This window comes from Enterobacter sp. JH25, from assembly GCF_021725435.1.
Taxonomy (GTDB): domain Bacteria; phylum Pseudomonadota; class Gammaproteobacteria; order Enterobacterales; family Enterobacteriaceae; genus Enterobacter; species Enterobacter intestinihominis.
This window is the reverse complement of record NZ_CP091319.1, coordinates 1,090,604-1,551,976: the sequence shown is the minus strand read 5'-3', so window position 1 is coordinate 1,551,976 and position 461,373 is coordinate 1,090,604. Positions and strand designations below refer to the sequence as shown.

At 56.1% G+C, this 461,373-nt stretch carries 419 protein-coding genes, 13 tRNA genes, 3 pseudogenes and 1 riboswitch (2 of these 436 only partly in view); of the genes and pseudogenes, 206 read left to right on the top strand and 229 right to left on the bottom strand.

Annotated elements, in window-relative coordinates; translation table 11 throughout:
• The 4 genes from ycaO to pflA all read left to right on the top strand — a co-directional run.
• Positions 1 to 1,131: the 3' portion of a 30S ribosomal protein S12 methylthiotransferase accessory factor YcaO gene (ycaO, locus tag L2Y28_RS07320; protein ID WP_022647625.1), read on the top strand. Its footprint begins 630 nt before the window's first position; 1,131 of the gene's 1,761 nt are visible here — the last part of the coding sequence; the start codon falls outside the window, past its left edge; it ends in the stop codon at positions 1,129 to 1,131.
• A gap of 404 nt (positions 1,132 to 1,535) precedes the next feature.
• Positions 1,536 to 2,393 (top strand): formate transporter FocA, encoded by an 858-nt coding sequence (gene focA, locus L2Y28_RS07315; protein ID WP_017384832.1) that lies wholly within the window; start codon positions 1,536 to 1,538, stop codon positions 2,391 to 2,393.
• 51 nt (positions 2,394 to 2,444) lie between these two features.
• Positions 2,445 to 4,727 carry a formate C-acetyltransferase gene (gene pflB / locus L2Y28_RS07310; RefSeq protein ID WP_022647624.1) on the top strand — a complete coding sequence of 761 codons (2,283 nt, stop codon included), beginning with the start codon at positions 2,445 to 2,447 and terminating at the stop codon, positions 4,725 to 4,727.
• A 203-nt stretch (positions 4,728 to 4,930) separates the two neighbouring features.
• Entirely contained in the window at positions 4,931 to 5,671 is a 741-nt protein-coding gene (pflA, locus tag L2Y28_RS07305) for a pyruvate formate lyase 1-activating protein (RefSeq protein WP_003858250.1), read from the top strand.
• Between the two features lie 36 nt (positions 5,672 to 5,707).
• On the opposite strand, the gene L2Y28_RS07300 is transcribed toward pflA, so the two are convergent.
• The 10 genes from L2Y28_RS07300 to lrp all read right to left on the bottom strand — a co-directional run bounded on the left by L2Y28_RS07300 (position 5,708) and on the right by lrp (position 19,718).
• On the bottom strand, positions 5,708 to 6,229 hold the full coding sequence (locus L2Y28_RS07300; RefSeq protein WP_022647623.1) for an anti-virulence regulator CigR family protein: 522 nt from the start codon (positions 6,227 to 6,229) through the stop codon (positions 5,708 to 5,710).
• A 123-nt stretch (positions 6,230 to 6,352) separates the two neighbouring features.
• Positions 6,353 to 7,501 (bottom strand): MFS transporter, encoded by a 1,149-nt coding sequence (locus L2Y28_RS07295; RefSeq protein ID WP_022647622.1) that lies wholly within the window; start codon positions 7,499 to 7,501, stop codon positions 6,353 to 6,355.
• Positions 7,502 to 7,775: 274 nt separating this feature from the next.
• Positions 7,776 to 8,639 carry a dimethyl sulfoxide reductase anchor subunit family protein gene (locus tag L2Y28_RS07290; RefSeq protein ID WP_022647621.1) on the bottom strand — a complete coding sequence of 288 codons (864 nt, stop codon included), beginning with the start codon at positions 8,637 to 8,639 and terminating at the stop codon, positions 7,776 to 7,778.
• A 1-nt stretch (position 8,640) separates the two neighbouring features.
• Entirely contained in the window at positions 8,641 to 9,258 is a 618-nt protein-coding gene (locus tag L2Y28_RS07285; protein WP_017384545.1) for a DMSO/selenate family reductase complex B subunit, read from the bottom strand.
• Between the two features lie 10 nt (positions 9,259 to 9,268).
• Positions 9,269 to 11,713, bottom strand: a complete 2,445-nt coding sequence (dmsA, locus tag L2Y28_RS07280; protein WP_022647620.1) for a dimethylsulfoxide reductase subunit A — start codon at positions 11,711 to 11,713, stop codon at positions 9,269 to 9,271.
• A gap of 211 nt (positions 11,714 to 11,924) precedes the next feature.
• Complete coding sequence (gene serS, locus L2Y28_RS07275; protein ID WP_003858266.1) at positions 11,925 to 13,217, bottom strand: serine--tRNA ligase; 1,293 nt, start codon at positions 13,215 to 13,217, stop codon at positions 11,925 to 11,927.
• Between the two features lie 92 nt (positions 13,218 to 13,309).
• A complete protein-coding gene (rarA, locus tag L2Y28_RS07270) occupies positions 13,310 to 14,653 on the bottom strand; it encodes a replication-associated recombination protein RarA (protein WP_022647619.1) in 1,344 nt (447 codons plus the stop codon).
• 9 nt (positions 14,654 to 14,662) lie between these two features.
• The gene (gene lolA, locus L2Y28_RS07265) at positions 14,663 to 15,277 is read right to left on the bottom strand and encodes an outer membrane lipoprotein chaperone LolA (RefSeq protein ID WP_022647618.1); all 615 of its coding nucleotides are present in this window, start codon (positions 15,275 to 15,277) and stop codon (positions 14,663 to 14,665) included.
• Between the two features lie 127 nt (positions 15,278 to 15,404).
• Entirely contained in the window at positions 15,405 to 19,088 is a 3,684-nt protein-coding gene (locus L2Y28_RS07260) for a DNA translocase FtsK 4TM domain-containing protein (protein WP_022647617.1), read from the bottom strand.
• A gap of 135 nt (positions 19,089 to 19,223) precedes the next feature.
• Entirely contained in the window at positions 19,224 to 19,718 is a 495-nt protein-coding gene (gene lrp, locus L2Y28_RS07255; RefSeq protein WP_000228469.1) for a leucine-responsive transcriptional regulator Lrp, read from the bottom strand.
• Positions 19,719 to 20,261: 543 nt separating this feature from the next.
• Here lrp and trxB point away from each other — a divergent pair.
• From trxB to infA, 5 genes are all read left to right on the top strand, one after another.
• The gene (gene trxB / locus L2Y28_RS07250) at positions 20,262 to 21,230 is read left to right on the top strand and encodes a thioredoxin-disulfide reductase (protein ID WP_022647616.1); all 969 of its coding nucleotides are present in this window, start codon (positions 20,262 to 20,264) and stop codon (positions 21,228 to 21,230) included.
• A gap of 114 nt (positions 21,231 to 21,344) precedes the next feature.
• Positions 21,345 to 23,111, top strand: coding sequence for a cysteine/glutathione ABC transporter permease/ATP-binding protein CydD (gene cydD, locus L2Y28_RS07245; protein WP_022647615.1), 1,767 nt, complete (start codon positions 21,345 to 21,347; stop codon positions 23,109 to 23,111).
• Positions 23,111 to 24,832 carry a cysteine/glutathione ABC transporter ATP-binding protein/permease CydC gene (gene cydC / locus L2Y28_RS07240; RefSeq protein WP_022647614.1) on the top strand — a complete coding sequence of 574 codons (1,722 nt, stop codon included), beginning with the start codon at positions 23,111 to 23,113 and terminating at the stop codon, positions 24,830 to 24,832. The genes cydD and cydC overlap by 1 nt, the downstream gene beginning before the upstream one ends.
• A gap of 45 nt (positions 24,833 to 24,877) precedes the next feature.
• On the top strand, positions 24,878 to 25,582 hold the full coding sequence (gene aat, locus L2Y28_RS07235; RefSeq protein WP_022647613.1) for a leucyl/phenylalanyl-tRNA--protein transferase: 705 nt from the start codon (positions 24,878 to 24,880) through the stop codon (positions 25,580 to 25,582).
• Between the two features lie 284 nt (positions 25,583 to 25,866).
• Positions 25,867 to 26,085, top strand: coding sequence for a translation initiation factor IF-1 (gene infA, locus L2Y28_RS07230; RefSeq protein ID WP_002211347.1), 219 nt, complete (start codon positions 25,867 to 25,869; stop codon positions 26,083 to 26,085).
• A gap of 71 nt (positions 26,086 to 26,156) precedes the next feature.
• Here infA and L2Y28_RS07225 read toward each other — a convergent pair whose 3' ends face one another.
• The 3 genes from L2Y28_RS07225 to clpS all read right to left on the bottom strand — a co-directional run bounded on the left by L2Y28_RS07225 (position 26,157) and on the right by clpS (position 30,124).
• A complete protein-coding gene (locus L2Y28_RS07225; RefSeq protein WP_022647612.1) occupies positions 26,157 to 26,606 on the bottom strand; it encodes a hypothetical protein in 450 nt (149 codons plus the stop codon).
• A gap of 890 nt (positions 26,607 to 27,496) precedes the next feature.
• Positions 27,497 to 29,776, bottom strand: coding sequence for an ATP-dependent Clp protease ATP-binding subunit ClpA (gene clpA / locus L2Y28_RS07220; RefSeq protein ID WP_022647611.1), 2,280 nt, complete (start codon positions 29,774 to 29,776; stop codon positions 27,497 to 27,499).
• A 27-nt stretch (positions 29,777 to 29,803) separates the two neighbouring features.
• On the bottom strand, positions 29,804 to 30,124 hold the full coding sequence (gene clpS / locus L2Y28_RS07215) for an ATP-dependent Clp protease adapter ClpS (RefSeq protein ID WP_006174393.1): 321 nt from the start codon (positions 30,122 to 30,124) through the stop codon (positions 29,804 to 29,806).
• 267 nt (positions 30,125 to 30,391) lie between these two features.
• Here clpS and cspD point away from each other — a divergent pair, with 267 nt between their 5' ends.
• Complete coding sequence (cspD, locus tag L2Y28_RS07210) at positions 30,392 to 30,613, top strand: cold shock-like protein CspD (RefSeq protein WP_006174390.1); 222 nt, start codon at positions 30,392 to 30,394, stop codon at positions 30,611 to 30,613.
• Between the two features lie 70 nt (positions 30,614 to 30,683).
• Here cspD and macB read toward each other — a convergent pair whose 3' ends face one another.
• Both macB and macA read right to left on the bottom strand, forming a co-directional pair.
• Complete coding sequence (gene macB / locus L2Y28_RS07205) at positions 30,684 to 32,624, bottom strand: macrolide ABC transporter ATP-binding protein/permease MacB (protein WP_022647610.1); 1,941 nt, start codon at positions 32,622 to 32,624, stop codon at positions 30,684 to 30,686.
• Positions 32,621 to 33,736 (bottom strand): macrolide transporter subunit MacA, encoded by a 1,116-nt coding sequence (macA, locus tag L2Y28_RS07200; RefSeq protein ID WP_022647609.1) that lies wholly within the window; start codon positions 33,734 to 33,736, stop codon positions 32,621 to 32,623. The genes macB and macA overlap by 4 nt, the downstream gene beginning before the upstream one ends.
• A 159-nt stretch (positions 33,737 to 33,895) precedes the next feature.
• On the opposite strand from macA, the gene L2Y28_RS07195 reads away from it, so the two are divergent.
• Positions 33,896 to 34,852 (top strand): VirK/YbjX family protein, encoded by a 957-nt coding sequence (locus tag L2Y28_RS07195; protein ID WP_022647608.1) that lies wholly within the window; start codon positions 33,896 to 33,898, stop codon positions 34,850 to 34,852.
• On the opposite strand, the gene L2Y28_RS07190 is transcribed toward L2Y28_RS07195, so the two are convergent.
• A complete protein-coding gene (locus L2Y28_RS07190; protein ID WP_022647607.1) occupies positions 34,849 to 36,507 on the bottom strand; it encodes an ATP-dependent endonuclease in 1,659 nt (552 codons plus the stop codon). The two genes, L2Y28_RS07195 and L2Y28_RS07190, sit on opposite strands and share 4 nt — an antisense overlap.
• Positions 36,508 to 36,798: 291 nt before the next feature.
• On the opposite strand from L2Y28_RS07190, the gene aqpZ reads away from it, so the two are divergent.
• From aqpZ to L2Y28_RS07150, 8 genes are all read left to right on the top strand, one after another.
• Positions 36,799 to 37,494, top strand: coding sequence for an aquaporin Z (gene aqpZ, locus L2Y28_RS07185; RefSeq protein WP_026080729.1), 696 nt, complete (start codon positions 36,799 to 36,801; stop codon positions 37,492 to 37,494).
• Between the two features lie 177 nt (positions 37,495 to 37,671).
• The gene (locus L2Y28_RS07180) at positions 37,672 to 38,571 is read left to right on the top strand and encodes a lysine exporter LysO family protein (protein WP_022647606.1); all 900 of its coding nucleotides are present in this window, start codon (positions 37,672 to 37,674) and stop codon (positions 38,569 to 38,571) included.
• A 144-nt stretch (positions 38,572 to 38,715) separates the two neighbouring features.
• The gene (gene hcp / locus L2Y28_RS07175; protein ID WP_022647605.1) at positions 38,716 to 40,368 is read left to right on the top strand and encodes a hydroxylamine reductase; all 1,653 of its coding nucleotides are present in this window, start codon (positions 38,716 to 38,718) and stop codon (positions 40,366 to 40,368) included.
• A 10-nt stretch (positions 40,369 to 40,378) separates the two neighbouring features.
• Positions 40,379 to 41,347 (top strand): NADH oxidoreductase, encoded by a 969-nt coding sequence (gene hcr / locus L2Y28_RS07170; protein ID WP_022647604.1) that lies wholly within the window; start codon positions 40,379 to 40,381, stop codon positions 41,345 to 41,347.
• A 152-nt stretch (positions 41,348 to 41,499) separates the two neighbouring features.
• On the top strand, positions 41,500 to 43,218 hold the full coding sequence (poxB, locus tag L2Y28_RS07165) for a ubiquinone-dependent pyruvate dehydrogenase (RefSeq protein ID WP_022647603.1): 1,719 nt from the start codon (positions 41,500 to 41,502) through the stop codon (positions 43,216 to 43,218).
• A 38-nt stretch (positions 43,219 to 43,256) separates the two neighbouring features.
• Complete coding sequence (gene ltaE / locus L2Y28_RS07160) at positions 43,257 to 44,258, top strand: low-specificity L-threonine aldolase (RefSeq protein WP_022647602.1); 1,002 nt, start codon at positions 43,257 to 43,259, stop codon at positions 44,256 to 44,258.
• 10 nt (positions 44,259 to 44,268) lie between these two features.
• Positions 44,269 to 45,705 carry an SDR family oxidoreductase gene (locus L2Y28_RS07155; protein ID WP_022647601.1) on the top strand — a complete coding sequence of 479 codons (1,437 nt, stop codon included), beginning with the start codon at positions 44,269 to 44,271 and terminating at the stop codon, positions 45,703 to 45,705.
• Between the two features lie 92 nt (positions 45,706 to 45,797).
• Positions 45,798 to 46,811, top strand: coding sequence for an NAD(P)-dependent oxidoreductase (locus L2Y28_RS07150; RefSeq protein ID WP_022647600.1), 1,014 nt, complete (start codon positions 45,798 to 45,800; stop codon positions 46,809 to 46,811).
• A 144-nt stretch (positions 46,812 to 46,955) separates the two neighbouring features.
• On the opposite strand, the gene L2Y28_RS07145 is transcribed toward L2Y28_RS07150, so the two are convergent.
• The 15 genes from L2Y28_RS07145 to gspC form a co-directional block, all read right to left on the bottom strand.
• Entirely contained in the window at positions 46,956 to 48,782 is a 1,827-nt protein-coding gene (locus tag L2Y28_RS07145; protein ID WP_022647599.1) for a chitinase, read from the bottom strand.
• 134 nt (positions 48,783 to 48,916) lie between these two features.
• Positions 48,917 to 49,357 (bottom strand): type III secretion system invasion protein IagB, encoded by a 441-nt coding sequence (gene iagB, locus L2Y28_RS07140; protein WP_022647598.1) that lies wholly within the window; start codon positions 49,355 to 49,357, stop codon positions 48,917 to 48,919.
• A gap of 102 nt (positions 49,358 to 49,459) precedes the next feature.
• Positions 49,460 to 52,183: a glycosyl hydrolase family 18 protein gene (locus tag L2Y28_RS07135; RefSeq protein WP_022647597.1), complete on the bottom strand. Its 2,724-nt coding sequence runs from the start codon at positions 52,181 to 52,183 to the stop codon at positions 49,460 to 49,462.
• Positions 52,184 to 52,436: 253 nt separating this feature from the next.
• Positions 52,437 to 53,234: an A24 family peptidase gene (locus tag L2Y28_RS07130; RefSeq protein WP_022647596.1), complete on the bottom strand. Its 798-nt coding sequence runs from the start codon at positions 53,232 to 53,234 to the stop codon at positions 52,437 to 52,439.
• Positions 53,231 to 53,716 carry a type II secretion system protein GspM gene (gene gspM / locus L2Y28_RS07125; protein ID WP_022647595.1) on the bottom strand — a complete coding sequence of 162 codons (486 nt, stop codon included), beginning with the start codon at positions 53,714 to 53,716 and terminating at the stop codon, positions 53,231 to 53,233. The genes L2Y28_RS07130 and gspM overlap by 4 nt, the downstream gene beginning before the upstream one ends.
• The gene (gene gspL, locus L2Y28_RS07120) at positions 53,713 to 54,846 is read right to left on the bottom strand and encodes a type II secretion system protein GspL (protein WP_022647594.1); all 1,134 of its coding nucleotides are present in this window, start codon (positions 54,844 to 54,846) and stop codon (positions 53,713 to 53,715) included. The genes gspM and gspL overlap by 4 nt, the downstream gene beginning before the upstream one ends.
• A gap of 15 nt (positions 54,847 to 54,861) precedes the next feature.
• The gene (gene gspK / locus L2Y28_RS07115; protein ID WP_022647593.1) at positions 54,862 to 55,872 is read right to left on the bottom strand and encodes a type II secretion system minor pseudopilin GspK; all 1,011 of its coding nucleotides are present in this window, start codon (positions 55,870 to 55,872) and stop codon (positions 54,862 to 54,864) included.
• The gene (gene gspJ / locus L2Y28_RS07110; RefSeq protein ID WP_022647592.1) at positions 55,869 to 56,522 is read right to left on the bottom strand and encodes a type II secretion system minor pseudopilin GspJ; all 654 of its coding nucleotides are present in this window, start codon (positions 56,520 to 56,522) and stop codon (positions 55,869 to 55,871) included. Before gspJ ends, gspK begins: the two co-directional genes overlap by 4 nt.
• Positions 56,519 to 56,899 (bottom strand): type II secretion system minor pseudopilin GspI, encoded by a 381-nt coding sequence (gene gspI, locus L2Y28_RS07105; RefSeq protein WP_022647591.1) that lies wholly within the window; start codon positions 56,897 to 56,899, stop codon positions 56,519 to 56,521. The genes gspJ and gspI overlap by 4 nt, the downstream gene beginning before the upstream one ends.
• Complete coding sequence (gspH, locus tag L2Y28_RS07100) at positions 56,892 to 57,377, bottom strand: type II secretion system minor pseudopilin GspH (RefSeq protein ID WP_022647590.1); 486 nt, start codon at positions 57,375 to 57,377, stop codon at positions 56,892 to 56,894. Before gspH ends, gspI begins: the two co-directional genes overlap by 8 nt.
• Positions 57,377 to 57,826, bottom strand: a complete 450-nt coding sequence (gene gspG, locus L2Y28_RS07095; protein ID WP_022647589.1) for a type II secretion system major pseudopilin GspG — start codon at positions 57,824 to 57,826, stop codon at positions 57,377 to 57,379. Before gspG ends, gspH begins: the two co-directional genes overlap by 1 nt.
• 3 nt (positions 57,827 to 57,829) lie before the next feature.
• On the bottom strand, positions 57,830 to 59,038 hold the full coding sequence (gene gspF / locus L2Y28_RS07090; protein WP_058655688.1) for a type II secretion system inner membrane protein GspF: 1,209 nt from the start codon (positions 59,036 to 59,038) through the stop codon (positions 57,830 to 57,832).
• Positions 59,038 to 60,516: a type II secretion system ATPase GspE gene (gene gspE, locus L2Y28_RS07085; RefSeq protein WP_022647587.1), complete on the bottom strand. Its 1,479-nt coding sequence runs from the start codon at positions 60,514 to 60,516 to the stop codon at positions 59,038 to 59,040. The genes gspF and gspE overlap by 1 nt, the downstream gene beginning before the upstream one ends.
• Positions 60,517 to 60,530: 14 nt before the next feature.
• Complete coding sequence (gene gspD, locus L2Y28_RS07080; RefSeq protein ID WP_022647586.1) at positions 60,531 to 62,453, bottom strand: type II secretion system secretin GspD; 1,923 nt, start codon at positions 62,451 to 62,453, stop codon at positions 60,531 to 60,533.
• 13 nt (positions 62,454 to 62,466) lie between these two features.
• Positions 62,467 to 63,198 (bottom strand): type II secretion system protein GspC, encoded by a 732-nt coding sequence (gene gspC / locus L2Y28_RS07075; protein ID WP_032621712.1) that lies wholly within the window; start codon positions 63,196 to 63,198, stop codon positions 62,467 to 62,469.
• A 300-nt stretch (positions 63,199 to 63,498) separates the two neighbouring features.
• On the opposite strand from gspC, the gene L2Y28_RS07070 reads away from it, so the two are divergent.
• Together L2Y28_RS07070 and L2Y28_RS07065 are read left to right on the top strand one after the other, a co-directional pair.
• Positions 63,499 to 65,061 (top strand): ExeA family protein, encoded by a 1,563-nt coding sequence (locus tag L2Y28_RS07070; RefSeq protein WP_022647584.1) that lies wholly within the window; start codon positions 63,499 to 63,501, stop codon positions 65,059 to 65,061.
• Positions 65,061 to 65,693 (top strand): hypothetical protein, encoded by a 633-nt coding sequence (locus L2Y28_RS07065; RefSeq protein WP_022647583.1) that lies wholly within the window; start codon positions 65,061 to 65,063, stop codon positions 65,691 to 65,693. Before L2Y28_RS07070 ends, L2Y28_RS07065 begins: the two co-directional genes overlap by 1 nt.
• Before the next feature lie 3 nt (positions 65,694 to 65,696).
• Here the strand turns inward: L2Y28_RS07065 and L2Y28_RS07060 are convergent, their stop codons facing one another.
• The 3 genes from L2Y28_RS07060 to L2Y28_RS07050 form a co-directional block, all read right to left on the bottom strand.
• On the bottom strand, positions 65,697 to 66,320 hold the full coding sequence (locus tag L2Y28_RS07060; RefSeq protein ID WP_022647582.1) for a helix-turn-helix domain-containing protein: 624 nt from the start codon (positions 66,318 to 66,320) through the stop codon (positions 65,697 to 65,699).
• A gap of 260 nt (positions 66,321 to 66,580) precedes the next feature.
• On the bottom strand, positions 66,581 to 67,411 hold the full coding sequence (locus tag L2Y28_RS07055) for an N-acetylmuramoyl-L-alanine amidase (protein ID WP_022647581.1): 831 nt from the start codon (positions 67,409 to 67,411) through the stop codon (positions 66,581 to 66,583).
• Positions 67,408 to 67,731: a heavy metal-binding domain-containing protein gene (locus L2Y28_RS07050; protein ID WP_003858361.1), complete on the bottom strand. Its 324-nt coding sequence runs from the start codon at positions 67,729 to 67,731 to the stop codon at positions 67,408 to 67,410. The genes L2Y28_RS07055 and L2Y28_RS07050 overlap by 4 nt, the downstream gene beginning before the upstream one ends.
• Before the next feature lie 97 nt (positions 67,732 to 67,828).
• On the opposite strand from L2Y28_RS07050, the gene L2Y28_RS07045 reads away from it, so the two are divergent.
• The 6 genes from L2Y28_RS07045 (at position 67,829) to artJ (ending at position 72,348) form a co-directional block, all read left to right on the top strand.
• Positions 67,829 to 68,347: a lipoprotein gene (locus L2Y28_RS07045; RefSeq protein ID WP_022647580.1), complete on the top strand. Its 519-nt coding sequence runs from the start codon at positions 67,829 to 67,831 to the stop codon at positions 68,345 to 68,347.
• 226 nt (positions 68,348 to 68,573) lie between these two features.
• Positions 68,574 to 69,302: an arginine ABC transporter ATP-binding protein ArtP gene (gene artP / locus L2Y28_RS07040; RefSeq protein WP_006809439.1), complete on the top strand. Its 729-nt coding sequence runs from the start codon at positions 68,574 to 68,576 to the stop codon at positions 69,300 to 69,302.
• An 18-nt stretch (positions 69,303 to 69,320) separates the two neighbouring features.
• Positions 69,321 to 70,052: an arginine ABC transporter substrate-binding protein ArtI gene (artI, locus tag L2Y28_RS07035; RefSeq protein ID WP_006174322.1), complete on the top strand. Its 732-nt coding sequence runs from the start codon at positions 69,321 to 69,323 to the stop codon at positions 70,050 to 70,052.
• A gap of 6 nt (positions 70,053 to 70,058) precedes the next feature.
• The gene (gene artQ, locus L2Y28_RS07030) at positions 70,059 to 70,775 is read left to right on the top strand and encodes an arginine ABC transporter permease ArtQ (protein WP_003858367.1); all 717 of its coding nucleotides are present in this window, start codon (positions 70,059 to 70,061) and stop codon (positions 70,773 to 70,775) included.
• Entirely contained in the window at positions 70,775 to 71,443 is a 669-nt protein-coding gene (gene artM / locus L2Y28_RS07025) for an arginine ABC transporter permease ArtM (protein WP_022647579.1), read from the top strand. The genes artQ and artM overlap by 1 nt, the downstream gene beginning before the upstream one ends.
• A 173-nt stretch (positions 71,444 to 71,616) precedes the next feature.
• Positions 71,617 to 72,348, top strand: a complete 732-nt coding sequence (artJ, locus tag L2Y28_RS07020; protein ID WP_015571008.1) for an arginine ABC transporter substrate-binding protein ArtJ — start codon at positions 71,617 to 71,619, stop codon at positions 72,346 to 72,348.
• Between the two features lie 75 nt (positions 72,349 to 72,423).
• Here artJ and L2Y28_RS07015 read toward each other — a convergent pair whose 3' ends face one another.
• The 11 genes from L2Y28_RS07015 to nfsA form a co-directional block, all read right to left on the bottom strand.
• The gene (locus L2Y28_RS07015; RefSeq protein WP_022647578.1) at positions 72,424 to 73,893 is read right to left on the bottom strand and encodes a sensor histidine kinase KdpD; all 1,470 of its coding nucleotides are present in this window, start codon (positions 73,891 to 73,893) and stop codon (positions 72,424 to 72,426) included.
• Entirely contained in the window at positions 73,877 to 74,584 is a 708-nt protein-coding gene (locus L2Y28_RS07010) for a response regulator transcription factor (protein WP_022647577.1), read from the bottom strand. Before L2Y28_RS07010 ends, L2Y28_RS07015 begins: the two co-directional genes overlap by 17 nt.
• 72 nt (positions 74,585 to 74,656) lie before the next feature.
• A complete protein-coding gene (gene rlmC / locus L2Y28_RS07005) occupies positions 74,657 to 75,784 on the bottom strand; it encodes a 23S rRNA (uracil(747)-C(5))-methyltransferase RlmC (RefSeq protein WP_022647576.1) in 1,128 nt (375 codons plus the stop codon).
• Positions 75,785 to 75,824: 40 nt separating this feature from the next.
• Positions 75,825 to 76,322, bottom strand: a complete 498-nt coding sequence (locus L2Y28_RS07000; RefSeq protein WP_087878582.1) for a YbjO family protein — start codon at positions 76,320 to 76,322, stop codon at positions 75,825 to 75,827.
• Between the two features lie 42 nt (positions 76,323 to 76,364).
• Positions 76,365 to 77,210, bottom strand: a complete 846-nt coding sequence (gene potI, locus L2Y28_RS06995; protein WP_022647574.1) for a putrescine ABC transporter permease PotI — start codon at positions 77,208 to 77,210, stop codon at positions 76,365 to 76,367.
• The gene (potH, locus tag L2Y28_RS06990; RefSeq protein ID WP_022647573.1) at positions 77,207 to 78,160 is read right to left on the bottom strand and encodes a putrescine ABC transporter permease PotH; all 954 of its coding nucleotides are present in this window, start codon (positions 78,158 to 78,160) and stop codon (positions 77,207 to 77,209) included. Before potH ends, potI begins: the two co-directional genes overlap by 4 nt.
• Positions 78,161 to 78,169: 9 nt before the next feature.
• The gene (gene potG / locus L2Y28_RS06985; protein ID WP_006809449.1) at positions 78,170 to 79,303 is read right to left on the bottom strand and encodes a putrescine ABC transporter ATP-binding subunit PotG; all 1,134 of its coding nucleotides are present in this window, start codon (positions 79,301 to 79,303) and stop codon (positions 78,170 to 78,172) included.
• Between the two features lie 143 nt (positions 79,304 to 79,446).
• Positions 79,447 to 80,559: a spermidine/putrescine ABC transporter substrate-binding protein PotF gene (gene potF, locus L2Y28_RS06980; protein ID WP_022647572.1), complete on the bottom strand. Its 1,113-nt coding sequence runs from the start codon at positions 80,557 to 80,559 to the stop codon at positions 79,447 to 79,449.
• 350 nt (positions 80,560 to 80,909) lie between these two features.
• Positions 80,910 to 81,386: a YbjN domain-containing protein gene (locus L2Y28_RS06975; protein ID WP_022647571.1), complete on the bottom strand. Its 477-nt coding sequence runs from the start codon at positions 81,384 to 81,386 to the stop codon at positions 80,910 to 80,912.
• Between the two features lie 63 nt (positions 81,387 to 81,449).
• Positions 81,450 to 82,352: a 30S ribosomal protein S6--L-glutamate ligase gene (rimK, locus tag L2Y28_RS06970; RefSeq protein ID WP_032621711.1), complete on the bottom strand. Its 903-nt coding sequence runs from the start codon at positions 82,350 to 82,352 to the stop codon at positions 81,450 to 81,452.
• Positions 82,353 to 82,416: 64 nt separating this feature from the next.
• Positions 82,417 to 83,139 carry a nitroreductase NfsA gene (gene nfsA, locus L2Y28_RS06965; RefSeq protein WP_003858388.1) on the bottom strand — a complete coding sequence of 241 codons (723 nt, stop codon included), beginning with the start codon at positions 83,137 to 83,139 and terminating at the stop codon, positions 82,417 to 82,419.
• A 185-nt stretch (positions 83,140 to 83,324) separates the two neighbouring features.
• Between nfsA and L2Y28_RS06960 the strand changes: the two genes are divergently transcribed.
• On the top strand, positions 83,325 to 83,594 hold the full coding sequence (locus tag L2Y28_RS06960) for a GrxA family glutaredoxin (RefSeq protein ID WP_014169305.1): 270 nt from the start codon (positions 83,325 to 83,327) through the stop codon (positions 83,592 to 83,594).
• A 30-nt stretch (positions 83,595 to 83,624) separates the two neighbouring features.
• Here L2Y28_RS06960 and L2Y28_RS06955 read toward each other — a convergent pair whose 3' ends face one another.
• On the bottom strand, positions 83,625 to 83,999 hold the full coding sequence (locus L2Y28_RS06955) for an inner membrane protein YbjM (protein WP_022647569.1): 375 nt from the start codon (positions 83,997 to 83,999) through the stop codon (positions 83,625 to 83,627).
• A 274-nt stretch (positions 84,000 to 84,273) separates the two neighbouring features.
• Between L2Y28_RS06955 and L2Y28_RS06950 the strand changes: the two genes are divergently transcribed.
• The 3 genes from L2Y28_RS06950 to L2Y28_RS06940 all read left to right on the top strand — a co-directional run bounded on the left by L2Y28_RS06950 (position 84,274) and on the right by L2Y28_RS06940 (position 87,499).
• Complete coding sequence (locus L2Y28_RS06950) at positions 84,274 to 85,959, top strand: aspartate:alanine antiporter (RefSeq protein WP_001024855.1); 1,686 nt, start codon at positions 84,274 to 84,276, stop codon at positions 85,957 to 85,959.
• A 213-nt stretch (positions 85,960 to 86,172) separates the two neighbouring features.
• Positions 86,173 to 86,613, top strand: a complete 441-nt coding sequence (locus L2Y28_RS06945) for a hypothetical protein (RefSeq protein WP_126493908.1) — start codon at positions 86,173 to 86,175, stop codon at positions 86,611 to 86,613.
• Between the two features lie 16 nt (positions 86,614 to 86,629).
• A complete protein-coding gene (locus L2Y28_RS06940; RefSeq protein ID WP_022647567.1) occupies positions 86,630 to 87,499 on the top strand; it encodes a hypothetical protein in 870 nt (289 codons plus the stop codon).
• 209 nt (positions 87,500 to 87,708) lie between these two features.
• Here L2Y28_RS06940 and L2Y28_RS06935 read toward each other — a convergent pair whose 3' ends face one another.
• Positions 87,709 to 87,972, bottom strand: a complete 264-nt coding sequence (locus tag L2Y28_RS06935) for a hypothetical protein (protein WP_072204392.1) — start codon at positions 87,970 to 87,972, stop codon at positions 87,709 to 87,711.
• Between the two features lie 344 nt (positions 87,973 to 88,316).
• On the opposite strand from L2Y28_RS06935, the gene L2Y28_RS06930 reads away from it, so the two are divergent.
• The 5 genes from L2Y28_RS06930 (at position 88,317) to arsC (ending at position 92,038) form a co-directional block, all read left to right on the top strand.
• Positions 88,317 to 89,024, top strand: a complete 708-nt coding sequence (locus L2Y28_RS06930; protein WP_022647566.1) for a hypothetical protein — start codon at positions 88,317 to 88,319, stop codon at positions 89,022 to 89,024.
• A 221-nt stretch (positions 89,025 to 89,245) separates the two neighbouring features.
• Positions 89,246 to 89,725 (top strand): type VI secretion system tube protein TssD, encoded by a 480-nt coding sequence (locus L2Y28_RS06925; RefSeq protein WP_022647564.1) that lies wholly within the window; start codon positions 89,246 to 89,248, stop codon positions 89,723 to 89,725.
• Positions 89,726 to 89,949: 224 nt separating this feature from the next.
• Positions 89,950 to 90,270, top strand: a complete 321-nt coding sequence (locus tag L2Y28_RS06920) for a metalloregulator ArsR/SmtB family transcription factor (RefSeq protein ID WP_022647563.1) — start codon at positions 89,950 to 89,952, stop codon at positions 90,268 to 90,270.
• 40 nt (positions 90,271 to 90,310) lie between these two features.
• Positions 90,311 to 91,600: an arsenic transporter gene (locus L2Y28_RS06915; protein ID WP_022647562.1), complete on the top strand. Its 1,290-nt coding sequence runs from the start codon at positions 90,311 to 90,313 to the stop codon at positions 91,598 to 91,600.
• Between the two features lie 12 nt (positions 91,601 to 91,612).
• Complete coding sequence (gene arsC, locus L2Y28_RS06910) at positions 91,613 to 92,038, top strand: glutaredoxin-dependent arsenate reductase (protein WP_022647561.1); 426 nt, start codon at positions 91,613 to 91,615, stop codon at positions 92,036 to 92,038.
• Between the two features lie 27 nt (positions 92,039 to 92,065).
• Here arsC and L2Y28_RS06905 read toward each other — a convergent pair whose 3' ends face one another.
• A complete protein-coding gene (locus tag L2Y28_RS06905) occupies positions 92,066 to 92,617 on the bottom strand; it encodes a TetR/AcrR family transcriptional regulator (RefSeq protein ID WP_022647560.1) in 552 nt (183 codons plus the stop codon).
• Between the two features lie 82 nt (positions 92,618 to 92,699).
• Between L2Y28_RS06905 and L2Y28_RS06900 the strand changes: the two genes are divergently transcribed.
• Both L2Y28_RS06900 and L2Y28_RS06895 read left to right on the top strand, forming a co-directional pair.
• Positions 92,700 to 93,914: an MFS transporter gene (locus L2Y28_RS06900; RefSeq protein WP_022647559.1), complete on the top strand. Its 1,215-nt coding sequence runs from the start codon at positions 92,700 to 92,702 to the stop codon at positions 93,912 to 93,914.
• Positions 93,904 to 94,716, top strand: coding sequence for a Cof-type HAD-IIB family hydrolase (locus L2Y28_RS06895; RefSeq protein WP_022647558.1), 813 nt, complete (start codon positions 93,904 to 93,906; stop codon positions 94,714 to 94,716). Before L2Y28_RS06900 ends, L2Y28_RS06895 begins: the two co-directional genes overlap by 11 nt.
• 524 nt (positions 94,717 to 95,240) lie before the next feature.
• Here the strand turns inward: L2Y28_RS06895 and L2Y28_RS06890 are convergent.
• Positions 95,241 to 96,473 carry an MFS transporter gene (locus L2Y28_RS06890; protein ID WP_022647557.1) on the bottom strand — a complete coding sequence of 411 codons (1,233 nt, stop codon included), beginning with the start codon at positions 96,471 to 96,473 and terminating at the stop codon, positions 95,241 to 95,243.
• Between the two features lie 167 nt (positions 96,474 to 96,640).
• On the opposite strand from L2Y28_RS06890, the gene L2Y28_RS06885 reads away from it, so the two are divergent.
• From L2Y28_RS06885 to deoR, 3 genes are all read left to right on the top strand, one after another.
• Complete coding sequence (locus tag L2Y28_RS06885; protein WP_022647556.1) at positions 96,641 to 97,369, top strand: phosphatase PAP2 family protein; 729 nt, start codon at positions 96,641 to 96,643, stop codon at positions 97,367 to 97,369.
• A gap of 7 nt (positions 97,370 to 97,376) precedes the next feature.
• Positions 97,377 to 97,985, top strand: coding sequence for an undecaprenyl-diphosphate phosphatase (gene ybjG, locus L2Y28_RS06880; protein ID WP_022647555.1), 609 nt, complete (start codon positions 97,377 to 97,379; stop codon positions 97,983 to 97,985).
• A 67-nt stretch (positions 97,986 to 98,052) separates the two neighbouring features.
• The gene (gene deoR / locus L2Y28_RS06875; RefSeq protein WP_022647554.1) at positions 98,053 to 98,811 is read left to right on the top strand and encodes a DNA-binding transcriptional repressor DeoR; all 759 of its coding nucleotides are present in this window, start codon (positions 98,053 to 98,055) and stop codon (positions 98,809 to 98,811) included.
• Between the two features lie 86 nt (positions 98,812 to 98,897).
• Here the strand turns inward: deoR and dacC are convergent, their stop codons facing one another.
• A complete protein-coding gene (dacC, locus tag L2Y28_RS06870) occupies positions 98,898 to 100,103 on the bottom strand; it encodes a serine-type D-Ala-D-Ala carboxypeptidase (protein WP_022647553.1) in 1,206 nt (401 codons plus the stop codon).
• A gap of 243 nt (positions 100,104 to 100,346) precedes the next feature.
• Here dacC and L2Y28_RS06865 point away from each other — a divergent pair, with 243 nt between their 5' ends.
• Positions 100,347 to 100,973, top strand: coding sequence for a glutathione S-transferase family protein (locus L2Y28_RS06865; protein ID WP_236919579.1), 627 nt, complete (start codon positions 100,347 to 100,349; stop codon positions 100,971 to 100,973).
• Here the strand turns inward: L2Y28_RS06865 and L2Y28_RS06860 are convergent, their stop codons facing one another.
• Together L2Y28_RS06860 and bssR are read right to left on the bottom strand one after the other, a co-directional pair.
• Positions 100,974 to 102,092: a PQQ-dependent sugar dehydrogenase gene (locus L2Y28_RS06860; RefSeq protein WP_022647551.1), complete on the bottom strand. Its 1,119-nt coding sequence runs from the start codon at positions 102,090 to 102,092 to the stop codon at positions 100,974 to 100,976.
• A 106-nt stretch (positions 102,093 to 102,198) separates the two neighbouring features.
• Positions 102,199 to 102,582, bottom strand: coding sequence for a biofilm formation regulator BssR (bssR, locus tag L2Y28_RS06855; RefSeq protein ID WP_022647550.1), 384 nt, complete (start codon positions 102,580 to 102,582; stop codon positions 102,199 to 102,201).
• Between the two features lie 217 nt (positions 102,583 to 102,799).
• On the opposite strand from bssR, the gene rimO reads away from it, so the two are divergent.
• On the top strand, positions 102,800 to 104,125 hold the full coding sequence (gene rimO, locus L2Y28_RS06850; RefSeq protein ID WP_022647549.1) for a 30S ribosomal protein S12 methylthiotransferase RimO: 1,326 nt from the start codon (positions 102,800 to 102,802) through the stop codon (positions 104,123 to 104,125).
• A 119-nt stretch (positions 104,126 to 104,244) separates the two neighbouring features.
• On the opposite strand, the gene gsiD is transcribed toward rimO, so the two are convergent.
• Genes gsiD through iaaA form a run of 5 tightly spaced genes read right to left on the bottom strand, consistent with a single transcriptional unit; the run spans position 104,245 to position 110,467 of the window.
• Positions 104,245 to 105,156 carry a glutathione ABC transporter permease GsiD gene (gsiD, locus tag L2Y28_RS06845; RefSeq protein ID WP_022647548.1) on the bottom strand — a complete coding sequence of 304 codons (912 nt, stop codon included), beginning with the start codon at positions 105,154 to 105,156 and terminating at the stop codon, positions 104,245 to 104,247.
• A gap of 1 nt (position 105,157) precedes the next feature.
• On the bottom strand, positions 105,158 to 106,078 hold the full coding sequence (gsiC, locus tag L2Y28_RS06840) for a glutathione ABC transporter permease GsiC (protein WP_006809475.1): 921 nt from the start codon (positions 106,076 to 106,078) through the stop codon (positions 105,158 to 105,160).
• Between the two features lie 5 nt (positions 106,079 to 106,083).
• Positions 106,084 to 107,622 (bottom strand): glutathione ABC transporter substrate-binding protein GsiB, encoded by a 1,539-nt coding sequence (gene gsiB / locus L2Y28_RS06835; protein ID WP_022647547.1) that lies wholly within the window; start codon positions 107,620 to 107,622, stop codon positions 106,084 to 106,086.
• A 23-nt stretch (positions 107,623 to 107,645) separates the two neighbouring features.
• Positions 107,646 to 109,517 (bottom strand): glutathione ABC transporter ATP-binding protein GsiA, encoded by a 1,872-nt coding sequence (gene gsiA, locus L2Y28_RS06830; RefSeq protein ID WP_023330116.1) that lies wholly within the window; start codon positions 109,515 to 109,517, stop codon positions 107,646 to 107,648.
• An 11-nt stretch (positions 109,518 to 109,528) separates the two neighbouring features.
• Positions 109,529 to 110,467 (bottom strand): beta-aspartyl-peptidase, encoded by a 939-nt coding sequence (iaaA, locus tag L2Y28_RS06825; RefSeq protein ID WP_022647545.1) that lies wholly within the window; start codon positions 110,465 to 110,467, stop codon positions 109,529 to 109,531.
• 189 nt (positions 110,468 to 110,656) lie between these two features.
• Between iaaA and moeA the strand changes: the two genes are divergently transcribed.
• Both moeA and moeB read left to right on the top strand, forming a co-directional pair.
• The gene (moeA, locus tag L2Y28_RS06820; protein ID WP_022647544.1) at positions 110,657 to 111,889 is read left to right on the top strand and encodes a molybdopterin molybdotransferase MoeA; all 1,233 of its coding nucleotides are present in this window, start codon (positions 110,657 to 110,659) and stop codon (positions 111,887 to 111,889) included.
• Between the two features lies 1 nt (position 111,890).
• Positions 111,891 to 112,643: a molybdopterin-synthase adenylyltransferase MoeB gene (moeB, locus tag L2Y28_RS06815; RefSeq protein WP_022647543.1), complete on the top strand. Its 753-nt coding sequence runs from the start codon at positions 111,891 to 111,893 to the stop codon at positions 112,641 to 112,643.
• Between the two features lie 98 nt (positions 112,644 to 112,741).
• Here moeB and fsa read toward each other — a convergent pair whose 3' ends face one another.
• The gene (gene fsa, locus L2Y28_RS06810; RefSeq protein ID WP_022647542.1) at positions 112,742 to 113,404 is read right to left on the bottom strand and encodes a fructose-6-phosphate aldolase; all 663 of its coding nucleotides are present in this window, start codon (positions 113,402 to 113,404) and stop codon (positions 112,742 to 112,744) included.
• A gap of 127 nt (positions 113,405 to 113,531) precedes the next feature.
• Here fsa and L2Y28_RS06805 point away from each other — a divergent pair, with 127 nt between their 5' ends.
• From L2Y28_RS06805 to L2Y28_RS06790, 4 genes are all read left to right on the top strand, one after another.
• Positions 113,532 to 114,431, top strand: coding sequence for a glycyl-radical enzyme activating protein (locus L2Y28_RS06805; RefSeq protein WP_022647541.1), 900 nt, complete (start codon positions 113,532 to 113,534; stop codon positions 114,429 to 114,431).
• A 4-nt stretch (positions 114,432 to 114,435) separates the two neighbouring features.
• Positions 114,436 to 116,868 (top strand): formate C-acetyltransferase/glycerol dehydratase family glycyl radical enzyme, encoded by a 2,433-nt coding sequence (locus tag L2Y28_RS06800; protein WP_022647540.1) that lies wholly within the window; start codon positions 114,436 to 114,438, stop codon positions 116,866 to 116,868.
• 166 nt (positions 116,869 to 117,034) lie between these two features.
• Positions 117,035 to 117,850, top strand: a complete 816-nt coding sequence (locus L2Y28_RS06795; RefSeq protein WP_022647539.1) for a Cof-type HAD-IIB family hydrolase — start codon at positions 117,035 to 117,037, stop codon at positions 117,848 to 117,850.
• Between the two features lie 150 nt (positions 117,851 to 118,000).
• Positions 118,001 to 119,257 carry a DUF1479 domain-containing protein gene (locus L2Y28_RS06790; RefSeq protein WP_022647538.1) on the top strand — a complete coding sequence of 419 codons (1,257 nt, stop codon included), beginning with the start codon at positions 118,001 to 118,003 and terminating at the stop codon, positions 119,255 to 119,257.
• Here the strand turns inward: L2Y28_RS06790 and L2Y28_RS06785 are convergent.
• Positions 119,254 to 120,327 (bottom strand): LacI family DNA-binding transcriptional regulator, encoded by a 1,074-nt coding sequence (locus tag L2Y28_RS06785; RefSeq protein WP_022647537.1) that lies wholly within the window; start codon positions 120,325 to 120,327, stop codon positions 119,254 to 119,256. The genes L2Y28_RS06790 and L2Y28_RS06785 overlap by 4 nt on opposite strands.
• Before the next feature lie 285 nt (positions 120,328 to 120,612).
• On the opposite strand from L2Y28_RS06785, the gene L2Y28_RS06780 reads away from it, so the two are divergent.
• Both L2Y28_RS06780 and L2Y28_RS06775 read left to right on the top strand, forming a co-directional pair.
• Positions 120,613 to 121,914 carry an MFS transporter gene (locus tag L2Y28_RS06780; RefSeq protein WP_022647536.1) on the top strand — a complete coding sequence of 434 codons (1,302 nt, stop codon included), beginning with the start codon at positions 120,613 to 120,615 and terminating at the stop codon, positions 121,912 to 121,914.
• 17 nt (positions 121,915 to 121,931) lie between these two features.
• Entirely contained in the window at positions 121,932 to 124,295 is a 2,364-nt protein-coding gene (locus L2Y28_RS06775) for a TIM-barrel domain-containing protein (RefSeq protein WP_022647535.1), read from the top strand.
• Between the two features lie 92 nt (positions 124,296 to 124,387).
• On the opposite strand, the gene L2Y28_RS06770 is transcribed toward L2Y28_RS06775, so the two are convergent.
• Positions 124,388 to 125,983: an ABC-F family ATPase gene (locus L2Y28_RS06770; RefSeq protein ID WP_022647534.1), complete on the bottom strand. Its 1,596-nt coding sequence runs from the start codon at positions 125,981 to 125,983 to the stop codon at positions 124,388 to 124,390.
• A gap of 222 nt (positions 125,984 to 126,205) precedes the next feature.
• Here L2Y28_RS06770 and ldtB point away from each other — a divergent pair, with 222 nt between their 5' ends.
• A complete protein-coding gene (gene ldtB, locus L2Y28_RS06765; protein ID WP_003858435.1) occupies positions 126,206 to 127,126 on the top strand; it encodes a L,D-transpeptidase in 921 nt (306 codons plus the stop codon).
• A gap of 41 nt (positions 127,127 to 127,167) precedes the next feature.
• Here the strand turns inward: ldtB and L2Y28_RS06760 are convergent, their stop codons facing one another.
• From L2Y28_RS06760 to mntR, 9 genes are all read right to left on the bottom strand, one after another.
• On the bottom strand, positions 127,168 to 127,884 hold the full coding sequence (locus L2Y28_RS06760) for a GntR family transcriptional regulator (RefSeq protein ID WP_015571043.1): 717 nt from the start codon (positions 127,882 to 127,884) through the stop codon (positions 127,168 to 127,170).
• 14 nt (positions 127,885 to 127,898) lie between these two features.
• Entirely contained in the window at positions 127,899 to 129,221 is a 1,323-nt protein-coding gene (locus tag L2Y28_RS06755; RefSeq protein ID WP_022647533.1) for a PTS sugar transporter subunit IIC, read from the bottom strand.
• Positions 129,222 to 129,272: 51 nt separating this feature from the next.
• On the bottom strand, positions 129,273 to 130,649 hold the full coding sequence (locus L2Y28_RS06750) for a glycoside hydrolase family 1 protein (RefSeq protein WP_022647532.1): 1,377 nt from the start codon (positions 130,647 to 130,649) through the stop codon (positions 129,273 to 129,275).
• 161 nt (positions 130,650 to 130,810) lie between these two features.
• Complete coding sequence (locus L2Y28_RS06745) at positions 130,811 to 131,851, bottom strand: aldo/keto reductase (RefSeq protein WP_022647531.1); 1,041 nt, start codon at positions 131,849 to 131,851, stop codon at positions 130,811 to 130,813.
• A 102-nt stretch (positions 131,852 to 131,953) separates the two neighbouring features.
• A complete protein-coding gene (locus L2Y28_RS06740) occupies positions 131,954 to 133,477 on the bottom strand; it encodes an efflux transporter outer membrane subunit (RefSeq protein ID WP_236919578.1) in 1,524 nt (507 codons plus the stop codon).
• Positions 133,477 to 135,048, bottom strand: a complete 1,572-nt coding sequence (locus tag L2Y28_RS06735; protein ID WP_022647529.1) for a DHA2 family efflux MFS transporter permease subunit — start codon at positions 135,046 to 135,048, stop codon at positions 133,477 to 133,479. Before L2Y28_RS06735 ends, L2Y28_RS06740 begins: the two co-directional genes overlap by 1 nt.
• A complete protein-coding gene (locus tag L2Y28_RS06730) occupies positions 135,045 to 136,139 on the bottom strand; it encodes an HlyD family secretion protein (protein ID WP_022647528.1) in 1,095 nt (364 codons plus the stop codon). Before L2Y28_RS06730 ends, L2Y28_RS06735 begins: the two co-directional genes overlap by 4 nt.
• Positions 136,140 to 136,240: 101 nt before the next feature.
• Positions 136,241 to 137,350 (bottom strand): anion transporter, encoded by a 1,110-nt coding sequence (locus L2Y28_RS06725; RefSeq protein WP_022647527.1) that lies wholly within the window; start codon positions 137,348 to 137,350, stop codon positions 136,241 to 136,243.
• Positions 137,347 to 137,820, bottom strand: a complete 474-nt coding sequence (gene mntR / locus L2Y28_RS06720; RefSeq protein ID WP_022647526.1) for a manganese-binding transcriptional regulator MntR — start codon at positions 137,818 to 137,820, stop codon at positions 137,347 to 137,349. The genes L2Y28_RS06725 and mntR overlap by 4 nt, the downstream gene beginning before the upstream one ends.
• 182 nt (positions 137,821 to 138,002) lie before the next feature.
• Here mntR and mntS point away from each other — a divergent pair, with 182 nt between their 5' ends.
• Together mntS and L2Y28_RS06710 are read left to right on the top strand one after the other, a co-directional pair.
• Positions 138,003 to 138,131 (top strand): manganase accumulation protein MntS, encoded by a 129-nt coding sequence (gene mntS / locus L2Y28_RS06715; RefSeq protein WP_022647525.1) that lies wholly within the window; start codon positions 138,003 to 138,005, stop codon positions 138,129 to 138,131.
• A gap of 268 nt (positions 138,132 to 138,399) precedes the next feature.
• Positions 138,400 to 139,983: a phosphoethanolamine transferase gene (locus L2Y28_RS06710; RefSeq protein WP_022647524.1), complete on the top strand. Its 1,584-nt coding sequence runs from the start codon at positions 138,400 to 138,402 to the stop codon at positions 139,981 to 139,983.
• A gap of 115 nt (positions 139,984 to 140,098) precedes the next feature.
• On the opposite strand, the gene ompX is transcribed toward L2Y28_RS06710, so the two are convergent.
• The gene (ompX, locus tag L2Y28_RS06705; RefSeq protein WP_003858450.1) at positions 140,099 to 140,617 is read right to left on the bottom strand and encodes an outer membrane protein OmpX; all 519 of its coding nucleotides are present in this window, start codon (positions 140,615 to 140,617) and stop codon (positions 140,099 to 140,101) included.
• A gap of 355 nt (positions 140,618 to 140,972) precedes the next feature.
• Between ompX and rhtA the strand changes: the two genes are divergently transcribed.
• The 6 genes from rhtA to ybiO all read left to right on the top strand — a co-directional run bounded on the left by rhtA (position 140,973) and on the right by ybiO (position 147,570).
• Complete coding sequence (gene rhtA / locus L2Y28_RS06700; RefSeq protein WP_022647523.1) at positions 140,973 to 141,860, top strand: threonine/homoserine exporter RhtA; 888 nt, start codon at positions 140,973 to 140,975, stop codon at positions 141,858 to 141,860.
• 298 nt (positions 141,861 to 142,158) lie between these two features.
• Complete coding sequence (gene dps / locus L2Y28_RS06695) at positions 142,159 to 142,662, top strand: DNA starvation/stationary phase protection protein Dps (RefSeq protein WP_000100801.1); 504 nt, start codon at positions 142,159 to 142,161, stop codon at positions 142,660 to 142,662.
• A gap of 361 nt (positions 142,663 to 143,023) precedes the next feature.
• On the top strand, positions 143,024 to 143,767 hold the full coding sequence (gene glnH / locus L2Y28_RS06690) for a glutamine ABC transporter substrate-binding protein GlnH (protein WP_003858455.1): 744 nt from the start codon (positions 143,024 to 143,026) through the stop codon (positions 143,765 to 143,767).
• Between the two features lie 93 nt (positions 143,768 to 143,860).
• A complete protein-coding gene (gene glnP / locus L2Y28_RS06685) occupies positions 143,861 to 144,520 on the top strand; it encodes a glutamine ABC transporter permease GlnP (protein WP_010428919.1) in 660 nt (219 codons plus the stop codon).
• Positions 144,517 to 145,239 carry a glutamine ABC transporter ATP-binding protein GlnQ gene (glnQ, locus tag L2Y28_RS06680; protein ID WP_022647522.1) on the top strand — a complete coding sequence of 241 codons (723 nt, stop codon included), beginning with the start codon at positions 144,517 to 144,519 and terminating at the stop codon, positions 145,237 to 145,239. Before glnP ends, glnQ begins: the two co-directional genes overlap by 4 nt.
• A gap of 120 nt (positions 145,240 to 145,359) precedes the next feature.
• Positions 145,360 to 147,570, top strand: a complete 2,211-nt coding sequence (gene ybiO, locus L2Y28_RS06675; protein WP_022647521.1) for a mechanosensitive channel protein — start codon at positions 145,360 to 145,362, stop codon at positions 147,568 to 147,570.
• A gap of 43 nt (positions 147,571 to 147,613) precedes the next feature.
• Here ybiO and rlmF read toward each other — a convergent pair whose 3' ends face one another.
• Positions 147,614 to 148,525, bottom strand: a complete 912-nt coding sequence (gene rlmF / locus L2Y28_RS06670; protein ID WP_022647520.1) for a 23S rRNA (adenine(1618)-N(6))-methyltransferase RlmF — start codon at positions 148,523 to 148,525, stop codon at positions 147,614 to 147,616.
• A 242-nt stretch (positions 148,526 to 148,767) separates the two neighbouring features.
• Between rlmF and mcbA the strand changes: the two genes are divergently transcribed.
• From mcbA to ybiJ, 3 genes are all read left to right on the top strand, one after another.
• Positions 148,768 to 149,031 carry a DUF1471 family periplasmic protein McbA gene (gene mcbA / locus L2Y28_RS06665; protein WP_022647519.1) on the top strand — a complete coding sequence of 88 codons (264 nt, stop codon included), beginning with the start codon at positions 148,768 to 148,770 and terminating at the stop codon, positions 149,029 to 149,031.
• 118 nt (positions 149,032 to 149,149) lie between these two features.
• Positions 149,150 to 149,416 (top strand): DksA/TraR family C4-type zinc finger protein, encoded by a 267-nt coding sequence (locus L2Y28_RS06660; RefSeq protein ID WP_022647518.1) that lies wholly within the window; start codon positions 149,150 to 149,152, stop codon positions 149,414 to 149,416.
• 285 nt (positions 149,417 to 149,701) lie between these two features.
• A complete protein-coding gene (ybiJ, locus tag L2Y28_RS06655) occupies positions 149,702 to 149,962 on the top strand; it encodes a DUF1471 family protein YbiJ (RefSeq protein WP_003858474.1) in 261 nt (86 codons plus the stop codon).
• Between the two features lie 116 nt (positions 149,963 to 150,078).
• Here the strand turns inward: ybiJ and ybiB are convergent, their stop codons facing one another.
• A complete protein-coding gene (ybiB, locus tag L2Y28_RS06650) occupies positions 150,079 to 151,041 on the bottom strand; it encodes a DNA-binding protein YbiB (protein ID WP_022647517.1) in 963 nt (320 codons plus the stop codon).
• A 256-nt stretch (positions 151,042 to 151,297) separates the two neighbouring features.
• On the opposite strand from ybiB, the gene L2Y28_RS06645 reads away from it, so the two are divergent.
• The 5 genes from L2Y28_RS06645 to L2Y28_RS06625 all read left to right on the top strand — a co-directional run bounded on the left by L2Y28_RS06645 (position 151,298) and on the right by L2Y28_RS06625 (position 156,665).
• The gene (locus tag L2Y28_RS06645) at positions 151,298 to 151,834 is read left to right on the top strand and encodes a fimbrial protein (RefSeq protein ID WP_022647516.1); all 537 of its coding nucleotides are present in this window, start codon (positions 151,298 to 151,300) and stop codon (positions 151,832 to 151,834) included.
• A gap of 69 nt (positions 151,835 to 151,903) precedes the next feature.
• A complete protein-coding gene (locus L2Y28_RS06640; RefSeq protein ID WP_022647515.1) occupies positions 151,904 to 152,578 on the top strand; it encodes a molecular chaperone in 675 nt (224 codons plus the stop codon).
• A gap of 22 nt (positions 152,579 to 152,600) precedes the next feature.
• On the top strand, positions 152,601 to 155,144 hold the full coding sequence (locus L2Y28_RS06635) for a fimbria/pilus outer membrane usher protein (RefSeq protein WP_022647514.1): 2,544 nt from the start codon (positions 152,601 to 152,603) through the stop codon (positions 155,142 to 155,144).
• A gap of 22 nt (positions 155,145 to 155,166) precedes the next feature.
• The gene (locus L2Y28_RS06630; RefSeq protein WP_022647513.1) at positions 155,167 to 156,156 is read left to right on the top strand and encodes a fimbrial protein; all 990 of its coding nucleotides are present in this window, start codon (positions 155,167 to 155,169) and stop codon (positions 156,154 to 156,156) included.
• A 5-nt stretch (positions 156,157 to 156,161) separates the two neighbouring features.
• The gene (locus tag L2Y28_RS06625; RefSeq protein WP_022647512.1) at positions 156,162 to 156,665 is read left to right on the top strand and encodes a fimbrial protein; all 504 of its coding nucleotides are present in this window, start codon (positions 156,162 to 156,164) and stop codon (positions 156,663 to 156,665) included.
• On the opposite strand, the gene dinG is transcribed toward L2Y28_RS06625, so the two are convergent.
• Together dinG and rhlE are read right to left on the bottom strand one after the other, a co-directional pair.
• Positions 156,652 to 158,829 carry an ATP-dependent DNA helicase DinG gene (gene dinG / locus L2Y28_RS06620; RefSeq protein ID WP_022647511.1) on the bottom strand — a complete coding sequence of 726 codons (2,178 nt, stop codon included), beginning with the start codon at positions 158,827 to 158,829 and terminating at the stop codon, positions 156,652 to 156,654. The two genes, L2Y28_RS06625 and dinG, sit on opposite strands and share 14 nt — an antisense overlap.
• 96 nt (positions 158,830 to 158,925) lie before the next feature.
• Positions 158,926 to 160,308: an ATP-dependent RNA helicase RhlE gene (gene rhlE, locus L2Y28_RS06615; RefSeq protein ID WP_017693771.1), complete on the bottom strand. Its 1,383-nt coding sequence runs from the start codon at positions 160,306 to 160,308 to the stop codon at positions 158,926 to 158,928.
• Between the two features lie 204 nt (positions 160,309 to 160,512).
• On the opposite strand from rhlE, the gene cecR reads away from it, so the two are divergent.
• The 5 genes from cecR to L2Y28_RS06590 are packed head-to-tail and all read left to right on the top strand — an operon-like array spanning position 160,513 to position 166,201.
• The gene (cecR, locus tag L2Y28_RS06610; RefSeq protein ID WP_022647510.1) at positions 160,513 to 161,190 is read left to right on the top strand and encodes a transcriptional regulator CecR; all 678 of its coding nucleotides are present in this window, start codon (positions 160,513 to 160,515) and stop codon (positions 161,188 to 161,190) included.
• On the top strand, positions 161,187 to 162,182 hold the full coding sequence (gene hlyD / locus L2Y28_RS06605) for a secretion protein HlyD (RefSeq protein ID WP_022647509.1): 996 nt from the start codon (positions 161,187 to 161,189) through the stop codon (positions 162,180 to 162,182). Before cecR ends, hlyD begins: the two co-directional genes overlap by 4 nt.
• Positions 162,175 to 163,914, top strand: coding sequence for an ATP-binding cassette domain-containing protein (locus L2Y28_RS06600; RefSeq protein ID WP_022647508.1), 1,740 nt, complete (start codon positions 162,175 to 162,177; stop codon positions 163,912 to 163,914). The genes hlyD and L2Y28_RS06600 overlap by 8 nt, the downstream gene beginning before the upstream one ends.
• Entirely contained in the window at positions 163,904 to 165,037 is a 1,134-nt protein-coding gene (locus L2Y28_RS06595; protein ID WP_022647507.1) for an ABC transporter permease, read from the top strand. The genes L2Y28_RS06600 and L2Y28_RS06595 overlap by 11 nt, the downstream gene beginning before the upstream one ends.
• 57 nt (positions 165,038 to 165,094) lie before the next feature.
• On the top strand, positions 165,095 to 166,201 hold the full coding sequence (locus L2Y28_RS06590; protein ID WP_022647506.1) for an ABC transporter permease: 1,107 nt from the start codon (positions 165,095 to 165,097) through the stop codon (positions 166,199 to 166,201).
• On the opposite strand, the gene L2Y28_RS06585 is transcribed toward L2Y28_RS06590, so the two are convergent.
• Positions 166,163 to 166,573 carry a YbhQ family protein gene (locus tag L2Y28_RS06585; protein WP_003858499.1) on the bottom strand — a complete coding sequence of 137 codons (411 nt, stop codon included), beginning with the start codon at positions 166,571 to 166,573 and terminating at the stop codon, positions 166,163 to 166,165. The two genes, L2Y28_RS06590 and L2Y28_RS06585, sit on opposite strands and share 39 nt — an antisense overlap.
• A 133-nt stretch (positions 166,574 to 166,706) precedes the next feature.
• Between L2Y28_RS06585 and L2Y28_RS06580 the strand changes: the two genes are divergently transcribed.
• Genes L2Y28_RS06580 through L2Y28_RS06570 form a run of 3 tightly spaced genes read left to right on the top strand, consistent with a single transcriptional unit; the run spans position 166,707 to position 169,665 of the window.
• Complete coding sequence (locus L2Y28_RS06580) at positions 166,707 to 167,468, top strand: endonuclease/exonuclease/phosphatase family protein (RefSeq protein ID WP_022647505.1); 762 nt, start codon at positions 166,707 to 166,709, stop codon at positions 167,466 to 167,468.
• Positions 167,465 to 168,703: a cardiolipin synthase ClsB gene (clsB, locus tag L2Y28_RS06575; RefSeq protein WP_022647504.1), complete on the top strand. Its 1,239-nt coding sequence runs from the start codon at positions 167,465 to 167,467 to the stop codon at positions 168,701 to 168,703. Before L2Y28_RS06580 ends, clsB begins: the two co-directional genes overlap by 4 nt.
• Positions 168,703 to 169,665 carry a YbhN family protein gene (locus L2Y28_RS06570; protein ID WP_003858505.1) on the top strand — a complete coding sequence of 321 codons (963 nt, stop codon included), beginning with the start codon at positions 168,703 to 168,705 and terminating at the stop codon, positions 169,663 to 169,665. Before clsB ends, L2Y28_RS06570 begins: the two co-directional genes overlap by 1 nt.
• Before the next feature lie 532 nt (positions 169,666 to 170,197).
• On the opposite strand, the gene L2Y28_RS06565 is transcribed toward L2Y28_RS06570, so the two are convergent.
• From L2Y28_RS06565 to moaA, 6 genes are all read right to left on the bottom strand, one after another.
• Positions 170,198 to 170,905, bottom strand: coding sequence for a Bax inhibitor-1/YccA family protein (locus L2Y28_RS06565; protein WP_015571081.1), 708 nt, complete (start codon positions 170,903 to 170,905; stop codon positions 170,198 to 170,200).
• A gap of 58 nt (positions 170,906 to 170,963) precedes the next feature.
• The gene (moaE, locus tag L2Y28_RS06560; RefSeq protein ID WP_022647503.1) at positions 170,964 to 171,416 is read right to left on the bottom strand and encodes a molybdopterin synthase catalytic subunit MoaE; all 453 of its coding nucleotides are present in this window, start codon (positions 171,414 to 171,416) and stop codon (positions 170,964 to 170,966) included.
• A gap of 1 nt (position 171,417) precedes the next feature.
• Positions 171,418 to 171,663 carry a molybdopterin synthase sulfur carrier subunit gene (gene moaD / locus L2Y28_RS06555; RefSeq protein WP_022647502.1) on the bottom strand — a complete coding sequence of 82 codons (246 nt, stop codon included), beginning with the start codon at positions 171,661 to 171,663 and terminating at the stop codon, positions 171,418 to 171,420.
• A complete protein-coding gene (gene moaC / locus L2Y28_RS06550; RefSeq protein WP_006809528.1) occupies positions 171,656 to 172,141 on the bottom strand; it encodes a cyclic pyranopterin monophosphate synthase MoaC in 486 nt (161 codons plus the stop codon). Before moaC ends, moaD begins: the two co-directional genes overlap by 8 nt.
• 3 nt (positions 172,142 to 172,144) lie before the next feature.
• A complete protein-coding gene (gene moaB / locus L2Y28_RS06545; protein ID WP_022647501.1) occupies positions 172,145 to 172,657 on the bottom strand; it encodes a molybdenum cofactor biosynthesis protein B in 513 nt (170 codons plus the stop codon).
• Between the two features lie 24 nt (positions 172,658 to 172,681).
• Positions 172,682 to 173,671, bottom strand: coding sequence for a GTP 3',8-cyclase MoaA (moaA, locus tag L2Y28_RS06540; protein ID WP_022647500.1), 990 nt, complete (start codon positions 173,669 to 173,671; stop codon positions 172,682 to 172,684).
• A riboswitch (molybdenum cofactor riboswitch) is annotated at positions 173,659 to 173,792 on the bottom strand. It overlaps the preceding gene by 13 nt.
• A gap of 226 nt (positions 173,793 to 174,018) precedes the next feature.
• Between moaA and yvcK the strand changes: the two genes are divergently transcribed.
• Positions 174,019 to 174,927: a uridine diphosphate-N-acetylglucosamine-binding protein YvcK gene (yvcK, locus tag L2Y28_RS06535; protein WP_022647499.1), complete on the top strand. Its 909-nt coding sequence runs from the start codon at positions 174,019 to 174,021 to the stop codon at positions 174,925 to 174,927.
• Between the two features lie 516 nt (positions 174,928 to 175,443).
• Here the strand turns inward: yvcK and uvrB are convergent.
• On the bottom strand, positions 175,444 to 177,459 hold the full coding sequence (gene uvrB, locus L2Y28_RS06530) for an excinuclease ABC subunit UvrB (protein WP_003858519.1): 2,016 nt from the start codon (positions 177,457 to 177,459) through the stop codon (positions 175,444 to 175,446).
• A 748-nt stretch (positions 177,460 to 178,207) separates the two neighbouring features.
• Here uvrB and L2Y28_RS06525 point away from each other — a divergent pair.
• Positions 178,208 to 178,930 carry an ABC transporter ATP-binding protein gene (locus L2Y28_RS06525; RefSeq protein ID WP_022647498.1) on the top strand — a complete coding sequence of 241 codons (723 nt, stop codon included), beginning with the start codon at positions 178,208 to 178,210 and terminating at the stop codon, positions 178,928 to 178,930.
• Here the strand turns inward: L2Y28_RS06525 and bioD are convergent.
• The 4 genes from bioD to bioB are packed head-to-tail and all read right to left on the bottom strand — an operon-like array spanning position 178,893 to position 182,520.
• Complete coding sequence (bioD, locus tag L2Y28_RS06520) at positions 178,893 to 179,594, bottom strand: dethiobiotin synthase (RefSeq protein ID WP_072202230.1); 702 nt, start codon at positions 179,592 to 179,594, stop codon at positions 178,893 to 178,895. The two genes, L2Y28_RS06525 and bioD, sit on opposite strands and share 38 nt — an antisense overlap.
• Complete coding sequence (bioC, locus tag L2Y28_RS06515; protein WP_022647496.1) at positions 179,587 to 180,342, bottom strand: malonyl-ACP O-methyltransferase BioC; 756 nt, start codon at positions 180,340 to 180,342, stop codon at positions 179,587 to 179,589. The genes bioD and bioC overlap by 8 nt, the downstream gene beginning before the upstream one ends.
• Positions 180,326 to 181,483 carry an 8-amino-7-oxononanoate synthase gene (gene bioF, locus L2Y28_RS06510; protein ID WP_022647495.1) on the bottom strand — a complete coding sequence of 386 codons (1,158 nt, stop codon included), beginning with the start codon at positions 181,481 to 181,483 and terminating at the stop codon, positions 180,326 to 180,328. Before bioF ends, bioC begins: the two co-directional genes overlap by 17 nt.
• On the bottom strand, positions 181,480 to 182,520 hold the full coding sequence (gene bioB, locus L2Y28_RS06505) for a biotin synthase BioB (protein ID WP_022647494.1): 1,041 nt from the start codon (positions 182,518 to 182,520) through the stop codon (positions 181,480 to 181,482). The genes bioF and bioB overlap by 4 nt, the downstream gene beginning before the upstream one ends.
• 68 nt (positions 182,521 to 182,588) lie before the next feature.
• Here bioB and bioA point away from each other — a divergent pair, with 68 nt between their 5' ends.
• Complete coding sequence (bioA, locus tag L2Y28_RS06500) at positions 182,589 to 183,896, top strand: adenosylmethionine--8-amino-7-oxononanoate transaminase (RefSeq protein ID WP_022647493.1); 1,308 nt, start codon at positions 182,589 to 182,591, stop codon at positions 183,894 to 183,896.
• A gap of 47 nt (positions 183,897 to 183,943) precedes the next feature.
• Positions 183,944 to 184,420, top strand: a complete 477-nt coding sequence (locus tag L2Y28_RS06495; protein WP_003858531.1) for a kinase inhibitor — start codon at positions 183,944 to 183,946, stop codon at positions 184,418 to 184,420.
• Positions 184,421 to 184,505: 85 nt separating this feature from the next.
• Here L2Y28_RS06495 and hutH read toward each other — a convergent pair whose 3' ends face one another.
• The 5 genes from hutH to hutI all read right to left on the bottom strand — a co-directional run bounded on the left by hutH (position 184,506) and on the right by hutI (position 190,751).
• A complete protein-coding gene (gene hutH, locus L2Y28_RS06490; RefSeq protein ID WP_022647492.1) occupies positions 184,506 to 186,026 on the bottom strand; it encodes a histidine ammonia-lyase in 1,521 nt (506 codons plus the stop codon).
• Entirely contained in the window at positions 186,023 to 187,711 is a 1,689-nt protein-coding gene (gene hutU, locus L2Y28_RS06485) for a urocanate hydratase (RefSeq protein WP_003858533.1), read from the bottom strand. Before hutU ends, hutH begins: the two co-directional genes overlap by 4 nt.
• 127 nt (positions 187,712 to 187,838) lie before the next feature.
• Positions 187,839 to 188,573 (bottom strand): histidine utilization repressor, encoded by a 735-nt coding sequence (locus tag L2Y28_RS06480; protein ID WP_022647491.1) that lies wholly within the window; start codon positions 188,571 to 188,573, stop codon positions 187,839 to 187,841.
• Between the two features lie 19 nt (positions 188,574 to 188,592).
• Positions 188,593 to 189,531: a formimidoylglutamase gene (hutG, locus tag L2Y28_RS06475; RefSeq protein ID WP_022647490.1), complete on the bottom strand. Its 939-nt coding sequence runs from the start codon at positions 189,529 to 189,531 to the stop codon at positions 188,593 to 188,595.
• Positions 189,528 to 190,751: an imidazolonepropionase gene (gene hutI / locus L2Y28_RS06470; protein ID WP_022647489.1), complete on the bottom strand. Its 1,224-nt coding sequence runs from the start codon at positions 190,749 to 190,751 to the stop codon at positions 189,528 to 189,530. Before hutI ends, hutG begins: the two co-directional genes overlap by 4 nt.
• A gap of 223 nt (positions 190,752 to 190,974) precedes the next feature.
• Here hutI and L2Y28_RS06465 point away from each other — a divergent pair, with 223 nt between their 5' ends.
• On the top strand, positions 190,975 to 192,258 hold the full coding sequence (locus L2Y28_RS06465; RefSeq protein WP_022647488.1) for a putative acyl-CoA thioester hydrolase: 1,284 nt from the start codon (positions 190,975 to 190,977) through the stop codon (positions 192,256 to 192,258).
• 103 nt (positions 192,259 to 192,361) lie between these two features.
• On the opposite strand, the gene pgl is transcribed toward L2Y28_RS06465, so the two are convergent.
• Positions 192,362 to 193,357, bottom strand: a complete 996-nt coding sequence (pgl, locus tag L2Y28_RS06460; RefSeq protein ID WP_022647487.1) for a 6-phosphogluconolactonase — start codon at positions 193,355 to 193,357, stop codon at positions 192,362 to 192,364.
• Positions 193,358 to 193,476: 119 nt separating this feature from the next.
• On the opposite strand from pgl, the gene L2Y28_RS06455 reads away from it, so the two are divergent.
• Positions 193,477 to 194,295, top strand: a complete 819-nt coding sequence (locus L2Y28_RS06455; RefSeq protein ID WP_022647486.1) for a pyridoxal phosphatase — start codon at positions 193,477 to 193,479, stop codon at positions 194,293 to 194,295.
• Here the strand turns inward: L2Y28_RS06455 and modC are convergent, their stop codons facing one another.
• The 4 genes from modC to L2Y28_RS06435 all read right to left on the bottom strand — a co-directional run bounded on the left by modC (position 194,296) and on the right by L2Y28_RS06435 (position 197,150).
• On the bottom strand, positions 194,296 to 195,354 hold the full coding sequence (gene modC, locus L2Y28_RS06450; RefSeq protein ID WP_017384950.1) for a molybdenum ABC transporter ATP-binding protein ModC: 1,059 nt from the start codon (positions 195,352 to 195,354) through the stop codon (positions 194,296 to 194,298).
• Positions 195,354 to 196,046, bottom strand: a complete 693-nt coding sequence (gene modB, locus L2Y28_RS06445; RefSeq protein WP_003858545.1) for a molybdate ABC transporter permease subunit — start codon at positions 196,044 to 196,046, stop codon at positions 195,354 to 195,356. The genes modC and modB overlap by 1 nt, the downstream gene beginning before the upstream one ends.
• Complete coding sequence (gene modA / locus L2Y28_RS06440) at positions 196,043 to 196,819, bottom strand: molybdate ABC transporter substrate-binding protein (protein ID WP_022647485.1); 777 nt, start codon at positions 196,817 to 196,819, stop codon at positions 196,043 to 196,045. The genes modB and modA overlap by 4 nt, the downstream gene beginning before the upstream one ends.
• Before the next feature lie 178 nt (positions 196,820 to 196,997).
• Complete coding sequence (locus L2Y28_RS06435) at positions 196,998 to 197,150, bottom strand: AcrZ family multidrug efflux pump-associated protein (protein WP_003858549.1); 153 nt, start codon at positions 197,148 to 197,150, stop codon at positions 196,998 to 197,000.
• A gap of 127 nt (positions 197,151 to 197,277) precedes the next feature.
• Here L2Y28_RS06435 and modE point away from each other — a divergent pair, with 127 nt between their 5' ends.
• The 7 genes from modE (at position 197,278) to gpmA (ending at position 205,094) form a co-directional block, all read left to right on the top strand.
• On the top strand, positions 197,278 to 198,066 hold the full coding sequence (gene modE / locus L2Y28_RS06430; protein ID WP_022647484.1) for a molybdenum-dependent transcriptional regulator: 789 nt from the start codon (positions 197,278 to 197,280) through the stop codon (positions 198,064 to 198,066).
• A 67-nt stretch (positions 198,067 to 198,133) separates the two neighbouring features.
• A complete protein-coding gene (gene modF, locus L2Y28_RS06425; RefSeq protein ID WP_022647483.1) occupies positions 198,134 to 199,606 on the top strand; it encodes a molybdate ABC transporter ATP-binding protein ModF in 1,473 nt (490 codons plus the stop codon).
• A gap of 201 nt (positions 199,607 to 199,807) precedes the next feature.
• Positions 199,808 to 200,824 (top strand): UDP-glucose 4-epimerase GalE, encoded by a 1,017-nt coding sequence (gene galE, locus L2Y28_RS06420; RefSeq protein WP_022647482.1) that lies wholly within the window; start codon positions 199,808 to 199,810, stop codon positions 200,822 to 200,824.
• Positions 200,825 to 200,833: 9 nt separating this feature from the next.
• The gene (gene galT, locus L2Y28_RS06415; protein WP_022647481.1) at positions 200,834 to 201,880 is read left to right on the top strand and encodes a galactose-1-phosphate uridylyltransferase; all 1,047 of its coding nucleotides are present in this window, start codon (positions 200,834 to 200,836) and stop codon (positions 201,878 to 201,880) included.
• 2 nt (positions 201,881 to 201,882) lie between these two features.
• A complete protein-coding gene (gene galK / locus L2Y28_RS06410) occupies positions 201,883 to 203,031 on the top strand; it encodes a galactokinase (protein ID WP_022647480.1) in 1,149 nt (382 codons plus the stop codon).
• A complete protein-coding gene (gene galM, locus L2Y28_RS06405; RefSeq protein ID WP_022647479.1) occupies positions 203,025 to 204,068 on the top strand; it encodes a galactose-1-epimerase in 1,044 nt (347 codons plus the stop codon). Before galK ends, galM begins: the two co-directional genes overlap by 7 nt.
• 273 nt (positions 204,069 to 204,341) lie before the next feature.
• Positions 204,342 to 205,094 carry a 2,3-diphosphoglycerate-dependent phosphoglycerate mutase gene (gene gpmA, locus L2Y28_RS06400; protein ID WP_236919577.1) on the top strand — a complete coding sequence of 251 codons (753 nt, stop codon included), beginning with the start codon at positions 204,342 to 204,344 and terminating at the stop codon, positions 205,092 to 205,094.
• 61 nt (positions 205,095 to 205,155) lie between these two features.
• Here the strand turns inward: gpmA and aroG are convergent, their stop codons facing one another.
• Positions 205,156 to 206,208 (bottom strand): 3-deoxy-7-phosphoheptulonate synthase AroG, encoded by a 1,053-nt coding sequence (gene aroG / locus L2Y28_RS06395; RefSeq protein WP_022647478.1) that lies wholly within the window; start codon positions 206,206 to 206,208, stop codon positions 205,156 to 205,158.
• 304 nt (positions 206,209 to 206,512) lie between these two features.
• Between aroG and L2Y28_RS06390 the strand changes: the two genes are divergently transcribed.
• Both L2Y28_RS06390 and zitB read left to right on the top strand, forming a co-directional pair.
• Positions 206,513 to 206,872, top strand: a complete 360-nt coding sequence (locus tag L2Y28_RS06390; protein WP_022647477.1) for a protein YbgS — start codon at positions 206,513 to 206,515, stop codon at positions 206,870 to 206,872.
• A gap of 99 nt (positions 206,873 to 206,971) precedes the next feature.
• On the top strand, positions 206,972 to 207,910 hold the full coding sequence (zitB, locus tag L2Y28_RS06385; protein WP_022647476.1) for a CDF family zinc transporter ZitB: 939 nt from the start codon (positions 206,972 to 206,974) through the stop codon (positions 207,908 to 207,910).
• On the opposite strand, the gene pnuC is transcribed toward zitB, so the two are convergent.
• The 20 genes from pnuC to mngA form a co-directional block, all read right to left on the bottom strand.
• Positions 207,907 to 208,626 (bottom strand): nicotinamide riboside transporter PnuC, encoded by a 720-nt coding sequence (pnuC, locus tag L2Y28_RS06380; RefSeq protein WP_022647475.1) that lies wholly within the window; start codon positions 208,624 to 208,626, stop codon positions 207,907 to 207,909. The genes zitB and pnuC overlap by 4 nt on opposite strands.
• A 22-nt stretch (positions 208,627 to 208,648) precedes the next feature.
• Positions 208,649 to 209,692: a quinolinate synthase NadA gene (nadA, locus tag L2Y28_RS06375; protein WP_022647474.1), complete on the bottom strand. Its 1,044-nt coding sequence runs from the start codon at positions 209,690 to 209,692 to the stop codon at positions 208,649 to 208,651.
• Between the two features lie 330 nt (positions 209,693 to 210,022).
• Positions 210,023 to 210,098, bottom strand: a tRNA-Lys gene (locus L2Y28_RS06370).
• A 31-nt stretch (positions 210,099 to 210,129) separates the two neighbouring features.
• Positions 210,130 to 210,205: transfer RNA gene (locus tag L2Y28_RS06365), tRNA-Lys, on the bottom strand.
• A gap of 41 nt (positions 210,206 to 210,246) precedes the next feature.
• Positions 210,247 to 210,322: transfer RNA gene (locus L2Y28_RS06360), tRNA-Lys, on the bottom strand.
• A 3-nt stretch (positions 210,323 to 210,325) separates the two neighbouring features.
• Positions 210,326 to 210,401: transfer RNA gene (locus L2Y28_RS06355), tRNA-Val, on the bottom strand.
• A gap of 27 nt (positions 210,402 to 210,428) precedes the next feature.
• Positions 210,429 to 210,504 (bottom strand) — tRNA-Lys (locus L2Y28_RS06350).
• Positions 210,505 to 210,665: 161 nt separating this feature from the next.
• Entirely contained in the window at positions 210,666 to 211,454 is a 789-nt protein-coding gene (gene cpoB, locus L2Y28_RS06345) for a cell division protein CpoB (RefSeq protein ID WP_022647473.1), read from the bottom strand.
• A gap of 9 nt (positions 211,455 to 211,463) precedes the next feature.
• Entirely contained in the window at positions 211,464 to 211,985 is a 522-nt protein-coding gene (pal, locus tag L2Y28_RS06340) for a peptidoglycan-associated lipoprotein Pal (protein ID WP_003858578.1), read from the bottom strand.
• A 34-nt stretch (positions 211,986 to 212,019) separates the two neighbouring features.
• Positions 212,020 to 213,312, bottom strand: a complete 1,293-nt coding sequence (tolB, locus tag L2Y28_RS06335; RefSeq protein ID WP_022647472.1) for a Tol-Pal system beta propeller repeat protein TolB — start codon at positions 213,310 to 213,312, stop codon at positions 212,020 to 212,022.
• 129 nt (positions 213,313 to 213,441) lie between these two features.
• Complete coding sequence (tolA, locus tag L2Y28_RS06330; protein WP_023299616.1) at positions 213,442 to 214,695, bottom strand: cell envelope integrity protein TolA; 1,254 nt, start codon at positions 214,693 to 214,695, stop codon at positions 213,442 to 213,444.
• A 28-nt stretch (positions 214,696 to 214,723) separates the two neighbouring features.
• The gene (tolR, locus tag L2Y28_RS06325; RefSeq protein ID WP_003858589.1) at positions 214,724 to 215,152 is read right to left on the bottom strand and encodes a colicin uptake protein TolR; all 429 of its coding nucleotides are present in this window, start codon (positions 215,150 to 215,152) and stop codon (positions 214,724 to 214,726) included.
• Between the two features lie 3 nt (positions 215,153 to 215,155).
• Positions 215,156 to 215,848, bottom strand: coding sequence for a Tol-Pal system protein TolQ (gene tolQ / locus L2Y28_RS06320; RefSeq protein WP_022647470.1), 693 nt, complete (start codon positions 215,846 to 215,848; stop codon positions 215,156 to 215,158).
• Positions 215,845 to 216,249, bottom strand: a complete 405-nt coding sequence (ybgC, locus tag L2Y28_RS06315) for a tol-pal system-associated acyl-CoA thioesterase (RefSeq protein WP_003858593.1) — start codon at positions 216,247 to 216,249, stop codon at positions 215,845 to 215,847. Before ybgC ends, tolQ begins: the two co-directional genes overlap by 4 nt.
• A 148-nt stretch (positions 216,250 to 216,397) precedes the next feature.
• A complete protein-coding gene (ybgE, locus tag L2Y28_RS06310) occupies positions 216,398 to 216,688 on the bottom strand; it encodes a cyd operon protein YbgE (protein WP_003858596.1) in 291 nt (96 codons plus the stop codon).
• Positions 216,688 to 216,801 carry a cytochrome bd-I oxidase subunit CydX gene (cydX, locus tag L2Y28_RS06305; RefSeq protein ID WP_014169181.1) on the bottom strand — a complete coding sequence of 38 codons (114 nt, stop codon included), beginning with the start codon at positions 216,799 to 216,801 and terminating at the stop codon, positions 216,688 to 216,690. The genes ybgE and cydX overlap by 1 nt, the downstream gene beginning before the upstream one ends.
• A 14-nt stretch (positions 216,802 to 216,815) precedes the next feature.
• The gene (cydB, locus tag L2Y28_RS06300; RefSeq protein ID WP_022647469.1) at positions 216,816 to 217,955 is read right to left on the bottom strand and encodes a cytochrome d ubiquinol oxidase subunit II; all 1,140 of its coding nucleotides are present in this window, start codon (positions 217,953 to 217,955) and stop codon (positions 216,816 to 216,818) included.
• A 15-nt stretch (positions 217,956 to 217,970) separates the two neighbouring features.
• Positions 217,971 to 219,539 carry a cytochrome ubiquinol oxidase subunit I gene (gene cydA / locus L2Y28_RS06295; protein ID WP_022647468.1) on the bottom strand — a complete coding sequence of 523 codons (1,569 nt, stop codon included), beginning with the start codon at positions 219,537 to 219,539 and terminating at the stop codon, positions 217,971 to 217,973.
• A 681-nt stretch (positions 219,540 to 220,220) separates the two neighbouring features.
• Entirely contained in the window at positions 220,221 to 222,857 is a 2,637-nt protein-coding gene (gene mngB, locus L2Y28_RS06290) for a mannosylglycerate hydrolase (protein WP_022647467.1), read from the bottom strand.
• Between the two features lie 23 nt (positions 222,858 to 222,880).
• Positions 222,881 to 224,797, bottom strand: coding sequence for a PTS 2-O-a-mannosyl-D-glycerate transporter subunit IIABC (gene mngA / locus L2Y28_RS06285; RefSeq protein WP_022647466.1), 1,917 nt, complete (start codon positions 224,795 to 224,797; stop codon positions 222,881 to 222,883).
• 171 nt (positions 224,798 to 224,968) lie between these two features.
• Between mngA and L2Y28_RS06280 the strand changes: the two genes are divergently transcribed.
• Positions 224,969 to 225,685: a GntR family transcriptional regulator gene (locus tag L2Y28_RS06280; protein ID WP_022647465.1), complete on the top strand. Its 717-nt coding sequence runs from the start codon at positions 224,969 to 224,971 to the stop codon at positions 225,683 to 225,685.
• An 86-nt stretch (positions 225,686 to 225,771) separates the two neighbouring features.
• Here the strand turns inward: L2Y28_RS06280 and sucD are convergent, their stop codons facing one another.
• The 8 genes from sucD to sdhC all read right to left on the bottom strand — a co-directional run bounded on the left by sucD (position 225,772) and on the right by sdhC (position 235,434).
• On the bottom strand, positions 225,772 to 226,641 hold the full coding sequence (gene sucD, locus L2Y28_RS06275) for a succinate--CoA ligase subunit alpha (RefSeq protein WP_006809578.1): 870 nt from the start codon (positions 226,639 to 226,641) through the stop codon (positions 225,772 to 225,774).
• The gene (gene sucC, locus L2Y28_RS06270) at positions 226,641 to 227,807 is read right to left on the bottom strand and encodes an ADP-forming succinate--CoA ligase subunit beta (protein WP_022647464.1); all 1,167 of its coding nucleotides are present in this window, start codon (positions 227,805 to 227,807) and stop codon (positions 226,641 to 226,643) included. The genes sucD and sucC overlap by 1 nt, the downstream gene beginning before the upstream one ends.
• A 96-nt stretch (positions 227,808 to 227,903) precedes the next feature.
• Positions 227,904 to 229,130 (bottom strand): 2-oxoglutarate dehydrogenase complex dihydrolipoyllysine-residue succinyltransferase, encoded by a 1,227-nt coding sequence (gene odhB / locus L2Y28_RS06265; RefSeq protein ID WP_022647463.1) that lies wholly within the window; start codon positions 229,128 to 229,130, stop codon positions 227,904 to 227,906.
• A 14-nt stretch (positions 229,131 to 229,144) separates the two neighbouring features.
• Positions 229,145 to 231,952: a 2-oxoglutarate dehydrogenase E1 component gene (sucA, locus tag L2Y28_RS06260; protein WP_022647462.1), complete on the bottom strand. Its 2,808-nt coding sequence runs from the start codon at positions 231,950 to 231,952 to the stop codon at positions 229,145 to 229,147.
• Positions 231,953 to 232,190: 238 nt separating this feature from the next.
• The gene (locus tag L2Y28_RS06255; protein WP_022647461.1) at positions 232,191 to 232,907 is read right to left on the bottom strand and encodes a succinate dehydrogenase iron-sulfur subunit; all 717 of its coding nucleotides are present in this window, start codon (positions 232,905 to 232,907) and stop codon (positions 232,191 to 232,193) included.
• Positions 232,908 to 232,922: 15 nt separating this feature from the next.
• Positions 232,923 to 234,689 (bottom strand): succinate dehydrogenase flavoprotein subunit, encoded by a 1,767-nt coding sequence (sdhA, locus tag L2Y28_RS06250; protein WP_003858619.1) that lies wholly within the window; start codon positions 234,687 to 234,689, stop codon positions 232,923 to 232,925.
• Positions 234,689 to 235,036 (bottom strand): succinate dehydrogenase membrane anchor subunit, encoded by a 348-nt coding sequence (sdhD, locus tag L2Y28_RS06245; RefSeq protein ID WP_003858621.1) that lies wholly within the window; start codon positions 235,034 to 235,036, stop codon positions 234,689 to 234,691. The genes sdhA and sdhD overlap by 1 nt, the downstream gene beginning before the upstream one ends.
• Positions 235,030 to 235,434, bottom strand: coding sequence for a succinate dehydrogenase cytochrome b556 subunit (gene sdhC, locus L2Y28_RS06240; protein WP_026080740.1), 405 nt, complete (start codon positions 235,432 to 235,434; stop codon positions 235,030 to 235,032). Before sdhC ends, sdhD begins: the two co-directional genes overlap by 7 nt.
• A gap of 639 nt (positions 235,435 to 236,073) precedes the next feature.
• Here sdhC and L2Y28_RS06235 point away from each other — a divergent pair.
• Positions 236,074 to 237,357, top strand: a complete 1,284-nt coding sequence (locus tag L2Y28_RS06235; RefSeq protein WP_006809584.1) for a citrate synthase — start codon at positions 236,074 to 236,076, stop codon at positions 237,355 to 237,357.
• Between the two features lie 84 nt (positions 237,358 to 237,441).
• Here L2Y28_RS06235 and nei read toward each other — a convergent pair whose 3' ends face one another.
• From nei to L2Y28_RS06200, 7 genes are all read right to left on the bottom strand, one after another.
• Entirely contained in the window at positions 237,442 to 238,233 is a 792-nt protein-coding gene (gene nei / locus L2Y28_RS06230; protein WP_022647460.1) for an endonuclease VIII, read from the bottom strand.
• An 18-nt stretch (positions 238,234 to 238,251) separates the two neighbouring features.
• Positions 238,252 to 238,992, bottom strand: coding sequence for a 5-oxoprolinase subunit PxpA (gene pxpA / locus L2Y28_RS06225; RefSeq protein WP_022647459.1), 741 nt, complete (start codon positions 238,990 to 238,992; stop codon positions 238,252 to 238,254).
• Positions 238,979 to 239,911, bottom strand: a complete 933-nt coding sequence (gene pxpC / locus L2Y28_RS06220) for a 5-oxoprolinase subunit PxpC (protein WP_022647458.1) — start codon at positions 239,909 to 239,911, stop codon at positions 238,979 to 238,981. The genes pxpA and pxpC overlap by 14 nt, the downstream gene beginning before the upstream one ends.
• Positions 239,905 to 240,561: a 5-oxoprolinase subunit PxpB gene (gene pxpB / locus L2Y28_RS06215; protein ID WP_022647457.1), complete on the bottom strand. Its 657-nt coding sequence runs from the start codon at positions 240,559 to 240,561 to the stop codon at positions 239,905 to 239,907. Before pxpB ends, pxpC begins: the two co-directional genes overlap by 7 nt.
• Positions 240,562 to 240,575: 14 nt before the next feature.
• Positions 240,576 to 241,319, bottom strand: coding sequence for a type 2 GTP cyclohydrolase I (locus L2Y28_RS06210; RefSeq protein ID WP_032621831.1), 744 nt, complete (start codon positions 241,317 to 241,319; stop codon positions 240,576 to 240,578).
• Between the two features lie 10 nt (positions 241,320 to 241,329).
• On the bottom strand, positions 241,330 to 242,742 hold the full coding sequence (gene phrB, locus L2Y28_RS06205) for a deoxyribodipyrimidine photo-lyase (protein WP_022647455.1): 1,413 nt from the start codon (positions 242,740 to 242,742) through the stop codon (positions 241,330 to 241,332).
• Between the two features lie 598 nt (positions 242,743 to 243,340).
• Positions 243,341 to 243,547, bottom strand: coding sequence for a YbfA family protein (locus L2Y28_RS06200; protein ID WP_014069366.1), 207 nt, complete (start codon positions 243,545 to 243,547; stop codon positions 243,341 to 243,343).
• A 310-nt stretch (positions 243,548 to 243,857) separates the two neighbouring features.
• Between L2Y28_RS06200 and kdpF the strand changes: the two genes are divergently transcribed.
• The 9 genes from kdpF (at position 243,858) to potE (ending at position 255,790) form a co-directional block, all read left to right on the top strand.
• Positions 243,858 to 243,947 carry a K(+)-transporting ATPase subunit F gene (gene kdpF / locus L2Y28_RS06195; protein WP_003858638.1) on the top strand — a complete coding sequence of 30 codons (90 nt, stop codon included), beginning with the start codon at positions 243,858 to 243,860 and terminating at the stop codon, positions 243,945 to 243,947.
• Positions 243,947 to 245,626: a potassium-transporting ATPase subunit KdpA gene (gene kdpA / locus L2Y28_RS06190; RefSeq protein WP_022647454.1), complete on the top strand. Its 1,680-nt coding sequence runs from the start codon at positions 243,947 to 243,949 to the stop codon at positions 245,624 to 245,626. The genes kdpF and kdpA overlap by 1 nt, the downstream gene beginning before the upstream one ends.
• A gap of 18 nt (positions 245,627 to 245,644) precedes the next feature.
• Positions 245,645 to 247,693 (top strand): potassium-transporting ATPase subunit KdpB, encoded by a 2,049-nt coding sequence (gene kdpB / locus L2Y28_RS06185; RefSeq protein WP_022647453.1) that lies wholly within the window; start codon positions 245,645 to 245,647, stop codon positions 247,691 to 247,693.
• A gap of 12 nt (positions 247,694 to 247,705) precedes the next feature.
• Positions 247,706 to 248,281 (top strand): potassium-transporting ATPase subunit KdpC, encoded by a 576-nt coding sequence (gene kdpC, locus L2Y28_RS06180; protein ID WP_022647452.1) that lies wholly within the window; start codon positions 247,706 to 247,708, stop codon positions 248,279 to 248,281.
• Positions 248,282 to 250,969: a two-component system sensor histidine kinase KdpD gene (gene kdpD / locus L2Y28_RS06175; protein ID WP_022647451.1), complete on the top strand. Its 2,688-nt coding sequence runs from the start codon at positions 248,282 to 248,284 to the stop codon at positions 250,967 to 250,969.
• Positions 250,966 to 251,643 carry a two-component system response regulator KdpE gene (gene kdpE / locus L2Y28_RS06170; RefSeq protein ID WP_022647450.1) on the top strand — a complete coding sequence of 226 codons (678 nt, stop codon included), beginning with the start codon at positions 250,966 to 250,968 and terminating at the stop codon, positions 251,641 to 251,643. Before kdpD ends, kdpE begins: the two co-directional genes overlap by 4 nt.
• Before the next feature lie 278 nt (positions 251,644 to 251,921).
• On the top strand, positions 251,922 to 252,026 hold the full coding sequence (gene speFL, locus L2Y28_RS06165; RefSeq protein ID WP_003858645.1) for a leader peptide SpeFL: 105 nt from the start codon (positions 251,922 to 251,924) through the stop codon (positions 252,024 to 252,026).
• A gap of 255 nt (positions 252,027 to 252,281) precedes the next feature.
• Positions 252,282 to 254,480, top strand: coding sequence for an ornithine decarboxylase SpeF (gene speF, locus L2Y28_RS06160; RefSeq protein WP_022647449.1), 2,199 nt, complete (start codon positions 252,282 to 252,284; stop codon positions 254,478 to 254,480).
• Positions 254,477 to 255,790 carry a putrescine-ornithine antiporter gene (gene potE / locus L2Y28_RS06155; protein WP_022647448.1) on the top strand — a complete coding sequence of 438 codons (1,314 nt, stop codon included), beginning with the start codon at positions 254,477 to 254,479 and terminating at the stop codon, positions 255,788 to 255,790. Before speF ends, potE begins: the two co-directional genes overlap by 4 nt.
• A 110-nt stretch (positions 255,791 to 255,900) precedes the next feature.
• On the opposite strand, the gene pgm is transcribed toward potE, so the two are convergent.
• Together pgm and seqA are read right to left on the bottom strand one after the other, a co-directional pair.
• Positions 255,901 to 257,541 carry a phosphoglucomutase (alpha-D-glucose-1,6-bisphosphate-dependent) gene (gene pgm / locus L2Y28_RS06150; protein ID WP_022647447.1) on the bottom strand — a complete coding sequence of 547 codons (1,641 nt, stop codon included), beginning with the start codon at positions 257,539 to 257,541 and terminating at the stop codon, positions 255,901 to 255,903.
• A gap of 24 nt (positions 257,542 to 257,565) precedes the next feature.
• Complete coding sequence (gene seqA, locus L2Y28_RS06145; protein WP_003858650.1) at positions 257,566 to 258,111, bottom strand: replication initiation negative regulator SeqA; 546 nt, start codon at positions 258,109 to 258,111, stop codon at positions 257,566 to 257,568.
• Positions 258,112 to 258,294: 183 nt separating this feature from the next.
• Here seqA and ybfF point away from each other — a divergent pair, with 183 nt between their 5' ends.
• The 4 genes from ybfF to fur all read left to right on the top strand — a co-directional run bounded on the left by ybfF (position 258,295) and on the right by fur (position 260,908).
• The gene (gene ybfF, locus L2Y28_RS06140) at positions 258,295 to 259,068 is read left to right on the top strand and encodes an esterase (RefSeq protein WP_022647446.1); all 774 of its coding nucleotides are present in this window, start codon (positions 258,295 to 258,297) and stop codon (positions 259,066 to 259,068) included.
• Between the two features lie 128 nt (positions 259,069 to 259,196).
• Positions 259,197 to 259,484, top strand: a complete 288-nt coding sequence (ybfE, locus tag L2Y28_RS06135) for a LexA regulated protein (protein ID WP_003858652.1) — start codon at positions 259,197 to 259,199, stop codon at positions 259,482 to 259,484.
• A 155-nt stretch (positions 259,485 to 259,639) separates the two neighbouring features.
• Positions 259,640 to 260,170 carry a flavodoxin FldA gene (fldA, locus tag L2Y28_RS06130; RefSeq protein ID WP_003858653.1) on the top strand — a complete coding sequence of 177 codons (531 nt, stop codon included), beginning with the start codon at positions 259,640 to 259,642 and terminating at the stop codon, positions 260,168 to 260,170.
• Positions 260,171 to 260,461: 291 nt separating this feature from the next.
• Positions 260,462 to 260,908 (top strand): ferric iron uptake transcriptional regulator, encoded by a 447-nt coding sequence (fur, locus tag L2Y28_RS06125; protein ID WP_003858655.1) that lies wholly within the window; start codon positions 260,462 to 260,464, stop codon positions 260,906 to 260,908.
• 92 nt (positions 260,909 to 261,000) lie between these two features.
• Here the strand turns inward: fur and chiQ are convergent, their stop codons facing one another.
• From chiQ to nagE, 4 genes are all read right to left on the bottom strand, one after another.
• Entirely contained in the window at positions 261,001 to 261,327 is a 327-nt protein-coding gene (gene chiQ / locus L2Y28_RS06120) for a ChiQ/YbfN family lipoprotein (protein WP_032621829.1), read from the bottom strand.
• 47 nt (positions 261,328 to 261,374) lie between these two features.
• Positions 261,375 to 262,772 carry a chitoporin gene (gene chiP, locus L2Y28_RS06115; RefSeq protein WP_017694280.1) on the bottom strand — a complete coding sequence of 466 codons (1,398 nt, stop codon included), beginning with the start codon at positions 262,770 to 262,772 and terminating at the stop codon, positions 261,375 to 261,377.
• 447 nt (positions 262,773 to 263,219) lie between these two features.
• Positions 263,220 to 264,887 carry a glutamine--tRNA ligase gene (gene glnS, locus L2Y28_RS06105; protein WP_015571127.1) on the bottom strand — a complete coding sequence of 556 codons (1,668 nt, stop codon included), beginning with the start codon at positions 264,885 to 264,887 and terminating at the stop codon, positions 263,220 to 263,222.
• 169 nt (positions 264,888 to 265,056) lie between these two features.
• Positions 265,057 to 267,006, bottom strand: a complete 1,950-nt coding sequence (gene nagE, locus L2Y28_RS06100; RefSeq protein ID WP_022647444.1) for a PTS N-acetyl glucosamine transporter subunit IIABC — start codon at positions 267,004 to 267,006, stop codon at positions 265,057 to 265,059.
• Between the two features lie 325 nt (positions 267,007 to 267,331).
• On the opposite strand from nagE, the gene nagB reads away from it, so the two are divergent.
• The 12 genes from nagB to L2Y28_RS06040 all read left to right on the top strand — a co-directional run bounded on the left by nagB (position 267,332) and on the right by L2Y28_RS06040 (position 274,196).
• Complete coding sequence (gene nagB / locus L2Y28_RS06095) at positions 267,332 to 268,132, top strand: glucosamine-6-phosphate deaminase (protein WP_003858663.1); 801 nt, start codon at positions 267,332 to 267,334, stop codon at positions 268,130 to 268,132.
• 54 nt (positions 268,133 to 268,186) lie between these two features.
• Complete coding sequence (nagA, locus tag L2Y28_RS06090; protein ID WP_022647443.1) at positions 268,187 to 269,335, top strand: N-acetylglucosamine-6-phosphate deacetylase; 1,149 nt, start codon at positions 268,187 to 268,189, stop codon at positions 269,333 to 269,335.
• A gap of 8 nt (positions 269,336 to 269,343) precedes the next feature.
• Positions 269,344 to 270,564, top strand: a complete 1,221-nt coding sequence (locus L2Y28_RS06085) for an N-acetylglucosamine repressor (protein ID WP_022647442.1) — start codon at positions 269,344 to 269,346, stop codon at positions 270,562 to 270,564.
• A 45-nt stretch (positions 270,565 to 270,609) separates the two neighbouring features.
• Positions 270,610 to 271,362, top strand: a complete 753-nt coding sequence (gene nagD / locus L2Y28_RS06080) for a ribonucleotide monophosphatase NagD (RefSeq protein WP_003858667.1) — start codon at positions 270,610 to 270,612, stop codon at positions 271,360 to 271,362.
• Between the two features lie 250 nt (positions 271,363 to 271,612).
• Positions 271,613 to 273,277: an asparagine synthase B gene (gene asnB / locus L2Y28_RS06075; protein WP_015571128.1), complete on the top strand. Its 1,665-nt coding sequence runs from the start codon at positions 271,613 to 271,615 to the stop codon at positions 273,275 to 273,277.
• 225 nt (positions 273,278 to 273,502) lie between these two features.
• Positions 273,503 to 273,579, top strand: a tRNA-Met gene (locus L2Y28_RS06070).
• An 8-nt stretch (positions 273,580 to 273,587) separates the two neighbouring features.
• Positions 273,588 to 273,672: transfer RNA gene (locus L2Y28_RS06065), tRNA-Leu, on the top strand.
• Between the two features lie 23 nt (positions 273,673 to 273,695).
• Positions 273,696 to 273,770, top strand: a tRNA-Gln gene (locus L2Y28_RS06060).
• A 32-nt stretch (positions 273,771 to 273,802) separates the two neighbouring features.
• Positions 273,803 to 273,877, top strand: a tRNA-Gln gene (locus L2Y28_RS06055).
• 17 nt (positions 273,878 to 273,894) lie between these two features.
• Positions 273,895 to 273,971: transfer RNA gene (locus L2Y28_RS06050), tRNA-Met, on the top strand.
• A gap of 41 nt (positions 273,972 to 274,012) precedes the next feature.
• A tRNA-Gln gene (locus L2Y28_RS06045) sits at positions 274,013 to 274,087 on the top strand.
• A 34-nt stretch (positions 274,088 to 274,121) separates the two neighbouring features.
• Positions 274,122 to 274,196 (top strand) — tRNA-Gln (locus tag L2Y28_RS06040).
• Positions 274,197 to 274,304: 108 nt separating this feature from the next.
• Here the strand turns inward: L2Y28_RS06040 and ubiF are convergent.
• Positions 274,305 to 275,480: a 3-demethoxyubiquinol 3-hydroxylase gene (ubiF, locus tag L2Y28_RS06035; RefSeq protein WP_022647441.1), complete on the bottom strand. Its 1,176-nt coding sequence runs from the start codon at positions 275,478 to 275,480 to the stop codon at positions 274,305 to 274,307.
• 135 nt (positions 275,481 to 275,615) lie between these two features.
• Between ubiF and miaB the strand changes: the two genes are divergently transcribed.
• From miaB to L2Y28_RS05970, 13 genes are all read left to right on the top strand, one after another.
• Positions 275,616 to 277,040 carry a tRNA (N6-isopentenyl adenosine(37)-C2)-methylthiotransferase MiaB gene (gene miaB, locus L2Y28_RS06030; RefSeq protein ID WP_003858672.1) on the top strand — a complete coding sequence of 475 codons (1,425 nt, stop codon included), beginning with the start codon at positions 275,616 to 275,618 and terminating at the stop codon, positions 277,038 to 277,040.
• A 163-nt stretch (positions 277,041 to 277,203) separates the two neighbouring features.
• Complete coding sequence (locus L2Y28_RS06025) at positions 277,204 to 278,250, top strand: PhoH family protein (RefSeq protein ID WP_022647440.1); 1,047 nt, start codon at positions 277,204 to 277,206, stop codon at positions 278,248 to 278,250.
• Positions 278,247 to 278,714 (top strand): rRNA maturation RNase YbeY, encoded by a 468-nt coding sequence (ybeY, locus tag L2Y28_RS06020; RefSeq protein ID WP_003858677.1) that lies wholly within the window; start codon positions 278,247 to 278,249, stop codon positions 278,712 to 278,714. The genes L2Y28_RS06025 and ybeY overlap by 4 nt, the downstream gene beginning before the upstream one ends.
• Positions 278,715 to 278,798: 84 nt before the next feature.
• Positions 278,799 to 279,677, top strand: coding sequence for a CNNM family magnesium/cobalt transport protein CorC (corC, locus tag L2Y28_RS06015; RefSeq protein ID WP_003858679.1), 879 nt, complete (start codon positions 278,799 to 278,801; stop codon positions 279,675 to 279,677).
• A 5-nt stretch (positions 279,678 to 279,682) separates the two neighbouring features.
• A complete protein-coding gene (gene lnt / locus L2Y28_RS06010; RefSeq protein WP_022647439.1) occupies positions 279,683 to 281,221 on the top strand; it encodes an apolipoprotein N-acyltransferase in 1,539 nt (512 codons plus the stop codon).
• Positions 281,222 to 281,604: 383 nt separating this feature from the next.
• On the top strand, positions 281,605 to 282,510 hold the full coding sequence (locus tag L2Y28_RS06005; RefSeq protein WP_022647438.1) for an amino acid ABC transporter substrate-binding protein: 906 nt from the start codon (positions 281,605 to 281,607) through the stop codon (positions 282,508 to 282,510).
• Between the two features lie 155 nt (positions 282,511 to 282,665).
• Positions 282,666 to 283,406, top strand: coding sequence for a glutamate/aspartate ABC transporter permease GltJ (gltJ, locus tag L2Y28_RS06000; RefSeq protein WP_015571133.1), 741 nt, complete (start codon positions 282,666 to 282,668; stop codon positions 283,404 to 283,406).
• Positions 283,406 to 284,080: a glutamate/aspartate ABC transporter permease GltK gene (gene gltK, locus L2Y28_RS05995; protein ID WP_022647437.1), complete on the top strand. Its 675-nt coding sequence runs from the start codon at positions 283,406 to 283,408 to the stop codon at positions 284,078 to 284,080. Before gltJ ends, gltK begins: the two co-directional genes overlap by 1 nt.
• Positions 284,080 to 284,805, top strand: coding sequence for an amino acid ABC transporter ATP-binding protein (locus L2Y28_RS05990; RefSeq protein ID WP_006809622.1), 726 nt, complete (start codon positions 284,080 to 284,082; stop codon positions 284,803 to 284,805). The genes gltK and L2Y28_RS05990 overlap by 1 nt, the downstream gene beginning before the upstream one ends.
• Positions 284,806 to 284,924: 119 nt before the next feature.
• Positions 284,925 to 285,860: a pyrimidine-specific ribonucleoside hydrolase RihA gene (gene rihA, locus L2Y28_RS05985; RefSeq protein ID WP_022647436.1), complete on the top strand. Its 936-nt coding sequence runs from the start codon at positions 284,925 to 284,927 to the stop codon at positions 285,858 to 285,860.
• Positions 285,861 to 286,160: 300 nt separating this feature from the next.
• Positions 286,161 to 286,298, top strand: a complete 138-nt coding sequence (locus L2Y28_RS05980; RefSeq protein WP_022647435.1) for a hypothetical protein — start codon at positions 286,161 to 286,163, stop codon at positions 286,296 to 286,298.
• Positions 286,299 to 286,586: 288 nt separating this feature from the next.
• On the top strand, positions 286,587 to 286,862 hold the full coding sequence (locus L2Y28_RS05975) for a hypothetical protein (RefSeq protein WP_096171507.1): 276 nt from the start codon (positions 286,587 to 286,589) through the stop codon (positions 286,860 to 286,862).
• Positions 286,863 to 287,096: 234 nt separating this feature from the next.
• Positions 287,097 to 287,576, top strand: a complete 480-nt coding sequence (locus tag L2Y28_RS05970) for a type VI secretion system tube protein TssD (protein ID WP_022647434.1) — start codon at positions 287,097 to 287,099, stop codon at positions 287,574 to 287,576.
• A gap of 572 nt (positions 287,577 to 288,148) precedes the next feature.
• On the opposite strand, the gene L2Y28_RS05965 is transcribed toward L2Y28_RS05970, so the two are convergent.
• Complete coding sequence (locus tag L2Y28_RS05965; RefSeq protein WP_032621827.1) at positions 288,149 to 288,631, bottom strand: zinc ribbon-containing protein; 483 nt, start codon at positions 288,629 to 288,631, stop codon at positions 288,149 to 288,151.
• Positions 288,632 to 288,845: 214 nt separating this feature from the next.
• Here L2Y28_RS05965 and leuS point away from each other — a divergent pair, with 214 nt between their 5' ends.
• The 14 genes from leuS to lipA all read left to right on the top strand — a co-directional run bounded on the left by leuS (position 288,846) and on the right by lipA (position 303,801).
• Entirely contained in the window at positions 288,846 to 291,428 is a 2,583-nt protein-coding gene (gene leuS / locus L2Y28_RS05960) for a leucine--tRNA ligase (RefSeq protein ID WP_015571136.1), read from the top strand.
• Between the two features lie 14 nt (positions 291,429 to 291,442).
• Complete coding sequence (gene lptE / locus L2Y28_RS05955) at positions 291,443 to 292,012, top strand: LPS assembly lipoprotein LptE (protein WP_022647432.1); 570 nt, start codon at positions 291,443 to 291,445, stop codon at positions 292,010 to 292,012.
• Positions 292,012 to 293,043, top strand: a complete 1,032-nt coding sequence (gene holA, locus L2Y28_RS05950; protein WP_022647431.1) for a DNA polymerase III subunit delta — start codon at positions 292,012 to 292,014, stop codon at positions 293,041 to 293,043. Before lptE ends, holA begins: the two co-directional genes overlap by 1 nt.
• Positions 293,036 to 293,701, top strand: coding sequence for a nicotinate-nucleotide adenylyltransferase (nadD, locus tag L2Y28_RS05945; protein ID WP_023299589.1), 666 nt, complete (start codon positions 293,036 to 293,038; stop codon positions 293,699 to 293,701). Before holA ends, nadD begins: the two co-directional genes overlap by 8 nt.
• A gap of 268 nt (positions 293,702 to 293,969) precedes the next feature.
• On the top strand, positions 293,970 to 294,287 hold the full coding sequence (rsfS, locus tag L2Y28_RS05940; RefSeq protein ID WP_003858696.1) for a ribosome silencing factor: 318 nt from the start codon (positions 293,970 to 293,972) through the stop codon (positions 294,285 to 294,287).
• Positions 294,288 to 294,290: 3 nt separating this feature from the next.
• Entirely contained in the window at positions 294,291 to 294,758 is a 468-nt protein-coding gene (rlmH, locus tag L2Y28_RS05935; protein WP_003858701.1) for a 23S rRNA (pseudouridine(1915)-N(3))-methyltransferase RlmH, read from the top strand.
• A 28-nt stretch (positions 294,759 to 294,786) separates the two neighbouring features.
• The gene (gene mrdA / locus L2Y28_RS05930; RefSeq protein ID WP_022647429.1) at positions 294,787 to 296,688 is read left to right on the top strand and encodes a peptidoglycan DD-transpeptidase MrdA; all 1,902 of its coding nucleotides are present in this window, start codon (positions 294,787 to 294,789) and stop codon (positions 296,686 to 296,688) included.
• A gap of 2 nt (positions 296,689 to 296,690) precedes the next feature.
• Positions 296,691 to 297,803: a peptidoglycan glycosyltransferase MrdB gene (mrdB, locus tag L2Y28_RS05925; RefSeq protein WP_022647428.1), complete on the top strand. Its 1,113-nt coding sequence runs from the start codon at positions 296,691 to 296,693 to the stop codon at positions 297,801 to 297,803.
• A 16-nt stretch (positions 297,804 to 297,819) separates the two neighbouring features.
• Positions 297,820 to 298,926, top strand: a complete 1,107-nt coding sequence (gene rlpA / locus L2Y28_RS05920; protein WP_022647427.1) for an endolytic peptidoglycan transglycosylase RlpA — start codon at positions 297,820 to 297,822, stop codon at positions 298,924 to 298,926.
• Positions 298,927 to 299,065: 139 nt separating this feature from the next.
• Positions 299,066 to 300,277, top strand: a complete 1,212-nt coding sequence (gene dacA, locus L2Y28_RS05915) for a D-alanyl-D-alanine carboxypeptidase DacA (RefSeq protein WP_003858714.1) — start codon at positions 299,066 to 299,068, stop codon at positions 300,275 to 300,277.
• 107 nt (positions 300,278 to 300,384) lie between these two features.
• The gene (gene ybeD / locus L2Y28_RS05910; protein ID WP_003858718.1) at positions 300,385 to 300,648 is read left to right on the top strand and encodes a DUF493 family protein YbeD; all 264 of its coding nucleotides are present in this window, start codon (positions 300,385 to 300,387) and stop codon (positions 300,646 to 300,648) included.
• A 94-nt stretch (positions 300,649 to 300,742) separates the two neighbouring features.
• Complete coding sequence (lipB, locus tag L2Y28_RS05905; RefSeq protein ID WP_022647426.1) at positions 300,743 to 301,384, top strand: lipoyl(octanoyl) transferase LipB; 642 nt, start codon at positions 300,743 to 300,745, stop codon at positions 301,382 to 301,384.
• 291 nt (positions 301,385 to 301,675) lie between these two features.
• The gene (locus L2Y28_RS05900) at positions 301,676 to 302,629 is read left to right on the top strand and encodes a YbeF family transcriptional regulator (RefSeq protein ID WP_022647425.1); all 954 of its coding nucleotides are present in this window, start codon (positions 301,676 to 301,678) and stop codon (positions 302,627 to 302,629) included.
• Positions 302,630 to 302,835: 206 nt separating this feature from the next.
• Entirely contained in the window at positions 302,836 to 303,801 is a 966-nt protein-coding gene (gene lipA / locus L2Y28_RS05895; RefSeq protein WP_006809637.1) for a lipoyl synthase, read from the top strand.
• An 80-nt stretch (positions 303,802 to 303,881) separates the two neighbouring features.
• Here the strand turns inward: lipA and tatE are convergent, their stop codons facing one another.
• Together tatE and L2Y28_RS05885 are read right to left on the bottom strand one after the other, a co-directional pair.
• Positions 303,882 to 304,085, bottom strand: coding sequence for a twin-arginine translocase subunit TatE (gene tatE, locus L2Y28_RS05890; RefSeq protein ID WP_022647424.1), 204 nt, complete (start codon positions 304,083 to 304,085; stop codon positions 303,882 to 303,884).
• A 128-nt stretch (positions 304,086 to 304,213) separates the two neighbouring features.
• Entirely contained in the window at positions 304,214 to 305,002 is a 789-nt protein-coding gene (locus L2Y28_RS05885; RefSeq protein ID WP_022647423.1) for a deaminated glutathione amidase, read from the bottom strand.
• Positions 305,003 to 305,069: 67 nt separating this feature from the next.
• Between L2Y28_RS05885 and crcB the strand changes: the two genes are divergently transcribed.
• Positions 305,070 to 305,453 (top strand): fluoride efflux transporter CrcB, encoded by a 384-nt coding sequence (crcB, locus tag L2Y28_RS05880; RefSeq protein WP_017382474.1) that lies wholly within the window; start codon positions 305,070 to 305,072, stop codon positions 305,451 to 305,453.
• A gap of 219 nt (positions 305,454 to 305,672) precedes the next feature.
• Here the strand turns inward: crcB and cspE are convergent, their stop codons facing one another.
• The 7 genes from cspE to L2Y28_RS05845 form a co-directional block, all read right to left on the bottom strand.
• Positions 305,673 to 305,882: a transcription antiterminator/RNA stability regulator CspE gene (cspE, locus tag L2Y28_RS05875; RefSeq protein ID WP_002439184.1), complete on the bottom strand. Its 210-nt coding sequence runs from the start codon at positions 305,880 to 305,882 to the stop codon at positions 305,673 to 305,675.
• A gap of 190 nt (positions 305,883 to 306,072) precedes the next feature.
• Positions 306,073 to 306,648, bottom strand: a complete 576-nt coding sequence (pagP, locus tag L2Y28_RS05870) for a lipid IV(A) palmitoyltransferase PagP (protein ID WP_032621658.1) — start codon at positions 306,646 to 306,648, stop codon at positions 306,073 to 306,075.
• Between the two features lie 161 nt (positions 306,649 to 306,809).
• A complete protein-coding gene (locus tag L2Y28_RS05865) occupies positions 306,810 to 309,926 on the bottom strand; it encodes an efflux RND transporter permease subunit (RefSeq protein WP_022647421.1) in 3,117 nt (1,038 codons plus the stop codon).
• On the bottom strand, positions 309,923 to 311,122 hold the full coding sequence (locus L2Y28_RS05860) for an efflux RND transporter periplasmic adaptor subunit (protein ID WP_022647420.1): 1,200 nt from the start codon (positions 311,120 to 311,122) through the stop codon (positions 309,923 to 309,925). Before L2Y28_RS05860 ends, L2Y28_RS05865 begins: the two co-directional genes overlap by 4 nt.
• Entirely contained in the window at positions 311,119 to 312,375 is a 1,257-nt protein-coding gene (locus L2Y28_RS05855) for a TolC family protein (RefSeq protein ID WP_022647419.1), read from the bottom strand. Before L2Y28_RS05855 ends, L2Y28_RS05860 begins: the two co-directional genes overlap by 4 nt.
• Before the next feature lie 11 nt (positions 312,376 to 312,386).
• Positions 312,387 to 312,680 (bottom strand): copper-binding protein, encoded by a 294-nt coding sequence (locus L2Y28_RS05850; RefSeq protein ID WP_022647418.1) that lies wholly within the window; start codon positions 312,678 to 312,680, stop codon positions 312,387 to 312,389.
• Positions 312,681 to 312,733: 53 nt separating this feature from the next.
• Positions 312,734 to 313,135 carry a hypothetical protein gene (locus tag L2Y28_RS05845; RefSeq protein ID WP_022647417.1) on the bottom strand — a complete coding sequence of 134 codons (402 nt, stop codon included), beginning with the start codon at positions 313,133 to 313,135 and terminating at the stop codon, positions 312,734 to 312,736.
• Between the two features lie 342 nt (positions 313,136 to 313,477).
• Between L2Y28_RS05845 and dcuC the strand changes: the two genes are divergently transcribed.
• Both dcuC and rna read left to right on the top strand, forming a co-directional pair.
• Positions 313,478 to 314,845, top strand: coding sequence for an anaerobic C4-dicarboxylate transporter DcuC (gene dcuC / locus L2Y28_RS05840; RefSeq protein WP_017382481.1), 1,368 nt, complete (start codon positions 313,478 to 313,480; stop codon positions 314,843 to 314,845).
• A gap of 94 nt (positions 314,846 to 314,939) precedes the next feature.
• The gene (gene rna, locus L2Y28_RS05835) at positions 314,940 to 315,749 is read left to right on the top strand and encodes a ribonuclease I (protein WP_022647416.1); all 810 of its coding nucleotides are present in this window, start codon (positions 314,940 to 314,942) and stop codon (positions 315,747 to 315,749) included.
• On the opposite strand, the gene L2Y28_RS05830 is transcribed toward rna, so the two are convergent.
• On the bottom strand, positions 315,743 to 316,369 hold the full coding sequence (locus tag L2Y28_RS05830) for a flavin reductase family protein (protein ID WP_022647415.1): 627 nt from the start codon (positions 316,367 to 316,369) through the stop codon (positions 315,743 to 315,745). The two genes, rna and L2Y28_RS05830, sit on opposite strands and share 7 nt — an antisense overlap.
• A gap of 262 nt (positions 316,370 to 316,631) precedes the next feature.
• Between L2Y28_RS05830 and rnk the strand changes: the two genes are divergently transcribed.
• On the top strand, positions 316,632 to 317,042 hold the full coding sequence (gene rnk / locus L2Y28_RS05825; RefSeq protein ID WP_022647414.1) for a nucleoside diphosphate kinase regulator: 411 nt from the start codon (positions 316,632 to 316,634) through the stop codon (positions 317,040 to 317,042).
• A gap of 139 nt (positions 317,043 to 317,181) precedes the next feature.
• On the opposite strand, the gene L2Y28_RS05820 is transcribed toward rnk, so the two are convergent.
• A complete protein-coding gene (locus L2Y28_RS05820) occupies positions 317,182 to 318,420 on the bottom strand; it encodes a zinc-dependent alcohol dehydrogenase (protein ID WP_015571156.1) in 1,239 nt (412 codons plus the stop codon).
• Positions 318,421 to 318,601: 181 nt separating this feature from the next.
• On the opposite strand from L2Y28_RS05820, the gene uspG reads away from it, so the two are divergent.
• Positions 318,602 to 319,030, top strand: a complete 429-nt coding sequence (uspG, locus tag L2Y28_RS05815; RefSeq protein WP_022647413.1) for a universal stress protein UspG — start codon at positions 318,602 to 318,604, stop codon at positions 319,028 to 319,030.
• A 59-nt stretch (positions 319,031 to 319,089) separates the two neighbouring features.
• On the opposite strand, the gene ahpF is transcribed toward uspG, so the two are convergent.
• Positions 319,090 to 320,655 carry an alkyl hydroperoxide reductase subunit F gene (gene ahpF / locus L2Y28_RS05810; RefSeq protein WP_022647412.1) on the bottom strand — a complete coding sequence of 522 codons (1,566 nt, stop codon included), beginning with the start codon at positions 320,653 to 320,655 and terminating at the stop codon, positions 319,090 to 319,092.
• 188 nt (positions 320,656 to 320,843) lie between these two features.
• Positions 320,844 to 321,407, bottom strand: a complete 564-nt coding sequence (ahpC, locus tag L2Y28_RS05805) for an alkyl hydroperoxide reductase subunit C (protein ID WP_014882974.1) — start codon at positions 321,405 to 321,407, stop codon at positions 320,844 to 320,846.
• A gap of 621 nt (positions 321,408 to 322,028) precedes the next feature.
• Here ahpC and L2Y28_RS05800 point away from each other — a divergent pair.
• From L2Y28_RS05800 to L2Y28_RS05790, 3 genes are all read left to right on the top strand, one after another.
• A complete protein-coding gene (locus tag L2Y28_RS05800) occupies positions 322,029 to 322,949 on the top strand; it encodes a LysR family transcriptional regulator (RefSeq protein ID WP_022647411.1) in 921 nt (306 codons plus the stop codon).
• A gap of 128 nt (positions 322,950 to 323,077) precedes the next feature.
• Positions 323,078 to 324,301 (top strand): phosphoadenosine phosphosulfate reductase, encoded by a 1,224-nt coding sequence (locus L2Y28_RS05795; protein WP_022647410.1) that lies wholly within the window; start codon positions 323,078 to 323,080, stop codon positions 324,299 to 324,301.
• Positions 324,286 to 324,912 carry a ParB/RepB/Spo0J family partition protein gene (locus tag L2Y28_RS05790; protein WP_022647409.1) on the top strand — a complete coding sequence of 209 codons (627 nt, stop codon included), beginning with the start codon at positions 324,286 to 324,288 and terminating at the stop codon, positions 324,910 to 324,912. Before L2Y28_RS05795 ends, L2Y28_RS05790 begins: the two co-directional genes overlap by 16 nt.
• Here the strand turns inward: L2Y28_RS05790 and L2Y28_RS05785 are convergent, their stop codons facing one another.
• Positions 324,913 to 326,073, bottom strand: coding sequence for a pyridoxal phosphate-dependent aminotransferase (locus tag L2Y28_RS05785; protein ID WP_058655690.1), 1,161 nt, complete (start codon positions 326,071 to 326,073; stop codon positions 324,913 to 324,915).
• Between the two features lie 122 nt (positions 326,074 to 326,195).
• Between L2Y28_RS05785 and L2Y28_RS05780 the strand changes: the two genes are divergently transcribed.
• Genes L2Y28_RS05780 through L2Y28_RS05770 form a run of 3 tightly spaced genes read left to right on the top strand, consistent with a single transcriptional unit; the run spans position 326,196 to position 328,035 of the window.
• Complete coding sequence (locus L2Y28_RS05780) at positions 326,196 to 326,810, top strand: methylthioribulose 1-phosphate dehydratase (RefSeq protein ID WP_022647407.1); 615 nt, start codon at positions 326,196 to 326,198, stop codon at positions 326,808 to 326,810.
• Positions 326,807 to 327,496: an acireductone synthase gene (mtnC, locus tag L2Y28_RS05775; RefSeq protein WP_022647406.1), complete on the top strand. Its 690-nt coding sequence runs from the start codon at positions 326,807 to 326,809 to the stop codon at positions 327,494 to 327,496. The genes L2Y28_RS05780 and mtnC overlap by 4 nt, the downstream gene beginning before the upstream one ends.
• Positions 327,493 to 328,035, top strand: coding sequence for an acireductone dioxygenase (locus tag L2Y28_RS05770; RefSeq protein ID WP_022647405.1), 543 nt, complete (start codon positions 327,493 to 327,495; stop codon positions 328,033 to 328,035). The genes mtnC and L2Y28_RS05770 overlap by 4 nt, the downstream gene beginning before the upstream one ends.
• Positions 328,036 to 328,156: 121 nt before the next feature.
• Here the strand turns inward: L2Y28_RS05770 and L2Y28_RS05765 are convergent, their stop codons facing one another.
• Complete coding sequence (locus L2Y28_RS05765; RefSeq protein WP_022647404.1) at positions 328,157 to 328,381, bottom strand: helix-turn-helix transcriptional regulator; 225 nt, start codon at positions 328,379 to 328,381, stop codon at positions 328,157 to 328,159.
• Positions 328,382 to 328,487: 106 nt separating this feature from the next.
• Between L2Y28_RS05765 and L2Y28_RS05760 the strand changes: the two genes are divergently transcribed.
• A complete protein-coding gene (locus L2Y28_RS05760) occupies positions 328,488 to 328,724 on the top strand; it encodes a helix-turn-helix transcriptional regulator (protein WP_022647403.1) in 237 nt (78 codons plus the stop codon).
• A gap of 96 nt (positions 328,725 to 328,820) precedes the next feature.
• Here L2Y28_RS05760 and L2Y28_RS05755 read toward each other — a convergent pair whose 3' ends face one another.
• Positions 328,821 to 329,291, bottom strand: coding sequence for an SRPBCC family protein (locus L2Y28_RS05755; protein WP_022647402.1), 471 nt, complete (start codon positions 329,289 to 329,291; stop codon positions 328,821 to 328,823).
• A gap of 43 nt (positions 329,292 to 329,334) precedes the next feature.
• Complete coding sequence (mtnA, locus tag L2Y28_RS05750; RefSeq protein WP_022647401.1) at positions 329,335 to 330,351, bottom strand: S-methyl-5-thioribose-1-phosphate isomerase; 1,017 nt, start codon at positions 330,349 to 330,351, stop codon at positions 329,335 to 329,337.
• 102 nt (positions 330,352 to 330,453) lie between these two features.
• On the opposite strand from mtnA, the gene mtnK reads away from it, so the two are divergent.
• Positions 330,454 to 331,653 carry an S-methyl-5-thioribose kinase gene (gene mtnK / locus L2Y28_RS05745; RefSeq protein WP_022647400.1) on the top strand — a complete coding sequence of 400 codons (1,200 nt, stop codon included), beginning with the start codon at positions 330,454 to 330,456 and terminating at the stop codon, positions 331,651 to 331,653.
• Between the two features lie 87 nt (positions 331,654 to 331,740).
• On the opposite strand, the gene L2Y28_RS05740 is transcribed toward mtnK, so the two are convergent.
• The 4 genes from L2Y28_RS05740 to L2Y28_RS05725 form a co-directional block, all read right to left on the bottom strand.
• Positions 331,741 to 332,982, bottom strand: a complete 1,242-nt coding sequence (locus L2Y28_RS05740) for an LVIVD repeat-containing protein (RefSeq protein WP_022647399.1) — start codon at positions 332,980 to 332,982, stop codon at positions 331,741 to 331,743.
• Between the two features lie 92 nt (positions 332,983 to 333,074).
• The gene (locus L2Y28_RS05735; protein WP_022647398.1) at positions 333,075 to 334,139 is read right to left on the bottom strand and encodes a sugar ABC transporter substrate-binding protein; all 1,065 of its coding nucleotides are present in this window, start codon (positions 334,137 to 334,139) and stop codon (positions 333,075 to 333,077) included.
• Positions 334,140 to 334,158: 19 nt separating this feature from the next.
• Positions 334,159 to 335,154 (bottom strand): ABC transporter permease, encoded by a 996-nt coding sequence (locus L2Y28_RS05730; RefSeq protein WP_022647397.1) that lies wholly within the window; start codon positions 335,152 to 335,154, stop codon positions 334,159 to 334,161.
• Positions 335,151 to 336,653: a sugar ABC transporter ATP-binding protein gene (locus L2Y28_RS05725; protein ID WP_022647396.1), complete on the bottom strand. Its 1,503-nt coding sequence runs from the start codon at positions 336,651 to 336,653 to the stop codon at positions 335,151 to 335,153. The genes L2Y28_RS05730 and L2Y28_RS05725 overlap by 4 nt, the downstream gene beginning before the upstream one ends.
• A 159-nt stretch (positions 336,654 to 336,812) precedes the next feature.
• Between L2Y28_RS05725 and L2Y28_RS05720 the strand changes: the two genes are divergently transcribed.
• The 4 genes from L2Y28_RS05720 to L2Y28_RS05705 all read left to right on the top strand — a co-directional run bounded on the left by L2Y28_RS05720 (position 336,813) and on the right by L2Y28_RS05705 (position 339,567).
• On the top strand, positions 336,813 to 337,901 hold the full coding sequence (locus tag L2Y28_RS05720; RefSeq protein ID WP_022647395.1) for an oxidoreductase: 1,089 nt from the start codon (positions 336,813 to 336,815) through the stop codon (positions 337,899 to 337,901).
• A 57-nt stretch (positions 337,902 to 337,958) separates the two neighbouring features.
• Positions 337,959 to 338,702: an SDR family NAD(P)-dependent oxidoreductase gene (locus L2Y28_RS05715; protein ID WP_022647394.1), complete on the top strand. Its 744-nt coding sequence runs from the start codon at positions 337,959 to 337,961 to the stop codon at positions 338,700 to 338,702.
• A gap of 183 nt (positions 338,703 to 338,885) precedes the next feature.
• The gene (locus L2Y28_RS05710; RefSeq protein WP_022647393.1) at positions 338,886 to 339,188 is read left to right on the top strand and encodes a type II toxin-antitoxin system RelE/ParE family toxin; all 303 of its coding nucleotides are present in this window, start codon (positions 338,886 to 338,888) and stop codon (positions 339,186 to 339,188) included.
• Positions 339,163 to 339,567 carry a helix-turn-helix transcriptional regulator gene (locus tag L2Y28_RS05705; protein ID WP_022647392.1) on the top strand — a complete coding sequence of 135 codons (405 nt, stop codon included), beginning with the start codon at positions 339,163 to 339,165 and terminating at the stop codon, positions 339,565 to 339,567. The genes L2Y28_RS05710 and L2Y28_RS05705 overlap by 26 nt, the downstream gene beginning before the upstream one ends.
• On the opposite strand, the gene L2Y28_RS05700 is transcribed toward L2Y28_RS05705, so the two are convergent.
• A complete protein-coding gene (locus L2Y28_RS05700) occupies positions 339,564 to 339,761 on the bottom strand; it encodes a YbdD/YjiX family protein (RefSeq protein WP_006809671.1) in 198 nt (65 codons plus the stop codon). The two genes, L2Y28_RS05705 and L2Y28_RS05700, sit on opposite strands and share 4 nt — an antisense overlap.
• Positions 339,762 to 339,865: 104 nt before the next feature.
• The gene (gene cstA, locus L2Y28_RS05695; RefSeq protein ID WP_022647390.1) at positions 339,866 to 341,971 is read right to left on the bottom strand and encodes a pyruvate/proton symporter CstA; all 2,106 of its coding nucleotides are present in this window, start codon (positions 341,969 to 341,971) and stop codon (positions 339,866 to 339,868) included.
• A gap of 268 nt (positions 341,972 to 342,239) precedes the next feature.
• Here cstA and L2Y28_RS05690 point away from each other — a divergent pair, with 268 nt between their 5' ends.
• The 3 genes from L2Y28_RS05690 to L2Y28_RS05680 are packed head-to-tail and all read left to right on the top strand — an operon-like array spanning position 342,240 to position 344,522.
• Positions 342,240 to 342,935: a nucleoside recognition domain-containing protein gene (locus tag L2Y28_RS05690; protein ID WP_022647389.1), complete on the top strand. Its 696-nt coding sequence runs from the start codon at positions 342,240 to 342,242 to the stop codon at positions 342,933 to 342,935.
• Positions 342,932 to 343,396, top strand: a complete 465-nt coding sequence (locus tag L2Y28_RS05685; protein WP_022647388.1) for a YjiG family protein — start codon at positions 342,932 to 342,934, stop codon at positions 343,394 to 343,396. The genes L2Y28_RS05690 and L2Y28_RS05685 overlap by 4 nt, the downstream gene beginning before the upstream one ends.
• Positions 343,397 to 343,409: 13 nt before the next feature.
• Positions 343,410 to 344,522 carry a M20 family metallopeptidase gene (locus L2Y28_RS05680; RefSeq protein ID WP_022647387.1) on the top strand — a complete coding sequence of 371 codons (1,113 nt, stop codon included), beginning with the start codon at positions 343,410 to 343,412 and terminating at the stop codon, positions 344,520 to 344,522.
• A 74-nt stretch (positions 344,523 to 344,596) separates the two neighbouring features.
• Here the strand turns inward: L2Y28_RS05680 and L2Y28_RS05675 are convergent, their stop codons facing one another.
• The 6 genes from L2Y28_RS05675 to entC form a co-directional block, all read right to left on the bottom strand.
• Positions 344,597 to 345,655 carry a DDE-type integrase/transposase/recombinase gene (locus L2Y28_RS05675; RefSeq protein WP_230585241.1) on the bottom strand — a complete coding sequence of 353 codons (1,059 nt, stop codon included), beginning with the start codon at positions 345,653 to 345,655 and terminating at the stop codon, positions 344,597 to 344,599.
• Between the two features lie 254 nt (positions 345,656 to 345,909).
• Positions 345,910 to 346,323: a proofreading thioesterase EntH gene (gene entH, locus L2Y28_RS05670; protein ID WP_022647384.1), complete on the bottom strand. Its 414-nt coding sequence runs from the start codon at positions 346,321 to 346,323 to the stop codon at positions 345,910 to 345,912.
• A complete protein-coding gene (gene entA / locus L2Y28_RS05665) occupies positions 346,323 to 347,075 on the bottom strand; it encodes a 2,3-dihydro-2,3-dihydroxybenzoate dehydrogenase EntA (protein WP_015571174.1) in 753 nt (250 codons plus the stop codon). Before entA ends, entH begins: the two co-directional genes overlap by 1 nt.
• Entirely contained in the window at positions 347,075 to 347,929 is an 855-nt protein-coding gene (locus L2Y28_RS05660) for an isochorismatase (RefSeq protein WP_022647383.1), read from the bottom strand. The genes entA and L2Y28_RS05660 overlap by 1 nt, the downstream gene beginning before the upstream one ends.
• Positions 347,930 to 347,939: 10 nt before the next feature.
• Positions 347,940 to 349,550, bottom strand: a complete 1,611-nt coding sequence (gene entE, locus L2Y28_RS05655) for a (2,3-dihydroxybenzoyl)adenylate synthase EntE (RefSeq protein WP_022647382.1) — start codon at positions 349,548 to 349,550, stop codon at positions 347,940 to 347,942.
• A 9-nt stretch (positions 349,551 to 349,559) separates the two neighbouring features.
• The gene (gene entC, locus L2Y28_RS05650; protein WP_022647381.1) at positions 349,560 to 350,735 is read right to left on the bottom strand and encodes an isochorismate synthase EntC; all 1,176 of its coding nucleotides are present in this window, start codon (positions 350,733 to 350,735) and stop codon (positions 349,560 to 349,562) included.
• Positions 350,736 to 350,923: 188 nt separating this feature from the next.
• On the opposite strand from entC, the gene fepB reads away from it, so the two are divergent.
• Entirely contained in the window at positions 350,924 to 351,883 is a 960-nt protein-coding gene (gene fepB, locus L2Y28_RS05645; protein WP_022647380.1) for a Fe2+-enterobactin ABC transporter substrate-binding protein, read from the top strand.
• A gap of 77 nt (positions 351,884 to 351,960) precedes the next feature.
• On the opposite strand, the gene entS is transcribed toward fepB, so the two are convergent.
• Entirely contained in the window at positions 351,961 to 353,187 is a 1,227-nt protein-coding gene (gene entS, locus L2Y28_RS05640) for an enterobactin transporter EntS (protein WP_022647379.1), read from the bottom strand.
• A 108-nt stretch (positions 353,188 to 353,295) separates the two neighbouring features.
• Here entS and fepD point away from each other — a divergent pair, with 108 nt between their 5' ends.
• From fepD to fepC, 3 genes are read left to right on the top strand one after another with little or no spacing between them, the layout of a single operon-like run.
• Positions 353,296 to 354,300: a Fe(3+)-siderophore ABC transporter permease gene (gene fepD / locus L2Y28_RS05635; protein ID WP_022647378.1), complete on the top strand. Its 1,005-nt coding sequence runs from the start codon at positions 353,296 to 353,298 to the stop codon at positions 354,298 to 354,300.
• On the top strand, positions 354,300 to 355,289 hold the full coding sequence (fepG, locus tag L2Y28_RS05630) for an iron-enterobactin ABC transporter permease (RefSeq protein WP_072202233.1): 990 nt from the start codon (positions 354,300 to 354,302) through the stop codon (positions 355,287 to 355,289). The genes fepD and fepG overlap by 1 nt, the downstream gene beginning before the upstream one ends.
• On the top strand, positions 355,286 to 356,080 hold the full coding sequence (fepC, locus tag L2Y28_RS05625; protein WP_022647376.1) for an iron-enterobactin ABC transporter ATP-binding protein: 795 nt from the start codon (positions 355,286 to 355,288) through the stop codon (positions 356,078 to 356,080). Before fepG ends, fepC begins: the two co-directional genes overlap by 4 nt.
• Positions 356,081 to 356,162: 82 nt before the next feature.
• Here fepC and entF read toward each other — a convergent pair whose 3' ends face one another.
• From entF to fes, 3 genes are read right to left on the bottom strand one after another with little or no spacing between them, the layout of a single operon-like run.
• Entirely contained in the window at positions 356,163 to 360,020 is a 3,858-nt protein-coding gene (gene entF, locus L2Y28_RS05620; protein ID WP_022647375.1) for an enterobactin non-ribosomal peptide synthetase EntF, read from the bottom strand.
• Positions 360,017 to 360,229: an MbtH family NRPS accessory protein gene (locus L2Y28_RS05615; RefSeq protein WP_022647374.1), complete on the bottom strand. Its 213-nt coding sequence runs from the start codon at positions 360,227 to 360,229 to the stop codon at positions 360,017 to 360,019. Before L2Y28_RS05615 ends, entF begins: the two co-directional genes overlap by 4 nt.
• A gap of 10 nt (positions 360,230 to 360,239) precedes the next feature.
• The gene (gene fes, locus L2Y28_RS05610; protein WP_032621651.1) at positions 360,240 to 361,439 is read right to left on the bottom strand and encodes an enterochelin esterase; all 1,200 of its coding nucleotides are present in this window, start codon (positions 361,437 to 361,439) and stop codon (positions 360,240 to 360,242) included.
• Between the two features lie 146 nt (positions 361,440 to 361,585).
• Here fes and L2Y28_RS05605 point away from each other — a divergent pair, with 146 nt between their 5' ends.
• The gene (locus L2Y28_RS05605; RefSeq protein WP_022647372.1) at positions 361,586 to 363,835 is read left to right on the top strand and encodes a TonB-dependent siderophore receptor; all 2,250 of its coding nucleotides are present in this window, start codon (positions 361,586 to 361,588) and stop codon (positions 363,833 to 363,835) included.
• A 519-nt stretch (positions 363,836 to 364,354) separates the two neighbouring features.
• On the top strand, positions 364,355 to 365,044 hold the full coding sequence (gene entD / locus L2Y28_RS05600; RefSeq protein ID WP_032621648.1) for an enterobactin synthase subunit EntD: 690 nt from the start codon (positions 364,355 to 364,357) through the stop codon (positions 365,042 to 365,044).
• On the opposite strand, the gene L2Y28_RS05595 is transcribed toward entD, so the two are convergent.
• The 7 genes from L2Y28_RS05595 to betT all read right to left on the bottom strand — a co-directional run bounded on the left by L2Y28_RS05595 (position 364,980) and on the right by betT (position 371,306).
• The gene (locus L2Y28_RS05595) at positions 364,980 to 365,819 is read right to left on the bottom strand and encodes a metal ABC transporter permease (RefSeq protein WP_022647370.1); all 840 of its coding nucleotides are present in this window, start codon (positions 365,817 to 365,819) and stop codon (positions 364,980 to 364,982) included. The genes entD and L2Y28_RS05595 overlap by 65 nt on opposite strands.
• Positions 365,816 to 366,664 (bottom strand): iron/manganese ABC transporter permease subunit SitC, encoded by an 849-nt coding sequence (sitC, locus tag L2Y28_RS05590; RefSeq protein ID WP_022647369.1) that lies wholly within the window; start codon positions 366,662 to 366,664, stop codon positions 365,816 to 365,818. Before sitC ends, L2Y28_RS05595 begins: the two co-directional genes overlap by 4 nt.
• The gene (gene sitB / locus L2Y28_RS05585) at positions 366,661 to 367,467 is read right to left on the bottom strand and encodes an iron/manganese ABC transporter ATP-binding protein SitB (RefSeq protein WP_022647368.1); all 807 of its coding nucleotides are present in this window, start codon (positions 367,465 to 367,467) and stop codon (positions 366,661 to 366,663) included. The genes sitC and sitB overlap by 4 nt, the downstream gene beginning before the upstream one ends.
• 2 nt (positions 367,468 to 367,469) lie before the next feature.
• Complete coding sequence (locus L2Y28_RS05580) at positions 367,470 to 368,381, bottom strand: metal ABC transporter substrate-binding protein (protein ID WP_022647367.1); 912 nt, start codon at positions 368,379 to 368,381, stop codon at positions 367,470 to 367,472.
• 211 nt (positions 368,382 to 368,592) lie between these two features.
• The gene (gene nadS / locus L2Y28_RS05575; protein WP_003858821.1) at positions 368,593 to 368,877 is read right to left on the bottom strand and encodes a NadS family protein; all 285 of its coding nucleotides are present in this window, start codon (positions 368,875 to 368,877) and stop codon (positions 368,593 to 368,595) included.
• A gap of 2 nt (positions 368,878 to 368,879) precedes the next feature.
• Complete coding sequence (locus L2Y28_RS05570; RefSeq protein ID WP_032621825.1) at positions 368,880 to 369,134, bottom strand: hypothetical protein; 255 nt, start codon at positions 369,132 to 369,134, stop codon at positions 368,880 to 368,882.
• A 138-nt stretch (positions 369,135 to 369,272) separates the two neighbouring features.
• Positions 369,273 to 371,306: a choline BCCT transporter BetT gene (gene betT / locus L2Y28_RS05565; RefSeq protein ID WP_022647365.1), complete on the bottom strand. Its 2,034-nt coding sequence runs from the start codon at positions 371,304 to 371,306 to the stop codon at positions 369,273 to 369,275.
• Between the two features lie 128 nt (positions 371,307 to 371,434).
• Between betT and betI the strand changes: the two genes are divergently transcribed.
• Genes betI through betA form a run of 3 tightly spaced genes read left to right on the top strand, consistent with a single transcriptional unit; the run spans position 371,435 to position 375,186 of the window.
• On the top strand, positions 371,435 to 372,022 hold the full coding sequence (betI, locus tag L2Y28_RS05560; protein WP_022647364.1) for a transcriptional regulator BetI: 588 nt from the start codon (positions 371,435 to 371,437) through the stop codon (positions 372,020 to 372,022).
• 13 nt (positions 372,023 to 372,035) lie between these two features.
• A complete protein-coding gene (gene betB / locus L2Y28_RS05555) occupies positions 372,036 to 373,508 on the top strand; it encodes a betaine-aldehyde dehydrogenase (RefSeq protein WP_022647363.1) in 1,473 nt (490 codons plus the stop codon).
• Positions 373,509 to 373,521: 13 nt separating this feature from the next.
• Positions 373,522 to 375,186 carry a choline dehydrogenase gene (gene betA, locus L2Y28_RS05550; protein WP_022647362.1) on the top strand — a complete coding sequence of 555 codons (1,665 nt, stop codon included), beginning with the start codon at positions 373,522 to 373,524 and terminating at the stop codon, positions 375,184 to 375,186.
• A gap of 150 nt (positions 375,187 to 375,336) precedes the next feature.
• Here the strand turns inward: betA and L2Y28_RS05545 are convergent, their stop codons facing one another.
• The 5 genes from L2Y28_RS05545 to budA all read right to left on the bottom strand — a co-directional run bounded on the left by L2Y28_RS05545 (position 375,337) and on the right by budA (position 380,010).
• Positions 375,337 to 376,035, bottom strand: a complete 699-nt coding sequence (locus tag L2Y28_RS05545; protein WP_022647361.1) for a GNAT family N-acetyltransferase — start codon at positions 376,033 to 376,035, stop codon at positions 375,337 to 375,339.
• 107 nt (positions 376,036 to 376,142) lie between these two features.
• The gene (locus L2Y28_RS05540) at positions 376,143 to 376,616 is read right to left on the bottom strand and encodes a cold-shock protein (protein WP_022647360.1); all 474 of its coding nucleotides are present in this window, start codon (positions 376,614 to 376,616) and stop codon (positions 376,143 to 376,145) included.
• A gap of 130 nt (positions 376,617 to 376,746) precedes the next feature.
• Complete coding sequence (locus L2Y28_RS05535) at positions 376,747 to 377,517, bottom strand: (S)-acetoin forming diacetyl reductase (RefSeq protein ID WP_022647359.1); 771 nt, start codon at positions 377,515 to 377,517, stop codon at positions 376,747 to 376,749.
• A 20-nt stretch (positions 377,518 to 377,537) separates the two neighbouring features.
• Complete coding sequence (gene alsS, locus L2Y28_RS05530; RefSeq protein ID WP_226860900.1) at positions 377,538 to 379,172, bottom strand: acetolactate synthase AlsS; 1,635 nt, start codon at positions 379,170 to 379,172, stop codon at positions 377,538 to 377,540.
• 58 nt (positions 379,173 to 379,230) lie between these two features.
• Positions 379,231 to 380,010: an acetolactate decarboxylase gene (budA, locus tag L2Y28_RS05525; protein ID WP_087878362.1), complete on the bottom strand. Its 780-nt coding sequence runs from the start codon at positions 380,008 to 380,010 to the stop codon at positions 379,231 to 379,233.
• Positions 380,011 to 380,115: 105 nt separating this feature from the next.
• On the opposite strand from budA, the gene L2Y28_RS05520 reads away from it, so the two are divergent.
• Positions 380,116 to 381,012 (top strand): LysR family transcriptional regulator, encoded by an 897-nt coding sequence (locus L2Y28_RS05520; RefSeq protein WP_022647356.1) that lies wholly within the window; start codon positions 380,116 to 380,118, stop codon positions 381,010 to 381,012.
• Between the two features lie 226 nt (positions 381,013 to 381,238).
• Here L2Y28_RS05520 and cspA read toward each other — a convergent pair whose 3' ends face one another.
• Positions 381,239 to 381,451, bottom strand: coding sequence for an RNA chaperone/antiterminator CspA (gene cspA, locus L2Y28_RS05515; RefSeq protein ID WP_022647355.1), 213 nt, complete (start codon positions 381,449 to 381,451; stop codon positions 381,239 to 381,241).
• 703 nt (positions 381,452 to 382,154) lie between these two features.
• Between cspA and L2Y28_RS05510 the strand changes: the two genes are divergently transcribed.
• Positions 382,155 to 382,610 carry a hypothetical protein gene (locus tag L2Y28_RS05510; RefSeq protein WP_022647353.1) on the top strand — a complete coding sequence of 152 codons (456 nt, stop codon included), beginning with the start codon at positions 382,155 to 382,157 and terminating at the stop codon, positions 382,608 to 382,610.
• A gap of 144 nt (positions 382,611 to 382,754) precedes the next feature.
• Here the strand turns inward: L2Y28_RS05510 and L2Y28_RS05505 are convergent.
• From L2Y28_RS05505 to L2Y28_RS05455, 11 genes and pseudogenes are all read right to left on the bottom strand, one after another.
• Positions 382,755 to 383,135, bottom strand: a pseudogene (locus tag L2Y28_RS05505) (hypothetical protein).
• 356 nt (positions 383,136 to 383,491) lie between these two features.
• Positions 383,492 to 383,901 (bottom strand): annotated as a pseudogene (locus L2Y28_RS05500) (SMI1/KNR4 family protein).
• 594 nt (positions 383,902 to 384,495) lie between these two features.
• Entirely contained in the window at positions 384,496 to 384,927 is a 432-nt protein-coding gene (locus L2Y28_RS05495; protein ID WP_022647349.1) for an SMI1/KNR4 family protein, read from the bottom strand.
• A gap of 246 nt (positions 384,928 to 385,173) precedes the next feature.
• Positions 385,174 to 386,511 (bottom strand): annotated as a pseudogene (locus L2Y28_RS05490) (RHS repeat-associated core domain-containing protein); the annotation flags it as partial.
• Between the two features lie 478 nt (positions 386,512 to 386,989).
• Positions 386,990 to 387,592 carry a hypothetical protein gene (locus L2Y28_RS05485; RefSeq protein ID WP_126494005.1) on the bottom strand — a complete coding sequence of 201 codons (603 nt, stop codon included), beginning with the start codon at positions 387,590 to 387,592 and terminating at the stop codon, positions 386,990 to 386,992.
• Positions 387,593 to 388,180: 588 nt separating this feature from the next.
• Positions 388,181 to 388,747: a hypothetical protein gene (locus L2Y28_RS05480; protein WP_022647345.1), complete on the bottom strand. Its 567-nt coding sequence runs from the start codon at positions 388,745 to 388,747 to the stop codon at positions 388,181 to 388,183.
• A gap of 185 nt (positions 388,748 to 388,932) precedes the next feature.
• Positions 388,933 to 389,439: a hypothetical protein gene (locus tag L2Y28_RS05475; protein WP_022647344.1), complete on the bottom strand. Its 507-nt coding sequence runs from the start codon at positions 389,437 to 389,439 to the stop codon at positions 388,933 to 388,935.
• A gap of 613 nt (positions 389,440 to 390,052) precedes the next feature.
• Positions 390,053 to 390,496 carry an SMI1/KNR4 family protein gene (locus L2Y28_RS05470; protein WP_032621640.1) on the bottom strand — a complete coding sequence of 148 codons (444 nt, stop codon included), beginning with the start codon at positions 390,494 to 390,496 and terminating at the stop codon, positions 390,053 to 390,055.
• A gap of 7 nt (positions 390,497 to 390,503) precedes the next feature.
• Positions 390,504 to 394,700 (bottom strand): RHS repeat-associated core domain-containing protein, encoded by a 4,197-nt coding sequence (locus L2Y28_RS05465; RefSeq protein WP_022647341.1) that lies wholly within the window; start codon positions 394,698 to 394,700, stop codon positions 390,504 to 390,506.
• A 17-nt stretch (positions 394,701 to 394,717) separates the two neighbouring features.
• On the bottom strand, positions 394,718 to 395,155 hold the full coding sequence (locus L2Y28_RS05460) for a DcrB-related protein (protein WP_022647340.1): 438 nt from the start codon (positions 395,153 to 395,155) through the stop codon (positions 394,718 to 394,720).
• A 117-nt stretch (positions 395,156 to 395,272) separates the two neighbouring features.
• Positions 395,273 to 396,163 (bottom strand): oxidoreductase, encoded by an 891-nt coding sequence (locus L2Y28_RS05455; RefSeq protein WP_022647339.1) that lies wholly within the window; start codon positions 396,161 to 396,163, stop codon positions 395,273 to 395,275.
• 105 nt (positions 396,164 to 396,268) lie between these two features.
• Between L2Y28_RS05455 and L2Y28_RS05450 the strand changes: the two genes are divergently transcribed.
• On the top strand, positions 396,269 to 397,390 hold the full coding sequence (locus L2Y28_RS05450; RefSeq protein ID WP_022647338.1) for a YbdK family carboxylate-amine ligase: 1,122 nt from the start codon (positions 396,269 to 396,271) through the stop codon (positions 397,388 to 397,390).
• Here L2Y28_RS05450 and L2Y28_RS05445 read toward each other — a convergent pair.
• From L2Y28_RS05445 to L2Y28_RS05435, 3 genes are all read right to left on the bottom strand, one after another.
• Positions 397,320 to 400,475 (bottom strand): efflux RND transporter permease subunit, encoded by a 3,156-nt coding sequence (locus L2Y28_RS05445; RefSeq protein ID WP_022647337.1) that lies wholly within the window; start codon positions 400,473 to 400,475, stop codon positions 397,320 to 397,322. The genes L2Y28_RS05450 and L2Y28_RS05445 overlap by 71 nt on opposite strands.
• Positions 400,476 to 400,484: 9 nt before the next feature.
• Positions 400,485 to 401,549, bottom strand: coding sequence for an efflux RND transporter periplasmic adaptor subunit (locus tag L2Y28_RS05440; protein WP_022647336.1), 1,065 nt, complete (start codon positions 401,547 to 401,549; stop codon positions 400,485 to 400,487).
• Between the two features lie 111 nt (positions 401,550 to 401,660).
• A complete protein-coding gene (locus tag L2Y28_RS05435) occupies positions 401,661 to 404,369 on the bottom strand; it encodes a cation-transporting P-type ATPase (RefSeq protein WP_022647335.1) in 2,709 nt (902 codons plus the stop codon).
• Between the two features lie 488 nt (positions 404,370 to 404,857).
• On the opposite strand from L2Y28_RS05435, the gene L2Y28_RS05430 reads away from it, so the two are divergent.
• Positions 404,858 to 405,106 (top strand): DUF1158 domain-containing protein, encoded by a 249-nt coding sequence (locus L2Y28_RS05430; RefSeq protein WP_003858875.1) that lies wholly within the window; start codon positions 404,858 to 404,860, stop codon positions 405,104 to 405,106.
• On the opposite strand, the gene L2Y28_RS05425 is transcribed toward L2Y28_RS05430, so the two are convergent.
• Complete coding sequence (locus L2Y28_RS05425; RefSeq protein ID WP_236919576.1) at positions 405,092 to 406,660, bottom strand: alpha/beta hydrolase-fold protein; 1,569 nt, start codon at positions 406,658 to 406,660, stop codon at positions 405,092 to 405,094. The genes L2Y28_RS05430 and L2Y28_RS05425 overlap by 15 nt on opposite strands.
• Positions 406,661 to 406,783: 123 nt before the next feature.
• On the opposite strand from L2Y28_RS05425, the gene L2Y28_RS05420 reads away from it, so the two are divergent.
• A complete protein-coding gene (locus L2Y28_RS05420; protein WP_022647333.1) occupies positions 406,784 to 408,928 on the top strand; it encodes a TonB-dependent siderophore receptor in 2,145 nt (714 codons plus the stop codon).
• Between the two features lie 106 nt (positions 408,929 to 409,034).
• Here the strand turns inward: L2Y28_RS05420 and L2Y28_RS05415 are convergent, their stop codons facing one another.
• On the bottom strand, positions 409,035 to 409,376 hold the full coding sequence (locus L2Y28_RS05415) for a RamA family antibiotic efflux transcriptional regulator (RefSeq protein ID WP_017694370.1): 342 nt from the start codon (positions 409,374 to 409,376) through the stop codon (positions 409,035 to 409,037).
• A 32-nt stretch (positions 409,377 to 409,408) separates the two neighbouring features.
• The gene (locus L2Y28_RS05410) at positions 409,409 to 410,512 is read right to left on the bottom strand and encodes a RomA family MBL fold metallo-hydrolase (protein WP_022647332.1); all 1,104 of its coding nucleotides are present in this window, start codon (positions 410,510 to 410,512) and stop codon (positions 409,409 to 409,411) included.
• 192 nt (positions 410,513 to 410,704) lie between these two features.
• On the opposite strand from L2Y28_RS05410, the gene L2Y28_RS05405 reads away from it, so the two are divergent.
• The 3 genes from L2Y28_RS05405 to nfsB all read left to right on the top strand — a co-directional run bounded on the left by L2Y28_RS05405 (position 410,705) and on the right by nfsB (position 412,427).
• Positions 410,705 to 411,295 carry a TetR/AcrR family transcriptional regulator gene (locus L2Y28_RS05405; protein ID WP_022647331.1) on the top strand — a complete coding sequence of 197 codons (591 nt, stop codon included), beginning with the start codon at positions 410,705 to 410,707 and terminating at the stop codon, positions 411,293 to 411,295.
• Positions 411,285 to 411,653, top strand: a complete 369-nt coding sequence (locus tag L2Y28_RS05400) for an MmcQ/YjbR family DNA-binding protein (protein WP_022647330.1) — start codon at positions 411,285 to 411,287, stop codon at positions 411,651 to 411,653. The genes L2Y28_RS05405 and L2Y28_RS05400 overlap by 11 nt, the downstream gene beginning before the upstream one ends.
• Before the next feature lie 120 nt (positions 411,654 to 411,773).
• Complete coding sequence (gene nfsB / locus L2Y28_RS05395) at positions 411,774 to 412,427, top strand: oxygen-insensitive NAD(P)H nitroreductase (protein ID WP_003858884.1); 654 nt, start codon at positions 411,774 to 411,776, stop codon at positions 412,425 to 412,427.
• A gap of 27 nt (positions 412,428 to 412,454) precedes the next feature.
• Here nfsB and L2Y28_RS05390 read toward each other — a convergent pair whose 3' ends face one another.
• Both L2Y28_RS05390 and L2Y28_RS05385 read right to left on the bottom strand, forming a co-directional pair.
• Positions 412,455 to 413,057: a hypothetical protein gene (locus L2Y28_RS05390; RefSeq protein ID WP_022647329.1), complete on the bottom strand. Its 603-nt coding sequence runs from the start codon at positions 413,055 to 413,057 to the stop codon at positions 412,455 to 412,457.
• Positions 413,058 to 413,210: 153 nt separating this feature from the next.
• The gene (locus L2Y28_RS05385; RefSeq protein ID WP_022647328.1) at positions 413,211 to 414,080 is read right to left on the bottom strand and encodes a helix-turn-helix transcriptional regulator; all 870 of its coding nucleotides are present in this window, start codon (positions 414,078 to 414,080) and stop codon (positions 413,211 to 413,213) included.
• A 107-nt stretch (positions 414,081 to 414,187) separates the two neighbouring features.
• On the opposite strand from L2Y28_RS05385, the gene L2Y28_RS05380 reads away from it, so the two are divergent.
• Together L2Y28_RS05380 and L2Y28_RS05375 are read left to right on the top strand one after the other, a co-directional pair.
• Positions 414,188 to 415,624, top strand: a complete 1,437-nt coding sequence (locus L2Y28_RS05380) for an MFS transporter (RefSeq protein ID WP_022647327.1) — start codon at positions 414,188 to 414,190, stop codon at positions 415,622 to 415,624.
• Positions 415,625 to 415,691: 67 nt separating this feature from the next.
• A complete protein-coding gene (locus L2Y28_RS05375; protein ID WP_022647326.1) occupies positions 415,692 to 416,936 on the top strand; it encodes a mechanosensitive ion channel family protein in 1,245 nt (414 codons plus the stop codon).
• On the opposite strand, the gene L2Y28_RS05370 is transcribed toward L2Y28_RS05375, so the two are convergent.
• The 10 genes from L2Y28_RS05370 to L2Y28_RS05325 form a co-directional block, all read right to left on the bottom strand.
• Positions 416,937 to 417,908, bottom strand: coding sequence for a LacI family DNA-binding transcriptional regulator (locus L2Y28_RS05370; protein WP_022647325.1), 972 nt, complete (start codon positions 417,906 to 417,908; stop codon positions 416,937 to 416,939).
• Between the two features lie 75 nt (positions 417,909 to 417,983).
• Positions 417,984 to 419,126 carry a Gfo/Idh/MocA family protein gene (locus L2Y28_RS05365; RefSeq protein ID WP_032621636.1) on the bottom strand — a complete coding sequence of 381 codons (1,143 nt, stop codon included), beginning with the start codon at positions 419,124 to 419,126 and terminating at the stop codon, positions 417,984 to 417,986.
• A complete protein-coding gene (locus tag L2Y28_RS05360; RefSeq protein ID WP_022647323.1) occupies positions 419,119 to 420,144 on the bottom strand; it encodes a sugar phosphate isomerase/epimerase in 1,026 nt (341 codons plus the stop codon). Before L2Y28_RS05360 ends, L2Y28_RS05365 begins: the two co-directional genes overlap by 8 nt.
• 15 nt (positions 420,145 to 420,159) lie before the next feature.
• A complete protein-coding gene (locus tag L2Y28_RS05355) occupies positions 420,160 to 421,395 on the bottom strand; it encodes an MFS transporter (RefSeq protein WP_022647322.1) in 1,236 nt (411 codons plus the stop codon).
• Positions 421,396 to 421,711: 316 nt separating this feature from the next.
• The gene (gene pheP / locus L2Y28_RS05350; RefSeq protein ID WP_022647321.1) at positions 421,712 to 423,097 is read right to left on the bottom strand and encodes a phenylalanine transporter; all 1,386 of its coding nucleotides are present in this window, start codon (positions 423,095 to 423,097) and stop codon (positions 421,712 to 421,714) included.
• A 102-nt stretch (positions 423,098 to 423,199) separates the two neighbouring features.
• Positions 423,200 to 425,173: a PhoX family phosphatase gene (locus L2Y28_RS05345; protein ID WP_022647320.1), complete on the bottom strand. Its 1,974-nt coding sequence runs from the start codon at positions 425,171 to 425,173 to the stop codon at positions 423,200 to 423,202.
• 127 nt (positions 425,174 to 425,300) lie between these two features.
• Complete coding sequence (locus L2Y28_RS05340; RefSeq protein WP_022647319.1) at positions 425,301 to 427,484, bottom strand: TonB-dependent siderophore receptor; 2,184 nt, start codon at positions 427,482 to 427,484, stop codon at positions 425,301 to 425,303.
• A gap of 200 nt (positions 427,485 to 427,684) precedes the next feature.
• The gene (gene yahO / locus L2Y28_RS05335) at positions 427,685 to 427,960 is read right to left on the bottom strand and encodes a DUF1471 family periplasmic protein YahO (protein ID WP_022647318.1); all 276 of its coding nucleotides are present in this window, start codon (positions 427,958 to 427,960) and stop codon (positions 427,685 to 427,687) included.
• A gap of 149 nt (positions 427,961 to 428,109) precedes the next feature.
• A complete protein-coding gene (locus tag L2Y28_RS05330; protein WP_022647317.1) occupies positions 428,110 to 428,829 on the bottom strand; it encodes a lipopolysaccharide core heptose(II) kinase RfaY in 720 nt (239 codons plus the stop codon).
• Positions 428,830 to 428,839: 10 nt separating this feature from the next.
• Complete coding sequence (locus L2Y28_RS05325) at positions 428,840 to 429,268, bottom strand: glycine zipper 2TM domain-containing protein (protein ID WP_022647316.1); 429 nt, start codon at positions 429,266 to 429,268, stop codon at positions 428,840 to 428,842.
• 308 nt (positions 429,269 to 429,576) lie between these two features.
• Here L2Y28_RS05325 and L2Y28_RS05320 point away from each other — a divergent pair, with 308 nt between their 5' ends.
• Complete coding sequence (locus L2Y28_RS05320; RefSeq protein WP_022647314.1) at positions 429,577 to 429,867, top strand: hypothetical protein; 291 nt, start codon at positions 429,577 to 429,579, stop codon at positions 429,865 to 429,867.
• 129 nt (positions 429,868 to 429,996) lie between these two features.
• Here the strand turns inward: L2Y28_RS05320 and L2Y28_RS05315 are convergent.
• Positions 429,997 to 430,073 (bottom strand) — tRNA-Arg (locus tag L2Y28_RS05315).
• A gap of 303 nt (positions 430,074 to 430,376) precedes the next feature.
• Between L2Y28_RS05315 and L2Y28_RS05310 the strand changes: the two genes are divergently transcribed.
• The 3 genes from L2Y28_RS05310 (at position 430,377) to fimZ (ending at position 433,219) form a co-directional block, all read left to right on the top strand.
• On the top strand, positions 430,377 to 431,039 hold the full coding sequence (locus tag L2Y28_RS05310; RefSeq protein WP_032621633.1) for an EAL domain-containing protein: 663 nt from the start codon (positions 430,377 to 430,379) through the stop codon (positions 431,037 to 431,039).
• 24 nt (positions 431,040 to 431,063) lie between these two features.
• Positions 431,064 to 431,780 (top strand): response regulator transcription factor, encoded by a 717-nt coding sequence (locus tag L2Y28_RS05305; protein WP_022647312.1) that lies wholly within the window; start codon positions 431,064 to 431,066, stop codon positions 431,778 to 431,780.
• An 806-nt stretch (positions 431,781 to 432,586) separates the two neighbouring features.
• Positions 432,587 to 433,219, top strand: coding sequence for a fimbria biosynthesis transcriptional regulator FimZ (fimZ, locus tag L2Y28_RS05300; RefSeq protein WP_022647311.1), 633 nt, complete (start codon positions 432,587 to 432,589; stop codon positions 433,217 to 433,219).
• Between the two features lie 50 nt (positions 433,220 to 433,269).
• Here fimZ and sfmF read toward each other — a convergent pair whose 3' ends face one another.
• The 6 genes from sfmF to fimA all read right to left on the bottom strand — a co-directional run bounded on the left by sfmF (position 433,270) and on the right by fimA (position 439,276).
• Positions 433,270 to 433,791, bottom strand: a complete 522-nt coding sequence (gene sfmF / locus L2Y28_RS05295; protein ID WP_022647310.1) for a fimbria assembly protein — start codon at positions 433,789 to 433,791, stop codon at positions 433,270 to 433,272.
• A 9-nt stretch (positions 433,792 to 433,800) separates the two neighbouring features.
• A complete protein-coding gene (fimH, locus tag L2Y28_RS05290; protein WP_022647309.1) occupies positions 433,801 to 434,808 on the bottom strand; it encodes a type 1 fimbria D-mannose specific adhesin FimH in 1,008 nt (335 codons plus the stop codon).
• Positions 434,801 to 437,359: a fimbrial biogenesis usher protein gene (locus L2Y28_RS05285; protein WP_022647308.1), complete on the bottom strand. Its 2,559-nt coding sequence runs from the start codon at positions 437,357 to 437,359 to the stop codon at positions 434,801 to 434,803. Before L2Y28_RS05285 ends, fimH begins: the two co-directional genes overlap by 8 nt.
• A gap of 14 nt (positions 437,360 to 437,373) precedes the next feature.
• Positions 437,374 to 438,066 (bottom strand): type 1 fimbria chaperone FimC, encoded by a 693-nt coding sequence (gene fimC / locus L2Y28_RS05280; protein ID WP_022647307.1) that lies wholly within the window; start codon positions 438,064 to 438,066, stop codon positions 437,374 to 437,376.
• 34 nt (positions 438,067 to 438,100) lie between these two features.
• Positions 438,101 to 438,643, bottom strand: a complete 543-nt coding sequence (gene fimI / locus L2Y28_RS05275) for a type 1 fimbrial protein subunit FimI (RefSeq protein ID WP_023305613.1) — start codon at positions 438,641 to 438,643, stop codon at positions 438,101 to 438,103.
• Between the two features lie 69 nt (positions 438,644 to 438,712).
• On the bottom strand, positions 438,713 to 439,276 hold the full coding sequence (fimA, locus tag L2Y28_RS05270; RefSeq protein ID WP_022647305.1) for a type 1 fimbrial major subunit FimA: 564 nt from the start codon (positions 439,274 to 439,276) through the stop codon (positions 438,713 to 438,715).
• 310 nt (positions 439,277 to 439,586) lie between these two features.
• Here fimA and folD point away from each other — a divergent pair, with 310 nt between their 5' ends.
• From folD to L2Y28_RS05245, 5 genes are all read left to right on the top strand, one after another.
• Entirely contained in the window at positions 439,587 to 440,453 is an 867-nt protein-coding gene (gene folD, locus L2Y28_RS05265; protein WP_022647304.1) for a bifunctional methylenetetrahydrofolate dehydrogenase/methenyltetrahydrofolate cyclohydrolase FolD, read from the top strand.
• A gap of 2 nt (positions 440,454 to 440,455) precedes the next feature.
• The gene (gene ybcJ / locus L2Y28_RS05260; protein ID WP_022647303.1) at positions 440,456 to 440,668 is read left to right on the top strand and encodes a ribosome-associated protein YbcJ; all 213 of its coding nucleotides are present in this window, start codon (positions 440,456 to 440,458) and stop codon (positions 440,666 to 440,668) included.
• A gap of 282 nt (positions 440,669 to 440,950) precedes the next feature.
• A complete protein-coding gene (locus L2Y28_RS05255) occupies positions 440,951 to 442,450 on the top strand; it encodes a PTS transporter subunit EIIC (protein ID WP_003858916.1) in 1,500 nt (499 codons plus the stop codon).
• Positions 442,451 to 442,533: 83 nt separating this feature from the next.
• Entirely contained in the window at positions 442,534 to 443,550 is a 1,017-nt protein-coding gene (malI, locus tag L2Y28_RS05250; RefSeq protein ID WP_022647302.1) for a Mal regulon transcriptional regulator MalI, read from the top strand.
• Positions 443,551 to 443,623: 73 nt separating this feature from the next.
• The gene (locus L2Y28_RS05245) at positions 443,624 to 444,148 is read left to right on the top strand and encodes a metal-dependent hydrolase (protein WP_022647301.1); all 525 of its coding nucleotides are present in this window, start codon (positions 443,624 to 443,626) and stop codon (positions 444,146 to 444,148) included.
• An 86-nt stretch (positions 444,149 to 444,234) separates the two neighbouring features.
• Here the strand turns inward: L2Y28_RS05245 and cysS are convergent, their stop codons facing one another.
• Positions 444,235 to 445,620: a cysteine--tRNA ligase gene (cysS, locus tag L2Y28_RS05240; protein ID WP_022647300.1), complete on the bottom strand. Its 1,386-nt coding sequence runs from the start codon at positions 445,618 to 445,620 to the stop codon at positions 444,235 to 444,237.
• Positions 445,621 to 445,795: 175 nt separating this feature from the next.
• On the opposite strand from cysS, the gene ppiB reads away from it, so the two are divergent.
• From ppiB to L2Y28_RS05210, 6 genes are all read left to right on the top strand, one after another.
• The gene (gene ppiB, locus L2Y28_RS05235; protein WP_000256009.1) at positions 445,796 to 446,290 is read left to right on the top strand and encodes a peptidylprolyl isomerase B; all 495 of its coding nucleotides are present in this window, start codon (positions 445,796 to 445,798) and stop codon (positions 446,288 to 446,290) included.
• Positions 446,291 to 446,293: 3 nt separating this feature from the next.
• Positions 446,294 to 447,016, top strand: a complete 723-nt coding sequence (gene lpxH / locus L2Y28_RS05230; protein ID WP_022647299.1) for a UDP-2,3-diacylglucosamine diphosphatase — start codon at positions 446,294 to 446,296, stop codon at positions 447,014 to 447,016.
• A gap of 118 nt (positions 447,017 to 447,134) precedes the next feature.
• Entirely contained in the window at positions 447,135 to 447,644 is a 510-nt protein-coding gene (gene purE, locus L2Y28_RS05225) for a 5-(carboxyamino)imidazole ribonucleotide mutase (protein WP_006809824.1), read from the top strand.
• A complete protein-coding gene (gene purK / locus L2Y28_RS05220; protein WP_022647298.1) occupies positions 447,641 to 448,708 on the top strand; it encodes a 5-(carboxyamino)imidazole ribonucleotide synthase in 1,068 nt (355 codons plus the stop codon). The genes purE and purK overlap by 4 nt, the downstream gene beginning before the upstream one ends.
• 84 nt (positions 448,709 to 448,792) lie before the next feature.
• The gene (gene mnmH, locus L2Y28_RS05215) at positions 448,793 to 449,863 is read left to right on the top strand and encodes a tRNA 2-selenouridine(34) synthase MnmH (RefSeq protein ID WP_022647297.1); all 1,071 of its coding nucleotides are present in this window, start codon (positions 448,793 to 448,795) and stop codon (positions 449,861 to 449,863) included.
• A complete protein-coding gene (locus L2Y28_RS05210; RefSeq protein WP_154816810.1) occupies positions 449,853 to 450,005 on the top strand; it encodes a hypothetical protein in 153 nt (50 codons plus the stop codon). The genes mnmH and L2Y28_RS05210 overlap by 11 nt, the downstream gene beginning before the upstream one ends.
• A gap of 87 nt (positions 450,006 to 450,092) precedes the next feature.
• On the opposite strand, the gene L2Y28_RS05205 is transcribed toward L2Y28_RS05210, so the two are convergent.
• The 3 genes from L2Y28_RS05205 to ybbA form a co-directional block, all read right to left on the bottom strand.
• Positions 450,093 to 451,238, bottom strand: a complete 1,146-nt coding sequence (locus L2Y28_RS05205; protein WP_022647296.1) for a porin — start codon at positions 451,236 to 451,238, stop codon at positions 450,093 to 450,095.
• A 182-nt stretch (positions 451,239 to 451,420) separates the two neighbouring features.
• Positions 451,421 to 453,835, bottom strand: coding sequence for a putative ABC transporter permease subunit YbbP (gene ybbP, locus L2Y28_RS05200; RefSeq protein WP_022647295.1), 2,415 nt, complete (start codon positions 453,833 to 453,835; stop codon positions 451,421 to 451,423).
• Complete coding sequence (gene ybbA, locus L2Y28_RS05195) at positions 453,832 to 454,518, bottom strand: putative ABC transporter ATP-binding protein YbbA (RefSeq protein ID WP_022647294.1); 687 nt, start codon at positions 454,516 to 454,518, stop codon at positions 453,832 to 453,834. The genes ybbP and ybbA overlap by 4 nt, the downstream gene beginning before the upstream one ends.
• Here ybbA and tesA point away from each other — a divergent pair.
• Genes tesA through L2Y28_RS05180 form a run of 3 tightly spaced genes read left to right on the top strand, consistent with a single transcriptional unit; the run spans position 454,489 to position 456,824 of the window.
• On the top strand, positions 454,489 to 455,121 hold the full coding sequence (gene tesA, locus L2Y28_RS05190) for a multifunctional acyl-CoA thioesterase I/protease I/lysophospholipase L1 (protein WP_003858933.1): 633 nt from the start codon (positions 454,489 to 454,491) through the stop codon (positions 455,119 to 455,121). The genes ybbA and tesA overlap by 30 nt on opposite strands.
• The gene (locus L2Y28_RS05185) at positions 455,102 to 455,911 is read left to right on the top strand and encodes an SDR family oxidoreductase (RefSeq protein WP_088263180.1); all 810 of its coding nucleotides are present in this window, start codon (positions 455,102 to 455,104) and stop codon (positions 455,909 to 455,911) included. The genes tesA and L2Y28_RS05185 overlap by 20 nt, the downstream gene beginning before the upstream one ends.
• 58 nt (positions 455,912 to 455,969) lie before the next feature.
• Positions 455,970 to 456,824 (top strand): co-chaperone YbbN, encoded by an 855-nt coding sequence (locus L2Y28_RS05180; protein ID WP_022647291.1) that lies wholly within the window; start codon positions 455,970 to 455,972, stop codon positions 456,822 to 456,824.
• Positions 456,825 to 456,873: 49 nt separating this feature from the next.
• Here L2Y28_RS05180 and fetB read toward each other — a convergent pair whose 3' ends face one another.
• Positions 456,874 to 457,656, bottom strand: coding sequence for an iron export ABC transporter permease subunit FetB (fetB, locus tag L2Y28_RS05175; protein WP_022647290.1), 783 nt, complete (start codon positions 457,654 to 457,656; stop codon positions 456,874 to 456,876).
• Entirely contained in the window at positions 457,649 to 458,320 is a 672-nt protein-coding gene (fetA, locus tag L2Y28_RS05170) for an iron ABC transporter ATP-binding protein FetA (protein ID WP_022647289.1), read from the bottom strand. The genes fetB and fetA overlap by 8 nt, the downstream gene beginning before the upstream one ends.
• 142 nt (positions 458,321 to 458,462) lie before the next feature.
• Between fetA and L2Y28_RS05165 the strand changes: the two genes are divergently transcribed.
• The 3 genes from L2Y28_RS05165 to L2Y28_RS05155 all read left to right on the top strand — a co-directional run bounded on the left by L2Y28_RS05165 (position 458,463) and on the right by L2Y28_RS05155 (position 460,835).
• Positions 458,463 to 459,317, top strand: a complete 855-nt coding sequence (locus tag L2Y28_RS05165) for a hypothetical protein (RefSeq protein WP_022647288.1) — start codon at positions 458,463 to 458,465, stop codon at positions 459,315 to 459,317.
• 154 nt (positions 459,318 to 459,471) lie between these two features.
• A complete protein-coding gene (locus L2Y28_RS05160; RefSeq protein ID WP_022647287.1) occupies positions 459,472 to 460,386 on the top strand; it encodes an SPFH domain-containing protein in 915 nt (304 codons plus the stop codon).
• The gene (locus L2Y28_RS05155) at positions 460,383 to 460,835 is read left to right on the top strand and encodes an NfeD family protein (protein ID WP_022647286.1); all 453 of its coding nucleotides are present in this window, start codon (positions 460,383 to 460,385) and stop codon (positions 460,833 to 460,835) included. Before L2Y28_RS05160 ends, L2Y28_RS05155 begins: the two co-directional genes overlap by 4 nt.
• On the opposite strand, the gene cueR is transcribed toward L2Y28_RS05155, so the two are convergent.
• Positions 460,832 to 461,242, bottom strand: a complete 411-nt coding sequence (gene cueR / locus L2Y28_RS05150; protein ID WP_017383222.1) for a Cu(I)-responsive transcriptional regulator — start codon at positions 461,240 to 461,242, stop codon at positions 460,832 to 460,834. The genes L2Y28_RS05155 and cueR overlap by 4 nt on opposite strands.
• 108 nt (positions 461,243 to 461,350) lie before the next feature.
• On the opposite strand from cueR, the gene copA reads away from it, so the two are divergent.
• Positions 461,351 to 461,373: the beginning of a copper-exporting P-type ATPase CopA gene (copA, locus tag L2Y28_RS05145; protein WP_022647285.1), read on the top strand. It continues 2,476 nt past the right edge of the window; the window shows 23 of its 2,499 coding nt (coding positions 1–23); its start codon is at positions 461,351 to 461,353; its stop codon lies off the right edge, out of view.

Sequence of the window (461,373 nt, the reverse complement as noted above, 5' to 3'; positions counted from 1 at the left end):
GCTGAATCCATCAGCCTGCCGGAGATCCCGGCTGACGTGCTGGCGCGCTACCCGGGCGTGGTGGAATCCATCGCCAAACTGGAAGCGGAAGGTTTCCCAATCTTTGCTTATGACGGCTCTCTGGGCGGCAAATATCCGGTTATCTGCGTGGTACTGTTTAACCCGGCAAATGGCACCTGCTTCGCCTCTTTCGGCGCGCACCCGGACTTCGGCGTGGCGCTGGAGCGTACCGTGACCGAACTGCTGCAAGGTCGTAGCCTTAAAGATCTCGACGTATTCACCCCGCCAACCTTTGATGACGAAGAAGTCGCCGAGCACACCAACCTCGAAACGCACTTCATCGACTCCAGCGGTTTGATCTCCTGGGATATGTTCAAACAGGACGCGGACTATCCGTTCGTGGACTGGAGCTTTGCCGGTACGACGGAAGAAGAGTTCGCCACCCTGATGGCGATCTTCAACGCGGAAGATCAGGAAGTCTATATTGCCGACTATGAACACCTCGGCGTTTATGCGTGCCGTATTATTGTGCCGGGTATGTCGGACATCTATCCGGCAGAAGATCTGTGGCTGGCGAACAACAGCATGGGCGCGCATCTGCGTGAAACCCTGCTGGCCCTGCCGGGCAGCGAGTGGGATAAAGAAGATTATCTGAACCTGATCGCCCAACTGGACGAAGAAGGACACGATGATTTCACCCGCGTACGCGAACTGCTGGGTCTGGCAACCGGAAAAGATAACGGCTGGTACACGCTGCGCATCGGCGAGCTAAAAGCGATGCTGGCGCTGGCGGGCGGCGATCTGGATCAGGCTTTGGCCTGGACCGAGTGGACGATGGAGTTTAACCAGTCCGTCTTCTCCGCCGAGCGCACTAACTATTACCGTTGCCTGCAAACGCTGCTCCTGCTTTCTCAGGAAGACGACCGCGAGCCATTGCAGTATCTGAACGCCTTCGTCCGCATGTACGGTGCAGATGCCGTTGAAGCTGCCAGCGCGGCGCTGAGCGGTGAAGAACCGTTCTATGGCCTGCAAGCGGTTGACAGCGATCTGAAAGCCTTCCCGGCGCATCAGTCACTGCTGAATGCGTATGAAAAATTGCAGAAGGCTAAAGCCGCTTACTGGTCAAAATAAGCGCATATAACATTAATGGCTGTAGGCGTATTCAATCGCCTGAGCTATATTACGGGGCAATTTCATTGCCCCTTTTTTTTATTTTTCCGCAATGACGTTTAATTGTAATAATTAAGTTAACCACGGGTAAATATAAAAACGCTTACCTGGCTTTACTGTTACTAATTCTAATAAATACTCCATTTTAATTAACTGTTCCACGGGAGGCTGAAGGAAAAAATTCAACTCTTTTCATAACTTTTAAAATTTATTTTTATACGGATAATCAAATACTTACTCCGCTTTTGCTGTAAAACCACACACACTGCGGGCCTATAGGCCAGGCGAGATATGATCTATATCAATTTCTCTTCTATAATGCTTTGTTAGTATCTCGTCGCCGACTTAATAAAGAGAGAGTTAGTGTGAAAGCTGACAACCCTTTTGATCTATTACTCCCCGCTGCGATGGCGAAAGTTGCCGAAGAAGCGGGTGTCTACAAAGCAACGAAACATCCGATGACGACGTTCTTTCTGGCCATTACGGCTGGGGTGTTCATCTCCATCGCTTTCGTCTTCTATATCACAGCCACCACCGGCACTGCCGGGATGCCTTTCGGCATAGCGAAACTGATTGGTGGTATTTGCTTCTCACTGGGCCTGATCCTCTGCGTCATCTGCGGCGCCGACCTCTTCACCTCAACGGTGCTGATTGTTGTGGCAAAAGCCAGCGGAAGAATTACCTGGGGTCAACTGGGGCGCAACTGGCTCAACGTCTACGTTGGCAACCTGATTGGCTGTCTGCTCTTTGTTCTGTTGATGTGGCTTTCTGGCGAGTACATGACCGCCAACGGCGGCTGGGGGCTTAACGTCCTGCAAACCGCCGACCACAAAATGCACCATACATTTATCGAAGCCGTTGCTCTCGGCATCCTTGCAAACCTGATGGTCTGCCTGGCGGTCTGGATGAGCTACTCTGGTCGTAGCCTGATGGATAAAGCCATGATTATGGTTCTGCCGGTTGCGATGTTTGTTGCCAGCGGCTTTGAGCACAGTATTGCGAATATGTTCATGATCCCGATGGGGATTGTTATCCGCAACTTTGCAAGCCCGGAGTTCTGGACTGCTGTTGGTTCAACCCCGGAAAGTTTTTCACACCTGACTATTATGAATTTCATTACTGATAACCTGATCCCCGTCACTATCGGGAACATTATCGGTGGGGGTCTGTTAGTTGGGTTGACATACTGGGTCATTTACCTGCGTGGCGGCGATCATCATTAATGGTTGTCTCAGGCAGTAAATAAAAAATCCACTTAAGAAGGTAGGTGTTACATGTCCGAGCTTAATGAAAAGTTAGCCACAGCCTGGGAAGGTTTTACGAAAGGTGACTGGCAGAATGAAGTCAACGTCCGTGACTTCATTCAGAAAAACTATACCCCGTATGAAGGTGACGAATCCTTCCTGGCTGGTGCGACTGATGCAACCACCAAGCTGTGGGACAGCGTAATGGAAGGCGTTAAACTGGAAAACCGCACTCACGCGCCAGTTGATTTTGACACCTCCGTTGCTTCTACCATCACTTCTCACGATGCTGGCTACATCAACAAAGCCCTTGAGAAAATCGTTGGTCTCCAGACTGAAGCACCACTGAAACGCGCAATCATCCCGTTCGGTGGCATTAAAATGGTTGAAGGTTCCTGCAAAGCGTATAACCGCGAGCTGGACCCAATGCTGAAAAAAATCTTCACCGAATACCGTAAAACCCATAACCAGGGTGTATTCGATGTTTACACCAAAGACATTCTGAACTGCCGTAAATCTGGCGTTCTGACCGGTCTGCCAGATGCCTATGGCCGTGGCCGTATCATCGGTGACTACCGTCGCGTTGCGCTGTACGGTATCGACTTCCTGATGAAAGACAAATACGCGCAGTTCGTCTCTCTCCAGTCTGACCTGGAAAACGGCGTAAACCTGGAAGCGACTATCCGTCTGCGTGAAGAGATTGCTGAACAGCACCGTGCGCTGGGTCAGATCAAAGAGATGGCGGCTAAATACGGCTGTGATATCTCTGGTCCTGCAACCAACGCTCAGGAAGCTATCCAGTGGACCTACTTCGGCTACCTGGCCGCGGTTAAGTCTCAGAACGGTGCAGCAATGTCCTTCGGCCGCGTATCCACCTTCCTGGATGCGTATATCGAACGCGATATCAAAGCAGGCAAAATCACCGAGCAAGACGCTCAGGAAATGATTGACCACCTGGTCATGAAACTGCGTATGGTTCGTTTCCTGCGTACTCCAGAATATGATGAGCTGTTCTCTGGTGACCCAATCTGGGCAACCGAATCTATCGGCGGTATGGGCGTAGATGGCCGTACTCTGGTAACCAAAAACAGCTTCCGCTTCCTGAACACCCTGTACACCATGGGTCCTTCTCCGGAGCCGAACATCACCGTTCTGTGGTCTGAAAAACTGCCACTGAACTTCAAGAAATTCGCCGCTAAAGTGTCCATCGACACCTCTTCTCTGCAATACGAGAACGATGACCTGATGCGTCCGGACTTCAACAACGACGACTACGCTATCGCGTGCTGCGTAAGCCCAATGGTTGTTGGTAAGCAAATGCAGTTCTTCGGTGCGCGTGCAAACCTGGCGAAAACCATGCTGTACGCAATCAACGGCGGCGTTGACGAAAAACTGAAAATGCAGGTTGGTCCTAAGTCTGAACCGATCAAAGGCGACCTTCTGAACTTCGACGAAGTGATGGAGCGCATGGATCACTTCATGGACTGGCTGGCTAAGCAGTATGTCACTGCGCTGAACGTCATCCACTACATGCACGACAAGTACAGCTACGAAGCCTCTCTGATGGCGCTGCACGACCGTGACGTCGTTCGCACCATGGCGTGTGGTATCGCAGGTCTGTCCGTTGCAGCTGACTCCCTGTCTGCAATCAAATATGCGAAAGTTAAACCAATTCGTGACGAAGATGGTCTGGCTATCGACTTCGAAATCGAAGGCGAATATCCGCAGTTTGGTAACAACGACGCTCGCGTTGATGACATGGCGGTTGACCTGGTAGAACGTTTCATGAAGAAAATTCAGAAACTCACTACCTATCGTAACGCTATCCCGACTCAGTCTGTTCTGACCATCACCTCTAACGTTGTGTATGGTAAGAAAACCGGTAACACCCCAGACGGTCGTCGTGCTGGCGCGCCATTCGGCCCAGGTGCTAACCCAATGCACGGTCGTGACCAGAAAGGTGCGGTTGCCTCTCTGACCTCCGTTGCTAAACTGCCGTTTGCATACGCGAAAGATGGTATCTCTTACACCTTCTCTATCGTGCCAAACGCGCTGGGTAAAGACGACGAAGTACGTAAAACTAACCTCGCGGGTCTGATGGATGGTTACTTCCACCATGAAGCGTCCATTGAAGGTGGTCAGCACCTGAACGTGAACGTGATGAACCGTGAAATGCTGCTCGACGCGATGGAACATCCTGAGAAATATCCTCAGCTGACCATTCGTGTATCAGGCTACGCAGTACGTTTTAACTCCCTGACGAAAGAACAGCAGCAGGACGTTATCACCCGTACTTTCACTCAGTCCATGTAAGTGGAATTGACTGAAATCACGCGTTAAAAAGCGTACAATAAAGGCTCCACGCAAGTGGGGCCTTTTTAACACCCTCGCTTCATCAGTCTCTTTTGTCCGCTATCTATACTTAATGGATAACAGCCAAAACAGACTCGACATAGCCTTTGAGCTGTGCATCTACATAGGCCCCCGGATGGGCCAAATTCGGAGATATCACCGCAATGTCAATTATTGGTCGCATTCACTCCTTTGAATCCTGTGGCACCGTCGATGGCCCGGGGATCCGCTTTATCACTTTCTTCCAGGGCTGCCTGATGCGCTGCCTGTACTGCCATAACCGTGACACCTGGGACACCCATGGCGGCAAAGAAGTCACCGTTGAAGATCTGATGAAAGAGGTGGTGACCTATCGCCACTTCATGAACGCGTCCGGTGGTGGCGTGACGGCATCCGGCGGTGAAGCTATTCTTCAGGCTGAATTTGTGCGCGACTGGTTCCGCGCCTGCCATAAAGAGGGTATTCATACCTGCCTCGACACCAACGGCTTTGTGCGCCGTTACGATCCGGTTATTGATGAACTGCTTGAAGTGACCGATCTGGTGATGCTCGATCTCAAGCAGATGAACGATGAGATCCACCAGAATCTGGTTGGCGTCTCAAACCACCGTACGCTGGAATTTGCCAAATACATTGCCAACAAAGGCGTCAAGACCTGGATCCGCTACGTGGTGGTACCGGGCTGGTCAGATGATGATGATTCTGCACATCGTCTGGGCGAATTTACCCGGGATATGGGTAACGTGGAGAAAATTGAACTCCTGCCCTATCACGAGCTGGGTAAACACAAATGGGTGGCAATGGGTGAAGAGTACAAGCTCGATGGCGTGAAGCCGCCGAAAAAAGAGACGATGGAGCGCGTCAAAGGTATTCTTGAGCAGTATGGCCACAAGGTCATGTATTAACGAAAAGGCCCGGTGAAAACCGGGCCTTTTTATATTCTATTTAAAGACGCCGTTAATCACGGAAGTCACAATCGCGGTACTCAGCGCAATTAAGACCAGGTCGTCACCCACCACGCGCCATTCATAGCCCGGATAAGAAGGAAGCTGACCCAGCATATCGGCTGGCACGGTTTTCTTCGCAATGCCCGGAGGCAGTGGCTTACCGCGCGCCAGGTTTTTCGCAATACCCGGAGGCAGAGAGTCGTAGCCCGTTAAGCCGTAATTCAGTGCCAGATGGCGGGCATGATCGAAGCTCACGCGGACGTCAACATCATGACCAACATCGTTGCTGTTTTTAAAGCTCTTATCCGATTTTCCTGGATTATCCTGGCCGGTATTGTGCTTATTACCATGGTTACCAGCGTTCCCGTTACCATGATTGCCGCTATTACCTTGTCCGCCACCGTTTCCGTGACCACCGCCATTCCCGTTTCCTGGATTAGCCATGGCCGGAGCCGTTGCAAACGTTAAAGCCAACACTACGGCAAGTGCGGTAGTGGAAAAACGACGAGTAGACATGATTGCTGCCTTTTAGTGGTAGAACTCATTTGAATTATCGCCAGGCAGTAAAAACTCACAATAAGTAAAAGTCTTATATGTGACAGGGACAAAAAAGCCTGTCATCGACAGGCTTTTATTTAATCAGGCATGTGCCACTGGCGTTGGGTGCTCGCCCGCTTTGCGCAGCAGCATTAACAGATAAATAAACGATACGCTGGCGATCATGATAAACAGCAGATTATCAGAGTAATTTTGCATGAGCATAGCGGTAAAAGTCGGCCCCAGTAAACTGCCGATGGTGTAACTCAGCAACAATGCCTGGTTCATCGCCACCAGCTGGTGATGCTCAACTTTCTCACAGGCCCAGGCCATCGCGACCGGATAGAGCGTAAAACCCGCAGCCCCCAGAATGAACAGCGCAGGCGCCATCGCGGCGTTGCTGAGCATGGCGAGACAGCCCATGATGACCACGAAAACCTGGACGCGCAGCACCAGCAGACGACCAAAGCGGTCCGCCAGGCGGCCAATCGGCCACTGGCCGACAATCCCCGCGCTGACCATCACCGCCATCCAGAAACCGATCCCGGAATCGCTGACGCCCTGATGGTTGAGATAGAGCGGCATCAGGCCATAGAGCGACCCCAGCACAATCCCGGAAATAATACAGCCGTTAATCCCCAGGCGCGCCTGACGCAGTCTCAGCATCGGCCAAACGTGCGTGGCCTCCTGATGCTCACTGCTCTGGTTCACGATACGGGTAAAGAGCAGCGGCAGAATTGCGGCCAGCACCATCCCTGTTACCCATGGCAGAACGCTCATCAGGTCGGTTGGGAATTTGCTGACCATCAGTTGTCCCAGAACGGTACCGACGTAGTAAACCATCATATAAGCCGCCAGCAGACGCCCGCGATTACGGGACGTGCCGCTGCACATCAGCGCACTTTCAACCACCACCCAGATCATGGCGCAGCCAACGCCCGCAATAAAGCGCCAGACCATCCAGCTCCAGAAGCCGACCATCAGTCCTAAACCGGCGCATCCGACGGCAAAGATCAGTGACGCCAGATAATAACTGCGGTTAAAACCAAAGCGCTTAATAAGGCTGCCCGTTAATAAGGTGCCCAGCAGATTGCCCGTAAAAAAGGACGAGCTAACCATACCCACCTGCCAGGTTGGTAAGTTTTCATGGGCGAGCCATAGCGGGACGAGTGTGTTCAACACCGCGATCGCCAGGGTCAGCAAAAGCAGGCCACAGAGCAACAAAAGCACCGGGCGGGTATAGGTGGTCATGGATTAAAAACCGTGAGGAAGTTCAGATTTCGTGCGCATCATGCCACTGGCAAAAACAAAGTCAATCCACCGATTCAGGCGTCACGCACGATATGCGCCTTGTCGATTTAAAAAACTCATCCTGCTAATGCAAAGCCTGCTACCAATATTAATTATCTATTTGTTTTTATTTATTTCCGGGAATTTTAACAGCGAAACATCAGTCGAAAAATTTCATGAATGAAAAAAGAAAAGCCGGGCACTATGTCCCGGCTTTTTATAACAAAATCTAAAATTAGCTGGCGACAGCCATACCGACCGTCATATGCAGACCGTAAAATACGCCGCGACCAATTAACTCCCCTGCCAACACCAGCACAAAGGCCAGAGACAGCAACGGTAGCGCAGGCGCGTAACCTTTAAGCTGAGGGGCAATCCAGCACACCAGCGCCGCCGTCAGCAGCACCACACGCCAGGCCATAAGAGAACCATAATCCGGTACCAGCGCCGAAGCCTGTTGGATAGAGCTGTGAATCGTCGCCAGCTCCGCTCCCTGCATAAGCGCTACAACGGTACTGATGACCAGTGCCAGCAGCGAGACCGCGGGCAGCAGGCGCATCGCCCAACTATTAATGCCAGCTACACGCAGAAGCAGATAACCCAGCAGCGGCCCGCCAATAAACATGGTCAGGAAGAAGCTCATCGGCGTCCAGACGCTGTACCAGGTCGGAACGGTATCAATGGTGTTGTACACCCGGACCATCATCCAGACGAAGACAACGCCCAGTACCATGGTGACGATGAGCCACAACGCACGTAACCCTGACGGCAGCTTTTTCAGCGCTGCCAGTAACCACCCCAGCCCGCCAACTGCAAAGAAGATTGCGCCGCTGGCAATCTCGTTACTCAGCGAAGAGGCACCTACGCGGTTCAGGGAGTTAAACGCGCGCATCGGTGAGCCCAGGTGCAGCGTAGAGGCGATAAACCCAATCCCCATCAACACCCACAGGCCAAACATGCTCAACACTAAACGCTGCTGCTGTTCAGCATTGAGGTTCCCTTTTAACAGCGCCAGCGCAAGGACGATAAACCCGCCTGCCACGCACTGCCCAAAGACCGTGAAGATCATAAGCGGCCATTCATGCCATCCACTTCCCATCTCACACCTCCTTCGGGTTTGCCAGGTAGCCGGTGGTGTCACCCGTCGGACGGCTGTTGGCGTTAGGTTTAATCACAATACTCGGCTTCGTGAAGTGCGCAGACGGCAGCGGCGCGACCGCAGCAAGCTGGCCGTGTTTTTTGCGCAGCTCTTCAATCGGGCCAAAGTCCAGCGCGCGCAGCGGGCAGGACTCGACGCAGATGGGCTTTTTGCCGTCCGCCACGCGGCTGTGGCAGCCGTCGCACTTGGTCATGTGGCCTTTAGCCGCGTTATACTGCGGCGCGCCGTACGGGCAGGCCATGTGGCAGTAGCGACAGCCGATGCAGACATCCTCGTCCACCACCACAAAACCGTCGTCGCGCTTGTGCATTGCCCCGCTCGGGCAGACCTTGGTGCAGGCCGGATCTTCGCAGTGGTTGCAGGCAATCGACAGGTAATAGGCGAAGACGTTCTGATGCCAGACGCCGTTATCCTCCTGCCAGTCGCCGCCCGCGTATTCATAAATACGACGGAAGCTGACGTCCGGGGTCAGGTCTTTATAATCCTTGCAGGCCAGCTCGCAGGTTTTACACCCGGTGCAGCGGCTGGAATCAATAAAAAATCCATACTGGGTTGTCATCGGTTACTCCTTACGCCTTTTCAACCTGAACGAGGTTTGTGTGGGATGGGTTGCCCTTCGTCAGCGGCGATGGACGCTGCGTAGTGAGAACGTTGATGCAGCCCGCCTGATCGATACGGTTCGCATCCGGGTTATACCAGGCCCCTTCCCCCAGCGCGACAACGCCAGGCATCATGCGCGGAGTCACTTTAGCTTCGATATGCACTTCGCCACGTCCGTTGAAGATACGTACGCGATCGCCATTACTGATGCCGCGCGCTTTCGCATCCATCGGGTTGATCCACATCTCCTGTCGGCAGGCCGCTTTCAGAACGTCAACGTTGCCGTAGGTGGAGTGAACACGCGCTTTGTAGTGGAAACCGGTTAACTGAAGTGGGAATTTCTCCGTCAGCGGATCGTTGTAGTTTTCGAAGCCAGGCGTATAGATCGGCAGCGGATCGATAACGTCCCCTTCCGGCAGTTCCCACGTTGCGGCAATTTTTGCCAGCTCTTCGGAGTAGATCTCGATTTTGCCCGACGGCGTGGTCAGCGGATTGGCCTGCGGATCGTCGCGGAAGGCTTTATACGCCACGTGATGCCCTTCCGGATCGCGCTGCTTGTACATGCCCTGCTTGCGGAAGGTATCGAAGTCCGGCAGGTCTGGAATGGCTTTGCGTGAGAGCTCGTGCAGATGGCGCATCCACTCTTCCTGAGTACGCCCCTCTGTGAACTGCTGCTCAACGCCAAGACGTTTCGCCAGCTCGGACGTCATCTCATAGATAGTTTTGCACTCGAAGCGCGGTTTGATGGCCTGGTCTGTGAAGATCACATAGGACATGTTGCCGCAGGAGGCGTCCAGCGCGAAATCCATCTGCTCAGAGGCGGTGCAGTCTGGGAGCAGAATATCGGCATACTTCGCCGATGAGGTCATGTGGCAGTCGATCACCACAATCATTTCGCACTTCTTGTCGTCCTGCAAAATTTCATGGGTGCGGTTGATCTCTGAGTGCTGGTTGATCAGGCAGTTACCGGCATAGTTCCAGATCATTTTGATTGGCACATCCAGCTTATCTTTGCCCCGAACACCGTCGCGTAGCGCGGTCATTTCCGGGCCGCGCTCAATCGCGTCCGTCCACATAAACATGGAGATGCTGGTCTGAACCGGGTTATCCAGCGTTGGCATACGTTCAAACGGTACTTCATACGAGCCTTCACGCGCCCCGCTATTACCGCCGTGAATGCCGACGTTGCCAGTCAGAATCGAGAGCATAGAAATAGCGCGGGTGGCAATTTCGCCGTTCGCGTGACGCTGCGGTCCCCAGCCCTGGCTGATATAAGCCGGTTTTGCTGAACCAATTTCACGGGCCAGCTGAACAATACGTTCGACTGGAATGCCGGTGATGGTGGATGCCCACTCAGGGGTTTTCGCTACCCCGTCGCTGCCCTGACCAAGAATATACGCTTTGTAATGCCCGTTAGCCGGTGCGCTGGCTGGCAGCGTCTTCTCGTCATAGCCGACGCAGTATTTATCAAGGAACGGCTGATCGACGAGGTTTTCAGTGATCATCACATACGCCAGCGCATTGACCAGCGCCGCATCGGTACCAGGGCGGATAGGGATCCACTCGTCTTCTCGCCCCGCGCCGGTATCGGTGTAGCGCGGATCGACGATGATCATACGTGCGTTGGATTTGGCGCGCGCCTGCTCAAGATAATAGGTTACCCCACCGCCGCTCATACGCGTTTCGCCCGGGTTGTTGCCGAACAATACCACCAGCTTGCTGTTTTCTATATCCGACGGGCTGTTACCGTCTGCCCAGCCGCCATAGGTGTAGTTCAGGCCCGCAGCAATCTGTGCGGAAGAGTAGTCGCCATAATGGTTGAGATAGCCGCCGCAGCAGTTCATCAGGCGCGCTACCAGCGTTTTACCCGGCGGCCAGGAGCGGGTCATGGTGCCGCCCAGCGTCCCGGTGCCATAGTTCAGGTAGATGGATTCGTTGCCGTACTCTTTGATCAGGCGCTGCATGTTGGTCGCGATAATATCGTAGGCCTCGTCCCAGCTAATGCGCTCGAACTTCCCTTCCCCACGCTTACCGACACGCTTCATCGGATATTTCAGACGATCCGGGTTATAAACGCGACGGCGCATTGAGCGGCCACGCAGACAGGCACGAACCTGGTGTAACCCTTCGTAGTTATCATCGCCGGTATTGTCGGTTTCAACGTATTTGATTTCACCGTCCACAACATGCATACGCAGGGGACAACGGCTACCACAGTTAACGGTACAGGCACTCCACACCACTTTTTCCGGGGCTGAAGCGGGAGACAGAGCCTCCGCCGCCGACGCCAGACGGGTAAAAGGAAGCGTAAAGGCGCTGCTGGCAACCGCCAGACCACCTATTGCCGTGGTTTTCATCAACCCACGGCGAGTGACCTCGGCAGCCATTAACGCTTCAGGCGCTTTGATTTTCATAAAGACTCACTTTGGTTGCTCACAAAGAAAAGAGAGGCGGCGCATACCGCTATGTAGTTTTATATATAACGAATTCCTTCGTTACAGGTGTTTTATGCTAACTTTCGTTCGGAGGAGTATTACTACTTTAGAGGGAGGGAATATTGCGTCGTATCAAATCAAAGATATAAAAAAAGCGCCCTGAGGCGCTTTTTTGTTTTGCAGCAAAATATTAGCCGATGAACTGCTGGCCTTTCATGTAAGGACGCAGCACCTCAGGGATCTCAATACGACCATCTGCCTGCTGGTAGTTCTCCAGCACGGCAACCAGCGTACGGCCAACCGCCAGACCAGAACCGTTCAGGGTATGAACCAGACGGGTCTTCTTGTCGGACTTGCTGCGGCAACGCGCCTGCATACGACGCGCCTGGAAATCCCAGACGTTAGAGCAAGAGGAGATTTCACGGTAGGTGTTTTGCGCAGGCACCCAGACTTCGAGGTCGAAGGTTTTGCAGGCGCCGAAGCCCATGTCACCGGTGCACAGCGCCATACGGCGGTATGGCAGCCCCAGCAGCTCCAGCACTTTCTCTGCGTGACCTGTCATCTCTTCCAGCGCGTCCATAGACTCTTCCGGGCGAACGATCTGCACCATCTCAACTTTATCGAACTGGTGCATACGGATCAGACCGCGCGTATCACGACCGTAAGAACCGGCTTCAGAACGGAAACATGGAGAGTGCGCAGTCAGTTTGATTGGCAGATCGTCTTCGTCGATGATCTCATCACGCACGAGGTTGGTCAGCGGCACTTCCGCGGTTGGGATCAGCGCGTAGTTGCTGCTGTCAGCTTCTTCGTCCAGCGGACGGGTATGGAACAGATCGCCGGCAAATTTCGGCAGCTGGCCTGTACCGTACAGCGTATCGTGGTTAACCAGATACGGAACGTAGGTTTCGCTGTAGCCATGCTGCTCGGTGTGCAGATCCAGCATAAATTGCGCCAGCGCGCGATGCAGGTGAGCAATCTGACCTTTCATTACCACGAAGCGAGAACCGGTCAGCTTAACCGCAGCCGCAAAGTCCAGGCCCGCGTGCATTTCGCCCAGCGTCACGTGATCGCGCACCTCGAAGTCAAATTCGCGAGGCGTACCCCAGCGTTTCACTTCAACGTTGTCGTTTTCGTCTTTGCCGACAGGGACGCTGTCGTCAGGAATGTTCGGGATCGCCAGAGCGATATCACGAATTTCAGCCTGAAGAACGTCCAGTTCAGCTTTCGCCTGATCCAGCTCTTCACCCAGTTTGTTCACTTCCAGGCGTAATGGCTCAATATCTTCCCCGCGCGCTTTCGCCTGGCCAATGGATTTCGATCGAGAATTACGCTCTGCCTGCAGATTTTCTGTTTGTACCTGCAAAACTTTACGACGCTCTTCAAGAGCGCGCAGCTTATCTACATCCAGCTTAAAGCCCCGGCGTGCCAGTTTTTCAGCGACTGCGTCTGGCTCATTACGCAGCAGATTGGGATCGAGCATGCTTATCCTGTGCTTATCGAATTAAAAAAGGAAAAAGTGACCACAGCCTGCGGCCACAGAGATATATTGCCAACATTACCGCAACGATTGAACTAACGGTAGCGTTTTATAGGGCTATTTTGATCCTGTCCGGCAAGCCAGGCGAGCTTTTCGCCAATCTTACCCTCAAGACCTCTGTTTGTGGGGTGATAATAGCGGGTTTGTGCCATCTCCTGAGGGAAATACTCCTCGCCGGCGGCGTAGGCGTTGGGTTCGTCATGGGCGTAGCGATACTCCTGCCCGTAACCCATCTCTTTCATCAATTTGGTTGGCGCATTGCGCAGATGAACCGGCACATCGTAGTCCGGACGTTCACGTGCATCCGACATCGCCGCTTTGAAGGCGGTATACACCGCGTTACTTTTCGGTGCGCAAGCCAGATAGACAATTGCCTGCGCAATGGCACGCTCGCCCTCCGCAGGCCCGACGCGGGTAAAGCAGTCCCAGGCGGAAATAGCGACCTGCATGGCGCGTGGATCGGCATTACCGACATCTTCTGACGCAATCGCCAGGCAGCGACGCGCGACATATAACGGATCGCCACCGGCGGTGATGATACGCGCATACCAGTAGAGCGCCGCATCCGGAGCGCTGCCGCGCACGGACTTATGTAATGCAGAGATGAGGTCGTAAAAACGATCGCCTTTATTATCGAAGCGCGCGCTACGCTCACCGGCAATTTCGGTGAGCAGTTCAGGCTTTAATACGCGCTTGCCCGCATCGTCCACTTCGGCCATATCGGCCATCATTTCGAGCGTGTTCAACGCACGACGGGCATCACCGTTAACCAGTTCGGCGATAGCAAGACGCGTCTCGTCCGGCAGAACGATATCCTGTCCGCCGTAACCACGCGCGTTGTCCTCCATCGCCTGCGTCAGAACTTTTTCGATATCTTCCGTGGTAAGCGATTTAAGCAGATACACGCGCGCCCGGGAGAGCAGAGCAGAATTCAGTTCAAACGACGGGTTTTCCGTGGTGGCGCCGATAAAGAAAATCGTACCGTCTTCAATATGCGGCAGAAAGGCGTCCTGCTGGCTCTTGTTGAAGCGGTGAACTTCGTCGACAAACAGAATGGTGCGACGTCCGGCATTGCGGTTTTGTCGCGCCCGCTCGATCGCCTCGCGGATCTCTTTCACCCCCGACGTGACCGCCGAGATGCGCTCAACGTCCGCGTTGGCATAGCGGGCGATCACTTCAGCGAGCGTGGTTTTTCCGGTGCCGGGTGGCCCCCAGAGGATCATGGAGTGCAGATGCCCCGCCTCAATAGCGCGCGGCAAGGGTTTCCCCGCAGCCAGCAGATGTTGCTGACCGATGTACTGCGCTAAATTTTCTGGCCGCATACGGGCGGCCAGAGGTTGAAACGCATTATCTGAAAAATCGAGCGACAGGTTGCTCACTCATGCCTCTTACTTATTGCGTTGGTCGTCCACCGTTACGCCCTGCGGCGGGGTAAAGGTGAATTTCGATGCATCAATGGCGCCGTTTTGCTGAGACTTCAACTGATAGCTGCTGCGCTGATCGTCCTGCTCAACCGCGCCGAACTGATTGATGGTACCGTTGCTGCTCACGTTAATGGTGAACTGCTTCAGATTACCGTTGCTGCCTTTTGGCGTCAGGACGAACTCATCACCGTTTTGTTTGATGTTGTACTGCTGCCAGTCGCTGGACTGGTTACGGGCAATGAGCATAAACGGCGTATTGCTGGTCGCGTCTTTGAGCCAGGTGGCGGTCGCCTGCTCAACAAACGGATTGTAGAACCACAGGGTTTTACCGTCAGACACCAGAACGCTTTCATCCGGCTGGGTCATGTGCCAGTTGAACAGATTTGGGCGTTTTACCCACAAATCTCCCTGGCCTTCCTGCACCGCGTTGCCGCTGCCGTCAGTCACTTTTTGCGTGAAGCTGGCGTGGAAACTGCTCACTTTATCCAGTCGGCTTTTAAGGTCGCTGGCTGCATCAGCCCAGACGCTGCTGGCAACAAAACTGGAGAGTAATGCACAGGCGATGGCGATTTTTTTCATTGTTATTCCTTAAAATACGTCTTCCCGATATGGGGGTTCCGTTTCTATTCTGTACCTGCCCGAAGGCAGGCGACAGAAGAATATGCTTAATTTTTGCTGATTTACCCTTCTTTGCAATCGCTGAAGATTACTCAAAAGGCGGTGGCGCCAGCACCTCACGGTTACCGTTGTGCCCCTGTTCGCTCACGATGCCCTGGGCTTCCATCTGCTCAATGATACGCGCCGCGCGGTTGTAACCGATACGGAACTGGCGCTGCACGCCGGAGATGGACGCTTTGCGTTTCTCGGTGACGAAATTAACCGCCTGGTCGAATAACGGATCCAGCTCTTCGCCGCCGTCAAAACCACCGCCGCCACCTTCGTTTTCGCTGTCAGAGGTGATGCCGTCAACATATTGCGGTCGCCCGCGCGCTTTCCAGTCTTGCACAACCGCGTGCACTTCCTGGTCGCGAACAAACGCACCGTGAACACGCACCGGCGAGGTGGAGTTCGGCCCGGAATAGAGCATATCACCCATCCCCAGCAGCGACTCTGCTCCGCCCTGGTCAAGGATAGTACGGGAGTCAATTTTACTCGACACGGTAAACGCGATACGGGTCGGGATGTTTGCCTTAATAAGACCGGTGATTACATCCACGGACGGACGCTGCGTTGCCAGTACCAGGTGGATGCCCGCCGCACGCGCTTTCTGTGCCAGACGCGCAATCAGCTCTTCCACTTTCTTGCCAACGGTCATCATCAGGTCGGCAAATTCATCCACCAGCACCACGATGTAAGGCAGTTTTTCCAGCACCGGATGCTGGGCATCCATGCTGTCACCCGGCTTCCAGTATGGGTCCGGAATCGGACGGCCCATACGCGCCGCCTCGGCGATTTTCTCGTTATAACCGGCCAGGTTACGCACGCCCAGCGCCGACATCAGCTTGTAGCGACGCTCCATTTCATTGACGCTCCAGCGTAATGCGTTGGCAGCGTCCTTCATATCGGTAACCACTTCCGTTAACAGATGCGGAATGCCTTCGTAGACGGACAGTTCGAGCATTTTTGGGTCGATCATGATGAAACGCACGTCTTCAGGCTGCGCTTTGTAGAGCATACTGAGGATCATGGCGTTCACCCCGACCGATTTACCGGAGCCGGTAGTACCCGCAACCAGCAGGTGCGGCATCTTCGCGAGATCGGCAACCACCGGATCGCCGGCGATATCTTTACCCAGCACCACGGTCAGCGGGGACGGGTTGTCGCGGAATTTGGTGTTATCCAGAACTTCACGCAGATAAACGGTCTGGCGTTTCTTGTTTGGCAGCTCAAGGCCAACGTAAGGCTTGCCTGGGATCACTTCCACCACGCGTACCGCCACGGTGGACAGAGAACGCGCCAGGTCGCGGGAGAGGTTAGAAATACGCGCCGCTTTTACGCCCGGTGCCAGGTTCAGTTCGAAACGGGTGATCACCGGGCCCGGTGAGTAGTTCACCACGTCCGCTTTAATGCGGAAGTCAGCCAGACGCGCTTCCACCAGACGGGCCATCTGCTCAAGGGCAAAGGTATCCACCGGCTCGACTTCCGCTGGCGGTGGCGTTAACAGATCCAGCGACGGTAGCGGCGTACTTGGTCGTTGCAGCGGTCGGCTGTCTCCGTTACGCATCAGCAGCGGGTGAATCAGGCTCTCCTGCGGCTGTGGTGCTGGCTGCTGGAACTGTGGCTGAGGCGGTTGAGAAGGTATCTGCGGCTGCGCATACGCCTGCGGCGCCGGCTGTTGCGGCTGCACATAAGCCTGTGGTGCAGGCGGCTGACGCACCGGCTCCGCTTCCGGCATTACGCTCGGCGTGAACAGCGGTTCGCTTGGGCCATCATCCACCAGATCTTTCATTGGTGAGAATTCGAAATCCGACAGCGAGAACGGGTTTGCCCCCGAAGGTTGCTCACCGGAATAACGCTGCTGCTGCGTTGCTGCAAACTGGCGCGCCAGCTCCGCTTCGGCCGCATCATCGTCGTCCTGCTGTGAAGGCACGTGATGCTGTGAAGGCACGTCATGCTGATACTCTTCGCCGTAACGCTGATTCTGCTGGGCAGCAAACTGACGCGCCAGCTCATCCTGATGCAGTTCGTCGGCATCATCTTCGTAGTCGGACTCACGGGCTTTTTCTTCCGCCATACGCTGGGAAGGCAATTTAATGCCATAAGAGGCCAGCTCCCGGCGAGTCGGTACGCGCACGCGGTTAGGGCGCGGCAGCTGTGGACCAATGCCCTCTTTCACCTGAGGACGCGGGGCGCTGTCGGCTGCCGGGCTGAATAGCGGAGCGGACGCGGCAGCGGCTGCCGTTGCCTGCTTCACGGCTTCTGCACCCGACGCAACGGCTGGCGTAGGTTCTACAGGTGGAACGCTGACCGAAGGCGCTTTTGCAACAGGCTCCTGCACCGGCTCGGGCACGGGCTGATACCAGGCGGCAAGCTGCTCGCGCTCACGGGCGCGGCGCTCTTCCACTTCTTCAAAATAGTATAATGGCGGACGGGATGGCTTCGCTTCCTCCACCACTTCGGGTTCAGACACCGGTGCAACGTATGGCTGTTCAGGTACAGCGGGTTCGGGCGTATAAGCCTGATACGGTTGTTGCGGCACGCTGGCAGGTTCAGGCGGCTGATACGGTTGCTGCCACTGTTCCTGCTGCACAGGAATATAACTTTCAGGCTCAGGCGCAATGGTCGGTTCAGGCGTATGGACGCCTGGCGCAGTCTGCCAGTCTACCTGCGGTTGCTGGATCGCGGACTCCGGCGCCGGAACAGGCGAGGACGGCATCACGGCTTCAACAGGCGCAACATGGGCCTGCGCAGCCGTCGTTGCGGCAGCAGCAGCGGCTACCGGTTCAGTCACGGAGTGGCCATTCAGCAGCGGATCGTATTCGTCATACTCTCCCGGCGTGGCTCGATGGCCAGAGAACAGTACGTCATCAGGGTCGACGGCCGCACCGCGATACTCAATCTGCTCGTCTTCATCCATACGTTTGCCGGAGAACAGCGCGGCATCCGTTTTACGGCCTAACGGGTTAGCAAATTTTTCAGCGACGCGCTGGCGGCGCGCCAGAGCACCGCGCAGAATACGCGCGCGGCGAGATTCACGCCGCTGTACAGGCGCCTCGTCTTCCTCTTCATACTCATCTTCATACTCGTCTTCATCGACCCACGTATCGTCACGACGGGTACGGTTGCTGGCGAACGTCAGCAGCGTCAGAATAAAGCTGCCGATCTTCTCAGCAATGCTCACCCAGGACCAGCCGGTAAACAGCGTCAGGCCCGCCGCCCAGATACAGAGCAGCGCCAGCGTGCCGCCGCTGCTATGAAGCATCGGTTGCAGCGCGGAGCTCAACAGGCTGCCGATCACCCCGCCGGAGGCGAAGTACCAGATATCATCGGCGTTGATCGCCGCCAGCCCACAGGAGGTGAGGATCAGCGCCAGGGCGCCAATCAGGCGCAGCGAAACGGCAAAATAATCGATGTAGTCGTCGTTCTGTCGATGACGCCAGGCAAACCAGCATCCGCCAATAATGATGACGGGAAGGGTATAAGCCATCACTCCGAAAATGAAAAAGAGCGTGTCCGCAAGCCAGGCACCGGGAACGCCACCTAAGTTATGAATAGGCTCATGCCATGCGGTTTGCGACCAGCTGGGATCTGAGGGGTTGAAACTGAGTAAGGCGGCCATCAGCCAGACGGCAAAAAGGGCAATAACAATCAGTAACGCCTCGAGGAGACGACGTCCGCTGCTTAGCTTAGATAATGTGACTTCTTTGTCTTCAGTGTATTCCTGGCTCAAGAAAGGCTCTCCAGGTATCAGGCATGTCCTGCCTGTGTGCTAAAACGGACAACAGCGCCGGGTATCCCCGGCACTGTTGCTGTATGGATTAACAGGAGTGTAATCAAACTACACTGATTTTGCACCTGTTCCGTGTTAGCGCGTCTTAATAACCAGACGATTGCTCTGTTTGACCTCTTCCATCACCACATAAGTACGGGTGTCGTTCACGCCTGGCAGACGCAGCAGGGTTTCACCCAGCAGCTTACGGTAGGCGGACATATCAGGCACACGGGTTTTTAACAGGTAGTCAAAATCACCGGAAACCAGATGACACTCTTGAATTTCTTCAAGTTTTTGTACAGCGGCGTTAAATTGCTCAAACACATCCGGCGCACCACGATTCAGAGTAATCTCAACAAATACCAGAAGTGAGGCATCCAGATAATGCGGGTTTAGCAGAGCCGTATAGCCCTGAATAAAACCCTGTCTTTCCAGTCGACGCACACGCTCAAGGCACGGCGTCGGGGAAAGTCCCACACGTTTTGAAAGCTCGACGTTGGAAATACGCCCATCCTTTTGCAATTCATTAAGAATGTTACGATCGATACGGTCGAGATCTTTGCCAGGGCGCTTCTTGCTATCTACCATTATTATTGTCTCTCTGTATTCCTTCCCTACTCCTGCCTGGACCCTGTGCACATCACTGTTCAGAGCCTGCACCCGTTATTCATCACATCGCCTGGTTATGTATTAGACGCGATGTGGATTCGGGTTCTGCGGTAAGAAGACCGTTGCCCGAAAGCAGTCACAGACATCACGTATGGCGTCTGTCCACACCATGCGTAGATTTCACTGACCCGGTAAAAATGGCATTTACGTGCATGTCTATTCGGCATGCAGTTCATGCGTCTTTTTTTCTTCCTTGAATGTTTTCGCAAAAGCGCAGGGGATTGTCAAAGCAAAACATCGATTTTTAGTACAAGATGCCGGATATTCATTACGGGGGGGTATTAATCATCATTTTATTGCCTTATAAACGCGCGATTTTCAGTAGCAGACGTGATATGACCGTGTCTGATCCATAGGGCGTGACTATTGCATATATCGGAAGCAAAACTGTCGTGCTCTTTTTTTACGGCAACAAATTCCCTACAATCCAGCCCATTGCCTGCCAACAACAATGGGGATCTCATGGGCACGACCAAACACAGTAAGCTGCTAATCCTTGGTTCTGGACCTGCGGGATATACCGCAGCGGTCTATGCTGCACGCGCTAACCTGCAACCGGTACTGATTACCGGGATGGAAAAAGGCGGTCAGCTGACCACCACCACGGAAGTGGAAAACTGGCCGGGCGACCCGAACGACCTGACCGGGCCGCTGCTGATGGAGCGCATGCACGAGCATGCTGCTAAATTCGAAACCGAAATCCTGTTCGACCACATTAATAAAGTGGATTTGCAGAACCGTCCGTTCCGTCTGACCGGCGACAGCGGTGAATACACCTGCGATGCGCTGATCATCGCTACCGGTGCCTCTGCCCGTTATCTCGGTCTGCCGTCTGAAGAAGCATTCAAAGGGCGCGGCGTATCAGCCTGCGCGACCTGCGACGGTTTCTTCTATCGCAACCAGAAAGTTGCGGTGATCGGCGGCGGCAACACCGCTGTGGAAGAAGCGTTGTATCTGGCGAACATCGCCTCAGAAGTACACCTGATCCACCGTCGCGACACCTTCCGCGCCGAGAAGATCCTGATCAAACGCCTGATGGATAAAGTGGCGAGCGGCAACATTGTGCTGCATACCAACCGTACGCTGGAAGAAGTGACCGGCGATCAGATGGGTGTGGCGGGTCTGCGAATTCGTGATACGCAGAACACCGACACCGTCGAAACGCTGGAGGTGGCAGGCCTGTTTGTGGCAATCGGTCACAGCCCGAACACGGCCATTTTCGAAGGCCAACTTGAGCTGGAGAACGGCTACATCAAAGTGCAGTCTGGCATTCACGGCAATGCCACGCAGACCAGCATCCCAGGCGTCTTCGCGGCTGGCGACGTGATGGACCATATTTATCGTCAGGCGATCACCTCTGCGGGCACCGGCTGTATGGCCGCGCTGGACGCAGAACGCTATCTGGACGGACTGGCAGAACAAGGTAAATAATCTTTACAAGTCAGTAACAAACGTAAATAAAGGCGGCCACTGGTCGCCTTTATTTTTGCTCACGTGTAACATGCAGATGTCTAATTTCTTATAACGTCACCTGCAAAGTACGCAATGGAAAAAACCCGTCAACAAGAGTTAACGCGCTGGCTGAAACAGCAAAGCGTTCTGTCCCGCCGCTGGCTTATGATTTCCCGCGTTCTGGGATTTATCAGCGGTCTGTTGATTGTTGCCCAGGCATGGCTGCTGGCCCGCATTCTCAATCATATGATCATGGAGAGCATCCCGCGCGAAGCGCTGCTGCTGCCGTTTATCGTTCTGGTGCTGGTTTTCGTCCTGCGTGCGTGGGTGGTCTGGCTGCGCGAACGGGTTGGGTTCCATGCCGGCCAGCACATCCGCTATGAGATCCGCCGCAAAGTGCTCGACCGGCTTTCGGAAGCCGGGCCTGCGTGGATCCAGGGCAAACCGGCCGGTAGCTGGGCGACGCTGATCCTTGAGCAAATCGACGATATGCACGATTACTATGCGCGTTATCTTCCACAGATGACGCTGGCAGTGTTTGTGCCTCTGATGATTGTTATCGCCATCTTCCCTGTTAACTGGGTAGCGGCTCTGATCCTGATGGGGACCGCCCCGCTCATCCCGCTGTTTATGGCGATGGTCGGCATGGGTGCGGCAGATGCTAACCGTCGCAACTTCCTTGCGCTGGGTCGGTTGAGCGGTCATTTCCTGGACCGTCTGCGCGGAATGGAAACCCTGCGGATCTTTGGTCGTGGTGAAGCGGAAACCGAAAACATTCGCCTGGCGTCGCAGGATTTTCGTCAGCGCACCATGGAAGTGTTGCGCATGGCCTTCCTTTCTTCCGGCGTGCTCGAGTTCTTTACCTCCCTGTCGATTGCGCTGGTGGCGGTTTACTTTGGCTTCTCCTACCTCGGCGCGCTGGACTTTGGCCACTACGGTACGGCGGTCACGCTTTCCGCCGGGTTCCTGGCGCTGATCCTGGCCCCGGAATTTTTCCAGCCGCTTCGCGATCTCGGCACCTTTTACCATGCCAAAGCGCAGGCGGTGGGTGCTGCCGATAGCCTGAAAACCTTTATGGAAACGCCGCTGGCGCATCCGGAGCGTGGTGAGGTGACGCTGAATACGAACGATCCGGTGACCATTGAAGCACAGGATTTTTCTGTTCTGTCGCCTGAAGGCAAAGTGCTGGCCGGCCCGCTGAACTTTACCCTGCCTGCCGGGCAACGTGTGGTGCTGGTGGGTACCAGCGGCTCAGGTAAAAGCTCATTGTTGAATGCGCTGTCAGGTTTTATGGCGTACACCGGATCGCTGCGTATCAACAAAACGGAGCTGCGCGAGCTCGATCCTGATGCCTGGCGTAAACAGCTAAGCTGGGTGGGTCAAAACCCTCAGCTGCCTGCCCCGACGCTGCGCGAGAATGTGCTGCTGGCAAGGCCGGATGCACGTGACGATGAGCTGCAATCGGTCCTCGACCGCGCCTGGGTCAGCGAGTTTTTGCCGCTGCTTGCGCAGGGTGTCGATACCGTCATTGGCGATCAGTCTGCCGGGCTGTCAGTGGGCCAGGCACAGCGCGTGGCGGTTGCCCGTGCGCTGCTGAACCCCTGTTCGTTAATGCTGCTGGACGAACCCGCCGCCAGCCTGGACGCTCACAGCGAGCAGCGCGTGATGGATGCGCTTAACGCAGCCTCACGCCAGCAAACTACCCTGATGGTGACCCACCAGCTGGAAGGTATTGCCGACTGGGATCAGATCTGGGTGATGGAAAACGGACACATTGTTGAGCAAGGCGATTACGCCGCGCTTGTTGCCGCGCAGGGGCCCTTTGCGACCCTGCTGGCGAACCGTCAGGAGGATATCTGATGCGCGCCCTGCTTCCCTATCTTGCTTTGTATAAACGCCACAAATGGATGCTGACGCTCGGGATCGTACTGGCGATTATCACTCTGCTCGCCAGCATCGGCCTGCTTACGCTTTCTGGCTGGTTCCTCTCCGCGTCTGCGGCCGCAGGCTTTGCCGGGCTATACAGCTTTAACTACATGCTGCCTGCCGCCGGGGTGCGCGGCACGGCGATTACGCGAACTGCCGGGCGCTACTTCGAACGCCTGGTCAGCCACGACGCGACCTTCCGCGTGCTGCAACACCTGCGTATTTATACGTTCAGCAAATTGCTGCCCCTCTCCCCTGCCGGGCTGGCACGTTTTCGGCAGGGCGAATTACTTAACCGCGTAGTTGCGGATGTGGATACGCTGGATCACCTCTATCTGCGCGTCATCTCGCCCATGGTGGGCGCGTTTGTGGTGATTGTCGTGGTCACGCTGGGGTTGAGTTTCCTGGATGTTCCCATCGCACTGACGCTCGGCGGCATCATGCTGATGACGCTGATTATTCTGCCGCCCCTGTTTTATCGTGCAGGTAAAACCACCGGGGAAAACCTGACGCGTTTGCGCGGGGAATACCGCCAGCAGCTCACCTCCTGGTTGCAGGGTCAGGCCGAGCTCACCATTTTTGGTGCCAGCAAGCGCTACCGCACCCGTATGGAAAATACGGAACTGAACTGGCATGAAGCCCAGCGTCGCCAGTCTGAACTGACCGCGTTTTCTCAGGCGCTGATGATGTTAATCGGTGGGTTTGCCGTTATCGCCATGCTCTGGATGGCCTCCGGTGGCGTGGGCGGTAACCCGCAGCCTGGCCCGCTGATTGCGCTGTTTGTTTTCTGTGCCCTGGCAGCCTTCGAAGCCTTAGCCCCGGTCACCGGCGCCTTTCAGCATCTCGGCCAGGTGATTGCCTCTGCGCTGCGTATTACGGATATTGCAGAGCAGGAGCCGGAAGTGAAGTTCAGCGCGGGTCAAACCGCTGTGCCGGAGCAGGTCGCGCTGACGCTCAGCAACGTCACCTTCGCCTACGACAAGCAGGCGCAAAACGCGCTGGAAGATATCAGCCTTTCTGTTGATGCCGGGCAGCGCATTGCGATCCTTGGCCGTACGGGATGTGGCAAATCGACGCTTCTGCAACTCCTCACGCGCGCCTGGGACCCGCAGCAGGGCGAGATTCGGTTTAACGACCTTCCGCTGTCTGATTTTAGCGAAGCGGCCTTGCGTAAAACGGTCAGCGTCGTGCCCCAGCGTGTGCACCTGTTCAGCGCTACGCTGCGCGATAATCTTCTTCTGGCGGCACCGGACGCCTCTGACGATACGCTGCGGGCGATGCTGGAACAGGTTGGGCTGTACAAGCTGCTTGAGGACGACGGGTTGAACAGCTGGCTGGGTGAAGGGGGCCGACAGCTTTCCGGCGGCGAACTGCGTCGTCTGGCCATCGCGCGCGCCTTGCTGCACGATGCGCCGCTGATGTTGCTGGATGAACCGACAGAAGGTCTGGATGCGACAACCGAGAGTCAAATTCTTGATTTACTGACAAAGGTGATGAAAGGCAAAACCGTGCTGATGGTCACTCACCGCCTGCGCGGGCTGGTGAGTTTCGATCGAATAATTGTGATGGACAACGGACACATAATTGAGCAAGGTAATCACGCAGAGCTGCTGGCAAAACAGGGTCGCTACTACCAGTTTAAACAGCGCCTGTAGACTATATTTGTAGCGTCCTCTCTCGCGTACTGGAGTTCTGTTGTCATGCGCCTGGTGCAGCTTTCTCGCCATAATATTGCGTTCCCTTCTCCGGAGGGGGCGCTGCGTGAACCTAACGGATTGCTGGCTTTGGGCGGCGATCTCAGCCCGGCGCGTCTCTTAATGGCTTACCAGCGCGGCATCTTCCCGTGGTTTTCTCCCGGCGACCCGATTTTATGGTGGTCTCCGGACCCGCGAGCCGTGCTGTGGCCCGGGCAGTTTCACCTGAGCCGCAGCATGAAACGTTTTCACGCAAATTCGCCCTATCGCGTCACGCTCAATCACGCCTTCGGGCAGGTAATCGAAGGCTGCGCTGAAGATCGCCATGAAGGCACCTGGATAACCCGCGATATCATTATCGCCTACCACCAGCTTCATGAGCTGGGCTACGCGCACTCCATCGAAGTATGGAAAGATGATGACCTCGTTGGGGGGATGTACGGGGTGGCGCAGGGCACGCTGTTCTGCGGCGAGTCGATGTTCTCCCGCGCCACGAATGCGTCGAAAACCGCGCTGCTGGTTTTTAGCCAGGAATTTGCCCAACGCGGCGGACAACTGATGGATTGTCAGGTGCTGAATGAGCACACCGCCTCGCTCGGCGCGGTTGAAATTTCCCGCCGACGCTATATCGAACACCTTGAACAGTGCCGACTGGAGACTCTTCCGCGCGATTTTTGGGTTCCCAGAATGCTCTTTATGCCCAATGCCTAAATGTTTTCCGCATATTTTTTATGAGGGTGTTATAATTACGCCGCAGAGTAGCTTCTGCCTGTTGCCCCGCCGCCGTTTGGGACCCTCGCTTCAGATAACGTCCTGACGTTTATCCTGTCGTATCCCCTTTACGAATGCGCTTTCCGTTCGGTTGTACCGTGACGCTTGGGCAATACGCTGAAATTGTTTTGCTGCGTTTTAAACGCGCAATTCTTTACTTAATTGATGAATTTCGGCATTATCTTGCCGGTTCAAAACTTGGTAGTGATACCCCAGAGGATTAGATGGCCAAAGAAGACAATATTGAAATGCAGGGTACCGTACTTGATACGTTGCCTAATACCATGTTTCGCGTAGAACTGGAAAACGGTCACGTGGTAACTGCGCACATCTCCGGTAAAATGCGCAAAAACTATATCCGCATTTTGACGGGCGACAAAGTGACTGTTGAACTGACCCCGTACGACCTGAGCAAAGGCCGCATTGTCTTCCGTAGTCGCTAATTGTTTTCGCCTGTAATGGCAGATGAATATTTAAAAGGTCGGGACAATCCCGGCCTTTTTTATTTATGGCCTTAGTGTGGCTGTGTCGGCAGATGTATTGTCATGCACGGGTTCATGGGTACGATTAAATCTTCAGCTATCGCGTGGGTAATGTCATGCAACAGTCCCGTCAGGTGCGGCAACATATCGCGGTCAAAATGCGAAACCAGCAGCACGTGGTTTAACGCCCGGCAGTAGTCACATTTCGTTTCTGTATCTTCCAGCAACCACTCTTTTTGTCGCGGCTGTTCCGCTTCGTCCTCAAATTCCACCACCTGAAAATCACGCATGGATTCTGTGAGGCCGGATTTTACCTCTTCCAGATAAGCTCCGAGACAGCGGCAAACGGGCTGCGTTTGTGGGAGCGAATGACAGTCGAGCAGGATTTCAGTGAGCAGGTTACAGCGTTCGGCAAGAGTTGGGAGATCGGGGTTGAGGGAAAGTTCGCTATATAAATGGGCCAAATTGTTTTCTGTATTCATTGGGTAATTCCTTCACACACTTTGAATTTACCACCGCAGGAAACGCCAATTCGCTGGCGGCGGACGAAAAGGAATTGGCGTACCAGTGTGTGTGCTACTGGCGCTTCAAGAGAAGCTTCCGATTCGCCCGCCAGATGCAGAATTATACCCCTTTCCTTAGGGCGAACGAAGCCTTCAGCATTACTGCTGCTCACACACTTTCAGGACGCCAATCCCGGCACCTGATTTTGCAGGTGCGCTGCCATTTTATTACTGTGAATTTATCCAGCAACCAACTTCGAACGAAACTGGAAAGCGCCTCGCAAAATTTCACTGCGGCCTGTTCCCCTCACCCTAACCCTCTCCCCAAAGGCTGAGGGTTCCCCACAAATTAATGCGAGCACTGAGCAATCCCCTCGCCCCTCCGGGGAGAGGGTTAGGGTGAGGGGAACATACGGCGGTGGTGGTCATTCCGTTCACTTTATGTTCCTTGCTACTCTGTAACGACATGACCGGTGAACGTGCCAGGGTGGCTCAGTCGCCACCACCCTGGCGACCCGGGCTCCCGGCGGTAAATCGCCGCTTCGCGGTGACCTCGGCTTATTCCTTCCGGCTTATCGGGTACGGGCGGAGGCAACGTCCCTGTAAAGCCGCCCTCTCGGCGCATCCCTGCGCCTCGCCCCGGCCGGAAGGCAAACGCCTCAGCGATTTACAGCCGGACCAGGGCATCGCTGACAGCCCTCAGTCATTTAGAAAGCAACTTTATTGCTTCTGCATAAAAAAATTACTGGGGATCCCTCAGCCCCAATGGGGCGAGGGGACTGTTCACTGCAAACAGCCCACAGGCAGAGGGAGAAAGGCAGGCATAAAAAAACCGGGCTATTGCCCGGTTTTCAGACCTACGTAAGAAATCAGTGAGCCGCTTCCGGCTTGTGCTTCGCCGCGCTCTGGAAATCATACGTCAGCTCGTTCTTCGCCTGATCCAGCGCCACGGTCACCTGGCCGCCGTCAACCAGCGATCCAAACAGCAGTTCGTTCGCCAGCGGTTTCTTCAGGTTGTCCTGAATCACGCGCGCCATCGGACGGGCACCCATCGCACGGTCGTAGCCTTTCTCGGCCAGCCAGTTGCGGGCCTCCTGGCTCACTTCCAGCGACACGCCTTTCTGATCCAGCTGAACCTGCAGCTCGACGATGAACTTATCCACCACCTGATGGATCACCTCGGTAGACAGGTGATCGAACCAGATAATGTTGTCCAGACGGTTACGGAACTCCGGCGTGAAGATCTTCTTGATCTCCTCCATCGCATCGGTGCTGTTATCCTGATGGATCAGGCCGATGGATTTGCGCTCGGTTTCACGCACCCCGGCGTTGGTGGTCATCACCAGCACCACGTTGCGGAAATCGGCCTTGCGCCCGTTGTTATCGGTCAGCGTCCCGTTGTCCATCACCTGCAACAGGATGTTGAACACGTCCGGGTGCGCTTTCTCAATTTCATCAAGAAGCAGTACCGCGTGCGGATGCTTGATCACCGCGTCGGTGAGCAGGCCGCCCTGGTCAAAGCCCACGTAGCCCGGAGGCGCACCAATCAAACGGCTGACGGTGTGACGCTCCATATACTCGGACATATCAAAGCGCAACAGCTCAATGCCCAGCGCTTTGGAGAGCTGCACCGTTACCTCGGTTTTACCCACACCGGTCGGGCCGGCGAACAGGAAGGAACCGACAGGCTTGTGGTCATGCCCCAGGCCAGCACGGGCCATCTTAATCGCTTCGGTTAAGGCCTCAATAGCTTTATCCTGACCAAAGACCAGCATTTTCAGGCGATTGCCGAGGGTGCGCAGCGTATCACGGTCGCTCTGAGAGACGCTCTTCTCAGGGATACGTGCGATACGGGCCACCACGGACTCGATATCCGCTACGTTCACGGTTTTCTTACGCTTGCTCGCTGGCATCAGGCGCGCACGCGCACCCGCTTCATCAATCACGTCGATCGCTTTATCCGGCAGATGACGATCGTTAATGTATTTCACCGCCAGCTCCACCGCCGCACGCACCGCTTTCGCGGTGTAACGCACGTCGTGGTGCGCTTCGTACTTGGTTTTCAGACCGTTGATGATCTGCACCGTTTCGTCAACCGACGGCTCGGTAACGTCGATTTTCTGGAAACGACGCGCCAGCGCACGATCCTTCTCAAAGATGTTGCTGAACTCCTGGTACGTCGTAGAGCCCATCACGCGGATCTTGCCGCTGGAGAGCAGCGGTTTGATCAGGTTGGCGGCATCTACCTGACCACCGGAAGCCGCGCCTGCGCCGATGATGGTGTGGATCTCATCGATAAACAGGATGCTGTTAGTGTCCTGCTCCAGCTGTTTTAACAGCGCTTTGAAACGTTTTTCAAAATCACCGCGGTATTTGGTGCCCGCCAGCAGCGAGCCAATATCCAGCGAGTAGATGGTGCAGTCGGCAATCACTTCCGGCACGTCGCCCTGCACAATGCGCCAGGCCAGACCTTCGGCAATCGCGGTTTTACCCACGCCAGATTCCCCCACCAGCAGCGGGTTGTTCTTACGGCGACGGCACAGCACCTGGATGGCACGCTCCAGCTCTTTGTCGCGGCCAATCAGCGGGTCGATACCGCCAACGCGAGCAAGCTGGTTAAGGTTGGTGGTGAAGTTTTCCATACGATCCTCCCCGCCTGCTTGCTCTTCATTGCTGTTGATCTGTCCGCTGGGATCCGATGCCTGGTTAGGCTCGTCTTTTCGCGTTCCGTGAGAGATGAAGTTGACCACGTCGAGCCGGCTGACTTCGTGTTTACGCAGCAGGTAGGCCGCCTGGGACTCCTGCTCACTGAAGATGGCGACCAGCACATTGGCGCCCGTCACTTCGCTACGTCCGGAAGACTGGACGTGGAAAACCGCGCGCTGCAGCACGCGCTGGAAGCTGAGCGTCGGCTGTGTGTCGCGCTCTTCTTCACTGGCTGGCAGCACCGGTGTGGTTTGTTCGATGAAGGCTTCGAGTTCCTGACGTAGCGCCACCAGATCCACGGAGCAGGCTTCCAGCGCTTCGCGGGCAGATGGGTTGCTAAGCAGTGCGAGCAGCAAATGCTCGACGGTCATAAACTCATGTCGGTGCTCACGCGCTCTGGCGAAAGCCATGTTTAAACTGAGTTCCAGTTCTTGATTGAGCATAGGCACCTCCCCCAATTTTATGCCTTATCAGGCCTTTTCCAGCGTACACAGCAACGGATGCTCGTTCTCCCTTGCATAGTCGTTCACCATCGCTACTTTGGTTTCCGCAACTTCGGCAGTAAAGATGCCGCAGATCGCTTTGCCACGATAATGAACGGTAAGCATCAGTTGCGTTGCACGTTCAACATCATAAGAAAAGAACTTTTGTAGCACGTCAATAACAAATTCCATCGGCGTGTAATCATCGTTCATTAACATAACTTTATACATAGATGGCGGTTTTAGCGCGTCGCGCACTTTATCTTCCGCCAGCTGGTCAAAATCCAGCCAATCGTTGGTCTTACCCATTATGCATAACCACTTTGAATCTACCTCAGATGTTAGATAACAATCATCTATTACTGTCATCCGCGATGTCTGTCACAAACTGTTGCAATAGCGTTAACTGCCTCAAATTTTGGTTGATTATTGTCCCAACTCCAGCGCCAAACGCTTGACGGCTTCTTCCGTTTCTCTAAATTGTACAAGCGTGAGTTGGCGAGGTTTTGAACAGCCCCCACTCCACCACCGGTTCATTCCATCTTAATTTATAAGATTTACGAAGGATGTCGAAGCATGGAAATGGGTACTGTTAAGTGGTTCAACAACGCCAAGGGGTTTGGCTTCATTTGCCCCGAAGGCGGCGGCGAGGATATCTTCGCTCACTATTCCACCATTCAGATGGATGGTTACAGGACGCTCAAAGCCGGGCAGTCCGTCCGGTTCGATGTACACCAGGGGCCAAAAGGCAATCATGCCAGTCTGATCGTCCCCGTTGAAGCAGAAGCGGTTGCATAGCTCTCTGATTCATTGTGTACACCCTGCAGGCAAAATGCCAGCCCGATCGGCTGGCATTTTTATTTTCGGGTTATTCGCGCGCCAGCGCATCCACCGGATCCAGCCGCGCCGCGTTTCGCGCCGGTAGCCAGCCGAACAGAATACCGGTGAAGGTGGAACATAAAAACGCCGTCAGGATCGCCATCGGCGAGAAGCCAATCTCCCAGCCCGGTAAGAAGAGCTGGAGCGCAAAGGCGATCATCATCGAGAGCGCAATCCCCATCGCACCGCCCACCAGACACACCAGCACCGCTTCAATCAAAAATTGCTGCAGCACGTCGCTGGCTCTGGCTCCGACCGCCATGCGGATGCCGATCTCCCGCGTACGTTCGGTCACCGACACCAGCATAATGTTCATCACCCCTATCCCGCCGACGACCAGCGAAATCACCGCCACCAGCGTCAGGAACAGCTGAAGAGTACGTGTGGTCTTTTCCGCCGTTTTCAAGAGGCCATCCATATTCCAGGTGAAGAAATCCTTTTTCCCGTGGCGCAGGGTTAACAGCCGCTCCAGCTGCTGTTCCGCCAGCCCGCTGTCGTAGCCCTCCTTCACTCGAACGGTAATAGAGTTAAGCCATGACTGCCCCATGATGCGCCCGGAAATGGTGGTGTACGGCAGCCAGACGCGCAGGATTTTACTGCTGCCGAACATCGACTGCTTCTCTTCCGCCACGCCGATCACCGTCGCTGGCATGTTGCCTACGAGGATCACTTCCCCCACCACATTGGTCTTATTCGGGAACAGCTGCCTGCGGGAGTTAGCGTCTAACACCACCACCTGCGCCCTGCCCGCCAGCTGTTCAGCGTTGAAGGTCGCCCCTTCGCTGAAGGTCATGCCGTAGACGTTGAAGTAATCTCCGCTGACGCCGTTAGCGCTGGCCGCCACGTCGATGTTGCCGTAGCGCAGACGCAGGTTTTGCGAGACGGCAGGCGTGGCGGAGTTCACCCACGGCTGCTTCTGAATAGCCGCCAGATCGTCATACTTCAGCGCCTGCTGATACTGCGGCTCGTCGTCGCCAAAATCTTTGCCGGGGTAAACGTCGATGGTGTTAGTCCCGATGGCGCGAATATCTGCCAGCACCAGCTGTTTCGCCGCATCGCCCACCACCACAATCGACACCACTGAGGCAATACCAATAATGATGCCAAGCATGGTCAGCAGAGTGCGCATTTTGTTGGCCGCCATCGCCAGCCAGGCCATGGTCAGCGCCTCGCGGAAACCGCTGGAAAACTGGCCCCAGCCGGTTGCGGCCGGCAGCGGCTCTTTCGGCGCCGCCGCTCTGGACTGACGTGGCAGCGGGTTGCTGACCAGCTCGCCGTCGTGGATCTCGATAATGCGTTCCGCCTGCGCTGCCACCTGCGGATCGTGGGTGACGATAATCACCGTATGCCCCTGATCGCGAAGCTGATGCAGGATCGCCATCACCTCTTCACCGGAATGGCTGTCGAGCGCACCGGTTGGCTCATCGGCGAGGATCACCTGCCCACCGTTCATCAGCGCGCGGGCAATACTCACGCGTTGCTGCTGACCGCCGGAAAGCTGCGAAGGCTGATAATCAACACGCTCCGCCAGCCCAAGACGCGTTAACAGCGCCTTCGCGCGTTCGAGACGTTTTTTGCGCTCGACGCCCGCATACACCGCTGGCACTTCCACATTCTGCGCCGCGCTCAGGTGTGAAAGCAGATGGTAACGCTGGAAGATAAAGCCAAAATGCTCGCGACGCAGCTTCGCCAGCGCGTCGCCGTCCAGGGTGGAAACATCCGTCCCGGCCACGCGATAGGTGCCGCTGGTAGGCTTATCCAGACAGCCGAGAATGTTCATCAGCGTTGATTTACCCGAGCCCGATGCCCCGACAATCGCCACCATTTCACCGGCTTCAACGCGCAGGGAGATGCCTTTCAGCACCTCCACCGGCCCGTCGCCGGACGGATAGCTGCGACGAATGTCATTCAGCTCAAGCAGCGCCGTCATTGCGCGGCTCCAGGCAGGCTTTCGCTGGTGACCACTTCCTCACCCTCTTCCAGCCCTTTAACCACCACCACGTCGGTGTCGTTACGTGCGCCAATCACCACTTCCCGCTCGCGGGTTTCACCGTTGCGCAGCACTTTCACCTTGTAGCGATTGTCCCCGGCGGATTCGCCCAGCGCGGAGAGCGGAACCGTCAGCACGTTTTTCACGCCGGTCAGCTGGATATGCACCTGAGCGGTCATGTCCAGACGCAGCACGCCCTGCGGGTTAGGCACCTCAAAACGCGCATAGTAGAAGATGGCGTCGTTGACCTTCTCCGGCGTCGGCAGGATATCTTTCAGCACCCCTTCATAGCGGGTTTGCGGATCGCCCAGCACCGTAAACCAGGCTTTCTGCCCCGGCTTAAGGTGAATGACGTCCGCTTCAGATACCTGGGCTTTCACCAGCATGGTGCTCATATCCGCCAGGGTCAGGATGTTCGGCGCCTGCTGCGCGGCGATGACCGTCTGGCCTTGCAGGGTGGTTATCTGCGTCACTTCCCCGGCCATTGGCGCAACGATTTGCGTGTAATCGAGGTTGGTTTTCGCCGTATCCAGCGAGGCCTGATTCCGCTTGATTTGCGCATCGATGGTGCCAATCTGCGCCTGCTTCACCGCCAGCTCCGTGGCGGCTGTGTCCAGATCCTGTTTCGAGATGGCCTGCGTTTTCGCCAGCGCCTGCTGGCGCGACAGGGTGACCTGAGCGAGATTACGCTCCGCCTGAGCCTGAGCGCGCTGCGCGCGCAACTCCATCAGCGTCGCTTCCACCTCGCGGATCTGGTTTTGCGCCTGCTCAGGATCGATCACGCCCAGCAACTGGCCTTTTTTAACCTTATCGCCAATCTCAACCGACAGGGTTTTAAGCTGACCGCTGACCTGCGCGCCCACGTCAACCTTACGCAGGGCATCCAGCTTCCCCGTCGCCAGCACGTTTTGTTGCAGCTCGCCCGGACGAACAATCAGCGTTTGATACTGTGGTACCGGCGCGTTCAGTACCTTCCATAACCAGAATCCGCCTGCTAACACCACTACCGCCAGCAGCAGAAACAGCTTTCTGCGTTTTCCCTTCAGGTTCATAAATATTCCAAATAATTGTTCTGGCTATCATCACCGTTGATTTTATCTAAACCACTCCTCAACGAAACCCCCGATCCCCGTAATCGTCGGGAATTGTTTACCCGATGTTGATAAAGCGCCTGCTGAAATAGCGAAATTCCACCAGAAGCAGGATCTAACATGTCTTCCATCGTCGATACACCTTATTCAACGCTGTCCCAGCCTAAATCGGGCTGGCAACTGTTTAAAAGCCTGGCATCGGGTTCCCTCACGCCGGGGCTGGCGTGGCAAAATCCGGCCTATCGACGTAAGTTTATGCTGCGCTCGCTGGCAACGCCGTTCACCACTGCGCGCCTGCTCGGAAACCTTGCAAAACAGCCCCGTCTGATGCAGATCCTGCGCGTGCAGCCCGGCCTGCCGTGCCGCCTGCACCGACCGTGGCTGACCGTCAATATGGGCCGTCAGAATACGCTGGACGCATTGGACAATCACTATCAGATGATGAGCCGCCATCTTCCGGCGTCACTGCTGAACGGCTACCTTTCCAGCCAGGGCATCACGCTGGTGACGTTAACGGGCAAAGAGGAGCAGCAGTTTAGCGTTCGCCTGAGCGCGGATGCGTTTCTGGACAAAGAAGGGGAAGCGACCCTCACTTTTTGCGACCACCAGAACACGGTGCTGGCCGAGCTGACCTTTACGCTGTGCAAATACCAGGGCAAGTCAACGCTCTTCATCGGCGGAATGCAGGGGGCGAAAGCGCATGTCCCGCACGAGCACATTCAGCTGGCGACCAAAGCCTGTCACGGACTGTTCCCAAAACGTCTGTTGGTTGAAGCGGTCATGACGCTGGCAGGCGCCTTCCCCGTCGAGCAGATCCTCGCGGTGAGTAACGCCACCCACATCTACCGCAGCTGGCGCTATCGCAAGAAAAAAGAGGGAAAATTGCTGGCTGACTATGACTGCTTCTGGCGCTCCCTTGGCGGACAGCAGCAGGAGAACGGCAACTTTGCCCTGCCACTGACCATGCCACGCAAACCGATGGAAGAGATTGCGAGTAAAAAACGGTCCGAGTACCGCCGCCGCTATATCCTGCTTGATAGCCTGCTCCAACAGGTATCGCAGGCGACTGCCCGTTAATCGGCTCTCCCGCGTGCCAGCCAGAGGACGCGGGAGAACATTTTACGCAGCAGCGTGGGCACCGACTCCACGCCCCGCCTGCCCGCTTCCGTCGCGACTTCAATGGCCAAATCCGGTTTTGACGACCGATGGATAGCTTTGGCAATCACCCTACGCATATTCATGGGCACATCCACCGGGATCATCGCCACGCGGTGAAAGACGTCGTCAAATCCCTGGCGGTACATAAAGTGCTCCATGTCCATCGCGGGCAGCGTGGTCAGATGTTCCCGCTCCTCTTCACGATCGTTATTGAGCAGGCTACGCACGGTCGCCGCATATTTTTTACCCGCCTCATCGCCATCCACCAGCACGTGCCACTCTATCCCCATCCGGCGCGCAAATTTGATCAGCGGCTTTAAGCCAGACTGAGCAAATTCGATCACTTTGATCCCTTCGGCATCAAAGTGGTGCCCGCACTGGCGCGCCAGCTCGTTTATCACCCAGGTTTCGGTTTCCCCTTCCACCAGCAACCAGCAGCGGGCAAACAGGGAAGAGGCACGGTTAAAACGGATATGAAACGCAATGCGTCGGCCATCTTCGGCATTTAACCCGCCGGGCCCGAGCCGGTAGGCGGTGACCCGCGAGGATTCACGCACCAGGCGGCAGACATACTCCACCGGCGTCAGGGAGAGCAGCTCGCCGGAATTCGTGGTGGTGACACGCTGCAACGGCAGCAGATTAAGAAGATGCCACGCCACGGAAAGCATAATCGGGTGCAGCCGCGTTTCCGGATCTTCCACCAGCAGCAAAGGGCGCGCGTCCCGATCCAGGCGCACCGTCCCTTTCGCCTGTAAAAGCGTGGAGAATAATCCCAGCAGGATCACCCGATGCGTGCGCCCGCTGGGGCGGTCGATCATGCGGTTGATAATATCGAGATAGCGCCAGCTTCGTTGCTCGTCGTGCGAGCGGCGGCGCATCAGGCGGTGGCGCGCCTGCCCCGTTCCCTGCTCAGAGAAGTAGTGCTCCAGCAGTTGGACCATGGCAGACAGTCCCTGACGGATCTGGCCGTCGGTGAGGTTCTGCGGCCGTGAGACCAGTTCACGGGCGAGGAAATCCAGCTCGCGGGCGGTCACCTCCACCTCGGGCATATTCGGCACGGTGCCGTTACGGATCCGCCGCATAAAGCGCGCGTCTCGTAAGCGCAACACGGGGGAGAGGCGGATCAGATGGCGGGCAAGCTCGTCAATATTAACGAGCGGGATCGGATTCCCCTTCTCATCAAGAAATTCACGCAGGGTTAATACCCCGTCGTTTTGCGCCATTTCGCCCTCAAGGCGATAGAAAATACGCTGGAACCCATCTTCACAGGGCACCCAGCAGGGCGACATAGGGCGAAAACGACGCACGCGATGGCGACCGGGCTCGGATTCGCGGAAGGTCAGAATGATATGCAGGTGTTTCTCGCGCCCGTTGACATCCCCCGGCGGAAACCAGAAGTCATCATGGACGAAGTGGTACAAGTTCTCTTCGGGCGAAAGCAGCAGCGTCAGGGCATCCAGCAGGCTGGATTTACCCCAGGCGTTTTCGCCTATCAGGACGTTGTTCTGTTCCAGTTGCAGCGACAGGCGGTTAATCCCGCGAAACCCGACAATCTCCACACGTTCGAGTAGCATACATCCCCCGCATTTCGGCCACTTTTTCCTTCAAGTTATCAGCAGTATAGCGGCAGGCTGTAGGTCACGACAGCAGAATATACACCCCCTTAATTATTGGGCTATGCTCTAATTACCTCCGTTCTGAACAAGGATTGACATCACATTGCCTTAAATCAAATTTAGTGAATTTATTTGAGTGGCGAAGGGATGTTGATGGTTTCAAAATACTGGCTCTTTGAGTCGTCATCCCTTTATGGCGATATAACCCGCGCGCAGGAATGGGCGCGGACGTTTATTATTGAGGTGGTTATGTTCAGAAAATTAGCGGCAGAATGCTTTGGTACATTCTGGCTGGTGTTTGGTGGCTGCGGTAGCGCAGTACTGGCAGCCGCATTTCCGGAATTAGGTATTGGATTTGTCGGCGTCGCGCTGGCATTCGGTTTAACCGTATTAACCATGGCATTCGCGGTGGGGCATATTTCCGGCGGTCATTTCAACCCGGCCGTCACGTTAGGTTTATGGGCGGGCGGACGTTTCCCGGCGAAAGATATTATTGGCTATATTATTGCCCAGGTTATTGGCGGTATTATTGCCGCGGCGGTGTTGTACGTCATTGCCAGCGGAAAAGCCGGGTTTGACGCCGCGGCCAGCGGATTTGCGTCAAACGGCTTCGGCGAACACTCTCCAGGCGGCTACTCAATGCTGTCTGCTATCGTGATTGAAATTGTGCTCACCGCAGGTTTCCTGTTGGTGATCCACGGCGCAACGGACAAATACGCGCCTGCGGGCTTTGCCCCCATTGCTATTGGTCTGGCGCTGACGCTTATCCACCTGATCTCCATCCCGGTGACCAATACCTCCGTTAACCCGGCACGTAGCACCGCGGTGGCTATTTTCCAGGGCGGCTGGGCGCTTGAACAGCTGTGGCTGTTCTGGGTGATGCCAATTATTGGCGGTATTCTGGGCGGCGTGCTGTATCGCACCCTGCTGGAAAAACGCGATTAATTAAGTGCGGCCTGTAATGTCGGGTGGCGCTAAAGCTTACCCGACCTACGTGAGTGTGCACTTTGTAGGCCGGGTAAGGCGCAGCCGCCACCCGGCTTTCTTTTGCCGCTTTACTGTACAGCCTTTATTGGGTAGTGTCTCTGGCGCTTAAATGATACTCAAAAGGACCGGCTGTTCATGTTCTCAGGACTCCTCATCATTCTTCTGCCCCTGATTGTGGGCTATCTTATTCCGCTGCGTCATGAATCGGCCTTAAAGCTTATTAATCGTTTTCTCAGCTGGATTGTTTACGTCATTCTGTTCTTTATGGGGATCAGCCTGGCCTTCCTGGATAATCTGGCGACGAACTTGCTTTCCATCCTGCATTATTCTGCGGTTACGGTAGTGGTTATTCTGCTGTGCAATATTGCCGCGCTGTTCTGGCTGGAACGCACTATTCCCTGGAAAAATCACCACCATCAGGAAAAGCTTCCCTCCCGAATTGCGATGGCGCTGGAATCATTAAAGCTGTGCGGCGTGGTGGTGCTCGGTTTTTTACTGGGGCTAACCGGATGGGCTTTTTTACAGCACGCTACGGAAGCCAGCGAATATACGCTGATTTTCCTGCTCTTCCTGATCGGTATTCAGTTGCGAAATAATGGCATGACGCTGAAGCAGATTGTCCTGAACCGCCGGGGCATGATGGTTGCCGTTATCGTTGTGGCCAGCTCAATGGCGGGGGGAGTGATTAACGCCTTTATTCTCGATCTGCCGCTGAAAACCAGCCTGGCGATGGCATCCGGTTTTGGCTGGTATTCGCTGTCCGGTATTCTGCTGACCGAATCGTTTGGTCCGGTGATCGGCAGCGCCGCCTTCTTTAACGATCTGGCGCGCGAGCTGATAGCCATCATGCTGATCCCCGGCCTGGTACGCCGCAGCCGCTCTACCGCGCTGGGCCTGTGCGGGGCCACCTCAATGGACTTTACTCTGCCGGTGTTACAGCGCTCGGGAGGTCTGGAGATGGTTCCTGCCGCTATTGTACACGGCTTTATTCTGAGCCTGCTGGTCCCCATCCTGATGGCGTTCTTCTCAGCCTGATACTGCTTTGGCGGTAGTGAACCTGCCGCCAAAATTGCGCTAAATCAATAACCCTCCACTTAGTATAAGAAAGCACTTTTCTCCGTTGTGGCACAGGCATAACCTTAAACATGTATTTCAAATATAACTTCAACAGGTGTGATTATGTTTTGTGTGCAATGTGAACAAACCATCCGTACCCCGGCAGGCAACGGCTGCTCTTACGCGCAGGGTATGTGCGGCAAAACCGCAGAAACGTCCGATCTCCAGGACCTGCTGATTGCGGCGCTGCAAGGCTTATCCGCCTGGGCCTTCAAGGCCCGTGAATATGGCCTTGTCGATCACTATGTCGACAGCTTTGCGCCGCGCGCATTTTTCTCCACGCTGACTAACGTTAACTTCGATTCTCCACGCATTGTGGGCTATGCCCGCGAAGCGATTGCCCTGCGTGAAGCCCTGAAAGCGCAATGCCTGAATGCCGACGCCAGCGCCCGCGTGGACAACCCGATGGCGGAACTACAGCTGGTGAGCGACGACCTGGGCGAGCTACAGCGTCAGGCCGCCGAATTTACTCCCAATAAAGACAAAGCGGCGATTGGCGAGAACATCCTCGGCCTGCGCCTGCTGTGCCTGTACGGTCTGAAAGGTGCTGCGGCGTATATGGAGCACGCGCACGTACTCGGCCAGTACGACAACGACATTTATGCCCAGTACCACAAAATCATGGCATGGCTGGGCACCTGGCCTTCCGACATGAACGCCCTGCTGGAATGCTCGATGGAAATCGGCCAGATGAACTTCAAAGTGATGAGCATTCTGGATGCCGGTGAAACCAGCACCTACGGCCACCCAACGCCGACGCAGGTCAACGTCAAAGCGACCGAAGGTAAATGCATCCTGATCTCCGGCCACGACCTGAAAGATCTCTACAACCTGCTGAAGCAGACCGAAGGCACCGGCGTTAACGTCTATACCCACGGCGAAATGTTGCCCGCGCACGGCTACCCGGAACTGCGTAAATTTAAGCATCTGATCGGTAACTACGGCAGCGGCTGGCAGAACCAGCAGGTGGAGTTCGCCCGCTTCCCTGGCCCAATCGTCATGACCTCTAACTGCATCATCGACCCTACCGTGGGCGCGTATGACGACCGTATCTGGACCCGCAGCATCGTCGGCTGGCCGGGCGTGAGCCACCTTGATGGCGATGATTTCGGTCCGGTTATTGCGCAGGCGCAGCAGATGGCAGGCTTCCCGTACAGCGAAATTCCGCACCTCATCACCGTCGGTTTTGGCCGTGAAACCCTGCTGGGTGCGGCGGATTCCCTGATTGACCTCGTTAGCCGTGAAAAACTGCGTCACATCTTCCTGATCGGCGGCTGTGACGGCGCGCGCGGGGAACGTAACTATTTCACCGATTTCGCCACCCGCGTTCCGGAAGACTGTCTGATCCTGACCCTGGCCTGCGGTAAATACCGTTTCAACAAGCTGGACTTCGGCAACATCGAAGGTCTGCCACGCCTGGTGGATGCTGGTCAGTGTAACGATGCGTATTCAGCCATCATTCTGGCGGTCACGCTGGCAGAGAAACTGGGCTGCGGCGTGAACGATCTTCCGCTGTCGCTGGTGCTCTCCTGGTTCGAGCAGAAAGCGATCGTTATTCTGTTGACCCTGCTCTCTCTCGGCGTGACCAACATCGTCACCGGGCCGACCGCGCCAGGCTTCCTGACGCCGGACCTGCTGGCCATCCTGAACGAGAAATTTGGTCTGCGTTCCGTGACCAACGTTGAAGATGATATGAAGCAACTGCTGAGCGCGTAAGGAGTAACTCATGACCATGCCAACCTCACAATGTCCGTGGCGGATGCAGGTTCATCACATCCAACAGGAGACGCCGGATGTGTGGACACTGTCGCTGCTGTGCCATGACTACTACCCGTACCGCGCAGGTCAGTATGCGCTGGTGAGTGTGCGTAATTCGGCGGATACCCTGCGCGCCTACACGATCTCCTCCACGCCGGGCGTGAGCGAATACATAACGCTCACCGTCCGTCGTATTGATGACGGCGCAGGATCCGAGTGGCTGACCCGGGACGTGAAGCGCGGGGATTACATCTGGCTGTCTGACGCGCAGGGCGAGTTTACCTGTGACGACAAGACGGAAGATAAATTCCTGCTGCTGGCGGCAGGCTGTGGCGTGACGCCGATTATGTCGATGCGTCGCTGGCTGGCGAAATACCGTCCTCAGGCCGACGTGCAGGTGATTTTCAGCGTGCGTTCCCCGGAAGATGTGATTTTTGCCGAAGAATGGCGCAACTATCCGGTGACGCTGGTGGCTGAGCACAACGCGACGCACGGTTTCGTCGCGGGGCGTCTGAGCCGCGAAATGTTGCAAAGCGTGCCGGACATTGCGGATCGTACCGTGATGACCTGCGGCCCGGCGCCGTACATGGAGATCGTGGAGAAAGAAGTGAAAGCGCTCGGCGTGACCCGCTTCTTTAAAGAGCAGTTCTTCACGCCTGTAGCGGCAGCGGCGACCAGCGGGATGAAGTTCACGAAGCTGCAACCGGCGCAGACCTTCTTTGGTCGCGTGGGCACCACGCTGCTTGAAGCGCTCGAAAGCAATAACGTGCCGGTAGCGGCAGCCTGTCGCGCGGGTGTGTGCGGCTGCTGTAAGACGAAGGTGGTTTCCGGTGAATACACCGTCACCAGCACCATGACGCTGACCGATGCGGAAATTGCAGAGGGTTACGTGTTGGCGTGTTCATGCCATCCGCAGGGGGACCTGGTGCTGGCATAATCTGGCGCAGTGCCCCCATTTGTTGCCGGGTGGCACTGCGTTTACCCGGCTTACGTTGTGCCTACTGCCTGTGCGTATGGAATACCAGGCAGCCAATACAGTGACTTTCTTCTAAGCTTGTAAGCGATATCACATAAAGGAGAAGGACCACCATGAAACAAACCGTGGCTGCATACATAGCGAAAACCCTGGAGCAGGCTGGCGTAAAGCGTATCTGGGGCGTCACCGGCGATTCGCTGAACGGACTCAGCGACAGCCTCAACAAGATGAAGACCATTGAATGGATGCCCACCCGCCATGAAGAGGTCGCCGCCTTTGCCGCGGGTGCCGAAGCGCAGCTCACGGGCGAACTCGCCGTCTGTGCAGGTTCCTGCGGACCGGGAAACCTGCACCTTATCAACGGTCTTTTCGACTGTCACCGCAACCATGTTCCGGTGCTGGCGATTGCCGCACATATTCCGTCATCCGAAATCGGCAGCGGCTATTTTCAGGAGACGCATCCTCAGGAGCTGTTCCGTGAATGCAGCCACTACTGCGAGCTGGTCTCGTCGCCGGAGCAGATCCCACAGGTGCTGGCGATAGCCATGCGTAAGGCGATCCTGAATCGCGGGGTTTCGGTGGTTGTGCTGCCGGGGGACGTGGCGCTGAAGGCCGCACCTGAAACCGCCACCACCCACTGGTACTCTGCGCCACAGCCAACCATTACCCCTGCGGATGAAGAGCTTAAAAAGCTGGCGCAACTGCTGCGATACTCCAGCAATATCGCCCTGATGTGCGGCAGCGGCTGTGCCGGCGCGCATAAAGAGCTGGTGGAATTTGCCGCTAAGCTGAAGGCGCCAGTTGTGCACGCCCTGCGCGGGAAAGAGCACGTTGAATACGATAACCCGTACGATGTGGGCATGACCGGGCTGATCGGTTTTTCCAGCGGCTTCCATACCATGATGAACGCCGATACGCTGATCCTGCTCGGCACCCAGTTCCCGTACCGCGCGTTCTACCCGACGGATGCGAAAATTATCCAGATCGACATTAATCCCGGTAGCATCGGCGCGCACAGCAAGGTGGATATGGCGCTTATCGGCGATATTAAATCCACCCTCGCCGCCCTCCTGCCGCTGCTGGAAGAAAAAACGGACCGCAAATTCCTCGATAAAGCCCTGAGCGACTATCGCGATGCGCGTAAGGGGCTGGACGATCTCGCCAAACCTAGCGAAAAAGCGATCCACCCGCAGTATCTGGCGCAGCAGATCAGCCACTTCGCCGACGACGATGCCATCTTCACCTGCGACGTGGGTACGCCCACCGTCTGGGCCGCGCGCTATCTGAAAATGAACGGCAAACGACGCCTGCTTGGCTCGTTCAACCATGGCTCAATGGCCAACGCCATGCCGCAGGCGCTGGGCGCGAAAGCAACGGCACCGGAACGTCAGGTGGTGGCGATGTGCGGCGACGGCGGGTTCAGTATGCTGATGGGGGATTTCCTGTCGGTGGCGCAGATGAAGCTTCCGCTGAAAATCGTGGTCTTTAACAACAGCGTGCTGGGCTTTGTGGCGATGGAGATGAAGGCCGGAGGCTACCTCACGGACGGCACCGAGCTGCACGACACCAACTTCGCCCGCATCGCCGAAGCCTGCGGTATCACCGGTATTCGGGTGGAGAAAGCCTCAGAGGTGGACGAAGCCCTGCAACGTGCCTTCTCCATCGACGGCCCGGTACTGGTGGATGTGGTGGTCGCCAAAGAAGAGCTGGCAATCCCGCCTCAAATCAAGCTGGAACAGGCTAAAGGTTTTAGCCTCTACATGCTGCGCGCCATCATCAGCGGGCGCGGTGACGAAGTGATCGAACTGGCAAAAACCAACTGGCTCAGGTAAAACATTTCACAAGACCTCTTAAATGAAAGGGATGTGAAATGATTGATTTACGTAGTGATACCGTTACCCGTCCGGGCCGCGCCATGCTCGAAGAGATGATGGCCGCCCCGGTCGGGGACGACGTCTACGGCGATGACCCGACGGTCAACGAACTCCAGCGCTATGCGGCCGAGCTGAGCGGTAATGAGGCTGCCCTGTTCCTGCCCACCGGCACGCAGGCTAACCTGGTGGCGCTGCTGAGCCACTGCGAGCGCGGCGAAGAGTATATCGTCGGCCAGGGGGCGCATAACTACCTGTATGAAGCCGGCGGCGCGGCGGTGCTTGGCAGCATTCAGCCGCAGCCGATCGATGCTGCGCCGGACGGTACGCTGCCGCTGGACAAAGTCGCGGCAAAAATCAAAGCCGACGATATTCACTTCGCCCGCACTAAACTGCTTAGCCTTGAAAACACCCATAACGGTAAAGTTCTGCCGCGCGAATACCTGAAAGCGGCATGGGATTTTACCCGCGAGCGCAAGCTCGGCCTGCACGTTGACGGCGCACGTATCTTCAACGCCGTGGTGGAGTACGGCTGCGAGCTAAAAGAGATCACCCAATATTGCGACTCGTTCACCATTTGCCTCTCTAAAGGGCTGGGTACGCCGGTGGGTTCCCTGCTGGTTGGCAGTGCAGACTACATCAGACGCGCCAACCGCTGGCGTAAAATGACCGGCGGCGGGATGCGTCAGGCGGGTATTCTGGCGGCTGCCGGACTGTACGCCCTGAAAAATAACGTGTCACGCCTGAAAGACGATCACGACAATGCGGCGTGGATGGCAGCGCAGCTGCGTGAAATCGGCGCTGATGTCATGCGTCATGACACCAACATGCTGTTTGTCCGCGTCGGCAATGAGCATGCTGCCGCGCTGGGCGAATTTATGAAAGCCCGAGGCGTGCTGATCAATGCCTCCCCGGTCGTGCGACTGGTGATGCATCTTGACGTTAACCGCGAGCAGTTGACCGAGGTGGTGAAACACTGGCAGGCGTTTTTACAGCGTTAAGGAGCATACCGTGCCGCAACGTATTCTGGTGCTCGGTGCCAGCGGGTATATCGGTCAGCATCTGACCACTGCGTTAAGCCAGCAGGGGCACCAGGTGCTGGCAGTGGCACGCAACACGGAACGCCTGCAAAAGCTACATTTGCCTGGCGTGACGTGTCACAACGTTGACCTTAACTGGCCGAAAGCGCTTCCTGCGCTGCTGGAAGGGGTCGATACGCTTTACTACCTTGTTCACAGCATGGGCGAAGGCGGCGATTTTATCGCCCACGAGCGTCAGGTGGCGATGAACGTACGTGATACGCTGCTGCAAACGCCGGTAAAGCAGGTGATCTTTCTAAGCTCGCTTCAGGCGCCTGAGAACGAGCAGTCAGACCATCTGCGCGCCCGGCAACTGACGGCAGAGACATTGCGAAGCGCCCGTATCCCCGTCACCGAACTGCGGGCAGGGATCATCGTCGGCGCGGGTTCCGCCGCGTTCGAAGTGATGCGCGATATGGTCTACAACCTGCCTGTGCTGACACCGCCGCGCTGGGTACGCTCGCGCACCACGCCCATTGCGCTGGAGAATTTACTCCACTATCTGGTGGCATTGCTGGATCATCCGGCGGCGGCGCATCGTGTGCTGGAGGCGGCTGGCCCGGAAGTGTTGAGCTATCAGGCGCAGTTCGAACATTTTATGCGGGTGAGTGGCCGCCGCCGCTGGCTGGTGCCCGTCCCCTTCCCGACCCGCTGGATTTCGGTGTGGTTTTTGAATGTGATCACCTCCGTGCCGCCGACGACTGCCAAAGCGCTTATACAGGGACTGAAACACGATCTGCTGGCGGACGATCGTGAACTGCGTGCCTTGATCCCTCAGGAATTGATCCCCTTCGACGATGCCGTACGCAATACGCTGAAAGAAGAAGAGAAGCTGGTGAACTCCAGTGACTGGGGCTACGACGCGCAGGCGTTTGCCCGCTGGCGGCCCGAGTACGGCTATTACCCAAAACAGGCGGGCTGTACGGTAAAAACCACTGCCAGCCTCTCAGCGCTGTGGGACGTTGTGAACCAGATCGGCGGCAAAGAGCGCTATTTCTTCGGCAATATCCTCTGGCAAACGCGCGGCGCGCTGGATCTGCTGGTGGGTCACCGGCTGGCAAAAGGCCGTCCTGCCGCCCCGTATCTGAACGTGGGCGATACGGTCGACAGCTGGAAGGTGATCATCGTTGAGCCGGAAAAACAGCTGGCGCTGCTGTTTGGCATGAAGGCACCGGGGCTGGGGCGGCTCTGCTTCACCCTTAAAGACAAAGGCGTTCACCGCGAGCTGGACGTTCGGGCGTGGTGGCACCCGCACGGAATGCCCGGGCTGTTCTACTGGCTGCTGATGATCCCGGCACACCTGTTTATCTTCCGCGGAATGGCGAAACGGATTGCGCAACTGGCAGAAGAAAAGCGGGAAAGTAACTAAATAAAACTCTTAATCTTTCACCTTTCCCATTGCAACACATCGTAATTCACGAAAGAATGCGCACGAAATTCTTTTCAACACAGTGGATTGTTATGAAGGTACTGGTTACCGGGGCGACCAGCGGCTTAGGCCGAAATGCGGTCGAATTTCTGCGCAACAAAGGCATCAGCGTGAGGGCCACCGGTCGCAACGAGGCGATGGGCAAGCTCTTGCAAAAAATGGGCGCTGAGTTTGTCCATGCCGACCTGACGGAGCTGGTCTCCTCTCAGGCCAAGGTGATGCTCGCCGGTATCGATACGCTGTGGCACTGCTCCAGTTTTACCTCCCCGTGGGGTACCCAGGAAGCCTTCGATCTCGCCAACGTGCGCGCCACGCGCCGTCTGGGCGAATGGGCCGTCGCCTGGGGCGTGCGTAACTTTATTCATATCTCTTCCCCGTCGCTCTATTTTGATTATCACCATCATCGTGATATTCAGGAAGATTTCCGCCCTGCGCGCTTTGCCTGTGAATTTGCCCGCAGTAAAGCGGCTGGCGAAGAGGTGATCGACCTGCTGGCCCAGTCAAATCCGCACACCCGCTTTACCGTGCTGCGACCACAGAGCCTGTTTGGGCCGCACGACAAAGTCTTTATCCCGCGACTGGCCCAGATGATGCACCATTACGGCAGCGTGCTGTTACCGCGCGGCGGCGATGCGCTGGTAGACATGACCTATTACGAAAATGCCGTTCACGCCATGTGGCTGGCGAGCCAGCCGGAGTGCGATAAGCTGGTGTCGGGCCGCGCCTATAACATTACCAACGGCGAACCCTGTACCCTGCGCAGCATTGTGCAAAGGCTGATTGATGAGTTAAAAATCGACTGCCGGATCCGTTCCGTTCCCTACCCGATGCTGGACATGATTGCCCGCAGCATGGAGCGCTTTGGCAGTAAATCGGCGAAAGAGCCTGCGCTGACGCATTACGGTGTGTCGAAGCTCAACTTTGATTTTACGCTGGATATTTCTCGGGCGGAGAACGAGCTGGGGTATAAACCGATTATCTCGCTCGATGAAGGGATAGTGCGTACGGCGGCGTGGTTGCGGGATCACGGGAAGTTACACCGGTAAGCGTTCCAGCCTCATGTAGGCCGGGTAAGCGCAGCGCCACCCGGCAAAAAACAGAGAGTGCGGACTGATGCCCTCACCCGGGCTCTCTCCCACAGGTAGAGGGTGCAAACATTAAAACGGCAACCCGAGGGTTGCCGTTTGCTTTTACAGAGCCGTCCAGGCTTCAGCCCATGCCAGGCCTGCACCCGGCTCATAGTACGTCGGCGCACTGTTACACCAGCCGCTGTACGGGAACGGTTTGCACTGGAACAATTTACCGTGGTTGTTCACGATATCACCGGCGTTGTACTTGCTGTTCGCGCTCCATGCCGGGTAAGACGTATCTTCTCCGGATGGCGTTGCCGCTTTCGCTTTCACGTTCAGCAGGTAAGACGTGGTGCTGCTCAGCTCGCCATCGCTGACGGTCAGGCTCACTTCATACTGCTGCGCCGTTGCAGACTCAGGCGCCTTAAAGGTCACCACCGCTTTATCTTCGCCGGTCACGGTCTGGCCATCCTGAGAACGCCAGGTGTAGGTCAGCTTGTTGCCGTCTGCGTCGGTAGAGCCTTCCGCGCTCAGAGAAACCTGCGCGCCCGCTTCTACGGCACCGATTGGGCCTGCAATCTGCGCAACCGGCGCGTGGTTCACCGCGACAGGTTCAACCGGAGTTTCATCCGGAACTGGCGCTGGCGTTGGGGCCGGCGTAACATCTTCAGAAGGTGTTGGCGTTGGCGTGACCGGGGTTTCGTCCGGCGTCACCGAGGAACCGTCGTCATTCACGATATTCACGTTATAGAACTTCTGCACGCACTTGCTGTAGTCGCCCTCTTTGAACGCGCTGAACGGTGTCTGATAACCCACCAGCTGGCAAGAGTAAGTCTTGCCGTCCGGGGTATCCGCGCTCCATCCCCAGTCCTGTTCCCAGTAAATCTTCAGGGCGCCTGCGCCACCTTCGTCGAACTGCTTCATGTTGGCGCAACCCAACACTTCGTTCGCCGGAACAGGGACTTTCAGGTAGTTCGCAAATTCTTTGTAATACTTGATACGGTTCTGAGACTGCGCAATTTCAGTCGGGCCGCCGCACTCAACGCCACCGTTGATGATCTGGGTTGTTACACCGAAGCCCGGGACCAGGCCGTTGGCTTTATCGTGATCGTTCGGCTGCCATGTACCGTCGATCACCTGCAACATGCTTGGTTTTGGCGGCTGTGGATAGGCGAAGAAGAAGATAGCACTGGCCAGGTTCAGCCAGGTGTCCGCCACCAACTCAGGTTTATCGAGCAGGGTACGCACGTCGCCGTACATCGCTTCAGAGAATGGACCGTAGTTGTAGTTGTAGGACAACTGTTTCGCACCGCGTCCGAAATAGCTCAGGAAATCGCCGTCTTTGTCTTTACCGCAAGGCCAGGTCTGTCCCTGCCAGACGTCCGGATTACATTCGCCGTTATAGCCGCCCTTCTGCCCTTCGCTCCAGCCCATTTCACGCACGTGGACCAGCGCCTGACGCCATTCGGCTTCCGGACGCCAGCTTTCGTGGCCGCCGGTTTCCTGGGCAAAGTGGGCAAACATGGTCGCCAGCTCTTTGCGGCAGATAGCGTCGCTGTCACGACCGTCGTTGTAGGTCTTACACAGCGCCGGGAATTTACCCACGGCTTTCAGGAAGTTGCTGTAGGTATAAGCCTGTGCACGCAGCGGAAAGAGATATTCCCAGTCGCTGGCTTTCACAATCCCTTCAACGCGTTTGACGTTGTCCGGGTTCGCCGCGCGGCCTGGCTCAATCAGTTCGACCTGCGCGTTGTCCAGGGTCTGAATAGTCTCTTTAACGGAGGCCATCAGCGGGAAGTTAGTGAGCTCATGCTCTTTCTTCGCCAGATCGCTGGCTTTCATGGTGTACGGCTCGCCGGTGGTCGCCTGCAAAGAGGCGGCCTGCGCCATAAAAGGTGCAACGCAAGCACCAGCAACAAGTACACTCAGTAACGTCCTTTTGTTCATTTCAGTTTTCCTGTTCGTTTCAAATTAAATGTTAATATCCCGGCTTAGGTATTATTCCGTTAATACATAAACCACATTCAGCTGTTTTCACTTTTCGAAGAACACCTTCAGGAATTCTTCAAAAATAAAAAACGTTAATCACGCGCTGCTAATTTTAATTGCTGATATTTAGCCCAGACCTTATGGGCATATTTCATCCGCTGCGGATAATTCTCTTTCTTCAACCCGGCGTTATAAGCGCCTACCGCTTCCCAGTTATAGCCATATACTCTTATCATTCCGGAGAGAATGGAGGCACCCACCATGATGGAGGTACACGGCTCGGTCATTAAGCGATACTCATCGATGCCTCTGCTTTCCAGCGCGGTAAAATGCGAGCTGTTGATTTGCATCAGCCCGACATCCCGCGTGCCATCGCGGTTTTGCCCAACCGCGTACGGATTCATACCGGATTCCACATTCGCTATCGCGTACAATAAATAAGGGTCGACATGATAATAACGCGCCGCTTTATCCCAACAGTTTGCCAGAGCGCCCTGGCTTATTATTAATAACAACAAAATGAGCTTTTTCATTTTTACCTGCTGACTTTATTGGTTATTTCTCCTTAGAAACATCCTGTAAAATGAATTTTTAATTACTCCCCCTCAGAAGGGGGGAGTAATTAATGGGTTAGATTATTTGCAATCTGTTGATGCGCCTTCTTTTACCCATACGTCGCTATTTGCTGGGTTATCACCACGGGTCCACCATTTCGCACGGTAAACGTTACCTTCATAGGTGGTGGTGTCGCCGCCGTTGTAGACCAGGTCAGAACGCCAGTTCATCTTCACGTTGCTTACCAGCTCCCACGCGTCCATACCGAAGCCAGGCTGATTGCCCTGAGTCCAGTATTTCGCTTTCCACACGAGGTGGTCGAAGCTTACGGTATCGCCGTTGTTATAGATTTTGCTCGCGTCCCACGCAGCGTATTTGCTGGCGTTGGCATCGACAGGTGCGTCGCAGCTGCCGGTGGTATCGTCAGCTGGCGGGGTTACGTCGTCAGCCGGTGGTGTGACGTCATCGGCAGGAGGGGTTACGTCGTCAGCCGGTGGTGTGACGTCATCGGCAGGAGGCGTTACCTCGTCAGCTGGCTTAGGCTCCACCGTCACCTGCACGTCAGACTGCACGCTGGTTTTACCGTCCGTCACAATAACGCTCAGGGTGTAGGAAGAAGTATTGTGCACTTCTGGCGCAGTGATGCGAACGTTGGCCGAATCAGTGCCGGTCGCGTTCATATCAGCCGGTACGCTCCAGCTGTAGGTCAGCGCGTCACCATCAGGATCGGATGCCTGTGCGTGCAGAGAAATTGCTTCACCGGACTGAACGGTAACGGCTTCCATAGCATTGATTACCGGCGCCTGGTTGGCTTTAGGCGCTTTATTCACAACCTGGACGTCAACAGCATTGCTCAGCCCTTTAGCGTCGGTTACGGTCAAACGGAAGACCAGGTTCTGGTCGCTTGTCACAGCCGGAACGCTAAAGCTGGCTTTTGCTTTGGTGCTATTGGCGATGGTCACAGAAGGGCCTGAAACCTGCGTCCATTTATAGGTCAGCGCATCGTCGTCCTGGTCGCTGGAAGCAGAGCCATCCAGGGTCACGGTTGCAGGACCGGTGACATTTTGATCGGCAGCTGAAGCCACTGGCGCATGGTTAGTCTCAACAGGCAGATCCGGGATGGAACTTCCGCCCAGCAGGCTTTCGTTCATGGCGTTCAGGATATCGCCGTTATCAGACTCGATAGACCATGCGAACAGTCCGCCCAGGTTTTTGTTCAGTACGTATTTGCCTTTCGCCATAACGGAACGGGCGTTATCGTACGTCACCAGCTCACCGGTGGACTTGTTGAACACGTACGGCGCTTCAGCCGCTTCGTCATATTTGTATTCCCAGCCCGGTTTGCCCAGCATCTGGTTGACGATTTGACGATAGTCAACGATACCGTTTTCCCATGTCCCTTTAATTGGTCCGGTTGCGGTGCCGGTAAATGGATTATCGCCGGTATAACCATGAACGCCGGTCCAGCCGCGGCCATACATACCTGCGCCTACCACGATCTTGCCTGGCTTAACGCCCTGCTCCAGCATCGCTTTCACCGCATTATCGGTGGTGTAGTTAGTGTCTGGTTTCCAGGAAGCACCGTACAGGGCGGTCTGGTGGCCCAGATCGGTATTGCTCCAGGCACCGTAGAAGTCGTAGCTCATCAGGAAGATATGGTCGAGGTACTGCTGCGTGGTGTTATAGTCCACGTCTTCGATCTTATCTTTACCGGCACCGATTGCAGTAGTCAGCTCGTAGGTACGACCGGTTTCCGCAGACAGTTCATTCAGCATCTGACGCAGGTCGTGCATCAGCGCGGTGTAGGTGGCTTTATCGGTCTGAGGATTGCCGAGTTTGGCGTTTTCACCGCCGCCGCCCGGGAATTCCCAGTCAATATCCACGCCGTCAAACACTTTCCAGGTGGTCAGGAAGTCTTTTACCGACGCCACGAAACGGTCACGCAGTACTTTGTTATCCATCTGATAGAACGGATCGGACAGGGTCCAGCCACCAATGGATGGCAGAATTTTCAGGTCAGGATGGGCTTTTTTCATCGCCATCAGCTGCCCATAGTTACCTTTGTAGGGATCGTCCCAGTTGCTTACGCCTTTCTGCGGTTTCTGCAATGCAGCCCATGGATCGTGAATGGCCACGGTGTAGTCCTGACGGCCAGCACAGGCGCGTTTCAGGGATTCCAGTGCACCTGAAGATTTGGCGCTGTCGTTAATACCGTCGCCACCGCAAATTGGAATAAAGCCGTACAGCAGGTGGTTAATGTTCGCGACCGGGATCTTATCCGCAGAGAAGTTTCGATCGTAAACGCCCCACTCAGGGAAATAGGCACCGACGACTTTATCGGTATGCTGAGCGAAAGCTTTGTTATTTTCCAGCAGCGGCGTATTCAGCGGCAGCAAATGGCTTCCGTCGGTATCCGCCACGATAATCAGTTTGCTTGCGCTTTTGGTACAGCCGCTGTCGTTACACAGTTCGACCTGTTCCTGATAGCGGCCCCCTTTTTTGACTTTGAAGGTCGCAGAACCCGCCGCGCTGCCCGCGCCGGTCCAGACGGTCTTGCCGTCCAGCAGCACTTTTGCAGACGTTGGGGCGTCACCGCTCCAGACGTTCCATTCCACTTTTACATCAACACCCTCTTTATGCACTTTGATGAGGTTGTTGTAATCCTGTGCCGCCTGATCCACTTCTACCAGCGCAAATTTATCATTGCCCGATGTAATAGAAGGCGTACCCGGCGCAGCTGCAAATGCGGAGCTGGTGGCCGCCGCAATAAAGAGCGCCAGATATTTTGGTTTCATAAATTTCATTTTTATTTCCTGATAAATTTATTTATAACGTAATAACCCATGCCTTCCGTGAGATCATGGATGCGTTTCGCGTAATGCGTATTTAACCAACGTGAGTGCCGTAAACAAAAAATTGTTGCTGCGCTGTATTCCTCCATAAAAAGATACAAGCCAAATCCCGTGTAGCTTATATCTCCTACGATACACCGAGCGTAAAGAGTCGTCCTTCTCTCCCAGCATCAAAAAGATTTATAAAAAACCTTGACCAGTATATTTAAAATGTGAAAGCAAACTGCTGACTAATAAACACCACGATTCCAGAAAAGGCGAGGTAAGTACCAAAAGAAATAGTGAGGTTATTTTTATTTAAATTATTGACGGCGAAATAACCGACAATACCGCTTAACGCTGCCGCCAGTTCAATGGAGGGTAATGCCTGCCAGCCGCACCAGGCGCCCAGCGCCGCCAGTAGCTTAAAATCCCCGTAACCCAGCCCTTCTCGTCCGGCGATCAGACGAAAAGCCCAGTAGAGCAGCCAGAGCGACAGATAGCCCGCCACCGCGCCAAACAGCGCATCACGTAGCGGCAATGTGTGGTCAATAGCATGGAGCACTAACCCCGCCCACAGCAGCGGCTGGGTCAGGCAGTCCGGCAACAACTGATGCTGCCAGTCGATCATGGCCAGCGGCAGTAAAAAAGCCGCCAGTAACCACAAAGAGAACAGCGCCTGAACGTCCGGCATGCACCAGGCCGTGATGCCAAAAAACAGCGCGGAGAACAGTTCCACCAAAAAGAGTCGCAGCGGGATCGCGCTGCCGCACTGGTGACAGCGCCCCCGTAATAACAGCCAACTGAGCAGCGGGATATTTTCCCATGCAGCAAGCGTGTGCTGACACACCGGGCAGTGCGAGGCAGGAAAGAGCAGATTGCCGCTCCCCTCCTCATCCATCACCATTCCCGGTACGCGCTCGGCAACAACGCCTAGAAAACTGCCCATAATCCCGCCCAGGATAGCACTCATCATCGGGAAACCGAGCGGACAGGCCTCCCGCATCAGCGTGAAGGTATTCATGCGCTTTTTGACCAGGTAAGCTGCACCTGTGCTTTCACATCGCTGAGGTGGTCAACCGGCGTGAGGTTTATTTTTTGCAATGTCACGCCGGAGGTCTGATTAATTTCACGCAGCCAGCTTTTTAATTCATATACATTTACCCGATTCACCACGAACGATAAAGTTTGCCCCTCCTGGCGCACATCCGTCAGTGAAAGATTAATTTCATGAGCGCTGTTCTCGACCACCGTACGCGGATTATTCGTTTTAACTAACTGGACCTGAAGATGATTTTTATCAATTTCACTGCGCATCCAGTTAAGCGTCTCTTTTTGTCTTTTAAGCGTCGATTTACTATTTTGGATCATATTATCCAGGGGAATTACTCCTGTGTAATACACCGCAGCCCCCACAATGGCAACGGCACATATTTTTAAAATGATTTTTTCCCGGGCGCTGTAATTCTGATAGCGTGATTTCAGCTGCGCGATTCGCTCTTTCATTTATGTTTCCCTGCGATCATGGCGGTATACGGTTCGGTTGTTGAAACAGGTTGTAAGGTAAAATCAAAATTCTCACTGGTCTGGTTCACAAACGCCTGCAACGCGGGCTGGCTTTGCGCGCTAACGCTCAGCGTCAGGGTGTTTTGCTGCGCATCGTATTCCAGCAGATCGATCTCCATCGCAGGGACTGACTGCCGGGCTTTCTCCAGCTCCTCAAGCTGAAGAAAGAACCCCTTGCTCTGTTTTTTCAGGCTTTGGCCAAAGTGATATTTGATATTGGTCTGCTGGCGCATGCTGGGGAAATGGTGCTGATAAACCTGAACGATCTCCTGCTGAACCCGATTTTCCTGCTGCACCAGCATCCAGGCCATCGCAATGCGCGGCCCCAGCAGCAGACCAACGGACAGCAGGCCCGCCGCTATCATCGCTGCTTTCATGCTTTTTGCGGCCTGGCCATGACCGGCCTTAAGGCTGAATTCACCGTGAAGCAGATTCACACGACAGGTTTTCCACTGCGGCTGGATCAGCACCAGCGGGTGCTGCCAGGCATGCTGTACGTCAACGTGAACGTCCGCGGGCGCGTCGCCGTAGCAACACACTTCCCCGTCTCCGGCTTTCTGCATCAACAGCGGCAGCAGGGTTCCCTCCATTTCACCCGCCACGTGGGGAGATAAACGCAGCCAGTAGACTTTATCCTGTGCGACCAGCGTGCTGCCCCCTGCCGCCACGGGCAGCAGCCAGGCATCAGGCAGGGCCTGAATCACGTTTAATCCGGCCTCGTGACAGCGGGTCAATGCCGCACGCAGGCGGTCGGCGTCAATGGCAACGGCGTCGACGTCAGCGCCTTTTTTGTAGAGCACTGTCCAGTGGAGGTTGTCCACGTCGCCAATCAGCGTCTCTTCCGCCATCCACGAGAAGGCCATCGCCTGAGAAGCCACCTTTTTCGGCAGCGTGAAATGGCGGAAAATCATGTCGCTGGCGGGCAGCAGGAGACAAACGCGTGTAGCCAGCGGGTGTTCGGCCAGCATCTCCAGGCTGTCGAGCACCTCGACGCGCTCGCTGCCGGACTCACAGCACATTATTTTCCCGCCCTCGCGGCTGTCGGGGCGAACAAAAAGTACCTGTTTCATAACGTTCTACTTTTCTTATTCAATCATTCGGTAACGACGCTGCCACGTCACGATCTCACCGGCTTCGTTATTCATCTGAAGCTGGCTGACCACGCGAAGCGTTAATTCATCGGTATTGCCGCTGTAATTCACGCGGAAGTACCGGCTGTTTATAGAAAATTGATCTGCCACCTGCGGGAGATCGTCTTTTAACTGCGGGAAGGTCTGCTCCAGCGCTTTGCTGAACGCGTCCATATTTTCCCAGCCCGATTCCGGACGTGTATCCAGCAGACGAACCGCGTCATCCTGCGTGAATTTTCCCGGAAACATGGCCGCCAGCACCACGGCCTGTTCCGGTTGCAGGGTGTTAACGTCCACCTTGCTGGCGGCGTCCGGCAGCGCGCATAAAAGCTTGCTCACCTTCGGATATGCCGTAACCGGGAACGCTGGCAGCAGTTTGATCTCCGCGATGCTGCGCATCATCTGGTTTGCCGGTTGCCGGGCGGGCACGACGCCAGCCCACGCATCGCTTTCGGCACCCTCTTTCGCCGTGGTGCTGTCACCATCGAGATAATCCACCAGCTGGAAATAGACCGCCTCCGCCGTGCCCGGACTGAGCCCGCTTTCCGTCAGGAGTTGTTCAACAATCCGCTCTTTACGCGGTTTTTCCGCCACCGCGGGAGCGCTTTGCCCCTGGGGCGCGACGTCGGCGGTCAACAGGTTATTGACGTTAAAGCAGTCCTGAGCGTCTTCCACCTGGCTCACGACCGTGTAGTCTTCTCCCTGCGTCTCCAGCGGCTGATGCCAGTCGCCGTCCAGCGCCAGCGGCTTGCTCTCGCCGCTGGCATCGGTCTGTAACCTGTCCTTCACCACTTTTTCCTGGGCCTGCATCGCCCAGCGCAGCTGCTGCTGGCTTATCTGATAATGCGTTTTCTGCAAATTACGGCAGAACTGCTGGCTGATTTTGGCGGCCAGCGCCGACATCATCACCAGCAAAATCAGCACCACCAGCAGGGCGACGCCCTTTTGTTGACGGATTCGGTTCATGGTCTGGTCTCCGGCGAAGGCGCAGGGGCTGCGTCCGGAGTCGTCGCAGGCGCGTCGGCGGCTTTCTCTGGGGCTGCGGCAGCGACCACCTCCGGCATATCCCCCGGCGTGGTGAACACCCAGCGCCAGGTATCCCCGTTTTCCATCGTCAACGTGACCTCCACGCCGTCCGGCAGATGGGCGGCGTCGTGCCAGGCTGTCTGCCAGCCCTGACGATAAAACCGCCACTGCAATGCTTTTACGCCGCTGACAATCGGCACTTCGTCAGGCTTAACGTCCACCGGGCCGTCAATGACCTGCCAGACGTCGCGGTACAAACGCCCCTCTTCCAGCCGCCAGCGCACGCGCTCCAGCTGGACCGTTCCGCTCACGCCATTCAGGGTGGTCAGTTCAAGGGCATCGCCCTCCTGACGGAACAGATCTGGCTCATTACGCGGCGCTCGCGCCTGTAGCTGGAAAAAATCGCGCTCCATCAGACTCCAGCCGCGCTGAAGCTGGTTGAGCTTAGCGGCGCTGGCATCGGTGGCCGAGCTGGTACGCATCGCGCCGTCCAGAATTTGCCAGGCCAGGGTGCTGATTACCGCGAAAATAGTCAGCGCAATCATGATCTCCAGCAGGGTAAATCCGCGCTGGCGTCGCGTTTTCTTCACTTGCTCTCTCCCGGCGGAATGATGTGCAGGGAAATAACCGGCTGGCTCTCATCGCCTTCCGCATAGACGCGAATGGAGTTCGCCCAGCCGTTGTCGGCGGTTTTCACCCGCTGCTTACGCCAGTTCCAGCTGCGCCCGCCCATGATTTCCGTCCCCTGCTGCTCAGCATCCGGGAAGTCGGTTTTGGTGAGCTGCGCTTCCGCCAGCTGATTTTCCGCCACCCAACTGGCCTGCAAGGTATCGGCCAAGCCATGGGTAAAACGCACGTTCAGGGAGACCGAGTTCATTAGCGCCAGCGCGGCGGTGGAGAAAATCACCAGCGCGACCATCACCTCCAGCAGCGTCATCCCCTTTTGCTTTGTGTTGTCGTTAGCCATCGTTCTCTACCGAAACCGGGGCCGTGCCCTGCGACACCACGCGGAAGTGATGCTGTTTGTCGTAACTTTGCAGCGTCAGCGTAAAACGGCTGATTTCACCGTCCGGTAAAAAGATCACCTGTGGCTCGGACGCCACCGTCGCGGCCAGGCGCTGCGGCGAGAGCGACACGTGCATCTCTTCCGGAAAATCACCTTTGGTGGTAATACGTCCGGCAGATAATGGCACCCAGTGACGCTCGCCATTTTTATCCGCGATCGTCACCAGCTGATATTTATCAGTGGCGATCACCAGCCCGACAATATTTCCGTCCATCACCGCACGGTCTGAACCATAATCAACGAGCGCTTTTAATTGCTGGCCAAATATATCCGCGCCGCTGCGCGAAGGAATGGTGGACACCACCATCATGGCGCAGCTGGCAAATATCACCAGCGCCAGAATAATTTCCAGCAACGTAAAGCCGCGTTGATTTTTCATTACTTCTCGTTCTTATCCAGAGACCAGTTGGTAATGTCATCGGCAGTATTCGCTTCGCCGTCCGGACCCGCAGAGAAAATGTCCACCGCACCGTGTTCACCTGGGCTGACCAGAATATAATCGCTGCCCCATGGATCCTGCGGCAGGCGGCGAATATAGCCATCCGTGCGATAGCCGTTCGGGATTGGTGCGATTTCCGGCTTCGTCACCAGCGCCTGCAAACCCTGCTCTGTGGTCGGGTAGCGGTGGTTGTCCAGCTTATACATATCCAGCGAGCCTTCGAGCGCAACAATATCGCTGGTCGCCTTTTGCGCGTCCGCTTTTTCTTTGTTACCCATTAAATTGGGCACCACCATACTCGCTAAAACGCCGAGAATAACGATCACCACCATTAATTCGAGCAAGGTGAACCCCGCCTGGCGAGCCAGACGTTTTGTTTTTATAGCCATGATTTAACCTACCATATTATTAAGTTGCAGAAGCGGCTGTAATATTGACAGCACGATGAATAAAACAATCGTCGCCATGGAGACCACCAGCGCCGGTTCAAATACCGAGAGCGTTAACGTAATACGATGCTGTAGCGCCGACTCCTGGTTTTCCGCCGCGCGGTCCATTAAGTTGCCTAACTCGCCGCTCTCTTCGCCGGAGGCAATCATGTACAGCATGGTGGGCGGGAATAATTTCGCCTGCTCCAGCGCGGCATAGAGCGAGGCCCCCTGACGCACGGTATCCGCCGCCTGCTCCAGCACCTGCCGGGCGTAAAGGTTTTCGATACCGTCCATCGCGATATACATCCCTTCAAGCAGCGGCACGCTGCTCGCCTGCAGGATGCTGAGCGTGCGGATATAGCGGGCGCTGTTGATCGCGCACACCAGCTTTTTAATCGGCGAGCCGTTCACCAGCCAGCTGTGCCAGCGAAAACGGTTTTTGGCGTTTCTGAGCCAGGTCTTAAAACCAACAAATCCGCCGCCGAGGATCCCCACGATGTAGATCCCGTATGCCTGCAGGAAATCGCTCACCGCAATCAGCATGCGGGTGGTGATCGGCAGCTGCTGCTTCATGTGGGTGAACTGCTCGATCACCTGCGGCACCACCGCCACCAGCAGAATGCTGATGACCGCGATGGCGACCACGGTGAGGGTAATCGGGTAGACCATCGCCTGCGTCAGCTTGCTCTTCATCTTCTGGCGCTGCTCGTTGTACTCCGCCAGCTTCTCCAGCACGTCGCCCAGGTGGCCGGTCTTTTCACCGGCCATCACCAGCGTGCAGTAGAGCTTGTCGAAGGTGCGCGGGAACTGGCTGAAGGCGTCGAACAGGGTGTGACCTTCCACCACCTTCTCGCGGATCTCCACCACCATTGCCGCCAGCTTGTTGTCTTCCGTTTGCTTCGAGATCGCTTTCAGCGCGCTCTCGAGCGGCAGTGCGGCGTTGACCAGCGTGGATAACTGACGGGTAAACATCGACAGCACCGGCGTGGAGAGCCTGGCTCCTGTTTTTGCTTTTCCGGCAGACGCCGCTTCACGGGTTTCGCTGATGCTGACGGGCATCAGCTTTTGCTCGCGCAACATCTGGCGAACCTGCTTTTGCCCCTCGGCCTGCAGCGTGCCGCGCTGGGTTTTGCCTGCGACATCCGTCGCCGTCCAGGCGTAGAAGGCCATTACGCATCCCCCCCGCGCTCGGCGGTCACACGCATCACCTCTTCCAGCGAGGTGACGCCGCTAATCACCTTCAGCAGCCCGTTTTCGCGCAGGCTGTAAGCCTGCTTAAAGAGCTGCGTCTCAATGGACATTTCGTCTTTATCTTCATGAATGGCGCGGCGCATGGCGCTGTCCACCACCAGGAACTCGTGAATACCGGCACGGCCCTGATAGCCGCTCTGGCGGCAGTGTTCACAGCCCACCGCGCGATAAATGGCTTTTGGCGGCGCCTCCATAAAGCTGAACAGCGCTTTTTCATTGGCATCCAGCGGACTGGTGGTCCGGCAGTGCGTACACAGCCGACGCACCAGACGCTGGGCAATGACACCGAGCAACGATGAACCGATTAAAAAGGACTCCAGCCCCATGTCCCGCAGACGCGTAATCGCCCCGGCGGCGCTGTTGGTGTGCAGCGTAGACATGACCAGGTGACCGGTGAGCGACGCCTGTACCGCAATTTGCGCGGTTTCACCGTCACGAATTTCCCCGATCATCACCACGTCCGGGTCCTGACGCAGAATAGCGCGCAGCCCGCGGGCAAAGGTCATGTCCACGCGCGGGTTAACCTGCGTCTGCCCCACCCCTTCCAGCTCATATTCGATCGGGTCTTCCACGGTCAGGATGTTGCGTTCGTGACCGTTCAGCGCCGAAAGAATGGCGTACAGGGTGGTACTTTTACCGGAGCCTGTCGGCCCGGTGACCAGGATGATGCCGTGCGGGCGGTCAATCAGCCCTTTTAACTTCTCCAGCTCTTCATCAATCAGGCCCAGCTTGTTGATGTCGGGCTTGAGATTGCTTTTATCGAGCAGGCGCATGACCACGCGCTCGCCGTACTGGGACGGAATGGTCGAGACGCGCACGTCGATCGCCTTGCGGCCAATGCGCAGTGAGATACGGCCATCCTGCGGCAGACGTTTTTCGGCAATGTCGAGTTTCGACATTACCTTGATACGCGACACCAGCAGCGGGGCGAGCTTACGCGCCGGTTGCAGCACCGGGCGCAGCACGCCGTCAACGCGGAAGCGAATGCTCAGCGTGCGCTCGAAGGTTTCGATATGGATATCCGACGCGCCGTCCTTAACCGCCTCGCCGAGAATGGCGTTGATCAGGCGGATCACCGGCGAGTTTTCGTCGTTATCAAGCAGATCTTCGTTATCCGGGATCTCCTCGGTTAACGCCATCAGGTCGATATCCGCATCCATGTCGTCCACCAGCTGCTGTGAAACGCCGCTGCTCTGCTGCCAGATTTTGGCCAGCATCTCGTCAAACGCTTCCGGCGTCACAGTGACCGGGACGAACGCGCGGCCCAGCACCCGGCGCACTTCCAGCAGTGCTAACGCCGGGGTGTCCTCACGGATATAGACGTCATTGTTGTAAAGCAGAACGCCGTTATCTTTTGCGTAGCTGCTGCTACACAGTGTTTTACTCAGTTCGTCCACGTTGCCCCTCCGCCTTACTCTTTAAACGGATTGCGTGTCGCGCGGGTTTTCACCGGTGCGGCGTGAGGGCTTGATGAAGGAAACGCGGGCAGGACGGCATTGTCGCTCGGCTCAACAATACCGAGCTTTTTCTCTTCCACGCGCTGCATCTGGCGCACCCGGATCTGGTCATATTTCTCTTTCGAGGCCGCGCTGTAGTTGTCGTCGTCACGCAGGACGGTGGTATGAATGAACACCATCAGGTTGCGCTTGGAGGTATCCTGGGAGGTGTAGCGGAACAGCTGACCGACCAGCGGGATATCGCCGAGCAGCGGCACTTTGGACACGGACTGTTTGGTCACATTTTCCATCAGACCGCCAAGCACCACCGTCTGGCCACTGTGGACCATCACTTCGTTATTGATCGTGCGCGTATTGAAGGTTGGGCCGAGGCTGGAGTCTTCCGTCGCGCTGTTGTCGACACTCGACACTTCCTGCTCAATCTTCAGATGGATCATGTCGCCATCGTTAATCTGCGGCACAATCTTCAGCTTGGTCCCTACGGTTTTACGCTCAACCGAGTTAAAGACGTTGTCGCCGCTGGTGGTTTGCGAACCGGAAAGCACCGGCACATCCTGACCGACGTTGAACGACGCTTCTTTGTTATCCAGCGTGACCACGCTTGGCGTGGAGAGGATGTCATTTTTGCCGTCAGTGGAAAGCGCGGTCACCAGCGCACCGAAGTCACCGTTAAAGAAGCCGGTCGCAAGGCCAGTGAAACTTGCCCCTTTCATGGTGCCATTTTTAATCTGGCTGATTGGCAGGCCGGTGGAGCCAAACTGCACCCCGCCGTGCTTGCTGGTCCACTGCACGCCAAGATCCAGGCCGTTACCGTCCTGCACTTCGGCAATGATCGCTTCCACCAGCACCTGCGGACGGCGAATATCCAGCTTGTCGATCACTTTCTCGAGGGAGTTCATCACGTTAGGCTGTGCGGTGATCACCAGGGAGTTGGTTGACTCGTCGGCGGTAATATTCAGATCGGTTGAGGCGCTCGCGGATTTCGCTTTGGCCGCACCCGGCTTGTCTTTCAGCTGCTCACCAATCCCGGTGAGAACCGGCACCACTTTGGTGGCGCTGGCATACTTGAGGTAGAAGACGCGGGTATTACCCTCGTTATTCTGCTCACGATCCAGCTGATGAATAAGGGAACGGGTGCGCGCCCGCGCATCTTCCGCGCCGCTGATCACCAGGCTGTTGGTTTCGTCATCCGCGACGACTTTAGTCGCCAGCTGCGGCGCGTTCTGCCCTTTCTGTTCTTCATTGTTGAGGTTATTCAACATCTCCGAGAGTTCTTTGGCGGACGCAAAGCGCAGCGGGATGATTTCGCGACGCTGGATGCCGTCTTTATCGACGCGCTGCACCAGATCCACCAGCCGGTTCACCACCGAGGCTTTACCGGTTAACAGCAGGACGTTGGACGGCTCAAAGTGGACCACATTCCCGATACCGGTGGCATCGTTGAGCTGACGCAGCAGCGGGGCTAGCTCACGAACAGGCACGTTTTCCATGCGCACCACGCGGGTGATGATCTCGTCACCTTTGCCCGGATTTTTGCTGTCTGCCAGCGGCGCACCGGCGGTACGCGCCACGCTTGAGCGCACCACTTTGACCATGCCGTTGTCCATCGGGATCACCGACAGGCCGTAGAGATCCAGCACGCTCAGAAAGAATTGATAGTACTCATCTTCCGTCAGCACGTTGTAGGTTCGGACCGAGACGGTTCCCTGGACGGACGGATCGACCAGAATGGTTTTATTGAGATTGCGGCCTACCGTATCGATAAACTCGCGAATATCAGTATTTTTAAAACTCGCGCTAAAGTTAGCTGCAAGCAGCGAACTGGAATATAACGACAATGCGGTCAGCGCCACGCACGCCCAGGGAATTTTTTTCATGTCTGCACACTTTTTAATTGTTTAGAACATTAATCCGAATATTTTCAAGGTGAGCGTGACGTCGTACGATGACCTCCGCTTCTTTCATTTTTGACCAGTTGGCAATAATGCTTTTCGCTTTTGCTTCATCGGTCATATCGACAGAGTTAACCTGAACCGCCACATCGCCTTTTTCCAGACCTGACTGGCTGTAAAAGGCGGAGGCATTCCTTGGGTTTATCCTGTAGCCTTCCAGTCGGCCCTTTTCAATTATGGGTTTTAACACCAGATAATCATCAAGATGCACACTCTCTGCGCCAACATCTTTTGTCGATTTCGTTACCGGGCCGCTATCCACGCCACCCTTAAAATAGTCCGGTTTATTTAATGCCAGAACCTGCGTAGTACCTTCATAATTAACCACCACATTATCTTTGTTTATTTCCTGAATAAATGCGTCGTTAAATCCAGAGAGAGGTTCACCCTCACGGTAGCTTCTCTGACCGCCTGGCGTTTTGATGACAGCAAAGGAGAGCCAGGCGTCATCGCTGTTCACAATACCTTCGATTTCAGCTGCCAGCGGGGCTTTCACCGCACCCGGTAAGATTTCCTGACGCACGGCTGCCGTAAAAAGCGAAAAGGATTTCTCTTCGCGCGTTTTTTTCAGCGGCTGTTGATCGGCATTAGCCAACTTATTCATAACTTTTTTATAATCTTTAAAGGTGAGATACCCTTGCTGGCCGCAAAAGATCAGCAGCACAAACATAATACAAGGCGTTATCCACCGTGAAAGAAATGAGAACCTCATTTTTTATCCGGCCTATAGCAAAGCAAAAATAAGCAGCGTCATACTGCGCCAATATGGATGAAAATAGTAATAAGCTGGTGCAAATGCGACCACTGACTTCGCCGCTAACTTTCATAAAGAAAAATATTGACCGTATAAAATCCAAATGTTAGACGCTGCCAGCAGGATATTTTTACCCTGTTTGCAAATTGACCGTTCAGGGGCGTTACCTTACTTTCTGATGCTGTTGCTATTCCTAATCAGAGACGGTAAGTCGTTATGTATCAGAGCCACTTTAATTTTAAAAATCCGCCATTCAGATCGATCGCCCGTTTATCCGGGGATTTTCTGGTGCCTTATCATCAGGATGTGTTCAACCTGTTGAAAGAGAAAACCCAGCAGGCGGGAATTATCGGGCTCTTTTGCGACGACGCCCCGCTTCTGGGTCACTTCAGCGATGCGCTAAAAACCCGCCACAGTAACGTCCTTGTTATCAATGCGTTTCCCAAACTGAGTGCCAGTAGCCTGCTGTACAAGCTCAATCCGGTAACGAAAGAGAGCAAGAATCGCCTGCAGGCGGTGGATGCCATCCTGCGCCAGTGGCACGAGGGAAAAGCGAAAACCAGAGTGCTGGTGATTTCACACGCCGAAGCCATGAAAGAGAGCTGCCGTGAAGTCCTGGGTACGCTGCTCACGCGAGCCCAGGAGCTGAACTTCCGGCTCTCCGTGGTGCTGACGGGCACTGCGGATCAGGAAATCCTGCTTAAGCAACCTGAACTGCGCGAATATACACACACTCGTCATGTCCTGCGCCCCCTGACCTGCCGCGAATTCCTGGGCTATGTGCAGGCGCAATGCGAAGAACACGGCTGTGAAAATTCGCCGTTAACGCCGGCCCGCGTGCGCAAAATGCACACGTTGACCAAAGGCAACATCAGCAAACTTAACAAACTGGCGCACCTGTCAATGCTCGCCGCCTGGACGGAACGCGCGTCGCAGGTCAGCCCGCGTCATTTACGCCTGGCGGCGGGAGAGATCCTGCCCGCGAAAAAACACGGTAAGCGTCTGGCAACCGTGGGGCTGTTCGCTTCGGTGCTGTTTGCCGCCTGCGGCTGGTATTTAACCTCGTCCATCAGCGGGCACCTTCCCATCCAGCTGCCGGTCCCCGTCAGCTGGAAACAGCCGACGCGAAAAACGGAGGCGCCCGTGGTGCCGGTTATCGACAATGAAATGGTTAATCAGCCGGATGCGATGCACCAGCTCTATCTGATGTGGGGATATGACGCCTCGGCCGAAGATGCGCTGTGCCAGAACGCCGCTAAAGTGAACCTGATGTGTAAACAGGGGAACGCGTCGCCGGAGACGCTGGCGCAGGAAGGGTATCCGTGGGTCAGTGAACTGAAAACCAGCGGTCACCTTAACTATGCGGTGGTCGCCAGGGTCGGAGATACATCAATTGACCTGTTAATGAATAACCGGACCTGGCAGGTGAGCCGCAGCTGGTTTAACCGGCATGCGACCGGCAACTTCACCCAGTTGCACCGCCTGACACCTGAAGGAAAAGACGCGATCGGCGCGGCCAGCGACAGCAAAGACATGGCCTGGCTCGATCAGCAGTTAAGCCTGGCGCTGAACCAGCCCGAAACGCATGCCCGGATCTGGACCGCTGAGATGATGAAACGCACCCGTGAGTTTCAGCAAAAAATGCATCTGCACGTGGATGGCATCCCCGGCGAAGAAACGCTGATGCAGCTGATGCGCGTAACCAACAGCACGCCGAGCGTACTGATTCAGGCCACCCGCACTACCCCGGACGCAAAAATGCAGGAGAAGAAAGCCTAATGTCGACCATCTGCCTTGCGGCCCAGCGCAGCTATACAACCGGGGAAGCGGTCTGGTTTTCGTACCGCCTCCCCAGCCTGAAAAACGTTTTCGGCAAAACAGCATTATGGATGGTCGGCCTTTGCGCCATGCTGGTTGTCGGCCTGTATATGCATGTCTACTGGAACATGCGCCACCCGGCGCCTGAACCGGTCAACGCCAGCGTTGCCAAACCGGAAACCCAGCTTTCGGAGATGCACTACGTGTACGTGAGTAAACCGTTCCCGCATCCGCAGCCTAAAGCTGCGCCAGTGCCTGTTGATGTTCCACCGATGCAGGATCTGCCGATCATCAGTGATGATGCCGACTGGCAGCAGGCGCCCGACGGCGCGGTGCCGCAAGCCCCCTCGCGGGATACCCTACCCGGAACTGAGGCGCATGAGCACGATACCGCCCCCGCCAGCACGAGCAGTGAAGAGTCATCATTAACGGAATTATTTAAACAGGCATTAAAAGAGCAGGAGCAGGATTATTCTCAAGGAAAAATTCCCGCACCGCCGGTTGACGAAACGCAGGATAATTCACAAGCAAGTGTTAAAAACAGTGAAAACAGCCGTTCCCCTTTCAGTGATAAAGGAGACCGGCGGGAGTAGGCATTAATATTTTTCAGGCAGTGCGGTGAGGTTAAGCAGTCGACCTTTTTCCACCACAATATATTGACCTTTTTTCAGATCGGAGAGGATTTTAATAATGGTGCTACGTGCCAGGTTAGTGTATTCCTGAATGTAATCATAAACGTTAATATCACGCTGATGCTGTACAATCAGGTCGTTGATCTCATATAAAAATTCGCGAACAACAGAATATGCGCTGCGAGCGACCAGAATATCATCGCGCTTGCTCATCAGGCATATGTACCATGAAAGCACTTTTGTCAGCTCAGGCCACAGGTTTTTCTCGGTCATCAGCTGGGCGAAGACCTCTTTCTTGATCGAGCGAACAACCGTATTCGACCGAACAAGGCCGTACATATGGGTGGCGTTGTAATACATCGACGACAGCCCGAAAATGCATTGCCCGGTAACGGTGAACAAGCACAGTTCGTCAGAGTCACGTCGAAATTCGACTTCGCCGCTGACAATAATATGAATTAAACCGGAATCAGCAGTGGAAATCTTCTGCCATTTTTTTAACGTTCTTTCTTCAACGCATGAGGTTGCAGAAATAATCTTTTCCATTTCATGTTGCGGACGTAATTTTTTTCCATAGATGCTTAACATTGTTATACCCGTTTTAAGATGTGATTTTAAAAAACATGGCAACGGCATTCATACCGAACCATAAATATTTTCCTGATGAAAAACTCAAGAATAAAAAAAAGAGTAAAGTTTTTTATTCGCTAAATTGCTTAGCGTGCTATGTGTCCATCTTAAATCCGAATAATTTTAAGTCAATTAACTAAAAATGAAATGAGATTGTACTTAGGATTAATCTAATAGAAACTTGCGGAAATATACTCATTTGGGGGTAAGCCAAAGGTTTACCCCTGCCCGTATTTCTCTAAAAGTGCTTCGGCAATCGCCATGGTTTCCACATCCGCTACGCCATTCCATAACTGCGGACGGAAATGCATCTGGAACACCATGATGATGCGTTTTTGCTGTGCAGGCGTGCTGTTTTCTGGCACCTCGTAACCGTAGCGCGCCAGCACATCGAGCAATGCTGCGGTATCAACCTGCTGATAATGCGGTCGCCCGTTGATATAAAAATTCACCCGCGCCGGTTCGGGCCAGGCTCCGATGCCCTTCTGCGCCAGTTCGCGCCACGGAAACAGCGGGCCAGGGTCGTCTTTACGCTGCGGGGCGATATCCGAATGGGCCACAACGTTCTGCGGTTTAATGTCGTAGCGGGCGATGATGTCTCTGGCAAGCGGGATTAGCGCCGCAATTTGCCCCGGTTCGAAGGGGGTAAAGGTTTTCACACCATCGGTTTTCCGCCAGCCGCGGTTTTCCAGCTCAATGCCGACGGAGGTATCATTTATGCGGTTGGTCCCACGCCAAAAGCTAATACCTGCATGCCAGGCCAGCTCGCTCTCCGGCACCAGCTGCCAGATACGCGGTTTGCCCTGCGGAGCTGGGGGCTTTGCGGGGATGAGATAGTGAGAGCTGACGTTTTTATCGGTTAAGGTCGCAAGCGAGGTGTCGAAATCATCGGCGGTGTAATGGATCACCAGCACCTTTATGCGCGGGTAGGCCGCCTGCGCCTGATGGCGCGTATCAAGTTCGTACGCGCCTTTATCAACAATGCCCTCTTCCGAGGCGCATCCTGCCAGCAACAATGCCAGCAGGAGGGTTGAGAGCGAACGCTTCATCGACGGGTTTTCACCGCCGTGCCGCTTACGCTCACCATCAGCATGCTGGCATCTTTCCCGACCGTTTCGTAGTCGATATCAATGCCCACCACCGCATCCGCGCCCAGCGCTTTGGCCTGCTCGCCCAGCTCCTTAAACGCAATGTCACGCGCTTTACGCAGTTCTTTCTCGTAGGCACCGGAGCGCCCGCCGACGATATCCCGAATGCCGGCAAAGAAGTCCCGGAAGATGTTGGCGCCCAGAATCGCCTCACCGGTGACCACGCCGCAGTACTCGGTAATGGGTTGACCTTCCAGGGTTGGTGTTGTTGAAAATTGCATACTTCCTCTCCGTCTTTAGCGTTCAATGCGTTAGCAACTGCATTATCGGTTCGTTACGCTATGATTGAAAGGATAGTTAATAAATAAGGAAATCAACATGCGCTACTCTGCTTTAACGCTTTTAGTGCCCTGCGCGCTGGTGCTCAGCGCCTGCACTACGCCGGTCACGCCAGCCTTTAAGGATATCGGTTCCCGCAGCGGCCCCTGCATTGAGGGCGGCCCGGACGCCGTGGCGCAACAGTTCTATGATTACCGCATTCAGCATCGCGGTAATGACCTCACCGCCCTGCGCCCGTACCTGAGCGATAATCTGGCGAAACTGCTTAATGACGCCTCGCGCGATCCGCAGCAAAACGCGCTGCTTTCATCCGATCCGTTCTCCAGCCGCGCCACGCTGCCGGACAGCGCCGACGTCGCCAGCGCGTCCACCATTCCGAATACCGACGCACGGAATATTCCTCTGCGCGTGAAGCTAACCCAGGGGACGCAAACCTGGCAGGATGAGGTGCTGATGATCCGTGAAGGCCAGTGCTGGGCAATAGATGATGTGCGCTACATTGGCGGCAGCGTTCATGCTCCGGCGGGCACCCTTCGCCAGTCGATTGAGAACCGCTAACGCATACGTTAAATAAACGTTAACCCCGTAAAATGTCCGGCATTTCATGCGGAATGCCGACATTTATTCTCGCCCCCCTTTCCCGTCGCTATTTTGTGCTATGTTTAAGAGGAAACACGGGTTATATTTAACTTTTAACGCAGAAATATTGCATAACTATTCTGTCAACGGTACTATCTGCGGCCTCAATTGCTATAGATTGCCTGGATGAGTAAAGACTGCCCCGATGAGTATTAAACTAAACGGCATTAACTGCTTCTACGGCGCACACCAGGCGCTGTTCGACATTACGCTGAGCTGCCCGGAGGGCGAAACGCTGGTTTTGCTCGGCCCAAGCGGCGCGGGAAAAAGCTCCCTTCTGCGTGTTTTAAATCTGCTTGAAATGCCCCGTTCGGGAACGCTGGCCATCGCCGGTAACCATTTTGACTTCGCGAAAACCCCTTCTGATAAAGCGATTCGTGAACTGCGTCAAAACGTGGGCATGGTTTTCCAGCAATATAATCTCTGGCCGCATCTGACGGTGGTGCAAAACCTGATTGAAGCCCCGTGCCGCGTGCTTGGCTTAAGCAAAGACCAGGCGATGGCGCGAGCTGAAAAGCTGCTGGAACGTCTGCGTCTGAAACCGTACAGCGACCGTTATCCTCTGCATCTCTCTGGTGGTCAGCAACAGCGTGTGGCAATCGCCCGTGCGCTGATGATGGAGCCAGCGGTGCTGCTGTTCGACGAACCAACCGCAGCGCTGGACCCGGAAATTACTGCCCAGATCGTGAGTATCATTCGTGAACTGGCGGAAACCAACATTACCCAGGTCATCGTGACCCACGAGGTGGAAGTGGCGCGCAAAACCGCCAGCCGCGTGGTCTACATGGAAAACGGGTATATCGTTGAGCAAGGTGATGCGAGCTGCTTCACCAACCCGCAAACCGATGCCTTCAAAAACTACTTATCACACTGATGTGTTAGGGAAATTATAATGAAAAAAGTATTGATTGCCGCGCTGCTTGCTAGCGTCAGCCTTTCCGCTACCGCAGCCCAGACCATCCGTTTCGCCACTGAAGCGTCCTACCCTCCGTTTGAATCCATTGATGCGAACAACAAGATTGTTGGCTTCGACGTGGATCTGGCAAATGCCCTGTGTAAAGAGATCGACGCGACCTGTACCTTCAGCAACCAGGCGTTCGACAGCCTGATCCCAAGCCTGAAGTTCCGCCGTATCGACGCCGTGATGGCCGGTATGGACATCACTCCGGAGCGTGAAAAGCAGGTTCTGTTCACCACCCCTTACTACGACAACTCGGCGCTGTTCATTGGTCAGAAAGGTAAATACGCCTCCGTTGACCTGCTGAAAGGCAAGAAAGTCGGCGTGCAGAACGGCACCACGCACCAGAAATTCATCATGGATAAGCACCCGGAAATCACCACCGTGCCGTATGACAGCTACCAGAATGCGAAGCTGGACCTGCAAAACGGCCGTATCGATGCGGTGTTCGGGGACACGGCTGTCGTGACTGAATGGCTGAAAGCGAACGACAAGCTGGCCGCCGTGGGTGACAAGGTGACAGATAAAGACTACTTCGGTACAGGTCTGGGTATTGCCGTACGTCAGGGCAACACCGAGCTGCAGCAGAAATTCAACGCTGCGCTGGAAAAAGTGAAGAAAGACGGCACCTACGAAACCATCTACAAAAAATGGTTCCAGAAGTAATTCCTGATGAATGAAATTTTTCCTTTAGCAAGCGCCGCCGGGATGACCGTCGGCCTTGCCGTTTGTGCACTGATTATCGGCCTCGTACTGGCGATGTTCTTTGCGGTGTGGGAGTCCGTTAAGTGGCGCCCTGTCGCATGGCTCGGTTCAGCGCTGGTGACTGTGCTGCGTGGACTGCCGGAAATTCTGGTGGTCCTGTTTATCTATTTCGGCTCCTCACAGCTGCTGTTAACGCTGTCGGACGGCTTTACGATTAATCTCGGCTTTGCGCAGATCCCGGTGCAAATGCAGATTGAGAACTTCGACGTCAGCCCGTTCCTGTGCGGCGTAATTGCGCTCTCCCTGCTCTATTCGGCCTATGCGTCACAAACGCTGCGCGGCGCGCTGAAAGCGGTACCGCAGGGACAGTGGGAATCCGGTCAGGCGCTGGGCCTGTCGAAAGCGGCGATCTTCTTCCGCCTGGTGATGCCGCAGATGTGGCGTCATGCCCTGCCAGGGCTGGGCAACCAGTGGCTGGTACTGCTGAAAGATACCGCGCTGGTGAGCCTGATCAGCGTGAACGATTTAATGCTGCAAACCAAAAGTATCGCCACCCGTACGCAGGAGCCATTTACCTGGTACATCGTCGCGGCGGCTATCTACCTGGTGATCACGTTGCTGAGCCAGTACGTTCTGAAGCGTATTGATCTGCGCGCAACGCGTTTTGAACGGAGACCAGGCTGATGCTGGATTATTTACCCGAACTGATGAAAGGGCTGCACACCAGCCTGACGCTGACCGTTGCGTCTATCATCGTAGCGCTGATCCTGGCGCTGTTCTTCACCATCGTCCTGACGCTGAAAACGCCGGTGCTGGTGTGGATTGTCCGTGGCTACATTACGCTCTTTACCGGTACGCCGCTGCTGGTGCAGATCTTCCTGATTTACTACGGTCCAGGGCAGTTCCCGTCGTTACAGGAATATCCGGTTATCTGGCATTTGCTCTCTGAGCCATGGCTCTGCGCCCTGATAGCTCTCTCACTGAACAGCGCGGCCTATACCACGCAGCTGTTTTACGGCGCGATCCGCGCGATCCCGGAAGGCCAGTGGCAGTCCTGCGGTGCGCTGGGCATGAGCAAGAAGGACACGCTGGCGATCCTGCTGCCATACGCCTTTAAGCGTGCGCTCTCTTCCTATTCCAATGAAGTCGTTCTGGTGTTCAAAAGCACCTCTCTGGCCTACACCATCACCCTGATGGAAGTGATGGGCCACGGGCAGCTGCTGTACGGACGTACCTACGACGTGATGGTGTTCGGTGCGGCGGGTCTGGTCTATCTGGTGGTCAACGGTCTGCTGACGCTGATGATGCGTCTTATCGAGCGTAAGGCGCTGGCGTTTGAGCGCAGGAATTAATCACGCCAATGCATAAAACGGTATTCATTGAGCGGGTAACCTGATGGGTTATCCGCTTTTTTTTGCAACAAAGGTAATATTTAATCATTTTTATTGCATATAAATTCAGCAAATGGCATTGTATATCCAGGCCGCAGACACGGCGCATAAATAAGACAGACGGGAGCATTACAATGAAAAAGTTAGTTCTGGCCGCATTACTCGCAACCTTCGCCGCAGGCGCATCCGCCGCAGATAAAATCAATTTTGGCGTTTCTGCCACCTATCCGCCGTTTGAATCGCTGGATGCCAGCAACCAGATCGTCGGCTTTGACATTGACCTGGCGAAAGCGCTGTGCAAGCAGATGCAGGCCGACTGCACCTTTACTAACCACGCGTTTGACAGCCTGATCCCGTCCCTGAAATTTAAAAAATACGATGCGGTGATCTCCGGCATGGATATCACCCCAGAGCGCAGCAAGCAGGTCGCGTTCACCGACCCGTACTACGCGAACTCTGCGGTAGTGATTGCGAAGAAAGGGGCTTATAAGTCTTTCGACGAGCTGAAAGGCAAGCGCATCGGCATGGAAAACGGCACCACGCACCAGAAATATCTCCAGGACAAGCATCCTGAAGTGAAAACCGTGGCCTATGACAGCTACCAGAACGCAATTATCGACCTGAAAAATGGCCGTATCGATGGCGTATTTGGCGACACCGCGGTGGTGAATGAGTGGCTGAAAACCAACCCGCAGCTGGGTACAGCGACGGAGAAAGTGACCGATCCGCAGTACTTTGGTACCGGCCTCGGCATCGCGGTACGTCCGGATAACAAAGCCCTGCTGGAAAAACTGAACGGCGCGCTGAAAGCGATCAAAGCTGACGGCACATACCAGAAAATCAGCGAGCAGTGGTTCCCGCAGTAATCTCTTTTTGCCGGGTGGTCTGGCCTACGGGGGTGGTCTGTAGGCCGGGAAAGCGCAGCGCCACCCGGCAATTTCTCATAGCGGCACAAAGAACCTGAACCGCGCCCCGCTCACGGACTCCATCAGCCTGATCCCGCCACCATGCAGCTCCAGCATTCTCTTCACGATTAACAGCCCTAATCCCCCACGGTTCTCCCGCGACGCCTGAGGATTTAACGCTGAAGGCCGCTGGAACAAATCGTCGCGCAGCGAGGCATCTACGCCCGTACCATTGTCTGCCACTTCGACCTGAAGTCGTTCATTCTCCTGCCAGACCGCCAGACGAATTTCTCCGCCGCTCGGCGTATGACGGATGGCGTTATCCAGAAGATTAGTGACCACGCGCTCGATCATCGACACGTCGGCGTTCACCAGCGGCAATCGCCCCGGCACATCAATGCGCAGGTTCACCTCGCGCGTGCGGGCGGTAAGTTCAAACTTCTGCGCCACGTCGGAAATCAGTTCAGCCATGGCAAAACGCTCGCGCTGGGGCTTGATGCCGCCGTGCTCAAGACGCGCCAGCTCGAACAACTGCTGCGACAGATGGCGTACCTTTTGCCCCTGACGCAGCGCGGTAGCGAGGTACTGCTGATGCTCCTGCGGCGACAGCGTGGCGGATTTCAGCGACAGCGTTTCCAGATAACCCAGCAGCGACGTCAACGGGGTGCGTAAGTCGTGCGAAATGTTGGCGATAAACTCCCGGCGCTGGCGGTCGCTGTCGGCCAGCCGATCCCACTGAGAGGTGATTTTGCGCGCCAGCTCGATAAAGGTATTGCGCAGGATCGCCACTTCATCCTGGCCGGCAGGCTGGAGCGGCTGGGCCGCCAGCTGCTTAATCGCGCTGATGCTGTCCTGCTCCAGCCCGGCCACGTCCAGCGTGAGCTGTTTAACCGGGCGCGTCACCCAGTTCCAGAGCAGCAACCCGGCCAGCAGACCAAACAGCGCCACCAGCAGCATCGACCACAGCGCCGTACTCCAGAGCGCTTTGTGCCAGGCCATCTCCGCCAGCGCGTTGGACTCCTCCCCCTGCAAAATAATGTACAGATACCCCTTCAGCTCGCCGTCCTGTCGCAGCGGGGTGGCGCTGAAGACTTTCTTATTCTGGCTTCGGGGATCGTCGCCAAACACCGGCATCACCGTCCCGCTCAGGAAATTCTGTATCGGCGCGAGGTCAATTTTTTGCCGCTGAATGTGCCCCGGCGGGGCGGCATCGGCCAGGATATCGCCATCAGGCGAGACAACATACAGCTCGACGCTCGGATTAAAGGTCATCAGCCGGTCGAACAGCGGCTTTAAGGCGCTGCGATCCACCCTGCCCTGCGTATCCAGAATCGCTTCCCGCTGCGCAATCTGCTGCGCCAGCCCGCCGGAGAGACGCTGCACCATCGCATTGCCGTACTGCATGCTAACGTAGAGCTGTACCGCACAGGCGACGGTGGCGCAGAGCAGCAGTAACACCGTAAACAGCAGCGTCAGGCGCTGGCTCAGGCTAAAGCGACGCATCATGATTCTGCTCCGCAAATTTGTAGCCTTTGCCCCAGACGGTGCGAACGATCTCCGGCTCGGCGGCATCTTTCTCTATTTTGATGCGCAGGCGGTTAATATGAGTGTTGACGGTGTGTTCGTAGCCTTCGTGCTGATACCCCCACACCTGCTCCAGCAATGCCAGCCGTGAAAAGACCTCTCCGGGATGGCGGGCAAAAAAATAGAGCAGTTCAAATTCACGCGGGGTGAGATCGACGTGTTGACCGTTAAGACGCACGGTGCGCGCCAGCGGATCGATAGTCAGACCGTGCGCCTGAATAATGCCGTCCGTCTGCGCCTGGCCCATCGCCTGCTGACGACGAAACAGCGCCTTAATGCGGGCAATCAGCTCCTGCACCGAGAAAGGTTTTGCCAGATAATCATCCGCCCCGGTTTCCAGGCCGGTAATACGGTCAGTTTCACTGCTGCGGGCGCTAATGATGATAATGGGCAGGTAGCGGGTCATCTGGCGGATACGGCGGCAAATCTCCAGACCATCAACATTCGGCAGCATCAGATCGAGGATCACCGCGTCCCACGGCTGTTTTTCAAGACGCTGTAAGGCGTTGCCCCCGTCCGGCTCGTGGGTAATGGCGTAGCCTTCATCTTCCAGGTTAAGACGCAGGAGTGCAGCGATATCGTGGTCGTCTTCTACCAGCAGGATCTGCTTCATGGGTAAGCCTTCAATCATTTGTTATGGCGTAAGCTTACCTGATTTCGAGCGGGGGAAGAGTTCACATTTTGTTTAAGATTTCACGAGCAACGTCAGCACTTCATAATGCGCAGTGTGCGGGAACATATCAAAGAGCTGAACGCGCGCAATGCGGTAGCCCGGCAGGCTGGCGATATCCTTCGCCATGGTCTGCGCGTTACAGCTGGAGTAGATAATGTACTCCGGCGCCATCTGGCTCAGGTAGTCGCAGAGCGCCTGGCCGATGCCCCTGCGCGGCGGGTTTACCAGCACCAGCTCCGGCACGTTGCCCTGGCCGGTGGCGAACCGGGTCGAGTCCAGCGCCTGGAAGTGCAGATTCGTCAGCCCCAGCTCCGCGGCGGACTGTTTCGCGCAGGCGATGGCCTCCGCAGAAATTTCAATCCCGGTGAGCTGCATGTCTGGCGTGGCACAGTGCAGGCCAAAGCCGCCGACGCCGCAGAACAGATCCCACATGTGATGAACCTGTAACGCACGCACCCAGTCGCGCGCGGTCGCATACAGCGCGCTGGCGACGGTGGGGTTAGTCTGGAAGAAGCTTTGCGGACGGATCCACAGCGGCACGCCGTTGAAATTCTCCGCCAGCGCATGCTGTTCGGTGAAGAAAATCTCTTTCTCTCCTTCCATGATCGCCATATGCACCGGCTGAATATTAGCGGTAATGACCTTGAGCTGCGGAAGCTGTTCCTGCAGCCACGGCAACACCGCGCGAAGCTGCTCCAGTTTAGTTTCCGAACGCAGCACAAAGCGCAGCATCATCCCGCCGTCGATTTGGCTTTCGGTCAGCAGAAGGTACTTAAGCTCGCCGCGCCTGCGGGCAACGTTATAGGGCGTTAACCCCGCGCGGGCGATAAAGGGTTTCAGGGCGGTAAACACCGGCTCAAACGAGGCGGGATACAGCGGACAGCCGGTGAGATCGACGGGCGTGCCGTCACGGTGCAGCATGCCCAGCAGCAGCTTTTCGACGCTGCCGCTGACCACCATTTTGGCTTTATTACGAAAGCCCTGCTCCGGCCCGCTGACGGGTGCGCACCACTCGCCCACCGCGTGTGCTGCCAGCAGCTGTTGCAGGTCGGCCATTTTGGCGGTGAGTTGTTGAGGGACCGGCTGTTCTATCCACTGACAGGAGCGGCAGCGTCCGGCGCCATAGAGTGCGCACTGCATATGAAAACCTTTAGAATCACGAGGGCTGCGATTATACACATTATTGCAGGCGGAAGAACCGCCGACTGGAGGCGGGAACATAGAGCAGGCAGAGCACCAGCATGTCCGGCAATTTTTGCATCACTAAGGAATGGAAAATCTCGCGGCGGGAGCCGCCGGGAATGCTGAACAGCTCCGGATAGCCATAGCCCAGCGAGGCGGCCCACAGATAGCTGGCGGCGGTGATCTGCGTAAGAAAATATACCCAGCGCGCCCAGTTGCGCCCCTTTACCAGCGAGAACGCACAGTAGATCTCAATAAACACCAGCATCAGGCTGCTGAGAAACACCAGCGTCAGATTCCACGTCTGCGCGCTGCGGTGAATGAACTCCCCCATGCCTCGCGGGCCCAGCGTGTTCATAATCATCAGCACATCCAGGCAGCGGATCATAATAATGGCGAGCGCCGCCACCTGCACCAGCGCAGGGACGTTCGGACGGGCGTGCGAATGACGTGTTTTTTGTAAGAATCCCAATGTTTTTACTTCCCTGAAAAACAGTGCCGCGTCATACGCGGCACATCACTGGAAATAATAATTCCTTCAGCCGCGTCTTGCACGCTGGATATCGCGCACGCGCTGCTTTTCCGCGCGCGCCATCAAATACCAGGCGATAAATCCGACAATTCCGACCACGCCGAGGATGATGGAGGCCAGGGCATTAATCTCCGGATTCACCCCCATGCGCACGCTGGAGAAGACCAGCATCGGCAGCGTCGTCGCGCCCGGCCCCGACACAAAGCTGGCGATAACCAGATCGTCGAGCGAGAGCGTGAACGCCAGCAGCCAGCCGGAGATCACCGCCGGCATAATCATCGGCAGCGTAATGATGAAAAAGACCTTCAGCGGCGTGGCGCCGAGATCCATCGCCGCCTCTTCAATGGAGCGATCCAGCTCGCGCAGCCGCGAGGAGATGACCACCGCCACATACGCCGTACAGAAGGTGACGTGCGCCAGCCAGATGGTGAGCATCCCGCGATCCGCTGGCCAGCCGATGGCGTGCGCCAGCGCGACAAACAGCAGGAGCAGCGACAGACCGGTGATGACGTCCGGCATCACCAGCGGGGCGGTGATCATAAACGCAAAACCATTTGCTCCGCGAAAACGGCCGAAGCGCACCATCACCAGCGCGGCAATCGTGCCCAGCACGCAGGCCATCGTCGCCGCCAGCGCCGCAATGGTCAGGCTCAGCCCCACCGCACTCATCATCGCATCATCGTGGAACAGCTCGCTGTACCAGCGCGTCGACCAGCCCGCCCAGACGGTGACCAGCTTAGAGCTGTTGAACGAGTAGATCACCAGCATCAGCATCGGCGCATACAGGAAGGTAAAGCCGATAATCAGGATCAGAATTCGCCACGGGGAGCGTACTACCGGTAAGTTGTTCATCCGTGGTCTCCCATCTGTTTCTGCTGATGTTTGTGGAACCACATGATCGGCACGATCAGCAGCAGTAACATGACAATCGCCACCGCCGAGGCCACCGGCCAGTCGCGGTTATTGAAGAACTCCTGCCACAGCACGCGGCCAATCATGATGCTGTCCGGGCCGCCGAGCAGTTCGGGGATCACAAACTCCCCGACCGCCGGGATAAACACCAGCATCGATCCGGCGATGATCCCGCCTTTTGTGAGCGGCACAATGACGCTGAAGAACGTCTTCAACGGGCGTGCGCCGAGATCCAGCGAGGCTTCCACCAGCGAGTAATCGATTCGCGTCAGCGCCGTATAGATTGGCAGCACCATAAACGGCAGATAGGCATAGACAATCCCGATATACACCGCAAGGTTGGTATGCAGGATCGTCAGCGGCTGGTCGATCACCCCAAGCCACAGCAGGAAGTTATTCAGTATGCCGTTATTCTTCAGGATCCCCATCCACGCGTACACGCGGATCAGGAAAGATGTCCACGACGGTAAAATGACCAACAGCAGTAAAATATTTCGCGTCGACGGCTTGCTGTGCGCCACTGCCCACGCCAGCGGGTAGCCCATCAACAAGCAGCAGATCGTTGAGATCGCCGCAACCTGTAACGACTGTAAATAGGCTTCGAAATAGAGCGGATCCTCAGTCAGTTGCAGGAAATTCCCAAGGTTTAAGGTCAGCGTCAGTTGCCCGTCGGCCCACTCCCACAAATCGGTATACGGCGGGATCGCCCGCGCCATCTCCGCCAGGCTGATCTTAAAGACGATCAGGAACGGCAGCAGAAACAGCAGGATCAGCCAGATATAGGGCATGGCGATGACCAGCTTGCGGCCATGCGCCATCTGCACGCGCGCCAGCCAGTGCGAGAAACCGCCCGGTTTTTTGACGCGGGCTGGAGGTTCAAGTGTGCTCATGACCGCTCCTTATACCGTCAGGACTACGCAACTGTCCGCATCCCAGCACAGGCTCACTTCGTCGCCCCAGGTTGGCTGTCCCTTGCGATACCGGTGTTCGTTCTGTAACTGGGCGCTGAGCATCTGCCCGCTTTTCAGGCGGACATGGTAAATCGACAGATCGCCGAGATAGGCGATGTGTACCACTTCGCCCACGGCAAAGTTATAGCCATCGGCGGGCGGCTCATCGCAAAGCATGATTTTTTCCGGGCGCAGGGCAACGTAAACCGGCACGTTGTCCACCACGGAATTATCAGAATCAACCTTAAGCGGGTGCACCAGCCCCGGCGATTCAATCACCAGACCGTCTTCCTGGCGTTCCTTCAGCAGCCCTTCGAAGACGTTTACCGAGCCGATGAACTCCGCGCTGTAGCGGGTTGTCGGGTGTTCGTAAATCTCCTCCGGCTCGCCTATCTGCACGAACTTACCGCGATTCATGATCGCAATGCGCCCGGCCATGGTCATCGCCTCTTCCTGGTCGTGCGTCACCATCACGCAGGTCACCCCTACGCGCTCAAGGATATCCACCACTTCCAGCTGCATCCGGTCGCGCAGCTTTTTATCCAGCGCGCCCATCGGCTCGTCGAGCAGGAGTAATTTCGGCCGTTTGGCCAGACTTCTTGCCAGCGCCACGCGCTGACGCTGGCCGCCGGAAAGCTGATGCGGCTTACGCTTCGCGAACTCCTGCATGTGCACCAGGCTCAGCATCTCCGCCACGCGCGCGGTGATTTCGGCTTTCGGCAGTTTGTCCTGCTTCAGGCCGAAGGCGATGTTCTGCTCGACGGTCATGTGCGGGAACAGGGCATAGGACTGGAACATCATGTTAATGGGCCGCTGGTACGGCGGCACGCTGGAGAGGTCTACCCCATCCAGCACGATCTGCCCGGCGGTAGGTTGTTCAAACCCGGCCAGCATACGCAGCAGGGTCGATTTACCGCAGCCGGATGCGCCGAGCAAAGCAAAAATTTCACCTTTGTAGATCGTCAGGCTGACATCGTCCACGGCATGCTGGCCGTCGAAGGATTTGGTGAGGTTACGAATTTCAAGAAGCGGGGTCAGCGCTTTACGGACTTTCGCCTGCGGGCGGGGGATCGCGTCATTCACGGGGTGCTCTCCGGCATAGATCAACACTGGTGCAAACGCACCATCAGGGTGCGTATCGCCGGGCGGCGCTAACGCTTGCCCGGCCTACGGGATTTGTCGGCCCGGTAAGCGACAGCGCCACCGGGCAACGATATCAAACGCCGTTACTTACCGCTTTTCACCTTCGTCCACGCGCGGGTACGCACACGGTCAATTTTCGGTTCCTGCACTTTCAGGGTGAAGAGCTTGGCAAACACATCGGCTGGCGGGTAGATCGCCGGATTATTGCGGATTTCTTCGCTCACCAGCGGCACGGAGGCCTTGTTACCGTTGGCGTAGTAGACGTGGTCGCTGATGTGGGCAATCACTTCCGGACGCATCAGGTAGTTGAGGAACTGATACGCTTCCTCTTTGTTTTTCGCATCAGCCGGCATCGCGAAGACGTCGAAGAACGCCAGCGCCCCCTCCTTCGGAATGAAGTAGGAAACATTCACACCGTTTTTCGCCTCTTTCGCACGGTTCGCTGCCTGCCAGACGTCACCCGCCCAGCCGATGGCCACGCAGATATCCCCGTTAGCCAGGTCGTTGATGTACTGAGAGGAGTGGAAGTAGCGAATATTCGGACGCAGCTTCAATAGCAGGTCGGTCGCCGGACCGGTGTAGTCGTCGGCCTTGCTGCTGTTTGGATCTTTGCCGAGATAGTTAAGCACGGTGGCGAAAATCTCTTCCGGCGCATCGAGGAAAGAGACGCCGCAGCTTTTCAGCTTCTCGAGATTTTCCGGCTTCAGCACCACGTCCCAGCTGTCCAGTTTGACGTCCGGCCCCAGCGCCGCTTTGACTTTATCCACGTTAAAGCCAATACCAGTGGTCGCCCACAGGTAAGGCATGGCGTATTTGTTGTCCGGATCATGCTTCGCCACCAGCTTCAGCACTTCCGGGTCAAGATTTTTCCAGTTCGATAACTTGTTCTTGTCCAGCGGCTGGAAGACACCGGCGGTCAGCTGACGCTCCAGGAAGCTTGCAGAGGGCACCACCAGGTCGAAACCGGTACTGCCCGCCATCAGTTTGCCTTCCAGTACTTCGTTGGAATCGAATACGTCGTAGACAACCTTAATGCCGGTCTCTTTTTCAAAATTCGCGACGGTGTCCGGCGCAATATAGTCAGACCAGTTATAGACGTGCAGCGTTTTTTGTTCCGCAGCGAGCGTGCCGGCAGAGACGGCCATCAGAGCACCCGCAACCAGACCCGATAACCATTTTTTATTCAAGGCGATCATATTGTTATTCCTTCTGAAAGCTCGTTAACAAACGAACCAAAACTGTGCAGCCTGAAGATATGCAATATTCATGCATAGTTTGTCGCTCTGCCCGAAATAAAATACACCCCTCTTCCCGGCAGGTTCCGCTCGCTTTTTTAAGCACCGCAAGAATAACTGTAGCCCGTGTCTCCGGCTATAGCCCAGACGAAAAAACGCCTTTTATCAATTTTTTATGCAGATTATGTCTACGTGATAAGCCGAAACGGCCTGAGAGGAGGTGAAAAATTCTTTAAAGAAAGGTTAAAAGCAGCAGAAAAAGCGGTGTTATGCAGCCGCTCTGGTAGCGACTGCGCAAAAGTCAGACAGGCTTAGTGGAGAAAATTGGAAGATGCATCATTATTCTCGGCATCATCTTCCGCGCTATACAGCAGGTGATGTGCGTTGGCTTCCATCATTACCATGGAAATTTGCTCTTCGCTCAGGCGCATAAACCAGGCGAACTGTTTGAAGGAGAGCCCCGCGCCGGAGAATAAAGACTGGCAAACCACCAGCTTCGGCAGATTATCATCCTGTATGTCGAGAAACGCTTTCACCGTCAAAGAACTGGCGTTAATCGCTGAAAGATCGGATGCCAGTGCAAGCAGCGCTGAAGGCTTCACTTCAGCCAGCGCCGAGAACAGGATCACGTCGTTAATCAGATCGATTTTGGCATCAAAAATACCATCGAAATTTTGCATGTGAGGCAGATGCAGCGCCTGGCAGGAGTCGCATTCGAAAAAAGTAATACCGGCATCATCGAGCCATTGACGTAACGTATCCAGTGTAGGTACGACCTGTAAATCCATCGCTGTGCAGCCTCTTAAATAAAAACGTTGTCCAGCTTACGCAAAAAGTGCGCGCCGATCCATTTAACCGCCCGTTTTCAGGCAAAATCCCGGCGTCGCATGGCGTTCAATCCATGCGATCATTTTACCTGCAATATCGACGCCTGTGGTTTTTTCCACCCCTTCCAGCCCCGGCGAGGCGTTAACTTCCATCACCAGCGGCCCGCGGTCGGCACGCAGCAGATCGACCCCCGCCACGTCCAGGCCCAGCGTCTGCGCCGCTTTCACCGCAATCTCGCGCTCGCGCTCGCTGATAAGGGCCACCCGCGCGATACCGCCGCGGTGCAGGTTAGAGCGGAAGTCGCCCTCTTTCGCCTGCCGCTCTATGGCGGCCACCACTTCATCGCCCACCACAAAGCAGCGGATGTCGCACCCTTTGGCCTCTTTAATATACTCCTGCACCAGAATATGGGCATTCAGACCGCGAAAGGCGTCAATCACGCTTTCCGCCGCCTGACGCGTCTCCGCCAGTACCACCCCAATACCCTGCGTGCCTTCCACCAGCTTAATGACCAGCGGCGCACCGCCCACCATGTCGATTAAATCGCTGGTGTCGTCCGGGGAGTGAGCAATCCCGGTGACGGGCAAATCGATCCCCTGGCGCGCCAGCAACTGCAGCGAGCGTAGCTTATCGCGGGCGCGTGAGATCGCCACGGACTCGTTGAGCGGATAGCTTCCCAGCATTTCAAACTGGCGCAGCGCGGCCGTGCCGTAATAGGTGATCTGGGAGCCAATGCGGGGAATTACCGCATCAAAATGCGGGAGTTTGCGGCCTTTGTAATGAATCGACGACGCCGCAGGGTCGATGTTCATATAGCAGGACATCGGATCGAGGATCTCAACCTGATGTCCGCGTTTCGCCGCCGCTTCTCGCAGGCGTTTACATGAATAGAGCGTTCCATCCCGGGACAATATGGCAATTTTCACCCTGCACCTCTCTAAAGACATGGGAAAAGCCTGCCTATCATACACGAGGCGCAGGAGGAAGGGACTATCGCGTTGCCCAGCCCTGTTTGTGCAGGTAATCAAGAATGAACGGGCGGTTTTCTTTAATGATGGTGCGACGAATATGGTCGCTCCAGGTGTCGCGGCGGTTGTTGCTGTCACGCGTCAGATAGTAGTTCGCCAGCTCTTCATCGTATTGATGCAGAACGTCCTGGTCGACCGGCTGGTAGTGGTTTTCATGCACCAGCATCGCAGCAGGAATGCGCGGCTTCAGATCCGGGTTATCCGCAGGCCAGCCGAGGCACAGACCAAACAGCGGCAGCACGTGTTTCGGCAGCTTCAGCAGTTCCGTCACGCTTTCGATGTTGTTACGCAGCCCGCCAATATAGACGCCGCCAAGCCCCAGCGATTCCGCCGCCGTGAAGGCGTTTTGCGCCATCAGTGCCGTATCCACCACGCCCAGCAGCAGCTGTTCCGCCAGCCCCAGCTCCGCCTCGGGGCAGATTTGCAGATGACGGTTAAAATCGGCGCAGAACACCCAGAACTCAGCCGCCTGGGCAACGTGCTTTTGTCCGCCCGTCAGCGTTACCAGCTGCTCACGCATCGCCGGATCGGTGATGCGGATAATGGAGCTGCACTGCAAAAAGCTGGAGCTGGAGGTGCCTCTTGCGCTGTCGATGATCGCATCCCGCTGCGCCTGGGTGATCGGCTCATCGGTGAAATGGCGAATGGAACGGTGGGAACGAAGCAGGTCAATGGTTGGCGTCATTTTGTCTCTCTTTGTATTGCGTAAAACATATGGCAGCCAGTATAGGCAATGATCCACCTGATGTAATTGGCGAAACATAGCCTGACTGTATCAAAGTGACAGGTGAAACCTTCTTTCCATGACGGCAGGTTATCGTGCACTATAGGGATTATTCGCCGTCAGGCTTGTTTTTTGAGGAGAGAGAAATGTTTGCAGTAATTTTTGGTCGTCCAGGATGCCCTTACTGTGTGCGCGCGAAAGAGCTGGCTGAGAAACTGACTGAAGAACGTGATGATTTCAACTTCCGTTACGTGGATATCCACGCGGAAGGCATCAGCAAAGCCGATCTGGAAAAAACCGTGGGTAAACCGGTTGAAACCGTGCCGCAAATCTTCCTCGATCAGAAACACATCGGCGGCTGCACCGATTTCGAAGCGTACGCCAAAGAGCACCTGGGCCTGTTTGCCGCTCAGTAATGCTAAGACGCCCTCACCCTGAGGGCGTTTTTATTTATGATGCTTCCGCTGTTGCAGCAGGCTGCGCATAAATAAGAAACAGAGCGCCCCCAGCGCACACCAGAAAACGCCACTTAGTAGCCACGCCACTTCCTGCCAGACGCTTCTCGACGAGAGAAACAGCACGCGCATCAGAAGCAGGCAGAGGGGCGCCGCAAGGATGGCCCCCAGCAGCGGCATTACCACCTCGCCTTGGCGCGAGAGAAAACTGGCCACTACTCCCGGCAGGATAAAGAACAACAGGCCCAGCTCGGGATGACCGGACGCTCTGAAGGCGCCCTTCACATTAAAAGCAAGCGACATGCAAACGACCGTAAACAGCAAAAAGCAGCTGATTACGCCAACCCAGTTTCGTTTAAAGTTCAAACTATCCTCCTGACTTATCTCTATCAAATACAAAAATCGTCCGGTGGACGCCCAGTCAGATAAAGCATTGCGGCAATCCTTGCCAAAGCACGCACACAAGTCGTGCGATAATAGGTGGCTGTCGGTAGCTATTACGATTAAACTAACCGCCTGCTAGTGTTTAGGGTATTTATCAGGAAGCAGGGAGGTGCAAAGTGATTCCCTGACTCTGAAAACAGTAGCCCAAATAGTCCTTTCATTCAACAACTTACTGGTAAACAAGAAGTTAGCCTCCGTGAATATAAACGTCGCAGACTTGTTAAATGGGAATTACATCCTGTTATTATTTGTGGTACTGGCACTGGGCCTTTGTCTGGGTAAATTGCGCCTGGGTTCAGTTCAACTTGGTAATTCCATTGGCGTTTTAGTCGTCTCCCTGTTATTAGGTCAGCAACATTTCAGTATTAACACGGACGCGCTTAACTTAGGTTTCATGCTGTTTATTTTCTGCGTTGGCGTGGAAGCCGGTCCGAACTTTTTTTCCATTTTCTTCCGAGACGGCAAAAATTATCTGATGCTGGCGCTGGTGATGGTCGGCAGCGCCCTGCTGATTGCGTTAGGGCTGGGCAAACTGTTTGGCTGGGACATCGGCTTAACGGCCGGTATGCTGGCAGGCTCGATGACCTCCACGCCGGTGCTTGTTGGCGCGGGGGATACGCTTCGTCATTCTGGCATGGCAGGCACGCAGCTTTCCGCCGCGCTGGATAACCTGAGCCTGGGCTATGCCCTGACCTATCTGATTGGTCTGGTGAGCCTGATTGTTGGCGCGCGCTATCTGCCAAAACTTCAGCATCAGGATCTCCAGACCAGCGCCCAGACCATTGCCCGAGAGCGTGGTCTGGATACGGACTCCAAACGTAAAGTTTACCTGCCGGTGATCCGCGCCTACCGCGTCGGTCCGGAACTGGTTGCCTGGACCGACGGGAAAAACCTGCGCGAGCTGGGGATTTACCGTCAGACCGGCTGCTACATCGAACGTATCCGTCGTAACGGCATTCTGGCAAACCCGGACGGTGACGCAGTACTCCAGATGGGCGATGACATCGCTCTGGTTGGCTACCCGGACGCCCACGCGCGTCTCGATCCGAGTTTCCGCAACGGGAAAGAGGTGTTTGACCGCGACCTGCTGGACATGCGTATCGTCACCGAAGAGATTGTGGTGAAGAACCACAACGCCGTGGGCCGCCGTCTGGCGCAGTTGAAGCTGACCGACCACGGCTGTTTCCTCAACCGCGTGATCCGCAGCCAGATTGAAATGCCTATCGACGATAACGTGGTGCTTAATAAAGGCGATGTGTTGCAGGTCAGCGGCGATGCCCGACGTGTTAAAACCGTTGCCGACCGTATCGGCTTTATCTCGATTCACAGTCAGGTGACGGACCTGTTAGCCTTCTGCGCCTTCTTCATTGTTGGCCTGATGATCGGAATGATCACCTTCCAGTTCAGTAACTTTAGCTTCGGCATCGGTAACGCTGCCGGTCTGCTGTTCGCCGGGATCATGCTGGGCTTCCTGCGAGCGAACCATCCCACCTTCGGCTACATCCCTCAGGGAGCGCTGAACATGGTGAAAGAGTTCGGTCTGATGGTCTTTATGGCGGGTGTCGGCTTAAGCGCCGGGAGCGGCATTGGCAATGGCCTGGGTGCGGTCGGCTGGCAAATGTTGGTTTCCGGACTTATCGTCAGCCTGGTACCGGTAGTCATCTGCTTCCTGTTCGGCGCCTACGTGCTCCGCATGAACCGCGCCCTGCTCTTCGGCGCGATGATGGGCGCGCGCACCTGCGCACCGGCAATGGAGATCATCAGCGACACCGCGCGCAGCAACATCCCGGCGCTGGGCTATGCAGGCACCTACGCCATCGCAAACGTGCTGCTGACGCTGGCAGGTACGCTGATCATCATTATCTGGCCAGGACTCGGATAAATCTCAAGATTGCGTGTGGCTGAAAAAATTTTCGTTACGCGCAGAACTTTTTACGCAGGGTGCAGTCATAACTAGTGCCACTGCTTTTCTTTGATGTCCCCAATTTGTGGAGCCCATCAACCCCGCCATTTTTGGTTCAAGGTTGATGGGTTTTTTGTTGCCTGCTATTATAACCCCTTCTAATCAATCAGTTAGGAACTAACAATTGCGACTGTGGCGGCAAAGTGGCGACAACGCTCTACTTCCCGTTCCTTAGGCCTGTATCATGTCATCAAAAAATCATCCCAGTATTTTTCATTTGCTGTATACATCCCTGAGGAGTTGAAGCAGACTTTTGTAGAAGAATGCAGTATTGTCGGCATTGACGCCAAAAGAGTACAATGTTTCTCCTCCAATCCAGGCATACGTGAATATCTGAGCATTTTAGTTGAACGTGGGCAGAAGTTTGCGCCGTACCTTCTTAAGGTACTGAACTTGTTGCAGTCAAAATCCAAAATAAGAATTGAAGTCGCAGCCGATAGAAAAATCATAGACTTACAAGGTGTAAGTGTTGATGATGCTCTAAAGTTGATTCAAGCTGCTGATGCCATTCGGGTAATTGACCAGCAAGAACCGGAAGATATGAACAGTGATTCCGCAAAACACACAATCTGACTAATTGAGAATTCCAGTGAACTATATAGATCAATTTATCAATTTTGTTTCTACCTTGTACACTCCTAGAAGAGCCTGCACAACATTATTTATGATATGTGGTGGAGTCCTATCCTTATGTATAATATTACCGCTTCTACATTTATGGCTAACGACTGCAATAAAACCGATAGCACAAAACTATGAAACTTATATTTTATTAATTTCACTTGTAATAGGTGTTTCATTAGGAATTGTTGTTTTCAGCATAGTTGATTTGATTGTATTAACAATCTATGAACACCTCATTTCTAAAAAGAAAAAATCCCAAAGTGAATTAAAAGCGATTAAGGAAAAGAATATACGTGACGAAGTAATATTTTCAAATTTTAAAACTGCTTACTTCCATCTCAGCATTGATAAGATTAATATTATTAGAAGCTTAATCACATTCCCTTCCCTTAGCTTTCATAGCGAACATGAAGATGTAAAATTCCTTGAAAAATCAGGGTGGATTGAAGCGTTAACTTACATCAGTGATGAGGAGAAGGTATATCAACTTAATCAAACAATCAGGTTATATGCTGATGATAGATGGAACGAGGAAGTAAATTTCAACACGGATCATTTTCATAGCTTTGACGCAGAAACAGCTATATCCATTATTAATGCCATGTCCGATGTAAAAATCAAGGCAGAATTAGATGAGTTCAACTTTTCATTTTATAAGAGCGACATTGAAAAATGTTTTGAAGTAAGTGAGTTTACCGAGACGCTTTACTCTTTAAGATTCAAAGAAAGATATGAAAAAAAGTTTTCCGAGCTACACCTCAAACCTTTCAGAAGTGAGCGATTATTTTCTATAAAGGTTCGTGAAAACATTCCAGATTTAGACATTCCTTTTTAGGGTAACAGTGATTTTTTAAAAGTTCCTAATTGTCACTTTTTTCAGTGCATAAATCTTCTCAATATGCTGTCTGGGCTTGTCCTGACTGACATACAAACATATCCATCTAAGAGGCAAATAAATACGGCTCTTGCTTCAAACACACTTAAACCCACCATTACCCTTAATTATCAATAAGTTACCAAAGAAGCAAGAAATTTGTTATATATTCAAAAATGAAAACCACTGAAATTCTTTTCAACCTTTTCAGTTTTGGATTTCGGCTTAACCGCCAGCACTGGTGCGGCCAAGCGGTCTGGTTTGAAGAAAAATAAAACTGAAAAATTTTTATGATCCAAAAACCGCAGGTGGGTGCGGTGTAGTGCGATTTTGGTCTGCGAAAGATTTTTTGGCCATGCTGTGACGCGCCAGCGCCCTGCTGGGGGCTCGATCTGCTTTAAGGGTGGCGCTAACTGCCTGAAAGGCTGGAACACGCCAGAGCGCTACTAGTTGCGCATGGCAAAGTCTGTATGTGATGATATTTCTGTTGGATTTTGGAACGAGTCACTCAATGTTGAACTTATCTATTCGCACTAAAAGCTCGCCGATAAATCGCATATTGGTTAAAAAACATCAAGTCATTATCCTAAAAATACCCTGCTTTTCATGAACATGATCTGCTTTGAACTTCCATATTAGTTACAGATATACGCTGGAGCGGATAGAAACACTATGGAGGGGACAGGAATGCAGTTTTCAAGTTCAGTAATAGCAATGCCGGTCTTAGGGGATGCAGCAAAAAATCGCTCAATTGAGCTGAAGTGCGAGGTCAGTAAGCATGTACCATTCTGAAGAGATCATCCGCCAGCTTCAGAACCAAAAGATACTGGCAATGAAGCTGGACCGGGCGGTACGTGATGTAGGTGAAGAGGTAAAGAGCCACCTGAATAATATAGGTGCCGGTGCCCAACGCCTGCTGTACTACACCTCCTGCTTTACTGATGAATATTACGATGTATGCACCCGACAAAACCTGGAGGACGCTCGATTCCGAAAGGGCATATTCCATCTCGTTTCTCGCTGGAACATCGTCTTTGACCTAATCAACACGTACGTAGAGGAGCTGGTTAAGGATTATTCCCCGGCAGAATTATCAGCGATACAGCATGCTCTAATGCGCGCTAACGTTTATATATCCACCAGCACGCTAACCTCGTATTCATTCTCTGCAGGCGTCGCATCGACTGTTTGCCTCTATGTGACCCTTCCACCTTCAGGGTTAAAGGTCGTTTCAGGATTAACGGGCGCGGCTATTGGAGGGCTGGGGATATACGGGGTTGTGCAAAAAGCTGCTGACAGCGCTCATCGCCTGCAAGTGATGCATCCCGCCTACTATCAAGCGTTATACCTGCGAGAACTGGAGATGATGTATTTCCTGGTGGAGCCTGCTTTTATGCGCGCGGGCGTGCTAACCCAGCAATGGACTGACAGTCAAAGCCCTTATGATGCTGCTGACACGATCCTGAAGCTAATGGGTAGACACTGATGGGCTTTTTAAGACGCTGGTTCAAATCTCAGGCTCAGTTTTTCTTCTGGACCTATGTCCCGATCATCCTCACGTTCATTTTTGGCTATGTCCTTGACGTTTACTTCCCTGAGGTTAGCCAAGGATTCATCCTCCTGTTTTACCTGGTAACACTGGGACTGGCTTACTGGATATGGCATTGAGGAACATCAATGCGTTACGCTTACTAATAAGGAAATTACATGTCTACACCCGCACACCTATGGCTAGAAGACGAGAACGGTTCGCCGATTATCGGTAGCTGCATGATGCCCACGCGTCTTGGTTCCATAGAGCTAAAATCGTTCTCCCACGGTGTAACCATTCCGGTTGATCCAAGCTGGGGTAAACTCACCGGCACGCGCGTCCATCGCCCTATTACGATAGTTAAAGAATTTGATCAGACTACCCCGCTTCTTTACCGCGCCGTGTGCGAAGGGAGAGTTATGAAGAAGGGGATCATTAAAATGTACCGCATTCTGGAGTCCGGGATCGAGGCCGAATATTTCAATATCGTGATGGAAAACGTTAAGCTCACGACAGTGGCACCCTTCATGACCCCTAACGGGATGAGCAGCACCCATCTTGAAACGCTCGAATTGCGTTACGAAGCAATCTCATGGAAGTACACGGAGGGGAATATCATTTACCGTGACACCTGGAACGATCGCTGCTGCGCCTGAGCACAGAAGAGCGTTGAAAGTGAGCAGATATAAAGAAACCGTCCCCCTGGGGCGGTTTCTTTCCCATGACTATCAGGAGTAGTCCGGACAAGCCATAAAGACTATTTTGACCTTAGCGAGTCCTCCAGTCGCTTTTTTATCCTTCCTGCTATCGCCTTCTTCTCTCCTTTACTACAATCACATATGATTTAATGCATATGACACAAAACATTCAGGATGACAGAATGCTCCACCCGCTCCAGCTCTTCAAAACCCTCTCCGACGAAACGCGCCTCTCCATCGTCATGCTTCTGCGTGAAGCGGGCGAGCTGTGCGTCTGCGATCTCTGCTCCGCTACCAACGAGCCGCAGCCGAAAGTCTCCCGCCATATGGCATTGCTGCGTGAGGCCGGGCTGGTCATCGATCGTCGTGAGGGTAAATGGATCTACTACCGTCTCTCTCCCAACATGCCCGCGTGGGCGGCAACCGTTATCGACACCAGCTGGAACTGCCTGCGGGAAGAGACGCGTATGAAGCTGAAAAACCGCCTCCCGGGCTCGTGCTGACCACAACACATTCACAAAAACAGATATAACGGAGTAAAAGATGTTTCTGGCAGGGGCTATTTTTCTGTTTACGCTGGTACTGGTTATCTGGCAGCCCAAAGGGCTCAGTATCGGCTGGAGTGCCACCATTGGCGCCGCGCTGGCGCTGGCGAGCGGTGTGATCCACGTTAACGATATTCCGGTGGTCTGGAACATCGTCTGGAATGCGACGGCCACGTTTATCGCGGTAATCGTTATCAGTTTGCTGCTGGATGAGTCCGGTTTTTTCGAGTGGGCGGCGCTGCACGTTGCTCGCTGGGGAAACGGTCGCGGGCGGTTGCTGTTTACCTGGATCGTGCTGCTGGGTGCGGCCGTGGCGGCGCTGTTCGCCAATGACGGTGCGGCATTGATCCTGACACCTATCGTTATCGCCATGCTGCTGGCGCTGGGGTTCAGCAAGCAGGCCACGCTGGCGTTCGTGATGGCGGCGGGATTTATCGCCGATACCGCCAGCCTGCCGCTGATTGTCTCCAACCTGGTCAACATCGTCTCAGCGGACTTCTTTAAGCTGGGCTTTAGCGAATACGCCTCGGTGATGATCCCGGTTGATATCGCCGCAATTGCCGCGACGCTGGTGATGCTGCATCTGTTCTTCCGCAAGGAAATACCGCCGGAATATGACCTGGCAAAACTCCGCGAGCCCGCACGGGCCATTCATGACCTGCCGACATTCAGAACGGGCTGGATCGTGCTGCTGCTACTGCTCGTCGGTTTCTTTGTGCTTGAACCTCTGGGTATCCCGGTCAGCGCTATCGCAACAACTGGCGCGCTGATTTTATTTGCCTTTGCTAAACGCGGGCACGCCATTAACACCGGGAAAGTGCTGCGCGGCGCCCCCTGGCAGATCGTTATCTTTTCGCTGGGGATGTATCTGGTGGTGTATGGCCTGCGTAATGCCGGGCTGACGGAGTCTCTTTCAGGCGTTCTTGATCGCTTAGCCGGACACGGACTCTGGGCCACTACGCTGGGAACCGGATTTATCACCGCCTTTCTGTCATCCATAATGAACAATATGCCAACGGTATTGATCGGCGCGCTCTCCATTGAGGGTAGTGCGGCAACAGGCTTGATTAAGGAGGCGATGATTTACGCTAACGTGATTGGCTGCGATCTGGGGCCGAAAATCACCCCCATCGGTAGCCTGGCTACCCTGCTATGGCTTCATGTGCTGGCACAGAAAAACATGACCATTACCTGGGGCTACTATTTCAGGACGGGCATCATAATGACGCTGCCGGTTCTGTTTGTGACGCTCGCCGCGCTGGCGCTACGTCTCTCCTTCACACTGTAATGAGTAACGGATATGAGCAACATCACTATCTACCACAACCCGGCCTGCGGCACGTCGCGCAATACGCTGGAGATGATCCGCAAAAGCGGTACGGAACCCGAAATTATTCTCTATCTTGAGAACCCACCGTCGCGTGATGAACTGACCAGGCTGATTGCAGACATGGGGATTCCCGTGTGCGATCTGCTGCGCAAAAACGTCGAGCCTTACGAGCAACTGGGCCTTGCCGGGGGAAATTTCACCGATGACCAGCTTATTGATTTCATGCTGCTATACCCCATTCTGATTAACCGTCCGATTGTGGTGACGCCGCTGGGTACACGTCTGTGCCGCCCTTCTGAAGTCGTTCTCGACATCCTTCCGGACGCGCAAAAAGGGGCATTTACGAAGGAAGATGGCGAAGTCGTCGTTGACGCCAGCGGGAAAAAAATCTCCTGACATCAGGCGTGGCCGGGGCGAGCGCTATCAGACGGTATCCTCGCCTGCAATCCGCCCCACCATCGCCCGGATCTCCTCCCGGGTTAACGGCGACCGGTCGGTTACAAAATGCAGCGTCATCCCCTCGATAAACGCATCCAGCGCACGGGCGGTGGCCGGATCAAACCACTGCTCAAGCGTAGTCTGGCTCATCTTCATCCAGTCCTGCATCACCGTTTTCAGCGCGGCGCTGCGGTGCATAAAAGCGTACAGCTGATACATCAGCGCCATATTGTGTGGCGTGGTCACGGCTGAACTGTGGATCAGCGTGGTAATGGCCTCGCACGCCCTCTCCCGCCCGGTCACCCCCGCGAAGAAATCCCGGTACTGCTGAGACATCTGCTGCGTAAACCACGTGAACGCCTCCTCCAGAAGCGACTCCATCCCGTCGAAATAGTAGGTCATCGACCCCAGCGGTACGCCTGCGCAGGTGGCAATTTTGCGGTGCGTGACGGCATGAATACCGTGCTCAGCAATGGTGTCCAGCGTCGCCTGGAGTATCTTCTCGCGGCGGTTAGGGTCGTTTGGTGGTCTGCTCATAAAATCCTCATCCGGTTTATGTACAAATGTACACAAAGTTGCTAGTGTTGTCGCTATTGTTGTACTTCTGGTGCTGATCCCAATGACGCTAACTTCTCCTCGCAAAGCCCTGCATCTGCGCATGTGGGCGCTGTTTATGTTCTTCTTCATCCCCGGGCTGCTGATGGCTTCCTGGGCAACGCGCACCCCGGCAATCCGCGATACGCTATCCGTCTCGACGGCGGAGATGGGGATCGTGCTGTTTGGCCTGTCGATTGGCTCGATGAGCGGCATCCTCTGCTCGGCCTGGCTGGTGAAGCGCTTTGGCACGCGCGCGGTGATCCGTACCACCATGTGCTGCGCCGTGGTGGGAATGTTCGCTTTGAGCGTGGCGCTGTGGTTCGCCTCGCCGCTGATGTTTGCCCTTGGGCTGATGGTATTTGGCGGCAGCTTTGGTGCGGCTGAAGTGGCCATTAACGTCGAGGGGGCCGCCGTCGAACAGGCGATGAACAAAACGGTGCTGCCCATGATGCATGGCTTTTACAGTCTCGGCACGCTGGCGGGCGCGGGCGTGGGGATGGCGCTGACGGCGCTGGGCATTGCGGCCAATGTGCACATTTTGCTGGCGGCGCTGGTCTGTATTATCCCGATCCTCACCGGCATCAGGGCTATTCCCGCAGGCACAGGACAACACGCCACGGACGAACAGAAGTCTGCGGCAAAAGGGTTGCCCTTCTATCGTGATTTCCAGCTAATGCTGATTGGCGTGGTGGTGCTAGCGATGGCATTTGCTGAAGGCTCCGCCAACGACTGGCTACCGTTGCTGATGGTGGACGGGCACGGATTTAGCCCCACCTCCGGCTCGCTGATCTACGCTGGATTTACGCTCGGCATGACCGTCGGACGCTTTACCGGCGGCTGGTTTATCGACCGTTACAGCCGCGTGGCGGTCGTCCGTGCCAGCGCCCTGCTGGGTGGGCTGGGCATCGCGATGATCATCTTTGTGGATGTGGACTGGATTGCCGGTGTGTCGGTGATCCTGTGGGGGCTGGGCGCCTCCCTTGGCTTCCCGCTGACCATTTCCGCTGCCAGCGATACCGGTCCCGATGCGCCGACGCGCGTGAGCGTTGTGGCGACCACGGGCTACCTTGCCTTCCTGGTGGGGCCACCGTTGCTTGGATTCCTCGGTGAGCACTACGGGTTGCGCAGCGCCATGCTGGTGGTGTTAGGGTTAGTGATTATTGCCGCCCTGGTGGCGCGTGCGGTGGCAAAACCGGAAGCAGAACAAACGACAATGGAGAAGGGATATGAGCGTTAAACTGATTGCAGTCGACATGGATGGCTCCTTCCTGAGCGATGCGAAAACCTATAATCGCGCGCGTTTTCTGGCGCAGTACGCGCGCATGAAAGCGCAAGGCATCCGTTTTGTGGTCGCCAGCGGAAACCAGTACTACCAGCTGATCTCATTTTTCCCCGAGATCGCCCATGAAATCGCCTTCGTCGCCGAAAACGGCGGCTGGGTGGTGGATGCGGGCGAAGACGTGTTTAACGGCGAACTGTCGAAAGAGCATTTTCTGACCGTCGCCACCCTGTTAAACGACGTGCCCGGCATTGAGATAATTGCCTGCGGAAAAAACAGCGCCTACACGCTGAAAACGTATAACGACCTCTTCAAAGAGATTGCGGCGAAATACTATCACCGCCTTGAAAGCGTCAGCAGCTTTGACAACCTCAACGATATTTTCTTCAAGTTCGGGCTTAACGTCTCTGACGACGAAATACCGCGCATTCAGGCGCTGCTGCATGAGAAGCTTGGCGACATCATGGTGCCGGTGACCACGGGTCACGGCAGTATCGACCTGATAATCCCTGGCGTGCACAAAGCTAACGGCCTGCGGATCCTGCAAGCGCGCTGGGGCATTGAGGACAGTGAAGTGGTGGCCTTTGGCGACAGCGGTAACGACGTGGAGATGCTGCGCCAGGCTGGGTTTGGCTTCGCGATGGCCAACGCCAGACCGCATATTAAAGCGGTAGCCCGCTATGAAGCGCCAAATAATAATGACGAAGGGGTGCTGGACGTGATTGATATGGTGCTGGAGGGGAAGGCGCCGTTTAATTGATTCCGTGCGGTCTGGTGCCCTCACCCTAACCCTCTCCCACAGGGCTGAGGGATCCCCACAAAATAATGCCTGCACAGATGGCCCCCTCTCCCTTGAGGGAGAGGGCTGGGGTGAGGGGGAACATACGGCTCTGGTGGTCATTCCGTTCACTTTATGTTCCTTGCTACTCTGTCACGACATGACCGGTGAACGTGCCAGGGTGGCTCAGTCGCCACCACCCTGGCGACCCGGGCTTCCGGCGGAAAATCGCCGCTTCGCGGTGCCTTCGGCTTATTCCTTCCGGCTTATCGGGGACGGGCGGAGGTAACATCCCTGTAAAGCCCGCCCTCTCGGCGCATCCCTGCGCCTCGCCCCGGCCTACAGGAAACGCCTCAGCGATTTACAGCCGGACCGAGGCATCGCTGAAAGCCCTCAGTTATTCTGAGGCAACGTTATCGCTTTTGCTTTCAAATTACTGGGGATCCCTCAGCCCACAGGGAGAGGGAACTGTCCCGAGCTCGCCCAGCAGGGAGAGGGAATAAGGATTACGGTTGCAGTGCGCTTCCGACGCGTTTGTCCTTCAGGAACACCACCATCAGCCCTACCCACAGCACACCGTTTGCGAGGTTGAACAGGCTGAACAGCCCGTTACCGCCGAAAGCATAGGCATGTTTGCTCACCTCAATACCGACGGTGAAAATCAGCATTTGCAGCATCCCCATCGCGGCAGACACCGTGCCTTTACTCATTTCACTGGCGAACAGCGTCAGGCGCACCAGGCCAGCATTCGCCACGCCGATACCAAACGCGTAAACACTCAGCCCCGCCGTCATCCACAGGTACGCATGAGACGAGGCTACGGTCGCCACCGCCGCGATAATCAGCCCTGCCGCTATGGGCCAGCCGCCCAAAATAATCAGCGAACGCACGGTACGGCGCGACGTCAGACGCGCCAGCACCAGGTTACCGATAATCAGCGCGCCAAAAATCGGCACCTGTAACAGGCCATACTCATAGCTGCTAAGCTGTTCGCCGCTGATGATAATGACCGGCGACTGGGCAATCCACGCCAGCAGCGGCAGGCTGACAAAGCCCGTCGCCAATGCGCCCGCGACAAAACGGCCATTTTTCAGCACCGCCTTATAATCCCGCCCCAGCTCTTTAAGCGAGAGCTTTTCGCCCAGGCGGGTGGCGGTTTCCGGCATCGCACGGTGCAGGCCAAAGAAAGAGATAGCCGCAAGCGCGGCAAAGAGGACGAACATCCCCTCCCACGGCGCGACGTGAACCCATGCGGCTCCCACCAGCGGCCCAAGAAGCGGTGCAATCAGCGCCACGTTTGCCATCAGCGCGGTAATTTTGATACACACCGCCTCCTCAAACGACTCCTGAATAGCGGCATAGCCCACGGCGCCAATAAAGCACAGGCTCACGCCCTGAAGGAAACGCAGCAGCGTGAACTGCTCAATACTCTGCGCCAGCAGCGTGGCGAGACAGGTGACGATAAACCACACTACGCCCGTCAGCATCACCGGACGGCGGCCAATACGATCCGACAGCGGCCCTAACAGCCACTGTAAAAACATGCCGCCCGCCAGATAGGCGGTCATGGATGTCGGCACCCACTCAATACCTGCGTTGTACTGCTCAACCACAGCCAGCATGCCGGGCTGGATCATGTCGTTGCCGATGTAGGTAGAGAATTCGTAAAGCACCAGACACAGAGGAAAAAGTAACGCCTGACGACCCAGACGATTACCGGAAGAAGAACGGTTTATCATGCAATCTCTTTAGTATGAAAAAATCGCGATGAGTGTAATGAATTGCCGCTGTCTGAGATAGCAAATTAACGTGAAAAAACAGAAATAACGCACTTATCGTTGTTGTTTAAGGTTTCCTTAAGTTGCCCTCCCTATGATAGTGCTATTTCACGTTATTGACCGAAACTATGACACACGCCGTCAGCCCTTCAGAATTATCTAAGTTACCGACAAATAAGACAAAACGTCTTTACCGTTTGCCTGCCCGCTTTTATGGTTATCAACTTTTCGTGCTTATTGCCCTTGCGGTGCTTTTTACCTGGCTTTCGCGCGATGAATCGCTTGACCGATGGATAACCGGTTTCTGGTATGACGCAGCGGCGCATCATTTTCCGCTACAGCAAAACCCGTTGCTGGATCTGCTGAACCATCGGCTGGCGAAATATGTGACCATTGTTATCGCTGCCGCATCGCTGATTTACGGCGCTTACAAACGCAATGCCCGACTGGTAACGGCCGCGATTCTGATGGGGCTGGGTGCGCTGGTAGTAGGGGTGCTGAAAAGCATAAGCCACCACAGCTGTCCGTGGGATCTGGTGGAATATGGCGGCAGGTCCGTTTCGTATCCCCTGTTCAGCGCCGTTCCGGCAGACAGCGGACCGGGACGCTGCTTTCCCGGCGGCCACGCCTCCAGCGGGTTTATGGTGATGGGGCTGTTTTTTGCCTTCTGGCGTGAACGTCCGCGCCTGGCATGGTCCTTTGTCGCGTCAGGCGTTGTTATGGGGCTGGTGATGGGCTTCGGGCAGGTCATGCGCGGCGCGCATTTTTTCTCTCACAACCTGTGGGCCGGGTGGTGGGTCTGGTTTTCCCAGGTGCTGGTTTACGGGCTGGTTTCCGCCCGGTTTGCTAAAGAGTAACGAGATTATGTTAGAAAATCTGAACTACGAACTGTTTTACCTGCTCAACGCCACGCCGTCGTCACCGGAATGGATGATCGATCTCGCCACCTTCATTGCGAAAGATCTGATTAGCATTGTACCGGCGCTGGCGGTGATCCTCTGGTTATGGGGACCTCGTACACAGGTCACCGCCCAGCGCCATCTGGTGATCAAAATGGCGATGGCAATTGGCGTGAGCGTGCTGGCAAGCTACGTGCTGGGTCACGCCTTCCCGCACGATCGTCCGTTTGTCGATCGCGTCGGCTACAACTTCCTGCACCATGCGCCGGATGACTCGTTCCCGAGCGATCACGGCACGGTGATCTTCACCTTTGCGCTGGCCTTCCTGTTCTGGCATCGCCTGTGGTCCGGCGTAGTGCTGATGGGCGTGGCAGTCGCCATCGCCTGGTCCCGCGTCTACCTGGGGGTGCACTGGCCGCTGGATATGGTCGGCGGTTTCCTGGTGGGGCTGATGGGCTGCGTCAGCGCAGCCATCCTGTGGAGCCTCTTTGGCCCGGCGCTTTATCGTGGATTATCACAGGCCTATCGCGTTCTGTTTGCCCTTCCGATCCGCAAAGGCTGGATACGTGACTAACCCCGGTCCGTCAGGTTACACTTGAGCCCCCGCCCTGCGGGGGCTCACTTTTTTAGCCCGAGGATCTATGGAAACACGTCGCGATGACCGCATTGCTCAGCTGCTTCAGGCGCTGAAGCGCAGCGATAAGCTGCATCTTAAGGAAGCCGCTTCCCTGCTTGGCGTGTCTGAAATGACCATTCGTCGCGATCTGAACAGCGACAGCGCCCCCGTTGTGCTGCTTGGCGGGTATATTGTTCTGGAGCCGCGTAGCGCCAGCCATTATCTGTTAAGCGATCAAAAAACACGCCTGGTGGAAGAGAAGCGCAAAGCCGCGCGGCTCGCCGCCTCGCTGGTGCAGCCGCATCAAACGCTGTTTTTTGACTGCGGTACGACAACCCCGTGGATCATCGAGGCCATCGACAGCACCGTTCCCTTTACCGCCGTCTGTTATTCGCTAAATACCTTCCTGGCCTTGCAGGAGAAACCCGCGTGCCGGGTGATTTTGTGTGGCGGCGAGTTTCATGCCAGCAACGCCATCTTCAAGCCGCTGAATATTCAGGACACGCTGAGCAATGTATGCCCTGATATCGCCTTTTACTCTGCGGCGGGCGTGAATGTGAAACAGGGGGCAACCTGTTTTAATCTTGAAGAGTTACCGGTGAAACAGTGGGCGCTCAACGCCGCGCAGCAGCATGTGCTGGTGGTTGATCACAGTAAATTTGGCAAGGTCCGTCCGGCAAGGATGGGAGAACTGTCGCGCTTTGACGCCATCGTCAGTGATTGCCGCCCGGATGACGAGCTGGTGGCATACGCGAAAGCGCAGCAGGTGAAGTTGATGTATTGAGGTTATGCCGGGTGGCGCTGCGCTTACCCGGCCTACGTTCGAGCCGTTACAGGCCGGGTAAGGCGAAGCCGCCACCCGGCAAAAACTTAGCTGAACCAGCTGCCAAACCAGCCGTGGAATTTCATTAACACAAAGTCCCACATCCGGCTGAAGAAGCCGCCCTCTTCCACCGCTTCCATTACCACCAGCGGTCGCCGCTCAATAGATTTGCCGTTAAGCTGGAAATCTATCGTCCCGACCACCTGACCTTTTTTCAACGGTGCGGTGAGCTGTGGCTCGGTCAGGGTATAGCTGGCTTTCAGGTTTTTCAGCTGACCGCGTGGAATGGTGACGGAACCCGCTTCACCCGCTCCCAGGTTCACTTCACTTTTATCACCAAACCAGACGCGCTGACTCACGAAGGTAGCGTCCGGCTTAATCGGCGTGACGGTTTCAAAGAAGCGGAAACCCCAGGTCAGCAGTTTTTCGGATTCGTTAAAACGAATACGGTCGGTTTTCGTTCCCAGCACCACTGAGATCAGGCGCATATCGCCCTGCGTCGCAGAAGCCACCAGGTTGTATCCGGCCCCGGCAGTTGTACCGGTTTTCATGCCGTCCACGTTAACGTTACTACTCCACAGCAGACGGTTACGGTTAGGCTGGCGGATATTGTTGAAGGTAAACTCTTTCTCTTTATGGATAGCGTACTCATCCGGCACGTCATGGATCAGCGCTTTGCCCAGCAGCGCCATATCGCGCGCGGTACTGAACTGACCCGGCGCATCCAGGCCGTGAACAGTTTTAAAAGTGGTATTGGTCAGACCCAGTTTTTTCGCGTAGCCATTCATCAGCCCAATAAATGAGTCCTGACTGCCCGCGACGTAATCGGCCAGCGCAATACAGGCATCATTTCCCGACTGAATAATGACCCCTTTATTCAGATCGGACACGGAGACCTGGTCGCCAGGCTTCAGGAACATCACGGACGAGCCGCGCAGCGCCGGATTACCGGTCGCCCAGGCATCTTTCCCGACGGTGACCATGTCATTCAGCTTGATCTTGCCCGCTTTCAACGCCTGGCCGACCACATAGCTGGTCATAATTTTCGTCAGGCTCGCCGGGTCGAGTTTCTCGTCGGCGTTACCTTCCGCCAGCACTTTCCCGCTGGCGTAATCCATCAGGATCCAGGCGCGCGCATCAACAGGCGGCGCTTCGGGCGCTGTCTGTTCCGCCGCATGGAGCGTTGGGGCAAAAAGGAAAAGCAGCGCCGAGCCTGCCGCCAGGCTGCGCAGAGAGGAAGTTTTTTGCGTCATAAATGCCACCCGAGTGTCCATTCTAAAAATCACGTCACAATCACCGTGTCGCAAGAAGCGATGAGTAATAGCGCACTACAGCCTTCAAAGAAACCTGTTCCAGGTAAAGTTTTTAAAGTTTATGCAATAACATTCAGATACGCTTTGATTGCGGTGTTTTTTTTAGCATCTGTTGCGTAATTGTTAGGTTTATCTCACCATGGCGAAAAGCTGACTCGGATTCACATCTCATCGGGAGTAAATATGATTACGCTGTGGGGCAGGAACAATTCGACCAACGTGAAAAAAGTGCTCTGGACGCTGGAAGAGCTGGATTTACCGTTTAAGCAGGTTATGGCGGGCCTGGAGTTTGGCGTGAATAAAGACGCGGACTACCTGGCGATGAACCCAAACGGACTGGTGCCGCTACTGCGCGATGACGAGACAGACGCCACGCTGTGGGAGTCTAACACCATCGTGCGATACCTCGCCGCGCAGTACGGCCAGGGTCGGCTGTGGGTAGAAAATCCAGCCCAGCGCGCGCAGGGCGAAAAATGGATGGACTGGGCAAACCAGACGCTTTCCTCAACGCACCGCGTGATCCTGATGGGGCTTATCCGTACGCCGGAAGCCGACCGTGATTATCCCGCCATTCATGCCGCCCAGGACGCGTGCGAGTCGCTGTTTGCGATGATGGACGACGAACTGGCGAAGCATACCTGGTTCTCCGGCGACACGTTCGGCGTGGGCGATATCGCCGTCGCCCCTTTCGTCTGGAACCTCACTAACATGGGTCTCAGCTGGACCCCGCGCCCTCACCTTCAGCGCTGGATCCAGCAGCTCAGCGAGCGCCCGGCGTATCGTAACGTGGTGATGATCCCGGTGACCTGATTACGACCCGGACGGGCTGACTTTCCAAAGCTGCCCGTCCGTCTCGTCGGTCAGCACGTACAGATAACCATCCGGCCCGACGCGCACATCGCGAATTCGCTGATCTTTATCCCCAAGAATGCGCCCGTCCTCCGTCACGGTATTGCCCTTCACGCTCAGCACGATGACGTCTTTCTCCTTCAGCGCGCCGATAAACAGCTTGTTTTTCCACTGCGGGAAGACGTCGCTGTTGTAGAACGCCATGCCGCTGACGGCGGGCGACACTTTCCAGACAAACAGCGGTTTTTCAGTGCCCTCAACGTGCTCGCCTTTCGCTTCCGGGATTTTCAGGCCGCTGTAATTGATCCCGTGTGTCGCCATCGGCCAGCCGTAGTTTTTGCCTTTTTCAGGAATGTTGATCTCATCCCCGCCGCGAGGGCCGTGTTCATTAAGCCACAGCGCGTCGCTCCACGGGTTCATCGCCATCCCCTGCGGGTTGCGAATGCCGTAAGACCAGATTTCAGGCCGTGCACCGGCGGTGTTCACAAACGGGTTATCCGGCGGCACTTTCCCGTCCTCCGTCAGGCGCACCACCTTGCCCTGAAGCTTATCCAGATCCTGCGCCGTCGGGCGCTGGTTGTTTTCACCTAAGCCAATAAAGAGATGGCCTTTGCCGTCGAACACCAGCCGTCCGCCAAAGTGGTTGCCAGTAGAGAGCTTCGGCATCTGTCGGAACACCACCTGGAAGCCCTCAATGCGCGAGAGGTCATCGCTCAACCGCCCGTAGCCCACCGCGGTGCCCGCTTTTCCATCATCACCCGCCTCGGCGAAGCTGAGCCAGATCCGCCGTGATTGTTCAAAATCCGGGGCCAGCACCACGTCCAGCAATCCGCCCTGGCCGCTCGCCCAGACCTTCGGCACGCCGATAATCGGATCGGAGAGCCCTTTCCCTGCCTGCCAGTGCTTAAGCTGCCCGTCTTTTAGCGTGATCAGCAGCCCCTTATTATCAGGCAGAAACGCCAGCGACCAGGGGTGATCCAGTTTTGTCTGTAGCACGTCGACCTTAACCGTCTCGGGCGCCGCAAGCAGCGAAAGCGGGAATAACAGTACAGGGAGGAAAAGCAGCGAGGATCGAGGCATAACGCACTCCTTTATCGGCATATGGCTTAAAGATTAGCCACTGTTTCCGGGTGCGTTAACACTTTTACAAAAGCTTAATCAAAAGGGGGAGTTGCCTCCCCCGGGTTCAGTGTCGGGCAAGCGTTTCCGGCTTGTTCAGACACATGATGCAAAGCGCGAGCGTGGTCAGGCAGTTTTCAAGCTTCTCCGCGTTAACGGCAATAAAATTCGGGCAGTCGTGACGTCCGTTCATCAAACAGACCCCGGCGATGGAAAGCACCTCGGCGGCGCGGCGCAGCGCCACTAATTCGTTTTCAGCGCAGTGCGCTTTCAGGATGGGTGCTTTATCACGCATGAAATTGCAAAGTTCAAAGAAATTATCACGCAGATTTTCGCTTTCGCTGACTGACATATACCCTTTCGCCTTGCGGAGTTGCAGATATGCAGCCAGGTCGATTCGGGCGTTGATCAGCTTGTTAAGCAAATCGCGTTTCAGTCTGTCAACGGACATGCTATTTCCTCCTCTGTCAGCCATGTTACCCTATTAATAATAAGGTCATTTTTTGTACAATGTGATGCCTGAGATCAATAAACGATAACTGATTAACATTCTTTACAATGTTACAACGATTGCCCGCCTCAACTGCGCCATCAAGAGTGTATAAATCCCCCGCGATACGCTGTAAAATCCCGCCCTGATAACTCCATAATTGATGAATTTTTAACCTATGAGCAATGTTACGCACCCGCCGAAAATCGGCTTTGTCTCCCTGGGCTGCCCGAAGAACCTGGTGGATTCCGAACGCATCCTGACTGAACTTCGCACTGAAGGCTATGACGTGGTGCCAAGCTACGACAACGCCGACATGGTGATCGTCAACACCTGTGGGTTCATCGACAGCGCGGTCCAGGAGTCACTGGAAGCCATTGGTGAAGCCCTGACGGAAAATGGCAAAGTGATTGTCACCGGCTGCCTGGGCGCGAAGGTGGATCAGATCCGCGAAGTGCACCCGAAGGTACTGGAGATCACCGGCCCGCACAGCTACGAGCAGGTGCTGGAACATGTTCATCACTACGTACCAAAGCCAAAGCACAACCCGTTCCTGAGCCTGGTGCCGGAACAGGGCGTGAAGCTGACGCCGCGCCACTATGCTTACCTGAAAATTTCCGAAGGCTGCAACCATCGCTGCACCTTCTGCATCATCCCGTCGATGCGTGGCGATTTGGTGAGCCGTCCGATTGGCGAGGTGCTGGCAGAAGCCAAACGCCTGGCCGACGCGGGCGTGAAGGAGTTACTGGTCATCTCCCAGGACACCTCCGCCTACGGCGTGGACGTCAAACACCGCTCCGGCTTCCATAACGGCGAGCCGGTAAAAACCAGCATGGTTGGCCTGTGCGAGCAGCTTGCTAAGCTCGGGATCTGGACGCGTCTGCACTACGTCTACCCTTACCCGCACGTTGACGACGTGATTCCGCTGATGGCGGAAGGCAAAATACTGCCGTATCTGGATATCCCGTTACAGCACGCCAGCCCGCGCATTCTGAAGCTGATGAAGCGTCCTGGATCCGTTGACCGCCAGCTGGCGCGCATCAAGCAGTGGCGCGAGATCTGCCCGGATCTGACCCTGCGCTCCACCTTCATCGTTGGCTTCCCGGGTGAAACCGAAGAAGATTTCCAGATGCTGCTCGACTTCCTGAAAGAAGCGCGTCTGGATCGCGTGGGCTGCTTCAAGTACAGCCCGGTTGAAGGCGCAACGGCCAACGAGCTGGCGGACCAGGTACCGGAAGAGGTCAAAGAGGAACGCTGGAACCGCTTTATGCAGCTGCAACAGCAGATCTCTGCTGAACGCTTGCAGGAGAAAGTGGGCCGCGAAATTCTGGTCATTATCGACGAAGTGGACGAAGAAGGCGCGATTGGCCGCAGCATGGCGGATGCGCCTGAAATCGACGGCGCGGTGTACCTGAACGGGGAAACCAACGTCAAGCCGGGCGATATTATTCGCGTGAAGGTTGAAAACGCCGACGAGTATGATTTGTGGGGTAGCCGGGTTTAATCTTTAACCCCTCACCCCGGCCCTCTCCCCAAAGGGGCGAGGGGGAACAGACCGCACCGAGCAGTCCCCTCTCCCCTCAGGGGAGAGGGTTAGGGTGAGGGGTAAGTTCCTGCAAAAACCTACCCCTTAATCCGCGGATCCAGCGCGTCGCGCAGCCCATCCCCCAGCAGGTTAAACGCCAGCACGGTCAGGAAAATCGCCAGGCTCGGGAAGATCGCCACGTGCGGGGCGATCACCATATCCGCCCGCGCCTCGTTCAGCATCGCGCCCCACTCCGGCGTCGGCGGCTGTGCGCCTAACCCCAGAAACGACAGGCTGGCCGCCGAGATAATCGACACGCCTATGCGCATGGTGAAATAGACCACGATAGACGAGACCGTTCCCGGCAGAATATGGCTGAACAGGATTGTGGCATCGCCGGCTCCCATGCTGCGGGCCGACTCGATAAAGGTCTGCTGCTTCAGCACCAGCGTGTTGCCACGTACCAGGCGCGCGAAAGCGGGAATCGTGAATACCGCCACGGCGATGATGACGTTCGCCATGCCGCTGCCCATCACCGCCACCACGGCAATCGCCAGCAGAATACCGGGAAAGGCAAACAGCACGTCGCAGATACGCATGATGATGCGGTCCCACCAGCCTTCATAGTACCCGGCCACCAGCCCAAACACGGTGCCAATCGCTGCGCCCATCAGCACCGCAAAGACCCCGGCCGCCAGCGAGATCTGCGCCCCTACCAGCACGCGGCTGAAAATATCGCGCCCGAGCGAGTCCACGCCAAACCAGTGCATCATCGACGGTCCATCGTTCAGCCGGTCGTAATCGAAGTAATTTTCCGCATCAAACGGGGCTATCCAGGGGGCGATAATCGCCACCAGGATCAGCAGTAACACAAACAACCCGGCGACCATAGCGACGGGCTGACGACGGAATCGACGCCAGAACTCAACCCACGGGGTACGAATATGGTCCGGCCTGATCCCCGGCATAGCGTTTAAAATGGCCTGGCGACGCCAGTTCAGTAATCGCATCTTACTTATACCTGATGGCCGGGTTAATGGCGGCGTACAGCACATCCACCACTAAGTTGATAAGAATAAACTCCAGCGAGAAAAGCAGAACTTCAGCCTGAATAACCGGATAGTCACGCATATCGACCGAGTCGACCAGCAGGCGCCCCAGCCCCGGCCAGTTAAAGACCTTCTCAACCACGATAGAGCCGCCCAGCAGGAAGCCGAACTGTAGCCCCATCATCGTGACCACCGGGATCATCGCATTACGAAAACCATGCTTCAGAATGACCCATTTCTCACTCACCCCTTTTGCCCGCGCGGTGCGAATGTAATCTTCGCTCAGCACGTCGACAAAGGAGGCGCGGGTGAAGCGGGCCATCACTGCCGCAACGGCTGCGCCAAGCGTCATAGAGGGCAGAATGTAGTGCTTCCAGGTGTCGGCCCCGACGGTGGGCAACCAGCCCAGCTCGACGGAGAAAATCTGCATCAGCAGCATACCCAGCGCAAACGCCGGGAAAGAGATACCGGTGACCGCCAGCGCCATACCGAGCTTATCCGGCCAGCGGTTGCGCCAGACGGCGGCGACAATCCCCGCGCCCAGGCCAAACACAACCGCCCAGCTCATACTGGCAATCGTTAACCAGAAGGTGGGCATAAAGCGGCTGGCAATCTCCTCCGACACCGGACGACGCGACACCATCGAGATGCCGAAATCGCCCTGAAGGACATTGCCAATGTAGCGCAGAAATTGCCGATACAGCGGCTGATCAAGACCGAGCTGTTTACGTACCAGTTCGATAACCGTCGCATCCGCTTCCGGTCCGGCAATCAAACGCGCCGGATCGCCGGGCAGCATGTGGACAAACAAAAACACCAGCACGGCCACAATCAGCAGCGTCGGGATAAGCCCCAGCAGGCGTTTACACACATAATTCAGCATGAGTTTTATTTTAGATCCGCGTCATCAAAGCTAAAGCCCGTATCCGGCATGATGTAAAAACCGGTCAGCGCTTTATTGTGGGCTGAGACCAGTTTTTCCACCACCAGCGGCACCCACGGCGACTCTTTCCAGATAATGTCCTGCGCCTCTTTGTACAGGCGCGCTTTCTCTTCCGGTTTGGTGGTTTTCAGGGCATCGGCCAGATCCTTATCCACCTGCGGATTACTGTAGAACGCGGTATTGAACAGCGTTGGCGGCCAGTTCTGGGAAGCAAACAGCGGCGACAGGGACCAGTCCGCTTCACCGGTTGAAGCCGTCCAGCCGGTGTAGAACATCCGCACGCCGCTCTCTTTCTGTCCTTTGCCTTCCACTTCCGCCGCGCGCTGTCCGGCATCCATCGCCGTGACCCTGGCTTTAATGCCCACCTGCGCCAGCTGCTGCTGGGTAAATTGCAGCACCTTCTGCGCGGTACTGTGGTTATGCGACGACCACAGCGTGGTGCTAAAGCCGTTCGGATAGCCCGCCTCTTTCAGCAGTTCCCGCGCTTTCGCCGGATCGTACGGCCACGGCTGATAGCTCTGCGCGTACTCAATGGTTGGCGGCATCACGCCCGTCGCCGGGGTGGCGTAGCCTGCAAAGGCCACCTTCACCAGTGCCTGGCGGTTAATGGCGTAGTTGATGGCTTCGCGCACCTTCGGGTTATCAAACGGTTTCTGCGTGACGTTCATGCTGATGTAGCGCTGCATAATCGACGGGCTGGCCACCAGCTCCAGCTTGCTGTTTTTCGCCAGCAGCGCTGCCTGTTCGTAGGGGATCGGGAAGGCAAACTGCGCTTCGCCGGTTTGCAGCATCGCGGCGCGGGTATTGTTGTCCACGACCGGCCGCCAGGTGAGGGTATCCAGCTTCGGCAGCCCCGGCTGCCAGTATCCGGCGAATTTCTTCACCTTCACATAATCGGTCTGGTTCCAGGTAAGCAGTTCGTACGGTCCGGTCCCCACCGGGTGGAAGCCAATCTCTTTGCCGTATTTCTTCAACGCCGCAGGGGAAATCATCACCGTCGCGGGATGCGCCAGGATATTGATAAACGCCGAGAACGGCTCTTTGAGGGTGATCTTCACCGTCGCCGGATCAACCGCCTCGGTTTGGGCGATATTTTTATACAGGTTGTAGCGCTTAAGACCGTTTTCCGGATTGCTGGCTCGGTCCAGGTTGACCTTAACCGCCTCGGCGTTGAAGTCGGTGCCGTCCTGGAACTTCACGCCGGTACGGAGCTTAACGGTATAGACCAGCCCGTCGTCCGACACGGTATAGCCTTCCGCCAGCACGTTTTTCAGCTTCATCTCGCGGTCCAGGCCGAACAGCCCCTGGTAGAAGGATTTTGCCACCGCCTGAGAAAGGGTGTCGTTAGCATCATACGGATCCAGCGTCGTGAAGTTAGACCCCACAGCCACCACCACGTCTTTCGCCGCGATCGCGGGGGCGGCGGCCAGCGCAGCCGTCACGCTCGCGGCAAGCAGCCATTGACGAGCAACAAAAGGAACCATTGTGTTCTCCTGCCTGTTGTAAGTTATAACCGCGAGAATGCATTGCCCTGACGCGGGGGTGCGACAAAATGACCGGGACCCACCTCACGCAGCGCCACGCGCTCCAGAGTTTCGCCCCGTTTACGAATATTGCTCGGCATTTCGTCCTGCAACAGCACGCGCTGGGCGTGACGATGCTCAGGATCGGCAACCGGTACGGCGGCCATCAGCTTGCGGGTGTACGGATGCTGCGGGTTTTCAAATACCGCCCGACGGGGGCCAATTTCAACAATTTGCCCCATGTACATCACCGCCACGCGATGGCTGATCCGCTCAACCACCGCCATATCGTGAGAGATAAACAGAAACGCAATGCCCAAATCCCGCTGTAAATCGAGCAGGAGATTGATGATTTGCGCGCGGATGGAGACATCCAGCGCTGACACGGACTCATCCGCAATCACCACCTTCGGATTCAGGGCTAATGCCCGGGCTATGCAGATACGCTGTCGCTGACCGCCAGAAAATTCGTGCGGATAACGCCAGGCATGCTCCGGCTTCAGGCCCACGCGCTCCAGCAGCCATGCGACGCGGCGCTGCGCGGCTTCACCGTCGAGCAGGTTATGCACCCGCAGCGGCTCCATAATCGAGTACCCCACCGTATGGCGCGGATCGAGCGACGCATAAGGATCCTGGAATATAAACTGAATATCCCGGCGCACCGCCTGCAATTTACTGTTAGGGAGCGTGTCGATGCGCTCACCGTTGAAGGTGATGCTCCCCTCCTGCGACGCCACCAGCCTGAGCAGCGCCCGCCCGGTGGTGGATTTACCGCAGCCGGACTCCCCCACCAGCGCCAGCGTTTCGCCCGGCCAGAGATCAAAACTGACGTTTTCAACCGCATGCACTTCGCGCTTCACGCGATTGAGGATCCCGCTACGCAGCGGGAAACGGGTCACCAGGTCACGCACTTCGAGGATTGGCCTGCCGGGAACCACGGTATCCTGCTCGGTTTCGTCTTCCTGCTGGCCCTGTTCGGTCTGTGAGAACAGCGGAAAACGGCGCGGAAAATCACTGCCATTCATGGCCCCCAGACGCGGGACCGCCGCCAGCAGCGCTTTGGTATAAGGATGCACCGGCGCATGAAAGACCTGCTCCACCGTGCCGGTTTCCACGGCATTGCCCTGATGCATAACCAGCACCCGATCGGCAATATCCGCCACCACCCCCATATCGTGGGTGATGAAAATCACCCCCATCTCCATCTCCTGCTGCAACACCTTAATCAGTTGCAGGATCTGGGCCTGAATGGTGACATCCAGCGCCGTGGTGGGTTCGTCCGCAATGAGCACCGCCGGACGGCACGACAGCGCCATCGCAATCATCACCCGCTGGCGCATGCCGCCGGAAAGCTGATGCGGATAGCGGGACAAAATCGCGTGCGCCTCAGGGATACGCACCAGCTCCAGCATCCGTTTAGCTTCGTTGAGCGCCTCATCACCGCTCAATCCCTGATGCAGGCGGATAGATTCGGCAATCTGCTCGCCCACCGGAAAAACCGGGTTCAGGGAGGTCATCGGCTCCTGAAAAATCATCGCAATATCCGCCCCGCGCACCCCCTGCATCCGGGACGCGCTCAGCTCGTTGAGATCGATAACCTGACGGTTGCGACGGCGCAACAGCATCCGCTCGCTGGTGACCTGCCCGCCCGTCTGCTCAAGCAGACGCATCAGCGCCAGCGCGGTAACCGATTTACCGGATCCGGACTCGCCGACAATCGCCAGCGTCTCGCCGCGCCTGAGCGAAAACGATAAATTCTGTACTGCAGGGATGAACTGCCGCTCTTCCTGAAAGGCAATATTCAGTTGGTGGACAGCCAGCACTTCGCAGTTGTCCAGCTCTTCACTGTGCGGCACGCAATGCCCCCTTATTCACGATAAATGCCTGTGCTGGGCGCATCGCCGGCATACCCCCACGCCCGGTACATCCCTTCACTGTTGAACGGCAGCGCCACGTTGCCCTCCCGATCCACCGCGATTAAGCCACCTTCTCCGCCCAGGGCTGGCAGTTTCTCCATTACCACCCGCTCGCAGGCCTCACTCAGGCTTAATCCGCCGTAATCCATTAGCGCGGTAATGTCGTAGGCCGCCAGCGCGCGGATAAACACTTCGCCGGTTCCGGTGCATGACACCGCCGCCGTGGCGTTATTAGCGTAACACCCGGCCCCCGGCAGCGGACTGTCGCCGACGCGTCCGGGAAGCTTGTTGGTCATACCGCCTGTCGACGTCGCGGCGGCGAGGTTACCGGCTTTATCCAGCGCCACCGCGCCTACCGTGCCCATTTTTCTGCGTTCATCGAGCGGCGCGGCATGGTCCAGCTGCGTCATCCCCGCTGTACGGGCCTCCAGCAACTGCCGGTAACGCTCCTCGGTGGAAAAAAGATCGGGCGAGACCGTATCCATCCCGTGCTCGACGGCAAATTTCTCCGCCCCCGCCCCGGTCAGCAGCACATGCGGGCTTTGATCCATCACCAGACGCGCGGCCAGTACGGGATTGCGCAGTCGGCTGACGCCCGCCACCGCCCCCGCTTTCAGGGTGATACCGTCCATCACGCAGGCATCCAGTTCATGCGTTTCATCGCGCGTAAAGACCGAGCCAATACCGGCATTAAACAGCGGACACTCCTCCAGCAGGCGCACCGCTTCGGTCACCACGTCCAGCGCGCTTTCGCCCGCTTCCAGCATGCGCTGGCCTGTTTCCACAATGGCGTTCAGCGCATCAATATAACGCTTCTCCTGGTCGGGACTGAGCTGTGCACGGGTGATTGCCCCGGCACCGCCATGAATTGCGATAACCGCTTTACTCATTTCTCATCACCCATCAGCCTGGCTGGCTGCTTTTTCTATAAATATCATTATCGTCGACGAATCTTCAGATGATTTTTGAATATAGAAAGACGCAACTGTGATGTAAAGCGTACACCCATCGGGTCATACAGTTAGCCGCACTTTTCTGCCATAATGAGCGCTTTCGTTGTTACTCCGCAGGAGCCCACCATGGATTTTACCGCCGGACTGATGCCGCTTGAGACGGCACTCTCGCAGATGCTTGATCGTATTACTCCCCTGCACGACGTTGAGACGCTGCCGCTTGTGCGCTGTTTTGGCCGTATTGCCGCGCGCGATATCGTCTCGCCGCTGAACGTGCCGGGGTTCGATAACGCGGCGATGGACGGCTATGCCGTACGTCTGGCGGATTTGCAAACGGGTCAGCCGCTGCCGGTGGCAGGTAAAGCCTTTGCCGGGCAGCCGTTCAACGGTGAGTGGCCAGCGGACACCTGCGTGCGCATTATGACCGGCGCGCCGGTGCCAAAGGGCTGTGAAGCCGTGGTGATGCAGGAAGAGACCGAACTAACGGACGACGGCGTGCGTTTTACCGCCAGCGTCAAAGCGGGACAGAATATCCGCCACATCGGGGAAGACATTACCCTCGGCGCAACGGTCTTTGCCGCCGGGCAAAAACTGACGGTCGCCGAACTGCCGGTGCTGGCATCGCTTGGCATCGCGGAGATTGACGTTGTCCGCAAGGTACGCGTGGCGGTGTTCTCAACGGGAGACGAGCTACAGCTTCCGGGTCAGCCGCTGAACGAGGGGCAGATTTACGACACCAACCGTCTGGCGGTGCACCTGATGCTTGAGCAACTGGGCTGCGAGGTGATTAACCTCGGCATCATTCCTGACGATCCGGAGAAACTGCGCACGGCGTTTATCGACGCGGACGCCTCTGCCGACGTGGTGATCAGCTCCGGCGGCGTTTCGGTTGGCGAAGCGGATTACACCAAAACTCTGCTTGAAGAGCTGGGTGAAATCGCCTTCTGGAAGCTGGCGATTAAACCGGGCAAACCGTTCGCGTTTGGCAAACTTCCGCACAGCTGGTTCTGTGGCCTGCCGGGTAACCCGGTCTCTGCCGCGCTGACCTTCTACCAGCTGGTGATCCCGCTGCTGGCGAAGCTTTCAGGCAACAATGCCGACCCGCTGCCGGAACGTGTGCGCGTGCGGGCGGCAACGCGCCTCAAAAAATCTCCGGGCCGTCTCGATTTCCAGCGCGGCATTCTGGCGCGCAACGCCGATGGCGAGCTGGAGGTGAGCACCACCGGGCATCAGGGTTCGCACATCTTTAGCTCCTTCAGCCAGGGTAACTGCTTTATCGTGCTGGAGCGCGATCGCGGCCACGTTGAGGCGGGCGAATGGGTTGAAGTGGAACGCTTTAACCACCTGTTCGGAGGCTGACATGACGGTGGAACTGAGCGACCCGGAGATGATGCGCTACAACCGCCAGATCGTGCTGCGCGGGTTTGATTTCGAGGGCCAGGAAGCGCTCAAGGCGGCCAGCGTGCTGGTTGTGGGTCTTGGCGGGCTGGGCTGCGCGGCAGCGCAATATCTGGCTGCGGCGGGCGTCGGCAGCATGACGCTGCTGGACTTCGATACCGTGTCGGTGTCGAACCTGCAACGCCAGACGCTGCACAGCGACGCGACGGTTGGTCAGCCGAAAGTGGAATCTGCGCGCACGGCGCTGGTGCGAATTAACCCCAACGTTCAGTTCACCCTGATTGACGCGATGCTGGATGACGACGCGCTGTTTGCGCAGATTGCTCGGCATGACCTGGTGCTGGACTGCACCGATAACGTCGCCATTCGTAACCAGCTCAATGCGGGCTGCTTTGCCCATAAAACGCCGCTAATTTCCGGCGCGGCCATCCGCATGGAGGGGCAAATCAGCGTTTTCACCTACGCTGAGGGAGAGCCCTGCTACCGTTGCCTGAGCCGTCTGTTTGGCGAGAATGCGCTGACCTGCGTCGAGGCGGGCGTGATGGCGCCGCTGGTTGGGGTGATTGGTTCCTTGCAGGCGATGGAGGCGATTAAGGTGCTGGCGCATTACGGCACGCCCGCAGCGGGCAAAATCGTGATATATGACGCGATGACCTGCCAGTTCCGCGAAATGAAGCTGATGCGTAATCCGGGGTGTGAGGTGTGCGGAGGTTAAACCCTGCTGCGGCCTGATGCCCTCACCCCGGCCCTCTCCCACAAGGAGAGGGAGAAAATCGTAGGCCGGGTAAGCGTCAGCGCCACCCGGCAACAGCATCAAATAGACGTCCGCCCAAACGCCCCCTGCCAGTCCTGCTCAAACTTCACAATTGCCGCATCTACTGCCGGAGAGGTAATAAACTGCTGCGCCACGTCCAGCGGCAGCGTGATGGACTCGCACCCTGCCAGCAGGCAGTCCAGCGCCTGGCGCGGCGTTTTAAAGCTCGCGGCTAGCACTTTTGACTGCGGTGCGTGCAGCGTCAGCAATTGTTGCAGTTCAATCACCGTCTGGATCCCGTCCCCGCCCTGCGCGTCCACGCGGTTCACGTAAGGGGCCACATACTCAGCACCCGCCAGCGCGGAGAGCATCCCCTGCGCTGCGCCGTATACCGCGGTACCCAGCGTCGGGATCCCTTCTGCTTTCAGCATTTTGATCGCCGCCAGCCCTTCAGCGGTCACGGGCACTTTCACCACCAGGTCATCGATTATCGCGCGCAGCTTACGTGCGTCTTCCACCATCCCCTCGGCGGTCTTCGCCATCACCTGGGCGAACAGCCGGCCCTTGCCGCCCAGCGCGTCGTGCAGCGCGGGCAGCAACTCTTCCAGGGGGGTTTTACCCGCCGCCACAATGCTTGGGTTAGTGGTCACGCCCGCCAGCGGGAAGATACGCGCCAGCTTTTTGACTGCCGCAACGTCAGATGTGTCGAGATAAAGTTCCATGATGTCACCCTCAAAATTAGCCTGCATTTACCCTATCACGAGAAAACCTGCTCATGAATTGACCCATATCAAGATAACTTTCATTCGAAAGTAATTTAATCTTCATATGTAATTAGAGGGCAAAAAAATGATCTTCAACATACAGCGTTACTCCACCCACGACGGCCCCGGTATTCGAACCGTGGTGTTCCTGAAAGGCTGCTCGCTGGGCTGTCGCTGGTGCCAGAACCCGGAAAGCCGCTCCCGCACGCGGGACGTCCTGTTTGACGCCCGTCTGTGTCTGGACGGCTGTGACCTGTGTCAGCAGGCCGCGCCAGGGTGTGTTGAACGTGCGCTGAACGGGTTGATCATCCATCGTGAAAAATTAAGCGATGAGACGCTCACTGCCCTCACCGACTGCTGCCCGACGCAGGCGCTTACCGTCTGCGGTGAAGAGAAGCAGGTGGAGGAGATTATGGCCACCGTGCTGCGCGACAAGCCCTTCTACGACCGCAGCGGCGGCGGGATCACCCTTTCCGGCGGCGAGCCGTTTATGAATCCTGACCTGGCGCACGCCCTGTTTAAAGTCAGCCATGAACAAGGCATTCATACTGCGGTTGAAACCTGCCTTCACGTCCCCTGGCATTATATCGAGCCGTCACTGCCGTATGTCGATCTGTTCCTGGCGGACCTGAAGCATGTGGACAGTGACGTATTCAAACAGTGGACCGATGGCTCAGCCAGACGGATCCTGGACAACCTGAAGCGCCTGGCTGCCGCCGGGAAAAAAATCACCATTCGCGTGCCGCTGATCCAGGGCTTTAACGCCGATGAAGCGTCGGTTACCGCCATTACCAATTTCGCCGCCGACGAACTCGGCGTTCACGATATTCATTTTCTGCCGTATCACACGCTGGGCATGAACAAATACACCCTGCTCGGCCAACCCTACTCTGCCCCTGACAAACCGCTGGATAACCCTGCCCTGCTGGACTTCGCGCAGCAGTATGCCTGCCAGAAAGGGTTAACCGCGACCTTACGAGGATAAACTTATGACCACCCTGAATCTCAACACCCTCAGCGAGCGCATCAAGGCGCACAAAACGGCTCTGGTGCATATCGTTAAGCCGCCGGTCTGTACCGAACGCGCGCAGCACTATACCGAAATGTATCAGCAGCATCTGGACAAGCCGATCCCGGTACGTCGCGCGCTGGCCCTCGCCCACCACCTGGCAAAACGTACCATCTGGATCAAGCACGACGAGCTGATTATCGGTAACCAGGCCAGCGAAGTGCGTGCCGCGCCGATCTTCCCGGAATATACCGTCTCCTGGATTGAGAAAGAGATTGACGATCTGGCGGACCGTCCAGGTGCAGGCTTTGCGGTGAGCGAAGAGAATAAACGCGTTCTGCATGAAATCTGCCCGTGGTGGCGCGGCCAGACGGTACAGGATCGCTGCTACGGTATGTTTACCGACGAGCAGAAGGGCCTGCTGGAAACCGGCATCATCAAAGCGGAAGGTAACATGACCTCCGGTGACGCACACCTGGCGGTGAATTTCCCGCTGGTGCTGGAGAAAGGGCTCAACGGCCTGCGCGCGAAAGTAGCCGAGCGCCGCTCGCGCATCAACCTGACGGTACTGGACGATCTGCACGGCGATCAGTTCCTGAAAGCCATTGATATCGTGCTGGAAGCCGTAAGCCTGCACATCAGGCGCTTCGCCGATCTGGCTCGTGAGATGGCCGCCAGCGAAACCCGCGACAGCCGCCGCGACGAGCTGCTGGCGATGGCGGAAAACTGCGACATCATCGCCCACCAGCCGCCAAAAACCTTCTGGCAGGCGCTACAGCTGTGCTACTTCATTCAGTTGATCCTGCAAATTGAGTCCAACGGTCACTCCGTCTCCTTTGCCCGTATGGACCAGTACCTTTACCCGTACTATCGCCGCGACGTGGAGCTGGACCAGAGCCTGGATCGCGAGCACGCCATCGAGCTGCTGCACAGCTGCTGGCTGAAGCTGCTGGAGGTGAACAAAATCCGCTCCGGCTCGCACTCCAAAGCCTCTGCGGGCAGCCCGCTGTATCAGAACGTCACCATCGGCGGCCAGAAGCTGGTCAACGGCGAGCCAATGGACGCGGTCAACCCGCTCTCCTACGCAATTCTGGAATCCTGCGGCCGTCTGCGCTCCACCCAGCCAAACCTGAGCGTGCGCTACCACGCTGGCATGAGCAACGACTTCCTCGACGCCTGCGTGCAGGTGATCCGCTGCGGCTTCGGGATGCCGGCGTTTAACAACGATGAAATCGTCATCCCGGAATTTATCAAGCTCGGCGTGGAACGGGACGATGCCTATGACTATGCGGCGATTGGCTGCATCGAAACCGCCGTCGGCGGAAAGTGGGGCTATCGCTGCACCGGCATGAGCTTTATCAACTTCGCCCGCGTGATGCTGGCAGCGCTGGAAGGCGGTCGCGATGCCACCAGCGGCCAGGTATTCCTGCCGCAGGAAAAAGCGCTTTCGGCCGGTAATTTCGGCAATTTCGACGAAGTGATGGCGGCGTGGGATAACCAGATCCGCTACTACACCCGCAAATCCATTGAAATCGAGTACGTGGTGGACACCATGCTGGAAGAGAACGTCCACGATATTCTCTGCTCGGCGCTGGTGGACGACTGCATCGAACGCGCGAAAAGCATTAAGCAGGGCGGCGCGAAGTATGACTGGGTTTCCGGCCTTCAGGTGGGGATCGCCAACCTCGGTAACAGCCTGGCCGCGGTGAAGAAGCTGGTGTTTGACCAGGGCGTTATCGGTCAGCAACAGCTGGCGGCGGCGCTGGCGGATGACTTCGAGGGGCTGACCCACGAGCAGCTGCGCCAGCGCCTGATCAACGGCGCGCCGAAGTACGGCAACGACGACGACAGCGTGGACCTGCTGCTGACCCGTGCCTACGAAACCTACATTGAAGAGCTGAAGCAGTATCACAACCCACGCTACGGCCGTGGCCCGATTGGGGGTAACTACTACGCGGGCACGTCGTCTATCTCCGCAAACGTGCCGTTTGGCGCAGCAACCATGGCGACGCCGGACGGACGTAAAGCGCACACCCCGCTGGCGGAAGGGGCAAGCCCGGCCTCCGGTACCGACCACCTCGGCCCGACGGCGGTGATTGGCTCCGTGGGTAAACTGCCGACGGAAGCGATCCTCGGCGGCGTGCTGCTTAACCAGAAGCTGAACCCGTCGACGCTGGAAAACGACAGCGATCGCCAGAAGCTGATGGTGCTGCTGCGCACCTTCTTCGAGGTGCATAAAGGCTGGCATATTCAGTACAACATTGTCTCGCGCGAAACGCTGCTGGAAGCGAAGAAACACCCTGATCAGTATCGTGACCTGGTGGTGCGCGTCGCGGGTTACTCGGCGTTCTTCACCGCCCTGTCACCGGATGCGCAGGACGATATTATTGCCCGTACCGAGCATACACTGTAAAAAAACGCCCGGTGGCGCTTCGCTTACCGGGCCTACATTGTCTCCCCTTAGGCCGGGTAAGGCGAAGCCGCCACCCGGCTTTCTGACTTTCATTCGAAATTAAATTTGTGCTCCCCGTCACCTTGTTATTAGAATGTTTCAAAACGCAGTGACCCAGGAGCACAGTATGACCGTAAAAGTTATCGTCACCGATATGGACGGAACTTTCCTTGATGATGCCAAGCAGTACGATCGTGACCGCTTCCAGGCACAGTTTGAGCAGCTTAAAGCCCGTAACATCGAATTTGTTGTCGCCAGCGGCAACCAGTATTACCAGCTCATCTCCTTTTTCCCGGAGCTGAAAGATCAGATCTCCTTCGTCGCGGAAAACGGCGCGCTGGTGTTCGACCACGGCGAACAGATTTTCCACGGTGAGCTAACGCGTCATGAGTCGCAGATCGTCATTGGTGAACTACTGAAAGACAAAGGGCTGAATTTTGTGGCCTGCGGGCTGGAGAGCGCGTACGTCAGCGATAAGGCTCCAGAAGCGTTCGTGAAGCTGATGTCGAAACACTACCATCGCTTAAAACCCATCAGCGATTACCGCGACATTGAAGACGTGCTGTTTAAATTCTCCCTGAACCTGCCGGACAGCGATATCCCGAATCTGGTCGATAAACTGCATGTCTCCCTGGACGGCATCATGAAGCCGGTTACCAGCGGCTTCGGTTTTGTCGATTTGATTATCCCGGGCCTGCACAAAGCCAACGGCATCAGTCGTCTGCTGAAACGCTGGAAAGTCTCCCCGCAGGCGTGCGTGGGCATTGGCGACAGCGGCAACGATGCGGAAATGCTGAAGCTGGTGAAATATTCATTTGCGATGGGCAATGCGGCGGAAAGCATTCAAGCGGTCAGCCGTTACACTACCGACGATAACAACCATCAGGGCGCGCTGAATGTGATTCAGGCCGTGCTCGACGCCCACTCCCCGTTCGACGTCTGATCCCCTACCTGCCGGAGCCTCGCTCCGGCCCCTTCACTCTTTTTCCATCCTGTGGCGCCCGTCAAGGTTTTAAACTTGCATTAACTTATTTTTAACTTAAAGTATCACTTGTAGACACTTTTACTTTCGAATGAAAGATGCGAGGCAGTTATGACCTTTACCAGCGAAACGTTGCCAGCGGACCACAAAGCGGCAATTCGTCAGATGAAACGCGCGCTACGGGCCCAGATCGGTGACGTGCAGGCAGTGTTCGACCGGCTTAGCGACAAAATCGCCGCCCGCGTGGCGGAAATTAATGCCCTTAAAAATAAAGGTGAATCCGTATGGCCGGTAATCCCCTTTACGGATGTGAAAAACGGTACGATCACCGCCGAACAGCGCGAAGCGGTTAAACGTCGCGGCTGCGCGGTGATCAAAAGCCACTTCCCGCGCGAGCAGGCGCTGGCATGGGATCAATCGATGCTCGACTACCTCGATCTGAATAAGTTTGACGAGGTTTACAAAGGACCCGGCGATAACTTCTTCGGCACCTTAACGGCCTCTCGCCCGGAGATTTATCCGATCTACTGGTCTCAGGCGCAAATGCAGGCGCGCCAGAGTGAAGAGATGGCACAGGTACAGTCGTTCCTGAATCGTTTATGGACATTTGAGAGCAACGGTAAGCAGTGGTTCGACCCGGACGTGAGCGTAATTTATCCGGACCGCATTCGCCGCCGCCCACCAGGAACAACCTCGAAAGGACTTGGCGCACACACCGATTCCGGCGCGCTGGAGCGCTGGCTGCTGCCCGCTTATCAGCAGGTCTTTGCCCGCGTGTTTGACGGCAACGTTGAGAAATACGATCCGTGGAATGCTGCGCACCGTACCGAGGTGGAAGAGTACACGGTGGATAACACCACCAAATGCTCCGTGTTCCGCACCTTCCAGGGCTGGACGGCACTGTCGGACATGATCCCCGGCCAGGGGCTGCTGCACGTGGTGCCGATCCCGGAAGCGATGGCTTACATTCTGCTGCGTCCGCTGCTGGACGACGTGCCGGAAGACGAACTGTGCGGCGTGGCGCCGGGGCGCGTGCTGCCGATTTCTGAGAAGTGGCATCCGCTGCTCATCGAAGCGTTGACCAGCATTCCCGCGCTGGAAGCCGGTGATTCTGTCTGGTGGCACTGCGATGTGATCCACTCGGTCGCGCCGGTGGAAAACCAACAGGGCTGGGGCAACGTGATGTATATTCCTGCCGCGCCGATGTGCGAGAAAAACCTCGCCTACGCGAAAAAGGTCAAGGAAGCGCTGGAAACCGGCGCGTCACCGGGAGATTTCCCGCGCGAGGATTATGAGAAAAGCTGGCAGGACCGTTTCACCGTGAACGATCTGAACATCCACGGCAAGCGCGCGCTGGGCATGGCTTAACTGTCGTAAAGCCCTTCCCGCTCAACGGCGGTGCGTCGTTTTCCCTGACGTATCCGCCGTACCGATTCCCGCACGGCCAGCGTGCCGTTTAGCAGCAATGTTCCGACCGGCGCGTCCGGGCGCATCAGCCGCTGCTGGAGCATATATACCGCTTCTGTTCCCAGCTCATCGCGCGGGACATGCTCCGCCGTCAGAGGCACATCCTGAATCGCCGCGAGATTAAAGCCGTCAATGCTCATCACCGAGACATCCTGCGGCACGCGCAGACCGTGTTTTTGCAGGGCGCTGATGGTCCCCGCCGCCATAAAGTCGCCGCCCACCAGGAACGCCGTCGGCAGATCTTTCCCTTTTTGCTGGTGAAGCCACTCACTCACCAGCTGCTCCGTCTCTTTGGCGCTGAAGCTTGGCACCATCAGCAGATCGCGCCGGTCGCTAAACCTGAGGTTATGGCCGTGCCACGCGTCGCGGATCCCCGACAGGCGCAGCTCCATGGTATAGCGACGCAAACACAGCACATTCATCACCTCCCGGTGCCCCATCTCGAACAGGTACTCCGCCGCCCGCTCGCCAATGGCGCGGTGATCCGGCGCGACGGCGGGCAGGCGCATGTGGCGGTCCCGGCAGTTAATCAGCATGCAGGGTTTGCCCACGTCTACCGCCAGATCGTGGATATGCGGATCGTCGATACCGAGGAGGATCGCCGCCTGGGTGTCCACTTCGTTCATGCGGGCCAGAAACAGCTGGGCGTCGCTGTCGTTCTCCTCCAGCGCACAGTAACGCAGGCGAACCTCGTGCGAGGCCAGCCCTTTGCTCACGCTCTGGATGACGCGGTAGTAAAAGATGTCAGACCGCTCGTCAAACGCCCGCTGCGGGGCAAACACCATCAGGCTGTTAAGCAACAGACGCCCCGCCGCCATGCCCTCTATTACCCCCAGCTCCCGCGCGCATGCCAGCACCGTTGCCCGTGCTTTTTCGCTGGTGTTTGCCTTCCCCGCCAGCACGCGGGAAACGGTGCTGATGGAGAGCCGGGTACGGGCGGCGATTTCGGTGATTTTAAGCCTTTTATCCATTTTGTGATCTGGCTCCGGATGTGAAATGAAAAAATTTTCACAACATCTTTATCAGGTAATAACTTGCGAGAAGGCCATAATGCCGAAAATTAAACCTCGGTTATGAGAAAGTTTGCACAAAATCCACTATTTCCTGCTCAATTTCTCTCTTAAGGTGAACCTGTCACACAACTTCCATACTAGTTGTATAGCAGCTTAGCACTCTAAAACAGATAACTTTCAAACGCCTGACGCTGTGTGACACCTGAACCTTTGTCCCTTACCGTCCGTCTTGTGGAGAAGAAAATGAGTCAGGACATCAACAACACCGTTGCGACAAGCAAAACCCGTCGCGTCATTAAGAATCTGCGCTGGTACGTACTGGTGCTGTTTCTTCTTGGCGTGACCGTAAACTACATCACCCGTAACTCGTTAGGTATTCTCGCCCCCGAGCTGAAAGAGAGCCTTGGTATCACCACCGAGCAATACTCGTGGATCGTCGGCGCGTTCCAGATCGCCTATACCATTTTCCAGCCCCTTTGCGGCTGGCTGATTGACGTTATCGGCCTCAAGATTGGTTTTATGGTCTGCGCCGGGATTTGGGCGCTGATGTGTATCTTCCACGCAGGTGCCGGGAGCTGGCTGCATCTCGCGATCCTGCGCTTCTTTATGGGCGCGTCCGAAGCCGCCGCCACGCCAGCGAACGCCAAAACCATCGGTGAATGGTTCCCGAAATCAGAGCGTCCTGTTGCCGCCGGTTGGGCGGGCGTGGGCTTCTCCATCGGTGCGATGCTGGCTCCGCCAATCATTTACTTCGCTCATGCGTCGTTCGGCTGGCAGGGTGCGTTTATGTTTACCGGCGTACTGGCGCTGCTGTGGGTGATCCTGTGGTGGATCTTCTATCACAACCCGGAGCAGCACCCGAACCTGAGCCGCGACGAGCTGGCGTTTATCAAACAGGATAACGAACCCGCACCGGTCAGGCTGCCCTTTCTGACCGCGCTGAAAACCGTCTCGAAGAACAAACGGTTCTACGGTATCGCCATTCCGGCCTTTATGGCGGAACCCGCCTGGGCGGTGCTGAGCTTCTGGGTGCCGCTGTACCTCGCCAAAGAGCACGGCATGGATTTGAAACAGATCGCGATGTTCGCCTGGCTGCCGTTCCTCGCCGCCGACCTCGGCAGCGTGGCGAGCGGCTACCTCACCCGGCTTTATACCCGCTGGTTCGGCTGCACCCGCGTCAACTCGGTGGTGGCAAGTTCAGTGACCGGCGCGTTTCTGATGATTTCTCTGGCCGTTGTGGCCGTGACCCGCGACCCGTATATCACCATCGTGCTGATCTCCATCGGCGGTTTCGGCCACCAGATCATCTCCTGCATGCTGAGCGCGCTGGTCGTGGAGTCGTTCGACAAGGGCCAGATGGCGACGGTTAACGGCATGCGCGGCTCGGCGGCGTGGATCGCCAGCTTCCTGTTCTCCCTTTTGATTGGGGTGACCGCCGACAAAATCGGCTTCAACCCGCTCTTTATCGCCATGGGCTTCTTTGACCTGATTGGCGCTTTGTTCCTGGTGGCATTTATTGCTGAACGTCGCGCCAAGCGCGCCTGATAGTGGATGTATTGCATATGAAAACCCTGAAAAACTGGACCATCGATACGCAGTCAGCGAATCATCTGGAACTGCTGGTGGATAACCAGCACCGTCTGTGCCTGTATGTGCTGGAAGAGAATCTGTTCCGCGTGCTGATCAAGCGTAAAGGCCAGCTGGCGCTGGACCGCACCTGGAGCATCGCGCCGGAACAAGACGTACCGTGGGAAGGCCGCCGTCGTGACGATGTCAGCGGCTTCACCTGCCCGGCCTGGACGCTGACGCAGCAGGGCGATGAGTTAACCGTAGCGACCGAACAACTGCGCGTCACCGTCCACCAGCCCCTGTGGCTGGAGTGGCACTACCGCAATGAGGCGGGCGAGTGGCAGCCGTTGGTCAATGACCGCCCGACCAGCGCCTACCTGCTGAACGCCCACGGTGACGGCGTGGCGCACTATCTCAGCCGCCGTAAGGATGAACGTTTTTACGGTCTGGGTGAGAAAGCGGGTGATTTACAGCGCAACGGCAAACGCTATGAGATGCGTAACCTGGACGCGATGGGCTATAACGCCGCCAGCACCGATCCGCTTTACAAGCACATCCCGTTCACCCTCACCCGTCGCGATGACGTGAGCTACGGCCTGTTCTACGATAACCTGAGCAGCTGCTGGCTGGATCTGGGTAACGAGATCGACAACTATCACACCGCCTACCGCCGCTGGCAGGCGGAAGCGGGCGATATTGACTACTACCTCTTCACCGGCAAGCGCGTGCTGGACGTGACGAAAGCCTTCGTGCGCCTGACGGGGAAAACGCTGTTCGGACCGAAGTGGAGCCTGGGCTACAGCGGCTCAACCATGCACTACACCGACGCGCCGGACGCGCAGGACCAGCTGATGAACTTCATCCGCCTGTGCGATGAGCATGCCATTCCGTGCGACTCGTTCCAGCTCTCCTCCGGCTATACCTCGATTAACGGCAAGCGCTACGTTTTTAACTGGAACTACGACAAAGTGCCGCAGCCGAAGGTGATGAGCCAGGCGTTCCACGACGCGGGGCTGCGGCTTGCGGCCAACATCAAGCCGTGTCTGTTGCAGGATCATCCCCGCTACGGCGAAGTGGCAGAACGCGGCCTGTTCATTCGCGATTCAGAAACCGATGCGCCTGAACGTTCTAGCTTCTGGGATGACGAAGGATCGCATCTCGACTTCACCAACCCGCAGACGGTGCAGTGGTGGCAGAACGGCGTGACCACGCAGCTGCTGGAGATGGGCATCGACTCCACCTGGAACGACAACAACGAGTATGAAGTGTGGGACGGGGAAGCGCGCTGCTATGGCTTCGGCCAGGCGATCGCCATCAAGCATATTCGCCCGGTGATGCCGCTGCTGATGATGCGCGCCTCGCTGGAAGCACAGCAGCGCTTTGCGCCGGATAAACGTCCGTATCTGATCTCCCGCTCCGGCTGTGCCGGAATGCAGCGCTACGTTCAGACCTGGAGCGGCGACAACCGTACCAACTGGGACACCCTGCGCTACAACATCCGCATGGGCCTGGGCATGAGCCTGTCCGGACTGTTCAACGTCGGTCACGACGTCGGCGGTTTCTCCGGCGACAAGCCGGATGCCGAGCTGTTCGTGCGCTGGGTACAGAACGGCGTGATGCATCCGCGCTTTACCATCCACTCGTGGAATGACGATCGCACCGTGAACGAACCGTGGATGTACCCGGGCGTGACCCCTGCGATTCGCAGCGCCATTGAACTGCGCTATCGCCTGCTGCCGTACCTCTACACCCTGCTCTGGCAGGCGCACGCCGACGACGAGCCGATGCTGCGCCCGACCTTCCTCGATCATGAGCACGATGCGCAGACCTTTGAAGAGTGCGACGACTTCCTGCTGGGCCGTGACCTGCTGGTGGCCAGCGTCGTCGAAGCCGGGCAGCGCGAGCGCCGCGTCTGGCTGCCGGATAACGAAACCGGCTGGTACGATTTTTACACCCACGCGTGGTATGCGGGCGGGCAATCGATCGTCCTTGATGCGCCGCTGGAAAAACTGCCGCTTCTGGTGCGCGCAGGGGCCGGTTTGCCGCTCAGCGAACGCATCCATCACGTGTGCGCCGATAAAGACGATACCCGCGAGCTAAAACTGTTCCCGGTGAAAGGCGTCGGCACCACCTCCGGGCTGCTGTTTGACGATGACGGCGAAAGCTGGGACTACCTGAACGGCAATGCGCTGTGGGTGGAATGGGAGATGGTGTGCGACGGCGCAAGTATCAACCTGAAGGTGAATGCGCGCGGCGACTATCGTCCGGCATGGAAGGCACTGAAGGTGTCGTTACCGACGGGGGAAAAACGTACGCTGCGGGTGAACGGGGTTGAAGGAGGCGAGTGGGTGGTTTAGTGCGGCCTGATGCCCTCACCCTAACCCTCTCCCACAGGGAGAGGGGATAGAACGTAGGCCGGGTAAGGCGAAGCCGCCACCCGGCTATTTTTTTAACTCTCGATACCTTTACTGCGCAGGTAATCTTCGTAGTTACCGGTGAAGTCCACCACGCGCTCTGGCGTGATTTCGATCACGCGGGTCGCCAGGGAGCTGACGAACTCACGGTCGTGAGAGACGAAGATCAGGGTGCCCTGATACATTTCCAGCGCCATGTTCAGGGATTCGATCGATTCCATATCCAGGTGGTTGGTTGGTTCGTCCATCACCAGGATATTCGGTTTTTCCATCATCAGCTTGCCGAACAGCATACGGCCCTTTTCACCACCGGAGAGCACTTTGGCGGGCTTTTTGATGTCGTCCTGGCTGAACAGCAGACGCCCCAGAATGCTGCGTACCGCCTGCTCGTCGTCGCCTTCCTGCTTCCACTGGCTCATCCAGTCGAAGACGGTCAGATCGTTTTCGAACTCATATTCATGGTCCTGCGCGTAGTAACCAATCTGCGCGTTTTCAGACCATTTCACGGTACCGTTATCCGGTTGCATTTCGCCCACCAGAGTTTTCAGCATAGTGGATTTACCCACGCCGTTGGCACCCAGGATAGCAATCTTCTCGCCCACTTCCAGCAGCAGGTTGAAGTTTTTGAACAGCGGGCCTTCATCGAAGCCTTTGGTGAGGGCTTCCACTTCCAGCGCGTTACGGAACAGCTTCTTGTCCTGCTCGAAGCGAATGAACGGGTTCTGACGGCTGGAGGCTTTTACCTCTTCCAGCTTGATTTTGTCGATCTGACGGGCACGCGACGTTGCCTGGCGCGATTTAGAGGCGTTAGCGCTGAAGCGGCTCACGAAGGATTGCAGGTCCGCAATCTGCGCTTTCTTCTTGGCGTTGTCGGCAAGCAGACGTTCACGCGCCTGGGTTGCCGCCGTCATGTACTCATCGTAGTTGCCCGGATAAACGCGCAGCTCGCCGTAATCCAGATCCGCCATGTGGGTACACACCATGTTCAGGAAGTGACGGTCGTGCGAGATGATGATCATGGTGCTGTCGCGATCGTTCAGGGTCTGCTCCAGCCAGCGGATGGTGTCGATGTCCAGGTTGTTGGTCGGTTCGTCGAGCAGCAGGATGTCCGGGTTAGAGAACAGCGCCTGCGCCAGCAGCACACGCAGCTTCCAGCCTGGCGCAACTTCGCTCATCGGACCATAGTGCTGTTCAACAGGAATGCCGACGCCCAGCAGCAGTTCGCCCGCACGCGCTTCCGCAGAGTAGCCGTCCATTTCGCCATATTGCGTTTCCAGGTCGGCCACTTTGTAACCGTCTTCTTCGCTCATCTCAGCGAGACCGTAGATACGATCGCGCTCCTGCTTCACTTCCCACAGCTCCGCATGCCCCATGATCACGGTGTCGAGCACGGTGAACTCTTCGAAGGCGAACTGATCCTGACGCAGCTTACCGATACGCTCGTTCGGGTCGAGCGACACGTTGCCCAGCGTCGGCTCCAGGTCACCGCCGAGGATCTTCATAAAGGTGGATTTTCCGCTACCGTTGGCACCAATCAGGCCGTAACGGTTGCCGCCGCCAAATTTGACGGAAATATTTTCGAACAGCGGCTTACTGCCAAACTGCATAGTGACGTTGCTGGTAACTAACACGGAGAGATTCCTGCGAAAAGTGTGATAAACGCGGCATTATGCCACAATTCCGAATTGAGATCCTGTGTTGCGGTAATCCACTAAACTTTAACAAAATCGAAAAAAATGTGATTTCGTACACATCTGAATTCCCAGTTAACGGGAATGCACATATAATGCGCTCCCATTACAGATTCAGACTTCTCAACTCATCGCCAGAATGGCTTAGATACCTCGCATAACATGAACATGAAATTAACAACGCTTTTTGCGGCGGCGTTAGCCGTAGTAGGTTTTTGTAAGACCGCGTCTGCGGTGACGTATCCCCTGCCGACAGACGGAAGCCGTCTGGTGGGTGAAAACCAGGTGGTGACAGTTCCGGAAGGTAACACTCAGCCGCTGGAATACTTCGCGGCGCAGTATCAGCTCGGCCTGTCTAACATGCTGGAAGCGAACCCGGGCGTTGACCCGTATCTGCCGAAAGCGGGTACCGTACTCAACATTCCACAGCAGCTGATCCTGCCGGATACCGTGCACGAAGGTATCGTGATTAACAGCGCCGAAATGCGTCTGTATTACTACCCGAAAGGCACCAACACCGTGATCGTTCTGCCTATCGGTATCGGTCAGCTGGGTAAAGACACCCCGCTGAACTGGACCACCAAAGTGGAGCGTAAGAAAGCGGGCCCAACCTGGACGCCGACCGCCAAAATGCACGCTGAGTACATTGCTGCCGGTGAACCGCTACCGGCGGTTGTGCCTGCTGGCCCGGATAACCCGATGGGTCTGTACGCGCTGTACATTGGCCGTCTGTATGCCATCCACGGTACTAACGCCAACTTCGGTATCGGCCTGCGCGTAAGCCACGGCTGCGTACGTCTGCGTAATGAAGACATCAAATTCCTGTTCGATAACGTGCCGGTCGGTACGCGCGTGCAGTTCATTAACGAACCGGTGAAAGCGACGTCAGAGCCGGACGGCAGCCGTTACATTGAAGTGCATAACCCGCTGTCCACCAGCGAAGATCAGATCAACAACAACGAAATCGTACCGATTAAGCTGACCAGCGCGGTGCAGTCCGTTACCTCTCAGGCGGATGTTGACACGACCATCGTTGATCAGGCGATTCAGAACCGTTCCGGTATGCCGGTGCGTTTGAACTAATCGCGAGCACGAACAAAGCGGGCCTCAAGGCCCGCTTTTTTTTATCCGTTATTCACAATTACGATGCCGCCATGGTCATAGCGATAGTGACAATGGGCGTACTCCAGCGGCGTACCATCTTCCAGATAGATCACCTGCTCGACCTCCAGCACCGGGTCGGTTGGCTCACAGACCAGATGCTGCATATCCAGCGCACTGGGCTTCAGCGCCCGCACCACACGATACGATCCCATGATCTTCAGCCCCAGCGTCTCCTGCACATACCGGAATACCGAACTTTCAAGATGGGTTTTGTTCAGGCCGGGCACCAGATTGAGCGGCATCACCGTGGCGTCCAGGGACATCGGCTCACCGTTGAGTAAACGCAGACGGATGAAGTCATAGATCGGCGTATCCGGATTTATCATCAGCGAGGCCTGCTCTTTCTCGTTCGGGAAGCGAAGTTCGAAGTGCACCACCTGGCTCGTCACCGTGCCTAAATGTTCCCAGGTTTTGGTCGCCCCAAAGTAGTCGCTGCCGGAGAGATCCCACTGGGAAAGCTGGAGGAAATTTTTGCGGATGAACGTGCCCTGTCCCTGCCGGGTATAGACCAGCCCTTCTACGATCAGCTGACGCATCGCCTGCTGAATGGTCATCCGGCTGGTGCTGAATTCCGCCGCCAGCGCGAACTGGTCCGGCAGCGGTTCATTGGCGGCGTACTGCTGGGTAATAATGCGTTTCTTAATTTCCCGCGCTATGGTGATGTACTTCGCCGCCATCTTCCTTCCTTAAATTAGTTTTCTGTCCCGCTGTTTTTCACGGCCACTCGCTCGGCCACCTTGAGGAAAGGCAGGTAGAAGAATACACCAAATACGATGATTGCCAACTGCACCACCACCGCCCGCCAGTCCCCCGCCGTCGCCAGCCAGGCGCTGAGGATCGGCGGCGTGGTCCACGGGATCATCACCACGCAGCGCGACATCAGACCCAGCGTGGTACAGAGCCACGCAAAGTAAATCCCGATGGCGGGCAGCAGCACAAACGGGATCATCAGCGGCAGGTTAAAGACAATCGGCAGGCCGAAAATCACCGGCTCGTTGATGTTGAACAGACCCGGCGCCAGTGACAGACGCGCCACCTGCTTCGCTGATTTCTGTCTTGAGAAGATGAAGATAGCGATCAGCAATGAGATAGTGCTGCCCGTCCCGCCCACCATGCCAAAGGTCGGCACAAAAATGTTGTTGATGATGTGTGGGATCGGCTGGCCGTTGGCAAAGGCCAGCATGTTCTCGTTGGTGTTGATCAGGAGGAACGGTTCCAGCACCACGCTGTTGACTACCGACTGATGAATACCGAGCGTGAACAGGAAGTTACCGAAGCTGTAAATGAAGATCGTCCCGGGCAGACTGGTGTTGATCAGCCGCAGCGGCTGCTGAATGAATGTCGTAATGAGATGGATCAGATCCGTATGCAGCACGTTCGCCAGTATGGCCGCCAGCACCGCAAACAGGGAGAGCGTGAGGATTGTCGGGATCAGCGCGGTAAAGGATTTGCTCACCGCCGGAGGCACGTTCTCCCCCAGCGAAATGTGCAGCGCCTTCAGCCGTGAAATGGCGATAAACAGCTCGGTTGAGAGCAGCCCAATCAGCACCCCGGCGAAGATCCCGGTGGAGCCGATATTGGCGAACGTCAGCACCTGGGTGACGTTCACCGGGGCGTCGCTGCCGACAGGCGTAATCTGTAAGCGCATCGGCATCATGATGATGAAGCTGCTGACGGCGATAACCACTGCCGAGACCGGATTGTCGAAATCTTTGTTGCGCGCCAGCGACCAGGCGATCATCGGTGCCAGCAGCAGCGCGGCGATGTTCAGCGTGCCGTTGATAATAGCCTCGCCCCACACCTTAAACTGCGTGAGCGTGTCGCCTTCCAGCACCCATGGAAACACGACGTTGTTCACCAGCACCGCCAGACCGGCGAGGATGAAAATCGGCATCACCGTGGCGAAAGCGTCCCGCAGGGATCGCAGGTGTACCTGGTTTGCCAGGCGCGCCGAGAACTCAACAAATTTATCGACAAAAGACTGCATGTGCGGTGTTATTTTTGTTTCAGACATAGCGGAGTATTCCCATCAATCAGTCACAAAAACGGCCCGGCAGCGTACGGCTTACATCTCGCGTCCGTTAGTATGGATAACCTGTTTTAACCACGCGTAGCTCTTCTTCGGCACGCGCTTAAGGTCTTTCAGGTCGTGATTTTCACGGTTGACGTAGACCACGCCGTAGCGCTTACGCATGTCACCCTGCGAGCTGAGAATGTCGATTAAGCCCCAGCCGAGGTAGCCCATTACCTCTGCCCCGTCCTCGAATATTGCCGCTTTCATCGCCTCGATGTGCGCCCGGTGGTAGTCGATGCGGTAGGTGTCCTCGATCGGGTTTACCCCGTCCCAGGACTCGATCACGCCGATGCCGTTTTCAATCGGGAATACCGGCATCCGCCAGTCGTTGGCATAGCGGGTGATGATGGTGCGAAAGCCCAGCGGGTCGATCTGCCAGTTCCACTCGGTGGCTTTCAGGTACGGGTTATTTTTCTCGCCATGCAGCAGGTAATGGTTCACCGGCGTGCCTTCCGGGATGGCATCGCTGTCCAGCGTTTTGCTGGCGTAATAGCTGAAGGCCATAAAGTCGTTCTTCGTGCGCGCAAACAGCGCGAGATCGTCTGCGCGGTAGATATCACCGAAGCCCTCCTGCTCCACCACCGCCATCACCGCCGGGCTGTAGCCCTGTCCCGCGAAGACGCGCAGCAGGTTCTGGTTGAGGAATTCGTCGTACTGCTGGGCGCAGAAGATATCGCGCGGTTTGCAGGTGGCTGGATAAATCAACTGGTGCGCCAGCATGCCGCCCATCAGCTTGCCTGGCTTAGTCTGGTGCAGGTATTCGGTCAGAGTCATGTGCGCCACCATCGCATGGTGCTGAAGCTCATACAGCTCGCGCAGGGTTTGTTCACCTTTCATGTAACCGGAAATGCGAAAAGCTTCCGGCATATGGAAAATGTTCTGCTCGTTGAAGGTCAGCCAGTACTTCACGCGATCGCCGTAGCAGTCGATCATCTTCTTGCCGTAGCGGATAAAGGCCTCCATCACCCGGCGTTCGTTGAAGCCGTTGTACTCCTGCGCCAGCGCCAGCGGCATATCGAAGTGGTAGAGGCAGACCATCGGCTCAATACCGCGGGCGAGCAGATCGTTAATAAAGCGGTCGTAAAACGCGATACCTTCGGCGTTGAACTCGCCGTCACCCTGCGGGCAGACGCGGCTCCAGGAGATCTGGAAGCGGTAGCAGTTCATGCCCAGATCCTGCATCAGATCGAAATCTTCCCGGTAGCGGTGGTAGGAGTCGGTCGCCACTTTCCAGTCGGAGATGTTTTCTCCTGCTTCCCGAATGTCATATACCGACATCCCCTTCCCGCCCTCATTCCATGCCCCTTCCGTCTGCATGCTGGATACCGAGTTGCCCCATAAAAAGTTGGCTGGCAGTGATTTGTTCATGGTCTCTCCCTATATGACTAGTCATTTAAATTTAATGACTAGTCATATAGATCGAGATGAAACATCAGGCAAAGAGAAGGAGCATTTTTTGTGAGGTGGGTTGAAATAAAGACCAGAGATAGTAGCCCCGGTAAGCGAAGCGCCTCCGGGGAAAAGGAAGGTTACTGCTGCGCGAGCTGACTACGACGGTATTCCCCCTGCCGCTCCAGCATCCAGCCTGGATATTCGCGCGGCAGCGCACTGACGGCATCAAGCTGTTTAAGCTCGTCTTCGCTTAAGCGGATCCCGGTGGCGGCAATATTATCGTCCAGCTGATCGACGCGTTTCGCACCAATAATGACGCTGGTCACCGCTTTTTGATGCAGCAGCCATGCCAGCGCGATTTGCGCCACGGAGACGCCCCTACGCTCGGCAATGACGCGCATTACGTCCACGCAGTCGAAGGCGCGATCTTTATTCACCGGCGGGAAGTCAAATTCCAGACGGCGGCCTCCGGTTTCGCTCTGCCCGTCACGACCGTATTTTCCGCTCAGCAGGCCGCCCGCCAGCGGGCTCCAGACCATCAATCCGACGCCTTCGCTCTGCATCATCGGCACCAGCTCGCGCTCCAGGTCACGTCCGGCAATGGTGTAATACGCCTGCAACGATGCGAAACGCGCCAGCCCAAGACGGTCAGAAATACCGAGCGCTTTGGCAATCTGCCACGCAGTCCAGTTCGAGACGCCGATGTATCGCACGTGACCGTGCTGTACAAGGTTATCCAGTGCGTAAAGCGTCTCCTCAATGGGGGTCGCGGGGTCGAAACCGTGCAGCTGATAGAGATCGATATGATCGAGCTGCAGGCGGCGCAGGCTCTCCTTTACGCAGTCGATAATGTGATAGCGCGAGCCGCCGCGTGAGTTCACTCCCGCCGTGCCCGTTTCACCAAACACCTTTGTGGCGACCACCACGTTTTCACGTGGAACGTTCAGGTTTTTCAGCGCCTGCCCGAGGATCTCCTCCGAGCGTCCTTCCGAATAGACGTCGGCAGTGTCGATAAAGTTGATGCCCGCGTCCAGCGCGCGGCCCACCAGCTGCTCGGCTTCGTTTTGCCTTAGCTGGCCAATCTTGCCCCACATGCCGCCCTCGCCGCCGAAGGTCATGGTGCCGAGGCAGAGTTCAGAAACAAACAGTCCGGTATTGCCCAGTTTTTGATAACGCATAACGCTTTCCTCGCATGTCGATTGGGTGTCTGTTAGTTATACCCGCCCCCCAGCCATCGCGAATGTGGCGTTCCTGTCCGTTTCTTGCCCAATCCTCTGAATCTATCCGCGCGGGGCATCGCCAAAGACGCTGTAGTCTGGCAGCTGAACCTGCTGATACGGCTCCCAGCCGCCGCCGAGGGCTTTGTAGAGCGCCACCAGGTCAAGCGCGCTCTGCACCTGCGCCTGCGCCCGCTGCTGTTCGGCCTGAGCGAGCTGACGCTGGGCGTCCAGCACGTCAATAAAACTGGCGATCCCCTGTCGGTAGCTGTCGCTGGCGAGATCAAAAGCGTTTTGCAGCGCGTCGATGGTTTTCGCCAGGCCCGCCTCACGCTGCTGGTCAGTGCGATAGCTCACCAGCGCGTTTTCAACATCGCCGAGCGCCGTCAGCACCGTCTGACGATAGTCCAGCACCGCCGCCCCTTGCTGTGCGCGGGCCACCTTGACGCTGGAGACCAGCCGACCGCCCTGGAAGATGGGGATGGAGACCTGCGGACCGAAGCTGTAAAAGTGGCTGCTCCAGTCGGTCAGCCAGCCGGATTCGCTGTTACGCAGGCCAAACTGCCCGGAGAGGGTGAAGCTTGGGAACAGTTCGGCTACCGAAACGCCAATTTGCGCCGTGGCGGCATGGAGGTTCGCCTCAGCTTCGCGCACGTCCGGGCGACGACGCGCCAGCGTTGACGGAATGCCGGTTTGCACAATATCCGGCAACGCTGGCATCGGCTGCACGGATTGTAATTCGGCATCCAGCGCCCCCGGCGGTTTGCCGAGCAGGATGGCCAGCCCGTTCATCGCCTGGCGTTCCTGCGCCTGATACTGCGGCAATTGGGCTTCAAGATTGCCCAACTGCGCCCGGGCGTTTTCTACGTCCATCTGCGGTGACAGCCCGCCCCGCTGGCGGCTTTCGGTCAGATCCAGCGTCTGCTGCGCGCTTTCAATTTGCGTATTAAGCGTGGCAATGATGCTCTGCGCCCCTCGCAGCTGTAGCCACGCCCGCGCCACTTCGGCTTCCAGCGAGACCAGCGCATCGTTACGCTGCTCGATCGCCGCCCGCTGCTGCGCCTCGGCCGCTTCTACCTGACGGCGCACCTTGTCCCACAGGTCGATTTCCCACTGAGCGTCGAAGCTGCCCTGATAGAGGTTAATCGGCTGCGTCAGCGGGCCTAACGCGCTTCGCAGCTGCGGATCGACATTACTCAACTGGTCATACACGCCGTGGGATTTCAGCTCCCCTTCCAGCCCAAGCTGCTGGCGCGTCGCCTGCACATTGCCATTCACCGACGGGAAAAATGCCCCGCCGGCCTGGTTAATCTGTTCGCGCGCGCCGGCAATGCGCAATACCGTTTGCTGTAGCGTCAGATTTCCGGCGATGGCGCGTTCAATCAGGCTGTCGAGCTGCGGCGAGCCGAAAGTTTTCCACCAGCGCGGGTTAGTTGCCGCGGAGGACGTTTGTGATTTCACCGCGCCGTCGCCCTTATCGTTCCAGTGCGTGGTGGCGGGCGGTGCAGGCTGTTGGTAGTCCGGCCCGACGGCGCAGCCCACCAGCAGCATCATTATCATCAGGGGGTGTAAACGTCTGTGTATCATCAGTGTGCTCCTGCACTCCCCTCGCTCTTAACCGGCGAGAGCAACAAACAAAACGGAATCAGTAAGAAGGCCACCGCGCTCAGAATGGTGAAGACGTCAATGTAGGCCAGAAAGCGCGACTGCTCGATCATGGTCTGGTACATCCGCCCGGTGGCAATGCCGGTCGGATCGCCCACCTGAGTGGTGAAGTTCTGGATCGCCTGGGCGCTTTCGCGTATCGCCAGCTGGAACTGCTCATTAAACGGCGAAGCGTGGTAAGCCAGATGCGCGCTGTGCGCCTGCGAGCGCTCGGTGATCGCCGCCGTCGAGAGCGAAATCCCAATCGAGCCGGCCACGTTGCGGAACATGGTAAACAGCGCCGCCGCGTCGGCGTTAAGCCGCCTCGGGATCGAGATAAAGGCGATGGTGGTGAGGGGCACAAACAGGAACCCGAGTCCAATCGACTGGGCGCTGCGGAACAGCACCAGCGTTTCGAAATCGATATCCGGCGTCAGCGTCCGGGACCAGAAGAAGGACACCGCCAGGCAGGTAAAGCCGAAGGCGATGATCCAGCGCGTCTGCACCACCGGCATCAGCTTCAGTACCAGCGGAATAGTCAGCACAATCAGCACCGCGCCGGGCGAGAGCACCAGCCCGGACCAGGTGGCGGTATAGCCCAAATCCTGCTGCGCCAGTTGCGGAATAACCACCGAACTGCCGTAGAGGATCATCGCCATCCCCGCCATCAGCAGGCTGGAGATCGCAAAGTTGCGATCCTTCATACAGTGCAGATCCACCACCGGCTTTTTGGCATACATCAGCCAGTAGATCGCGCCGATAATGCCGACCAGCGTCAGTACCGCGAAGGTGCGGATAAAGTTCGAATAGAACCAGTCATCATCTTCGCCCCGGTCGAGCATCACCTGCAAACAGCCAAGTCCGAGAGCGATCAGGCCGATCCCCGTCCAGTCGACGGTGAGCTTCTCTTCCGACTTTTTCTCCCACGGCGGATCTTCCAGCAGCTGATAGATGGCCAGCACCGTCACAATCCCTACCGGAATATTGATAAAGAACACCCAGCGCCAGGAGTAGTTATCGGTGATCCAGCCTCCCAGCGTCGGGCCAAGTACCGGCGCGACGATAATGGCAATGGATGAAAGGCCAAAGGCTTTGCCCCTGTCCTCCGGCTTGAAGTAATCGAGCAGCACCGATTGCTGCGTGGGCTGCAACCCGCCGCCAAAAAAGCCCTGCATCACACGGAACAGGATGATTTGCCAAAGCTCGGTGGCGATGCCGCACAGGAACGAGCAGATGGTGAACATCACAATGCAGATCAGGAAGAACTGCTTGCGGCCAAACAGCCGGCTCAGGAAGGCCGAGATCGGCAGCACGATGCCGTTCGCCACCAGGTAGCTGGTGAGCACCCAGGTGGATTCGTCATAGCTGGCCGAGAGCGACCCCGCGACGTGGGGCAGCGCCACGTTGACGATGGTGGTGTCCAGAATTTCCATAAACACCGCCAGGGTGACCACAATCGCCACCGCCCACGGGTTACTGGCGGGCTTCCAGTTTTCGTGGCTGCTGTCCGTCATTCCACGGTGACCTTCGGTTCAACCGACAGCCCCAGCGGCAGCGGTTTGTTCGGATCCAGCCCCTTATCAATGACGATTTTCACCGGCACGCGCTGAACGATCTTCACAAAGTTACCGGTGGCGTTTTCCGACGGGAAGGCGGAGAAGCGCGAGCCGCTGCCCTGCTGGATGCTGTCAATATGGCCTTCGAGCGCCATATCCGGCCAGGCATCGACGGACACGGTCACTTTGTCGCCCGGCTTCATACGTTCAAGCTGCGACTCCTTGAAGTTCGCCACCACCCACACGTTCGGGGAAACCAGCGAGAACAGTGCCGTGCCTGCCTGCACCAGCGTACCAGGCTGGACGTTGCGTTTGGTGACAAAACCGTCGAACGGGGCGCGGACTTCGGTATAAGAGAGGTTCAGGTTGGCGGTTTCCAACTGCGCTCTGGCCTGATCGACCTGCCGTTCGCGGGCTTCGACGTTAGTCTCCTGCTGGCGGATTTGCAGCTGGACCTGCTCCGCCACCTCCAGCTGCGCCTGCGCGCTGGCCAGACCCGCCTGTGCACTCCGCAGTTGAGCGTTCGCGGCATCGATGCTTTGTTGTGTGGTCGCGCGGGGGTCAACGCCGCGCTGACGGCGGTACTCCGCCTGAGCGTTGGCCATATCCGCCTGGGCTTTCAGTACCTGGGCTTTGGCTTCATCGCGCTGGGCGGGATATTGCACCTTCGAGAGCGCCAGCTGCGCCTGCGCCTGATGCAACTGCGCAACCGCCAGCCCAAGCTGGGCCTGAGCCTGATCGCGCTGGGCGGTGGTATCACGCGGATCGATCACCACCAGCACATCCCCTTTCTTTACACGCTGGTTATCCCGCACGCGAAGTTCGGTAACGTAGCCTGCCGTTTTTGGGGCAATGGTCACTACGTCGCCGTCGGTGAAGGCGTCGTCGGTGGTCTCTTCGTTACGGGTTAAAAACCACCAGACCAGCGCCACGATCACCATCACGATGACCACGATGCCAAGGATAATTAACGGTTTTTTGCCCGGGCGCTTGCGCTCGTTATTGTTTTGATCCTGCTCGTCAGCAGGTGGATTTTGATCTTCTGCCATAGTTCAGCAACGGTCCTGTCAGTGAGCGGCATCACACTATGCCGTTCACTAAAGCTAGGACGTTGCTATACATTTGCCAGGAAAAACTGACAAATTGCGCACTATATGAGAAGGAATAGTCCGAAACCGACCGCCGCAGACCAGAGCAGCATCGGGATTGACCATAAATGGAAGCGCCACCAGATGCGGCGATCGTTGGCCATCCGCAGGGCGATGAGGTTGGCCAGCGAGCCGGGCAGCAGCCCAAAGCCGCCGACGTTGACCGCCCACGCCAGCAGTACCGTTGGGGGAACATAGTTAAGCAGCAAAATGGTGGACGGCACGTTACTGATCACCTGCGAGAGACCAATCGCCGTTAGCCATAGTCCCGGCTGCGACAGACCGCTGACGCTATGGAGAACGGTCTGCAATACCGGGAGCTGGATCAGTAGATGGACGTCAATAAACATCGCCATAAACACCAGCAGCAGCGTCCAGTCAACGCTCACCAGCACCCGCCGGGCGAGGAACAGGAAGCCACACGCCACCAGCAGCGCGCCCGCCAGCGCCTGGTTTAACTCCAGCGCGGTAATGAAAACGATATACAGTCCCAGGCAGCTCCAGACGAGACGCGGCTGCCACTGGGGGCCGGTGGTACCGCTGTGGTACTGCAACGATTTATTCGGGAAAGCAAACCAGCCCACCACCAGCAGCGTCGCCACGATCGCCAGCGCCAGCGGCGCCATCTGCCAGGTAAATGCGGTAAACGACAGGTCGGAGCGTCCCCACAGCAGAATGTTCTGCGGGTTACCGATCGGCGTGAGCAGCGAGCCTGCATTGACGGCCAGCGCTTCAAAGATAATCAGACGGGTAACCGGTATTTCGCACAGCTTACGCAGTGTGAGCGTAAGCGGCACCACGATAAACAGCGCTACGTCATTAGTGAGGAACGTCGACAGCAGCGCCGCCGAAAAGACCATGAACAGAGCCAGCTTGCGCTCGGTGGCGAAGCGGCGCACCATTTTGCGCCCCAGCACGTCAAAATAGCCGCTCAGCTCTACGCCTTTGGTGAGCATCATCAAACCGCTCAGGGTAATAATGGTGCGCCAGTCTATGGCCGCCGGCCAGGTGTGCGGCGTGAAGGGCACAAAGACGCTGAGCCCAACGCCAGTGATAAGTAAAAGATGGAAAAAACGATCGCGTTTCAGGGCCTGCAAGCCGGGGATGTTCATTCAGCGGCGGGGCCATATTTGAGCGTAAATTCGCGGAACTTCACCAGCGTCTCTTCGCTGACGTGGTGTTCCATACCTTCGGCATCCCGACGGGCAATTTCCGGGCTGACGCCCAGCACCAGTAAAAAATTCTCGACGATCTGATGGCGCTCGCGGCTCTCCTGCGCCAGCTTTTCGCCTTCAGCGGTGAGAAACACCCCGCGCCAGGGGATCATCTCGATCAGCCCGACCGACGCCAGACGTTTTAACATTTTGGCAACGGTTGGCTGCGACACCCCCAGGCGTGCGGCCATATCCACCTGGCGCGCTTCTCCAACTTCACGAATCAGATCGGAGATCAGTTCGACATAATCATCAATCAGCTCCCGGCGGTGCGCCTCACGCACCTGACGGAAGCCTTCCACATGCTCTTCAACGTTCACCAGTTGCGTCGTTTTTTTTGTTGTTGGCTTACCTGCGCGACGGTTCATTGTGCTTCCTCAATGGGTTGACGCTTCCAGCGCCCTGTAACGGAGCGCACATTGTAAACCATAGCTCTACAAGCACAAAAAATTAACGAATTAGCCATAGCTATACAATATAGCCTGTGCTATATCTGTATGTAATGCAGTCACCCTTCACGGATCGAAGGGATCATGAATCAGGAGGTCTTATGAATGAATTCAAGAGGTGTATGAACGTGTTTACCCACTCTCCTTTTAAAGTGCGTCTAATGCTGTTGAACATGCTGTGCGATATGTTTAACGCCAAACCGCATCAGGACGACAAATCTTCTCACTAAGCGGCGTCGCGGCACGCCGCTTCATTTTCCTGTCACACTTTCGTTGTAAACTCGCTTTTTCCTGATTATTTTTGCGGATTTGCAGCCCCCTTCGCAAAACATCTGTTTAGCAACTGTTGACCTTAATTCACGCTCGCACTATCTTCTTGCAGCCCTGCACAATTTGCGGCTCGCTGAAGCGGACCTCCATTCCCTTTCCACGCACTGTCCGGCAGGCTTTGACCCTTGACGCCAGGGTGAGCACATGGCGTTTTCGTGATAGTGATCTATGAACGTAACCCTGATTGATACACTTGTTACCCGCAGCCGGGCCCTAAGCCCGTGGACGGGATTTTATTTTTTGCAATCGCTGTTGATTAACTTTGCTCTTGGCTACCCCTTTAGCCTGCTTTATGCCGTCGGGTTCACCTGCATTCTTCACCTGCTATGGCGAAGCGCACCGCGCATGCAGAAAGTGCTTATCGGGATCTGTTCTCTGGTGGCTGCCGCCTATTTCCCGTTCGGCCAGGCCTATGGCGCGCCGAACTTTAATACCCTGCTGGCGCTCCACTCCACCAATATGGAAGAGTCTACAGAGATCCTGACGATCTTCCCGTGGTACAACTACGTGGTTGGCCTTTTCATTTTTGCTCTCGGCGTGATTGCGGTTCGCCGTAAGCAGGTCGGGAAAAAAACATGGGGTAAAATTGAAAGCCTGTGCCTGGCCTTTAGCGTAGTGACGTTTTTTGTTGCGCCGGTACAAAATCTGGCCTGGGGCGGCGTGTTTAAGCTTAAAGATACCGGGTATCCGGTGTTTCGCTTCGTTAAAGACGTGGTAGTGAATAACGAGGAAGTGCTCGACGAGCAGGCGCGTATGGCCGAGCTTTCCACCATGAAAGATACCTGGAACGTGCTGGCGGTGAAACCGAAGTATCACACCTATGTGGTGGTGATCGGTGAAAGCGCGCGTCGCGATGCGCTCGGCGCGTTTGGCGGTCACTGGGATAACACGCCGTTTGCCAGCTCCGTCAACGGTACGCTGTTTACCGATTACGTGGCGGCCAGCGGTTCGACGCAGAAATCTCTCGGTCTGACGCTCAACCGTGTCGTGGATGGAAAACCGCAGTTTCAGGATAATTTTGTCACCCTGGCCAACCGGGCAGGTTTTCAGACGTGGTGGTTCTCCAACCAGGGGCAGATCGGCGAGTATGATACCGCCATTGCCAGCATCGCGAAGCGTGCCGACGAGGTACAGTTCCTGAAAAGCGGTGATTTCGAAGCCGATAAAAACACAAAAGATGAAGCGTTGCTAAAAATGACCGCGCAGGTCTTTGCCACTCAGCGCACCCAGCCGCAGCTGATCGTCCTGCACCTGATGGGGTCACACCCGCAGGCATGCGATCGTACCGGGGGAAAATATGCGGAGTTTGTGCAATCCAAAGAGACCTCGTGTTATCTGTACACCATGACGCAAACCGACGATCTGCTCAGCAAGCTGTACGCGCAGCTGCGCAACAGCGGCGATAGCTTCTCGATGGTCTATTTCTCTGACCACGGTCTGGCGTTTAAGGAGCGCGGTAAAGAGGTGCAGTATCTGGCCCACGATGACAAGTTTCAGCAGAACTTCCAGGTACCGTTTATGGTGCTGTCGAGTGATGACAAAACGCATCGCATCATCAAAGCGCGCCGTTCCGCGAACGATTTCCTGAAATTCTTCTCACAGTGGACGGGGATTAAGGCGAAAGAGATAAAAAATGATTACCCGTTTATCTCCGGGAAGAAGGGCCCGCCAGTTTACATTACCAACTTCAGGTTACAGAAAGTTGACTATAACCATCTGGGGACGGATATTTTCGATATTAAGAGTAAGTGATCTCTGCCGTCTCGTGCAGGCTGATGCCCTCACTCTGGCCCTCTCCCACGGGGAGAGGGTACAAACAAAAAAATCCGCCACATTGGGCGGATTTTTTACTGGCTCACCGAAGTGATTAGAAGCGGTAACCTACGCCCGCGATCCAGGTGCCAACGTCAACGTTGCGGATACGGCTCTGCTCATAGGAGAAGTCCAGAGCAACGTTTTCGATTGGGTTGAACTGCATACCTGCGCCATAGGAGAAACCGTAGTCGCTGTTGCTTGCAGTACGGTTCAGACCTTGGTTTTCGGTCTGCTGGAATTTACCGTAGCCAACACCTACAACACCGTAGATGCTTGCCCAGTCATTCAGGCGGTAAGCAGGACCCGCGGTGATGCCGTAGTACTGACCTTTATTGTAAGAGCCATTTTCAGTACGATCTTTCTCGGTGTAAGTGAAAGAACCGATCACACCCAGCGGGTTGTTGTCTTGCTCGTAACGGTACTTCAGGTTGAAACCGTTGGTTTTGTTCATCACGCCCTGCATATCGCTCTGAGCGTAACCACCAGTTACAGTAGAAGTTGCCGCTACAGCGGTACCTGCGGAAACAGCCAGAACAGCTGCCAGTGCTGAAAGACATGCAATTTTTTTCATAACCACCTCAAATGTGCTTCAAGTAAGTCCGTAAGTTTTAAATATATCAAAAAAATCTGTGAAACTCTTTGTCATTCACGATGTCTAATGCGACCTTTCCTGTAACAGAACATTTCCAGCACCAGCTATCTCGTTCAAATAACTCCAGATTTTCACCTGTAAATGCTAATAGTGCGCGTCATCGCCATTTAGTTCATCCAGATTATTCCTAATCTTTCAGGCGATAAAATCAGCAACGTTTTCTCATTTTACGGATTTTCCCTGGATTTTTTTTCAACAGTAGCTCAACCGTTGCAGGTTATTTCCATTACACTGCGACTTTTACCTCTTTTGACAAAAATTGACAGGAGAAAGGATGCCAGGTTTACCTCGTAAATCGTCGGTCTGGATGCCGGTGGCAGTCATACTTATCGCGATGATGTCCATACAAAGCGGCGCGTCGCTGGCAAAATCGCTGTTTCCGCTGATTGGTGCGCCCGGCGTCACGGCGCTGCGTATCGCATTAGGCACCCTGATCCTCGTGGTTGTCTTTAAACCCTGGCGGCTACGGTTTAAAAAGGAGCAGCGACTGCCTCTGCTTTTTTATGGGCTGGCGCTGGGAGGGATGAACTACATGTTCTACCTCTCTATTCAGACTATCCCGCTGGGGATCGCGGTCGCGCTTGAATTTACCGGCCCGCTGGCGGTTGCCCTCTTTTCTTCTCGTCGCCCGGTAGACTTTATCTGGGTCATACTGGCCGTGCTGGGGCTATGGTTCCTGCTGCCGCTCGGCCAAAGCGTTTCACAAATCGATTTGACAGGGGCCGCTCTGGCGCTGGGCGCAGGGGCGTGCTGGGCGGTGTATATTCTCACTGGTCAGCGTGCGGGCGAAGAGCACGGCCCCGCGACGGTCGCCTTAGGCTCGCTGATTGCCGCGGTTATCTTTGTCCCGATCGGCATGGCACAAGCAACGGACTCAATATGGCAGTGGTCAATCCTGCCGGTTGGGCTGGCGGTCGCCATTCTTTCCACGGCGCTGCCCTACTCTCTGGAGATGATCGCCCTGACGCGTCTGCCTACGCGTATTTTTGGTACGCTCATGAGCATGGAGCCCGCGCTGGCTGCCATCTCTGGAATGATGTTCCTCGGCGAAACCCTGACACTGGTGCAGACGCTGGCGCTCTGTTCCATTATCGCGGCGTCAATGGGCTCTACATTGACCATGCGCCAGGAACCAAAAGTACATAAGATTGACCTCAACTAGCCCTTAAATTCTGCATGGCTTACCGGCCATGCAGAATATAGGCCTCGTCAGCCCTTCAAATAATTTCTTACAAACTCTCTTATATTGCCAAAATATTTCACCTGCCCGCCTTGTCACTTAACGAATTAAGATTGATCTGCATCAATTTATATAAAAAACTTTAAAATCATTAAGTTAAAACTTCAACCATCCTTTCGCTATTAAACCGATAGGCAGCGCCAAACCGCAGAGAAAAAATCCGGTGCTATACTTAATCCCGTAATTACCTGGGACACAAACATCAAGAGGATATGAGATTATGAGTACCGCTAAACTGGTGAAAACGAAAGCGTCTAATCTGCTTTATACCCGTAACGATGTATCGGATAGCGATAAAAAAGCGACCATTGAGCTGCTGAATCGCCAGGTGGTCCAGTTCATCGATCTTTCGCTGATCACCAAACAGGCCCACTGGAATATGCGCGGTGCAAACTTTATTGCCGTTCATGAAATGCTGGATGGCTTCCGCACAGCACTGGTGACTCATCTGGATACCATGGCCGAACGCGCCGTACAGCTGGGCGGTGTGGCTCTGGGTACCACGCAGGTGATCAACAGCAAAACGCCACTGAAAAGCTATCCGCTGGATATCCATACCGTTCAGGATCACCTGAAAGAGCTGGCGGACCGTTATGCGATTGTCGCGAACGATGTTCGTAAAGCGATTGGCGAAGCAAAAGATGAAGACACCGCTGATATCTTCACTGCCGCGTCACGCGACCTGGATCAGTTCCTGTGGTTCATTGAGTCAAACATCGAATAATCCCTGCGGATTGTCTGAATAACCCTCGCCCCTGGCGGGGGTTTTGCACATTTATGGTGCACACTTTTGTCCGCAACGGCCGCAAAAGTGAATAAAATGTAATAATCACCTCACACAACCGTTAACGGAAGATTGTTTTTTCGTCAGATTCTGCGCTAAATATCCCCCTGTCAGAAGACCTTAACGAAGCGCACCAAAACGGTGCTCCATTCTGGTGCAACCTGACAGAATTGCCACGCTTTTTGTGCAATGCGTGACATTATCCCCTTTGCAAAACAACAGCTTGTAAAACTGGCACGATTTTTTCATTGTGCCTGAGGTTCTCGCAGGGGATCGCCCCGTGGATATAAAAGGAAATGCTATGAAGTCTGTATTAAAAGTTTCACTGGCTGCACTTACCCTGGCGTTTGCGGTGTCCTCGCAGGCTGCCGACAAACTGGTTGTGGCGACTGACACGGCGTTCGTACCGTTTGAATTCAAACAGGGTGATAAATACGTTGGTTTTGACGTTGATCTGTGGGCCGCTGTCGCAAAAGAACTCAAACTGGATTACACCCTGAAGCCAATGGATTTCAGCGGCATTATCCCGGCACTGCAAACCAAAAACGTTGACCTGGCGCTGGCGGGCATCACCATTACCGAAGAGCGTAAAAAAGCTATCGATTTCTCTGATGGCTACTACAAAAGCGGCCTGCTGGTGATGGTGAAAGCGGATAACAACGACGTGAAAAGCGTGAAAGATCTCGACGGTAAAGTGGTCGCCGTGAAGAGCGGCACCGGTTCCGTTGATTACGCGAAAGCCAATATCAAAACCAAAGACCTGCGTCAGTTCCCGAACATCGACAACGCTTACATGGAACTGGGCACCAACCGCGCAGACGCGGTGCTGCACGACACGCCTAACATCCTTTACTTCATCAAAACCGCCGGTAACGGCAAGTTCAAAGCGGTAGGTGATTCCCTGGAAGCTCAGCAGTACGGTATTGCGTTCCCGAAAGGCAGCGACGACCTGCGTAATAAAGTTAACGGCGCGCTGAAAACCCTGAAAGAGAACGGCACCTATAACGAAATCTACAAAAAATGGTTCGGTACCGAGCCTAAATAATTTCACCTGACTTCAGGTTTGTAACGCCCGGTGGCGCTACCGCTTACCGGGCCTACGTTTTTCGTTTTTCACCACGGTATACAGGAATACATCATGCAGTTTGACTGGAGCGCCATCTGGCCTGCCATTCCTCTCTTGCTTGAAGGCGCTAAAATGACCTTGTGGATTTCGGTCCTCGGTCTGGTTGGCGGGTTAATTATCGGTCTGGTGGCCGGTTTCGCCCGCACCTACGGCGGCTGGATTGCAAACCACATCGCACTGGTTTTCATCGAAGTGATCCGTGGCACCCCCATTGTGGTGCAGGTCATGTTTATCTACTTCGCCCTGCCGATGGCCTTCAACGATCTGCGCATTGACCCGTTCAGCGCAGCTGTCGTCACCATTATGATTAACTCCGGCGCCTACATTGCGGAAATCACCCGCGGTGCGGTGCTGTCGATTCATAAAGGCTTCAGCGAAGCTGGCCTGGCGTTAGGTCTTTCCCGTCGCGAAACGATCCGTCACGTGATCCTGCCGCTGGCGCTGCGCCGCATGCTGCCGCCGCTGGGCAACCAGTGGATCATCAGCATTAAAGACACCTCGCTGTTTATTGTTATCGGCGTGGCCGAGCTGACCCGTCAGGGCCAGGAGATCATCGCGGGTAACTTCCGCGCCCTGGAAATCTGGAGTGCGGTCGCCGTTGTCTACCTGATTATCACGCTTGTCCTGAGCTTTGTTCTGCGTCGTCTTGAAAGAAGGATGAAAATCCTGTGATTGAATTTAAAAATGTTTCCAAGCACTTTGGTCCAACCCAGGTGCTGCACAATATCGATTTGAACATCAGGCAGGGTGAAGTGGTGGTGATCATCGGGCCGTCGGGTTCCGGAAAATCCACCCTGCTGCGCTGTATTAACAAGCTCGAGGAGATCACCAGCGGCGATTTGATCGTCGATGGTCTGAAGGTGAACGATCCGAAAGTGGACGAGCGCCTGATCCGCCAGGAAGCGGGCATGGTGTTCCAGCAGTTCTACCTGTTCCCGCACCTGACGGCGCTGGAAAACGTGATGTTCGGTCCTTTGCGCGTGCGTGGGGCCAGCAAAGCGGCGGCAGAAACGCTGGCAAAAGATCTGCTGGCGAAAGTGGGTCTGGCAGAGCGTGCCCACCACTATCCTTCCGAGCTGTCCGGTGGCCAGCAGCAGCGCGTGGCCATTGCCCGTGCGCTGGCGGTGAAGCCAAAGATGATGCTGTTTGATGAGCCAACGTCCGCACTCGACCCGGAGCTGCGTCACGAGGTGCTGAAAGTGATGCAGGATCTGGCAGAAGAAGGCATGACGATGGTGATCGTTACCCACGAAATCGGCTTTGCCGAAAAAGTGGCGTCCCGTCTGATCTTCATTGATAAGGGCCGCATCGCGGAAGACGGTAATCCGCAGGCGCTGATTGCGAACCCACCTAGCCAGCGCCTCCAGGAGTTCCTGCAACACGTCTCCTGATAGCCATACACAGAGCCGGGCATGCCCGGCTTTTTTATGCCGGATTGTTCCCAAAAACTCCCCTCCGCTCCGCGCGCTCTATACTTATCATTTTGCACGATATTTTTGTCGGAGGACGCCGTGCCGTGGATCCTGTTGCTACTGTTTACCCTGTTTAGCGCGCCATCACTTGCTGTAACCATTCCCGGCGTCACCACCGGAGCCACCGCCACCCAGCAAAATGCGCCGCCAGAACCCGACGCTGAAAAGAAAAAAGCCGCTTACAGCGCACTTGCCGACGTGCTTGAGAACGACACGTCCCGGCAGGAACTTATCGATCAGTTGAGGAAAGTGGCCGCCACACCGCCTCAGGATCCGGTTCCGACTATCGCGCCGCCGGAAGTCGAAGACGAAAAGACGGTACTGGAAAACGTCACCGATATCAGTCGCCGCTACGGGGAAGCCCTGTCGTCGCGTTTTGCCCAGCTCTATCGCAACCTTGTTGGCACCTCGCATAAGCCTTTTAATCCCCACACCTTTTCTGCAGCCGCGACCCAGTTTTCTATTCTGGCCGCCGCGGTATTCATTTTTTACTGGCTGTTGCGCCTGTCTGTCTGGCCGCTTTACCGGAAGATGGGCCACTGGGGACGTAAAAAGAATCAGCATAAAAGCAGCTGGCTGCATCTTCCGGCAATGATTACCGGGGCCTTTATCATCGATTTGCTGCTGCTGGCGCTGACGCTGTTTGTCGGCCAGATGCTGGCCGACCGTCTTAATACCGGGAACAAAACCATCGCCTTTCAGCAGGGGCTGTTCCTGAACGCCTTTGCCCTGATCGAGTTCTTTAAGGCGCTCCTGCGGTTAATATTCTGTCCGCGCGTGCCGGAACTTCGCCCGTTCGCCATTTCGGATCGGAGCGCCAAATACTGGGCGGTTCGGCTCAGCGTGCTGAGCGGGTTGATCGGCTATGGCCTGCTGGTCGCCGTCCCGATTATTTCCAACCAGGTTAACGTGCAGTTCGGGGCCCTGGCGAACGTGCTGATCATGCTCTGTATTACCGTCTGGGCGCTGTACCTCATCTTCCACAATAAAAAAGCGATCACCGACAGTCTGCTTCACCTGGCCGATCGCTCCCTCTCCTTTTTCAGCCTCTTTATTCGCGCCTTTGCGCTGGTGTGGCACTGGCTGGCCAGCGCCTATTTTATTGTGCTGTGTTTCTTCTCGCTGTTCGATCCGGGCAACAGCCTGAAATTTATGATGGGGGCGACGTTCAAAAGCCTGGCGATTATCGGCATCGCGGCCTTTGTTTCTGGCCTGCTCTCCCGCTGGCTGTCGAAGACGATCACCCTGTCGCCGCAGGTTCAGCGTAATTACCCCGAGCTGCAAAAACGGGTAAATGGCTGGACATCGGTGTCGCTGAAGGTGGCGCGTATTTTGACGGTCTGCGTGGCAATTATGCTGCTGCTGAATGCGTGGGGACTGTTTGATTTCTGGAACTGGCTGCATAACGGCGCCGGGGAAAAGACCGTCGATATTCTTATTCGTATCGCGCTGATCCTGTTCTTCTCCGCCGTCGGCTGGACGCTGCTGGCAAGCCTTATCGAAAACCGTCTGGTGTCGGATGTCCACGGCAGGCCGCTGCCGAGCGCCCGCGCCCGCACGCTGCTGACGCTGTTCCGCAACGCGCTGGCGGTGATCATTAGCACCATTACCATCATGATTGTGTTGTCGGAAATCGGCGTAAATATCGCCCCACTGCTGGCGGGTGCCGGTGCCCTGGGACTGGCGATCTCCTTTGGTTCGCAGACGCTGGTGAAGGATATTATCACCGGCATTTTTATCCAGTTTGAGAACGGGATGAACACCGGGGATCTGGTGACCATCGGACCGCTTACCGGCACGGTGGAGAGGATGTCCATTCGCTCCGTCGGCGTACGTCAGGATACCGGGGCGTACCACATTATTCCGTGGTCATCGATCACCACCTTTGCCAACTTTGTGCGCGGCATTGGTTCGGTGGTGGCGAATTATGATGTCGATCGTCACGAAGATGCAGATAAGGCGAAACAGGCGCTGCGGGATGCGGTGAGCGAACTGATGGAGATGGAGGATATTCGCGGGCTGGTAATTGGTGAGCCGTCGTTTGCGGGCATCGTCGGGCTGACGAACACTGCCTTTACCCTGCGCGTGTCGTTCACCACCCAGCCGCTGAAACAGTGGACGGTGCGCTTTGCCCTGGACAGCATGGTGAAAAAACACTTCGATCTGGCGAACGTGAGAGCGCCGGTGCAGACGTATCAGGTATTGTCGCCGCCCGCTTCGCCGCTCCCTCCACAGGAGCCGACGCTGTAACCGAGCCGGGTGGCGGCTTCGCCTTTCCCGGCCCGAGAAACGATTATTTGCGACGTTTGTTATCGTCCATAAAGGACCAGGCAATAAAGCGGCTCTGCTTCTGACCCTGCGCCATCTCTTTTTTGACCACCTTCACCGCGCCGGCTTCGGTCAGCGCGCGGTAAAGCGGCGGCAGGTTATCGCCACGAGAGACCAGCGTGGTAAACCATTTCACCTGACGACCGAAGCCTTTACTCTCGGCAATCATGCGCAAAATAAAGGCCACTTCCCCGCCCTCGCACCACAGCTCCTGCTGATGGCCGCCAAAATTCAGCGCGCCATCTTCGGCCTGGCCCAGGTTACGCCGCTTGCGTTCACTTCCCGCACGCGCGGACGCGGCGGAGTCGTGGAATGGCGGGTTGCACAGGGTGGCATCATATTGTTCGTTCTTATGAATAATGCCGGTGAAAATAGCAGCGGCATCCTTCTGACGACGCAGACGAACGGCCCGGCTTAACCCCGGGTTAGCGTTGATAATGGCCTGCGCGCTGGCGAAGGCCTCATCACCGATCTCGCTGCCGGTAAATCGCCACTGGTACTCATGTGCGCCTATCAGGGGGTAGATCAGGTTCGCGCCCGTACCGATATCAAGGACGGTAGCCTGTTTCGGCACTACGCCATCGTGGTCATCCGCCAGCAGATCGGCAAGATGATGGACGTAATCCGCACGGCCCGGGACCGGCGGGCAGAGAAAGCCATCAGGGATGTCCCAGTGCGTCACACCATAAAAATGGGCCAGCAGCGCTTTGTTCAGCGTTTTAACCGCCAGCGGATCGGCAAAGTTTACCGACGGTTCACCGGCTGGTGTCTGAACGATAAAACCCTGCAATTCAGGGCAGCTCAGACACAGGGCTTTCATATCGTAGCGGCTACGGTGGCGGTTACGCGGGTGCAATCCCGGCTTGTGGGAAGTCATGGCATTCTCCTTTAAACAGCCGCGTAAGATACCCTGTGACGGCGCGGGGGTAAATATCTGTCTGAGTCGCACAAAAAAACGACAAAAATCAGCGACCTGTATGTCTATGATCTGTCAACAAATTGTCAGAATTTATCGTTCAAAAAATAAGCAGATCATCATCAAATTTTTGCGCTAAATCACACGCATCAGGCTTCTAAACTTAACAGGAATCACCTGTTGTTTCCCCTGAGGATGTGATTATGAAAAAGTATCTGACCTTTATTATTGCGGGTGCGCTGGCAGGCGCATCATTCTCTGCCTTGTCCGTTCAACCTCTGACCGACAGTACCGACACCAGCCAGCTACGCGCGGCTGGGACGGTCTCTGTCAGCCGGGCAAGCAACCTTGATGACCTTCAGGACAAGCTGGCCGAAAAAGCCCGTCAGGAAGGCGCTAAAGGCTTCGTGGTGAACGCCGCCGGTGGCGATAACCATATGTACGGTACAGCGACTATCTATAAATAACTTACCGCCTTCCAAACTGCATCTGCCCGGCAGATGCAGTTCTCTCTGCCTGCGCCTTGACTGTGCGTTTTTTCACCCCATATTAAAATGCATGACTTGACCCTTTCAGGAGAACATCATGGCTTCCGGCTGGGCGAATGACGACGCCGTTAACGAACAGATCAACAGTACCATTGAAGATGCGGTTGCGCGTGCTCGCGGTGAAATTCCGCGCGGCGAAAGTTTGACGGAATGCGAAGAGTGCGGGGATCCCATTCCTGAGGCACGACGTAAAGCCATTCCCGGAGTACGGCTTTGCATCACCTGTCAGCAGGAGAAAGATTCAAAAAATGCTTCACATTCAGGATATAATCGTAGAGGATCGAAAGACAGCCAGTTACGTTGACTTTCCTTTACCGTAGTTAACCGCACCAACAGTTTACTTTACGCTCACGACTTTCAGCGAAGCGCGTAGCAAAACGTGCCCTTCTGATTGTGTCTGTAAAGCGTATCCGCAAGAAGTGTCAATTGCGCTTCTGATTTTATTAATAATCAATAAGTTATTTGTCATTCAATTTTTTTGACCAACCACGTCAATTCTCTTCGATTTTATCTTCCGCTAAAAAGCGTGATACTTATCACATCGACGGAACATCGTCCCCTTAACAGAATAACCTGCGAGAATTGACCTATGAAAACCATCAAATATGCTGTTGCCGCTGTTGCCCTGTCCGCTCTGTCTTTCGGCGCTTTCGCTGTAGAGCCAGTCTCCTCTACTCAGGCACAGGATCTGAACAAAATCGGTGTGGTGAGTGCTGAAGGCGCGACCACGCTGGACGGTCTGGAAGCAAAACTGGCTGAAAAAGCTGCCGCCGCGGGCGCAAGTGGATACACCATCACTTCCACTAACGGTAATAACAAACTGAGCGGTACTGCGGTTATCTACAAGTAATCGAACAAATTATGCTCCACCCTCGCCATACCCTCTGGTGAGATGCTCCAACCCTCATTGACCCTGTTGTTGTTACCCTTGTTTGCCCGTCCGCCACTGGACGGGCTTTTTTTTGCTTAAAATGACTGCGCCACGCGCTGCAACCCGGCTTCCACGGACTCGACTTCCCCTGCAGCCAGAAGGCAGCAGGCCATTTGCAGCTTGATTGACTGCGGAACCGGCACCTTCCCGGCCAGACACTGCACAATCCAGCGCGCGGTGACCTGCGGATCTTTCGACTCAGGCAGGATCGCATCTCTGTTCTCTTCCCCACGTTCGACAACGACCCGCGTCCCGGCGGGCTCAATCAGCATCAGCTGTGGACAACGCTGCGGGTTGGCGTAAACCTCGCCTTCTGTCCCGTGCATCAGCAGCGCGCGTCCACCGATTTCGGCAAAGAATTGCCCGACTCGCGTCACGTATTCCGGATGGGAGACGCTGGAAAGACGCAGCGCGGCGTCTTCGGCAAACGGCGTCGCCAGCTTCGCCAGGGTGTGAGCGCTGTTACGTACGCCCATGCGCCAGCGCATGTCCAGCTGCTTTTCCAGCGGTGGGCAGAGCGCGCTAACGGGGATATAGACCGGCTGATTCCCCTCCAGCTTTGCCTGTGCCTGACCGGCATGGAGGGTCGGTTCAATACCTAACAACGCCAGGATGGTTTCTGTCAGCACGCGCGTCGGATCTTCGCTCACGCCATGCACTACTACCGGGAAACCGAGTTTCTGCAACAGAATAGCCAGCAGCGGCGTGAGGTTTGCCTGCTTACGCGCGCCGTTGTAGGTCGGGATCACAATTGGCATCGGCTTCGTGACGGGCGGGGTTAAGCGCATGGTCTGCGACTGCATGGCCTCATAAAAGCCGCGCATCTCCGCCTCACCTTCCCCTTTAATACGCAGCGCAATCAAAATGCCGCCCATTTCCAGTTCCGGCACGTCGCCATTCAGCATATGCGTGTACAACGCGCGGGCTGTTTCCTGGTCCAGATCGCGAGCGTGGTTTTTCCCACGCCCTACCTCTTTGATAATTTTGCGGTAATCCACGACATTTCTCCTGACTGCATTATCTTGTTAACAATATAGCCCGATGAACACAGACCCGATAGTGTTTTGTGATCATTATCAACCTGCTGTTTTCATATAAAAAAATTAAACTCAAGCACTATTTACATTATTTGTGATTGGGACAAAAGATCCGCAGCGACCCTTTTTTTGATTAAATAAACATCGAAAAATCATTAAGGGTCAACGGTAAAAACGTCCAGGCAACGCTTTTACCAGAATCACATCAGGATTAACTATGAACAAGGTTGCATTAGGTTTTTTTATCGCCGCAACGGTGGGATGTTCTGCATCCGCATTTGCGGCAACTAACGGTGAAGGTCAGATTAATTTCACCGGTGAAATTATTGATTCTGCTTGCCAGGTCGTGAATGGATTAAGTAATCCATTAAACGTTCAGTTGGGTAAGGTGTCTAAAACGGTATTTACCGGCGCAGGCTCTACCAGCACATCAACGAAGTTTGATATTAAGTTAACCAATTGTCCGGAAACAGTGACCTCGGCTGCGATTAACTTCGGTGGTACCCCGGATGCGGATAATAATGCCGCGCTGGCATTAACGCCAGATACCGATGCGGCAACCGGTGTAGCCATTCAGTTGATGGATGCTTCCGGGCAGCCTGTCACTCTGTATACGCCTTCGCAGCAATATCCTTTAGCCTCCGGCACGGCAGTTAACGACCTGGAATTCGGTGCGCGTTATATTCAAACTCAGGCCGCCATTACCGCAGGCCCTGCCAACTCTGTATCGACTTTCACCGTTATTTATAACTGATCTTATCAATCCTGAGATATTAATGCTTTTGCGGGCATTAATATCTCTTCTATTTATTGAGAAATCTTTATGCGCCACGGTTATTTACTGAGCACTCTTTTACTGATAGCAGCCTCTGCACATGCGGGTGTCGTGATTAATGGTACCCGGCTGGTCTATCAGGGAGATAAAAAGGAATCATCTCTTGGCCTGTCAAACCCGGATACGACGGATTATCTGGTACAGTCCTGGGTCGATTCTGGCGGTAAAAACCCGGCCAAAGCCCCATTCCTGATCACCCCGCCGCTTTTCCGTCTGGATGCAAAAGAAGATAACGTTCTGCGCGTGGTACGCACGGGCGGAAATTTACCGGAAGACAGGGAATCTCTGTACTGGTTGAATATCAAAGCGATCCCTTCCTCAAAACACGTTGAGGGAGTAAATACGCTGCAAATTGCCATTAATACCCGCATTAAATTGCTGTATCGCCCGTCCGCGGTAAAAGGCCGACCAGAAGATGTGGCGGATAAGCTTGAATGGCATCGCGAAGGTAACGACCTGGTGGTGAATAACCCTACGCCTTTCTATATGAATTTCCAGACCGTCACGCTTAACGGTCAGAAAGTCACAAAAGCGACCTGGGCTGTTCCGAAATCAGAAACACATTTTGCCATACCGGGTAATGTCGGGGGCTCAAACGTGACGTATTCCATTATTAATGATTACGGCAGCATCAGCCATTCCTGGTCGAAATCCGTTCATTAATTGTTCCGGTAATAAAATAATCATGTACAGCCACAAAAAGCCGTTCACCTGCCGAATGTCTTCATTGCTGGTCATTCTCTGTGGCCTGGCAATAGCCATCTTTGCGCAGCAGGTTATGGCTGATGATTATTTTAACCCCGCCTTGCTGGATATTGATAATCCCCAGCAGGGTAAAACCGATCTGTCCGTCTATGAAAAAGGTCCCGGCCAGGCACCGGGGAAATATGAGGTCGCGGTGTTTATCAATAATAATAAAATTGATACCCGCAACGTGACCTTTACGCTTGAGAAAGATTCGCAGGGCAACGAAACGTTACAACCTTGCTTTAGCATGGGTGAATTAAAAAGCCTCGGTATCAAGACCCAAAAGTTTCCTCAGCTAATGGCCAAAGGCCAGTGTGCCGATCTAGGTGTCATCCCTGCTTCATCTGCAATCTTTCACGTTCGCAACCAGCAGCTGCTGCTAAGCATTCCGCAAAAGGCGCTCGGACAGGTGCCACGCGGTTACATCGACCCGAAAGAGTTTGACGAAGGGATCAACGCGGGCCTGCTTAATTACAGCGTCAACGCCAGCCAGAGCCATGCGCGCCAGCAGGGTGAAGAGGATAGCAGTAGCCAGTACGTAAACCTGCGTCCGGGTTTAAACGTTGGCGCATGGCGCCTTCGCAACTATTCCACCTGGAATCGCAGCACCACAGGCAATGAGGAGGAACAGAAATTCACCTCCGTTTATACCTATGCGCAACGCGATATTGTGGCGATGAAAAGCGATATCACCGTTGGCCAGAGCTCATCACCTGCTGATGTTTTTGACAGTGTCCCTTACACCGGCGTGGAGCTGAAATCCGATAACGACATGCTTCCCGACAGCGAAAAAGGCTATGCGCCTATTATTCGTGGCACCGCCCACAGCAACGCGCTGGTGATGGTGCGCCAGAACGGGTACGTGATTTATCAGAACACGGTCGCGCCGGGGGCCTTCGAAATTAACGATCTCTACCCCACCGGCAGCAGCGGCGACCTCCAGGTCACGGTGAAAGAAACTGACGGCAGCGAAAGTCATTTCGTGGTGCCGTTTGCCTCCGTTCCGGTATTGCAGCGTGAAAAAAACCTGCGCTACAGCGTAACTGCCGGGCGTTATCGTTCTTATGACAAAGATGTTGAAAAGACCCCGTTTGCTCAGGGGAGCGCCATCTATGGTTTACCCCACGGCTTCACGGCCTACGGCGGCGTACAGCAGAGCAGTCATTATCAGTCGCAGGCGATAGGCGCCGGGAAAAACATGGGTGATTTAGGGGCGTTCTCCATTGACGTGACTCGCGCCAGAGCCCTGCTGAAAAAACAGCAGTCCAGCACAGGCAAATCGTGGCGCGTACGCTACAGCAAAGATTTCGCCGGTTCAGGCACCAACTTTTCGCTTGCGGGCTATCGCTACAACAGCAAGGGGTTTTACACCCTGGACGACACCATGGAGTCGTATACCCGCGCCGATAACTGGTCTGCGCCACAGCAGCGCCGCGCCCGTACCGAAGCCACCATCGACCAGACGCTACCAGAAGGCTGGGGATCGGTCACGCTGAGCATGGTGAAGGAAACCTACTGGAGCCAGAACCAGGACATGACCTCCATGAGCGTCAGCTACAACAACAGCTGGCACGGCGTTAGCTACAGCCTTAGCTACAGCATGAACAAAAACACCCACGACAGCGATCTGGACGGTAATGCGGTGACGAACGACAACCAGTTCTCGCTGAGCGTTTCGGTTCCGCTGGATCGCTGGATGCATAACACCTGGGCCACGTACAACCTGAACAACACGAAAGATGGCACCACGCAGAACATCGGCCTGAACGGTACGGCCCTGAAAGAAGACAACCTGAACTGGAATCTCCAGGAGGGGCTGAGCAGCACCGGCAGCGGTAACTCCACCAGCGTTAACGCCGACTACAAAGCGACATACGGTGAAGTGAGCGGTGGCGTCAGTCAGGATAAATATCAGCAAACACTGAACGTCGGCTTGCAGGGAGGCGTGATTGCCCATGCAAACGGCATCACGCTGAGCCAGCCGCTCGGTGAGACCATTGCGCTCGTGAAAGCCCCGGGTACGCACGGCACGCATATCACTAACCAGACCGGCGTTGAAACCGACTTCCGCGGCTACACCGTCGTACCGTTCGTCACCGCGTATCGCCACAACACTATTGCGCTGGATACGGAAACGCTGCCGGAGGACGCCGACGTCACCCATGCGGCACAAATTGTGACGCCAACCCGCGGAGCCATTGTGCGCGCCAGCTTCACGACGCGCGTGGGCAATCGCGTCCTGATGACGCTCACCCAAAACGGTAAACCGCTGCCGTTCGGCGCAACGGTTACCACCGAGGACAAGGACAGCGAATTTATCGTCGGGAATGACGGCCAGACCTATCTCTCGGGTCTGCCACAGCAAGGGCATCTCCGCGTTTCCTGGGGACAGGAGGCAAACGAGCATTGCGTCGCTGACTATGTGCTCACGGATGAGAAAGCGAAAACCAGCATCATTAACGCTGCCGCGCAGTGTCACTGATCTCCCCTAAAGGCAAAACATTATGCAAATGATTAAACAGTGCTTTTTCTTACTGATTCTGGGAACCGCTGCGTTATTCATGCCGCATGCGAAGGCGACCTGCACCACGCCGGATCTCCCCAAAATGATCAACGTGGCATCCATTTCTGTCCCGACGACGCTGGCAGTTGGCGCAACTATCCCGGGTACAGAGCAGAGCGTTCATGTTGCCGGGCATTGCGATCAGAGTACCGACAGCGGCCTGGAGATTGTCTCCTGCTACTACGGCACCGGAGCGGAAATGCCAGGGCTCAGGGGGGTATACGAATCCGGCGTGCCGGGGATTGGCGTAGCATTGATGAATGATCACGGGCAGCGAATTAGCGGCGCTGGCGGCGTGCAGTGCGATTCACGTGGAACGCCTGTCGGCTACGTCTCTACCGATGGAACACAGACTTTTAGCTTTGAAATAACGCTTGAGCTGGTTAAAACGAGTGACACCGTGACATCCGGTACGCTGGTGCAGTCTCAAACCGAATTTGGCATTGGCGTTTTCGGCCATGAAGGGATCGGCAACCCTAACCACATCGCCTATGCAGGTAATGTTATTCTTCATCAGGTCACCTGCTCCGTTTTACCGAAAAATCTCACCGTTAATTTGGGCGATTTTCCCGTCAGTGATTTCATCAGCGTAGGTTTTTTATCCAGCCCTGCTCAAAAATTTAATATCACCGTCAACTGTGACACAACCGTACAGCCTGAGCTAAAAATCACCAGCGCGAATGGATATGACACAGCATTTGAGGGGGTGATCAAACTCACGCAGCAGACCGGCATGGCTACAGGCGTCGGAGTAAGAATGCTATTTGATGACCATCTCGCCACCTTCGGTACCTATGTAAGTACCCAAAATCAGGCCGTAGCCAACGAAACGCTGGTGATCCCGTTTGAGGTTCGCTACGAGCAGGTCAGCAATGTAGTCACCCCCGGGCCAGCCAATACTGTGGCAACCATCACCCTCGCTTATAAGTGAACGTCATGAAAAAAACCGCATTGATTCTCGTGCTGGGGCTGATCGCCCAAGCCCACGCCGATGATATACAGATCCAGATGACGGGTAACATTTACGCCAACACATGCGTCATTGACAGTGCCAGCCGCAACCTGACGGTGGACTTAGGCCAGGCGGCATCGGGTAGTTTTAAAGACGTGGGCGATACCGGCGAGTGGAAGGACTTTTCCCTTTCGGTGTCGCACTGCCCGGCCACGCTGGCGCTTGCCACCGCCTTTTTCTACGGTCAGGCCGACAGCACCCATCCCACCAAATTTGCCAATCTCGGTAGCGCAAAGGGGCTGGCACTGGAGCTGGCAGATCGTCAGGACAAGATACTGATTGCCCCGCAGGCCGCCTTTAACGCTGCCATAAACCCGTCAGACCACACGGCCACGTTCCCGCTGGCCGCACGCTATTACGCCACCTCGATGCCCATCTCTGCCGGCACGTTCAGCAGCGTGATCCAGGTGACCTTCACTTACCAGTAGGACCGCGCCCCTTAGCACGGAAGCTTTTTCGACGCCCGGCAGCCAGTTTTGTCGGGCGTTTTTTTACTTCCGGCACGTCCGGCTGCTCAATCGGGAAGATCGGCAGCGCATTCAGCAGCCGCTGGCCGTAGTTTTTGGTGAGCAGTCGTTTGTCATAAATCACCACCTCGCCCCAGCAGCCGTGGCTACGGATCAAGCGCCCGACCTGCTGAATCAGGTTAAACGACGCTGCAGGCAGGCTTTGTACTTCAAACGGATAACGGTTAAGGCTTTTCAGCCATTCGCCTTCGGTGATCACCACCGGGCTGTCGATGGGCGGGAAGGCGATTTTATGGATATGCACCTGCGTCAGGTAGTCGCCTTTCAAATCAAGCCCTTCCGCAAAGGACTGTAACCCCACCAGCACGCTGCGCTCGCCGTTATCAATGCGTTTACGGTGGGTTTCCACCAGCCGATAGCGCGGCTGATCGCCCTGCACCAGCAGGAGTAAGCGCAGATCGGTGACGTGCTCCAGGAAGCGTTGCATCGCCCGACCGCTGGCAAACAGCACCAGCATACCGGGGTATTTTTTACTCTCAACCTGCTCGCGAAAGTAGGCCGCCATTTCCGCAATATGCTGCTCTTCGTTATCGATAAGCGGCTCATAATTCATGCGCGGAATGACCAGCTTGCCCTGCTCACAGTGGTTGAACGGCGAGTCCAGGGCCACAAAACGGTCGCCCGCTTTCTCTTTCAGGCCGCTCATCTCCTGCAACCTTGAAAAGCTGTTCAGGGAACGCAGAGTCGCTGACGTCACTACCACGTGCGGCACGCTGCGCCAGATCAGCTTTTCCAGCTGATCGGCCACGCGGATGCCCACGCAGTGGAAGAAGAGATGTCCCTGCCCGTCTCGTACTTCGCGGGTGGCCCACTTAGTCACCGGCGCGCCGGACGCCTGCGCCATCGAAGCCAGCCGCCAGAGTTTGCTCTGCGCTTCAAACATCCCCAGCGCACGATTCATTTGCAGCAGAATGCGGTGCAAACGCACCACGTCGTGAGTACCGGTTTTCTCGCTGAGATCGTTTAAGAACATCTCCGCCAGCCCGCGCAGCTTTTCCAGGTGCTTCGCCAACTGCTGGCAAATCTCCATCACTTCCTGCGGCAACTCACCCATCGCAAAGCGGTGTTCCGCCTCCTGGGTGGCGGGGAGATACAGGTTAAGAATATTATTCAGCGAGGCGATGAGGCTGTACACCTCTTCACAGTGCTCGCTCAACCGCTCCGGAACCGCCAGCGGCGGCGTGGTTTTCGGACGGAACTGCTCCATGCAGGTTGCCACCAGTTTGCAGAACAGATCCAGTTGCAGGCGAAACCACGGGGCGGTAATTTCCGCGCTCATCTCCAGCGCATCTCGCGCCACGTCGGGCAGATGATGGCCTTCATCGAGCACCAGCAGCAGGTTTTTGGGCTCCGGCAGGACCGCTTCACTCTCCAGTGCAGCCATGACCAGCGCGTGGTTGGCGACAACCACCTCCGCTTCCTGAATCTCACGCCGGGCGACAAAGAACGGACACTCGCGATAGTAGTGACAGTTACGGTTCAGGCAGCTTGCTTTATCGGTGCTGAGCCTGCGCCACAGGTCGTCGCCGATCGCCTGGTTGGTGTGATCCCGCAGGCCGTCCCACTTGTAGCTGTCGAGATCGGCCTTCAGCTTTGCGCACTGCTCCTGCTCCGCCTTGTTGTTTGGCGTCAGCTCGTCATCAAGAAACGCGAGCAGATCCTGTTGGGAGGGTTCACTGCTGGCCAGTGCCGCCAGATTGCGCGGACAGACGTAGCGCCCGCGACCAAAGGCGGCGGTAAACCGTAAATCGGGGATAATTTTGCGCAGCAGCGGCAAATCTTTGCTGAAGATCTGATCCTGCAAGGCCACGTTAGCGGTACTGACCACCAGCGTTTTATCTTCTTCCCGCGCGATGGCAATGCCGGGAATAAGATACGACAGGGTTTTCCCGACGCCGGTCGGGGCTTCAATCGCCAGATGTCGCCCGTCGTCCCCGGCGAGCGTTTTTGCCACGTCGGCAATCATCTGCCGCTGCGGGGCTCGGGGAATAAAATCGGGGATCTGCTGTTGTAGCGCCTTATACCATGCGCCAATTTGCGCCTTGAGCGCAGCGGTTAAAGCCATCGGAAACCTGAAATACTGTATAAACAGCCACTATTGTGGCACTTTCTCTCCGCTGCCGCAAAAAGAAAAGCCCGGCTTTACGACCGGGCTTCCAGATTACTGCGGGTTAGCAGGCTTACGCGGGCGGCGTCGGCGCTGCCCCTCGCCTGCCGGTTTCCCTTCGCCGCTACGCCATGGGTTTTCACCGGCCGGTTTGCTGTCGTTATTACGACGCGGCGGTTTGCCCGAAGATTTCGGCGCGCCGCCTTCGGCACGACGCGGCTGCTGACCGCGACCACCGCCGCCCTGACCGCGCCCGCCACCCTGACGACCGTTCTGAATTGGCTCGGCTTTGATTGACGGGTCAACTTCATAGCCCGGGGTTTCAATACGCGGGATCTCTTTCTTCAGCAGGCGTTCGATGTCGCGCAGCAGCTTGTGCTCATCCACGCAAACCAGAGAGAGCGCTTCCCCGGTTGCCGCCGCGCGTCCGGTACGGCCGATACGGTGAACGTAATCTTCCGGCACGTTTGGCAGCTCGTAGTTCACCACGTGCGGCAGCTCTTCGATATCCAGACCGCGTGCGGCGATGTCGGTTGCCACCAGCACGCGTATGTCGCCAGACTTGAAGTCTGCCAGCGCGCGGGTACGCGCGCCCTGGCTCTTGTTGCCGTGAATGGCCGCGCTGCGGATGCCATCTTTATTCAGCTGTTCCGCCAGGTGATTGGCGCCGTGCTTGGTGCGGGTAAAGACCAGCACCTGCTGCCAGTTGCCCTGGCCGATCATCTGGGAGAGCAGTTCCCGCTTGCGCTTCTTATCTACAAAATGCACGTGCTGCGTCACCTGCTCGGAGGCGGTGTTGCGGCGCGCGACTTCCACTTCCAGCGGGTTATGCAGCAGCTTTTCCGCCAGCGCCTTGATCTCGTCGGAGAAGGTCGCGGAGAAGAGCAGGTTCTGACGACGCGTCGGCAGCTTCGCCAGCACGCGGCGAATGTCGTGGATGAAGCCCATGTCGAGCATACGGTCGGCTTCGTCCAGCACCAGAATTTCGATGTTATCGAGCTTCACCGCGTTCTGGTGTTCGAGATCCAGCAGACGCCCCGGGGTTGCCACCAGCACGTCGACGCCGCCGCGCAGCTTCATCATCTGCGGGTTAATGCTTACCCCGCCGAAAACTACCAGCGAACGAATGTTGAGATAGCGGCTGTATTCACGCACGTTCTCACCAATCTGGGCCGCCAGCTCGCGGGTTGGGGTGAGGATCAGCGCACGCACCGGACGACGGCCTTTGGCGTGTGGCTGGTTTTTTACCAGCAGCTCCAGCAGCGGCAGGGTAAAGCCCGCGGTCTTACCAGTACCGGTCTGCGCGCTTGCCATCAGGTCACGGCCCTGCAAAACGGCCGGGATAGCCTGCTGCTGAATAGGGGTTGGCTCAACGTAGCCCTGCTCTGCGATGGCGCGCAGAATTTCCGGGTTCAGACCAAGGGAATCAAAAGACATAAAAACTCCGAACCGCCCCGACCATCACAGGTGTAGTTTTCAGGGAGATATAACGAATAGAAGGACAAAAACCACAATGTCGCGAAGGAGCGGAGTGTAGCAGCTTTTGTGACGTGGCGCATAAAATATCCCCGGCGATGACTCGACGTTTGCGCAAATCAGGCATAATCTTAATCAATCGATTGATTAATTTTTAATGCTGCTATGAATACAACCCCAACGACAACCAAAGGCGAACAGGCGAAAAGTCAGCTTATCGCCGCTGCGCTGGCGCAGTTTGGCGAGTATGGTCTGCATGCCACCACGCGGGATATCGCCGCGCAGGCCGGGCAGAATATTGCGGCCATTACCTACTATTTTGGCTCAAAAGAGGATTTATACCTCGCCTGCGCCCAGTGGATCGCGGATTTTATCGGCACCAGCTTTCGCCCACACGTGGAAGAAGCCACCGCGCTGTTCAGCCAGACAGAACCGGACCGGGTTGCCATCCGCCAGCTGATCCTTAACGCCTGTCACAACATGATTCGCCTGCTGACGCACGACGATACGCTGAACCTGAGCAAATTTATCTCCCGCGAGCAGCTCTCCCCCACTGCCGCGTACCAGCTGGTGCACGATCAGGTGATCGCCCCGATGCATAGCCATCTGACCCGGCTGATCGCCGCCTATACCGGACGGGACGCCAGCGATACGGACACCATTTTGCATACCCACGCCCTGCTGGGCGAAGTGCTCGCCTTCCGTCTGGGGCGTGAGACCATCCTGTTACGTACGGGCTGGACACAATTCGATGAGGATAAAGCCGCGCAAATTAGCCAGGTCATTACCTGTCACGTTGATCTGATCCTGCAAGGCTTAACGCAAAGGAGCCAGAAGTCATGAAAAAACCTGTCGCCATCATTCTGGTGGTTGTTGTCTTGCTTGCTGCGGGAACAGGCGGCTGGCTGTGGTATCAGAGCCAGCAGGATCGTGGCCTGACGCTGTACGGCAACGTGGATATCCGCACCGTGAACATGAGCTTCCGCGTCGGCGGACGGCTGGCCTCGCTGAGCGTTGACGAAGGCGATGCCATCAAAACCGGGCAGACGCTGGGGATGCTGGACAAAGCCCCGTTTGAAAACGCGTTGATGCAGGCAAAAGCGGGCGTCGCCGTCGCACAGGCGCAGTACGACCTGATGCTGGCGGGCTATCGTGATGAAGAGATCGCCCAGGCGGCCGCTGCCGTTAAGCAGGCAAAAGCCGCCTATGACTATGCGCAGAATTTCTATAACCGTCAGCAAGGCTTATGGAAAAGCCGCACTATTTCCGCCAATGACCTGGAAAATGCGCGCTCATCCCGCGACCAGGCGCAGGCGACGCTGAAATCTGCCCAGGATAAGTTAAGCCAGTACCGCACCGGTAACCGCGCGCAGGACATTGCCCAGGCGAAGGCCAGCCTTGAGCAGGCGCAGGCGCAGTTAGCCCAGGCGGAGCTGGATCTGCACGACACCACGTTAATCGCCCCGTCTGACGGTACGCTGATGACCCGCGCCGTGGAGCCGGGCAGCATGCTCAGCGCGGGCAGCACCGTGTTAACGCTCTCCTTAACCCGTCCGGTGTGGGTGCGCGCTTACATTGATGAGCCGAATCTTGGCCAGATGCAGCCGGGCCGCGAACTGCTGCTCTACACCGATGGTCGCCCGGACAAGCCGTATCACGGCAAAGTGGGCTTCGTCTCCCCAACGGCCGAGTTCACGCCAAAAACCGTTGAAACCCCGGATCTGCGTACCGACCTGGTGTATCGCCTGCGCATCATCGTCACCGATGCGGACGACGCGCTGCGTCAGGGCATGCCTGTTACCGTGACCTTAAACGACGGGGAACAACATGAATGATGCGGTTATCCAGCTCAATAATCTGGTCAAACGCTTCCCGGGAATGGCTAAACCGGCGGTCGCGCCGCTGAACTGTACGATTCAGAAAGGCTATGTGACCGGGCTGGTGGGGCCGGACGGCGCGGGTAAAACCACGCTGATGCGGATGCTGGCGGGATTGCTGAAGCCGGATGAAGGCAGCGCTAGCGTGCTTGGCCTCGATCCCATCAAAGACGACGCGGCGCTCCACGGCATACTCGGCTATATGCCGCAGAAGTTTGGTCTGTATGAAGATCTGACGGTAATGGAAAACCTCAACCTGTATGCCGATCTGCGCAGCGTTACCGGCGAAACCCGGCAGAAAACCTTCGAGCGTCTGCTGGCGTTTACCTCCCTCGGCCCGTTCACCGATCGGCTGGCGGGCAAACTTTCCGGCGGGATGAAGCAGAAGCTGGGGCTGGCCTGCACGCTGGTGGGCGAACCGAAGGTGCTGTTGCTGGATGAACCCGGCGTCGGCGTGGACCCGATTTCCCGCCGCGAACTGTGGCAGATGGTGCACGAGCTGGCGGGTGACGGCATGTTGATCCTCTGGAGTACCTCTTACCTTGATGAAGCAGAGCAGTGCCGTGACGTGCTGCTGATGAACGAAGGCGAACTGCTCTATCAGGGCGAGCCCACCGAGCTGACGCAAACCATGGCCGGGCGCAGTTTTCTGCTACACAGCGCGCAGGAATCCAACCGCAAGCTGCTGCAACGGGTGCTGAAGCTGCCCCAGGTGAGCGACGGGATGATTCAGGGCCGTTCGGTGCGCGTGATCCTCAAAAAAGAGGCCACCGCCGACGATATCCGGCGTGCGCAGGGGATGCCTGAAATCGACATGACAGAGACCGCGCCGCGCTTTGAAGATGCGTTTATCGATCTGCTGGGCGGGGCGGGAACCTCAGAATCACCGCTTGGCGCCATTCTGCACACGGTGGAAGGCACGCCGGGCGAAACGGTCATTGAAGCGAAATCGCTCACCAAAAAATTCGGCGATTTCGCTGCCACCGATAACGTCAATTTTGCCGTGAAGCGCGGCGAGATATTTGGCCTGCTCGGGCCGAACGGTGCAGGGAAATCCACCACCTTTAAAATGATGTGCGGCCTGCTGGTACCGACCTCCGGCAAAGCGCTGGTGCTGAACATGGATCTCAAAGTCAGCTCCGGCAAGGCGCGCCAGCATCTGGGCTATATGGCGCAGAAGTTTTCGCTCTACGGCAACCTGACGGTGGAGCAAAATCTGCGATTTTTCTCCGGCGTCTACGGCCTGCGGGGACGGGCGCAGAACGAGAAAATCGGCCGCATGTGCGACGCCTTTGGCCTGACCGATATCGCCTCACACGCTACCGACGCGCTGCCGCTTGGCTTCAAACAGCGGCTGGCGCTGGCCTGTTCGTTGATGCACGAGCCCGACATCCTCTTTCTTGATGAACCCACGTCAGGCGTGGACCCCCTCACCCGCCGTGAATTCTGGTTGCATATCAATAGCATGGTGGAAAAAGGCGTGACCGTGATGGTCACCACCCACTTTATGGACGAGGCAGAGTACTGCGACCGCATCGGGCTGGTCTATCGCGGCAAGCTGATTGCCCACGGCACGCCGGATGACCTGAAAGCGCAGGCCGCCGACGACGCACAGCCGGACCCGACCATGGAGCAGGCGTTTATCACCCTCATCCACGACTGGGATAAGGAGAATCCTCATGCGCAGTAACGCCCTCTCCTGGCGCCGGGTGCGCGCCCTGTGCGTCAAAGAGACGCGGCAGATTGTGCGTGACCCCAGCAGCTGGCTGATTGCGGTGGTGATCCCCCTGCTGCTGCTGTTTATTTTTGGCTACGGAATTAACCTCGATTCCAGCAAGCTGCGGGTTGGGATCCTGCTGGAGCAGCAGAGCGAAGAGGCGCTGGACTTCACCCACGCCATGACCGGCTCGCCCTACATCGATGCCACCATCAGCGACAACCGGCAGGAACTGATCCAGAAAATGCAGGCCGGTAAAATTCGCGGTCTGATCGTCATCCCGGTCGATTTCGCCGCCAACATGGCACGCCCGGGCGCCGATGCGCCAATTCAGGTGATCACCGACGGCAGCGAACCGAACACCGCCAACTTCGTGCAGGGCTATGCGGAGGGGATCTGGCAGCTCTGGCAGATGCAGCGCGCCGAAGACCGGGGGGAGAAGTTTGAACCGCTGATTGACGTGCAGACGCGCTACTGGTTTAACCCCGCCGCCATCAGCCAGCATTTTATTATCCCGGGTGCAGTCACTATCATCATGACGGTGATTGGCGCGATCCTCACCTCGCTGGTGATCGCCCGCGAATGGGAGCGCGGCACCATGGAGGCGCTGCTCTCCACCGAAGTGACGCGCGTCGAGCTTTTGCTCTGCAAGCTGATCCCCTACTACTTCCTCGGCATGCTGGCGATGCTGCTCTGTATGCTGGTCTCGGTATTTATTCTTGGCGTGCCGTACCGCGGTTCGCTGGTGGTGCTGTTCTTTATTACCAGCCTGTTTTTACTCAGCACGCTGGGAATGGGGCTGCTGATCTCCACCATCACCCGCAACCAGTTTAACGCCGCGCAGGTGGCGCTTAATGCCGCCTTCCTGCCGTCGATTATGCTCTCCGGCTTTATCTTCCAGATTGACAGTATGCCAGCGGTGATCCGTGCCGTGACCTACATCATTCCGGCACGCTACTTTGTGAGCACCCTGCAAAGCCTGTTTCTGGCGGGGAACATCCCGGTAGTGCTGATTATCAACACCCTGTTTTTGCTGGCGTCGGCGGTGATGTTTATCGGGCTGACGTGGATGAAAACGAAAAGAAGATTAGATTAGCCATCGGATTTTGTAGGTCGGGTAAGCGCAAGCGCCACCCGACAGGAGGACGACGCGATGTTTCACCGTTTATGGACATTGATCCGCAAAGAGCTGCAATCCTTGCTGCGCGAGCCGCAGACCCGCGCCATTCTGGTGCTGCCGGTGCTGCTTCAGGTTGTACTGTTTCCGTTTGCCGCCACGCTGGAGGTCACCAACGCCACCATCGCCATTTACAACGAAGATAATGGCAAGCATTCCGTCGAGCTGACACAGCGTTTCGCCCGCGCCAAAGCCTTTACCCATGTCCTGCTGCTGCAAAGCCCCCAGGCGATCCAGCCCACCATCGACACGCAGAAAGCATTATTGCTGGTGCGCTTCCCGGCGGATTTCTCCCGCAATCTGGACACCTTCCAGACCGCGCCGATGCAGCTGATCCTCGACGGACGTAACTCCAACAGCGCCCAGATAGCGGCGAACTATTTGCAGCAGGTAGTGAAGGACTACCAGCAAGAGCTGATGGCGGGCAAACCCAAACCCAACAACAGCGAGCTGGTGGTGCGCAACTGGTACAACCCGAATCTGGACTACAAGTGGTTTGTGGTGCCGTCGTTAATCGCCATGATCACCACTATTGGCGTGATGATTGTCACCTCGCTGTCCGTGGCACGCGAACGTGAGCAAGGTACGCTGGATCAGCTGCTGGTCTCGCCGCTCGCTACCTGGCAGATATTTGTCGGCAAGGCGGTGCCAGCACTGATTGTCGCGACGTTCCAGGCCACCATCGTGCTGGGGGTGGGAATATGGGCGTACCAGATCCCGTTTGCCGGATCGCTGGCGCTGTTTTACTTCACGATGGTGATTTACGGCCTGTCGCTGGTGGGGTTTGGGCTGCTGATTTCCGCGCTCTGCTCAACGCAGCAGCAGGCGTTTATCGGGGTGTTTGTCTTTATGATGCCGGCGATTTTGCTTTCAGGGTACGTGTCGCCAGTGGAGAACATGCCGGTGTGGTTACAGGATCTGACATGGATAAACCCGATTCGTCACTTCACGGATATCACCAAGCAAATCTATCTGAAGGATGCGAGTCTGGATATTGTGTGGGGAAGTTTGTGGCCGCTACTGGTCATCGCGGCCACAACGGGCTCAGTGGCCTATGCGATGTTTAGACGAAACATCGCGTAGCTTTTTCTCTTTGGTGAGCAAGGACACCACCGCAGGCCCTGCGAGGATAGCCAGACCCGCCAGGGCCAGCAGCAGGTTGTTTTGCAGCACGCGTGACAACAGCCACAGGACGATCATTGCCGCACCAAAATACCAGGTGGTGGTGAGCTCTTCGAGCACATCACCCACTTCACGCCAGCGCGCGTCGTGGTGACGCTGTAAAAACAGCATCGACAGCACGGTCACGCCGTAAACCACACATAACCCTAAGCCGACACGCACCAGCGTGCCGCTCATCCAGCCCATCACCAGTACGGCCACGACCAGTAAATGCAACATTATCTGCCAGCAACTCAAACCGGTTGCGACACGAACGCGTTGTTGCCACTTCATGGCTTCTCTCCTGAAGGATTTTTCTCTGCTAATTCAGACTACCGCACTTTACGGAAAATTCCGTAACGCCGCATCTTTTTGTGACGCCTACTACACTTTATTTTCATCGGGATAGTCACCCAGGAAGGTGTTTATGAGCAAAAGAACGCAGCATTTCTCGCTTAAGGTGCTGACGATAAATATTCATAAGGGCTTCACAGCATTTAACCGCCGCTTCATTTTACCGGAGCTGCGCGACGCGGTACGCACCGTCAGCGCCGATATTGTCTGCCTCCAGGAGGTCATGGGCGCGCACGAAGTGCACCCGATGCATTTCGAAAACTGGCCCGACACGCCCCATTACGAGTTTTTGGCGGATACCATGTGGAGCGATTACGCCTACGGGCGCAATGCGGTCTACCCGGAGGGGCATCACGGTAACGCAGTGCTGTCGCGTTTTCCTATCGAGCATTATGAGAACCGGGACGTCTCCGTTGGCGAGAGCGAAAAACGCGGGTTGTTATACTGCCGCATCACGCCACCGGCGCTCGATTTTCCCATTCATGTGGGCTGCGTTCATCTTGGCCTGCGTGAGGCCCACCGTCAGGCTCAGCTTCAGATGCTGGCAGACTGGACCAATGCGCTGCCGGAGGGCGAGCCCGTGGTGGTGGCCGGTGATTTTAACGACTGGCGACAGCGGGCCAACCATCCTCTGAAGGTGAATGCGGGGCTGGAGGAGATTTTTACCCGCTCACGCGGTCGTCCCGCGCGGACGTTTCCGGTGCGCTTCCCCCTGCTGCGCCTTGACCGCATCTACGTAAAAAATGCCCACGCCAGCAGCCCGACGGCGCTGGCTTTACTCAACTGGCGACATCTCTCCGACCATGCCCCACTCAGCGCGGAGATCCACTTATGAAATGCACATGGCAGGAAGGTAACCGTATTACGCTGCTGGAAAATGGCGATAACTTTTATCCGGCTGTCTTTGAGGCGATTAGCCACGCACAGCAGAAAGTCTTTCTGGAAACGTTTATCTGGTTTGAAGACGACGTGGGCAGGCAGTTGCACAGCGCGCTGCTGCAAGCCGCTCGTCGCGGTATAAAAATCGAGGTCCTGCTCGACGGATATGGTTCGCCGGATCTCAGCGACGAATTTGTTAACGAGCTCACCGCCGCAGGGGTGGTATTCCGCTATTACGATCCCGGCCCGCGTCTGTTCGGGATGCGCACCAACCTGTTCCGCCGAATGCACCGCAAAATTGTGGTGGTGGACGAAACGGTGGCCTTCGTTGGCGGCATTAACTACTCCGCCGAGCATATGTCGGATTATGGTCCCGAAGCGAAACAGGACTACGCGATCCGCATTGAGGGACCGGTGGTACAGGACATCCAGCTGTTCGTGCTGGAAAACTTACCCGGCAAAGAGGCCGCTCGCCGCTGGTGGCGACGCCGCCATCGCCCGGAAGAGAACCGCAAGCCCGGCGAGGCGCAGGCGCTGTTCGTCTGGCGGGATAACGAGGAGCACCGGGACGATATCGAACGTCACTACCTGAAGATGCTGGCGAACGCGAAGCGCGAGGTGATTATCGCCAACGCCTATTTCTTCCCCGGTTACCGGATTTTGCACGCCATGCGCAACGCGGCCCGACGCGGCGTGAGCGTGAAGCTCATCGTCCAGGGTGAGCCCGATATGCCGATTGTGAAGGTGGGCGCGCGTCTGCTCTATCGCTATCTGGTCAAAAGCGGCGTGCAAATCTATGAATATCGCCGCCGCCCGCTGCACGGCAAAGTGGCCGTGATGGATGACCACTGGGCGACCGTTGGCTCAAGCAACCTCGATCCGCTGAGCTTATCGCTCAATCTGGAAGCGAACCTGATCATCCACGATCGCCAGTTTAATCAGACCCTGCGCGATAACCTTCAGGGTCTGATCAATAAAGACTGCGTGCGTGTGGATGAGTCCATGGTGCCGAAACGCAGCTGGTGGAACGTTGGCATCGGTGTGGTGGTGTTCCACTTCCTGCGCCACTTCCCGGCCATGGTGGGCTGGCTGCCCGCGCATACGCCGAAACTGGCGCTGGTGGATCCGCCAGTGCAACCCGAAATGGAAACCCAGGACCGCGTAGAGGCGGAAGATGGAGGTAAAACCTGATGTCGAAATCTCATCCTCGCTGGCGGCTGGCGAAAAAAATCCTGACCTGGCTGTTCTTCATTGCCGTCGCGGTCCTGCTGGTGGTGTATGCCCAAAAGGTCGACTGGGAAGAGGTGTGGAAGGTTATTCGCAACTACAACCGGACAGTCCTGCTGGGGGCGGTTGGCCTGGTGATTGTGAGCTACCTGATGTACGGCTGCTATGACCTGTTGGGACGCGCCTACTGCGGGCATAAGCTTGCCAAACGGCAGGTTATGCTGGTGTCATTCATCTGCTACGCCTTTAACCTGACGCTGAGCACCTGGGTTGGCGGGATTGGCATGCGCTATCGCCTGTACTCCCGCCTTGGCTTACCGGGCGGCACCATCACGCGTATTTTCTCGCTGAGTATCACCACCAACTGGCTGGGGTATATCCTGCTCGGCGGGGTGATCTTCACCATTGGCGTGGTGCAGCTGCCTGCGCACTGGTACATCGATGAGGCCACCCTGCGCATTCTGGGCATCGTACTGCTGCTGATCATCGCCGCCTACCTGTGGGCCTGCGCCTTTGCCAAACGTCGTCATATGACCATTAAAGGGCAGAAGCTGGTGCTGCCGTCATGGAAGTTTGCCGTCCTGCAAATGGTGGTTTCCAGCGCCAACTGGATGGCGATGGGGGCCATTATCTGGCTGCTGATTGGCGAAGATGTGAATTACTTCTTCGTGCTGGGCGTGCTGCTGGTAAGCAGTATTGCCGGGGTAATTGTGCATATTCCGGCGGGGATCGGCGTACTGGAAGCGGTGTTTATCGCGCTGCTTGCAGGGGAGCATGTGTCTCACGGGACGATTATCGCTGCCCTGCTCGCGTACCGCATGATCTACTACTTCCTGCCGCTGGCGCTGGCAACGGTCTGTTATCTGGTGCTGGAGAGTCGGGCGAAGAAGCTGCGCGCGAAGAACGAGAAGGCGATGGCAAAATAAAAGCAAAACGGCAACTTCGTTGCCGTTTTTAGGGTTTGTTCCCTCTCCCTGTGGGCTGAGGGATCCCCAGTAATTTTTTTATGCAGAAGCAATAAAGTTGCTTTCTAAATGACTGAGGGCTGTCAGCGATGCCCTGGTCCGGCTGTAAATCGCTGAGGCGTTTGCCTTCCGGCCGGGGCGAGGCGCAGGGATGCGCCGAGAGGGCGGCTTTACAGGGACGTTGCCTCCGCCCGTACCCGATAAGCCGGAAGGAATAAGCCGAGGGCACCGCGAAGCGGCGATTTACCGCCGGGAGCACGGGTCGCCAGGGTGGTGGCGACTGAGCCACCCTGGCACGTTCACCGGTCATGTCGTTACAGAGTAGCAAGGAACATAAAGTGAACGGAATGACCACCACCGCCGTATGTTCCCCTCACCCTAACCCTCTCCCCGGAGGGGCGAGGGGATTGCTCAGTGCTCGCATTAATTTGTGGGGAACCCTCAGCCCTGTGGGAGAGGGTCAGGGTGAGGGCATCAGACAGCGCCACCCTCACTAACGACGGTTGCCAAAAATACGCAGCAGCATCAGGAACAGGTTGATGAAGTCCAGATACAGCGTCAGCGCGCCCAGAATCGAGTATTTGCGCAGGTTTGAACTGTCGCGAACATCAATTTGTTCACCGATGTTTTTCAGCTTCTGGGTGTCGTAGGCGGTTAAGCCCACGAAGATCACCACCCCGATATAGGTCACCGCCCACATCAGCGCGTCACTCTTCAACCACAGGTTCACCAGCGACGCCAGCACAATCCCTATCAGCCCCATAAACAGCATGTTGCCGAAGCCGCTCAGGTCACGTTTGGTGGTGTAACCGTACAGGCTCATCACACCGAACATCCCGCCGGTCACCACAAAGGTGCTGGCGATGGAAGAGTAGGTGTAAACGATGAAAATACTGGAAAGCGTCAGCCCAGTCAGCGCCGAATAGAGCATAAACAGCGTGGTCGCCATGCCCGCGCTGAGCTTGTGCACCAGCCCGGAGAGCACGAATACCAGCGCCAGTTGCGCAATAATCAGCCCAAAGAAGGTGATTTTGCTGGAGAAGATAAACATCATCAGTTCAGGCGTGTTTGCCGCATACCACGCGATAAACGCGGTAAGCAGCAGGCCAACCGTCATCCAGCCATATACCTGAGCCATGTAGGTTTGCAGCCCGCTACGGGTCTGCTGAACTATCGAATCGGAACGCGGAAATCGGTCCATGATTCACTCCTGATTAAGTAAACACACACGTTAAGACTAACACATCCACGTAAACCTGTTACCAGCGGCTGGCAGCCTGTTTGTCGCTGTCCCGCGATTCCACCCAGCGCTCACCTTCCGGCGTCGCTTCACGCTTCCAGAACGGCGCTTTAGTTTTGAGGTAATCCATGATGAACTCCCCCGCCGCAAAAGCACTCCCGCGATGGGCGCTGGTGACGCCGACAAACACAATTTCTTCGCCGGGCCACATTTCGCCGATGCGATGGATAACCGTAACGCGCCCCAGCGGCCAGCGGCCTCGCGCCTCTTCGACAATGGCCGCCAGCGATTTTTCGGTCATTCCCGGATAGTGCTCCAGCGTCAGCGCTTTTACGCTGTCGCCGAGATTATGATTACGCACTTTCCCGGTAAAGGTCACGACCGCGCCGTCTTCGTCGCGCCCGGCCAGCCAGTCATATTCCGTGCCCACGTTAAAACGCTCATGGCCAACCAGAATTCGGGTTTCCGTCATCTCAACCCCCTGTGACCGGCGGGAAGAAGGCCACTTCATCCCCATCAGCCAGCGGGTGGGTCAACTCCACCAGCGTCTGATTCACGGCGGCCAGCAATTTGCCTTCATCCAGCGCCAGCGCCCAGCGGTCGCTTTGCGCCGCCAGATGCGCACGCAGGGCGGCGACGTTTTCGAAAGAGCCGTCCAGCGTCAGGCTGTCGGTATTGATCAGCTCACGGACCTGGGCAAAAAAGAGCACCTTAATCATGGCTTTCCACCTTAAAATCACCGGATTTGCCGCCGCTTTTTGCCAGCAGACGCACCGGGCCAATCACCATATCTTTCTGCACCGCTTTACACATGTCGTAGATGGTCAGCGCCGCCACGGAGGCTGCCGTTAACGCCTCCATCTCCACACCGGTTTTCCCGGTTAAGCGGCACAGGGACTCGATACGCACGCGGTTATGCTCCGGCTGCGCCTGCAAATTTACCTCCACTTTGCTAAGCATCAGCGGATGGCAGAGCGGGATGAGGTCCCAGGTGCGTTTAGCGGCCTGAATACCGGCGATGCGGGCGGTGGCAAACACATCACCCTTGTGATGGCTACCGTCGATAATCATCGCCAGCGTCTCCGGCAGCATGGTAACGAACGCTTCAGCACGCGCCTCGCGCACCGTTTCGGCTTTGGCGGAGACATCCACCATATGCGCTTCGCCAGCGGCGTTTATGTGGGTCAGTTGTGACATAGCTTATTTCTTTAAATGGGGATGGAAATTACACGGACGGGTACGGGCATCCAGCTGCGGGGCAATAATGTTTTCCCACGCGGTGCGGCAGGCTTTGGTCGAGCCCGGCATGGCGAAGATCAGCGTCTTGTTCGCTACCCCCGCGACGGCACGGGACTGGAGCGTAGAGGTGCCAATCTCTTCAAATGAGAGCATGCGGAACACTTCGCCGAAGCCTTCTACTTCGCGATCGAACAGCGGAAGCAGCGCTTCCGGCGCCTGGTCGCCTGCGGTAAAGCCGGTGCCGCCAGTGATCAGTACAACCTGGACGTCATCACTCGCAATCCACTGTGAAACCTGAGCGCGAATGGCGTAACGGTTCTCTTTGACGATCGCTTTATCAACAATCTGGTGCCCGGCTTCGTGTGCCGCCTCGCGCAGCCAGTGGCCGGAGGTATCATCCTCTTCACCACGACGTTCGGAAACGGTAAGAATAGCAATGCGTGTCGGGATAAATTCCGCGCTTACCTGACTCATCTTCTGGTTCCTTCTAAAGCCTGATTACCCGCCGATATAGGACAGGTTCTGAGTAATGCCGGTGTTGCCCTGATGCAGGAAATGGGTCTGCTTTTTGTGCGTCAGCGCCTCGGAAATGCGTGCTTCAAGCGCGTCCTGTTGGGCGTCGTCTTCCAGCAAATCGCGCAGATCGACGCCGCCATCCCCGAACAGGCAGAGGTGCAGCTTGCCAACAGAGGAGACGCGCAGGCGGTTGCAGCTGGCACAGAAGTCTTTTTCATAGGGCATGATCAGGCCGATTTCGCCTTCATAATCCGGATGACAAAAGACCTGCGCCGGGCCATCGCTGCGCTGGCGGATCTGGTGGATCCAGCCGCGTTTCAGCAGTTCGTCACGCAGGACCATGCCGGAGATGTGATGGCGACGGAACAGCTCGCTGCCCTCCCCGGTCTCCATCAGCTCAATAAAACGCAGTTGAATGCGGCGCGGTTTGATCCACGCCAGAAAGGTGTCCAGCTGATGGTGGTTCACATCACGCATCAATACGGTATTGACTTTGACCTTGTCGAAACCGGCGGTGAACGCGGCATCGATGCCGTCCATTACCTGCTGGAACTTATCCTGGCCGGTAATGGCGTGGAACTGACGGGCGTCCAGGCTATCGACGCTGACGTTGATCGCCGTCAGCCCCGCATCGCGCCAGTTCGCCACGTCACGCGCCATGCGGTAACCGTTGGTGGTCACCGCTATCTGGCGGATACGTTCGTTTTCACGCACGGCGGCAATGATGTCAGGGAAATCACGGCGCAGGGAGGGCTCTCCCCCGGTAAGACGCACTTTTTCCGTACCGAGTTCAGAGAACGCGCGCGTGACGCGGCGTACTTCTTCCACGGAGAGAAAGCCGTTGTTGGTGACGCTGCCCGGCTTGTAGCCATCGGGCAGGCAGTAGGTGCAACGGAAGTTACACACGTCGGTAATCGACAAACGTAAGTAGAAAAACTTACGCGCGAAAGCATCAGTAAGTTGTGAAGCCATGTACACCTTTCCAGATCGGGAGGCACAGTCATTTCTTTCTGTACCCTGGTGGCAAATCCGCCACGGCCAGGGCGCCATATCTCTCGACACAGGCGCCAGGGCTAGAGTGTATGTTTTCAGTTTTGAAAACGTGGTTATGGCGATAGTAGCGTGGAAATCGCCACTTCGCCATTGTCGCTTTTCGCTATATAAATTTATACATAACGATGTTATCGTGCATTTTCACTACAGAATACGCAAAAACAGCGCTTTCGCATTGATATACGTCATTATGGTTTGTGAGAGGCATCGTCTTTTAGGAGTAGTTGCGTTACTGTGACGCAAGCTTAACAGGATAAGGAATAGGTATGCGCAATCGCACTTTTGCGGATCTGGACCGCGTGGTCGCTCTTGGAGGAGGTCACGGTCTGGGACGGGTTATGTCGTCGTTATCGTCACTGGGCTCACGCCTGACGGGCATCGTGACAACAACGGACAACGGCGGCTCAACCGGGCGGATCCGACGTGCTGAAGGCGGGATAGCCTGGGGTGATATGCGCAACTGCCTCAACCAGCTCATCACTGAGCCAAGCGTGGCCTCGGCGATGTTTGAGTACCGTTTTGGGGGAAATGGCGAACTTTCAGGCCATAACCTTGGAAATCTGATGTTAAAGGCGCTGGATCACCTGAGCGTGCGCCCTCTGGAAGCGATCAATTTAATTCGTAACCTGCTAAAAGTGGATGCGTTCCTGATCCCGATGTCCGAACAGCCGGTAGATTTGATGGCGATCGATGCTGACGATCACGAAGTGTATGGTGAAGTGAATATCGACCAGCTTCTTCTTCCGCCAAAAGAGCTGATGACCTACCCCAGCGTACCCGCAACGCGTGAAGCGGTTGAAGCGATTGGCGAGGCCGATCTGATCCTGATTGGGCCGGGGAGTTTTTATACCAGCCTGATGCCGATCCTGCTGGTGAAAGAGCTGGCGCAGGCGCTGCGCAGAACGCCTGCGCCCATGGTCTATATCGGTAATTTAGGCCGCGAACTCAGTCCGGCGGCGGCAAGCCTGTCGCTGGCGGATAAGCTGGACCTGATGGAACAGTATGTTGGTAAGAAAATTATCGATGGTGTCGTGGTCGGGCCAAAAGTAGATGTGTCGGGGATTGGCGATCGCGTGATGGTGCAGGAGCCGCTGGAAGCGAGCGATATTAAATATCGCCACGACCGCCATCTGCTGCGCGAGGCGCTGGAGAAGGCGATTCAGGCATTAGGTTAGGTTCGTTTTGTGCGGCCTGATGCCCTCACCCCGGCCCTCTCCCACAGGGCTGAGGGATCCCCACAAATTAATGCGAGCACTGAGCAATCCCCTCGCCCCTCCGGGGAGAGGGTTAGGGTGAGGGGAACATACGGCGGTGGTGGTCATTCCGTTCACTTTATGTTCCTTGCTACTCTGTAACGACATGACCGGTGAACGTGCCAGGGTGGCTCAGTCGCCACCACCCTGACGACCCGTGCTCCCGGCGGTAAATCGCCGCTTCGCGGTGCCCTCGGCTTATTCCTTCCGGCTTATCGGGTACGGGCGGAGGCAACGTCCCTGTAAAGCCGCCCTCTCGGCGCATCCCTGCGCCTCGCCCCGGCCGGAAGGCAAACGCCTCAGCGATTTACAGCCGGACCAGGGCATCGCTGACAGCCCTCAGTCATTTAGAAAGCAACTTTATTGCTTCTGCATAAAAAAATTACTGGGGATCCCTCAGCCCACAGGGAGAGGGAGAAAACGCCACCGGGCAAAAAACTACGATGCCGCAATAAACAGATCCCGCAGCTGATGCAGCTGATCGCGGATTTGCGCAGCCTCTTCGAACTCCAGATTCTGCGCGTGCTGCATCATCTGCCCTTCCAGCTCGTGGATCTTTTGCTGCAACGCTTTCGGGGTCAGCGCGACGGTATCCTCTTCCACCACTGAACGGGCCTTGCCGCGCCCTTTCGCTTTGGTCTTCGCAATGTTCTGACCCAGCGCCAGGATATCCACCACCTTCTTGTTCAGCCCCTGCGGCGTGATGCCGTGCTCTTCGTTATAGCGCTGCTGCTTCTCGCGACGACGTTCCGTTTCGCCAATCGCTTTGGCCATCGACGGGGTGATTTTATCCCCGTACAGAATCGCCTTCCCGTTGACGTTACGCGCGGCACGGCCAATGGTCTGGATCAGCGAGCGCTCGGAACGCAGGAAGCCCTCTTTGTCCGCGTCCAGAATCGCCACCAGCGACACTTCCGGCATATCCAGACCTTCTCGCAGAAGGTTGATACCCACCAGCACGTCGAACTCGCCCAGGCGCAGGTCGCGGATGATCTCCATACGCTCCACGGTATCAATATCCGAGTGCAGATACCGCACCTTCTCGCCGTGTTCTTCCAGATACTCCGTCAAATCCTCCGCCATACGTTTGGTGAGCGTGGTCACCAGTACACGCTCGTTGATGGCGGAACGGGCACGTATTTCCGAGAGCAGATCGTCCACCTGCGTCGCCACCGGACGCACCTCGATAATCGGATCCAGCAGCCCGGTCGGACGCACAACCTGGTCCACCACGTCATCACCGGATTTCTCCAGCTCGTAGTTGCCCGGCGTCGCCGATACGTAGATGGTCTGCGGAGCAAGCGCCTCAAATTCTTCAAACTTCATCGGACGGTTGTCCAGCGCTGACGGCAGCCGGAATCCGTACTCCACCAGCGTCTCTTTACGCGCGCGGTCACCGCGGTACATCCCGCCGATCTGGGGGATCGTAACGTGGGATTCGTCGATCACCAGCAGGCCGTCCGCCGGAAGGTAGTCAAACAGCGTCGGCGGCGCTTCGCCCGGTCCGCGCCCGGAGAGGTAGCGTGAGTAGTTTTCGATGCCGGAGCAGTAGCCCAGCTCGTTCATCATCTCCAGATCGAACTGGGTACGCTGGCTCAGGCGCTGCTCTTCCAGCAGCTTGTTGTTCGCCAGCAGCACCTTGCGGCGGTCTGCCAGCTCAATTTTAATCTCTTCCATCGCCTGTACGATACGCTCGCGTGGCGTCACGTAGTGCGTTTTTGGGTAGATGGTGAAGCGCTGGATCACCGACTCCACATGACCGGTCAGCGGATCGAACAGCGACAGGCGTTCAACCTCTTCATCGAACAGCTCCACGCGCAGCGCCATGTCGTCCGATTCCGCCGGGAAGATATCAATAACCTCACCACGTACGCGGAAGGTCCCGCGCTGGAACGCCTGATCGTTACGGGTGTACTGCAACTCCGCCAGACGGCGCAAAATTGCACGCTGATCGATGATCATCCCCTGCGTCAGGTGCAGCATCATCTTGAGATAGAGATCCGGATCGCCCAGGCCGTAGATCGCCGACACCGAGGCCACCACCACCACATCACGACGCTCCAGCAGCGCCTTGGTCGCCGACAAACGCATCTGCTCGATATGTTCGTTCACCGAGGCATCTTTCTCGATAAACGTGTCGGAGCTGGGAACGTAGGCTTCCGGCTGGTAGTAGTCGTAGTAGGAGACGAAATACTCCACCGCGTTTTCCGGGAAGAACTCTTTCATCTCACCATACAGCTGCGCCGCCAGCGTTTTGTTCGGCGCGAGAACCATCGTAGGACGCTGGAGATCGGCAATGACATTGGCAATGGTGAAGGTTTTACCCGAACCGGTTACCCCCAGCAGGGTCTGGTGCGCCAGCCCGTCTTCCAGCCCCTCTTCCAGGCGACGAATGGCCTCGGGCTGATCCCCGGAAGGACGGAAAGCAGAATTCAATTTGAACGGTTTACTCATGGGCGACGACCTGATGACAGAATAAGCGGCAGGTGAGTAATTTTACTCGTTGTGGCCAGGATTGCCAGTAAAAAACACTGGATGGAAAACCAGTAGCGTGTCAGGATATTTAGCGTAGCGCAGAGAGGATTAGTGCGTTCGCGAGCTAAATTTCAACTGTGACAATATAAAACACCAGCCTCAGGGGGTTATCCCCAGAACTATTACTTTTTTAACATTTGTCAAGGGCGGTTATGAAAGTTTTATGGCAACAGGTGTCGCTGGCGCTGAGGGAATTGCTTTTATCTAATTCGTTAAAAAATATAGACTATTTCCTAAAGCCGCGTTTCGCATCAATTTGGGCGTAACCCGCGTATTCTCTCGCTTATCGCGTGTTTTCTAACTCTAATGCACAAGGTTATCCACAGGAATAGTGGATAACTGCCTCCAGCCCGTACAGCATGCACTCCAGCAAATTCCCGGTTTTTCCCACGAAGCGGCAGTAAAAAATTTTTATCACTCTTTTTTGCCTGGAAAACGTTCATTTTTTCATAAGTAACCGGCGAGATCTTAATCACAATTCCGTCATTTTCCCTGCACCACGATTCGACACGCACGGCACCGGGAGCGTGCAATTCGAACAAACGTTAAGCTTTTAGCAGTGGGTTATTCCTAAAAATGACTCTTTTTTAATCATTATTTTGTTTCTGGCAGGCGTTTTGCAGATATCAGCCTGAGCATTACCCCACACATTTTTAAGGAGAGAAAGATGTTGAGTCTGCGTGCTGTAAATCAGTTTTACGGAAGCCAACATACGCTATGGAACGTGAATATCGATTTCCCGCAAGGCATCTGTACGGGCATTGTTGGCCTGCCTGGCATGGGTAAATCCACGCTCATGAACTGCATTACCGGAAAGGTGCCCGTTGAGAGCGGCACCATCATATGGCATGAGGCTGGCGCGCCGCCGCGTAATTTGCTCAGCCCTGCGTCAGCATTCACGGCGCCGCCAACGATAGGCTACGTCCCGCAGGATCGGCGGATATTTTCCCAGCTGACCGTCGATGAAAATCTGCATATCGCTATGCGGGCGACGGGGAAATCCGACCCGACATCAAAAAATGACGTGTACGCCCTGTTTCCGGAACTCTATCCGCTGCGACAGAGCCGTGCCTCTGCGCTGTCCCCCGACGACCAGTATCAGCTGGCCCTCGCCAGTGCGCTGGTTAATCGCCCGCGCGTGTTGATTCTGGATGAGCCCATGTATGGCGCAGGGCAAGGCTTCGCCCGCAGGCTGGGTCAACTGCTGGTACGGTTGAATCGGGAGCTGGGAATGACGGTGCTGTTAGCGGAGCAACAGCTGTCGTTTATCCGCCGGGTAGCGGATCGTTTCTGCATGCTCTATCGCGGGCGTAACGTGGCACAGGGCCACGTTAACGAGCTGGATGACGACCTTATTGCGCACTGGATGGCGCGGGACATAAGGCGCTGAGGTCAAGATAGCGTCCGGTTTCCGCCTGCTCTGCGCCGTCGGCAAGCCACGGGATCTCACCGAGAAACGGCGCAGGCAGCACCCGCTTCAGCGTCGCCAGATACTCAGCATGACGTTTACCCGGCGCAACCACGTCATTGGCAATCCACCCTGCCAGACGCAACCCGGCCTGCTGCACGGCCTGAGCGGTCAGCATGGCGTGATTGATACAGCCAAGCTTCACCCCCACCACCAGAATGACCGGAAGCTGTTCGGCCCGCACCCAGTCAGCAAATGTCTGCTCGTCGGACAGCGGGGTAAACCAGCCGCCAGCCCCCTCTACCAGCACCCAGTCGGCCTGCGTTTCCAGGTCGCGTAATCCGGAAGAGAGCACCGAAAAATCAATCGGACGTTCTTCATCGGCGCTGACGATGTGCGGCGAGGTGGGTTCAGCAAAGGTATAGGGGTTCACCGCAGAATAGGCCAGCGCAAGGCTGCTGTTACGCTGTAGCGCCAGCGCATCAGTATTGCGTAAGCCTTCCGGCGTCATCTCGCTGCCGGAGGCTACGGGCTTATACCCGGCCGTTGTTTTCCCCAGCAGACGCGCCGCCTGCAACAGCGCGGCGCTGGCAACCGTTTTACCGACTTCGGTGTCCGTACCGGTAACAAAATAACGTTCAGTCACGTTCAATAATCCCATGAAAAAGATGATAAGAGAGCGGGAACCGGCCCCGATCCTGCGGCCAGGCCAGCCCGAGACGCTGGAGTTGTCCGCGGGTAAGGGGTTTCTTCTCCCGACCGGCGTGCAGGTGCGTCGCGCCTATGCCCTTAAGAGAGCGCATGGCGCTTAACGCATCGCTAAATTCGAGGGTGACGGTCTGGACCTCACTGCGATAGCGCCAGCCTGCCAGCGCCTGAGTGACCTGTTCGTGCGAGAGAAACCGGTTGGCGTGCGGCTGCGCATCCACCGCCCTCCACGCCTGATTCAGCTCCGGCAACGAACTTTCCAGCAGGGTGGTAAAGGCCACCGCTCCGCCGGGCCGTGCCACGCGGTAAAGCTCGCGTAGCGCCTGCGACAGGCTGGTGCACCACTGCACCGCCAGATGGCTCCAGACGAGGTCAAAAAGCGCATCCTCCAGCGGGATGGCCTCGATATCGGCCACCAGATAACGGTCTGCTGACTGCTGCTGGCGGGCTTCATCCAGCATCTGCGCGGATAAATCCAGCGCCGTGACGTGGCTGCCCGTTGCGCGCCAGTAGCGGCTATTGCCGCCTGGCCCGCAGCCCGCGTCCAGCACCTGCATAAAATGCCCCTCCCCGAGCGCGGCCAGCAGCCCGCGCGCGCTCAGGCGTTGCAGCTCATCGTGCTGTGAATAGCTTTGCGCTGCCCGGCCAAACGCAGCGGCAACGGCCTGTTTATTGACGGGAGACATACAGTGCCTCCAGAAGCGTATCGATATCCTGCGGCTCGTGCGCTGCCGTAAGCGTCAGACGCAAGCGCGCGGTGCCTGGCGGCACGGTGGGTGGGCGGATCGCCGTGACCCACTGCCCGCGTTCTCGTAGCGCCTGTGCCAGCATCAGCGCCCGATGGTTTTCACCCACAATCACGGGCTGAATGGCGCTGTGCGAGTCGGTAAGCCGGTAAGGCAGTTCGCTTACCCCCCGGCGGAAACGCTGAATATGGTCGGCCAGGCGAGCCCGGCGTTCAGCGCCGTCTTCGCCGCGGATCACCGCAAGCGACGCAGAGAGTGCCACGGCCTGCGCCGGGGGCATGCTGGTGCTGTAGATCAGGTGCCGGGCGAACTGCACCAGGTAGTCGGCCACCGGCTCGCAGCACAACACCGCGGCACCGCTGACGCCGAAGCCTTTTCCAAAAGTGACCACCAGCAGTTCCGGCCTGACGCCCTGCTGATAAGCGCTTCCGCGCCCCTCCTCGCCGGTGACGCCAATGCCGTGGGCATCGTCGACCAGCAGCCATGCGTTTTGCTGTTTTGCGGCATCGTGCAACGCGGCCAGGGGCGCGCTGTCGCCGTCCATGCTGAATACCCCTTCCGTGACCGCCAGCTGAAGCCCTGAACAGGGTTTACCCAGCAGGACGTTCAGCTGAGAGGCATCGTTATGGGCAAAACGCCGCAGCTGTGCCGGGCTGAGACTGGCGGCTTCAAGCAGGGAGGCGTGGCTCAGGCGGTCCGCGATGATGCGGTCGTCTTTGCCCATCAGGGCGGCAATCACCGCCTGATTCGCGGCAAAACCGGAGATAAACAACAGCGCCCGCGGGTAGCCCAGCCAGTCGGCCAACGCTTCCTCCAGCGCCTGATGGGCCGTGGTGTAGCCGCTGACGTGCCCGGAGCCACCGCTGCCCACGCCGTAACGATCCGCGCCCTGCTGCCAGGCACGAACGATTTGCGGGTGCTGGCTCAGGCCCAGATAATCGTTGCTGGAGAAATTACAGAACCGCTCTCCTTCCCGGGTGAGAAAACGGCCTGCACCGTTTTCCACTACCCTGCGTACCCGAAATGCATCCGCCGCCCGCCGCTCGTCGAGCGCGGTCCTGATACGTGCCTGCCAGGTCATACGGCTGCCGCGTTGTAGAACTGGTCAGTGTCGGCGTTGAAAATCTGCTGCTCCAGCTGCTGCTGTTGCTCGTTATCCCCCGCCTGTACCCCGGTCTGGTGTGGGTTCAGCCCCAGCTTGCGGAACAGCTGAACGTCTTTGTCCTCTTCCGGGTTTGGTGTGGTCAGCAGTTTGCAACCGTAGAAGATGGAGTTGGCCCCGGCCATAAAGCACATCGCCTGGGTCTGCTCGCTCATCTGCTCGCGACCGGCAGAGAGGCGAACGTAAGAGGTTGGCATCATGATGCGCGCCACCGCGATGGTGCGGATGAAATCGAAGGCATCCACGTCCTCATTATCCACCAGCGGCGTACCTTTTACCTTCACCAGCATGTTGATGGGCACACTTTCCGGCGGGGTCGGCAGGTTCGCCAACTGTAACAGCAGGCCGGCACGATCTTTTACCGTTTCGCCCAGTCCCACGATCCCGCCGGAACAGACCTTGATCCCCGCATCACGCACTTTATCCAGCGTATCCAGACGCTCCTGATAGGTGCGCGTGGTGATGATGTTGCCGTAGAATTCCGGCGAGGTATCGAGGTTGTGATTGTAGTAATCCAGCCCTGCCGCCGAGAGGCGCTGCGCCTGCTCCTCGTTAAGCGTACCCAAGGTCATGCAGGCTTCAAGCCCCATCTCCTTCACCCCCTTCACCATCTGCTCCAGATAGGGCATGTCGCGGTCATGGGGGTTTTTCCACGCCGCGCCCATGCAGAAGCGGGTTGAGCCAGCGTTTTTGGCCTTGCGCGCGGAGTCGAGCACCTGCTCGACTTCCATCAGGCGCTCGGATTCGAGACCGGTTTTATAGCGCGCGCTTTGCGGGCAATATTTGCAGTCTTCCGGGCAAGCCCCGGTTTTAATCGACAGCAGCGTGCTGACCTGAACATGACGCGGATCGAAGTGCTGGCGGTGCACCTGTTGCGCCTCAAACATCAGCTCCAGGAAAGGTTTGTTGAATAATTCAGTGACTTGCGACATCGTCCAGCGTGCGTGGTGAGCCATCGGGCTTCTCCAAAGGGTTTTGTTAATTGTCGGTTCGGTTTATACTTGTAAACCTAAAACTTTTCAAAATGGTTTACAAGTCGATTATGACCCAGGACGATCTCGCCTTCGACAAGCAGCATATCTGGCACCCTTACACCTCCACGACCCGCCCCCTTCCCGTCTATCCGGTAGCCTCGGCCCACGGCTGCGAGCTGCATCTCGCCAGCGGCGAGCGGCTTGTTGACGGGATGTCCTCCTGGTGGGCGGCGATCCATGGCTACAACCACCCGCGTCTGAACGCGGCGATGAAAGCGCAGATTGACCAGATGTCACACGTGATGTTTGGCGGGATCACGCATCAGCCCGCGGTGGATTTATGCCGTCGCCTGGTAGCGATGACGCCTGAATCGCTGGAGTGTGTTTTCCTGGCTGATTCCGGCTCGGTGGCCGTGGAAGTGGCGATGAAAATGGCGTTGCAGTACTGGCATGCGAAGGGCGAAACGCGCCAGCGGTTCCTCACCTTCCGCAACGGCTATCACGGCGACACCTTCGGGGCGATGTCGGTGTGCGATCCGGACAACTCCATGCACAGCCTGTGGAAAGGCTACCTGCCGGAAAACCTGTTTGCGCCAGCCCCGCAGAGCCGCTTCGACGGCGAATGGGACGAGATGGACATGGTGGGCTTCGCGCGGTTGATGGCGGCCCATCGCCACGAGGTTGCCGCCGTTATTCTCGAACCGATTGTGCAGGGCGCGGGCGGAATGCGGATGTATCACCCCGAGTGGCTGAAGCGCATTCGGAAGATGTGCGACCGCGAAGGGATTTTGCTGATTGCCGATGAGATCGCCACCGGCTTTGGTCGTACCGGGAAGCTGTTTGCCTGCGAGCATGCGGGGATCGCGCCGGATATTCTGTGCCTGGGGAAAGCGCTCACCGGCGGCACCATGACGCTCTCCGCCACGCTCACCACCCGCCAGGTTGCCGACACCATCAGCGACGGCGACGCGGGCTGCTTTATGCACGGCCCGACGTTTATGGGCAACCCGCTGGCCTGCGCCGTGGCAAGCGAAAGCCTCGCCATTCTGGAGAGCGGCGAGTGGCAGACGCAGGTGGCGGTGATTGAGGCGCAGCTGAAGCAGCAGCTAAGCGTGGCGGCGGATGCGGAATACGTCGCGGACGTCCGCGTGCTGGGCGCCATCGGGGTGATCGAGACAACGCATCCGGTGAACATGGCCGCGTTGCAGCGCTTCTTCGTTGACCAGGGCGTTTGGGTGCGACCTTTCGGTAAGCTGATTTACCTCATGCCGCCGTACAGCATTTCTCCGGATCAGCTCCACAAGCTGACCGGGGCAGTGGTTAAAGCCGTTAACATATCAGCGCATTTCACGATTTAACCCCATGCGTTACACTTTCTGAATGAGTGAGTAACGAGGGAAATAGGATGAAAATCATCAGTAAAGATTTGCGCGACGGCGAAAAGCTGCCGGAACGTCACGTGTTTAACGGGATGGGTTATCAGGGAGATAATATCTCTCCCCATCTGGCGTGGGACGATGTACCAGCGGGAACCAAAAGTTTTGTCGTGACCTGCTACGATCCAGATGCGCCAACCGGCTCGGGCTGGTGGCACTGGATCGTGGCAAACCTGCCCGCCGACACCCGCGTGCTGCCGCAGGGTTCCGGTTCCGATCTGGTTGCCCTGCCCGACGGTGCGATTCAGACCCGCACGGACTTTGGCAAAGCGGGCTACGGCGGCGCGGCGCCGCCAAAAGGGGAAACGCACCGCTATATCTTCACGGTGCACGCGCTGGATGTGGACAAGATTGAGGTTGACGAAGGGGCGAGCGGGGCAATGGTAGGCTTTAACGTCCATTTCCATTCGCTGGGCAGCGCGTCGATTACGGCGATGTATTCATAAAAAAAGCCGGGTGGCGGCTACGCCTTACCCGGACTACATTTCGTATTCGTAGGCCCGGTAAGCGCAGCGCCACCGGGCAAAAAAATCACAACACGGAAGGTAGCAGTCCTGCAAGGGTTTCTTCTTCCAGAAGCTGTATCGCCTTATCAATATCCGGCGCAAAAAAGCGGTCCTCATCGTAGTGCGTAACGTGCTCGCGCAGCGTATGACGCGCCTGCTCCAGCAGCGGGCTGGATTTTAGCCCTTCGCGTAAATCAATACCCTGACACGCCGCCAGCCATTCCACCGCCAGCACGCCGCGGGTGTTGGAGGCCATCTCCCACAGTCGACGCCCGGCAGCCGGGGCCATCGAAACGTGATCTTCCTGATTTGCTGACGTTGGCAGGCTGTCCACGCTGTGCGGATGCGACAGGGCTTTGTTTTCGCTTGCCAGTGCTGCGGCGGTGACCTGGGCGATCATAAAGCCCGAGTTCACCCCACCGTTGCGCACCAGGAACGGCGGCAGCTGGGACATGTGTTTATCCATCATTAGTGCGATTCGACGCTCGGACAAGGCTCCGATTTCGGCCATCGCCAGCGCGATATTATCTGCGGCCATCGCCACCGGCTCGGCGTGGAAGTTGCCGCCGGAGACCACCTCGTTTTCCTGAGCAAACACCAGTGGGTTGTCGGACACCGCATTGGCCTCCACCAGCAGCACTTCTGCCGCCTGGCGAAGCTGTGTCAGGCATGCGCCCATCACCTGCGGCTGGCAGCGCAGAGAATACGGATCCTGCACCTTCTCGCAGTTGTGATGCGAATCGGCAATGTCGCTGGTATCGGTAAGTACGTGGCGGTACATGGCTGCGGCATCAATCTGACCACGCTGGCCGCGCACCTCGTGGATGCGGGCATCGAACGGACGACGCGAGCCGAGTACCGCTTCGGTGGTCAGCGCACCACACACCACCGCGGAGGCGAACAGATCTTCTGCTTCAAACAGGCCGCGCAGCGCAAAGGCCGTCGACGCCTGCGTGCCGTTGAGCAGCGCCAGCCCTTCTTTTGCCGCGAGGGTGATCGGCGCTAAGCCGGCTTTTTTCAGCGCCTCTTTCGCAGGCAGCCACTCCCCTTGCCAGCGCGCCTTGCCTTCACCCAGCAGGAGCAGTGACATATGCGCCAGCGGCGCCAGATCGCCGGAAGCTCCAACGGAGCCTTTTGCCGGTATCCACGGATAAACTTCCGCATTCACCAGCGCCATCAGCGCCTGGATCACGCTCAGACGAATGCCGGAAAACCCACGCGCCAGGCTGTTGATTTTCAACACCATCATCAGGCGGACGATCTCATCGTCCAGCGGCTGGCCAACCCCCGCCGCGTGCGACAACACCAGCGAACGTTGTAAATTCTCCAGATCGTGCGTGGCAATGCGGGTCTGTGCCAGCAGGCCAAACCCGGTATTGATGCCGTAGGCGGTGCGCCCTTCCGCTACAATCGCCTCCACGCAGGCCACGCTGTCGTTAATGGCACGGTGGGCGCTTTCATCAAGGGCGAGTGTCACCGGCTGACGCCAGACGTGACGCAGCTGTTTGAGCGACAAAGAGCCGGGAGTAAGTGTTAACGCGTTCATGCAGGCTTTCCTTGTGTGGCGGGGATCATCGGCAGGTTCAGGCCCTGCTCTTTGGCACAATCAATGGCAATCTCGTAACCCGCATCCGCGTGGCGCATTACGCCGGTTGCCGGGTCGTTATGCAGCACGCGAGCAATACGTGCCGCCGCTTCGTCGGTACCGTCACAGACGATGACCATTCCGGAGTGCTGGGAGAAGCCCATCCCGACGCCGCCGCCGTGGTGCAGCGACACCCAGGTTGCGCCACTGGCGGTGTTCAGCAGGGCATTCAGCAGCGGCCAGTCGGAGACCGCATCCGAGCCGTCGCGCATGGCTTCGGTTTCACGGTTCGGACTGGCGACAGAGCCGGAGTCCAGGTGGTCGCGGCCAATGACGATCGGCGCGGAGACTTCGCCGCTGCGCACCATTTCGTTAAAGGCGAGGCCGAGTTTTTGCCGCCACTCCAGCCCGACCCAGCAGATACGCGCTGGCAGGCCCTGGAAGTTAATGCGCTCGCGCGCCATATCCAGCCAGCGATGCAGGTGTTCGTCGTCGGCGACAATCTCTTTCACTCTGGCGTCGGTTTTGTAGATATCCTCCGGGTCGCCGGACAGGGCAACCCAGCGGAACGGCCCGATGCCGCGGCAGAACAGCGGACGAATATAGGCGGGCACGAAGCCGGGGAAGTCAAAGGCGTTATTCACCCCCATCTCTTTCGCCATCTGGCGGATGTTATTCCCGTAATCAAAGGTCGGAATCCCCATCTTACTGAAGGCGAGCATCGCGGAGACGTGTTCCGCCATGGCGCGTTTAGCCGCCAGTACCGTGCCCTCAGGATCGGTTTCCGCTTTTTGCTGGTAGTCTTCCCACGTCCAGCCTTTTGGCAGATAGCCGTGGAGCGGATCGTGAGCGCTGGTCTGGTCGGTGACCAGATCCGGACGCACGCCGCGCGCCACCAGTTCCGGCAGAATATCCGCCGCGTTGCCGCACAGGGCAACCGACACGGCTTTGCCTTCAGCGGTGTACTTTTTGATGCGCGCCAGCGCGTCATCGAGGTTGTCGGCCTGTTCATCAACATAGCGGGTACGCAGACGGAAATCGATGCGGCTCTGCTGGCACTCAATGTTCAGGGAGCACGCGCCGGCCAGCGTCGCGGCCAGCGGCTGCGCGCCGCCCATGCCGCCCAGTCCGGCGGTTAGCACCCAGCGGCCTTTCAGTGAGCCGTTATAGTGCTGTCGGCCCGCTTCCACGAAGGTTTCATAGGTGCCCTGCACAATCCCCTGGCTGCCGATGTAGATCCAGCTGCCCGCGGTCATCTGGCCATACATGGCCAGCCCTTTTGCGTCCAGCTCGTTGAAGTGTTCCCACGTCGCCCAGTGCGGCACCAGGTTGGAGTTGGCAATCAGCACACGGGGCGCATTTTTATGGGTTTTGAATACGCCAACCGGTTTGCCGGATTGCACCAGCAGCGTTTCGTCGTTTTCGAGATTCGTCAAAGACTCAACAATCGCGTCATAGCACGCCCAGTTGCGCGCGGCGCGGCCAATGCCGCCGTAGACCACCAGCTCATGGGGATTCTCTGCTACCTCAGGATCAAGGTTGTTCATCAACATGCGCAGCGGTGCTTCGGTAAGCCAGCTTTTTGCGGTGAGCGTGGTGCCGCGCGCGGCGCGGACATCCTGCTTGCGGTATTTATCTGACGACATTGTGTGTTCCTCATAAGGGACAGGTGATGCATTTAGATATACTTGTATAGACAAGCACACACAAGGTCGGATTTAACAAAAAAGATACAATTTTGCTATATTGCGTTAGCGATCACGCTTATAAAACTTATGACATAAAGTGGCCCTGCAACCGGTAACGATTCCCCGGGAACAGCAGCTTCGCATGCGACACAATTTGCGAGGACGACCAGGTACGACGGCGGATCAGCAGGCAGGGATCGTGCTCTTTAATACGTAACAACTCGCACTCCTGAGGCGTGGCGCGCACGGCCTCCACGATATGCTCCCCTTCCGTCAGCGGGGCGACGAGCGAGAGATACGCATGCGGTGTGGTTTGGGTGTAATCCTGGTTCAGGTAGTCCGGGATCCGCTCCGCGTTGACGCAGCGATCTTCAATCTGGACCGGAATATCGTTCTCATAATGCACCATCACCGAATGGAAGATCCGGGTGCCCTCTTTAACGTTCAGCTCGATGGCCTGTTCGGCGCTGGCCTGCGTCTCTTCAAGCACCAGCACTTCGCAGTGGTGCTGATGGTTGCGGGCGGCAATTTCATCGGCAATGCTGCGGATTTCAAACAGCGCCGACTGTCCTTTTGGCTCGGCGACAAAGGTTCCGACACCCTGCAAACGCACCAGCAACCCTTCATCGGTCAGTTCCCGCAGCGCCCGGTTAATGGTCATTCGACTAAAGCCATACTGCGCGACCAGTTCAGCTTCGGAGGGAATACGGTCGTGCGGACGCCAGACGCCGGCAGCAATTTTTTCGCTGATCGCCTTTTTCACCTTCTCATAAAAAGGTGCGGGTGGGCTGGAGGGTTGCTGCGGTGAGCGTGAAAACATGCTGACTCCTGTAATGTGGTTATGCCCACCAGTGAGCAATTTGCCAGGCCAGTCGGGCGGCAAGCTTCGCCCCCTGACCGTCCCGGTCGTAGTGCGGATTATATTCCACCAGATCCGCCGCCTGTAGTTTACCGCTTCGGCAGATACGCTCAATCACCGGGAACAGATCCAGCGCCGGGATCCCCAACGCCGCAGGGGCGGATACGGCGGGCATTTCTGCGGCGGGCAGCACATCGAGGTCAATGGTGAGATAAACCCGGTCTGCCTGCGCAAGCACGCTATCCAGCGCGGATAGCGCATCCCGGCGAAAATCGAGATCTTCAACCAGCATCACGTTCAACCGTTCAGCTTCCTCCCACAGCGCCTGGGTATTCGCCGCACGGCTTACCCCCAGGCAGGCGTAGTGAAACGACCGCGACTGCGACGCGCAGTAGAGCGCCAGCTGGCGGAACGGCGTGCCGGACGTAGCCCGTTCAGCCTTACGTAAATCGAGGTGCGCATCCAGGTTGATCACCGCAATGCGATCGTTCGGAAAGGCGTCCAGCACGCCGCGCCCGTGCGCCCAGGCGGTTTCATGTCCACCGCCAAAAACCAGAGTACGCATCCCGGATTGCTGGCACGCGGTTATGGCCTCGCTCAGCGCCTGCTGTGCCGCCTCCAGCGCATTGCCTTCAACAAAAATGGAGCCCATATCCACGAGGCGCGCATGCCCCTGATGGCTCGCCATATTCGCCAGCGCGCCGCGCAGCACATCGGGAGCCTGTGCAGCACCGGGCCTGCCCTGGTTACGCTTAACCCCTTCATCACATTCAAAGCCCAGCAGGGCGATGCCTGACGGCACGGGTGCAAAGTGTACGCGCTGCTGTATGGTCTGGAAGAGACGTTTCGCGGTGCTGGATTCGGCGCTGTCGTCACGACCCTGCCAGACCTGCGGGGAAACGGGATGCCACAATTTCATGCTACCTGCCCCCGAAACACGCGTTGATATAAAGGATTCCGCCCCGGCTCGTAAACCATCTCAACCGGATGATTCGCCTCCCAGACGACGAAATCAGCCACATAACCGGGCTTTAACTGCCCGTGCGTCGCGCCACGACCTAGCGCCTGCGCCGCATGCCGCGTCACGCCAGCCCAGGCCTCTTCCGGCGTGAGGCCAAACTGGACGCAGGCCATGTTCATTGCCAGATGCAGGCTGGCAAACGGGCTGGTGCCCGGGTTGTAGTCGGTAGCCACCGCCATCGGCACGCCCTGTTCTCTGAGCTGCGCCACCGGTGGACGCTGGCGCTCCTGAAGAAAATAGAACGCGCCGGGGAGCAATACCGCCACCGTGCCGCTTTGCGCCATCGCCTGAATACCTGAATCATCGAGATACTCAATATGATCGGCCGACAGCCCCTTATACTGGCTGACCAGCGCCGCGCCGCCCAGATTCGACAGCTGCTCTACATGCCCTTTAACCGGTATCCCGAGCGCGGCGGCGGCCCGGAACAGGCGCTCGGTTTGCACCGGGGTAAAGCCGACGTTTTCACAAAACACGTCCACCGCTTCAAATAACTCTTTTTGCCACAGCGTGGGCATGATCTGCTCACAGACCAGCGTGAGATAGGCATCCGGATCCTGTCGGTACTCGGCAGGAACGGCGTGCGCGGCCAGCAGCGTCGGGCTGATATCGACCAGATTGTTCAGGCTGAGCTGGCGGGCAACCAGCAGCATTTTCTCTTCGGCCTGGGCATTCAGTCCGTATCCCGATTTGATTTCAACGGTCGTTACGCCTTCATTCATCAGCCGCTGGAGCCGCTGCTGTGCCACCGTCAGGAGCATTTCCGGCGAACTGTTGCGGGTCGCCGTGACCGTGGCGTTAATACCGCCGCCCTGCGCGCTGATGGTCTGATACGACACGCCGTTAAGCCGTTGTTCCCATTCCGCTGCGCGATCGCCGCCGAACACCAGATGGGTGTGGCAATCGATCAGGCCGGGAGTAACCAGACGCCCGTCGAGATCGACACACTGACGATGCCCGGAGGGGATCTCGGCTTCAGGAATAACGGCCGCAATCGTCTGGCCGCGCACGACGAGGGCATGTTGTTCTTTCAGACCATAGGGTTCCGGCTCACCTGTTGCCAGGGTCGCCAGTCGCGCATTTCGCCATATCACATCATCGGGATGAAGCTGCTGCATGTGCCTTCCGCTTGTCATGGGTTGTATAGACATTTATTTTCATCTGTCACCTGCTGTCAACCGCCTTGCAGGAAAATGTTATTTATTTGTGATGACTTTCCCGTCGCCTGCGGGCAAAAATGCAACTTTTCCCGTTTTTATCTTCCCGTTTCGCTCAACTTAGTATAAAAAAGCAGGCTATTTCGTCTATTCAGATAAGACTTGCATACCCAGGAGCATTACCTTGAATATTTCCAGGATTTCCCGTCTGGCGTTGGCACTCGCCTTTGGCGTGACTTTATCCGCTTGCAGTTCAACACCACCGGATCAGCAACCTTCTGAGCAGGTTGCTCCGGGCACCGCTTCCCGTCCGATCCTGTCAGCGGCTGAAGCGAAGAACTTCACCCGTGCGCACTATTTCTCGGCGATGGTTCCCAATGCAGCCCCATGGACGCCTTCTTCTATTAACCTGCCGAAACAGCCAGACTTCGTTGTCGGCCCGGCCGGAGCAGAGGGCGTTACGCACACCTCAATTCAGGCAGCTGTTGATGCCGCAATCACCAAACACAGCGCATCTCGTCAGTACATTGCCATCCTGCCGGGTGAATACGAAGGAACCGTTTATGTTCCGGCTGCACCGGGAAGCATTACGCTTTACGGACTTGGCGAAAAAGCGGTCGACGTGAAAATTGGCCTGGCGATTGATTCAGAGATCGACAGCACCACCTGGCGCCATCTGGTGAACCCGGCCGGTAAATACATGCCAGGTAAACCGGCGTGGTATATGTTTGATAACTGCCAGCGCAAACGTGCCGCCACCATTGGCGTGATGTGCTCGGCGGTATTCTGGTCACAGAACAATGGCCTGCAATTGCAGAACCTGACCATTCAGAACACCCTGGGCGACAGCGTTGACGCAGGTAATCACCAGGCCGTGGCGCTGCGTAGCGATGGCGACAAGGTACAGATTAACAACGTCAATATCCTGGGCCGCCAGAATACCTTCTTCGTGACCAACAGCGGCGTGCAGAATACCCTTCAGAACAATCGTCTGACGCGTACTCTGGTCACCAACAGCTACATTGAAGGCGACGTGGATATGGTCTCCGGTCGCGGCGCGGTGGTATTTGATAACACCGACTTCCGCGTGGTGAATTCACGTACGCAGCAGGAAGGTTACGTCTTTGCCCCGGCCACACAGTCCAATCTGTTCTATGGCTTCCTGGCCGTGAATAGCCGCTTTACTGCTGCTGGCGATGGCGTGGCGCAGCTTGGCCGCTCTCTGGACGTGGACTCCGCCACTAACGGCCAGGTCGTGATCCGCGACAGCGTGATTAACGAAGGCTTTAACATGGCGAAACCGTGGGCGGATGCGGCGATCTCGAAACGTCCTTTCTCCGGCAACACCGGCACGGTGGATGATAAAGACAACGTGCAGCGTAACCTGAACGACGCTAACTTCAACCGCATGTGGGAATACAACAACCGCGGTCTGGGTAGCAAAGTGGTTGCTGAACCGAAGCAGTAAAATGCCTGCTGCCGGGTGGCGGCTACGCCTTACCCGGCCTACCTCATGCATTAACCACGCATAAAAAAACCTCGCATGTGCGAGGTTTTTTTTCGTCTACGGATCAGTGAGCGTTAATCACAACCCACATCGGCCCTTGTCCGACCGCATAGCGTCCTTTCTCTTCCAGTAGACCCTGCACGCCTTTGATTTCATAGAGCGCGATGTGGTGGGATTTCTGCCCCGCCGCAATCAGGTATTTGCCGCTGTGATCGACATTAAAGCCGCGCGGCTGGGTTTCTGTCGGCTGGAAGCCCTCAACTGCCAGAACGCTGCCGTCTTCAGAGACGCTGAAGATGGTGATCAGACTGGAGGTACGGTCACAGGCATACAGGTGGCGGCCATCCGGCGTGATGTGAATGTCTGCCGCCCAGCGTGTGTCGGAGAAATCAGCTGGCATCATGTCCAGCGTCTGTACGCACTCGATCTGCCCGTTAGGATCGTTCAGCTCCCAGACATCTACCGAGCTGTTCAGCTCGTTAACGACATAGGCATACTGCTGATTCGGGTGGAAGACCATATGGCGCGGGCCTGCGCCTTCCACGGTGGTGACTTCCGCCGGGCTCTGCGCGACCAGATGACCGTCATCGCTCAGGGTAAACAGGCAGATGCGATCCTGCTTCAGCGCTGGCACCCACAGCGTGCGGTTATCCGGCGAAATGTTGGCGGAGTGGCAACCTTCCAGCCCTTCTACCACGTCGACGGTTTCAACGGGAATACCGTCTTCCAGGCGGGTGACGCTCACGCAGCCTGCATTGTAGGAGCCGCTGAAGATAAAGTTGCCTTTATGGTCGGTAGAAATATGGGTCGGGCTGCCCGGCAGCGGCGCTTCTGCGGTATAGGTCAGCGCGCCGTCATCCGGGGAGATGCGGTATGCGAGTACGCGGAATTCCGGGCGTACCCCGACATAAAGAAAACGTTTATCCGGGCTGACGACCATAGGCTGCACCTGGCCTGGCACATCAACAACCTGAACCAGCGTAAGCGAACCTTCTGTATTCAAACGCCAGACATGGATCTGCTGACTTTCAGGACTGGCGGTATAAACGGTTTGTTTCATGAATACTCCTGATTATTTTTAACGGTGAATGCTGAATTGTAGTCCGGGATTTTGCAGGGTTCCGCTCTCGGTGTACCATCCCGACAGACCTTAAATTCAACATTAACCCGGAAGAAAAAATGACCTCGCGAGTGATTGCCCTGGATTTAGACGGAACACTGCTTACCCCTCAGAAAACCCTGCTCCCCTCTTCTCTTGAGGCCCTCAAACGAGCCCGGGAAGCGGGGTATCAACTTCTCATCGTAACGGGTCGACATCACGTAGCCATTCATCCTTTTTATCAGGCACTGGGCTTAGATACACCTGCAATTTGTTGTAATGGCACCTATTTGTATGATTATCAGGCAAAAAAGGTTTTAACCTCTGATCCGCTTCCCGTTCCGCAGGCGCTGCAATTGATTGATTTACTGGATGAGCACGCGATTCACGGCCTGATGTATGTGGATAACGCCATGCTGTATGAACGCCCTACCGGCCATGTGATCCGCACCAGCAACTGGGCCCTGTCTCTGCCGGAAGCGCAGCGTCCGGTGTTCACTCAGGTTTCCTCCCTGCGCCAGGCGGCGGAAGACGTCCAGGCAATCTGGAAATTTGCCCTGACCGATGAAGACACCGCCAAACTGAACACCTTCGCAAAACATGTCGAGCATACGCTGGGTCTGGAATGTGAATGGTCCTGGCACGATCAGGTGGATATCGCCCGTAAAGGCAACAGCAAAGGAAAGCGTTTGACCCAGTTCGTTGAGTCACAGGGCTGGTCAATGCAGGACGTGATTGCCTTCGGCGATAACTATAACGACATCAGCATGCTGGAAGCGGCCGGAACGGGCGTGGCGATGGGCAACGCCGATGATGCGGTGAAAGCGCGTGCTAACGTGGTGATTGGCGATAACACCACCGACAGCATCGCGCAGTATATTTATACCCACCTGCTGTAATCAGGCGGTGATAGAGACGCTCTTGATTTGCGCGTAAAGCCACAGGCCAGGCTTGATGCCTAACTCATCCCTGGCCCACGGGCTGATGCGCGCCCACAGCGTTCTGTTGCCCACTTCCAGTTGCACTTCTACCTGGCCGTTATCATCAAAACACTGCGCCACTTTTGCGCGCAAAATATTGCGGATACTGGTTTGCAGCGGCGGTTGCAGCACCAGGGAGACATCCGACGCCTGAATGCGGATCCGTAACGTGGACTGAATCGGCGTATCGATTTTATTCACCCACAAATGCTGGTCACCCAGCGCCAGCGCGGTCATCGCATAATGTGGATGGTGCTCCAGCACGCTCACCTTCAGAATGCTGCTCTGCTGCTCCTTTGGCAGCCACGGATGCATAACGCTGCTGCCCCATACCTCTTCCAGATTGCCGAATGCCTTCACCCTGCCCGCCTCCAGCACCAGCACTTTGTCGGCCAGATGTAAGATCTCATCCAGCGAATGGCTGACGTACAGCATGGGCACGTTGATTTCCCGCGCCAGACGTTGCAGATACGGCAGCAACTCGCGCTTGCGCGGAATATCCAGCGAGGCCAGCGGCTCATCCAGCAGCAACAATTCCGGCGCGGTTAACAGGGCGCGGCCAATTGCCACGCGCTGTTTTTCACCACCCGACAGCGAAGACGGGAGACGATCGAGCAGCGGTTCGATGCCCAGCAGCGCCACCAGCTTATCGAACTGTCCGGCCATGCTTTTTGCCATGCCATAGCGCAGATTTCCGCGCACGCTGTAGTGCGGAAACAGGCGCGCATCCTGAAACACATAGCCGATGCGGCGCTTATCCGGTGACAGGCAGACCTTCTTCTCCGCGTCGTTTAAGACGCGGTTATTTAACACAATACGGCCAGACTGGGGACGCGTCAGGCCGCTAATCGCATTAATCAGCGACGTTTTCCCTGCCCCGGAAACGCCAAAAATGGCGGTGATACCGCTGGCAGGCAGCGTTTCGTTAAGCGTCAGAGTGTGGCTGCCCAGGGTTTGCGTAAAGTTGAGTTCCAGCATCACGATTTCCCCATCCGTTCACGGCTGAGGCGCGCCAGCCACTCAGACACCAGCAGCGAGACCAGGGCGAGTACAATCGAAATAATACACAGCCGGGCCGCCGCACCTTCGCCGCCCGGGGTCTGAATCAGGGTATACATGGCCGACGGGATGGTCCGCGTCTCGCCGGGAATGTTGGACACAAAGGTGATGGTCGCGCCGAACTCACCCAGTGAGCGGGCGAAGGCTAACACCGTACCGACGATAATGCCCGGTAAGGTGAGCGGAAGCGTAATGGTCAGAAATACCCGCCAGCGGCCTGCGCCCAGCGTGCGGGCGGCCTGTTCTAGCCGGATATCCACCCCTTCCAGCGCCAGGCGGATAGCGCGCACCATCAGCGGGAAGGACATTACTGCCGCGGCCAGAACCGCGCCGCGCCAGCTGAAAGCAAAGGTCAGTCCGAACCAGTCGTACAGCCATTCGCCGATAAAACCGCGTCGCCCCATGGAGATCAGCAGCAGATATCCGACCACCACAGGCGGTAAGACAAGCGGAAGATGGAGAACACTGTCGAGCAGGGCTTTGCCTGGAAACTTCACGCGAACCAGTAACCAGGCAAAGAACACCCCAAAGGGCAAACTCAGCGCAACCGCCAGGGAAGAGACTTTCAGGCTCAGCAGCACGGCCTGCCATTCAGGTTCGGTCAATATCATTCGTGAGTCGTAAATCCGTAACGTTTAAAGATAGCGGACGCTTCAGGCCCCTTCAGGTAGTCAACGAAGGCCGTCACGCTCGCATTTTTATGTCCATCAACTATCGCAACAGGATATTCTACTTTCTTATGCGAGTCTTCCGGGAAGGTTCCGACCACCTTCACACCTTTACTGGCGACGGCATCGGAGCCGTAAACGATCCCGAGTGGCGCTTCGTTACGCTCCACCAGCGCCAGCGCGCCGCGCACATCTTCTGCGGGAGCCAGCTTCGGCGATAAGGTCTCCCATGCGCCCAGTTTTTGCAGCGCTTCTTTCGCATAAATCCCGGCAGGAACATGCTCCGGATCGCCTACCGCCAGACGGCCACCGTTGAGCAGACGGGTCCAGTCCGTCTGTTTGTTGATGGCGATGTCGCCCTGCTTGCTGTTTGCGGGTGCAACCACCACCAGGCTATTTCCCAGCAGCGTTTCGCGGCTAGCCGTATCAACAGATTTTTTCTCCACCGCGTAGTCCATCCATTTCTGATCGGCAGAGATGAACAGATCAGCCGGAGCCCCCGCTTCGATCTGGCGGGCCAGCGTCGACGAGGAGGCAAACGACGAAACGACCTCGACGTTTTTCTCTTTTTTGTATACCGCAGCAATATCCTGCATCGCGTTAGTCAGCGACGCCGCCGCAAAGACCGTGATTTTTCCTTCATCCGCCAGCGCGTGGCCGGTGAGTGAGAGAGTCAGCGTTGCCCCTGCGAAAAGGCGTACCCATGAACGTGCCATTTGAAGCTCCTGTGCGTATCGTTATATACAAACAAATATAACGACATATCGCAGGCGTTCCTAGCGCTAAATCGTACCCATTAATGCGTAAACTCAAGGAACGTTGTAAAAGATATCGGCGGGAGAGGAATAAACTTGAGAGCAAAACGCCCGGGCTGGCCGGGCGTTTTGGAGGAAATCATTGCTGCTTTTTAGGCTGGTCACGACGATGACCAATGTTCGAAAAGACGTTGAACACTTCACCCAGGCCGTAGATGGCACCGAGGATGATAGCCATCACTACTGGCACCATGATTACCGCGAATACCAGACTTTTCAACAACTCTAACATGGTTTTCTCCAGATCTTGTGAACGGCTTATTCTACCCTGAAAAGTAAGAAAAACATCCCCTTTTGTGCGGTGCGCTTTCCGCACCCGGACATTTGGGTCACAATAACCTTTTTGCCGGGACATTGTTATGCAGGCCGAAATTCTCCTCACCCTACGACTTCAGCAGAAGCTTTTCGCCGATCCGCGACGCATCGCCCTGTTAAAACAAATAGAACAAACTGGCTCGATTAGCCAGGGAGCCAAAAACGCCGGCATCAGCTATAAAAGCGCCTGGGATGCGATTAACGACATGAACACCCTGAGCGAACAAACGCTGGTAGAGCGCGCCACCGGCGGAAAAGGCGGCGGCGGCGCCGTGTTGACGCGTTACGGGCAACGCCTGATCCAGCTCTATGACTTACTGGCGCAGATCCAGCAAAAAGCATTTGATGTGCTGAGCGATGACGACAACCTGCCGCTGGACAGCCTGCTGGGCGCCATCTCCCGTTTCTCTTTGCAGACCAGCGCCCGCAACCAATGGTTTGGTACGGTGACGGGGCGCGATCATTCGCAGGTGCAGGAGCATATTGAGATCCTGCTCGCGGACGGGACAACGCGCCTGAAAGCCGCCATCACCGCGCAAAGCGGTCAACGCCTTGGGCTGAACGAAGGTCAGGAGGTGCTGGTATTACTCAAAGCGCCCTGGATCAGCATCACGCTTAACCCTGAGCAGGCCGCCGAGGCCGACAACCAGCTACGCGGGCGTATCAGCCACATCGAGCGCGGCGCAGAACAGTGTGAAGTGCTGATGACCCTACCGGATGGACAGTCGCTCTGCGCCACCGTTCCGGTGAACGACGCGACCGAATTAGATGAAGGTGCTGTGGTGACCGCATATTTCAATGCAGACCGGGTAATTATCGCCACATTGTGCTAAGCGCATTGACAACCCCACCAACACTGAGTATCCCTGACATCTGTTGCTGCAAAAAATGGGATAACACATGTCATCATTGCATATTTCGCAAGGCACGTTTCGTCTTAGCGATACCCGTACCTTATCGCTGCCAGAGTTAACCCTTCGCGCCGGAGAAAGCTGGGCGTTTGTGGGCACGAATGGCAGCGGAAAATCCGCTCTGGCCCGCGCCCTGGCAGGCGAATTAACCCAGCTGAAGGGTGAGCGTCAGTGCACCTTTACCCGGCTGACGCGCCTTTCCTTTGAACAGCTGCAAAAGCTGGTCAGCGATGAGTGGCAGCGTAACAATACCGATTTGCTCAGCCCCGGCGAAGAAGATACCGGCCGCACGACGGCGGACATTATCCAGGATGAGATAAAAGATCCTGCCCGCTGTCAGCAGCTGGCGGAGCAATTTGGCATTACCGCCCTGCTTAACCGCCGCTTTAAATATCTCTCTACCGGCGAGACGCGCAAAACGCTGCTGTGCCAGGCGCTGATGAGCGAGCCGGAACTCCTGATTCTGGATGAACCGTTTGACGGACTGGATGTGCAGTCCCGCGCGCAGCTGGCAGCGTTGCTGGCGTCGCTTAACCAGCAGGGATACACCCTTGTGCTGGTCCTTAACCGCTTTGATGAGATCCCGGATTTCGTACATTACGCGGGCGTGCTGGCGGACTGTAGCCTGACCGAAACCGGCGAGAAAGCCGTACTGCTCCGGCAGGCGCTAATTGCACAGCTGGCCCACAGCGAGAAACTGGACGGTATTGCGCTGCCGGAGCCGGATGCCCCTTCAGCACGCCACGGGCTGGATCCTGACCAGCCGCGCATTGTGCTGCGCGATGGGGTGGTTGCTTACGACGATCGCCCTATTCTTAATCATCTCAGCTGGACGGTTAATCCTGGTGAGCACTGGCAGATCGTCGGCCCCAACGGGGCGGGTAAATCCACGCTGCTAAGCCTGATCACTGGCGATCACCCGCAGGGTTACAGCAACGATTTGACCCTCTTCGGCCGCCGCCGCGGCAGCGGGGAAACCATCTGGGATATCAAAAAGCATATCGGTTATGTTAGCAGCAGCCTGCATCTGGACTACCGGGTGAGCACTACGGTGCGAAACGTGATCCTCTCTGGCTTCTTCGATTCCATTGGTATTTATCAGGCGGTATCCGACAAGCAGCACAAGCTGGCGCAGCAGTGGCTGGATATTCTGGGTATGGACAACCGGGTAGCCGATGCGCCATTTCACAGCCTGTCGTGGGGGCAGCAGCGGCTGGCATTGATCGTCCGCGCGCTGGTTAAGCATCCTACTCTGCTGATTCTTGATGAACCGTTGCAGGGGCTGGATCCCCTCAACCGTCAGCTGATCCGCCGCTTTGTGGATGTCCTGATTAGCGAAGGTGAAACCCAGCTGCTGTTTGTCTCCCACCATGCTGAGGATGCCCCGTCCTGCATCACCCATCGGCTGGAATTTGTGCCTGACGGCGAGCATTACCGCTACCTGCTGAGCAAAATCGATTAACGCGTGGAGGGCGCTGCCCTCCGCTTTTCAGACAACCTGCAACAATACATCTCTATCTCTTTGATCTACAATGCACTCAGTCTGTGAAAAAGCGCCTGTGAAAACCAGTGTAAACGATACCACTATTTTATCCCATGTCACACTTTTCGCGTCTCTGATATGCTATGGTTAATTCATACCATAAGCCTAATGGAGCGAAATATGCGAGTTCTGGTAACAGGTGGTAGCGGTTACATAGGAAGTCATACCTGCGTACAACTTCTGCAAAGCGGCCACGATGTCGTCATTCTTGATAACCTGTGCAACAGTAAGCGCAGCGTGCTGCCGGTCATTGAACGCCTTGCGGGTAAACAGCCGACTTTCGTGGAAGGCGATATCCGCAATGAAGCGTTGATGACTGAAATCCTTCACGATCACGCGATTGAAACCGTTATCCACTTCGCGGGCCTGAAAGCGGTGGGCGAATCGGTAGCAAAACCGCTTGAGTACTACGACAACAACGTCAACGGTACCCTGCGTCTGATCTCCGCCATGCGTGCGGCGAACGTTAAAAACTTTATCTTCAGCTCTTCCGCGACCGTCTACGGCGATCAGCCAAAAATTCCTTACGTTGAAAGCTTCCCGACCGGTACGCCGCAAAGCCCGTATGGCAAAAGCAAGCTGATGGTAGAGCAGATCCTGACCGACCTGCAAAAAGCCCAGCCTGAGTGGAGCATCGCGCTGCTGCGCTACTTCAACCCGGTTGGCGCGCATCCGTCAGGCGACATGGGTGAAGATCCGCAGGGCATTCCAAATAACCTGATGCCGTATATCGCGCAGGTTGCCGTAGGGCGTCGCGACTCCCTGGCGATTTTTGGTAACGATTATCCCACCGAAGACGGCACCGGCGTGCGCGATTACATTCACGTGATGGATCTGGCCGACGGCCACGTGGCGGCGATGCAGCAGCTGGCGGATAAACCGGGCGTGCATATTTACAACCTCGGCGCCGGCGTCGGCAGCAGCGTGCTGGATGTGGTGAATGCCTTCAGTAAAGCCTGCGGCAAGCCAGTGAAGTATCACTTCGCGCCGCGTCGTGATGGCGACCTCCCGGCTTACTGGGCCGATGCCACCAAAGCGGATAAAGAGCTTAACTGGCGTGTTACCCGCACGCTTGATGAAATGGCACAGGATACCTGGCACTGGCAGTCACGCCATCCGCAGGGTTATCCGGATTAAGGATTTGTCATGACACAATTCAATCCCGTCGATCACCCGCATCGTCGTTTTAACCCGCTCAGCGGGCAATGGATTTTAGTTTCACCGCATCGCGCCAAGCGCCCCTGGCAGGGGGCGCAAGAGACGCCTGCCAAACAGTCGCTGCCGCAGCACGATCCGGACTGCTTCCTCTGTCCGGGCAACACGCGCGTGACGGGCGATACAAACCCGAACTACAAAGGCACCTTCGTTTTCACTAACGATTTTGCGGCGCTGATGACCGACACGCCGGACGCGCCGGAAAACCACGACCCGCTGATGCGCTGTGAAAGCGCCCGCGGCACCAGCCGCGTGATCTGCTTCTCTCCCGATCACAGCAAAACGCTGCCGGAGCTGAGCGTTGAGGCGCTGAAAGAGGTGGTCAGCACCTGGCAGGCGCAAACGGCGGAGCTGGGCCAGACCTATCCGTGGGTGCAGGTATTTGAAAATAAAGGCGCGGCGATGGGCTGCTCTAACCCGCATCCGCACGGCCAGATCTGGGCGAACAGCTTCCTGCCGAACGAAGCCGAACGTGAAGACCGGCTGCAAAAAGCCTATTTCGCCCAGAACGGTTCGCCGATGCTGGTGGATTACACCCAGCGTGAACTGGCGGACGGCAGCCGCACTGTGGTGGAAACCGAGCACTGGCTTGCGGTAGTCCCTTACTGGGCGGCGTGGCCGTTTGAAACGCTGCTGCTGCCAAAGGCCCATGTTCAGCGTATTACGGACCTCAGCGACGCCCAGCGAGACGACCTTGCCCTGGCGCTGAAAAAACTGACCAGCCGCTACGACAACCTGTTCCAGTGTTCCTTCCCCTACTCCATGGGCTGGCACGGTGCGCCGTTTAACGGCGAAGAGAATCAACACTGGCAGTTACATGCACACTTCTATCCGCCGCTGCTGCGTTCTGCGACGGTACGTAAATTCATGGTGGGCTATGAAATGCTGGCGGAAACCCAGCGCGACCTGACGGCGGAACAGGCGGCAGAACGCCTGCGTGCCGTTAGCGACGTCCATTACCGCGAATCAGGAGTTTAAAAATGAGTCTGAAAGATAAAACACAATCCCTGTTTGCTGAAAAATTTGGCTACCCTGCCACCCATATTATCCAGGCGCCAGGCCGCGTTAATCTGATCGGCGAGCACACCGACTATAACGACGGTTTTGTCCTGCCGTGTGCCATCGACTACCAGACGGTGATCGCCTGCACGAAACGTTCAGATCGTAACGTGCGAGTGATCGCCGCGGATTACGGCAACGAAATTGACGAATTTTCCCTTGATGCGCCGATCGTGACCCACGACAGCCAGCAGTGGTCGAACTATGTTCGCGGCGTGGTGAAGCATCTTCTGAAGCGTAACAAGAATTTCGGCGGGGCCGATCTGGTGATCAGCGGCAACGTGCCGCAAGGGGCGGGATTAAGCTCTTCCGCATCGCTGGAAGTGGCGGTCGGCACCGTGTTCCAGCAGCTTTATCATCTGCCGCTGGACGGGGCGCAAATCGCCCTCAACGGTCAGGAAGCGGAAAACCAGTTCGTGGGCTGCAACTGCGGCATTATGGATCAGCTGATTTCCGCGCTGGGCAAGAAAGAACATGCTTTGCTGATTGACTGCCGCTCCCTCGGGACCAAAGCGGTTCCACTGCCAAAAGGTGCGGCTGTGGTGATCATCAACAGCAACTTCAAACGCACACTGGTGGGGAGCGAGTACAACACCCGCCGCGAGCAGTGTGAAACCGGCGCGCGCTTCTTCCAGCAGCCAGCCCTGCGTGATGTCTCACTTGACGAATTTAACATGGTTGCCCACGAACTGGATCCGGTTGTCACGAAGCGCGTGCGTCACGTGCTGACGGAAAATGCCCGTACCGTAGAAGCCGCCTCCGCGCTGGCGAAAGGTGACCTGAAACGGATGGGCGAGCTGATGGCCGAATCGCATGCCTCCATGCGCGACGATTTCGAAATCACCGTGCCACAAATCGACACCCTAGTTGAAATTGTGAAAGCCACGATTGGCGACAAAGGCGGCGTGCGTATGACCGGGGGGGGATTTGGCGGCTGTGTCGTCGCCCTGGTGCCGGAAGAGATGGTCCCTGCCATTCAGGACGCGGTGGCTAAACAGTACGAAGCCAAAACGGGCATCAAAGAAACTTTCTATGTCTGCAAAGCATCACAAGGAGCCGGACAGTGCTAAACGAAACACCTACTCTCGCACCGGATGGTCTGCCGTATCGCCTGTTAACCCTGCGCAACAGCGCCGGGATGGTGGTTACGCTGATGGACTGGGGCGCAACGTTACTTTCTGCCCGCGTACCAATGCCTGAAGGCAGCGTGCGCGAAACCCTGCTCGGCTGCGCATCGCCCGAGCAATATATCGAGCAGACCGCTTTTCTGGGCGCATCCATAGGCCGCTACGCCAACCGCATCGCCAGAAGCCGGTTTACGCTGGACGGCGTAACCTATTCCCTGCTTGCCAGCCAGGGTGAAAATCAGCTGCACGGCGGCCCGGAAGGGTTTGATAAACGTCGCTGGAAGATTGTGCAGCAAAATGACGGTGAGGTCTGGTTCTCTCTGGACTCCCTCGACGGAGACCAGGGCTTCCCGGGCAATCTCACCGCAACCGCACGCTTTACCCTGACCGAAGATAATCGTATCGCCATTGAGTACCGCGCGACCGTCGACAAGCCGTGCCCGGTCAACCTGACTAACCACGCCTATTTCAACCTTGACGGCAATCAGACCGATGTCCGCAGCCACAAACTCCAGATCCTGGCGGACGCGTATCTGCCGGTCGATGAGATGGGTATCCCTTATCAGGGGCTGAAACCGGTAAGCGGTAATAGCTTTGATTTCCGTCAGCCGAAAACCATCGCCCAGGATTTCCTGAGTGATGACGATCAGCGCAAGGTGAAAGGCTACGACCACGCTTTCCTGTTGCAGGCGAAAGGCGATCTTTCTCAACCTGCCGCACAGGTCTGGTCTGCGGATGAGAAGTTACAGATGACGGTCTACACCACCGCCCCTGCCCTGCAGTTCTACTCCGGTAACTACCTGGAGGGGACCACGGCGCGTGAACATAACGACTACGCCGCCTGGCAAGGTCTGGCGCTGGAGAGCGAGTTCCTGCCGGACAGTCCTAACCATCCTGAATGGCCGCAGCCTGACTGTGTGCTGCGTCCGGGTGAAGAGTACGTAAGCGTCACAGAGTATCATTTCATTCCGCGCGCATAATGTCCGGCGGCGCTACGCGTGCACGGGCCTACGAATGTAGGCCGGATAAGCGAAGCGCCATCCGGCAAAAAGCCTGGCCCTCACCGCGAGGGCTTTTTTCCGCTCAGCTTGCTGAAAATAGCGGCGATCGCAGACAAAATCATAACCCTGGATTCACATGCATCTTACACTCTCGAACTATTTTCGCTATGGTTAGGGTTAAGCGTTGCTGCTGGCACAGTCACGGCAATATAATGAGAATTGTTATCATTCAAAATGCTTGAGGAGTAAGAAATGGCTAATACTAAGCTTGTCCTGGTGCGCCACGGCGAAAGCCAGTGGAACAACGAAAACCGCTTCACCGGTTGGTATGACGTTGATCTGTCCGAGAAAGGCGTGAGCGAAGCAAAAGCGGCAGGTAAACTGCTGAAAGAAGAAGGCTTCACCTTTGACTTTGCTTACACCTCTGTGCTGAAACGTGCCATCCATACCCTGTGGAACATCCTGGACGAGCTGGATCAGGCCTGGCTGCCGGTTGAGAAATCCTGGAAACTGAACGAGCGTCACTACGGTGCGCTGCAAGGTCTGAACAAAGCAGAAACCGCAGAAAAATACGGTGACGAGCAGGTTAAGCAGTGGCGTCGTGGTTTTGCGGTCACGCCTCCAGAGCTGAGCAAAGATGACGAGCGCTACCCGGGCCACGATCCGCGTTACGCGAAGCTGACTGAGGCTGAACTGCCGCAGACCGAAAGCCTGGCGCTGACCATCGACCGTGTTGTGCCTTACTGGAACGAAACCATTCTGCCACGCCTGAAAAGCGGCGAGCGCGTCATTATCGCTGCTCACGGTAACTCCCTGCGTGCGCTGGTGAAATACCTGGACAACATGGGTGAAGAAGAAATTCTCGAGCTGAACATCCCTACCGGCGTGCCGCTGGTGTACGAGTTCGACGAAAACTTCAAGCCAGTTAAACATTACTACCTGGGTAACGCCGACGAAATCGCTGCAAAAGCGGCGGCCGTGGCGAACCAGGGTAAAGCGAAGTAATTTTCGCCGGACATAAAAAAAGCGTGGAGCAATCCACGCTTTTTTATTGCCAGCGATAAACTTAACCGCGACGCGCTTTTACCGCATCCGCCAGCTGACGCAGGATCGCATCGGTATCATCCCAGCCAATGCAGGCATCCGTCACGCTCTTACCGTAGACCAGCGGCTCGCTGCCCTCCAGGTTCTGATTGCCTTCCACCAGATGGCTCTCAATCATCACCCCAATCACTGCGCGTTCACCGTTGGCGATTTGCTGACAAACGTCTGCACCAACTTCCATCTGCTTTTTGAACTGTTTGCTTGAGTTCGCATGGCTGAAATCGATCATGATCTGCGGCGCCAGTCCCGCTTTCTCCAGACCCGCCTTCACTTCCGCTACGTGTTTAGCGCTGTAGTTAGGCTCTTTACCGCCGCGCAGAATGATATGGCAATCGCCATTACCGCTGGTATTCACGATAGCCGAGTGGCCCCACTTAGTCACCGACAGGAAGCAGTGCGGCGCGCCAGCCGCATTGATGGCATCAATAGCGACTTTGATGGTGCCATCAGTGCCGTTTTTGAAACCCACCGGGCATGACAGGCCAGACGCCAGCTCACGGTGAACCTGCGATTCAGTCGTACGCGCACCAATAGCGCCCCAGCTCATCAGGTCAGCCAGATACTGCGGGGTGATCATATCGAGGAATTCTCCGGCAGCAGGCAGCCCGCTGTCGTTAATCTCCAGCAGCAGCTTACGCGCAATACGCAGGCCGTCGTTGATCTGGAAACTGTTGTCCATGTGCGGATCGTTGATCAACCCTTTCCAGCCCACGGTGGTACGCGGTTTTTCGAAATAAACGCGCATCACAATTTCCAGTTCGCCCTTCAGCTCTTCGCGCAGGGTGAGCAGACGTGACGCGTACTCTTTGGCCGCAGCAGGATCGTGAATGGAGCACGGTCCGATGACCACCAAAAGACGATCGTCGCTACCTTTCAGGATCTTGTGGATCGCCTTGCGGGCATGAGACACCGTGTTGGCGGCATTTTCGGTGGCGGGGAATTTTTCAAGGAGCGCTACGGGAGGTAATAACTCATTGATCTCTTTAATGCGTAAATCGTCGTTCTGATAATTCATCTTCTTTCCGGCTCTGCCATATCTTTAGTAATGAAAGCAATGCTTTCAATCTAACTTGTCGGTCACGAAGTGTAAACGGGCTTTTACACTTCGCGCAGATAATTCCTGGAATTCGCCTAAAATACGCAACAAAATAGCGAAAAATGAGATCTCGCCTAAGCTTTTTACTTGTAACGACTGTTTTTAAATACTTATACGCGATTCCATCCTGACATAATTCAGGAATCTGGGATCTTTCGCCACTGAACAAGATGCACTGTTGGAGAATGTTATCCAGCGTAACGATAAGAACAGGAGCACCATGATGAAAATGACGAAACTGACTACGCTTTTCCTGACGGCAACCCTTACCCTGGCAAGCGGTAGCGTACTGGCAGCCGATACAGGCTCCTCCGGCAGCAACGGCGACGCGAATGCCGCTGCCGAAGCGGGCCAGGTTGCGCCGGATGCAAAACAGAATATCGCGCCAAATAATGTTGATAACAGTAATATCAACACGGGCAATACCAACACCGGCGGTACGAATACCGGCACGATGAACCATGACGGTATGAGCACTGACGAAGTTCACAAAAACTCAATGTGTAAAGACGGGAAATGCCCGGACCCGAATGACAAAGTGGGCAGCGATGCCAATACCAAAACGGACGGTACTACCCAGTAACCTTCCGTAAGGTAAAAGAGGGAGAGCGAATGCTCTCCTTTTTTATTTAAGCTCTTAAAAACGCTACACTAAAAATAATAATAAATCAGGAACGATACCATGGCGCACTCCCACTCCCATTCCCACTCCACTGGCGATGAAAATGCCAAACGGCTTCTGCTGGCTTTTGGCGTCACTGCCACCTTTATGATTATTGAGGTGACAGGCGGACTGATCTCCGGATCGCTGGCGCTGCTGGCCGATGCCGGGCATATGCTGACCGACGCTGCCGCGCTCCTGTTTGCTCTGCTGGCCGTGCAGTTTGCCCGTCGCCCTCCCAATGCCCGCCACACCTTTGGCTGGCTCAGACTGACCACACTTGCTGCGTTCGTGAATGCGATTGCACTGGTGGTTATTACCATTCTTATCGTCTGGGAGGCGTTTCAGCGCTTTCGTCATCCACAACCGGTAGCCGGAACGACGATGATGGTGATTGCTATTGCCGGGTTGGTCGCCAATATTCTGGCATTCTGGATATTGCACCGCGGCAGCAGCGAAAAAAATCTGAACGTACGGGCCGCGGCGCTTCACGTGCTGGGCGATCTGCTGGGTTCCGTAGGTGCCATCGTCGCCGCGCTGATCATTATGGGTACGGGCTGGACCCCCATCGACCCGATTCTTTCCGTGCTGGTATCGTGCCTTGTATTACGCAGTGCCTGGCGGCTGTTGAAAGAGAGCGTGAATGAACTGCTGGAAGGCGCTCCCACGTCGCTGGATATTGGCGAGCTAAAACGCAATCTGTGTCGTTCCATTCCTGAAGTCCGTAACGTTCACCACGTTCACGTCTGGCTGGTGGGTGAGAAACCGCTTATGACGCTGCACGTTCAGGTTATTCCGCCCCACGATCACGATGCGTTGCTTGAACGTATTCGGCACTTCCTTGAGCATCACTACGAAATTGCGCACTCCACCATCCAGATGGAGTATCAGCCCTGTAACGGGCCAGACTGTCACCTGAACGAGGCGCAGTCCGGCCACTCACACGAGCATCACCATTAGCGGGAAAGCGCGCGAGAGCCACGCTCACGCGCGCTGTTGATCCACATGCGGCTACCGTTCAGGGCAATGACGGTCAGCAGCATATACTCCAGCGACATGGCATAAACGCCCTGACGGGCAAAAATCACCACGCTAATCACGTTGATGACCACCCACAGCAGCCAGTTTTCAACGTATTTACGGGTCATCAGGATCATTGCGGCAATCGACAGCACCATCATGCAGGAATCCCAGAACGGGAAGGCATCAGGCTGAAGCTCAGGCATCGTCACGTTTAATCCCAGACCCGACATGACCGAGACCGCCACGCGCGTCAGGAAGGCAAATACCGGGTCAATAAAGACGGTCATAAAGCCGATTGCCACCACGCAGGCCGCGAGCCAGGCAATGGCTTTTGGCAACGGCAGCCAGCGGATTTGCAGCTCCGCCTCCTGCTGACTGTTTTGCCGCGACCAGGCGTACCAGCCATAGATATTGGCCGCGAAGAAGAACAGCTGCAGAAGCAGGCTGGCGTAGAGCTGGATCTGGAAGAAGATGATCGCAAACAGCGTGACGTTTATCAGCCCGAACGCATAGTTACTGATCTTCTCAAGGCTGGCCAGCCAGATACAGAGTAAACCGGCCAGCGTACCTACCGCTTCAATCCACGACAGGTCATAGCCGCCCGCACCAATCGGGATATGAACCAGGATGTTCTGTGTGCTAAAAAAATCCATTTTTTCTCCGGGGCGTAATAAGTTAAGTACGTAGTGTAGCCGCAAAATCCAGCATACGGTTAAGCGGAATTAACGCGCCTTCGCGCAGGGCGGCGTCCACGTGGATCTCATGCGCTGCGCCCCCGTTTTCCAGCCCCTCCGCTATCGCCTTAAGTCCATTCATCGCCATCCACGGGCAGTGCGCGCAGCTTCGACAGGTCGCCCCTTCTCCGGCGGTTGGCGCTTCGAGCAGCTCTTTTTCTGGTACGGCCTGCTGCATTTTATAGAAGATACCGCGATCGGTCGCCACGATGAGCTGCTTGTGCGGCAGGGTTTTTGCCGCGTTTATCAACTGGCTGGTTGAGCCGACGGCGTCCGCCATCTCAACAATCGACTGCGGCGACTCCGGATGCACCAGAATTGCGGCCTGCGGGTATAGTCGTTTCATCCGGATCAGTGCCTGGGTCTTAAACTCGTCGTGAACGATACAGGCGCCCTGCCAGCACAGCACATCCGCACCGGTCTGTTTTTGTACGTAGTTTCCCAGGTGACGATCGGGCGCCCAGATGATTTTCTCCCCCAGGCTGTCCAGATGTTCAATCAGCTCAACGGCGATACTGGACGTTACTACCCAGTCTGCCCGGGCTTTCACCGCCGCAGACGTATTGGCATAGACCACCACGGTACGGTCAGGGTGGGCATCACAGAAGGCGGTGAACTCATCAATCGGGCAACCGAGGTCAAGAGAACATTCGGCATTCAGCGTAGGCATCAGAATCGTTTTTTCCGGGCTGAGGATTTTTGCCGTTTCACCCATAAAACGAACCCCCGCGACCAGCAGCGTGGAGGCTGAATGCTTAGCACCGAAACGCGCCATCTCCAGGGAGTCTGAGATACAGCCGCCCGTCTCTTCCGCCAGCTGCTGAATTTCCGGGTCGGTGTAGTAATGCGCCACCATCACCGCATCACGCTCTTTAAGGAGGCGCTTGATTTTTTCACGATAGAACTGCTTCTCATCCCGGCTTAGCGGAGCTGGCTTCGGCGGGAAGGGATAGATTGCGGTTTCGGGATCAAACATCACACTCATTATGGCTTCTCGATTTACTGGCTTAACAATATTGCCTTTGTTTTGCATGAGATAACAAAAATGAGGCAATGGTGTTTTATATACTAAACAAGATAGCGAATTTGAGGGGGAATGTCATCGGGAATTGATGCCGGTAGCATTTGTCGGCTGGTGGCTTCGCCTTACCCGACCAACAAGGCACTGGCGAAAGACAGATAGCAAAAAGGCGCCTTTAGGGCGCCTTTCTACACTGGTGGGTCGTGCAGGATGATTCGGCTTCGCCTCGCCCATCGGGCCGTTGCTAAAGCAACGTTATCCTTCACGTGTAGTATCTGAGTAAGACATTAAAATTGGTGGGTCGTGCAGGATTCGAACCTGCGACCAATTGATTAAAAGTCAACTGCTCTACCAACTGAGCTAACGACCCCTTGCGGGATGTACTTCAAATCTATTCAGGCTGGTGGGTCGTGCAGGATTCGAACCTGCGACCAATTGATTAAAAGTCAACTGCTCTACCAACTGAGCTAACGACCCATTCGGGTGTTGCCTGAATTATCACTCGGAACCAATAAAATTGGTGGGTCGTGCAGGATTCGAACCTGCGACCAATTGATTAAAAGTCAACTGCTCTACCAACTGAGCTAACGACCCGAGTGGTGGGTGATGACGGGCTCGAACCGCCGACCCCCTCCGTGTAAAGGAGATGCTCTACCAACTGAGCTAATCACCCACTCTGTACTGCCGGAACTGCTTTAAGTGGTGGGTCGTGCAGGATTCGAACCTGCGACCAATTGATTAAAAGTCAACTGCTCTACCAACTGAGCTAACGACCCACTTTTGCGCTGCTTTCACGTTGTTTGATATCCCGTGGCAACGGCGGCATATATTACTGATTTAAGAATTCTGCGCAACAAAAATTTCGATGAAGATCACTTAACTGCTTAGGAATCATGCTGCACGACCAGAAATAACGCGATTTCTGGTCATGCGATAATCAACCCATCGAACTCAAACGTTTTTGCGCTTGTTTGGCGCCGTCTGTACCCGGGAATTTCGCAACCACCTGCTGATAAACCGCTTTGGCTTTTGCAGTGTCGCCTTTGTCCTGCATGATCACGCCGACTTTATACATCGCATCCGGCGCTTTCGGTGATTTCGGGTAATTTTTCACCACAGAGGCAAAATAAAACGCCGCATCATCCTTTTTACCCTTGTTGTAATTCAACTGACCCAGCCAGTAGTTCGCATTTGGCTGGTAAGTAGAATCAGGGTACTTCTTAACGAAGTTCTGAAACGCAACGATAGCATCGTCCTGGCGCGATTTGTCCTGTACCAGGGCAATGGCCGCGTTATAGTCCGTATTCGCGTCACCGCTTTGTACAGGCGCTCCAGACGACGCGGAGGCATCTGCCGCAGGTGCAGGCGTCGCCGCACCGCTTTGATCGCCTGCTGCGGGCTGTGCAGCCGCACCGCCGCTGCTCAGGCTATCCATCTGCGACAAGATTTGCTTCTGGCGTTCCACAACCTGATTAAGCTGATACTGACTCTCCTGGATCTGACCACGAAGGGAATCGATATCGTTCTGGTTGTCAGAAAGTTGCTGCTGGAGTTGAGTTAAAAGCTGGCTGTGAGCGTTAGAGATACGCTCGAGTTGAGTGACCCGGTCTTCTACCGAGCCTGAGCCGACACTACTGATTGGTGCCTGAGCAAAAGCGGCCCAGGGGGCCGCTATTCCAACCAGTAACGACAGACTCATCAGATGATGTCTGAAGTTACTGCTCATGCAATTCTCTTAGTAAACGAGTACGGCACGACGGTTTTTGGAGTAAGCCGCTTCGTCGTGACCCAGTACTGCTGGTTTTTCTTTACCGTAAGAAACGATGGAGATCTGGTCAGCAGAAACGCCTTTACCCTGCAAATACATTTTAACAGCGTTTGCACGACGTTCACCCAGGGAGATGTTGTACTCCGGAGTACCACGTTCGTCCGCGTGACCTTCTACGGTGACTTTGTAAGACGGGTTGCTACGCAGGAAGTTTGCGTGCGCATCCAGCATCGCAGCGAAGTCAGAACGGATGTCGTATTTATCCAGATCGAAGTAAACGATGTTGTTCTGCTGTAACTGCTGCATCTGAAGACGCGCTTGCTCTTCAGAAGACATGTTGCCATTGCCGTTAGCGTCCATACCGGTGCCGGCACCCATCATGCCTTCGCCGCTCTGGTCATTGCTTGCGTTCTTGTTAGAAGAACACGCTGCGATTGCCATAACAGGCAGAGCGATCATCAGCCCCTTCAGCACTTTGTTCAGTTGCATTTCTAAGATTCCTTTAGTAATCAATTAATTATTATTACAGATACGGCGACCAGGCAGGTGATTTTACCTGTCCATCAGTTGCCGGAAGACGCGCTTTGAAACGCCCATCTGTAGAAACCAGATTCAGCACGGATCCCATCCCCTGAGAAGAGCTGTAGATTACCATGGTGCCGTTAGGTGCCAGACTTGGCGTTTCATCCAGGAACGTTGACGACAGTATTTGTACGCCTCCCGTTACCAGATCTTGTTTGGCAATGTGCTGCTGACCACCCGCAGTGCTGACCATTACCATTGTTTTACCATCGGCACTGACGTCAGCATCCTGGTTCTGAGAACCCTCCCAGGTAATACGCTGCGCTGCTCCGCCGTTGATATTCACTTTATAAACTTGTGGACGACCTGCCTGGTCGGACGTAAAGGCCAGATTCTGGCTGTCCGGGAACCAGGTTGGCTCAGTGTTATTGCTACGACCATCCGTGACCTGACGGATCTGACCAGAACCAATATCCATTACGTACAGGTTCAGGCTACCGGTTTTAGACAGGGCAAACGCCAGTTTGGTACCGTCCGGAGAGAACGCAGGTGCACCGTTGTGACGTGGGAATGACGCAACCTGACGAACAGCACCGTTAGAGAGCGTCTGGATGACCAGCGCGGAGCGGCCGCTTTCGAAGGTCACATACGCCAGCTTTGAGCCGTCCGGAGACCATGCCGGAGACATCAGCGGCTGCGGTGAACGGTGTACGGTGAACTGGTTGTAACCATCGTAATCAGAGACGCGCAGCTCATAAGGGAACTGGCCGCCGTTGGTCTGTACCACGTACGCGATACGGGTACGGAACGCACCTTTAATACCAGTCAGCTTCTCGAACACTTCGTCACTCGCCGTATGGCCAGCGTAGCGCAGCCACTGCTTGTTCACTTTATACGTGTTCTGAGCCAGAACGGTACCCGGCGCACCGCCGGTATCAACCAGCTGATACGCAACGTTATAGCCGCCGTCTGGTGCAGGCGTAACCTGCCCGACAACTACCGCATCAATACCCAGCGCAGACCATGCAGCAGGCTGAACGTCCTGCGCAGTACCCGGCTGCTGAGGCAGGCGGGAACGATCTAATGGGTTAAATTTACCGCTGTTACGCAGGTCAGCTGCAACAATGCCGCCAATATCTTCAGGCGCAGCGCCCGGGCCTGCCCACTGGAACGGAACGACACCAATCGGACGCGCCGAGTCCACCCCCTGGGTGATCTCGATACGTACTTCTGCGTGCAGTACAGCTGCCCACAGCATTAAAAAACTAACTGCTACACGTAATGCCTGCTTCATCATATCTCCCTTATCTGGGTAATCTTACCCACGATAATTTAGCAGAATGTTAACAAACCCAAATAGACAAAACTACTTATCCTGTTTACGACCATAGACTGTTTTTCATACTTCCGTTAGAAGAGTTGATTACAGCTTAAAGTCCAGTTTGGCATCTTTTATCCTTTCATAAACAGCCTCGCTAGGCGGTTTAGGAATGTTCGCCGATCTGGCTGCGGCCAGCGCAGCCTGACAGAGCGCAGGATCGCCCCCTTCAGACGTCACGCTTTTCAACCTGCCGTCTGGCGCAAGATTGATGTGCAGTACGCATTGCTTGCCCTGATACAGGCCTGCATCAAAGAGTCGGCTCTGAATCGCAACCTGGATCTGTTTGGCATAAGCACTGATATCTGCACCTGTTGCCCCACCGTTGGCTCCGGAGGTACCGCTGTCTTTTGACGGCTGTCCATTTCCTTTCGCCCCACCGCCCGTTTTCGGTGCATTCTTACCGGAACTCAGGTCGCCCAGCAGATCGTCAACTCCTGCGGCTGCGGCAGCTTTCTCAGCGGCAGCGGCCTTTTTAGCAGCGGCTTTTTCGGCTGCTGCTTTCTTATCGGCAGCGGCTTTCTCAGCTGCAGCTTTTTTATCAGCAGCGGCTTTTTCCGCAGCGGCGGCTTTTTCTGCCGCAGCTTTCTCAGCGGCAGCCGCTTTCTTCGCCGCTTCGGCGGCCGCTTTTTTCTCTGCTTCCTGGGCGGCTTTCTTCGCGGCTTCTGCTTCGGCTTTCTTCTGTGCGTCAGCAGCGGCTTTTTTCGCGGCTTCGGCTTCCGCTTTCTTCTTCGCATCAGCAGCGGCTTTCTTCGCGGCTTCTGCTTCGGCCTTCTTCTGCGCGTCAGCAGCGGCTTTTTTCGCTGCTTCTGCGGCTACTTTCGCCTGAGCATCTGCCTGCGCCTTAGCGTCTGCTGCGGCTTTGGCTGCCGCCTCCTCCGCCTGCTTCTGCTGTTCCTGCGCTTTCTTCGCTGCGGCTTCAGCCTGTTTCTGCTGCTCCGCCTGCTCTTTCGCGGCTTCCTGCGCCTGCAAACGCTCTTTCTCAAGCTGCTTCAAACGTTCCTGCTCGGCGGCCTGCTTTTCACGCAGCTCTTCCGCCTGCTGTTGCGCCTGTTTTTCACGCTGCTCTTCAGCGCGTTTTGCGCTCGCCTGCTGCTGTTGCTGACGATTATAGTTCTGCACTACCGCACCGGGATCTACCATGACGGCGTCGATGGATGAGCCTCCACCACCGCCCGATGCATCAATGTGCTCATCGAACGAACTCCAGATCAGCGCTGCAAAAAGAATCACGTGCAGCACTGCGGAGACGATTATCGCTCGCTTAAGCTTGTCGTTCTGTTCGGTTGCCTTTGACACTATCGGTTCCCAAAAACTACGCAGATGATCAAATAGGCTGAGTCATTAAGCCAACTGACTTAACGCCCGCGCTATGTAGCAAGTTCAGCGCTTTGATAATTTCATCATATGGTACGTCTTTCGCACCACCGATTAAGAAGACCGTCTTCGGATTTGACTCCAGGCGTCGTTGCGCTTCAGCAATAACCTGCTCGGGCGGAAGCTGATCCATACGATCTTTCTCGACCACCACGCTGTACTGCCCTACGCCGGAAACCTCAATGATGACCGGAGGATCGTCATTGGTGCTTACCGCCTGTGATTCTGTCGCATCCGGCAGATCAACTTCTACGCTCTGGGTGATGATGGGGGCTGTCGCCATAAAGATCAGCAGCAGCACCAGCAGCACGTCCAGTAACGGAACGATATTGATTTCGGACTTGAGCTCGCGACGACCTCGTCCACGCGATCTGGCCATGGTTTACCCCTTGTTGCTCTCGGTGCTGGTAAACGCCTGACGATGCAGAATCGCGGTGAACTCTTCCATAAAGTTGTCGTAGTTCAGTTCCAGTTTATTCACGCGCTGGTTCAGACGGTTGTACGCCATTACCGCCGGAATTGCCGCGAACAGACCGATTGCGGTCGCGATCAGTGCTTCTGCGATACCCGGTGCCACCATCTGCAAGGTTGCCTGCTTCACCGCCCCCAGGGCGATAAAGGCGTGCATGATCCCCCACACCGTACCAAACAGGCCGATATACGGGCTGATGGAGCCAACGGTACCGAGGAAAGGAATATGCGTTTCAAGATTTTCCAGTTCGCGATTCATGGAAATGCGCATCGCACGCGACGCACCTTCTACCACGGCTTCCGGCGCATGGTTGTTAGCACGGTGTAAGCGAGCGAACTCTTTGAAACCACTATAAAAAATTTGTTCGGAGCCTGAAAGGTTATCACGGCGTCCCTGGCTTTCCTGATAGAGACGAGAAAGCTCTATACCCGACCAGAACTTATCTTCAAACGCTTCGGCTTCGCGGCCAGCGGCATTGAGGATACGCGTTCTCTGGATGATGATGGCCCAGGATGCGATTGAAAAACCAATCAAAATCAACATGATAAGTTTAACCAGAAGGCTTGCCTTCAGGAACAAATCAAGGATATTCATGTCAGTCACTGCTTAAACTCCGCGACAATAGACTTAGGAAGCGCACGAGGCTTCATTATGGTTGGATCAACACAGACAATCAGGACTTCAGCTGAGTTCAGTACCGTGTTCTCTGCATTGACTATCCGCTGCGTGAAAACCAGTGAAGTTCCGCGCATTGATGTAATTTCTGTTTGGACTTCGAGCATATCGTCGAGTCTGGCAGGCGCAAAATACTCAAGCGTCATCTTGCGTACCACGAAGGCAACTCGCTCAGCCAACAGCACCTGTTGACTAAAGTGATGATGGCGCAGCATCTCTGTGCGTGCCCGTTCATAAAAAGCAACGTAGCTGGCGTGGTAGACCACACCACCGGCATCGGTATCTTCGTAATAGACACGTACCGGCCATCGAAACAGCGTTGTATTCACTTTACATCCCGGTAATACAAGAAAAGTTGGAGCTTTCAAACTTCGCTACTATACGCGCGGGAATGATGGTTTGGAATGGGGGAAAGTAAACGGAGAGTAAATTTTTATGGGCTCGGGTAAGCCCATATCATTAACGGACATTTCTTATTCAGAAGAAGAAGAAAATCAAACCGGCGAGAAGAACCAGATCGGCAATCAGCGGGCAGAAGATGCCCTGCCAGTGAAGCGCTTTCGGACGAAAGCCGACACCGTGAATCACACCTGCACACACCGCCCACATAATCAGGAAGCCGTGCCAGATCTCAAGCTCGCTGGTTTTAGCCGCGAAGCGCGACGGGTCCCAGAAGATACAGCCCGCCAGCAGTAATGCCATAATGAGGGAAAGCGCCCGCAGGGGGCGCTTGTCCATTACCGCATATAACGTTGCGATAATATTCATTAGTGCTTATCTTCACCTGCTTTAGACGCTTCTACATGCTCAAGCGCCAGGGCAGTGATGACACCAAATGCACAGGCAAGAAGCGTCCCTAAAATCCATGCGAAATACCACATATTCAGCTCCTTACTTAATACATAGAGTGGGTGTTGCTTTCGATATGTTCTTTAGTGATGCGACCGAACATTTTCCAGTAACACCAGGCGGTGTAGAGCAGGATAATCGGCACGAACACGCAAGCAACGTACGTCATCAGGTTCAACGTCAACTGGCTGGACGTTGCATCCCACATGGTCAGGCTAGCATTCATCATGGTGCTGGATGGCATCACGAATGGGAACATAGCAATACCTGCCGTCAGGATAATGCACGCCAGCGTCAGGGAAGAGAACACGAACGCCATAGCGCCTTTCTCCAGACGAGACATTAACACTGTCAGCAGTGGCAGCAGCACACCCAGAGCAGGGATAGCCCACAGCGCAGGCATATTGTTGAAGTTCACCAGCCATGCGCCAGCCTGACGCGCCACCTCTTTGGTCAACGGGTTAGACGGTGCGGTATGGTTAATGGCGGAGGTCACCACGTAGCCATCAATACCGTACACGACCCACACGCCTGCCAGCGCGAAGCAGACCAGCGTCACCAGCGCCGCCACCTGAGCGGTCGCACGGGAACGCAGGTGCAGTTCACCCACGGTACGCATCTGGAGATAGGTTGCGCCCTGGGTGATGATCATCGCCACGCTCACCACGCCAGCCAGCAGACCAAACGGATTCAGCAGTTGGAAGAAGTTACCGGTGTAGAACAGACGCATATATTCGTCGACGTGGAACGGTACGCCCTGTAACAGGTTACCGAACGCCACACCAATGACCAGCGGTGGAACGAAGCTACCAATGAAGATGCCCCAGTCCCACATGTTACGCCAGCGGGTGTCTTCAATCTTGGAGCGGTAGTCAAAACCTACCGGACGGAAGAATAAAGAGGCCAGCACCAGAATCATCGCCACATAGAAGCCGGAGAACGCAGCCGCGTAAACCATCGGCCAGGCAGCGAACAGCGCGCCGCCTGCGGTGATCAGCCACACCTGGTTACCGTCCCAGTGCGGGGCGATGGAGTTGATCATGATTCGACGCTCGGTGTCATTACGACCGAGGAAACGGGTGAGCATGCCCACGCCCATATCGAAACCATCGGTGACCGCAAAACCAATCAGCAGAACGCCGATCAACAGCCACCAGATAAAACGCAATACTTCATAATCGATCATTTGATGACTCCTGTCTTAGCGTGCCGGCTGAGTAGTCGTAACAGACTGCTCGTAGTGATAGCGACCGGTTTTCAGGCTGCTTGGGCCAAGGCGCGCGAACTTGAACATCAGGAACAGTTCAGCCACCAGGAACAGGGTGTACAGACCGCAAATCAGCAGCATGGAGAAGATCAGGTCGCCTGCGGTCAGGGAGGAGTTCGCTACCGCTGTTGGCAGCACCTCACCGATCGCCCATGGCTGACGGCCATATTCCGCAACAAACCAGCCGGACTCGATAGCAATCCATGGCAGTGGGATACCGTACAGCGCGGTGCGCAGCAGCCATTTTTTCTCACCGATACGGTTACGAATGACTGACCAGAACGAGGCCGCGATGATCAGCAGCATGATAATGCCGCAACCCACCATGATGCGGAACGCGAAGTACAGCGGCGCAACGCGTGGAATAGAGTCTTTGGTTGCCATCTGAATCTGCGCTTCCGTCGCGTCGGAGACGTTCGGGGTATAGCGTTTCAGCAGCAGACCGTAACCGAGGTCTTTCTTCACGTCGTTAAATTGATCGCGAATGGCCTGGTCGGTAGAGCCGGCGCGCAGCTGTTCCAGCAGCGAGTAGGCTTTCATCCCGTTACGGATACGCTCTTCATGCTGCACCATCAGATCTTTCAGGCCAGTCACCTGTTTGTCGACGGAGCGCGTGGCGATAATACCCAGAGCGTAAGGAATTTGAATGGCGAAGCGGTTTTCCTGCGCTTCCTGGTCAGGCACGCCGAACAGGGTAAACGCTGCCGGTGCCGGCTGGGTTTCCCATTCAGCTTCAATTGCGGCGAGTTTGGTTTTCTGCACGTCACCCATTTCGTAACCGGATTCATCACCCAGAACAATAACGGACAGAATCGCGGCCATACCGAAGCTTGCTGCGATAGCGAAAGAACGCTTGGCGAACGCGAAGTCACGGCCGCGCAGCATATAGTAGGAGCTGATGCCCAGCACGAACATCGCGCCGCACACATAGCCAGACGCCACGGTGTGCACGAATTTAACCTGGGCAACCGGGTTCAGGACTAGCTCAGCGAAGCTGACCATCTCCATACGCATGGTTTCGAAGTTGAAATCAGATGCGATTGGGTTTTGCATCCAGCCGTTCGCCACCAGGATCCACAGTGCGGACAAGTTGGAGCCTAATGCCACCAGCCAGGTTACCGCCATATGCTGGACTTTACCCAGACGGTCCCAACCGAAGAAGAACAGACCTACAAAGGTGGATTCGAGGAAGAAGGCCATCAGACCTTCAATGGCCAGCGGCGCACCGAAAATATCCCCTACATAGTGGGAATAGTAAGACCAGTTTGTCCCGAACTGGAACTCCATGGTCAGACCGGTTGCCACGCCCAGCGCAAAGTTGATACCAAACAACTTGCCCCAGAACTTGGTCATATCTTTATAAATCTGTTTGCCGGAGAGGACGTAAACCGTTTCCATGATGGCCAGCAGGAACGCCATACCGAGCGTCAGCGGCACAAAAAGGAAGTGGTACATCGCGGTCAAGGCAAACTGTAAGCGCGACAGTTCGACTACGTCTAACATTATGACTCCTTGCTCATCGCATGAAGACTCCGAGAGTGAACCCCGTTAGATAAGGATCCACACGCATGCCCCAATACAAAGTTATCTGCTTCCCTTCTTCGTTGCTTATTCTCTACAGGAGGAAAAAGCAATGATGAAAGGTTACAAATACGTTAAGAAAAAACCAAATTGATCCCGTAAATATAATACGCTGCAAAACCCTTACAATAAACAGGTTTTTATTCGAACAGATTTACGTTTTTCGACGGCGATCAATTTATAGCAAAATTACCACTTTTCGGCCATTTTGATCGGGAACAATTTAACGCCTTTTGGAGCCTTTTTCCAAGGATTAAACATTGATTTAAATCAAAAACAGCCGGTACTGTTAATGATGTTTCTTTGTGATATGGATAGTAAAAACCTTGTTAATAACATGTATATTTAAAGGCATTAATGGTTATAAAAGCCAGAAGATAATATAAACAGTTGTGATTTTTATTAACGCGTGTGAAAAAAGACCTTTTTGCAGGGAGAGAAACATATAATGTTATCCGCTTCACAGTATTTTTCTTTCGCTTTACTACCCGCCTAAAAGATTACATTTCATTCACCTTCGCTAATCTTAAAATTAACACCCTTTGGTGACTATTTGATGAAATAAAGGCCGCAGGGGATGCGGCCTTGATATTGTTCTTGAGATTACCTTTCAATTTTTATGCTGAAGGTCCGTGACTGGCCTGGCCGGAAAGGCCCCGTAATGGCTGAGCCCTCCTCCCCTTGCGCTTTGCACACCTCATTCATGTCCGTTTCGCAACAGGCCTGGACCTTACGGTTCACAGACAAAGCCACGTCACAGGAGCGGGTCTCCGAAGGGTTGTACAGACGAAGAATCATCTCGTCACGATCCTCCGCTTTTTTCAGCGCACTGAGTACACATCCGTTAGGCGCCAGCGTTAGCAGGCTATAGCTACAGGGTGTGGTGAAAGAGGCACGGTTAAGCTTCATCGCATCCCACGGAATTTTGTTATAACAGTGCACTGGCGTTAACCACGACTTCGCCTGCTGCGCAACGCCAGCACTGACGGGCGTACCATTAAAACTGAACAGGCTAAAGCGACAGGTTAACTGGCCCCGCATCTGCGAATCAGGCACCGGCATTTTGATCCCGGACGGTCTGCCAGGGCGCAGAAGTAAGTCTTCCTTCCCAAGCAACCCGACGCCGCGAAGCAACGTCAGGGCAAACGTGTTTTGACGCTCACCTGTTACTTCAAATTCGCGCAACCCTTCGGTAAATAGCGCCATCCCGTTACGCCGTTCCTGGAGCACCGCGTAGTTGAGCAGATTCCACACCGGCAGCGGCGCTTCCTTCCATCCCTCCTCCTGCCAGTCTGCCATCGCTTCATCCTGTACAGGGCGCGTCAGCGAACCAAACTGGGTATCGGCTAAGACCGTCTCTGTGGTGAATGGTGTCGGGATCAGCACCCGCACACGGTGGTCATCCGCGTGATTTCCGAGACGTGCCTCGACGTCGATACGTCGGCTGTTATGGCTGAGCGTGACCGTGAGTTCTGCCTCAAGCGTTCCCGTCTGCTGACGCGCAGAACGTTCAGCGAGATCCGCTGGCACCGCCATTCGATGGCGGATCACCGCCCTGCTCTGCCAGGCCTCGTGGATCACCTCAACCTCATGTTCGCCCTGCGCGGAAGAGAGTCTCCACTCTTCCCGTGAAGGCGAGTAGTCGTACTCATCGCCATCATCCGAGCTCTCTTCAATTTCCAGCGCGCGGTCATAGATAAGCCCGGACGCTTTATCGAGCAGACGCAAAGTACCGTCCTCGTTTAACGTTACTTCCCAGAAAGCATTTTCCAGTAACGCCTCCGGCGATTTATCTGGCGTCTGCAGTTTGCCGGCCACGTGCGGCTCGATATAGAGCATGCGGTAACCCATAGATGGCAGGATCTGTTTGAGCTGGATGTCAAACTCCATGAAGGGATCGTAGTTGCCGTAATGCACTATCTGCCGGTCAATCAGCCCGGGGTCTATCTCACGCGCGCTGCGGAGATAATAAGGGATTTCATTTCCCTTTTCGTCCAACAGGCGGAACTGGCTGGCGCGCAGACGTATCGTGGTGTTGATCACTTCCTCACGCGGCCAGGGCGTGAGGTTAAACATCACCAGTTTGTCTTCCTCGCTCTGCGGCATGTTGTCGACAATCTTGCGCATATAGAAGCACGTCAGGTTATCGGCCATGTCTTCCGCCAGCTCAAAGCGTGACATCACCTCGCGATGCACTTTATCGCTGCAGCAGCAGCCGATACTGTCGTGGGCGTGATTCTTGAGGATCTCTTTCCACATTTTTTCCAGCAAGCCGTGGTGATAGTCAAAGCCCAGCGTCCAGGCAAGCGTAGCCAGCGGCTCGAGGACGTTGACGATTTTATTCTCTATCCGGGCGTGGGCGATTTTGATGTCCATCCGCGTGGAGCCGATCGTCCGGTGCACCCGCATATATTTACCGTCAATAAATTCCCCTTTCAGCGTCGCCAGTTCATCGCGGTGCGCATCGATATGGTCAAACACCTCCTCGAAGCGGCTCATCACAAACTGACGCTGCGGGTAGATTTTGCGCAGCTTATCCATCACCGCAAATATGTTCTGCTGGAGCGGCATCTGATCATGGCCGTTAGGCAGCAAAATTTCTTTCGTCACGGAGGCTTTTTCGAGCACCTCGAAGTAGTTGTCGAGCCGTTTGCGCAGTCCGGCTTCATCCTCCGGTAAGTACTTACCAATCGCGTAGCCCAGCGGCAGTACCTGTGCCGTCACTTCGCTGCCGTCCTGGCTTTGCCAGAGAAATTCGGTTTTATCGGTACCGTGCCGCTCGGAACACCCGCGCCAGAACATGGTGCGCGTGATGCCAAAACCGTTGTAAATGTGTGGCAGCTGGGAAGACATGCCGAAGGAGTCCGGCAGATAGCCAATTTTCATCGGCTCGCCAAAGGCCAGACAGTCGCGCATGCCGTACATCAGATTGCGCACAATCGACTCGCCGGAGACAAGGGTGGTGTCCGTCTGGGTATACCACGGCCCGATAATCAGCTTCCCGGCCGCCACCAACGCCTTCACGCGTGGCCTGTTTTCCGGTTTCACGGCAAAATAATCTTCCAGCACCGCCGTCTGGCCGTCGAGAACGTAGTATTTATACTCTGCGTCCTGCTCAAGACGGGTGAGGATCTCTTCCATATTATTGACCAGAAGAATACGTGACGCTTCGGTGGTGAAGTACCACTCTCGGTCCCAGTGCATATGTGGCGTGATATGAACGCGAGATACAGCTTTCATCTTCGTTTCCTGTCAGTGCGTGTTTAGGTTGGTATGTCTTCAGTCACGTAGGTACCGCTCTTCACGGCCTGGCGTCGCCAGAGCAGTAAAATGAGCGTAGAGATTGCGGCGCCCACCAGCGCGGCGCCAAACCAGCCGGCAGCGGCTATCACGCCGCCCAGCCCGGCATCATGCAGTAAGAAGAGAGAGAAAATGCCCGCGCCCGGGGTGGAGAGCCCAATCCCCATCGCTCCGACAATCGCTCCGGTCGCCATTGACCCCAGAACAAATGAGCCGATGACTCGCAACGGATCCTCGATAGCCATCGGAATTGCCCCTTCGGTGATGCCCGCCAGCCCCAGCAGCCAGGTGGATTTGCCGGTCTCAATTTCGAACTGTTTAAACAGATTCGGAGCCAGCATCGTTGATGCCGTCACGGTAAAAGCCGAAACCATTTTGACGGAGGCGAAGATCGCATAAGGCCCGTATACGCCGTTGGCCATCGCGCCCAGACAGAACGCGTAAGAGGCTTTGTTGACCGGACCGCCCAGATCGAACGAGCACATAAAGCCCAGGATCGCCCCCAGCAGCAGCGCGTTCGCACCGGAGAGACCATTAAGCCAGGCGGTCAGGGCGTTATTGATCCAGGCCACCGGTTCGCCGATCACAAACAGCATCAGGCTGCCTGCGCCCAGTACGCCAATCACCGGATAGAGATAAAAGGTTAGAAAGCCGTTGTAGCGGCTACTCAGCCGGATGTGGTTTTTCACCCAGCGCATCAGGTAGCCCGCAATCAGCCCGCCGACGATGGCCCCCAGAAAGCCGGAGCCGATCATATTGGCGGCAAGACCCGCCGCAAAGCCCGGCGTAAGCGCAGGTTTATCCGCCAGCGAGTAAGCGGTATAGGCCGCCAGAACAGGGACCATCAGAATGCCGAGCATCCCACCGCCCAGTTTACGGTACATCCACAGCCACGAGTTTTCCTGATCGAACAGGTGCTGCAAGCCAAGGATTTGCGCCAGCAGTACCGACACGGCCAGCACCGTGCCGCCAGCGACAATCAGCGGCACCGCAAAGGAGATACCGCTGAGCAGCGCTTGCTTGAGTTCGGTTTTAACGGACTTTTTCGCGTCCGAGTCGACATGCGCAGGACGCGCATCGGATACAGGCTGTAGCGCCAGCGCACGCTCAATGAGCGCTTCCGCATGGCGCAAGGGTTCCGCGACGGGCACGGAAATGGCGGGGATCCCCTGAAAACGCTCACGCTCTTTGATCGCCACTTCCGCCGCGAAGATACACGCTTTTGCCTCCTGCAAATGCTGCGCGGTGATGCGCCCCTCAATACCGTTTGCCCCCTGCTTTTCGACCACTACATTGACGCCGAGCTTACGTCCCGCTTTTTCGAGATATTCCGCTGCCATGTAGGTATGGGCGATCCCGGCCGGACAGGCGGTAACGCAGACGATCGTCGGGGCATTCTCTGCGACGGCGGTTTCTTGCGCGTCAGGCGTCGTTTCCAGCGCAGCAAGCACCTCTTCCGCGCTGGTCGCCGTCATCACGTGCGCCCTGAGATCGTCATCCGCCAGGCGGGACGTCAGTTCCGTCAGCACCTGAATATGCGTTGATCCCGCTTGTGCGGGAGGAATGGCGAGCAAAAAAATCAGCTCGACCTCCTCCGGTCCGTCCACGCCTTCCCAGGCCAGCGGCTCGCGCAGTGTTGCCACGGCAAAAGCCGCTTCCTTTACTGCCGCTGATTTACCATGGGGTACGGCCAGCCCCTCGCCCAGCGCCGTCGGGCCAAGCGATTCGCGATGGAAAACCTCTGCCAGAAACGTATCGGCGTCGGCTATTTTGCCCAACGCTACCAGCCGCGTCGCAAGCTGACGGATTGCCTCATCACGGCTGGTAAACTGCGCCTGCACGCAGACAGCACGGGGGTCGGTCAGAGTCGTCAGGTTCATAAGATCCTCACCTATCCAAAGTTATTGTCTGGGGAGGATTGTGGCAGACTGGATAATACATTTATGTGATCATTTTCACTAACAACGATATTTGTATTTGATTTGTATTATTTACAAATCAGTCACTGAAGGCATAATTCCCCTAAAAAGGTATTAAAAAGGCGTAACACAATGGGCAATAAACCGATGTACCGGCAGATCGCCGATGCGTTCCGCGAGAAGATTAACGCCGGGGAATTAAAACCCGGAGACGCGCTGCCGACGGAATCCAGCCTTCAGGAGGCATTTAACGTTAGCCGTGTCACCGTGCGGCAGGCTTTGAAGCTGCTCGCCGACGAGCAGATCATCGAAAGCATTCAGGGCAGCGGCTCGTATGTAAAAGAGGAGCGGGTGAATTACGATATTTATCAGCTTACCGGCTTTTACGAAAAACTGGCGGATCGCAACGTTGATACGCACAGCGACGTCAGCGTCTTCGAAGTGGTGAAAGCCGATGAGCGGCTCGCGGCAAAACTGGCGCTCAATCCGGATGATAAGGTCTGGCACGTCAAGCGCGTACGCTTCATCAGGGAAAAGCCGGTGAATCTGGAAGAGACATGGATGCCGCTGGCGATGTTCCCCGACCTCACCTGGGAAGTGATGGAACAGTCGAAATACCATTACATTGAGCAGGTCAAAAAGCTGGTTATCGATCGCAGCGAGCAGGAGCTGGTGCCAGTCATGCCATCGGACGAGGCGATTGCCGCCCTGGCGCTCGATCCGGCAAAACCAATTCTTGAAAAAGTTTCCCGCGGCTTCCTGAAAGACGGCCGGGTATTTGAATACAGTCGCAACGTGTTTAATACCGACGACTATAAATTCACTCTGGTGGCTAAACGCAGGCAATAAAAAAAGGCCGCTTTACAGCGGCCAACCATGTCGAAACGGACATTTTTTTATACTTCAACGCGCCCCATTCGGAGAGCAGAGAGGACTTACTTAATGATGGATTTCAGTGCTTCACCGATATCCGCCAGGCTGCGAACGGTTTTCACGCCTGCGGCTTCCAGTGCTGCGAATTTCTCATCAGCCGTACCTTTACCGCCAGCGATAATCGCACCCGCGTGACCCATACGTTTGCCTTTCGGCGCGGTCACACCCGCGATATAACCCACCACCGGCTTGGTCACATGATCTTTGATGTAAGCAGCCGCTTCTTCTTCCGCGCTACCACCGATCTCACCGATCATCACGATCGCTTCGGTCTGTGGATCTTCCTGGAACAGCTTCAGGATGTCGATGAAGTTAGAGCCTGGGATCGGGTCACCGCCGATGCCCACGCAGGTGGACTGGCCGAAGCCGTAATCGGTGGTCTGCTTAACCGCTTCATAGGTCAGGGTACCGGAACGGGACACGATGCCCACTTTGCCCGGTTTGTGAATGTGGCCCGGCATGATGCCGATTTTGCATTCGCCCGGGGTGATAACGCCTGGGCAGTTCGGACCGATCATGCGCACGCCTGCTTCGTCCAGCTTCACCTTCACGGTCAGCATATCCAGCGTCGGGATACCTTCGGTGATGGTGATGATCAGCTTAATGCCTGCGTCGATCGCTTCCAGAATAGAGTCTTTACAGAACGGCGCTGGAACGTAGATCACGGTCGCGGTTGCGCCCGTCGCTTCTACTGCTTCACGCACGGTGTTGAACACCGGCAGGCCCAGGTGCGTGGTGCCGCCTTTACCTGGTGTTACGCCGCCAACCATCTGCGTACCGTAGGCAATCGCCTGTTCGGAGTGGAAAGTCCCCTGGCTACCGGTGAAGCCCTGGCAGATAACCTTGGTATCTTTATTAATTAAAACGGACATTATTTCCCCTCCACTGCGGCAACAACCTGCTGAGCTGCATCCGTCAGACTTTTCGCTGCAATAATATTCAGGCCGCTGTCAGCCAGTTTTTTCGCGCCGAGTTCAGCGTTATTCCCTTCCAGACGTACAACAACCGGAACGTTAACGCCCACTTCTCCTACCGCGCCGATGATACCGTCGGCGATCAGGTCGCAACGTACGATACCGCCGAAGATGTTCACCAGAACCGCTTTTACGTTGCTGTCAGAGAGAATGATTTTGAACGCTTCGGTTACGCGCTCTTTGGTTGCGCCACCGCCCACGTCGAGGAAGTTCGCTGGCTCACCGCCGTGCAGCTTAACGATGTCCATGGTGCCCATTGCCAGGCCCGCACCGTTAACCATGCAGCCGATGTTGCCATCCAGCGCCACGTAGTTCAGCTCCCACTGGGCAGCCTGCGCTTCACGCGGATCTTCCTGAGACTGGTCGCGCATTTCGCGCAGATCCGCCTGGCGGAACAGCGCGTTGCCGTCAGCGCCCAGCTTGCCGTCGAGGCAGATCAGGTCGCCCTGGGTGGTGATCACCAGCGGGTTGATCTCGATCAGCGCCAGATCGCGCTCCAGGAAGATGGTCGCCAGCCCCATGAAGATCTTGGTGAACTGCTGAACCAGCTTGCCTTCCAGACCCAGTTTGAACGCCAGCTCACGTCCCTGGTAAGGCATTGGGCCCGCCAGCGGATCGATTGCCACTTTGTGGATCAGGTGCGGGGTCTCTTCCGCCACTTTTTCGATTTCCACGCCGCCTTCGGTAGATGCCATGAACACCACGCGACGGGAGCTACGGTCTACGACTGCGCCGAGGTACAATTCTTTCGCGATGTCGGTTGCCGCTTCAACCAGGATCTGGTTGACCGGCTGGCCATTCGCATCTGTCTGGTAGGTTACCAGACGCTTGCCGAGCCAATGTTCAGCAAACGCACGGATCTCTTCTTTGCTCTTAACAACCTTCACACCGCCCGCTTTACCACGGCCACCAGCGTGAACCTGACATTTAACTACCCACGGGCCGGAACCGATTTTAGATGCGGCTTCTTCTGCTTCACGCGGGGTAGTACAGGCATAACCCACCGGAGCCGGTAAGCCTGACCTGGCAAACAGCTGTTTGGCCTGATATTCATGTAAGTTCATGTGTTCTATCCATCCTTCAGGGTAATCGTTATCTTCAAACCTGTAGACCGGCGCTACGCTTATCCGGCCTACAGGGCAGGTGATGCTAAATAGTTACTAAACGTCCAGCAGCAGACGCGTTGGATCTTCCAGCAGCTCTTTAATGGCAACCAGGAAGCCTACGGACTCGCGGCCGTCGATCAGGCGGTGATCGTATGAGAGCGCCAGGTACATCATCGGCAGGATCTCAACTTTACCGTCTACCGCCATTGGACGATCTTTAATGGCGTGCATACCCAGGATCGCGCTCTGCGGCGGGTTGATGATCGGGGTAGACATCAGCGAGCCGAACACGCCACCGTTGGTAATGGTGAAGTTACCGCCGGTCAGGTCTTCAACGGTCAGTTTGCCGTCGCGGCCTTTCACGGCCAGCTCTTTGATTTTCTTCTCAATGTCAGCCATACCCAGGGTGTCCACATCACGCAGAACCGGGGTGACCAGGCCGCGTGGGGTAGAAACCGCCATGCTGACGTCGAAGTAGTTGTGGTAAACCACGTCATCGCCATCGATAGACGCGTTCACTTCCGGGTAGCGTTTCAGCGCTTCAACTACCGCTTTCACGTAGAAGGACATGAAGCCCAGACGGATACCGTGACGTTTTTCAAACGCGTCACCGTACTGCTTGCGCAGGTCCATGATTGGCTTCATGTTGACTTCGTTGAAGGTGGTCAGCATCGCGGTGGAGTTTTTCGCTTCCAGCAGACGCTCGGCCACGCGCTTGCGCAGGCGGGTCATCGGCACGCGTTTTTCGCTACGTGCGCCCAGAGCTGGCTGTGCCGCTGGTGCTGCCGCAGGGGCTTTCGCTTCCGCTTTCGCCTCTGAAGGCGCTTTTGCCAGATGCTTGTCGATATCTTCGCGAGTCAGACGGCCACCCACGCCGGTACCTTTGATGGATGCCGGATCGAGGCTGTGCTCAGCCAGCAGGCGACGGATCGCCGGGCTGAGCGCGTCATTGGTTTGCTCTTCCAGAGACGCCTGCTGGCGCTGGGCTGGGGTAGACGCTTTCTCTTCAGATTTCGCGCTGGACTCTTTGCCCGCGCTGTTGCCTTCACGCAGGCGACCCAGGATCTGGCGAGAAGTCACGGTCGTACCTTCGTCTTCCAGGACTGCATCCAGAATGCCATCCGCTGAAGCCGGTACTTCCAGTACCACTTTGTCAGTTTCGATTTCTACCAGCACTTCGTCACGGGTTACCGCGTCGCCTGGTTTTTTGTGCCAGGTGGCGACGGTTGCATCTGCTACGGACTCAGGCAGGTCGGGAACAAGAATATCTACGCTACTCATTATGTATCCTTTAATTAATCGACGTTCAGCGCGTCATTGACCAGATCTTGTTGCTGCTTCTGGTGAACGGACATATACCCTACCGCCGGAGAGGCGGAGGCCGGGCGACCTGCATAACGCAGGGCAGACCCAAATGGAATCACTTCACGGAAATGATGCTGGCTGCAATACCATGCGCCCTGGTTGAGCGGCTCTTCCTGGCACCAGACAAAATCATGAACGTGAGCGTACTGTTTCAGCACTTCCTGCATCGCCTGATGCGGGAACGGATAAAGCTGCTCGATACGCACGATGGCGACATCTTTCTGATCGTTCTTACGGCGCTGTTCCAGCAGGTCGTAATAAACCTTACCAGAACACATTACGACACGCTTAACGGCCTGCGGATCCAGCTCGTCAATTTCACCGATGGCTGGCAGGAAGGTGCCGTTAGCCAGTTCATCCAGGCTCGAAACCGCCAGCGGATGACGCAGCAGGGATTTTGGCGACATGACCACCAGCGGACGACGCATACCGCGCAGCGCCTGACGACGCAACATGTGGTACACCTGAGCCGGGGTGGACGGCACGCAGACCTGCATGTTCTGCTCGGCGCAGAGTTGCAGATAACGCTCCAGACGCGCGGAGGAGTGCTCCGGCCCTTGTCCTTCATAGCCGTGCGGCAGCAACATCACCAGACCACACATACGGCCCCACTTCTGCTCACCGGAGGAGATGAACTGGTCGATGACGACCTGCGCACCGTTGGCGAAGTCACCGAACTGCGCTTCCCAGATAGTCAGGGTGCGGGGTTCTGCGGTGGCGTAGCCGTATTCGAAGGCCAGAACCGCTTCTTCTGACAGCACGGAGTCCCAGACCTTGAACTGGCCCTGACCGTTATGCACGTGCTGAAGCGGAGTATAGGTTGAACCGTTAGACTGGTTGTGAACAACCGCATGACGGTGGAAGAAGGTGCCACGACCCGCATCTTCACCGGACAGACGAACCGGAATACCTTCGTCAACCAGCGTCGCATAGGCCAGCGTTTCCGCGCCGCCCCAGTCGAACAGCTTCTCACCCGCCGCCATGGCCTGGCGGTCGCCATAGATCTTGGCCACGCGGGATTGCATCTCGATCGCTTCCGGCACGGTGCTGATGCGTTTAGCCAGCTCCTGCAAACGCTTCATCTCAACCTTGTTCGGGTAGCTCTCGTCCCACTCGTGGTTGAGGTACGGCGACCAGGTAAAGGAGTGCATGTTCATTGGGCGCAGCTCTTTGACCACGCATTCACCCGCGTCCAGCGCGTCGCGATAAAGATTGACCATTTCGGTCGCATCTTCCAGCGTCGCCACTTTTTCGCTTTCCAGCTTGTCAGCATAGATTTTACGCGGCGTCGGGTGTTTTTTGATTTTCTGGTACATCAGCGGCTGGGTTGCACTTGGCTCATCCGCTTCGTTGTGGCCGTGACGGCGGTAGCAGAAGAGGTCAATGAACACGTCGCGCTTAAAGGTGTTACGGAAGTCCAGCGCCAGACGGGTAACGAAAGCAACGGCTTCCGGGTCATCCGCGTTTACGTGGAAGATTGGCGCCTGAACCATTTTACCGATGTCGGTGCAGTACGGGGTAGAACGCGCATCCAGCGGGTTAGAGGTGGTGAAGCCCACCTGGTTGTTGATTACGATGCGAACGGTACCGCCCACTTCATAACCACGCGCTTTCGACATGTTCAGGGTTTCCTGAACCACGCCCTGCCCTGTGACTGCCGCATCACCGTGAATGGTGATTGGCAGCACTTTATTGCTGCTCGGCTCGTCCAGACGATCCAGACGCGCACGCACGGAACCGATAACCACCGGGCTGACGATTTCCAGGTGCGACGGGTTAAACGCCAGCGCCAGGTGAACCTGACCGCCCTCGGTTTCGATATCCGACGAGAAGCCCATGTGATACTTCACGTCACCGGTGCCGAGGTGCTCTTTATGTTTACCCGCAAATTCGTCGAACAGATCCTGCGGTTTTTTACCCAGCACGTTAACCAGCACGTTCAGACGGCCACGGTGCGCCATGCCCAGCACCACTTCGCGCGTGCCGCTCTTACCGGCATGACGAATCAGCTCTTTCAGCATCGGGACTAACGCATCGCCGCCCTCCAGTGAGAAGCGTTTTGCGCCCGGGAATTTCGCGCCCAGATAGCGCTCAAGGCCTTCGGCTGCCGTCAGTTCGCTCAGGAAACGTTTTTTCTCGTCTGCTGAGAAATTCGCGTGACCCGCCACGGATTCGATACGCTGCTGGATCCAGCGTTTCTCTTCGGTGGAGGTAATGTGCATATATTCCGCGCCGATGGAGCCGCAGTAGGTTTGCTTGAGCGCATCAATCAGATCGCCCAGCTTCATCGTGTCTTTGCCGATGGCAAAGGAACCTACGTTAAAGCTTTCCTGGAAATCGGCCTCGGTCAGATCGTGATAAGCCGGATCGAGATCCGCTACACGTTCCTGCTGCCACAGTCCCAGCGGATCGAGATTCGCATGCTGGTGACCACGGAAGCGATAAGCGTTGATAAGCTGCAGGACTTTTACCTGCTTCGCATTGGTGTCAGGGTCGGAAATCGCAGAAGAGTAACGTGAGGCATCCTTCGCCAGACGACGGAAATAATCACGTGTTTTTGAATGGAATTGATCCGGTTTGACCCCTGTACCAGGCAACTGCTGGAACATGGAACGCCAGTTTGCGTCCACTGAGTCAGGATCGGTTAAGAAGTCTTCATAGAGCTGTTCTATCCAGCTCTGGTTTGAACCAGAGAGGTAAGAAGAGTCCAGCCAGGCTTTCATTGCGCCGTTCTGCATCGTGATCCCTTAAGCATTTTTATGCTTACTTTCGCCGTAGAAACTACCACGCACACCACGTGTACGTGCCGGGGTTCACCTGCGAGCTCTTTTCATTTGGCCCGCGAAGGAACCTTTAGAAACTGTCTAAACTTCAGGGCAGTTTTTAAAGGTTTCTGCAATTTGCCCGGTGGCGCTACGCTTACCGGGCCTACTGTTACGTAGGCCGGATAAGCGCAGCGCCATCCGGCGTTGTTACTTACGCACTGCGCTGCAACAACATCGACTTAATATGGCCGATGGCGCGCGTCGGGTTCAGCCCCTTAGGACACACACTGACGCAGTTCATGATGCTATGGCAGCGGAATACGCTGAAAGCGTCACTTAACCCTTCCAGACGATTCTCGGTTTCGGTATCGCGGCTGTCGATCAGGAAGCGATAGGCAGCCAGCAGACCCGCAGGGCCGATAAATTTATCCGGGTTCCACCAGAATGACGGGCATGACGTTGAACAGCATGCACAGAGAATACACTCGTACAACCCATCGAGCTTTTCACGCTGCTCAGGCGACTGTAAGTGCTCGCGAGCGGGTGGATTTTGCCCATTATTCAATAAGTAAGGCTTAATCTTCTCATATTGTGCATAGAATTGCCCCATGTCCACCACCAAATCACGCACGACCGGCAGGCCAGGCAGAGGACGGATGACAATTTTCTGGCCTGCACGCTGTAGCGCTGAAATTGGCGTGATACAGGCCAGACCGTTTTTGCCGTTCATGTTTACACCGTCAGAGCCACATACCCCTTCACGGCAGGAGCGGCGGAACGACAGCGTAGGATCTTTTTCTTTCAGCTGGATTAAAGCATCCAGCAGCATCATGTCACGACCTTCTTCCGCTTCGAGGGTGTAATCCTGCATACGCGGAGCATCGTCTACATCCGGGTTATAACGATAAACTGAGAATTCGAGTTTCATTATCCTGTCTCCGCATTAGTAAGTACGAATCTTCGGCGGGAACGCCGGACGCAGTTTCGGTTCCATGTTAACGCTACGACGCGTCATGGTTTCCGACTCTGGCAGATACAGGGAATGGCACAGCCAGTTTTCGTCATCACGATCCGGGAAGTCGAAGCGGCTATGGGCGCCACGGCTTTCGGTACGGAAGTTTGCCGACATCGCGGTCGCGAACGCGGTTTCCATCAGGTTATCCAGCTCCAGGCACTCAACGCGCTGGGTGTTGAACTCGCTCGAGGTATCGTCCAGACGGGCATTCTTCAGACGCTCGCGGATCGCTTTCAGCTGCTCCAGCCCTTTGGCCATCGCGTCACCTTCACGGAATACCGAGAAGTTGTGCTGCATACACTCTTGCAGCGCTTTACGGATTTCCACCGGATCTTCGCCGTTACGGTTGCCGTTCCAGCGGTTGAGGCGCTCAAGAGAGGCATCAATTTCGTCGTCGGTCGCATCACGCAACGCGCCCTGCTCGGCAATAGATTCCTGGAGATGCAGCCCCACCGCACGGCCAAATACCACCAGGTCCAGCAGGGAGTTGCCGCCCAGACGGTTTGCGCCGTGCACGGATACGCAGGCAATTTCGCCTACCGCGAACAGACCAGGGATAACCACGTCTTCACCCTGCTCGTTCACGGTCAGCGCCTGACCGGTCACTTTGGTCGGAATACCGCCCATCATGTAGTGACAGGTTGGGATAACCGGAATCGGCTCTTTTACCGGGTCGACGTGGGCGAAGGTGCGGGACAGTTCCAGAATGCCCGGCAGACGGGATTCCAGCACTTCTTTACCCAGATGGTCGAGTTTCAGCTTCGCGTGCGGGCCCCAAGGGCCGTCGCAGCCGCGGCCTTCACGGATTTCGATCATGATGGAACGCGCCACCACGTCACGGCCCGCCAGGTCTTTCGCATTCGGGGCATAACGCTCCATAAAGCGCTCGCCATGTTTGTTCAGCAGATAGCCACCTTCACCACGGCAGCCTTCTGTCACCAGCACGCCCGCACCGGCGATACCGGTTGGGTGGAACTGCCACATCTCCATGTCCTGCACCGGCACGCCAGCGCGGATAGCCATCCCAACGCCGTCACCGGTGTTGATGTGGGCGTTGGTAGTGGACTGATAGATACGGCCTGCGCCGCCGGTGGCCAGCACGGTTGCGCGCGCTTTGAAATAGACCACTTCACCGGTTTCAATGCACAGTGCGGTACAACCCACCACCGCGCCATCGGCGTTTTTCACCAGATCCAACGCATACCACTCGGAGAAGATGGTGGTGTGGTTTTTCAGGTTTTGCTGATAAAGGGTGTGCAGCAAAGCGTGACCGGTACGGTCAGCCGCTGCTGCGGTACGTGCCGCCTGTTCGCCGCCGAAGTTTTTCGACTGGCCGCCAAACGGACGCTGATAGATGGTGCCATTTTCCAGACGGGAGAAAGGCAGACCCATGTGGTCCAGCTCCAGAATCGCTTCCGGGCCGGTTTTACACATATATTCGATGGCATCCTGGTCGCCGATGTAGTCGGAACCTTTTACCGTATCGTACATGTGCCATTCCCAGTTATCTTCATGGGAATTACCCAGCGCAACGGTGATACCGCCCTGCGCAGACACAGTGTGGGAACGGGTCGGGAATACTTTAGAGAGCAGCGCACAGGTCTGGCCGCTCTGGGAAATTTGCAGTGCGGCGCGCATACCTGCGCCACCCGCACCAATCACAACAGCATCAAATTCTCTGACTGGCAGTTTCATTACACACCCCACACCACAACAAATCCATAAATGACGTAAACCAGCAGAGCAACAACAATAATCAGTTGCAGCGGAAGGCGAATCGCCAGCGGTTTAACGTAATCGGTCAACACCTGCCACATGCCAATCCAGGCATGAATAAGGATGGAGAACAGGGCCAGCAGGGTGAACACTTTGGTGAAGGCCGATCCGAAGAAACCACTCCAGATTTCCCACGTCAGTGTGCCGCTAGTGGCGAAGAAACCGATCATATAGATGATGTAGAGCGTGAGGACGATGGCGGTAGCGCGGACCAGGATGAAGTCATGTACGCCGTTGCGTCCTAATGCGGAGGCGTTGCTTACCATACGAGAACTCCTGCGAGAAGTGAAAGCACGACAGTGATCACAAATGAAATGTTAGCGGTACGTTTACCGGCCTCGAACGTCTCTTCCAGGTAGCCAAAGTCCATCAGCATATGGCGAACGCCGCCAACCACGTGATAGGCCAGCGCGGTCAGAATGCCCCACATGATAAATTTCACGAAGAAGCTGTTCATGATGGCTGAGGCCTGGAGGAATCCTTCAGGAGATGAGAGGCTGGTTCCCAGTAACCACAGCAAGATACCAACCGCCACAAACGTAATCACACCAGAAACACGGTGCAGAATGGACGCTATTGCTGTTACAGGGAATCGGATCGTTTTGAGATCCAGATTGACAGGTCTTTGTTTTTTCACATTTCTTATCATGAATAACGCCCACATGCTGTTCTTATTGTTTCCTTCCTCCGGACTGCGATGCGGGTCAGACAGCGTTCCTTTTCTATAACTGCGCGTCATGCAAAACATTGCTTCCAAATGCTAAAACGACACGTTACAACGCTGGGTGGCTCGGGATTGCAGGGTGTTCCGGAGACCTGGCGGCAGTATAGGCCGTTCACAAAATCATTACAATTAACCTACATACAGTTTGTTGGGTTTTCTCTGGAACAGTGATCGGGGTCACGATAACAACATCTTTTTAATTTTTAATCATCTGATTTGACAAATGTTAAACAATATTGTTACAAACGTCATCAGAAAAGGCATATAATGCGCAAAAGTTATGAGGTCTCTCTTTCACCTGACAAATAGTTATGTAACAGTGTGATGGTATTGACCGAAGTTATCAGGACAGTTATTAGTGATATACAGGTTTGAATAATTCGGACTGCAAAAACGCTGATTTGCTGTTGTTTCACTGATATTTCATTCGTTTACCTGCAAGGCGCCATAGCTCTGTACCCTGGTTTCTCCTCGTGAGCTGAGCGGTAAGCCAAATAACAATCTGGTAACGATGATTAACAGCTGAAAGCAAATCCGGTAAAGCGCAGTCTTAAGCATAAGGCGCTAAGGAGACCGTAAATGGCTGATACAAAGGCAAAACTCACCCTAAATGGTGATGATGCTATTGAACTGGATGTGCTAAAAGGCACGCTCGGTCAGGATGTTATTGATATCCGTACGCTGGGTTCCAAAGGGGTATTCACCTTTGACCCTGGATTCACCTCCACCGCATCTTGCGAATCCAAAATCACCTACATTGACGGTGACGAAGGTATCCTGCTCCATCGCGGCTTCCCCATCGATCAGTTAGCCACCGAATCCAACTATCTGGAAGTGTGCTACATCCTGCTGAACGGCGAAAAACCGACGCAGGCCCAGTACGATGAATTTAAAACCACCGTGACCCGTCACACCATGATCCATGAGCAGATTACCCGTCTGTTCCATGCGTTCCGTCGTGACTCTCATCCGATGGCGGTCATGTGCGGTATTACCGGTGCGCTGGCGGCGTTCTACCACGATTCTCTGGACGTGAATAACCCACGTCACCGTGATATCGCGGCGTTCCGTCTGCTGTCCAAAATGCCTACCATGGCGGCGATGTGTTACAAATACTCTATTGGTCAGCCGTTTGTGTATCCACGCAACGACCTCTCCTACGCAGGTAACTTCCTGCGCATGATGTTCTCCACGCCGTGTGAAGAGTATGAAGTGAACCCGGTGCTGGAACGCGCGATGGACCGTATTCTGATCCTGCACGCTGACCACGAACAGAACGCCTCGACCTCTACCGTCCGTACCGCAGGCTCTTCCGGCGCGAACCCGTTCGCCTGTATCGCTGCGGGTATCGCCTCCCTGTGGGGACCGGCGCACGGCGGCGCGAACGAAGCAGCACTGAAGATGCTGGAGGAGATCAGCTCCGTTGAGCATATTCCTGAGTTCGTGCGCCGCGCGAAAGACAAGAATGACTCCTTCCGTCTGATGGGCTTCGGTCATCGTGTTTACAAAAACTACGACCCTCGCGCGACCGTCATGCGTGAGACCTGCCACGAAGTGCTGAAAGAGCTGGGCACCAAAGATGATCTGCTGGAAGTGGCGATGGAGCTGGAACACATCGCGCTGAACGACCCGTACTTCATCGAGAAGAAACTCTACCCGAACGTCGATTTCTACTCCGGCATTATTCTGAAAGCGATGGGCATTCCGTCTTCCATGTTCACCGTGATCTTCGCCATGGCGCGTACCGTAGGCTGGATTGCGCACTGGAACGAAATGCACAGCGAAGGCATGAAAATCGCCCGTCCTCGTCAGCTGTATACCGGCTACGAGCAGCGTGACTTTAAGTCTGATATTAAGCGCTAAAAAACACGCCCGGCGGCGCTTCGCTTGCCGGGCCTACAAGTGCGAGATGTAGGCCGGGTAAGGCGTAGCCGCCACCCGGCTTTTTTACATCTGGCATCCAGGACACCAGTAAAACGGTCTGGAAGAGATCGTCGCCTTCTCAATCACCCCGCCACACCGCTCACACTTTTTACCCGCCCGATGAAACACCTTGAAGCGAAACAACGCCCCGTGATGCTTGTTCTCATCCACCATGCCGCGCGTGTTGTACGACAGCCGTGGAATATCCAGCAACGCGTGGGACAGCGCCTCCAGCTGTTCATCGCTTAGCTGCGACGCTTTGTGCTGCGGCGCCAGCCCGACTTCCCAGAGGATCTCCACCCGCAGGTAGTTTCCCAGCCCCGCCAGAAATGCCTGATCGAGCAACAGCCCGGAAAACTGCCGGTTGCGGAATGTGGGCGATAACAGCCGGGCTTTCACATCGCTTGCCATCAGGCGCATATCCAGCACGTCCGGCCCAACCCGCTGTAAGAACGGGTGCGTGAGCAACTGCTCCGGCGTTAACATTTCGATATCAGAAGCGCTGTAGAGCAGGATCGCCTTATCCGCCGTTTGTAGCCGCACGCGTAGCACGCGGGTCGTTTGCGGCTGCTCGTCCGCCTTTACCACGCTCCAGACGCCGTAAAGCTGATTGTGGCTATATAACGTCAGGTTATGGGAAAAGTGGGTGAGCAACGCTTTGCCGCGCGTTTCAATGTGGGTCACCGTCTGTCCCACCAGCTGCGATTCAAACGGTTTGAGTTGAGGAAAGGCAAACCAGACGTGTGTCAGAGGTTTGCCCTTTATCGCCGCCTCCAGGCTATCCGCCGCGCGGCGGATCTCCGGACCTTCTGGCATGTTATTGTCCTTTCATGATTATTCTGCGCTGACAACAATGCCCTCTTCCGAGAACGCCGCCCGCAGGCGTCGTGCAAACTGGAGCGCATGCTCGCCGTCACCGTGTAAGCACACCGTATCAGCCTGAACGTTTGCCGTTGTACCCTCCGTTGAGGTTACTCGCCCGAAGCGCACCATCTCCAGCGTCTGCGCCAGCGCTTTACCTTCGTCGGTGATCAGCGCACCGGCCTGCGTACGCGGAACCAGGCTACCGTCCGGCAGGTATCCCCGATCGGCAAACACTTCCTGCCGCGTAGTCAGCCCCAGCCGTTCGCCGGCACGGATAAGCTCGCTGCCCGCCAGGCCCACCAGAATCAGACGCGGATTGCAGTCCCGTACCGCGCGAGCAATGGCGTCTGCCAGCGCCGGATCTTTCGCCGCCTGGTTATAGAGCATGCCGTGCGGCTTGACGTGACGCAACACGCCCTTCTCAGCGCGCACTATCGCCTCCAGGGCGCCGATCTGGTAGAGCATTTGCGCGTAAACCGTCTCAGGCGGCAGATCCATCGCCGTGCGACCAAAGTTTTCCCGGTCCGGAAAGCTGGGGTGAGCGCCTATCGCCACGCCATTTTTCATGGCATTGCGCACGCTCGCCAGCATGGTCTGCGCATCGCCGGCATGAAACCCACAGGCGATGTTCACCGAGGAGACCAGCGTCATCAGCGCCGCATCGGCGCTGCTGCCCTCCCCCAGATCGGCGTTTAAATCAATCTTTACCATCGAGCCTCCACGCCAGCTGTTCGAGATAACGCTGCTGATCCTGACGGGCTTTCAGCGCCTCCTCCAGCGAACACTGCACAAAATGAATTGGCTGACCGAGAGGAATTTGCGCCAGATGGTAGCGATCCGCTTCAATAATGCAGGCAATACGCGGATATCCTCCCGTGGTTTGCGCATCGTTCATCAGTACGATGGGCTGTCCGTTGCCCGGCACCTGAATCACCCCCGGCAACAGACCATGGGAAAGCAGCTCCCGGTCAGTCGTGCGGGTCAGCGGCTGGCCCTGAAGCCGGTAACCCATGCGGTTACTCTGCGGGCTGATCTTCCATGGCGAGCGCCAGAAAGACTCTTTTGAGGCCTCATCGAACTCATGATATTCCGGCCCCGGCAGGGCGCGGATCAGGTTCCCCCACAACAGCTGCTTCACGCCCTGCGTGGTGGTGAAATGGCGCGCTGATGGCTTAATCGCCAGGCGATCGCCGTCGCGCAGCAGCCGTCCTTCATGTCCGCCCATTCCCGCTTTCTGGTCGGTGCTGGATGAGCCCAGCACCTCCGGCACGTCGATACCTCCCGCCACCGCAAGATAGCTGCGCACGCCGTGCAGAGGACGCTTGAGCGTCAGACGCTGTCCGGCTTTCGCCCGCAGGCGCCAGCCGGTCCACACCGCTTTGCCGTCCAGCGTCGCGTCACAGCCCGCGCCGGTTAAGGCAAACCAGGTTTCCTGACCAAACTCAATCACGCACTGACCCAGCGTAATTTCTAACGCCGCCGTGCTGCCGGCGTTGCCTACCAGCAGGTTGGCAATCTCCAGCGAGGGACGATCAAGCGCACCGCAGTAGCTCACGCCCGACTGACGCAGGCCAAAGCGCCCGGCATCCTGTACCGAGGTGTAAAGCCCTGCGCGAATAAGCGTTAACATATCCCCTCCTTTTGCGGGATAAAGCGCAGGGTATCCCCCGGACGCAGGAGTATGGGCGCGTCCTGGCCTGGTTCAAATAACGGCGTGGACGTGTGCCCGATAAGCTGCCAGCCTCCCGGCGAGGCGAGCGGATAAATTCCCGTTTGCTCACCACCAATCGCCACGCTGCCCGCCGGTACGCTCAGGCGTGGCTCAGCCCGGCGCGGCGTATGCAACTGGGGCGATAACCCGCCCAGATAGGGGAAACCCGGCTGAAATCCCAAAAACCAGACAACATAGTCGACTGAGCTATGCAGCTCCACAACCTGCTTCTCCGTTAATCCACAGTGTTCGGCCACGACGCCAAGGTCGGGGCCTCCCTTGCCGCCATAGACAACCGGGATCTCAATCGTCCGCGATTCCGGCTCCAGCGCCTCGCTCTCCTCCCACCAGCGTTGCAGGCGCTCAATGGCATCCAGCGCCCCCGTGTGCGGATCACGCAGCACCACGGTGATATTATTCATACCCGGAATAGCTTCAACCACGCCAGGTAGCTCGGGCAGTCGTTGAGCCAGACGCCAGATACGCTTTTGCGTGGCAAGCGTCACCGGAGGCTCAAGTTCCAGAACCACTGCGGTTTCACCCAGAAGATAACAACGCGCTCGCTGCACTTAACTACCTCTCATCAGGCCGGATTAGGGATATCAATAAACGTCACATCCAGATCGGTATTTTCCGTCAGCCACTCGCTGAGGGCGCGGATGCCGCCACGCTCGGTGGCGTGATGGCCTGCCGCGTAAAAATGCAGGCCTTGTTCACGGGCAGAGTGAATGGTCTGCTCGGAAACCTCGCCGGTAATGAAGGCGTCGACACCGAAACGCGCCGCGCTATCAATAAAGCCCTGGCCGCCGCCGGTGCACCATGCCACGCGCTTCACGGTATCCGGCCCGGTGTCGCCGCACCACAGCGGACGACGCCCCAGGCGTGCTTCGATCCACGATGCCAGCTCCAGACCCGGAACCGGCATCGACAGTTCACCCCACGGCACCAGGGGTTCAATTTCGCCCATCACGGTTATCCCCAGCAGCTGCGCAAGCTGAACGTTATTCCCCAGTTCAGGATGCGCATCGAGCGGCAGGTGATAGCCGTACAGGTTGATGTCATTCGTCAGCAGCGTTTTGAGACGGTTGCGCTTCATGCCGCGAATAATCGGTGATTCGTTTTTCCAGAAATAACCGTGATGGACAATCACCGCGTCGGCTTCCTGACGCACAGCCTCATCCAGCAGCGCCTGGCTTGCCGTTACGCCGGTGATGATTTTTTGCACCGTCTCGCGACCCTCCACCTGCAAGCCATTCGGACCGTAGTCGCTAAACGAGGCCGTGTTGAGTTTTTCGTTAATCAGGCGTTCCAGTTCACTGTTTTTCATCATCATTCTCTCAAACTTTTCGGGCGGTTTCGTACGCCGCCAGCGTGGCGACACGCGCCTGTTTATGGTCGACAATGGGACGGGGATAGTTCAGGGAAACACGCTGTTTATCCGCCCATGCCCAGGGTTCATGAATGGCTTTGGCGGGGACATCCTTAAGTTCAGGCAGCCAGCGACGGATAAACTCGCCGTCGACGTCAAATCGTTGTCCCTGCGTGGTCGGATTAAAGATCCGAAAATAGGGAGCCGCATCCGTGCCGGTGGAGGCCGCCCACTGCCAGCCGCCGTTATTTGCCGCCAGATCGCCATCGATCAGCTGAGAGCTAAAATAACGCTCTCCGGTTCGCCAGTCGATAAGCAGATCCTTTACCAGGAAGCTGGCGGTAATCATACGCAGACGGTTATGCATCCACCCGGTTTCATTGAGCTGCCGCATAGCCGCATCAACAATCGGGAAGCCGGTAAGCCCACGCTGCCATGCCTTCAGCAGCTTATCATTCGACTGCCACTGTACCTTATCGGTCCAACGAATGAAGGGGCGATGTTTACATAAATCAGGATGATACGTCATCAGATGGCGATAAAACTCACGCCAGATCAGTTCGTTCAGCCACACTGCGCCCGCCCCCCCGTCTACCGCCTGAGGCTGTTCCGCCAGTAGCCGATGTAAACACTGGCGCGGGGAGAGCGCGCCCAGCGCTAAACAGGCCGACAGGCGGCTGGTGGCTTCAATCGCTGGAAAATCCCGCCGCGCCTCGTAATCCGCCGCCCCCTGCGCGCAGAACTGACGCAACCGGGCGATAGCCGCTTTCTCGCTGGCGGGGAATACCGTTTCATCAAACGACTGCTGGGGATAATTCAGCCTGATGTCCTGCAGATCCGTTATCGTTTCCCCTCTTATGGCCGGGGCGGGAACGCATTCTGGCAGCCCCTCTTTCAGGCGTTTGATAAAAGCATTTTTAAACGGCGTGAAAACTTTATACATTTCGTGACTGCCGGTCATCACGCTGCCCGGTGCGAGCATCACGCTGTCATCAAAGCCTTCACAGACCACGCCCGTAAGGTTTTTCTCCAGCTGACGATCCCGCTGCTGCTCGTTAAATTCATACTGGTAGTTGTAAAAAAGACGCGTTACCGCGTGCTGCTTACAGATTGCCTGCACCATCTCAAGCTGTGCGGCAAAATCATGGGCCTCTTTATAGATCAGCGGAATGCCTTTTTCGGCCAGTGAATGTTGCAGGTCATTCAGATACGCGCTGAGTAATGCCGCTTGCCGGGGCGCCATGTCATGCTGCCGCCACTGTTCAGGCGTGGCGATAAACAGGGCCAGCACATTCGCGTCTTTAGCGCGGCAGGCGGCCGCGAGAGCGAAGTTGTCGTGAATGCGTAAATCCGCGCGAAACCAAACCAGATGGGTGGGCATAAAACTCCAGGCAATTGTCCATTATGTCCGTAAGGGCATGCCGTAAAAGGAAAAAGGCATGCATTGAACTACTTTGCCATGAAGTGTAGACGGGATGAAATAAAAAAGGCCGCCCGAGGCGGCCTTAACGCTACTTGTCCTGCGCTATCGGGGTAAAGGCAATAAACACATCCGGTTTATCACTCTTTACAACGAGTGCGCTGGCGACAATGAACGCGATGCATAAATAGCGTTTCACTATGCGGTCCCTGCTGCTAACCGCTCCACCTATCACCACCGGTGATAAATCGGTGGACACAAGCCCGGGTAGGCGGGCTGCTTTACGGCTATGGATACACCTTTCCCAGGACCGATGCCCATTTGCGAGATGGCGGAAAGGGACGTGGCATCATAATTAACACCAACGCCAAAAGTAAGTTATTTCAGTAAAATTAGGAATTTATAAAGGTGAAGTGGATTGCGAACTTTTTAAAGAAGGGTATGATAAAAATCCCGGGTAGGGGCTGCAAGATTACCCAACGGACCGCGAATCCCGAGGGACAAAAAAACCGCCACTTTGCTGTAGGCGGTTTTTTTATGGCTACGATGTCACACCGTATCAGTAGAAATCGCAGGTTGCTTTCTCGGCCTGATCCATCCACACCGGCTTTTCGCTGGTTTTCGCCCAGACGCGGTGCAGATAGCTGTAAAAACGTGCGCGATCTTTCCAGAACAGCATCACCGGCAGGGCCAGCACGCCAGCCACTACGGCGAAAGTGCGACGCATGAACACGATATGAGCCGGATACTCTTTATAAAGATCCATATTTTTCTCCCCTGTAGTTGGCCGGAAACCGTCTCCGGAAAATGTGAAATCTGTGACCTGGTTAAAATAATACCGCTTTGTTTGTAATTTTACTACTCATCCGACCACTTATTTTCATCCATTTCGTGAATATTTACATTCACGCCTGTAAATAAGTTACAAAAAAGTTAACAGTTTACTTAACAATAGTTAAATTGTGGTCTTTCCCATTTTTATACTTTTTTTACACCTGCCCTTCTGATTTTTGCGAAATCTTTGCGCCACAAATCCTACCGTTTGTACAACAACAAAAGTCACCCGGAGGTGGAGTGTGAGTGCAGGTCTGATTGCCGGCATCGTGCTGGTGTTCCTGTTATTGGGTTATCTGATTTATGCCCTGATTAATGCGGAGGCATTCTGATGGCTGCTCAGGCGTTTTTGCTTATTGCCAGCTTTTTACTGCTGCTGCTTGTGCTCGCCAGGCCGCTGGGAACAGCGCTGGCGCGGCTGATAAACAACGTGCCACTGCCGGGTACGCGAAAAATTGAAAACGTGCTCTGGCGCATTTCAGGTATCAGCGACCGCGAAATGAGCTGGGGCCAGTACCTGATGGCGATACTGCTTCTGAATATCGTGGGGCTTATTGCCCTCTTTACGCTGCTCATGCTCCAGGGCAATTTGCCGTTGAATCCGCAGCAGTTACCAGGTTTATCCTGGCATCTGGCGCTGAACACGGCGGTCAGCTTTGTCACCAATACCAACTGGCAGTCTTACGCCGGTGAAACCACGCTCAGCTACTTCAGCCAGATGGCCGGGTTAACCGTGCAAAACTTTCTGTCTGCAGCCAGCGGTATCGCGGTGATCTTCGCCCTGACGCGCGCGTTTGCCCGCCAGAATGTCAGCACGCTCGGCAACGCGTGGGTTGATGTCACGCGCATCACCCTTTGGATCCTTGTGCCTGTTGCGCTGATTATTGCCCTGTTCTTTATACAGCAAGGCACTCTGCAAAACCTGCTGCCTTATACCCCTTACACCTCGCTTGAAGGGGGCAGGGAACTCCTGCCAATGGGGCCAGTGGCGTCGCAGGAAGCAATCAAGATGCTGGGCACCAACGGGGGCGGCTTCTTCAACGCCAACTCATCGCATCCGTTTGAAAACCCAACGGCATTAACCAATTTTGTACAGATGCTGGCGATCTTCCTGATCCCCGCCGCGCTCTGCTTCGCCTTTGGCGATGTGGTTAACGATCGCCGCCAGGGCCGTACGCTGCTGTGGGCCATGTCGTTAATCTTCGTGGTCTGCGTAGCACTGGTGATGTGGGCCGAATGGAACGGCAACAGCCACTTCATGCAGCTGGGGGCTAACAGCAATATCAACCTGGAAGGCAAAGAGAGCCGCTTCGGCATTCTTGCCAGCAGCCTCTATGCGGTGGTCACCACGGCGGCCTCCTGCGGGGCGGTGAACGCCATGCACGACTCTTTCACCGCGCTTGGCGGCATGATCCCGATGTGGCTGATGCAGATTGGCGAGGTAGTCTTCGGTGGGGTCGGTTCGGGGCTGTACGGCATGCTGTTGTTCGTTCTGCTCGCCGTGTTTATCGCCGGGCTGATGATCGGCCGCACGCCGGAATATCTCGGCAAAAAAATCGACGTCCGCGAAATGAAATTAACCGCGCTGGCAATCCTGGTCACCCCCACCCTTGTGCTGCTCGGTACCGCCCTGGCGCTGATGACCGACGCCGGGCGCAGCGGCATCTTTAACCCGGGCATTCACGGCTTTAGCGAAGTGCTTTACGCCGTTTCGTCTGCCGCAAACAACAACGGCAGCGCCTTTGCAGGGTTAAGTGCCAACTCACCGTTCTGGAACTGTCTGCTGGCGTTCTGCATGTTCTTCGGTCGTTTCGGCGTGATTATTCCCGTCATGGCGATCGCCGGAACACTGGTGAATAAGAAGATCCAGCCGACCACTACCGGTACGTTACCGACTCACGGCGCGCTTTTCGTCGGCCTGCTGATTGGCACCGTTCTGCTGGTAGGTGCCCTGACCTTTATCCCCGCCCTCGCGTTAGGCCCGGTTGCGGAATATCTCTCTTTACGCTGATTTTGCGGAGAATTTGTCATGAGTCGTAAACAACTGGCCCTGCTCGAACCAACCTTAGTTCGTCAGGCCCTCATGGATGCGGTAAAAAAACTGAGCCCGCGAGTGCAGTGGCACAACCCGGTGATGTTTATTGTCTGGACTGGAAGTTTACTCACCACCGCACTGGCGATTGCCATGGGAACGGGACACCTTTCAGGAAATGCAACCTTTACCGGCGCCATCAGCCTGTGGCTGTGGTTTACCGTGCTGTTCGCCAACTTTGCCGAAGCGCTGGCGGAAGGCCGCAGTAAGGCGCAGGCCAACAGTCTGAAAGGGGTCAAAAAAACCGCCTTTGCGCGCAAATTACGCGAACCTAAATACGGCGCGCAGATGGACCACGTTCCGGCGGATGAACTGCGCAAAGGTGACGTGGTGCTGGTGGAAGCCGGGGACATCATCCCCTGCGACGGGGAGGTAATTGAGGGCGGCGCGTCGGTAGACGAAAGCGCTATTACCGGGGAATCCGCGCCCGTGATCCGTGAGTCGGGCGGAGATTTCGCCTCAGTTACCGGCGGAACGCGCATTCTTTCCGACTGGCTGGTGATCCAGTGCAGCGTTAACCCGGGCGAAACCTTTCTCGACCGGATGATCGCCATGGTGGAAGGCGCACAGCGTCGTAAAACACCGAACGAGATCGCCCTGACCATTCTGCTGGTGGCGCTCACCATTGTGTTCCTGCTGGCAACGGCGACCCCGTGGCCCTTCTCCGCCTACGGCGGTACAGCGGTCAGCATCACCGTACTGATCGCCCTGCTGGTCTGTCTGATCCCCACCACTATCGGCGGCCTGCTTTCCGCGATTGGCGTGGCGGGGATGAGCCGTATGCTGGGCGCGAACGTCATCGCCACCAGCGGACGCGCCGTTGAAGCGGCGGGTGACGTAGACGTACTGCTGCTGGATAAAACCGGGACCATCACCCTGGGTAATCGTCAGGCCTCTGACTTTTTACCTGCTCCCGGCGTGGATGAAAAAACGCTGGCCGACGCGGCGCAGCTTTCTTCGCTGGCCGATGAGACGCCGGAAGGTCGCAGTATCGTGATCCTCGCCAAGCAGCGCTTTAACCTGCGCCAGCGCGACGTACAAAGCCTGCACGCCACGTTCGTGCCCTTTACGGCGCAAACCCGCATGAGTGGAATTAACATTCAGGACCGGATGATCCGTAAAGGCTCCGTTGATGCCATTCGCCGTCATATTGAAGCCAATAATGGACATTTCCCTCCGGAAGTCGACCACCTGGTGGAAAGCGTGGCGCGTCAGGGGGCAACCCCGCTGGTGGTGGCGGAAGGTGCAAGCGTTCTGGGGGTTATCGCCCTGAAGGATATCGTTAAAGGCGGTATAAAAGAGCGTTTCGCCCAGATGCGTAAGATGGGCATTAAAACGGTGATGATCACCGGGGATAACCGTCTGACTGCGGCGGCCATTGCCGCCGAAGCGGGCGTGGATGATTTCCTTTCCGAAGCGACACCGGAAGCAAAGCTGGCGCTCATTCGCCAGTATCAGGCGGAAGGTCGTCTGGTGGCGATGACCGGCGACGGCACCAACGACGCCCCGGCGCTGGCGCAGGCTGACGTGGCGGTGGCGATGAACTCCGGTACCCAGGCGGCAAAAGAGGCGGGCAACATGGTGGATCTCGACTCGAACCCGACCAAGCTGATCGAAGTGGTGCATATCGGGAAGCAGATGCTGATGACGCGCGGCTCGCTGACCACGTTCAGTATCGCCAACGACGTGGCGAAGTATTTCGCCATTATCCCGGCGGCCTTTGCGGCAACCTATCCGCAGCTGAATGCCCTGAATGTGATGCACCTGCACTCTCCAGCCTCGGCCATTTTGAGCGCGGTGATCTTCAACGCGCTGATTATTGTCTTTCTTATTCCTCTGGCGCTGAAAGGGGTGAGCTATAAGCCACTGACGGCCGCCGCCATGCTGCGCCGTAACCTGTGGATTTACGGTCTGGGTGGGCTGGTGGTGCCCTTTATTGGGATCAAGGTTATCGACATGTTGTTAACGCTGTTCGGGCTGGTTTAAAAGGTGAATCTCATGACGATGTTACGTCCCGCTATACTGTTGTTTATTCTGCTGTCTCTGATTACCGGCGGGCTTTATCCGCTGATGACAACCGCGCTGGGCCAGTGGTGGTTTGAGGACCAGGCCAACGGCTCGCTGATTATCCAGAACGGTGAAAACCGCGGCTCGCGTCTGATTGGGCAAAACTTTACGGACCCGCGCTACTTCCAGGGACGCCCTTCCGCCACTGCGGAAAGCCCGTATAATCCAATGGCCTCCGGCGGCAGCAATCTGGCTGGCAGTAATCCTGACCTGGACAAAGCCGTTGCTGAACGCGTTGCCGCCCTGCGCGCCGCGAATCCGCAGGCCAGCCGTGAGGTGCCGGTTGAGCTGGTCACCGCCTCCGCGAGCGGGCTGGATTACAGCCTGACGCCAGACGCAGCGGCGTGGCAGATCCCACGCGTGGCCGCCGCCCGTCAGCTGACCGTCGAGCAGGTGAGCCAGCTGGTTGCAGAACATACGCAAAAGCCGCTGGTCAGCTTCATCGGCATGCCGGTAGTGAACATTGTTGAGCTGAATCTGGCGCTGGATGCGCTAAGGAAGAACTAAATGACCGACGAGCCCATGCGCCCGGATCCGGACAGGCTGCTTGAACAAACGGCTGAAGCCCACCGCGGCAAGCTGAAAATTTTCTTCGGCGCATGCGCGGGCGTCGGGAAAACCTTCGCCATGCTGACGGAAGCCCAGCGGCTTCGGGCGCAGGGGCTTGATATTCTCATCGGCGTGGTGGAAACCCACGGTCGCAAAGAGACGGCGGCGCTGCTGACGGGACTGGCGACGCAGCCGCCCCAGCGTATCAGCCATCGCGGGCGGCTGGTCACGGAGTTCGATCTTGATGCCGCCCTCGCCCGCCGCCCCGCGCTGATCCTGATGGACGAACTGGCGCACAGCAACGCGCCTGGCTCACGCCACCCGAAGCGCTGGCAGGATGTTGAGGAGCTGCTTGAAGCCGGCATCGACGTCTTCACTACGGTGAATGTTCAGCATCTGGAAAGCCTGAACGACGTGGTAAGCGGGGTAACCGGTATCCAGGTGCGGGAAACCGTCCCCGATCCGTTTTTTGATTCTGCCGATGAAGTCGTACTGGTTGACCTGCCGCCTGACGATCTGCGCCAGCGCCTGCACGAAGGCAAGGTGTATATTGCCGGCCAGGCCGAACGCGCCATCGAACATTTTTTCCGCAAAGGAAACCTGATTGCCCTGCGCGAGCTGGCCCTGCGCCGCACCGCCGATCGCGTGGATGACCAGATGCGCGCCTGGCGAGACCTGCAGGGGCGGGAGCGCGTCTGGCACACGCGTGACGCCATTCTGTTATGCATTGGTCACGGCAGCGGCAATGAAAAACTGGTCCGCACCGCCGCCCGGCTTGCGGCGAAGTTTGGCAGCGTCTGGCACGCGGTGTATGTCGAAACGCCACAGCTTCACGGCCTGCCGGAAAATCAGCGTCGCGCCATTTTGAGCGCGCTGCGGCTGGCGCAGGAGCTGGGTGCCGAAACCGCAACCCTGTCCGATCCGCAGGAAGATAAAGCCATTCTGCGCTACGCGCGCGAGCATAACCTGGGCAAGATTGTCATTGGACGTCGCCAGCATCGCCGCTGGTTTAGCCGCGAATCTTTTGCCGACAGGCTGGCACGCCGCGCGCCGGATCTGGATTTAGTCATCGTCGCGCTGGATGACAAGCCCGCCCCCCTGCCCGGCCGTACGCCGGACGCACGCACCTTTGGCGATAAATGGCGCGTCCAGATCCGGGGCTGCCTGGTGGCCGTGGTCCTTTGCGCCCTGATTACGGTGATTGCCAGCCAGTGGCTAATCGCCTTCGATGCCGCCAATCTGGTCATGATTTATCTGCTGGGCGTCGTTGTGGTCGCGCTCTTTTATGGCCGCTGGCCGTCGGTGCTGGCAACGGTGATCAACGTCATCAGCTTCGACCTCTTTTTTATCGCTCCGCGCGGGACGCTTGCTGTCTCGGACGTGCAGTACATTCTGACCTTTGCCGTGATGCTTACCGTCGGGCTGGTGATCGGGAATCTGACGGCAGGCGTGCGCTACCAGGCACGCATTGCCCGCTATCGCGAGCAGCGCACCCGCCATCTGTATGAGATGTCAAAATCGCTGGCGGTCGGCCGCACGCAGAAGGATATCGTCCAGACCAGCGAGCAGTTTATCCGTTCGACCTTTCATGCCAGTAACCTGATTTTGCTCCCCGACGAGCAGGGGCGCCTTCGCCCGCTGACCTCCTCTTCGGGGATGACGCCCTGGGATGAAGCGATTGCCCGCTGGAGCTTTGATAAGGGTTTACCTGCCGGCGCCGGCACCGACACTCTGCCCGGGGTGCCTTACCAGATCCTGCCGCTGCGCAGCGCGGATAAAAATCACGGGCTGGTCATCGTCGAGCCGTCTAACCTGCGTCAGCTGATGATCCCTGAGCAGCAGCGCCTGCTGGAAACCTTCACCCTGCTGGTCGCCAGCGCCCTTGAACGGCTGGCGCTCACCGCCAGCGAAGAGCAGGCACGGCTGGCAAGCGAGCGCGAAAGTATTCGCAATTCGCTGCTGGCAGCGCTGTCTCACGATTTGCGCACCCCGCTTACCGTGCTGTTTGGTCAGTCCGAAATTCTGACGCTGGATCTGGCGGCGGAAGGATCAAAACATGCGATGCAGGCCAGCGAAATTCGTCAGCACGTGCTAAATACCACGCGTCTGGTGAACAACCTGCTGGACATGGCGCGCATTCAGTCCGGCGGGTTTAACCTCAAAAAAGAGTGGCTCACCCTTGAGGAGGTTGTCGGCAGTGCGCTGAAGATGCTGGAGCCGGGTCTCGGCGGGCGCCATATCGAGCTGGACATGCCGGAACCCCTGACGTTAATCCATGTGGATGGCCCGCTGTTTGAGCGCGTGCTGATTAATCTGCTGGAAAACGCGGCTAAATACGCCGGGACAAAGGCCCGGCTGGGGATTGCTGCCAGGGTGGATAAACGTGTGCTGCGGCTCGATGTCTGGGATACCGGGCCGGGTATTCCGGCCGGCCAGGAGCGCGCCATATTCGAAAAATTTGCGCGCGGTAATAAGGAATCTGCCATTCCGGGCGTCGGGCTGGGGCTGGCGATCTGCCAGGCGATTGTTGACGTGCATGGCGGCACCATTTCCGCAGAGAACCGCCCGGAAGGTGGGGCACGCTTTTGTGTTACACTTCCTCTTGAAACCCCACCAGAACTTGATGAATTACCAGAGGATTTGTGATTAACGTTCTGATTGTTGAAGATGAGCTCGCTATCAGCCGATTTCTGCGTACCGCGCTGGAAGGCGACGGTTTGCGCGTTCATGAAGCCGGTACGCTTCAACGGGGGTTAATTGAAGCCGCCACCCGCAAGCCAGATCTGGTGATCCTGGATCTGGGACTCCCGGATGGCGACGGCATCGATTTTATTCGTGAGGTGCGTCAGTGGAGCCAGATGCCCATTCTGGTGCTCTCTGCCCGCACCGAAGAGACGGATAAAATCGCCGCGCTGGATGCCGGAGCGGATGATTATCTGATCAAACCGTTTGGCATTGGCGAGTTACAGGCCCGGCTTCGTGTGGCGCTGCGTCGACACAGTGCCACCACTCCTTCTGAACCGGTGTACGTCTTTGGCGATATCCGCGTCGATCTTGCCGCCCGCCGCATCGTGCGAGGGGAAGAAGAGATCCACCTTACGCCTATCGAGTTTCGTCTGCTGGCCGTGTTGCTCAGTAACCACGGAAAAGTGTTAACGCAGCGACAGCTGTTAAGCCAGGTCTGGGGACCGAATGCTGTCGAACATAGTCACTATTTACGCATTTATATGGGACACCTTCGCCAGAAACTTGAAGCCGATCCCGCGCGTCCTCGTCATTTATTAACAGAAACCGGTATCGGATATCGGTTTATGATCTGAATAAGTATTCACTTTAATTTTAAATAAAGAACACACCAGCCTGAATATAGCCATGAAAATAACGACGAGATTATTTTCATGCCTATATTCGCCCTCACTAAACATAATTAGAACACCAATTTAACACCAAACCAACAAAACAGCATTTTGATCTGCGTTATTCACTCAAAACGACTAATTATTTCTGAAATGATCGGTTATTGGTGATCTGTTTCACAGTTAATCCCTTTTTCCTGGATAAAATGACCGTGCTTTCAATTACTGAAAGGAAAATGAACATGGAAAACAATAATCGTTTAATGCCCCATATAAGGCGGACAACACATATCATGATGTTTGCCCACCGAAACTGTTTTGACTTTCATCTCTTTAACGCCCGGTAGTCCTTCGACTTCTGGCGCATCTGCTTACAGGTTATCCTGAAAAACGCTATTTTACAGGCTGTTGCCTGTGAACACCTGCGCTCATTCCTTGTGATTCAGATTCTCCGCAACCGGGCGGACTGAATTCTACTCAGCAAAAAAGCAATTAACTGATTTCGTATCAGCGGACACGCTTTGCTTTTTTTTCCGGAAAAAATCGATTTCTTTACCGCAAGAAGTCGAGGGACCCATATTGCCTGAAATAAAGAGATAAAGATGAAAACGTTAAAAATTGCCGTCAGCCGTGCCTGCCCTGAATGCTTTACCACTTCGCGCGAGATCGTGGATATCACCGCATCGGATTATATTGATGTGGCAGCCGTGGTTCTGGCCGTCAGTGATATTTTCAATGGCGCAATAGAAGAAATAGAAGCCACGGGATTCGGTATTCCGGTGTTTATTGCCACGCATAAAGAAGAAAGGGTTCCGGCTGAATTTCTGTCGCGTATTCACGGCGTTTTTGAGTACTCCGACACCAGCAATGCGTACTACGGACGCCAGCTTGAAGCGGCTGCGCAGAAGTACGAAACCCAGCTCCGCCCGCCGTTCTTCCGCGCGCTGGTCGATTACGTCCAGCAGGGGAACAGCGCGTTTGACTGCCCCGGACATCAGGGAGGCCAGTTCTTCCGACGCCATCCGGCCGGAAACCAGTTTGTCGATTTCTTTGGCGAAACGCTTTTCCGCGCCGATCTGTGCAATGCCGACGTGGCAATGGGCGATCTGCTGATCCATGAAGGTGCGCCATGCATCGCCCAACAGCATGCGGCAAAAGTCTTTAATGCGGATAAAACCTACTTCGTGCTGAACGGCACCTCCTCTTCCAATAAGGTGGTGCTCAATGCCCTGCTCACGCCAGGCGATCTGGTGCTGTTCGATCGCAATAACCATAAATCTAACCACCACGGGGCGCTGTTACAGGCGGGAGCGACGCCGGTGTATCTGGAAACAGCCCGCAACCCGTACGGGTTTATCGGCGGTATTGACGCACACTGTTTCGACGAGAGTTACCTGCGGGAACTGGTGTCAGAGGTCGCGCCTGGTCGCGCGCGGGATGAACGTCCCTTCCGTCTGGCGGTGATCCAGCTGGGCACCTACGACGGTACCATTTATAACGCCCGTCAGGTGGTGGATAAGATTGGTCACCTGTGCGATTACATCCTGTTTGACTCCGCCTGGGTGGGTTACGAGCAGTTTATCCCGATGATGGCCGACTGCTCGCCGCTGCTGCTGGAGCTGAACGAAAACGATCCGGGCATTCTGGTTACACAGTCAGTGCATAAGCAGCAGGCGGGCTTCTCGCAAACCTCGCAAATCCATAAGAAGGACAGCCACATAAAAGGCCAGCCGCGCTATGTTCCGCATAAGCGCCTCAACAACGCCTTTATGATGCACGCCTCCACCAGCCCGTTTTATCCGCTATTTGCCGCCCTGGATATCAACGCCCGCATGCACGAGGGGCAAAGTGGGCGCAACATGTGGATGGACTGCGTGGTGACGGGTATCGAAGCGCGAAAACTGATCCTTCAGAACTGTCAGTTTATTCGCCCGTTCGTGCCGGAGACGGTGGATGGCCGTCCGTGGGAAAGCTGGGATACGGCGGAGATCGCCACCGATCTGCGCTTCTTCCATTTCGTTCCGGGCGAACGCTGGCACGCCTTTGAGGGATATGCCGAGCATCAGTATTTTATTGATCCCTGCAAACTGCTGCTGACCACGCCAGGCATCAACGCCCGCACCGGCGAGTATGATGATTTCGGCGTGCCCGCCACCATCCTCGCCAACTTCCTGCGTGAAAACGGCATCGTGCCGGAAAAATGCGACCTCAATTCCATTCTGTTCCTGCTCACCCCGGCGGAGGACATGGGCAAATTGCAGCAGCTCGTCGCCCAGCTGGTGCGCTTCGAAAAACTGCTCCAGAGCGATGTGCCGCTGAAAGAGGTTCTGCCCTCTCTTTATAAGCAACATCCGGAACGTTATGCGGATTATTCCCTGCGTCAGATTTGTCAGGAGATGCACGACCTCTACGCCCGCCATAACGTGAAGCAGTTGCAGAAAGAGATGTTCCGCAAGTCTCACTTCCCGCGCGTCATGATGAACCCGCAGGAGGCGAACTATGCCTATCTGCGCGGTGAGGTCGAGCTGGTGTCACTGCGCGACGCGGAAGGCCGTATCGCCGCGGAAGGCGCGCTGCCTTACCCACCGGGGGTGTTGTGCGTGGTTCCGGGGGAAGTCTGGGGCGGTTCCGTGCTGCGCTATTTCGCCGCGCTGGAAGACGGGATCAATCTGCTGCCGGGCTTTGCGCCGGAGTTACAGGGGGTTTACGTCGAGGAGTGTGACGGGCGCAAACAGGTGCGCTGCTACGTCATTAAACAACCCGCCGCTCAGCCGTCTCTGCTGAAAGGAGAAAAATTATGAGTAAGTCCAACAAGATGGGCGTGGTACAACTCACTATCCTCACCATGGTGAATATGATGGGGTCCGGGATCATCATGCTGCCCACCAAGCTCGCTGAAGTGGGGACGATTTCGATTATCTCCTGGCTGGTAACGGCAGTCGGCTCAATGGCGCTGGCGTGGGCGTTTGCCAAGTGCGGGATGTTCAGCCGTAAGTCTGGCGGCATGGGCGGCTATGCCGAATATGCGTTTGGTAAGTCCGGTAACTTTATGGCCAACTATACCTACGGCGTGTCGCTGCTGATCGCCAACGTGGCGATTGCCATCTCCGCTGTCGGTTACGGTACGGAGCTGTTTGGCGCGACGCTGACCCCGGTGCAGATTGGGCTGGCGACCATCGGCGTGCTGTGGATCTGCACCGTCGCCAACTTTGGCGGCGCGCGCATCACCGGACAACTCAGCAGCATCACCGTCTGGGGCGTGATCATTCCGGTAGTCGGTCTGTGCATCATCGGCTGGTTCTGGTTCAGCCCGACGCTGTACGCCAATTCCTGGAACCCGCACCACGTGCCGTTCTTTACCGCCGTGGGATCGTCCATCGCCATGACGCTATGGGCTTTCCTCGGGCTGGAGTCAGCCTGTGCGAATGCGGAAGTGGTGGAAAACCCGGAAAAGAACGTGCCGATCGCGGTACTCGGCGGGACGCTGGGGGCGGCGGTGATCTATATCGTCTCAACCAACGTGATTGCGGGAATTGTGCCCAACATGGATCTCGCCAACTCCACGGCGCCGTTCGGGCTGGCGTTTGCGCAGATGTTTACGCCAGAGGTAGGGAAAGTGATCATGGGACTGATGGTGATGTCCTGCTGCGGCTCGCTGCTGGGCTGGCAGTTCACCATCGCCCAGGTATTCAAATCCTCCGCTGACGAAGGTTATTTCCCGAAAATCTTCTCCCGCGTCACCAAAGCGGATGCGCCGGTACAGGGTATGCTGGCGATTGTGATTTTCCAGAGCGGTTTGTCGCTGATGACCATCAGCCCGTCACTGAACAGCCAGTTTAATGTACTGGTCAACCTGGCGGTGGTGACGAACATCATTCCGTACATTCTTTCGATGGCGGCACTGGTGATTATTCAGAAGGTGGCGAAGGTGGATCCGCGCAAAGCCCGGGCGGCCAATATCGTGGCGCTGATTGGGGCGATTTACAGCTTCTATGCGCTCTACTCGTCCGGTCAGGAGGCGATGCTGTATGGCGCGATGGTGACCTTTATGGGCTGGACGCTGTACGGTCTGGTATCGCCGAGATTTGAACTGAAGAATAAGCATAGTTAAAAAAGAAGCCCGGTGGCGCTAACGCTTACCGGGTCTACGAGATCACTGTTTTCTCCCTCTCCCTGTGGGAGAGGGCCGGGGTGAGGGCATCAGCCCGCACCAGGCACCATTTACGCGTTTTTCAGCACTTCGCTGACAATCTCTACCGCTTCTTTCTCAATCTGCTGGCGGTGCTCAGCGCCGAGGAAGCTTTCGCAATAGATTTTATACGCATCTTCCGTACCGGATGGACGCGCGGCGAACCAGCCGTTTTCGGTCATCACCTTCAGGCCGCCGATGGATGCGCCGTTACCCGGTGCCGCCGTCAGACGCGCGGTGATCGGGTCACCTGCCAGGGTGCTTGCGCTGACCATCTCCGGAGAGAGTTTGGACAGAGCGGCTTTCTGAGCAGAGGTCGCGCCAGCCTGAATACGGTTATAGCTTGGCGCACCAAAGCGTCCTGCCAGGTCGTTGTAATGTTCCTGCGGGTTCTTACCGGTAACCGCGGTGATTTCCGCCGCCAGCAGGCACATGATGATGCCGTCTTTATCGGTTGACCATGGGGTGCCGTCGAAGCGCAGGAAGGATGCCCCCGCGCTCTCTTCACCACCAAAGCCGAAGCTGCCGTCGTGCAGACCGTCAACAAACCACTTGAAGCCCACCGGCACTTCCACCAGCTTGCGGCCCAGCGCATCGACCACACGGTCAATCATGGCGGAAGAGACCAGCGTTTTACCCACCGCAACCTCTTTGCCCCACTGCGGACGATGCTGGAAGAGATAATTGATCGCCACAGCCAGGTAGTGGTTAGGGTTCATCAGCCCAGCGGGGGTGACGATACCGTGACGGTCGTAGTCCGGGTCGTTGGCAAACGCCAGATCGAACTTGTCGCGCAGCGCCAGCAGGCCCGCCATCGCGCATTCGGAAGAGCAGTCCATACGGATCGCGCCGTCTTTGTCCAGGTGCATAAAGCGGAAGGTCTGATCGACGTGATCGTTCACGATGGTCAGATCCAGCTTGTAGTGCTCGGCAATGCGTTTCCAGTATTCAATACCGGAGCCGCCCAGCGGATCCACGCCCAGCTTCAGACCGGCTTTCTGGATAGCGGCCATATCGACGATATCCGCCAGCCCTTCCACGAACGGCTGCACCAGATCCTGCTCTTTCACGTGGCCGGACGCCATGGCTTCATCCAGCGAGATGCGCTTCACGCCGTTCAGACCGTTAGCCAGTAACGCGTTGGCGCGATCTTCCACCACTTTCGTGACGTTGGTATCCGCCGGGCCACCGTTAGGTGGGTTGTACTTGATGCCGCCATCTTCCGGTGGGTTGTGGGACGGGGTGATCACAATACCGTCCGCCTGCGCGCCACCTTTTTTGTTATGTACCAGAATAGCGTTAGAAACCGCAGGCGTTGGCGTGAAACCGTTGTTCTCCTGAACAATCACGTCTACGCCGTTTGCCGCCAGTACTTCCAGCACGGAGATAAAGGCAGGTTCAGACAGGGCGTGGGTATCTTTCCCAACATAGCACGGACCGGTGACGCCATTTTTGGCGCGCTCTTCCGCGATGGCCTGAGCAATGGCCAGAATGTGCGGTTCGTTAAAGCTATGGCGCGCCGCGCTGCCGCGGTGGCCAGATGTACCAAACTTCACTGCGTGTTCTGCGTTGCCCACCACCGGCTTCAGCACGTAGTACTGCGCGGTCAGTTGAGCGACGTTAATCAAATCGCGTTGTTGTGCAGGTTGTCCTGCACGGCTGTGATTTGCCATTGCCTGGTCCTTCTGATGCAAGGGTTAAATTGTACCGCAAACCTTTTCGATCAATTCCGCCGGGAACTGCATGGACTGCATGATATGTTCGATCATGCTGCACTTGCGGCCCGTATTGGTATTGGTGATCACCCAGTATGGCGTACCGGGAACATGTTTGGGTTTGGTTTGGTTGCCATTTTGCAGCAGGGTCTGCTCGTCACCTGCGAAGTAAACGCGCGTGCGACCGTGCAGCGACTCTGTCGCTTCTGCAAATGCGTTGTTATCCAGTGAGTAAAGTGTAGACAGCACCAGCATAAAGCGGTTAACCGCCTTTTTCTGCTCTGCATATTCATCAGACAGCAGCAGCTCGCGCATCGCGCGCACTTTGTCTTTTGCCGGCATGACGGCAGGTTTTACTTGTGCAACAACGCTCGGCTGAGACACGACATCTTTAGTGACAGGAGTGGGCTGTGAGGCGGCGGAAATTTTAAGCATGCGCCGTAAAATGTCGGACGCGCTCTCCCCAATATGCCGCGTCTGGCTGGCAATATACTGATAGAGTTCGTCATCAACTTCGATTGTTTTCATCTTAATCCAGTGCGATATCTTATCTGAATACAAGTCGTTGAGATTATAAGGTCTAATCCCAACAGCGGATAGCGTCAAACCAGGTTGGCGGCAAAAGTCAGATTAAACTGGATCCTTGCCCCCGGGCGGCAGAATGGTCAACATGATACCCTAACCTGACAAACCTAAAAAAAGAACTTTGCCATGAAATTGAATACCCGAGCGCAAACTGCACAATCGCCGAACAATAATTCTCCCATCGTACTGGTTCACGGCCTGTTTGGTAGTCTGGATAACCTGGGCGTGCTGGCGCGCGATTTAGTGACCGATCACGAGATCCTCCAGGTTGATATGCGCAATCACGGTCTTTCAGGACGCTCGGAGGAGATGACCTACGCAGCCATGGCGCAGGATCTGCGGGACACCCTCGATGCGAATAATATCCAGAAAGCGACGCTCATCGGGCATTCAATGGGCGGTAAAGCGGTGATGGCGCTTACAGCGCTGGCCCCTGAGCGAATTTCCGGTCTGGTGGTCATTGACGTTGCGCCCGTCAATTACGACGTTCGCCGTCACGATGAGATTTTCGCTGCGATCAATGCTGTGACAGAGTCAGGCGTCTCCACACGCCAGCAGGCGGCAGCCGTTATGCGCGAGCATCTCGATGAAGAAGGCGTGGTCCAGTTCCTGCTGAAATCCTTTGTTGACGGACAATGGCGCTTTAACGTCCCGGTACTGTGGGATCAGTATTCGCATATTGTGGGGTGGGAAAATGTCCCCGCCTGGCCGCACCCTACCCTCTTTATTCGCGGCGGCAACTCCCCTTACGTCACTGACGCGTATCGTGACACGCTGCTGGCGCAATTTCCGCAGGCTCGCGCTCACGTCATCGCCGGTGCCGGGCACTGGGTCCACGCGGAAAAACCGGATGCGGTCCTGCGCGCCATTCGCCGCTATCTTACTGATACAGCGAATTGATTAAAAAGCCAGCGACCGGAAGACGACGGGCTTCCAGTCGTTGGCGTGTGGATATGGGTGATGTATGATGGCGCGCTTATCGCCCGGGCATTAGCAGGGCGGCGTGTTTCCCCCGAAGTCTCAGAATCATGGCCAAAGAACAAACGGACCGTACGACACTAGATCTGTTCGCGAATGAGCGTCGACCGGGACGACCGAAAACGAATCCGCTTTCGCGCGATGAACAGCTGCGTATCAATAAACGCAACCAGCTTAAACGCGATAAAAATCGTGGGCTTAAGCGTGTCGAACTCAAGCTGAATGCCGATGCCGTCGATGCGCTTAACGAGTTAGCTGACGCGCGCAACATCAGCCGCAGCGAACTGATCGAAGAGATGCTGATCGCCCAGCTTGAGACGTTACGCGGCAAGGCGTGAGTCAGAAAATCCCCAATATTACCTTTTTCATGTAGCACAGAGTGCAGTCCTGCGTGATAGCTGTTTCCGCAGGGTTGCCTGTTCTGCTATTATTGCCCTTATCCGTGGACAATTTGCGCCACCATACCATTAAGTTTCAAGAGGTTATTTTACTCATGGCAATCATCGGCATTTTCTTTGGCAGTGATACCGGCAATACTGAAAATATCGCAAAAAACATTCAAAAACAGCTCGGTAAAGACGTTGCTGATGTGCATGACATCGCCAAGAGCAGCAAAGAAGATCTCGAGGGCTATGACATCCTGCTGCTGGGCATCCCGACCTGGTACTACGGTGAAGCACAGTGTGACTGGGACGATTTCTTCCCGACGCTGGAAGAAGTCGACTTCAACGGCAAGCTGGTTGCCCTGTTTGGCTGTGGCGATCAGGAAGACTACGCTGAGTATTTCTGTGATGCGCTGGGCACTATTCGTGACATCATTGAGCCGCGCGGTGCGGCGATTGTTGGTCACTGGCCAACAGCGGGTTACCACTTCGAAGCTTCCAAAGGTCTGGCAGATGACGATCACTTCGTTGGCCTTGCCATTGATGAAGACCGTCAGCCAGAGCTGACCGCAGAGCGTGTAGAAAAATGGGTTAAGCAGGTTCGTGAAGAGCTGAACCTGGACGATATCCTTAACGCCTGATATCCCTGCGGCGCAACTCCGGTTGCGCCCGTTGTTCAGGTAAAACCGATTAAATTAATTGCTACAAACTTTTAACTTTTTCGTCCAGACCTGTACAATATCCCCCTGGTAAAAAGTGGGTGCCATCGAACAAGTTTGTTGGTGATACCACGTTTTTATAAGCATACTTTGCTTGAGACTTGCAGTTTTCATTTAGCCATGGCAGTTCTATAATGAGACGCATTATCCCAAGTGCATTTTCTGTCACTTCTTCTTTTGAAGTGAATCGTTTAGCAACAGGACAGATTCCGCATGACTGACAACAATACCGCATTAAAGAAAGCTGGCCTGAAAGTAACGCTTCCTCGGTTAAAAATCCTTGAAGTGCTTCAGGGGCCAGACAATCACCATGTCAGTGCGGAAGACCTTTATAAGCGTCTTATCGATATGGGTGAAGAGATTGGGCTGGCAACCGTCTATCGTGTGCTGAACCAGTTTGATGACGCGGGCATTGTTACTCGTCATAATTTCGAAGGCGGTAAATCCGTGTTCGAGCTGACTCAGCAGCACCACCACGATCACCTGATCTGCCTCGACTGTGGCAAGGTCATTGAATTTAGCGATGATTCCATTGAATCACGCCAGCGTGAAATCGCCGCCCGTCATGGCATCCGCCTGACCAACCACAGCCTGTACCTGTACGGTCACTGTGCTGAAGGGGATTGCCGCGAAAATGAACATGCGCACGACGCAAAATAAGTCAGTGTTCATACTCTGAGCCAGCCGTGAGGTTGGCTTTTTTTTGCCTGGAAAAAGCCCGGTAAGCGCAGCGCCACCGGGCGTAAAGCAACTTATTTATTGTTATTGCGAATCTCGTCCCAAATCTTATCGCAACGCTTCGCCACTTCCTGATCGTTACCGGTTTTACGCGCCTGAATACAGGCCTGGTAATCCATCACGCGAACGTTTTCCTGCGTGGCGAATTGCTCATGGGCTTTGTCTTTTTTCAGCACGTTCAGCACGCTTTGACAGGCTTCAATCTTCTCAGGTGAACCTTGTGCGGTATTGATGCAAGCGCTATACGCCTCTTTCAGACGGGAGTCTTCTTTCGGCGCCTGATCCTGCGCGCACGCCACCAGCCCGAATGCCAGCAGCGCAACGATTACCCTTTTTTTCATCATGTTCAGTCTCCATAACGGCGGGACACAGCCCGCCGCAGCATTCATCAGAAGATGGTAAATGGCGCAATGACCATAAATTTCACGTCGCGCTCATCCTGGAAGATGTTGCCGTAACCGCCCGCGTAGCTCGGGATATCGGAGTGGTTGTCATACTGGGTGAAGTGCAGTTTGAACATCGTGCCTTTCGCACGCCCCTCCTGCAGGGTGTAAATCGCATCCAGACTGTATGAAGACTCTTTCAGACGGTAGTTCGGATCGTAGTAGGCGTCTGGCGTAGCCATATCCGCTGGCTTCGCGTCCCAGGCGTACGCGTAGGACGCGCCCACTGCCCAGCCAGGCAGGTTCCAGTTCTTCAGGTCATACATTGCGCCGAAGAAGACTGCTTTTTCGCCGTCGGCGTTGAAGTCAGAGCGGTTATCCCACCAGATATCCAGACGACCGTTGGAAGAGGCGTAGGTTGGCGTCATACGTTGCAGGAAATAGCCCTGCTGCCCTTCTGCCTTGACCCATGTACCCTCCAGACGCAAATCAACCTGACCCACCTTGTAGCCGAAGGTCAGCGCCTGTAACCACGCGGTGCCGTCATAAATATCATTTACGCTGCCATCGCTGACCTTGTCGCGCGTACCGTAGAACTGATAGCTGGTGCTCAGCGGGCTACCTGCGATATCAAATTTGTAGCTGGCTTTAGCAAAGTACTGATCAATATAACCTTCAGCCTGACCAAAAGCCGCTTCCAGCACCAGATCGTTTTTGAAGTCGTACTTCGCCCCCAGCGAGTGGAGATAATCAACTTTGGTTTTTTTATCGTTTTGATAGAACTTGTCCATCTCAATGTGCCACGGCGCTTTGTACTCGTTGGTCCACATATAGGAGAAGCTCAACGCCCCCGCATCGCCGTAGTCAAAATTAGCACCGGCTTCCGCGCCCTGATAGGTACCTGGCATAAAGCTCCAGTGCGGCGCTAACAGCGTCTGACCGGTTGGCTGGATATAACCACCACGCGCCCAGACCGGGCCATATTTGAATTTTGCAGCCGCTTTATACAGGCTGATTCCGCTTTTATCGCCGGACCAGTCTTCGTCGTAAGCTTTATTGCTGGAGGAGAACGCAATTTCGTTCGGATGGCCGCTGTCGCCATTTTCGGCCATTTCAATTGCGGTGAACGCTGCAATATCGATCCCGAACATATCGGCGGCATATCCCGACTGGAAATCCAGGTTGGCGTTCCAGGTCGAGTGAGAAAGGTTAGTTTTGTATTTATCTTCAGTGACGTCTTTACGGTCACGCTCACGTTGCCAGTAATAAATACCGCCCGTAAGGGTGGAATCTTCAATGAAACCTGCTGCTTTTGCCTCTGGCGCAACCACCAGGCCCGACATTGCTGTCACACCGGCGATAGCCAGCGCCAGCGCACTACGTTTGCCACTGAACGTACGCATAGATTATTCCTCTTTGACGAATTAAAACGCCTTAAACGGCGAAAAACAGAAAAGACCAAATGGTCAGGGGTAGTCAGAAATACCCTCGAATTAACTACCGTCTTTAGGTTATTTTTCGCGACGCGAATTATCAATGCTTTTAATCAGGCAAAAGTCAGGATTATGACGAAGAGCACATATTTCGTAGTGCTTTGTAACATTTACCGTGAAGCGAGTACTGGCGGGGGAATACGCTAATTTTCAGTAAGTAACATTGAGATTGAGAATATATTTTTCAGCGTTTCAGTTTTTGGAAAACAACAAACTTTTTTTAAATAAAATAAGTAGCACCACATTGACCTGGAATGTTGGCTTTAAAAGATTATCCCGATGCTTAACGACATGATCGTTAAATAAAAAAACGCCGCATTACGCGGCGTTTGTTTCTCATTGACCAGAGCAGCGTTATTATTCGCCGATCTTAGTCCAGGTATCACGCAGACCCACGGTACGGTTAAATACTGGTTTTTCTGCCGTGCTGTAACGGCTGTCCAGGCAGAAATAACCCTCACGTTCGAACTGGAACGCTTTACCGGCTTCAGCGGCTTTCAGAGACGGCTCGGCATACCCCTGCTTGATAATCAGCGACTCAGGGTTAATAACCGCCAGGAAGTCTTCCGCTGCGCCTGGGTTAGGCACGCTGAACAGACGGTCGTAGAGACGGATCTCAACCGGCAGCGCATGCTGCGCGCTCACCCAGTGGATTACGCCTTTCACTTTACGGCCATCCGCCGGATCTTTGCTCAGCGTCTCTGCATCGTACGTACAGAAGATGGTCGTGATGTTACCTTCCGCATCTTTCTCTACGCGCTCGGCTTTGATTACATAGGCGTTACGCAGACGTACTTCTTTGCCCAGCACCAGACGCTTGTACTGCTTGTTCGCTTCTTCTCGGAAGTCGGCACGATCGATCCAGATTTCACCGCTGAACGGCACGTCGCGGGTGCCCATTTCCGGTTTGTTCGGATGATTAGGCATAGAGACCAGTTCGCTCCCGCCCTGCGGATAGTTTTCGATAACCAGTTTCACTGGATCGATCACCGCCATCGCGCGCGGCGCGTTTTCGTTCAGGTCTTCACGAATGCAGGATTCCAGAGACGCCATTTCGATGGTGTTGTCCTGCTTGGTGACGCCGATACGTTTGCAGAACTCACGAATGGAGGCGGAGGTGTAGCCACGACGACGCAGGCCAGAGATGGTCGGCATACGTGGGTCGTCCCAGCCTTCAACGTGCTTGTCAGTGACCAGCAGGTTCAGCTTACGCTTGGACATCACGGTGTATTCCAGGTTCAGACGAGAGAACTCGTACTGACGCGGATGCACAGGAATGGTGATGTTATCCAGCACCCAGTCGTACAGACGACGGTTGTCCTGGAATTCCAGCGTGCACAGAGAGTGCGTAATGCCTTCCAGCGCATCGCTGATGCAGTGGGTGAAGTCGTACATCGGGTAGATGCACCACTTGTTACCGGTCTGGTGGTGTTCTGCGAACTTAATGCGGTACAGCACCGGATCGCGCATCACGATGAACGGAGACGCCATATCGATTTTGGCACGCAGACACGCTTTACCTTCTTCGAAGCCACCGGCACGCATTTTTTCAAACAGCGCCAGGTTCTCTTCCACGCTACGATCGCGGAACGGACTGTTCTTACCGGGCTGAGTCAGCGTACCGCGGTATTCACGGATTTCGTCAGCAGAGAGCTCGTCGACGTATGCCAGACCCTTGTTAATCAGTTCAACCGCATAGGCATACAGCTGATCGAAATAGTCTGAGGAGTAGCAGATATCGCCTGACCAGTTGAAGCCCAGCCATTGCACGTCGTTTTTAATCGACTCAACGTATTCGATGTCTTCTTTTACTGGGTTGGTGTCATCGAAACGCAGGTTGCACTGCCCCTGGTAGTCTTGCGCAATACCAAAGTTCAGGCAGATCGATTTGGCGTGACCAATGTGCAGGTAGCCATTTGGCTCCGGCGGGAAACGCGTGTGGACTGTGGTGTGCTTACCACTGGCCAGATCTTCATCGATGATCTGACGAATAAAGTTACTCGGGCGGGCTTCTGCCTCACTCATCGTGGATTCCTCAAAGCGTAAACAACGTATAACGGCATATGATCTTATAAGCCGGACGTAGTGACAACCCTTAAAACGTCCCGGAAGAAAATAATGGGGGCAATTGCTGCAAAAAAAAGCGGCGGAGGATATCCCCCGCCGCTAAAGGCATAACTCTACTCAGGAGCGATTACTTGCCTTTAATCTCATACAGTGGCGTTTGGCCTGCAACTACCTGCCCCTGCGCCTGGATCACCAGACCGCTGAAGTCGTCGATGTTGCTGCACACTACCGGGCTTATCATGGAGCGCGCGTTGGCGTTCAGGAACTCCAGATCCATTTCCAGAATCGGCTGACCTGCCGCCACTTCAGCGCCCTCTTCCACCAGGCGAGTAAAGCCCTGACCGTTCAGCGCAACGGTATCGATACCCATATGGACAACGATCTCCGCGCCTTTTTCCGTTTCCAGGCAGAACGCGTGGTTGGTGTTGAAGATTTTCACGATAGTACCGGCTGCCGGAGAGACCACGGTTTTGTCCGTTGGTTTCACCGCCACGCCATCACCGACCGCTTTGCTGGCGAACGCTTCGTCAGGCACCTGCTCAAGCGCAACAACGTCACCTGTCACCGGAGAAACCAGCGCAGCGATGGTCACCGCATTTGGCACAGCCTGCGGTTTTGCAACCGGCGCGTCAGCTACTGGCGCGTTATCCGTTGAGGCGGCAGCGACCGGCCCACGGGCAACCACTTTTTTCATTTCATCGCCGATAGATTCGGCTTTCGCACCCACGATAACCTGGATGGTTTGTTTGTTCAGCTTCACCACACCAGACGCACCAAGGCGTTTGCACATTGCATCGCTCACGCGGGCGGAGTCGCCCACGGTCAGACGCAGACGGGTAATACAGGCATCGATCGCTTTCAGGTTGTCGGTGCCACCCACAGCGGCAATATAGCTGGTTGCCAGCTGGGTTAAACCCTCTTCGGTATTGCTGTTGGCTTCACTGGTCACAACATCATCTTTCGTATCTTCGCGGCCCGGCGTCTTCAGGTTAAACATACGAATAACCGCGCTGAACAGAACGAAGTAGATAACGAAGAAGATCAGGCCCATCACCACCAGCATCCAGACGTTGCTGCTTGCCGCCGGCAGGTTGTACATCAACACATAGTCGATAGCGCCTGCGGAGAAGGAGAAGCCTGCATGGATACCCAGAAGGGTGGCAACGAACAGGCTGATACCGGTCAGGATCGCGTGCATCAGATACAGCAGCGGAGCCAGGAACATGAACAGGAATTCCAGTGGCTCGGTCACGCCGGTCAGGAAGGCGGTGATCGCAACGGACAGCAGCATCCCGCCAACCATTGGGCGACGCGCTTTCGGCGCAGCCAGGTACATTGCCAGCGCGGCGCCAGGCAGACCAAACATCATGATTGGGAAGAAGCCGGACATGAACATGCCCGCGGTGCCGTCACCTGCGTAGAAGCGGTTGATATCACCGTGGAATACCGCGCCAGCCGCGTTGGTGAACTCACCAATCTGGAACCAGGCGATGGTGTTCAGTACCTGATGCAGACCGGTTGGGATCAGCAGACGGTTAATGAAACCGAAGATGCCCGCGCCCATTGCGCCTGCAGACACGATCCACTCGCCACCCGCATGGATAGCATGCTGAACCGGTGGCCAAACGTAGCCAAAGATGGCGGCGAGGATCAGACAGAAAAAGCCCGTCGCAATCGGCACAAAACGTTTACCGCCGAAGAAGCTCAGGAAGTCAGGCAGTTTGATACCCGCCCAGCGGTTGTACACGGCGCCACCGACCAGACCGGTAATGATACCCGCCAGTACACCCATGTTGATTTCCGGGTTGATGGTTACCATCGCTTTCGTGAGGATGAAGTAACCTACCGCCCCTGCCAGTGCCGCAGCACCGGCGCTGTCTTTTGACCAGCTTGACGCCACGCCGATGGCGAAAATCAGCGCAAGGTTGTCAAAAATGGCGCCGCCTGCCTGGGCAATAAACGGCACATTAAGAAGATCGGGTTGCCCGAATCGCAGCAGCAATGCTGCAACCGGTAGCACGGCGATAGGGAGCTGCAAAGCCCTACCGAGGCGCTGGAAAAAACCTAAAATATTCATCCTATTCCCCCTACGAGACCCTTTGTTAAGACTCGCGCATAAACTATGTTTTTATTGTGTCACGAACGATAGATACTGTTGATGATTCACTGGCAGTGTGAGTGTGTGAAAAATTAATTCGTATCGCAAATTAAACACCTATTTTTTGTGATTATTGTCACCAAATATCGTATTAAACCCTCCCTTTCACTGGCTAACCACGAAAACTTATTTTATCATTCAAAAAATCAAGACGGATTGATCCGGCCTGAAAGGTTCCAGGTTACGCTTAGTTCAGGTTGCACTAATCATCCGCCCACTTTTACTTAAACTTTAGAGGTGAATAATGAGACTGATTCCCCTGGCAACAGCTGAACAAGTCGGAAAATGGGCTGCTCGTCATATCGTTAACCGCATCAACGCGTTCAAACCAACAGCCGATCGTCCTTTCGTACTCGGTCTTCCAACCGGTGGAACTCCCCTGACCGCATATAAGGCTTTGGTTGAAATGCACAAAGCGGGCCAGGTTAGCTTTAAACATGTTGTGACCTTCAACATGGACGAATATGTCGGCCTGCCAAAGGAACATCCGGAAAGTTACCACAGCTTTATGCACCGTAATTTCTTCGACCACGTTGATATTCCGGCTGAAAACATTAACCTGCTGAATGGAAACGCGCCTGATATTGACGCAGAATGCCGTCAGTATGAAGAAAAAATCCGTTCCTACGGTAAAATCCACCTGTTTATGGGCGGCGTAGGCAACGATGGTCATATCGCGTTCAACGAACCGGCATCTTCACTGGCTTCCCGTACCCGTATTAAAACGTTGACCCATGACACGCGTGTGGCTAACTCCCGCTTCTTTGACGGCGACGTCAATCAGGTGCCGAAATACGCGCTGACCGTGGGTGTGGGTACACTGCTGGATGCCGAAGAAGTGATGATTCTGGTGCTGGGCGCAGTGAAAGCGCAAGCGCTTCAGGCTGCCGTTGAAGGCAACGTGAACCATATGTGGACGATCAGCTGCTTACAGTTGCATCCAAAAGCGGTTGTCGTGTGTGACGAACCGTCCACCATGGAGCTGAAAGTGAAAACGCTGAAATACTTCAACGAGCTGGAAGCTGAGAACATTAAAGGTCTGTAATTGAATAACCGCCTCTTTTATCAGGGGCGGTCGCTTTTTTAACCGGGGGTCGATATGTACGCTTTAACCCACGGTCGGATTTATACCGGCCATGAAATTCTGGATGACCATGCGATTGTAATCGCCAATGGCCTGATTGAACGTGTTTGCCCGCTGGCGGAACTGCCGCCGGAGATCGAACAGCGTTCCCTCAATGGAGCAGTAATCTCCCCCGGTTTCATCGACGTACAGCTTAACGGCTGCGGCGGTGTCCAGTTTAACGATACCGCAGAGGCGGTAACGGTTGAAACGCTGGAAATCATGCAAAACGCCAACGAGAAATCGGGCTGCACCAGCTATCTGCCAACGCTGATTACCAGCAGCGATGACCTGATGAAACAGGGTATCCGCGTCATGCGTGAATACCTGGCAAAACATCCGAATCAGGCGCTGGGTCTGCACCTGGAAGGACCATGGCTGAATATGGTCAAGAAAGGCACCCATAACCCGAACTACGTGCGCAAACCGGATGCCGAGCTGGTGGATTACATGTGCGCCAATGCCGATGTGATCACCAAAGTGACGCTGGCACCGGAAATGACCGGCACGGACGTTATCAGCAAACTGGCCGCCGCCGGGATTGTGGTATCTGCGGGCCATTCGAACGCGACGCTTAAAGAGGCGAAGGCCGGTTTCCGCGCAGGTATTACATTTGCCACACACCTTTATAACGCGATGCCGTATATTACCGGTCGCGAACCGGGACTGGTTGGCGCAATTCTGGATGAACCAGACGTCTACTGCGGCATTATCGCCGACGGCTTGCATGTCGATTACACCAACATCCGCAACGCCAAGCGCCTTAAAGCCGACAAGCTCTGCCTGGTCACGGATGCTACCGCTCCGGCAGGAGCGAATATTGACCAGTTCATTTTTGCTGGTAAAACAATATACTACCGGAATGGACTGTGTGTGGATGAGAACGGCACGCTGAGCGGTTCTTCTCTGACGATGATCGAAGGGGTACGTAACCTCGTTGAACATTGCGGCATTGCGCTTGAGGAAGTGCTGCGCATGGCCACGCTTTATCCGGCGCGCGCTATTGGCGTCGATAAACAGCTCGGCGGTATTGCGCCAGGTATGGTTGCAAACCTGACGGCGTTCACACACGATTATAAAATTATTAAGACCATCGTTAATGGTAACGAGGTCGTCACTGAGTAAGTAAAAGTATGACACCAGGCGGACAAGCTCAAATCGGTAATGTCGATCTCGTTAAACAACTTAACAGCGCGGCAGTTTATCGCCTGATTGACCAGCACGGGCCAATCTCACGCATTCAGATAGCCGAACAAAGCCAGCTTGCTCCCGCCAGCGTGACAAAAATTACACGTCAGCTTATTGAGCGCGGCCTGATCAAAGAAGTGGATCAGCAGGCCTCCACCGGCGGCCGCCGCGCGATTTCCATCGTCACTGAAACCCGCAATTTTCAGGCCATTGGCGTTCGCTTAGGCCGTCATGACACCACGCTTACGCTCTACGATCTGAGCAGCAAGGCCATTGCCGAAGAGCACTACCCCCTTCCTGAGCGCACACAGGAGACGCTCGAACACGCGTTACTGAATACCATCGCGCAGTTTATCGAAAGCTGTCAGCGCAAGATCCGTGAACTCATCGCCATCTCGGTGATTTTACCCGGTCTGGTTGACCCGGAAAGCGGCGTTATTCGCTACATGCCGCACATTAAGGTAGAGAACTGGGGGCTGGTTGAGGCGCTGGAAAAGCGCTTCAAGCTGACCTGCTTTGTTGGTCACGATATCCGCTCGCTGGCGCTGGCGGAGCACTACTTTGGTGCGAGCCAGGACTGCGAAGACTCTATTCTGGTGCGCGTTCACCGTGGTACAGGTGCGGGTATCATCTCGAATGGCCGCATTTTTATTGGTCGTAACGGTAACGTAGGCGAGATCGGTCATATCCAGGTGGAACCGCTTGGCGAGCGCTGCCACTGCGGTAACTTTGGCTGTCTTGAAACCGTTGCCGCCAATGCCGCCATTGAACATCGCGTCCGCCACCTGCTGGAGCAGGGTTATCAGAGCCGCGTCACGCTGGGCGACTGTAAGATCGGTGCCATCTGCAAAGCGGCAAACAAAGGCGATGCGCTGGCCTGCGAAGTGATCGAACAGGTAGGACGCCACCTGGGTAAGACCATCGCCATTGCCATCAACCTGTTTAATCCGCAAAAAGTGGTGATTGCCGGCGAGATCGTTGAAGCCGAAAAAGTATTACTGCCTGCCATTGAAGGCTGCATCAATACCCAGGCGCTGAAGGCATTTCGCCAGAATTTGCCGGTGGTGCGATCTACGCTCGATCACCGCTCGGCAATTGGCGCATTCGCCCTGGTAAAACGTGCCATGCTCAACGGGATCCTGCTGCAACATTTGCTGGAATCCTGATCGGACCTTATAGTAACGCCTTCTTTTTTTGATGTCGGATTGTCCATGACCATTAAGAATGTAATTTGTGATATCGACGGCGTGCTGATGCACGACAACGTTGCCGTGCCAGGTGCTGCGGAGTTTCTTCACCGCATCATCGACAAAGGAATGCCACTGGTTCTTCTCACGAACTACCCTTCACAGACTGGTCAGGATCTGGCAAATCGCTTTGCTACCGCGGGTGTCAACGTCCCGGACAGCGTGTTTTATACCTCTGCGATGGCGACCGCGGATTTCCTGAAGCGTCAGGAAGGCAAAAAAGCCTACGTGGTTGGCGAAGGCGCGCTGATCCACGAGCTGTATAAAGCGGGCTTCACCATCACCGACGTGAATCCGGACTTTGTCATCGTGGGCGAAACGCGCTCCTTTAACTGGGAGATGATGCATAAAGCAGCCTACTTTGTCGCCAATGGTGCACGTTTTATCGCCACTAACCCGGATACGCATGGTCGTGGTTTTTATCCCGCCTGCGGTGCGCTGTGCGCCGGTATCGAAAAAATCTCAGGCCGTAAGCCGTTTGTTGTCGGCAAACCGAGCCCGTGGATCATCCGCGCTGCACTGAATACGATGCAGGCACACTCAGAAGAAACCGTCATAGTTGGCGACAACCTGCGCACCGATATTTTGGCCGGCTTCCAGGCCGGGCTTGAAACCATCCTGGTGCTTTCTGGCGTTTCACAGCTTGATGACATTGATACGATGCCGTTCCGGCCAAGCTGGATTTACCCCTCTGTCGACGAAATCGACGTTATTTGATTCAGAACCACGCCTCAGGGCGTGGTTTTTCATTTCTGCTGCCTGAAAATATCACTTCATCTAACGAAATCAGCTCTTCATTGAGAAATCATCAATAGAATGACTTAATGCATACTCTTTTTTTAAGATTCGGCAATTGCCATTGCACTTTTTACGTTTTCATCGGTAAAACGCTTGCGCCCCCTCCCCTTTTTGCGGCATTTTCATAAGCAAGCAACATCACAACGCAACAGGGTTAACGGAGAAGGTTATGTGTTCTATTTTTGGCGTACTGGATATTAAAACTGACGCGGGCGAACTGCGTAAAAAAGCACTCGAATTGTCCCGCCTGATGCGCCATCGCGGTCCGGACTGGTCAGGCGTATACGCCAGCGATAAAGCGATTCTGGCTCACGAACGTCTCTCCATTGTTGATGTCAACGCTGGCGCACAGCCGCTGTATAACGAGAAAAAAACGCACGCGCTGGCTGTTAACGGTGAAATTTACAACCATCAGGCGCTGCGCGCCGAGTACGGCGATCGCTACGCGTTTCAGACCGGCTCAGACTGCGAAGTGATCCTGGCGCTGTATCAGGAGAAAGGCCCGGAGTTCCTCGACGACCTGCAAGGTATGTTCGCCTTCGCGCTGTACGACAGCGAAAAAGACGCTTACCTGATTGGCCGCGACCATATTGGTATTATCCCGCTGTACATGGGACACGATGAACACGGTAACTTCTACGTTGCCTCAGAGATGAAAGCCCTGGTACCGGTGTGCCGCACCATCAAAGAGTTCCCGGCAGGTAGCTACCTGTGGAGTAAAGACGGCGAGATCCGCCCGTACTACCAGCGCGACTGGTTTGATTATGAGGCGGTGAAAGACAACGTGACGGACAAAGCCGAACTGCGTCAGGCACTAGAGGAGTCAGTGAAAAGCCACCTGATGTCAGACGTACCCTACGGCGTACTGCTCTCCGGCGGTCTGGACTCCTCCGTGATCTCCGCGATCACCAAGAAATTCGCCGCACGTCGCGTGGAAGATCAGGAGCGCTCTGAAGCCTGGTGGCCGCAGCTGCACTCCTTTGCCGTGGGTCTGGAAGGGGCACCTGACCTGAAAGCCGCCCAGGAAGTGGCGAACCATCTCGGCACGGTGCACCATGAAATTCACTTCACCGTACAGGAAGGTCTGGATGCGATCCGCGATGTGATCTATCACATTGAAACCTATGATGTGACCACCATTCGCGCCTCCACGCCGATGTATTTGATGTCGCGGAAGATCAAAGCGATGGGCATCAAGATGGTGCTCTCCGGCGAAGGTTCTGACGAAGTGTTTGGCGGTTATCTCTATTTCCACAAAGCGCCAAACGCCAAAGAGCTGCATGAAGAAACGGTGCGTAAGCTACAGGCGCTGCACATGTTTGACTGCGCGCGCGCCAACAAAGCGATGTCCGCCTGGGGTGTGGAAGCCCGCGTGCCGTTCCTCGATAAGAAATTCCTCGATGTGGCGATGCGCATCAACCCGCAGGACAAAATGTGCGGCAACGGCAAAATGGAGAAACATATCCTGCGTGAATGTTTTGAATCCTACCTGCCGGCGAGCGTGGCGTGGCGTCAGAAAGAGCAGTTCTCGGATGGCGTGGGTTACAGCTGGATCGACACTCTGAAAGAGGTGGCGGCAAAACAGGTTTCTGATCAACAACTGGAAACTGCGAGCTTCCGCTTCCCGTACAACACGCCAGCCTCGAAAGAAGCGTATTTGTACCGTGAAATCTTTGAGGAGCTGTTCCCGGTTCCAAGTGCAGCCGAGTGCGTACCGGGTGGTCCATCGGTCGCCTGCTCTTCTGCTAAAGCCATTGAATGGGATGAATCCTTCAAAGCCATGAACGATCCGTCAGGACGCGCGGTGGGCGTTCACCAGTCTGCCTATAAATAATGTTCAGAGTATCATCAGGCCCTCCGGGGCCTGATTTTTTTGCCTCTCTTTTCCCCGCATAAAATCGATTAATAACCAATAATTGTCGAATATTCGGCCTCGCTGTTCGCAACCTAACCAAACAGTCACATTCCGGCTATTTTCATTGAAAAAGGTGTTGACGCTGCAAGGGTCTATACGCATAATGCGCCCCGCAACGCCGATAAGGTAACGCGAAAAAAAGATGGCTACGTAGCTCAGTTGGTTAGAGCACATCACTCATAATGATGGGGTCACAGGTTCGAATCCCGTCGTAGCCACCATCTTTTTTGCGGGAGTGGCGAAATTGGTAGACGCACCAGATTTAGGTTCTGGCGCCGCAAGGTGTGCGAGTTCAAGTCTCGCCTCCCGCACCATTCCCAGGTAAGCGTTGCACGGATGGGGTATCGCCAAGCGGTAAGGCACCGGTTTTTGATACCGGCATTCCCTGGTTCGAATCCAGGTACCCCAGCCATATTTCTTCGATCATGCGGTTCTCCGCGGTATTGGGGTATCGCCAAGCGGTAAGGCACCGGTTTTTGATACCGGCATTCCCTGGTTCGAATCCAGGTACCCCAGCCATCGAAGATTGCAGTACTGGCTACGTAGCTCAGTTGGTTAGAGCACATCACTCATAATGATGGGGTCACAGGTTCGAATCCCGTCGTAGCCACCATATTTATGTTATCGAATACGATTCGGTAAACTGAACATTGTTGGGGTATCGCCAAGCGGTAAGGCACCGGATTCTGATTCCGGCATTCCGAGGTTCGAATCCTCGTACCCCAGCCACTTTAAAGTCGTTAAGCAGTTTGTTTAACGCAATTGGGGTGTCGCCAAGCGGTAAGGCTCTGGTTTCTGATACCAGCATTCCGGGGTTCGAATCCCTGCACCCCAGCCACTTAAAACAAACAAGCCCGCTCTGCGGGCTTTTTTGTTTTTGTTGCTCAGAATAGTGCGGCCTGATGCCCTCACCCTAACCCTCTCCCACGGGGAGAGGGAATAAAGATTAGAGTCCGAGGGCGTATTTCAGTGCCTGACGCTTCAGACCACCGGCGCGCTCCGCCGCCATCAGTCCGATATTGCGCAATATCCGCACCGGACCCACGTCATTGCTGAACCCGGCATAGAACAGATCCATCCCCGACTGCATAATGAAGTTATCCGCCATACGGCGCGTCTGGTAGCGCTTCAGTACCTCATGGCTGGCCCAGGCTTCCGCGTGGGCGCGAGCGTTACCCAGCACATCCAGTAACGCATCGACGTCACGGTATCCCAGGTTAACCCCCTGCCCCGCCAGCGGATGAATGGTGTGCGCCGCGTCTCCCACCAGGGCCAGCCCTTCACGGGCATACTGCAACGCATGGCGTCGCATCAGCGGGAATGCGCCAGCGGCAACCGGGGTCACGTTACCCAGACGGCGCGGGAAGTGCTGGCGGATTTCGCGCTGCAACTGATCCATGGACAGCCCCTGCAACTGTCGAATGCGCGCCGGCTTGTCGTACCACACCAGCGAAGCCCAGTTATCAAACAACGGTAAGAATGCATGCGGGCCGTTCGGCGTAAAATGCTGCCAGGTGCTTTCGCCCGGCGCGTTTTCTGACTGCACGGTGATCAGCATGCAGGACTGCTGATACTGCCAGGCATGGATCCCAATGCCTGCCATCTGCCTGACCTGCGAGTTCGCGCCATCCGCCCCCACCACCAGCTTTACGGCCAGCTCATCGTCGTTATCCAGCGTCAGGAGATATCCACCTTCATGACGATGCAGGGCTTTCAGCGAGTCCGGAACGCGCAGCGTCACCTTCGGGTGCGCCTCCAGCGCCTGCCAGAGCGCCTGCTGGAGCACGTTGTTTTCCACCATATAGCCCAGACGCGGCAGTTTCAGCTCGGCGGCGTCAAACGAGACGTGAGCATTTTCCCACTCCCAGGTTTCAAGACGGCTGTAGGGGTGCGCGCGCATCGCCAGCACCGCCTCCCAGACGCCCAGCCCGCGAAGCAGATCAACAGAGGACGCGCTGATGGCGGAAATACGCACGTCCGGTTGGCTGGCAGGATCGAATACCGGCGGAGCCGCCTGTTCAATAACGGTTACGTCAAATCCCTGCTGCGCCAGCCCCAGCGCCAGTGCGCCGCCGACCATACCGCCGCCAACAACGGCAACTTCGGTGTTCAGGAGTGTCATGGTCACTATTCCTTATTGGAGAATACCTTAAGTTTACCGGATTTTTGCGGCCCTGAGGTTGACAACCTTCATACTGGTCACAACCGCACCAAAGCATTACAATACGCGGCTTGCAATCCTGAGCTGAGCAAGTCGATGACTAAAAAACTCCATATAAAAACCTGGGGCTGTCAGATGAACGAATACGATTCATCGAAGATGGCCGATCTGCTGGATACCACCCACGGATACCAGCTGACTGAAAATGCGAAAGAAGCCGATGTGCTGCTGCTGAACACCTGTTCAATTCGTGAAAAAGCACAGGAAAAAGTCTTTCATGTGTTAGGCCGCTGGAAGCTTCTCAAACGGAAAAATCCGGACCTGATCATTGGCGTGGGTGGCTGCGTCGCATCGCAGGAAGGTAAGCTGATCCGCCAGAGAGCCCCCTATGTGGATATCGTTTTTGGCCCTCAGACCCTGCACCGCCTGCCAGAGATGATTAATCAGGTTCGCGGCAGCCGTAGCCCAGTGGTTGACGTGAGTTTCCCGGAGATCGAGAAATTTGACCGTCTGCCAGAGCCGCGCGCTGATGGCCCGACCGCCTTCGTCTCCATCATGGAAGGCTGCAACAAATACTGTACTTACTGCGTGGTACCTTACACCCGCGGTGAAGAAGTGAGCCGCCCGGCAGACGATATCCTGTTTGAAATCGCGCAGCTTGCCGCGCAGGGCGTTCGCGAAGTGAACCTGCTGGGCCAGAACGTGAACGCCTGGCGCGGGGAAAACTACGACGGCACCACTGGCAGCTTTGCTGAACTGCTGCGTCTGGTGGCGGCGATTGACGGCATTGACCGCATTCGCTTTACCACCAGCCATCCGATGGAATTTACCGACGACATTATTGACGTCTATCGCGATACGCCAGAGCTGGTGAGCTTCCTGCACCTGCCGATCCAGTGCGGCTCTGACCGCGTGCTGAACCTGATGGGTCGTCCACATACGGTGCTGGAGTATAAGTCCACCATCCGCAAGCTGCGTGAAGCGCGCCCGGATATCCAGATTAGCTCCGACTTTATCGTCGGCTTCCCTGGCGAAACCGCTGATGACTTCGAGCGCACCATGAAGCTCATCGGCGAGGTGAATTTCGACGTCAGCTACAGCTTCATCTTCTCAGCACGCCCGGGCACCCCAGCGGCCGATATGGTTGACGATGTGCCGGAAGAAGAGAAAAAGCAGCGTCTGTATATTTTGCAGGAGCGTATCAACCAGCAGGCCAACGCCTGGAGCCGTCGTATGCTCGGCACTGTCCAGCGTATTCTGGTGGAAGGCACTTCCCGTAAGAGCATCATGGAACTGTCTGGTCGAACCGAAAATAACCGCGTGGTGAATTTTGAAGGCACCCCGGACATGATTGGTAAGTTTGTGGACGTCGAGATTGTCGAAGTGCTCACGAACTCGCTGCGCGGGAAGGTGGTACGCACTGAGGACGAAATGGGTCTGCGTATTGCACAGACTCCGGAATCCGTTATCTCTCGCACCCGTAAAGTCAACGATTCTGGCGTAGGTATTTACCAGCCCTGATCCCTCTGGCCTGCCTGTCCGGCAGGCCTTGTATTTCCTCTCATCACCCCCAATATCTACCGCAACGCTTGCGCCTTTATTCTATGGCGTGAATAATTTCGGTAATGACCGTTTTATTACGCCGTGTGGCCACAGGTCAGTTAACCAAATAAAGAGGAACAGTTTGAACATAGATACGCGTGAAATTAGCCTTGAGCCCGCAGACAACGCTCGCCTGCTGAGCCTGTGCGGGCCGTTTGATGACAACATCAAACAACTGGAGCGACGTCTGGGTATCGAAATCAATCGTCGCGATAACCATTTCAAACTCACCGGACGCCCAATCTGCGTCAACGCCGCGGCAGATATTCTCCGCAGCCTGTATGTTGATACCGCCCCGATGCGCGGTGAGATCCAGGATATTGAACCTGAACAGATCCACCTGGCCATCAAAGAGGCGCGCGTGCTTGAGCAGAGCGCGGAAAGCGTGCCGGACTATGGCAAAGCCATCAACATCAAAACCAAACGCGGCGTGATTAAGCCTCGTACCCCGAACCAGGCACAGTACATCGCCAATATTCTCGACCATGACATCACCTTTGGCGTGGGTCCGGCGGGTACGGGTAAAACCTATCTGGCCGTTGCTGCTGCTGTCGATGCGCTTGAGCGTCAGGAGATCCGCCGTATCCTGCTGACCCGCCCTGCTGTAGAAGCCGGTGAGAAACTCGGCTTCCTGCCGGGCGATTTAAGTCAGAAAGTGGACCCCTACCTGCGCCCGCTGTACGACGCGCTGTTCGAAATGCTCGGCTTCGAGAAAGTTGAAAAGCTCATTGAACGTAACGTGATTGAAGTGGCCCCGCTGGCCTACATGCGTGGGCGTACACTTAACGACGCGTTCATCATTCTGGATGAGAGCCAGAACACCACCATTGAACAGATGAAGATGTTCCTGACGCGTATTGGCTTTAACTCGAAAGCGGTTATTACCGGTGACGTCACCCAGATTGACCTGCCGCGTAACACCAAATCGGGTCTGCGTCACGCCATCGAAGTCCTGGCCGAGGTAGACGAAATCAGCTTCAACTTCTTCCACAGCGAAGACGTGGTACGCCACCCGGTGGTCGCGCGTATCGTTAACGCTTATGAGGCCTGGGAAGAGGCAGATCAGAAGCGCAGGGCCGAGCTGGCCGCAGAACGTAAGCGCGAAGCGCAGGAGCATGAACAGAAATGAGTCAGGTGATCCTCGATTTACAGCTGGCCTGTGAAGATAATTCAGGCATGCCAGAAGAGGCACAGTTTCAGAAATGGCTGGATGCCGTTATCCCCCAGTTTCAGGAAGAATCAGAGGTCACGATTCGCCTGGTGGATGAAGCAGAAAGCCATGAGCTCAACCTGACCTATCGCGGGAAAGATAAGCCGACCAATGTGCTCTCTTTCCCGTTCGAAGCCCCTCCGGGCATTGAGATGCCGCTGCTGGGCGATCTGATCATCTGCCGTCAGGTGGTTGAGCAGGAAGCCAAAGAGCAGCAAAAGCCGCTGGAAGCGCACTGGGCACACATGGTGGTGCACGGTAGCCTGCATCTTCTGGGTTACGACCATATTGAAGATGACGAAGCGGAAGAGATGGAATCCCTCGAGACAGAGATAATGCTTGCTCTGGGCTATGAGGATCCGTACATTGCCGAGAAAGAATAGTCAGTCACTGACTACCATGCCGCCGCGCAGGGACATAGCGCGGCGGTTAACGTTGAACTAACAAGAGAACCCTTAACAAACGCCATGAGCGACGACAATTCACACAGTAGCGACACGACAACCACTAAAAAGGGATTTTTCTCCCTCATCCTGAACCAGCTTTTCCACGGCGAACCGAAAAACCGTGACGAACTGCTGGAGCTGATTCGTGATTCCGGGCAGAACGACCTTATCGACGAAGATACGCGCGAAATGCTCGAAGGGGTGATGGACATCGCCGACCAGCGCGTCCGCGACATCATGATCCCCCGCTCGCAGATGATTACCCTGAAACGCAACCAGACGCTGGACGAGTGCCTCGATGTGATTATCGAATCGGCTCACTCACGTTTCCCGGTCATCAGCGAAGACAAAGATCACATCGAAGGGATTTTGATGGCGAAAGATCTGCTGCCGTTTATGCGCAGCGATGCCGAAGCCTTCAGTATGGAAAAAGTGTTACGCCCGGCCGTGGTTGTGCCGGAAAGTAAGCGTGTGGATCGGATGCTGAAGGAGTTTCGCTCCCAGCGCTATCACATGGCGATTGTTATTGATGAATTTGGTGGCGTTTCCGGTCTGGTCACAATCGAAGACATCCTTGAGCTGATCGTGGGCGAAATCGAAGATGAGTATGACGAAGAAGAGGATATCGACTTCCGTCAGCTGAGCCGCCACACTTGGACCGTGCGCGCGCTGGCCTCCATTGAAGACTTCAATGACACCTTTGGCACCAGCTTCAGCGATGAAGAAGTGGACACCATTGGTGGTCTGGTGATGCAGGCCTTCGGCCATCTTCCGGCCCGCGGTGAAACCGTTGACATCGATGGTTACCAGTTCAAGGTCGCAATGGCTGACAGCCGACGTATTATTCAGGTTCATGTCAGAATGCCGGACGACTCACCGGTGCCAAAACTGGAAGATTAATGTAAATGGCATTTGCCCCACTCTTTGAACGCCAGCGCGTCCGTTTGCTGCTGGCGCTGTTACTCGGAGCCAGCGGTACGCTGGCTTTTTCTCCTTACGATATTTGGCCAGCCGCTATTCTCTCCCTGATGGGGCTACAGGGTCTTACCCTGAACCGTCGTCCGGTACAGGCCGCGGCCATAGGCTACTTCTGGGGGCTGGGGCTGTTTGGCTCTGGTATCAACTGGGTCTACGTCAGTATCGCGCAATTTGGCGGAATGCCGGGGCCGGTTAACGTCTTCCTGGTTGTGCTGCTCGCCGCCTATCTTTCGCTCTACACTGGCCTGTTCGCCGGTATTCTATCTCGTCTGTGGCCTAAAACGACCTGGCTGCGCGTCGCGATAGCGGCTCCCGTTGTCTGGCAAATCACCGAATTTCTGCGCGGCTGGGTACTGACCGGCTTCCCGTGGTTGCAGTTCGGCTATAGCCAGGTGGACGGCCCGCTGAAAGGTCTGGCTCCCGTCATGGGCGTGGAGGCGATTAACTTCCTGCTCATGGCGGTCAGCGGCCTGCTGGTGCTGGCTCTGGTGACACGTAACTGGAAGCCGCTGGTTGCCGCGTTAATCCTGTTTGCCCTGCCTTTCCCACTGCGTTATATCCAGTGGTTCACGCTGGAGCCCGCGCGCGCCACGCAGGTATCGTTGATACAGGGCGATATCCCGCAGTCATTGAAATGGGATGAGAATCAGCTGCTGAACACGCTGAAAATCTATGCCAACGCCACCGAAAAGGTGATGGGTAAATCGCAGCTCATCATCTGGCCTGAGTCTGCGATCCCGGATCTGGAGATCAATCAGCAGCCCTTCCTGAAGATGATGGACGATCTGCTGCGCGCGCGCGGCAGTACGCTGATTACCGGAATTGTGGATGCGCGTCTCAATCAGCAGAACCGCTATGACACGTACAACACGATCATTACGCTCGGTAAGGACAGCGAATACAGCTATACCTCCACCAATCGTTACAACAAAAATCACCTTGTACCGTTTGGCGAATTTGTTCCGCTGGAGTCTATTCTGCGCCCACTGGCACCGTTCTTTGACCTGCCGATGTCCTCATTCAGCCGGGGCCCTTACGTTCAGCCGCAGCTGCATGCGCACGGTTTTGCCCTGACGGCCGCTATTTGCTACGAGATTATCCTCGGCGAGCAGGTGCGCGATAACTTCCGCCCGGACACCGACTATCTGCTGACCATCTCAAACGATGCGTGGTTCGGTAAATCGATCGGCCCGTGGCAGCACTTCCAGATGGCACGAATGCGTTCTCTGGAGCTGGCACGTCCGCTGTTGCGCAGCACCAATAACGGCATCACCGCCGTGATTGGCCCGCAGGGTGAAATCCAGGCCATGATCCCGCAGTTCACCCGTGAGGTGCTGACCACGAAAGTGACGCCAGCTACGGGCCTGACGCCTTATGCGCGCACCGGGAACTGGCCGCTGTGGATCCTGACCACGCTGTTCGGTTTTGCCGCCGTAGTGATGAGCCTGCGTCAGCGTCGTAGATAACCTGGCCTTCTGTTGCCGGGTGGCGGCTACGCCTTACCCGGCCTACTCTCCGGCGCAGCCGCCACCCGACAATTTCCTCCTAAACTTCAATTCTGGCACGCCTGTTGCTTTGTTTAATTACGCAAACGCTGTCTGGCTTAACGTGCAACCTTGTCGCACCAGCATGGATCTCCGGTAGCACCGAAACGGTGCAACGAGAGATTATTGCCTCTGAATGGTGCGGCGCGCTTCGCAAAAATAAACAATAACGCAGCAAAATCTTTACATTAAGCCAGACTAAATGTTAACAAGCTTGCATAACACTGCACTCGCATTGCGCGAGATATAACAACATTACAATGGGTATCAAAGCGTCACTGGCGCTGATAAGAAAGGAGTTGGGTATGCAATTACGTAAACTGGCCACAGCAATGCTGGTTATGGGAATGTCTGCGGGCATCGTTCACGCTGAAGACGCTCCGGCAGCAGGAAGCACTCTCGACAAGATTGCCAAAAACGGCGTGATCGTGGTCGGCCACCGTGAATCTTCTGTCCCGTTCTCTTACTACGACAACACGCAAAAAGTCGTGGGCTATTCACAGGATTACTCCAACGCCATCGTTGAAGCCGTGAAGAAAAAGCTGAACAAACCTGACCTGCAAGTGAAGCTGATCCCCATCACTTCACAGAACCGTATTCCTCTGCTGCAAAACGGCACATTTGATTTTGAATGTGGCTCAACCACCAACAACCTTGAGCGTCAGAAACAGGCCGCTTTCTCGGACACTATCTTCGTTGTAGGCACCCGCCTGCTGACGAAGAAAGGCGGCGATATCAAAGATTTTGCTGACCTGAAAGGCAAAGCGGTTGTCGTGACCTCCGGTACCACGTCCGAAGTGCTGCTGCACAAGCTGAACGACGAGAAGAAAATGGACATGCGCATCATCAGCGCGAAAGATCACGGCGACTCCTTCCGTACCCTGGAAAGCGGTCGTGCCGTTGCGTTTATGATGGATGACGCTCTGCTGGCAGGCGAGCGCGCCAAGGCGAAGAAACCAGACAACTGGGAAATCGTCGGGACTGCGCAGTCGAAAGAAGCTTACGGCTGTATGCTGCGTAAAGGCGATGAAGGCTTCAAAAAGCTGATCGATGACACCATCGCTCAAGCGCAAACCTCTGGCGAAGCGGCAAAATGGTTCGACAAATGGTTCAAGAACCCAATTCCACCAAAAAACCTGAACATGAACTTTGAACTGTCTGACGACATGAAAGCGCTGTTCAAATCACCAAACGACAAAGCTCTTAACTAACTAGAACGACAGGGGCGGGATCTCCTGCCCTCTCGATTGTCGGGAAGCATGGACAGACTATACGTTGAGTGGTCGTTCCCCACTCAGCGCAAAAATTGAGCTTCTCACCAATCTTCGAGGGTAGCGCTGCTACCCTCTTTTTTCTGGAGTTTACTATGTCAATTGACTGGAACTGGGGCATCTTTCTGCAACAAGCCCCGTTCGGCAACACCACCTATCTCGGCTGGCTGTGGAGCGGCTTTCAGGTTACCGTTGCGTTATCGATAACGGCGTGGATTATCGCGTTTCTTGTCGGTTCGCTGTTCGGTATTCTGCGTACCGTCCCTAACCGTTTTCTCTCTTCGATTGGCACGCTCTATGTGGAACTGTTCCGTAACGTTCCGCTGATCGTGCAGTTCTTTACCTGGTATCTGGTGATCCCGGAACTGCTGCCGGAAGATCTCGGCATGTGGTTCAAGGCCGAGCTGGATCCTAACGTACAATTCTTTGTCTCCTCCATGCTGTGTCTGGGACTGTTCACCGCTGCGCGCGTCTGCGAGCAGGTGCGTGCCGCCATACAGTCACTGCCACGCGGACAAAAGAATGCGGCACTGGCGATGGGCCTGACCCTGCCACAAGCCTACCGTTACGTACTGCTGCCTAACGCTTACCGCGTCATCGTTCCGCCGATGACCTCCGAGATGATGAACCTGGTAAAAAACTCGGCCATCGCCTCAACCATTGGTCTGGTAGATATGGCGGCGCAGGCGGGCAAACTGCTGGATTACTCCGCTCACGCATGGGAATCCTTCACGGCAATCACGCTCGCCTATGTTCTGATTAACGCTTTCATCATGCTGGTGATGAACCTGGTTGAACGCAAAGTACGCCTGCCGGGCAATCTGGGGGGCAAATAATGTACGAATTTGACTGGAGTTCCATTGTTCCCTCCATGCCTTATCTGCTGGATGGCCTGGCGATCACCTTAAAGATCACCGTAATCGCCATTATCGTTGGTATTGTCTGGGGCACCCTGCTGGCAGTGATGCGCCTGTCGAGCTTTAAGCCGCTCGCCTGGTTTGCTACGGCTTACGTTAACGTGTTCCGCTCCATTCCACTGGTCATGGTGCTGTTGTGGTTTTACCTGATTGTTCCCGGCTTTTTACAGAACGTGCTGGGACTGTCGCCGAAAACCGATATCCGCCTGATCTCTGCCATGGTGGCATTCTCCATGTTTGAAGCCGCCTACTACTCCGAGATCATCCGCGCAGGTATTCAGAGTATCTCGCGCGGGCAGTCCAGCGCTGCGCTGGCGCTCGGTATGACGCACTGGCAGTCCATGAAGCTCATTATTCTGCCGCAGGCGTTTCGCGCCATGGTTCCGCTGCTGCTGACGCAGGGCATCGTCCTGTTCCAGGATACCTCCCTGGTCTACGTGCTGAGCCTGGCAGACTTCTTCCGTACCGCCTCCACCATTGGCGAACGTGACGGAACGCAGGTTGAGATGATCCTCTTCGCAGGCGGGGTCTATTTTGTGATTAGTTTAAGCGCATCGCTGTTGGTCAGCTGGCTGAAGAAAAGGACCGTATAATGATTTCCCTGAAAAATGTTTCTAAATGGTATGGGCACTTTCAGGTGCTGACCGACTGCTCAACAGAAGTGAAAAAAGGCGATGTGGTGGTGGTATGCGGCCCGTCCGGCTCCGGTAAGTCGACGCTTATCAAAACCGTTAATGGGCTGGAACCTGTCCAGCAGGGCGAGATTGTCGTTAACGGCACCAAAGTGAATGACCGCAAAACCAACCTTGCCCAGCTTCGCTCCCACGTTGGGATGGTGTTCCAGCATTTTGAGCTGTTCCCTCACCTCTCCATCATTGAGAACCTGACGCTGGCGCAGGTGAAAGTGCTGAAGCGCGACAAAAAAGCGGCGCGTGAAAAGGGACTGAAGTTGCTGGAACGCGTCGGGCTGTCTGCGCATGCGGATAAGTTCCCTGCGCAGCTTTCAGGTGGCCAACAGCAGCGCGTGGCAATCGCGCGTGCGCTGTGCATGGATCCGGTGGCGATGCTGTTTGATGAGCCGACGTCCGCGCTCGATCCTGAGATGATCAACGAAGTGCTGGACGTTATGGTGGAACTGGCGCACGAAGGGATGACCATGATGGTGGTGACGCACGAAATGGGCTTCGCCCGTAAAGTGGCCAACCGTGTGATCTTCATGGATGAAGGGAAAATTGTTGAAGACTCACCTAAAGAAGAGTTCTTCGCAAATCCTAAATCTGAACGTGCAAAAGACTTCCTCGCCAAAATCCTGCATTAATCTTTTTAGTGCGCAATCTGTGGATTGCGCACTGCTTCACGCTTTAGATCTCTTTTTCTATTCGGCGTCACATCGCAGCGTTAACCTTGTCACAAATAATGCTAAGAATGGAGAACGCCATGGCACAGCCTATTATTCTCGACTGCGATCCGGGTCATGATGACGCGATCGCACTCGTCCTTGCTCTTGCCTCCCCTGAACTGGACGTAAAAGCTGTCACCTCCTCTGCAGGGAACCAGACGCCGGATAAAACCCTGCGAAACGTGTTGCGCATGTTAACGCTGCTAAAACGCACCGATATTCCGGTCGCAGGTGGCGCCATTAAGCCGCTAATGCGCGAGCTGATCATTGCGGATAACGTTCACGGTGAAAGTGGGCTAGATGGCCCGGCGCTGCCGGAGCCGGGTTTCGCACCACAAAACTGTACTGCCGTCGAGCTCATGGCGAAAGTTCTGCGTGAAAGCGCAGAGCCCGTGACGCTGGTGGCGACCGGCCCGCAGACCAACGTAGCGCTGCTGCTGAACAGCCATCCTGAACTGCACAGCAATATCGCCCGTATCGTCATCATGGGCGGGGCAATGGGGCTGGGGAACTGGACGCCAGCCGCGGAGTTCAACATCTTTGTTGACCCGGAAGCCGCAGAAATCGTCTTTCAGTCGGGCCTGCCGATTGTGATGGCGGGGCTGGACGTTACCCACCGCGCACAAATTATGGCGCAGGACATCGAACGATTTCGTACTGTGGGTAACCCGGTTGCAACAACCGTGGCAGAGCTGCTCGATTTCTTTATGGTGTATCACAAAGCCGAGAAGTGGGGATTCCACGGCGCCCCGCTGCATGACCCATGCACCATCGCCTGGCTACTGAAGCCGGAAATGTTTACCACGGTCGAGCGTTGGGTTGGTGTGGAAACACAGGGGAAATATACCCAGGGAATGACGGTGGTGGACTATTACTCGCTGACGGGAAACAAGCCGAATACCACAGTGATGGTGAATATCGATCGGAAAGCGTTTGTGGATTTGCTGGCGGAGAGGCTGGCTTATTATATTTAGGCCGGCAAGCAAAAAAACAATTGGGCATTCCAGGCAGTTCTGTCGCCTGATGCCCACGACATATCTCTCTCCTGCAAAGAACCTCCTGAAATCAATGTTCATAAAGTAAGAAAAAAATCCTTTATGATTTTAGCTAACCCCTCAAGCTTTCATTCATAATAACAATTATTACTTACGACCAATTCAACTCAATAATGAATAGGAGACATTTTTTGCGATTTTTTTCAAAAATGAGATAAGCATCGCTTTGTTTAATAATGACATGCTCGATGATCGAATGATCATAGCAAAGGAGCAGTTATGTATTACAGCGAAGAGATCATTAAGCGCATTGGAACTGATAAAGAGCTAGCTGTTCGTTTAGATAAAGCATTAATGGGGGTTAAACAGGGTGTTGTAGATTATGTAAACGGTCTTGGTGACGCCACAACACGGTAACTTTATTATACATCCTGTCTTACAGACAACTATCAGGATGTATGTAAAAAACTTGGGTCTGAAGATATAAGGTTTATTTGCGCTCTGTATGAACTTATCAAGCATAGAGATATTATATTCAGGATGTTGAAAATATATATTGAAACCATCCTAAAAAATAAAAACGAGACCGAGAAGAAAACAATTCTTCAGAAACTAACACCATTTACAACAAATTATTCTATTAAATACATTTCAAAAAATGGTTTAATTTACGCTGTAGCGTCGTATATATGCTACGGGAACAAGATGAATTTAGCTGTACAAAATGCATTAATAAAAAAAATAGGAAGCAGAGTCGGGTGGATTGTAGGGGGATTAAATATTTATGGAATTGTACAACGTGCTGCTGAGAGTGCAGATAATCTGAAAAATTTCTGTCCTTTATTTTATAATGCATTATACATGGAAGGTTTAGAAATGATGTATTTTTTAATAGAGCCCATAATCATGAAGTCAGGTTATTTAAATATTAACACGGCATCTGATGAAGAAATTGTCAGAGCACTAAAAAGAATGATGTGACAATGCTTACTTTAATAAATAGCTTTTTGAGGAGTTGTATACGCCGTTTTTTTAATAGCATAAAAGATGATTGCATTAATAATATTATAGGTTTTGGAATGGTTTCCCTTATCGCCATAATTTCCATTTCTGTTTCGGCTCTCATCGACAATAATAAAATAGCATTCGGAATTATCGCTTTAATAGTGACACTTATACTTTTGCCAATATTGTTTTATAAAGGAAAATAATCAAATGTCTATACCGGCGCATATTTGGTTCACCGATGACAACGGCTCACCTTTGATTGGTGAATGTTTAATGCCAACACGATTGGGTTCAACTGAACTTAAATCGTTCAACCATTCCGTATGGATCCCGACAGATCATAACACCGGCAAACTCACGGGAACTCGCCTTCATGTGCCGATCAGATTTGAAAAAGAAATAGACCGTCTAACACCATACTTATTCAGGGCTGTATGTCAGGGAAGAATATTGAAAGAAGCTGTAATAAAAATGTATAAGATTAATGACGCTGGAATCGAGATGGAATATTTTAATATAATACTGGAAAACGTAAAGATAACACAAATTTCTCCTGTTCTATTCCCAATAGGTATTGCAAGTAAACATATGGAAGAAGTTGAAATTCGATATGAATCTATAGAATGGAAATATACTGATGGAAATATAATGTTCAAAGATTTGTGGAATGAAAGAGTCATAGCATAAAAGAAAAGGACTGCTGGAGTTGCTTTCTGTTTTGCTTTTACCTTGTGCGGCCTGATACCCTCACCCCGGCCCTCTCCCACAGGGCTGAGGGTTCCCCACAAATTAATGCGAGCACTGAGCAATCCCCTCGCCCCTCCGGGGAGAGGGTTAGGGTGAGGGGAACATACGGCGGTGGTGGTCATTCCGTTCACTTTATGTTCCTTGCTACTCTGTAACGACATGACCGGTGAACGTGCCAGGGTGGCTCAGTCGCCACCACCCTGGCGACCCGGGCTCCCGGCGGTAAATCGCCGCTTCGCGGTGACCTCGGCTTATTCCTTCCGGCTTATCGGGTACGGGCGGAGGCAACGTCCCTGTAAAGCCGCCCTCTCGGCGCATCCCTGCGCCTCGCCCCGGCCGGAAGGCAAACGCCTCAGCGATTTACAGCCGGACCAGGGCATCGCTGACAGCCCTCAGTCATTTAGAAAGCAACTTTATTGCTTCTGCATAAAAAAATTACTGGGGATCCCTCAGCCCACAGGGAGAGGGAGCAGACACTAAAAACGGCAACGACGTTGCCGTTTTGCTTTTACCTACGGCTCAAACGGCCGACGCTGGAACTGGTCGTGCCCGCATTTCGGACACAGCGACAGCACCTCCGGCGTATAAACGGCGATATGGTGGTGGCACTTCTCACACACCAGGTTCCCCAGCCCCACCACTTCGCCGCTGTGATAGACACCGTGGTGGTTTAAATCCTGGAATACCTCGCGCCACTCCAGTTGGGTTTTATCGGTAATATCCGCCAGCTCCTGCCACAGGCTCTCTTTAATTACCCGCATAAAAACACTGTCGGCGATTTCGTCCTGGCTCTCTTCATAGCTTCGCGCAAACTCTTCCAGGTCGCGGCGCACGGCGCGCGTCACCTCTTCCACTTCGGTTCGCGATAACTCACCCGTTTGCGTCACGCGTGCGCGTGCCTGTTCGACCAACGCGTCGATATCACGCTCGCCGTTACGCAGCCTTTCCGTCAGAGTCGCTACCAGTTCACGGTAAAATTGAGCAACCTTGTTCATCATTTTGCCTCCCGGGTAAGTAACTGTCTCTAATAATAGACCTTATTTCGTCGCCGCTTTGTCAGGTGAAGCACAGACCCGGTAAATTCCTGCAAAGTGCATTTGCGTGAAAGGCTGTTTTGACGCGGGCGTTTGGGCTATGCTATGCGGATCTGAATTACCACATCCATTGGCTACATTTGTAGCTGTATTGAACACAGGACCACTGGCTGCCATGCAAGAGCAATACCGCCCGGAAGAGATAGAATCAAAAGTCCAGCAACACTGGGACGAGAAGCGCACCTTTGAAGTAACCGAAGACGAGAGCAAAGAGAAGTATTACTGCCTGTCGATGCTTCCCTATCCTTCTGGTCGACTACACATGGGCCACGTGCGTAACTACACCATCGGTGACGTGATTGCACGCTACCAGCGTATGCTGGGCAAAAACGTACTTCAGCCTATCGGCTGGGATGCGTTCGGCCTGCCTGCTGAAGGCGCGGCGGTGAAAAACAACACGGCACCGGCTCCGTGGACGTACGACAACATCGCGTACATGAAAAACCAGCTGAAAATGCTGGGCTTTGGCTATGACTGGAGCCGCGAGCTGGCAACCTGTACCCCGGAATACTACCGCTGGGAGCAGAAGTTCTTCACCGAGCTGTATAAAAAAGGCCTGGTCTACAAGAAAACGTCCGCCGTTAACTGGTGCCCGAACGACCAGACCGTTCTCGCGAACGAGCAGGTTATCGATGGCTGCTGCTGGCGCTGCGACACCAAAGTTGAGCGTAAAGAGATCCCGCAGTGGTTTATCAAAATCACCGCCTACGCTGACGAACTGCTGAACGATCTGGATAATCTGGATCACTGGCCTGACACCGTTAAGACCATGCAGCGCAACTGGATCGGCCGTTCCGAAGGTGTGGAAATTACCTTTAACGTAGAAAACTACGACCAGACGCTGACCGTCTACACCACCCGTCCGGACACCTTCATGGGCGCGACCTACCTGGCCGTGGCCGCAGGTCACCCGCTGGCGCAAAAAGCGGCGGAAAACAATCCGGAGCTGGCGACCTTTATCGACGAATGCCGCAACACGAAAGTGGCCGAAGCCGACATGGCGACGATGGAGAAAAAAGGCGTTGATACCGGCTTCAAAGCGATCCACCCGCTGACGGGCGAAGCGATCCCAGTCTGGGCCGCCAACTTCGTACTGATGGAATACGGCACAGGCGCCGTGATGGCCGTGCCGGGTCACGATCAGCGCGACTACGAATTTGCCACCAAATACGGCCTGACCATCAAGCCTGTTATTCTTGCTGCTGACGGCTCTGAACCCGATCTCTCTGAGCAAGCGCTGACTGAAAAAGGCACCCTGTTTAACTCCGGTGAGTTCAGCGGCCTGAGCTTCGAAGAGGGCTTCAACGCCATCGCCGACAAACTGGCCTCCCTGGGCGTGGGCGAGCGTAAAGTGAACTACCGTCTGCGCGACTGGGGCGTTTCCCGTCAGCGTTACTGGGGTGCGCCAATCCCAATGGTGACCCTGGAAGACGGCACCGTGATGCCAACGCCGGAAGATCAGCTGCCGGTGATCCTGCCGGAAGACGTGGTCATGGACGGCATCACCAGCCCGATCAAAGCCGATCCTGAGTGGGCAAAAACCACCGTCAACGGTCAGCCAGCGCTGCGTGAAACCGACACCTTTGACACCTTTATGGAATCCTCCTGGTACTATGCGCGCTACACCTGCCCGCAGTACAAAGAAGGCATGCTGGATTCCGATGCTGCAAACTACTGGCTGCCGGTAGACATCTATATCGGTGGCATTGAACACGCCATCATGCACCTGCTCTACTTCCGCTTCTTCCACAAACTGATGCGTGACGCAGGCCTGGTCAACTCCGACGAACCGGCAAAACAGCTGCTGTGTCAGGGTATGGTGCTGGCAGATGCGTTCTACTACGTTGGCGCGAACGGTGAACGTAACTGGGTTTCTCCGGTTGATGCGATTGTGGAGCGCGACGAGAAAGGCCGTATCGTGAAGGCGAAAGACGCCGAAGGTCATGAACTGGTTTATACCGGCATGAGCAAGATGTCCAAGTCTAAAAATAACGGTATCGACCCGCAGGTGATGGTTGAGCGTTACGGCGCTGACACCGTGCGTCTGTTCATGATGTTCGCCTCCCCGGCAGATATGACGCTGGAATGGCAGGAATCCGGCGTTGAAGGGGCAAACCGCTTCCTGAAACGCGTCTGGAAACTGGTTTACGAGCACACCTCACAAGGTGATGCGCCAGCGCTGAACGTGGCTGCACTGAGCGAAGATCAGCAGGCGCTGCGTCGTGATGTTCATAAAACCATTGCGAAAGTCACCGATGATATTGGTCGTCGTCAGACCTTCAATACCGCAATTGCGGCTATTATGGAACTGATGAACAAGCTGGCAAAAGCCCCGCAGGACGGCGAGCAGGATCGCGCGTTAATGCGCGAAGCGCTGCTGGCGGTCGTTCGCATGCTGAACCCGTTCACGCCGCACGTTAGCTTCACCCTGTGGCAGGAGCTGAAAGGCGAAGGCGATATCGATAACGCGCCGTGGCCAGTGGCGGATGAATCCGCTATGGTGGAAAACACCACGCTGGTTGTGGTGCAGGTTAACGGTAAAGTGCGCGGTAAAATTACCGTCGCGGTCGACGCAACCGAAGAACAGGTTCGCGAGCGCGCAGGCCAGGAGCATCTGGTCGCGAAATACCTTGAGGGCGTTACCGTACGTAAAGTGATCTACGTACCCGGTAAACTGCTGAATCTGGTCGTTGGCTAAGCGCGGGAGGAAACGTGCGACACCTGGCAACAATACTCTTATCTCTGGCGGTGCTGGTCACCGCTGGCTGCGGCTGGCACCTGCGCAATACCACGGCAGTGCCTGCTCAGATGAAAACAATGATCTTCGACTCATCCGATCCGAATGGACCGCTGAGCCGGGCCATTCGTAACCAGCTGCGTTTGAACGATGTTGAGCTGATCGAGAAGGGAACCCTGCGTCAGGATGTTCCTTCGCTCCGCGTCCTGAAATCAACGCTGTCACAAGACACGGCATCGATCTTCCAGGATGGACGAACCGCGGAATATCAAATGGTGCTTACCGTTGATGCGGCCGTTTTAATGCCAGGTAAAGATATTTACCCTATCAATACCAAAGTCTACCGCTCGTTCTTCGATAACCCGCAGACGGCCCTGGCAAAAGACGCCGAACAGCAGATTATCATCAAGGAAATGTATGATAAGGCCGCGGAGCAACTGATCCGCAGACTGCCTGCCATTGCCGCGTCGACGAAAAAAGGCGCTGACGTTATCGAAACACCGGATGCCAGCACGCCGGATATGCCAACGTCGCTGGGTAACTGATGATCAGGTTGTATCCTGAACAACTCCGCGCGCAGCTCAACGAAGGGCTGCGCGCGGCCTATCTGCTACTCGGCAATGACCCCCTGTTACTTCAGGAAAGCCTTGATGCGGTTCGCCATGCGGCAGCCGCGCAGGGTTTCGATGAGCATCATACGTTCCAGATCGATAACAGTACCGACTGGAACGCTATCTTCTCGCTTTGTCAGGCCATGAGCCTGTTTGCCTCTCGTCAGACAATCCAGATCGTGCTGCCAGAGAATGGTCCTAACGCGGCCATCAATGAACAGCTGACCATGCTGGTGAGTTTATTACACGGCGATCTGCTGCTTATCGTACGCGGTAACAAGTTCACGAAAGCGCAGGAAAACGCGGCCTGGTTTACCCAGCTTGCCACCAATGCGGTACTGGTCACCTGCCAGACGCCAGAACAGGCGCATCTGCCAAAATGGGTTGCCGCGCGCGCAAAGCTGCACAATCTGCAACTGGATGATGCCGCCAGCCAGCTCCTTTGCTATTGCTATGAAGGCAACCTTCTGGCACTGGCGCAGGCGCTGGACAGGCTCGCCCTGCTGTGGCCCGATGGCAAGCTGACGCTACCGCGCGTGGAACAGGCGGTGAATGATGCCGCGCACTTTACTCCCTTCCACTGGGTTGATGCGCTGCTGTCGGCGAAAAGTAAGCGAGCCCTGCACATACTGCAACAGCTGCGCCTGGAAGGGAGTGAGCCGGTCATTCTGCTCCGCACGCTCCAGCGCGAATTACTGCTGCTGAACAACCTTAAACGTCAGTCGGCACATACGCCCCTGCGCGCCTTATTCGATAAACATCGCGTCTGGCAGAACCGTCGGGCGATGACCACGGAGGCGATAAACCGCCTGAGCCAGGAGCAGTTGCGTCAGGCAGTGCAACTTCTGATGCGCGCCGAACTGACGTTAAAACAGGACTACGGCCAGTCTGTCTGGGCGGAGCTGGAGAGTCTCTCTTTGCTGCTCTGCCATAAGGCGCTGGCAGACGTATTTATCGATGGGTGATATGCATTCTTTACAGGCAATGTATGGCGGGACCTTCGACCCGGTACACTATGGGCATCTTAAGCCGGTAGAAATCCTCGCGAATTTGATTGGGTTGCAGCGGGTAATCATCATGCCCAACAATGTTCCTCCGCATCGTCCTCAGCCAGAAGCAACCAGCGAGCAGCGCAAAGCGATGCTCGCGCTGGCTATCGCAGATAAGCCTCTCTTCACGCTGGATGAGCGCGAATTGCGCAGGGATACCCCTTCCTGGACATCGCAAACGCTGCGGGAGTGGCGCGCTGAGCAGGGGCCCATGCAACCGCTGGCGTTTATCATCGGCCAGGATTCCTTGCTCAACTTTCCCAGCTGGTACCAGTACGAAACCATTCTGGAAAACAGTCATCTGCTGGTCTGCCGCCGTCCGGGCTACCCGTTGACCATGCGCGACGCGCAGCATCAGCAGTGGCTTGACGCGCATCTGACGGACAATATAGAAGACCTGCACAGTCTACCCGCCGGGAAAATTTACCTCGCTGAAACGCCGTGGTTTGATATTTCCGCGACCCTCATCCGCGAGCGTCTCCAGCAGGGTTTAGACTGTGACGATCTCCTGCCCTCGCCCGTGCTGGCCTATATCCACGCACACGGTTTGTATCAGAAAAGTACAGATGCCTGATCATCACCGGCGAAATTGTCTGTTAATGTTTATCCTGCCTTGACAGGCTAAGCCATACTGATATCCTCCGCTGCCAGACTTTCCCGCCGATCGCTGCTTTACAGAAATTGTTTTACAAAAATGGCGATGCAATCTCAGGCGGAGGGTGGGATGATACCCGCCTTCAAAAGCCGGGCGGTGACATTTGTCCCGCGACTGGCGTCAGTTCAGGTATACTGACTGGCCACGAATTCATAGTTGTACAATCTCATTCACCCAGGGGGAAAACTTGCAGGGTAAAGCACTCCAGGATTTTGTTATCGACAAAATTGATGACCTGAAAGGTCAGGACATCATCGCTATCGACGTTAAGGGTAAATCCAGCATCACCGACTGCATGATCATCTGCACCGGGACCTCAACTCGTCACGTTGTTTCGATTGCTGACCATGTTGTTCAGGAATCGCGCGCGGCAGGGCTGCTTCCGCTGGGCGTTGAAGGTGAAGCGACCGCTGACTGGGTGGTTGTCGATCTCGGCGATGTGATTGTCCACGTCATGCAGGAAGAGAGCCGTCGCCTGTATGAGCTGGAAAAACTCTGGGGTTAATGCGTGAAGTTGCAACTGGTCGCCGTCGGCACCAAAATGCCGGACTGGGTACAAACCGGTTTTACTGAGTATCTGCGTCGTTTCCCAAAAGATATGCCGTTCGAACTGGTGGAGATCCCAGCAGGAAAGCGCGGCAAGAACGCAGATATCAAACGTATTCTCGATAAAGAGGGAGAGCTGATGCTGGCTGCCGCAGGCAAAAACCGCATCGTGACCCTCGATATCCCGGGAAAACCCTGGGATACGCCGCAGCTGGCGCACGAACTGGAGCGCTGGAAGCAGGATGGTCGTGATGTCAGTCTGTTGATTGGCGGACCAGAGGGGTTATCTCCCGCCTGCAAAGCGGCAGCAGAACAAAGTTGGTCACTCTCGGCGCTGACGTTGCCCCACCCGCTTGTGCGGGTTCTCGTGGCAGAAAGTTTGTATCGCGCATGGAGCATCACTACCAACCACCCTTATCACCGCGAGTAATGACTGACCAGGGTAATTTAAGCAGCGGATGAAACTACAGAATTCTTTTCGCGACTATACGGCTGAGTCCGCGCTGTTTGTGCGCCGGGCGCTGGTCGCCTTTACGGGGATTTTGCTGCTTACCGGCGTGCTGATCGCCAACCTCTATAATCTGCAAATTGTCCGCTATACCGATTACCAGACCCGCTCAAACGAAAACCGTATCAAGCTGGTGCCCATCGCGCCCAGCCGCGGCATTATCTACGATCGTAACGGCACCCCGCTGGCGCTAAACCGCACCATCTACCAGATAGAGATGATGCCGGAGAAAGTGGATAACGTGCAGAATACGCTGAACGCGCTGAGAAGCGTTGTCGACCTGACTGATGACGACATCGCTGCGTTCAAAAAAGAGCGCGCACGTTCTCACCGCTTCACCTCTATTCCGGTAAAAACCAACCTGACGGAAGTGCAGGTCGCCCGTTTTGCCGTTAACCAGTACCGTTTCCCCGGTGTGGAAGTCAAAGGCTATAAACGTCGCTACTATCCTTACGGCTCCGCGCTGACGCACGTCATAGGCTACGTCTCCAAAATTAACGATAAAGACGTCGAACGCCTTGATAAAGACGGCAAGCTGGCTAACTACGCCGCAACCCATGATATTGGCAAGCTTGGGATTGAACGTTATTACGAAGATGTCCTGCACGGTCAGACCGGGTATGAAGAGGTTGAAGTTAACAACCGTGGCCGCGTGATCCGTCAGCTCAAAGAGGTTCCCCCACAGGCGGGACATGACGTTTATCTGACGCTCGACCTGAAGCTACAGCAGTATATCGAAACGCTGCTGGCGGGTAGCCGGGCCGCCGTGATCGTGACCGACCCGCGTACCGGCGGTATTCTGGCGATGGTTTCTATGCCAAGCTACGATCCGAACCTCTTCGTGGATGGCATCTCCAGCAAGGATTACTCCGGCCTGCTCAACGATCCAAACACCCCGCTGGTGAACCGCGCCACGCAGGGGGTTTATCCTCCAGCCTCAACGGTAAAACCGTATGTCGCAGTTTCTGCGCTGAGCGCGGGCGTCATTACTCGTAATACCAGTCTGTTTGACCCTGGCTGGTGGCAGTTGCCTGGCTCTGAAAAACGCTACCGTGACTGGAAAAAATGGGGTCACGGCCATCTGAACGTGACCAAATCACTGGAGGAGTCGGCGGATACCTTCTTCTATCAGGTCGCCTACGACATGGGAATTGATCGTCTGTCTGAATGGATGAGCAAATTCGGCTACGGACATTACACCGGTATAGATTTGGCGGAAGAACGTTCCGGCAACATGCCAACCCGCGAATGGAAGCTGAAGCGCTTTAAAAAACCCTGGTATCAGGGTGATACCATTCCGGTGGGCATCGGCCAGGGCTACTGGACGGCAACGCCGCTGCAAATGAACAAGGCGATGATGATCCTCATCAACGATGGCGTTGTGAAAGTACCGCACCTGCTGCAAAGCACCGTAGAAGACGGCAAAAAAGTGCCATGGATACAGCCGCACGAGCCGCCGGTGGGTGACATTCATTCCGGGTACTGGGAAATCGCGAAAGACGGGATGTATGGCGTAGCCAACCGCCCTAACGGGACGGCGCACAAATATTTCGCTGGCGCACCGTATAAGGTTGCCGCGAAATCAGGTACGGCTCAGGTCTTCGGTCTGAAAGCGAATGAAACCTATAACGCACATAAAATTGCTGAACGTCTGCGTGACCACAAGCTCATGACGGCGTTTGCCCCTTATGATAACCCGCAAGTTGCGGTGGCGATGATTCTTGAGAACGGCGGCGCAGGCCCGGCGGTGGGTACCATCATGCGTCAAATCCTCGACCACATCATGCTGGGTGATAACAACACCGAACTGCCAGCTGAAAACCCGGCAGCCGCTGCGGCGGAGGACCAATAATCATGACGGATAATCCGAATAAAAAATCGCTGTGGGACAAGATCCACATCGACCCTGCCATGCTGCTGATCCTGCTGGCTCTGCTGGTGTACAGCGCCCTCGTTATCTGGAGCGCCAGCGGCCAGGATATCGGCATGATGGAGCGTAAAGTTGGCCAGATCGCCATGGGTCTGGTCATTATGGTGGTGATGGCGCAAATACCACCGCGCGTGTATGAGGGCTGGGCGCCCTATCTCTATATTTTCTGTATCATTTTGCTGGTGGCAGTAGATGCGTTCGGTGCTATCTCGAAGGGGGCGCAACGCTGGCTGGATCTGGGAATTGTCCGCTTCCAGCCGTCAGAAATCGCCAAAATCGCCGTTCCGCTGATGGTGGCGCGCTTCATTAACCGCGACGTCTGCCCGCCGTCGTTGAAGAATACCGCCATTGCGCTGGTGCTGATTTTCCTGCCGACGCTGCTCGTGGCCGCACAGCCTGACCTCGGTACCTCGATTCTCATCGCCCTCTCCGGCCTGTTCGTCCTGTTCCTGTCCGGCCTGAGCTGGCGTCTGATCGGCATCGCGGTGGTCCTGCTGGCTGCCTTTATTCCTATTCTCTGGTTCTTCCTGATGCATGATTACCAGCGCCAGCGCGTGATGATGCTGCTCGATCCCGAGACCGATCCGCTGGGCGCAGGCTATCATATTATTCAGTCGAAGATTGCGATTGGCTCCGGCGGCCTGCGCGGAAAAGGCTGGCTGCACGGGACTCAGTCGCAGCTCGAATTTTTACCGGAACGCCACACCGACTTTATCTTTGCCGTTCTGGCTGAGGAGTTAGGGCTGGTTGGCATCCTGGTTCTGCTTGCACTCTACGTGCTGTTGATCATGCGTGGGCTCTACATTGCCGCACGCGCGCAGACCACCTTTGGCCGGGTTATGGCGGGTGGATTAATGTTGATTTTGTTCGTTTATGTCTTCGTAAATATTGGTATGGTGAGTGGTATTCTGCCGGTTGTTGGTGTACCGCTGCCGCTGGTGAGTTACGGGGGCTCGGCACTGATCGTGTTGATGGCCGGGTTTGGTATCGTCATGTCGATCCATACCCACAGGAAAATGTTGTCCAAAAGCGTATAAAAATAAGGGGATCGCAATGCGTAAGCAGTGGCTGGGGATCTGCATCGCAGCAAGTTTACTTGCCGCCTGTACAAGTGATGATGGTCAGCAACAGGCAACCGTCGCGCCGCCGCAGCCTGCGGTCTGTAATGGCCCGATTGTTGAAATTAGCGGTGCCGATCCCGTTTATGAACCGCTGAACGCCAGCGTGAATCAGGATTATCAGCGCGACGGTAAAAGCTATAAAATCGTTCAGGATCCTTCCCGTTTCAGCCAGGCCGGCTTTGCTGCCATCTATGACGCTGAGCCAGGCAGCAATCTGACCGCGTCAGGTGAAACCTTCGATCCGATGCAGATCACGGCGGCACACCCGACACTGCCTATTCCAAGCTATGCGCGCATCACTAACCTGGCGAATGGCCGGATGATCGTGGTACGTATCAACGATCGTGGCCCTTACGGCAACGATCGCGTGATCTCCCTGTCACGCGCGGCAGCCGACCGTCTGAATACCTCAAATAATACAAAAGTGCGTATCGACCCGATTATCGTGGCGCAGGATGGTTCGCTGTCTGGCCCGGGCACGGCCTGTACCACGGTCGCGAAACAGACCTACGCCCTGCCCGCACGCCCGGATCTAAGCGGTGGTATGGGGGGCGCTTCAATGCCAGCAGAGCCCGCGCAGCCGCAGGGTGAAGTGCACGCCATCAGCAACGATACGCTACAAAGTGAAGATGCTACAGGCGCCCCGGTGAAAAGCAGTGGTTTCCTTGGTGCACCCACCACGTTAGCGCCGGGCGTGATTGAATCAAATGAACCTGCCCCAGCGCCTGCGCCCGTTGTTGCTGCACCCGCTGCACAACCCGCCCCGGTGACCGCACCGGCTGCTACGCAGACTGCGGCGCCTGCGACGGCGAGCGGCAGCTACGTGGTTCAGGTTGGCGCCGTCAGCGATCGGGCCCGTGCAGAGCAGTATCAGCAGCGTTTAAGCCAGCAGTTTGGCGTGCCAGGCCGCGTTGAGCAAAACGGTGCGGTATGGCGTATCCAGATGGGTCCGTTTGCCAGCAAATCGCAGGCAGCGTCCCTGCAACAGCGTTTGCAGAGCGAGGCGCAGCTCCAGTCGTTTATCGCTGTTGCGAAGTAATTAATCGGTGGTATCCGAAATGTCAGTTTGTGTAAACCACGTTAACACTCTCATGATGAAAGTCGGATGCCTGCCCGTATAGCATTTGCTATAGTAAGGCACTTTTTTTAATTCCATCACGGATGTCGTAGTTCTGACCATGAAGACCACTTTTTCTGCTCGTTTTGTGCAGCGCATGGCGCTGACCACGGCCCTTTGCGCTGCTGCGTTCTCCGCAGCTCACGCGGATGACCTGAACATCAAGACCATGATCCCTGGCGTTCCGCAGATCGACGCGGAATCCTACATCCTGATTGATTACAACTCCGGCAAAGTTCTGGCAGAACAGAACGCCGATGCCCGCCGCGACCCGGCCAGCCTGACCAAAATGATGACCAGCTATGTTATCGGCCAGGCCATGAAAGCGGGTAAATTTAAAGAAACCGATCTGGTGACTATCGGTAACGATGCGTGGGCAACCGGCAACCCGGTGTTCAAAGGTTCATCGCTGATGTTCCTGAAGCCAGGCATGCAGGTTCCGGTCTCTCAGCTTATCCGTGGCATCAACTTGCAGTCCGGTAACGACGCCTGCGTGGCAATGGCCGATTTTGCAGCGGGCAGCCAGGACGCGTTTGTGGGCCTGATGAACAGCTACGTCTCTGCGCTGGGCCTGAAAAACAGCCACTTCCAGACCGTTCACGGCCTGGACGCCGAAGGTCAGTACAGCTCCGCGCGTGACATGGCGCTGATCGGTCAGGCGCTGATCCGCGATGTGCCAAACGAGTACTCTATCTACAAAGAGAAAGAGTTCACCTTCAACGGCATTCGTCAGACCAACCGTAACGGCCTGCTGTGGGACAATAGCCTGAACGTCGACGGCATCAAAACTGGTCACACCGACAAAGCCGGCTATAACCTGGTGGCTTCTGCCACTGAAGGCCAGATGCGTCTGATCTCTGCCGTGATGGGGGGCCGCACGTTTAAAGGACGCGAAACGGAAAGTAAAAAACTGCTGACCTGGGGCTTCCGCTTCTTCGAAACCGTGAATCCGCTGAAAGCCGGTAAAGAATTTGCCTCTGAACCTGTCTGGTTTGGCGATAACGACCGTGCTTCCCTGGGTGTGGACAAAGATCTCTATCTGACGATCCCACGCGGTCGTATGAAAGATCTGAAAGCCAGCTACGTGCTGAATACCACCGAGCTGCACGCCCCGCTGCAAAAGAATCAGGTCGTGGGTACCATCAACTTCCAGCTGGATGGAAAAACCATCGATCAGCGCCCGCTGGTGGTGCTGGAGGAAATTCCTGAAGGCAATTTCTTCGGCAAAATCATTGATTACATTAAGCTGATGTTCCATCACTGGTTTGGTTAAAAATTGAACACTTGAAAGTGTGATTTTGATCCCCATATACTACGTATCAGTAAAACTCCCGCCCCGTGGCGGGAGTTATTATTTTTTATACACACGCCGGAGCTGACATGAAAACCAAACTTAACGAACTGCTTGAATTCCCTACCCCTTTTACTTACAAAGTAATGGGTCTGGCGAAACCTGAGCTGGTTGATCAGGTGGTTGAAGTGGTACAGCGCCATGCGCCGGGCGACTACTCTCCATCAGTCAAACCGAGCAGCAAAGGTAACTACCACTCGGTCTCAATCACCATCACTGCGACACACATTGAGCAGGTTGAGACGCTGTACGAAGAGCTCGGCAATATTGAAATTGTTCGTATGGTGCTGTAGTCCTTCTGCGGTTACCCGGTTTGCCGGGTAACCCACTTCCCCGCTGTGATATACTCCCCGTTACCTATTCTCCCTTGTCTTCGGAGACATCCTTTTGTACCAGGATAAAATTCTTGTCCGCCATCTTGGGCTACAGCCTTACGAGCCTGTCTCTCAGGCTATGCATGACTTTACCGACAGGCGCGATGACACCACGCCTGATGAAATCTGGCTGGTTGAACACCTGCCGGTGTTCACTCAAGGCCAGGCAGGAAAAGCCGAACATTTATTGATGACGGGCGATATCCCGGTGATCCAGAGCGATCGCGGTGGACAGGTGACCTACCACGGCCCGGGCCAGCAGGTGATGTATGTTCTGCTTAACCTGAAACGCAGAAAGCTGGGCGTGCGTGAGCTCGTGACCTTACTGGAGCAAACCGTGGTGAATACGCTGGCTGAGTACGATATTGACGCTCACCCTCGCGCCGATGCCCCGGGCGTTTATGTGGGAGAGATGAAGATCTGTTCGCTGGGGCTGCGTATCCGAAAAGGCTGCTCGTTCCACGGGCTGGCGCTGAATATCAATATGGATTTGGCCCCCTTCCAGCGCATCAACCCATGTGGGTATGCCGGTATGGAAATGACGCAAATGCGCCAGTGGGTCGATACCGCCACGCCTGACAATATCCGGCCCGTGCTTCTGAAGAACTTTTTAGCACTGCTTAACAATTCCACCTACGAATATATTGCTGCTTAACTTACCTTGGGCAGTGGCTCAATTATTTGACCAGCCACTGCTTAATTACCGCATTTACGCTTTACAATAAACCGCATATTCTATATTTTCGAGTCGCCCATATATTAGCGTCACATATTAATTAGAACCTTAATAGAACCATCACCGGGTTTCGTGTAACGTGCGTGACAATCACCCAACTGCTTGTTTTCGATAAATAATGGAAACTTACTAAACACTTTACGAATCTCTGCAAGCATAATAAATAAATTCAACTATCATTCATATTGTGAATGGATACGGAGTAAGAGCGTGGAGCCTACTAATTTACCAGCCAAACGCCTGAATGAAACCAGCGGCGAAGATAAGCCGCAAATTTTTCGGACTTTACGTAATATTGATCTCAATTTATTGACTATTTTTGAGGCGGTATATGTCCATAAAGGTATCGTTAATGCTGCGAAAATTCTTAATCTCACGCCCTCTGCTATTAGCCAGTCAATTCAAAAATTGCGCGCGATATTTCCCGATCCGTTATTTATTCGTAAAGGCCAGGGCGTAACCCCAACTGCGTACGCCACCCATCTGCACGAGTACATCAGCCAGGGTCTGGAATCAATACTGGGCGCGCTGGATCTCACCGGCAGTTATGATAAGCAACGAACTATCACCATAGGCACCTCTCCCTCAGTGGGCGTTCTGGTCATGCCGGCCATCTATCAGGCGGTGAAACAGCATGCGCCACAGTTGCTTATCCGCAACGTGCCCGTCACCGATCCGGAAACACAGCTGGCGCAATTCCAGACGGACCTGATCATCGACGGCAATAGCTTTACGGCCAGAGCGTTAGGGCATAACGTACTTTATACCGACACTCTGGCGCTCGTTTGTCGTCAGGCTCACCCTGCGTTGAGCGCACCTTTGACGCCAGAAAATTTGCGCCATTACGAACATGCGACATTTATGTCCGAAGGACAGGGTCAGGATCCTCTGCGACAACGTATTGACGAACTGTTCCCGGACCGTCCGATCAGCTTTAGCAGTTACAATATGTTTACCCTCGCGGCCCTGATTGGCAGCAGCGACTTGCTCTGTATAATGCCTGTGCGTCTCTTCACTTTGCTTCAAAAGTGCTGGCCACTGGAGAGCATTCCATTAAGTCAACTTACGACGGAATCTATTGAAATCTCACTGCATTACAACAAGCTAAGCCTGCGTGATCCGGTGCTGGAAAACGTCATCAATGTGATCCGCCAGACTTTTTGATCCGCCTTTCAGCGTAAGGCCCTGCCACATGCGGGGCAAAAGGCACAAAACAACAACTATTTTACAAATTGGCGACTCGGCAGGCTGCTTTACCGCCCCTTTAAATGATATACTGCCTGTCGTTCGTTCAAAAATAGTTGATAATTACAACATTCCCTTGAATTGAAACGCTTTCCTTCGATATTCGCAACTGGAACACGCACGCTATGAGTAAACCCATTGTGATGGAACGCGGTGTTAAATACCGCGATGCCGATAAAATGGCCCTTATCCCGGTTAAAAACGTGGCTACAGAGCGCGAGGCGCTGTTAAGAAAACCGGAATGGATGAAAATTAAACTTCCGGCTGACTCTTCGCGTATTCAGGGGATCAAAGCGGCGATGCGCAAAAATGGCCTCCACTCTGTCTGTGAAGAGGCCTCCTGCCCTAACCTTGCTGAATGTTTCAATCACGGTACCGCGACGTTTATGATTCTGGGTGCCATCTGCACCCGCCGCTGTCCGTTCTGTGACGTTGCCCATGGCCGTCCTGTTGCGCCTGACGCTAACGAACCGCAAAAACTGGCGCAGACCATTGCCGATATGGCGCTGCGTTATGTTGTTATCACCTCCGTTGACCGTGACGATCTGCGCGATGGCGGTGCTCAGCATTTCGCTGACTGCATTACCGCCATCCGCGAAAAAAGCCCGAACATTAAGATTGAGACGCTGGTGCCGGACTTCCGTGGCCGTATGGACCGTGCGCTCGATATCCTGACCGCGACGCCACCAGACGTGTTCAACCACAACCTGGAGAACGTACCGCGTATCTACCGTCAGGTGCGTCCAGGTGCAGATTACAACTGGTCGCTGAAGCTGCTGGAGCGCTTTAAAGAAGCCCATCCGCATATTCCTACCAAGTCTGGCCTGATGGTGGGACTGGGTGAAACCAACGCTGAGATCATTGAAGTGATGCGCGATCTGCGTCGCCACGGCGTCACCATGCTGACGCTGGGCCAGTACCTACAGCCAAGCCGTCACCACCTGCCTGTACAGCGTTACGTGAGTCCGGATGAGTTCGATGAAATGAAAGCCGAAGCGATGGCGATGGGCTTTACCCACGCTGCGTGCGGTCCGTTTGTTCGCTCCTCTTATCACGCCGATATGCAGGCGAAGGGCGAAGAAGTGAAATAAAGCTGTAAAACTTATTTACAGTAAAACAAAAAACCGGCCTCGTGAGCCGGTTTTTTTATGCAAGCCTTGCAGCATTGCCATTACTCTTTGTGTGAAAGCTTCTGTGCTGCGATGTCATCTTCGGCACTTTTCTTCGCTGCCGCGTCGTCATCGTTCATTGCTTTCTTAAAGCCCTTAATGGCAGCACCCAGGTCTCCACCCAGCGTGCGTAACTTCTTGGTACCGAACAGCAGGACGACCAGTGCGGCAACCACCAGCAGTTTGGTAATACTAATCTCACCCATAAATACCTTCTTTACATGAAACAGGCTGCATTCAGCGCCAAAGAAACCTGAACGTATTAACGGTCATCAGGCGCGCGCACACAATAGCAATCTGTAACAAGGTGAATCAAGCATTGTTGAAAAAAACATCATATTAATTGCGGTGGCGCAAACCTGCGGTTGCGCAGAACAGGTAATTGCTGACGCGCAAGCGTTATTCGTGCTGACGTTATCTCCGTCAGCAGTAAAGCAGGCGCTTCCGCCGCCGCGGCTACGGTCACTCCCAGCGGATCGACAACCCTGCTCTGTCCAATATTTTTATTGCCACATTCACCCGCAGCCACTACATAGCAGGTGGTGTCCAGCGCGCGTGCGGCCAGTAGCGTTACCCAGTGATGCTCCTTAAGCGGTCCTCTGACCCACGCGGCGGGCAGAACCAGCACCTCGGCCCCCTGTAGTGCCAGGTTCAGCGCCAGCTCCGGAAAACGGATATCGTAGCAGGTCATCAGGCCAACCTTAAAACCCTCCACCTCAATCAGCGGCGGAATTACACTCCCCGGATCGACCAGTCGCGACTCCTGGACGCTGAACGCATCATACAGATGAAGTTTGGCGTAGCTTGCGACAATAGCGCCTTCACGTATCGCCACCAGCGTGTTCACCGCCCGCCCCGGCGTGGAGGGAACATGGATAGTCAAAATGGTGGTGAGCGCGTTACCGACGCTTTCGGCCAGCAGTCGTTTCAGAAACGCCCCTTCCAGCATTTGCGCAGACTTTACCGACAGGTCCGGATCGCCATCATCGCGCGCCAGTAACGCTTCAGGAAGCACCAGCAGCGCCGCCCCTTTTTGCTTCGCCTGGTTCATCAGGGAGATGCACTTGTCCGCGTTTTCATTCCAGTCCGGCGTCACCGCAAACTGCCCTACTGCAACATACATATTTGTCTCCCGGTTAAAAACAGCGTTACACTCGACGCACTTACACAGCAAATAGCAGGTATTGACAGTGTTACAACTACTTATAGCCGTTTTTATTGGTGGGGGCACGGGTAGCGTTGCGCGCTGGCTCTTAAGCATGCGGTTTAACCCGCTGCATCAGGCCATTCCGATGGGGACACTGGCGGCAAACCTGATCGGGGCATTTATCATCGGGATGGGGCTGGCGTGGTTTAATCGCATGACCAACATCGACCCTATGTGGAAGGTATTGATTACGACCGGTTTCTGCGGCGGTTTAACGACGTTTTCTACCTTCTCTGCGGAGGTGGTGTTTCTGTTTCAGGAAGGCCGGATGGGCTGGGCGCTGACGAACATTGCCGTTAACATGCTTGGCTCGTTTGCGATGACTGCGATCGCATTCTGGTTATTTTCCTCCGCCAGCGGACATTAAGCGCGACAACCTTAATGTTGGCTTAATTTTTCTCTGTCATTCTTGGCTCAATATTGAACGAGGGTGATAGCATGAGAGAGAATCTGTCAGGCGTGGGTATGGTATTGCTAAGCGTCGCGATCGTCGCCAGCTTTCTGAAGATCTATCTTTTTGGTTGATTCATAACGAAAAAAACCCGCTCATTGAGCGGGTTTTGAAATTCTTGCTGACGCGTCTGAATTACAGAGCGATTACGTTAGCAGCAGAAGGGCCTTTGGCACCGTTAGTGATTTCGAACTCTACGCGCTGACCTTCAGCCAGAGTTTTGAAACCATTAGACTGGATTGCAGAGAAGTGTACGAACACGTCTTTGCTGCCATCTTCAGGAGTAATGAAACCGAATCCTTTGGACTCATTAAACCACTTAACGTTACCTTTAATCTTAGACATCAAAATTACCTTTACATTAAAAAACGACACAAATGCTGTGTCGGGTATCAGTACAACAATTGTGAGGCGTTTTGTCCAGCGGATCTTTGATAAAAAGTGACAAAAGTCGCGTTAATTTTCGCTGTCCGATTTTTATCCTTTACATTTCAATGTCTGTGCGTTTTTTGGCCGATTTACCAGACAAATTCAGTTAAAACTGAAACCGCATCCAGGCAAAGTAAACGTTACCGTTGTTATACGTACCCGGTATGTAGGTCATCTGAAACGTTGCCGGACCATAGCCGATGGAGGCAAGCGGCAACAGTACCGGAACAGGAATGTATTTCCAGTTATCACGCGCCGTGAACCCTGCCGTATAGCCCAGCCCCAGACGGAAGTTGTCGTCTGATAACGGACGCCAGGTTTTTTCCCAGCCGTAGCCACCAATAGGCTCCCATTTATTGTAGGAGTCCTTAAACGCCATCAGGTACAGGCCATGCCAGTTACCTTTTTCATCCCAGCGAGACTGACCGAAACCAGCCCCCCACGGACGCTCGTTATAACGGTCTGTTTTTTCTTTATCGTAGGCAAAACGTGCATGCCACGTAATGGCCGGAATATAGAGATCGTAATGTTCAGGTTCGTTCCATGTTTGCGCGACGTTATCCGTGAAGGTGGTGAACCAGCTTTTATCCGCTGTATTGCTCTGTGCATTAACAGCAGACGCAAATGATAACTGCGCAATAATAAACAATAAAATCAGGGGGAATTTAATTCGTACAATCACAATGCCATTACCATATTTAGTATTCGGTGCAGACCTTAGCACAGAATACTTGAATGAACGCTTAACAGCATGGGTGTTATTCCTAATTACCATCCCGTTCCTGAGAATAGTCTGACGATACATAAACTGCATGCCTGAATAAGCACATGCAGTTGACATTTTTAACGTTGATGTAACAATTTGTAGAGTGCGGGAATAACTAACATCGACAATAACGGTGCAGTAACCATGCCACCAATCATCGGTGCAGCAATACGTTGCATCACCTCCGAGCCACTCCCATTTCCCCACATGATGGGCAGCAGTCCCGCCATAATCGTGGCGACCGTCATCACCTTCGGACGCACGCGCAGCACGGCACCTTCGTGGATCGCCCGCAATAGCACCGTATTTCCCCCTTCTGGCTCAAGCCTGTGATATTTATCAAGCGCATGATTCAAATATAGAACCATAATTACGCCGAATTCTGCTGCCACCCCGGAAAGGGCGATAAAGCCAACGGCCCCCGCCACAGACAAATTATATTCAAGCAGCCATAATAACCACACCCCACCAATAAGCGCGAAAGGCAATGTCCCCATTATTATCAGGACATTTGATATCCGCCTGAAGGTTAACCATAAAAGGATGAATATAATCATCAGCGTGACAGGTAAGACTATTTTAAGCGTCGCGGTCGCCCGTTCCAGATATTCAAACTGCCCGGACCAGGAGAGAGATACGCCCTGCGGCAATACCACCTTCTCCTCCACCCGTTTTTGCATTTCATCTACGGCGGACTTCAGATCGCGCCCGCGTAAGTCCACGTAGATCCAGCTGGAAAGGCGCGCATTTTCACTTTTTAGCATCGGTGGGCCTTCCGTCACGACGATATCGGCCAGTTCCCCCAGCGCCACCTGGCTACCGCTGGCGGTTACTACCGGCAACACCCGCAACGTGTCGACGTTATCACGCAAATCGCGGGGATAACGCAGGTTGATGGGATACCGCTCGCGTCCCTGGATCACCTCACCAATGTTATCGCCCCCGACCAGCGTGGAGACCAGGCTTTGCAGTTCATCGACGGAAACGCCGTAGCGCGCGGCTTTTTGCCGGTCGATACGAATATCCACGTAGCGCCCGCCTTCCAGTCGCTCCGCCAGCGCCGAGGAGACGCCAGGAACGTCCTTCACCACCTGCTCAATCTGCCGGGCCACGCGCTCAATGTCGGCAATATTATTGCCGTTCACCTTAATGCCGACCGGGCTTTTGATCCCGGTTGCCAGCATGTCCAGACGGTTACGGACAGGGGGCACCCACACATTGGCAATGCCCGGCAGCGACACGGTTTTATCGAGCTCCTCCACCAGCTTTTGCGGCGTCATTCCAGGCCGCCACTGCTCGCGGGGCTTAAAGTGGATAGTTGTTTCCAGCATGGTTAATGGCGCGGGATCGGTTGCCGACTCCGCCCGACCAGCTTTGCCAAACACGCTCGCCACCTCCGGTACGCTTTTGATCAAGCGGTCCGTCTGCTGAAGCAGCCGCGATGCCTCGCGAGCAGAGATCCCCGGCAGCGTGGAGGGCATATAGAGTAAATCCCCTTCATCCAGCGGCGGCATAAACTCACTGCCCAGGCGGCTCAGCGGCCAGAGCGTGGCGATCAGCAGCAGACATGCCAGTGCCAGGGTCGTTTTCGGGAAGGTCAGTACCTTATCAAGCAGCGGCTCATACAGGCGGATCAGGAGGCGGTTTATCGGGTTTGCCTTCTCATCCGGGATTTTCCCGCGAATAAAGAAGCCCATTAGCACCGGCACCAGAGTGATCCCAAGCCCGGCGGCCACGGCCATCGACCAGGTTTTGGTGAACGCCAGCGGCGAGAACATTCGCCCCTCCTGCGCTTCCAGCGAAAATACCGGTATAAATGACAGCGTGATGATTAACAGGCTGCAAAACAGCGCCGGTCCCACTTCAACCGCCGCCTTTTCCGCCAGACGCCAGTACTCTCCCGACGCAGGCTCCTTGCCCGGATTATCATGCCGCCACTGCTCCAGCACCTTGTGCATGTTTTCAATCATGACAATTGCCGCATCCACCATCGCTCCGATGGCAATGGCGATCCCGCCGAGCGACATCATATTCGCGTTAATGCCCTGATAGTGCATCACCACAAAAGCCCCGAGGATCCCCAGCGGCAGAGAAACCATCGCCACCAGCGCGGAACGCAGGTGGAACAGGAACAGCGCGCACACCAGTACCACCACGGCAAACTCTTCGAGCAGCTTGTGCGTCAGCGTTTTGACCGACTCCTCAATCAGCGTGGAGCGATCGTAGACCGGAACAATCTCGACGCCCTGCGGCAGCGTTTTTTGCAGCTCGCTCAGTTTCGCTTTTACCGCGCGAAGGGTTTCCAGCGCGTTCTGCCCGTAGCGCATCACGATTACGCCGCCAGCAACCTCCCCTTCACCGTTAAGCTCCGCCACGCCCCGGCGGATCTCCGGGCCAATGCCAATGGTGGCGACATCTTTCAGCAGGACAGGTACGCCATCGCGGGTGGCGATCACCACATTGCGAAAATCCTCCAGCGAGCGCAAATAGCCCGTTGTCCGCACCATATACTCCGCTTCGCCCATCTCCAGCAGGGCGCCGCCGCTCTCTTTATTGGCGGCCTGCACCGCGCCGGATAGCTGGCTGTGGGTAATATTCAGCGCGCGCATTTTCGCCGGGTCCGCCACGATCTGATACTGACGCACCATTCCGCCAATGCTTGCCACTTCAGATACATTCGGTACCGTCTTAAGCTCGAACTTAAGCGTCCAGTCCTGAAGGGCCCGAAGATCTGCCAGGCTGTGTTTTCCACTACGGTCGATCAGTGCATATTCGTAGATCCAGCCGACGCCCGTCGCATCCGGCCCCAGCGACACCTTCACGCCCGGCGGAAACTGCGCCTGTACCTGGCTTAAATATTCCAGCACCCGGGATCGCGCCCAGTAGAGATCGGTGCCATCCTCAAACAGCACATACACATAAGCGTCACCAAACATTGAAAAACCGCGCACGGTTTTGGCGCCCGGCACAGACAACATGGAGGTTGTCAGCGGCCAGGTCACCTGATCTTCAATCACCTGCGGCGCTTTCCCGGGGTAACTCGCTTTGATAATGACCTGCACATCAGACAGATCGGGCAACGCGTCCAGCGGCGCGCGCTGCACCGCCCACCAGCCCCAGCTGGCCATCATCAGCGCGGCCAGGATCACCAGCAGGCGGTTACGCAACGAGGCGCGAATCACAGCGGCAATCATGGCGTCACCTCCGACATCACGCTACGCAGGCTGGCTTCGGAATCAATCAGGAATTGCCCGGACGTCACCACCTTATCGCCCTCTTTGACCCCGGACAGGATCGCCGTCCAGCCCTGCGCCGTCAGGCCGGTTTTCACCGTCACAGGCTGGAAATAACCGTCCCCGGTAGCCAGCAGCAGACGCGCAGACTCTCCGCTGTTAATCACCGCTTCTTCCGGCACCGCCAGCACCGGCGGGCCTTTCAGCTCTTGCGCACGGCTGACGGAGAGGTACATGCCCGGCTTCAGCTTATGTGCGGAATTTTCCAGCACGATACGGGCTTTCAGGGTTCGCGTGGCCGCCTCCATCTGCGGCAGCAATTCGCTGACCGTGCCGTGGAACTGCTCCCCCGGCCAGCTTTCTGAGGTTGCTACCACCTTGCTGCCCACCGCCAGAGACTGCGCCTGCGTTTGCGGGTAGTCGACCACCAGCCAGACCGGATCGAGGCTGGCGATCTCAAACAGCGGCGCCGTTGCGGTGATTTGCGCCCCTTCCCGCACGTCCAGCTTCACCACATAGCCCGCCCGGTCGGTGCGCAGAATGAGCGTGGTCTGCGGCTTACCGCTACGCTCCAGCAAACGAATGACCTCTTCTGGCATAAACTGCAACGCCAGCCGCTCGCGAGCGGCGCGGGTCAATGCGGCATCGCCAAGCTGACGAACCGCGAGATACTCCTGCTGGGCGGCGGTCCACTGCGGGATCCACAGTTGCGCCAGCGCCTCTCCGGCTTTTACCTGCTGCTGCGGCGCATTAACAAACAATTTTGACACCACGCCATTGGCCGGGGCTGACAACACCGAGACGTTACGTTCATCCGTTGCAACCGTGGCAAAGGCCGAGAACGGCGAAACCAGCTGGCGCATCTCAACGTTGGCGGTTTTCATCCCCAGGTTTTGCTGCTGTTGAGTGCTGATGGCCACGCCTGACGCCGCCTGCGCTTCATCGGCGTAGCGTGGGACCAGATCCATATCCATAAAGGGGGATTTACCCGGCTTATCGAAGCGCTGACCGGGCACCATGGGGTCGTACCAGTAAAGCACCTTGCGTTCTGAGGGTTGTGAAGCCGCATCCGGCTGATGCGTCTGCTTCTGTCCGACAAAATAGCCGCCAACGGCAGCTATCGCGATGGCAATCGCCATTAACGTTGTTTTTTTCATTGCGCCAGCTCCTGCGGGATCAGCCAGTTCACGGCAGCCCAGGTTCGCGCCATTTCGCGCTCCGCCTGGTTCACCGCCAGTTCCGTATCCAGTACGCCACGACGCGCCTCCAGCAGGGCCGGAAGCGCCGACTGTCCAGAACGATATTGCGCCGTCAGCACCGCCAGCCGTTGTCGCTGCAACGGTAGTACCTCGTCCCGCTGACGCTGCCACACCGTTTGCGCAGCCTGATACTGCGCCACCAGCGTTTGCACCTGGGCAATGTGTTCGCGTTTGAGCAGCGTCAGTTGATCCACCGCCTGCATTGAGCGGGAAACATCGGCGGCGTAATCCTTGTCCTGACGTTTTGACTGGAACAAAGGCAGATCCACGCTGAACATCACGCCAGCCATATCGTCATAGCCTTCGGCGCGGTGGGCGTAATAGACCTCCACATCCACATCGGGTATCGCTGCCACGGCAGATTGCGCTGAACGCGCTTTCGCGGTCTCTGCTTCACGTCGCGCGGCCTCCACTTCCGGGTGTCTGGCAATCCCCTCCTGCAACGTTTTTTCATCGGCAGGAAGGCGCTGATAGCGCGGCAGCGGACCGCGAACCGCCGTAATAGCGTGCCCTGTTAGCTCCAGCAGACGGCTTTGCGCCAGCTGCACATCCCGCTGCGCCAGCGTCTCTTTGTCGCGCATGGCGCTGAGGATCATTTGCAGGGCCAGTACGCTGTCCGGCGTTGCGCCTCCCGCCCCGACGCTCGCCTTCTGCACGCCCCGCTGGCGTTCCGTTTCACGGACCAGCGTTCTGGCCGTTTTCAGCGCCTGCTGTGCCAGCGCCAGATCCAGCCAGGCCTGGGCGGTATCACGCTGAAGCGCGGCACGTACGGCCTCGGATTTTGCCAGCACGCTTCGCGCCTGCGCCTGAAAAGTCTGTGCTTTACGTTCCCGCTTCTCTGAGCTGACGTAGCTTTGCATGATGCCAACCTTCTGCATGGTCATCCCTTCGCGCGTAAGCCGCCGATCGTTGCTGCCCTGTACCGGCACGTTTTCAATACCGAATTTCAGTTTTGGATCAGGTAATTGCGTGGCGGAATCCGCCATCGCATCCAGCGCCTGCGCTTCGTTACGGCTGGCGGAGAGTTCTGCCGAGTAGCGCTGGGCTTCGGTCAGGGTGTGTTCGAGCGTCCACGGCTCCGCCTGCGCGGCGGAGGTTAACAGGCCGAACAACACCCCACCGAGCCACAGGCTCAGTGTGTGTTGTTTCATGGTGACCTCGCTTAGCGCGCTGGCGTCAGCGAGATAATCTGGAAACCGTCACCCGCACGCTCAAGCGTGAAGGTCACCTCATCCCCCGGTTTGGCGCCATTCAGCGTGGTGCCGGCAGATAAAGTAAACGGCATGGTCATCGCTGGCCATTTTAGTTCCGGTATGGCCTCGTGACGGAGCATGACGGCATTGTCAGAGATCGACTGAACCACGCCGCGGCCCTGCCAGGTCTGGTTTGCCTGAACGGTATAAGAAGCGAAAGAGATGGACGCGCCAACCAGCGCGGAAAGGAATAGGGTACGCATGATAAAACTCCTGTTAAACGTTAAGTAAATAAAATCAACGAATTAACAGGTTTTTACTCCCGAAACCGGCAATAGCGGATCGTTGCCGGCGGCCCCACAGCAGGAGGGGTAATAGACCACGCAGAATGGCTTGCAGATGAACACTCTGGCGTCGTTAAGGTCAGCGTCATGGCGGCAGGCAGCGCCACCAGATGCGGCTGGGCAGGTTCTTTTTGTACCTGATCCGGCACACAATGTTTTTCACACAGCGGTGAAGCACCGGCAGCATAATGCAGCCCCGGTTCCGCCATCATATCCATATGCTGGATGGTGGCCACCTCACCGCGCAAATCCATTGAACATTGATGGGAGGCGACGGCCACCTGACTCTGGATTAACAGCCAGCCAAACGCCAGCAAAAACATCAGCAGATGTTTTTTGATAAAGCGCAGGCGATACGTCCAGCTGGCGTGCATATTCAGATCGTCGGATAGGGTAAAAGTGAACCGAGTATAAGCAGGCAAAAGAATGAAAGAGAAGTAGTTTTAAAGAGATTTACGTTTTTAAATCGATTGTCGGCAAGTAATACTCAAAACCTTAACACTTCACCATCAATTTAATGACATATAATATCTATTCATCAGGTCAATAACGTCTTAATATAAATGACGCAGGGTTAGCAAAAATATCGTCATCATTGCCTTTAGTAGTCTCTTTCTTGATTTTAATCAGCAAGGACTGGCCATTTATTCGGCACATTTCAGGCTTCTTTTTTATTGATTATTTGTCTCTCGGGCAGCAAGGATACAGGGGAAATCATGCTTACTTTTCTCGAACTCCTCATTGGAGTCGTGGTCATTGTCGGTGTAGCACGCTACATCATTAAAGGTTACTCAGCCACCGGCGTGCTATTTGTCGGCGGCCTGACGCTGCTGATCATTAGCGCGCTAATGGGTCATCAGGTTTTACCCGCCAGCGAAGCCAGCACCGGATATACCGCTACCGATATTGTGGAATATATAAAAATTCTGCTGATGAGCCGCGGCGGTGACCTGGGCATGATGATCATGATGCTCTGCGGATTTGCTGCCTATATGACCCATATCGGTGCGAATGATATGGTGGTGAAGCTGGCTTCTAAGCCGCTGCAATATATTAACTCCCCCTATCTGCTGATGGTCGCGGCTTATTTCCTGGCCTGTCTGATGTCATTAGCCGTTTCCTCAGCAACAGGCCTTGGCGTGCTGTTAATGGCGACGTTATTCCCGGTAATGGTTAACGTCGGGATCAGCCGTGGCGCAGCGGCGGCTATTTGCGCCTCTCCGGCGGCGATTATTCTCTCCCCTACTTCCGGTGACGTGGTGCTGGCCGCGAAAGCCGCGGAAATGTCGCTGATTGACTTCGCCTTCAAAACCACACTGCCAATCTCCATCACCGCTATTCTCGGCATGGGCGTGGCGCATTTCTTCTGGCAACGCTACCTCGATAAGAAAGAGAACGTCAGCCATGAGATGATGGACGTCAGTGAAATCACCACTACCGCCCCGGCGTTTTATTCCATCCTGCCCTTCACGCCGATTATTGGCGTGCTTATTTTTGACGGCAAATGGGGCCCTCAGCTGCACATCATCACTATCCTGGTGATCTGTATGCTGCTGGCGGCCATCCTGGAATTTGTTCGTGGCTTTAATACCCAGAAGGTGTTCACGGGTCTTGAAGTCGCCTTCCGCGGCATGGCGGATGCCTTCGCGGGCGTGGTGATGCTGCTGGTTGCCGCAGGGGTGTTTGCTCAGGGGCTGAGCACAATCGGCTTTATCCAGAGCCTGATCTCTATCGCCACCTCGTTCGGCTCGGCCAGCATTATCCTGATGCTGGTGCTGGTGGTACTGACCATGCTGGCGGCGATGACTACCGGCTCCGGTAACGCGCCGTTCTATGCGTTTGTTGAGATGATCCCTAAACTGGCACACTCCTCCGGCATCAACCCGGCTTACCTGTCCATTCCGATGCTCCAGGCCTCCAACCTGGGTCGTACCATTTCTCCGGTATCGGGCGTGGTGGTTGCGGTTGCAGGGATGGCAAAAATCTCTCCGTTTGAAGTGGTAAAACGCACGTCAGTGCCGGTGCTGGTTGGCCTGATTATCGTTATTATCGCCACCGAAGTGCTGGTTCCCGGCGCTGCCTAAGCGAAATTCCTGCTTTCCAAAAAGCGCCTGCGGGCGCTTTTTGTGCTTTAATAACCTCCAGAAATTAATCGCGCCCAACCAATCAGGAAAGCAAATGTTCAGGAAGGATATCGTTATCCCGTCTGGCGCAGTAGCGCTTGCACTCTGTGTCTTCTCAATTCAGGCAGATCCGCTTAAGCCAACCCAGTACGGCGATTTCGATCGCTACGTTCTGGCGCTTTCCTGGCAAACTGGATTTTGCCAGAGTATGGTCGAACGCAACCGTGACGAACCGGAAGAGTGTCGCCTGCAAAAAGAGAGCAGCAACAAAACCGATTTTCTGACCGTCCACGGCTTATGGCCAGCACTGCCGAAATCTATTGCCGCTCGCGGAGTGGATGAACGCCGCTGGATGCGCTTCGGCTGTGCCACTCGTCCGGTTCCGAATATGCCGGAAGCAAAAGCCAGCCGCAAATGTGACGCCGCAGAGACCGGACTATCGCTAACGGGCGCGGCGAAGCTTAACAGCGTGATGCCCGGCGCGGGCGGCAACTCCTGCCTTGAACGTTATGAATACGCGAAACACGGCGTCTGCTTTGGTTTTGATCCCGACGCTTACTTCGGCACCATGGTGCGCATGAACCAGGAAGTGAAAAATAGTGCGGTTGGGAAATTTCTGGCGGAAAACTATGGCAAAACCGTCCGCCGTAGCGATTTTGATGCAGCCGTGGCCAAAAGCTGGGGGAAACAGAACGTAAAAGCGTTCAAGCTTACCTGCCATGGCAATCCGGCTTATCTGACCGAGATGCAGATCTCGCTAAAATCCAGCACCATTAACAACTCGCTCTCAGCCAGCACCTTTGCGCCACAGCCGCATCCGGGCAACTGCGGCAAACAGTTTGTTATCGATAAAGCTGGTTACTGATTGTTCCTGCGCGCATCCGGGCGTACCAGATCGAAGCGATGGCTGTCGCTGATGCCGTAGTAGGCGGACGGTCCACCCGCACGCAGAATGGGCTGCGCTTTCGCGGTCTGGTAAATCCCCTCTTCCAGCAAACTCTCGGCGATATGGACGCCCACCACTTCGCCGAGCACCAGCCAGGTATCAATCGGGATCCCATCCGCGCCGGTCAACTGAATGCACTGTGACAATCGACACTCGAAATTCACCGGGCTTTCCGCCACGCGCGGCGAGCGCACAAGCTGGCTGGCTACGGGCGTCAGGCCGGCAAAGGTAAATTCATCCTCGCCATGAGGGAGTGTGGCGGAGGTTTCATTCATCGCCTCAGCCAGATCGCGCGTTGCGAGGTTCCAGACAAACTCTTCCGTTTCGGTAATATTCCGCACGCTATCCTTCCAGCCGTTGCTGGAAAAACCAATGATCGGTGGGCGATAGTTAAAGCAGTTAAAGAAGCTGTACGGGGCAAGGTTCAGTTGACCGGCCTTATCACAGGATGAAATCCAGCCAATCGGACGTGGACCGATAATGGCGTTCAGCGGGTCGTGCGGCAGGCCGTGCCCCTGAGACGGTTGGTAAAAGTACATATCGCTCTCTCTACGCAGGGGCTGCAACGCGCATTGCCCGGTTTAAGTTTTACCAGCGTAACGAAATTTCCGTTCAGCGTGAATCGGGATGCCGGGTTTATTGCCAAAAATTCATATGGCGCACGAATGTGACCTTCATCACTTCAAACTTAGGGTTTCAGACAGTATCATCAGATAAGTTAAACCCTCGCTGCCAGACGGCGAGGGTTTTCTTTTGGATTGGTTTCTGCGTTACACGCAGCATTAACGACATGGAGTAAAAATGTCCAGACCTACGATTATCATCAATGAACTCGACGCAGAACGTATTGACCGACTGTTGGAGAAACCAGAATTCGCCTCGCTGCCGGTAGCCGATGCGCTGAACGAAGAGCTAGACCGGGCGCAGATGTGTACGCCTGAGACCATGCCGCATGATGTGGTCACCATGAACAGCCAGGTGAAGTTCCGCAACCTGACCACCGGGGAGGAACTCACCCGTACGCTGGTCTATCCGGCGCAGATGACCGACAGCAGCATGCAGCTTTCGGTGCTGGCACCCGTGGGCGCGGCGCTGCTTGGACTGCGCACGGGCGATACTATCCACTGGGAACTCCCGGGCGGCGCCTCAGCCCATCTGGAAGTGCTTGAGCTGCTCTACCAGCCCGAAGCCGCTGGCGATTACCTGCGTTAATCCCTTCTGAACAAGCGACCCCGCTTTGCACAGAGGATGCACCTGCATCCTCTTTCCGCAAATTCACCCGATTGTGTTATATCGGACAAAAACCGCTTAATCCATGTTTACTCTGTCGTAGTGCCGTGGGGACGAAACCTCACACAACGCCGCCGGGGAAGGCATTCACCAGTCCCTTCACTTTCTGCTGCGCTGCCTCCGGGGTATCTGCGCCAGGCACCAGGATCACCTTGCGGCACTCCTCCTCCCGTTTTTCGAAGATCTTATAGGCGCGCTCCGCATCAGCCAGCGGAAGATAGTGGGTCACAATATCTTCCGGTGTAAGCAACCCTTTTTCGATAAGCGGCAGCAGCTCTCCCAGCCAGGCGTGGACGTGCGTCTGCCCCATCTTAAAGCTCAGCCCTTTATCGAAGGCATCGCCAAACAGGAAGCCATGGATGAAACCGGCGTACACACCCGGCACGCTGACCACGCCGCCGCGTCGCACCGCAGCAATGCACTGGCGCAGGGCTTTGCCGCTGCTGCCTTCAATTTTCAGGTTACTGAGGATCGTTTCCGTCGTGCTGCCTTTGGCCTCAAACCCGACGGCATCAATCACCGCATCCACCCCGCGCTGCCCGGCCGTTTGCTCAATGATTTTCTCCGCCGCGTCGTTATCATCATCAAAGTTAATCGGGATCGCGCCGTAGCGCTCCTGGGCAAACCGCAGTCGATAGGGATGATGGTCAACCACAAAAATCTGCTCTGCGCCGAGAAGCCGCGCGCAGGCAATGGTCAGTAACCCCACCGGCCCGGCCCCGAATACGGCGACGCTGGAGCCTTTCTGGATCTGCGCATTTTTCGCCGCCTGCCAGGCGGTAGGCAGAATATCTGACAGGAAAAGCGCTTTGTCGTCTGACAGCAGCTGAGGCACTTTAAACGGCCCCACGTTGCCTTTCGGCACGCGCACATACTCCGCCTGTCCGCCCGGCACGCCGCCGTAAAGATGGCTGTAGCCAAACAGCGCGGCAGGGGCGGGAATTTGCTTTTTGTTCAGCGCCGCGCCCTGCCCGCGGTTCGTGTTTTCGCAGGCCGCGTACTGTTGCATCTGGCAAAAGAAACAGTCACCGCAGGCAATCACAAACGGGATCACCACCCGGTCACCTTTCTGCACGTTCTTCACTTCGCTCCCGCACTCCACCACCTCGCCCATAAATTCATGACCAAAGATATCGCCGTGCTGGACCTTGGGAATTTTTCCGCGATAAAGATGCAAATCAGAACCACAGATCGCCGTGGCCGTTACGCGCAGGATGATATCGTCAGGCTGTTCGATGCCCGGATCGGGGACATTATCGACCCGAACATGATGTGGACCGTGATAGGTGAGAGCTTTCATGCAACCTCCGAAAGGGTGTGGGTAAGCTTATAAAAGGGTAGCTACCTCTCGGGATCTGCCCCGGAATCCGGCTGTTTTGAGATTTATCCTGGCGAGATAAAAAAGTGCTGTCGGGATTACAGAAACCTTTTATATTTTGTGGTTGAATGATTTCAGCGTTTATAAACAAGGAGAAACGGGTATGTATCAAACAATCATTATGCCGGTTGATGTTTTCGAAATGGAACTGAGTGATAAAGCTGTACGTCACGCGGAATTTCTCGCGCAGCAGGACGGAGTTATTCATCTTCTGCATGTTTTACCGGGCTCTGCCAGCCTGAGCCTGCATCGTTTCGCTGCTGATGTGCGTCGTTTTGAAGAGCATTTACAGCATGAAGCCGAGACGCGCCTGCAAACCATGGTCGGGCACTTCAGCATCGATCCTTCCCGCATAAAAACCCACGTCCGGTTCGGTAGCGTGCGTGACGCCGTTAATGAACTGGCCGCGGAGCTGAACGCAGACGTGGTGGTGATTGGTTCGCGCAACCCGTCTATTACCACGCACCTGCTGGGGTCGAACGCCTCCAGCGTGATCCGCCACACCCACATTCCGGTGATGGTCGTCAGATAAAAAAAGAGGCCACCTTTTGGTGGCCTCTTGTATTGCAGGTGTCGTCTTGCTTTCTTTTATTATGCAGTTTTGGTGCGGATCAGGTAATCAAACGAGCTCAGCGAGGCTTTCGCACCTTCACCGGTAGCGATGATGATCTGCTTGTACGGCACGGTGGTGCAGTCGCCCGCCGCAAATACGCCCTTCACGCTGGTTTCGCATTTCGCATCGATGATGATCTCGCCCATGCGGTTGCGCTCAATTGCGCCTTCCAGCCAGGTGGTGTTTGGCAGCAGGCCAATCTGAACGAAGATCCCCGCCAGCGGTACGCTGTGAATATCGCCACTCACGCGGTCACGGTATTCCAGACCGGTCACTTTGCTGCCGTCGCCTTTCACTTCTGTCGTCTGGGCATTGAGCACAATGTCGACGTTATTCAGGCTACGTACTTTATCCTGTAACACCTGGTCCGCTTTCATCTCAGGGGCGAACTCCAGCAGGGTAACGTGTTCAACAATCCCCGCCAGGTCGATAGCCGCTTCCACGCCGGAGTTACCGCCGCCGATCACCGCTACGCGTTTACCTTTGAACAGCGGGCCGTCACAGTGCGGGCAATAGGTCACGCCTTTGGTGCGATACTGATCTTCGCCCGGCACGTTCATGTTGCGCCATTTCGCGCCAGTGGCAATGATCACGCTGCGCGCCTTCAGCACCGCGCCGGACGCCGTTTCAATCTGGTGCAAACCACCCTCGACCGCTGCCGGAACCAGTTTGCTGGCGCTTTGGCTGTCAATGACATCCACGTCGTAGTCGCTGACGTGCGCTTTCAACGCCCCGGCCAGCTTCTGGCCTTCGGTTTTCGGCACGGAAATGTAGTTTTCAATGTCTACGGTATCCAGAACCTGACCACCGAAACGCTCGCCCATCAGACCGGTACGGATCCCTTTACGTGCGGAGTAAACCGCTGCCGCCGCGCCCGCCGGGCCGGAGCCAACAATCAGCACGTCGTACGCATCACGTTGGTTCAACTCTTCCGCCGCACGTTTTTCTGCGCCGGTATCCACTTTGGCGACGATTTCGGTCAGCGTCATACGCCCCTGGCCGAACTCCTGACCATTCAGGTAAACCGCCGGAACGCCCATCACGTTGCGCTCGGTGATTTCGTTCTGGAACGTACCGCCGTCAATCGCCGTGTGCTTAATGCGTGGGTTGAGCACTGACATCAGGTTCAGCGCCTGCACCACGTCCGGGCAGTTGTGGCAGGAGAGCGAGTAATAGGTTTCAAACTCAAAATCACCGTCGATATCGCGGATCTGCTCCAGCAGCGCCTGCGCTTCTTTTGACGGATGACCACCGGTCCACAGCAGCGCCAGCACCAGGGACGTAAATTCGTGCCCCAGCGGAGAACCCGCGAAACGCGGCCCCTGGTCAGACCCTGGGTTGGCGATCAGGAAAGAAGGCTTACGGACTGCCAGCGTGTTGTCTTCTTTGAAGGTCACTTTCGGCGACAGCTCAGCAATCTCTGTCAGCAGCGCTTTGATTTCTGCCGATTTCGCGCTGTCGTCCAGCGTGGCAATCAGCTCAACAGGTTTGGTCAGTTTCTCAAGGTAGGCCTTGAGCTGGGTTTTCATGTTAGTGTCGAGCATTATTCTTCCCTCTCTTAAAACGTCATCATGCAAGCCGCCTTATACGGGCTGCCTGAATGCAACTTGCATCATGGTGCTGGAATGAAATGGGCGCGGGGAGCGCCCATTGATTGCCGGGTGGCACTTCGTTTACCCGGCCTACGATACTGTAGGCCTGTGCAAGCGTAGCGCCGCCAGGCTTTACAGACTTAGATCTTGCCGACCAGGTCCAGAGATGGCGCCAGCGTTGCTTCGCCTTCTTTCCATTTCGCCGGGCACACTTCGCCTGGGTGAGAAGCAACGTACTGAGCCGCCTTCACTTTGCGCAGCAGGTCAGATGCATCACGGCCGATACCTTCAGCGGTAACTTCGATAGCCTGGATAATGCCCTGCGGGTCAACAACGAAGGTCGCACGGTCAGCCAGGCCTTCATCTTCACGCATGTTGTCGAAGTTACGGGTCAGGGCGCCAGTCGGGTCGCCGATCATCGCGTATTTGATTTTCGCGATAGTTTCAGAGCTGCTGTGCCACGCTTTGTGGGTGAAGTGGGTATCGGTAGAAACAGAGTAAACGTCTACGCCCAGCTTTTGCAGTTCTTCGTAGTGGTCTGCAACGTCGCCCAGTTCGGTCGGGCAAACGAAGGTGAAGTCAGCCGGATAGAAGAAGAACACGCTCCAGCGGCCTTCGGTATCTTTCTCAGTAACTTCGATGAACTCACCGTTTTTGAACGCCTGGTTTTTGAAAGGTTTAATTTTGGTGTTAATCAAGGACATCTGTACTTCCTCCGTGTTTTCGTTGAGGTGTAAGGTAACCAACTTTGTTCATCGGGGCTAATGCGTATGCTTTATCAAATCAATCAGCCAAACCTTACAACAGCAACAAGACAGCAAGGTGAACCTTTTACAGGAAAGCCTGAAAGTAAAAAGGCCGCCTCAACGGGCGGCCCTGATACCTGAATTCCCCGCAGGTACATTCAGTGCCAGCCGAAGCTGGCGTTGCGTTGCGCTCTACATACCTTGTATCAAGGCCGTAACAGCGGTTTGATTACAGCACCCCTGCGCGCAATGAGCAATGCATAAGAGGGATAGTCCTGCCTATGGCTGTGATAGGCAGATTCGAACAGGTCATTGAAACATTATAAATTTAATTTCATTATGGGTTTCACGCTATATATAAACGCCATTTGTCATTCAAATAATTCAATCACACTTTAAAGATAAAATTATCTTAATAACTCTTGAAGATATGTTTCAATAATCCAAAGCCGTGATATATTAAGATCACTTAAATTCTAAATTAAGCGAGTTATTCACACGGATTGTAAAGGGTAACTACACTCTGTCGTACTCCATGGTGTGATAACGACAGCAAACTCAACTCACTCAGGACGAAACATGGCAAACCTCTACGACCTAAAAAAATTCGATCTCAATCTGTTAGTTATCTTCGAATGCATTTACCAACATCTCAGTATCAGTAGGGCTGCCGAGACGCTTTATATCACACCATCCGCCGTCAGCCAGTCGCTGCAACGCCTGCGCGGTCAGCTTGATGACCCCCTGTTTATCCGTTCAGGGAAGGGAATTACGCCCACCACGGTAGGTACCAACTTGCATCATCATCTGGAAAAAAATCTCAATCAGCTTGAGCAGACGATCAACATGATGCATCACTCGGACATCAAGAAAAAGTTCGTTATCTATTGCACTCAAATGGTGTCTCCTGGTTCGATGCTGGAACCGTTGAAGCTTTTAATATCTGAGGAGAATTATGAGATAGAACAAAGAGATATGCTTATTTCCTCCGAATCAGCGGAAGATTTGTTGGCCTATCGTAAAGCCGATCTCATCTTCTCTATCGCACCTATCCACAATCGCTCTGTGGTCTGCACCCACTTCACTACGGTGCCGATAGCCTTAATCTGTAGAGCAGACCACCCAAGGCTCGCTGACACAGCTACGGTGGACGCGCTATACCAGGAGAAATTCACTTTTTACCAGAGTGCTCATCCGGGTGTAAAAGAGTTCCAGAGTCGGGCCAATGACGCTTTTCCGGAAAGAAATATTGCTTTTCGCACCGACTCCCTTAGCTCTCTCATCTCTATGGTCAGTTCATCTGATTTGTTAGGCTATATCCCCGTGTCGATCTATGAAACATTTAAAGAATCTTTGAAATTAAAAAGGCTTGAGCCACCGTTTGCGCTGCCTGAATTAAAGATCTATATGCTCTACGGCCGTTCATCACTGAATAGCTCTGTTTTTTCAACATTCATTGAAAAAATGCATAAGCTCTGCGTTTCTCCGCCGTCTGCGTAAAATACATTTGCATGGTGAATATAATTAAAGCGAACCGAAAAAAATGACTCCGTGAAATTAAGGATAAATAATTCCATAATATCGTTTTGATTTTCCCAAGACATTTAACACGCAGGACGCGATTAATCATGTCGAACTATAAAATCCCTTTACAGGAAAATGTTTTAGACGCTTCTGCGGAACGCATACACTGGACGCTTAACAATTTCCCCAGGGTATGCGTTTCCTTTTCCGGTGGAAAAGATTCTACCGTGATGCTGCATCTTGTTGCCCAGAAAGCACGGCAATTAAAGCGAAAAATAGACGTCATCTTTCTGGACTGGGAAGCGCAATTCTCGTCGACCATTCAGCATGTTGACGCTATGAAAACGCTCTATCGGGATGTTATCCACCAGTTCTGGTGGGTAGCGCTTCCGCTCACCACCCAGAACGCCCTGTCACAGTTTCAACCTGAATGGCAGTGCTGGGAACCCGGAACAAACTGGGTTCGCCAGCCACCAGAAGATGCCATTACCGATTATCACTATTTCGATTTTTATCAGCAGGGAATGACGTTTGAAGCCTTCGTGCGCGAGTTTGCCGAATGGTATGCGCAAAGACGTCCTTCCGCAGTCATGGTGGGGATCCGCGCCGATGAATCTTACAACCGCTTTCTGGCTATCGCGTCGGCGCGTAAGCAGCGCTTTTCTGACGATAAACCCTGGACGACCGTCGCCCCGGGTGGGCACGCCTGGTATATCTACCCACTGTACGACTGGAAAACCGCCGACATCTGGACGTGGTTCGCGAAATCAAAATGTTGCTATAACCCGTTATACAACCTGATGTACAAGGCGGGGGTGCCGCCGCGTTATATGCGCATCTGCGAACCGTTTGGTCCGGAACAGCGTCAGGGCTTATGGCTCTATCATGTCATTGAACCCGAACGCTGGGCGGCTATGTGTGAACGCGCCTGCGGCGTGCGAAGTGGAGGTATTTATGCCGGGCACGATAACCATTTTTATGGCCACCGGAAGATCCTGAAACCTGACCATCTCGGCTGGCGCGAATACGCCATGCTGCTACTCGACAGCATGCCGCAAAATACGGCGGAACATTACCGAAATAAAATTGCAATTTATCTCCACTGGTATCAAAAGCGAGGCCTGGAGGATATTCCCGATACGCAGGAGGGTGACATTGGCGCAAAAGATATCCCTTCCTGGCGACGCATTTGCAAGGTTTTACTCAACAATGACTACTGGTGCCGGGCTCTCTCATTTAGTCCAAACAAACCTAAACACTATCAACGCTACAGCGAAAGAGTGAAAGCTAAACGCAAGGAATGGGGGATTTTATGCAGCAGCAAATAATCAGAGAAATGCAGACGTACCTGCAGGCCCTTTCTGAAGAAGAGAAAATCGGCGCTATTAATGCCTTTCGCCAGGCATTACACGAAATCAGCCCTTTTAATAATCAACCCGTCGACTGCGTATTGTGGATAAAACAGACTGACATCACCGCCAATGACTACAACCCAAATAATGTCGCTCCGGCGGAGAAGCGGTTGCTCAGCAAATCACTGGAGCTGGATGGATTCACACAACCTATCGTTGTGACGGAAAATGCGCCTGAGAGCTATGAAATTGTCGATGGATTCCATCGCCATGAGCTTGGCAGTCATCGGGCTATTCTGAAGCGTCAACTTAAAGGTTACCTCCCTGTTACCTGCCTACGTAAAGCACGCCAGGAAAAGTTCGATCGCATGGCTACAACCATTCGTCACAACCGCGCGCGTGGACGCCACAAGATCAATGCCATGTCAGAAATCGTGCGAGAACTGGTGCTTATGGGCTGGAGTGAGCAGAAAATTGGCCTGGAGTTGGGTATGGACAGCGATGAAGTGCTGCGACTGAAGCAAATCAACGGTCTGCTGGAACTCTTCGCGGACCGTCGTTTTTCAGAAGCCTGGACGGTTAAATAGTCAGAGCGAATTTAAGCGCGCAGCCGCTGCCAGCAGCGTCGCCTCCTGCTTCGCAAAGCAAAGACGAATCAGTTTATGCGGGAAGGGATCGGCGCAGAACACCGACAGCGGAATGGCCGCCACGCCCACCTCTTTCGTCAGCCACTGGCAAAAACTGACATCATCCAGATCGGAAATCGCGCTGTAGTCCGCCAGCAGGAAGTAGGTGCCTTCGCATGGCAGGATCTCCAGCCGACTCTCGCTCAAGGCAGTCACAAACCGATCCCGCCGCGCACGGTAAAAAGCTGGCAGGTCCCGGTAATGTTCAGGTTCAGCGCGCAGCATATCCGCCAGCGCCAGCTGGGCGGGTGTGTTTACGGCAAACGTCAAATACTGGTGCACTTTACGCAGCTCAGCGCTGATGGCGGCGGGCGCCACGCAGTACCCTACCTTCCAGCCGGTCATATGGTAGGTTTTCCCAAATGATGATACCGCGATTGCGCGCTCGCGAAGCTGCGGATGCGCCAGCACGCTGGCATGACCCTCTTCGGCAAAGCAGATGTGCTCATACACCTCGTCGCTCAGAACATAGATTTCACGTTCGGCGATGGCCTGCCACAGGGCGGCAAAATCGCTTTTCTGCCACACCGTCGCCGATGGGTTGTGTGGCGTATTCAGGATCACCAGCCGGGTTTTATCGCTCAGCAGCGCGGCAAACGCCTGCCAGTCCGGACGAAAATGCGGCGGCTGGAGCGCCACGCGTTTCACCACGCCACCGGCCAGTTCAATCGCCGGGGCGTAGCTATCGTAGCTCGGGTCAAAACAAATCACCTCATCGCCCGTACGCACCAGGGCGGTTATCGCCGCATACAGCGCTTCGGTGGCCCCTGCGGTTACCGTGATATCGCTGTTCGCGTCAGGCTTATGGCCGTATAACTCCGCCGTTTTATCCGCAATGGCTTCACGCAACGCCTGCACGCCGGTCATCGGCGCATACTGGTTGGCTCCCTGCGCAACGTGGTACGCCAGACGCTCCTGCAAATATTTCGGCCCGTCAAAATCCGGGAAACCTTGTGAGAGGTTAATGGCGTTGTGCTGCTGCGCCAGGGCGCTCATCTGCGTAAAAATCGTCGAGCCGAGATTCGGAAGTTTACTCTGCGGGATCAACGGGTTATTGCTCATTGTAGTGTGCCTGCCTGTAATACTTATGTTGCTGACACTATAACACGATGTTAGTCTCTGGCAATCAAGACGCTTAGACGTCTAAATGATATAAATATTCCTGACCGAGAGGGTATCAGGAAATGACAGACAACCTGCAACTCACACACCTGGTCGAGGCCTGCCGCTGGATTGGCGCTAAAGGCTGGGCGCCCGCTACCGGCGGCAATATGTCCGTGCGTCAGGATGAACATCTGTGCTGGCTGAGCGAATCCGGAAAAGACAAAGGCAGCCTGACCACCGCCGATTTTCTACAGGTTGAAATCGCCACCAACCGTGCGCCTTCTGGCCGTAAACCGTCGGCAGAGACCGGGCTGCATACCCTCATCTACCGCCTGTTCCCGGAGGCTAACGCCGTCCTGCACGTTCACACCGTCAATGCCACGGTGCTGTCGCGGCTGGTCAACGAGACCGAGCTGAAGATCTCCGGCTTCGAGATGCAAAAATCCCTTACCGGACAGACCACGCATCGGGATACGGTGGCCATCCCGGTGTTTGATAATGACCAGGACATCGACGCCCTCGCCTCTCGAATCGCCCATTACGCGCAGGAACGCCCGCTTAATTATGGTTTTCTTCTGCGCGGTCATGGCTTAACCTGCTGGGGACGCGACGTGGCCGAAGCCCGCCGTCATCTGGAAGGTTTAGAATTCTTATTTGAATGCGAAATGCGTTTACGACAATGGGAGAGAGTATGATTCGCGCGATTGTGACGGATATTGAAGGGACCACCAGCGATATCCGTTTTGTCCATGATGTTTTGTTCCCTTACGCGCGTGAGCGGCTGGCGGCCTTTGTGACCGCGCAGCAGTACGCCGAGCCGGTCAAATCGATTCTGGACAACCTGCGCGATGAAATCAGCACTCCGCATGCCAGCGTCAGCGATCTCATCAACGTGTTGTTTACCTTTATGGATGAAGACCGCAAATCGACGGCGCTCAAAGCCCTGCAAGGCATCATCTGGCAGGACGGTTACGTCAACGGTGACTTTACCGGCCATCTCTACCCTGATGTACTGCCCGCGCTGGAAAAATGGAAGGCACAAGGGATTGATCTCTATGTTTATTCCTCTGGATCCGTCGCCGCGCAGAAACTGTTATTTGGCTACAGCGACGAAGGTGATATTACTCATCTGTTCAGCGGCTATTTTGATACCCGCATCGGCGCCAAGCGTGAGGTGCAGTCTTATCAAAATATTGCGGCGCAAACGGGCATCGCCCCGTCGCAGATCCTGTTCCTGTCGGATATTCATCAGGAGCTGGACGCGGCTGAACAGGCGGGTTTTCGCACCCTGCAACTGATACGCGGTGAAGATGACGGCGCAAGCCATCACCATCAGATCCACCAGTTTGACGAGATTAACCCGGAGCAGATCCCTTCATGAGCGCATTGACCATTTATTCCGATAAAGACGCCAGTAAGCACCTGTGGCACAGCACCGACGCCGCCGAGATTGCCCAACAGCTCAACGCCAAAGGCGTGCGGTTTGAACGCTGGGCGGCAGACCGTGATTTAGGGCAGGATCCCGCGCCTGAAGCCGTGATTGAGGCGTATCAGCATGCAATCGACAAGCTGGTGGCAGAGAAAGGTTATCAGAGCTGGGACGTGATTAGCCTTCGCGCCGACAATCCGCAGAAAGAGGCGCTGCGCGCGAAGTTTCTCAACGAGCACACTCACGGCGAAGACGAAGTGCGCTTTTTCGTGGAAGGGGCGGGACTATTCTGCCTGCACATCGGCGATGAGGTGTATCAGGTGCTGTGCGAGAAAAACGACCTGATTTCCGTACCCGCAGGCACGCCGCACTGGTTTGACATGGGTTCAGAGCCGAACTTTACCGCCATTCGTATTTTCGACAATCCGGAAGGCTGGGTTGCCCAGTTTACGGGCGATGCAATCGCGGATGCGTATCCAAGGCTGGCATGATCTTTTCTCCCTACCCCGCAAAGTAATGCGAGCACCGTGCTATCCCCTCGCCCCTCTGGGGAGAGGGTTAGGGTGAGGGGAACATACGGCTCAGGTGGTCAGTTCCATACTCAGGCATTAATTAAATGCTGGCGATAATCCTCTGCACATCTGCGCCAACCAGCCTCGCCAGATGCACAAACTCCACCACGTCCAACCTACGCTCACCGTTTTCCACTTTAGCAATAAACGATTGTGGTTTTCCCAGTGCCTCCGCAAGCTGCGCCTGAGTCATCGCCTTCTCTTTACGCGCTTTCTTCAACGCATTGATAACACGCTGGTATTCATCCGAGTAAACTGAAGCCATTGTTCCGATTCCATACAAATATCCTGAAATCGAATATCCTCCCGTTGCCTTCTTATCCCAAAACAGGATAATTGAGCACGTAACGAACACATGTAAGGAGGACACAATGCAGCATCAGAACTGGCACCCGGCCGATATTATCGCTGCACTAAAGAAACATGGAACAAGCCTGGCTGCGTTGTCCAGAAAGGCTGGCCTTTCCTCATCCACACTGGCAAATGCGCTTACCCGACCATGGCCCAAAGGTGAACTGCTTACCGCTCAGGCGCCAGACATTCCACCCGATGTGATATGGCCGGAAAGATACTTTGATGAAAAGGGAAGCGAGTATTTCGTCAGATGAGGAATACCAAAAAGAGAAATCTGTCTTCAACATAATCAATGAATTATCCCCCCTCACCCCAGCCCTCTCCCTCAAGGGAGAGGGGGTCTTAGAGCACTACCGTTTTAGCCCTTTCACATACCCCACCAGCTGATCCAACACCACGCCCCACCCTTCGTGGAAGCCCATCTGTTCATGCTGCTCGCGGATTTCCTTCGTTGGGTGACGCGCTATCGCCGTGTAGCGGGTCTTGCCCTCCCCTACATCTTCCAGCAGCAGGATCGCCGTCATAAACGGCGTTTCAGCCGGCTTCCAGCCCTCAGTATAGCCATCGGTAAAGACCAGCTTGTTCCCCGGATCGATTTCAAGAAATACGCCCCGGTTATCCATCCGCTGCCCGTCCACCTCAAACACGGTATTGAATCGCCCACCCACGCGCAGATCGAGGTCGCATTCAGTCACCTTATGGGGAGCAGGAATGAAGAAGTTTTTGATGTGCTCCGGTGTGGTCCAGCAGAGCCACAGCAGGTCGCGCGGTGCATCCACCACGCGTTCCAGTTTTAAGTCTGTTTCAGGATCGAGCGTCACGATAACGTCCTCTAAAGGGAACCCCTTACAAGGATAGTCCCACTCAGGCGAATTTCCCTTTCGCTACCTCTTCAGGGGTGACCACGCCCGTATCCAGCACCCAGCCGCTAATCAGCGAGGCGGGGGTAACGTCAAACGCCGGGTTATAGACCTGCGCCTCTTGCGGCGCCCACTGCACCGCGCCAAAGCTTCCCGCCACGCCCGTCACTTCGCTGGCCGCGCGCTGCTCAATCGGGATCGCGTCACCGTTCGGGCAGTCCCGGTCGAGGGTCGTTTGCGGGGCGGCGACGTAGAACGGAATACCGTGGAACTTCGCCAGCACCGCCAGGGAATAGGTGCCGATTTTGTTCGCCACGTCGCCGTTGGCGGCAATGCGGTCTGCCCCCACCCACACGGCATCCACCTGCCCTTTTGCCATCAGGCTGGCGGCCATGGAATCAGTAATCAGCTGATAAGGCACGCCCAGCTCGCCCAGCTCCCATGCGGTCAGCCTGCCGCCCTGCAACAGCGGACGGGTTTCATCCACCCAGACGTTGCTGACGTTGCCTGCCTGATGCGCGCGGGCAATCACACCCAGCGCCGTACCGACGCCCGCCGTTGCCAGCCCGCCGGTATTGCAGTGGGTCAGCAGGCGGCTGCCGGGCTTCACCAGCGCGCTACCCGCTTTCGCAATCGCGTCGCAAAGCCGTTTGTCTTCATTAATCAGGCGCAGCGCTTCAGCCACCAGCGCCGGAACGAACGCTTCCTGCCACAGCGCAATCTTCATGCGGTCGAGATTGTTCATCAGGTTCACCGCCGTCGGGCGGGAGGCACGCAGGGTCTCCAGCGCCGCCGCCAGCTCGTCGCGGCTTTTACCGCTTTCCGCTAACAGCGCCAGCAGCAGGCTTGCAGAGAGACCAATTAACGGCGCGCCACGCACGCGCAGAGCGTGGATATGCCCAACCAGCGCCTCCACCGTCGAGGCATCCAGCCAGCGTTTCTCCTGCGGAAGCGCCTGCTGGTCGAGAATATAGAGCTGATTATTCGCCACCCGCAGGCTGGTCGTCTGTAATGTCTGCATGTCGTTAATTCCCTGTTGCGTTGTTGTAGCACATTGTGTCAGGATGAAATCCAGATGTATAGACGTCTACATGTCTTAATTAGCAAAACTTAGGAGCAAGCCATGTCGCAATACCGTACCTTTACCGCTCAGGACGCCGTGGAGTATGCCAGGCAGTTTGGCGGACTTGACGATCCGTCATCGCTGGTGGAGGCGCAGGAAATCGGCGACGGTAACCTCAACCTGGTCTTTAAAGTTTTCGACCGCGCGGGCGTGAGCCGCATCGTCGTTAAGCAGGCGCTGCCCTATGTGCGCTGCGTCGGCGAGTCCTGGCCGCTGACGCTGGATCGCGCTCGCCTGGAGGCGCAAACCCTGGTCGAGCATTACAAGCACAGCCCTGAGCACACGGTGAAAATCCACCACTTTGACGCGAAACTGGCGGTGATGGTGATGGAAGATCTCTCCAGCCATCGCATCTGGCGCGGCGAGCTGATTAACAACATTTACTACCCGCAGGCGGCGCGGCAGCTGGGTGAATATCTGGCTCACACCCTGTTCCACACCAGCGATTTTTATCTGCATCCGCACGAGAAAAAAGCGCAGGTGGCAAAATTCATCAACCCGGAGATGTGCGAGATCACTGAAGATCTGTTCTTTAACGATCCGTACCAGATCCACGCGCGCAACAGCTACCCGGCCGATCTGGAGAACGATGTTGCCGCCCTGCGCGACGACGCCCAGCTTAAAACCGCTGTGGCCTCCCTGAAGCACCGCTTCTTTTCGCATGCCGAAGCCCTGCTGCACGGGGACATTCACAGCGGCTCAATTTTTGTGGCCGACGGCAGCCTGAAAGCCATCGACGCCGAGTTCGGCTACTTTGGCCCGATTGGCTTTGACGTTGGCACTGCCATCGGCAACCTGCTGCTGAACTTCTGCGGCCTGCCGGGGCATCTGGGCATTCGCGATGCCGCCGCCGCGCGCGAGCAGCGCCTGACCGATATTCAGGAACTGTGGAACACCTTCGCGGAGCGCTTCCAGGCGCTGGCGAATGAGAAAACGCGCGACGCCGCGCTCAGCGCGCCGGGCTATGCCTCTGCGTTCCTGAAAAAGGTCTGGCACGATGCCATCGGATTCTGCGGCACCGAGCTGATTCGCCGCAGCGTCGGGCTTTCCCATGTGGCGGATATCGACACCATTCAGGATGAAGCGATGCGTCACGAATGCCTGCGCCACGCGATATCCCTCGGCAAGGCGCTGATTGTGATTGCCGACCGCATCGACAGCGCGGAAGAGCTGGTCGCGCGGGTGCGGCAGTACAGTTGAGAACGTTTGCCCGGTGGCGCTGCGCTTACCGGGCCTACGGGTGCAAAATGTAGGCCGGGTAAGGCGAAGCCGCCACCCGGCAAAAACTCACCCCAGATACTCAATCACCGACATCCCACCGTTATAATCCGTGCTGTAAATAATCCCCTGCGCATCCACAAACACGTCGCACGACTGGATCACCTGCGGGCGATTGGGCCGCGTATCCATCATCTTTTCCGGCGCCGCGGGCACCAGCGCCCCCGTTTCTACCGGGCGATACGGATTGGAAATGTCATACGCGCGCACGCCCGCGTTCTGGTACGTCGCGAAGATCAGCGTTGAGCTGACAAAGCTCCCCGGCCGGTTCTCGTGCAGGTTGTGCGGGCCGAAATGCGCCCCTTTCGCCACGTAGTCGGTTTCATCCGGCTGCGGGAAGGTAGAAATGCTCACCGGGTTCGACGGCTCGCGGATATCAAACAGCCAGATCAGCTTCTCGCCGTCCTGCTGGTTATCCAGCACCGCCTCGTCCAGCACCACCAGCAGGTCGCGATCCGGCAGCGGAAGCGCGGTGTGCGTCCCGCCGCCAAACGGCGGGCTCCAGTTACGGTGGCTAATGAGCTTAGGCCGGGTGCGGTCCTTCACGTCCAGCAGCGTCAGGCCACCGTCGCGCCAGCTGCCGTACGCGGTATCGCCTGCAATAATCGCATGGTGCAGGGCGTAGCGTTTGCCTTCCGGCCAGTTCGGCTGTTCGCCTTCGGCCTGATTCATCCCCGGCAGCCACCAGCGTCCCGCCACTTCAGGCTTGCGCGGGTCCGCCAGATCGATGGTCAGAAAGATGTAGTCGGTAAAGCCGTCTATCAGCGCTGAGACATACGCCCAGCGGCCACCGACGTACCAGATGCGGTGAATGCCGATGCCGCTCAGCGATAAAAAGCCTATCTCGCGTGGCCTGTCCGGTGTGGAGATATCAAAGACGCGAAGCCCTGCGCTCCAGCCTTTATCCTGCACATCGCTGACGGTCTCCCCCACCTGGCGGGTGTAGTAGACCTTCTCGTCGGCAAAACGCGCATCGGCAAACAGATCCCGGGCGTTGATCACCAGCAGCAGGTCGTCATGCGCCTGGAGATGCACATTCCAGGTACCCGGCGGCGCAGGCACGTATCCTGCGGCTTTTGGTTTTTTCGGGTCGCGCACATCCACTATCGAAAAGCCCTGCGACACCATATGGCCGATATAGGCGAAACCGCGGTGTACCATCAGCTGCACGCCGTCCGGGCGACCGCCCTGATCGCTATGGCCAATCAGCCGCATATTGCGGCTGTATTCGGGAGGGGGTAATTGAGACACCTTATGCTCCTTACGCCCGGTGGCGCTGCGCTTACCGGGCCTACGGGTGCGAAATGTAGGCCGGGTAAGGCGCAGCCGCCACCCGGCTTGGTTTACTTGTTTTTAGCGGCAAGGGTCGCAAACCACGGCGCGATAAAATCTTCCGTCTGGCCCCAGCCCGGAATGATTTTCCCCAGAGACGCCACGTTCACCGCGCCCGGCTGGGCGGTCAGCAGCGCCTGCGGAATGGCCGCCGCCTTGAAATCGTAAGTGGCAGGCGTCGCTTCTCCGGCAATCTTATTGGCAATCAGGCGTACGTTGGTCGCGCCAATCAGCTTCGGATCCACCGCCACGCTCACTGCCCATGGGCTACCCGGCTCGCGCATCAGCTGTAAATCCTGGTTGGAGATGTCGATGCTGTAGAGTTTGATCTCGGTTCGGCCGTTCTCTTTCAGCGCCTTATACGCGCCCTGGCTGAAGGCATCCCAGGTACCCCAGATGGCATCGATTTTACCTTTCGGGTATTTCGCGAGGATCGCGCCCACCTTGTTGGCAGTGTCGCCCTGCACGTCAGAGGAGACCGCGCCGATGGACTCCAGCTCTTTAATCTCCGGGTACTGCTTTTGCAGTTCTTTGTAGGCCGCCTGACGGCGCTCCATCGGCGGGAAGCCCGCGACCCATAGCTTGACGATATTGGCCTTGCCGTTGAAATCTTTCGCCAGCTGGCCGAAAGAGAGGTTGGTCAGGGAGGCATCGTCCTGCTGGGTAACGGTTACGCCCGGGATCTCGCCGTTCACAGCGGTATCAAACACCGAAACTTTGATCCCGGCATCCACCGCCTTCTTCACCAGCGCGGTGGAGTACGGATCGCGCCCCTGAGAGAGAATAATCCCGTCGTATTTCTGGCTGATGGCCTGGTTAACGAAATCCTGGAATTTGGCGTCGTCCCCGTTACTTAAAAAGGTGCTGACCTTAAAGCCGAGCTTTTTCCCTTCCTGAATCGCCCCGGCAACAAACTGCGTGGTGTTGTCGTCCGAGCCCAGGTTGCGGATCACCGCGATGCGGATCGGGCCGTCATGGCTGGCAATGGCGGTCGGAACCGGCGCGGGGGTAGCCGCCAGGCCCGGCAGAGAAGTGAGTAACCCAAGAGCTACCAAAGAGAGCGCAATCTTTTTCATTTATTATCCCGTTGTGTTGTCAGCGTTTTTGTATGTAGGTAATCGCCAGCGCTACCGCGAGCACCAGCCCTTTTATAATGTCCATGGCGTAATACGGCACGGAGAGCATCACCAGCCCGTTCGACAGCACGCCGAGGATCACCGCCCCCACCAGCGTACCCAGCGCGTTCGGCTTGCCGGATCCGGCCAGCGAGAAGCCGATCCACGCCGCCGCCACCGCGTCCATCAGGTAGCCGCCGCCCGCATTCACCTGCGATGAACCAATACGCGAGGCCAGCAGAATGCCGCCCAGCCCCGCCAGCAGAGAGGCAATCACGTAGGCTGCCACTTTGTAGCGGGTGGTGCGAATGCCGGAGAGGCGCGCGGCTTCGGGGTTGCCGCCAATGGCGTACATCCGGCGTCCATGGGTGGTCAGCGACAGGCCCAGCTGTGCCAGAATCGTCACCACCAGCATGACGATCACAATGGTCGGCACCTGCCCCAGCAGGCCAAACGCCGCCGGAATGGTCCCTTCCGCCATGTCGCCGCTCGGCAGCACCATGTTCTCGGTAATCGACCCGCCGTAGCTGTAGGTCATCGCCACACCCTGAATGACAAACAGGCTGGCAAGGGTCGCGAGCATGTCCGGAATGCGCAGGATGACGATCAGAAAGGCGTTAAACAGGCCGACCAGCGTACAGAGCGCGAGGGTCAGCAGAATCGACTCGGTGGTGCCAAAGCCGTGCCAGACGAAAAGCGAAATCACCAGCGCGTTCGCCAGCGACGCGGTAGATCCCACGGAGAGATCGAACCCGCCGACGGTCAGCGAAATAGAGACGCCAACGGCAATCACCGTCACGATGGCAATCGAGCGCAGAATGTTGATGATGTTGTTCGGGTCGAGGAAGCTGTCCGACGCCAGGCCAAACACCGCCACCAGCGCGACGACGGTCAGCAGCATGCCCCACTTATAAAGAAAATCGAAAATCTGCTGACGGCCAGACGCCGCCGTGGTCACTGAAAGGGCCTTGCTCACGACGCCGTTCCTCCGGTTGAATAATAAAGTAGTGTTTCTTCCCGGGCCTCTGCCCCGGCGATTTCCGCCACGATGCGACCGTCCCACAGCACGCAGATGCGGTCGCACAGACCGACCAGCTCGGCAAATTCACCTGAGGCGTAAATCACCCCTTTGCCCTCGCGCGCCAGGCCGTCGATCAGCTGAAACAGATCGGTTTTGGCCTTCACGTCCACGCCTTTGGTCGGCTCGTCGAATATCAGCACGCTGGCGTCATTGCGCAGCCATTTCCCGATGGCGACCTTCTGCTGGTTACCGCCGGAAAGCCGACGCAGCACCTGCCCCGGCCCGCGCGTGCGCACGCCGACGCGGGCAATCACCTCTTCCGCCCAGCGCCACGCCTGACGATGACCAAACAGGCTCCAGCGCGAGAAACTGTTATCGGCGCACACGGCAAGGTTCATGCTCACCGGCTCGTCGATAAAAATGCCCTCTTTGCGCCGCTCCTCCGGCACCAGCGCCAGACCGCGTAGCACCGAGTCTGCCGGATCGCGCGGTTTCCAGGCCTGATGGTTCAGCTCGCCGCGCGCCACGCGGCTTTTGCTGGCGCCAAACAGCGCCTTGCAGAGTTCCGTTTTCCCCGCCCCCGCCAGCCCGGCAATGCCGAGGATTTCACCTTTGCGCAGATGCAGGGAGATATCTTTCAGCAGCGCGTCGTCGTGCAGGCCTTCCACCCGCAGCAGCATCTCTTCACCGTGCGGCGGTCGCGGGGGCGGATAGATATCGCTCAGCTCGTGGCCGAGCATCTTCTCGACGATCTCCTCTCCGCTCAGATCCGCCATCGGGCCGGACTCAATCAGCCTGCCGTCGCGCAGCACCGTCAGGGTGTCGCAGATGGCCTTCAGCTCGTGAATGCGGTGAGAAATAAACACCACGCCAATGCCCTGCTGTTGCAGACGTCTTACTACCGCAAACAGACGCTCGCTTTCGTGCGCGTCCAGCGGCGCAGTGGGCTCATCGAGAATGAGAAAACGGCAGTGGTGCGAGAGCGCCCGCGCCAGCAAAATCTGCTGCTTTTCAGCCAGCGTGCAGCTGTCGATGGAACGGCGAACGTCCAGCGAAACATCCAGCTGCGCCAGCGCCTGCCGCGCCTGCTGACGAATCGCGCGCCAGCTGTAGCGGTGTCCCGGCTGCGCCAGCTGGTCGAGCATAATGTTCTCCGCAATGCTCAGCCCGGGGATCAGCGCCACGTCCACCTCCTGCTGCACAAGGTGGATACCCAGCCGTTTGGCGTCCAGCGGCTCGCGGATGCTTACCTGCTGGTTGTTAATGCAGATTTCGCCTTCATAACGATCGAGCGTCCCACACAGCACCGCCATCAACGTCGATTTTCCCGCGCCGTTGGCGCCGGTCAGCGCATGCACCGACCCGCCATTCAGGGTGAAATCCACGCGCGACAGGGCCTGAAAGCCGGAAAAGGCCAGGCTGATACCGCGCATCTCTAGGCGACTGGAAACCATCCGCGTAAATCCTTCATTACTCTTCTGATTTAGCGAATTTTTCACAGCTCCGGTTGACTGACAACGACGGAAAAGGCATAAGATAAAGCGAAATATTATTAGCCATCCGGATGTCCAGACATAACATCGGGTTAGCGCTTGCTAAAAAAGGACAACTTCATGAGCAACACCAATATCCGCGTCGTGCCCGGCCCGGCGAACTACTTCTCTCATCCGGGAAGCCTTGCGCACCTGGATGATTTCTTTACTCCGGAACAGCTTTCCCGCGCGGTGTGGATCTACGGCGAGCGGGCTATCGAGGGCGCACGCCCTTATCTGCCGGAGAGTTTTAACGCGACGGGGGTAAAACATCTGCTGTTTAAGGGCCATTGCAGCGAGCGTGACGTCACTCATCTGGTGAACGCGTCGGGTGGTGAAGCCAGCGTGGTGATTGGCGTGGGCGGCGGTGCGGTAATGGATACCGTCAAGGCCGTGGCGCGTCGTCTGGGCGTGCCGTTCGTGGGCATTCCCACCATCGCCGCCACCTGCGCGGCGTGGACCCCGCTCTCCGTGTGGTACAACGATGCCGGGCAGGCGCTACAGTTTGAGATTTTTGACGACGCCAACTATCTGGTGCTGGTGGAGCCGCAAATCATCCTTAACGCCCCGGCGGAATACCTGTTGGCAGGCATCGGCGATACGCTGGCGAAGTGGTACGAAGCGGCGGTACTCGCCCCTGAACCGGAAAACCTGCCGCTGACCGTGCGTCTTGGCCTGAACGGTGCGCTGGCGATCCGCGACGTGTTGCTGGAGCGCAGCGAAGAGGCGCTGGCCGACCAGCAGCGCGGCGACCAGACGCAGGCGTTTCGGGACGTGGTGGACGCCGTTATCGCCGGTGGCGGTATGGTCGGCGGTCTGGGCGAACGCTATACCCGCGTGGCGGCGGCACATGCGGTGCACAACGGCTTAACCGTGCTGCCGCAGACGGAAAAATACCTCCACGGCACCAAGGTGGCCTACGGCATTCTGGTGCAGAGCGCCCTGCTCGGTCAGGAGGACGTGCTGACGCAGCTGGTGGCGGCATACCAGCGTTTTAACCTGCCGACCACGCTTCGCGCGCTGGAGGTCGATATCCATAACCGCGACGAGCTGGACAAGGTCATTGCCCACACCCTGCGCCCGGTGGAGTCGATTCACTTTTTACCGATTACGTTAAGCCCTGACGTTCTGCGCGCCGCGTTTGAGAAGGTGGAATCCTTCAGCCGTTAATCGCGCCGACGGGCTATACCTAATGATGATTCTCTCCACTCTTGCAACGAGGTCATCATGCAGATCGATTTAACAGGTAAAAAGGCGCTGGTCACCGGCGCCAGTCGTGGGCTGGGTCGGGCAATTGCGCTGTCGCTGGCACGCGCCGGTGCCGATGTGGTTATCACCTACGAAAAATCCGTCGATAAAGCCCAGCAGGTCGTCGATGAAATCAACGCGCTGGGGCGACACGGCGAGGCGATTCAGGCCGACAGCGCCAGCGCGCAGGCGATTCAGGATGCGGTCACGCAGGCGGCGCGCTCCCTCGGCGGGCTGGATATTCTTGTCAATAACGCCGGGATTGCACGCGGCGGCCCGCTGGAGTCCATGACCCTGGCGGACATCGACGCTCTGATCAACGTCAATATCCGCGGCGTGGTGATCGCCATTCAGGAAGCGCTGGTGCATATGTCTGACGGCGGACGCATCATCAACATCGGCAGCTGTCTGGCGAACCGCGTGGCGCAGCCGGGGATCGCCGTCTACTCGATGACCAAATCGGCCCTAAACTCCCTTACCCGGGGTCTGGCCCGCGATTTAGGCCCGCGCGGCATTACCGTCAACCTGGTTCATCCCGGCCCGACCAACAGCGATATGAACCCGGAAGACGGCGAGCAGGCGGAAGCCCAGCGCCGGATGATCGCGCTTGGTCATTACGGCCAGCCGGAGGATATCGCAGCGGCGGTCACCTTCCTCGCCAGCCCGGCTGCGGGGCAAATTTCCGGCACCGGTCTGGATGTGGACGGCGGTCTGAACGCCTGATCGCAAATTTACTGTATGCCTCTGTCGCCCGGCAGAGGCCTGTTCGAGTCGCCTCGACGATTCGCGTTTTGCCGCTTTCTCGCGGTTTTTCTCCGCTCTACAGTACCCCATAAGAAATTCGGAATTTATCTAATAGTCTTATTATTTCCTTATGTTTTGTGTGGGCGTACAGTGGAGGTACGGATGAAGATCGTGTGGTCTAAAACAGCAGAGAAGCAGTTTTCTAAAATCGATCCTCGATATCAGAACCGCATTAAATTCAGGCTGGAGAAGATGGACGATAAAACATCACCTGTCGCGGATATCAAGAAATTATCTTCTCCCGAAAACCACTACAGGTTGCGATTAGGTGATTACAGGGTCATTTACACCTTCGGAGACCCGCCGGGTGATATCTGCTACGTAGTGGCAGTAAAACGCCGGACAACCACTACCTACCTTCATGAGGAGCATACGGAATATGACTATTCAGTTCATCAAGGATGAAGAAGGAAAAAAACAGTATGTTGTCATACCCTACGGTGAATATTTTCGCATGCGTTTAGCCATGCTTGAGTATGATGACGATGATGAAAACGACTGGGAAGACATCCCTTACGAATCAGACATCTACGATAACGTAGGTTTACCGGGTGAAGTGTGCGACATCATGCATAACGAGAACGTCAGCCTACAGGCCGCCTGGCGCATTTTACGCGGTATGTCCCAGCAGGAGGTGGCGGAGAAGCTTGGCATCAGTCAGTCCGCCGTGTCACAGCTGGAGGCGCTGGACTCCCGACCGCAAAAGCGCACCCGCGAAAAGCTGGCGGCAATTTACGGCTGTAAACAGGAGCAGATCAGCCTCTATTTACCGAAAGAGGGTTAACAGCACTTCGCCCCGCCCTTGCCACCGTAGCGGGCGTCCTGGCGGTCGCGGAAAAATTCTTCGTAGGTCATTGGCGTCTGATCCGGGTGGTTGACGCGCATATGCTCGACGTAGTTGTCGTAATCCGGCACGCCAATCATCATTTTAGCGGCCTGGCCCAGGTATTTACCTGCTTTGGAAAGGGTGTCGAACATAATCAGTTTCTCGTTTGTTTCCCTCACCCCGGCCCTCTCCCGGAGGGAGAGGGAGGATAAGAAATGTAGGCCGGGTAAGGCGAAGCCGCCACCCGGCACACGGGTTAATGCGCCCCTTTCGCCTGGGTGACAATCTCGTCCAGGTTCTCAGGCATTGGCTCATACGGCGTCTCTTTCGCCGTTGGCGTGTCGACTTTCAACGCCGCCAGCGCGGTTTTCAGAGAATACAACGCCAGCACCACAACCACCACCATAAAGAAGATGGTCAGCCCGGCGTCCAGACGGTTGTTAAACACCAGCTGGGACAGCTGAGATTCGGTGTACTGCGCCGGGATCTTGCCGCTGTCGATCATCGCCTGGAACTTGTTGGCAATGGCCAGGAAGCCCACCTTGTTGTCCGGGCTGAAGGCTTTCTGCCAGCCTGCTGTCAGGGTACAGATCAGCAGCCACGCCGTTGGCACCAGCGCCACCCATGCGTAACGCTGGCGCTTCATCTTGAACAGGACTACGGCACAAAGCATCAGCGCCATGCCCGCCAGCATCTGGTTGGCGATACCGAACAGCGGCCACAGGGTGTTAATCCCGCCCAGCGGATCGACCACGCCCTGATGCAGGAAGTAGCCCCACGCCAGCACGCACAGTGCCGTCGCCAGCAGGTTAGCCGGGAGTGAATCGGTACGTTTCAGATTCGGGGAGATCACCCCCAGCAGATCCTGCAACATAAAGCGCGCCGCGCGCGTACCGGCATCCACCGCCGTCAGGATAAACAGCGCCTCGAACAGAATGGCGAAGTGATACCAGAACGAGACATCCATCAGCCCGCCCAGCGCACCGTGCAGGATGTAGGCCATACCCACCGCCAGCGTCGGCGCCCCGCCCGCACGGGAGATAATCGACTGCTCGCCGACCTCGTTAGCGATATGCGTCAACGTATCAGGGGTGATCGCAAAGCCCCAGCCGCTCACCACCTGCGCAGCAGAGGCGACCACGTCAACAGTGCCGGCCGGGGCCAGTACCGCCATCGGGCTATTCATCGCGAAGTACACGCCCGGGTCGATAATACAGGCCGAGACCAGCGCCATAATCGCCACGAAGGATTCCATCAGCATGCCGCCATAGCCAATCAGGCAGGCCTGATTTTCATTCGCCAGCATCTTCGGCGTGGTCCCGGAGGCGATAAGCGCATGGAAGCCAGACACTGCCCCACAGGCGATGGTGATAAACAGGAACGGGAACAGATTGCCGGTCCAGACCGGGCCGGTGCCGTCAATGAATTTGGTCAGGGCAGGCATGGTCAGGGTCGGGCGCATAATCAGAATGCCGATCGCCAGCCCGACGATGGTACCAATTTTCAGGAACGTAGAGAGGTAGTCACGCGGGGCCAGCAGGAGCCATACCGGCAGCACCGCCGCCACGAAGCCGTAGCCCACCAGCATCCAGGTCAGCTGCACGCCGGTGAAGTCGAAGAACGGTGCCCAGGTCGGGCTTTCCGCCACCCAGCCGCCGGAGATAATAGCAAACACCAGGAACACCAGGCCAATGACTGAAACTTCACCAATGCGTCCCGGACGCAGATAGCGAATGTAGATCCCCATGAACAGCGCCAGCGGAATGGTGAAGGCGACGGTATAGGTTCCCCACGGGCTGTGGGTCAAGGCTTTCACCACGATCATCGCCAGCACCGCGAGGATGATGACCATGATCATAAAGGTCGCCACCAGCGCAATCACCCCGGCAGTTGCCCCCATCTCCTCTTTCACCAGCTCACCCAGCGAACGACCGTCGCGACGGGTGGAGACGAACAGCACCATGAAGTCCTGCACCGCGCCCGCCAGCACCACCCCCGCGAGGATCCAGATCATCCCCGGCAGGTAGCCCATCTGCGCGGCCAGTACCGGCCCCACCAGCGGGCCTGCCCCGGCAATCGCCGCGAAATGGTGACCGAACAGCACTTTTTTATCGGTCGGCACGTAGTCCAGACCATCGTTATGACGCACGGCCGGCGTCATGCGCGTGCCGTCTACGCCCAGTACCGTCTTCGCGATATAGCGGCCATAAAAACGGTATGCGATCAGATAAATGCAGACGGAGGCGACCACGATCCAGAGCGCATTGATCTGCTCCCCCCGGTTGAGGGCGATGTAGCCCAGGGCAAAGGCTCCCACAACGGAGAGCCCTGCCCATATAAGGTATTTCCCTGAGTTGTTCATAATGGTTATCCGTTGTTGTGAAACAGTGAGATGTTACATTTTGTTTCTAGAACAACGGATAAAATTTAACAACTTTGAAACGCAATAATGCGTGGTCAAACCAGACATTTACACCACATTGTTAAGCCGATCACTTTCGTAGCGTCACCGTTCACACTTTTACCTTTTTCGGCCAGACACCGCCTTACGGAATGATTTGTATCATTTTTTTTGGCCATAACCTCGCCAGAATGATCCTGCGCAATCGCGTGCATACAAGGAAAAGGATATGAACAGTTCAGTACCTCAGGATAGTCAGGTCGGGCCGGGCGCGTACTTCGCGCTGGCGTTTGCAGCCGTTTTCTTCTCGGGTCTGTTAGGCGGACAAGAGTGGTACGGCGTCTTTGATTTCACCACCCTCAACGGCGCATTTGGCAAAGTGGTCAGCAAAGCCAGTCTGGATGACGGTACGTTAACCACAGCCAGCAGCGCCTTTCGCGGCACCGGCGGCAGCGGCGCGATGGACGGGTTTCTCTTCGCGCTCGGTTTAATTCCTGCGGTGATGTTCGCGCTGGGGATGATCAACGTGCTGGAGCACTATGGCGCCCTGCGTGCCGCGCGCAAACTCTTAACTCCTCTGCTGCGCCCGCTATTGGGGATCCCTGGCACCACCGGGCTGGCGCTGATTGGCAGCCTGCAAAGTACCGACGTGGGCGCGTCGCTTACCCGTAATCTCTCTGATGAAGGGCAAATCAGCGAAAAAGAGAAAGACGTTTTCGCCATGTTCCAGTTCTCCGCCGGGGCGATGATCACCAACTTTTTCTCTTCCGGGGCGATCCTCTTCACGCTGCTCGCCGTTGACGGCACGGCGGCGGTGCCCACCTCCATCGGGGCCTGTATCGCGGTGATGTTTATCATGAAAATTGTCGGCGCCAATCTGCTGCGCCTGATCCTGACGTTTACCCATAAAGGAGACGCCGCATGAGTGCCCCACAGTCCAATCCCGTCATTACCGATGTGTTTATCGAAGGCGCGCGCAAAGGCTGGAGCATTGCCACCAGCAGCACGCTGCCCAACGTGGTGATGGCCTTTATCATCATCAAGGCGCTGGAAATTACCGGCGCGCTGAAAGGGCTGGGCACGATCTTCTCTCCGCTGATGGGCCTGTTTGGCCTGCCGGGCGAAGCGGCCGCCGTGCTGATTGGCGGCTGGATGTCGATGGGCGGCGGGATCGGCGTTGCCATCGGCCTGTTTGATAAAGGCATCCTCACCGGCGAGCACCTGGCGATCCTGGCGCCCGCCATCTACCTGATGGGCTCGCAGGTGCAGTACCTGGGCCGCATTCTGGGGGTGATTGGCACCCGCGCCAAACGTATTCCGCTGCTGATCGCCCTCTCGGTGGTCAACGCTTTCTTAGCCATGCTGCTGATGCGCATTATTCTCTGAACAGGACGTGAACATGAACCTTGACCATTATATCGAAGAGCTGAAAACCCTGGTGAACGTAGACTGCGGCACCCAGACGATTGACGGCGTCGCCGCTGTTGCAGGCATCATGCAGCAACTGTGGCAGCGCGAAGGCTGGCATACGGAGCAGGTGAACCTGGGTGACAAGGTGGGCCCCGGCGTCTTCGTCAGTAACAAGCCGCAGGCGGAACGGTTCGACGTGCTGCTGGTCGGGCATCTGGATACCGTATTTCCCGCCGGCACCGTGGCCGCGCGTCCGCTGAGCGAGGATGAAACCCGCCTGTACGGCCCCGGCGTCTCGGATATGAAGAGCGGACTTCTGAATATTTTGTGGGCAATGCGCGCGCTTGACGCCGCAGACAACGATCGTCTCGCGATTGCCGTTGCGATGAACCCGGACGAAGAGACCGGATCTGTCCATTCCCATAAGTGGATTGGCGAGCTGGCTAAGCGTTCCCGCTGCGTGCTGGTGTGCGAAGCCGCCCGCGCCGACGGTTCGCTGGTGAAAGCGCGTAAAGGGATGGCGGGCTATCACTTCACCTTTAGCGGCGTGGCGGCACACGCGGGCAATGACCCGGAAAAAGGCCGCTCGGCGATCACCGCGCTGGCAAAGAGCGTTATCGCCATCAATGCGCTGACGGACTGGGATCGCGGCACTACACTTAACGTCGGCGTGATTCAGGGCGGCAGCGCGGCGAACGTGGTCGCGGACAGCGCTGTGGCAGAACTGGACGTTCGCTTCTGGGAAAACGACGAGTATGACCGGGTGAACCAGGCGCTGGAGTTGTTATGTGAACAAGGCTTTTTAGACGGCGTGACCACCACGCTGACGCGGGTTAATCACAAACCGGCGATGGCCGCGAGCGACGCGACGCAGGCGCTGATGCAGCAGGTTGAAGCGGCGGGTAAAGCGGAAGGCATCGACATTACCTGGCAGGCAGTCGGCGGCGGCAGCGACGCCAACCACACCGCCGCGCTCGGCATCCCCACGCTTGACGGCTTCGGGCCGGTTGGCGCCGGGTTCCACAGCCCGGCGGAATGGCTGGATAAAGCGTCCATTGCGCCGCGAATTCGGCTGTTGAAGCGGGTGGTATCGATGTTGTAACAACCGCCCGGTGGCGCTGCTGTATGACCGGATACATAGGTAACAGATCAGACCGGGAACATAGGTAACACTTTTCAGTCTATCCGGAGCACACTCTGGGTTTTTCGGTCGTAGTACGCAAGCGTTATTCCATTAAAGATGATGGCCTCCAGGCCATCATCTTGTTCTTCCAGCATGATGTACTCATCAGTCAGCGCTTCACTCAGGAACACCGTCCCCTTTTTCCCCATATAGAGTGTCCCCCTTGATTTCACCCTGTAGACCGTACCTCCTTCCGGATAAGCATATTCAGGAACCCTGCCATCCCAGTGCCGGCCTGAGGGTTGCCATACCGTTCCGGGCGTTGCACCCGCCAGGGCTTCATGCGGCCTTTCGTAGTTAAACTCTTCCCGGTAGCCACTGAACCACCGCTGTTGTTCTTCCATCGTCATAAATATGTTGCCCTGTTTTACTGCACTTTTCAGCGAACGATGCATTCGCTCATGACGGCCGTTTTCTTCCGGATGCCCCTTTCTGATGCGTTCCGGTCTGATGCCCAGCTTTATCAGCCAGACTGCAAGGCGACTTAACCCGGCGATACCTGTTCCTGCGAAAGGCTGACCATTATCCGTTCTCAGGACTTCCGGCAGACCGTACTCCAGGAACGCATCCGTCAGGCACTGCCTGACGAAGGGCTCGCTCTCCCGGTCTGCTCCCCGGCAGCTCAGAAGATACCGGCTGTGATTGTCGGTGAGGGTGAAGGGATGACAGTATTTCCGGCTCAGCAGCCTGAACTTGCCTTTAAAATCAGCGCTCCAGACCTGATTGTTCTCACTGATGATGGTCAGGGGCTGGCGATTGCCCGGGGTTCTGCGCTTTCGCTTTTTATCCGGAACCAGGCCTTCACGCTTGAGGATATCGCCGATAGTGCTGGCAGCGGGGACGGTAAAATCGACGTGATGATTGAGCAGCCACATCCGCAGTTTTTTGGGGCCCCAGTCAGGGTGTTTTTGCCTCAGGGCCGTAAGCTGCCCGGCGATATCATCAGGAACTGTCCGGGAGTGGGAGTGCGGAGCACGCGACCGGTCAGAGAGAGATGACAGGTCAGAGGGGTCAAAACGCTGAAGCCATTTGTAACCGGTTTTTCGACTGATGCCGAAGAGACGGCAGAGGGCAGAAAAGAATCCGTACCTGCATGGCAGGCACGGATAAAATCAAGGCGTTGCATAGGTCGGGTCTCAGTCCAGGGCATAGCGAGTCTCCTCTTCTATGCCAGTTATAACTGTTACCCATGTATCCGGTCTAAAGTGTTACCCATGTTTCCGGTTCATACCCTTCGCTTACCGGGCCTGCATGTTTCGTAGGCCGGGTAAGGCGAAGCCGCCACCCGGCACTCCCGCCGCACAATCTAACCCAGCACCATCGTACTCAACCGACACGTACAGCACCGCCGCCCCTGCTCGTCGAACACCACAATCTCCCAGCTCTGACTGGAGCGGCCCAGATGCAGCGGCTGACATACGCCGCGCACCTTACCGTGAGAGACCGCGCGGTGGTGCGTAGCGTTCAGTTCCGTGCCCACCACATTCTGCCCGTCGCGGGTCATCAGAAAACCGGCCATCGACCCCAGCGTTTCCGCCAGCGCCGCCGACGCACCGCCGTGCAGCAGGCCAAACGGCTGGTGGGTGCGCGCATCCACCGGCATCTCCGCTTCCAGCGTATCGTCCCCGAGGCGGGTATAGACGATGCCAAGGTGTTCCACCATCGTGTTCTGGCTAGTGGCATTCAGCTCGTCGAGGGATAAATGACGTTTCCAGATCATTACGCCCCCAGCGTGGAGCCGCCGTCCACCACGATATCCTGCAAGGTGATATGGCTGGCGGCATCGGATGCCAGGAACAGCACGGTCGCGGCAATCTCCTGCGGACGGGCAATTTTACCGAGCGGAATGCCGAGTTTGAACTGCTCGCCGAAGCCGCGAATGCGCCGCTGTTCCGCATCATCGCTGGTCCACAACGTGCGCTGCATGTCGGTATCCGTAGAACCCGGCGACACCAGGTTACAGCGTACGCCGCTGCCCGCCAGCTCCAGCCCGACGGTCAGCGCCAGGCTTTTCAGCGCCGCTTTCGACGCGCCGTAGGCGCTCATGCCGATGCGCGGCGTGTGCGCCGCGTCAGAGGCCACCGTCACAATCGCCCCGCCCTGCTGATGACGGAACTGGCCCATCGTCTGCTGGAACAGGTTGAACGCGCCGCCGACGTTGACCGCAAAGGTCTGCTGCCAGTCCTCCTGCGAAAGCTGATCCGTCGCGCCCATACGCAGAATGCCCGCCGCGTTAACCAGCACGTCGAGCCGCTCAAGGCTGCTGAGCAAACGCCCGCAGACATCACTCGCCTGCGCCGCATCCGCCACGTCCAGTGTTTCGGTGGCAAACGGATATTCGCCGTGAGGGAAAGCCAGATCGAACCCGGTCACCTGCGCCCCGGCCTCCACAAATGCCAGCGCGGTCGCATAGCCAATGCCCTTACCCGCGCCCGTCACCCAGACGGTTTTACCGGTAAAATCAAAAGCCATCACTTCACCTCGCGGGAGAGCAGCGCCCACCAGGCATCGAGGGTCGGATTTTTTGCCAGCATCACGAAATCAATGTCGCCGTGCACTTTGCGCCAGCGGGCGGCCAGCGCCATCATCCGTACTGAATCCAGACCGTAGTCGATCAGGTTTTCGTCATCCATCGGCTCGTCGGACTCGTCCAGCAGCGGCAGGATCAGCTCACGCAGCGCGGCTTTCGTTGCCGGAACAGACGGCAGCAGCTCGTCGGTCATCACCACGCGGCCCGAACGTCCGGCCACGTATTTCAGCGACATCAGGTGCTCGTCGCGGGTGAAATCCGCCAGCGCGTCGGCGATAAAGAACGGTTTGATGTCGCGCATAAAGGCGTCGGTGGCGGTGGTCATGCAGCCGATGTGGGCGTACACGCCGGTGATCAAAAGCTGGTTGCGGCCGGTCTCTTTCAGCATCTGCTCCAGCGGGGAGCGGTGAAACGCGCTGTAGCGCCACTTCACCAGCACGGTGTCCGCTTCGTCCGGGGTCAGCTCAGCGACGATACGCTGCTGCTCCGGCGAGCGAGTCAGACCCGGCCCCCACATATCGTTCAGCAGGGCGCGGTCTTCATCGCTCTGATCTTTCGGCTGCGCAGTGTAGTACACCGGAATATTGTGCTCTTTGCAGTACGCGCGCAGTTTAGCGATGTTCGCCACTACCTGCTGCATCATGTCGCTATTTTCGCCCCAGAAATTCAGGAAGTACTCCTGCATATCGTGGATCAGCAGCGCGGCGCGCTCCGGCTCAAACGCCCAGCTTACTTTACTGGTCGGCAGTTCGGCGGCGGTTGGCAGCGCATATGCGGTTAATTTTGGAATAGCCATTCTCTGTTCCTCAGCCCCGGGCGCGTTCAGCAAACCACAGGCGCAACTGTTTCTTATCAACTTTGCCGACCGGCGTGAGCGGAAGCGCATCCACGCTCTCCACGCGGTCCGGCAGCTTAAATTCGGCAACGCCCTGCTCGCGCAGGAAGCGGCGCACCTCCACCGCGCGCAGCGGCTGTTTCACCACCAGGTACGCGCAGCTTTTTTCGCCCAGCAGGCTGTCCTCCATGCTCACCAGCGCGGCGTGGATCACCGCGTCGTGGCGCAGCAGCAGGTTTTCGATCTCTTCGGCGGCGATCTTCTCGCCACCGCGGTTGATCTGATCTTTCTCGCGCCCCTGCACGGTGATGTAACCCTGCTCATCGATGGCGATCAGATCGCCCGAGCAGTAGAAGCCGTTGGCATCGAAGGCGCTGGCGTTGTGGTCCGGGCTGTTGAAATAGCCGCGGAAGGTGTAAGGGCCGCGCGTCATCAGACGCCCGACCTCCCCGCGCGGCAGCGGGTTACCGTCCTCGTCCGCCACCCACACTTCATCGTCCGGGCACATCGGGCGGCCCTGGGTATTGATGATGCGCTCCGGCGCATCGTCGAGGGCGGTATAGTTCACCAGCCCTTCCGCCATGCCAAACACCTGCTGAAGCTGGCAGCCAATTTCCGCCGGAATGCGCGCCGCAAGCGTGGCGGAGAGGCGTGCGCCGCCCACCTGGAGCAGCCTGAGGGATTTCAGCTGGGCGTTCCCCGCGCCGTCGGCAATCGCCTGCAACCACAGGCTGACCGCAGGCGGCACCAGCGAGGTGACATTTATCTGATGCTGCTCAATCAGCGGGAAGCAGAGCGTGGCGCTCGGATCGTTCGCCAGCACCACGCAGCCGCCCGCCGTGAAAACGCCTAACGATCCTGGCGAGCTCATGGCGTAGTTATGCGCCGCGGGAAGGGCGTTCAGATAGCGGGTGTGCGCAGTGATACCGCAGATTTCGTTGCTGCGACGGATGCTGTAGTCGTAATCGTTATGCGTGCGCGGGATCAGCTTCGGCGTGCCGGTGCTGCCGCCGGAGAGCTGGAAGAACGCCACTTCGTCGGCGGGCGTCGGGTTCGGGATGAAATTGTCCGCCGGGCGCGCAATCGCCGCCTCCAGCGCATGTTCGCCCTTATCGCCACGCAGCAGCACAACGCGTACCGAGCGATGCGCATCCACAAAGGTGTTGAGAAAATCATCGCCTGAGAACAGTGCGTGGTCGCGATCGGCAATCAGTACGGCGGGTTTGATCTGCTCCGCGTAGGCGTTGAGTTCACTGCGCTGATGGCTAAAGAGCGCGTTGACCGGCGCGACGCCGATTTGCAGTAGCGCGAAGAAGGTGATGTAGAACTCGGCCACGTTGCCAAGCTGTACCAGCGCGGTCTCCCCGCGATGCAGCCCCTGCGCCTGAAGGGAGGACGCCAGATTCGTCACCGCCTGATTAAACGCGCGGTAGGTGATGCGGCGTTCGCCGTCAATTATCGCGACCGTATCGCTGTCCGCATGGTCCGTCAGGATGTGGGTCAGTGGCAGATCCTGCCAGTAGCCTTTTTCACGGTAGCGGCGGGCAAACTCCTCAGGCCAGCGGGTAAAAGGGATGGTCATGAGTATTCCTTAGTGCAAACCAAACACGTTGAGCATGGTGGAGAGCTTCACGCCCGTCTCGCGCCACTCGCCGACCGGGGAGGAGGCAGGCACAATGCCCGCGCCGGCAAACAGGCGAACGGTATTTTGATGCAGCCGCGCGCAGCGGATAGTTACCACCCACTCGCCGTTACCTTCGCTGTCGCACCAACCGACGATGCCGCCGAACAGCTCGCGGTCAAACGGCTCCAGCTCGGCAATCAGCTCTTTTGCCGCCTGATGCGGGAAGCCGCTCAGCGCGGGCGTCGGGTGCAGCAGGCAAGCCAGCGTCAGGGCGTTCTCGTTTTCACGTGCCTCACCTTCTACCGGCGTGGCCAGATGCCACAGCGTCGGGGTGGTGATGAGCTGCGGGGAAGCCGGCATGCTCAGATGATGGCTACGCGGTTCCAGAATGGTTTTCATCGCCTGCGTGACCAGATCGTGCTCGTGGCGGTCTTTTTCGGAGGCCAGCAGCTTAGTGCCCGCTTCGCGATCCAGCACATCGTCCGGCTGACGGCGCGCAGAGCCTGCCAGCGGCAGCGAGCTAAAGTGCGCGCCCTCTTTGCGCAGCAGCAGTTCCGGGCTGGCGCCCAGCAGCACGCCGCCGTCTTCCAGCGGTACGTGGAAGTTAAAGCTCGCCGGGTTCTGGGCGATAAGACGCTCCATCAGCGCGCTGCTATCGATCTGTTTGTCGGTAGCGATATCAATCAGGCGCGACAGCACCACCTTATTCACCTGCGGCGTAGCGGTGAGCGACGCGGCGCGAGCAACCATCTCCTCGAAAACCGGCTGCGACGGGATCTCGGTGCGCTGTTGCACGTTCAGCGTCTGCGCGCCGGAGGCATAACGTGCGGACTGCTGACGCGCCGGGCGGGAGAAGGTTTGCCAGCGTTGTGGAATAAACAGCGATGACGGTTTGCGGGTATCGAAGGGGATCGCCCCTACCATCACCGGATGGGCAATGCCGCTGTTTTTCGCATTCTGGAAAGCCTGAGCTAATTTCTGCTGAAAGGGACCCGCCGGATCGTCACCGCCGACGGCGGGTTCAGAAAAACGGGCAAAACAGCCGGACGTGGTAAAACTGCGGTAAGGCGACATAAAGAAAAAGCTGTCTGATTGCAGCGTTGTCGCGGTGTGCTGAACTTCCTCAGCCAGGGACGTGTCCATATCATCCTCCTTAAAATGATAAAAGAAGCAATAATGATTATCATTTATATTTTCGTCGGCTAACCTAATCCCACATCGCCCCGCTGTCAACCGTCGGGCAAATAACTTGTGCGACAAACGCTTGCATCCCTTCCCTACAGCCCTGAAAATGAGAAGCATTATCTTCAATAAAATCAGGATGCCGCTCTGTGAAAATCGCTGCCGTTTGCCGCAATGCCCTTCTTTTAACAGGACTTTTTGTTTTAGGACTAACCTCAGCTGCCGCCGACGACTGGCCGCGTCAGGTCACCGACAGCCGCGGCGTTCACACGCTTGAGAGCAAACCGACGCGCATTGTCTCCACCAGCGTGACCTTAACCGGCTCCCTGCTGGCCATTGACGCGCCGGTCATTGCCAGCGGCGCGACCACGCCAAACAACCGCGTGGCGGATGCGCAGGGCTTTTTACGTCAGTGGGGCGATATCGCCAAACAGCGTAAGGTTGCCCGGCTGTACATCGGCGAGCCGAGCGCCGAAGCCGTCGCGGCCCAGATGCCGGACCTGATTTTGATCAGCGCCACCGGCGGGGATTCCGCGCTGGCGCTCTACGATCAGCTTTCCGCCATCGCGCCGACGCTTATCATTAACTACGACGACAAAAGCTGGCAGGAACTGCTGACCCAACTGGGGACGATCACCGGGCAGGAGACACAGGCCGCAGAGCGCATCGCTGCCTTCGACAAACAGCTCGCCAAGGTGAAACAGCAGATGAAGCTGCCGCCACAGCCGGTGAACGCCATCGTCTACACCGCCGCGGCGCACACGGCGAACCTGTGGACGACAGACTCCGCGCAGGGCAAGCTTTTGCACCAGTTGGGCTTTACGCTGGCCGACGTGCCTGCCGGGTTGCACACCTCAAAAAGTCAGGGCAAACGCCACGACATTATCCAGTTAGGGGGTGAAAACCTGGCGACGGGGCTGAACGGCGAAGGGCTGTTCGTGTTTGCCGGCGATCAGAAAGACGTGGACGCGATTTACGCCAACCCGCTGCTGGCGCATCTGCTGTCGGTGAAGAACAAGCGCGTCTGGGCATTAGGAACCGAGACGTTCCGCCTGGATTATTACAGCGCGATGTTGGTGTTGCAGCGTTTGAATTCAATTTTTAAATAAGTGGCACGTTCCCCGTAGGCCCGGTAAGCGCAGCGCCACCGGGCGTTTTGTCGGGTGGCGGCTACGCCTTACCCGACCTACATGGTTTGCCTGAACCGACGCAACTCCACCAGAACCGCCAATAAAATCACGCCAACAACGGCTAACACAAACCCGCTGCTGCTCGCCGACGCCACCGGGGTCATTATCGCCCCCAGCCCGCCGAGGATCGCCGCGCCAATCGCATCGCCCGTGACGTTCTGCGCCGTCCACAGGCCGTTAATGCGCCCGAGCATCCCTTCCGGCGTCTGGGTCTGGATCAGGGTGTACTGTAAAAGAGAGCTGACCGCGCTCAGCCAGCCGAAAATCACCAGACACATCACCCCCAGCGCCCACACCGGCATCAGGCTAAAGAAACCAATGGCGATAAACGAGGCCAGCGTCGCCACCAGCATGATCAACCCCGGTCTCGCGCTCTGCGCCAGGTTGCCGCTGGTCAGCGCCCCGAAGGCCGCACCGAGCGGAATGGCGGCGTACAGCACGCCAATCTCTGAGGCGCTCATCTGCCACTCACCCGCCAGCGCCGGATACAGCACGCGCACGGCGCTCGCCATCGTCAGCAGGCCGCCGAGCAGCGCAATGCCGCCAATCAATGGGTTGCTGAACAGGAAACGAATCGCGGCCATCAGGGACTTCAGCGGATGCTCGCGCGGCTGCGGCGGGGGTGGCAGGAGCGGCAGACGCAGTAGCGTCAGGGTGGTAATAAACGTTCCCGCCGCGGCAAGGCCGTAGTTCCACGCCACGTTGCCGGTCGCCAGCAACAGACCGCCCACCATCGGCGAAATCACCGAGCCGAGACGTACGGTGAGCATGGTGATCGCCCCCGCCTGCATCAGGTTCTCGCGCCCGACCAGCGCGGGCGTGGCCGCCAGCAGCGCCGTCACGCCTAACGAAGCAAAAAAGCCGTCCCACAATCCCAGCACGTAAATGGCCACCAGCGACGGCTCCGGCAGCATGGCGTTCAGGCACAGCCCGACAAAGCCCACCCCGCAGGTGCCGCGCGCCAGCAGGATCAGCTTTTTACGCTCGTAGCGGTCCGCCAGCACGCCGCCCACCATCAGGCCGATAAACATCGCCCCGCCGGTTAAGGTGACGGATAACCCTACCAGCCAGCTGGAGTGAGTCATGGTCTGGATTTGCACCGGCACGGCCACACCAAGCAGACCGAGGGACAAAATGGAGATAAAGCGAGCGATAAAAACGGCGCGATACGCCGGGTGTGTTTTGAGCAGGCTGAGGTTAAGCAGCCAGGATTTTTGATTCATGACAAAGCCTTGAGTCTATTTCTACCCATTCCATGGGCGCACATGCTAACATAGCCAAATAAGATAGATAACGATAATCACTATCATTATCAAATCATGGATGTTGCTATGTCGTTTTCCTCTTCTGCGGTGCGCGCCCTTGCCGTGCCCGTTTTATTGCTACTGCTAATCCTTGCGATTGCACTCAGCCTGCTGGTCGGCGCAAAACCGCTGCCCGCGTCCGTTATTGTCGATGCGCTATCCGGTACCTGTCAGAGTGCCGACTGCACCATCGTGCTCGACGCTCGCCTGCCCCGCACCCTTGCCGGATTGCTGGCTGGCGGTGCGCTCGGCCTTGCCGGTGCCCTGATGCAAACCCTCACCCGCAACCCGCTGGCGGACCCCGGCATTCTCGGCGTTAACTCCGGCGCCAGCTTTGCCATCGTGCTCGGCGCAGCGCTGTTTGGATTTACGTCCCCCTCTGAACAGCTGATGATGGCTTTTTGCGGCGCGCTGGCGGCCTCGCTGGTGGTGGCGTTTACCGGCAGCCAGGGCGGCGGCCAGCTCAGCCCGGTACGCTTAACGCTGGCGGGCGTAGCGCTCGCGGCGGTACTGGAAGGCTTGTCCAACGGCATCGCCCTGCTCAACCCGGACGTGTATGACCAGTTGCGCTTCTGGCAGGCGGGTTCGCTGGATATTCGTACCCTTGAAACCTTAAAGGTGGTGGTGATCCCGACGATCGTCGCTGCCGCCGTGGCGCTCTGTTTAAGCCGGGCGCTGAACAGCCTGAGCCTCGGCAGCGATACCGCGACCGCCCTCGGCAACCGCGTGGCGCGCACGCAGCTGACGGGGCTACTCGCCATTACCGTGCTCTGCGGCAGCGCGACCGCCGTGGTCGGGCCGATTGCCTTTATCGGCCTGATGATGCCGCACATGGCGCGCTGGTTGGTGGGGGCGGATCACCGCTGGTCGCTGCCGGTCACGCTGCTGGCGACCCCTGCCCTGCTGCTCTTTGCTGACGTACTGGGCCGCCTGCTGGTGCCGGGTGAACTGCGCGTCTCGGTGGTCAGCGCCTTTATCGGCGCGCCGGTGCTGATCTTCCTGGTTCGACGCAGACGCGGGGGTGGCGCATGATGGCCCCGTCCCGTCGTTTACTTACCAGCGTCGCCCTGCTGGTCGTCGCCAGTCTGCTGCTGGCGGTCTGGAGCCTGCAAAGCGGTGCCGTAACGCTTGATTTCGCGCAGGTCTTTCACGCTCTCACCGGCAGCGCGCCGCGTAACATCACCATGGTGGTCACCGAATGGCGACTGCCGCGCGTGGCGATGGCGATCCTGGTGGGCGCGGCGCTTGGCGTCAGCGGCGCGATATTCCAGTCGCTGATGCGTAACCCCCTCGGGAGCCCGGACGTGATGGGCCTGAATACCGGCGCGTGGAGCGGCGTGCTGGTGGCGATGGTGCTGTTCGGGCAGCATCTTACGGCCATTACCTTTACGGCGATGGCGGGCGGCATTCTCACCTCCCTGCTTATCTGGGCCCTGGCCTGGCGCAACGGCATCGACACCTTCCGTCTGATCATCATCGGGATCGGCATCCGTGCGATGCTGATGGCGTTCAACACCTGGCTTCTGCTACAGGCATCGCTGGAAACCGCGTTCTCCGCCGGGCTGTGGTACGCCGGCTCCCTCAACGGTCTGACGTGGGGAAAAACCTGGCCCGCCGCGCCGCTGATTTTGCTGATGTTTATTGGCGCGCTGCTGCTGGTCAGGCGCATGCGGCTGCTGGAGATGGGCGACGACAGCGCCTGCGCGCTGGGCGTGAGCGTAGAGCGCTCGCGCCTGATGCTGATGCTGGTGGCGGTCTTGCTGACCGCAGCGTCTACCGCCATCGCCGGGCCGATCTCGTTTATTGCCCTCGTAGCCCCGCATATCGCGCGGCGTCTTAGCGGTACCGCGCGCTGGGGATTAACCCAGGCGGCGCTGTGCGGCGCATTGTTACTGCTGGCCGCCGATCTCTGCGCTCAGCAGCTGTTTATGCCTTATCAACTGCCGGTGGGCGTGGTGACCGTCAGCCTCGGCGGGATTTACCTCATCGTCTTGCTCGTTCAGGAGTCACGCAAGAAATGACAGATTCAACATTCCGCTTGCGCGGCGAAAACTTGACCCTCGGCTACGGCAAAAAAATCATTGCCCGGGATTTATCCGTGTCCATTCCGGACGGCCACTTCACCGCCATTATCGGCCCGAACGGTTGCGGCAAATCGACCCTGCTGCGCACGCTGAGCCGCCTGATGTCGCCGGTTGAGGGTAGCGTGTTCCTCGACGGGGAGCAGATCCAGCGCTTCGCCAGCAAAGAGGTGGCGCGCCGAATTGGCCTGCTGGCGCAAAACGCCACCACGCCGGGGGATATTACCGTGCAGGAGCTGGTCTCCCGCGGGCGCTACCCGCACCAGCCGCTGTTTACCCGCTGGCGCAAGGAGGACGACGAGGCGGTGAAGCGCGCGATGCAGGCGACGGGCATCACCAATCTGGCCCAGCAAAGCGTCGATACTCTCTCCGGCGGACAGCGCCAGCGCGCCTGGATTGCAATGGTACTGGCGCAGGAAACCTCGATTATGCTGCTGGACGAGCCGACAACCTGGCTCGATATCAGCCATCAGATTGATCTGCTGGAGCTGCTGAGCGAACTGAACCGCACGCAGGGGTACACCCTGGCGGCAGTGCTGCACGACTTAAATCAGGCGTGCCGCTACGCGACGCATCTGATTGCGCTGCGCGACGGCGAGATTGTGGCGCAGGGCGCGCCGAAGGAGATTGTGACGCCGGATCTGATCGCGCGGATCTACGGCATGCGCTGCATGATTATTGACGATCCGGTGGCGGGTACGCCGTTGGTGGTGCCGTTGGGTCGGCAGTAATTGCCGGGTGGCGGCTACGCCTTACCCGGCCTACATTTCGCTCCCGTAGGCCCGGTAAGCGCAGCGCCACCGGGCATTTGCACTATCCAAAAATTTCCTTCAGTACCGGCCCAATCTTTTCAAACGCCTGCGGTGAAATGATATCCACGTGGGCGCAGTCCTGGCTGTACACCTCCAGCTCACCCACCCACGGCGCCCATGCGGCCTGCGGATCCATGGTTCGCGTGCGTTCGGCGACAAACAGCGTCGCTTTACCGTCGAACCGTGAACTATGCGCGGTGGTGAGCAGCCGCACCGCATCGGCGTAGTTGCCTTCAATAGCGTTAAACAGCTCGCTGGAACCTTGCCCCTGCTGGGCGGCGATAAACGCCTGACGCTCGCGCTCAATTTCCGCCAGCACCTCCGGATCGAGGCCATTAGCCTCTTTCTCCGCCCAGTTCTGGGTTTCCGGCGGCCAGGTATCCAGCAGGCCGAGGAACGCTACGTTTTCACCCTGCTCGCGCAGACGCGCCGCAATGCCCTGCGCCAGCGTGCCGCCGAGGGAATAGCCGAACAGATAATACGGCCCCTGAGGCTGTTGCTTACGCAACGTGTTCAGATGATGTTCGATCACCGCATCGAGATCCGCACACTGCTCCATCGGCCCCTCAGGCCGGGGAGACTGAATACCGACGATTGACCAGCGCGGGCTGAGGTAGCGCGCCAGGACGCTAAACTGCCAGGCAAAGCCGGATGCCGGATGGAAGCAGAACAGCGTCGGGCCGTTGCTTTCACGCAGCGGGAGAACAGTTTCATACCCCAGACGCTGCGCCTGCTCGTCGCTCATCTGCGAGTCCAGCAGGCCGCTAAGCTTACTCACCGTCGAGGCGACCATAATCTGACCCGGCGTGACCTTACGGCTGAACGCACGGCTGAGCTGAGCCGCGAGGCGCATCGCCAGCAGCGAGTGGCCGCCGAGGGCAAAGAAATCGGCTTCGATATCGTTCACTGCGCAGCCCAGCAGGGCAGAAAACGCCTGCGCCACGGCGACTTCGGTTTGTGTCTCAGGCGCGCGACCAGAGGTTTTGCTGGTCAGCTCCGGCAGCGGCAACGCCTTGCGATCCAGCTTGCCGTTGGCGCTTAACGGCAGCGCGCTGATTTGCAGCAGCACCACCGGCACCATATGTGGCGGCAGCTGGGCTTTGAGTGATGCTAGCAGCGCGTCGCGATCCAGCGGTAAGCCGGATTCGGAGACAACGTACCCCACCAGCTGGCGGGCATCGCCACCCGTCGCCGCTGCCTGGTTGAACACGCAGGCGTGCGCCACGGCCTGGGCCACATCCGGCAGCGCGAGCATGGCCCGGTCGATTTCGCCCAGCTCAATGCGCTGTCCGCGGATTTTTAACTGGTCATCGCTGCGGCCCAGATATTCCACCGCGCCGTTGTCCAGCCAGCGGGCAACGTCCCCGGTGCGGTACATCCGCTCGCCGGGGGCAAACGGATCGGCGATAAAGCGGCTGGCGGTAAGGTCGGGGCGTCCCAGATACCCCTGCGCCAGCTGGATGCCGGTGAGATACAGATCCCCCGCCACGCCGAACGGCACCGGGCGCATCATCGCGTCCAGAATGCGCAGCCCCGTATTCCACACCGGGAAGCCGATCGGCACGCTGTTCCCTTCCACCGCCGCCAGCTCGGGGCCGTACGCCGGATACCAGCTGACGTCCACCGCCGCTTCGGTCGGGCCATAGAGGTTGTGCAGCGGCGCATGGGTGAGCTGTTCCCACTCGCGGCACAGCGCAGTCGGCAACGCCTCGCCGCTACAGAACACCTGCTTCAGCGTCCTGCAACAGTCGACGTTTTCCGGCGTCAGCGAGGCGACGAACGCCGCCAGCATCGACGGCACGAAGTGGGTGGTGGTTACGCCATATTGTGCGAAGAAGCTCTGCATCGCCTGCGGATCGCGGTGCGCGTCCGGCTCGGCCATCACCAGCTTCGCCCCGGCGATAAACGGCCACCAGAACTCCCACACCGACACGTCAAAGCTGCACGGCGTTTTCTGCGCCACCACGTCATGCGCCGCCAGTGAATAATGATCCTGCATCCACTTCAGGCGGTTAACGATGGCGGTATGGCCGACCATCACGCCTTTTGGTCGTCCCGTCGAACCGGAGGTAAAGATGATGTACGCGGTCTGCTCCGGCTTCGCCAGGCGCAGAGGTTCAGCATCGGTGGCCGGTAATAGTGTGTTGTAACTAAAGGTGGCGATCGGCAGATCGTTAAAGCGCGGAAGCTGCTCGTCGGTGGTAATGAGCAGCGACGGCTTCGCGTCCTCCAGCATCATCCGCAGACGGTCGTCCGGGTAACCGGTATCCAGCGGCAGCCAGGCGGCGCCAGCTTCAACAATCCCGTGCAGCGCCAGGGTCAGGAACACCGAGCGCGGGAGCGCCACCGCCACGCTGTCGCCCGGCTTCACGCCGCGCGCGCGCAGCAGATTTGCCAGCGCGACCACCTGCTCGCGCATCTGGCGGTAGTTCAGCTCAGTATGGGCATCCGCCAGCGCCGGGGCGTCCGGCGTTTTGCTCGCCTGCTCCGCGACAAGGTCCGCCAGCGTGGTGGACGGCAGCGCCAGCCCGGTATCGTTGATTCGCGCCAGCCGGGCGTATTCCTGCTCTGATACGGTTTCCACGTCGCCACAGCGCAGGTCCGGGTTGGCGGCAAACTGCGTCAGCATTGCGTTCAGCCGCGCCGCGTGCCCCTTCAGCGTCGCCTCGTCGTAACGCTGCCTGTTGGCGAGGATCTCAATGCTTAGTCCGCCCTGCTCGTCCGGGAACAGCGCCAGCTCCAGATCGTTCACCGGGCCGGTCGCCAGCGTGTGGGTAATGGCCTCCACGCCGTCGATATCCAGCTGATAATCGAACACCTTGACGTTCAGCACCGGACCAAACAAGGGTTCGTCCCCTGCTGCCTGCCCGCTGTCGCGCACGATCTGCTCGGCATCGTAGCGCTGATGGCGGCGCAACTTTTTCAGCTGGTTCGCCAGGCGCAGCGCCAGCGCTGGCAAGCTCTCGTGCGGGCGAATATTCACCGCCAGCGGCAGGACGTTGAGCACCGGGCCGGTCGCGGTCAGCGCGGCGGAGCCCATGCGGCGCATAAAGATAAACCCGGCGGCGTAGTCCAGCCGTCCGGTCAGGCGGCCCAGCCACAGCGCCACCAGCGCAAGCGCCAGATCGGTTCGCTGCGTTTGTCCGGCCGCCTGTGCAAGCTGGCTGAACGCACGGCCGTCCATCGCCATTTTCAGGCGCAGGATGTCGGTGGTGGCGGCGCGTCCCGGCAGGGGTGCGGAAGAGAGCGAGACCGGAGAAGGAAGCTGTTGGCGCTGTTCGGCCCAGAAAGCACCGTCGCGCTGATACGCCTCGCTGTCGCGATAGCGCTGATACTCCTCCACCACCTCGGCGAACGGAGTAAACGGGGAGGCGGGCGCAGGTTCACCTTTCTGCCACGCAGCGTAAATGGCGGCGATTTGACGGGTAATGGCCGGGAAACTGAAGCCATCTACCACCAGATGATGATACCGCTGATACCAGTACCAGTGGTTTTCTCCCACCTGAATCAGCTGGTGAAACGCCAGCGGCTGACCGCTGTCGACGCGCAGGTTCTGGTTGAGATCGGCCTCCATCAGCGCCACGGCGGCGTCGTGGGAGTTAACGCGCACAATGGACGGCTCCGGCAGGATCATGGCCTCATCGACCCACTGCCACACCTCGCCGTTATCCTCAGCGAAACGCGTGCGCAGGGTGTCGGCCTGCATCATGCCTACTGCGATGGCTTTTGCCAGCAACGGCGCGTCGATAGCGCCTTTCAGTTCGGTGTAGTGCGCCACGCTCCAGGCGTTTGGCAGGGAGGAAAGCTGCTCTGCCATCCAGATCCCCGGCTGGGCGGCGACAAGAGGGAGACGGTTCATGCGCGCTTCCCCGCAAAATAAGACGGCTCAAGCGTCTGCCACTGTTCCGCCAGCCACTGCTGGCACGCCTCCTGAGATTGCGGTTCGCACACCACGCGCCAGCCCGTGGGCAACTCGCACTCCTGCGGCCACAGGCTGTACTGCCCCTGGTCATTTTGCAAAATGGCGAACTGTCCCTGCGGATTATCGAAAGGATTGCTGAATTCCATACAGACTCCGTTATTGAATAAGCGGCTGCCAGAGGGTCATCAGCCCCTGTGTCAGCCCACCGCGCCAGCAAAGCGCATCGTGTCCGCCGTCAACCTGACGCCAGAAAACCGGTTGCTGAGTGTGTAGTTCGGCGAGGATCGCCTGGTTTGCGCGTAAGATAAGCGGCTCGTTGCGCCCGGCCTCAAGGACGATGCGCAGCCCGCGAGCGGTTTTTTCACCCGCTTTGAGTTGTTCAATGAGCAGCCCGTCCTGCTGCGCGCCGCGGTGCGGCCACCAGTAGGATCCGGACTGGCTGAGGATGCAGCCAAAACGCTGCGGCCAGCTGAGGCCCGCATAGAGGGAAGAGAGCCCGCCGAAGCTTTGGCCCGCCACCACGGTATGGTCGGCGCGGTCGCTGAACGGGGCCATGCTTTTCACCTGCGGGAGGAGTTCGTCCTGCACCGCCAGCCAGAAATCAGGGTTGCACGGCAGCTCGCGGCTGCGGTGTGCGGTGTCAATGACGTCGATTAAGACATAAACCGCAGGCGGCAGTTTGCCTTCATGGGTGAGCGACGCCAGCGCAGGCCAGACGGGCATGCTTTCGGCCCAGAATTGCCCATCAAGCAGCACCGCCAGCGGGCGCTCGGGGCTTTCATCCCCGGTGGTAAAAATCCACACGCGGCGATGGTTCTTCAGACGCGCGCTGTGCCACTCAATGCAGACAGGCTTTTTATAGGGCGTATCGGGATGATTCCAGCCGGGCTGTACGGGCGCCTCCGGCATCTCCAGCGCCGAGACGGCGTGCCCGCGTCCGCCGCGCCAGCTCTGGGCATTCAGCGGATCGGAAACCGCGTGCGGCAGCAGTTTGCGCCAGCCTTCGCGCAGCGCCATGCGGTCCGGCTGCTCGCCTTCAAACACTGCGCTGGCAAAATCATCTTCATTGTCGGAGGGGATAAAACAGTAGCTGCCGCGCCATTCGGGGCTGAACTCGCCCTGCCACTGCCAGACGTCGGTATCCGGGATACGTTCAAGGGACTGCGGACGGGCATTTTGATGGTGATCGGTCACGCCGGTGACGTAGAGCCAGACGCGTTTAATCGTCGACGTTTTCTGCGTTCCCGCCGGGTCCCGCCACCAGAATGTCACGCGATAGTTTTCCTGATGACGTTCCCGTTCCGGCCCGTTTTTCGCCTGCCACCACGCTTCACTTCCGGTTGTTAACGCCGTCACCCTTATAACCCCATGTTTAACAGTCTTTTTTGTTTCAGAGCAAATTTTATTGATAATATTATTGATAACTATTTGCATTTGCAATAGCGTAATGCCCGCGCTGTGGGAAGCGCGCTCATTAAATAACCATAAAAGCGGGACGTACAATGAATAAGAAGATTCACTCTCTGGCCTTGCTGGTCAATTTAGGGATTTATGGTGTCGCGCTGCCCGCCATGGCAGACGACAACACCGCCTCCGCGCAGCACGAAGACACCATGGTGATCACCGCCGCCGAGCAGAATTTGCAGGCGCCGGGCGTGTCAACCATCACCGCCGATGAGATCCGCAAAAACCCGCCCGCGCGCGACGTGGCGGAAATCATCCGCACCATGCCGGGCGTTAACCTGACCGGCAACTCCACCAGCGGCCAGCGCGGGAACAACCGTCAGATTGACATTCGCGGCATGGGCCCGGAAAACACCCTGATCCTGATTGACGGCAAGCCGGTCACCAGCCGCAACTCCATCCGTCTGGGCTGGCGCGGCGAGCGTGACACCCGCGGCGATACCGGCTGGGTACCGCCAGAGATGATCGAGCGCATCGAAGTGATCCGTGGCCCGGCCGCTGCACGCTACGGTAACGGCGCGGCGGGCGGCGTGGTGAACATCATCACCAAAAAATTCGACGACCAGTGGCACGGCTCCTGGAACACCTACCTGAACGCGCCAGAGCATAAAGACGAAGGTTCCACCAAACGCACTAACTTCAGCCTGAGCGGCCCGCTGGGCGGGGATTTCAGCTTCCGCATGTACGGTAACCTGGATAAAACCCAGGCCGACGCCTGGGACATTAACCAGGGCCATCAGTCTGACCGTACCGGCGCATATGCCGACACGCTGCCGGCAGGCCGTGAAGGGGTCGAGAATAAAGACATCAACGGCGTGGTGCGCTGGGACTTTGCGCCTATGCAGTCCCTGGAGTTTGAGGCGGGATACAGCCGCCAGAACAACCTTTACGCGGGCGATACCCAGAATACCAACAACGACAACAGCTCAAGCGGGCTGGTGAAGAAGAACTACGGTAAAGAGACTAACCGTATCTATCGTCAGAACTTCGCGGTGACCTGGAACGGCGGCTGGGATAACGGCATTACCACCAGCAACTGGGCGCAGTACGAGCACACCCGCAACTCGCGTCTGGGCGAAGGCCTGGCGGGCGGTCTGGAAGGCCTGTTCAACAGCAATAAATTCACCGATACCGACCTGGCCGACGTGATGCTGCACAGCGAAATCAACCTGCCGATTGATTTCATTGTGAATCAAAACCTGACGCTCGGCACCGAGTGGAACCAGCAGCGCATGAAGGACTCGACCTCCTTCACGCAAACCCAGCAGGGCGGCACCATCCCGGGCATGAGCGAAGACCGTAGCCCGTACACTTCAGCGGAGATCTTCTCCCTGTTTGCCGAAAACAACATGGAGCTGACCGACAGCACCATGCTGACCCCTGCCCTGCGCTTCGACCACCACACCATTGTGGGTAATAACTGGAGCCCGTCCCTGAACCTGTCGCAGGGTCTGGGGGATGACTTCACCCTGAAGATGGGCATCGCGCGCGCCTATAAAGCGCCAAGCCTGTATCAGACCAACCCGAACTACCTGCTGTACAGTAAAGGCCAGGGCTGCTACGCCAGTTCCGACGGCGTGGGCTGCTACATGATGGGTAACGACGATCTGAAAGCGGAAACCAGCATCAACAAAGAGATTGGCCTGGAGTGGAAACGCGACGGCTGGCTGGCGGGCGTGACCTGGTTCCGCAACGACTACCGCAACAAGATTGAAACGGGCTATGCGCCGATTGGCCAGACGTCCACCGGCAAAGTCACCACCGATATCTACCAGTGGGAAAACGTGCCGAAGGCGGTAGTAGAAGGTCTGGAAGGCTCCCTGAACGTGCCGGTCAGCGACACCATCAACTGGACCAACAACATCACTTACATGCTGCAAAGCAAGAACAAGGAGACCGGCGATCGTCTGTCGATCATCCCGGAGTATACGCTGAACTCTACCCTGAGCTGGCAGGTACGTCAGGATGTCTCATTGCAGTCGACCTTCACCTGGTACGGCAAGCAGCAGCCGAAGAAGTACAACTACAAAGGTCAGCCGGTGACCGGGTCTGAGAAAGACGAAGTCAGCCCGTACAGCATCGTTGGCCTGAGCGCGACCTGGGACGTGACCAAAAACGTCAGCCTGACCGGCGGCGTGGACAACGTCTTCGACAAGCGCCAGTGGCGCGCCGGTAACGCCCAGACCACGGGTAATACCACGACGGGTGCGTATATGTACGGTGCGGGTGCGTATACGTATAATGAGCCGGGTCGCACCTGGTACATGAGCGTGAATACGAGGTTCTGATACAGGCAGTGACTTCCCCCTCTCCCTGTGGGCTGAGGGATCCCCAGTAATTTTTTTATGCAGAAGCAATAAAGTTGCTTTCTAAATGACTGAGGGCTGTCAGCGATGCCCTGGTCCGGCTGTAAATCGCTGAGGCGTTTGCCTTCCGGCCGGGGCGAGGCGCAGGGATGCGCCGAGAGGGCGGCTTTACAGGGACGTTGCCTCCGCCCGTACCCGATAAGCCGGAAGGAATGAGCCGAGGGCACCGCGAAGCGGCGATTTACCGCCGGGAGCCCGGGTCGCCAGGGTGGTGGCGACTGAGCCACCCTGGCACGTTCACCGGTCATGTCGTTACAGAGTAGCAAGGAACATAAAGTGAACGGAATGACCACCACCGCCGTATGTTCCCCTCACCCTAACCCTCTCCCCGGAGGGGCGAGGGGATTGCTCAGTGCTCGCATTAATTTGTGGGGAACCCTCAGCCCTTTGGGAGAGGGCCGGGGTGAGGGCATCAGGCCGCACAATACTGAAGGGAAAACCATGCACACAACCCACAGCACATTTTCTCTCGCCGGCCACACCCTTCACCGCATCACTTTCGACCCCACCACCTTCACCGACGCCGATCTCCTCTGGCTGCCCCATCACGCACAGCTGGCTGACGCCGGACGCAAGCGCAAATCCGACCACCTGGCAGGCCGCATCGCCGCGGCGCATGCGCTAAACGAGCGCGTAATCCCCGGCATCGGACCCAGCGGCGAACCGCTCTGGCCGCAAGGTATTTCCGGCAGCATCACCCACAGCGGCACGCAGGCGATGGCCGTCGTCACGCATCACCCGGCGCTTATCGGCATCGATTGTGAAACGATCCTTTCCGAAAACGAAGCCAGGGAAATCAAAGACGGCATTATTGATACGCAGGAAGAACCTGTGCTTTCCCGCTCGGGATACCCGTTCGCCCTCGCCCTGACGCTGGCGTTCAGCGCCAAAGAGAGCCTGTTCAAGGCCCTCTTTCCGCAGGTGCAGGCCTGGATGGGTTTTGACAGCGCCCGCGTTACCCTGCTCGACGACAGGACGCTTACGCTGGCATTGACCCGTCAACTTGCAGGCTTTGAGGAAGGCACTGCCTTCACCCTTCACTGGCAGCAGCACGGCGAACAGGTCATCACCCTGCTGTCACACGCTCCTGCCGACGTGCCTTCACGCTGGTCACCACAAACGTCACGATAAACACCATCGCGAACAGGACCACAATGGTCGGCGCGGGCGCGCTGTCGAGATAAAACGAGGCATACACGCCGCTTACCGACACCAGCGCTGAAACGGCGACCGCCACCAGCAGCGCCATGTGAAAGCGTCGGGTAATCAGCACCGCCACCGCGCCGGGGGCAATCAGCAGCGAAATCGACAGAATTATCCCCACCGCTTTCAGCGTCGCCACGATGGTCAGCGAAACCATGCACAGTAAGCCGTAGTGCAGCCAGCGGGTGCGCAAGCCGCTCGCCTGCGCCTGCTGATAGTCAAAGCAGAACAGCAGAAAATCGCGCCACTTCAGGCCAATCACCAGCGCAATTAACCCCGCGACGAGACCGCTTTGCAGAATGTCCATCCCGTTAATGCCCAGCATATCGCCGAACAGAATGTGGTCGAGATGCACCTCAGGTTTGACGGCGATATAGAGGATCAGCCCGGCGCCGAACATGCCGGAAAAGACGATCCCCATAACCGTATCTTGCTTGATTCGGCTGTTATCCTTCAGGTATCCGGTGGCGACCGCGCAGAACAGACCGGCCACGAATGCGCCCAGCGCCAGCGGCAGGCCCATCATCCAGGCCAGCACGACGCCGGGAAACACCGCGTGGCTCATGGCGTCGCCCATCAGCGCCCAGCCTTTCAGCACCAGAAAAACCGACAGCAGCGCGCAGGGCACGGCCACCAGGAGTGAAATCAGCAGCGCGTTGTTCATAAACGCAAACTGGAACGGTTCGAGGATCAGCGTCATCATGGATGTGCCTCCCGCGCCCGACGGCGGCTGGCAAGCAGCCCGTGCTTCGGCGCAAAGACGAACGCCAGCAGGAACAGCAGCGTCTGGGCGACCACGATAATGCCGCCGGTGGCGCCGTCCAGGTAATAGCTGGCCCACGCACCGAGGAAGCTGGTGATGCTGCCAATGGCGACGGCAATCATCAACAGGCGCGGGAAGCGATCGGTCAGCAGCCAGGCGGTCGCACCGGGCGTAACCACCAGACAGATCACCAGAAATGCGCCGACGGTTTGCAGCGCCGCCACGGTAGAGACCGCCAGTAGCGTGAAGAAGAGAATTTTCAGGCGTTCAGGACGCAGACCGATGGCGCGGGCGTGGTTCTCATCAAAAAAGGTCACCATCAGATCTTTCCATTTGAACAGCAGGATAACTATCGACACCACGCCGATAATCGCCAGCTGGACGATATCTTCCGGGGCAATGGCGAGAATATTGCCGAGGACGATGGTCTGAATGTTCACCGAGGTCGGGTTGAGTGAGACCATAAACAGCCCCAGCCCGAAAAACGAGGAGAAGATCAGCCCGATAATGGCGTCCTCCTTCAGGCGGCTGCGCTGGTTGAGAAACAGCATGCTGCCCGCCGCCAGCCCGCCCGATAAAAACGCCCCCAGCGAGAACGGCAGCCCGAGCATGTAAGCGCCCGCTACGCCCGGCACGATGGAGTGCGACAGCGCATCGCCGATCAGCGACCAGCCTTTGAGCATCAGATAGCAGGAGAGAAACGCGCACAGCCCGCCCACCATCGCCGAGACCCACATGGCGTTGAGCATGTACTCGTAGCCGAAGGGTTCGAGAAGCGCGTTCATTTGGCCTCCTGTCGGTGCGTGACGAAGGGGCGTTCGTCGTCGGTAATAATGCGATCTTCCGAGCCGCTGAGCACCACGTGGCGCAGCACGCCGCTGAAGGCGCGCTCAAGATTCTCGGCGGTAAAGGTGATATCCGTCGGGCCGCTCGCCAGCACGGTGCCTTTGACCATCACCGTGTAATCGCAGAATTCCGTGACCGAGCCCAGATTGTGGGTCGAAACCAGCATCGTTTTACCCTCGTCGCGCAGCTCCCGCAGCAGGCTGATGATCCTGGCTTCGGTTTTGACGTCCACGCCGGTAAACGGCTCGTCGAGCAGGATCACCTCGCCCTGCTGGGCAATCGCCCGCGCCAGAAACACACGCTTCTTTTGGCCGCCGGAGAGCTCGCCAATCTGCCGATGGCGCAGCTCAAGCATATCCACGCGCTTCAGGGCGTCGGTTACAATCTGCCTGTCGCGCTCTTTAGGCCGACGCAGAAACCCCATATGCCCGTAGCGGCCCATCATCACCACGTCCTCGACCAGCACCGGAAATGACCAGTCGACCTCTTCCGACTGCGGCACGTAGGCGACCAGGTTCAGGCGCAGCGCCCGGTGAGGCGGAAGCCCGAGAATGGAGATAGTGCCGCTCGCCGCCCGCACAAAGCCCATCACCGCCTTAAACAGCGTGGACTTGCCGGAACCGTTCACCCCCACCAGGGCGGCAATCGATCCGCCCGGCACGGTGAACGACGCGTCGCGCAGCGCCGTGTGGCCGTTGCGGTAGGTCACGGTCACGTCGGTTACAACAATCCCCTTCTGCATGGTTACTCCTTCATCCCGTCGCGGATGCCCTGCACCAGCGTGCGGGTGGTGACGTTCAGCAGATCGATATAGGTCGGCACCGGGCCGTTTTCTGCACTCAGGGAGTCAACGTACAGCACGCCGCCGTAATGGGCGCCGGTTTCCCGCGCCACCTGACGAGCGGGCTTATCCGAGACGGTGCTTTCGCTGAACACCGCCGGAATGTGATGTTTTTTCACCAGATCGATAACCTTGCGCACCTGCTGCGGCGTGCCCTGCTGATCGGCGTTGATCGGCCACAGGTACAGCTCTTTCAGGCCCAAATCCCGCGCCAGATAGGAGAACGCCCCTTCGCTGGTCACCATCCAGCGTTTGTCTACCGGGATCGCCGTGACCTGCTTGCGCAGCGGTTCGAGAGTGGCGGTGATCTTCTGCTTGTAGGCGTCGGCGTTACGCTGATAGGTCTGCGCGTTGGCCGGATCGTACTTCACCAGCGCGTCGCGGATGTTATCGACGTAAATCAGGGCGTTGTCCGGCGACATCCACGCGTGCGGGTTGGGCTTGCCGTTATAGGGCCCTTCGCTGATGCCCATCGGGGTGATGCCTTTGGTAACAATCACCTCCGGCACGCCGTTCAGATGCTGATAAAAGCGCTGGAACCACAGCTCCAGATTCATGCCGTTCGCCAGGATCAGCTGCGCCTTCTGCGCGCGTTTGATATCGCCCGGGGTGGGCTGGTATTCGTGAATTTCCGCGCCCGGTTTGGTGATGGAGGTGACCTCTGCGGCATCCCCCGCTACGTTTTTCGCCATATCAGCGATAACGGTAAAAGTGGTGATGACCTGGAACTTTTCAGCCGCCAGCGCGCCGGTTGTGGTCGCGGTCATAAGCAGCGCGCCGAGCAACAGACGCTTCAATCCTTGCCGTGGATGCATCGCAGAAGTCTCCTGAGGTGATTAAATTAAAAGCAAAATTAGCCCGTGCTATAAGGTATAGCACAGGCTATATTTAAATGAAAATAATTATCATTAAAGTTGTGTCAACGGAGGGAGAGCCTGATGGCGCTTCGCTTATCAGGCCTACGGTAAAGCAGTTTTGGAGTTTTGTAGGCCGGGTAAGCGCAGCGCCACCCGGCATAAGGGCGACTCACTGCCCGGCAAGTGCCTTATAAAATGCAGGATTCTCCCGAATCACATTAAGTACCTTCGCCGCCAGCCCGGTTGGGTTGCGACGTTTAGACTCCCAGCTCTTTATCGTATCGACGCTCGTGCCAAGCGCCTTCGCCATTTCGCTTTGCGTGATATTGAGCTGCTCTCTGATGGCGCGCACATCAGCAACTTCATAGCGGGTTACCCGGGAAGCGGCTTTTCTTCCGTTATGGATCTCAACGGCCTCTTCAAGCGAAGATTTTAATTCATTAAAAATACTCATTATCAGCCTCCACCTGCCTGATTAGGGTACATAGTACACCTCAAATTTACGGCACTGGAAGCAGTATTTTTCAGAATGGAAGTCAGCTTTTTAAGTTCTGCTTTCTCTGTCTCTGTCAGGCTGTCCTTTATGCATTTTGGATAGGCCATAATGAAATAGATCACCTTTTGCAGATCCTTTAATTCATCATCCGTAGCAATGCTTTTAATCTGTCGGGTAAAGAGTGATGTTTCGATAAACTCTATCGCATGACTCATCCATAGTTCCTTCCCTAAACGCAGCAAAAGCCCGAATGCTTCAGCATCAGGCTCTTGCTGCATGGTTACTCTTCCTTGAGTAATGCTGCGCCAAATAACTGTATTTACATACAGTCTGAAGGTATTTTAAGAATCCGTTTAGACATCCGGGAACATCACGCTATTCCCCGGCGCTTCCCTGTGGAGATGGATAAAGTTCAGGTGCCGTTCATACTGGTCCAGAATATCCGTAATTACCTGCTCCTTGCTGTAATCCATCAAATCATTCCCCTGGCTCCCTTCCAGCAGGAAGGTCTCCAGCCGGTAGTAGGTCGATTTCCCGCTGCGCGCCCGGTAGGTGAACCCTGGCACCGAATACTGCTGCGGCCAGATCTGATAAACAAAGTTCTGCTCGTCGCCCATGTGCACCAGCAGATCCAGATGCCCCAGGGTTTCGCCCTCTTCCGGCGGCAGGTTTTTCAGCTCCACGTAGGCGCCACGCAGCTTCAGCTCCTGCGCCACCTCTTCCATCGCCGGGAAGCAGACCGTCTCCATCATCTGGCTGGTGTAGCGCGTGCCCGGGTAGTTCATCAGGCGCGACAGGCGTTTCTTCCAGCTCAACCTGTCCTGCGCGCCCATCGGCCGCGGCGCGGTGTCGCGGCTGGCGCTGACGCGGCGGTAGTCTTCCACCTTAAGCGATTTATACAGCCCGGCCATCACGAAGAAGATCACGAAGCTGAACGGCAGGCCCATGATCACCGTGGTGTTCTGCAACGCCGAAATGCCGTTGGTCATCAGCATGCCGAGCGTCAGCAGGCCGATGGCGACGGACCAGAAGATGCGCAGCCAGTTCGGCGCATCGCTGTTGATGTCTTTGAGCTTCGAAGTGAAGTTGCCCAGCACCAGCGCGCCGGAGTCCGCCGAGGTGACGTAGAACAGCAGGCCGGTAATGGTTGCTACGGACGCGCTAAAGGTAAACGCCGGATACTGCGCCAGCAGGCTGTAGAAGCCGCGCTCCGGGTGCACCATCGCTTCCTGCGCGAAGGTCGCATTGCCGTGGATAATTTCGTGCAGCGCGCTGTTGCCGAAAATCGACAGCCACAGCAGGGTGAAGGTGAACGGGATGATCAGCGTGCCCATCACGAACTGACGGATGGTGCGGCCACGCGAAATGCGTGCCAGGAACAGACCGACAAACGGCGACCAGGCCACCCACCACGCCCAGAAGAAGAGCGTCCAGTTGTTCATCCACTCCACCGGGCGGTCAAAGGCGAAGCTGTTCAGCGTCATGCCCATAAAGCGGTTCACGTAATCACCTACGTTGAGCACTAAGGCGTTGAGCAGGAATGAGGTGTCGCCCATAAACAGCACGAACAGGATCAGCCCCAGCGCCAGCGCGACGTTCAGCTCGGAGAGCACGCGAATACCTTTATCCACGCCGGAGGTCACCGAGATGGTAGCGATGATCACCGACAGTGCAATTAGCGCCGCCTTCGCCGCCATCGAATCCGGGATGTCAAACAGCACGCTCAGCCCGTAGTTAAGCTGCACTACGCCAATCCCGAGCGTGGTGGCGATGCCGAAGATGGTGCCGATCACCGCCGCGATATCGACGCTGTGGCCAATCGGGCCGTTGATCTTTTTCCCGAAAATCGGGTACAGCGCGGAGCGGATGGTAAGGGGCAAATTATAACGATAGCTAAAGTATCCGAGCGCCATGCCCATCAGGGCATACATTGACCAGCCCGTCAGGCCGTAGTGGAACAGCGTCCAGACCATCGCCTGACGCGCGGCCTCCATCGTCTGCCCTGCCCCTTCCGGCGGCTGCATATATTGCGTGACCGGTTCCGCCACGGAGAAGAACATCAGGTCGATGCCAATGCCCGCGGCAAACAGCATCGCGGCCCAACTCAGCAGGCTGAACTCGGGCTTGGACTGCTCCGGCCCAAGCTTCACCGAACCGAAGCGCGAGCAGGCAATGCAGACGACGAAGACGATATAGAGCGTCGCCGCCAGAAGGTAGTACCAGCCGAAGGTCTTCGACACCCAGTTCAGGGTGCGCCCAATCCACTCGGCAGAAAAATCACGAAAGAAGATGGTCGTCAGGGAAAACAACAAAATCAGCCCGGCGGACGTAAAAAAAACGACCGGGTTGATTTTGTCTTTTTCTCTGTCTTGTGAAAGGTCTGTCATCCAGTATCCCCACTGTTTTTGTAACTATTAAAATCCAAAATCGCAACAATTAAGACACATTTTATATTGAACGTCCAATCAAAAACCGCTTTAATAGATTACCAACGCTGATGAATGGAGTGGCAAAAATGCCCAAAGTGGGGATGCAGCCGATCCGGCGCAGGCAGCTCATCAATGCCACGCTGGAAGCAATTAATGAAGTGGGAATGCATGACGCAACCATCGCGCAAATCGCCCGTCGGGCGGGCGTGTCCACGGGTATCATCAGCCACTATTTCAAAGATAAAAACGGTCTGCTGGAAGCAACCATGCGCGACATCACCGGTCAGTTACGCGATGCGGTATTAAGCCGTTTACGCGCCCTGCCGGACGGCAGTGCAGAGCAGCGTTTGCAGGCGATTGTCGGCGGCAATTTTGATGAAACCCAGGTCAGCGGCGCGGCGATGAAGGCCTGGCTGGCCTTCTGGGCCAGCAGCATGCATCAGCCGATGCTCTATCGTTTGCAGCAGGTCAGCAGCCGCCGGTTGCTCTCAAATCTGGTGTACGAATTCCGCCGCGAACTGCCGCGTGAACAGGCTGAAGAGGCGGGCTACGGGCTCGCCGCACTGATTGACGGGCTGTGGCTGCGCGCCGCGCTCAGCGGCAAACCGCTGGATAAAACCCTGGCCCAGTCGCTTACCAGCCACTTTATCAGCCAGCATTTACCGACCGAATAACCGAGGAGGAAGCATGTCCCGAATGGCAGAACAGCAGCTTTATATCAATGGTGGTTATACATCCGCCACCAGCGGTCGCACCTTCGAGACCATCAACCCGGCCAACGGTGAAGTTCTGGCGAGCGTGCAGGCCGCCGGGCGTGAAGACGTGGACCGCGCCGTGGATAGCGCAAAGCGCGGGCAAAAAATCTGGGCGGCGATGACCGCCATGGAGCGCTCGCGCATCCTGCGTCGCGCCGTCGATATCCTGCGCGAGCGCAACGACGAGCTGGCAAAGCTGGAAACCCTCGACACCGGTAAAGCGTTTTCTGAAACCTCGACCGTCGACATCGTCACCGGCGCGGACGTGCTGGAGTACTACGCGGGGCTGATCCCGGCACTGGAAGGCAGCCAGATCCCGCTGCGCGAGACCTCCTTCGTCTACACCCGCCGCGAGCCGCTGGGCGTGGTGGCGGGCATCGGCGCGTGGAACTATCCGATCCAGATCGCCCTGTGGAAATCCGCCCCGGCGCTGGCGGCGGGCAACGCGATGATCTTCAAGCCGAGCGAAGTAACGCCGCTTACCGCCCTGAAACTGGCGGAAATCTACACCGAAGCGGGCGTGCCGGACGGCGTGTTTAACGTTCTGCCGGGTGTGGGCGCGGAAACCGGCCAGTACCTGACCGAGCATCCGGGCATCGCCAAAGTCTCCTTTACCGGCGGCGTCGCCAGCGGCAAAAAGGTGATGGCGAACTCGGCGGCCTCGTCCCTGAAAGAGGTGACGATGGAGCTGGGCGGTAAATCCCCGCTGATAGTGTTTGACGATGCGGATCTGGATCTCGCGGCAGATATCGCCATGATGGCCAACTTCTTCAGCTCCGGTCAGGTGTGCACCAACGGCACCCGCGTGTTCGTGCCCACGAAGTTCAAAGCCGCGTTTGAGCAAAAAATCGTTGAGCGCGTGGGCCGCATCCGCGCGGGCGACCTGTTCGATGAAAACACTAACTTCGGCCCGATGGTCAGCTTCCCGCACCGCGACAGCGTGATGCGCTACATCGCCAAAGGCAAAGAGGAAGGTGCGCGCGTGCTGTGCGGCGGTGACGTGATGAAGGGTGACGGCTTTGATAACGGCGCGTGGGTTGCCCCGACCGTGTTCACCGACTGCACCGACGAAATGACCATTGTGCGCGAAGAGATCTTCGGCCCGGTGATGTCCATTCTTTCCTATGACACTGACGAAGAGGCCATTCGTCGCGCCAATGACACCGACTACGGTCTGGCGGCGGGCATTGTCACCGCCGATCTGAACCGCGCCCACGGCGCTATTCATCAGCTCGAAGCGGGCATCTGCTGGATCAACACCTGGGGCGAATCCGCCGCGGAGATGCCGGTGGGCGGATACAAACACTCCGGCATTGGCCGCGAGAACGGCGTCATGACGCTTCAGAGTTACACCCAGGTGAAGTCCATCCAGGTTGAGATGGGTAAATTCCAGTCCATATTTTAACCGGGAGGTTTATTTGCAATTTGACTACATCATTATCGGGGCCGGCTCTGCCGGCAACGTTCTGGCAACACGACTGACTGAAGATCCGAACACCACCGTCCTGCTGCTTGAGGCGGGCGGGCCGGACTACCGCTTTGACTTCCGCACCCAGATGCCTGCCGCGCTGGCCTTCCCGTTGCAGGGCAAGCGCTACAACTGGGCGTATGAAACCGAGCCAGAGCCTTTCATGAACAACCGCCGCATGGAGTGCGGACGCGGAAAAGGGCTGGGCGGCTCGTCGCTGATCAACGGCATGTGCTACGTGCGCGGCAACGCAATGGATCTGGACAACTGGGCGAAAGAACCGGGTCTGGAGCACTGGAGCTATCTCAACTGCCTGCCCTACTACCGCAAGGCAGAGACCCGCGACGTGGGGCCGAACGACTACCACGGCGGCGACGGTCCGGTGAGCGTCACCACCTCTAAGCCGGGCGTGAACCCGCTGTTTGAAGCGATGGTGGAGGCAGGCGTGCAGGCGGGCTACCCGCGCACCGACGATCTCAACGGCTATCAGCAGGAAGGCTTTGGCCCGATGGATCGCACGGTCACGCCGCAGGGCCGACGCGCCAGCACCGCGCGCGGCTATCTGGATCAGGCTAAACCGCGCCCGAATCTGACCATCCGCACCCACGCCATGACCGATCACATTATCTTTGACGGCAAGCGCGCGGTGGGCGTCGAGTGGCTGGAAGGCGAAAGCACCATTCCGTCAAAAGCGACAGCGAAGAAAGAGGTACTGCTGTGCGCGGGCGCTATTGCGTCACCGCAGATCCTCCAGCGCTCCGGCGTGGGCAACGCTGAACTGCTGAAGCAGTTTGAAATCCCGCTGGTACATGATTTACCCGGCGTGGGGGAAAACTTGCAGGATCACCTGGAGATGTACCTTCAGTATGAATGCAAAGAGCCCGTTTCCCTCTACCCTGCCCTGCAGTGGTGGAATCAGCCGAAGATTGGCGCGGAGTGGCTGTTTGGCGGCACCGGCGTGGGTGCGAGCAACCACTTCGAAGCGGGCGGGTTTATCCGCAGCCGCGAGGAGTTCGAGTGGCCGAATATTCAGTATCACTTCCTGCCGGTAGCGATTAACTACAACGGCTCGAACGCGGTGAAAGAACACGGTTTCCAGTGCCACGTAGGCTCCATGCGCTCGCCGAGCCGCGGGCACGTACGGATTAAGTCCCGCGACCCGCATCAGCATCCGGCGATCCTGTTCAACTATATGTCCCACGAGCAGGACTGGCAGGAGTTCCGCGACGCGATCCGCATCACCCGTGAGATCATGCACCAGCCGGCGCTGGACAAATACCGTGGGCGCGAAATCAGCCCGGGCGTCGAATGCCAGACCGACGAACAGCTGGACGAGTTTGTGCGTAACCATGCCGAAACCGCGTTCCATCCGTGCGGCACCTGCAAAATGGGCTATGACGAGATGGCGGTGGTTGACGGTGAAGGCCGCGTTCACGGGCTGGAAGGGTTACGCGTGGTAGATGCGTCGATTATGCCGCAAATTATCACTGGCAACCTGAACGCCACCACCATCATGATTGGTGAGAAGATTGCCGACGCCATTCGCGGGCGCGAGCCGCTGGCGAAGAGCACGGCGGCGTATTATGTGGCGGATGGGGCGCCGGTTCGCCGCTGAGTGCGAACTTCTCCTCTCACCCCGGCCCTCTCCCAAAGGGAGAGGGTATAATCGTCCCCTCTCCCTTTGGGCTGAGGGTTCCCCACAAATTAATGCGAGCACTGAGCAATCCCCTCGCCCCTCCGGGGAGAGGGTTAGGGTGAGGGAAAATTATTTTCGAAATTCCTCTAACCGCCTGACCTGCCGCCCTTCCGCGTCAAAATTCTCCGCTGCCAGCCAGGCGCGCAGCTCCGTGTCCCTTTGCGGCCACTCGCCGTCAATAATCGAAAGCATATCGCTGTCGCGGTTGCGTCCTTTGCGCACCAGCTTCTGGCGCAGACGTCCCTCCCAGACGAACCCCAGCCGCTCCGCCGCGCGGCGTGAGGCGGTGTTCATCGAATCGCATTTCCACTCCAGCCGACGATATTTATGCTCAAAGGCGTTTTTCAGCAGTAGCCACACCGCTTCGGTGCCAATGCGGGTGCCTTTCATCTTGCGCGACCAGGTGACGTGGCCAATTTCCACCGATCCCAGAAAGCGTTCAATCGCTATATAGCTCACCAGCCCTACCGCCTTTTCGGTGCGCAGATCGATAACGGCAAAGGGCACCAGGTCGTCATCCAGCACCTTTCCGAGCACCCAGTGCGCAGTAGCCTCAACGCTCACAGGCTGGGTGCTGGCAAGCCACGTCCAGTCGCTGTCATCGCCCAGTGCGTAAGCTTCAAACAGATCCGCCGCGTGGCGTTCTGCGTCCAACGGTTCCAGACGACAATACTGGCCGGTTAGCGGCGTGCGAGTTAGCGCTCGGGCACATTTCCAGTCGGGGACGATATCGTTAACGGTTTGACCATGTTGATTGATTTCGGGCACGGCGGTGACTCCCTGCAAGGTAAGGAGTTTGTTATAGCAGGTTAAAAAGCGGTCGAAAAGGAAGAACGTGCAGGCCGGGTAACGCGTAGCCGCCACCCGGCATAAAATTACTTCAGCAGCTTAACCGTCGCGTCGATGTCGATTTCATCTTCGGTGAAGATCATCGTCGTGTTCTGGAAGGTGGTGATCGCCAGCTTCTTCACCGTGCGCATCTCGCCCGGTTTTTTCTCACTTTTCGGCTTGATGCTGTTCATCAGTAGCCCCACCGACAGCACCGCGTTCTCTTTGTCGATTTTGGTCTCAACGGGCTCTTCTTCGCTGAACACCACGAAGGATTTGATCGAGGTGAGCTTCACGCGCTCGCCCGCGATATAAAGATGCTTGCTCTCCGGGATCACCTTCACCGCATACGCGGAAAGGCCTTTGGTGTTTGTGGTGGGTTCGAAGGTCACCGCCGCATCTTTCTTAATCAGATCAGGGTTGGCGACCTTAATCACGTGAAAATAGCGGTTGTCGCCGTTTTCATCTTTGATAAATCCGAAGCCTTTATCTTTAAACCACGTTGTGATTGTACCGTTCATCGCTGTTACCGCCTGTCAGATCTTAAGACTAAAGTTTTGCAGCGCGCAGTGTAATGCACAATGGCTGAGGAGACAAAAAAAAGCCCCTGCACGGGAGCAGGGGAAAGTTCATGTCAGAGCTTATTAGAATTTAGTTGAACACCATCCCACCATCAATCAGCAGCGACTGACCGGTCATGTAGTCGGAGTCTGGTCCGGCGAGGTAAGAGACGCAGGCGGCCACATCTTCCGGTTCGGACAAACGGCCAAGCGTGATGCGTTTGGCAAAGGTTTCCGTTCCGTAGCCGAGCGGTTTACCCGCCGCCTCGGAGACCTGACGGTCGATCTCCGCCCACATCGGCGTTTTGACGATGCCCGGGCAATAGGCGTTAACGGTGATCCCCAGCGGCGCGAGATCCCGCGCGGCGGTCTGGGTTAAGCCACGCACCGCGAACTTGCTGGAGCTGTACACCGCCAGTTCCGGGTTGCCGGTATGGCCCGCCTGGGAGCAGGCGTTGATGATTTTACCGCCGTGCCCCTCTTTGCGGAACGCGTCAATCGCGGCCTGAATGCCCCAGATCACCCCTTTCACGTTGATGTTGTAGACCTTGTCGACAATTTCCGGCGTGATGGATTCGATTGGCGTGGACGGCGCCACCCCGGCGTTGTTGACGATGACGTTGAAGCCGCCCAGCGCGGTGCGGGCTTTTTCCACCGCCGCAAACACCTGGTCGCGGTCAGAGACGTCCACCTTCACGGCGACGGCTTTCCCGCCGTTGCGGGTGATCTCATCCGCGACCGCTTTCGCCGTCTCTTCGTTGTAATCCGCAATAGCGACGGCAAAGCCGTCCTTCACCAGGCGAAGCGCGATCGCTTTGCCAATCCCCTGGCCGGAGCCGGTTACGAGAGCCACTTTTTGCATTTCTCTGTCCTTATATTGATTCACAAAATCTGGCTGAGATGGAGCTGGCCCATCAGCAGCGGGTTATCGCTGTAGTCGACGGGAATGGCCACCACGGCCGGGCCATCGACATCCATTGCGGCACGCAGCGTCGGTTCGAGCGCGTCGGCGCTCTCGACGGCAAAGCCTTTCGCACCGAAGGCGTCGGCATAGGCTTTAAAATCGACCGGGCCAAACTCCACGCCGGAGAGACGCTGGTATTTTTTCTCTTCCTGGATCGCCACCATGTTGTAGGCGTTATCCACCCAGATGATGTGCAGCACGTTGGCATTGAGGCGCACGGCGGTTTCCAGCTCCATGCTCGACTGCAAAAATCCGCCGTCCCCGGAGACCGACACCACCTTGCGCCCCGGGTTGACCAGCCACGCGCCAATCGCCCACGGCAGCGCCACGCCCATGGTCTGCTGTCCGTTGGAGATCATCACCTGACGCGCGCGGAAGCTGTAGAGGTAGCGGGCGATCCAGATGTGGAAGCTGCCCATGTCGACGGTGAGCGTTACGTCGTTATTCACGATGTCCTGCATGGCGCGCACGATGCGCAGCGGATGCAGGGCAAACTGGTTTAGCGATGCGCCGCGACGGTCGAGGAGGTCACGCTGATGCTGGCGATCGACAAGAATTTCCGAGGCGCGCTGGCTGAGTTCAAGTTTGTGCTCGATTCGGCTGGCAAGCAGATTCAGCGTGGCGGCAATATCCCCGACCAGTTCCAGATCGGGAACATACTTGCGCTCCTCATAGGCGGGCAGCACGTCAATGTGCACCAGCGTCGCGTCGCCGCTATTCCACATGGACGGCTCGTATTCCACCGGGCTGTAGCCGATGCAGATAATCAGATCCGCCAGATGCAGCAGCCGATCTCCGGCCTGGTTGTTGAACAGGCCGACGCGTCCGGCGAAGCGGGTGAAGTGCTCCTGATTCACCGCCCCGGCGGCCTGATAAGTGCTGGTGACCGGAATGCGGCTTTTCTCCAGCAGCGTGCGCAGCGCGGCGCTGTTCGCGGGCTGGCTGGCCATCAGGCCGAGTAAAATGACCGGGTTTTTGGCGTTCTCGATAAGCTTCGCCACGTCGTTAATGGCGGACTCCGGTGCCGGGCCCATCAGCGCCGGGCCGCTGGCGGGTAAAATCGCCCCCGTGGTGGGCTGGTCGACAATATCCTGCGGCAGGCTGACAAACGCCCCGCCCGGCCTGCCCTGCTCGGCAGCGCGAAACGCGTTCGACACCACCTCGGCAATCGCGTCCGGGGAGTTCACTTCTACGGCGTATTTGGTCACCGGGCTGAACATGGCGACAGTGTCCATGCTCTGGTGCACCAGCTTGGCTTTATCCGCCCGCTTCACCGCCCCGCCCAGCGCGACGACCGGGTCGCCTTCGCTGTTGGCGGTGGCGATGCCGGTGATCAGGTTGGAGCAGCCCGGCCCGGAGGTGACCAGCGCGACTCCGGCCTTGCCGGTTAACCGCCCTACCGCTGCCGCCATAAACGCCGCGTTCGCCTCGTGACGCACCGGGATAATCTCGATGGAGGAGTCCAGCAGAGAGTCAAAGACCTTGTCGATCTTCGCGCCCGGGATCCCGAACACCTGCTTCACGCCCTGCGCTTCCAGCTGGCCGACAACCATATCGGCGCCGTGCGCCCACTGACGTGACTGTTTCTCACTGTTCACGGTAGTTCTCCTGTTAGTTTTCGACGGCGCGGATAGCCGCATCAAGGTTGCTGGGGTGCAGGTTGGCCTGTAAAAACGCGCTGTCGGCGGGCAGGTCAATCATCAGCTTGTGGATTTCGCCGAAGGTGAGCACGCCGCTCTCCAGCTGATAGTCGAGCAGATGTCCCCCGCCCTGACGGTCGTCGGTGATAAAGTGCTCGTGATAGCCCGCCACGTTGATGCCCTGCATATGCTGCGGGGTGCGGAACCCGACCAGCACGCCCTCGCGCTGGTTAAAGCGGAACACCGGCTGGTCGTCCAGCACGTCGGTCATCGCCCGGTACGGAGGCGTCTGGCGCGGAACGGTGCGGGTATGCGCATGGCGGAAGTTGCCATCGATGCGCAGCGCGCAGAACAGGTTATCGGAGGGGATCTGCTGGTCGATCACGTCGTGGATCTGCTGACGGCTGACCGGACCGTTAAAGGTTTTGCGGTACTGCGGCTGGAACCAGGTCATCACCGCGAACGGCGTTTTTTGCTCCGGCTTAGCGGCGCGGGCGCTGCCGTCGGCGCGCAGCTGGTACACCTGGCTGCTGAAGGCAATCATTTCACCGTCCAGCTCGTTAAAGGTGCCGAGACCAAAATCACCGTGTGCCAGCAGGTCGGCGATCGTCGTCTCCCCTTCGTAGACGCCGCTTAGCAGGGCGCTCATTAGCGATGTCTGATAGATCACGCTGTCAGTATGCTGAGCCAAGAACCCACGCAGGGTCTCGCATAAACTCGCCTCACAGTCGCATGCAGATGAATGCATCATCATGCCCGTCCTCTTCAACTTTATTTATAAAGGTTAAATAAATGTTGACCCGATTCAGCAGAGAGTTCCAATATAGAATCCATGCTGGTTTGAGACGTTTTTGATATGGAACTTCGTTATCTGCGCTATTTTGTCGCGGTTGCACGCGAGCGACACTTCACCAGGGCGGCCAAAGCGCTGGGTATTTCACAGCCTCCACTGAGCCAGCAGATTAAACGGCTTGAGGAGGAAGTGGGCACACCGCTGTTCAGGCGCCTGACGCGGGGCGTGGAGCTGACCGAGGCGGGAGAAGCCTTCTATGAGGACGCCTGTAAGATCCTGGCGCTGAGCGACGCCGCGCTGGAGAAAGCCCGGGGCATCGCGCGCGGCCTGAACGGCAGCCTGTCGATTGGCATCACCAGCTCCGACGCCTTTCATCCCAAAATTTTCGCGCTGATTCGTCAGTTTCAGGTGCAGAACATGGCGGTGCAGGTTCACCAGGTGGAAGCCAATATGTCTTCGCTGACGACAATGCTGGCGGAGGGTGAACTGGATATCGCCTTTGTGCGCCTGCCGTGCGAAAGCAGCAAGGTGTTCGAGTTGAAAATCCTCGACCGGGAGCCGATGGTGGTGGCGTTGCATCGCGATCATCCTCTGGCTGCGTGCGATTCGCTGGCGTTAGAGCAGCTTCGGGATACACCGGTGGTGCTGTTCCCCCAGGAGGTCGCGCCGGGACTGTATGACCGCGTTTACGGCAGCTGCGAGCGGGCCGGATTCGATATGCAACACACGCTGCAATCTTCACAACTTTCCTCTTCTCTGAGCATGGTCTCCGCTGGCGGCGGGTTCGCGCTGGTGCCGAAATCGATGGCCGCTATTTCTCCGCCGAATGTCACCTACCACGCGCTGAGCTCACCGGAGCTTTATACCGATATCGCGCTCTGCTGGCGGCGCTTTGAACGCTCACGGACGGTGAAACGGTTTCTGGCGATGATGAGCGAGGGGGAACGGGAGCAGGGATGAACCTTTTCAGAAACTGCGGACTGTATTGATGCTCAATTTATTGCGAAGCAGTTTTTGAGGCTGAATTTGAAGGGAGTATGGGCAGGCTGCCATATAAAACTCAGTACCATTACCCTTTAAAAATAAAAAACCCGCACAGGTGCGGGTTAATTTTTATCAGTACAGCTTAACTGCTCGGACTATTGTCTTCATCGCTATCGTACGCCGCACTGATATTTAGCGCGGGTTACAGTGGAGAAACGTTTCCAGCTGCTGGACCTTTTGCGCCATTCTCAATGGTAAAGGAAACTTTCTGACCTTCATCAAGCGTTTTGAAGTTGTCGCTCTGAATTGCAGAGAAATGTACGAATACATCTTTGCTGCCGTCGTCAGGGGTGATAAAGCCAAAACCTTTATCTGCGTTGAACCATTTTACTAAACCAGTCATTTTATTAGACATAGATAAATCCTTAATTTATGAGCCACTTAAGCGCGGCGATGATGGCCTGTATTTCGAGAGTTACTTATTTGGCACTTAGGAGGAGGCTCACGAAGAAGGAGTATCTACTGATAACACCTGAACTGAGGACTGCTTTACTAAAACTGCTTTCATAAGGTCTGTATTCCAAACCGATGACGCTATTAAGACACAGCGAAATTTATTGCGCAATGATTATTATTATTTATTTTAACCATTTAAACGCCCGGATGGCTGGTCGCGGTGCCAGACATCGTTCTGGCTTGAGGTCTACCATGTACTACAAAATGTCTACGCTTTCACTGTGCCGGGAGTTTGGGGTGTTTTGTTCACAGGCGGGAAAATCCTCCCGCGCGACGCAGACATCATTAGAAGGGATGCTCAAAATGAAAAGGTCTGCGTAAGACGTAACCGCAGTGCAAACTGTGCCCGGGGGCGCTGCGCTTGCGCGGGCCTACGGGTCGTATCGCGGTGGTTTTGGAGGCCGGGTCGGGCGTAGCCGCCACGCGGCAATCCCCTTCTGGAAGCCGCCTCGCAAACCTGCAAGCAACCTTATGTAATTCAGGGTTATCCCTTTTCATCCCTTCTTCACGGTCGTAAAGTGCCTGCGTTGCGGCACATCCGTAACCGGGCGTAGGAACCCGTTAGCATAACATGACACTTTTCTGCACGACGAGGATGCTAAATGGCTACTACACCTAACTTTTCTTATTCGCTCTCTGAAGAAAGCGCTGTTCATCAGCTCATCAACGCTTCAATTTCCGATTTTGCGAATCTTTTCGAGCTGGCTGATACCTGCGCCGCGTATGTCAGCGTGCTGGTGGAAACTGACGACACAGTGACGTTTACCACGCTCTGCAAGCGATTGCTGGCCGCGCTGAAGCGGCTGCGTGAGTGCTGTGACTCAGAGCTTCCGTCGTATCTGGTTGAGCAATTGATTGCAGGTGAAAAGATTACTTCCTGCGTGCCGGACTGCTGGCAGGAAACGGTGTTGCAGGTGGATTATGCCGTGGCATTAACGCTGGCGGTGATGGGCGGGACACTGCCTGCGAGCGTGGCGAAAGAACTCACCGGATTGCTGCATGATATGGTTTGGCTGTTGGCGGAGTTTGTGAAGGAGCCGTATATTTCGGCGCACTGAGGCGGATGATGGGTACCGAAATGCTGATGGGGGCGAAACAGAGTTTCGGCGCTGAAATGATTCATTACTTTTGAAAATTATAAGGTCAGGAGCCGGGAAAAAGTTTGATAACTGAATAGAAAAACACTCTTCTTATTAAAATAATTAGCCCCTGGCAGTACGTTGGATTACTATTTCGTTCACATAATGCTCAATCAAAATACGGTACTCTCGATTAAATTTTGAAATAAATTCCTGAAGCTGCTCTTGCGTTGTATGAAGAGTATTAAAAACAAGCTCATCAAAGTTATGTTGAGTTATGCGGTCATGCCCCTTCAGCGTTGAACGCTGGAGCAAGGTATGTGCCGTCACTTCGAGAACGGCTCGCCGGTAATGAACGGACAACAAGACATCCAAATCGACCTAACAAATAACAAACTCGAGATTAAAGCTGAGGAATCCCGACTCGACAGGTAATGAATAGATTAGTCTATCATCTAACTTATCAACATAAGGTTCGTAGCCGTCTCCCATCAATCGTAGCATTTAGCCCTTTCTCCTTTCGTCATCAATCCGAATCTATATAATCAAATCCATTAAACATCAAAATGCTATAGCTTCCCAATTGTATTCAGGCACAGAAGGCATATTATAATGTGCAAGTCCCCGGATGTTAACATTCATTTATATCTAAGCTGAACTTTATGCTTTCGCTCCATATTTGCATAAATAATAAATTTAATGGTTACCAAACAGTCTTAATAAATCCAGCACATGCCGGATTATAAGCCCTTCAATTTTTAATAAATGACTAATGTTAATCATCTTTGTCTGATACTCAATCTTACCTTTGAACATGAACAACTTCACTGTTGAGAATCTTGTAAACTTCCTCTGGATTTTCAAGTAAGCAATTCTTGTATAAATTCTGAGAACGAATCAGCGACCAACTTAACCTCTTTATCGTCCATCTGAAAAAGAAATATCTTTCCTAATGAATCATTAGATTTGAGGGATAATAGAAATAGTTCCCGCCGTCATCATAGGCAAAGGGAACCATATTTCTCAACTCGCCAAACGACGCAACAAGATCACGATTGAGTTGCTCAATCGGCAGGTCACCATATTTTATAGGGTTAAAACCACCAAGCATAAAAGGTTTACTATTTTCATTATTATGAAGATACCCGCCATTATTTTTAAGATAAAAATCAAGAAATGACGCGGGAAGATGATGATCAAAGTACGCATTGAATGCGTTTATTTCGTCTAAAGTCAGTTTATTTGCTGAATCAGTAAGATACTTTAGCATTTTCCTCCAACGGATCTGCGGGCACGGTTTCTAGCTAGATTAGTATAGGCATTTCCAGTGGCAGCCTTGTACTGACTAACGCCACCAGTATCGAAATTTCCTGATGAGCACTTTGTTTAACCAATTGCATAGTCCCTTTGTTAGTTTCAGGATTCTAATCATCAAGATGGTTCCAGAAATAACCACTTGGCGTCGTTTTTGATTCAATCCGGCCTCAATATTTGCAGCATGGGAATCTTGCAAATAATCTGTGGTATATTCAATAGAGATAACAAGATTAATGCCAGCTTTATTATACAAGACATTACTTCCCGAATAATCCAGCCCGCCAGTAGGGGTTTGAACAATACCACTGTATCCATACTCACTAAGCTTGGCGATTGGATAAACGGTAAGACCTTACGGATCAATCCACCCCAACGGATTAGGCGCTTACTGATAAAGGTTCCACCCGCCATTCAACCCAATCGGATCCTGAAAAATAAACCGCACTACCTGCGGGTCGCAGCAGTAACATTCAACTTAATAGGTAAAACAAGTCGGAAAATTATAAACATTTCCCGGCGTTTTGTTCGAATAACTAAAATACAGTTATTAAACGTAAGCAAGCAACCGTTTCTTGAGATACTCTATAAAATTATCAGCATAAGGTTGAATATTCTCCCCTAATGATACATATATTTTTTCCATTTCATTTGCATCAAAAAAGAACTCTTCGCCAAAATCCGTATTCGATACAACAACTCTTCCATTTTTTAAATTATCATTTGCTATAGTATTTTGATATACTACATCTCCACCTACTGCCTCATCAAAAGGCAGGCCGTAAATACTATATATTTCCTCACCACAGATATCTCCGCCACCGTAATTGTTTAAAAACCACTTATAGCTAGCAGGAAAAGTCACTGATAATGCTTTTTCGGCAGCATCGATCCAGTCACTTCCTGGAGAATATTCAGACGTTCCCATGTTAATTAAATCAGAATATTTATCAAAAAGCTCTACTAATTCTTCTCTGTTCATAGGAAATCACTCGCTCTATTTGTCCGATATTGGAATATTTCTGGATTACAATGGATTCACCGTTTGAACACTAGAAAGTGTGTTCTCATGTCTTTAAAAGTAAATGATCTTCTCCTAAAACAGATTTCCCGCTTCGATCTTTTAAAGTACTAGCTCAACTTTTGATGGTTGCTGGCTCACTGGTATTCCGGCATCAATTTTCGCTGCCCTAAAGGCTGCATTTCTCGATTTAAATTTAGTAGTACAGCTAGAAAGACCCAGCGGATCAATCCACCCCAACGGATTCGGCGCATACTGATAAAGGTTCCACCCGCCATTCAGCCCAATCGGATCCTGCACAATAAACCGCCCGACCTGCGGGTCGTAGTAGCGGAACAGGTTATAGTGCAGTCCCGTCTCACCGTCAGCGTACTGCCCGGCATAGCGCAGCGGCTGGTGTGCCATCGCCGTGCGATTCACAACCCGTGAGAACCCTTCGCTCTGATGGCGCACTTCGCCAAAGCTGCCGTACTGGCCGCTCCAGCGCACCGCGCCGCGCTCGTCGGTCACTTCCAGCAGCGCGCCGTTCAGATCGGTATTGAACCAGTAAATCTCACCGCTGCTCTGGTCACGAAGGTGATCCACCCGTGCCAGCGGGCTCCAGGCTTCATTCGGGTCGTATACATAGGTGCTGCGCAGCCCGCTCTCCTGCTGCTCCTGCAACAGGCGGTAGCCCTGCCACAGGAAGCGGGTGTCGGTGGTGCCGTGCGTCGTGGTGACGATTTTGCGCGTACGGCGGCCCAGCGCGTCGTAGTGATAGCGCGCCTCAAACCGCCCTTCCGGCCCGGTTCCCCGGGCGGACACCAGCCGGTTCTCGGCGTCATACGCATAATGCTGCTCGTACAGCCCGATGCGGCGGCTGACCAGGTTGCCCCAGTGGTCGTATTTCATAAACAGCGCCTGCCAGTGCTGGAGGCGGTTATCCGTAACCGGTACCGCATCGTCACTGGCGGCGAGGTTATCCGCGGCGTCATAGCTGAACTGCGCGCGGCTGTGTCCCTGTCGGGCCTCGTAGTGCTTCAGCAGACGCCCTTCGGCGACGTAGCCGTAGTCCACCTCACCGCGCTGGGTGTCGCTGACGCCGGAAAGCTCACCGCGCACGGTGTAGCGGTACAGGCGTTCCAGTAGCGCCTGCTCCGGCAGGGTCACGTCCGTGCTCAGTTCGCTGCGCTGCTGGGTGCGTCTGCCGAGGCTGTCATACTGACGGAGCTGCTCGCGCGGGCCCTGGGTGCGGCGCACCTCGCGGTGCAGGCGGTCGCGGGTGAACTCGGTCACCAGCTGCTGCCCGAAGCGGATGGCGCTGACGTGGCCGGAGCCGTAGTGCAGCCAGGCCAGCTTTTGCTCGCCGGGCAGCGTCAGGCCGGTCAGGTTGCTCAGGGCATCCCATTCGTAGCCCACCGCGCCGTTAATGCCGGACTCGCTCAGCACGCGTCCGGCGGCGTCGTGGCGGTAAGCGATCTCATCGCTTTCGATACCCAGGGCAACGCCTTCGGCCGTCGGCGTGCGGCGGATGCGGGTAATCTGGCCGCTCAGGTCGCGGAAGTAGCGGTTTGCATAAGACAATCATGCTACCGCCACACCCTGATAAATTAAGCTATCTGCACGATACTTATGTTACTTTCTAATAAGTAGGTTAAATAGAAAAAACTTACTCATAGTATCCTGCTTTTTAAGGTCAACTTTGTCGGCATTACCTATTCCAACCGTAAACCTAAATCTCTGCCGGACATACACGCAAGCCCAACTTGCCCCTTCATGAGCAACTGACTCGCAGAGAAGGGATTTGAGACCGGGCGCAGCGTCGCCATGAATATTTCGAACAGCTATATTTTTCTGATGGCGGATAATTATGTTGTGTAGGAGCTATCCAAGTAACATTATCTGGCTAGACATATGGACAAAGGGACTAAGTGTACGCCTATGTAGCACTTCCCCAAAATTAGAATAATAAAAAAGCCGGAAAGATAAAAAGTTCTTTCCAGTCCTTTTTATTAATAAGTTAACTAATTTATAAAAAACAACCTTACCATTCTTTCAGATTATCAACTGAATCAAACTCTTGGAAACCAATTCCATTTTCTTTGCAATATTCAACGGCTTTATCCCATATGTTACCATCAAAAACAATTACACTCCCTCCAGCGACAGGAGTAAAAAACCAGTAAAAAAGAAATTGGTAACCTTCCTTTATTAAAGAATTTATTACACTTACATCAACTCCACCATAATCATCATAAAGATTAAGTAGTTCAGGTTTGTCAGGTAAAATCTCTTCAGGCAATCCTTTATTAGTTCTTAACTTATTTTTCAGAAGCATCTTGCGATACTCCTCCAGTTGTTTATTCACTTGTTCATTATTGTTGCCATAAAAATAAAGCCCATTTCTACTTATGGCTGAGCAAGCATCAAGACTTTGTCCCTCTTTATTAAAACACATAAGATTTGTAAATAAAGAGGACAAAAGCCCCTTCGATTTTTCAGTTAAAAAATCATAAGGACCATATCCATTACTATCTATATTATATTGATAGCAAATACAATAAGCCTCCGATGATAAATCAGTTTTAAAATGACCTGATCGAACTATCCATTCGGAAATAGGAAATTTAATTAATTGCTCAGGCATATAATTTACCATGTAAAAATCACCTCATTACCTTTAGGGTTAATCACATGCACATGACCATTAGAATGATGCTCAGACATACCAGTTTGACTGGCATCCGGGTGGCCGTCGGGATGCTCAAACCAATGATTTTTCTAATTAGGATTACGCCTACCTGGTAGCAGATAAACCTAAAGAAGCTTTTACCAAAAAGCTAAAGGGATAAAATTTTAACTCAGCGCTAGATATTATTAAAGCATCACGACCGTAAATCATACCATATTTTGTTTCTCGTGCCTTTACATTCATGTCAACGATATCCCGTCGTGTTTATCGAATTACAAAATTAACCAGTTGAAACTAAGCATCTTAAAATATTAACACTTTGGCGGAGATAGTGTTTTAAATAGAGGTGAGCAATTATTATTAAATTATACAAATATATATTTTCCTGAAGCCTGATATTAATACCATATTCACTTAGAAAGAATTATATAAAAGCCATTTAAAAAATTAAGAAAAAAAGTGTATTCTGAATAAAAAATATCATCTGTATTTGATAAGCCGAAAATAATCGATATTAATCCGGCCTTGATTAATCACTTGTCTTTATGAGTACTGCCAAAAACCAGCTATGATATTCCCGCCAGATATGTTTTTATACAAATACAAAGCACCGTAACCAAAGATGTAATCACCATCAAGCAATGCATCAGGATAATAGTCTTCATCTATCTGCATGAAAAATTTATAACCACCCTTTTGCAAAGCATCAAAATAATAATTTTCAGATTGTATTAACCTTGCTTCTTCGGTTTTAGTGATAAAATCAAACTCTTCACTTTCAACCTTATCATACCCAACAATAACTGCCTTGTTAATGTGTTTTATCGTAAATGCATCATTATTGCTTTCATCAGAAAAAGTATGTGTGAAAACTTTTACTGAACAATTAGGATAGATATTATTATCAATTATGTCATCATATTCGCCTGGAGTAAGTATCGTAATATACTCATGTCCATCATCAGGATTCTGAACTGTCAAATAAAACTTATAACCCCGAACAATATCTAGTTTATCTAAAAAGAATTTAGGGATATTTCCACCAATCCGCCCAATGTCATTACCATCAGAAAAGATACTTATTTTAGAGATTAGATTACATTTAATCATTTCTTAAACTCGCTCCCATAAAAAGTACATTCTCTCTTTCCTAATTCCCATAACCATTTCAGCAAACAAATTCTTAGCATTTTTAAGTCACATTTATGATTAACTACAATGTACGTCTCTTCAGGCATGATTAAAAAAAACTAACAAAAGCCGGAAAATTTTACTTTCTTTGCAGGCTAATAGATTTAATAAATCCTGGAGTCTGAGCGTGGTTCAACATCTCTTATACCAAGTTGATTCGTTTTTTCAAAAATTAAATCATAGCAGTAAACAGTCTCTTCCCCCTTTAATAAATGAACCCCTTCAAGGCTCACTCTATATATTCCTTTAGGAACATCAGTGTTAATCCAACCAGTATAATCTTCCCACTCCCAAAACACTGCCATATCAGCAACGTATAAATCACCAGTTACATTAAGATAGAAATATTTATCTGTGAATATGACTTCCCTGTCTTTATTGTCGGGAAATTCATTTAAAAAAAGCCTAACAACATAGCCACCATCATCAAGGCCCATGATAGGTAAGGCAATACCTTCATTAAGAACAAGATCCCCTTTGTCTGTGGTGGTGAATTCCTGGAGAATGTTATCTCCATCCTCTATCTTCCCACCAAATGGGGCCAGTATTCCTGGATAATCGAAAATTATTATCCCGTTAAAATCCACATCAATGTCAATTGTTTTAACCACACCTACCTCCTGATGCCTTACCTGTTTCTTCAATATGAACAACGCAAGCAATTCTGAATCTGCTTCTTTAGGAGTGACATTTTGACTAAGATTCCAGCCGTCGAAGGAAACCTTAAATCGTTTGTTATATGTGAAACGGAATCTAAATTACGGCTAGTCACATTTAATAGATCGTCCGCGGATCCTTGCCACGGCCCTTGATTTTTTCCAGTACCATTTTTAATAGCTCTATATAGTTCTTCATGCATTCCAGCGCTATAAGGATCCGGGAAAAACGTTGGCATATTTTTCATAGTACCAAGATCGGTTGGTCCAATGCTGTTGGCTATGTTTCGTGGCATTAAATGGTATCCCATTCCATTTGGGTTCCATGCCCATTGCATTAACCCTAATAAATTTATCCAGGTAAGTTGGTTGGGAACATTTGAGTATAAGTTTAACCCTCCCTTTAACACTCTCGAAGCCTGCACAATAAACTGACAGATCGGTGTATAGCAGAAAAGGAAATATGTTATTAATGAAATAATTGGGCACTTCATCATTACATCAATGAAGCCCCCTGTAAAAAGTAGTGATCAACAAAGCCCCCCTCTTACGAGGGTAAGAACCTGTATCACCATGCTTCATCTTCAGGAATTATTTTTCCAATAAAACTTTCAAAATTTGGCTCAAGATAGATCTCCTCCTGATTTTCCAAATCACAAAAATATACTGCACCATCATTTACCCCAACACAATAGGGGAACCCACCTCCATCAATTGCGAATGGTATAAAATTTTCTGCAAGAATTTTTTTGTTAACTACTAAATCCTTATAGTAATCATCAACAGTTAATATGCCCGATTTTTTAGTATGTAATATAGGTAGGAAATATTTTATATCATTCTCGTAGTGTTCGCTTTGATAAACACGACGACCTTCGTCCAGTATGCCACCATTACTTATAAGCCATATAGACTTTAAGGCATTAGGAAAAGTTACGCCCAGCGAAACTTCGATCTTGCCCAGCTCATCAGCAGATACAGCAGGGGAAGAGTCTATAAGTTTAATCATCATTTCTCTCCTATTGACAATGTTTAGGAATACGACCTCTCAGCCATCCTTTACTATGAGATATTTTTATAGCTTCAGGAGAGCCATACTTCACTCCAAAATGTTTTTCGAACTGAGATACAGATCCCTTATGCGGGAAAGATGCTTTGTGCGCCTCAGTCGTGACCAACTGCATAGTTGACTTACCCGTTTTTGGATCAAAATCATCAAGGTGATGCCATGTATATTCGCTTGCATCAGCTTCACTTATGCCTGCAAGTTTGTAGGCTTCTGTGAAATCCCGCCCCCTTGATCCTTGAAGGGTAATTTCAACGATATTTCGTTGCGTCCCAGTAACAGGATAAAGTGATGGGCTTCCACTAAAGTCAACGCCGCTCAATGCCAGACCCATAGGGTCTATCCATAACAGAGGGTTAGGGGCATAATTATATAAATTTAAGTTTCCACCATTGAACCCAATCGGATCCTGCACAATAAACCGCCCGACCTGCGGGTCGTAGTAGCGGAACAGGTTATAGTGCAGCCCCGTTTCACCGTCAGCGTACTGCCCGGCATAGCGCAGCGGCTGGTGTGCCATCGCCGTGCGATTCACAACCCGTGAGAACCCTTCGCTCTGATGGCGCACTTCGCCAAAGCTGCCGTACTGGCCGCTCCAGCGCACCGCGCCGCGCTCGTCGGTCACCTCCAGCGGCGCGCCGTTCAGATCGGTGTTGAACCAGTAAATCTCACCGTTGCTCTGGTCACGAAGGTGATCCACCCGCGCCAGCGGGCTCCAGGCTTCATTCGGGTCATAAATATACGTACTGCACAGCCCGGTTTGCTGCTGCTCCTGCAACAGGCGGTAGCCCTGCCACAGGAAGCGGGTGTTGGTGGTGCCGTGCGTCGTGGTGACGATTTTGCGCGTGCGGCGGCCCAGCGCGTCGTAGTGATAGCGCGCCTCAAACCGTCCTTCCGGCCCGGTTCCCCGGGCGGACACCAGACGGTTCTCGGCGTCATACGCGTAATGCTGCTCATACAGCCCGTTGCGGCGGCTGACCAGGTTGCCCCAGTGGTCGTATTTCATAAACAGCGCCTGCCAGTGCTGCAGGCGGTTATCCGTGACCGGTGCCGCAGCGTCACTGGCGGCGAGGTTATCCGCGGCGTCGTAGCTGAACTGCGCGCGGCTGTGTCCCTGTCGGGCCTCGTAGTGCTTCAGCAGACGCCCTTCGGCGTCGTAGCCGTAATCCACCTCACCGCGCAGGGTGTCGCTGACGCCGGAAAGCTCGCCGCGTGCGGTGTAACGATACAGGCGTTCCAGTAGCGCCTGCTCCGGCAGGGTCACGTCCGTGCTTAGCTCGCTGCGCTGCAGGGTGCGTCTGCCGAGGCTATCATACTGGCGGAGCTGCTCGCGCGCGCCCTGAGTGCGGCGTACCTCACGGTGCAGGCGGTCGCGGGTGAACTCGGTCACCAGCTGCTGCCCGAAGCGGATGGCGCTGACGTGGCCGGAGCCGTAGTGCAGCCAGGCCAGCTTTTGCCCGCCGGGCAGCGTCAGGCCGGTCAGGTTGCTCAGGGCATCCCATTCGTAGCCCACCGCGCCGTTAATGCCGGACTCGCTCAGCACGCGCCCGGCGGCGTCGTGGCGGTAAGCGATCTCATCGCTTTCGATACCCAGGGCAACGCCTTCGGCCGTCGGCGTGCGGCGAATGCGGGTAATCTGGCCGCTCAGGTCGCGGTAGTAGCGGTACTCCGCGTGGCGCTGAGTGCGCCCGATCAGCAGCCCGCTGTCGTCATAGCTGAACTGCTGGACGCGACGGGCGATACCGCCGTCGGCGGCAGGCCGGCCGTTTTCTTCGAGCGCGCAGAGGAACCCTCGCGCGTCCCATTCCATATGGCGCACGGTCTCGTCCGGGCGCGTTTCGCTGAGCGGGCGGCCCACGGCGTCATAGGTGAAGCGGTATTCCGCCCCGTTGCCGTTATCGAGTCGCAGCAGGTTACCGCGCGGGTCGTAGCGCCACTGGCGCACGCGGCCAATACGGTCGGTGAGGCTGACCGGGAGGCCGAGCGCGTTATAGGCCCAGCTCACCTCGCTTTCCAGCGGGTCGCGCCAGCCCGTGAGCTGGCCGCGTTCGTTCCACACCAGCGACTCGCGGCTACCGTCCGGATGGATCACGGCGCTGAGCAGCCCGGCACGGCTCCACTCCCGCCGCGTGATATTCCCTTCTGCATCTTCGCTGGCAATCAGCTGCCCGAAGCGGTCGTAGGTGAAGCGGGTGACGCTGCCGGAGCAGTCGGTGCGCTGCGTCAGCAGCCCCTGGTGGTTCCAGACCAGGCGCACCACGCCGCCGATGGCGTCGGTGATGCTCTCCGGGAGGAATTCTTCATCATCGGGATAGCGATACGCGGTGGTGCTACCGGCCGGATCCGTCTCCGACAGCAGGCGACCGCGAAGGTCGTACATGGCCTGCGATGAGGTACCGTCCGGGTAAACCGTGCGGGTGATGCGGTCGGTCAGGCGATGCCAGTGATACTCCGTGCGGCGGCCCGTCGGGTCCGTCTCGCTGGTCATGCGGCCGTATTTGTCCCACGTGCTGCGGCGCATCGCCCCGCCCGGCAGAATGACGTGGCAGAGCTCGCCGTCGCGGTAGACAAACGTCGTCTGGCGACCGTCGTAATCCGTGAAGCGCGCGATGTTGTCGTCGTCATCCACCAGCCAGTGCGCCTGCGCGCCGTCTTCGCGGGTCGCGCGGCGGGTGCCGTTCTCAAAATCGTATTCGAACGTCAGCTGTTCGCCGCCGCTATGGCGGAAGCCGACCACGCGCGGCAGGCCGTCAATCTCCCGCCAGCGGTATTCGCTCAGCAGGCCGTTGGCGTCCTCATGAGCGCTCATCAGCCCGTCCTGCCAGCTGAAGCGTCGGCGCACGCTACCGCCCCGGCCGGTCACGGAGACCAGCTGGCGCTGTTCATCATAAGCGTAACTGACCAGGCAGATCTCGTCATCCAGCCAGGCGCCAACGAGCCTGTCGCGGTCGTAGCGGCAGACCACGCGCTGGCCCGCGCTGTCGGTCAGGGCATGCAGGGTATTAGCCGCATTCCACTCAAAGAGGATATCGTTGCCGCAGGGTTCGGAGAGGCGCTGGAGCAGCGACGGGGCATCATCCCGCAGCGGCGCATAGTGCCAGCGCTCGCCGCTGACGTCATACACCGACCAGCTGTCGTCCTGGTGATGTTCAAGCCAGTTTTTTTCGCTTTCGCAGTAGGAGCGCATCCCTTTCGGGACCTTCGGGAAGGCGACGTAATCGCCGGACGGTGCGCGCCACACCAGGCCGTCCTGATAAGGCTCCAGGCGGCTTTCCCAGAACAGGCTCCATCCGCGGCCCAACACGCTGTCGCCGGGATTGCCGCTGCGCCAGTAGCGCTGCCAGCGCACCGGAAGACGGGAAGGCAGGACGAAGTCCAGCTCATCATCCCCGCTGAGAAACTTCTGTCCGCTGACGATATCCACCGGGCGGGCGATGATCCCCGCGGCCGCCACGCCGGTCATCAGCGTGCCGGCGCGACAGGCGATACGGGCCAGCTTGTTGATGCCGGGGATTTTGCCCAGCAGCTTAGAGAGCGCCCCGACTTTGCCAGCGGCGCCGCCCCAGCCGCCGAGAAGCCCGGCGAACAGCAGGGTAAGATCGGAGACCTTGTAGAGCCACTCGGGCACTTCAGACTGAATGGGGAGGGTTTGCTGCGGATCGCCGCCGATAATGACGTTGTCAGAACCGGTCATCACCTTCGCGTCGCAGGTGGTGCGATCCCCGATGCGTGACGCAGGCTGGCTGTTAATGGAGACTCGCTTAGAGCCTTCGGCCATCTGCTGCGAGCCGTCGTCAGAACAGTCGACGGTGCTATCGGTGGCAAGCGCGGCGGGTTTACCGTTGATAAACACGTTGGGCGAGCCGGAGGTGATGACGCCTTTCTTCGTCATGCTGGATGCCCCGGCGTCGGCGATGCTGTCCCTGGCGGCAGTCGCCAGCTCCCCGGTGTAATATCCCACGGCCAGGCTGGCGCCGACGAGCAGGACGCCCACGCCAAGACAGGATGCGCCGAGACCGGCAATAAACATGGCCCCCGCCAGAATGCCCCCGGCTGCGGCAATCAGGCCGCCGACAATCGTTCCGGCAATCATCCCGGCCAGCGCACCGGAGTGGCCGATATCATCACCAACGCGTGCTGCTTCAAACATAACAACGGTCCCTGAAGTTAATGGTGGAAGCGGAAGCTCCTGAGAAGATCGCCAAACAGCGCGCCGTCGGCATCGCCCAGCGCGCGGGTGCAGGTCATAGTGAACACCAGGATTTTATCGCCGTCGACGTTAAACACGGCCTGCTGCTGCCAGATGCGTTTCCCGTCGCGCAGGTAGCTGGCATGGACGGTTTCACCCTGTAAAAGGCTGTCGCCCAGCGTAGCGGTGCTGCGCTCACCCTGCTTCCAGCCCTTGATGTGCTTTGCCATCAGGGCGAGCTGGCGATCGATATACGCGGCAAGCGCTTCGCCGGGGTTGAGGGCATCGCGGGAAATGTTGAACGCGGGCGCATCCGCTGCAGGCGGCGCGAAGACATTGACGGTACGGTCCTGATAGCCCTCAGGAAAAGCAATCATTCCTTCATTAAACAGGCACTGCGAAGATGGTTCTGACATTGAGCGGGTCCCACCACATTTTTTCAGAAGCGGTAAGTTTCGCATATGTGTTTAAGGCTGACTATCCCCAGATTATTGCTCCACCGTCACGCTCGCCGAACGGAAAAACAGCGGCCGTTAGCCCGGCCCCTCGCTCCCCGCCGCCAGCAGCGGTACCACCACGTCGCTGATGGGCACCGCAATACCATGCCTGCGGCCATAGCGCTGGATCACGCCGTTGCGGATATCCCACTCCATCGGACGATCGTCCTGACGGTCGGCAAGGATCGACGTGCCTAAATCCTCGGGCGCACGCTGGAAGTTCGCCAGAATCTCCTGGGCCACCGCATCGTCCAGCTTCGCCCCTTCGGCGCGGGCGACGGCAAGCCCCTCGCGCAGGTAGGCCAGGGCCAGCTCGCTGATATCCTCGCGTCTGAACATCCCGGCGCGGCGGTTGGCCAGCACCATCAGCCCGGCGACCGCGTTTTGCAGCAGCTTGCGCCAGGCGACGGTGGCGAAATCTGTCGAGAGCTCAACATCACAGCGCGTCCCGCGAAGCGCCTCGACCACCCGCTGCGCCTGCGGCACATCCGGTAGTGTCAGACGCGGTTTTGCCCGCAGCCAGACGGAGGCGTCCGGCTCGCGCTGCGCCGGGAACCAGACCACCGACGGCAGCACCGTTGCGCCGTTGACCAAAGGCGCAAGCTGGGCTTTCTGCTCCACGCCGTTTTGCAGCGCGCAGACCACGGTGTTTTCATCGCACAGGGCGCGCAGCCACCCGGCGCTGTCGGCATTTTGCGTCGTTTTTACCGCCACAAAAACGAGGTCTACGGGGCGCGTAATGACGGTGGGATCGGTGAGTACCGGACCGGGCACCACAGTTTCATCCTCATCGTGACGCAGGCGTAATACCGGATGCGCGGTGCGACCGCACAGCAGCGGCGTACGGCCCGCGTCATGCAGCACCGCGGCAATGGTGGTGCCAATCGCACCGGGACCAATCAGCGCAATGGTTGGATAGTCAGACATGGGTCACTCCCCTTTTGCTAAGCCTGCTATCAGTTATACCACCCTGAAAAGAGCGCGCCACGCCCATTGTCTATACTCAACACATAACAGACAACGGAGTGCGCCATGCCCTTACCCGATTTCAAGTCCTCTGAACCTTATACCCTCGGCATTGAGCTCGAACTCCAGGTGGTTAACCCGCCGGGTTACGATCTGAGCCAGGACTCCTCTGCCCTCATCGCCGCCGTCAAAGACGACATCAAAGGGGGCGAAGTCAAACACGACATCACCGAAAGCATGCTCGAAATCGCCACCGGTGTATGCCAGACCATCGACCAGGCGGCGGCGCAGTTCTCCGTGATGCAGCAGAGCATCCTGCGGGCGGCGTCGGAGCAGCACATCCAGATCTGTGGCGGCGGCACGCACCCGTTCCAGAAATGGCAGCGGCAGGAGGTGTGTGACGACGAGCGCTATAACGTCACGCTGGAGCGCTTTGGCTATCTGATTTTGCAGGCGACGGTGTTCGGCCAGCACGTGCACGTGGGATGCCGAAACGGGGACGACGCGATTTACCTGCTGCACGGCCTGTCGCGCTTCGTGCCGCACTTTATCGCCCTCGCCGCGTCGTCGCCTTATATGCAGGGCACGGACACCAAGTTTTCCTCGTCGCGGCTCAACATATTTTCCGGGTTCCCGGATAACGGCCAGATGCCGTGGGTCAACAGCTGGCAGGAGTTCGAGGGGCTGTTCCGCCGCCTGAGTTCCACCAGCATGATCGACAGCATTAAGGATCTGCACTGGGACATCCGCCCCAGCCCGCACTTTGGCACCGTGGAGGTGCGGGTAATGGATACGCCGCTGACGCTCGGTCACGCCATTAACATCGCCGGGCTTATTCAGGCGACGTCGCACTGGCTGCTGACTGCGCGGCCCTATAAGCATCAGGAACGGGATTTTCTGCTATACCGCTTTAACCGTTTTCAGGCCTGTCGCTACGGGCTGGAAGGCATTCTGACGGACGTGCATACCGGCGAGCACAAAACCGTGGCGGAGGATATCGCCTGGCTGCTGGAGCAGGTTGCACCGTCGGCCGAGAAACTCGGCGCGACGAGCGCCATCAAGGAAATTGCCCTGCTGTTAAAGCAGGGCAAGAGCGAGGCGCAGCGCATGCGGGACTTTATCGCCGATGGCGGCTCGCTGATTTCTCTGGTGCAGAAGCACTGTGAGCTGTGGGCGACGAGTCCGTAAGGCCGTGCCCCCATTCGCGAAGGCGCTGGAACAGCACGAACAGCGCCGGGATGAACACTATCCCCACCACGGTGGCTACCAGCATGCCGCTAAACACCGTGGTCCCGATAATGCGGCGGCTCTGGGCACCCGCCCCGGTCGCCAGCATCATCGGCAGGACGCCTATGATGAACGACACGGCGGTCATCATTACCGCGCGGAAGCGGCGCGATGCCCCTTCCCGCGCGGCATCGACAATCGCCATTCCGTCCATACGCCGGGCGCGGGCAAACTCCACGATAAGAATTGCGTTCTTGGCGGCGAGGGCTATCAATAGCACCAGACCAATCTGCACGTACACGTCGTTGGCATAGCCTGCCAGCCACAGCCAGACCAGCGCTCCGCCGATGGCGAACAGCACCGAGAGCATCACGCTCGCCGGCAGCGTCCAGCTCTCGTACTGGGCGACGAGGAACAGCCACGCCATCACCACCGCCGCCAGCACGATCCATATCGCCTGATTGCCGGTCTGCTGCTCCTGATACGACATGCCGCTCCAGGCGTAGTCGTACCCGGCTGGCAGGTTTTCCGCCAGAATCTCGCCCATCGCCGCCATTGCGGTGCTGCTGCTCACCCCTTCCGCTGCCGAGCCGCTCACCGATACCGACGGGAACTGGTTGTACTGCTGAATAAATGGCGCGCCGACGGTCGGCGTGATGGTGACGAGGTTGCTCAGACGCACCCGCTCGCCGCTGTTGCTGCGCACGAACAGCTCGCTGATTTGCTCTGCGCGCTCGCGCCACTGCATCTCGTTCTGCATCACCACGTGATAGACGCGGTTGTTGACGCTGAAATCCCCGGCGCGCGTGCCGCCAAAGGCAGTTTGCAGGCTGCTGAAGATGCGCGACACCGGCACGTCGAGGCGGGCCGCGCGCTCACGGTCAACGGTGAGCGTCATCTGCGGCACGTTGCTGCTCCAGGTGGTGAACACGCGGCTCAGCTGCGGGTGCTGGTTGGCTTTCGCCAGCACCTCGCGAGTTACGCGCTCCAGCTCCGCCGGGCTTTGCCCCGCCTGTGCCTGAATGCGCAGATCGAAGCCGGAGGCGTTGCCCAGCCCCGGCAGCGTCGGCGGTGCAAAGGTCATGATGGTGGCTTCCGGCAGGGCCAGCAGCTGGCGCTGAAGGGTGCCCATCACCTCATCCAGCGGCGGACGCTCGCTCCAGTCTTTGAGCATGATGGAGATAAACCCGCCGTTCGATGCGCTGGTGCCGTTGAGGATGTTAAACCCGGAGACCTGAATCACGTCTTCCACCGCCGGGTTTTTAGCGATCAGCTCGCGCGCGGTGGTCATCACCGCTTCGGTGCGCTCCAGCGAGGCTGCCTCCGGCAGCTGGACGCTGGCGAAGAAGTAGCCCTGATCCTCCTGAGGCAGGAAGCCCTTTGGCATCGACATAAAGCTGAATACCACCACCGCCGCCGCGCCTGCGGTGGCCAGCAGCGCCAGCCACGGACGGAGGTTGAACACGCTCACGATCCGGGTGTAAAGCGTGCGCGTGGCGTCCAGCCCGCGGTTGAACCCACGGAAAACGGCGGCGGGCTGTGCCGGACGCGGGCGCAGCAGCATCGCGCAGAGCGCGGGCGTCAGGGTCAGCGCCACGAGGCTTGAGAGCGTGACGGCGGTCGAGAGCGTCACCGCGAACTGGCGGTACAGCTCGCCCACGATCCCCGGCAGGAGCGCCACCGGTACAAACACCGCCAGCAGCACCAGCGTGGTGGCAATCACCGGCCCGGCAATCTGACGCAGCGCCAGCGCGGTCGCCGCCGTGCGGCTCTGCCCTTCCGCCATCAGCGTTTCGACACTCTCCACTACCACGATGGCGTCATCCACCACCATGGTCAGCGCCAGAATGATGGCGAACAGGCTCAGCGTATTGGCGGAGTAGCCGAGCGCGTAGAGCACCGCAAAGGTGCCCACCAGCGATACCGGAATGGCAAGGGCGACAATCAGCGTCGCGCGCCAGCTTTGCAGGAACAGGGACACCACGACCACCACCGCCAGCATCGTCAGCGCCAGCGAGACGCCAATCTCTTTGATGGTGGCGGCCACAAACGAGGTGGTGTCGAATTTGACTTCATAGACCAGATCGTCCGGGAAGCGCGTGGATAACCGTTCCAGCTCCGCGCGCACCGCATCGGCCACGCGCAGGGCGTTGGCGGACGGCGTCGGGTAGATACCCAAATAGGCGGAGTCATGCCCGTTCAGCTGCGCGCCAGAACTGTAGCTGCGCGAGCCAAGCTCGATGGTTGCGACGTCCTTCAGGCGCACCAGCTGCCCCATCTCCCCGGCGCGGATAATGATATTGGCAAAGTCGTCGGCCTGGTTTAAGCGCCCCAGCCCGTTAATGGTCAGCGTCTGCTGCTGGCCGTTAAACACCGGCGGCGTGCCGACCTGGCCTGCCGCCCCCTGCACGTTCTGCTCGCGCAGCGCCTGCGCCACGTCATCGCTGGTCACGTTCAGGGCGTTCATGCGGTCCGGACGCAGCCAGATGCGCATGCTGTAGTCGCGCGCGCCAAACATCTGTACCTGCCCGACGCCCGGCAGACGCGACAGCGCCTCGCGCACCTGGGTGCTGGCGTAGTTGCTGACAAACAGCGGCGTGTGGGTGTTATTTGGTGAGTAAAGGCTTACCCCCATCATCAGGTTGGTGGCGTGCTTGCGCACCTGCACGCCGTTTTGCTGCGCCTCGGTCGGCAGCTGCGCCACGGCCTGCGCCACGCGGTTCTGCACGTCGATGGCGGCGAGATCCGGATCGGTGCCCGCCGCAAAGGTGATGTTCAGGCTGTACGTGCCTTCGTCCGAACTGGTGGACTCCATATAGAGCATATGATCCACCCCGTTCAGCTGCGTCTCCAGCGGCGTGGCGATGGCCTCCGCCACGTCAGCCGAGCTGGCGCCCGGCCATGACGCTGACACATTCACGACCGGCGGTGTGATCTGCGGGTACTGCTCCACCGGAATAATCCTCAGCGCGATGGCCCCCAGCAGGGTGATGACCAGCGCAATCACCATCGCAAAGCGCGGGCGTTTGATGAAAAACGTCAGCATGATGGCTCCTTAATTCAGTATCTGAACGGCAGCGCCTGGCTGCACGCGCTGCGCACCGTCAGTAATTGCTCGCTCACCGGGCTTAACGCCGGAGGCAATCTGGAACTGCTGGCCCATCTGCCCGGCGACCTTCAGCGGACGCATTTCGGCTTTATCCTCGGCGTTAACCACCCAGGCGAAGAACCCGTCGCCATTCTGTTGTACCGCAGCGGCGGGCAGGGTCAGGACAGGCTGCTCGCTTGCCGGACGCAGGTAGACGTTCACATTGCCGCCGGGCAGCAGCTGATGGCGCGGGTTGGCGAACTCGGCGCGCAGCATCACGCTGGCGGTACGCGGGTCGATGCGGTTGTCCACGGAGGTGAGTTCCCCGCTGACGCGCTGGCCGTTGCTGTCAATCAGCGCCTGCCAGGCCTGCTTCATGGCGCTGATATCCGCATGCTGTCCGGCTTTGGTGGCAAACGCGCCCTCTTCCAGCGCAAAGGCGATGCGGATCGGATCGAGCTGCACCACCTCCACCAGCACACCGCTGGCAGGATCCACCAGGCTGCCGACGTGAAAGTTGCTGTGCCCCACGCGTCCGTCAATCGGTGAGGTAATGCGCGTGTAGTTGAGGGTGACGCTGCGGGTGTCGAGACGGGCTTTCGCCTGCTCCAGCGCGGCGCTGGCAACGTCGCGCTGCATGCGGGCGTTGTCCACATCGTGGCGGCTGATGGCGTTGCTGCTGCCCAGGCTTTCGAAGCGGGACAGCTGCTGTTGCGCCTGACGCAGCGTGGCTTCGGCGCTTTTCACCTCGGCCTGCGCCAGGCGCAGGGCGGCGCGCGGCTCGGCGTCGTCCAGCTCGAACAACACGTCACCTTTTTTCACGTACTGGCCGTCGCGGAAGTGGATTTTGGTAATCACGCCTTCCGTACGCGCGCGCAGTTCAACGGTGTGAATCGCTTCGATGCGACCCGGGATCTGACGTTCGGCGGCGTGGGCGGTCTGCTCCACGGTGGCGACACGCACGGGAATGACTGCGGCGAATGCGGGCGGCAGGGTAGCGGCGAGGAGTATGAGCAGGAGCGGGAATTTCATGGGAGTACCTCAGTATTTTCCCCTCACCCTAACCCTCTCCCCAAAGGGGAGAGGGAACTTGAACACCCTCTCCCCTTTGGGGAGAGGGCAGGGTGAGGGGTAAGGTTTTAGTTATGTAGCCTTACGGAACCTGCGGGTCAGTCGCTTCTCGATTTCGACGACGAAGAACATCACCCCCGCCACCGCCAGTGTCACGAACCAGTAGCGCAGCGGCAGTGCTTCGGTGCCGAACAGCATCTGCATAAACGGCAGGTAGATGATCGCCGCCTGGAGCAGGAACAGTACGCCCGTTACCAGCCAGATCCCTTTGTTCGCCAGCAGGCCGCGGTTCAGGGAGAACCCTTCGGTGTTGCGGCAGTTAATCATGTACACCCACTGGGCGCAGACCAGCATCTGGAGCAGTACGGTGCGGATGAACTCCGCGCTGTGCCCGCGCGGGGCCAGCCAGGCTTCCAGCGCAAAGGCGGCGATGGCAATCATGGTGCCGACGAAAGCCACGCGCCATACGGCGTAGGCGTCCATCACGTGCTGCCCGGTCTGGCGCGGCGGGCGGCGCATTATGTTGCGCTCGGCGGCCTCGAAGGCCAGGCCGAAGGAGAGCGTGGCGGAGGTCGCCATGTTCATCCACAGGATCAACACCGGCGTCAGCGGAATGATGTTCCCCGCCAGCAGCGCAATCACAATCAAAAGCCCCTGCGCCAGGTTGGTCGGCATGATGAACAGAATGGTCTTCTTCAGGTTGTCGTAAACGCGACGCCCCTCTTTCACCGCGCTGGCGATGGTGGCGAAGTTATCGTCCGTCAGAACCATGTCCGCCGCCTCTTTGGTGACTTCCGTGCCTTTGATGCCCATCGCAATACCCACATCCGCCTGACGCAGCGCTGGCGCATCGTTCACGCCGTCACCGGTCATACCGACGATTTCGCCTTTGTCCTGTAACGCTTTCACCAGGCGCAGCTTATGCTCCGGGCTGGTACGGGCGAAGATGTCATACTTCACCGCCGCTTCGGCCAGCTCCGCGTCGTCCATCTTCTCCAGCTCATAGCCGGTGACCGCCTGCTCGCTGTTAGTGATCCCCAGCATCTGGCCTATGCTCATCGCCGTCTGCGGGTGATCCCCGGTGATCATCTTCACGCGGATCCCCGCCTGCTGGCAGGCGTTAATCGCCTCAATCGCTTCCGGGCGCGGCGGATCCATCATCCCGGCAATGCCGAGGAAGATCAGGCCGTGGCTCAGGTCGTCGTGAGTCAGTGCCTGCTCACCGTTCGCTGGCCTGAACGCCGCGGCGACCATGCGCAGCCCCTGACGCGCATAGCGCTCCATCTCCGTTTCCCAGTACGCGCGGTCAAAGGCTTGCGCACCGTTGCGGGTCTGCTGCTGCTCACACAGGGCGAAAATCACGTCCGGCGCGCCGGTGATCAAAATCTGCTCCTCACCGCCAATCTGGTAGTGGGTGCTCATGTACTTGTACTGCGAGTCGAACGGGATCTTGTTGACCAGGGTGGTCTCGACCGGTGCGAGTTGGGCTTTTGCCGCCAGCACCTTCAGCGCGCCCTCGGTCGGGCCGCCGGTGATGCCCCACAGGCCGCGCTCGTCCTGAATCAGCTGGCTGTCGTTACACAGGTCGATGGTGCGCAGGTACTGCTCCAGCACGGTGCCCGGCTGGATCTGCACCGGCTCGTCGCTGCCTTCGAGGTAGAGGTTGCCCACCGGCTCGTAGCTGTTGCCGTCCACGCGATAGCACGCATCGGCGGTAATGATGGCTTTCACCGTCATCTCGTTCATGGTCAGGGTGCCGGTTTTATCCGAGCAGACCACGGTCATCGCGCCCAGGGTTTCAACCGTCGGCAGCTTGCGGATAATCGCCCGCTTACGCGCCATCGCCTGTACGCCCAGAGAGAGGATGATGGAGATAATCGCCGGCAGACCTTCCGGTACGGAGGCTACCGCCAGGCTAATCAGGGAGAGCAGCAGCTCGCCCATCGGGATCTCGCGGAACACCAGGCTGAAGACAAACAGCGCGGCCATCATCGCCAGAATGATGGCGAAAATCGCTTTGCCCAGCTTGTCCATCTGCACCAGCAGCGGGGTGCGGTGCTTTTCAATGCCCGCCATCATCTGGTTGATGTGGCCGAGCTCCGTATCCTTACCGGTCGCGGTGACCAGGCCAACGCCACCGCCCGCGCTTACGGTCGTCCCGGAGAAGACCATATTGGTGCGGTCGCCCAGCGGCAATTCACCGCTCAGCGGATTAATGTGTTTATCCACCACGGTGGATTCGCCGGTCAGAATTGCTTCTTCCACGCGTAAATTATGCGCTTCAATTAAGCGCATATCCGCCGGAATACGATCTCCTGCGCGCAACACAATAATATCGCCCGGGACGATTTCCGTCGTCGGGATGGTTTCATGGTTACCATTACGAATTACGCGCGCCTCGCTGGAGAGCATATTGCGAATACTCTTCAGGGATTTTTCTGCGTTACTTTCCTGAATGTGGCCAATTAAGGCATTGATTACCGCCACACCCAGGATAACCAGCGTATCAACCCAGTGTCCCATTACAGCCGTTAATACGGCGGCCGCCAGCAGGACGTAAATCAGGACATCGTTAAAATGCGCGAGAAAACGCAGCCAGCCCGGCTTGCCTTTTTTCTCCGGCAGCGCGTTCGGGCCATGCTTCTGCAATCGTGCCTGCGCCTCGGTGCGCTCCAGGCCATTCGCCTGGCTCTGCGCCTGAGCAAGCACCTGCTCTACGGTCTGCTGGTACGCCTGCCCGCCTGCGGGTGGCATATTCTGCGAGAAATTTTTTTTGGTCATGGTATGTTTCCTTCAATATCCGATGGACGGAAGCCGGAATTCCTTTCTGGCTTTAAATAATTCATTTTTAAGTCTTGCGGGTTAAATTGATCTACCGCAATATATTGACTACCCGGTTATTCAAAACTGATTAAAATTATTTCGACGCGTTGATTTTTACAAAATATTTCTAAACCAACACTAAACGAGGAGGAAGCATGTTTGGTATTTATCGCGGGCGGCGCCTGGCGTTATACATTGTCGCAGCCATTGTTATTGCGACGTTAATTGGATATAGCACCTATAGCTTTGTAAAATTATTTTCGTGAAAAAGACGTTTATTTACATTACGCGATATTAATTTAATCGCCCCGTAAATATTATCTATTTTCCGTTATTAACTCGCAGAATAACGGTGGCCTTTCACTCAATTTTGCCAGTGGGGATGATATTGCTTTACGTTTCAGGATGCCGGACAATGACATTTTTAACTCACGATTAACATTACGATGAAACACCCGTTAGAATCGCTGCTCACCGCAGGGGGCATTTTGCTGATGGCCCTGCTCTCCTGTCTGCTGTTACCTGCGCCGTCGCTGGGTCTGGTGCTGGCGCAGAAACTGGTTCAGACCTTTCATATGGTCGATCTGAATCAGCTGTACACCATTCTGTTCTGTCTGTGGTTTTTGGTGCTCGGCGCCATAGAATTCTTTATCCTGCGTTTCATCTGGCGCCGCTGGTTTTCACTGGCGTCGTAAGCCAGTGAGATCGCGCATCCCGTGGATCAGCGCTTCACACCAGGCCGCGTAGTCGTGGCCGCTGGATGAGGGGTGGAAGCTGACGCGATAGCCTTTTTCCTTCAGCACCTGTTCAAAATCCTGCGTGGTGCGATAAATGCCGCCGCCCGGCCCCGTGGTTTCAAACTTTCCGGCCTGTAACCAGAAGCGCACCGGATACGGCGGCGACTGCTGGTACTGACGCGTCAGCCAGCCGGGGGCGTCACCTTTCGGCGCCCACCAGTAGGAGCCGGAAAGGCTCAGCACGTTGCCAAACAGGCGCGGATAGCGCAGCGCCACCCATGACGAGGCAATTCCCCCGTAGCTCGACCCCGCCAGCACCGTTTTCTGCCGCTGCATCGCGATGCCCTGCCCGCGCAGCCACGGCAGCAGCTCGTGCGCCATAAAGTCAGCAAATTCCGGGTTCGGCGGCAGCTCGTTGCCGCGACGGGCGTGATCGAGGCTGTCGATAAATACCACGTTAATCGGTGGCAGGTGATGCCGGGCAATCAGACCGTCCAGCACGTTGGCAAAATGGTATTCGTCCTGATAAATCTGCCCGTCGAACAGAATTAACGTCCAGCGTGCGGGCTGTGCGCCGCGCGGTTTGTAGATCATCACGTCGCGGGCGTTGCCGAGGATGTGGCTGGAAAAACTCTGACGGCTCAACGTCCCGTGCACCAGCGGCTTTGCCGTGGCCTGAACGGAGCAGTAGCGCGCCGGGCTGAGATCGAGCAGCGAGTAACGGTTCCATCGATCCGCCTTCTGCTCCCCAAAGGTGTTCGGGTTAAGCGGATCGGCCTGTGCGCTCACCAGGATGGCACGGCGTTGATCGCGGGCAGAGCCTTCAACGATCGGCACATCGGGGGCGAGCTTATATTGCATCACCGTATAAGCGGGGACCACGTAGCTGCGGAACCAGACGTCGCTGTTGCCCAGGCGGAACAGCGGATCGTGATCCCCCGCCGGAGAGCCGAGAATGAAGACGTTATCCCGCGCGCCGCGCCACAGAAAGGTCACGCGCTTATGGTTCGCATCTACCGGTTCCACCATTGGCGTTCCCTGTCGACGCTGCGCCTGCCAGAACGCCTCGGTACTTCCACCGGCAGAAATGACGTTTGCCAGCGCCTTTAGCGTCGGGCTTACTGGCGCCAGCATCTGCACGCGTGGTAATGGAGAGGTCTCTTTCATCCGCCACTGAAAACGCCACGGCTTACCGGCTTCGCCGTGTAGCACCAGCGAGGTGTTCTGTTTCACCGGCAGGGCAAACAGCAGCGTGTGTTCCCCGTCCGCAGGACCATTTTCGATCAGCGTGCGGATGCGGCGGTTTTGCCCATCCAGCAGGCGCGCATCCGTCACGCCATTCAGCGTGGCGGAAACGTAATTTTCACCCAGTTCAGGCAGGGAGAAGCAGACTTCGCCGCTGGCATCAAACTTTCCCTGAACATCGCCCTGCCGGGACGACTGCTCGCACGTTGCCGCCATGGCGGGCAGCGCGCCGATCCCCAACAGCAACCCACTCCATACCCTCTTCATTACCGCTTGTTCCCCAACGAAATTTGTTAACAACGCTAATGCAAATGGTAATAATTTGCAATATCATCAACGGCGATTTACCGGTGTTTTTATGGCGATAGCAACCAAGGACGTTCAATAAAAATGTTTAAAAATAATAAGATAATGCAGCTCTGGCTGCTGAGTCTGGCGACGACCAGCGTCGCGGCTCAGGCAGAAACGAAAGAAGAAACGATTACGGTGACGCAGGGCGTGAGTGAAGAGCCCACTGCGCCCGTAAAAGGCATTGTGGCGACGAAAACGCTCTCCGCCACCAAGACCAGCGCGGAGATTGTGAAGACGCCGCAGTCGGTATCGGTGATCACCCGCGATCAAATGAACATGCAGGACGTCACATCCGTTTCGCAGGCGCTGCGCTACTCGGCGGGCGTGTTTACCGAATACCGGGGCTCGTCTAACCGTAACGACGAGGTGTTTGTGCGCGGCTTTAGCTACGTGCCAAAATTCCTCGACGGCTTAAGCTTTGGCGCAACGGCCTCATCACAGACGGGCACAGTTGACCCGTGGCTGCTGGAGCGCGTGGAGCTGGTGCGCGGCCCGGCGTCGGTCCTGTTTGGTCAGGTGAATCCTGGCGGGTTAATCAGCATGACCAGCAAGCGCCCGACGGCGGAGGCCATTCACAACGTGCAGTTCCGCACCGGCAATAACGATCTCGCCGAAGGTGCGTTTGATTTCGGCGGCAGGCTGAGCGACGACGGCCGCGTACTGTATCGCGTGAACGGTATCGCCCGTACGCAGCATAATCAGGTGGACGATTATAAAGAGACGCGGATGGCGATCGCCCCGGCGATCACCTGGTATCCGAACGATCAGACCCGCTTTACGCTGCTGACCAGCTACCAGAAAGATCCGGATGCCGGATACCGCAACTTCCTGCCCGCGTATGGCACGGTGAAAAGCGTCGACGGGAAGTACATCCCACGCGACTTTAACGTCAGCGATCCGAATTACAATCAGTCCTGGCGCGAGCAGACGATGATTGGCTACGAGCTGGAACACCAGTTCGCCGACAACCTCACCTTCCGCCAGAACGCCCGTTACGCCACCATCAAGCAGAAATACCGTTATCTGGTTTACGCCAACAGCGCGGCCAACAGCACGGTGTTGACCCGTCGCGCCCAGCGTGAAGAGCGCACGACCAATGAATTTGGCCTCGATAACCAGCTGGAATATCTGCTGGAGATCGGGAGCGTCAGCCATACCCTGCTCGGCGGGTTTGATTACAAGACAAGCAAGGATAAACAGCTGCTGGCGCGCGGGAGCGGCTCACAGTATGACCTCGACTGGACAACCCCGGTTTACGGCGTGAACGTGGATGAAAGCACCTTCAAAACGGCCTCCGACGAGCAGCAAAATCTCGACCAGATGGGGCTGTATCTTCAGGATCAGATGAGCTGGAACAACTGGGAGTGGCTGGTTTCCGGGCGCTACGACTGGAGCGAAGTGCGTACCAACGACTTCACCGATAATAGCTTTACGCAGCAGAACGACAGCAAATTTACCTGGCGCACTGGCCTGCTGTACGCGTTCGATTTTGGTCTCTCGCCGTACATCAGCTACAGCACGTCGTTTGAGCCGAACCTGCAAACCAACCGTGCGCCGGGCATCGCGCCATTCAGGCCAACTACCGGTGAACAGACCGAGATTGGCCTGAAATATCAGCCGGTCGACACCACGCTGATGACTCTCGCGCTGTACGATTTAACTCAGGACAACGTAGCGACCTATAACAGCGCTGAAGGCTGGTTCGAAAATGCGGGCAAGGTGCGTTCGAAAGGCGCTGAAGCGGAAATCCACGCCACGCTGATGGATAACATCAACCTGATTGGCTCCTACACTTATACCGATGCAAAAACCGAAAGCACCACGGTGGCGGGCACCGAGGGCAAGACCCCGGCGCGCATTCCAGCGCATATGGCATCGGCGTTCGCCAGCTATACCGTTCCGGGCGGGGCGCTCAAGAGCCTGACCGCTGGCGTGGGGATGCGCTACATCGGCACCAGCTACGGCGATGCGAAGAACACCTTTAAGGTGCCATCGGTGGATCTGTATGACGCGATGCTGCGCTACGATCTGGGCGAGATGAACCGCAGCCTGAAAGGGGCAAGCGTGCAGTTCAACGTCAATAACGTGGCGGACACGAAGTATGTGGCGTCATGCGCAAGCGATACGGCGTGCTTCTACGGGATTGGCCGGACGGTGACGGCGACGGTGAATTATCGGTGGTAAGTGATTTGTAGGCCCGGTAAGCGCAGCGCCACCGGGCAATTACGGGCACCGAGCCCACAAAAAAGCCGGGTGGCGGCTACGCCTTACCCGGCCTACACGCGACATGTTAATGTGTCTGGCTATGGTTCTCTTTGCGGTACGCCCCGGGCGGCTGGTTGAAGGTGCGGGTAAAGATGCGGGTAAACGTCTGCTGCGAGTCAAACCCGTAGCGCAGGCAGATATCGTATACGCGCTCGTCTGACTCACGCAGATCGCGCGCCGCCATCAGCAGCTTGCGTTCGCGGATGTAGCGCCCCAGACTTTCGCCTTTGTACTGCATAAACAGCCGCTGTAAATGCCATTTTGAGTAACCCGCATGGCGGGCAATCTCTTCGATGCGTAACGGCTGGTGTAGGTTGTCATCGATCCATTCGACAATCGTATCAATGACCTGAGCGGAAATCGTCATACTGCTCTCCCCCTCTGCTTCTCGCTTAAACATTATTCCCACCACTCGCGAAATTGTTGCGTGGTATCACTCACCCGCACGGGCTCGCCCAGCTCCGGTGTCAGCAGCCGGTAGTTTTTATCCTTGCTGGCTTTCGCCAGCTGGATCAGTGGATCGTTCCAGGTATGTTTCGCCAGCACAAAACGCCCGTTATGTCCCGGTACGACCGCTCTGGCATTGAGATCTGCCGAGGCCTGCGCCGTTTCCGCCGGATGCATATGGATGTACTTCCAGTCCTGGTCGTACTGGCCGTTTTCCATAATGGCTAAGTCAACTCCGCCAAACTGCTCGCCAATCGCTTTGAAGTGCGGGCCATAACCGGAGTCTCCGCTGTAGTAGACCTTCTGCTCCGGAGAGACAAACATAAAGCTGCCCCACAGGGTCTGGTTACGCTTAATGCCGCGCCCGGAAAAATGGCGCGCCGGCAACACGTGAACCGTCAGCGCATCGCTGATACGTACCGACTGGTTCCAGTCCCGCTCGTCGATAATCTCAGGGTTCATCCCCCAGTAGCGCAGATGCGAACCCACGCCCAGCGGGGTGACCACGCGCTTAACCTTCGGCAGCAGCGCCTTGATGGTGGCGTAATCCAAATGATCATAGTGATCGTGGGAGATAATCAGCAGGTCGATCTCCGGCATGCTCTCCGCACGCCACGGGTACTCCCCCGCAAAGGCTTTATTGAGGAAGGAGAACGGTGCGGCGTAGTTACTCAGAACCGGATCGATCAGGATTCGTTGCCCCGCCAGCTGCATATACCAGGAGGAGTGGCCGAGCCACACCAGCGTGTCCTGTTCAGGCGACAGGCTCGCCAGATCGGTTTTCACCAGCGGCAGCGGCTGCGCAGGACGGGCGTTTTCGGTTTTACGGGTAAGAAACTGCCACCACGCCACCAGCATATTTTGTTGCCCGGTAAAGCCCGGCGTAGGGAGCGTGTTATGGAATTGCCCGTCGCGATAGTGCGGAGAGGCCTCCACTTCAGAGAGCTGCGCACCCTGCGGTGGCTGGCCAAATCCGGCATTCAGTACAAACGGTAAACTGGCAGCTGAAGCAATAATCATAACTAACACCACGCAGATGAATAGAGGCTTTTTCATTATCCTGACCCGCCAACGCGCCCTGTCCGATAGTTTGTGCGGGTTGAACTTGATTATGAGTGAGTAAGCACTCATTATAGATAGGATGATTACGCCGTCAAGAAGGTTTTCGATCTTTGACATTCCGCGTTGCAGCGTGGCAAAGCACGTGTTTCAATCAGGGTTTTTACAATTGACGGGAGGAAAAATTTAGTGGCACGTCCGAAGAGTGAAGATAAAAAACAGGCCTTACTGGAAGCAGCAACGGCTGCGTTTGCGCAGTCAGGTATTGCCGCCTCAACGGCGTTAATTGCCCGTAATGCGGGCGTCGCTGAAGGGACACTGTTTCGCTACTTTGCTACCAAAGACGATCTGCTGAATGCCCTCTATCTGCATCTGAAACAGGATCTTTGCCAGACCATGCTGGCAAACCTCGATCGCACCATCACCCAGCCAAAAGAGCATACCCGTAATATCTGGAATAGCTATGTGGACTGGGGCATTCGTAACCCCCTGGCGCATGCGGCTATCCGCCAGATTGGCGTCAGTGAAAAGCTGAACATTGAAACCGAGCAGGCGGTGAAAGACATGTTCCCGGAAATACACGAACTGTGTCACCGCTCGGTGCGCCCGGTGTTTATGTCTGACGAGTTTAAGACCTTCGGTGATGCAATATTCTTATCGCTGGCTGAAACCACCATGGAGTTTGCCGCGCGCGATCCGTCCCGTGCCGTCGATATTAAAGCGCTGGGCTTTGAAGCCATGTGGCGCGGGCTTGCTGAGGAAGAGAGCCATGGACAGTAAAGCCTTGCAGGAACATGCCAGACGCGTCGCGCTGGAAATGCCTTTTACCGAACATTGCTGGCCGTTTGGCCCGGAGTATGACGTGTTTAAGGTGGGCGGGAAAATTTTTATGCTGATGGCGACCGCTCACGGTCGGGCCCACGTCAGCCTGAAATCCGATCCGGAAAAATCACTGCTCAATCAGCAGATCTACCGTGGCGTGGAGCCTGGCTACCATCTGAATAAAAAACACTGGATCTCCCTTTATGGCACGGACGACATCACGCCTGAACTGGTCACCGACCTGATTACGGATTCGTGGAATCTGGTCGTTGATAAACTGCCGAAAAAAGATCAGAAGTGGATTCGGCCAGCCTGATTGTTCGTCTGAGACGAACAGAATAAGCGCTCGAATCGCACTTATCTTTTCCCGCTTCGCGCGGTAATCTGCTTTCCTTTCACGCCCGCCCGCGGGCGAATTTCATCACCAGGAGTTGTTATGGATATTATTTCTGTCGCCCTGAAACGCCACTCTACCAAGGCGTTCGACCCAGCCAAAAAACTGACCGCAGAAGAAGCGGAAAAAATCAAAACGCTGCTGCAATACAGCCCGTCCAGCACCAACTCCCAGCCGTGGCACTTTATTGTTGCCAGCACTGAAGAGGGTAAAGCGCGCGTGGCAAAATCCGCGGCGGGCACCTATGTGTTTAACGAACGCAAAATGCTGGATGCCTCTCACGTGGTGGTGTTCTGCGCGAAAACCGCGATGGACGATGCCTGGCTTGAGCGCGTCGTCGATCAGGAAGAGGCTGACGGCCGTTTCGCCACGCCAGAAGCAAAAGCCGCGAACCACAAAGGCCGCTGCTATTTTGCCGACATGCACCGCGTGGATCTGAAAGATGACGACCAGTGGATGGCGAAGCAGGTTTACCTGAACGTCGGCAACTTCCTGCTGGGCGTGGCCGCGATGGGCCTGGACGCAGTGCCGATTGAAGGCTTCGATGCCGCAATCCTCGACGAAGAGTTCGGCCTGAAAGAGAAAGGCTTCACCAGCCTGGTGGTGGTGCCTGTTGGGCATCACAGCGTTGAGGATTTCAATGCCACGCTGCCGAAGTCTCGCCTGCCGCTGAGCACGATTGTGACTGAATGCTAATGAAAATGGGCCGCTGCATGCGGCCCGTTACGCTTTACTGATGACAAGCCTGCGATGCGGATGGACCTCACGATCGTTTCCCCAGGCAAAAGCAATCCAGCGCTCTTCCAGCTCAGCGTAGGAATTTACGGGCGTTAACGTCCACTCTTCTCCCACCGTACCGTCCGCCACACTAATGCGATAGTTCATGGTAAACGCCCAGTCGATCATGCGCAGCCAGAACCGTTGCCCGTCTCCCGTTTGTTCGCTGTCAGAGACAACGATGTCGTATTCGCTTAGCACCCACTGAAAAAAGAGTTGTGGCAACCCGCTTATCACGCGTTGATGAACGGCACGTGGCGTACGCCACACCATCACCTGCGTGGCGGCACCGTGGGGAAAGGTAATTTCTTTATGAAATTTAAGCTTTACGGCATACGCCGTATAAGGTTTGCCGTCATCGGTGGTCACGAGACGATATTCATCACCATAACGCGATTTCAGGAGCCGGTATCCCACAGGCAGCAGAAACCCCGGCAGATGAAATTCCGCCGTACCTCGTGCCAGGAACGCTTCGGTGTGTTCGACGTTTCGGGAGATAAGGCCGAGTTTTTGGCTGAAGTCTGCGGAATCAATCATCAGTGGCGACATTTGTTGTTTCTCATGGCGTGAGTATAGTCGACTTAATCCCTCATCGAAATGATGTCGATTCAGTCGGTTGGTTTAAGTTAAACGCCACCTTATACCTGTCTCATCCGCTTAGCAGAGCCAGCTCTTATTCCCTGAAAGCCCCTCGCAAAAAACTTATTTCCCCTGCGCCTCCAGCCACGCCATCGCCCTCTCCCCTGCCTCGTCCACCGGTAAATAGACCAGCAGCCGCGATCCGTTTCGCGGCGCAGAGTACCAGTACATCTGCTGGAGATGAAAATCCCCCAGCTCGGGATGGGTGAACAGCTTGAGCTGGTTCTCCACGCCGCGCACGTCGTTACGCTGGTGCCACAGGGTTTTGAACTCCTCGGACACCGCAAAAAAACGCGCCAGCTTCGCTTCCCAGAGCGGGTCGCCACGGTGCTCAGCCATTGCCGCGCGGAAATAGGAGACGAAAATCGGCAGCACGTCGTCACGTTTGCCGAGCCGCGCGCGCCACGCCGGATGGGTGAGGAACAGGTAAATACAGTTGCGATCTTCCGGCGGGATAGCGTTGAAATCGACGCCCATCAGGTGTCCGAAGCTGTCGTTCCACGCCACGATATCGAAATTCGGTTTCTGAATACTGGCAGGCTTCGGCATCAGGGTATCCAGCAGGCGACGCGTGCCTTCGCTGATCCCCTCACAGCACACCGCCTGCGGGGCTTCGCCCGGCGGCAAACCGGCAAGCACAAAAAGATGCCGGGCTTCGGTCGGGGTGCATTGCAGCGCTTTTGCAATGGCGGCCATCACCGCGCTGGACGGATTAACGTCCCGGCCCTGTTCCAGCCAGGTGTACCAGGTCACACCGACATCCGCGAGCATCGCTACCTCCTCCCGGCGCAGGCCCGGCGTGCGGCGACGGCCGCTGCGCGGTAAGCCGAGCCGCTGCGGATCGAGGCTTTCGCGCCGGGCACGCAAAAACGCGCCCAGCTGCTTGCGGGTGTCATCCTGGAGAGAGGTGACAGGTTCAGACATCAGCGCCATAACATCTCCTGCATGGTAGTGCCAGTACCAGTATAAGTAAGAACTGGTACCCGTTTATCAGATGGTTGATGCTACGACTCTACGCTGTTTGACGCAATGGAGTCACCATGAATACGTCAGTTGTTTCACCGGGTCGTGCGGGCCTGATATTGCTATTAACCGGCCAGATGCTGCCGCTGATTGATACCTCGATCACCAACGTGGCGCTGGATTCCATCACCCATTCGTTACACGCCACCGCCACCGAACTGGAGCTGATCGTCGCCCTCTACGGCGTGGCCTTTGCCGTCTGTCTGGCCCCCGGCAGCAAGCTGGGCGATAACCTTGGCCGCCGTCGCTTGTTTATGTGGGGCGTGGCGAGTTTTGGCCTGGCCTCGCTGCTGTGCGGCATAGCGGGCAATATCGAACAGTTGCTTGCCGCGCGCATTATCCAGGGCGCGGGCGCCGCGCTGATCATGCCGCAAATTCTCGCGACGTTGCACGTGACGTTAAAAGGAACGGCACACGCCAAAGCGATCAGTCTGTTCGGCGGTATCGGCGGTATTGCGTTTATCGTCGGCCAGATGGGTGGCGGCTGGCTGGTGTCGGCAGACATCGCCGGGCTTGGCTGGCGTAACGCCTTCTTTATCAACGTGCCGATTTGTCTGGTGGTGCTGGCGTTGAGCCGTCGCTACGTACCGGAAACCCGCCGCGACACGCCGTCGCGCATTGACTGGACCGGGACTATCCTGCTGACGGCGATACTGTGCTGTCTGCTGTTCCCGATGGCGCTCGGCCCGCAATGGCACTGGTCGTGGCCGCTGAAGGCCGCGCTGCTGGCGATTGTGCCGCTGGTCTATTTGATGGTGTTAAACGCGCGTAAGAAAGAGCGAGAAGATGCCCACCCGCTCATCGCGCCGCGCCTGTTGCAGCTGCGCAGCATCCGCTTTGGCGTGCTGATCGGGATACTCTTTTTCAGCGTCTGGTCCGGGTTCATGTTCTGTATGGCGCTGACCATGCAAAGCGGTCTGGGGATGGCGCCGTGGCAGTCCGGGAACAGCTTTATCGCACTCGGCGTCACCTATTTTATTTCCGCCTGGTTCGCCCCACGCCTGATTGCCCGCTACAGCACCAGCGCCATCCTGCTGACCGGGCTTGTGATTCAGCTTGTCGGTCTGGTGGCGCTGATCGCCACGTTCCGTCACTGGGGGATGCAGAATACCGCGCTGACGTTGGCCCCGGCCACCGGGCTGGTGGGATACGGGCAGGCGCTGATTGTAAACAGCTTCTACCGTATCGGGATGCGCGATATCCAGCCTGACGACGCGGGGGCCGCGAGCGCGATTTTAAGCACGCTGCAACAGGCTGCGCTGGGGCTTGGCCCGGCCATTTTCGGCGCGATTTTGCTGCACGGGCTGCAAAATCATCACGGAGATTACACCCAGGCAGTCAACGTCTTCCTGATGGTGGAAACGGCCATGATGGGGGTGCTGGCAGTGGCCACGCTGCGTATGCGCCATCGTCTGTGTTTACCGGTCGTCAAGGCCTGTCCGGCGACAAAATAAAACTGCCTGAATTTGCATAATAGATCCGCAGCCGCCATTATGGGGCTGCATCAATACAGGAGACGTTATGCAGGAATTAATTGCTCAGGTTGAAGAGTTAGGGATTGAAATTAATCACACCACCTCTTTAGTGATTATCTTTGGTATTATTTTTCTTACAGCCATTATCGTTCATTTTATTCTGCACAAAGTGGTGCTGCGCGCCTTCGAAAAACGCGCGCAGGCCAGCAGCCATTTATGGTTGCAGATCATTACGCAGAACAAGTTATTTCACCGTCTGGCGTTTACCCTCCAGGGGATAATCGTCAACGTTCAGGCGGTTCTGTGGCTGCAAAAAGGCAGCGAAGCGGCGGAAATGCTCACCACCTGCGCAAAATTGTGGGTGATGGTCTATGCCCTGCTCTCCTTCTTCTCGCTGCTGGATGTGATTTTTAATCTGTCGCAGAAAATGGCCACCGCATCACAGCTGCCGCTGAAGGGGATATTCCAGGGCATCAAGCTGGTGAGCGCCATTCTGGTGGGAATATTAATTATCTCCCTTCTGATCGGTCAGTCACCCGCCATTCTGATAAGCGGCCTGGGTGCGATGGCTGCCGTTCTGATGCTGGTCTTTAAAGACCCGATACTGGGCTTAGTGGCCGGTATTCAGCTCTCCGCCAACGACATGCTGAAGCTCGGGGACTGGCTGGAGATGCCGAAATACGGTGCCAACGGCACGGTGACCGACATCGGCCTGACCACCGTTAAAGTGCGCAACTTCGATAACACCATCACCACCATCCCGACCTGGGCGCTGGTGTCCGACGCGTTCATCAACTGGAGCGGCATGTCAGCCTCCGGTGGTCGCCGCATCAAGCGTAGCCTGAATATCGATACCACCAGCATTCATTTCCTCGATGAGCAGGAGCAGCAGAAACTGATTCAGGCGAAACTACTGAAGCCGTATCTGGCCGCGCGTCATGAGGAAATTAACCTGTGGAATCAGCAGAACGGCGAAGGGGAATCGGTATTAAACCTGCGCAAGATGACCAATATCGGCACCTTCCGTGCCTATCTGAATGAATATCTGCGTAACCACCCGCGTATTCGTAAAGATATGACGCTGATGGTGCGCCAGCTCGCGCCAGATGCCAACGGGCTGCCGATTGAAATATATGCCTTTACCAACACGGTGATTTGGGCAGAATACGAAGATATTCAGGCCGACATCTTCGATCATATTTTCGCGGTGGTGGATGAATTTGGCCTGCGTATTCACCAGTCGCCAACCGGAAACGATATTCGCTCGCTGGCTGGCGTCATCGCCAGATAATCAGGTGCTGGCGCGGGAAATAAAGCGCCAGTCCATCATGACCCTTTCCGTGGGCGCATCCGGGTTGTCGATCTTATTTAACAGCAGATTGACCGCCTTGCGCCCGATATCCCGCGACGGTTGTTCAATGGTGGTGAGAGAAATCATCTCCGCCAGCTCGGTGCCGTCAAAACCCACCACCGCGATATCTTCTGGCACCCGCAGCCCTGCCTGCTGAATGGCGCGCAGCGCCCCCGCCGCCAGCGTATCGGAAACGGCAAACACCGCATCCGGCGGGTTTGCTTTTAACAGATTTTGCATCGCCGCCATGCCCGCACTGGAGCTGAGCTCACTGGCGTACTCCACCGCCTGATAGTCCAGATCCCGCAGGTGTATGACGCTCTTATAGCCGCGTTCGCGCAAACGGGCATATTTGTAGCTCAGGTCGTGGTTGATGAGCGCAATGCGTTTGCGGCCCTCGTCGGCAAGCTGGCTGACAACGTGCTGGGAGGCATCAACATCATTAATCCCCACGCAGGAGACCGCGCCCGCATCGGCGTATTCAGCGCACTGTACCCACGGCGCGTTGCCAATCAGCGCGGCCAGCTCCGGCAGCTTCGAGAACGCATCCATGGTGATAATGCCATCGACGATTTTGCCCGACAGCAGGCTTAAGCCCGAGCGGGAGCGCTCAATATCCGAGCCGGAGTTGCACAGCAGGATGCGGTAGCCGTTCTTTTCCGCCTCGGCTTCGATGCCCTTCACCACTTCGGCACAGAACGGGTTGGCGATGTTCGAGACCATCACCAGGATCATATAGCTGCGGGCGGTGCGCAGCTGACGCGCCAGCAGATTGGGCTGGTAGTTACTCTCCTGGATCGCCTGCAAAACGCGCTCGCGGTTTTTCGCCTTCACGGTATCGCTGTTATTCAGTACGCGAGAGACCGTTGCCACGGATACCCCGGCCAGTTGAGCGATTTTCTGAATTGACATAGCGACGATACATCCTGCGGTTAGCGTTTTGTGCAGGCTACCATAAATTGGTTGCCCGGCGAACCGGGCAATGCGTCAGTATTCCACACGCACCCAGCGCTGCTGCTGATGGCTTTTCACAATCGCATCAAGGATATACATCACACTGGCGCCATCGTGGAAGGTGGCAAACTGCGGATTATCCGGCATCGCTCCCGCCTGCACGGCACGGTAAAACTGCGCCATCATATTTTTAAAGGCATCCGGCCAGCCTTCAATGTGTCCGCCGGGGAAATGGGCGCTGTCGGCCACATCACGGTTCATCAAACCCGGATCGTCGCTGAGCGTCTGGTTTGCCCGGGCGCGATGGCCGATCCACAGCTGCTGCGGGGTTTCCTGATCCCACGCCACCGATTGCTCGCTGCCGTTAATTTCAAAGGTCAGGCGGTTTTTTCGCCCCGCGCTCACCTGCGAGACGCTAAAGCTGCCCTTGCTGCCGTCGTCAAAACGCAACAGCACCGAGCCGAAGTCTTCGGTGGTGACCAGTTTATCTTCATAGTGAGCATGTTCGTCGTGCGTAAACGTCTGATTGCCTGCCACGTTAGCCTTGCGCGTCGGCCAGACGATGGATAAATCAGCCATCACCTCAGTAATGCGCCTGCCGGTGACATACTGCACCGTATCGCACCAGTGGGAGCCGATATCCGCCACCGCCCGCGATGCGCCGCCGAGCGCGGCATCCACCCGCCAGTTGTAGTCGGTTTCCAGCAGCATCCAGTCCTGCAAATAGCTGCCGTGCGAGGCAAACAGCCGCCCGAGGGTGCCCGCGCGCATCATGCTCGCCGCCTGGCGCACCATCGCAAACTGACGATAGACAAAGCTCACGCCATGCACCACGCCCGCCTGCTCTGCCAGCGCCACCAGCTCGCGCGCCTCGTCCGGCGTCATGCACAGCGGCTTTTCGGAAAACACGTGCTTGCCCGCGCGCAGGATCTGGCGGTTAATCTCCGCGTGCAGGTGGTTCGGCGTGCAGTTGTGCACCGCATGCAGATTGGGGTGCGCGAGCAGTTCTTCCACGCTGGCGTAAGCATGCGGCACATTTAGCTGGCGCGCCTTTTCCTGCGCCTTAACGAGCGAACCGTCGCAGAGCGCGACCACCTGCACAAACCCGAGACGCCTGAGCGCCTCGATGTGTGCCGGGCCAATAAACCCGCTGCCGATAATCCCGACGTTAATCATGGCTGCCCCCTGCGGCGAAATCATCAAACGCCCGTCCGGAAACGGGAATAATGTGGCGGCGGATAAATTCGCTGCCTTCACTCGCGCCAGTATCGCCATCCTTCAGACAGCACTCCCACTCCAGCACCGCCCAGCCGTCGTAGTCGTACTGGGTCAGCTTGCTGAAGATGCCCTTAAAGTCGATCTGCCCGTCACCCAGCGAGCGAAAACGTCCGGCGCGGTTGATCCACGGCTGGTAGCCGCCGTAGACGCCGCTGCGCCCGCTGGGGCGGAACTCCGCATCCTTGACATGGAACGCTTTAATGCGCGCATGGTAGAGATCAATAAAGGTCAGGTAATCCATTTGCTGAAGCAGCATGTGGCTCGGGTCGTAGAGTATGTTGCAGCGCGGATGGTTATCCACCAGCGCCAGAAAACGCTCGAAGGTTACGCCGTCGTGCAGATCTTCCCCCGGATGCAGCTCAAAGCAGACGTCCACGCCCTGCTCGTCGAAGGTATCCAGTATCGGCCGCCAGCGGGTTGCCAGCGCCTCGAACGCCTCCTGAAAACGCTGCTCGTTGTGCGGCGGCCACGGATAGAAAAAAGGCCAGGCCAGCGAGCCGGAGAAGGTGGCGTGCGCTTTCAGCCCTAATCGGGCCGAGGCGACCGCCGCCTGCTTCAGTTTTTCCGTCGCCCACGCCTGACGCGCCGCATCGTTACCGCGCACGGATGCGGGTGCGAAGTGGTCAAACGCCTCGCTGTAAACCGGGTTCACCGCCACAAGCTGCCCTTCCAGATGGGTCGACAGCTCGCTGATGACCAGCCCGTGCGCGGCCAGCTTTGCGGTGATGTCGTCGCAGTAGGCCTGACTCTCTGCGGCTTTCTCCACATCAAAGATATGCGGATGGTTGCAGGGGATCTGCACCGCTTTGTAACCCTTCGACGCCGCCCATTCTGCCAGCCCGTCGAGCGTGTTGAAGGGCGCTTCCCCGCCAATAAACTGCGACAGAAAAATGCCCGGTCCTTTCATTGTCCTCATACCACCTCCAGAACATTACGCCTTGTCATCGTCATACTTAAACGTGAGAAGGAAAATCAGCGCGATCGCCGCGGCAGCCACCGCCGGGATCCACCAGAATGTAACCCACGCCTGCGGCACGGTCTGCCCTGCCACCAGGCGGTTGTAAAGCGCCCCTGAAATCTGCGAGCCGAGCAGCATGCCGATGCCGTAGGTAAACATCACGATCATGCTCTGCGCCTGGCCTTTGACCTTTTCTCCCGCCACGCGGTCGGTGTAGATAAAGCCGACGACAAAGAAGAAATCGTAGCAGACGCCGTGCAGCAGAATGCCCAGATACAGCAGAATGCGCCCCTCCTCGCTGACGCCCAGCGCGAACATGGCATAACGCACGAACCACGCCAGCATGCCGATCAGCAGCATATATTTCACGCCCAGGCGGCGGAACAGCAGCGGAATAACCAGCATGAAGACGATCTCAGACATCTGCCCGAAGGACATGGCGGTGCTGACGTCGGCAATGCCGGCATCCGCCAGATACGAGGCGGTGTAGGCGTAATAGGTGCCGAGCGGGACGGAGATCAGCATTGCGCAGACGGAGAAGACGAAGAAGTGGCGGGTTTTGAGCAGCGCGAAGGCGTCCGCGCAGAAGAGATCGCGCACCTTCACAGGCAGGCCTTTCGCCGGTGCAGGCGTGTGCGGCAGCGTCAGGCTATAGAGCGCCAGCAGCACGGAGCTGACCGCCGCTACCTGGAAGATGGTCACGCTGGACGCCACGCCGGTGACGCCAATAAAAATGCCCGCCACGATCCAGCCGATGGTGCCAAACACGCGCACCACCGGGAAGGTTTTATCCACGTTTGCCAGGCTGTGGAACGCGATGTTGTTGGTGAGCGCCAGCGTTGGCATGTAGCAGAGCGTGTAGCCAAACAGAAGGCCAATCAGCAGCGCGCCGTTCTCAGCAATCAGCGCCCCCGGCACGAACCAGAGGATCGCCGCGCCCGCGAGGTGCATCGCCGCCATCACCTTCTGTGAAGCGAAGAAGCGGTCCACCAGCATCCCGAGCACGAACGGCGAAAGAATGGAGGCGATGGGCCCGGCTGAGAACGCGTCGCCAATCAGCAGTGACATGTTGTGCCGGGTCATCACCAGGCCAAGCGTGACCGACCAGCTACCCCAGATAAAAAATTGCAGAAACATCATCAGCGACAGACGCGGCACCAGCAGCCGGTGCTGCGTTATCGCCTTTTCACTACTCTCAGTTGACACCATGATAAGCCTCACCCGGAAAAAGTAATCGATTACAAATTAGTTCAAATGAAAAGTAATCGATTACAAAACAAAGATCCTGTGGATCGAAACAGAATTGGGAGAGGGGTCACGATAATGGTGAAGCGGAGGTGCCGGGTGGCGGCTTCGCCTTACCCGGCCTACTAAATAACGTCCCCGAACATGTAGGCCCGGTAAGCGCAGCGCCACCGGGCGTGAAGGCGGGCAGTGTGGTGCGGTCTGGTGCCCTCACCCCGGCCCTCTCCCACAGGGAGAGGGGGCAAACACTAAAAACGGCAACCAGGTTGCCGTTTTGCTTTTACCTTCGAGAGAGTTTAAACGCAACAAACAGGAACACCACCCACACCGGCAGCAGCATCGCTGACAGGCGCATCTCATCCATGGTGCACATCAGCACCAGAATCAGGCCGAGGAAGGCGATACAGATGTAGTTCCCCGCCGGATAGAGCAGCGCCTTGAACTGCGTCTCGCGCCCCTTGCGGCGCATCGCGGCGCGAAAGCGCAGGTGCGCCAGGCAGATCATGATCCAGTTCAGCAGCAGCGTGGCGACAACCAGCGCCATCAGCAGGCCAAACGCCTCTTTCGGCAGCAGATAGTTGATCAGCACCACCAGCGAGGTGATAGCGCCCGAAAGGAACAACGAATTGATCGGCACGCCGCGACGGCTGACGCGGGTAAGGAACTTCGGCGCGTTGCCCTGTACGGAGAGGCCAAACAACATGCGGCTGTTGGAGTAAACCCCGCTGTTGTACACCGACAAAGACGCCACCAGAATGACGAAGTTCAGCGCGGAAGCCACCACGTTGCTGTTCAGGTCATGGAAGATCATCACGAACGGGCTGCTGTCAGATTTTACTTCCACCCACGGATAGAGCGCCAGCAGCACCACCAGCGAGCCGATATAGAACAGCAGGATACGGTACACCACCTGGTTGACCGCTTTCGGAATGCTTTTGTGCGGATCGCGCGCTTCGGCAGCGGTGATGCCAATCAGCTCCAGACCGCCAAAGGAGAACATAATGACCGCCAGCGAGAGGATCAGCCCTTTCCAGCCAGTCGCCAGGAAGCCGCCGTGCTGCCACAGGTTGTCGATCGATGCACGCTCGCCGCCGTGGCCGGAGAACAGCAGCCACAGGCCAAAGCCGATCATGCCGATAATCGCCAGCACCTTGATCAGCGCAAACCAGAACTCGGTCTCGCCATACAGGCGCACGTTCACAAGGTTAACGGCGTTAATGATGAAGAAGAAGGCCGCCGCCCAGATCCACGTCGGGACATCCGGCAGCCAGTACTGCATATAGATGCCTGCGGCGGTCAGCTCCGCCATGCCCACCAGCACAAACATCACCCAGTAGTTCCAGCCGGAGAGGAAGCCTGCGAACGGACCCCAGTATTTATAGGCAAAATGCGCGAAGGAGCCGGACACCGGCTCTTCAACAACCATCTCGCCGAGCTGGCGCATGATCAGGAAGGCGATAATCCCTGCGAGAGCGTAACCCAGCAGAACCGCCGGGCCAGCCATTTGAATGGCGGGGCCGATGCCGAGAAACAGCCCGGTACCGATCGCGCCGCCAAGGGCAATTAACTGAATATGTCGATTTTGCAAACCACGTTGCAGCGTCGGACTCTGATCCGACGAAGCTTCAGCGCTACCATGGCCTGAAGCGGATGACGCGTCTTTCACGCCCTACCCCTGTCTCTTTTTTAGAAGGGGCACGTTTTAACACTTCATGCTGGTGGTAGCAAGCTTAACGCCGGGCCAGCGCATGCGCCCGGCGGATAAACGTCACGACCCGATGATCCCGCCGTCTGCTTTGACGATCACCACCGTTGACGATCGCGGACGCCCGTTCGGGCTCGCGTCTGGCCAGCTGGAAACAGCGCGAGGGTTGGCCGGGTCGGTAATATCATCCCCACCCTCCCCCGGATGCTGAATGTTGATAAACAGCGTCCGGTTGTCTGGCGTAAACGCAATGCCGGTGATTTCGCACCCGCGCGGCCCGGTCAGGAATCGGCGATACTCGTTGGTGCCTGGAATGGTAGCCACCATCTGGTTATTGCCCATCCCCTCGTACGCTTTCTTATTGATGGTGCTGGAGGAGACATCGGTCTGGATCCACAGGACGCCCTGGTGGTCAAACGACAGGCCGTCCGGGCTGCCAAATTCCGCGCCCTGCATCGAGCCTTTGGCCTTCGGATCGTCGCCGTCGGTGCGCCCGGCCATGACCAGAATATCCCACTTAAAGCGTGCGGCGGCAGGATCGGCCCCCTCTTCGAGCCAGTGCATAATATGCCCGTACACGTTGTTGGCGCGCGGGTTAGCGGCGTCGACCGGTGCCTTGCCCTCTTTCCCGCGATCGCTGTTGTTGGTGAGCGTACAGTAGACGCTGCCGCTGGCGTGCGGATCGACGGCTATCCACTCGGGGCGATCCATCTTCGTTGCCCCCGCCACGTCGGCCGCCAGACGGGTTTTAATCAGCAGATCGCCCTGGCTTGCAAAACCGTTGCTTTTATCCAGGCCATTTTGCCCGAAGACAAGCGGCAGCCAGTCGCCGCTGCCGTTTTCGTTGAACCTGGCGACGTACAGCGTGCCGGACGTCAGCAGCTGCATATTGGCTTCGCGGTTCGCGGGATCGTATTTTTTATCCGAAACAAATTTATAGATGTACTCAAACTTTTGGTCGTCACCCATATAAACCACCACGCGATTATCGGCGGCGAGCGTGACGGCTGCCCCCTCATGCTTGAAGCGGCCCAGCGCGGTGTGCTTGCTCGGGGTGGAGGTCGGGTTGTAGGGATCGATTTCCACGACCCAGCCGAAACGGTTGGGTTCGTTAGGGGTTTTATCGACGCTGAACCGCTCATCCACCTCGTTCCAGCGGTACGATTCATCGCTGTCGCTAATGCCGTAGCGTTTTTCCAGCGGGTTGAGATCGGCTTTTTTCACAAATATGTCCGACCAGTTCTCCTCGCAGGTGAGATAGGTCCCCCACGGCGTGTGGCCGTTGGCGCAGTTCTGCATGGTGCCCAGAACGCGTTCCCCCTGCGGATCAGCGGCGGTTTTCATTAAGTCCTGATGCCGCGCCGGGCCGGTAAGCTGCATCGGCGTATTGACGGTAATACGGCGGGCGAACGAAGACGGACGCACTACCTCCCAGCCGCTGCCCGTTTTTTTCACTTCCACCACCGACACGCCCATCGCGTTCTGCCCCTTGCGGGCTTTGTCGAGGCTCCAGTTCGCCGTACCGTCCGTAAACAGCATTCCGTTGTCGATGTATTCATGGTTCAGCGCCAGCAGGCCATGCTCCGGGCTTTGCCCCCCCTGCGGCAGGCTAAACCACGCCATGCCGTCGTGGTGCATGCCCGCCTGCACGGCCTGTTCGTCTGTGGTATTGCTGGCGTCCGGTTTAAACGCCGGCATGTTGTTTTTGATGCCTGTCGGATCGCCCCAGCGATAGAACGGGCGGGCAATATAACCTTCCGGCACCCTGACCGTATCTTCCGTGGAGACGTCGATGCTGGTAAAGCCCAGGGAAACCGCTTTTGCCAGCGCGGACGGTTTTGAGACCGCGGCAATCGCATTTTCGGGTGTGATCAGATACGGGAATGATACGGCTGCCCCCGCTACGGCCCCCATCTGGAGAAAACGGCGGCGGGAGAGGAACACCTCTGCCACCTCGGAGAATACCGGGTTAGCGCTGCGGTTACTGATATCGTCGCGATGTTCTTTTTTAAATACGGATTTGAGGGGTCTGCCCATAGCGGCTTCCTGTCATTGGCCAAGAGGTAAGGATGTGGCGACCAGTGTAAGAAGCTTTTATTACAATTTTATAACACGACAACGAAGGGATTGGGGCGTCCCTGCCCCGGATAACGAGGTGGAACGCTTAGAACTCGTAGCCAACCGAGACCTTAAAGGTACGCGGCTCGCCCTGAGTGATGTAAGTACCGGAATCATCCACGCTTGACCAGTAGTTCTCGTTGGTCACGTTGTCGATGCCTGCTCGCACGGTCATCTGGTTTTCATTGTGGTTCACCGCGAAGCGATAGCGCATACCCAGATCCAGCGTGGTGTAGCTGTCCAGCTTTTTGGTGTTCGCAAGATCGGCATACTGCGTGCCGGAGTGGTTAACGCGCGCGGTCGCCGTCAGGCCCTCAATCGGCTTGATATCGTATTCTGCGCCCAGCACGGCGTAGAAGTTCGGAATACCGATCGCGTCGTTCCCCTGGTTCACGCCGTTTTTAGTTTTGGTCAGCTCGGCCTGAAGCCAGGTGGCGCTGGCGTTCAGACGCATCCCGAGCGTTGGCTCGCCGAAAACGTTCAGCTCCACGCCACGGTTACGCTGTTCAGCGTCCAGGCCGTAGTGGCCGCTGTCGTCGAGGATGGCCGACGGCATTTTGATCTCAAACAGTGCCAGGGAGCCGCCCACGCGGCCAAAGTCCGCCTTTACACCCACTTCGTTCTGCTTAGAGTGCACGATACCGGTGCTCTGGCCGTAGTTGTTTGCTGAGCGAGGCGCGGTTTCACCGGGCTGTAACGCCTCGGTGTGGTTGGCGTAGAGGGAAATTTCCTCCCACGGCTTATAGACCACGCCGTAGGTTGGCATCCAGCGGCTACCGTCAAAACCGTCCGCGTCGTTTTCCGCACCGGTAATTTTGTTGTACCCGCGAATCACCACTTTCTGATGGCGTGCGCCTGCGGTAAACAGCAGTTTGTCGTCCAGCACGCCCAGGGTATCGCTCAACAGCCAGCCCTGCGTGCGGGTGCGCCCACTGGTCAGCGGATCGCTGTATTTGCCGCCTGAGCCGCTGAAGTTGCTGCTGTCCGGCATATCAACGCCAGTGTTGTGGTAGATGTTGGTGGTCGGGTTATCCGCCGCGGCAGACATTTTCCACGCGATTTTTTCGTTTTTGGTCATCGCCGAATACCCGACATTCACCTTGTGCGAGACGAAGCCGGTCATGAAGTTACCGCGAATGCCCGCCATGCCGCTGACGGAATCGCTGATGCGGTTGGTATCAAGGCGGCTGACCGTCGCATTACCGCTTTTATCCATCAGCTTCGGGGCGCTGTAGATCCCCTCTTCGTGCGCGTGCTGTGCGCCGAGGCCGGTATAGGCCGTCCAGCTATCGGTGATGTCGTACTCGCTGCGCCACATGCCGAATTCGTTTTCGATATCGCTGTAGGCCCACTTCTGCGAGAAGTTGCGATCGTTCTTCGGTGGTTCAGGCACGAAGTCCACCGCCGAGATGTTGACGCTGGTCGGGCTGCCGTGGAAGGTTTTTTTCTGATAGCCCAGGTCCAGCGAGGTGCGGAAACGGTCACCTTTGTAATCCAGACCGGTGGAGAGCAGCGTGGTGCGGCGGCGGTCGTTCGGCACGCCGGTTTCGCCTTCACGATGCACAAGGTTCACCCGCGCGCCGAACTGGTCGTTATCGCCAAAGCGACGCCCCGCATCCAGCGTGGTGCCAATCTGGGAATCCGAGGTGTAGTCGACGCCCACTTTCGCCTGTGGGATGTCGCCCGCGTGTTTTGGCTCAAGGTTGATCATCCCGCCCACGCCCGAGCTGGCCGCGCCGTTCATCAGGGAGTTGGCCCCTTTGAAGATCTCGATGCGGTCAACCATCTGGGCATCCACCACCTGACGCGGCAGTACGCCGGACAATCCGCCAAAGGTCATATCGTCGCCGTCAAACTTCAGGCCGCGGATACGGAAGGTTTCCGCGCTGTTGCCGTACCCCTGAACGAACTGCACGCCCGCGTCGTTAGCGACCACGTCAGCAATGGTTTTCGCCTGCTGATCTTCCACCAGCTTCGAGGTGTAGCTAATGATGTTGAACGGCACGTCCATGGCGTTCTGCTGCCCGAGCATCCCCATACGTCCGCCGTTAGCCACCTGGCCGTCGAGGAAGGCCGGAAGCAGTTGGTCACCGCCGGGTTTGAAATCACTCCCCGCCGTGGACTGGACCACGATGGTGTCCTCTTTTTTCTCTTCCGCCGCAAAGGCGGAGTGTGTAACCGCGCCGATGGCAATCGCCAGCAGCGTTTTGTGCATTGTGGTGTTGTTCATAATGAGCTCTTAACGTGCGCGCAAAAATGGCCCGTTGTCGGGCCTTAGTATTTATCAAATGAAATGCAAATGAGAACTATACGCATTATATATACGTAATCAAGCGTCAACGAGGAGCACTGCGCGAGAAGAGGTTAAAAACGATGTGGGGGAGAAGTACGGCGCACAACCACCCCCAGACAGGGGTGGTTGCTAAAGCATTATTTTTTCTTGTAAATATCGGCGGTGCCGTGAATTTTGTTGTTTGTATTACCGGAAGTCAGCACCAGTACATCAGCACCTTCTTTATCGGCCTTTTCGACCAGCTCTTTTTTCGCATCGTCGACAGAGACTTCGTTAGCCGTGCTCACGGTACCGATTTTTTCGTACTGAGACTCAACTTTTTCGAATTCGTTTTTTGTCATCATTTCAGCCGCAAAGGCGTTGGTGGTAAACAGAAACGCGGTGCCCAACAAAATAGCAGTCGTTTTTTTCATAAACTTTTTCCTTAAGATTAATGAGCAACTACGAAAAGCCCCCACGCGAAACGGTGAGGTGTAATGAGCATGGTAGAGGATTGGCGAAAATGCCATATACCAGGGAAAATTCTTTTATAACAGTCTGTTGTCCTGCATGAATAAAGGGTTTAAGCGGTATTTGAACGCGCCAGATACTTCCTCTGGACGATTTTATGGTGTCGTCTGATTTTTTTTGCGATCAGGCGTTTTTCCCAACGCCGGTGGGATTCAATGGGAATACCAATGCGCAGGCTGGCCGTCACGTTGTCTTCAACAATCCTTTTCGCGTTACAACGCTTCCCGGACAGATCGATGATCCTTATTCCTTTTTCACTCAGGATGAAGTTCCCGCCGTGCGCATCGCCGGAAATGATTTTCAGATTGTGCATTTTCTGCATACTGTGTCGGATTTCACGCTTTATGTCCGGCGTGATCGCGGGAAGAACGCGTAACTCCGGACCGGGGACATACTCAAACAACATGAGCGAGATTTTTGCGAATCTGAAAATCCGGCGTTCAGCCAGGAGATAAAAATCATTCGGGAAGGTATGACCTTGCCTGCCAGCATAGTCGATCCGCTCAATCAAATTTTCGTTGGGGTTGGGCGTAAAAAACGATTTGAAAAATTTTTCTAACCTTTTTTTCCTGGGGGAGTAAATCTTTAATACAAACTGTCCGTAGGGGGTATTCAGTAAAGAGACGTGGGTATGCGGAAGGCTTTTAAATACCATCTGAACGCTGAGTCGTTTTACATTACAGGACAATATATCGTCCAGTATTTCCAGGTATCGTGTATCGTTATTTTTATAACAGACGTGAAAACCACGGTATTTCATTTTTGTAATCATAATAATGTGCTTAGTATGATTTTTCCACGGTGGTATTAGAACCCGTTGTGATGATACGAACTTTGTCGCCAGGGTTAAATGTCAAACCATTATTGTGCTGCACCACCTGAATAGTCTGCCCGGATTGAGTCTTGATAAGTAACTTCACTTCCTGTGCTGCCAATTCGTTAGACTGCCGGTTATGAGAAGCCGCCGCCCCGGCTGTTGCACCGGCTACCGTCATGGCGGTTTTCCCTTTGCCGTTACCGAACTGGTGACCCACTACGCCACCAATCGTGCCCGCGGTTAAGGTACGCAGCGGATGATACCCTTCTCGGGTATGCGTAATAATTTGGCTCTGCAGAACCGTGCCATCCTCCACCAGCGATCGGATGCCAGCGTAACTCGCCGGACTGGTGATAGCCAGAAAGCTCAACGCGATGAGTAAATATTTTTTCATTTTAAGCCTTTATTATTCATTGAAGGTGACACTATTCTGCCCGGCGAAAAATCATCTCCTTTAGCTAAATATGCTTTACCAGGCAAATAATTTATTTTTACACAAAACGACCATAAATTTAAAAATAAACAATTTAAAACTGGAAAGGTATATTGACTTCAATTGTCAATAACGTGTTTTCCAGATACATTGTCAGAGTATTTGATTCAGACGAAGCAATATCCATTGCACAATTCTCAATAATTACCAATCATCGTTATTAAAATAATGGTCCCTGTCCATACAGGGAAAACATCAGGAGTTATATTATGAAAAAAGTCATTCTCGCTCTGGCTTTCACTGCGGCATCATTTTCTGCATTTGCAAATCATCCGGTAGCCCGTGCGACTGCCGTCGCCTCCGCCGATCATCCTGTTGCCGTTGCGGCGGCCACCGGTGAAGGTAACCATCCTGTCGCCCGCACCACGGCGGTGGTATCTGCCGATCACCCTGTCGCCGTCGCAGCCGCAACAGACGGTAGTTATCATCCCGTCGCCCGTGCAACTGTGGTCGCTAACGCTGACCATCCGGTCGCCGCCGCGGCCGTTACAGGGCACTAATGGCGCTCTCCCCCGGCAAGGAAGTTGGGGGAAAAGTCAATGTGTCGTATGACCCTGGAAGGCCAGTTATTAAAGGTAATGAAAACACGATTCAGGCTGGTCAGGAACGGCTGAGTGCCGGAGGGTTAATGGCACGCCCTGTAGGATTCGAACCTACGACCTACGGCTTAGAAGGCCGTTGCTCTATCCAACTGAGCTAAGGGCGCACGGAGAAGAGTGTACTTCGCGGTGGTGAAACGCCTGGAATTATACGGTCAATGCGTAGTGAGTCAATGCCTTTTCCACCTTCTCTGCCGTTAATGACTAGCTGATTGTAAATACGGCTGTTTTTTCAACATTTATCCCTCTTTTACGGGCTGCGAAAAGGCTTAGCCGCTTTTAAGTAACGCCTGCTGTTTTCCTGTTTACTTCCCCTTCACACTGTCCTGCGGTATCCCGGCCGCCTGGAGGCTGGAAATGAACAGGACGACGGAGTGACAGCGTCAGACCAGACAGGTTTCCCCTCGTGCGTGCAGCACATCTCACACGACATTACAGGCATCAAGCTTGAACCCATTGTCGCCCTCTCCTCTTCGCGCACGGTAGGGGCTGAAGTGCTCAGCGTGCTGTCACCGCATCAACAAAGCGAAGGCTTTTTTCATGACTGGTCCGCCGCCCGGGCGCTTATGCTGCTGGAAGCACAGATCGCTGCTTTAAAAAAACCCTTTCCCTGCGACAACCTTTTCATAAATTTGCCGATAACCATTCTGACCATACCGGAAATGTTCCAGCGTTTACTGCAACTTAACAGCCCACCGCTGAACATTGAACTCGTGGAGCCTGCTTCCTTCTTTTCTCTCTCAGACCCGGCACGTCTGAGGGTGAGTTGTGCGCTTCAGCAGTTGACGGCGCAAGGACATCGGATCTGGTTGGATGACATTGATGAAGCGTCAGGGCGCGCGTTTTTGTCCTGCCGCATGCCGTTAAGCGGAATAAAAATCGATAAGATCGCTTTCTGGCGTTTACGTGCAACGCCAGCGCTGGCAAACCTGGTCACGCTTTGTTCAAAAATTGCTGAAAATGTACTCATAGAAGGCATTGAAACAGAAACGGACCGTAAGTTTGCGCTTCAGGCTGGCGCGCGCTTCGGTCAGGGATATTATTGGCCATCCTGGAGATGGCAGGAGGACTGAACGGTCATCGCCAAGAGGGAAGCTATGCGAATGACAGTACGCCGTTACCGGCGTCGTCGGACAGGAAGTGATTCACCGGGTTCAACGCACTCGCCTTTTGCTCTCCCATTTTTTGATCGTCTCGAATATTTGAGCCAGTCAATCAACCAGACCCGCAAAACCGATGCTCCCTTTATCGTCCTGGTCACACAGGATAACTTTTTCCGTTCCGGTTTTCTGAGCGGGCACTCTCCCCTGAGCAATTGCTGTGACTATTCCACCCTGGAAGCCGCCCTCAGCGATCTGAATCAGTGGCCTTCATCACGTCTGGTGGTAGATGTAGAAAGCCGCGCCTCGCCGCTTATTGACCTGCTGGACCGATTACGACGCCACAGCCTGTTCGCCCCCTACCTGACACCCTACCTGCTCATTCGCGCCGATGATTACGATACACGCCTGTTTTGCAAAGCGGCTGGCCCTTTTCATGTGCTTGAACGGCAACTTACGCCGCGGGCTTTGCAACAAACCTTGCTGGAAGCGCCGTCACCCGCCGGCCACCGGAAAGAGTGGTTTTCACGTGATGAATGGCCGATCCTGCAGGCGCTGTCGCAGGGTAGCACCCTGCGACAGATTGCTCAGTTACAGAACCGCCCCTATAGCCGCATTATTTACCGTCTCAGCTGCATCCTGGCGAAACTTGGGCTGAATCATCGTCATGAGTTGCTACATCTTCTCAACAACCTTTCAGATTTCACGTATTAACGTATTCAGTAACCCCTTAATTCCTAAAGACCTTTAAGAAAATACTTAGGACATATGTTAATTTTTTGTGTTTTTTAACAAAACTTTCGATTTTATAACTATTCCTAATTCTTCATCTTAAACCATGCGAAATGCTGCCTGTACGCTAAACGATAGTCATTTTATCCATGCGTTAAGTTTCTGACGCTTCCGTTAACAGGATGATAATGGTGTAAAAACAAGCGATTTATCTGTGAATAAAAGCGATGAGAGGTGAAGAAAACAGCAGATAGTGCTGTTTTGACGAAGGGATCATCCTCCTGGCCTGAGGCGTTAGAAATGAGGCGATGACGCGCTAAAGAGCGGACATCAGAGGTAGCGGACAGGCGGAAAACACTTTGTCACGACCTGCGTATTGTTAACATTTGATCAACATACAGTAAGATCGTTTATTTTTTGTTATTACATAAAGATGAAACTGTGTGGTAAATGCAATATCAGGACATTTTTGCTAATTTTAAAAAGTTAGCGATTCAGATACAGAAGATAATAATCATCAATATATGGACATTAATTTACAGGCTTTTCGGACAATACTTAAACGGTATAATAAGACGTGTTTGACACGCGAATAAGAAAAATCATTTTGCCATAACAGCCTTATGAGATAACTGCGCTCAGGCATTGATATCACCACTACGTAAACAAGGATGCTTTCGCTCTTCCCAGGGATCTACCGTACAAGGATCTGCGTAATTATCCTTCCGGCTTTTAGAGAGTTTTAACAAAACTCAGCATAACGCTTTTAACAATCTGAGGCATAAAAAATGAAACCGGCATCCGTTATCATTATGGACGAACACCCTATCGTCAGAATGTCGATAGAAGTCCTGCTACAGAAAAATAAAAACATCCAGGTCAAACTGAAGTCAGGCGACAGCCACGAAGTGCTTGACTGTATACGCAACCACCCCATCGACCTGGTCATTCTCGATATCGAAATGACAGGCACGGACGGCTTCGTATTATTGAAAAGAATCAGAAACTTAAATAAAGATATTAAGATTCTCTTCCTCTCTTCGAAATCTGAAGCCTTCTACGCAGGGCGCGCCATCCGCGCCGGGGCAAATGGTTTTGTCAGTAAGCGGAAAGATCTGGGGGAAATTTATAACGCGGTGGAAATGATACTGACGGGCTATTCTTTTTTCCCGTCAGAAACATTGAGTTTTATAAACCATATAGGCTCCCGGACAGGCGCCGCTGTGGATATGCCATTATCGAATCGTGAAGTGACGGTTCTGCGATATCTGGCGAACGGATTATCTAATAAGGAGATTGCGGATCAATTATTACTTAGCAACAAAACAATTAGCGCCCATAAGTCTAATATCTTTTCCAAGCTGGGCGTACAAAGTATCGTTGAATTAATTGATTACGCGAAAGCGCACGAATTACTGTAATCCTTCCCTCTCCCTGCAACATATAACCGTTACAGGGAGAGGGGATACGATTAATTATAATTAATCATGAAAGTTGCATCGGCATCAGCCCGGCCCGGCTGCGGGTTATCCGCCGTGGCGATATAATTGGCATAAAACGACAGTTCGGCATTTCCCTGCGCATCCACTGACACCGTCTGGCTGGCCTGCTGCAACGCGAGGCGCGTTTTATCCCGGTCGAGGATCTCCACGGCCACGTTACTGGCCGCGCTGGCATCATTCAGCGCCAGCAGGCTGTTATCATGCCCGTCCATCTTCCCCGTAAATGTGATCGAAGCCGCCCCCGGCGGGCATCCGGTCAGCTTCAGGGTGAACGGTACAGGCTGCGTCCGGCTTCCCGTTGTGCGGAGCTGTTTCGTGGGCCAGGTGCCGAGCGTGACGGTTTTATTGCTGTCGTCCCCCTCCGCCACGCAGGTAAAGTCCACTATATTGCCGTAAAGCTGAATGTTAATTTCCCCAAGCGCCGTCTCTGCGTGCGCAGGGGAGCAAAGCGCAAAGAGCGCGACGGCTATATACCGCATTCCGTTTCGCATACCTGCTCCTTAGTCATAGTCGACGCGTAAATAGCCGCGAGAGGTAAAACGCCCCTCGGCAGGTTTTTTACCGGTCACGCTGACGGGCCACGCGCGGATCCCCACCTGTGCCTGTGCGCTATCGTCCAGACGGAACGGGATTTTGCTGGTCAGGTTGTTCGGCGTCAGCGGCACACCATTACTGTTGGCAATCACAAAACCCACATCCGCGTTATCAGAGACCAGCGTACTGCCTGAAACCTTCTCCGCTTCAACACGCATTGTGAGCATGGCGTTCGCCTCGACGTTGGTGCATTTTATGCCGATGGTTTTGCTTTGCGCTGAGATCCCTTCCGGCTTATTTCCGATGCCCGCTTTACTGAACAGAGAGGCGCCGATGTCTCCGAAATCGAACTCCACCACATTTCCGGCATTAATCTCACAGCTCTGAGGCACCTGAATGGTCCCGCTGTAGCTGATGGTATAAACCGGCGTGGTGAGCGGATCCGTGGAGGTCGTGGTGACGTAAACCCGGAACATGATTGCCCGGGGGATCACCACCATATTGATAAAGCGTCGGGTCACCTTAAGCCGAAAGACGAGGCTGGAATCCTGTACACCAAACGGTTTGTTTTTAGACACGTTCGGATGGCTCCCCATCTGAATGTACTTTCTGGGTGGATAGAACGTGCCAGCGTAGCTGTCGGTGATTTTCATCGCCCCGTCCAGATAGTCGTTTAGCTTCAGATACTGGTAGCCATCGCTGGTGCCTGTGACCGGGAATTCGGTCACATAGCTACGCTTGGTGGTGTTCCCGGACGTTCCCTTAGGGCAGACGGCGTTGACGCCCACCCACTGGGACTTCTCGCTGAGTGTAACAATCTGCCCCACCTGGTTATTGGAGCTGTTGAATTTATCCGTCAGGTCGTAATACACCTCCGTCGGCACGCCATTTTCATTGACGCAGACGGTGGCGAACGCCTCAGATAGCGGCAAAAATGCCAGAAGGGATAGCCCCAGATAATGGATTTTATTCACAGCGGATCCCCTTAAGTGTGATCGCCTGTTGCAGGCTCTGTTCTGGCAGGCTGTAGGGCGCACGACACTGGGACTGCTTCCCGTCTCCCCACTGAATCAGCAGTTCCCCGCTCAGCGGCAGCCCGCTCAGGTAAATCTGACCGTCATCTCCCACCATGCTGGTTACGCCGCTCTGCGTCTCACGCACCACCGCCCCAAACGGCACAGGCTGGTTATCACGCTTCACGGTGAGCAACGCACGCACGCCGATGCGGGTGTCAAAACTGGCGCGCACCAGCGCACCGTTCGTCGGCACGACGCTGGAAACGTTATTTTCAATGTCGGTGTTGTTGCTCATGGTGTTAGTGTCGAGCGCCACGCGGTTGTAACGGTACACCGTGGCGTACGGCATCACCGCATAGCCACGCCAGTCTGTTTTGACGCCGGTCTGGTTTTCGACGCTCACGCCTGACGCGCCCGGCGCTTTGATCAAGACGTTGGTATCGCCCAGCGGCTGACTGAATGTGATGCCGTCTGAATGCCCTACCACGCCGCCGGAGAGCTGCCAGTTGAGGTCGTGCTGATCCCGCGTGTAGTTGTAGCCCACGCCCAGCGTACCGTACGTTGCCTGCCAGTTAGCGCTGGCGCTGCCGCTGGCACCGTTATTGCTGGTGTGACCCTGCGTGACGCTGTAGTTCAGGTTACGATCCTGGAGCAGCGTTCCGCTGATCCCGGTCTGCCAGCTGGTATCACCGTCGCTGTTGCGGCTGGCTGAGGCCGTGGCATAGGCCCGGTCGATCGCGTTATCGCGACGGTAGCCGTGACGGGTGAACAGGCTGAACGGGACGGAGACGTTAAACGAGGCGATCCGGTCAGTTCCTTCAATGCCGACGGCCTTGTTCCATGACCAGGATAAGGCGTAGCTGATCCCGTTCACCCCGCCGGCGTAGCCGAGCTGATACCAGACGTTGGACTCGCTGGTGCCCCAGTAACTTTGCTGGCTGCCCGACACGTACACCGAGCCGTAATCGCCAAGAGACTGGGAGATATTGAGCTGGAAACGTCCTTTTTTATTCAGCGTCAGGTTGTGATAGCTCTGCACGTCCGGCACGCCGTCATCGTCCTGATCGTCGCCATACTGGTAGCCTTCCATTGTGCGCCAGGCCACATCGTCGAGGGTGTAGAAGCCTTTGGTCGAGTAGCGATAGCCCAGCAGCTGGAAGTTGGTGCCGAATCCGTTAAGGGATTTTGCGTACAGGAACCGCAGGGACTGCCCTTCATGGCGGCTGTCATCGGCAAGCTGGCTGCGGGCATGGGTGAGGTCAAGTGACACCGCCCCCCAGTCACCGAGGTTTTTACCCGCGCCAATGGCGATGGCGGTATAGCGCGAGGCCAGCTGCGTTCCGCCGTACAGCGTGTAGCCGTCGGCAAGACCCGCAATCATCGTACCCTGAGTAAAGAACGGCGTGTCCTGCTCGCTGTTGCCGCTGCGATAGTCCCCTGCCACCAGATCGTATTTCCAGCGTCCTTCACGCTGAAGCAACGGAACGGTGGAATACGGGACGGTGTAGCGCTGCTGGCTGCCGTCCTTCTCTTCCACCGTCACCTCCAGGTCACCGCTTGAGGAGGTCGGGTTAAGGTCAGTTATCGCAAAAGCCCCCGGCTGCACATAGCTCTGGTAAATCACGTATCCGTTCTGGCGGATCACCACTTTGGCAGGGGTGCGGGCGATTCCGCGTACGGTAGGCGCGTAGCCTTGCAGGCTGTCCGGATACATGCTGTCGGACGAATAGAGCCGACCACCGCGAAAACCGACGCTGTCGAAGACATCGTTACCGGTGTTGCTGTCGCCGAGCACCAGCTCGCTTTTTAGCGGAATGACCGTACGCTGCGCCCAGGTGCCAATATTTTGCCAGCTGCTGTGCCGCTTGCCGTTGCTTTCGGTATAACGCCACGCGCCGTTATTGCGTAATCGCCAGGCGCCATAGTTCAACCCGCTTTGCAGGTTCAGATAGTAGCTGTCGTCGTCGCTGCCCCGGTTGCCGGTGAAGCTGTAGTTCAGCAGCGCGGCGGGGATGCCTTCATCCCACTGTTCAGGCGGAATATACCCGCGGGCGCTGTTTTGCATCGCCACCTGAGGCAGACTGACGTTAAGGCGCAACGAGGCGAAGTTGAACGCCGTTTCGCTGCCCGGAATAGCCGTGGTGAGCGGAACGCAGGTCTCGCCCTGCACGCTGCTCAGTTCCGGGAAGGCGGCGATATTGACGCCAAAGCGATCGAGCATCGCGCGCGTAATGCACGGCGACAAACCGCCCGCGACCGGCGGCGTGTTGTCGGCTTGCTCAAACCGCACGTCCTGGGTGCCGATAAACTCATCGTTACGCCAGATATCGACGCGATAGACGCCCGGTGCCTGCTGGTGGCCTTTCTCAAAACGCGACAAATCCGCCACGTTCGCCGCGTCATCGGAGAGAAACGCCGGGTTAAAGTAGCTTTCGCCCCAGCCAGCGTGTGGCCAGAGCGTTGCCATCAGTGCCAGCGCAACCGGGCAGTAACGCCATTGAGTGTTCATCGCCCTGTCTCTGCTCACAGGCTGACGCTACGCGCCGGCGTAATGGCACCGTAGTCATTCACACTCTGCCAGGAGAGCGTGCCGCTCGCTGCGGCAGGCAGCACCTGCTGCGCCGAGCTTTTCGGAGCAACCATCAGATTCTCCAGCGTCTGACCGCCGAGCTTCAGATTGACCAGCGTGACGTAATACGGCGAGGCATTGCTCACCTTAAGATGGTTGCCGACGCGCTCAAAACGCAGCTGTGAGAGCGCCTCTTCCGGCGGCATCGCCAGGTTAGCCGGGCGAACAAACAGCTTGATGCGTGACAGAATGGCCAGTTGCAGGACGTTGTTGCCGTCCTGATGTTTTTTGCTGACGGAGGGAATCGCTTTGACGTTCATGTAAAAGAGTGATTCGCGATCGGCAGGCAGCGCCGGGCCTGCGTAGATAATGCGCAGGGTGTTTTCGCTGGCCGGCTCGCTGACAAACAGCGGCGGCGTGACGGCAAAGGTTTTTTCCTTTTGCCCGTTGGCATTTTCTATCCACGCGTTAATTAAATAGCGCTCTTGTTTATTGCTGTTGGTGATCGCCAGCGACGTTTGTTTTGCATCGGCCGGATAAATAACGCGCGTCGCGCCCAGCGCAATTCCGCCGGATGCATTCGCGCTGGCAGAAACCATCATCAAAATAAAAGTTAAAAACAGTCCAGGTTTAATCAGGGTGTTCATCACAACCGTACCTTTAATAATTAGTTCGCAGGCGTCAGGGATAAATCAACGTAAACCAGACATTCGACTGAATAGTGCCTGGTACAAGGTGTTCGGAAATAGCGCGGTAGCGGGCGCTGAAATGAAATACCAGCTCGCGGGTGTTAATGGGTAACCAGCTCACTGCCGTCGCGTTCGGGATGATCTGACGTTGCTGTTCGTCAAAAAGCGCCAGTCCGACACCGCTGCTGACCGCATTTTCCCCCGGCCGCGATGTCGCCAGGAAAACCTGCGGGTCTTCTGCCGGTGTCACTCCCTGGAACTGGATCCCCACGGTGCGGGAGACGTCCACGCTGCAATCCAGCAGACGTACGGTGAAAGGCACATTAACCGTGGAAAAGCTGCCGACGCCGGAAAAGGCGTTTGTGCGGTATTGCCCCATATCCACGCGCATATTCTGGCTGTCCGGGGCCACGGCGCAGCCGCCGTTAACCAGCTCTCCCCTGAGGTGTACTTTGCCGCCGTCTATGACAACGGTATGTGCGTTTACCGCTGAGGCAATCGCAAGGGCACACAGCAGTATCCCAGTCCTTGTCATCCTTCGCTCCCGGTATAGGCGATCAAAAGACCTCTTCCCTGAGGCCAGCCACATCCCTGTACTCAGGCATTACTCGTATTTCATTACGAATGTTGCGTCCGCGTTTGCCTGGCCTGGCGCGGTGGTCGCCGCCGTGGCTTTATAGCGCGCGGTGAAGTTCAGGGTGTTAGTCCCTTCAATCAGGTTCTGCGCCGCAGAGAAGGTTGCACCGTCCGGGGTCAGCGTGGAGGATTTGCTGTCGAGGATCTCAATGCCTACGCCCTTCGCGGAGTTGTCGTTGTTACCGGAGCTTACCGCCAGCAGCGTTTTGTCGGTGGCGTCGATCTGGCCGGTAAACGCGACAGCAGCGGTTTTCGCTACCGCAGGATCGCAGTCGTTCAGTTCGATGGTGAAGGGAATATTGGAGGTGGTGTCACCCACTTTAGTGAATTTCGCGGTACGGTACTGGCCGAGATTAACCGTCTGCTCTGAAGAGTCAGTATTCACTGAACACGCGGCATTCACTAATTCACCTTTAAAATGCACCGTACCACCGTTTACAGATACAGGTGCTACCGGATCTTCTGCGTGAGCGGCACCCGCGACCAGGGCCAGAGTTGCAATAACAGTAGAAGCAATGTTGCTGAGTTTCATGTCTATTCCTTTAAAATGTAAATAACCCTTCCCGCGCATATTCGGGAATAAGAAATACGTTCAATTAAAAAATTGAAGGCTTATTTCGGAGAGGACAAAGTAGCTCAGGAATCTATTTTGTAATATGTCAAAACGCTGCCATTTTGCCAGGTCACATCCTAATCGCCTCTAAGAAATTGACCATGCCCTGAGAAGGGGTTTTGCGGGCCATCGATGAAATCTCGTAAAGGGTGACTGACAGCGGCGCTCGCTTCTGACAAAATACAGGTAATCCCCCCTTTCTAACGTTACAGACGGAATCTTCTCTCTGATGGCAGCAAAGATTATTGACGGTAAAACGATTGCGCAGCAGGTGCGCTCTGAGGTTGCGGAAAAAGTGAAGGCGCGTATAGCCGCCGGAAAACGCGCCCCAGGGCTGGCCGTTGTGCTGGTTGGCAGCAACCCGGCTTCGCAAATTTATGTCGGCAGCAAACGCAAAGCGTGTGAAGAGGTGGGGTTCGTCTCCCGCTCTTACGATCTGCCGGAAACCACCAGCGAAGCAGAACTGCTGGAACTGATTGACACCCTGAATGCCGATAAAGAGATCGACGGCATTCTGGTTCAACTGCCGCTGCCTGCGGGCATCGACAACGTGAAGGTGCTGGAGCGTATCGCGCCGGACAAAGACGTTGACGGTTTCCATCCGTATAACGTGGGCCGCCTGTGCCAGCGCGCGCCGCGCCTGCGTCCGTGCACCCCGCGCGGCATCGTGACGCTGCTGGAGCGTTATAACATCGACACCTATGGCCTGAACGCCGTGGTGATTGGCGCCTCCAACATCGTGGGCCGCCCGATGAGCATGGAGCTGCTGCTGGCGGGCTGCACCACCACCGTCACCCACCGCTTCACCAAAAACCTGCGTCATCACGTCGAAAACGCCGATCTGCTGATCGTTGCGGTCGGCAAGCCGGGCTTTATTCCGGGCGAGTGGATCAAAGAGGGCGCAATCGTCGTGGACGTGGGTATTAACCGTCTGGAAAACGGCAAAGTGGTCGGCGACGTGGTGTATGAAGATGCCGCAGCGCGCGCATCCTATATTACTCCGGTCCCGGGCGGCGTAGGCCCGATGACGGTCGCAACACTGATTCAGAATACCTTGCAGGCGTGCGAGGAGTATCACGACGTAGAGGACGCGTAATCATGGCAACTTTTTCTTTAGGTAAACATCCGCACGTTGAGCTGTGCGATCTGCTGAAGCTGGAAGGCTGGAGCGAAAGCGGTGCGCAGGCGAAAATCGTCATCGCCGACGGGCAGGTAAAAGTAGACGGCACGGTGGAAACCCGCAAGCGCTGCAAAATTGTCGCGGGCCAGACCGTGAGCTTTGCAGGTCAGAGCGTGACCGTGACGGCCTGAGCTGTCTGATGCCCGGTGGCGCTGCGCTTACCGGGCCTACGTACTGTCTCCGTTTGTAGGCCGGGTAAGGCGAAGCCGCCACCCGGCAATTTCTCTCACAATCCCCTCACACCCATCGCGGTTAATTATCGATCAACTTCAAATAATCACTATTCCCTCTGGCGAAACGTGAAAATTATGTTGCGCGATTTTCAGACTTTCCCCACGATAAGTAGAACGTTCTACTAAAACGTTCTACTTACAATAACAGCGCGAAAAAGCGCTACTCGGGGGGAAATCAGCATGAGTCTGATATCAGGGTTTGTTAAATCGCTGTCTAAGTTATCGATGATTGGTCGCGCCTTAATGCTGCCAATTTCACTGCTTCCCGCTGCGGGCCTGCTGCTGGCCTTCGGCGATAAGTTCCACCTGCCGCTGATGATGAACGCCGGCGGGGTTATCTTTGATAACCTGCCGATGCTGTTCGCCATCGGCTCTGCCGTCGGTCTGGCTTCGGAATCCGGCATTGCGGCACTCTCTGCGGCGGTCTCGGTGTTTGTCACCAACATCACCATCAGCACCGTGCTGAGCATTACGCCGGAAATGGCCTCCCAGGGCGGGAAATACGCCATGGTCGTCGGCATTCCGACATTGCAAATGGGCGTCTTTGGCGGCCTGATCTGCGGTATTCTCGCGGCCTGGTGCTACAACCGCTTCCACACCATGCAGCTGCCGGAATTCCTCGGCTTCTTCTCCGGGAAGCGTTTTGTGGCGATTGCGACGGCATTTCTGTCGTTCCTGCTCGGCCTGCTGTTGCCGTACGTGTGGCAGCATATTCAGTCCGGGATCGACGCCCTGTCCGTGGTGGTGAACGGCGATAACCAGGCGGCCTCGACCTTTATCTTCGGGCTGGTGGAGCGCGCGTTGATCCCGCTCGGCCTGCACCACATCTGGTATCCCTCCTTCTGGTATTCGTTCGGGGATTACACTACCCAGGCGGGTCAGGTGATCCACGGCGACCAGACCATCTGGTTCAAGATGCTCGAAGAGGGGGTGAAATCCTTCAGCAGCGATACCTACCAGAACGCCGGGAAATTCATGCAGGGCGAGTTCCCGCTGATGCTGTTCGCGCTGCCTGCGGCGTGCCTTGCGATGTACCATGAAGCGCATACGAAGAATAAGAAAATCGCGGCCGGTATTCTCTTCTCCGCGGCCCTCACCTGCTTCCTGACGGGCATCACCGAGCCGGTAGAGTTCACCTTTATCTTCGTGGCGCCGATCCTTTACGTCTTCAACGCCATCATGGCGGGCCTGGCGTACATGACCATGTACCTGCTGCATGCGCACATCGCCAAGTCGTTCTCGGCGGGCTTTATCGACTACCTGTCGTTCGGGATCCTGCCGTCGTTTAACGGCTATCAGACCAACTTCCTGAGCGCCATTATCATCGGTATCCCAATGGCCTTGATTTACTATTTCACCTTCCGCTTCGTGATCCGCCGTTTCGACGTGAAAACGCCGGGCCGCACCGAAGTGACCGCCAGCGCGAATGACAAGTCCGATTCCGAACTTGCAACCGAAATCATCGGCCTGCTGGGCGGTGCGCAGAACATTGATTCTGTCGGCTCCTGCATCACGCGTTTGCGTCTGGAAGTGGCGAAGAGCGAAGCGGTGGACCGGGACGGGCTGAACGGGCTGGGCGCGCGCGGCGTGGTGTTTGTTGGCGACAACGGGATACAGGTGATTTTCGGGGCCAGAGCACAGTTTATCGCCCAGACCATGTCCACGATGATTGGCAAATAATAAGATGCCTGAAGGAGGCGTCTCCTGTACGCTGGGGTACGCCTCTTATCTGGCTGATAATCGGTAAATTTCAGGGAGCGGTTTTGAAGAAAGTCAGCATTATTGATGTTGCAAAGCATGCGGGCGTGTCGGTTTCTACCGTGTCGCTGGTGCTGCGCCAGAAAGGGAAGATCTCAGAGGCGACGATCGGGAAGGTCAATGCCGCCATCACAACGCTGGGCTATGTTCATAACGTCGCCGCTGCCAACCTTCGCGCCAACACCTCCAATTTAATCGGCCTGATCCTGCGGGACTTCAGCGACAGCTTTTCCATCAAAGTGATGGCGAGCATCGTTCAGGAGCTGGAGAAACAGGGTTATATGGTTTTTCTCGGTCAGCCGCTGAACGACGACGAACATCTTGAGCGTACTCTGCTCTCATTTAAGCAGCAGGGCGTGGCGGGCGTCATCTATCTGGCGTCGGACACCCGCGCCGCCTCTCTCCCGGAACACATTCGCCAATGCCCGCTGCCGCTTGTGGCGGTTTCGCAGTCGTTGCTGGAAGAGAAATGCAACCTGGTGATGCGCGATAACCGCCAGGCGGCGAACCTGGCCGCGCGTTATCTTATCGAGCGCGGGCACCGCACCATCGCCTACATTGGCGGGCGCGACGGGTGCCGTATTCGCGAGCAGCGCCTGCTCGGTTTTCGCAGCGCGATGACGCAGAACGGCCTGGTCTGGCGTGAGGAATATTCTCCCGCCTGCACCGATGATACGCAGGCGGCGGCCATGGCGACTCGCCAGCTGCTGGAGAAGAACAACACGATTACCGCCCTGCTCTGCCATTCGCCGGACGCGATGATCGGTTCGATCTCCGGCATTCACCAGGTGGGGCGCACGGTGGGCAAAGACGTGTTTTTAACCCAGCAGGTGGCGCTGATTGGCTTTGAAGATATGCTCCACGTAAACCTCACGTCGCCGTCACTGACTTACGTTTCGTCTGCCAGCGAAGAGACCGGCCGCCAGGCGGCAGGGCTGATGATCCGCAGGCTGAAGGAGCCGGATCTGCAAACGCAGCGTATTACCCTCTCCGGCCAGCTTATCGCGCGGGATTCGGCGTAAATTCAGAATTTAGCATGGGTCTTATAGCGCGAGATGACTGCTATATTTCCATGATTTGCCATGGATAAATGTCATGCCTACCGTTATCACCCACGCTGCCGTACCTCTGTGTCTGGGCTTAGGGCTCGGAGCCAAAGTCATCCCACCCCGCCTGCTGTTTGCCGGGATCGTCCTCGCCATGCTGCCTGACGCTGACGTACTGGCGTTTAAATTCGGTGTCGCCTACGGGAATATTTTCGGCCACCGCGGTTTCACTCATTCGCTGCTGTTTGCCTTTGTAGTGCCCATACTTTGCGTGCTGGCTGGGCGTCGATGGTTCCGGGCCAGCCTGTCGCGCTGCTGGCTGTTTTTAACCGTGTCGCTGCTGTCGCACAGCCTGCTGGATTCGATTACCACCGGCGGGAAAGGCGTCGGCTGGCTGTGGCCCTGGTCAGATGAGCGCTTCTTTGCACCGTGGCAGGTGATTAAGGTCGCGCCGTTTGCACTGTCGCGCTATACCACGCCGTACGGGCATCAGGTGATTATCTCGGAACTGCTGTGGGTGTGGCTGCCGGGAATCGTGCTGATAGGAGTATTATGGTGGAAGAAGAGAAGGTAAAAAAAAACCGGGTGGCGGCTACGCCTTACCCGGCCTACTTTCACCTGTAGGCCCGGTAAGCGTAAGCGCCACCGGGCATTACGGACTTACTTACGACGCCAGGTGGTGCCCTGCGGGCCATCTTCCAGAATAATACCCATCTCGGTCAGACGGTTACGCGCCGCATCCGCCGCCGCCCAGTCTTTCGCCTGACGCGCTTCCAGACGCGCTTTAATCAGTGCTTCAATTTCCGCTACTTCACCGTCGTCCGCCTGCGCGCCGCTTTGCAGGAACACGTCCGGCTCCTGCTCCAGCAGGCCGAGCACGGAAGAGAGCTTACGCAGATGAGACGCCAGCGCATTCGCCGCCGCCATATCTTCTGACTTCAGGCGATTCACCTCACGCGCCATGTCGAACAGCACGGAGTAGGCTTCCGGCGTGTTGAAGTCGTCGTTCATGACCTCAACGAAGCGGGCTTCGAACGCCTCGCCGCCAGCGGCCGGAACAGACCTGTCGGTGCCGCGCAGTGCGGTATACAGACGCTCCAGCGCAGCGCGCGCCTGCTTCAGGTTCTCTTCGCTGTAGTTCAGCTGGCTGCGATAGTGGCCGGACATCAGGAAGTAGCGCACGGTTTCCGCGTCGTAATACTTCAGCACGTCGCGCACGGTGAAGAAGTTACCCAGCGATTTCGACATCTTCTCGCGGTCAACCATCACCATCCCGGAGTGCATCCAGTAGTTCACGTACTCGCCGCCGTGAGCACAGGTGGACTGCGCGATTTCATTTTCGTGGTGCGGGAACATCAGATCCGAACCGCCGCCGTGGATGTCGAAATGGTTGCCCAGCTGTTTGCAGTTCATCGCGGAACATTCAATGTGCCAGCCCGGACGCCCTTCGCCCCACGGGGATGGCCAGCTCGGTTCGCCCGCTTTGGACATCTTCCACAGCACGAAGTCCATCGGATTACGCTTCACGTCAACCACGTCCACGCGTGCACCGGCCTGGAGCTGGTCCAGATCCTGGCGGGAAAGCGCACCGTAGGTTGGGTCCGTCGGCACCGAGAACATCACGTCGCCGTTGTCCGCCACATAGGCGTGACCGCGCTCGATCAGCTTTTGGGTGATCTCAATGATTTCATGAATATGGTGGGTCGCACGCGGCTCGCTATCCGGGCGCAGAATATTCAAGGCATCAAAATCCTTGTGCATTTCGGCGATCATGCGATCCACCAGCGCGACAAAGCTTTCGCCATTTTCATTAGCACGTTTAATGATTTTGTCGTCGATGTCGGTGATGTTGCGCACATACTTCAGGTTATAGCCCAGGAAGCGCAGGTAGCGGGACACCACGTCGAACGCGACAAAGGTACGGCCATGGCCGATATGACAGAGATCGTAAACCGTAATACCACACACGTACATGCCGACTTCCCCGGCATGGATAGGTTTAAATTCCTCTTTTTGGCGCGTCATTGTATTAAAGATTTTTAACATCGAAGATTCCATGTAAACACGTGTGTGGATTGTTTGTTCCTTATAATACCCATAATTCGGAGCACGGTCAGCACACAATGCAAGGTGATCGTGTCCTGTGGTTATGCTATAACAAGCCCCTATATGTGACCCGAGCACGGGTCGACGCACCACAATAACGGAACAGGATGCAAAAATGGTTACTTTCCACACTAATCATGGCGATATCGTAATCAAAACCTTTGATGACAAAGCGCCTGAAACAGTTAAAAACTTCCTGGACTACTGCCGCGAAGGTTTCTACAACAACACTATTTTCCACCGTGTGATCAACGGCTTTATGATCCAGGGCGGCGGTTTCGAGCCTGGCATGCGCCAGAAAGAGACGAAAGAAGCGATCAAAAACGAAGCGAACAACGGCCTGAAAAACACCCGCGGTACGCTGGCAATGGCCCGTACTCAGGCCCCGCACTCTGCTACCGCACAGTTCTTCATTAACGTGGCGGACAACGACTTCCTGAACTTCTCTGGCGAAAGCCTGCAAGGCTGGGGCTACTGCGTATTCGCAGAAGTGGTTGAAGGCATGGACGTGGTCGACAAGATCAAAGCCGTTTCTACTGGCCGCAGCGGTATGCACCAGGACGTTCCTAAAGAAGACGTTGTGATCACAAGCGTGACCGTCAGCGAGTAATTCGTGGCGACACTCTTTATTGCGGATCTGCATCTGCAAACAGAAGAACCGGCGATAACCGCCGGTTTTCTGCGTTTTTTACGCGGTGAAGCGAAAAGCGCCGATGCGCTGTACATTCTGGGTGACCTGTTTGAGGCCTGGATAGGCGACGACGATCCGAACCCGCTGCACCGTGAGATGGCAGCGGCCATTAAAGCGCTGGTGGATTCCGGCGTCCCCTGCTATTTCATTCACGGCAACCGTGATTTCCTGATCGGCCAGCGCTACGCCCGCGAGAGCGGCATGACGCTGCTGCCGGAAGAGCAGGTGCTTGACCTCTATGGCCGCAATATTCTGATCATGCACGGCGACACGCTCTGCACTGACGATACCGGCTACCTGGCGTTTCGCGCCAAAGTTCACACCCCGTGGATCCAAAAAGTGTTCCTCGCCCTGCCGCTGTTTATCCGCAACCGCATCGCCGCCAGAATGCGCGCGGGCAGCAAGGCCGCCAATAGCAGCAAATCGATGACCATCATGGACGTCAACCCGCAGGCGGTGGTGAACGTGATGGAGAAGCATCGCGTTCAGTGGCTGATCCACGGCCATACCCATCGTCCCGATGTGCATTCCCTTATCGCCAACGGCGAGCCCGCCCATCGCGTGGTTTTAGGCGCCTGGCACAGTGAAGGATCGATGGTCAAAGTCACGCCGGAAGGTGTGGAATTGATCGCCTTCCCGTTCTAACCCTCCTCGTTTTTTCGCCCATTTCACGACCACGCAACCGTTTTCCTTGCCGGTATTACATGCTATTCTCTGTGCCCTCGAAAGCAGTGTGTTCCGCACCACAGGAGTTTTAAGACGCATGTCTTCCCGCAATAATCCGGCGCGTGTCGCCATAGTGATGGGGTCCAAAAGCGACTGGGCTACCATGCAGTTCGCCGCCGAAATCTTTGAAATCCTGAATGTTCCGCACCACGTCGAAGTGGTTTCCGCGCACCGTACGCCGGATAAACTGTTCAGCTTCGCCGAAAGCGCCGAAGAGAACGGTTACGAGGTGATCATTGCCGGTGCGGGCGGCGCAGCACATCTGCCGGGCATGATTGCCGCCAAAACCCTGGTGCCGGTACTGGGCGTGCCGGTACAGAGCGCCGCGTTAAGCGGGGTTGATAGCCTGTACTCTATCGTCCAGATGCCGCGCGGTATCCCTGTCGGTACGCTGGCGATTGGTAAGGCGGGTGCCGCAAATGCCGCCCTGCTGGCCGCGCAGATCCTCGCGACGCATGATAAAGACTTACATCAACGCCTGGCGGAGTGGCGTAAAGCCCAGACCGACGAGGTGCTGGATAACCCGGATCCGCGGGGTGCAGCATGAAGCAGGTTTGCGTTCTTGGTAATGGTCAGCTTGGCCGGATGCTGCGTCAGGCCGGTGAGCCGCTGGGTATTGCCGTCTGGCCCGTCGGGCTGGACGCCGAGCCGGAAGCCGTGCCGTTCCATCAGAGCGTGATCACCGCCGAAATTGAACGCTGGCCGGAAACCGCCCTGACCCGCGAGCTGGCGCGCCATAACGCCTTTGTGAACCGCGACGTCTTCCCGATCATCGCCGACCGTCTCACGCAAAAGCAGCTGTTCGACAAGCTCGGCCTTGCGACCGCGTCGTGGCAGCTGTTGTCCGACAAAAGCGAGTGGAATGACGTCTTCGCCATGCTGGGCGATCTGGCGATCGTGAAGCGTCGTGTCGGCGGCTACGACGGTCGCGGGCAGTGGCGCCTGCGCGCGAACGACACCGCCGAGCTGCCGGACGACTGCTACGGCGAGTGCATCGTTGAGCAGGGCATAAACTTCAGCGGTGAAGTGTCGCTGGTGGGCGCGCGCGGGCATGACGGGCACACCGTTTTTTACCCGCTAACGCATAACCTGCATCAGGACGGGATTCTGCGCACCAGCGTCGCCTTCCCGCAGGCCAATGCTGACCAGCAGGCGCAGGCGGAAGAGATGCTCTCTGCCATCATGCATGAGCTGGGCTATGTGGGCGTAATGGCGATGGAGTGTTTCGTCACGCCATCGGGTCTGCTGATCAACGAACTTGCGCCGCGCGTGCACAACAGCGGCCACTGGACGCAAAACGGTGCCTCCATCAGCCAGTTCGAGCTGCACCTGCGCGCCATCACTGACCTGCCGCTGCCGCAGCCGGTGGTGACCAGCCCGTCGGTGATGATCAACCTGATCGGCACCGATCTGAACTACGACTGGCTGAAGCTGCCGCTGGTGCACCTGCACTGGTACGACAAAGCGGTGCGCCCGGGTCGTAAGGTCGGCCACCTGAACCTGAACGATACCGACACGGATCGCCTGAGCGCCACGCTGGAAGCGATTGTTCCCCTGCTGCCGCCAGAATACGCGAGCGGGATTGTCTGGGCGCAGTCAAAACTGAAGTAAGTAACCCCCGCCGGGGAGTTGACCTTCCCCTTCCCCGGCGTACAATTCCCGCCCATTGCTGCTTAGCTTTCTTCTGGAACCACCATGAACGATGGAACGGACTATCGCGCGATCCTCGCGTCCGATACCCCTTTAATTGACGTTCGCGCGCCGATCGAATTTGTCCAGGGTGCGATGCCCGCCGCACTCAACCTGCCCTTAATGAACGACGACGAGCGTGCCGCCGTCGGCACCTGCTATAAACGCCAGGGTCCGGACGCCGCACTGACGCTCGGCCATAGCCTGGTCAACGGCGAGACGCGAGAGGCGCGCATCAACGCCTGGCGCGAAGCCAGCCTGGCCCATCCTGAGGGCTACCTTTGCTGCGCGCGCGGTGGCCAGCGCTCACATATCTCCCAGGCCTGGCTTAAAGAGGCGGGAATCGATTATCCGCTGATCCGCGGCGGCTATAAGGCCCTGCGCCAGACGGCAATTCAGGTGACGATTGAGCAGTCACAAAAACCGATGGTGCTTATCGGTGGCTGTACCGGAAACGGCAAAACGCTGCTGGTGAAGCAGCATGCGCAGGGCATCGATCTGGAAGGGCTGGCGCACCATCGCGGCTCGTCATTTGGCCGCACGCTCACCCCGCAACTTTCTCAGGCGAGCTTCGAGAATCACCTTGCCGTCGAGCTGCTAAAAAAAGATGCCGCGCGCTGGGTGCTGGAGGATGAGGGCCGGATGATTGGCTCTAACCACCTGCCGGAGTGCCTGCGCGACCGCATGGCGGAAGCGCCTGTCGTTGTGGTCGAAGATCCGTTTGAGATCCGTCTTGAGCGGCTGCGCGAAGAGTATTTCGACCACATGTGGGCCGACTTTTCTGCCGCCTACGGTGAAGAAGCGGGCTGGAAAGCCTACAGCGAATACCTGCATCACGGCCTGTTCGCCATCCGCCGTCGTCTGGGGCTGCAACGATTCGCGGAATTTACCGCGCTATTAGATTCCGCGCTGCTGGAACAACAGCGCTCTGGAAGCACTGACGCGCACTTCAGCTGGCTTGTGCCGCTGCTGAAGGACTATTACGACCCGATGTACGGCTATCAGCTGGAGAAGAAAGCGGAGAAGATTGTTTTTCGCGGGACGTACGAAGAAATTGCCGAGTGGCTTGATCGCTGAAAAAAGCCGGGTGGCGGCTACGCCTTACCCGGCCTACGCGTGCTATTACGATCCGATGTACGGCTATCAGCTGGAGAAAAAGGCGGAGAAAATTGTATATCGCGGGACGTTTGAAGACATTGCCGAATGGCTTGATCGCTGAAAAAAGCCGGGTGGCGGCTACGCCTTACCCGGCCTACGCGTGCTTTTGTAGCCCCGGTAAGCGCAGCGCCACCGGGGAACAAACCACTCAGAAGTCGTAACGCAGACGCACCAGGTTCATGTCGCCCAGGTTGTCGGTGCTGGAGGTGAACACGTGTTCGTAATCCACGCGGAAACCGTAGTCCAGCTGGACGCTGATACCTACGCCGTTGTCGATGCGCTGGTAGTTACGGCCGTTCACGTACTCAATGCGGTCGCCCATGAAGTACGGCTGAATGGATTTCACCGCATACTGACCGACCGGGAATTTGTATCCTGCGAAGTATTCAATACCCCATGCATCACCGGCGAAGTAGTCGTTAACGGACACTTTTTTGGTGGTCATGAAGTTCTGATACCAGCCGCCGCCTGCGGAGAAGGTCCAGTTATCCGGCGTCCAGCTCAGTGCGGTGCCGAGAATGTTCTGGTCGTAGGATTTGCTGTCGCCGTTGTCCGGATTACGCATGTCCGCGCGGGTGTAGTTCCACGCTGCGCCCCAGGTCAGATCGGTGGTCAGGTGGTAATCGATACCCAGTGAACCGCCGCCTTTGCGCTTGTAGCGCAGGCCGTTGCCCGGCAGGTATTCGCTGTCTTCAAACAGGTAAGAGGCGTAGATGTCAGCATCGCCCACGGTTTTCTTGTACTTCAGCATCTGGCGTGAACGGTAAGAGCCGTCGTAGTCGCCGTTGATCCCGTTACCCGACGCCTGACCAATCATGTCGTAGTCCCAGATATCGGTTTTCGCGCCCACCACGTCATAGTACACGCTGTTCTGCTGGCCGAAGGTCAGCGTACCCCAGGTGTCGCTCTTCAGACCGGTGTAGAGCATACGGCGTGAGGTGTCGTGCGCGCCGTCGGCGTAGTGGTTATCCCAGTTAAACTGCGCCGGAATGTTCACACCCAGCTCGTAGTAGGTGATCCAGCTGATGTCATCGAACAGGTAGTAGTCTGCCGCGAAACGGAAACGGGTACCGCCGTCAAAACCGTTACGCTTGTAGCCGTTTTTGCCGTCATCACCGGTCATGTTCTGGAACTGAGGACGGATGCTGCCGCCAACGGTGAAGTTCAGACGGCTCAGCGGGTTACCCGCCTGCGGATCCTGTTTCAGAAGGGTGATTTCCGCCTGAGATGCGAAAGAAGCCAATGCCACTGCTGCGCCGATCGTTGTCGCCAGCGCTGTTTTTCTTATAGTCATTATTTTTCCTTGATAGACACGCTGCTAAATATTTAGCTGGTGAATATTAACCGGAAAAATTCGGGCTGTGTGGGCGGGTTTTTAATGTTTTGTGCTACTAAATGCATGGGTATTAACGATTTGTGCTATTAAGCGATGACACACCAGCAGAAATGCCGGTGCGTCATCATCACGCAAGTAAACTAGCTGACAAACTGGCGGAACAGCGCTTTACCTTTCAACAGCCGCGTCCCGAGCCAGCCACCGCACAGGGACAGCAGCACCGCGCCGCATACGGGCAACGTTAACCACAGCCGCCAGTCAGGCTCCCATGGAAAATCAAAGACTTTCGTCTGAAGCACCGCCAGTGCGGTTTCCGCCCCGATGGCCGCCACCAGGCCCGCCACCAGCCCGAGCAGGGCAAATTCGCTCCACAGCGTGGCGCGCAGCAGCCGTTTACTGGCCCCCAGCGTGCGGTAGACCACCAGCTCCTGATGACGCTGACGCATGCCGACCTGCACCTGCGCCAGCAGCAGCAATAGGCCGCAGACGGTCACCAGCACCACCATCACCTCCAGGGCGCGGCTCACCTGTTCCAGCACCTGCCCGACCTTTTTGAGGATCGCGCCGATATCCAGCAGGCTCACCGTCGGAAATTCCCGGTTAAGTTGCGTCAGCATGCCGTTGCCGTTTTCCCAGCGGAAGCTGGTCAGCCAGCTCTGGGGCTGTCCGTCCAGCGCGCCCGGCGGGAAGATGAAGAAGAAATTTGGCCGCAGGCTTTCCCAGTCCACTTTGCGCAGGCTGGTGACTTTGGCGGTGAAATCCTGGGTATCACCGGTAAAGGTCACGCTATCGCCGAGCTTCACGTTCAGGCGTGTCGCCAGCCCCTCCTCCATCGACACCTCCCCCGCTTTCGGCGGCCAGGTGCCGGCCACGATCGGGTTATGGTCCGGACGTTTCGCCTGCCAGGTCAGGTTGAGCTCGCGGTTGAGCGATTCATCCTTATTTCCCTCCGTCGACAGGCCGTTGATCTGCGTCAGGCGGGCGCGCACGATCGGATAGAACGATTCCGGAATAATGTGATGCTCAGACAGAAACCCCTTCAGCGGCGTCACCTGTTCGGGAGCAATGTTGATCAGGAAATAGTTCGGGCTTTCCGGCGGAAGCTGCTGCTGCCAGCGATCCAGCAGATCCCCGCGCAGCACCAGCAGAAGCGCCAGCAGCATAAACGACAGCGAAAATGCCGAGAGCTGGCTGAGGGTAGACCACGGCTGGTGCAGCAGTCGGTTAACCGCTAACCGTATGGGGAGTGATTTAACTGTCAGCTTACTCAGCACATTAAGCAGTACCCAGCCCACCACGCCGCACAGCAGCGCCAGCACCACCGCGCCCGCCAGCACCGCCCACAGCAGCGTACTGCCGCCCATCAGCCAGGCCAACAGCCCGACTGCCACCGCAATAATCACCGGCAGATAGAACTTCAGCGGCCAGACGCTGGCCACCACATCCCGGCGCAGCACGCGCAGCGGCTGGGTGGCGAGCAGCAGCCGGTAGGGGCGTAACCCCACCAGCAGGGAGATCGTCGTCATCGCGCCGATGGCCCACAGCCACGGCCAGAGGCTGGCAGGCGGCAGCGCAGCGGGCAGGACCGGTTTGAGCAGCACCATCAGTAGCTTTTCAAACAGCAGCCCTATCGCCCCGCCGGTCAGAGCCGACAGCGCCAGCACCATCAGCCACTGGCCGACAATCAGCTTGCGCAGCTGTGCCCGGCCCGCGCCGAGAGTTTTGAGGATCGCCACCAGATCGTAACGGCTGCGGCAGTAGTGCCCCATTGCCACGGCAACGGCCGCAATGGCCAGCAGCAGGGTTAACAGCGCCGACAGCAGCAGAAACTGCTGAGAACGCTCAAGGGATTTGCCGAGCGCCCCGTCATCCTGCTCCAGCCCGTACCAGCGATGTTCCGGCTTGAGCTGAGGCAGGAGCCATTTTTCATACGCCTCCAGTTGAGCAGGCGTCCCGCCAAACTTATAGCGCCATGTGACGCGGCTACCCGGCTGGACGGCGTTGGTTTTCGCCACATCAGCGGTGTTCATCAGCAGGCGCGGCGCGAGCTGGAACGGATTAAATCCGGAGTCGGGTTCCTGCACCACTTCCCCGGCAATTTTGAGGGTCGCGTCGCCGACGTCGATACTGTCGCCGGGTTTCAGGTTCAGCAGCGCCATCAGACGCGATGCCAGCAGTACCGTACCGGCCGTCGGTTTTAGCCCCGGCGGACTGGTTTGTAAATCACCATACATCGGGTAGATGTCATCCACGGCTTTTACGCTGGCAAGCTGTGGCGTGTCGCCCGCAAAGGTCATGGTCTGGAAGGTGATTTGCTCTCCCACCTTCAGCCCCTCTTTGCGCGCTTCCTCAATCCAGCCCGGCGGCACGGGGCGAGAACTTTGCAGAGCCCGGTCCCCCGCCATAAATTCCCGACTCTGCTGGCTAAGCCCTTTCTCCATACGATCGCTGACGCTGCCGAGCGCCAGCACGCAGGCCACCGCCAGGCTCAACGCCAGCCAGACAATCAGCAGCGAGGGCGAGCGCCATTCGCGCCAAAACCAGCGGGCAATCATGCTTCCTCCTGAAGAACACCGTTCACCAGCCGCAGGCGGCGGTCGCAGCGGGCGGCCAACTGCGGGTCGTGGGTAACCAGAATCAGCGTGGTGCCATGCTCGCGGTTGAGGGAAAACAGCAGATCGGCAATTTTGTCCCCGGTTTTACGGTCGAGATTGCCCGTGGGCTCATCGGCAAACAGCACTTCCGGGCGCCCGTTAAACGCCCGGGCCAGCGCCACGCGCTGCTGCTCACCGCCGGAAAGCTGCGCCGGAAGGTGGTCGAGACGTTTTCCCAGCCCCAGCTGTTCCAGCAACGCTTTGGCGTGATCGCGGCTTTCGCGGGTATTTTCACCGCGCAGCAGGCCGGGCAGCTCAACGTTTTCCAGCGCGTTGAGGGTTGGAATCAGCATGAATGACTGAAAGACAAACCCGATATGCCGGGCACGCAGCGCGGCGCGCGCCTCTTCATCAAGCGCGTGGAGGGGCTGGCCGACCAGGTTCACTTCCCCGCTGCTGCCATCGTCCAGCCCGGCGAGAATGGCCAGCAGCGTGGACTTACCGGAACCGGATTCGCCAATCAGGGCGATGGTTTCGGCACGTTTGACAACGAGTTCAACTCCGGTGAGGATGGAAAGCTCGTGTTCTCCCTGACCGACGGACTTCTTAAGACAATGAACTTCAATAATGTTTTCCGCTGGCATTTGCCCTTCCTGTTTTTGATGCTGATGACCTTCCGCGCGGCGGCTGCGGACACGTTATTGATTCTGGGCGATAGCCTGAGCGCGGGCTATCGTATGGCGGCCAGTGCGGCCTGGCCCGCCCTGCTCAATGATAAATGGCAGTCCCGGGCGTCTGTCGTTAACGGCAGCATCAGCGGCGATACGTCGCAGCAAGGCTTATCGCGCCTGCCTGCCCTGCTTAAGCAGCATCAACCGCGTTGGGTGCTGGTCGAACTGGGCGGTAATGATGGTTTGCGCGGCTTCCAGCCACAGCAAACGGAGCAAACGCTGCGGACTATTTTGCAGACCATTAAGGCTGCTAACGCCCAGCCGCTGCTGATGCAAATTCGCCTGCCCGCTAACTACGGCCGTCGGTATAATGAGGCGTTTAGCGCGATCTATCCTAAGCTTGCCAAAGAGTTTGATATTCCGCTGCTGCCATTTTTCATGGAAGAGGTCTATCTGAAACCCCAGTGGATGCAGGATGATGGCATTCACCCCAATCGCGATGCCCAGCCGTTCATTGCCGACTGGATGGCAACCCGGCTGGCTCCTTTAGTAAAACATGACTCGTCAAACAGCTGAGAACCTGACAGGTAAAGTTATGCAAAAATCGGTCTTAATAACAGGATGTTCCAGCGGAATTGGCCTTGAGAGCGCCCTTGAACTGAAACGTCAGGGGTTTTGGGTGCTGGCGGCCTGCCGCAAACCCGAAGATGTCGAACGCATGCGAGGGCTGGGATTTACCGGCATTTTGCTGGATCTCGATTCGCCAGAGAGCGTGGAGCAGGCCGCCGATGAGGTTATCGCCCTGACCAACAACCGGCTTTACGGCCTGTTCAACAATGCGGGCTATGGCGTATACGGCCCGCTACAGACCCTCTCACGGGAACAGCTGGAGCAGCAGTTCTCCGCAAACTTTTTTGGGGCGCATCAGCTCACCATGAGCCTTCTCCCCGCCATGCTGCCGCACGGCGAAGGGCGGATTGTCATGACCTCCTCGGTGATGGGCCTGATCTCCACGCCGGGACGCGGGGCTTACGCTGCCAGTAAATATGCGCTTGAAGCCTGGTCCGATGCGTTGCGCATGGAGCTGCGCCACAGCGGCATTAAGGTCAGCCTGATTGAACCGGGCCCCATCCGCACCCGCTTTACGGAAAACGTTAACCAGACGCAGGCGGACCAACCGGTCGAAAATCCCGGTATCGCGGCGCGTTTTACGCTTGGGCCAGAAGCCGTGGTTGCCAAAGTGCGCCACGCATTTGAGAGCGATACCCCTAAAATGCGCTATCCGGTGACGCTGGTGACCCATGCCGTCGGCTGGTTGAAACGCCTGCTGCCGGGGCGGATGATGGACAAAATTTTGCAGGGTTGAGTTGAAGCGATGACGCTTACCCCCATGTAAAGAGTAAACCGATAAAAGAGAATGCCGCATGTCCGTACAGAATATCGTCAACATAACTGAAGCTAACCTGCAACAGACACTCGAACAGTCAATGACTACACCGGTGCTGTTCTACTTCTGGTCTGAACGCAGCCAACACTGCCTGCAGCTGACGCCGGTCCTGGAAAGCCTTGCCGCGCAGTACAACGGTCAGTTCATTCTGGCGAAGCTGGATTGTGACGCCGAACCGATGGTGGCTTCCCAGTTTGGCCTGCGTGCGATCCCAACCGTCTACCTGTTCCAGAACGGTCAGCCGGTGGATGGCTTCCAGGGGCCGCAGCCGGAAGAGGCGATCCGCGCCCTGCTGGATAAAGTCCTGCCGCGCGAAGAAGAGCTGAAAGCGCAGGAAGCCATGGCGCTGATGCAGGAAGGCAAGTACGACGAGGCGCTGCCGCTGTTAAAAGACGCGTGGCAGCTGTCGAACCAGAACAGCCAGATTGGTCTGCTGCTGGCAGAGACCCAGATTGCGCTGCACCGCCCCGAAGACGCGGAAGCCGTGCTGAAAACGGTGCCGATGCAGGATCAGGACACCCGCTATCAGGGCCTGGTGGCGCAGATTGACCTGCTGAAACAGGCGGCGGATACCCCTGAAATTCAGCAACTTCAGCAGCAGGTTGCGGACAACCCGGCGGATGCCGCGCTGGCAAGCCAGCTGGCGCTTCAGCTTCACCAGGTGGGGCGTAATGAAGAGGCGCTGGAGCTGCTGTTTAGTCACCTTCAGAAGGACCTGGGCGCCGCAGACGGTCAGGCGCGAAAGATGTTCCAGGAGATCCTGGCCGCGCTCGGCACCGGTGACGCGCTGGCGTCTAAGTATCGTCGTCAGCTGTACGCATTGCTTTACTAACAAAAATGCCCGGTGGCGCTAACGCTTGCCGGGCCTACAAAAGCCGATATTACCCCGTCTTTTTCAACTGCGTCACCACCAGCTGGTGGCGCGCGTTGTAAAACTTCCGATAGGTCAGATAGCAGGCAATAATCGTCGACAGGCTCGCCGTAGAGAGCAGCATAAACGTCACCATAATCTGGTATTTAATCGCTTTTACCGGATCGATACCGGCAAAAATTAGCCCCGACATCATGCCCGGCAGGCTCACCAGACCCACGGTTTTGGCGGAATCCACCGTTGGGATCAGCGAAGAACGAATGCTGTCGCGGATCAACCGCGCCGAGGCCACCTTCGGTGTCGCGCCCAGGCTTAGCTTCTCCTGAAGCTGTTGCTGTTCACTGCTGAAGCGTTGCCCCAGATTGTTGTAGCATAACCCGACCGCCACCATCGCATTGCCCGCAATCATCCCGGAAATGGGGATCACCTGCATCGGCGTAAATTCTATCGAGCCGGAGAGCACCAGTACCGCCAGCGTTAACGCGGTCCCGGTGGTGATGGCAATAAACGACGAGAGGAACGCTTTATCGATGTATTTACTGCGTTTCTGCGCGTTCCATGCCGCGTTAAAGCAGATAAACAGCACCATCAACAGGGTCAGCACGGCATGATTGACGTTGAAGATGTATTTCAGCACATAGCCGACGATGATGAGCTGAATGACCGCGCGAACGATACTCCACAGAATATCTTTTTCCAGCCCCAGCTTCTCCCGGTAGCTGACCACAATCGCCACCAGCACCAGCACCATCGACAGCGCCAGCGATTCGTTGGTTATGTTATGTTCACCCACGGTGAGCCTCCTCCATTTTCCCGCCCTGCGGCCTGAGCGTGATGACATCATCCGCATGGCTAATTTCGTTTGAATCGTGCGTCACCCACAGCATGGCAATATCCTGTTCACGGACGTAGCGATGAATAATCTCATTGACGTTGCGCGTGTTAGCGTCATCCAGCGCGCTGGTGATTTCGTCCAGCAAAAGCACCTTCGGCAGGAATTGCAGGTTACGGATCAGCGAGACGCGCTGCTTTTCCCCGCCTGACAGTTCGGCAGTCGATTTGGTCAGCGTCTCCGGCGGAAGCCCAAAACGGGTCAGATCGTCCGCAAACTTTTTCGGATCGGGCGTTTGGTTGCGGATGTGCCAGGGGAAAACCAGATTGTCGTACACCGTGTCGCCAAACAGGGACGGCGTTTGCACGCAGTATGACACCTGCTGGCGATAGCTTTCCGGTGTAAGCGTGGCGATATCTTTCCCTTCAAACAGGATGGTTCCCTCCGTTGGACTCAGTAGCGAAGCCACGATTTTCAGGAGGGTGCTTTTGCCGCAGCCGGAGGGGCCGGTTATGAGTTTAAATTCGCCCGGAGAGAGACAAAAATCGACGTGCTGAAGGATGGTGTTATCACCCACACTAAAGCCAACATCCCTGATATCCAGAAGATTTTTTTTATTATTCATTCCGATTCCGTTAACCGCTGTGATAAGAACAGCCTTTAGCATAATCCTTTCCGCTACGCTGCGCGAATAGCCTTAACCTATCGCAAGTGTTAAACTTTTTGTTCGGTAATTGTCACCTCTATAACTACAGGAAGTCAGCAACATGACACATATCTTTTATGAGTTCTCTTCCCTGAAGCCTGGTGTTCCAGATGTGGAAACATTAATGGAAGTCATCAATTCTTCTGAACTCACGCGTTTTGTCATGGGTGCAGAGGTGGTCGATTTTGTTAAGAAGGCGCTCATCGTTAACACCACGATCGGAAGCTTTAAAAACTGCTATTTTGCTTTCGATGATGGGGCTTACTTTCTCGAGTTTGACGGCAAGGGTAAATCCAGACGCTTTACTGAGGTGCCGGACTGGTTCGTTTCCCCCGCGGAATTTGCCCGCTCGCAATGGCTGATTAACCATGACCTGGCCGATGTGAAGGCGACAGCGTTTATTGACGTGCTAATGTCCTACCCGCTTAAAGAGCGCCGGGCGCACTGCAATCTGCTGTTTGGTCTGGATCTGCATAAGGTCAATGTGGTTCCGGCGCCTACAGCCCCTGCCGGAAAAATGGGCAATAAAAACGGAAAAACCACCAAGCCTCGCGTCACGGATCTCGGCTCTTTTGAGCTTTTTACCGCGTTCTTTGCACGCATGAAAACCGCCGTCAATGCAAATGAGTTCCCCACCTTACAGGTGCTGACAGGCCAGAAGGATCTTGCAAAAGCGCCGCACAGCTTAAAGCAAGGGATCAGAACCTGGTTTAAGGGGATTACCGGCGATCTGCCGCCGAACAACAAACGTGTCGGAGCGGGCAATGCAGTACTGTTCTGCGCGCCCGTTCGCGAGCAGATCCAGCAGATAGAGGCCATCGGCCTGGAAAAATACTATCAGGGCTTATCGAAAGCCATCGCTGACGCCGGGGATGGGTTTATCACCGACTTCAGCTATACCTGGTCTGAAGAGTAACGCTATGCGCCCCGCTCTCCTGGCGGGGCGTTTTAATTTTACCAGTCCGGTTCCCACCTCTTTACAGGGGCGAAATCCCGCCCGTTAACCGATATACTTACGTTCAACAAATACGCAATTTTTCTCGTTACGGCATGCAAAACAGGAGGTTTTTATGCTCATCGTTGTTCTTGTCCTTATTTTCGTTGCGCTGGTTATCGTGGGCGCAGGCGTCAAAATTGTTCCGCAGGGTTACCAGTGGACCGTCGAACGTTTCGGTCGCTACACCAATACCCTTCAGCCGGGTTTAAGCCTGATCGTCCCCTTCATGGACAGAATTGGGCGTAAGATCAACATGATGGAGCAGGTGCTGGATATTCCTTCCCAGGAAGTCATCTCTAAGGATAACGCCAACGTCACCATCGATGCGGTGTGCTTTATTCAGGTGATTGATGCGCCGAAAGCGGCCTATGAGGTGAGCAACCTGGAGCTGGCGATCGTCAACCTGACGATGACCAACATCCGTACCGTGCTTGGCTCGATGGAGCTGGACGAAATGCTCTCCCAGCGCGACAGCATTAATACCCGCCTGCTGCACATTGTTGATGAAGCCACCAATCCGTGGGGGATCAAAGTGACCCGCATTGAGATCCGCGACGTGCGCCCACCGGCAGAGCTGATTGCTTCCATGAATGCGCAGATGAAGGCCGAGCGTACCAAACGCGCCTATATTCTTGAAGCCGAAGGGGTGCGTCAGGCCGAGATCCTGAAAGCGGAAGGGGAAAAACAGTCGCAGATCCTGAAAGCCGAGGGCGACCGTCAGTCTGCCTTCCTCCAGGCAGAAGCGCGTGAACGTTCGGCAGAAGCGGAAGCCCGCGCGACGCAAATGGTTTCCGAGGCGATTGCCGCCGGGGATATCCAGGCTGTGAACTACTTCGTCGCGCAAAAATATACCGATGCGCTGAAGGAGATCGGCTCTGCGAACAACAGCAAAGTGGTGATGATGCCGCTGGATGCCAGCAGTCTGATGGGATCTATCGCCGGAATTGCCGAGTTGATCAAAGACGGCGGAAACGAGCGTAAAAAATGATTGAGCTCATCGTTGCACATCCTCATGCGTTCTGGCTAAGCCTTGGCGGCTTGCTGCTGGCCGCCGAGATGCTTGGCGGCAACGGTTATCTGCTGTGGAGCGGTGTTGCCGCTGTGATTACCGGGCTGGTCGTCTGGCTGCTGCCTGTCGGCTGGGAGTGGCAGGGCGCGCTGTTTGCCGTGCTGACGCTGCTGGCCGCCTGGCTGTGGTGGCGCTGGCTGAACAAACGGGTGAAGGCGCAGAAGCCGGTCGACGCGCATCTCAATCAGCGTGGGCAGCAGATCGTGGGTAAACGTTTTACGCTTGATAACGCGCTGATCAACGGACGCGGTCATATGCGCGTGGGGGACAGTTCATGGCCGGTGGTGGCCGATGATGACCTCAGCGCCGGCACGCGGGTTGAGGTCATTGCGGTGGAAGGCATTACCCTGCGGATTAAAGGCTGTTAGGCGTGGGTTTTACGGTGGCAGCAGCCGGAAAGATTGTCGATAATCGGGCACTCGGCGCTGTCATCTCCCGGGCAGGATTCTGCCAGCTGTAGCAGTTGCTCACGCATCGCCTGTAATTCGATGATATGGCGTTCGATCTCCGCCACTTTTTCCAGCGTACGTTTTTTCACGTCGGCACTGTGGCGTTTCGGATCGTTAAACAGGTTAACCAGCTCGCCGCACTCTTCAAGGTTAAATCCTACCTGTCTTGCCTGGCGCAGTAACGTCAGTTCATCAAGATGCAGCTGCGTATAGCTGCGGTAGCCGTTCTCACTGCGCAACGGTGGCGTCACCAGCCCTTTTTCCTCATAAAAGCGAATCGCTTTGCTGGTTAAGCCGGTTTTTTTCGCAACATCGCTGATATTCACATTTCCCCCTTGACCTTCCCCTTGATGGAAGGTTTAACCTTCATAACAGTTAGCGAAAAGCAGAGTGAAGGTCAACAATTGACCAGAACATTATACGGGAGTTTTGTTATGTCTCACACTATTGACCTGAC

Coding starts and splice junctions, on each gene's coding strand:
- moeB (WP_022647543.1), top strand. CDS start 111,891: ATGACGGTGGAACTGAGCGACCCGGAGATGATGCGCTACAACCGCCAG.
- L2Y28_RS05975 (WP_096171507.1), top strand. CDS start 286,587: ATGAATTTAGCTGTACAAAATGCATTAATAAAAAAAATAGGAAGCAGA.
- L2Y28_RS06730 (WP_022647528.1), bottom strand. CDS start 136,139: ATGGCAGAAGATCAAAATCCACCTGCTGACGAGCAGGATCAAAACAAT.
- L2Y28_RS05360 (WP_022647323.1), bottom strand. CDS start 420,144: ATGAGGACAATGAAAGGACCGGGCATTTTTCTGTCGCAGTTTATTGGC.
- L2Y28_RS06740 (WP_236919578.1), bottom strand. CDS start 133,477: ATGATACACAGACGTTTACACCCCCTGATGATAATGATGCTGCTGGTG.
- L2Y28_RS06625 (WP_022647512.1), top strand. CDS start 156,162: ATGAAAAAAACCGCATTGATTCTCGTGCTGGGGCTGATCGCCCAAGCC.
- ybbA (WP_022647294.1), bottom strand. CDS start 454,518: ATGCCAGCGGAAAACATTATTGAAGTTCATTGTCTTAAGAAGTCCGTC.
- moaC (WP_006809528.1), bottom strand. CDS start 172,141: ATGTCACAACTGACCCACATAAACGCCGCTGGCGAAGCGCATATGGTG.
- L2Y28_RS05735 (WP_022647398.1), bottom strand. CDS start 334,139: ATGAAAAAGATTGCGCTCTCTTTGGTAGCTCTTGGGTTACTCACTTCT.
- mngA (WP_022647466.1), bottom strand. CDS start 224,797: ATGAACCTGACGACTCTGACCGACCCCCGTGCTGTCTGCGTGCAGGCG.
- fur (WP_003858655.1), top strand. CDS start 260,462: ATGACTGACAACAATACCGCATTAAAGAAAGCTGGCCTGAAAGTAACG.
- lolA (WP_022647618.1), bottom strand. CDS start 15,277: ATGAAAAAAATCGCCATCGCCTGTGCATTACTCTCCAGTTTTGTTGCC.
- L2Y28_RS07295 (WP_022647622.1), bottom strand. CDS start 7,501: ATGACCACCTATACCCGCCCGGTGCTTTTGTTGCTCTGTGGCCTGCTT.
- sitC (WP_022647369.1), bottom strand. CDS start 366,664: ATGAACGCGCTTCTCGAACCCTTCGGCTACGAGTACATGCTCAACGCC.
- L2Y28_RS06790 (WP_022647538.1), top strand. CDS start 118,001: ATGACCTTTACCAGCGAAACGTTGCCAGCGGACCACAAAGCGGCAATT.
- L2Y28_RS06885 (WP_022647556.1), top strand. CDS start 96,641: ATGACACACGCCGTCAGCCCTTCAGAATTATCTAAGTTACCGACAAAT.
- nagB (WP_003858663.1), top strand. CDS start 267,332: ATGAGACTGATTCCCCTGGCAACAGCTGAACAAGTCGGAAAATGGGCT.
- lnt (WP_022647439.1), top strand. CDS start 279,683: ATGGCATTTGCCCCACTCTTTGAACGCCAGCGCGTCCGTTTGCTGCTG.
- gsiD (WP_022647548.1), bottom strand. CDS start 105,156: ATGCGATTACTGAACTGGCGTCGCCAGGCCATTTTAAACGCTATGCCG.
- L2Y28_RS05765 (WP_022647404.1), bottom strand. CDS start 328,381: ATGGCTTCAGTTTACTCGGATGAATACCAGCGTGTTATCAATGCGTTG.
- gpmA (WP_236919577.1), top strand. CDS start 204,342: ATGGCTAATACTAAGCTTGTCCTGGTGCGCCACGGCGAAAGCCAGTGG.
- ybcJ (WP_022647303.1), top strand. CDS start 440,456: ATGGCAACTTTTTCTTTAGGTAAACATCCGCACGTTGAGCTGTGCGAT.
- corC (WP_003858679.1), top strand. CDS start 278,799: ATGAGCGACGACAATTCACACAGTAGCGACACGACAACCACTAAAAAG.
- L2Y28_RS05800 (WP_022647411.1), top strand. CDS start 322,029: ATGGCAAACCTCTACGACCTAAAAAAATTCGATCTCAATCTGTTAGTT.
- L2Y28_RS05770 (WP_022647405.1), top strand. CDS start 327,493: ATGAGCGCATTGACCATTTATTCCGATAAAGACGCCAGTAAGCACCTG.
- trxB (WP_022647616.1), top strand. CDS start 20,262: ATGGGCACGACCAAACACAGTAAGCTGCTAATCCTTGGTTCTGGACCT.
- L2Y28_RS05615 (WP_022647374.1), bottom strand. CDS start 360,229: ATGGAATTCAGCAATCCTTTCGATAATCCGCAGGGACAGTTCGCCATT.
- ybjG (WP_022647555.1), top strand. CDS start 97,377: ATGTTAGAAAATCTGAACTACGAACTGTTTTACCTGCTCAACGCCACG.
- L2Y28_RS05865 (WP_022647421.1), bottom strand. CDS start 309,926: ATGATTGCCGCTGTGATTCGCGCCTCGTTGCGTAACCGCCTGCTGGTG.
- L2Y28_RS05520 (WP_022647356.1), top strand. CDS start 380,116: ATGGAACTTCGTTATCTGCGCTATTTTGTCGCGGTTGCACGCGAGCGA.
- L2Y28_RS06960 (WP_014169305.1), top strand. CDS start 83,325: ATGTTTGCAGTAATTTTTGGTCGTCCAGGATGCCCTTACTGTGTGCGC.
- fimZ (WP_022647311.1), top strand. CDS start 432,587: ATGAAACCGGCATCCGTTATCATTATGGACGAACACCCTATCGTCAGA.
- mcbA (WP_022647519.1), top strand. CDS start 148,768: ATGAAAAAGTATCTGACCTTTATTATTGCGGGTGCGCTGGCAGGCGCA.
- modE (WP_022647484.1), top strand. CDS start 197,278: ATGCAGGCCGAAATTCTCCTCACCCTACGACTTCAGCAGAAGCTTTTC.
- purK (WP_022647298.1), top strand. CDS start 447,641: ATGAAGCAGGTTTGCGTTCTTGGTAATGGTCAGCTTGGCCGGATGCTG.
- L2Y28_RS06635 (WP_022647514.1), top strand. CDS start 152,601: ATGTACAGCCACAAAAAGCCGTTCACCTGCCGAATGTCTTCATTGCTG.
- L2Y28_RS05845 (WP_022647417.1), bottom strand. CDS start 313,135: ATGCACGCCAGCTGGACGTATCGCCTGCGCTTTATCAAAAAACATCTG.
- moeA (WP_022647544.1), top strand. CDS start 110,657: ATGGATTTTACCGCCGGACTGATGCCGCTTGAGACGGCACTCTCGCAG.
- dcuC (WP_017382481.1), top strand. CDS start 313,478: ATGCTTACTTTTCTCGAACTCCTCATTGGAGTCGTGGTCATTGTCGGT.
- hutG (WP_022647490.1), bottom strand. CDS start 189,531: ATGAAATTGTGGCATCCCGTTTCCCCGCAGGTCTGGCAGGGTCGTGAC.
- cpoB (WP_022647473.1), bottom strand. CDS start 211,454: ATGAGCAGTAACTTCAGACATCATCTGATGAGTCTGTCGTTACTGGTT.
- ybiJ (WP_003858474.1), top strand. CDS start 149,702: ATGAAAACCATCAAATATGCTGTTGCCGCTGTTGCCCTGTCCGCTCTG.
- dinG (WP_022647511.1), bottom strand. CDS start 158,829: ATGGCTTTAACCGCTGCGCTCAAGGCGCAAATTGGCGCATGGTATAAG.
- rhlE (WP_017693771.1), bottom strand. CDS start 160,308: ATGTCTTTTGATTCCCTTGGTCTGAACCCGGAAATTCTGCGCGCCATC.
- L2Y28_RS06735 (WP_022647529.1), bottom strand. CDS start 135,048: ATGACGGACAGCAGCCACGAAAACTGGAAGCCCGCCAGTAACCCGTGG.
- fimA (WP_022647305.1), bottom strand. CDS start 439,276: ATGAAACTCAGCAACATTGCTTCTACTGTTATTGCAACTCTGGCCCTG.
- L2Y28_RS06005 (WP_022647438.1), top strand. CDS start 281,605: ATGCAATTACGTAAACTGGCCACAGCAATGCTGGTTATGGGAATGTCT.
- uvrB (WP_003858519.1), bottom strand. CDS start 177,459: ATGAGTAAACCGTTCAAATTGAATTCTGCTTTCCGTCCTTCCGGGGAT.
- budA (WP_087878362.1), bottom strand. CDS start 380,010: ATGATGCATTCATCTGCATGCGACTGTGAGGCGAGTTTATGCGAGACC.
- L2Y28_RS05375 (WP_022647326.1), top strand. CDS start 415,692: ATGCAGGAATTAATTGCTCAGGTTGAAGAGTTAGGGATTGAAATTAAT.
- L2Y28_RS05510 (WP_022647353.1), top strand. CDS start 382,155: ATGGCTACTACACCTAACTTTTCTTATTCGCTCTCTGAAGAAAGCGCT.
- kdpA (WP_022647454.1), top strand. CDS start 243,947: ATGGCTGCTCAGGCGTTTTTGCTTATTGCCAGCTTTTTACTGCTGCTG.
- betB (WP_022647363.1), top strand. CDS start 372,036: ATGTCCCGAATGGCAGAACAGCAGCTTTATATCAATGGTGGTTATACA.
- L2Y28_RS07060 (WP_022647582.1), bottom strand. CDS start 66,320: ATGTTAAGCATCTATGGAAAAAAATTACGTCCGCAACATGAAATGGAA.
- L2Y28_RS05425 (WP_236919576.1), bottom strand. CDS start 406,660: ATGAAGAGGGTATGGAGTGGGTTGCTGTTGGGGATCGGCGCGCTGCCC.
- phrB (WP_022647455.1), bottom strand. CDS start 242,742: ATGCCCACCCATCTGGTTTGGTTTCGCGCGGATTTACGCATTCACGAC.
- cstA (WP_022647390.1), bottom strand. CDS start 341,971: ATGAACAACTCAGGGAAATACCTTATATGGGCAGGGCTCTCCGTTGTG.
- glnS (WP_015571127.1), bottom strand. CDS start 264,887: ATGAGTGAGGCAGAAGCCCGCCCGAGTAACTTTATTCGTCAGATCATC.
- L2Y28_RS05430 (WP_003858875.1), top strand. CDS start 404,858: ATGAAACACCCGTTAGAATCGCTGCTCACCGCAGGGGGCATTTTGCTG.
- alsS (WP_226860900.1), bottom strand. CDS start 379,172: ATGGTTGTCGGCCAGCTGGAAGCGCAGGGCGTGAAGCAGGTGTTCGGG.
- ybfE (WP_003858652.1), top strand. CDS start 259,197: ATGGCCAAAGAACAAACGGACCGTACGACACTAGATCTGTTCGCGAAT.
- L2Y28_RS06860 (WP_022647551.1), bottom strand. CDS start 102,092: ATGCCTCGATCCTCGCTGCTTTTCCTCCCTGTACTGTTATTCCCGCTT.
- moaE (WP_022647503.1), bottom strand. CDS start 171,416: ATGACGGAAACCCGAATTCTGGTTGGCCATGAGCGTTTTAACGTGGGC.
- L2Y28_RS05760 (WP_022647403.1), top strand. CDS start 328,488: ATGCAGCATCAGAACTGGCACCCGGCCGATATTATCGCTGCACTAAAG.
- sitB (WP_022647368.1), bottom strand. CDS start 367,467: ATGCAGAAGGGGATTGTTGTAACCGACGTGACCGTGACCTACCGCAAC.
- entH (WP_022647384.1), bottom strand. CDS start 346,323: ATGATCTGGAAACGTCATTTATCCCTCGACGAGCTGAATGCCACTAGC.
- L2Y28_RS06780 (WP_022647536.1), top strand. CDS start 120,613: ATGAGTCAGGACATCAACAACACCGTTGCGACAAGCAAAACCCGTCGC.
- miaB (WP_003858672.1), top strand. CDS start 275,616: ATGACTAAAAAACTCCATATAAAAACCTGGGGCTGTCAGATGAACGAA.
- gspK (WP_022647593.1), bottom strand. CDS start 55,872: ATGAACCGAATCCGTCAACAAAAGGGCGTCGCCCTGCTGGTGGTGCTG.
- rimO (WP_022647549.1), top strand. CDS start 102,800: ATGAGCAATGTTACGCACCCGCCGAAAATCGGCTTTGTCTCCCTGGGC.
- L2Y28_RS07195 (WP_022647608.1), top strand. CDS start 33,896: ATGTCTTCCATCGTCGATACACCTTATTCAACGCTGTCCCAGCCTAAA.
- clsB (WP_022647504.1), top strand. CDS start 167,465: ATGAAATGCACATGGCAGGAAGGTAACCGTATTACGCTGCTGGAAAAT.
- mtnK (WP_022647400.1), top strand. CDS start 330,454: ATGTCGCAATACCGTACCTTTACCGCTCAGGACGCCGTGGAGTATGCC.
- deoR (WP_022647554.1), top strand. CDS start 98,053: ATGGAAACACGTCGCGATGACCGCATTGCTCAGCTGCTTCAGGCGCTG.
- gsiB (WP_022647547.1), bottom strand. CDS start 107,622: ATGGTTCCTTTTGTTGCTCGTCAATGGCTGCTTGCCGCGAGCGTGACG.
- L2Y28_RS05415 (WP_017694370.1), bottom strand. CDS start 409,376: ATGACGATTTCCGCTCAGGTCATTGATACGATTGTCGAATGGATCGAT.
- mntS (WP_022647525.1), top strand. CDS start 138,003: ATGAATGAATTCAAGAGGTGTATGAACGTGTTTACCCACTCTCCTTTT.
- L2Y28_RS06640 (WP_022647515.1), top strand. CDS start 151,904: ATGCGCCACGGTTATTTACTGAGCACTCTTTTACTGATAGCAGCCTCT.
- holA (WP_022647431.1), top strand. CDS start 292,012: ATGATCAGGTTGTATCCTGAACAACTCCGCGCGCAGCTCAACGAAGGG.
- L2Y28_RS07015 (WP_022647578.1), bottom strand. CDS start 73,893: ATGATGCGTCGCTTTAGCCTGAGCCAGCGCCTGACGCTGCTGTTTACG.
- hcr (WP_022647604.1), top strand. CDS start 40,379: ATGACCATGCCAACCTCACAATGTCCGTGGCGGATGCAGGTTCATCAC.
- entF (WP_022647375.1), bottom strand. CDS start 360,020: ATGAACCGTCTCCCTCTTGTCGCCGCCCAGCCGGGGATCTGGATGGCA.
- L2Y28_RS05850 (WP_022647418.1), bottom strand. CDS start 312,680: ATGCGTACCCTATTCCTTTCCGCGCTGGTTGGCGCGTCCATCTCTTTC.
- L2Y28_RS07150 (WP_022647600.1), top strand. CDS start 45,798: ATGAAGGTACTGGTTACCGGGGCGACCAGCGGCTTAGGCCGAAATGCG.
- L2Y28_RS06280 (WP_022647465.1), top strand. CDS start 224,969: ATGGGCAATAAACCGATGTACCGGCAGATCGCCGATGCGTTCCGCGAG.
- L2Y28_RS06525 (WP_022647498.1), top strand. CDS start 178,208: ATGTTGAGTCTGCGTGCTGTAAATCAGTTTTACGGAAGCCAACATACG.
- speFL (WP_003858645.1), top strand. CDS start 251,922: ATGGAAAACAATAATCGTTTAATGCCCCATATAAGGCGGACAACACAT.
- betI (WP_022647364.1), top strand. CDS start 371,435: ATGCCCAAAGTGGGGATGCAGCCGATCCGGCGCAGGCAGCTCATCAAT.
- ybeD (WP_003858718.1), top strand. CDS start 300,385: ATGAAAACCAAACTTAACGAACTGCTTGAATTCCCTACCCCTTTTACT.
- entD (WP_032621648.1), top strand. CDS start 364,355: ATGCACACAACCCACAGCACATTTTCTCTCGCCGGCCACACCCTTCAC.
- sucC (WP_022647464.1), bottom strand. CDS start 227,807: ATGAACTTACATGAATATCAGGCCAAACAGCTGTTTGCCAGGTCAGGC.
- hcp (WP_022647605.1), top strand. CDS start 38,716: ATGTTTTGTGTGCAATGTGAACAAACCATCCGTACCCCGGCAGGCAAC.
- fimC (WP_022647307.1), bottom strand. CDS start 438,066: ATGAACACCCTGATTAAACCTGGACTGTTTTTAACTTTTATTTTGATG.
- L2Y28_RS06805 (WP_022647541.1), top strand. CDS start 113,532: ATGATCTTCAACATACAGCGTTACTCCACCCACGACGGCCCCGGTATT.
- fsa (WP_022647542.1), bottom strand. CDS start 113,404: ATGGAACTTTATCTCGACACATCTGACGTTGCGGCAGTCAAAAAGCTG.
- gspI (WP_022647591.1), bottom strand. CDS start 56,899: ATGGCTAACGACAACACAAAGCAAAAGGGGATGACGCTGCTGGAGGTG.
- pxpC (WP_022647458.1), bottom strand. CDS start 239,911: ATGTTAACGCTTATTCGCGCAGGGCTTTACACCTCGGTACAGGATGCC.
- L2Y28_RS06630 (WP_022647513.1), top strand. CDS start 155,167: ATGCAAATGATTAAACAGTGCTTTTTCTTACTGATTCTGGGAACCGCT.
- cecR (WP_022647510.1), top strand. CDS start 160,513: ATGAATACAACCCCAACGACAACCAAAGGCGAACAGGCGAAAAGTCAG.
- potE (WP_022647448.1), top strand. CDS start 254,477: ATGAGTAAGTCCAACAAGATGGGCGTGGTACAACTCACTATCCTCACC.
- rihA (WP_022647436.1), top strand. CDS start 284,925: ATGGCACAGCCTATTATTCTCGACTGCGATCCGGGTCATGATGACGCG.
- L2Y28_RS06580 (WP_022647505.1), top strand. CDS start 166,707: ATGAGCAAAAGAACGCAGCATTTCTCGCTTAAGGTGCTGACGATAAAT.
- gltJ (WP_015571133.1), top strand. CDS start 282,666: ATGTCAATTGACTGGAACTGGGGCATCTTTCTGCAACAAGCCCCGTTC.
- arsC (WP_022647561.1), top strand. CDS start 91,613: ATGAGCAACATCACTATCTACCACAACCCGGCCTGCGGCACGTCGCGC.
- L2Y28_RS05365 (WP_032621636.1), bottom strand. CDS start 419,126: ATGATTAACGTCGGGATTATCGGCAGCGGGTTTATTGGCCCGGCACAC.
- hutI (WP_022647489.1), bottom strand. CDS start 190,751: ATGCAGCAGCTTCATCCCGATGATGTGATATGGCGAAATGCGCGACTG.
- L2Y28_RS06570 (WP_003858505.1), top strand. CDS start 168,703: ATGTCGAAATCTCATCCTCGCTGGCGGCTGGCGAAAAAAATCCTGACC.
- galK (WP_022647480.1), top strand. CDS start 201,883: ATGAGTCTGAAAGATAAAACACAATCCCTGTTTGCTGAAAAATTTGGC.
- pxpA (WP_022647459.1), bottom strand. CDS start 238,992: ATGGTAAAGATTGATTTAAACGCCGATCTGGGGGAGGGCAGCAGCGCC.
- gspG (WP_022647589.1), bottom strand. CDS start 57,826: ATGGCTATAAAAACAAAACGTCTGGCTCGCCAGGCGGGGTTCACCTTG.
- L2Y28_RS05495 (WP_022647349.1), bottom strand. CDS start 384,927: ATGAACAGAGAAGAATTAGTAGAGCTTTTTGATAAATATTCTGATTTA.
- gsiC (WP_006809475.1), bottom strand. CDS start 106,078: ATGCTGAATTATGTGTGTAAACGCCTGCTGGGGCTTATCCCGACGCTG.
- L2Y28_RS07065 (WP_022647583.1), top strand. CDS start 65,061: ATGTCGACCATCTGCCTTGCGGCCCAGCGCAGCTATACAACCGGGGAA.
- serS (WP_003858266.1), bottom strand. CDS start 13,217: ATGCTCGATCCCAATCTGCTGCGTAATGAGCCAGACGCAGTCGCTGAA.
- nei (WP_022647460.1), bottom strand. CDS start 238,233: ATGCCAGAAGGTCCGGAGATCCGCCGCGCGGCGGATAGCCTGGAGGCG.
- rlmF (WP_022647520.1), bottom strand. CDS start 148,525: ATGACTTCCCACAAGCCGGGATTGCACCCGCGTAACCGCCACCGTAGC.
- L2Y28_RS07145 (WP_022647599.1), bottom strand. CDS start 48,782: ATGAACAAAAGGACGTTACTGAGTGTACTTGTTGCTGGTGCTTGCGTT.
- L2Y28_RS06565 (WP_015571081.1), bottom strand. CDS start 170,905: ATGGACCGATTTCCGCGTTCCGATTCGATAGTTCAGCAGACCCGTAGC.
- moaD (WP_022647502.1), bottom strand. CDS start 171,663: ATGATTAAGGTGCTCTTTTTTGCCCAGGTCCGTGAGCTGATCAATACC.
- L2Y28_RS05285 (WP_022647308.1), bottom strand. CDS start 437,359: ATGAACACTCAATGGCGTTACTGCCCGGTTGCGCTGGCACTGATGGCA.
- gspD (WP_022647586.1), bottom strand. CDS start 62,453: ATGAAAAAAATTCCCTGGGCGTGCGTGGCGCTGACCGCATTGTCGTTA.
- L2Y28_RS05330 (WP_022647317.1), bottom strand. CDS start 428,829: ATGATTACAAAAATGAAATACCGTGGTTTTCACGTCTGTTATAAAAAT.
- kdpB (WP_022647453.1), top strand. CDS start 245,645: ATGAGTCGTAAACAACTGGCCCTGCTCGAACCAACCTTAGTTCGTCAG.
- L2Y28_RS05795 (WP_022647410.1), top strand. CDS start 323,078: ATGTCGAACTATAAAATCCCTTTACAGGAAAATGTTTTAGACGCTTCT.
- L2Y28_RS07130 (WP_022647596.1), bottom strand. CDS start 53,234: ATGAATACCTTCACGCTGATGCGGGAGGCCTGTCCGCTCGGTTTCCCG.
- L2Y28_RS05345 (WP_022647320.1), bottom strand. CDS start 425,173: ATGGGCAGACCCCTCAAATCCGTATTTAAAAAAGAACATCGCGACGAT.
- L2Y28_RS05165 (WP_022647288.1), top strand. CDS start 458,463: ATGACACATATCTTTTATGAGTTCTCTTCCCTGAAGCCTGGTGTTCCA.
- L2Y28_RS06725 (WP_022647527.1), bottom strand. CDS start 137,350: ATGAACATCCCCGGCTTGCAGGCCCTGAAACGCGATCGTTTTTTCCAT.
- L2Y28_RS05385 (WP_022647328.1), bottom strand. CDS start 414,080: ATGGCGCTGATGTCTGAACCTGTCACCTCTCTCCAGGATGACACCCGC.
- L2Y28_RS06890 (WP_022647557.1), bottom strand. CDS start 96,473: ATGATAAACCGTTCTTCTTCCGGTAATCGTCTGGGTCGTCAGGCGTTA.
- L2Y28_RS05885 (WP_022647423.1), bottom strand. CDS start 305,002: ATGTATGTTGCAGTAGGGCAGTTTGCGGTGACGCCGGACTGGAATGAA.
- L2Y28_RS06745 (WP_022647531.1), bottom strand. CDS start 131,851: ATGCGTTATCAAAAACTGGGCAATACCGGACTGTTTGTTTCTGAACTC.
- nadS (WP_003858821.1), bottom strand. CDS start 368,877: ATGAGTATTTTTAATGAATTAAAATCTTCGCTTGAAGAGGCCGTTGAG.
- L2Y28_RS05965 (WP_032621827.1), bottom strand. CDS start 288,631: ATGAACAAGGTTGCTCAATTTTACCGTGAACTGGTAGCGACTCTGACG.
- L2Y28_RS05685 (WP_022647388.1), top strand. CDS start 342,932: ATGAGTGCCCCACAGTCCAATCCCGTCATTACCGATGTGTTTATCGAA.
- L2Y28_RS05710 (WP_022647393.1), top strand. CDS start 338,886: ATGAAGATCGTGTGGTCTAAAACAGCAGAGAAGCAGTTTTCTAAAATC.
- L2Y28_RS06865 (WP_236919579.1), top strand. CDS start 100,347: ATGATTACGCTGTGGGGCAGGAACAATTCGACCAACGTGAAAAAAGTG.
- pflA (WP_003858250.1), top strand. CDS start 4,931: ATGTCAATTATTGGTCGCATTCACTCCTTTGAATCCTGTGGCACCGTC.
- pal (WP_003858578.1), bottom strand. CDS start 211,985: ATGCAACTGAACAAAGTGCTGAAGGGGCTGATGATCGCTCTGCCTGTT.
- dps (WP_000100801.1), top strand. CDS start 142,159: ATGAGTACCGCTAAACTGGTGAAAACGAAAGCGTCTAATCTGCTTTAT.
- L2Y28_RS06660 (WP_022647518.1), top strand. CDS start 149,150: ATGGCTTCCGGCTGGGCGAATGACGACGCCGTTAACGAACAGATCAAC.
- tolR (WP_003858589.1), bottom strand. CDS start 215,152: ATGGCCAGATCGCGTGGACGAGGTCGTCGCGAGCTCAAGTCCGAAATC.
- lrp (WP_000228469.1), bottom strand. CDS start 19,718: ATGGTAGATAGCAAGAAGCGCCCTGGCAAAGATCTCGACCGTATCGAT.
- rna (WP_022647416.1), top strand. CDS start 314,940: ATGTTCAGGAAGGATATCGTTATCCCGTCTGGCGCAGTAGCGCTTGCA.
- ldtB (WP_003858435.1), top strand. CDS start 126,206: ATGAACATGAAATTAACAACGCTTTTTGCGGCGGCGTTAGCCGTAGTA.
- L2Y28_RS05180 (WP_022647291.1), top strand. CDS start 455,970: ATGTCCGTACAGAATATCGTCAACATAACTGAAGCTAACCTGCAACAG.
- L2Y28_RS07225 (WP_022647612.1), bottom strand. CDS start 26,606: ATGAATACAGAAAACAATTTGGCCCATTTATATAGCGAACTTTCCCTC.
- L2Y28_RS05780 (WP_022647407.1), top strand. CDS start 326,196: ATGACAGACAACCTGCAACTCACACACCTGGTCGAGGCCTGCCGCTGG.
- L2Y28_RS07290 (WP_022647621.1), bottom strand. CDS start 8,639: ATGGGAAGTGGATGGCATGAATGGCCGCTTATGATCTTCACGGTCTTT.
- L2Y28_RS06600 (WP_022647508.1), top strand. CDS start 162,175: ATGAATGATGCGGTTATCCAGCTCAATAATCTGGTCAAACGCTTCCCG.
- L2Y28_RS06775 (WP_022647535.1), top strand. CDS start 121,932: ATGAAAACCCTGAAAAACTGGACCATCGATACGCAGTCAGCGAATCAT.
- dacC (WP_022647553.1), bottom strand. CDS start 100,103: ATGACGCAAAAAACTTCCTCTCTGCGCAGCCTGGCGGCAGGCTCGGCG.
- betT (WP_022647365.1), bottom strand. CDS start 371,306: ATGACAGACCTTTCACAAGACAGAGAAAAAGACAAAATCAACCCGGTC.
- L2Y28_RS06755 (WP_022647533.1), bottom strand. CDS start 129,221: ATGTCTGAAACAAAAATAACACCGCACATGCAGTCTTTTGTCGATAAA.
- sdhC (WP_026080740.1), bottom strand. CDS start 235,434: ATGTGGGCGTTATTCATGATAAGAAATGTGAAAAAACAAAGACCTGTC.
- L2Y28_RS05410 (WP_022647332.1), bottom strand. CDS start 410,512: ATGAAAAAGCCTCTATTCATCTGCGTGGTGTTAGTTATGATTATTGCT.
- mngB (WP_022647467.1), bottom strand. CDS start 222,857: ATGAAAGCTGTATCTCGCGTTCATATCACGCCACATATGCACTGGGAC.
- aqpZ (WP_026080729.1), top strand. CDS start 36,799: ATGTTCAGAAAATTAGCGGCAGAATGCTTTGGTACATTCTGGCTGGTG.
- entS (WP_022647379.1), bottom strand. CDS start 353,187: ATGAATCAAAAATCCTGGCTGCTTAACCTCAGCCTGCTCAAAACACAC.
- artJ (WP_015571008.1), top strand. CDS start 71,617: ATGAAAAAGTTAGTTCTGGCCGCATTACTCGCAACCTTCGCCGCAGGC.
- gspC (WP_032621712.1), bottom strand. CDS start 63,198: ATGTTTGTGCTGCTGATCTTTTGCGGCCAGCAAGGGTATCTCACCTTT.
- galT (WP_022647481.1), top strand. CDS start 200,834: ATGACACAATTCAATCCCGTCGATCACCCGCATCGTCGTTTTAACCCG.
- rnk (WP_022647414.1), top strand. CDS start 316,632: ATGTCCAGACCTACGATTATCATCAATGAACTCGACGCAGAACGTATT.
- tatE (WP_022647424.1), bottom strand. CDS start 304,085: ATGGGTGAGATTAGTATTACCAAACTGCTGGTGGTTGCCGCACTGGTC.
- L2Y28_RS06455 (WP_022647486.1), top strand. CDS start 193,477: ATGACCTCGCGAGTGATTGCCCTGGATTTAGACGGAACACTGCTTACC.
- rlmC (WP_022647576.1), bottom strand. CDS start 75,784: ATGCAGTGCGCACTCTATGGCGCCGGACGCTGCCGCTCCTGTCAGTGG.
- L2Y28_RS06800 (WP_022647540.1), top strand. CDS start 114,436: ATGACCACCCTGAATCTCAACACCCTCAGCGAGCGCATCAAGGCGCAC.
- modB (WP_003858545.1), bottom strand. CDS start 196,046: ATGATATTGACCGAACCTGAATGGCAGGCCGTGCTGCTGAGCCTGAAA.
- L2Y28_RS06915 (WP_022647562.1), top strand. CDS start 90,311: ATGTTTCTGGCAGGGGCTATTTTTCTGTTTACGCTGGTACTGGTTATC.
- L2Y28_RS05435 (WP_022647335.1), bottom strand. CDS start 404,369: ATGACCAAAAAAAATTTCTCGCAGAATATGCCACCCGCAGGCGGGCAG.
- glnH (WP_003858455.1), top strand. CDS start 143,024: ATGAAGTCTGTATTAAAAGTTTCACTGGCTGCACTTACCCTGGCGTTT.
- odhB (WP_022647463.1), bottom strand. CDS start 229,130: ATGAGTAGCGTAGATATTCTTGTTCCCGACCTGCCTGAGTCCGTAGCA.
- dacA (WP_003858714.1), top strand. CDS start 299,066: ATGAAGACCACTTTTTCTGCTCGTTTTGTGCAGCGCATGGCGCTGACC.
- L2Y28_RS05605 (WP_022647372.1), top strand. CDS start 361,586: ATGAATAAGAAGATTCACTCTCTGGCCTTGCTGGTCAATTTAGGGATT.
- modA (WP_022647485.1), bottom strand. CDS start 196,819: ATGGCACGTTCATGGGTACGCCTTTTCGCAGGGGCAACGCTGACTCTC.
- leuS (WP_015571136.1), top strand. CDS start 288,846: ATGCAAGAGCAATACCGCCCGGAAGAGATAGAATCAAAAGTCCAGCAA.
- L2Y28_RS06900 (WP_022647559.1), top strand. CDS start 92,700: ATGACGCTAACTTCTCCTCGCAAAGCCCTGCATCTGCGCATGTGGGCG.
- ybgE (WP_003858596.1), bottom strand. CDS start 216,688: ATGAATATTATCGCAACGTTATATGCGGTAATGGACAAGCGCCCCCTG.
- moaA (WP_022647500.1), bottom strand. CDS start 173,671: ATGGCTTCACAACTTACTGATGCTTTCGCGCGTAAGTTTTTCTACTTA.
- ahpC (WP_014882974.1), bottom strand. CDS start 321,407: ATGTCCTTGATTAACACCAAAATTAAACCTTTCAAAAACCAGGCGTTC.
- pgm (WP_022647447.1), bottom strand. CDS start 257,541: ATGGCAAATCACAGCCGTGCAGGACAACCTGCACAACAACGCGATTTG.
- gspF (WP_058655688.1), bottom strand. CDS start 59,038: ATGGCCTTCTACGCCTGGACGGCGACGGATGTCGCAGGCAAAACCCAG.
- bioB (WP_022647494.1), bottom strand. CDS start 182,520: ATGGCTCACCACGCACGCTGGACGATGTCGCAAGTCACTGAATTATTC.
- L2Y28_RS05715 (WP_022647394.1), top strand. CDS start 337,959: ATGCAGATCGATTTAACAGGTAAAAAGGCGCTGGTCACCGGCGCCAGT.
- ahpF (WP_022647412.1), bottom strand. CDS start 320,655: ATGCTCGACACTAACATGAAAACCCAGCTCAAGGCCTACCTTGAGAAA.
- L2Y28_RS07010 (WP_022647577.1), bottom strand. CDS start 74,584: ATGAAGCAGATCCTGCTGGTAGAAGACGACCACGATATCGCTGCACTC.
- L2Y28_RS06710 (WP_022647524.1), top strand. CDS start 138,400: ATGAACGTAACCCTGATTGATACACTTGTTACCCGCAGCCGGGCCCTA.
- mtnA (WP_022647401.1), bottom strand. CDS start 330,351: ATGCAGACATTACAGACGACCAGCCTGCGGGTGGCGAATAATCAGCTC.
- entA (WP_015571174.1), bottom strand. CDS start 347,075: ATGGCTTTTGATTTTACCGGTAAAACCGTCTGGGTGACGGGCGCGGGT.
- L2Y28_RS05705 (WP_022647392.1), top strand. CDS start 339,163: ATGACTATTCAGTTCATCAAGGATGAAGAAGGAAAAAAACAGTATGTT.
- mrdB (WP_022647428.1), top strand. CDS start 296,691: ATGACGGATAATCCGAATAAAAAATCGCTGTGGGACAAGATCCACATC.
- L2Y28_RS05340 (WP_022647319.1), bottom strand. CDS start 427,484: ATGAACAACACCACAATGCACAAAACGCTGCTGGCGATTGCCATCGGC.
- sdhD (WP_003858621.1), bottom strand. CDS start 235,036: ATGGTAAGCAACGCCTCCGCATTAGGACGCAACGGCGTACATGACTTC.
- L2Y28_RS05690 (WP_022647389.1), top strand. CDS start 342,240: ATGAACAGTTCAGTACCTCAGGATAGTCAGGTCGGGCCGGGCGCGTAC.
- nfsA (WP_003858388.1), bottom strand. CDS start 83,139: ATGACGCCAACCATTGACCTGCTTCGTTCCCACCGTTCCATTCGCCAT.
- fepD (WP_022647378.1), top strand. CDS start 353,296: ATGTCGTTTTCCTCTTCTGCGGTGCGCGCCCTTGCCGTGCCCGTTTTA.
- hutU (WP_003858533.1), bottom strand. CDS start 187,711: ATGTCGTCAGATAAATACCGCAAGCAGGATGTCCGCGCCGCGCGCGGC.
- sdhA (WP_003858619.1), bottom strand. CDS start 234,689: ATGAAACTGCCAGTCAGAGAATTTGATGCTGTTGTGATTGGTGCGGGT.
- sucA (WP_022647462.1), bottom strand. CDS start 231,952: ATGCAGAACGGCGCAATGAAAGCCTGGCTGGACTCTTCTTACCTCTCT.
- clpA (WP_022647611.1), bottom strand. CDS start 29,776: ATGCTCAATCAAGAACTGGAACTCAGTTTAAACATGGCTTTCGCCAGA.
- gspM (WP_022647595.1), bottom strand. CDS start 53,716: ATGAAAGAGCGAATCGCGCAGCTGAAATCACGCTATCAGAATTACAGC.
- mrdA (WP_022647429.1), top strand. CDS start 294,787: ATGAAACTACAGAATTCTTTTCGCGACTATACGGCTGAGTCCGCGCTG.
- L2Y28_RS05185 (WP_088263180.1), top strand. CDS start 455,102: ATGACTCGTCAAACAGCTGAGAACCTGACAGGTAAAGTTATGCAAAAA.
- fldA (WP_003858653.1), top strand. CDS start 259,640: ATGGCAATCATCGGCATTTTCTTTGGCAGTGATACCGGCAATACTGAA.
- L2Y28_RS05455 (WP_022647339.1), bottom strand. CDS start 396,163: ATGTCTGACTATCCAACCATTGCGCTGATTGGTCCCGGTGCGATTGGC.
- L2Y28_RS06925 (WP_022647564.1), top strand. CDS start 89,246: ATGTCTACACCCGCACACCTATGGCTAGAAGACGAGAACGGTTCGCCG.
- moaB (WP_022647501.1), bottom strand. CDS start 172,657: ATGAGTCAGGTAAGCGCGGAATTTATCCCGACACGCATTGCTATTCTT.
- L2Y28_RS07070 (WP_022647584.1), top strand. CDS start 63,499: ATGTATCAGAGCCACTTTAATTTTAAAAATCCGCCATTCAGATCGATC.
- gspL (WP_022647594.1), bottom strand. CDS start 54,846: ATGAAACAGGTACTTTTTGTTCGCCCCGACAGCCGCGAGGGCGGGAAA.
- L2Y28_RS06435 (WP_003858549.1), bottom strand. CDS start 197,150: ATGTTAGAGTTGTTGAAAAGTCTGGTATTCGCGGTAATCATGGTGCCA.
- L2Y28_RS06785 (WP_022647537.1), bottom strand. CDS start 120,327: ATGGATAAAAGGCTTAAAATCACCGAAATCGCCGCCCGTACCCGGCTC.
- L2Y28_RS05355 (WP_022647322.1), bottom strand. CDS start 421,395: ATGGTGTCAACTGAGAGTAGTGAAAAGGCGATAACGCAGCACCGGCTG.
- L2Y28_RS05450 (WP_022647338.1), top strand. CDS start 396,269: ATGCCCTTACCCGATTTCAAGTCCTCTGAACCTTATACCCTCGGCATT.
- cydA (WP_022647468.1), bottom strand. CDS start 219,539: ATGTTAGACGTAGTCGAACTGTCGCGCTTACAGTTTGCCTTGACCGCG.
- L2Y28_RS05255 (WP_003858916.1), top strand. CDS start 440,951: ATGAGTCTGATATCAGGGTTTGTTAAATCGCTGTCTAAGTTATCGATG.
- L2Y28_RS05980 (WP_022647435.1), top strand. CDS start 286,161: ATGTATTACAGCGAAGAGATCATTAAGCGCATTGGAACTGATAAAGAG.
- asnB (WP_015571128.1), top strand. CDS start 271,613: ATGTGTTCTATTTTTGGCGTACTGGATATTAAAACTGACGCGGGCGAA.
- nagE (WP_022647444.1), bottom strand. CDS start 267,006: ATGAATATTTTAGGTTTTTTCCAGCGCCTCGGTAGGGCTTTGCAGCTC.
- L2Y28_RS05790 (WP_022647409.1), top strand. CDS start 324,286: ATGCAGCAGCAAATAATCAGAGAAATGCAGACGTACCTGCAGGCCCTT.
- iaaA (WP_022647545.1), bottom strand. CDS start 110,467: ATGAGTAAAGCGGTTATCGCAATTCATGGCGGTGCCGGGGCAATCACC.
- L2Y28_RS05720 (WP_022647395.1), top strand. CDS start 336,813: ATGAGCAACACCAATATCCGCGTCGTGCCCGGCCCGGCGAACTACTTC.
- L2Y28_RS07285 (WP_017384545.1), bottom strand. CDS start 9,258: ATGACAACCCAGTATGGATTTTTTATTGATTCCAGCCGCTGCACCGGG.
- modF (WP_022647483.1), top strand. CDS start 198,134: ATGTCATCATTGCATATTTCGCAAGGCACGTTTCGTCTTAGCGATACC.
- lipA (WP_006809637.1), top strand. CDS start 302,836: ATGAGTAAACCCATTGTGATGGAACGCGGTGTTAAATACCGCGATGCC.
- L2Y28_RS05380 (WP_022647327.1), top strand. CDS start 414,188: ATGAATACGTCAGTTGTTTCACCGGGTCGTGCGGGCCTGATATTGCTA.
- pgl (WP_022647487.1), bottom strand. CDS start 193,357: ATGAAACAAACCGTTTATACCGCCAGTCCTGAAAGTCAGCAGATCCAT.
- sucD (WP_006809578.1), bottom strand. CDS start 226,641: ATGTCCGTTTTAATTAATAAAGATACCAAGGTTATCTGCCAGGGCTTC.
- fepC (WP_022647376.1), top strand. CDS start 355,286: ATGACAGATTCAACATTCCGCTTGCGCGGCGAAAACTTGACCCTCGGC.
- ybbP (WP_022647295.1), bottom strand. CDS start 453,835: ATGATTGCCCGCTGGTTTTGGCGCGAATGGCGCTCGCCCTCGCTGCTG.
- L2Y28_RS05990 (WP_006809622.1), top strand. CDS start 284,080: ATGATTTCCCTGAAAAATGTTTCTAAATGGTATGGGCACTTTCAGGTG.
- mntR (WP_022647526.1), bottom strand. CDS start 137,820: ATGAACCGTCGCGCAGGTAAGCCAACAACAAAAAAAACGACGCAACTG.
- hutH (WP_022647492.1), bottom strand. CDS start 186,026: ATGAACGCGTTAACACTTACTCCCGGCTCTTTGTCGCTCAAACAGCTG.
- seqA (WP_003858650.1), bottom strand. CDS start 258,111: ATGAAAACAATCGAAGTTGATGACGAACTCTATCAGTATATTGCCAGC.
- L2Y28_RS05440 (WP_022647336.1), bottom strand. CDS start 401,549: ATGAAATTCCCGCTCCTGCTCATACTCCTCGCCGCTACCCTGCCGCCC.
- tesA (WP_003858933.1), top strand. CDS start 454,489: ATGAACTTCAATAATGTTTTCCGCTGGCATTTGCCCTTCCTGTTTTTG.
- cysS (WP_022647300.1), bottom strand. CDS start 445,620: ATGTTAAAAATCTTTAATACAATGACGCGCCAAAAAGAGGAATTTAAA.
- L2Y28_RS05445 (WP_022647337.1), bottom strand. CDS start 400,475: ATGCTGACGTTTTTCATCAAACGCCCGCGCTTTGCGATGGTGATTGCG.
- glnP (WP_010428919.1), top strand. CDS start 143,861: ATGCAGTTTGACTGGAGCGCCATCTGGCCTGCCATTCCTCTCTTGCTT.
- L2Y28_RS06920 (WP_022647563.1), top strand. CDS start 89,950: ATGCTCCACCCGCTCCAGCTCTTCAAAACCCTCTCCGACGAAACGCGC.
- nagD (WP_003858667.1), top strand. CDS start 270,610: ATGACCATTAAGAATGTAATTTGTGATATCGACGGCGTGCTGATGCAC.
- entC (WP_022647381.1), bottom strand. CDS start 350,735: ATGGACACGTCCCTGGCTGAGGAAGTTCAGCACACCGCGACAACGCTG.
- uspG (WP_022647413.1), top strand. CDS start 318,602: ATGTATCAAACAATCATTATGCCGGTTGATGTTTTCGAAATGGAACTG.
- L2Y28_RS07135 (WP_022647597.1), bottom strand. CDS start 52,183: ATGAAATTTATGAAACCAAAATATCTGGCGCTCTTTATTGCGGCGGCC.
- L2Y28_RS06390 (WP_022647477.1), top strand. CDS start 206,513: ATGAAAATGACGAAACTGACTACGCTTTTCCTGACGGCAACCCTTACC.
- L2Y28_RS06930 (WP_022647566.1), top strand. CDS start 88,317: ATGTACCATTCTGAAGAGATCATCCGCCAGCTTCAGAACCAAAAGATA.
- L2Y28_RS05470 (WP_032621640.1), bottom strand. CDS start 390,496: ATGATGATTAAACTTATAGACTCTTCCCCTGCTGTATCTGCTGATGAG.
- ltaE (WP_022647602.1), top strand. CDS start 43,257: ATGATTGATTTACGTAGTGATACCGTTACCCGTCCGGGCCGCGCCATG.
- bioC (WP_022647496.1), bottom strand. CDS start 180,342: ATGTCTCCCGTCAATAAACAGGCCGTTGCCGCTGCGTTTGGCCGGGCA.
- L2Y28_RS06645 (WP_022647516.1), top strand. CDS start 151,298: ATGAACAAGGTTGCATTAGGTTTTTTTATCGCCGCAACGGTGGGATGT.
- rhtA (WP_022647523.1), top strand. CDS start 140,973: ATGCCAGGTTTACCTCGTAAATCGTCGGTCTGGATGCCGGTGGCAGTC.
- potH (WP_022647573.1), bottom strand. CDS start 78,160: ATGAGCACACTTGAACCTCCAGCCCGCGTCAAAAAACCGGGCGGTTTC.
- ppiB (WP_000256009.1), top strand. CDS start 445,796: ATGGTTACTTTCCACACTAATCATGGCGATATCGTAATCAAAACCTTT.
- cydB (WP_022647469.1), bottom strand. CDS start 217,955: ATGATCGATTATGAAGTATTGCGTTTTATCTGGTGGCTGTTGATCGGC.
- L2Y28_RS05725 (WP_022647396.1), bottom strand. CDS start 336,653: ATGGTTTCCAGTCGCCTAGAGATGCGCGGTATCAGCCTGGCCTTTTCC.
- L2Y28_RS06210 (WP_032621831.1), bottom strand. CDS start 241,319: ATGAAAAACAGTGAACTGGAACGCCTGATTAACGAAAAACTCAACACG.
- L2Y28_RS06495 (WP_003858531.1), top strand. CDS start 183,944: ATGAAAATCATCAGTAAAGATTTGCGCGACGGCGAAAAGCTGCCGGAA.
- fimI (WP_023305613.1), bottom strand. CDS start 438,643: ATGACAAGGACTGGGATACTGCTGTGTGCCCTTGCGATTGCCTCAGCG.
- cydD (WP_022647615.1), top strand. CDS start 21,345: ATGGAAAAAACCCGTCAACAAGAGTTAACGCGCTGGCTGAAACAGCAA.
- L2Y28_RS06795 (WP_022647539.1), top strand. CDS start 117,035: ATGACCGTAAAAGTTATCGTCACCGATATGGACGGAACTTTCCTTGAT.
- L2Y28_RS05400 (WP_022647330.1), top strand. CDS start 411,285: ATGGACAGTAAAGCCTTGCAGGAACATGCCAGACGCGTCGCGCTGGAA.
- poxB (WP_022647603.1), top strand. CDS start 41,500: ATGAAACAAACCGTGGCTGCATACATAGCGAAAACCCTGGAGCAGGCT.
- zitB (WP_022647476.1), top strand. CDS start 206,972: ATGGCGCACTCCCACTCCCATTCCCACTCCACTGGCGATGAAAATGCC.
- L2Y28_RS05700 (WP_006809671.1), bottom strand. CDS start 339,761: ATGTTCGACACCCTTTCCAAAGCAGGTAAATACCTGGGCCAGGCCGCT.
- artP (WP_006809439.1), top strand. CDS start 68,574: ATGAGTATTAAACTAAACGGCATTAACTGCTTCTACGGCGCACACCAG.
- L2Y28_RS07300 (WP_022647623.1), bottom strand. CDS start 6,229: ATGTCTACTCGTCGTTTTTCCACTACCGCACTTGCCGTAGTGTTGGCT.
- L2Y28_RS07180 (WP_022647606.1), top strand. CDS start 37,672: ATGTTCTCAGGACTCCTCATCATTCTTCTGCCCCTGATTGTGGGCTAT.
- L2Y28_RS06585 (WP_003858499.1), bottom strand. CDS start 166,573: ATGAAGTGGCAACAACGCGTTCGTGTCGCAACCGGTTTGAGTTGCTGG.
- L2Y28_RS07055 (WP_022647581.1), bottom strand. CDS start 67,411: ATGAAGCGTTCGCTCTCAACCCTCCTGCTGGCATTGTTGCTGGCAGGA.
- chiP (WP_017694280.1), bottom strand. CDS start 262,772: ATGCGTACGTTCAGTGGCAAACGTAGTGCGCTGGCGCTGGCTATCGCC.
- L2Y28_RS06085 (WP_022647442.1), top strand. CDS start 269,344: ATGACACCAGGCGGACAAGCTCAAATCGGTAATGTCGATCTCGTTAAA.
- L2Y28_RS06975 (WP_022647571.1), bottom strand. CDS start 81,386: ATGGATTTACAGGTCGTACCTACACTGGATACGTTACGTCAATGGCTC.
- L2Y28_RS06480 (WP_022647491.1), bottom strand. CDS start 188,573: ATGTTTTCACGCTCACCGCAGCAACCCTCCAGCCCACCCGCACCTTTT.
- ybeY (WP_003858677.1), top strand. CDS start 278,247: ATGAGTCAGGTGATCCTCGATTTACAGCTGGCCTGTGAAGATAATTCA.
- L2Y28_RS06255 (WP_022647461.1), bottom strand. CDS start 232,907: ATGAAACTCGAATTCTCAGTTTATCGTTATAACCCGGATGTAGACGAT.
- L2Y28_RS05465 (WP_022647341.1), bottom strand. CDS start 394,700: ATGTTTGAAGCAGCACGCGTTGGTGATGATATCGGCCACTCCGGTGCG.
- purE (WP_006809824.1), top strand. CDS start 447,135: ATGTCTTCCCGCAATAATCCGGCGCGTGTCGCCATAGTGATGGGGTCC.
- mtnC (WP_022647406.1), top strand. CDS start 326,807: ATGATTCGCGCGATTGTGACGGATATTGAAGGGACCACCAGCGATATC.
- L2Y28_RS05480 (WP_022647345.1), bottom strand. CDS start 388,747: ATGATTAAATGTAATCTAATCTCTAAAATAAGTATCTTTTCTGATGGT.
- potI (WP_022647574.1), bottom strand. CDS start 77,210: ATGAACAACTTACCGGTAGTACGCTCCCCGTGGCGAATTCTGATCCTG.
- chiQ (WP_032621829.1), bottom strand. CDS start 261,327: ATGAAAAAAAGGGTAATCGTTGCGCTGCTGGCATTCGGGCTGGTGGCG.
- iagB (WP_022647598.1), bottom strand. CDS start 49,357: ATGAAAAAGCTCATTTTGTTGTTATTAATAATAAGCCAGGGCGCTCTG.
- L2Y28_RS05160 (WP_022647287.1), top strand. CDS start 459,472: ATGCTCATCGTTGTTCTTGTCCTTATTTTCGTTGCGCTGGTTATCGTG.
- L2Y28_RS05580 (WP_022647367.1), bottom strand. CDS start 368,381: ATGCATCCACGGCAAGGATTGAAGCGTCTGTTGCTCGGCGCGCTGCTT.
- pnuC (WP_022647475.1), bottom strand. CDS start 208,626: ATGGATTTTTTTAGCACACAGAACATCCTGGTTCATATCCCGATTGGT.
- bioA (WP_022647493.1), top strand. CDS start 182,589: ATGGTTTACAAGTCGATTATGACCCAGGACGATCTCGCCTTCGACAAG.
- L2Y28_RS06595 (WP_022647507.1), top strand. CDS start 163,904: ATGCGCAGTAACGCCCTCTCCTGGCGCCGGGTGCGCGCCCTGTGCGTC.
- ompX (WP_003858450.1), bottom strand. CDS start 140,617: ATGAAAAAAATTGCATGTCTTTCAGCACTGGCAGCTGTTCTGGCTGTT.
- L2Y28_RS05860 (WP_022647420.1), bottom strand. CDS start 311,122: ATGAAAAAAACAACGTTAATGGCGATTGCCATCGCGATAGCTGCCGTT.
- L2Y28_RS05855 (WP_022647419.1), bottom strand. CDS start 312,375: ATGAAACAACACACACTGAGCCTGTGGCTCGGTGGGGTGTTGTTCGGC.
- dmsA (WP_022647620.1), bottom strand. CDS start 11,713: ATGAAAATCAAAGCGCCTGAAGCGTTAATGGCTGCCGAGGTCACTCGC.
- cspD (WP_006174390.1), top strand. CDS start 30,392: ATGGAAATGGGTACTGTTAAGTGGTTCAACAACGCCAAGGGGTTTGGC.
- L2Y28_RS07045 (WP_022647580.1), top strand. CDS start 67,829: ATGCGCTACTCTGCTTTAACGCTTTTAGTGCCCTGCGCGCTGGTGCTC.
- cydX (WP_014169181.1), bottom strand. CDS start 216,801: ATGTGGTATTTCGCATGGATTTTAGGGACGCTTCTTGCCTGTGCATTT.
- yvcK (WP_022647499.1), top strand. CDS start 174,019: ATGCGCAATCGCACTTTTGCGGATCTGGACCGCGTGGTCGCTCTTGGA.
- L2Y28_RS05820 (WP_015571156.1), bottom strand. CDS start 318,420: ATGAAAGCTCTCACCTATCACGGTCCACATCATGTTCGGGTCGATAAT.
- macB (WP_022647610.1), bottom strand. CDS start 32,624: ATGACGGCGCTGCTTGAGCTGAATGACATTCGTCGCAGCTATCCGTCC.
- gspH (WP_022647590.1), bottom strand. CDS start 57,377: ATGAAAAATCAACGCGGCTTTACGTTGCTGGAAATTATTCTGGCGCTG.
- nadA (WP_022647474.1), bottom strand. CDS start 209,692: ATGAGTGTGATGTTTGATCCCGAAACCGCAATCTATCCCTTCCCGCCG.
- nadD (WP_023299589.1), top strand. CDS start 293,036: ATGGGTGATATGCATTCTTTACAGGCAATGTATGGCGGGACCTTCGAC.
- gltK (WP_022647437.1), top strand. CDS start 283,406: ATGTACGAATTTGACTGGAGTTCCATTGTTCCCTCCATGCCTTATCTG.
- pflB (WP_022647624.1), top strand. CDS start 2,445: ATGTCCGAGCTTAATGAAAAGTTAGCCACAGCCTGGGAAGGTTTTACG.
- macA (WP_022647609.1), bottom strand. CDS start 33,736: ATGAACCTGAAGGGAAAACGCAGAAAGCTGTTTCTGCTGCTGGCGGTA.
- L2Y28_RS06200 (WP_014069366.1), bottom strand. CDS start 243,547: ATGGATCTTTATAAAGAGTATCCGGCTCATATCGTGTTCATGCGTCGC.
- cydC (WP_022647614.1), top strand. CDS start 23,111: ATGCGCGCCCTGCTTCCCTATCTTGCTTTGTATAAACGCCACAAATGG.
- fetA (WP_022647289.1), bottom strand. CDS start 458,320: ATGAATAATAAAAAAAATCTTCTGGATATCAGGGATGTTGGCTTTAGT.
- L2Y28_RS06760 (WP_015571043.1), bottom strand. CDS start 127,884: ATGGCGGCGAAGTACATCACCATAGCGCGGGAAATTAAGAAACGCATT.
- L2Y28_RS05485 (WP_126494005.1), bottom strand. CDS start 387,592: ATGCCTGAGCAATTAATTAAATTTCCTATTTCCGAATGGATAGTTCGA.
- L2Y28_RS05660 (WP_022647383.1), bottom strand. CDS start 347,929: ATGGCTATTCCAAAATTAACCGCATATGCGCTGCCAACCGCCGCCGAA.
- L2Y28_RS05785 (WP_058655690.1), bottom strand. CDS start 326,073: ATGAGCAATAACCCGTTGATCCCGCAGAGTAAACTTCCGAATCTCGGC.
- modC (WP_017384950.1), bottom strand. CDS start 195,354: ATGCTGGAACTCAACTTTACGCAAACCCTGGGCAGCCACACTCTGACG.
- L2Y28_RS05205 (WP_022647296.1), bottom strand. CDS start 451,238: ATGACTATAAGAAAAACAGCGCTGGCGACAACGATCGGCGCAGCAGTG.
- L2Y28_RS07050 (WP_003858361.1), bottom strand. CDS start 67,731: ATGCAATTTTCAACAACACCAACCCTGGAAGGTCAACCCATTACCGAG.
- rlpA (WP_022647427.1), top strand. CDS start 297,820: ATGCGTAAGCAGTGGCTGGGGATCTGCATCGCAGCAAGTTTACTTGCC.
- entE (WP_022647382.1), bottom strand. CDS start 349,550: ATGACCATCCCTTTTACCCGCTGGCCTGAGGAGTTTGCCCGCCGCTAC.
- L2Y28_RS05595 (WP_022647370.1), bottom strand. CDS start 365,819: ATGATGACGCTGATCCTCGAACCGTTCCAGTTTGCGTTTATGAACAAC.
- L2Y28_RS07190 (WP_022647607.1), bottom strand. CDS start 36,507: ATGCTACTCGAACGTGTGGAGATTGTCGGGTTTCGCGGGATTAACCGC.
- L2Y28_RS06895 (WP_022647558.1), top strand. CDS start 93,904: ATGAGCGTTAAACTGATTGCAGTCGACATGGATGGCTCCTTCCTGAGC.
- L2Y28_RS05155 (WP_022647286.1), top strand. CDS start 460,383: ATGATTGAGCTCATCGTTGCACATCCTCATGCGTTCTGGCTAAGCCTT.
- L2Y28_RS05320 (WP_022647314.1), top strand. CDS start 429,577: ATGAAAAAAGTCATTCTCGCTCTGGCTTTCACTGCGGCATCATTTTCT.
- hlyD (WP_022647509.1), top strand. CDS start 161,187: ATGAAAAAACCTGTCGCCATCATTCTGGTGGTTGTTGTCTTGCTTGCT.
- folD (WP_022647304.1), top strand. CDS start 439,587: ATGGCAGCAAAGATTATTGACGGTAAAACGATTGCGCAGCAGGTGCGC.
- L2Y28_RS06750 (WP_022647532.1), bottom strand. CDS start 130,649: ATGAACAAATCACTGCCAGCCAACTTTTTATGGGGCAACTCGGTATCC.
- L2Y28_RS05535 (WP_022647359.1), bottom strand. CDS start 377,517: ATGCAAAAAGTGGCTCTCGTAACCGGCTCCGGCCAGGGGATTGGCAAA.
- L2Y28_RS05570 (WP_032621825.1), bottom strand. CDS start 369,134: ATGAGTCATGCGATAGAGTTTATCGAAACATCACTCTTTACCCGACAG.
- L2Y28_RS06905 (WP_022647560.1), bottom strand. CDS start 92,617: ATGAGCAGACCACCAAACGACCCTAACCGCCGCGAGAAGATACTCCAG.
- aroG (WP_022647478.1), bottom strand. CDS start 206,208: ATGAATTATCAGAACGACGATTTACGCATTAAAGAGATCAATGAGTTA.
- L2Y28_RS05390 (WP_022647329.1), bottom strand. CDS start 413,057: ATGTCGCCACTGATGATTGATTCCGCAGACTTCAGCCAAAAACTCGGC.
- yahO (WP_022647318.1), bottom strand. CDS start 427,960: ATGAAAAAAACGACTGCTATTTTGTTGGGCACCGCGTTTCTGTTTACC.
- artQ (WP_003858367.1), top strand. CDS start 70,059: ATGAATGAAATTTTTCCTTTAGCAAGCGCCGCCGGGATGACCGTCGGC.
- artM (WP_022647579.1), top strand. CDS start 70,775: ATGCTGGATTATTTACCCGAACTGATGAAAGGGCTGCACACCAGCCTG.
- L2Y28_RS05460 (WP_022647340.1), bottom strand. CDS start 395,155: ATGTCAGAACCATCTTCGCAGTGCCTGTTTAATGAAGGAATGATTGCT.
- L2Y28_RS05830 (WP_022647415.1), bottom strand. CDS start 316,369: ATGTACTTTTACCAACCGTCTCAGGGGCACGGCCTGCCGCACGACCCG.
- sfmF (WP_022647310.1), bottom strand. CDS start 433,791: ATGCGAAACGGAATGCGGTATATAGCCGTCGCGCTCTTTGCGCTTTGC.
- ybfF (WP_022647446.1), top strand. CDS start 258,295: ATGAAATTGAATACCCGAGCGCAAACTGCACAATCGCCGAACAATAAT.
- L2Y28_RS05420 (WP_022647333.1), top strand. CDS start 406,784: ATGTTTAAAAATAATAAGATAATGCAGCTCTGGCTGCTGAGTCTGGCG.
- L2Y28_RS05245 (WP_022647301.1), top strand. CDS start 443,624: ATGCCTACCGTTATCACCCACGCTGCCGTACCTCTGTGTCTGGGCTTA.
- infA (WP_002211347.1), top strand. CDS start 25,867: ATGGCCAAAGAAGACAATATTGAAATGCAGGGTACCGTACTTGATACG.
- L2Y28_RS05370 (WP_022647325.1), bottom strand. CDS start 417,908: ATGTCAATTCAGAAAATCGCTCAACTGGCCGGGGTATCCGTGGCAACG.
- aat (WP_022647613.1), top strand. CDS start 24,878: ATGCGCCTGGTGCAGCTTTCTCGCCATAATATTGCGTTCCCTTCTCCG.
- kdpD (WP_022647451.1), top strand. CDS start 248,282: ATGACCGACGAGCCCATGCGCCCGGATCCGGACAGGCTGCTTGAACAA.
- ubiF (WP_022647441.1), bottom strand. CDS start 275,480: ATGACACTCCTGAACACCGAAGTTGCCGTTGTTGGCGGCGGTATGGTC.
- bssR (WP_022647550.1), bottom strand. CDS start 102,582: ATGTCCGTTGACAGACTGAAACGCGATTTGCTTAACAAGCTGATCAAC.
- fepG (WP_072202233.1), top strand. CDS start 354,300: ATGGCCCCGTCCCGTCGTTTACTTACCAGCGTCGCCCTGCTGGTCGTC.
- kdpC (WP_022647452.1), top strand. CDS start 247,706: ATGACGATGTTACGTCCCGCTATACTGTTGTTTATTCTGCTGTCTCTG.
- cspA (WP_022647355.1), bottom strand. CDS start 381,451: ATGTCTAATAAAATGACTGGTTTAGTAAAATGGTTCAACGCAGATAAA.
- speF (WP_022647449.1), top strand. CDS start 252,282: ATGAAAACGTTAAAAATTGCCGTCAGCCGTGCCTGCCCTGAATGCTTT.
- bioF (WP_022647495.1), bottom strand. CDS start 181,483: ATGACCTGGCAGGCACGTATCAGGACCGCGCTCGACGAGCGGCGGGCG.
- nfsB (WP_003858884.1), top strand. CDS start 411,774: ATGGATATTATTTCTGTCGCCCTGAAACGCCACTCTACCAAGGCGTTC.
- potF (WP_022647572.1), bottom strand. CDS start 80,559: ATGATCGCCTTGAATAAAAAATGGTTATCGGGTCTGGTTGCGGGTGCT.
- L2Y28_RS05680 (WP_022647387.1), top strand. CDS start 343,410: ATGAACCTTGACCATTATATCGAAGAGCTGAAAACCCTGGTGAACGTA.
- L2Y28_RS05970 (WP_022647434.1), top strand. CDS start 287,097: ATGTCTATACCGGCGCATATTTGGTTCACCGATGACAACGGCTCACCT.
- L2Y28_RS05540 (WP_022647360.1), bottom strand. CDS start 376,616: ATGAACGGTACAATCACAACGTGGTTTAAAGATAAAGGCTTCGGATTT.
- artI (WP_006174322.1), top strand. CDS start 69,321: ATGAAAAAAGTATTGATTGCCGCGCTGCTTGCTAGCGTCAGCCTTTCC.
- galE (WP_022647482.1), top strand. CDS start 199,808: ATGCGAGTTCTGGTAACAGGTGGTAGCGGTTACATAGGAAGTCATACC.
- cspE (WP_002439184.1), bottom strand. CDS start 305,882: ATGTCTAAGATTAAAGGTAACGTTAAGTGGTTTAATGAGTCCAAAGGA.
- L2Y28_RS05305 (WP_022647312.1), top strand. CDS start 431,064: ATGCGAATGACAGTACGCCGTTACCGGCGTCGTCGGACAGGAAGTGAT.
- L2Y28_RS06235 (WP_006809584.1), top strand. CDS start 236,074: ATGGCTGATACAAAGGCAAAACTCACCCTAAATGGTGATGATGCTATT.
- L2Y28_RS05325 (WP_022647316.1), bottom strand. CDS start 429,268: ATGAAAAAATATTTACTCATCGCGTTGAGCTTTCTGGCTATCACCAGT.
- tolB (WP_022647472.1), bottom strand. CDS start 213,312: ATGAAGCAGGCATTACGTGTAGCAGTTAGTTTTTTAATGCTGTGGGCA.
- nagA (WP_022647443.1), top strand. CDS start 268,187: ATGTACGCTTTAACCCACGGTCGGATTTATACCGGCCATGAAATTCTG.
- L2Y28_RS06590 (WP_022647506.1), top strand. CDS start 165,095: ATGTTTCACCGTTTATGGACATTGATCCGCAAAGAGCTGCAATCCTTG.
- mnmH (WP_022647297.1), top strand. CDS start 448,793: ATGAACGATGGAACGGACTATCGCGCGATCCTCGCGTCCGATACCCCT.
- clpS (WP_006174393.1), bottom strand. CDS start 30,124: ATGGGTAAGACCAACGATTGGCTGGATTTTGACCAGCTGGCGGAAGAT.